The organism is Lysobacter sp. H23M47 (assembly GCF_015209765.1).
Lineage (GTDB): Bacteria > Pseudomonadota > Gammaproteobacteria > Xanthomonadales > Xanthomonadaceae > Novilysobacter > Novilysobacter avium.
In genome coordinates, this window is record NZ_CP063658.1 from 1,480,224 (window position 1) to 1,941,596 (window position 461,373).

Here is a 461,373-nt window from a genome sequence, read left to right on the forward strand (position 1 = left end):
GGGTGGTTTGACGGCGGCGACCTACCTGGCGCGCTTCCGTCGCAAGCTCGTGCTGGTCGACGCGGGTCAGAGCCGCGCACGCTGGATCCCGGCCAGCCACAACTGCCCGGGTTTTCCGTTTGGCGTGGCAGGCAATGAACTTCTGGGCCGATTCCGCGAGCACGCCGCCCAGTACGACGTGCCCGTGGTCGAGGACCGCGTGGACGCGCTGGAACGCTCCGGGGATATTTTCATCGCCCGCTCAGCGACACGCCGATGGCGCGCCCGCAGCATCATCCTGGCCACCGGCGTGGTCGACCTGCTGCCCGAGATCGAAGGCGCCGAGGATGCCATCGCAACCGGGGCGCTCCGATTGTGCGCGGTCTGCGACGGGTATGAGGCCCGGGATGACGCGATCGCGGTGCTGGGCCGCGGCGAGGAGGCGATCGGCCACGCCGAGTTCCTGCGGACCTTCTCGCGTGACGTCACCGCCATCACGACCGACGGCCTTCACGAGGATCCGACCATGCAGGATCGGGCCACCGCCAGCGGCGTGGTGCTGCTTCCGGCGCCGGACCGGTGGCATCTGGTCGATGGCGGCTGTGAGGCTCAGCTTCCGGATGGATCCAGGCGGCGCTTCGATACCCTGTATCCGGTGCTTGGCTCCGACGTCCAGTCTTCCCTGTTGTTGCCGCTTGGCGCCGCGACCGACGACGCAGGCGCATTGAACGTCGATGACCACATGCAAACCAGCGTCGACGGCGTGTACGCGATAGGCGACGTGGTCAGCGCGCTCAACCAGATCAGCGTGGCCGTCGGACAGGCCGCGATCGCCGCGACCGCGGTCCATGGCAGCCTTCCGCGCAACCCGCGCTGAGCCGCTTGCCGGCCGCTGCGAACCCGGACCAGCGGGCAGGCCGAACTGACATCAAAATGAACGATTCACCACGCCACTGTCGCGGGCTGCGCAGGCGGCCGTTTTCACCACGTCGCCGTCACAAATCGAGGAATAATTTTTGTCTCGCCCGCTAGAGGGCACTCGCCAGGAGACGGAAAATGCCAACCGACAAGAAGCAGTCCACGGACAGCAAATCTGACAAGAAACACGCCAGCGGTTCGGATCAGAAGAGCGGCAAGTCGGCGTCAGGTGATACGTCCAAAAGCTCCAAAAAGAGCGACACCAAGAGCCGTTGAGTTTCCGCGGCCAGTAACCAAAACGCCCGCGCAACGCGGGCGTTTTCGATTCTGCAGGCAGTTCTTCGTTACTCTCGGGCGTGACCCTCTCAGGCAGAGGAACGATGCGCAATCGACGGAGGACGCTTCCATGGATCCGATTCCCGCCGCCCTGCTTTGGGGCTTTCTGGGCTATGTCGTTTTCCCGTTGTGGCTCGTGGCCGGCGCAGCCGACTTTGCGTGCCACGCCCGCACCGACATTGCCCACACCTCGGGGGTCGGCGAGTCCGTTCTCCACCTGCTGCAGACCGCCCAGATGGGGCTTCCCATCCTCGCGATCCTCTTTCTTGAGGTGGACGCCAGTGTGCTGCTCCTGGCGATCGTTGCGTCCGTGGCACATACGGCCACCGCGTACTGGGATTTGAGCTACACGGCACCGCTACGGCGAATCTCCGCACTGGAGCAGTTCGTCCATGCATTCCTGATCATCCTGCCGCTTACCGGACTGGCGGTCATCGTCCTTCTGCACTGGCCGCAGGCAAGGTCGCTGCTTGCACCCCTCAGCGCGGATTGGTCGCTGCGCCTGCGAGCACCCGGATTTGAGACAGCGCTGATCGCTGGCGTCCTCGCAGCCTCGTTCGCCATTGTTGTCGCGCCCGGCCTTATGGAGCTTCGCCGGACGCTGCGTGCGCGGAAGTCGGGGCGTCGCGCCATCGCGTAGGGCAAGCGCAACTGCCTGCTTCCCTAGCCCGTGGCCGCAGTAACCACGTCCGCGTTGCGCATCACCTGCAGCGCGGCCAGCAACAGCGGCAGCGGCGTCTGGAAAAATGCCGGAAATCCAGATCAGCCAGCGCACCGCGATGTGAACCGGTGCGGTGCGCTTCACTCTGCTTTGAATCCACTGGCCCTAGGTTGATGGCTCCACGCGCCCGCGCTGGCGCAACGCCAATACAGGAGACCGCATGGCCACGTCATCAAGCTCCGGCACCGGGAAAAAAGCCACCGGGCCGGCAAAAAAAGCGGCACGTGCAGCCGACCACCAGAAGGATCTGCAGAAGGCGATCGAGAAAAAGTCGTCCGTGCCCAAAGCCAAGAAGCCTGCAAGCGAAAAGCCCAGGGCAGTGCAGGCCGGAACACGCAAGCAGCCTGTCCGGATGCCGGCCCAGCACATCGACAAGCCCGGCAACGAGCATGAACTCCAATTGCAGCCGCGCTATGACGCGCCGGACTACAAGGGCAGCGGAAAGCTGGCCGGGATGAAAGCGATCATCACCGGAGGCGATTCGGGCATCGGCCGGGCAGTGGCCGTGCTGTTTGCGCGTGAGGGCGCGGACGTTGCCGTCGTCTATCTGAGCGAGCACAAGGACGCGAAGGCCACCAAGGCGGCCGTCGAAGCCGAAGGTCGCAACTGCGTGCTGATCAGCGGCGACGTCAAGGATCCCGCGTTCTGCAAGCGCGCGGTCGCGCGCTCGGTCAAGGCGCTCGGCGGGGTGGACGTACTGGTCAACAACGCGGCGTTCCAGTTGCACGCCGACGACCTGGAGAACCTCAGCGAGGAGCACCTGCAGGAAACTCTGCAGACGAACATCGGCGGCTATTTCCGCATGGCCAAGGCCGTCCTTCCACACCTGAAGGAAGGCTCGAGCATCATCAATACCGGTTCGGAGACCGGGATCTTCGGACACAAGTCGCTGCTGGACTACTCCGCCACCAAGGGCGCGATCCACGCCTTCACCCAGTCACTGGCCAGCAACCTGCTGGAACGTGGGATACGGGTCAACGCGGTTGCTCCCGGGCCGGTCTGGACCCCGCTCAACCCGGCCGACAAGCCGGCCGGGGACGTTGCCGATTTCGGCCGCGACAGCGACATGAAGCGCGCCGCCCAGCCCGAGGAGCTCTCGCCTGCGTATGTGTTCCTCGCCTCGCCGGTCACCGCCTCCTACATCAGCGGGATCGTGCTGCCGGTGATGGGCGGACCGAGGGGCTGAGCGGCGACGACGCCGCAGAGGTTGCAGACACAAAAAAGGCCCCGTTCCCGGGGCCTTGTTTGCTTGAATACCCTAAGGTAATCAATGGTTTGAAGTGGCGTCCCCAAGGGGATTCGAACCCCTGTCGCCGCCGTGAAAGGGCAGTGTCCTAGGCCTCTAGACGATGGGGACGCGGTAGTCCCTGTACCTTTTTTTCCGGCTGTCTTTCACACAACCAGGTACAAAAACCATTTGAAATGGTGGAGCCAGGCGGGATCGAACCGCCGACCTCCTGCATGCCATGCAGGCGCTCTCCCAGCTGAGCTATGGCCCCACGGGGCTGGAAAGTCCGTAAGGTTAGAGCGCTATCCGGGAACCGTCAAGCCCCGGTCAGGATTTCCGCGGAACTTTCACTTTCCAGCCTCAACGTGCCCTCCCCGTGCCCGCGCTCGGCGAGGTATTCCAGCCATTTACCGAGGAAGGTGTTCATCCGCAGACGATGGCTGATCAGGGCCGCCGGCAGCGGATACATGCCCAGCACATCCTGCCAGCGACGACCGATGTAGCAGTGCGTGGCCTCCAGTTGGTTGGCGTCGTGGTAATGGCGCAGGTAGGCCGACGGGTCGGGCATCCCGGTCACCGGGTCCACCATCGTGTAGCTCACGCGCAACTCGGTCGTGTAGCGGTGCTGCAGCAGCACTTCCACACGCAGGTCCAGGCCATCGCCTACGCTGGAGATGTGCCTCCCCGGCGCGAGATCGGAGGTGTTGAACAGGCGGCGCAGGCGGACATGGTTTTCGGCATACAAGGCCATCAACCAACCGAAGCGGTCGAGCGAAGGAAGGCGGCGAGTGGCGACAGAACTGGACATGCACTGATCCTACACGTCCGTCCCGATTGCGGGCCGCACCCCGCAAGGACCCGGAACAGCGCGGTTCAGAACATCTCGCGATTGATCCGCAACGTCGTCATGACCTTGCTCGCGATCTCCTCGATGGAGGTGTTGGTCGTGCTCAGGGTGGGGATTCTTTCCGCGCGGAACAGCGCTTCCGCTGCAGCGACCTCGCGCTTGCAGGTCTCCAGCTTGGCGTAGTGGGAATCGGGGCGGCGCTCCTGGCGGATCTGGTGCAGGCGGTGCGGGTCGATCGTCAGTCCGAACAGCTTGTCGCGGAATTTGCGCAGCCGCTCCGGCAGCCGGTCGTGCTCCAGGTCTTCTTCAGTGAGCGGGTAGTTGGCCGCCCGCACGCCGTACTGCAACGCCAGATACACGCAGCTGGGCGTCTTGCCTGCCCGTGACACCGCCACGAGGATTACATCGGCATCGTTGTAGTCGATCGCGATGCCGTCGTCGTGGGTCAGCGCGTAGTTCATGGCGTTGATACGGCGATGGTAGGTGTCGAAATCGACAATCGCGTGCGCGCGGCCCACGTGGCGCATGCGCGACTGGCCAAGCTCACGCTCCAGCGGTTCGATAAAGGGCGCAAACACATCCAGCATCAGCGCCCCGCTCTTGGCCAACGCCTCGCCCACGTCGCTGTCCATGCAGGAGTTGATCACGACCGGTCGCACGCCGTGGGTCTCGGCCGATGCCTTGATCCGTTCCACGGCGTCTTCCGCCTGCTCCACGCTGTCCACAAAGGAAATGCGTTCCGCAATGAAGTCGGTGCCGTTGAACTGGGTCAGCAGACTGTGGCCGATGGTCTCCGCGGTGATGCCCGTACCGTCGGATATGTAGAACACAGGGCGTGTGTCGCTCATCGGATGTACCACCTCGCAGTGTGCCGGGATTGAAAAGCCCGCCAGATCAACCTTGTAAGCACCCGGCGCAGCGGCGATCATAGCGGCTTCGCCGTGCCCAGCGGCGTGCCCCCCACGGAGATACACAGTTTTGAACGAGAATATCCTCTGGCTGCACGCGCTGCGCCTGGACGACCTGGCCCGCGTCGGCGGCAAGAACTCGTCGCTTGGCGAGATGATCGGCAATCTGTCCAACCTCGGTGTTTCCGTTCCGGGCGGATACGCGACGACCTCAGAGGCGTTCAAGGACTTCATCGCCCACAACAACCTGCACCAGCGGATTTTCGACCGCCTCGCGCCGCTGGACGTCGACGATGTCGCCGCCCTGACCGAGGCCGGCAAGGACATCCGCGACTGGGTGATTGGCGCTCCGCTGCAGCCGGAGCTCGACCGCGACATCCGCATCGCCTATCGCCAGCTGTGTGACGAGAACGGCGGCGGCGACGTGGCCGTGGCAGTGCGCTCGTCGGCCACCGCCGAGGACCTGCCCGACGCCAGCTTCGCGGGCCAGCAGGAAACCTTCCTCAACGTGACCGGCGAAGACGACGTCGTCGTCAAGGTGAAGGAAGTCTTCGCCAGCCTCTACAACGACCGCGCGATCGCCTACCGCGTGCACCACGGCTTCAAGCACGAGGACGTGTTCCTGTCCGCTGGCGTGCAGTTGATGGTGCGCTCCGACGTGGGCGCATCCGGCGTGCTGTTCACCCTGGACACCGAGTCCGGCTTCCGCGAAGTGGTCTTCATCACCTCCAGCTTCGGCCTGGGCGAGATGGTCGTCCAAGGCGCGGTCAATCCCGACGAGTTCTACGTCTACAAGCCCACCCTCGCCGAGGGCAAGCAGGCGATCCTGCGCCGCTCCATCGGTGCCAAGCAGTTGCGGATGATCTACTCCGACCAGCCCGGCGAGCGCGTCCGCACCGAGGACACACCGACCGACATGCGCGGCACCTTCTCGATCAACGACGAGGACGTGCACGAGTTGGCCCGCCAGGCGCTGATCATCGAGAAGCACTACGGCCGCCCGATGGACATCGAGTGGGCCAAGGACGGCGTCAGCGGCAAGCTGTTCATCGTCCAGGCGCGCCCGGAGACGGTGAAGTCGCGCGGCCACGCCACCCAGATCGAGCGCTACCAGCTGGGCGAGCGCGGTCCGGTCGTGTGCGAGGGCCGCTCCATCGGCAACAAGATCGGCAGTGGCGTCGCCCGCGTGATCCGTTCACTGGACGACATGGCCCGCGTGCAGGCCGGCGACGTTCTGGTTGCCGACATGACCGACCCGGATTGGGAGCCGGTGATGAAGCGCGCCGCCGCAATCGTCACCAACCGAGGCGGCCGCACCTGCCACGCGGCGATCATCGCCCGCGAGCTCGGCGTTCCCGCAGTGGTCGGCACCGGCAACGCGCTGGATGCCATCAAAGAAGGCCAGACGGTGACGGTGAGCTGCGCCGAAGGAGACACCGGTTTCATCTACGACGGCGACCTGCCCTTCGAGCGCCACGTCGCCGATCTGGACAAGATGCCCGAGGCGCCACTGAAGGTGATGATGAACGTCGGCAACCCTGACCGCGCCTTCGATTTCGCGATGCTGCCCAACGCGGGTATTGGTCTGGCGCGGCTGGAGATGATCATCGCCAGCCACATCGGCATCCACCCCAAGGCGCTGCTGGAATACGACCGCCAGGATGCGGCGACAAAGAAACAGATCGATGCGAAGATCGCCGGATACGGGGACGACCCGGTCCAGTTCTACGTCGACCGCCTCGCCGAGGGAATCGCCACCATCACCGCGTCGGTGGCGCCCAAGCCGGTGATCGTGCGCCTGTCGGATTTCAAGACCAACGAGTACGCCAACCTGATCGGCGGCGCGGCCTACGAGCCGGACGAGGAAAACCCGATGCTCGGCTTCCGTGGCGCGTCGCGCTACGTCGATCCGAGCTTCAGTGATGCGTTTGCGCTGGAGTGCCGCGCGGTGCTGAAGGTGCGCGACGAGATGGGGCTGACCAACCTGTGGGTCATGATCCCGTTCGTACGCACCTTGGACGAGGGTCGCAAGGTGGTCGAGGTGCTGCGGGCCAACGGCCTGGAACAGGGCAAGGACGGCCTGAAGATCATCATGATGTGCGAGCTGCCGTCGAATGCGCTGATGGCCGAGGAGTTCCTCGAGATCTTCGACGGTTTCTCGATCGGCTCCAACGACATGACCCAGCTCACCCTCGGCCTGGACCGGGACTCGGGGCTGATCGCGCACCTGTTCGACGAACGCGACCCGGCGGTGAAGAAGCTGCTGTCAATGGCAATCAAGACCGCGAAGGCCAAGGGCAAGTACGTCGGTATCTGCGGCCAGGGGCCGAGCGACCATCCCGACCTCGCCCAGTGGTTGATGGAGGAAGGGATCGATTCGGTGTCGCTGAACCCCGACACCGTCGTTGATACCTGGCTGCGACTGGCCAAGGCCAAGGCGGCTGGCTGAGACGTGACGGGCTGCTAACGGCTCCCGTCCTAGAATCCGGTCCACATTCGACGCCCCGCCTGACCGCGGGGCGTCGCACATGAGGAGATCTGGATGCAATCGACAACGACTATCGCGACCGGCAGTTGGCTCGCCCATGCCCAGGCCGGAGAGTGGACCGAAGCCCTGACTGGCCTTGGAATCCGGGTCGGCCTGGCATTGCTGCTGTTCCTCGTCGGGCGCTATGTGATCAGCTGGATCCTGTCATTGGGGATTCGGGCGCTGGATCGCAGTCGCGTGGACACGACTGCCTCGCTGTTCCTGCGCAAGGTCGCTTCGGTGACGATGACCATACTGCTGATTCTGGCGGCATTGCAGGTGATCGGCGTGCCGATGACTTCGATGATCGCCGTGCTTGGCGCGGCCGGGCTGGCGATCGGCCTGGCGCTGAAGGATTCGCTGTCCAACATCGCATCAGGTGTCATGCTGGTGACGCTGAAGCCGTTCAAGGTGGGGGATTTCGTCACCATCCACGGCGAGGTCGGCACAGTCGAGGCGGTGAGCATCTTCCAGACCTGCGTGCGCGGCGCCGACAACCAGGTCATCGTGCTGCCCAACAGCCTGATCACCCGCGACTCGATCATCAACCACACGCCCGAGGACATGCGCCGCATCGGCCTCTCGCTGCCGATCAGCTACACCGCGGATATCGACACCGCCCGGGCAATCGCCATCGAGTTGATGCACGCCGACGAGCGCATTCTCGCCGAGCCGGCTCCCAGCGTGCTTGTCTACGCCCTGGGCGAGAACCATATTGATCTTGGCGTCCGCTGCTATACCAACAACGCGGACAACTTCGTCACCAAGTGCGCGCTGCTGGAGGCGCTGAAAAAGGCCTACGACAAGGCGGGCGTCTCACCCGGATTCCAGCAGCGCGAGGTGGTGCTGTACTCGCGGGACGGGGAAGGCGGGCGCGTCCCGCTCAACGTTCGGCCGAAAGGCGCTCAGCCGGCTCAAGACCACCCAACGCCCCCATGAACCGGCGGTAGTAGCGCAGCTCATTGATCGAGTCGTGAACATCGCTCATGGCGGTGTGGCTGGCCTGCTTGTTGAGGCCGGCGCTGATTGAGGGCGCCCAGCGCTTCGCCAGCTCCTTGACCGTGCTGACATCCAGGTTGCGGTAATGGAAATAGCGCTGCAGCTTCGGCATCTGGCGATGCAGGAAGCGGCGGTCCTGGCAGATCGAATTGCCGCACATCGGCGAGGCGTTCGCCGGCACCCATTGGGCAAGGAATGCGAGGGTCTGTCGCTCCGCCTCCTGCAGCGACACGCCCTGCTCCAGCACGCGCGCCCACAGCCCGGAGCCGCCGTGCTGATTGCGGTTCCAGTCGTCCATCGCCTCCAGCGTAGCCAGCGGGTGGGCAATGGCCAGTTCCGGACCTTCGGCGAGCACGTTCAGTTGCTTGTCCGTGACCACCGTGGCGATCTCGAGGATCGCGTCGTTGTCGGTGTCCAGACCGGTCATTTCCAGATCGATCCAGACCAGGTTGTCGGCATTGACAGGACCGTTGGCCATCGGGGGCTCGCGTCGCTTGGAGGGGGCAGGCATCATACCGTCACCCTGCAACGGAAGCCTGCATGTCTGCCACGCCCTTCGCCGATCCCAACCACTACGCAGTGATTTCGGCGATGATCACCCCCGCATTTTTCCTGACCGCCACCGGCTCGCTGTTGATCTCCTCCAACAACCGCCTGGCGCGCGTGGTCGACCGCATGCGCAAGGAGATCGAGCACCTGCGCGACACCGTGCCGGGCCCGATGCGCACCGAGCTGGAGATCCGGATCGGCTACCACCGGCGGCGCTCGTACCTGGTGCTGGGGGCGCTGCGGATCCTGTACGCCGCGCTCAGCGCGTTCGTGGGCACCAGCATCGGGATCGCCGCCGATGCGTTCTTCCATTATCAGCTGGGCTACCTGCCAACGCTGCTGGCGGTACTCGGCGTGCTGCTGATGTTGGCCGCCTCGCTGTGCCTGGGGCAGGAGGCACGGATCAGCCTGCGGGTACTGGAGCGCGAGCTGCGGGCGGAACTGGACAAGGATTCCACCATCCCGCAGCCGTTCTGACTCAGGCGCAATACCGCCTTACGACGACTTCATACGCTTGCGGCGGAAGTAAGCGGTAAGCCGCGCGCCCGCCTCCTCACCCAGCAAGCCGCCCTCCACCTCCACCCGGTGGTTGTGGCGCGGGTCGGTCAGCAGGTCGAAGACGCCACCGGCGGCGCCGGTCTTCGGGTCGGCGGCGCCATAGACCACCCGCGCAACCCGCGCATGCACCATGGCCATCGCGCACATCGCGCACGGCTCCAGAGTCACATAGACCGTGCATCCCAGCAGGCGGTGGTTGGCCAGGCGGAATCCGGCCTGGCGCATCGCCACGATCTCCGCGTGTGCGGTGGGATCATGCTCGGTGATGTTGCGGTTCCAGCCCTCGCCCAGAAGCGAGCCGTCCGCGGCGACCACCACAGCGCCCACCGGGATCTCGTCATCCTCGCGCTCGGCGCGGTCCGCCAGCGCCAGCGCGTGGCGCATCCAGCGCTGGTCGTCGCTCATTCCCACTCGATCGTTGCGGGCGGCTTTCCACTGATGTCATAAACAACGCGAGAAACACCACGCAACTCGTTGATTATCCTGTTGGATACACGCCCAAGAAAATCATAAGGCAGGTGCGCCCAGTGCGCCGTCATGAAGTCGATCGTCTCCACCGCACGCAGCGCGATGACCCACTCATAGGCCCGCGCATCACCCACCACGCCGACCGACTTGACCGGCAGGAACACCGCGAACGCCTGGCTGGTCCTGTCGTACAGGTTGGCCTTGCGCAGTTCATCGATGAAGATGTGGTCGGCGCGTGCGAGCAGCTCGGCATACTCGCGCTTGACCTCGCCCAGGATCCGTACGCCCAGGCCGGGGCCGGGGAACGGATGGCGGTACACCATCGAGGCCGGAAGACCCAGCTCCACACCCATCCGCCTGACCTCGTCCTTGAACAGCTCACGCAGCGGCTCGACCAGGCCCAGTTTCATATGCTCGGGCAGGCCACCGACATTGTGGTGGCTCTTGATCATGTGGGCCTTGCCATTCTTGCCACCGGCCGACTCGATAACATCGGGATAGATCGTGCCCTGGGCCAGCCATTTGGCATTCGCCAGCTTGCCGGACTGTTCATCGAAGATCTCGACAAACAGGTTGCCAATGATCTTGCGCTTGGCCTCCGGGTCAGTGACACCTGCCAGCGCATCGAAGTAGCGATCGGCCGCATCGACGCGGATGACCTTGACGCCCAGGTGCTCGGCAAACGTCGCCATCACCTGATCGCCTTCCTGCCAGCGCAGCAGACCGGTATCAACAAACACGCAGGTGAGCTGGTCGCCGATCGCCTTGTGCAGCAGGGCCGCGACCACGGACGAATCCACGCCGCCGGAGAGGCCGAGGATGACCTCGTCCTGGCCCACCTGCTCGCGCACACGGGCAACCTGGTCCTCGATGATCTGTTGCGGCGTCCACAGGGTCTGGCACTCGCAGATATCGGTGACGAAGCGTTCCAGCAGCGCCCCACCCTGCTTGGTGTGGGTGACTTCGGGGTGGAACTGGACGCCGTACCAGCGGCGCTCGTCATTGGCCATCGCCGCCACCGGCACGCGGTCAGTTCGCGCGGTAACGACAAAGCTGTCCGGCGCCCTGGAGACGTGGTCGCCGTGGCTCATCCACACGTCCAGCCGTGGCGGCGAGCCGGGATGGTCCTTGAGACCGTCCAGCAAACGGTCCTGCGCCACCAGCGCGACCTCGGCATGGCCGTACTCGCGCTGGTCGGCGGCCTCGGTATCGCCGCCCAGCTGCTTGGCCATCGTCTGCATGCCGTAGCAGATGCCCAGCAGCGGCAGGCCGGAATCAAAGACCTCCTGCGGCGCCTGCGGACATCCTTCCAGCGTCGTGGACTCGGGACCGCCCGACAGGATGATGCCCTTGGCACCGAATCCCTCGATCTCGCCGGGGTCGTGGTCCCACGCCCAGATCTCGCAATACACGCCGAGCTCGCGGATGCGACGCGCGATCAACTGCGTGTACTGGGCCCCGAAATCGAGGATCAGGATCTTGTCTCTATGGATGTCGGTCATCGTCTTCAGCCCACCCGGTAATTCGGCGGCTCTTTGGTGATCTGCACGTCGTGGACGTGGCTCTCGCGCGAGCCTGCTGACGTCACGCTGACGAACTCCGGTTTGGTGCGCATTTCCTCGATGGTCGCGCACCCCACGTAACCCATGGTCGCGCGCAGGCCGCCCACCAGCTGGTGGACGATATTGCGCAGCGGGCCACGATACGGCACGCGGCCTTCGATCCCTTCGGGCACCAGCTTGTCGGCATCGGAGGAGTCCTGGAAATAGCGGTCCTTGGAGCCGGTCTCCATCGCCGCCAGGCTGCCCATGCCGCGGTAGCTCTTGTAATGACGACCCTGGAAGAGTTCGCTGTCGCCGGGCGACTCGTCGGTGCCGGCGAACAGGCTCCCGATCATCACCGTTGAGGCCCCAGCGGCCAGCGCCTTGCCGATATCGCCGGAGTAGCGGATGCCGCCGTCGGCGATCAGGGGAATGCGGTCCTGCAACGCCTCCGCGACCATGTCGATGGCCGAGATCTGCGGCACCCCCACGCCGGCTACGATGCGGGTGGTGCAGATGGAGCCCGGACCCACGCCCACCTTGACCGCGTCCGCGCCGTTGTCCATCAGCGCCAGCGCGGCGTCGCCGGTGACGATGTTGCCGCCGATGACCTGCAACTGCGGGAAGTGCTTCTTGACCCACTTCACCCGGTCCAGCACGCCCTGCGAATGGCCGTGGGCGGTATCCACCACGACCACGTCCACACCGGCGGCGACCAGCGCTTCCACGCGCGCGTCGGTGTCACCGCCGACACCCACCGCGGCCCCGACCAGCAGGCGCTCGCTGCTGTCATAGGCGGCGTTGGGATTGTCGGTCTTCTTCTGGATGTCCTTGACGGTGATCAGGCCCTTGAGCTCGAAGGCATCATTGACCACCAGCACCTTCTCGATCCGGTGCTTGTGCAACAGGCCCATGACTTCCTCGTCGCTGGCGCCCTCCTTCACCGTGATCAGACGGTCCTTGCGCGTCATGATGTGGCGCACCGGATCGTCCAGCTTGGTCTCGAAGCGCATGTCGCGGCTGGTGACGATGCCAACCAGCTGGCCGTTGTCGACCACGGGCACGCCGGAGATGTTGCGCTCGCGCGTGAGGTTGAGCACATCGGCGATGGTGGTGTCGGGACTGACGGTGAACGGCGCGCGGATGACGCCGGCCTCGAAGCCCTTGACCTGGGCGACGTGGGCAGCCTGCTGGGATACCGTCATGCTCTTGTGGATGATGCTCATTCCGCCCAGTTGGGCCAGGGCGACGGCAAGGCGCGCCTCGCTGACGGTGTCCATCGCGGCCGAGAGTATCGGCAGGCGCAAGCCCAGGTCACGGGTCAATCGGGCTGCCAGGTTGACGTCCTTCGGCAGGACCGTCGAGTGGGCCGGAATCAGCGAAACATCGTCGTAGGTGAGAGCTTCAGCCTGGATGCGCAACATGGTCGGAACCGGAATAGGTGAAGCGCGCCATTGTACCGCTTTCGCAGCGATCCCATCGCGCTCAGCTGTCAGCCGCCTCGGCGGCTTCCAGGGTGTTCTGCATCAGGGTCGCCACGGTCATCGGTCCCACGCCGCCCGGGACCGGGGTGATCCAGCTGGCACGTTGCGCGGCCGCCTCGAAGCCGACATCGCCGACCAGGCGCCCGTCATCAAGGCGGTTGATGCCCACATCGATCACGACCGCACCGGGCTTCACCCACTCGCCGGGGATCAGCTGCGGGCGACCCACGGCTACGACCAGAATGTCGGCGCTGCGGACCGACGCTTCGAGCACGTCCTGCGGGGTGAACTTGTGGCAGCAGGTGGTCGTGCAGCCGGCGATCAGCAGCTCCAGCGCCATCGGCCGGCCGACGTGGTTGGAGACGCCGACGATGGTCGCGCTGGCGCCGCGCACCGGGCGGTCGGTGTAGGCCAGCAAAGTGGTGATCCCACGCGGCGTGCACGGCCGCAGGCCGAACTGGCGCAGGGCCAGATGACCAACGTTCTCGGGGTGGAAGCCGTCCACGTCCTTGCCGGGCGAGATGCGGTGGATCAATGCGCTCGCATCACGGCGGTCCGGCAGTGGCAGCTGGACCAGGATGCCGTGGATATTGGGATCCACGTTGAGACGGTCAATCAGTTCCAGCAGCTCGTCATCGGTAGTGCCGGACGGCAGATCGAAGTCCACGGCGCGGATTCCCACCTTGCGCGCGGCCCGGCGCTTGTTGCGCACGTACACCGCCGACGCCGGATCACCGCCAACCAGAACGACGGCCAGCCCCGGCGCCGACTTGCCCGCCGCCAGACGCACGTCGACACGCGCCTTGAGGTTGTCCAGCAGGTCCTCGGCAATGCGCTTGCCATCCAGGATGCGGGCGGTGGGCGGGTTGGCGTCAGTGTTCAAAAGCAGGACCTGGGTGACGTGGCCGGACATTATCGCCGATCTTGCCTCCAACGATTCCGCGATGCGGCTCAGTTGCCCGAGCAGAAAGCCGCGTAGTCGATGTACCCGGGAAAGGGCGTTCCGGGAGAGCACACCGGGCACGCCGGATCCGGCGACAGGCGCGTCTCGCGGAAGCGCATGCGCATGGCATCGAAATTGAGCAGCCGGCCGCGCAGGGGCTCGCCAATGCCGAGGATCAGCTTGATGGCCTCGGTTGCCTGGAGCATGCCGATCACCCCCGGCAATACCCCCAACACGCCGGCTTCGCTGCAGTTGGGGGCGTCCTCGGGTGAAGGCGGCTCCGGGAACAGGCAGCGGTAGCAGGGATAGCGGCCGCGGTGGCGACCGGCGTCGAACACGCTGACCTGTCCGGTGAATCGATGCACGGCGCCATACACAAGCGGCTTGCGGAGTTTCACGCACGCATCGTTGAGCAGGTAGCGCACGGCGAAATTGTCGCCGCCGTCAAGGACGACGTCGGCTTCGCTGATCAGCGCTTCGACGTTGTCGCTGGTCACCCGCACGGCGGCCGGATTGACCCGCAGCCGCGGGTTCAATGCCGACAGGGCGATGGCGGCCGACTCGACCTTGGCGATGCCGATCCGGGCCTCGGCGTGCAGGATCTGGCGCTGCAGGTTGCTGCGATCGACAACGTCGTCATCGGCGATATCCAGCTGACCGATACCCGCGGCGGCAAGGTAATACGCCGACGGCGAACCCAGCCCTCCGGCGCCCACGAGCACGATGCGCGCTGCGCCGAGGCGCTGCTGGCCTGCCGCCCCGACCTCCGGCAGCAGCAGGTGGCGCGAATAGCGCTCGTTGAAGTCGCACTCATCCGGATCGATTTGCGGATCCGCCATCGGCAGGCCGTCGGCGCGCCAACGCCGGGTGCCGCCTTCCACGGAACCGACGTTGGAGTAGCCCGCCGCAGCCAGCGCCCGCGCAGACGCCAGCGAGCGCGCCCCGACCTCGCAGATCAGCAGGACTTCGGAATCCAGGCACGGAATCACCTCGCCCGGCGCCGACTCCAGGTCGGGACCCGCAACGCCAAGCGCCGCCGCAGCCATGCCTGTGGAGCGTTCGTGCGCCTCGCGGGTGTCCACCAGGATGGCACCGGCCTGTTGACGCGCATGCGCCTGTCTGGGCGTGAGAATCGGTGCTTCCATCGCCGCCATTATCCGCTTTGGTCGCGGTTGCAGGCGGTCAGTAGGCGCCCATGTAGTCGCGCTTGCCGATTTCCACGCCGTTGTGGCGCAGCAGCGCATAGGCCGTCGTCACGTGGAAGAAGAACTGTGGCAGGCCGTAGGTCAGCAGGTAGTCCTGGCCGTTGAAGCGACGCTCCTTCGGGGTGCCGGGGCGGGTCAGGATCTCGCGCTGCTCGCTGCCCTCGAACTGCGCCGCATCAAAGCCATCGAGAAACGCGAGGGTGCGCTGCAGCCGATCGCGCAACTGCTCGAACCCCTGCTCCTGGTCGTCATAGGCGGGTACGTCCTCTCCGGCCAGGCGGGCGGTCACGCCGGTTGCGAAATCGCACGCGATCTGGATCTGGCGGACCAGCGGCAGCATGTCGGGGAAAAGACGCGACTGCAGCAGCACCGCCGGCTCTATCTTGCGATCCGCCGCGTAGGCCTCGGCCTTGCCGACGATGGCGACCAGGCTGCCCAGCATCTGCCTGAATACGGGAACGGATGCGGCGTACATGGAAATCGACATGGCGGAACCTCTTGCGGGGGGAACCGGTGATGTTAGCCGTTCGCCGAGCGCACGCGTGGCCGTGACGGCATTGGCGGGGGTGAGCCTTTAGAATTGGCTGCCCCGCTCCGCTGCCGTGCCAGATGCCCTATCGCCTGCTGAAGTTGTTCGTGGCACTCGCCGCCTATGGGCTTTCGATGGCGATGATGCTGCAGTCCCACTACGGCCTGATGCCGTGGGACGTGCTGCACCAGGGAATCTCGCTGCAGGGCGGCTGGCCGATGGGCCGGGTGACGGTGGCGGTGAGCTTTGCCGTGCTCCTGGCGTGGATCCCGATCCGCCAGAAGCCGGGCTTCGGCACGATCTGCAACGCGATCCTGATCGGACTGACGTTCGACGCGGTGCTGGAACCGTTGGGGCAACTGGTCGCCGGCGCCGGGCCGGCGATGCGCATGGCATTGCTGGGCGGGGGAATCGTGCTCAACGGCGCCGCCACTGCAGCCTACCTGGGTGCGGATTTCGGCGCCGGTCCGCGCGACGGCCTGATGACTGGACTGGTGCGCCGCACCGGTCGCTCGGTGCGACTCGTGCGGACGCTCATCGAGGGCAGCGTGCTGGCGACCGGCTATCTGCTGGGCGGCACGCTCGGTGCAGGCACCTTGCTCTACATGCTGCTGATCGGCCCGCTGATCCAGCTCATGCTGCCATGGTTCCAGCGCCCGTCGCCGGCGCCGCGCGTCATCCCCGCAACAGAACCGCCGGCAAAGCAACCAGGCCCAGCAATACGATAACCGCCGCGGCGGCCAGCACGACCTTCATCGGCTCGCGGCGCCAGACATCGGCGAACGTCTCCCCGGTGCCGTCACGCTGGCCGGCCTCGTATTCGGCGCGTGCCTTCGCCTGGCGTCCCGTCTGGTAAACCGCCATGAGCTGCTTGGCTCTCGGCAGGTCGTCGTCATTGGACAGCCAGATCGCGCCATGGGAAATGCCCCAGCGGCTGGGCTTGGTTTCGTAGTACTCGATGCGATTCTCATCGAGCATGGCGCGCACATCCTCGATTTCATCCTCGAGGACCAGGCGCAGGTTGAGCAGCAGTTTCGACATCCGCCGATGATACCGCCCGACGCGCGGTTGCGGCTCAACCGCCGCCCAACACCTCGAGCGGATCCGCCGCCGTCTTCCCGGGCGTTCTTGGCGTTGGCCTCGGCGATCCGGGGCGCGCGCTGGATCGGCGCGGGCGCGCTTGCACGCCAGCTTCGAGGCGGGTCCGCACCTCGGCGGGAATCGCCTCATCGCCCAGCTCGCGGATCAGGCTTGCAAGCAGGTCCCCTGCAATCTCGCGCGACCTGGCCTCATCTTCCGGCAGGTACTGCAACGCATCATTGGCGAGCTGGATACTGCCGCGCAGATAAAACTCCCGGGCGGTCGCGTCCTCGGAATTGCGCTCCAGCACTTCTCGTGATGCCGCAATGGCCTGCGGCCAATCCCCCAGCCCGGCCTGGATCTCGGCGATGTGCAGCCAGGGCAGCGACTGCTCCGGCGCCGCATCCGCGGCGCGGTGGTACGCCTGGATCGCGGCTGCCGCATCATCGCCGCGAAGCGCCGTCTCCGCCGCGGTCATGCTCTGGGCATAGCCTGGCGCGGCGGCGTTTGACAAGGTCGCACAACCCGAGCCAGCCATCGCCACAAGCGCCGCGCCGAGAACCCACCCCAAGCCACGCGTGTGAGTGGATTCGTTCATCGTCACATCCTCGAACATGGCCGATTCGGCCGCAGGAAACATAGCATTTTCACGCGAAAATCACGAGGGTGGCGCGACCGGCAGGTGCCAGTCATAGCGGATCGCCATGTAGCGCAGTCCGAAGCACACCGTCGCGGAGGCGACCATGACCGGGACCGCCGGCAGCTCAAGCGCGACGCCAACCACCACCACGATCGCGCCCAGCATCGCTGCAATCGCATAGAGGTCGGACTGGAACACCACCGGCGTGCGGGCCACCAGCACGTCGCGCACGATACCGCCGCCGATTCCGCTGAGCATTCCCAGCAGCACCGCGCCAACCGGCCCCAGCCCGTGGTCGAGCGCCTTCAAGGAGCCGATCACCGCGAACAGCGCCAGGCCTGCGGCATCGAACAGCCTCACCGGGTTGCGCAGGCGTTCGATATCGCTGTAGCGATAGAACGTGATGATCCCTGCGAGGCAGCTGACCGCCAGGTAGTGCCAGTTGGCCAGCGCCACCGGCGGGGTGGCGCCAATCATCAGGTCGCGCGTGATGCCGCCGGCGGTGGCGGCCGCGAACGAGAGCACCAGCACGCCGAAAATATCCAGGCGGTTGCGGACACCCACCGTCGCACCGCTGATTGCAAAGGCGAAGGTACCTATCAGGTCGATCGTGGTGATGATCGTATTGAGGGCCAATTCACGGTCACTTTCAAAATGGGCCAACAGGATGCCACGCGGTGGGCGCCGTGGCGTGCTGGGCGCACCGTTGAGGGCTTGCGGCCGGCAAGGCGTTTCCCCTAGCCTGCCGGTCCCGCCACTGCGGCGCACCGCGCTTGAGAATCCCATGGAAATTGCCGACCGCCGTGTTGCGACGGTGCACTACACGCTGACCGTCGACGACGGCACGCTGGTCCATTCGTCCTACGCAGTGGAGCCTCTGGTCTATCTGCATGGTGCTGGCAAGCTCATGCCCGGGCTGGAGAAAGCGCTCGCTGGCAGGAAGCCGGGAGATCGACTGAAGGCTGTGGTGCCGCCCGAGGAAGGCTACGGGCCCCGCCACGAACACCTGGTCCAGACCGTTCCGCTTTCCGCATTCGAGGACCTGGACATGCTGAAGACGGGCGCAAAGTTCCTGACGGAAACCGCGCAGGGTCCGGTGCTTGCCACGGTCCTGAAGGTGGATGGGGAACGGATCACCGTCGATGGCAACCACGAACTGTCCGGCAAGACGCTGCACTTCGACCTGCGCGTGGTGGATGTTCGCGAAGCGACGCTCGGCGAGTTGACCAAGGGCGACGTCGACAGCAACTGATTCAGCCGGGTGAGCGGCCAGGGTTGCGCTCCTGCCACGCGGCCAGCAGCTCCCTGTAATGCTGCACCTCGTCCGCGTAGACATCGTGGACGCAACTGTCGCAGCCGCTGTCGCAGCACTCCATCGGGAGTGGGCGCTCGGGCTCTACCGGCGGCGGGTCCTCCGGTGCGACCGGGGTCCGAAGCGGCAGGAGCTCGAGCCGCTCGTCGTTTTCAGTAGTCGGCTTGCTCACAACAGCCATTCTATCGGCAGCGCTTCCATCCCCCTGACCGCCGCGTTCAGCCAGAAGCCATTGCCCGGCTCCTCCGTCAGAACGCGGTCGTCATCCTTGTTGTCGCCCTGCTCGACCCAAACCAGCTTGCCATGCGTCCCCCGTCGCACCAGCCACGCGCTGGCGGGGACGAGTTGCTTGAACCTGTCGGCAACGCCCGACGCGATCGCGGTGCTCTCCACCACCAGCCCCATCTCGGTATTGAGGTTGGCCGAGCGCGGGTCGAAATTGAACGAACCGATGAAGGCGCGGCGACGGTCGGCAGCGAACACCTTTGCATGCAGGCTGGACGCCGAGCTGCCGGTGAGCTTGCGCCGCACTATCGGCACATCCGCCGTTTCCGGCTTCATCTCGTAAAGGGTGATGCCCGCATCCAGCAGCGGTTTGCGGCGTTTGGCGTAGCCGGCGTGGACCGCCGTCACGTCCGTGGCGGCGAGCGAGTTGGTCAGCACCGTCACCTTTACGCCCTCTCCGGCCAGCCCGGCCAGATAGTCGACCCCGAATGCAGTAGGCACGAAGTAGGCCGAGATAATCTGCAATTCCGCGTCGGGGGTCCCGATGACCTGCTGCAGTCGCTCCGAGAGCAGGCTCTCGCGCGGCGCGCGCCCGAGCCCCTTGGCCGGATCATCGCTGAGCAGCTGCACCGGCACCCATTCCAGGCCGAGGTCGCCGCTCGCCAGGGCCTGCAGATAGGGTGAATCATCCAGCGCACGCAGATACGCACGCGCGGCCGGATCGCGCTCCACCACCGACGCCGCGGCAGCGAGCGCATCAAGCGCCCCCGGCGGTGCTGCGGGCACCAGCCCCCGCAGCGGATAGGAGGACTCGCTCGCCCAGTAGAGATCGAAGTCGCGGGATACCTCGTCCACCACCGGTCCCACCGCCAGCACGTCCAGATCGACGAAGAGCACGCCATCGCCGGCATCGAAGTACTCGTCGCCGACATTTCGCCCGCCCATGATCGTGGCCTGGTTGTCTGCGGTGAAGGACTTGTTGTGCATGCGCCGGTTCAGGCGCGCAAAATCGGTGAGGTAATCCAGCCAGCGCCAGTTCCTGTGCGGGAAGGGGTTGAACAGCCGCACTTCGATCAGCGGGTGGGTATCCAGCGTTGCCAGCAGCGGATCGAGCCCCGGCGTGTTGTTGTCGTCCAGCAGCAGCCGGACCCGGACACCACGGTCCGCGGCCCGGTGCAGTGCCTCCAGCAACAAGGTCCCCGACATGTCGTTGCGCCAGATGTAGTACTGGACATCCAGTGTCCGCTCCGCGCCTTCCGCCAGCGCAACCCGGGCCGCGAACGCGTCGTCGCCGCGCGACAACGGCAGCACGCCGGAAAGCCCGGGGTTTGCCCGCGCAAATGGCTGGATGCCCTTGCCCAGCAGCGTGTCGGCGGAGTCGGCAAGCCGCGCAGACTGCGACCGCCCCTCCAGAGAGGGGAGCCGTGAACTAATCGCCAGGGCCACGACCAGCAGCCCCAGCGTGGCGAGGATCGTCGGCCACCTGAATACGTGTCTTTTTCCGATCATGACCTCCCATTGTAGGAGGTCACGCGGCCCTCGCAGCGATCTGTCGGCTTACTCCGCCATCAATTGCATGATCGCCGGCACCGGCGCGTTGCCGTAGCTCAGGAAGCGGTTGTGGAAGGTCTTCAGGTCGAAGTCCTCGCCCAGCTGCTGCTTCTGCTGCTCGCGGAAGTCGTAGATTTCCGCGTAGCCGGTGAAGTACGAGGTCAGCTGGACCTGCGACAGGCGGACGCGGCGCCACTTGTTGACCGCCTCGGTCTCTTCCTGGAAGGCCTCGCGGCGCAGCAGGTCGAGCGCCTTGGCTTCGCTCAAGCCCTCCACGTGGACCTCGTAGTCCAGGATCGCATTGGTGACCACGCGCAGGTTCCACTTGCCGTACATCAGCCACATCTCCGGGGCCTGCTCGCCCCAGCCGGCTTCCAGCATCATCCGCTCGGCATAGACCGCCCAGCCTTCGATCATCGCGCCGTTGCCCACCAGGCTCTTGACCAGGCTCGGGCTCTTGTTGGCATGCAGCAGCTGGGTGTAGTGGCCCGGGATCGCCTCGTGGATGTTGAGGATCTGCAGGACCCAGTGGTTGTACTCGCGCAGGAAGCTCTCGGCCTGCTCGTCGCTGTAGTCATCCAGCGGGCTGACGTTGTAGTAGGTGTTGGCAGTCGGATTGAACGGGCCCGGCGCGCTGACCGAGGCGCCGGCGCCACCGCCGCGCATGTATTCGGGCGTCTCGCGGACCACCAGTGGACGGCTGGTGTCCTGGTCGAGCAGGTCGTGCTTGCGGACGAACTCTGCCAGCAGCGGGATCTGGCGCTTGATCTCGTCGAAGAACTCATCGCGCGCCACGTGCCGGGCTGAGAGCTTGTCGATCATCATCCCGATCCGCTGCAGGCGGTCGTCGGGCATCGCGGTACCGGCGAAGTACTTCGGCCACAGCTCCACGGTGATCTTGTCCATCTGCCCGTGCAGGCGGTTCTTCTCGTCCACCGCGCGCTGGTGCAATTGGGCGGCGGTGAAGTGCGACTGGATGTCGTAGGCGAACTTGCGCTCGTACTGCTCGGCGCCGATGCGGAAGGAGCGGGCCTTGCCGGCGGCGACCTGTTGGGCCTGCACGCCTTCCAGCCAGCCGGTCCATTCGCCGATCGCGGCGCGGGCCGTGTCGATGCGCGCGTTGAACGTGGCCTTTTCGGCGGCATTAAGACCCGAATCGGCGATCTGCTTGCGCAGCGGATCACCGAGCACGCTGAGCGACCCACGACCCTGCACGATCGCGAGTTCGACATGCTCCGCGGTCGGGTCGGCGATGTTGGCACGTGCGGCGGCGTAGTACTGCGGGACGTGCTCCAGCCGTGCCATGACGGTGCGCAGGCGCTCGTCCTCGTCGGCGTACGGAGTGTTGAGAAGCAGGCCGATGGGACCGGCGATGTTGTAGCGCGAGGGATTCCACTGCCAGTCGCGGAAGGTCTCCTGGTACCAGATGCTTGCCTCGTAGCGGTTCTTCAGCAGCATGTGGTCGATGCGCTGCGCCGGCGACAGTTGCGCCGGGTCGAACGCGGCCAGCTCCTGCAGCCCTGCCCTCGCGAATGCCAGATCGGCGGCGCGCTGTCGGGCGTCTGGAATGGTGAGCGTCGCCGCGTTGTCGTAGCGACCGGCGTAGATCGAAGATTCCGGACTGCGCTCCAGGCCGCGCATCAGCAGCGATTCGGCGACCTTCGCAAAATCCGCGTTCACGGTAGCCGCGTTGCTGCCCGCGTTTGCCGGGGATGTCTGGCACCCCGTCAGGAGGCCGGCGCCCAGCGCCAGGCTGGCAGCGATGATCAGGGAAAGGCTGGTCTTGCGCATACTGGTGCTCCGCATCGGCGTGCCGTCACCGGATGGGCAACGGCCAATCCAACATCGTAGCGGCCCCGGCACGCAGCGAACGTGCCGTTGGTCAGGCACGCGGGGCAAACACGCACAAAAAAAGACGGGCCTCAATGGCCCGCCTTCATTTTATTCCCTGCCTCAGTGGCCCGATGCGGGGTCGCTCTTCTCGCGGCTGTCAAAGATCGAGCTGTCCGCTTCACCCTTCACATTCAGGAAGCCGATCAGGCCCTTCTCGGCCCGCGACAGGGCGTGGTCGACGAGCAGGTAGCGGCCCGGATAGTCGACCTTGAACTCCACCATGGTCGCTCCGCCAGGCGGTACGATCGTGGTCTGGACATCGGTCAGCGGCGGGCTGGTGAAAGACGCCAGGTCGTAGACGCGGTCAAACACTTCACCGATCAGGTGGAAACTGGAGGTCAGGTTCGGACCGCCGACGCCGAAGAACATGCGCACGGTTTCGCCGACGTTCGCCTGCATGTCGAAGGTCTTGGTCAGCGCGTTCATGCTGCCGTTGAACATCAGGTGCTCTGGCCGCTCATCGAGCAGTTTCTCCACCGAGAACTCCTGCAGGCCGCTGGAGCCGTGCTTCTGCGCGGTGTAGAGCTCGCCCTGCATGACGTAGAACTCGCGGTCCACGCTCGGCAATCCGCCCTCGGGCTCGACCAGGATCATCCCGTACATGCCGTTGGAAATGTGCTGGGCGATCATCGGCGTGGCGCAGTGGTAGACGAACAGTCCGGGATGCAGCGCCTTGAAGGTAAAGCTCTTGGTCTGCCCCGGCGCGACCTGGGTCACCGCCGCGCCACCGCCCGGACCCGTGACGGCGTGGAAGTCGACCGAGTGGATGTTGATGCTGTCCTCGGCGTTCTTCAGGTTGATGGTGACGGTATCGCCCTTTCTGATCCGCAGCAGCGGGCCGGGCACCGTGTTGTCAAAGGTCCAGTAGCGGTAGGTGCTGCCGTCCGAAAGCTGGCCTTCGACCTCGGTGGTGAGCAGGTCGTAGGTGATGTGCTTGGCCGCGCGGTCGCCAACCGGCTCGCCGACCTGGTAGGGGTCCTTGGCCACGTCCACGGCGGTGCTCACGACGTCGGCGACATCGCCCACTGTCAGCTTGCCGAACATGCCCGCCGCCTTGTGACCGGGGATTGTGCATACATATTCGAACGCGCCCGCCTTGCCGGCGCGGAACACGATGGTGGTCGATGAGCCTTCACCAACCAGCTGGTCGGAATGGGCATCGAATGCCGGAACGGAGATGTCGTGCATCGCCCCGTCGCCATTGACCACGGTGATCGCGACCACCGCTCCTTCGGGCACTTTCAGTTCCGGATTCACCTGATCCTTGATCGCGCCAGCGTTGCCGACGAACACCAACTGTCCGTTGTCGATCGCGGTGCGCAAGGTAAAGGTGACGTCCGCCACCGGGGTGACGTCGGCCGAACGTGCGGCGATGGCCTGCGGCACAAACCCGGCAGCTCCGGCCAGGGCGAACAGCAACACCAGCTCTTTCATTCCAGTCTTCCTTCCAGTCAGCAAAATGCTTCGTTGGCCGGCACGATAGACAGTGCGTGACCACCCCTCCATGACGTGGGTCAAGCCAAACCAAACGCAACCGTATGTTGGTCTTCACTGCCGTAGGAAAACCGATGCGGCCAACGCAAAACCGCCCCGGATCCGGGGCGGCGGAAAGGAACACGGAGTGTTTTGCGTGGCCCGGATCAGTCCGCACCCGGGTACAGGCTGTGCGGCGTTCGATTCGTCGTCGCTGAAGCGCCTGATGGCTTCACAGGCTCAGTCGTGCGTCAACGGCTCCAGGTCTTCGTGGTCAAAGGTGGCCTCGTAGTCGTTCACCACCGAGACCAGGCGGGGTACGCCTTCGGCCGATGCGGGGTCTTCGCGCAGTGCCGTCGCCGCGCCCATCATCTCCCCGATCATCACGTGCAGCACGGCGTCGGGCTCGGGTTCCAGTTGGCAGTTGGCGATCATGTAGTTCACGTTGTCCTGGACGGAGGCGGCCAGCGCTTCGGCGTCCGCCGCTTGCAGGCGGGACTCGTGGTAGGCCGGCAGGTTCTTGGCGACGTCATCGCGGATCCCGCTCATGGCCTTGCGCAGTGGCGCATCGGTCTCCCAGCGCTGTCCTTCGGCAAGCACCGGCCGCGGGCCGTGCTCGTCATGGGCATCGTGCGCGTCAGCCGCGACCGGCGCCTCGCTTTGGGTGGTCGGGGGAGTGTCGGCTTGCGCCGGGGGCGCTGGATCGCTTCCGCACGCCGCAACGGCGAGGGCGAGAAGGGCTGAGGCGACGCCGGCATATAGAGAGTTGCGTTTCATGAACTGTCTCCTGTAAATGACCTCCCTACCGTAACGTCTCCCGCGTGCACGGCCTTGATCCTTGTCATGGCGTTTCGCGATCTCTGGTCCCCGAACGCCATGCGTTCAGGGTGAGGCAGTGTGTTCCTGTTGGCTTCCAGGCCTTCGAGTAAAATCGAGGTGACCCCCGAAAGCTTTCCTCCGAGGCAACCGTGACCCAACGCATCCTCCACCCCGGCCTGGCCGACAAGATCATGAGTCCGGCGCAGGCGGCTGAACTGATCCAGCCCGGCATGACCGTCGCCATGAGCGGATTCACCGGCGCCGGCTACCCCAAGGCGGTTCCGCAGGCGTTGGCCGCCCGCATGGAGACCGCAGCGGCGGCAGGCCATCCCTTCAAGATCAAGGTCCTCACCGGTGCGTCCACGGCACCCGAACTGGACGGCGCGCTGGCCCGCGTGGAAGGCATGGAGTTGCGCCTGCCCTACCAGTCCGACCCGGCCGTGCGCGAGCGCATCAACGCCGGCAACCTGGAATACATCGACATCCACCTGAGCCACGTTGCCCAGCACACGTGGTTCGGGTTTTTCGGCAAGATCGATGTGGCGGTGGTGGAGGTCTCCGGCATCCGCGCGGACGGCAGCCTGATTCCGTCGTCGTCGGTGGGCAACAACATGACCTGGCTCGAACGGGCAGACAAGGTCATCCTGGAGGTCAACCGCTGGCAGCCCGAGGCGCTGGCGGGCATGCACGACATCTATTACGGCACTGCCCTGCCCCCGGACCGCAAGCCGATCCCGCTGCTGCATCCCGATGACCGCATCGGCCAGCCCTGGTTCCGTCTGGACCAGGACAAGGTCATCGCCGTGGTTGAGACCAACGACCCGGACCGCAACTCGCCATTCAACCCACCCGATGAAGCGTCGCAGCGGATCGCCGGCCACCTGCTGGATTTCCTCGGCCGCGAGGTCAAGCGCGGCCGGCTGACCGACAAGCTGCTGCCGCTGCAGTCGGGCGTTGGCAACATCGCCAACGCGGTGCTGGCGGGACTGGCGACCGGCGGTTACACCGGACTCTCGGCCTACACCGAGGTCATCCAGGACGGCATGCTGCAGCTGATCAAGGAGGGCGTTCTGCGGATGGCATCGGCCACCTCGTTCTCGCTCAGCCCGGCCGGGATCGAGGAGTTCAACGCCAATGTCGATTTCTATTCCAGGCGCATCCTGCTGCGTCCGCAGGAGATCTCCAACCACCCGGAGATCATCCGGCGGCTCGGCTGCATCGCCATGAACGGCATGATCGAGGCGGACATCTACGGCAACGTCAACTCGACCCACATCGCCGGCAGCCAGATCATGAACGGCATCGGTGGCTCGGGCGACTTCGCGCGCAACAGCTACCTGTCGGTTTTCATGGCACCCAGCACGGCCAAGGGCGGCAAGATCTCCGGGATCGTGCCGATGGTCAGCCACGTGGACCACACCGAGCACGACACGATGGTCGTGGTCACCGACCAGGGCCTCGCGGACCTGCGCGGCCTGGCGCCCAAGCAGCGCGCGCGGGTCATCATCGAGAACTGCGTCCACCCGGACTTCAAGCCGATGCTGCAGGACTACTTCGACCGCGCCTGCCGCGACAGCTACGCCAAGCACACCCCGCATCTGCTGCCCGAGGCCTTGTCGTGGCACCAGCGCTTTATCGATACGGGCAGCATGCTGCCCTGACGGCTGACGGCTGACGCAATTTGACTCGTGTCAGCGGCCTGCGCGGGCCTCCGCCCGCTTGCAGGCGGCCGCGGTAAACAGGACATCGGTGGAGGAGTTCAGCGCGGTCTCGGCCGAGTCCTGCACCACGCCGACAATGAATCCGATCGCGACGACGCGCATGGCCAGGTCGTCGGATATGCCGAACAGTCCGGCGGCAAGCGGGATCAGGAGCAGCGAGCCGCCCGGTACACCTGAGGCTCCGCACGCCGCGACCGCGGCGACCACGCTGAGCAGCAGCGCGGTCGGCATGTCCACCGGGATTCCCAGGGTGTGCACCGCTGCCAGCGTCAGCACGGTGATGGTGATCGCCGCGCCGGCCATGTTGATGGTCGCCCCGATTGGGATCGAGACCGCATAGGTTTCGCGATGCAGGCCCATCTTCCGGCACAGCTCCATATTGATCGGAATGTTTGCCGCCGAGCTGCGGGTGAAGAACGCGGTAATTCCGCTCTCGCGCAGGCAGCGCAGGACCAGAGGATAAGGATTGCTGCGGATGACCAGGGCCACGATCAGTGGGTTGGCTACCAGGGCAACAAACAACATGCATCCCAGCAGCACGGCCAACAGCTGCGCGTAATCAAGCAATGTCGACAGTCCCGTGGCGGCAATCGTCTCGGCGACCAGGCCGAAGATCCCTATTGGCGCCAGCTGGATGACGGCGCGGACCAGCCGCGTCACTGCATCCGACAGGTCCGCAAGAGCCGTGCGGGTGCTGTCGGCAGAGTAGCGCAGCGCGACGCCAAGACCGACGGCCCAGGCCAGGATGCCGATGTAATTGCCCGCCTGCAGCGCGTGGATCGGATTGTCTACGAGCTGCAGCAGGAGGTTGCGCAGCACCTCGCCGATACCGCCCGGAGGGCTGAGATCGCCTGCGCCGGCGACGCCCAGGTGCAGCGTTACAGGGAACATGAAGCTGGCTGCCACCGCGACCATCGCGGCAGCGAGCGTGCCGACCAGGTACATCACCAGGATGGGACGGATATGGGTCTTCTGGCCCTGGCGGTGGTTGGCGATGGACGCGGCCACCAGCACCAGCACCAGAATCGGCGCGACCGCTTTGAGTGCCGAGACGAACACGGTGCCCAGCAGGCCGACCGCCATCGCCGCCGAGGGCGCAAGCAGCGCAAGCAGCGTGCCGGCGATCAGTCCGATCACGATCCGCAGCACCAGGCTGGTTTGGGTCCACCGAGCCAGCAGGCCTTGCGACGCCTTTCCGGGGAGCGACGGTGGCAGACGGTTGTCGGGAGGGCTGGGTTCGGTCATGGCGTGAGGTCCGGGGGCGGAAGGCGTTCGTACCGGCAACAACAAGCGCCGCGCACGAAGCATCGATTGTCGCCGACCGCGCCGATGATTTGGCCGTTTGCGGGTAAATCGTGATCACGGTTACACGCAGCACGCGCCCGCACCCCACTCGCAGATCGAATGATCCACGTCATTGCTCCCGACGCCCGCGCAGACGAGGATGGCTGCCTCAGCCGCGCTTGCGGCGGTTAAAGCGAGGAGTCCATGTCCAAACACGGCGAGTACAAGGAGCCCGGCGGGAAGCTGGTGGTGGTCGACCTGGCGGTTTCGGACGGATTGCTGACGGAAGTTCGCGTGAGCGGCGACTTCTTCCTGGAGCCCGATTCTGCGCTGGACGTGATCAACACCGCCCTGTCCGGCACCCGCGCCGACGCCGGCGTTGATGCCTGGACAACGACCGTCCATACCGCTTTGGGCGATGGCACCTCGCTGTACGGCATCAGCCCGAAGGGCGTCGCCATCGCAGTGGATCGCGCGCTCAACGGGGAGCGCACGCCATGAGCCGGACCGAATGGCACGAGCACGACTGGCAACTGATCCACACCGAAGCACAGTCGCCGGCGATGCACATGGCGCTGGACGAAGTGTTGACCAATGAGGTGTCCGCCGGTCGGCGCCGCCCCACCTTGCGGGTGTGGGAATGGGCCGATCCCGCGGTCGTCATCGGCCGCTTCCAGTCCCTGCGCAATGAGGTCGACAGCGCCGCGGCTACTGGTCACGGCATCCAGGTGGTGCGGCGTATCAGCGGCGGCGGCGCGATGTTCATCGAGCCGGGCAACACCATCACCTACTCCATCTGCGGCCCGCTCTCGCTGGTCGAGGGCTTGTCGTTCCAGCAGTCCTATGAGTTGATGGACCGCTGGGTGATCGAGGCGCTGGGCGAACTGGGCGTAGCGGCGAGCTACCAGCCCCTAAACGACATCACCTCCCCGGCCGGCAAGATCGCGGGGGCCGCGCAGGCGCGCAAGGGCAACGCCGTGCTCCACCACGTGACCATGGCCTACGACATCGACACCAACAAAATGCTGGAGGTGTTGCGGATCGGGCGCGAGAAGCTCTCCGACAAGGGCACCGCGAGCGCAGCCAAGAGGGTCGACCCCCTGCGCAGCCAGACCGGATTGCCGCGCGGGGACGTCATCCAACGCATGATCTCCACCTTCCGCTGCAACCACGGCCTGCGTGACGACCACCTCACCCCGGACGAACTGGGCCAGGCGATGCAACTGGCAAACGACAAGTTCCAAACCCCGGAGTGGACCGCGGTGGTTCCCTGAGCACTGGAATTTTCACGCATTGCAGGGTTTGCCGCTGCTACGGTCGCCACAGGCCAAACGCGAGGAAACGAGCATGAAAACAGCAACGATGTCCTCATTGTGGTGGCGCGCCCTGATCGGGCTGACGCTTGTTTCCCTGCTTGCCGCCTGCGCGACGGGACCGCGGATCCGCACCGACGCCGATCCGACCGCCGACTTCTCCCAGTACCGCACCTACGGGTTCTATCAGCCTCTGGCCATGGAGCAATCCGGCTACACCACCTACCTGTCGGATCACATCAAGAACGCGGTGCGCCGGGAAATGGACGCGCGCGGCTACCGGTTCAGCCCCGACAAGGCCGACCTGCTGGTCAACTTCCAGGGCGTGATCCGGGAAAAAACGGATGTCTACGACATTCCGCGCTCGGACATCCAGTACTTCTACAGCTACCGGGCCCGTGCCTACTACGCCTATCCGGTCTGGTATGACGAGACCCGCGTGAACCAGTACACGGAAGGCACGCTGACCGTGGATCTGGTCGACGCGGCCCGCAACCGGCTGGTATGGAGCGGCGACGCGATCGGTCGGGTGACCCAGAAGACCCCGCAGGAACGCGTGGCCTCCTCGGATCAGGCGATCAGTGCCATTTTTGCCAAGTATCCGTACCGCGGCGCGCCCTGAGGGACACGTCGAAGTTCCGATCTACCTGCCGCCCCCGCTGCGCCAGATTGACACCACCAGCCAGGCGCCGGCAATGGCGGCGCCCACGAAGCCCAGCAGTCCAAAGGCGGGCAGACCCAGCAGCGTGGGCCCTCCGCCCACCGTCAGCGTTATCGATGATCCGATGATCAGCGCGGCCAATACGACGCCGACCGTCAACCGGTTCGCCGAGTGGTTCAGTTGCGTGCCGAAGTCCTCCAGATGGTCGATATCCACGTGCAGCTTGATGTTGCCGCGTCGCGCGGAACGCAGCAGCCGGCGGATGTCGCGTGGCAAAACCGACATGATTTCAGCGGTGTCGGCGAGGGTCCGAATGCCGTCGCGCAGCAGGGTCGCCGGACGGTAGCGCTGCAGCATGGCCCGGCGCAGGAAGGGCGCCGCCTCGCTGGCCATGTCGAAATCCGGATCCAGACTGCGGCCGAGACCCTCCAGGGTCACGAACACCTTGATCATCAGCGCCAGGTCGGCCGGCAGTGCCAGCCGGTTGGCGCGCAGCAGGACGGTCACGTCGATCAGCATCGTCGCCAGGTTGAGCTGGCCCAGCGCCACGCCGTGGTACTGGTCCACCAGCGCGTCCACGTCCAGCGCCATCTGCGACTCGTCCGCGTTGGGCTGGGTTGCCCACTCCAGCATCACGTCGGTGACGCGCGCGGCGTCGCGCATCACCAGTGCATCCAGCAGCCCGACCACCTGGTTGCGACGGGCATCCGACAGGCGCCCCACCATGCCGTAGTCAATCAACGCGATGCGATTGCCGGGCAGCACGAACACATTCCCCGGGTGAGGGTCGGCGTGGAAAAAGCCGTCCTCGAACATCATCTTCAACACCGCGTTCGCGCCGCGCCGGGCGATCAGCTTACGGTCCAGCCCGGCTGCATCGACCGCCGCCATGTTCGACAGCGACACGCCGTCGACAAAGTCCTGCACGTTCATCCGCGGACCCGTGTACTGCCAATGCACGGCGGGAACCACGATTTCATCGGACCCGGCGAAGCTGGCGGCGATGCGCTCGGCGTGACGGCACTCGGCCGCCAGGTCGAGCTCACGGCCCAGCGATACCTTGAACTGGCGGACCATCGCGCTGGGCTGGAACTGGCGCAGTTCCTCGAAGCGCGCTTCCATCGCCTGCGCCGCGCGCTGCAACAGGCGCATGTCCGCTTCCACGACCGGCTTGATGCCGGGGCGGCGCACCTTGACCACGACTTCCGTGCCGTCGTGCAGGCGCGCGCGATGGACCTGTGCAATCGATGCGGCCGCCAACGGCGTCCGGTCCAGCCATGCGAACACGGCCTCGGGCGACGCGCCCAGGTCCTCCAGCATCTGCTGGCGGATGAGCTCGTACGGCACTTCCGGTGCCTGGTTCTGCAGCTTGCCGAACTCGGTGATCCATTCGGGTGGAAACAGGTCCACGCGGGTCGCCAACACCTGGCCCAGCTTGACGAAGCTCGGACCCATTTCCTCCAGCGCTTGGCGCACCCGCACCGGCGTGGGCAGCGCAACCAGTTCCTCCATGTGGCCCAGCGGCAGCACCCGCCCTGCCCTTGCAAGAACTGGAGCCAGTCCGAGTCGTCCGACCATGTCGCCGAATCCGTAGCGGATCAGTATCGAGGCGATCTCGTACACCCGCCCCAGGTCTCTGGTAGCGCTGAGTCCTTCCCACAACATGCGTGTAACTCCGGTTGTCCGCGGGACGCCGCGGCGCTCAGATGATGTGCGCCACTACCGCGATGTAGTGGCACAGGCTGCCTGCGAGGACAAACATGTGCCATATCGCATGCGAGTATTTCAGCGCCGGCCGGTGGTAGAAAACGGTGCCGGCGGTGTAGAAAATGCCGCCCGCCAGCAGCCAGCCCAGCGTCCAGCCATCCAGCGCGCCCCACATCGGTTTGATCGCCACCAGCACCAGCCAGCCCATCGCGATGTAGATCATCGTGGACAGTCGCTTGTAGCGGCCGGTGAGGAACAGCTTGAACACCACACCCGCTGCTGCCAGGGTCCAGATCACCCCAAAAAGCCACCAGCCCCATGGACCGCGCAGGCCGATCAGAGTGAACGGTGTGTAGGTGCCGGCGATCAGCAGGTAGATCGCGCAGTGATCGAGCACCTTCAGCCTGGCCTTCGCCACCGGGTGGCGCGCCGCGTGATAAAGGGTCGAGGCGATGTAGAGGAGCAGCAGGCACGCACCGAACACGATCGCGCTCGCCAGCTGCCATGCATCTCCCCATATCGCAGCCAGGGTGATGAGGACGGCGCCGCCGGCAAGCGCGGCAGTCGCGCCAAGCCCGTGGGTCAGCGCGTTGGCAAACTCCTCGGATGCCGGCACCGGCGGCGACGTGGAAGAAGAGTCGGTGGGTGAGCTTGCACGCATGCCGGCAATGCTAGCGCCCTTTACGCGAAGCGGGGGTCATGCCAGTTACCTTCCGTCGCCACCCATCAGGCCTTTTTGAGGAAGCAGGTCTTCAATACCAGTCCCTTGATCTTGTCGGAGTTGCCTTCGATGTTCTCGGCATCGTCCTCCACCAGGCGGATGTTGCGGATCACCGTGCCCTGCTTGAGCGGGATCGATGATCCCTTGACCTTCAGGTCCTTGATCACGGTGACGGTATCGCCTTCGTTGAGGATGTTGCCGTTCACGTCCCGCACCACCGTCGCGTCTCCCGCACTGGCATCGGGACTGATCGGCCACTCATGGCCGCAGTCGGCGCACACGTAATGATCGCCGTCGGGGTAGGTGTTTTCCTTGCCGCACCTGGAACAGGCTGGAATATCGGGCATAAAAGCACCGTCCATCGAAGAGTGGGGGCCGGTGAGTATAGGCCACGTATCGAGCCACCCCCCGCAACCCGTTGAATTGACTATGGAAGATTCGGTTGCTTGCGCGTGCTCCGTTAGCGACCGTTGACGGTGAATTCCCGGTAGCATGAGCTGGGGCCCGTTGTATGGGTCCATCCTTGCGGACCACTTACTGGCAGCAAGCCCGCTCCCGCCATGCGTTCAGCCCTCTCGGGGCGACGTTTTCCAAGGGGGTTTCCATGCCCGGCTATCTCACGCGCCACCAGCGCATCCGCCTCGGCGAGCTCGACTACACGATCCGCTCGCTCAGCGACAAACAGCAGTTTGCCGACCCCGATGGGCGCGCCGAACGGCTGGGGATCTCATCGGCCCAATGGTCCTTGTTCGGGCAGGTTTGGCCCGCCGGTCAACTGCTCGCCAACGCGATGGCGACCTTCGATATAGAAGGAAAGCGGATCCTGGAAGTCGGTTGCGGGCTGGGACTCGCCAGCCTGGTTCTGCAGCGTCGCGGTGCGGACGTGATCGCCAGCGACATGCACCCCCTCGCCGAGCCGTTCCTCGCCTACAACAGTGCACTCAACCACCTTCCCAGCGTGCCGTACCGCAAGCTGCAATGGGGCGTGCCGCTGCCGACACTCGGCCTTTTCGATCTACTGATCGGAGCCGACGTCCTGTACGAGCGCGAGCACGACGAACTGATCGCCGCGCTGGTAGACCGCCATGCCCTGCCCGAGGCGGAGTTGCTGTTTTGCGACCCGGGACGGGGCCACAGCGGGGCTTTCACCCGCGCACTTGCGCTGCAGGGTTTCGAGGTCAGCGAATCACGCGGCGCGCTGGATGAGGACGAGGCCGGGACATTGCGCGGCCGGCTGCTGCATTTCCGCCGCCGGGCCACAGCGGGGGTCCAGTGAAGCCGGGTAGCACGGAAGTCGCGGCGCCGGAGATCGATCGTTCCGTCTGCTGCCAGCACTGCGATGCGGTGTGCTGCCGCCAGACGGTACTCGTGATGCCGGAGGACACCGAAGTTCCCCGCCACATGATCGCCCACACCGCACACGGCCTGGCGGTGATGGCACACGACGAGGACGGCTGGTGCGTTGCGGTGGATCCCACCCGGATGAACTGCACCATCTACGCCCAGCGCCCTGGCGTGTGCCGTGCATTCCAGATGGGCAGCCGCGATTGCCGGGACGTCCGCGAAGCGTATTTCCACCGCTACGACGAGGCGGAACTGCCGCCGGAGTGATCAGCGGCGTAGCTGGTGGGATCTGGAATTCACCGCACTTGATCCAGCGCCTGTGACAGGTCTGCCCACAAGTCATCGACATGCTCGATGCCCGCCGACACCCGCAACAGGCCTGCAGTGATGCCCGTCGCCTGACGGGTGGCCTCGTCAAGGACACGGTGGGTGAGCCCGGCGGGATGCTGGATGAGGCTGTCCACCGACCCCAGACTGACCGCGGGGGTGAGCAGGCGCACCGACTTCATCACCGTGGCCGCCGCCGAATGACCGCCGTGCAGATCGAACGCGAGCAGCGCGCCGGGGCCGCGCATCTGGGTTGCAACCAGGTGATCGTTCGCGACCGCGCCCATGCCGGGATAGAACACCTTCGCGACGGCCGGATGTTGCGAGAGGCGCTGCGCCAGTACCCCTGCGTTGTGCTGGGCGCGTTCCACCCGCAACGCCAGCGTCGGCAGACCCCGATGCAGCAGGTACGCAGCCAGCGGGTGAAGGAGCGCCCCGGTAACCGCGCGGACCTGGCGCAGCGGCTTTGCGTTTTCCTCGCTGCAACACACCACGCCGGCAATCACGTCGCCGTGGCCGCCAAGGAATTTGGTCGCGCTGTGCAACACGTACGTGGCGCCCATGGCCATGGGATTTTGCAGGACCGGAGTGGCAAACGTGGAATCCACGGCCACCGGCACATGGCCGGCGGCCGCCACCACGGCGCGGATATCGACCAGGTCCAGGGTCGGGTTGGCCGGGGTTTCGATCATGACCAAGGCTGTATCTCGACGCAGGTGCGAGCCGATCTCGCCCGCGTCGACAAACTCCGCCTCCAGCCCGGCCATCCCGCTGGCGAGCAGGTGATCGGACGTCCCGTACAAGGGACGCACCACCAGCACATGTCCGCCCTTCTGGCGGACTGCCATCAGCAGGGCAGTCAACGCAGCCATGCCCGACCCGAAGGCAACGCAGGCCCCGCTTCCCTCCAGCTGTGCCAACGCGGCTTCCACCCGCGCCACGGTGGGGTTGTGCAGGCGGGCATAGATCGGATTGGCGGCGCTGGCGTCTCCGGCCACCAGCGCGTCGAAACTCGCGGTGCCGGCCGCGAGGTCGGGCACCGGATAGGTGGTGGAAAGATCGATGGGCGGTGCGTGCACGCCCAAGCGGCCGAATTCCTCGCGGCCGGCGTGTACGGAGAGGGTGTCGAGGTGGGGCATGCCAGCGGGCTCCGTTCGATATGGAGACCCATACTAGAAGCTGGTGCGGGTGTTAATCTCAGCGTCGAAGAATGTTCGGGAAATCCCCATGATGATGACGCTGGATCGAATCGACTTCGAGCTGGTGCAGCTGTTGCGGAAGAACGCGCGGTTGCCCAACAAGGAACTCGCCGAGCGTGCGGGAATCGCACCGTCCACGGCGCTGGAGCGGGTGCGACGCCTGCGGCAATCCGGAGTGTTGCTGGGCTATCACGCGGAGATCGCTCCGATCGCCATCGGAATAGGACTGCAAGCGATGGTGTCGGTGCGGCTGGCCCGGCACTCACGGGAGCTGCTGGACAGCTTCCATGCCCATCTGCAGCAACTCCCGGAAGTCCTGGCCTTCTACCACGTCGCAGGCGCGGACGATTTCCTCGTCCACGTCGGCGTGCGTGACAGCGCGCATCTGCGCGACTTTGCCTTGGCCTCGTTCACCGAGCGCCACGAAGTGGCCCACATCGAGACCAAGCTCATCTTCGAGTTCAGGCGCAACGTTGAACTGCCAACCGGGCCGTTGGACGCGCCCGGCTTGGCCTAGCGACCCGGCCTAGAACCGATAGATGGCCGCGAGTCCGGTCTCGCTGGGCATCCGGCCCTTGGGAACCACGACCACCTGGCCGCCGTTGGCGATCACCTTCTCGGCGATGTCGTCCAGCAGATCCTCGCCAATGCCTCCCTCGGCAGCGAAGTCCACGGCACCGCTCTCGGGGTCCATGGTGCCGTTGACCTGGCGGTCGGCCTCCACCAGCAACGTGGACACGCGGCCGGAAAACGCACTGCGACCGACCTGGGCGACATCGTCGTTGGCAAGCCAACGTGCGCGCGCCGCGTGGTACATATCGACCAACCCGGCCAGACGCTCCAGGTATTTCGGCTCCATGACGCGCCACGCACGCTCGCGCAACTCATCCATGCCCAGTGCATCGGGATGGGTGTCGATGCCCTGAGGCAGGAGGTAGGCGTTGTGGCTCAGCTTGCGAAACACCGCCTGGTGCTCTGGCAACGCGGCCAGCATCAGCGGCAACCGCGACGGGCGGGAGAACTGCTCGGCTACCGCGCGATCCACCGCACGGAAGAACTGCTCGGTATCGGCGTCCACCAACTTGCTGCGCTCGATCTGGCCGTCGTTGACACCGGCGATGGTGGCCGCGGCTCCGCGCGACCACGAGGCCGGACGCTGGCGCAACGGGTCGTCGCCGAGTACCGATTCCAGGGTGTCGGGAAAGTCGTCGCCGGCGTCGAACGGATCAAGCGCATCGCGGTTGCCGACGAACAAACTGGCGCTGTGACGGTTGATCGCGAGAACCTGGTAACGATCCGCGGACTGCACCATCCGCAGCAGCGGCTTGATGTGGAAACTGTCGCCGACATTGACCAGCTCGGGCACGGCGCGCTGCAGGCGGTAGACGCGGAAAATATCCGGCGAGACCAGCACCGCCAGGCCGTCCAGGGTGTGGTTCCAGAAGTTGCGCTCCTCGCCCAGCTTGCGCAGGTTGGCCAGCAGCGGCGCCGGATCCTTGTCCGGATAACGCTCCTTCCACGACGCCTCCGCCTTCTTGACCAGGTTGCCGAAACGGATAGGGTCCTGGCCGTTGTCCGGATGGCTGCGATGGGTCGGCTGATACAGCGAAATGCACGGGCCGACCGGATCCTGGAAAAGGTTTCCGGTGAAGTCGTCGATAAGTGAATGCATCATGGCACCTCTATAAACGTGGAATGGGGCGGAAAACCCCCGGTGTTGCTACCTGGGAGCCAGTCTACCCGGCGCAGTTGAAGGCAGCGTCGTGACGGGATGTGGCGCTGTCGCGGCTGCGCGCCGGAAAGACTGCGGGTTTGCCGTATCGTGGCCCCATGCCCGAGCTGAAGTACCTCGCCGGTTACGACGCCCATCTGCTGGATCAGGTTCGCGCGATGATTCACTCCGATCGGCTGGGCCCCTGGCTGCGTGAGCGCTACGAGCAGCCTCACGATGTGCGCAACGACGGCGCCTTGTACCAGTACGTTGTCGGGCTCAAGGATCGGCACATGCGCAAGGCGCCTCCGCTGGACAAGGTGGTGTTCGACAACCGCCTGCAGGTCGTGCGGCATGCGCTGGGCACCCACACATCGATCTCACGTGTTCAGGGTGCCCGCCTCAAGGCGAGCCGTGAGATACGGATTGCAGGGGTTTTCCGCGACGCACCCCATTCGTTTCTCCGGATGATTGTCGTCCACGAGCTGGCCCACCTGCGGGAGTCGGCGCACAACAGGGCGTTCTACCAGCTCTGCGCGCACATGGAACCGGACTACCACCAGTTGGAGTTCGACATGCGGCTGTACTTGACCCAGCTGGAGATCGATCGGCGCAAGCAGTTGCCGCCGATCGCCGATCCGTAGACCTCCCACGACTCAGCCGCTGCAACCCCCGCAACAGATGGACGGCAACTGCTCGATCGCGTCCGGTCCCACCGGATAGCCCGCGAAACCCAGGACGGTGGCCAGATGCCCGGAATCCAGCGTCGCTGCGACGCGCAGGCGCCCGGTTGAGGGCGTGAAATCGATGACCGCCGCAGGGTCGACGTCGTAAATTGCATCTTCAATCCGTTCCAGCGCCTGGGGGTCGATAACTGCGTCGCCTGCCCTGTCGCCCATGTCGACGTGAAACTCGCTCATGCCGGTGCTCCTGCCTGTGTTCGTCTTGACGGCCATGGTGCGCGGGCCCCCGGAGGAACGCCGTGACCACGGTCAAGCGTCGGGCAGACCGTAGCGCCGGTTGGCGCTTTGTTCAGCCCCGCTTGCCAGCATGCCCCCATAAGCGGCTATTCCTGGTGCACGGGTAGATATCGCGGTCGGGTTGGCACCGCCGCGTGCAGGCAGGTGGCGGCGCACCGTGCGTTGGAAGAACAGGTTGTTGGGCACCTGCAGCACGGACGTGGTCTTGCCGTCGATGCACTCCTGCAGCGTCGTGTAGATCAGGTTGATGTCCACCACCTGGCCCTGGAGCCCCGGTTTCTCCCCGTTCTCGAGCAATTCGATGTGGTCATTCAGCCGGAACGGCCGCGTGGTGAGGATCAGCGCGGTGCAGAAGATATTGGACAGCACGCTCCAGGCGGCAAAGAACGCGACCGCGCCGACGGCCGCAAAGCCGGTGAACGCGGTCCACAGGATCGTGCCGGAGACCCCGAAGCGCTCCAGTATCAACAGCAGCGCCCCGAACGACACCAGGAAACCGAGCAGTCGGCGCCCGCCGACCGCCACCTGCGGCAGCAGGTTGTAGCGCTGGCTGACACGCAGGATCAGGCGCCGCCCCAGCGCCCGAAGGGCCCACGCCGCAATCAGGATCAGCACGATCTGCCCGGCCGGAACAAGTACGTCAAGCCACTGCTGGCTCCACGGCGGCAACTGGTCTTTCATCGGCGATTCGGCGCTCTTGCAGGTGGTTGGATCCGCGTGCGGATCCTTGAGGGAGGCAAGGATACCGCCAGCCAAGGGCGCATGCGGGGGTGGCTTTTGTCATGGGTGGCCAAGTGGCGCATGGGTTAGTCTGCAACATCCCAACGACGAGGTTCCTGTCCTATGAAGCACCCTCTCGCGCTGGCCCTGGCTGTGGCGCTGACCACCAGCCTGGCCGCATGCAGCCAGTCCGAAGCCAATCCGGCTGAGCCCAGCCAGTCCGCATCCCAGGACGGCAACACCGTGAACGAATCCAGCGACAACCCCTTCTTCGCCGAGAGCAGCCTGCCGCTGCACTACCCCGCGTTCGACAAGATCACCGACGCCGATTTCGGCCCCGGTTTTGATCGCGGCATGGCCGAGCACCTTAAGGAAGTCGAGGCGATCGCCAACAACAGCGCAGCGCCGACTTTCGAGAACACCATCATCGCGCTGGAGAAGTCCGGCGAGATCCTCGACCGCACCTCGACCGTGTTCTTCTCGCTGGTCGGTGCCGACACCAACGACACCCGCAAGAAGATCCAGGCCGAGTACGCACCAAAGCTCGCCGCGCATCGCGACGCCATTGCGCTTAACCCCAAGCTGTTCGAGCGCGTCCAGAAGCTGTACGACACCCGCGACTCGCTGGGCCTGGATGCCGAGGGTGTGCGCCTGGTTGAGCGCTATCACACCGACCTGGTCCGTTCGGGTGCCAAACTCCCCGAAGCCGACAAGGTGCGTCTGAAGGAAATCAACGGCGAGCTGGCCAATCTCAGCACCTCTTTCAACCAGAACGTGCTGGCCGAGGTGAACGCGTCGGCCATCACCGTTGACAGCAAGGACGAGCTGGCTGGCATGACCGACGACCAGATCGCCGCCGCGGCCGACGCCGCCAAGGCCGCCGGCAAGGAAGGCAAGTACGTCATCGCCCTGCTCAACACCACCGGCCAGCCGCTGCAGTCGCAGCTGGAAAACCGCGCCCTGCGCGAGCGCCTGCACAAGGCATCGGTCAGCCGCGGCAGCCGCGGCAACGAGTTCGACAACAGCAGGCTGGTGTCGACGATCCTCAAGCTGCGCGCCGAGAAGGCCGGCATGCTCGGTTATCCGACCTACGCGGCCTACGTGTTGGCCGATGAAACCGCCAAAACCCCCGAGGCGGTCAACGAAATGCTCGGCAAGCTGGCCCCGCCGGCCGTCGCCAACGCCCGCCGCGAAGGCGCCGCGCTGCAGGCAATGATCGACAAGGAGCAGGCCGCCAAGGGCGAACCCAGCTTCAAGCTGGAGCCGTGGGACTGGGCGTATTACACCGAGAAGGTCCGCGCCGACAAGTACGACTTTGACGAGTCACAGCTCAAGCCGTATCTGGAAATGAAGAACGTGCTCGAGAACGGCGTGTTCTACGCCGCCGGCCAGCTGTACGGCCTGAGCTTCAAGCAGCGCACCGACCTGCCGGTCTACCACCCCGACGTGACCACATACGACGTGTTCGACAAGGACGGCAGCCAGCTGGCGATCTTCGTGTTCGACCCGTTCGCCCGTCCGTCCAAGCGCGGCGGTGCGTGGATGAACTCCTACGTCTCCCAGTCGGAGCTGACCGGCAACCTGCCGATCGTGGCCAACCACCTCAACATCACCAAGCCGACCAATGGCCCGGCGCTGATGACGTGGGACGAGACCACCACGATGTTCCACGAGTTCGGCCATGCGCTGCACGGCATGTTCTCCAACGTGAAGTACCCCTACTTCAGCGGCACCAGCGTGCCGCGCGACTTTGTCGAGTTCCCGTCCCAGGTCAACGAGATGTGGGCCGACTGGCCCAGCGTGCTGGCCAACTACGCCAAGCACTACAAGACCGGCGAGGCAATGCCGCAGGCGTTGCTGGACAAGGTTGCGGCAGCTTCCAAGTTCAACCAGGGCTTTGCCACCACCGAGTACCTGGGTTCGGCGATGCTTGACCAGAGCTGGCACCAGGTGAAGGCCGACAGGATCCCTGACGCCGCCGGCGTAATGGACTTCGAAGCCGCGGCGCTGAAAGCCAACGGGACCGACTACGCGGCCGTGCCGCCGCGTTACCGCACGCCGTACTTCAGCCACATCATGGGCGGCTACGCAGCGGGCTACTACGCCTACATCTGGTCGGAAGTGCTCGACGCGAATACGGTCGAGTACATCAAGAACAATGGCGGCCTGACCCGCGAGAATGGCGATCGCTTCCGCGACACCCTGCTCTCGCGCGGCGGCAGCAAGGACGCCCTGCAGCTGTTCCGTGACTTCGCCGGCCACGAGGCGGAAATCACGCCGTTGCTGGTACGCCGAGGACTTGATGGCACGGTCACCGACGACGCCAAGGTGCCGGTCATCAAGGAGTAGTCCAGCCGCGAGGCCTGGATCAAAAACGCCGCCGGGTTTGATCCCGGCGGCGTTTTTGGTGATGAAGGATTTTGTGGACCGATCAGCGCTGGCTGCCACCGTCGAAGAGCTCGCGGTATTGGGCGGCGAGATGCGGCATCAGGACGCTGGCCGGCACATCAACCGTCTGGACCCCATCCGAGTAGGGTCCGACCTGGTAGGGCGAGAACACGAATCGCAGTCCGCGCAGCTTTCCCGCATCCCCTGGCAATGGCTCGAACTGGGCGAACTGCGCCGCCTCGGGCGCGGTTCCATCGTCGATCATCCGACCCGCGCTGCGCATCATCCGCGTGCGCTCGGCGGGGTCTATGCGCTCGGCTTCCAGCCGCTGCGAAAGACGCGTATGCAACTGCTCGCGGGCGAAGTCGGAAATCGCTTTCCAACCGGCGGCGTCGGTCAGCAGCTCCTCGGCGGTCAGCATCCTGTTCTGCGCGGGCAGCCAGTTGAAACGCGCAAGCAACGGCATGCCATGCGCACCGCCCGTGTAGCTGCTGCCGTCGGCAGCCCAGGACACCAGCTGCGGTGTGCGCAAAAGCTCGACAAAGCTCAGCGAGAGGTCATACGGGACGTTGCTGCCGGCATCCTCACCGCGGGGCCGCGACTGTGCGGCCTGGATCATTTCCTCGCGGGCGCTGTCGGCATAGGCTTTCAACTGCCTCGCCAGCCCCGGATACGTGGAGGCATCGCCCTGATAGCTGATGCCCACCAGATAATCGCTCGTTCCCTCGACGGTGTCCTCAAGTATCACGGGCCGGTCGTCGGCCACCGGTTCGGGCAACGCTGAAGGCTGGGTGCTGGCAGGGACTGCCGGCGCGGCCGCGTCGGGCGGCGAGCGATCGCAGCCGGCCGCGGTGACCAGCAGTGCGGCCAGGAGCGCGGCGATGAGTGGCGTGTGACGCATGGAGGTACCCCCTGGACGAATTACGCGCAGCCTAAATGCGCGGACGTGACGTCCGGATGCACGCAAACCCTCTGCAACCAGGTCTGCCGCCCGATGCGGCTCTCCGCCGGTCAGGGGCCGCGGGGGCTCACCAATCGGTGCGGTGCGGGATCAGTCCCTGCAGTTCCTCATCGGTCAGGTTGCGCCACTGGCCGATCTTCAGCCGACCCAGCTTGACGTTGCCGATACGCACGCGCACCAGGGTCTTGACCCGGAACTTGAAATACGCGGCCATCAGTCGGATCTGCCGATTGAGTCCCTGCACCAGCACGATGCGAAAGCCGAAACGCCCCAGCTTGGAGGTCTTGCAGGGCAACGTGGTCTGACCGTGGATGGGCACTCCCTTGGCCATCGCGCGCAGGAATTCCGGGGTTACGTCGTGGTTGACCGCCACCAGGTACTCCTTCTCCAGCTTGTTTTCGGCGCGCAGGATCTCGTTGACGATGTCCCCGTTGCTGGTCAGCAGGATCAGCCCTTCCGAATCCTTGTCCAGGCGGCCGATGGGAAAGATTCGCTGCTCGTGACCGATGAAGTCGACGATGTTCCCGTCTACCGCCGACTCGGTCGTGCAGGTGATCCCGACCGGCTTGTTGAGCATGATGTAGACGTGCTTGCGCTTGCCCTTGGCCACGGTTCGCACACGCAGCGCCTGGCCATCCACCTTGACTTCGTCGTCTTCGCCGACTTCGGAGCCGACCCGCGCGCGGATTCCGTTGACCGTCACGCGGCCCTCCGAGATCAGGCGATCGGCTTCGCGACGGGAACAGAACCCGCTTTCGCTGATGTGTTTGTTGAGGCGCATGGTTGGGCGTTGACCGGAACGGGGCGCGTAGGCTGGCACAAGTGCCCATTAATGGCGAACACCAGCGAAAGATCCGCCGATGACCACTCGCCCACGCACGTTTGCGTCGGCTTACTCGACCAGCGAAAGATAGGCGGGATGGCGCTTGGCCCATCCAGCGGCATAGGTGCATTCCGGGCGCACCTTCCACTTCTGCTCGCCAGCGTATTTGAAAGCCGATTCCACAAGCTGACCGGCGATCCCACGGCCGCCAATCTCCGAGGGCACGCCGGTGTGGGTAATGACCATGACGCCCCCTTCCTCGTGATAGTCCAGCACCGCATCGGTGCCGTCCACGGTTAGGGTGAAACGACCGGCGCCGGCGTCGTGGCGCGGTGCCGGGGTTTGCGGTGATGTGTTGTCCGGGGATTGTCCTGCCATGGGGAAGCTCCTGACGGTTGTTGGGATGCCCGCAATCTACTACCCAAGGCATTCACCGCAGATGAGCACCGCGCAGGGGGACACTGCGTGCCTTCTCCCGTCGGGACCTGACGCGGTGGGGCAACATGCTGCCGCGCGGGGGGTGTCCCTGCCGGTGTTGGCGACTGGCACGGAACCTGCTGTGATCTGCTTACACCCGCCTCCTGCGGGCTCGGGGAGGTGAGCAATGTGGGATCAGGACAACTCGCGCGCCGCGCCGCGCGCCGCCTGCGCCGACGACGATGAAGGGGACCTGGTAGCGCGTCTGTACGAGCTGAGCCAGGACTCGGCCGCCGACGACGCCGAGCTGGAAAGCCTGGACGCTATCGTCTACCAGCGCCTGCTGCAGACTTACGGCGACGAGGTCACCGTCCCACTGGACGCCTGAGTTTCCGCCTCATCCGAACGAGGGGCTCAGCAGCGCACGCACGAAGTGGCTGCCGATGGCCGGGTTGAGCATCAGTACGAACAGCACACCGTAGATCGCCCCGGCGAGATGCGCGCTGTGGTTGGTCCGGCCGCCGCCGCTTCGATCCATCCAGAACGAGTAGCCGACGAAGAACACGCCGTACAGGATCGCCGGAACGGGCAGGAAAAATACGAAGATCAGCGACCACGGCTTGACCAGGATGAAGGCGAACAACACCGCCGACACCGCTCCGGACGCGCCCAGGCTGCGGTAGTTGCGGTCGCCCTTGTGGCGCACGTAGGTGGGCATGATCGCCACCACGATTGCCGACAGGTAGAACAGCGCGAAGCCCACTGGCCCGATCATCTGGGTGATCAGCTGCTCGGCGAAGCGGCCGAAGAAGAACAGCGTGATCATGTTGAACAGCAGGTGCTGCCAGTCGGCGTGGATGAAGCCGTGGGTGATCAGGCGGTCGTACTGCTTCGCGCCGCTGATGGCCGGCGGCCACAGGATCAGGCGATCCAGCAGGCGCGGGTTTCCGAACGCCTGCCAGGAGACCAGGACGGTGACGGCGATGATGGCCAGGGTGATCATGGGTCAGACTTTCCGGTAGTGGTCGACGACGCGGTAGCGGCGGGCGTAGAGCCCGAACACCAGCGCGGCCACCAGTGCGAAGGCGGCAAAAAAGAACATCTGGAATGAGGCGGTGCTGAGCCCGGTGGCGGCGATGTTGCCGGTCACCGCATCGTTGCGGACCGCGGCGTTGGCCAGCAGCACCCACAGGTTGCCGATGGTGGTGGTCAGGTTCCAGAAGCTCATCACCACGCCCTTCATCGCCAGCGGCGCCTGGCTGTAGGCGAATTCGAGCCCCGTCGCCGAGACCAGCACCTCGCCGAAGGTCAGCAGCGCGTACGGCAGGACCTGCCAGACGATCGACATCGGGTCGCCGTTGTCCATGGCCACCTGGATACCGCCGATGGCGATCCAGGCCAGGCCGCTGAAGGCGATGCCCGCGGTCATCCGGCGCAGTGCGGTGGGTTCCCAGCCGAAACGCCGCAGCGCCGGGTACAGCACCATGTTGTTGAACGGGATCAGGATCATCACCAGCGCCGGGTTCAGCGCCTGCATCTGCGATGAGACAAACCACTCGGGCTTGGCCATCGCGTTGCCCTGGATGACCCAGGTCGACGCCTTCTGGTCGAACAGCGAGAAGAACGGCGTGGTCAGCGCGAAGATCACCAGCACCCGCAGGACGCTGCGCACGCCATCGACCGCCATGTCCGGATGCACGCCGCGGGCCCGATCAAGCTGCATATAGGCGCCGCCGCCCACGCCGACCAGCAAAACCACCAGCGCGATGCAGAACGCGATCACGAATCCCAGGGTCGGAATCAGTGCGAACGAGGCGGCGGCCACGACCAAGCCCGCCATCGCCATCCACAGGCCCATCCTCCCCTGCCCCGGCTTCTCGGCCAGCAGCGCGGTGCGGATGACCCGCGAGAAGGAGTCCGGATCCGCCACCGTGGCCGGCGGGACGATCACGTAGTGCTTCCGGCCCAGCCAGAACACCAGGGTGGCGATGAACATCAGCGCGCCCGGGATGCCGAAGGCCACGCTGGCACCGAAGTGCTTCAGGAACAGCGGCATCATCAGCGAGGCGAACAGCGAACCGAAGTTGATGATCCAGTAGAAGCCGTCAAAGACGACCTTCGCCAGGTGCTTGTTGGTGCGGTCGAACTGGTCGCCGACAAAGGACGCCACCAGCGGCTTGATGCCGCCCGCGCCCAGCGCGATCAGGCCCAGGCCGGTGAAGAACCCGGTGCGGCTGTCCTCGAACATCGCCAGGCAGGCATGCCCGGCGCAGTAGATCAGGCTGAACCACAGGATGGTGTTGTACTTGCCGAAAAACCGGTCCGACAGGTAGCCGCCAAGCAACGGGAAGAAGTACACACCGATCATGAAGGTGTGCATCAGGTCCTTCGCCGCCAGCTCGCGCTCGGTGCCTTCCAGGATGTGCTGCAGCAACGTCGAGGTGATCAGGAACTGCACCAGGATGTTGCGCATGCCATAGAAGCTGAAGCGCTCGCATCCCTCGTTGCCGATGATGTAGCGGATCTGGCGCGGAAACCGGGCCTTGCCGGTGCCCGCGGCGGCGTTGGTCGTCATCGTTGGATGGTCCGGAAAAATCGAAACCCGGAGCCTACGCGAAGCCGGTCGCCAACGCCCCTGCCGTTGGCGCTCTTCCGCTCAATCAGAAGCTGCGGCTCGCGGAAACGCCGATCTGCCAGTGACGACCCGGCGCGGGCTCGTAGTAGCGCCCGTTGCCGTCGTTGACGATGACCGAGCCGATGATGTCGCGGTCAAAGACGTTGTTGAGCCGTGCGAAACCGCGCCATTCCAGCCCGGCGCGCTGGATGCGGTGCTCGGCGGCCAGGTCGAAGCGCGCGGCCGCCGGCGCGTATTCGGAGTTGGCATCGTCCACGGCGATGCGGTCGGTGAACCGACCTTCCAGCATCACGTCGGTCGAGGCGAGCGGGCTCCAGCGCAGCTCCGACCACGCGGTATTGCGGGCCAGCCCCGGGATGCGACGACCTGCCTGGATGATCAGGCTGTCGTCGCCGCAGGGCGGCGTCCCGCACGCGGCGAAATCGGTCAGGTATTCGGCGTCCAGGAAGGTGTAGGCGCCCGACAGGTGCCACTGGGGCGCAAACTCGACGGTACCGGCCAGTTCCACGCCGCGCCGCCGCGAGACGCCGGCGTTGCCGTACACGCTGCGACCGCCTTGGTTGGCGATGACCACCAGCTCGTCGCGGGTCCGGCTCTGGAACACTGCTCCGGACCATTCCCAGCCGTCGCGTCGTGCGCGGACACCGGCTTCGATGTTGCGACTGCGCGCCGGCTCCAGCCCGTCGTTCAGGCCGCTGCGATCGTCATCGCGATAGGCCAGCTCCGACAGGGTCGGCGTCTCGAATCCAGCGCCCGCGTTGGCGTACACGCTCAGCCACGGGGTCGCGCGGAACAGCACTCCGGCGACCGGCGAGGTGCGCGCGTACTCCAACGAACCGCTGTCATCGGGGTTGTCGGCGGTGATGTAATGATCGCGCGAGTTGAAACGCACCTGGCTGCGGCGTGCGCCCAGGTTGATCCGCCAGCGTTCGGCCGGAGCCCACTCGGCCTGCGCGTAGATATCGCGGGCGGTAACGCGGTCGTCCTGGTCGCGGCGGAGCTTGCCCACCACGCCGATGCGGTCGCCGATGAAATTCTCGAACCCGCGCCGGCGCTCCTCCGACACCTGGTATTCCAGCCCGGTGGTCAGCGAGAACGGCCGCTCCAGCAGACTGGAGGTCCATTGCCAGCGCAGGTCGGCGCCGCTGTAGTCGCGATCCAGGTCGATCGCTCCGCCGCCGTGCATGGGGTTCTTGCGCTGGACGATGACGGGGACTGAAAGCATCTGGGTGGTCTTGCGACTGCCGGCGTGGGCCGTCAGTTGCAGCGTCTGCGATTCGCCCAGCGCCTGCTCGATCCGGGCGCCGGCCTGGCCCTGGCGGACCGTCTTGCGGGTGTCGAACGCGAGCGCGCCATCGCTGGCAGCGCGACGGTCACCACGCAACTGGCTCGCGGTCAGCCCCTGCGGGTCGTCGGCCTCGAGGTCCAGACCGTTGACCAGCACGGTGTAGCGCGTCCCCGTGCCGGCGGCGCCTTTGAGTACCGTCTGGCCGCTGCGCCGGTGCGAGCGGCTGTGGCGGCGATAGCCGTCGCTGCGCACATCGGCGAAATCGCCAACGAAGCTGCCGTCCCTCCCGTCACCCCAAGGGGTCTGGAACGACAGCGAGGACTGCTGCAAACCGTAGCCGCCCAGCACAAGGCCGGCGGAGAGCGTCGGTTCGGCGGGTGCCGATGCGGTGAACAGCGAAATCACGCCGCCCGAGGCGTTGCCGTACAGCGCCGAGAACGGGCCGCGCAGCACTTCGATGCGCTCCGCCGATGCGATCGGAAAATGCGACACCTGCCCCTGCCCGTCCGGCATCGTGGCCGGGATCCCGTCGGTGTAGAGCCGCACGCCGCGTACGCCAAAGGTTGCCCGCGCGCCGAAGCCACGGATCGAGATCTGCAGGTCCTGCGCGTCGTTCTGGCGATTGCGCGCCACCACGCCGGGTACCCGGCCCAGGGACTCGGACAGGTCAATGGCCGGACGCGCCCGATGGATGGCGTCGGCTTCCACCACGTCGATGGCGGCCGGCACCACGAGGGCGTCGGCGGGGATCCGGGTCGCCGAGACCACGACCGAAGGCAGCTGCACCGCGGACCCTGAGGGGGCATCCGGGCCTTTTGTGGGGTAACGGGTTGACTGGGCGTGGGCGGGAGCCGACAGCGCCATGACGATGCAACCGTGCAGGAGAATCAGCGACGGCCAGGTGCGTCCAAGGGTATGTCCCACGTTGCAAAACCTCGTATTGGGCGCGTAGCGCATTCGTGAATGGACGCGCAGCCTAACGCGGTTCGCAGCAGGGGCTTGTGTTCAGGCATTCACAGATCGTCTGGAAGCGCGACATCACCCGTACGTCAAGTGTCGGCAGCGACAATCACAGCCTCGGCCACTCCGCGTCGCGGAATCCAGATTCCGCTAAAGAACGTATGCAACGAGAACGCCTGTTCAGGTTTCTGGCGGACTGCGTTGACAATAAAAGAATGATCGTTCATTCTCCCCCGGTCAGAGCGGCCGCCCGCTCTTTTTTTCATTCCATTTTTGAGTCCAGTCCCATGCCCAGGTCCCCTCGCCACTTGGTTTTCCTGCCGCTGGCGCTAGCCGCCGCCCTCGCCGCGTGCGGTGGTGAGCCAGAAGCCCAGCAACGTCCCGCGACCCCGGTCACCGTGGTGACGCTTGCTCCGCAAACCACAACGTTGACGCGGGAACTGCCCGGCAGGACCAACGCCTACCAGATTGCCGAGGTCCGCCCGCAGGTCACCGGGATCGTTGCCAAGCGCCTGTTCCAGGAGGGTGGCAGGGTGAAAGCCGGCCAGCCGCTGTATCAACTGGACAACGCGGCCTACCGGGCGTCGGCGGCCACCGCACAGGCACAGCTGGCGCGGGCCAAGGCGACCCTGGTCGCAGCCCGCCTGACCGCGGCGCGTTCGGCCGAGCTTGCCCGGATCGACGCCGTGAGCAAACAGGACAACGAAAACGCCACCGCCGCCCTGCGCCAGGCCGAAGCGGAAGTCGCCGCCGGCCAGGCCGCTGTGCAGAGCGCGCAGGTGACCCTGGGTTTCGCCCAGATCACCGCGCCCATCAGTGGACGGATCGGCAAATCCTCGGTGACACAGGGCGCGCTCGTTACCGCGAACCAGCCAGAGGCATTGGCCACCGTGCAGCAACTGGATCCCATCTACGTGGACCTGACGCAGTCCGCCAGCGAGCTGCTTGAACTGCGCAAGGGTCTTGCCTCCGGGAGCCTGGAAGACGGTCGCAGCCTGCCGGTAACGATCCTCCTGGAGGACGGCACCGAGTTCGAGTACAAGGGCGAGCTGGAGTTCTCCGAGGTCAGCGTGGACCCGACCACCGGCAGCTACGCGCTGCGGGTCAAGGTCGCCAACCCCGACGACCTGCTGCTGCCGGGCATGTACGTACGCGCGGTGATCGGCGGTGGCGTGCGCCAGAACGCCATCCTGGTGCCGCAACAGGGCATCACGCGCGACCCCAAGGGCAACGCGACGGCCATGGTCGTCAATGCCGAGAACAAGGTGGAGGTGCGCCAGGTCAAGGTCAACCGCACCATTGGCGACAAATGGCTGGTGGATGACGGCCTGGTGGCGGGCGATCGCGTCATCGTCGAGGGCCTGCAGAAGGTGCAGCCCGACGCCCCGGTACAGCCGACGGAAGCCGGTGATCAGCCCGCGGCACCGGCTCTGCCGGGCGCCGACGGCGGTGCGCCAGCGGGCGCGGCTCCCGCCGCCGCCCCAACGGGTGCGTCCAACCCCGATGCCGCCGACCCGGCGACCCCCGCCGATGCCGCCCCGCCCGCTGACGAAGCGCCGGCCTCGCAGCAGTAAGCAGAGAATTCCCCATGGCCCACTTCTTCATTGACCGCCCGATCTTTGCCTGGGTGATCGCGATCATCGTGATGCTCGCCGGTTCGTTGGCGATCTTCACCCTGCCTATTTCCCAGTACCCCACGATCGCGCCGCCCACGGTGTCGATCAATGCCAACTATCCGGGCGCGTCTGCCCGCGTGGTGGAGGACTCGGTGACGCAGATCATCGAGCAGAACCTGAAAGGCCTCGACGGCCTGCTGTACTTCTCCTCCACCAGCGCGGCCAACGGCAGCGCGTCCATCACCCTGACCTTCGACGAGGGTACCGACCCGGATACGGCGCAGGTGCAGGTGCAGAACAAGCTGCAGGCCGCGATGCCCCTGATGCCGCAGGAAGTGCAGCGCCAGGGCGTGAACGTCAGCAAGTCCTCCAGCGGATTCCTGCAGGTCATCGGCTTCGTGTCCGAAGACGGCAGCATGAAGAAGGACGACATCGCCGACTACATCGGTGCCAACGTCGCCGATCCGCTCAGCCGGGTGCCAGGCGTCGGCAACATCCAGGTGTTCGGTGCCAAGTACGCCATGCGCATCTGGCTGGACCCCAACAAGCTCGATACCTACGCCTTGACGCCGGCCGACATCACGGCGGCGCTGCAGGCGCAGAACGCCCAGGTCGCGGTGGGTACGCTCGGCGGTGCGCCGGCTATTGACGGCCAGCAGATCAACGCCACCATCACCGCGCAGGATCGGCTGCAGACGCCGGAGCAGTTCCGCGACATCATGCTGCGCAACAACAAGGACGGCTCGGTGCTGCGTCTGGGCGACGTCGCCCGCGTCGAGCTGGGTGCGGAGAACTACGAGTTCATCACCCGCTACAACGGCCAGACCGCGACCGGTGTGGCGATTTCGCTGGCCACCGGTGCGAACGCGCTGGACACCGCCGATGGCGTGAAGAAAACCCTCGAGGAGCTGAAGCCGTTCTTCCCACCGGGCCTGGTGGCGGTCACCCCGTTCGACACAACCCCGTTCGTCCGCGTCGCGATCAAGGGCGTCATCATGACGCTGATCGAGGCGATCGTGCTGGTGTTCCTGGTGATGTACCTGTTCCTGCAGAACTTCCGCGCGACCCTGATCCCGACCATCGCCGTCCCGGTGGTGCTGCTGGGCACGTTCGGCATCCTGTCGGCGCTGGGCTTCTCGGTGAACATGCTGACCATGTTCGCGATGGTGCTGGCGATCGGCTTGCTGGTCGATGATGCGATCGTCGTGGTGGAGAACGTCGAGCGGCTCATGTCCGAGGAAGGCCTGTCGCCACTGGAGGCCTCGCGCAAGTCCATGGACCAGATCACCGGCGCCCTGGTCGGCATCGGCGTGGTGCTTTCGGCGGTGTTCATCCCGATGGCATTCCTGGGCGGGTCCACCGGCGTCATCTATCGCCAGTTCTCCGCCACCATCGTCTCGGCCATGGCCTTGTCGGTGATGGTGGCGATCGTGCTGACGCCGGCGCTGTGCGCGACCATGCTCAAGCCGATCAACAACGGCGAGCATGGGAAGACGACCGGGTTCTTTGGCTGGTTCAACCGCCACTTCGACAGCGGCAGCGCGAAGTACCAGCGTGGCGTGCGCTCGATGATCGGTCGGCGCAAGCGCTACATGGGGGTCTTCGCCCTGATGGTGTTGCTGATGGGCTTCCTGTTCCTGCGCCTGCCCAGCTCGTTCCTGCCTCCCGAAGACCAGGGCGTGCTGTTCTCCGAGATCGTGGCGCCGGTGGGTGCCACGCAGGAGCGGACCATGGAGTCGATCACCAAGCTGGAGGACTATTTCCTCGAGAACGAGAAGGATGCCGTTGAGTCGGTGTTCTCCATCCAGGGTTTCAGCTTCAGCGGCACGGGCCAGAACAGCGGCATGGCGTTCATCAAGCTCAAGGACTGGAGCGAGCGCAAGGACAAGGATCTGGCCGCCAGCGCCGTGGCCGGTCGGGCGATGATGGGCCTGTCGGGGATAAAGGACGCGTTCGCGTTCGCGTTCTCGCCGCCGGCGATTCCGGAACTGGGTACGTCCGCAGGCTTCACCCTGTACCTGAAGGACAACGCGGGGATGGGCCATGACGCCCTGGTCAACGCACGCAACCAGTTGCTCGGCGCTGCTTCGCAGGACCCGATGCTGGTCAACGTACGCCCGAACGGCAAGGAAGACGCACCCCAGCTGCGCCTGGACATCGACCAGCAGAAGGCCGCCGCGCTGGGGCTTTCGGCTGCGCAGATCAATGCAACGCTGGCCGCCGCGTGGGGTGGGCAGTACATCGATGACTTCATCGATCGCGGCCGGGTCAAACGGGTGATGTTGCAGGCCGATGCGCCGTTCCGGATGGTGCCCGATGACTTCAACCGCTGGTCGGTACGCAACAATCAAGGCGAAATGGTGCCGTTCTCGGCGTTCGGCACCTCGCGCTGGGAGTACGGTTCACCGCGACTTGAGCGCTACAACGGCGTGCCGGCGATGGAGATCAACGGCGAAGCCGCACCGGGCGAGAGCTCCGGCGCAGCCATGGACCGCGTCGAAGAGCTCGCAGCGCAACTGCCGCAGGGCTTCGAGATCGAGTGGACCGGCCTGTCGTTCCAGGAGCGGGCGGCCGGCGCGCAGACCCCGCTGCTGTACACCCTCTCGCTGCTGATCGTATTCCTGGCGCTTGCCGCGCTGTACGAAAGCTGGACGATCCCCACGGCGGTGTTGATGGTCGCCCCACTGGGCATCCTGGGCACCGCCCTGGCGGCATCGCTGCGTGGCATGGAGCGTGACGTGTACTTCCAGGTGGCGATGCTGACCACGGTGGGTCTGACCAGCAAGAACGCGATCATGATCATTACCTTTGCCCGCGACCACATGGTCGAGGACGGGATGGATCTCATCCGGGCCACGATGCAGGCGGTGCACGAACGCCTCCGACCGATCCTGATGACTTCGCTTGCGTTCGGAATGGGCGTTCTCCCACTGGCCATCGCCAGCGGCGCTGGATCGGGCGCACAGCGTGCAATCGGCACCGGGGTGCTCGGCGGCATGATCGTAGGGTCGCTGCTGGGTCTGTTCTTCGTACCGCTCTTCTTCGTGGTCATCGAGTTGCTGTTTGACCGGGACCTGCGCAAACCCGCTGCCGAAGCGCTCGCAGCAGGAGATGACAGCAATGCATAAGCCTCTAGTAACTGCGCTTGCGCTGGCGACCAGCCTGTTCGTGTCCGGCTGCGCGATGCTCGAGCCGCGAGTGCCGGAAGTGGCCCCGTCGATCCCTGCCGAGTGGCCGTTGCCGCCGACGACGTCGACCGACTCGATGGCACAGCCGGCGGCCTCCATGGGGCCACAGCTGGATCTGGGCACGACGCCGGTTGCCGACGTCGGTTGGCGGGATTTCTTCCTCGACCCGCGCCTGGAACAACTCATCGCGCAGGCCCTGGAGAACAACCGCGACCTGCGCGTTGCGGTGCTGAATGTAGAGCGTGCCCGCTCGCAGTACCGCATCCAGCGTGCCGACCGGGTGCCCTCACTGGGCGTCAGCGCAGAACTCCAGCGCACCGGCGGTGATGCGCCGGTCACCGAGCTCTACACTGCCGGACTTGGGATCGCGCAGTTCGAACTGGACCTGTTCGGACGCGTTCGCAGCCTCAGCCACGCCGCGTTGCAAAGCTACTTCGCAAGCGAGGAGTCGCGCCGCGCCGCGCAACTCTCGCTGGTGGCGGAGGTCGCCAATACCTACCTGGCGTTGGCGGCCGACCAGGAACTGCTTCGCGTGACCGAGGCCAGGCTGGAGAACCAGCAGGCTGCCTTTGACCTGACCGAGAAGCGTTTCGAGCTCGGCGCACTGTCCGCACTGGATCTCAACCAGGCTCGGACCACGGTCGAAGCCGCACGCTCCGACGTCGCCCGGTTCGCCGGCCAGGTGGCACAGGACATCAACGCATTGACGTTGCTGGTGGGCGACACCATCGACCCTGCGCTGCTGCCGACGCGATTCGAGCCGAGCGTCAGTGGCCTGGCCGGACTGCCTGCCGCGCTGCCGTCGAGCGTGCTGCTGCGCCGGCCGGACGTGATGTCCGCAGAGCATCGCCTGCTGGCGGCCAATGCCAACATCGGGGCGGCGCGTGCGGCGTTCTTCCCGTCCATCAGCCTGACAGGTTCGATCGGCTCGGCGAGCGACGAGCTGTCGGGGTTGTTCAAGTCCGGCAGTGGCATGTGGTCGTTCATGCCGCAGATCAACCTGCCGATTTTCCAGGGTGGCCGGCTGCGCGCCAACCTGGGCATGGCCACGGCGGATCGTGACATCGCGCTGGCCGAGTACGAGAAGTCGATCCAGAGTGGCTTCCGCGAGGTCGCCGATGCCCTGGCGCTGAGCAAGACGCTGGCCCAGCAACGTGTGGCGCAGGAAGCGCTGCTGCAGGCGGCCACCCGTACCAACGAGTTGTCGCAGGCCCGCTACGACGCCGGCCTGGACAGCTATCTCACCCTGCTGATCACCCAGCGCACGCTGTATGACGCCCAGCAGTCGCTGGTGGCAACGCTGCTTGCCGAGCAGGCCAACCGGGTGACCCTCTACAAGGTGCTTGGCGGAGGCTGGGTCGAAGGCCAATGAACGCGGCACCGGACATCCCAGCGGCCAACAAGGCAGAGGCACGTGTAGAGGCGCAACGGGAGCGCATCCTCGTGGCCGCGCAGAAATGTTTCGTTGAACGCGGTTTCCACGGGGCCAGCATGGCCAATATCGCCGACACGGCGGGTATGAGCGCGGGCCTGATCTACCGCTACTTCGCCGGCAAAAACGAGATCATCCTGGCCATCGTGGAGCATCAACTGGCGATGCTGCTCAAGGACATGAACCTGAAGCGCAAGGTCGACATCACCGCTGAGCTCATCGCCAGCTTCGATCGTGGTGGTGATGACGAGACCCGCGGCATGAATCCCGCGCTGCTGCTGGAGATGTCCGCCGAGGCAACGCGCGACCCGAGCATCGCCGCTTCACTGGACGGTTTTGACCGGGCCTTGCGCTGCGCGTTGGCCAGTTGGCTGGCGGAGGACGACGAAGACGGTCGCCCGGGCCTGCCGAAACCGCTGGCCCAGCAACGCGCGCTGTTGATGCAGCTGCTGTTTGAAGGCCTGAAGGTGCGCCAGACCCGCGAGCCGGATCTCGATCGCGACCTGCTTGAGGCGGCGCTGCGGGAGTTCGTGCCGCAATTGCTCGAGGCCTAGCGCTGGCTCGGCGGCAATGTGTTTCCCGATCGGCACCTCGGCACCGCATGCCATAACGCGCGGGCGGGTGCGTCAGTCCTGACGATCCGGGACTGTCGATCCCTGGATCCCATCGAGCAGGAATGGCGCCGTCCGGCTTGCCGCCGAGCGCGTCACCTCCCGCGGCGTCCCCTGCACCACCACTCGCCCACGCTCGTCGCCGGCACCCGGTCCGATATCGATGATCCAGTCGCTGGCTGCCGCCACGCGCATGTCGTGCTCGACCACGATGACCGTACTGCCCGCTTCCACCAGCCCGTCCAGCTGGCGCATCAGCACGTCCACGTCCGCCGGATGCAGCCCGGTAGTGGGCTCGTCGAGCAGGTAGACCGTGCCGCGCCGCTGCGCACGCTGCAGTTCGCTGGCCAGCTTGATGCGCTGGGCCTCGCCGCCTGACAGTTCCGTGGCCGGCTGGCCCAGCCGCAGATAGCCCAGCCCGACCTCGCGCAGCACCTCCAGCGGGCGCAACACTGCCGGGGCGTCGGCAAAGAAGCCGGCCGCCGCATCCACCGTGAGCGCCAACACTCCGGCGATGGTCAGGCCGCTCCAGGTGATCTCCAGCGTCTCGGCGTTGTAGCGCGCGCCGTGGCACTGGGGGCACGGGGCATAGACGCTGGGCATGAACAGCAGCTCCACGCTGACGAAGCCCTCGCCCTCGCAGGTCGGGCAGCGGCCCTTGGCGACGTTGAACGAGAACCGGCCCGCGTCGTAACCCCTGGCGCGCGCTTCCGGCGTGGCGGCGAACAGCTTGCGGACCTGGTCGAACAGTCCGGTGTAGGTCGCCAGGTTGGAGCGGGGCGTGCGGCCGATCGGCTTCTGGTCAACCACCACCAGCCGCTTGACCGCGTCGAGTCCGGCAACGATCCGGCCGCCGCGGGTCACCGGCGCCGGCTCCAGCGGGTCGTCCTCATCACTGTCGCTCCCGGCCGGTTTACCGAGGTGCTCGGACAGCAACTCGACCAGCGCCTGGCTGACCAGGCTGGACTTGCCCGAACCGGATACCCCGGTGACCGTGGTGAACACGCCCAGCGGAAAAGCAACGGCCAGGTTGTCGAGGTTGTTGCGGCTGACGCCCTCCAGCCGCAACCAGTCGGTGGGAACGCGCGGCTTACGTCCCGCCTGACCGATCGGCCCGCCCCGCTCGTCGCTGGACGCACCCTCATCACCCGCGCCAGGGGATGGGAACAGGTAGCGCGCGGTCTGCGACTCGCTGACCCTGGCCAGCCCGTCCAGCGGACCGCTGTAGACCACCCGCCCGCCCTGCTCGCCCGCCGCCGGGCCGACATCGACCACCCAGTCGGCGCGGCGGATCACGTCGGTTTCGTGCTCGACCACGAACAGTGAGTTGCCGGCGCCTTTGAGCTGATCCAGCGCCGCCAGCAGCGCCTGCGTATCGGCCGGATGCAGCCCTGCTGACGGCTCGTCAAGCACATACACGACCCCAAACAGATTGGAGCGGATCTGCGTGGCCAGCCGCAACCGCTGCAGCTCGCCCGGTGACAGCGTGGGCGTGGTGCGCTCCAGGGTCAGGTAGCCCAGGCCCAGCGCGGCGATGACCTCGATCCGAGCCAGCAGGTCGGAGGCAATGCGCTGCGCGACGATCGCCTGCTCCGGATGTTCATGCGCTTGCGGCGAATCTGCAGCCGCGCCGTGCGCGACCGGCTCCAGCAGCACAGCGAGTTCCTTCAGCGGCAGCCGCGACAACTCGCCGATATCCAGCCCGGCAAACGTGACCAACAGCGCCTCGCGACGCAGGCGCTTGCCCTCGCACAGCGGGCACATCGCACTGACCATATAGCGCGCAACACGCTTCTTGATCATCGCGCTCCGGGTGGTCGCGAACGTGTGCAGCACGTAGCGCTGCGCGCTGGTAAACGTGCCCTTGTAGCTGGGGTTGTCGCCGCGCTCGATCGCCTCGCGGGTCTCTGCAGGGCTCAGGTCGCGGTACACCGGCACCACCGGCTGCTCGTCTGTAAACAGGATCCAGTCGCGCTGCTCCTGCGGCAGTTCCCGCCAGGGAATGTCGATGTCGTAGCCCAGCGTGACCAGGATGTCGCGCTGGTTCTGGCCGTGCCACGCCGGCGGCCAGGCGGCGATCGCGCGCTCGCGGATGGTCAGGGTGTCGTCAGGGACCATCGAGCGTTCGCTGACCTCATGCACGCTGCCCAGCCCGTGGCAGCGCGGACACGCGCCCTGAGGCGTGTTGGGCGAAAACCCGTCTGCATAGATGATCGGCTGCCCGGGCGGATAGTCGCCGGCGCGGGAATAGAGCATGCGCAGCGAGTTGGACACCGTGGTGACGCTGCCCACCGAGGAACGCGTGCTCGGGGAGCCACGCTGCTGCTGCAATGCGACCGCCGGTGGCAGGCCATTGATGGCGTCCACGTCCGGCACGCCGGCCTGGTCGATCAGCCTGCGCGCATAGGGCGCGACCGAGTCCAGGTAACGCCGCTGGGCCTCGGCGTAGAGGGTGCCGAACGCCAGCGAGGACTTGCCCGAGCCGGACACTCCGGTGAACACCACCAGCGCGTCGCGCGGGATGTCGACATCGATGTCCTGCAGGTTGTGCTCGCGGGCGCCGCGCACCCGGACGAAACCGTCGTCATCGCCGGACGTGGGCGTGCCCAGGCGTGGCGGCTTGCGTGTACGGTTTGCGCTGACAGGGTGACTCGACATCGCGTGGCCCGATTCGGATCGACTGGCGAGGATGGCGAAGGCCAGTTGACCGCGTCGTGAACTCCGCCGCTGCGGACTTGCCTGCAGCCGCCGCAGCGGGCCGGTCAGTCCTCGCCTTCCAGCTCCGCCCAGCGCGCGAATGCCTGCTCCAGCTGCACGTGCAGTTGCGCCATCGCCACATTGTGGGCAGCGATCGCATCGGCGTCGCGCTGGTAGAAAGCCGGGTCATTCATCTGTGTGGTCATCTCCGCAATGCGCGCGTCCAGGCCCTCGATCACGCCCGGCAAGGCCTCCAGCTCGCGGGCTTCCTTGTAGGCCAGCTTGCGCTTGGGCTTGCTCGGCGTCGTTGCGGCGGCGGCGATCGGGGAGACCGGCATCGAGGCGGATTTTGCCGCCGTCTCCACCCGCTCCGCCGGACGCTGGCGAACCCAGTCGCTGTAGCCGCCCACGTACTCGCCGACCTTGCCATCGCCTTCCATCACCAGGGTGGAGGTCACGACGTTGTCGATGAAGTCACGGTCATGGCTGACCAGCAGCAGCGTGCCGGGATAGTCGCCGAGGATCTCCTCCAGCAGCTCCAGCGTCTCCACGTCCAGATCGTTGGTGGGCTCGTCCATCACCAGCAGGTTGGACGGTTGGGCGAACAGCTTGGCCAGCAGCAGGCGGTTGCGCTCACCGCCCGACAGGCGGGTGATGGGCGCGCGCGCACGCTCCGGTGTGAACAGGAAGTCCTGCAGGTAGCCGATCACGTGTTTCTGCTTGCCGCCGACCTCGACGAACTCGCGGCCTTCGGAGACGTTCTCCAGTGCGTTCCAGTCCTCGCGCAGCGTCGCCCGGTACTGGTCGAAGTAGGCGATCTGCAGGTTGCTGCCGGAGCGGACCTCGCCGGAAAGGGGCTGCAGTTCGCCCAGCAAGACCTTCAGCAGCGTGGTCTTGCCGCTGCCGTTGGGGCCGATCAGGCCGATGCGGTCGCCGCGGAAGATCGTCGTGGAGACGTCCTTCAACAGCGGCTTGCCGCCGAAATCGAAGAACACCGACTTGGCTTCGATGACCTTCTTGCCCGAGGACTCGGCCTGGGCCAGGTCCATGCGCACGTTGCCGACCGCATCGCGGCGCTTCGCGCGCTCGGACCGCATGGCCTCGAGCCGGCGCACACGGCCTTCATCGCGGGTCCGCCGCGCCTTGATGCCCTGACGGATCCAGATCTCTTCCTGCACCAGCATCTTGTCGAAGCGTGCATTCTCCTGCGCTTCGGCATTGAGCCGCTCTTCGCGGCGACGCTCGTAGTTGGCCCAGTCGCCGGGCCAGCTGGTGACCTGGCCGCGGTCGATCTCCACGATCCGGGTCGCCAGCGCGCGCAGGAACCGCCGGTCATGGGTCACGAACAGCAGCGCGCCTTTCCACGAATTTTTGAGGAAGTCCTCAAGCCAGTCGATCGCCTCGATGTCCAGATGGTTGGTCGGCTCGTCCAGCAGCAGCAGGTCGGGCGCCGAGACCAGCGATCGGGCCAACAACACACGGCGCTTCATGCCGCCGGACAGGCCGGAAAACTCGGCGTCGCCGTCCAGGCCCAGGCGGTCCAGGGTCTCCACGACCTTCTGGTCGGCGCCCCAGCCGTCGGCCGCTTCGATCTTGGCCTGCACGTCGGACAGCGCATCACCGTCGAACACGTCGGCGTGGCTGATCCGGTGGTACTCGGCCAGCCAGGAACCCAGCTCGCCCATGCCGCTGGCGACCACGTTGAACACGGTACCGCCAGCGTCGGGCGGGACCTCCTGTTCCAAGCACGCGATACGGCGACCGCTGGCACGGCGGATCTCGCCGTCGTCGGGCTGGATATCGCCCGCCATCAGGCGCATGAGGGTGGACTTGCCGGCGCCGTTGCGGCCGATCAGGGCGATGCGCTCGCCGGGTTCAATGGACAGCTCGACGTTCTCGAGCAGGAGCGGGCCGCCGACGCTGTAGTCGACGCTATTCAGGGTGATCAATGACATGCCGCTATTCTACGCGGCCCGCGAACCCGGTAGCAGGGAATCGCGCATACTGGGCGGTGCGGACCGCAAAGGTCCGTCTGCCCACTCAGCGGCGCTACCGGAGATCGACATGGCAAAGGGCATGGACCAGAAGAAGGACGAGAAGAAAAAGCCGTCCAAGACGATGAAAGAGAAGAAGGCGGAGAAGCGCGACAAGAAAGCCGGGAAAGCCTTCACTCCGGCCTGATCGCAGCTGTCCGGTTGATGCCGCGGGACCGGCGCCTCAGGAACTGCACGAGAGCATCGAGCAGCCCGCCTTGTCGCGGGCCCAATCCGGCCTGCGGGCGGCGAATGGCTCCCGGCCGAGTTGATCCTCGTACGGCCGGCGCATTACCTCCAGCAGCTCGGTGATTCCGTCCATGTCGCCACTGGTCGCCCGATCGATCGCCTGCTGGGCCAGGTAGTTGCGCAGCACGTAGCGCGGATTGGCGGCACGCATGATCCGCCGGCGTTGCTCCGGATCCAGTCCGTCGGCCGCCAGGCGCACCTGATAGAGCTTCATCCAGTCCCGGAATGCGGCCGCTGACGCGACGCGCTTGTCCGAGTCGTAGAACGCGTCGATAAATGCTGGGCTGTCCATGGCCCCGTCGAGTGCATCCGGGTCGCAATCCGACAGCGCGCGGAAGAACAGTGTCATGTCGACCTCGGCCTCAACCAGCAGCTCCTGCAAGGCCTGCATCAACGCGCTGTCGCCCTCGCGGTAAGCGGCCAGACCGAGCTTGCGCACCGTGTTGTCGCGATCAGCGGCGTTGTAGGCATCCACGTAGGCCTGCAGGCCCGCCTGCAACGGTGCCGGGTCGCCGAACAAGGGCGCCAGCGCGCCGGCAAGTCGCCCCAGGTTCCAGTACGCCACGGCGGGCTGCTGGCCAAAGCGGTAGCGCTTGCGCCGCGCGTCGGTGGTGTTGGGCGTCCAGCCCGGATCGAAGTTGTCGATCCATCCGTAGGGGCCGTAATCGATGGTCAGGCCAAGGATCGACATGTTGTCGGTGTTCAATACGCCGTGCACGAAACCCACACGCATCCAGTGCGCCACCATGACCGCGCTACGTCGGCAGATCTCGGCGAACCACGCTGCGTGGAAGGCTTCCCCCTCGCAGTCCAGCTCGGGGAAGTCACGGCGGATGCAGAAATCGACCAGCTGCCGCAGCAGGACGGTGTCGCCACGCGATGCAGGCAGCTCGAAACTGCCGAAGCGCAGGAAGGACGGCGCCACGCGGCAGACGATCGCGCCGGGCTCCGGCGCGGCGCGGCCGTCGTAGAACATGTCGCGGACAACCTGCTCGCCGGTGCCGATCAGGCACAACGCTCGGGTAGTCGGCACGCCCAGATGGTGCATCGCCTCGCTGCACAGGAACTCGCGGATCGAGGAACGCAGCACCGCCCGCCCATCCGCGCTACGCGAATACGGCGTCGGTCCGGCGCCCTTGAGCTGCAGCTCCCAGCGCTCGCCCGCTTCCGTCACGACTTCGCCCAGGCTGATGGCGCGGCCGTCGCCCAACTGCCCGGCCCACACCCCGAACTGGTGGCCACCGTAATTGGCCGCGTACGGCTGCATGCCGGCGAGCAGGGCATTGCCGCTGAACACGTCCGCGAACCGCTGTGTATCGGCCGAAGCCTCAGTCAGCCCCAGGCGCGCGAGCATTTCCGCCGAGTACGCCAGCACGCGCGGTGCGGGAACCGGTGTGGGCTGCACCGCCGACCATGCTGCGCCCTCGACCTGGCGCACGCCGGCCGAGGGATCCGGATCGCCGGGAAGGTCGCGCACGAACGCGTTGTCGAAATTAAGATCAAGCATCAATTTTCACCGCATTGGACCCGCCGGTTGGCACGGGCCTTCCCATCCTAAGCGCTTGTCTGCGACGTTCCCGTCGCCGCCCCGGTGCGCACGGAGCGCATGTCCTAGACTGGTGCGAACACACCGAAGGAAAAATGCCGATGGCGAAGCCGAATTATTCGTTTGAAAAGCGTCAGCGAGAAATCGCCAAGAAGAAAAAGAAAGAAGAAAAGCTCTCGCGCAAGCAGGCCGACAAGCCGGACGACGACGGCGATGAGCCCGGCGCAGATGACGGAGCTGGAGCGCCCTCGACCCAGCAGGGCTGAAGCTCGGAAAGCGGTTCCGTGCCCGCTGGAGTGCGTTTGTTCGGCGTCACCTGCTTAGCGGCAGCTGACCCGGACCGCGCCGGATCACAATTCGCGTCGCGCCGACGGGCTGCGGACGTTAAACTGTGCGGTCTACCCGACCGGCCCAGCCGGCGCTGCCGAGAACTGCGATGAGCGCCGAAACGCCCGCTACCCCCGATTCCCCCCCGACACTCCGTTGAACTTCGACGGCCTGGCCCTGCCCGAGACACTGCGGCAGGCCATCAGCGCGCTGGGTTACGAGTCGCCCTCGCCGATCCAGGCCGCCACCATTCCGCCGCTGATGCAGGGCCGCGACGTCATCGGCCAGGCGCAGACCGGCACCGGCAAGACGGCGGCATTCGCGCTGCCAATCCTTGCGCGCATCGATCCTGCGCAGAAGACCCCGCAGGCGCTGGTGCTGGCACCGACCCGCGAACTGGCGATCCAGGTCGCCGAGGCGTTCCAGAGCTACGCCTCGCACATGAAGGGCTTCCACGTGCTGCCGATCTACGGCGGCCAGAGCTACTACCCGCAGCTGCAGGCGCTCAAGCGCGGCGTGCAGGTCATCGTCGGCACGCCGGGTCGCGTCATCGACCATCTGGACCGCGGCTCGCTGGACATCTCCGCGCTGCGATTCCTGGTGCTGGACGAGGCCGACGAGATGCTGCGCATGGGTTTCATCGACGACGTAGAGAAGGTCCTCAAGAAGACCCCGGAAACCCGCCAGGTCGCGCTGTTCTCGGCGACCATGCCGGTGCAGATCCGGCGCATTGCCCAGACTTACCTGAAAGACCCGGTCGAGATCGCGATCAAGAACAAGACCAGCACCGCCGACAACATCCGTCAGCGTTACTGGGCCGTCAGCGGCGTGCAGAAGCTCGACGCCCTGACCCGCATCCTGGAGGCTGAGCCGTTCGACGCAATGATCGTGTTCGCCCGCACCAAGCTGGGCACCGATGAGCTCGCCTCCAAGCTCGCCGCCCGCGGTATCGCCGCCGCTGCCATCAATGGCGACGTGCAGCAGGCCCAGCGCGAGAAGACCATCCAGAACCTCAAGGACGGCAAGATCGACGTGCTGGTCGCGACCGACGTCGCCGCCCGCGGGCTGGACGTGGACCGCATCAGCCATGTGCTGAACTACGACATTCCCTACGACACCGAAAGCTATGTCCACCGGATTGGCCGCACCGGGCGCGCCGGACGCAAGGGCGAGGCGATCCTGTTCGTCGCCCCGCGCGAGCGCGGCATGCTGCGGGCCATCGAGCGCGCCACGCGCCAGCCGATCCAGCAGATGGAACTGCCCTCGATCGAGACGGTGAATGAGCAGCGCGTCTCGAAATTCCTCGACCGCATCACCGACACGCTGGCCGACAACGACTTGGGCTTGTTCCGCGAACTGATTGAGCGCTACGAGCGCGAGCAGAACGTGCCTGCGGTGGAAATCGCCGCCGCACTGGCCAAGCTGTTCCAGGGCGATCACCCGCTGCTGTTGACGCCCCCACCGCCGCGGGCCAAATACGAGCCGCGTCCGGACCCGCGTGGGGCCAGCCCACGCGACGTCGGTCACCGCGGCCAGCCGCCGCGGCCGCCCCGCCAGCAGCGTCCCGAGCGTGATGTCACGCCGCGGAGCTTCGACGAGCGCCACTCCGCGCCGGCGTCGCAGCATCCGCGTACGTTCGAGGAGGGCCGCCCCAAGCCGCCACGCTCAGCCCCGCAGCCACCCGCGCGCCCGAGTGGCGCCAACGCCGCAGAAGCCATGTTCGACGACGCCGCACCGGCAGCGCCATCGCAGCCGCCACGCAGCGCGCCATCGGCGCCGCCGCAGCGCAACGCACCGCGCACCGACGAGGTCGGCATGGAGACGTTCCGCATCGAAGTCGGGCATGAGCACGGCGTGCAGCCGGGCAACATCGTCGGCGCGATCGCGAACGAGGCCGACCTGGAAAGCCGCTACATCGGCCGGATCGACATCCGCGACGACTACAGCCTGGTCGACCTGCCCGAGGGCATGCCGCACGAATTGATGGAGCACCTGAAGCGGGTCTATGTGGCCGGCCAGGCCCTGCGCATCCGCCACGCGGACGAGCGCGACAACACCGGCGGGCGCACTGCCCGACCCAACTCGCCGCGCCCGCCGCAGGCCCGACCGTCCGGCCCGCGTGCACCGCATGCCGGCAAGCCAGCCGGCGGCAAGCCGGGCAATTTCGCACCGCGTAAACCCTTTAAGCCGCGCTGATCGGCTCCGGGAGTTCCAGGGCCCGCGCGCTCCGGAACTCCCGCGCATCCCCGGTCAGCGGGTCTATGAACGCCAGCGACCGCGCCAGCAGCTTGAGCGGGAACGAGTACCTGTCGGCTGCCTGCTCCTGCAGGCCCGGATAGAAAGCGTCGTTGGTGATCGGCGCGCCCAGCGCCGCCATGTGCACCCGTAACTGGTGCTTTTTGCCGGTGACCGGTTCAAGCGCGTAGCGCCAGACGTCGCCATCGCGGTCGAGCACGTCGATCCGGCTTTCGCTGTTGGCCTCACCCGCCGCCTCGCCCATGCGGAAGAACGGCTCGCCGCGCTCCAGGCGGCTGCGGTGCACCAGGGGAAACCGGGTGTCGGGTAGCGCCGGCGCCAGCGCTTCGTAGTGTTTGCGGATTGCGCGGTCGCGAAACAGCGCCTGGTAGGCGTCCCGCGTCGATGGATTGATCGAGAACATGACCAGCCCGGCGGTGCCCCGATCGATGCGATGCAACGGGACGATATGCGGGTTCTCAAGGGCTTGCTGCAGGCGGAACAGCAGGCTCTCGCGCACGTACGCGCCCGCTGGCATCACCGGCAGGAAGTGCGGCTTGTCCACCACCAGCAGGTCGGCATCTTCATGCAGGACCTGTTCGGTGAACGGTATGGCCAGCTCGTCCACCACCTCGCGGTAGTAGTACAGCGTCATCCCTGCGGTGACCCTTGCGTGCGCGGCAAGCGGGAGCCCCGCGTCATCCAGCACCCGGCCCCGCGCGAACCGGCTGCGCCACGTAGCCTCATCAATCCGGGGAAACCGTGCACGCAACGCGTCGACCGCGGACGAGGACGATCCCTCCGGCAGTTGCACACGGCTGGCGGGTACGCCATCGATTGGGGCGGGTCGGGGTTTCATCCCGCAAGCGTACGGGAGGCCGGGCGGCGGGACAGACCACGCCGCAAGAAGTTCCCACCATCACCTCGCCTTCACGCGGCATTGCGGCGCTTGGCCTAGCTTGGTCGTTGCGGGGCCATTCATCCATGGACGGGCCGCGGGCCTTGCGACTCATGCGGCGCGCCACGAACCCGGGAGGAATGACATGTCCAGGAGCGCATCCCTTGTCATCGTCGCTTTGACTGTTTTCGCATTCGCGGCCTGCACGCGCGCGCCCATGCCGCCGGACCGCACGACTACAGCCAGTACCGCGGACACCACCGTGGCCCCGGGGGAAACCGTTGCCCAGCTGATTGCATTTGACCAACAGGCCGTGGCGATGGCCGAGCAGGCACGGCAGCACGAGCAGCTGGATCAAGGGGTGGCCGACCTGGCCGAGCAGATTTCCATGCACCACCGGCGGAATATGACCCAGACCCGCGCCCTGGGGGACGCCGAAGCTCTGGACGTGAACGACACGCCCGCCGTCCGCAACCAGCGCGTTGAGGAGGAAAAGCGCCTCAAGGCCTTGGCCGAACTCGACCCGGACGCTTACCAGCGCGGATATCTGGATGCGGTCATCGAGACCCACGAGCAAGCCCTGGAGTGGATCGGTGAGCGCCTGGAGGCAACAGACAACGACGCGATCCGCAAGCATCTTGAACGCACCCGCGACAACTACGATGAACACATGAAAGCGGCGATGGCCTTGCGAGACAAGTGAGCCGGCTGCGCCGGCGCAGCGGCTGCGGATCCAGTCCGCCAATCGTGTAGTCGCGTTGCGGCTCGCCGGTTGCCGGGTGGACGTCTATCCTGTGCGTCCGGTTCCTGGGCCCCACGATTGATGTCCACCACTCCGACGCACTCCCCTGGGGCCTCTCCCACGCCCGATGCCGCCCCCACCTCGCTTCTGCCAGGCCTGGCGCTGGCGACGGTGGTCGCGCTGGTGGCGTTGCTGCTCGGCCGCTGGCTGCCGCTGGTGGGCGGTCCAGTTTTCGGGATCGTGCTCGGCGTGCTCATCCGCAACACGGCCGCTCCTCCGGATACGTGCCAGCCGGGCATCCGCTTCGCCGGCAAGAAGATCCTGCAATGGTCGATCATCGCGCTGGGGTTCGGCCTCAGCCTGACCCAGGTGGCCCGGACCGGGATGGAGTCGCTCACCATCACCGCCGTGACGATCATTGCGGCGTTCACGTCGGCCCTGGTGTTGGGCAAGCTGCTCAACATCCCGTCGAAACTGAAGCTGCTGATCGGCGCGGGAACCGCGATCTGCGGCGGCTCCGCGATTGCGGCCGTCACGCCGATCATCAAGGCCGACGAGCATGACACCGCGTTTGCGATCTCCACGATCTTTCTTTTCAACCTGGTGGCGGTGCTGGTGTTCCCGGCGCTGGGCCACCTGATGGACCTCAGCCAGCAGGGATTTGGCCTGTGGGCCGGCACCGCGATCAACGACACCTCATCGGTCGTGGCCGCCGGCTACAGCTATGGCAAGGAGGCCGGCGACCACGCGACCATCGTCAAGCTCACCCGGGCGACCCTGATCATCCCGATGTGCCTGATCCTGGCCGCGATCGAGGCCTGGAAACACAAGAAAAGCGGCGCCAGCGATTTCCGCCTGGCAGCGGTGATTCCGTGGTTCATCCTGTGGTTCGTGGTCGCCTCTGCCGCGCGCACGCTCGGGCTGATCCCCGAAGCAGTGCAGCCTGCCATCCATCTCGCCGCCAATTTCCTGATCATCATGGCGCTGACCGCCATCGGCCTGTCGGCCGACCTGCGGCGGATGGCGAGCACCGGCTTCAAGCCGATCGCGCTGGGGCTGGGCGTGTGGATCGCGGTGGCGGTTTCCAGCCTGGCGGTCCAGTTCGCCACCGGACAGGTTTAAACCGGCACCGCGGGGCCGCACCGCATAGAATGGCGGGCTACCTTCCGCGAGTCCGTCATGGCTGCCAATTCCACCGTCGTCAAAGCCGAGCTGCAGATCAGCGACATGGACCGGCATTACTACGCCACCCATACGCTGACGCTGGCCCAGCATCCGTCCGAAACCGATGCGCGCCTGATGGTGCGCCTGCTCGCCTTCGCGCTGTATGCCGACGAGCGGCTGGAGTTCGGTCGCGGGATCAGCAACGAAGATGAGCCGGATCTTTGGCAGCGCGATTACGTGGGCGACATCGGCCTGTGGATCGACCTGGGCCATCCCGACGAGTCGCGGATCAAGAAGTCCTGCGCCAAGGCCGAACAGGTCGTGGTGGTGAACTACGGCGGCAACGCCTCGGATATCTGGTGGGACAAGATCGCCAGTTCCGTGTCGCGCCTGAAGAACCTCACCGTTCTCGACATCCCCAGCCACGTGGTCGATGCGTTGCCGGCGATCGGCGAGCGCGGCATGCGTCTGAACGTGCTGATCCAGGACGGCGAACTGCAGCTGATGGGCGATCGCGGCAGCACATCGCTGCGCCCCACCGTGCGCATGGCGCCCAGCACCGACTGAACCGGTGGCGGCGCCTGATTCCAGTGGTCCTGCGGGCGTCCGCGAAGTAGACGTGATCGTGGTCGGCGGCGGCGCGGCCGGCCTGATGTGCGCGATCACCGCCGGCCGGCGTGGCAAGCGCGTCGTGGTGGTCGAGCATGCCAACCGGGTCGGCAAGAAGATCCTGATGTCAGGCGGCGGTCGCTGCAATTTCACCAATACCGGCACCAGTCCCGCAAACTTCCTGTCGGCCAACCCGCACTTCTGCAAGTCCGCCCTGGCGCGCTACACGCCGTGGCACTTCCTCGACATGGTCGACGGCCATCGCATCGCCTGGCACGAGAAGGAGCTCGGCCAGTTGTTCTGCGACGAGTCCTCCAAGCTGATCGTGAAGATGCTGCTGGACGAGTGCAGCGCGGCGGGCGTGCAGGTGCAGACGGGTTGCAGCGTCCGGAAAATTGAGCGACTCCGCGCGCCCGACGACGTCCCGGAGAGTGCGCATGACGGGTTCCTGGTCGATACGAGCCTGGCTCAATTCCGCGCGCCGGCGCTGGTGGTCGCGAGTGGCGGCCTGTCCATTCCCAGCATGGGTGCCAGCGGTTTCGGCTACGAAGTGGCCAAGCAGTTCGGCCACGCCGTCCTTCCACTGCGCGCCGGCCTCGTTCCGCTGACCCTCAGCGGCAAGCACCAGGAACGCCTGGCCGATCTGAGCGGCGTCTCGCTGCCTGTTACCGCCACCGCCCGCGGTCAGTCCTTCAGCAATTTCCTGCTGGTCACGCACCGTGGCATCAGCGGCCCGGCGATCCTGCAGGTCTCGTCCTATTGGCAGCCCGGCGACGACCTGCAGCTGAACCTGCTGCCCGATACCGATGCGCTGACCACCCTGCAGCACATGCAGCGCGCGCGCCCCGCGTCCGAGCTGAAAACGTTGCTGGCCGAGCTCTTTCCCAAGCGCTTTGCCCAGCGCCTGTGCGAGGCGTGGCTGGGCCATCTGCAGCCCGCCCGGCCCATCCGCCAGTTCAACCTGCCGGAGCTGCAGGAAGTGGCCGCGGTGCTGCACCGTTTGCCGCTGGTGGCCAGCGGCACGGAAGGTTACCGCACCGCCGAGGTCACCCTGGGCGGCGTGGATACCCATGGCGTGTCCTCGACCACGATGGAGTCCCGCCACGTGCCAGGGCTGTATTTCATCGGCGAGGTGCTGGACGTCACCGGCTGGCTGGGCGGCTACAACTTCCAGTGGGCGTGGGCGTCGGGACACGCCGCCGGCAGCGCGGTCTAGAGCTCGAAGCGCTCGTTCTCCGACAGGCTGGCGGGATCGTTGGTGACTGCGGTCAATGCGATGTAGAGCGCCTTGCCAAAGAAACTGCCAGGACCGTCCCAGTATTCGGCGCTGTCCACTTCGACCCGGATCAGGCACAGGTCGGGATCGTCCTTGCCGCCCGGGAAAAACAGCTTCATCGCTGGCGACCACAACTCCTCGATCTTGGCGCGGTCATTGACGATGGACGCGCGCCCCGCCACGGACAAGTAGCTGTTCTTGCTGGTGGACGCGTAGGAGACGTTGACCTGCGGATTGGCGGTGATCTCGGCAACCTTGTCGCTGTTCCGGCCGGTGGCAAACCAGAGGTCCCCATCGAACTCGACCTCCTGCGTGCCCAGCGGTCGACTGACCAGGCGGCCGTCGCGGGCGATGGTGGTCATCATCGCCACGTCCACGTCGTGGATCAGTTCGGCCAGGTGCTTGATGTGGGCGGCGCGGTCGATGCTGGGTGTGCTCATGGAAGACTCCGGAGGCCGCTCAAGCGGCGGCAAGGCAGCCATCCAATCGCATGTGCCGAAAAGACCCGGTGAATGATCGTGCCCGGCTACGACGCCTCTCGAGCAAACAGGGCGGAATCAGCCCTCCTCGGCCGCCGCCTCGCGTCCCTGCTGGCGGATCAGCGCTTCCTCGCGGGCATCGCGGATGGCCAGCTGGACGCTGTCCAGGTCGGCGCTGGACTCATCGAATGCGAACTGGCCGGTCAGCTCGCTGTCGGGCCGCAGCTCGCCCTTCTCGTACAGCGCCCACATCTCCTCGGCGTAGTGGGTGGACAGCAGTTCAGGTGCAATCCGTCCAAGGCTGAGGGTGAGGTTGTTGACGTCGCGCTGGAGCATCTTGCGCGCGGCGTTGTTGCCCGATGCGCTGACCACCTGCGGGAAGTCGATCAGGACCGGACCGTCCGGTCCGACCAGCACGTTGTACTCGGACAGATCGCCATGGATCAGGTCGATGCACAGCATCAGCACGACCTGGCGCACCAGGAAGGCGTGGTATTCGCGGGCCTGCGCGGCGGTCAGCTCGACCTCGCCCAGGCGCGCGGCGGAATGGCCCTCGGCGTCGGTGACCAGCTCCATCACCAGCACGCCGTTGTAATAGCCGCGCGGTGCAGGCACCCGCACCCCGGCATCGGCCAGGCGATACAGCGCGTCGACCTCGGTGTTCTTCCAGGCGGCTTCCTGCTCCTTGCGGCCGAACTTGCTCGCCTTGGTGATCGCGCGCTGCTCGCGGCTGCCGCGGACCTTGCGTCCTTCCTGGTACTGGACGCGCTGCTGGAAGCTGCGCTGGGCCATGTCCTTGTAGACCTTGGCGCACAGGATCTCGTCACCGGAACGGACCACGTAAACGTCTGCTTCCTTGCCGCTCTTGAGCGGGCGCAGCACTTCATCGATCACGCCTTCATCGATCAACGGCTGCAAGCCGGCGGGGGTCTTCATGTTTGACGTTCGGCCTTGGACGGCCGGCCAGTATGGTCGATTGGCCGCGATCTGGCCCGGATCGCGCTGAACGCGTCCCCGATGGGCGGTATCGTTGGCCTCCCGAAGCCGCCAGCGAAGCCGTTACCTTGAAGTCCTTTTCGACCCGCAAACCCGCGCGCGCCGCATCCACTTTTCTGCTGGCTCTCGCCCTCGCCGGCACCATGCTGGCCGGATGCTCGCCATCCACTCCGCCTGCGCCGCCCAACGGCAGCGTGGCCGAACTGCAGCGCATCGATCTGGTCGACGGCACCGGCGCGGTGGCGGCCGCGGGCGATGAGGTCAGCGTCCACTACACCGGCTGGGTGTACGACCAGGACGCGCCGGAAAACCGAGGCGCGCAATTCGACAGCTCGCGCGAGCGCGGCACGCCGATCGAGTTCGTGCTGGGCGCCGGCCGGGTGATCCGCGGCTGGGATGACGGCGTCGCCGGCATGCGGGTCGGCGGCAAGCGCGTGCTGCTGATACCCGCCGCGCTGGGCTACGGGAGCCGGGGCGCCGGCGGCGTGATTCCGCCGGACGCCTCGCTGGTGTTCGAGGTCGAACTGATGGACGTCAGCAAGAAGCACTGAGCCGGCGCCCGGCCGCGGATCGAGCGTCAGTTCTTCGCCATCGCTTCGGCGGCAATCTCGAACGAGCGCACCCTCGCCGCGTGGTCGAAGATGTTCGCGGTGAGCAGCAGCTCATCGGGCCGGTGACGTTCGATGAAGGCGGCGATGCCTTTGCGCACAGTGTCGATATCACCGACCACCGCGCAGGCCAGCGCACGGCCCACGCCTTCCTTCTCCTGCGGTGTCCACCACGCGTCGATGTCGTCGATCGGCGGCGGCACCAGGCCGATGTCGCCCCGGCGCAGCTTCGCGAACGCCTGCTGCTGGGTGGTGAACAGGCGTCGCGCCTCGGCGTCGGTCTCGGCGGCGACCACATTCAGCGCCAGCATCGCGTGCGGCTTGTCCAGGCGCGCCGACGGCGTGAACTCCCCGTGGTACAGGGCCAGCGCGTCGTCCATCGCGTCGGGCGCAAAATGCGATGCGAATGCGAACGGCAGGCCCATCGCCGCCGACAGCCGCGCACTGAACAGGCTGGAGCCCAGCAGCCAGACCGGGACCTGGATCCCGGCACCGGGCACGGCGCGCACCGGTTGGCCGGGTTTGGCCGGACGGAAGAAGCCGAGCAGCTCGGCGACGTCGTGCGGGAACGCGTCGGCGCCCTCGTGGTAGCGCCGCAGCGCGCGCACGGTCGCCTGGTCGGTTCCGGGCGCTCGGCCCAGGCCAAGGTCGATTCGGTCCGGGTACAACGACGCCAGGGTGCCGAACTGCTCCGCCACCTGAAGCGGTGAGTGGTTGGGCAGCATGATGCCGCCGGCGCCGACGCGGATCGTCGAGGTGCCGCCGGCGACATAGCCAATCAGGACCGCGGTCGCCGCGCTGGCGATGCCGGGCATGTTGTGGTGTTCGGCCAGCCAGAAGCGCTGGTAGCCCAGGCGCTCGGCGTTGCGCGCCAGGTCCAGCGTGTTGGCAAACGCTTGGGGGATATCGCTGCCCTCGGTGACGGGGGCAAGGTCGAGCAGGGAATAGGGAATCATGGGGAACACTCGCGGGGGATGGTCCAGTGCCCTTTACATGGGGCCGCCGCGACGGTTTTGCCAACCTGCCTGCCGATACTTCCGCCGCCGGTTCGTAGATAATAGCGATTCTCATTTGTACCCAGCCGAGGTGCCTCCGTGCGACTGCTCCCCCTGACCGCTGTCATCCTGGCCGCGCTTGCCGCCTGCTCCGCCGACAAGCCGCCTTCCAGCGATGCCGGCACCGACGCCACGGCCAGCGATGCCGCGACCGAACTGGTGGTCTATACCTCGCGCAACGAGCAGCTGCTCAAGCCCCTGTTCGACCGTTACACCGAGGAGACCGGAGTCAAGATCACCTACCTGACCGACAAGGCGCCGCCCCTGATGGAGAGGCTCAAGGCCGAAGGCAGCCGCAGCAAGGCGGACGTGTTCATCACCGTGGACGCCGGCAACCTGTGGCAGGCCACCAACATGGACCTGCTGCAGCCGGTGGACTCCCAGCGCCTGCGCGACAACATCCCGGACAACCTGCGCGACCCGGAGAACCGCTGGTTCGGCCTCTCGGTGCGCGCACGCACGATCATCCACGATCCGGCCAAGGCCCCCGCGGACACGCTGTCGACGTATGAAGACCTCGCCGACCCGAAATGGAAGGGCAAGCTGTGCCTGCGCACCAGCAACTCGGTCTACAACCAGAGCCTGATCGCCACGATGATGGCCAGCCTGGGCGCGGAGAAGACCGAAGAGGTCGTGCGCGGCTGGGTGGCCAATCTGGCGGCGCCACCGATGGCCAGCGACAACGAGGTGATCGACGCGATCGCTGCCGGCCGCTGCGCCGTGGGCATCAGCAACACCTATTACCTGGGTCGCTCGTTGCGCAAGGACGAGGCGCTGCCGGTCACCGTTTTCTGGCCCAACCAGGCCGAGGGCGAGCGCGGCGTGCACGTCAACGTATCGGGCGCAGGCGTCACCCGCCATGCACCGCATCCGCAGGCGGCACGCGAGTTCATCGAGTGGCTTTCCGACGGTGACGCGCAGGAGCTGTTCGCCGGCGAAAACCTGGAATATCCCGCCAACCCGAAGATTGCCACCGATCCGCTGATCAAGGCCTGGGGCGATTACCGCCAGGACCTGATCAACGTCTCCCAGGCCGGGGCGATGCAGGCCGACGCCGTCAAGCTCATGGACCGTGCCGGCTATCGCTGAGCCGTTCACCGCTTCACCGGTGCCGAAAGTGGCCGGCGGCGGGCGCCACGCGCGTGCGCTGCCGGTTCCGCGCGGATGGACGTGGTTGGCGGTCGCGCTGACGCTTCCCAGTCTGATACCGCTCGGGGCGACCCTGGCGGCGCTGGCACGACCTGAGAGCGAGACGCTGCAGCACCTGTGGCAGTACGTACTGCCACAGGTGGCCGGCAACACCGCGTGGCTGCTGCTGGGGGTGGGCGCGGGAAGCGCGATCCTGGGTACTGCGCTGGCGGCGCTGGTGGCGCTGTGCGAATTCCCCGGCCGGCGCTGGTTTGCCTGGCTGCTGGTGTTGCCGTTGGCGATGCCCGGCTACGTGCTCGCGGTCGCCTTCATCGGCCTGTTCGACTACGGCGCGCCGTTCACCGCCTGGCTGCGTGAGCACGCCTCGCTGCAGCTGCCGGACATCCGCTCGCGCGCCGGCCTGATCGCGGTCATGACGCTGGCGCTGTACCCGTACGTGTACCTGGTCGCCCGCGAGGCGTTTGCCAGCCAGGGCGCACGCGCACTGGAGGCGGCGCGCGCGCTGGGAATGGGTCCGTGGCGCGCTTTTTTCCGCGCCAGCCTGCCCATGGCACGGCCGTGGATCGCCGGCGGCACGCTGCTGGTGATGATGGAGACCCTGGCGGACTTTGGCGCGGTGTCGGCGTTCAATTACGACACGTTCACCACCGCGATCTACAAGGCGTGGTTTGCGCTGTTCTCGACCGACACGGCCTTGCAGATCGCCGCGGTGCTGCTCGTCGCGGTGCTGGTGCTGGTCGGCCTGGAAACCGCGTCGCGGCGACGCCAGTCGTTCGTCTCCGTCGGCCACGCCAAGGCGCCACGTCTGCAGACGGGACGCAGGGGTTGGTGGGCAACCGCCGTGTGCGCGTTGGTGCTGGTCGTCGCGCTCGGCCTGCCGCTATCACAGCTGGGCTGGCAGGCGCTGGCGCATCTGGACGACCTGGATCCGCGCTATTTCGCGAGCCTGCGCAACGCGCTGTCGTTGTCGGCCATGGCCGCGGCGCTGACCACCGCGGCGGCCTTCGTCATCGCCCTGGCAGCGCGCGAGCAGCCGGGGATGCTCACCACCACCGCCACCCGCATCTCCACCCTGGGCTACGGGCTTCCGGGCGCGCTGCTGGCCATCGGCTTGTACGTGCCGGTCGCCCGCTTCTCCACCTGGCTCGCCGAGACCCGAGGCTGGGACGTCCCGCTGGAAGGTGGGCTCGTGCTGTTGCTGGTGGCCTACGGCATCCGCTTCCTCGCGGTGGCGCATGCGCCGGTCGCTGGCGGGCTGTTGCGGGTCCGGCCCCGGTTGCTTGAGGCCAGCCGCAGCATGGGCGTCACCGGCGCCCGCCAGTTGCGCGTCGTGCACTGGCCGCTGCTGCGCGGCAGCTTCGCCACCGCCGGCCTGCTGGTGCTGGTCGACACGATGAAGGAAATGCCGATCACCCTCATGATGCGTCCGTTCGGCTGGGACACGCTCGCCACCCGCGTATTCGAACTGACTAATGAAGGCGAGTACGCCCGCGCCGCCCTGCCCTCGCTGGCCATCGCGCTGGCGGGGCTGATTCCCGTGATTGCCCTGACCCGTAGAGGACGCGATGCGGCTTGAGATCGACAATGCCGCGGTCGGCTACGACGCCCGCGTGGTGCTTTCCGGAGCAAGCCTGGAACTGGCCGACGGCCAGATCGGATGCCTGATCGGTCCCTCGGGCGCGGGCAAGACCACGTTGCTGCGTGCGGTCGCCGGGTTCGAGCCGCTTGCCGCCGGCTCCATCCGCGCCGACGGCGAGGTGCTGGTCGGCAACGGCGTGCACTTGGCGCCGGAAAAACGCCAGATGGGCATGGTGTTTCAGGATCACGCCCTGTTGCCCCACCTCAGCGTGATCGACAACGTCCGCTTCGGCCTGTTCCGCTGGCCGCGTGCGAAGGCGAAGTCGCGCGCGGAAGAGATGCTCGACCTGGTCGGCCTGGCCGATTACGCCAGACGCCCGCCGCACCAGCTCTCCGGGGGCCCGCAGCAACGCGTCGCCCTGGCCCGGGCGCTGGCGCCGGAGCCACGCATGGTGCTGCTGGACGAGCCGTTTTCCAGCCTTGATCCCGACCTGCGCGAACGCCTGGCGATCCAGGTCCGCGCCGCGCTGAAGGCGACCGGGATCGGCGCCCTGATGGTCACCCACTCGCAGGCGGAGGCCTTTGCCATGGCCGACCTGGTCGGCGTGATCGGCGAAGGCCGCCTGCAGCAGTGGACCACCGCCTACGATCTTTATCACCGCCCGGCCAACCCGTTCGTGGCCGGCTTTGTCGGCGAAGGCGTGCTGTTGCCGGCGCGCGTGGTGGACGACATGCACGTGGGAACCGGGTTTGGCGTGCTCACGTCCGACCACCGGCTGCTCAGCGCGCCGGGCTCACAGGTGCAGATGCTCCTGCGTCCGGATGACGTTATCCACGACGACGACGCCCCGATGCAGGCGCGGATCGTGCGGCGCCATTTCCGCGGCGCCGATTTCCTCTACACCCTGCAGGTGGACGACGGCGAGCAGGTGCAGGCGCTGGTGCCGTCCCACCACGACCACGCGGTCGGGCAGGACATCGGCATCCGCCTCGACCTGGAGCACGTGGTCGTGTTCGAGCCGGACGCGCCGACCGGCACCGTCTAGCAAATCGGCCAGCTACTCCGCGTCCGGCTTGAGCGGCACCAGCCGCAGGTCGTGGAAGTCGAAGCTGAAGTCGGTCAGCGGCGAGATCGCCTGCATGCGCGCCTCGCGCACCGCCCCGTCGGGCTGAAGCGCGAACGTCAGGAAGGCGTCGGCATTGAGCCAGCGCTCGTCCCAGCGCACGACGAAGGTGTCGTGCTGCCAGTGGCTGAGGGTGCCGACCAGGTCGGGCGTCTTGTCGAAACGGATCCGCAGCTTCTCGCCGCTTCGCTCGATGATGATGTCGCCGTACCAGGGGTCGCGGTAGGTCGCGGCGTAGCCACTCAGCGGCAGAGACGGCCTGGAGCGCAGGTCACGCTTGGCGATGTGCTCCTGCCAGGACTTGTCGGCCTTTTCCTGCGCATTGCCGCGCGCCGACAGATAGGCGCTGGTCCAGTCGGTACGCGGCCCGCCCAGGTACGCATCCAGCACGCGCATCGTCGCCGCCTGGAACGCCCCGCCCTGCTCGGCGCTGGTCAGCACGATGATGCCCAGATCGTGCTGGGGCACCAGGGTGATGCGGGAGACGAAACCCGGCCAGCCGCCGGTGTGCCAGACCAGCTTGCTGCCGCGGTAGTCCGACAGCGACCAGCCTTCGCCGTAGCCGGCGTAGTTGGGCGTGGCAGCGGCCAGCGCCGGTACCGACGGCTTTGGTACCGGGATCGGGGTGATCATCGACCACATCTCGCGCTGGCGCTTCTCGCTGAACAGGCGCCGGGTACTGTCGCCTTCGCCGGAAATCACCCCGCCATCGAGCTGCACACGTACCCAGTTGGTCAGGTCGTGGACGCTGGAATAGATGCCGCCGGCGCCGGAGACGTTGCCCCAGCTCACGCGCGGCGCCGCCACCAGCCTGGTGAAATCGGCCTGCGCATAGCCCGTCGCGACGTTGTCGCTTGGCTGCAGGTAATCGCTGTTGAAGCGGGTGTCGTGCATGCCCAGCGGACGGAATATCCGGCTCTGCAGGAACTCCCGGAATGGCTGGCCGCTGGCCGACTCGACCACCAGCTGGGCGACGCCGAACAGGATGTTGTCGTAGGCGTAGCGGTCGCGGAAGCCGCCCTTGAGCGGGACATCCTTCAGCCGGCGCGCCACTTCCTCGGTGGTGTATTTCGAACCCGGCCAGTACAGCAGGTCCCCCGCGCCCAGGCCGAGCCCGCTGCGGTGGGCGAGCAGGTCGCGGATGCGCATCTCGCCGGTGACGTAGGCGTCCGACATGCGGAACCACGGCAGGTGGTCGACCACGCGGTCGTCCATTTTCAGCTTGCCCTCGTCGGCCAGCATCGACAGCGAGGCGGCGGTGAATGCCTTCGTATTGGAGGCGATGGCGAACAGGGTGTGCTCGTCCACCGGGACCTTGCTGTCCAGATCGCGCGTGCCGTAGCCGCGTTCCAATACGACGCGCCCGTCCTTGACGATCGCCACCGCCATCGCCGGCACCTCGAAGCGCTCGCGGATGTCCTCGATGTAGGCATCGAAGTCGGCGAGCTGGCCGGGCAATCCGGCGGGCGTGTCGACGAAAACAGCGAGGTCGGGGCGCGCCTTAGCTTCGGGTGCCGTCGTCTCCGTCGCGACATCCTGCGCGTGTGCGGCGGGGACCAGCGCAAGTGCAGCGGTCAGCGCGACGGCAAGGGCGAGGCATTTTCCGGTACCAAGCCGGCTGCGGTTGGTGATAGGCATCTGTGTCCGTGTCCCCTCAAATCCGAAGGGCTGAAGATACCCCAGCACGGCATAATGCAGCGCCCCGCTGCGCCGCCCGGAGCCGTTTCATGTCAGACCCCACCGCCCTACCCGGCGTGGCCGTCATCGGCGGGGGCCCGGCCGGCCTGATGGCCGCCGAAACCGCCCGCGCGGCAGGCATCGAGGTCGACCTCTACGAGGCCAAGGGCTCGGTCGGGCGCAAGTTCCTGATTGCCGGCAAGGGCGGCTTGAACCTCACCCACGGCGAGGACCGCCCGGGGTTCGACCGGCGATACCGGGAGCGCAGCGAGGCGGTCGGCGCGTGGCTGGACGACTTCGATGCCGCTGCGTTGCGCGAGTGGGCGCGCGGCTTGGGAGTGGAGACCTACGTCGGCAGTTCCGGCCGGGTCTTCCCGCTGGATCGCAAGGCGGCGCCGCTGCTGCGCGGCTGGGTGCGGCGGCTGCGCGATCAGGGCGTGAGTTTCCATGTGCAGCACCGTTGGGAGGGCTGGGACAGTGACGGCGCGCTCCGATTCTCGACGCCTACGGGCGAAGTAGCGGCGCGTCATCGCGCCAGTGTGCTTGCCCTGGGCGGCGCCAGCTGGCCCCAGCTCGGCTCGGACGGCGCCTGGCAACCCTGGCTGGCTGCGCGCGGCGTGGACACGGCGCCTCTGGTCCCCGCCAACTGCGGTTTCGACATCGACTGGAGCGCGCACTTCGTCCAGCGCCATGCCGGCGCACCGCTGAAGCCGGTCATCGCACACTGGCGCGAGGACGGCGCGGACCATGCGCTGCAGGGCGAGTGCGTGGTCACCGCCAACGGCATCGAAGGCAGCCTGGTCTACGCGATCTCCGCCCCGCTGCGCGACGCGATCGCGCGCGACGGCCATGCCGTGCTGACGCTGGATCTCGCGCCCGGTCGCGATCTCGACCGCCTGCGTGCCGACCTCGCCAAACCGCGCAACGGGCGCAGCATGAGCGACCACCTGCGCCGGCAAGCCGGACTCAACGGCGTCAAAACCGCGCTGCTTTATGAGGTGCTGGGCAAGGATGGACTGGCTGATGCGGACCGGGTCGCCCGCACGATCAAACGCCTGCCCTTGACACTGCTGAGCCCGCGCCCGATCGACGAGGTAATCAGCAGCGCCGGCGGCGTCCGGCTGGAGGCGATGAACGAGACGCTCATGCTCAACGCCCTGCCCGGCGTGTTCTGCGCCGGCGAGATGCTGGACTGGGAGGCGCCGACCGGTGGCTACCTGCTCAACGCCAGCTTCGCCAGCGGTCGCCGCGCCGGGTTGGGCGCGGTGGACTGGCTGGCGCGCTCCACCGACATCCGGGGCTGAGCGCTCGCAGCGAGCGTCACTCCGTTGCGGGCTGACTCGCCGACTGCGGTTTCCAGCGCCGCAGCAGCAGCGTATTGGAGACCACGCTGACGCTGGAGAAGGCCATGGCGGCGCCGGCGACCACCGGATCGAGCAATCCAGCGGCAGCCAGCGGAATGCCGATCACGTTGTAGATGAACGCCCAGAACAGGTTCTGCCGGATCTTGGCGCTGGTGCGGCGGGAGATGGCGATCGCGTCCGATACCAGACGCGGATCGGAACGCATCAGGGTGATCCCCGCCGCGTGCATCGCGACGTCACTGCCACCGCCCATCGCGATGCCCACATCTGCGGCTGTCAGTGCGGGCGCATCGTTGATGCCGTCGCCGACCATCGCCACCGGCCCCGCGGCTTTCAGGTCATTCACCGCCTCGGCCTTGTCACCGGGCAGCACCTCGGCGCGTACATCGTCGATGCCGAGCGCATCGGCCACGGCCCGAGCCGCACCGAGGTTGTCCCCCGAAATCATCGCCGTGCGCAGGCCTTGCGCGTGCAGGGTCCGGATGGCGTCGCGGGCCTCGGGTCGCGGCTCGTCGCGGAACGCGAGCAGGCCCAGCAAACGCACCCTGTCGGGCAGACGCTCGGCCAACCACGAGACGCTGTGACCGTGCGCGGCCAATTCCCCGCCCTGCGATTCCATGGAAGTGAGATCGACCCCGCTTTCCTGCATCAGCCGCGAGCTTCCGAGCAGCAGGTCGCGACCCTCGACCTCGCCGTCCAGCCCGCGGCCTGCCAGGGCCCGCACGTTGGCAGCGCGTGGAACGTCGATATCACTGGCGGCCTGCAGCACCGCGCTGGCCAGGGGATGCTCGCTGCCGGCCTGCAACGCAGCCGCCAGGCGCAGCACCGCCGCGTCATCGCCGTCCGCGCCGATGTGCTGCGCCAGCGTTGGTCGGCCAACGGTCAGGGTGCCGGTCTTGTCGAAGGCGATGATCTTCAGCGAGCGGGCGGTCTCCAGCACCTCGGCGTCCTTGATCAGGATGCCCGCGCGCGCCGCGACGCCGGTCCCGGCCATGATCGCGGTCGGTGTCGCCAGTCCCAGCGCGCAGGGACAGGCAATCACCAGCACCGCGACCGCGTTGAGGATCGCCACGTTCCAGTCGCCCCCAATCAACCCCCAGCCGAGCAGCGTCAGCACTCCGATCCCCACCACCACGGGCACGAACACCGCGCTGACCTTGTCGACCATGCGCTGGATCGGCGCCTTCTTCGCCTGCGCGTCCTCGACCAGGCGGATGATCCGCGCCAGCGCGGTTTCAGCGCCGATCGCGACCGTGCGCAGGCGCAGGCGGCCTTCGCCGTTGACCGCACCGCCGGTGACGCGATCACCCGGCTCCTTGGCCACCGGCAGCGACTCACCGGTAATCAGCGACTCATCGGCGTGGCTGCGGCCCTCGATGATCTGCGCATCCACCGGAATGCGCTCGCCCGGCAGCACCACCACCTCGTCATCGACCCGCACCTCTTCCAGCGGCAGCTCGCGCTCCACGCCATCGCGCACCACGCGCGCCGTGTCGGGACGCAAGGCCTGCAGCGCGCGGATCGCCTCTGTGGTCTGTCGTTTGGCCCGCGCCTCCAGCCACTTGCCGAGCAGGACCAGGGTGATCACGACCGCGGAGGCCTCGAAGTACAGGTGCGCGCCGCCCGGCCCGGCATCCGCAAACAGGTGGTACACGCTCAATCCGTAGCCCGCACTGGTGCCCAGCGCCACCAGCAGGTCCATATTGCCGGCGCCGGCCTTCAGCGCGCCCCACCCGGCGCGGTAAAAACGCGCGCCGAGCCAGAACTGCACCGGCGTGGCCAGCGCGAACTGCACCCAGCCCGGCAGCATCCAGTCGCGGCCGAACGGCATCGCCAGCATCGGCAGCATCAGTGGCGCCGACAAGGCGATGGCGATCAGCAGGTGGCGCAATTCACGCGAGTGGCGGCTGTCGCGTGGCGGGCGCCCGGTGGTACCCGGGCCCCCGTCGGTGGCCGCACCGGTCGCGGGGATACTCGCCCCGTATCCGGCGCCCTTCACCGCATCGACCAGCGCCGAAGCGTCAGATCCCGCAAGCATGCGCACGCGGGCCTGCTCGGTCGCCAGGTTGACGTTGACCTCCAGCACGCCGGGAACCGCGGCCAGCGCCTTCTCGACCCGCCCCGAACACGACCCACAGGTCATGCCCTCAATCGCAAGGTCGATCGACTCGTCGCGGACCGCGTAGCCGCCCGCTGTCACCGCATCGACCAGGGTTGACAGCGAGACATCGTCGCCGGCGTCCACCTCGGCCATTTCGGTGCGAGGTTCACGCTGACTGCGCGCACCCCGGCAACCTTCGACAAGGCCGTCTCGACCCGGCCCACGCAGGACGCGCAGGACATTCCTTCCACACCCAGCCGCAACACAGTCGTGATTTCTCCGCTTGAGCGAGCCCTTTTCGCCAGACTCCCAGACCCGATATGGGGACGATGGCGCCGGTTGCCACGTCGCGCTCAAGCAGCCGGCTGGAGTGGATCCCCGTCCACGAGTGGCTGCAGCGACGGATCCAGCGCCACCCGCTCATCGAAGACGAAACAGCGGCCCTCATAACCCGCGCCGCCGACCTGCTCGAAATAGCCAAGGATGCCGCCGTCAAGCTGGAAAACGTTGTCCATGCCTTCCGCCCGCAACGTCAGCGCGGCTTTCTCGCAGCGGATGCCGCCCGTGCAGTAGCTCACCACCGTCGCACCGGCAAGCGCCTCGCGGTGCGGCTCCAGCGCCCCCACCAGATCGGTGAAGTTGTCGATCGGCAAGGTCAGCGCGTCGCGGAAGCTGCCGTAGGCGACTTCCTCGCGATTGCGCGTGTCAAGCAGCACCAGCGGGCGACCATCGTCATCGACGCCGCACTCGATCCAGCGCGCCAGATCCACCGGCGCCACCGTCGGCGCCCGCGGATGCGCAAGCGGCGCCCCATCGGCCCGTCGCCAGGCGATGATTTCCGGCTTGACCTTCACCTTCAGCCGGGCAAACGGCTGGTCGTGGCTGCGGCTAATCTTGACCGGCATGCCAGCAAAGCGCGGATCGTCCCGCAGAGGCGAAAGGAAGGCGTCGATGCCTTCCGCCGCGCCGGCCAGGAAGATATTGAGACCTTCCGGCGCCACCAGCACGGTACCGAGCAGACCAGCCTCGACCGCACGGCTGTGCAGACGCTCGGCGATCGCGTCAGGGTCGGCGATGGGGGTGAAGTGGTAGGCGGCGATATTGATGACCTTCATCCGCCGATTTTACCGGTGCGACTGGCTGTGTGCCGGCCGCCGCGGGCGGCGCGGAGGGAACTTCGGCGGCCGCCCCGGCGTCCAAGGCCCGTTGTCACCCGGTCAACATGCAATGGACTATTGTTGCCTGTGACCCGGCGACAACGCCGACCCCACCGACGGAGATACGTCTGAATGAAGATCCAGCTCAACACCGACAGAAACATCCAGGGCGACGAATCGGTCGCGGCCCACGTCGACAAGGTCGTCAACAACGTGCTGTCGCGCTTCGCCAGCCAGATCACCCGGATCGAGGTGCACCTGAGCGACCTGAACGCGGACAAGTCCGGCCAGAATGACAAGCGCTGCCTGATGGAAGCGCGCCTAGCGTCTCGCGACCCGGTCGCCGTCACCGCCGAGGCCGCCAGCGTGCAGGAGTCGATCAACGGCGCCGCGCAGAAGCTCAAGAGCAAGCTGGAGAGCTCGCTGGGCAAGCTGGCCGCCGATGAGCGCAAGCCGCACCACGTCGCGCCCGGCGCGGATGCGCCGGTGCTGGACCAGGCCATCAAGGACATCGCTGACGCTTCCTGACGCCAGCCAAGGCCGCCTGCAACGGGCGGCAGCACGAACGCGACCCGGCCTTTATGGCCGGGTCGATCTACACTGGTCGGCCGTACCCAGGTGCCGCCGATGTCCGATCACCCCGCCCCATCCCCTGAACGACTCTCCCGCAAGGTATCCGACCTGGCGGCGTGCTCGCGCGCACAGGCCGAACAGTACATCGAGGGGGGCTGGGTCAAGGTCGACGGGGAAGTGGTGGAGTCGCCGCAATTCATGGTCGATGCGCAGTGCGTGGAGCTCGACCCGGACGCGCGCCTGGAAGCCAGCGAACCGGCGACCATGTTGCTGCACAAGCCGGCTGACCTGGCGTTTTCCGATTCGGTGTCGTTGATCACCGAGGCGAACCGCATCGAAGGCGACGAGCGTCGCGGCATCCGCACGCTGCAGCGCCATTTCTCCCACCTGCAACCGCTGATGCCGCTGGATGACGATGCCAGCGGGCTGGTCGTGGTCAGCCAGGACCCCCGCACCGCCCGGCGGCTGAAAGAGGACGGGGCGAAACTGGAGCAGGAGTACCTGGTCGAGATCGACGGCCAGGCAGGTCCCTACACCTTGAGCCGTCTGGCGCGCGGACTGAGCTACGAAGGTCGCACGCTACCGCCGTGCAAGGTCAGCTGGCAGAACGAGATCCGCCTGCGCTTTGCGATCAAGGATGTCCGGCCCGGCCAGTTGCGCGACATGTGCGCGCAGGTGGGACTGCGGGTGGTGGCAATCCGGCGCCTGCGCATTGGCCGCATCGGCCTGAACAAGATGCCCGTCGGGCAGTGGCGTTACATGCCCGCCAGCGAACGGTTCTAGGCACGGGGAACCATCCAGCAACGCGTGCGGGTGCGTGGGTGTTGCCGATGCGTGCCAGTACTGCTGTGACCCGAGTGGCTGTGCGAAGCGAGCCTACGCGCGTTACAGCGAACCGGCGTGGCTAGCTCGCCGATTCCGGCCGCATGTACGGGAACAGCAGCACGTCGCGGATCGAGGAGGAACCCGTCATCAGCATGACGAGACGGTCGATGCCCACGCCCAGCCCGCCGGTCGGCGGCAGCCCGATCTCCAGCGCGCGGATGTAGTCGGCGTCGAAATGCATGGCCTCGTCGTCGCCGCTGTCCTTGGCCGCGACCTGCGCCTTGAAGCGCGCGACCTGGTCCTCGGCGTCGTTGAGCTCGGAGAAGCCGTTCGCCAGCTCCTTGCCCCCAACGAACAGTTCAAAGCGGTCGGTCATGCCGGCATCGTCGTCGCTCTCGCGCGCAAGCGGGCTGACCTCGACCGGATGGCGGATGATGAAGGTCGGCTGGATCAGGGTGTGCTCGACGGTTTCCTCGAAGATCTCCAGCAGCATCTTGCCCCAGCCATAGCCAGGCTTCAGCGGGATCTTCAGACGCTCGCAGTGGGCGCGCATCGCATCCACATCGCGCAGGTCGGCGGCGCTGATCTCCGGGTTGTGTTCCAGCACGGCGTCGCTCATCGTCCAGCGCCGGAAGGCCGGGCCGACGTCGATCGATTCGCCGTCCCATTCCAGCTGGGTGGTGCCCAGCACCGAAACCGCAATGTCGCGGATCATCGCCTCGGTGAGGTCCATGACCTCGTTGTAGGTCGCGTAGGCCTCGTACAGCTCGAGCATCGTGAACTCGGGGTTGTGCCGGGTGGAGACGCCCTCGTTGCGGAAGTTGCGGTTGATCTCGTAGACGCGCTCCAGGCCGCCGACCACGAGACGCTTGAGGTACAGCTCGGGCGCGACGCGCAGGTACAGGTCCAGGTCGAGCGCGTTGTGGTGGGTCTTGAACGGCTTGGCCGTGGCGCCGCCGGGGATGTGGTGCATCATCGGCGTCTCGACTTCCAGGAAGCGCCGGCTGTCGAGCCACTCGCGCATCGCGCGGATGATCCGCGAGCGCTTGATGAACACCTCGCGCGCTTCCGGCGACACGATCAGGTCCACATAGCGCTGGCGGTAGCGCTGCTCCACGTCCGACAGGCCGTGGAACTTGTCCGGCAGCGGCCGCAGGGATTTGGTCAGCAGGCGCAACTGGTCGACCCGGACCGACAGCTCGCCGGTGCGGGTGCGCGTGAGTACGCCCTGCGCGCCGACGATGTCGCCCACGTCCCAGCCCTTGAACGCGGCATAGGTCTCGCCCAGCGTGTTCGCCTGCAGGAAGAGCTGCAGACGGCCGGACTCGTCCTGGATCTGGACGAAGCTCGCCTTGCCCATCACCCGCTTCAGCACGATGCGTCCGGCGACCGCGACCCGGTGCTGCTTCGCGTCCAGTGCTTCCGCGCTCCACTGCTCCGCATCGGCGTATTCGGCCTGCAGATCACCGGCGTAGTCATGACGGCGGAAGTCGTTGGGAAACGCGATGCCCTGCTCCCGCAACTCGGCGAGCTTGGCGCGGCGCTCGGCCACCAGCTTGTTCTCGTCGGGACGGGCGTCGGCGGTCGTGGCGTCGGCAGGGGCTGGAGCGGAATCGGTCATGGTCATGTCTGAAAGGTGATGCATGGGGGTGCGACGGTCGCGGGGCTCGGATCAGGTGGCGTCGGAGCGTTTCGCGCCCACCGCCAGGCCCGCCTTGAGGCTGGCCGAGACGAACTCGTCAAGGTCGCCATCGAGGACGTTCTGGGTATCGCTGCGCTCGATACCGGTGCGCAGGTCCTTGATCCGGCTCTGGTCGAGCACATAGTTGCGGATCTGGCTGCCCCAGCCGATGTCGGACTTGGTCGCCTCCACCGCGTCGCGCTCGGCGTTGCGCTTCTGGATCTCCAGCTCATAGAGCTTTCCGGCCAGCATTTTCATCGCGCGGTCGCGGTTGGCGTGCTGGCTGCGCTCGGTCTGGCAGGCCACCACCGTACCGGTCGGCACGTGGGTGATGCGCACGGCGGACTCGGTCTTGTTGACGTGCTGGCCGCCGGCGCCGGAGGAGCGGTAGACGTCGGTCTTCAGGTCGGCCGGATTGATGTCGATCTCGATGTTGTCGTCCACTTCGGGCGCGACGAACACCGACGTGAAACTGGTGTGGCGGCGGTTGTCGGAGTCGAACGGCGACTTGCGCACCAGCCGATGCACGCCGGTTTCGGTCTTCAGCCAGCCGTAGGCGAACTCACCCTCGACGCGGAAGGTCGCCGACTTCACGCCGGCCACGTCGCCGCCGCTCACTTCCATCAGCTCGGCCTTCCAGCCGCGCGATTCGGCCCAGCGCAGGTACATCCGCAACAGGATCTCGGCCCAGTCCTGGGCCTCCGTACCGCCGGCTCCGGCCTGGATGTCGACGAATGCAGCCGCGTTGTCCATCTCGCCGGAAAACATCCGCCGGAACTCGAGCTCGTCGACGGCCTTCGCATAGGTTTCAACGTCCTCGATCACCGCCTGGGCGGTGTCGTCGTCGCCTTCCATTTCCGCCAGCTCAAGCAGCTCCTCGGCGCCGGTGACGCTCTCGGTCAGGCTGCGGATGCCATTGACGACGCGGTCCAGCGAAGCGCGTTCGCGACCCAGCGACTGCGCGCGCTCGGCGTCGTCCCAGACGTCCGGGCTTTCCAGCTCGCGGCTGACTTCTTCCAGACGTTCGACCTTGGTGTCGAAGTCAAAGATACCCCCTGAGCGCCTGCAAACGATCCTTGAGATCGTCGATGCGCTCGTGGACGGGATTCAGTTCGATCATGTCCGTGGTTTCATGCGAAAAATGACCGCCAAGTCTAGCAGGCGCAAGGGCTGAGGGCGTCCCGCGCCTGTGACCTGAGGATGGAATGATCGTCCTCAGTGCGTGACCGCGAGCCGCTGACCTCAGGTTTCGGCAACCGGGTCCACCCGCTCTCTCAGAAGCTGCCGCCAGCGCCGACTGCAGGGCAGCGATTGCCCATCTTTGAGGTGAACGCGTGCGTCCCCGCTGTCCAGCGGTTCGATCGAGACGATCTGATCGAGATTCACGATGTAGCTGCGGTGGATCCGCAGAAACCGCGCCGGGTCCAGCTTCGCCTCGATGCCCGCAATCGTGCTGCGCAAGGGGTAGGCACGCCCGCCCAGATGCAGGTTGACGTAGTTGCCTGACGATTGCAGCCACTCCACGTCGGCTGCGGCAATCAGGAATTCCCGACCGAGCGTGCGTACCAGGAAGCGCTCGGGCCGATCCACCTGCTCGACCGCATGCTCATTGTCGAGAACGTCCAGCACGCTGGCTTCGCCTTGCAGTCGCAACACCAGCAGCCGGTAGCCGTGAATCAACAGCACCATGCCGATGAAGGTGCGCACATCCTTGGAATACTCGTAGAGCACTTCGGCCGGCCAATCGCCGAACTTGTAGCTGGCGCCCTGGGTGAGATAAACCATCTTACGGAAGGCCACCATTCCAGCGACGTGCAGCACGGACCAGGCAACGCTGGCCGGCAGATACCACCCAAGATTGCGCCGCCACGTGTCCAGATGAAGTGGCCAGCGCCGGGTGAACCACAGCAAGGCAGGCACCAGCGCCAACTGCAACAGCGCGCTGCTCCACGACCACGTCAGCGGCTTCCACCAGTCCAGCGCCAATCCCAGCCGCTGATAGTCGGCCCACTTTGCATAACTCCCACCCAGGGCACTCAGGCAGCAACTAACGACCCAGTACCAGACTTCAAAAGGGCGGCGATGCGCGAGATAGCTCTCGGCGGGTGTCGGAGGAGCAGCCTGCATCGGCGCATCATACGGTTGGTCGCTCACCGGAGAGCGGCAGTTCGTCCCTGCAAGCCCTCCACTGGTCACAAGCCACGCGCGATCAATCACTTGCATGCGGCGCTTTCGTATCCCGCGGCTAGGATTCGGGGAAATCATCGAGGACCGCCGCATGCCCCGCCGCCATGACATCGATGCGTTGCGCGTCATCGCCTTCGCCATCCTGATCCTCTATCACGTCAGCGGGGTGTATCAGCGCGACTCGGATTTCCACATTGTCAGCAGCTACCAGAACGGCTGGCTGGACTATGTCCGGATCGTGTTCAATCGCTGGCGGATGCCACTGATCTTCGCCATCTCCGGCATTGCCCTCGGGCTGGCGTCGCGGGGACGGAACCCGCGCAGCTTCATGCTTGCCCGCACCTGGCGCCTGCTGGTCCCGCTCGTTTTCGGCATGCTGTTCATTGTGTCCGCGCAGGCGTACTGCGAAGGGGTCAGCAAGGGAACGATCGAAACCGGCTATGGCGCCTTCATGTGGCGGTATCTGCAACTGCGCCCGTGGCCGGCAGGCACTTTCGCGGGGTCCACCCACGGGATCACGTGGAACCACCTGTGGTACCTGGCCTATCTGTGGGTGTACACGTTGGTGCTGCTGGCGCTGGCGCCGCTGCTCCGCTCCGCCCCCGCACAGCGGGCCATCGAATCGCTGGTCCGCCCGCGCGGGCTTGCCTGGCTGCTGATGCCCGCGACGATGTTCTTTGCTTTCCTGGTGCTCCTGAAGCCGCGCTTCCCGGAAACCCACGCGCTGGTCGGCGACTGGTACCTGCATGCGGAATACTTTCCGGTCTTCGTACTCGGTTTCGCTGTCGCCGACAAAGCCGCGTTCTGGACCGGCCTGACCCGCCTGCGAAAGCCGTTGTTGGCCATCGCGGTGGCCTGCATTTCGGTGGAGCTGAGCCTCAAGGCAGCGGGCCAGCACCTGCCCGCCGGCGACGTCCCGCTCTGGGCGCAACATGTGCCTTGGGGCACGGTCGAGCGAGCCGCGCGTGCGCTGTACATGTGGTCGGCGCTGCTGGCGATCTTTGCTTGGGGCCACGCGCTGTTGAACCGCCCGATGCGCTGGCTCCCCTACGCCAACGAAGCCGTGTATCCGTGGTACATCCTGCACCAGAGCCTGATCGTGCTGGCCGCGTACTGGCTGATCCCTCTGCAGATCGGGCCCGTGCTGGAACCGGTGCTGGTGACATTGCTGACGATCGCGGGCTGCGCGTTGCTGCACGAACTGGTGATTCGTCGCGTCACGGTGCTGCGGCCACTGTTCGGACTCGGACTGGTGCCGCGGGGCGCGCGGCTTGAACGGCCAAAGACAGCACCGCTGCAGGTCGACTGAGGCGTCCCGTCACGCCGCTTCGCGGTGCACCACGACCAGCTGGATGGCGTCGCCGCCACGGTAGTCGTCCGCTTCCAGCCGGTAAGCGATCCGCACCCGGGGCGGCGGTTCCTGCTGGTCCCAGCCACCGAAATGGATGGCGTTGACCCGCCGGCCAGCGAGTGCGAGTTCGAGCTTCAGGTGCTTCTGGCCGACGATGCGCCAGCCGAGTACATCGAATTCGCCGTCGAACTGGGGCTCGGGGAAGCCCTGCCCCCACGGGCCGCCGTGGCGCAGTGCATCGGCGCTGTGGCGGGTGAACTCGTCGGCGGCGAGTTCGCCGTCACTGGGAATCTGCAGGTGCAGCAACTCGGGCGACAGGGTCAGCTCGACGCATTTGCGGAACGCATGCTGGAACGCGTCCAGCGAGGCGAGCGGCAGGGAAAGCCCGGCGGCCATCGCATGTCCGCCAAAGCGCTCGATCAGGCCGGGGTTGCGCGAATCGACCGTGGCCAGTGCATCGCGGATATGGAAGCCGGGAATCGAGCGCGCCGAACCGCGCAGCATGTCGCCGCCCGGCTCGGACGGTGCAAAGGCGATGGCCGGGCGGTGCAGACGCTCCTTCATCTTGGAGGCGACCAGCCCGACCACGCCCGGGTGCCATCCCGGATCGAACAGGCACGCGGCCAGCGGCACGTCGCTGGTGTCCAGGGCCACCCGGGCAAACGCCTGCTCGGCCTCGTCGGTCATCTGCTGCTGGACCGCGCGGCGCTCGGTGTTGATGCGGTTGAGCGTGGTGGCAATCTCCCGCGCCTGGGTCATGTCGTCGGTGAGCAGGCACTCGATGCCGACGGCCATGTCCTCCAACCGGCCCGCCGCGTTCAGGCGCGGGGCGATGGCGAAACCGATGTCGCTGGCGCTCAACCGCGCCGGATCCCGCTGGGCGGCCTCGATCAGCGCCTGCAGGCCTGCGCACCCTTTGCCTGCCCGCAACTGGCGCAGGCCGGCCGCGACGAGGGCGCGGTTGTTGGCGTCCAGCGGCACCAGATCGGCGACGGTGCCGACCGCTACCAGGTCAAGCAACCGGCTGAGGTCGGGGCCGCGCCCGTTGCTGCCGCCGTCCAGCGAGCCGTCCGCGAGCAGACGTCGACGCAGGGCCAGCAGCACGTAGAACATCACTCCGACGCCGGCCAGCACCTTGCTGGGGAAGGTGTCACCGGGCTGGCTCGGATCGACGATCGCATCGGCGGGCGGCAGCGTGTCGCCGGGTAGATGGTGGTCCGTGACCAGCACCTTCCACCCCAGCGCCTTGGCCGCGGCGATGCCCGGGTGACAGGCGATGCCGTGGTCCACGGTGACCAACAGGTCCGGCTGCAGCGGTGCGAGCTCGGCGACCAGCGCGGGCGACAGCCCGTAGCCATGAACCGCGCGGTTGGGGACGGCGTGGGACACGCGCCGCGCGCCGAGCATGCGCAAACCCCGAACCGCGACCGCGCACGCCGTCGCCCCGTCGCAGTCAAAGTCACCGACCACCAGGATGTGGCGGTCACCGGAGATCGCCTCAGCCAGCAGCGTTGTGGCGGCGTCCAGCCCCAGCAGGCCGTCGGGCGGCAGCAGATGGGCTAGGCGAGGACGCGCCTGTGCCTCGGTAAGCGCGCCCCGGGCGCCGTAGATGCGCCGGAGGAGTGGCGGAATGCTGTCCGGCCAAGGTCCTGACCCGGCACCGGCCGGGCGACGTACGATCCCGCCGCGGCTCACTGCACGGATTCCGGCGCCGGATTGACGAAGGACCGCATTGGCCGCCGCCAGAAACGCCAGCGGTGGCGCGGCAGCATGTCCAGGCGGTGGCCGTCGGCGAATTCCACTATCACCGACGCAATGCCGCCCGATCCCAGCTGCACCGACAAGGGCTGCCACCAGTCGCGATCGAACACCGCCAGATCCCGCAGATGACGCAGGTCGAACAGCCCTTCGCCGTCCTCCGTCCAGCGCGCCGGCAGCGGACCGGCCGGCACGCCGGCGGCGGTCGCGAACGCGGTAAGGGTGTCGTCGTCGCTGGCGATCCGCGCATGCACGGTGCGCACGTGGTCCGGCAGCGTGCCGGCGCCCCAGAACCACAGCGAATTCACCGGCGCCAGACCCAGCGCGGCCCGCTCGGCATTGCGCGGATGGTTGTGCAGGATCACCTGCGCCTCGCTCAGCAGCGCCCGCCAGCGACGCCCGTCCGGGCCGTCCGGCAATTGCTCGAACAGATCGGCGCCCAGAGCGTTGTCCAGCGACGCCATCGCCGGCAGCTTCGCGCCGGCGCGCATTTGCAGATACCAGCGGGACGGCACGGGCGCATCCAGCAAGGTCCCGCCATCGCCGAAGTACGGCTTGAGCGCGGGCAGGAACGCGGCGGTGTCGGCCTCGCTCAGCGACAGCGCGTCGCCATGCGCCATCAGGCGTGCGCCGTTGATCTCCGGCTGGATATAGACCGGGTCCGCGCGCATCCAGGCCGATCCCGCCGCGTCGCCCGCGTCGCGCTGACGGGTGACGGCGGCGACGGGCCAGCCGCGCGGCAGCACGTCAAATTGGCGCTGCACCAGCTCGCCGCCCGGATCGGAGCGGTCCGCGCGGGCGAACCAGCGACCCGCGCTTTCCGACAGTCGCTGGCCGCCGAAGCGGCTGCGCGCCGGCATCAGCAGGGTGACCGCGCGCCGGGCCATCCTCAGACGACGTAACGGACGGCGACGATGTCGTATTCGCGGGTGCCGCCCGGTGCATCGATGATGATGCTGTCCCCTTCGTGGCGACCGATCAGCGCGCGCGCGACCGGCGAGGAAATCGCGATCAGGCCCAGCTTGATGTCGGCCTCCAGGTCGCCAACGATCTGGTAGGTCCGCTCCTCATCGCTCTCGGTATCCACCAGGTCGACGGTTGCGCCGAACACGATCTTGTCGCCCACGTTCAGCGCGGCGATGTCGATGATCTGCGAGTTCGACAGCTCGCTCTCAAGCTGCTTGATGCGGCCTTCGATGAAACTCTGCTGCTCACGCGCGGCGTGGTATTCGGCGTTCTCCTTGAGATCGCCGTGTTCACGGGCGTCGGCAATGGCGGCGATGACGGCCGGCCGCTTGACGGATTTCAGCTGCTCAAGTTCGGTGCGCAGACGCTGCGCACCCTTGGCGGTAAGGGGAGCTTGCATGGAATGATCCTCGGGCCGGCACGTGGCCGGCACTGGTTTTTCTGGCGACGCCCCGATTGTGCACGGGAGCGTCGCGGCAAAGCTAGGCGGTGGTCTTCACCGTCGCATGCAGTTCCTGCAGCGACAGCACCGGCCCGGCATCACGGAACTCCAGCGACTGCAGCAATGCGCGTGCGCCGGCGATGGTGGTCGAATAGGTAACCCGCTGCTGAAGGGCCTCGCGACGGATCGAAAAGGAGTCCGAAATCGCCTGGCTGCCCTCGGTGGTATTGACGATGTAGACGATCTCGCCGTTCTTGATCAGGTCGACGATGTGCGGCCGGCCCTCGTTGACCTTGTTGATGCTCTGGCATTCCAGACCCTGCTCGCGCAGGAACTTTGCCGTACCGCCGGTGGCGACCAGCGAGTAGCCACGGGCGACCAGATCCTGGGCGACCGGCAGCACGCGCTGTTTGTCCGGATCACGCACGGAGACGAAGACCTTGCCGCCGTCGGGCAGCGCCTTGATGCTGGCGGCCTCCTGCGCGCGCGCCATGGCCGCGCCGAAGCTGCGGCCCACGCCCATCACCTCGCCGGTGGAGCGCATTTCCGGCCCAAGGATGGGATCGACGCCCTGGAACTTGGCGAACGGGAAGATCGCTTCCTTGACCGAGTAGTAGTCGGGAATGATCTCGCCGGTTGCGCCCTGCTCGGCCAGGGTCTTGCCGGCCATGCAGCGCGCGGCGATCTTCGCCAGCGCCATGCCGGTGGCCTTGGACACAAACGGCACCGTGCGCGAGGCGCGTGGGTTCACTTCCAGCAGGTAGATCGTGTCCTCGCCGTTGCCGTCGTTCTGGATCGCAAACTGGGTGTTCATCAGTCCGACCACGTTGAGCGCCTTGGCCAGCGCGGTGACCTGCTCGCGCAGGCGCGCCTGGGTGTGCGCCGACAGCGAGTACGGCGGCAGCGAGCAGGAGGAATCACCGGAGTGCACGCCGGCCTCCTCGATGTGCTCCATCACCCCGCCGATCAGGACGTTGCAATCCTTGTCGGCAATGATGTCGACGTCCACCTCGATGGCGTTGTCGAGGAAGCGGTCCAGCAGCACCGGCGACTTTTCCGACACGCGCACCGCGTCGCGGATGTAGCGCTCCAGGTCGGCGTCCGAATGCACCACCTCCATCGCCCGTCCGCCGAGGACGTAGCTCGGACGCACCACCAGCGGGTAGCCGACCTCGCGCGCGAGCACGACGGACTCCTCGGCGTTGCGGGCGATGCGGTTGGGCGGCTGCTTCAGGCCCAGCTTGTCGACCAGCTGCTGGAAACGCTCGCGGTCCTCGGCCAGGTCGATGCTGTCGGGGCTGGTGCCGATGATCGGCACGCCGGCGGCCTCGAGCGCCTGGGCCAGCTTCAGCGGGGTCTGGCCGCCGTACTGCACGATCACGCCCTTCGGCTTCTCCAGCTCGCAGATCTCCAGCACGTCTTCCAGCGTCAGCGACTCGAAGTACAGGCGGTCGGAGGTGTCGTAATCGGTGGACACGGTTTCCGGGTTGCAGTTGACCATGATGGTCTCGAACCCGTCCTCGCGCAGGGCCATTGCCGCGTGCACGCAGCAGTAGTCGAACTCGATGCCCTGGCCGATCCGGTTGGGGCCGCCGCCGAGGACCATGATCTTGTCGCGGTCGGTCGGGTTGGACTCGCACTCGTCCTCGTAGGTCGAATACATGTAGGCGGTGGTGGTGGGGAACTCGGCGGCGCAGGAATCCACGCGCTTGTACACCGGGCGCACGCCGAAGGCACGGCGCAGCGAACGCACGGCGGTCTCGTCGGTGCCGGTCAGCTGGGCCAGGCGCGCGTCGGAGAAACCCATGCGCTTGAGCTCGCGCATGCGGCCGGCGTTGAGGGCGGACAGCCCGTGCGCGGCGACGTCCTTCTCGGCGGCGATGATCTCCTCCATCTGGTCCAGGAACCACGTATCGACGAAGGACAGCGCGTGCACGTCCTCCACGCTCATCCCGGCGCGGAAAGCATCGCCGATGTGGAAGATCCGCTCCGGGCCGGGCTCCTTGAGCTCGCGGCGGATCGTGGCCATGCCTTCATCGGTGGTCAGGTCGATGCCGGTCGGGTCGAGGCCGACCTTGTCGGTCTCCAGCCCGCGCAGGGCTTTCTGCAGCGACTCCTGGAAGGTGCGGCCCATCGCCATCACCTCGCCCACCGACTTCATCTGGGTGGTCAGGCGCGAGTCGGCCTGGGGGAACTTCTCGAAGGCGAACCGCGGAATCTTGGTCACCACGTAGTCGATCGTCGGCTCGAAGGATGCCGGGGTCGCGCCGCCGGTGATGTCGTTGCGCAGCTCGTCCAGCGTGTAGCCCACCGCCAGCTTGGCGGCGATCTTGGCAATCGGGAAGCCGGTCGCCTTGGAGGCCAGCGCCGAGGAACGCGACACGCGCGGGTTCATCTCGATCACGACCACGCGGCCGGTCTGCGCGTTGATGCCGAACTGCACGTTGGAGCCGCCGGTGTCCACGCCGATCTTGCGCAGCACCGCCAGGGAGGCATCGCGCAGGCGCTGGTATTCCTTGTCGGTCAGGGTCTGCGCCGGGGCGACGGTGATCGAGTCGCCGGTGTGCACGCCCATCGCGTCGAAGTTCTCGATCGAGCAGACGATGATGCAGTTGTCCGCTGTGTCGCGGACCACCTCCATCTCGAATTCCTTCCAGCCCAGCACCGATTCCTCGATCAGCACCTCGTTGGTCGGCGACAGCTCCAGGCCGCCCTTGACGATCTCCTCGAACTCCTCGCGGTTGTAGGCGATGCCGCCGCCGCTGCCACCCAGGGTGAAGGACGGCCGGATGATGGTCGGGTAGCCGACCGTGGCCTGGATCTCGACCGCCTGCTCAAAGGTCTTGGCGATCGCCGCCTTCGGGCATTCCAGGCCGATCTCGGCCATGGCGACGCGGAACAGCTCGCGGTCCTCGGCCATCATGATCGCCTCGCGCCGGGCGCCGATCAGCTCGACGTTGTACTTCGCCAGCACGCCGTGGTCGTCCAGGTCGAGCGCGCAGTTGAGCGCGGTCTGGCCACCCATGGTCGGCAGCAGCGCGTCGGGGCGCTCCTTGGCGATGATCTTTTCCACCGTGCGCCAGTTGATCGGCTCGATGTAGACCGCGTCGGCCATGTCCGGGTCGGTCATGATCGTAGCCGGGTTGCTGTTGACCAGCACGACCCGGTAGCCCTCCTCACGCAGGGCCTTGCAGGCCTGCGCGCCGGAGTAGTCGAACTCGCAGGCCTGGCCGATCACGATCGGGCCGGCGCCGATGATCAGGACGGTCTTGATGTCGGTGCGCTTTGGCATGTCAGTTGGCCTCCATCAGCGCAACAAACCGGTCGAACAAGGGGGCGACATCCTGCGGACCCGGACTCGCCTCGGGGTGGCCCTGGAAGCCGAAAACAGGTGCACCGGGGATCTCGATGCCCTGGTTGGAACCGTCAAACAGCGAGCGGTGGGTCGTGCGCAGGCTGGCAGGCAGGGTGGCTTCGTCGATCGCAAAGCCGTGGTTCTGGCTGGTGATCATGACCCGGCCGCCGTCGTCGAGCGCCTGCACGGGATGGTTGGCGCCGTGGTGGCCGGACTTCATCTTCATCGTCTTCGCGCCACTGGCCAGCCCGAGCAACTGGTGGCCCAGGCAGATGCCGAACATGGGGATGCGCTGGGCGATCAACTCGCGGATCGCGGCGATCGCGTAGTCACACGGTTCCGGGTCGCCAGGACCATTGGACAGGAACACGCCGTCGGGCCGCAGGGCGAGTACATCGGCAGCGGGTGTCTGTGCCGGCACGACGGTGACCCGGCAGCCGCGCTGGGCGAGCATGCGCAGGATGTTGCGCTTGATGCCGAAGTCGTAGGCGACCACGTGGAAGCGGCCTTCGCCCTGGGCGAATTCGTTGCTGTCCAGGTCGAGCTGGCCCTCGTTCCATTCGTAGCGCTCGCGGGTGCTGACCTCGCGGGCCAGATCCATGCCCTGCAGGCCGGGGAACTTGCGCGCCGCCTCGACGGCCTGGTCCGCGTTGATGCCGTCGCCGGCCATCAGCGCCCCGCTCTGCGAGCCGTGGCTGCTGAGGATCCGGGTCAGCTTGCGGGTGTCCACATCGGCGATCGCGACCACGCCCTGGTCCTGCAGCCACTGCGGCAGCGCAACCTGGCTGCGCCAGCTGCTGGGACGGCGCGGCACGTTGCGCACGATCAGGCCGGCGGCCCAGATCCGCGAGGACTCGTTGTCCTGGTCATTGATGCCGGTATTGCCGATGTGCGGGTAGGTCAGCGTCACCAGCTGGCGCGCGTACGAGGGGTCGGTGAGAACCTCCTGGTAGCCGGTCATGGCGGTGTTGAAAACCACCTCACCAACGGACAGGCCGGGTGCGCCTACGGAAACGCCTTCGAAGATGGTGCCGTCTTCGAGCGCAAGGATTGCGGGTTGGGTCACGGAAAAATCGCCTTGTCTGCCAGGGGATGCTGAGTCCATCGAGCGCAACACTGGCCAAATACCGGCTGCAGCAAAGCGCGGACGCGGTGGGGGTTCCGGTCCGACAAATGGGGTTCAGGCGAACGGGAATTCTAGCGATGAAGCGCTGCGAGTGCCAGTGCTGCGCATCCCACCGCCGGCGGTAAGCACAGCCGCCGGCGAAAAAAGGCGGCGCTACCGCAGCATGTCGCGCAGCTGATACCGGCCCGGCGCCTGCCCGGCAAGCCACGCCGCGGCATGCAGTGCGCCGCGGGCAAAGACATCGCGACTGGTCGCGCGGTGGACCAGTTCGATCCGCTCACCCGGCCCGGCGAACTGGACCGTATGCTCACCGACGATATCGCCGGCGCGCAGCGATGCGTAACTCGGCTGCGCACCGCCCTGCTCCGCGCGCGCGCCCAGGGCGAGTGCCGTGCCGGACGGCGCATCCAGCTTGTGCTTGTGATGGGATTCGACGATGTCGCAATCCCAGGTTTGCAGCAGCCTCGCGGCGCGTTCGACCAGATCACCCAGCACGGTCACGCCGAGACTGAAATTGGCGGCCAGCAGCACCGGCACCGTCGTGGCCGCCGCGTCCAGTGCGCGCTCGCCGGATTCGCTCAGGCCTGTGGTCCCGGAGACCAGCGGCACGCCGCGCTCAACGCACAGGCCCAGGATCGCGTCCAGGCCATCGGGCAGGCTGAAATCGATCGCGACATCGAACGTGGGCACGCCGTGCAGTTCGGTCACGGCAAAGTATGGCAAGCCGTCGACCACGCGTTGCGCCGGCTTGCTGCGCGAGACAGCCGCGACCGCGCGCAAATCCTCACGCGTCGCCAGCAGACGCAGCAGGGCCTGCCCCATCCGGCCGGAGGCGCCGTGGATCAGGACACGGGTGACATCGGACGATTGCTTCATGCCCGCAGGCTATAGGCTGCGCGGCCGCACGGGCAAGCGGCGCCGGAGGTCTCTACACCGCTCCCGCAGACTTTTCCCGGACCGCAGCGGCTCACTGGACGACAGCGCCCTTCAGGGTGGGTGTTCCGTCCACCACCTCTCCCCAGACCAGCCACGCGGCCTCGTCGAGCACCGCCAGCCTGGGAATTCCACTGGCACGGCCGCGCGCGGCCAGTGCCGCGACCGGAATACTGTGGGCAGCGCCGAGCCCGCGGTCGATACGCGAGAGCATCAATTGCTGGCCGTCGCCACCGTCGCCCTCCTGCAGCCAGGACAGCAGCACATGCCCTTGCGCAAGCCCAAGCCCCAGCCGCCCCAGCACCTGCGGCCCATTGGCGACCGCGAGCGGCACACCGAAACTGTCGCCGGCATCGTCGGAACGGGCGAGTCGCAGCTCGGGTTGGCCATCGGCCTCGGTGTACCAGGCCACCCACACGGTATCGCCCTCGGCAACGACCACCGGGCCGTTGACCGGACAGCCCGTCATCCACCAGCCATCGGCGTGCACGTCGCGCGGCGCGGTCCACGCTCCGCCTTCCAGGCGCACCAGGCGGATGTCGCGGATCTCGCCGGCGCTGCGGCCGCGGTAGACAACGACAGGGCCGCGCGAGGTGATTGCCGAGGCCGTGGTGCAGCAGTCGCAGGTCGAGATGTCCAGCGGCCACTCGCTCGATTTCGACGGGGCCGCGCCAGGCGTGTTTGACGCGGGCGAGCCGTAGATGGCGGCGCGCAGCATCATCGCGCCATCTCCGTGGCCGTGGCCATCGTCGGCCGGCGCGTTGCCGGGGTGCTGATCGTTGGCGGCCGGAGTGGATGCCGTGGCCTTCTGCCGGCTGTCCAGCCAGGCCATCCCCAGCTCATCGGATGCCTGGGGCCAGAAGGTCACGAATCCGTTGTCGCCTGGCAGATCGGGAAGGCTCACCAGCGTTGGCGCAGACCACGTCCGGCCGCCGTCGCCGGAACGCACCAGATCGATCCCGTAATCCGTATGTCCGTCACCGGTCTGCCGCAGCCAGTGCGCCCAGAGCGAACCGTCCGGCAACGCGTAGACGTGGGGCGTGTCAGCCCAGTTGAGGAACCAGTTGCCGCCGGTGCCTGCGCTGAGTGGATCCGCCCAGGCACCCGGCGCACCGGGCGCGGGTGACGCCAACTGGGCAATTCGCAGCTCACGATGATCGTCGGGCGCCGGCTGCACCCAGCTGATCAGCAAATCGCCCTGCGGTGTCGCAACGAGGTCGGGATGCGCCGCTTCGCCAGCGACAGGCAACGCCCACGGTTGGACCCAGGAAAACTTCTCCTGCGCGCCCGGGCTGTCGGCGGGCTCGACAGGCGCTTTGTCGGTGGAACACGCGACCAAGGCCACACAAAGCGCCGCAACCAGCAGCCAGACGGCCGCAAAGCGCCCGCTGCGAGTGGTTCTGATACGTCCGCCGTCCGTCATCGTCCAAGGCCTCATGCAATCGCCGCGGGCATTCTTTCACGGCGGATGGACAACGAGGCCGCGACGTTCCGGTCACGGCCGGTGTTTCAACCCGCAACGGTGACTCAGGAGGACGTCATCCGGTCCCAGAAACCCTTGACGCCATCCATGAACGTCGAGGAGCGCGGCGAATGCCGGCTGGCGTGCTCGCCGGTGAAACTGGTTTCCAGCTTCTGCAGCAACTCGCGTTGTTCGCTGGTGAGATTGACCGGTGTTTCGATGACCACCCGGCAATACAGGTCACCGGGCCGGCGGCTGCGGACCGACTGCACGCCCTTGTCGCGCAGGCGGAAGACCTTGCCGGTCTGGGTCTCGGCGGGAACCTTGAGTTCCACATCCCCGCCCAGCGTCGGCACCCGGATGGAGGCGCCCAGCGCCGCCTGGCCCAGCCGGATCGGCACGTCGCAATGCAGGTCGTCGCCGTCGCGCTGGAAGAACTCGTGCTCCCGCACGCGGACCTCGACGTACAGGTCGCCCGGCGGCGACCCCGCGGGGCCCGCCTCGCCCTCACCGGACAGCCGGATGCGGTCACCGTTGTCCACGCCGGCCGGAATCTTGACCTGCAGGCTCTTGCTGCCTTCGATGCGTCCCTGGCCGTGGCAGTCGCCACAAGGGTTCTCGATCGACTGGCCGCGCCCGCCACAATGCGGACAGGCCTGCTGCATCGAGAAGATGCCGCGCTGGATGCGCACCTGGCCCCGGCCCTGGCAGGTATTGCAGGCGTGCAGCTTGCCGTCGGCCGAGCCGCTGCCCTTGCACTTTGCGCACGAGTCCAGGGTCGGAATTTCGATGCGCTTCTCGATGCCGGCCACCGCATCTTCCAGCGACAGCTCCATCACATAGCCGACGTCGGCGCCGCGACGCGGGCCGCGGCCACCGCCGCCACCCCCGAAGATGTTGCCGAAGATATCGCCGAAGATGTCGCCCATGTCGTCGGAATACCCGCCGCCACCACCGCCCATGCCGTGCTCGAACGCCGCGTGGCCATGCTGGTCGTACATGCGCCGGCGGGAGTCATCGGAAAGCACTTCGTAGGCTTCCTTGCACTCCTTGAAGCTGGCCTCCGCGGTCGCGTCGTCCGGATTGCGGTCCGGGTGGAACTTCATCGCGCAGCGGCGATACGCCTTCTTCAGCTCATCACTGCTTGCGGTCCGGGACACACCCAGGACTTCGTAATAGTCGCGTTTGCTCATGTGCTGCCACTTCCCCTGTCCGTCGGAACGGTGTCCGGGCGGTCTGGTTCAAAAGTTTGTTGGAACGAGCCGCTCAAACAACGAGGGTCCGGGACCACGGATCGATCCCGAACCCTCGCGCCCTACCCCGCGCTATCTGCGGGAGCGGATCGCTTACTGCTTCTTGTCGTCGTCCTTCACTTCAGTGAACTCGGCGTCGACCACATCGTCGGCGGCCGTGTCGGCGCTGGCATCGCCACCGGCAGCGTCGGCGCCGGCCTGCTGCGACTGGACCGCGGCAAACAGGGCCTGCGCGGATTCTTCCAGCGCCTTGCTCTTGGCCTCGATCTGGCCCTTGTCGTCGCCCTTCATCGCGGTCTCGACCTCAGCGATCGCCGCTTCCGTCGCGCCAATCAACTCGCCCGGCAGCTTGTCGCCGTTCTCCTTGATCGCGGTACGCGCGGAGTGGACCAGACCATCGGCCTGGTTGCGGGCCTGCACGAGCTCCTGGAACTTCTGGTCTTCCTCGCGGTTGGCCTCGGCGTCCTGGACCATCTTCTGGATCTCTTCCTCGGACAGGCCCGAGCCGGCCTTGATCTCGACCTTCTGCTCCTTGCCGGTCTTCTTGTCCTTGGCGGTCACGTGGACGATGCCGTTGGCGTCGATGTCAAACGACACCTCCACCTGCGGCAGGCCGCGCGGCGCGGGCTCGATGCCCGACAGGTCGAAGCGCGCCAGCGACTTGTTGTAGCGGGCCTGCTCGCGCTCACCCTGCAGCACATGCACGGTCACGGCGGACTGGTTGTCCTCGGCGGTGGAGAAGGTCTGCGAGGCCTTGGTCGGCACCGTGGTGTTCTTCTCGATGATCTTGGTGAACACGCCACCCAGGGTCTCGATGCCCAGGCTCAGCGGGGTCACGTCCAGCAACAGCACGTCCTTGACGTCGCCGGCCAGCACGCCACCCTGGATCGCGGCACCCACGGCCACGGCCTCGTCGGGGTTGACGTCCTTGCGCGGCTCCTTGCCGAAGAACTCGGTAACCGCCTGCTGCACCTTCGGCATGCGGGTCTGGCCACCGACCAGGATCACCTCGTCGATCTCGCTGGCGCGCACGCCGGCGTCATTGAGCGCGGTACGGCATGGCTCGATCGACTTCTTGACCAGGTCCTCCACCAGCGACTCCAGCTTGGCGCGGGTCAGCTTGATGTTCAGGTGCTTCGGACCCGACGCATCGGCGGTCACGTACGGCAGGTTGACCTCGGTCTGCTGCGCGGTGGACAGCTCGATCTTGGCACGCTCGGCGGAATCCTTCAGGCGCTGCAGGGCCAGCGGGTCCTTGCGCAGGTCGATGCCCTGGTCCTTGTTGAACTCCTCGACCAGGTAGGCGATGACGCGGTTGTCAAAGTCCTCGCCACCCAGGAAGGTGTCGCCGTTGGTGGCCAGCACCTCGACCTGCATCTCGCCGTCGACCGAGGCAATCTCGATGATGGAGACGTCGAAGGTACCGCCGCCCAGGTCATACACGGCCACCTTGCGGTCGCCGCCCTTCTTGTCCATGCCGTAGGCCAGCGCGGCCGCGGTCGGCTCGTTGATGATGCGCTTGACGTCCAGGCCGGCGATCTTGCCGGCATCCTTGGTCGCCTGGCGCTGGCTGTCGTTGAAGTACGCCGGCACGGTGATGACCGCCTCGGTGACCTTCTCGCCCAGGTAATCCTCGGCGGTCTTCTTCATCTTGGACAGGATCTCGGCGGAGATCTGCTGGGGCGCCATCTTCTTGTTGTCACCGGTCTCCACCCACGCATCGCCGTTGTCATGGGCGATGACGCTGTAGGAGACGTGGTCCAGGTCCTTCTGCACCTCGGCGTCGGTGAATTTGCGGCCGATCAGGCGCTTCACCGCGAAGAAGGTGTTCTTGGGGTTGGTGACGGCCTGGCGCTTGGCCGAGGCGCCCACGAGGATCTCGCCGTCCTTGGTGTAGGCGACGATGGACGGAGTGGTGCGATCACCCTCCGCATTCTCGATGACCTTCGACTTGCCACCTTCCATGACCGCGACACACGAGTTGGTGGTGCCCAGGTCGATACCGATGATCTTGCCCATGCTGTTTATTCCTTTGAAATTGGATTTATGCCGATAGACGGGGGCGGCCACAGTTCGTACCGCTCATGTCAGTTATCTGGGGGTCGCGGTCCGCCGGTTCAAGCGTCGCCGCTGACAACCACCAATGCGGGGCGCAACAAACGTTCATTCAACAGCCAGCCCTTCTGGTAGACCTGCACCACGTGGCCCGGCGGATGCTCGGCGCTGGCCACGGTGCTCATCGCCTCGTGGTGCTCCGGGTTGAACGGTTTGCCGGCAGGATTGACCTCGACCAGTCCGTTATCGCCGGTGACCTTTAGCAACTGCTTCAGGGTCAGTTCGACGCCCTGGCGCAGGGCCACCGCGTCGTCGCCGGAGGCCTGCAATCCGGCTTCCAGGCTGTCGATGACCGGCAGCAGGGCGGACAACAGGCGCTCGTTGGCAAATTTGCGCGCCATCTCCACATCCCGCGTCAGGCGCTTGCGCTGGTTTTCAAGGTCGGCCCGCTCGCGCAGCATGCTTTCGCGCAGGTTGGACAATTCTTCATTTGCCGCAGCCAGCTGGGCAGCCAACTGGCCGTCCGGATGGGGTGTGTCGTGTTCGACGGGGTCCGACTGTGCTGCCGGATCCTGGTTGGGTTCGGTGGTCATATCTGCTCTGGTCCTGACGTTGCGGGGGACGCTTTGTCCTTGACTGCCACAGCAATGGGGTCGCCGCCGATCAATTCAAGACAATTCCGCACGGCGGCCGTCCCCATTAGACTCGCGCCACATGCTCACCCATCTCTCACTCAAGCATTTCGCCGTCGTCAGCCAGGCCGAACTCGTCTTTGGTCCCGGGCTTACCGTCATTTCCGGTGAAACCGGTGCCGGCAAGTCGTTGCTGGTCGATGCCCTGGGCCTGCTGTCGGGCATCCGCGCCGACAGCGGCGTGGTGCGCCACGGGGCCGAGCGCGCCGAGCTTGCCGGCGAGTTCAGACTGGACGACGTTCCCGCCGCCACCGCGTGGCTGAAAGAGCATGAGCTCGACGAGGACGACGCGTCCTCAGGCTCCGGTTGCCTGGTACGACGGGTGATCCGCGCCGACGGCGGCTCGCGCGCGTGGATCAACGGTCGCCCGGTGACGATGGCGCAGCTGGCCGAATTGACCGCGCACCTGGTGGAGATCCACGGCCAGCACGAACACCAGGCCCTCATGGCGCGCGGCAGCCAGCTCGCCCTGCTCGATGCGTACGCTGCGACCGCGCCCGAGCGTCGGCAGGTGGCCGAGGCGGCCGTCCAATGGAGCGCCCTGCTACGGGAGCGCGACGAACTCGTTGCCCAGGGAGATGTCAGCGACCGCATTGAGTGGCTGGAGCATCAGTACCTGGAGCTTGAGCGGGAAACGCTGGACGCCGACTCGATCGCCCAGTTACTGCTGGATCACCGTCGGCAGGCCCACGCCAGCGACTTGATTGCGGCCAGCGAGAGTGCTTTCGCGCAGCTTGGCGGCAGCGACGATGTCTCCGTGTCGCGGGCGCTGCAGCAGGTACGGCACGAACTGCAGCGCGTGGCCAGCCACGAACCACGTCTGAGCGAAGTGGACGGCATGCTCGCCGCCGCTGCGATCCAGATCGACGAGGCAGGCAGCCTGCTGGACCGCATCCGCGACGACCTGGACATCGACCCCTCGCTGTTCGAGTCGATCGAGCAGCGCCTGGCGCGCATCCATGATCTGGCCCGCAAGCACCGCGTGGCTCCGGAAGAACTTGCCGCCCACCGCGACGCGCTGGAGCAGGAGCTGGATGCCCTGCGCGGAGCCGACCGGCGACTGGAAAAGCTCGACAGCGAAATCGAAAAGACCCGGCTGGCGTGGCGCACGGCAGCAGACGCGCTGGGCGCGAAGCGGCGCAAGGCAGCGGGCAAACTGGCGCAGGCCACCACCGCACTGATCGGCGAGCTGGGCATGGGCGGCGGCCACTTCGGTATCGACATCGAGCCGCTGCCTGCCGACAAACCCGATCCCAATGGCGGCGAGCGCATCGAGTTCATGGTCGCCGCCAATCCGGGCCAGCCGCCGCGCCCGCTGCGCAAGGTGGCGTCGGGTGGCGAGCTGTCGCGCATCTCACTGGCGATCGAGGTCGCCGCGCTCGGGTTGGACGCGGTGCCCACGATGGTGTTCGACGAGGTCGATTCCGGGATCGGCGGCGCGGTGGCCGACATCGTCGGCCGCAAACTGCGTGCACTGGGCGCGAGTCGTCAGGTCCTGTGCGTGACCCACCTTCCCCAGGTCGCGGCCCAGGGACATGCCCACTACCGGGTCAGCAAGGCGGCCGCCGACGGGGTCACCCAGAGCCAGGTCCAGCAGCTGGATGCCGGGCAGCGGCAGGAGGAGCTGGCGCGGATGCTGGGTGGCGTGGAGCTGACGCGCGAGGCGCGCGCCGCCGCGCAGCGCCTGCTCGATGACGTGACCTGACGGCGGGCACAGCCCATTCCGGCGACGGTGACGGTGACGCGTTAACGCGAGCCTTTCTTGCGAACGTACAGAACCAGCGTGTGGTCCTCGATCTCGTAGCCGTACTGCGCGGCGATGACGTGCTGGAGTCGCTCGATTTCCTCGTTCTCGAACTCGATCACCTTGCCGGTGTCCACGTCGACCATGTGGTCGTGGTGGCCGCCGCGGTCAAGCTCGTACACCGACTGGCCGGCCTCGAAATTGTGCTTTAGCACCAGCCCGACCGCCTCGAACTGGGTCAGCACGCGGTACACGGTCGCCAGACCGATGTCCTCGCCCTGGTCGAGCAACTGCCGGTAGATGTCCTCGGCAGTCACGTGGCGGGGCTTGCTCTGCTCGAGGAACTGCAGGATCCGCATGCGCGGATGGGTCACCTTGAGACCCGCGTTACGAAGATTCTGGGATTCCATCAAGGGCTCCTTGCGGGATCCGTGGCGGGCGACGACCGCCCTGCAACACTGGATGAACGTGGACAGGGTGCAGCCGCGGCGCGGCGGCGGCAGTGTATCATCGCCCCCGATATCCACCTGCTGCAGACACCGATGACCAAGCACCCATTGCGCACGATCCTGCTCGCCCTTGCCGTTGCCGCGACCACCGCCGGATGCGGCATCGTGTACCGGCAGCCGATCTACCAGGGCAACCTGCTGAACGAGAACGCGGTCGAGCAGTTGCAGGTGGGCATGGCCAAGCAACAGGTGTTGGGCCTTCTGGGCACGCCCTCGATCCAGGACCCCTACCATCCCGAGCGCTGGGACTACACCGCCAGCGAGCGCACCGACCGGCTCGCGCGCACCCGCATCAAGAACCTGACGCTGTGGTTCGATGCCAACGACGCGCTGGTGAAGTGGGACGGGGACTACTTTCCCAAGCAGGACGCGGAGCTGGCGAAGAAGTCGCCCAAGCAGTTCGGCCGCAACCTGGCCAAGGAAAAGAAGAAGCGCTGAGCCACCCGCTCATTCCGGCGCTCGGGCCGCCTTCGCGCGTCGCCGCCGGGCCTGCTTGGGATCGATCAGCAGCGGCCTGAGCAGTTCCACCCGGTCACCGTCGCGCAACACATCGCGCAGGCTGGCCACGACGCCGAACACCGCCACTGCAACAGCGTCGCCGGCAATTTCGTCGGCAGGCACCATGCCCGACTCGCGAACTGCGTCGCTGACCAGCGCACCTTGGGCCAGCTTGAGCTCGACGAGCTCGAAACGATCCGGCCACGCCCGCACCACTTCCACCTTCACGACGGATCACGATCCGCGGCGCGGATGAAGTCAGCCACCATCCGGTCGGCCAGCTTCTGGAAGCCGATCGCCATCGCCGGTCCCAGCAGGCGGATAGCCGGCTCGAACTTCAGTGTCAGGCTGATCCGGCTCGCGGATTCCTCCAGCGCGGTGAACTCCCAGCGACCCGACAGCTTGCGGAACGGCCCGTCCACCAGCGCCAGGTCGATATGCTCAGGCGCGCTGAACGTGTTGCGGGTCGTAAACCACGTCTTCAGAGCGCCCAGGCCCAGGTCCAGGCGGGCCACCACGTGGTTCTCGCCCGACTCCAGCACCTGCGCCTGCTGACACCAGTCAAAGCGTCGCGGATACGCCGCCACGTCGTTGACCAGCTCGAACATGCGTGCAGCCGAATGGGCAACAAGGGCGGTGCGGTGAATCGTGGTCATGGGAGCAACAGCCATCATCCGGTATCACGGCGCGCTCCGGATCGGACACAATAGGCGCAATGACGAAGAACAAAACCAACAAGAGCGACAAGGATAAGGGAAAGTCGGGCGGCGGCACCATTGCGCTGAACAAGCGCGCCCGCTTCGACTACCACCTGGAAGAGCGTTTCGAAGCCGGCCTGGCCCTGCAGGGCTGGGAAGTGAAGTCGATCCGCGCCGGACGCGCCAACATTGGCGAGAGCTACGCCGTGGTCCGCAACGGCGAGATGTTCCTGTTCGGGGCGCAGATGACGCCGGTGATCTCAACCTCCAGCCATGTTGTCGCCGACCCGATGCGCACGCGCAAGCTGCTGCTGCACCGGCGCGAGATCGACAAGCTGATCGGCCAGATCGAACGCGACGGCTACACCGTCATCCCGACCTCGATGTACTGGAAAGCCGGCAAGGTCAAGCTGGAACTGGCGTTGGCCAAGGGCAAGCAGAGCCACGACAAGCGCCAGACCAGCAAGGACCGCGACTGGGCGCGGGAAAAGCAGCGCACCCTGCGCCAGCACAACAAGAACGCCTGACTGCAGCCGGGCACGCCGCGCGACGAACGTTGCTGGCGCCCGTCCTCAAGCTTCAACGGATGGTCATTCGATTTCGTCCGGCACGTCGGCCAGGGTGAAGCGGAAGGTCGCGCCGCCCTGCTCGCTCCCCTCGGCCCGGATCACGCCACCGTGGCGCTGGACCACGCGCTTTGACGAGGCCAGGCCGATGCCGTGGCCGTCGAACTGCGACTGTGCGTGCAGGCGCTGGAACGGACGGAAAAGCTTGCCGACGTAGTCCTGCGGGAACCCGGCGCCGTTGTCACGCACGAAGTACTCGTCGCCCTCCTGACCGAATTCGATGCGGGCCGCGTCGGAATCCCGGGTGAACTTCCACGCATTGCCCAACAGGTTGACCAGCAGGTTGCGTAGCAATGCCACGTCGCCGTGCGCCTCCAGGCCAGGCTCGATCACCACCTCCACCCGGTCCGCGCGGTCCGGATCGCCGGCGCGCAGGTCTTCGATGATCTCGGTCGCGATGCGAGAAAGGTCGACCGCTTCGGTCTTCAGATCCCCGCGGCTGATGCGTGACATTTTCAGCAGCGCGTCGATAAGGTCGCCCATCCGCCCGGCTGCCTTGCGCACGCGCGCCAGGTAATCCCGCCCGGTGTCATCGAGCGAGTCGCCGTAGCGCTCCACGAGCACGCGACTGAAGCCGTCGATCGCGCGCAGGGGCGCGCGCAGGTCGTGGGAGACGCTGTAGGCGAACGCTTCCAGTTCCTCGTTGCTTTGGCTGAGCTCGCGCGTGCGCAGCGCGACCCGCGCCTCCAGGGTCCGGTTGAGCGCGCGCACACGGGCCTCCGCGCGCAGGCGGTCGGTCACGTCCTCGACCTGCACCAGTCCACTGACCGCCATGCCCTCGCCGCCCGGAATGGGCGCGTAGGTCAATTGCACGTGCCGCGGCTCGCCGCCCTGGCGATGGAGCCTGCGTGTCTCACGACGCACGCCCTGTTCGTCGCCGTGCTCGGCCGGTGCCAGTGCCTCACGGGGGCTGAAGTCGTCCTCGAAAAGATCATCGAACGCGCGCCCTTCCAGCTCCCCCGGCTCGATGCCGACGATATTGCCAAACGCGGGATTGGCCTGGACGATCAGACCATCGGAGTCCATCAGGGCCTTGCCGATGGCCGAGTACTCCATGGCGGTACGGAAGCGCTCCTCGCTGAAGCGATATTCCTCCGTCAGGCGCATGGCGATGCGCTGGGCGCGTGCTTCCGTGCGCGCGAGCATCCATGCGATGGCGTACATCAGCAGCGATGCCAGCAGACCGAGCGACAGGATGCTCTGCAGGCTGCCCAGCCGCGGTGCCGCCTGTGCCAACGGCGCCGACTGGAAGCTCATCCGCCAGCGACGACCGTAGTTCTCGAACTCCACCGCATGCGAGAAGGCCGCCGGCTTTGGAGATGCGGGCTCACGGCTGAAGATCCGCTGTGGCGTGCCGCCGCCGGTGACATCATCGATCGTGAAACTCATCTCGCGACCGGGAAGTACCTCGCTGACGAAGTCGTCCACCCAGAACGGCACGTAGACCCAGCCCAGAATGGATTCGCGGCGGGCCTGGGCGGTCACCGGGGCTTCGGGTCCCCGATAGACAGGTCGATACAGGAGCAGGCCGACGTCGGAGTTGTGGCTACCGTCGCCCTGCACCAACGGCACAGGGCCTGACAGCGTCGGCTCACCGGAGGCCATTGCGCTCTCCATCGCCTCGCGGCGGACTGCATCGGAGAACATGTCATAGCCGATCACCGCGAGGTTTTCCGGCGTTTTTGGTTCCAGGTACAACACCACCGCCAGGCGGTCGTGGCCGAGGTTGGGCCGCACCTGCAGGTCGCCCCAACCTGCCTGTTGCCACTCGTCCTGCAGTTCATCCAGACGCGACTGGCGCAGGTAGCCGGTAAAGCCCAGGCCGGCCACGCTGGGGAACCGGCGGTGCAGTTCCATGCCGTCCACGTAGCCGAACCACTGGTCCGGGGTCGGCCGGGCCACCGAAGCGAACAGGGAAATGCCGCCACCGGCGACCAGTTCGAAATTCACCATCCGCTGCTTGAGCAGATCGGCTGCATCCTGGGTCTGGGAGATGAAGGTCTCCTCGCTGGCGCGCAACTCACGGTCGTAGGCCATTTTCCACAGGATCACGACCAGCACGAGCGAGGCGACGAGTACCGCCAATGCCCATAACTGGCCGCGCAGCGGGCGCAATCGACGGCGGATTGCCTCGGCTGGATTCTCACGGGTGGATTTCGGCATCCGCGAAGCATACAAGCGCAGGCAGCGCGCGGGCACCTTCGGGGGGATGAACGCCACGCGCGGCACAGCCCGCTAACCCTTGTGTAGCGCCCGCGCGCCCCTATACTGGGTGAGTCAGCAATCTTGTAGTCCCTGGGGGTGCATTGGCTTCGACGGGGGTCGCGAAATCGCTTGGCGCATGCCGAGGGGGTAGCTTTCCTCGTAAATCCAGCTGCAAACTTCTAGTTGCCAACGACGACAACTACGCACTGGCCGCTTAAGGCCTAAGCCCCGAAATCGCTTGTGTCCGTGCTCGCGACGTAGGGTAATTATCACGGAATCGCCGGGAGTGGTTGCCTGTCAGCACCCGGTTAACCCAAAGCAGGCTGGTTCCCGGATGCGCTTCGCGCACCGTGCTGTTCGGGAATGAGATCCAACGGTGAGCTAAGCATGTAGTGCCGGGGATGGAGTGCCTTCGGACGGGGGTTCGAATCCCCCCACCTCCACCAATCTGTAAACAAGGATGGGCCGCCCAAAGCGGCCCGTCCTTGTTTGTGTGCCGCTATCGCTCGACTTCGACCGCCATGCACGGCACATCGACGCGGATCAACGCGCTGCCATCAGCGTCGGCGCTGGCGATGATATTCCCGCCGTGGGCGGCCGCGATCGCCCGGGCAATCAGGAGACGCATGCCCAGTCCTTCGTCAAACGGGACAGTCTCGGCCGCGGCAAACAGCGCTTCGCGCTCGCCGGAGGCCCAATGCGTGCCAGGCGATGCGATCTCGAAGAAGACGTTGGCCGCGCCGGCTTTCGCGCGCACCGTGACAGGCCCGTCGCATGCCCGGACCTGCATGAATGCCATCAAGGTGGACAGCATCTGCACCAGCCGTTGGACGTCGCCGTCGATGGCGAGGTCATCAAGGCCCGCCTCCAGCTGGCTTTGGACGTCGACGCCGGAAGAGACCGACGACAGCTCCACCACCAGCGCCGGGGCCACCGGCGCGCGGTGCAGGACCAGCCGCGACTGGCGGACACGCATCCAGTCCGATACCTCCTGGACCATCGTGCTCAGGCGGGCGGTCTGGCGATCAATGATCGAGAGCAGCTCTTCGCGCTGGTCAGGCTCGATCTCCGGCCTTCGCAGGAGATAGGCGGCGGTCTGCAGCGGTGACAGAGGTCCCCTCAAGTCGTGGGCAAGCCGTTCCAGCAGCAGGTCGGAGGTTTCGCCTTCCCTGCCCGACACGGCAGTCGCTGGATCCACCGGCGGCGAGGACTCAGCCATGGTGGCTCCCCTCGCTGCGGCGCGCTTGGGCCGGTTCATTGCAAAGGCGCTGGATGGCATCAAGCATCGGCGGCTTCACCAGATGCTCGTCAAAGCCGGCCTCGCGGGTGCGCCGACGGTCTTCGGGCTGGCCCCAGCCGGTCACGGCGACAATCCTGACGTCGTCCAATCCGGCTACGGACCGCAGCTGCGGCGCCAGCTCATAGCCGCTCAATCCCGGCATTCCGACATCGAGGAATACGATCTCCGGTGCAAACGTCGCAGCCTCCTCCAGTACCAGATGCGGATCGTACAGGCGCCGGACATCGTGGCCCAGTAGCTCCACCATCATCGCCAGCGTGTCGGCCGCGTCACGGTTGTCGTCAACTACCAGAACGCGGCGTCGCACCTCGTCGGAGAACGCGTCCGGTGCGGCGGCGGCGGGCGCCTGCGCGCCTGGGCTCGTCCCCAACGGGAGCGCGACGGTGAAAGTCGCGCCCCGGCCGATCCCGTCGCTGCTGACGGAGACGTCGCCGCCATGCAGTTCCGCCAGTCGGCGCACCAGGGTCAAGCCTATCCCCAGTCCGCCATGGGTCCGATCGACGGACGTTTCCACCTGGGAGAACATCTCGAAAATGCGCTCCGCCTGGCTGGGATCAAGACCGATCCCGGCGTCGCTCACTTCCACCTCGGCGCGGTCGCCCTGGACACGGACGCGCAGTTCGATGCGACCACATGCTTCGGAATACTTGGCCGCGTTGTTGAGCAGGTTGGCGAACACCTGCGACAGGCGGGCCTGGTCGGCGACCAGATGCACCGGCTGCGCGGGCAAGTCGAGCACCAGCTCGTGCCCGCCCTGCTCGATGACCGGACGCGCCGTCTCGACTGCGGACTCGACGATTTCCCGCAGCGTGGTCGGCTGCCTGCGTAAGGTGAGCTTGGCCTGGCTGATGCGCGCGATGTCGAGCAGGTCGTCGATCAGCCTCACCATCAACGCCAGCTGGCGCTCCATCAGGGCCAGCAGCTCAGGGTCCACTGCCTTGGAGATCCGCAGCACGCCCAGCGCGTTCTGCAGGGGCGCCAGGGGATTGCGCAATTCGTGCGCCAGCGTCGCGAGGAACTCGTCCTTGCGCCGCCCCACCCCGCGCAACAGCTGTTCGACACGGGTGCGTTCGGCGACCTCCTCCTGCAGGACCCGGTTCTGGATCTCGAGGGTCTCATTGGCGTTGCGCAGCGACTCGTTCAACACCGCCAGCTCGCGTGCCTTCTCGGTGTGCAAAGCCAGGTTGGCGGCCGCCAGCTGGGCGTTCGCGGCTTCCAGCTCAAGGCGTTTGCGGTGCAGTTCGGCCAGTACCATCACCTTGCTGCGCAGGATCTCCGGGATCACAGGCACCATCACGTAGTCGACGGCGCCGATTTTGTAGCCGCGCAGCCGATCCATGTCGGTGACGTTGACGGCGGTGACGAAAATGATCGGTGTGTTCTCGAACCGCGGGTGCTGGTGGATCATGCTCGCGGTCTCGAAGCCATCCATTCCCGGCATGTTGACGTCGAGCAGGATCAGCGCGTAATCCTCCTCCATCAGGCGTCCCAACGCCTCAACGCCCGAGCTGGCATCCACCAGGTGCTCTCCCAGCGGCTCCAGGATCGCGCGGTAGGTCAGCAACCTCCCGGGTTGATCGTCCACCAGCAGGATCCGGACCGGCGCGCTGGTCGCATCCGCCGTTGCGGCGACGTTCAACGGTGCAGCCATTGGCGCAGCACTCCGAGCAGCTGCTCGGTCACGACCGGTTTGGCGAGGTAGTCGGACGCGCCGGCTTCCAGGCATTTCTCGCGATCGCCCTTCATCGCCTTGGCGGTGACCGCGACAATCGGCAACGCACGCAGCTCGGGCCGTTCGCGGATCGCGCGCATGGTCTGATAGCCGTCCATGCCCGGCATCATGATATCCATCAGCACCAGCGCGATCGTGTCGTCGGATGAGACCTTCTCGATCGCCTCGCGGCCGGTGCCCGCAGTCACCACGTCCATGCCGTGGCGCTCCAGCACGCTGGACATGGCGAAGATGTTGCGGACGTCGTCGTCGACCACCAGCACGCGCTTGCCGCGCAGCGAATCATCCGATCCGTGCAGGCTCTCGACCATGCGTTGCTTGGCTTCGGGCAGGTCGGCGATGACCCGGTGCAGGAACAAGGCGGTCTCGTCGAGCAGGCGTTCGGGTGATTCCACGCCCTTGATCACCACGCTCTTTGCGACCTTGCGCAGGCGGCGGTCCTCGTCGGCGCTGAGGTCCTTGCCGGTGAACACAACCACGGGCACGTCGCGCAGTTCCGGATCGGCCTGGATACGGTCCAGCAGGTCGAACCCGCTCATGTCCGGCAGCCGCAGGTCCAGCACCACGCAATCATAAGTGCCGTCCTTGAGTGACTTCAGCGCGTCGGCGCCGTTGGCGACCGTGTCGATGGTGATGTCGTCGTGGCGGATCAGCTCCTCGATGCTCATGCGCTCGGCGGCGTCATCTTCCACCACCAGCAAGCGCTTCACCCTGGGCAGGCTGTAGTCCCTGATGCGCTGCAGGGCCGCGCCGATGGTCTGGGTGGTGGCGGGTTTGGCCAGGTAGGAGAACGCGCCGCGCTCGATGCTCTGGTGGCGCTCTTCCTCGATGGTGACGATCTGCACCGGGATGTGGCGGGTGGCCGAGTCCTGTTTCAGCCGCGCAAGCACCGTCCACCCGAGCATGTCGGGCAGCAGGATGTCCAGGGAGATCGCGCTGGGCCGGTACTCGCGCACCAGACGCAAGGCCTCGCTGCCGCGATTGGCAACGATCACCCGGAATCCGTGCGACCGCGCCAGATCCCGCAGCACGGTGGCGTAGCGCGGATCATCCTCGACCAGCAGCAGGAGCGGCTCGCCCTCCACAAGCACGTCGCGGTCATCATCGATGGTCTCGATGGCGTCTTCAGGAAGTTCATCCCTGCTGCGCGGGACCACCTGCTGCGCGCGCTGGTGGGCGGCTGCAGCGCGCTCCTCGTGCGGGGCATCGGCACCGGCGTAGGACAACGGCAGGTACAGCGTGAACGTGCTGCCCTTCCCCACTTCGCTGCGCAGGCGCAACTCGCCCCCGAGCAGGCCGGCGATCTCGCGGCTGATGGCCAACCCCAGTCCGGTACCACCGTACTGGCGGGACGTGCCGGCATCGGCCTGCTGGAACGCCTCGAACACGATGCGCTGCTTGTCCGCGGAGATGCCGATGCCGCTGTCGGTGACGTCGAAGGCCACCACGGTGGGCGCCGCGTCCAACACGGCATGCCCGGGCGTCCAGCCATCCGTGGCCGCACGCCCGATCAGGCGAACGCTGCCTTCGGCAGTGAACTTGAACGCGTTGGAGAGCAGGTTCTTGAGGATCTGCTGCAGGCGCTTGGGATCGGTGTCCAACGCGCGGCCCAGCGCGGGCTCGAACTCGACCGAGAACTCCAGCTTGCGGCGCTCGGCCTCATGCCGGAACGCGCGTTCCATGTTTTCGCCAAGGTGGCGGAAACTCATTTCCTCGTTGTCCACGGTGACGGTGCCGGATTCGATCTTGGAAAGGTCCAGGATGTCGCTGATCAGGTGCAGAAGATCCGTGCCCGCAGCGTGGATCGTCGTGGCGAACTCGACCTGGCGCGGGGTCAGGTTGGTGTCCACGTTTTCCGCCAGCTGTTGCCCCAGGATCAGGATCGAGTTCAGCGGCGTGCGCAGCTCGTGCGACATGTTGGCCAGGAACTCGGACTTGTAGCGCGAGGTGAGCGCCAGCTCGGCGGCCTTTTCCTCCAGCGCACGGCGAGCGTGCTCGATCTGCAGATTCTTGCCTTCGACCTCGTTCTTCTGCTCGGCCAGCAACGCGGCCTTGAGCGCGATGTCCTCGTTGGTCTGGCGCAGGGTCTTCTGCTGCGCCTGCAGCTCGCCGGCCAGTTGTTGGGACTGCGCCAGCAGGCGCTCGGTCCGCATCGTCGCCTCGATGGTGTTGAGCACGATGCCGATGCTGCGCGAGAGCTGGTCCAGGAAGGCGCGATGGGAAACCGTGAACTCCGACAGCGAGGCCAGCTCGATCACCGCCTTGACCTGGTCCTCGAACAACACCGGCAGCACGATCACGTTGCGCGGGACCATGTCGAGCAGGCCGGTCCGGATGTGCAGCGTGCCGGGCTCGACGCCGTCGATCACGATCATCCGCCCCTCTTGGGCGCACTGGCCAACCAGGCCTTCGCCGAACTCGATGATCGTCTTTGCTTCCGCCGAAGCGCTGCTGGCATAACCGGCGAGCTGACGCAGCCGGCGCTTTCCGCCCGACTCGTCCTCGTCCACCACGTACATCAGTCCCTTGTGGGCGTCGATCAGCGGGGCGAGTTCCGAGAGCAGCATGTTGCCGAGCGTGATCAGGTCGCGCTGGCCCTGCATCATCCCGCTGAAGGTCGCCATGTTGGTCTTCAGCCAGTCCTGCTCCCGCCCGCTCTCGGTGGTCGCGCGCAGGGTGCCGATCATGGCGTTGATGTTGTCCTTCAGGTCCGCCAGCTCGCCGCTGACATCGACCTGGATGGAGCGCGTCAGGTCGCCCTGGGTCACCGCGGTCGCGACCTCGGCGATGGCGCGCACCTGCGTGGTCAGGTTGGCGGCCAGCTGGTTGACGTTGCCGGTGAGGTTCTCCCAGATGCCGGCGGTACCGGGCACCTTGGCCTGGCCGCCCAGGCGGCCCTCCACGCCGACCTCGCGTGCCACGGTCGTCACCTGGTCAGCGAAGATCGCCAGCGTGTCGGTCATCGAGTTGATGGTGTCGGCCAGTTCGGCGATCTCGCCCTTGGCCTCCACGGTGAGCTTCTTGCTCAGGTCGCCGGTGGCCACCGCGGTCACGACTTGGGCGATGCCGCGCACCTGGGTGGTGAGGTTGGTCGCCATCGAGTTGACGTTGTCGGTGAGGTTGGCCCACGTGCCTGCAACCCCGGGCACCTTCGCCTGGCCCCCCAGCTTGCCCTCGGTACCCACCTCGCGCGCCACGCGGGTCACCTCGGCGGCGAAGCTGTTGAGCTGGTCCACCATCGTGTTGAGGGTGTCCTTGAGCTGCAGGATCTCGCCCTGCGCATCCACACCGATCTTGCGCGACAGGTCGCCCTTGGCCACCGCGGTCGCCACCTCGGCGATGTTGCGCACCTGGCTGGTCAGGTTGGACGCCATCGAGTTGACGTTGTCGGTCAGGTCCTTCCAGGTTCCGGCCACGCCGGGCACCGCCGCCTGCCCTCCCAGCTTGCCTTCGGTGCCGACCTCGCGCGCCACGCGCGTCACCTCGGCGGCGAAGCTGTTGAGCTGGTCGACCATCGTGTTGATGGTGTCCTTGAGCTCCAGCATCTCGCCCTTCACGTCCACCCCGATCTTGCGCGACAGGTCGCCCTTGGCCACCGCGGTGGTGACCTCGGCGATGTTGCGCACCTGGCTGGTCAGGTTGGACGCCATGGCGTTGACGTTGTCGGTCAGGTCCGCCCACGTCCCCGCCACCCCGGGCACGGTCGCCTGGCCGCCGAGCTTGCCTTCGGTGCCGACCTCGCGCGCCACGCGGGTCACCTCGGCGGCGAAGCTGTTGAGCTGGTCGACCATCGTGTTGATGGTGTCCTTGAGCTGCAGGATCTCGCCCTGCGCCGTCACCGCGATCTTGCGCGACAGGTCGCCCTTGGCAACCGCGGTGGTGACCTCGGCGATGTTGCGCACCTGGCTGGTGAGGTTGGAGGCCATCGCGTTGACCGAGTCGGTCAGGTCGGCCCAGGTGCCGTCGACCCCGGGCACCGTCGCCTGCCCCCCCAGCTTGCCTTCCGTGCCGACCTCGCGAGCGACGCGGGTCACCTCGGCGGCGAAGCTGTTGAGCTGGTCCACCATCGTATTGAGGGTGTTCTTCAGCTCCAGCAACTCGCCGCGCACATCCACCGTGATCTTGCGCGACAGGTCGCCCTTGGCCACCGCGGTGGTGACCTCGGCGATGTTGCGCACCTGCAGGGTCAGGTTGGACGCCATCGAGTTGACGTGGTCGGTCAGGTCCTTCCAGGTGCCGGCGACATCCGGGACCTGTGCCTGGCCGCCGAGCTTGCCTTCGGTACCCACCTCGCGGGCCACGCGGGTGACTTCCGCGGCGAAGCCGTTGAGCTGGTCCACCATCGTGTTGATGGTGTTCTTGAGCGCAAGAATCTCGCCCTGCGCATCGACGCCGATCTTGCGCGACAGGTCGCCCTTGGCCACCGCGGTGGTGACCTCGGCGATGTTGCGCACCTGGCTGGTCAGGTTGGACGCCATCGCGTTGACCGAGTCGGTCAGGTCCTTCCAGGTGCCGGCCACCCCGGGCACCACCGCCTGGCCGCCAAGCTTGCCTTCGGTGCCGACCTCGCGTGCCACGCGGGTGACTTCCGAGGCGAAGCCACGCAACTGGTCGACCATGCCGTTGATGGCTTCCTTCAGCTGGGCCATCTCGCCGCGCACGTCGGCGGTGATCTTGCGCGAGAGGTCGCCGTCGGCCACCGCGATGGTCACCTCGGAGATGTTGCGCACCTGGGTGGTCAGGTTGGAGGCAAGCTCGTTGACCGAGTCCGTCAGCTCCTTCCACACGCCAGAGACGCCCTTGACCTTGGCCTGGCCGCCGAGCCTGCCGGCGGTACCGACCTCAAGTGCCACGCGGGTCACCTCGGCGCTGAACTCACTCATCTGCCCGATCATGCGGTTGACGATCTTCGCCGAGCGCAGGAACTCGCCCTTCAGAGGCCGGCCGTCGGCCTCCAGTGGCACCGTATGGGTCAGGTCGCCCTTGGCGACGCCGGTCATGGCCTCGGTCATCGCTTCAATCGGTCGCACGAGGTCGTCGATCAGACCGTTGACCGACTGCTGCATCCCCAGCCACGCACCGTCGTGGTTGGCCATCACCAGCCGCTTGCCGGTCTGGCCATCGCGGCCCACCGCCGTCCCGACGCGGGCCAGTTCGTCAGCCAGATGCCGATTGCGGATAACGATGGCATTGAAGCAATCGGCGATCTTTCCTGCCGTGCCCTCCCAATGCACCGGCAACTGCACGGAGAAATCACCGTCGCGAACCGCACACAGAGCTTCAAGCAGCCGACGGTCCACATCCTCGCCCGCCACATCGTCTTCGACACGCAATGCGCGCCGGGAATCATTGCCCACGATTTACGTCCTCCCCCCGAGCCCGACAGAACGTGGGATCGCTTGTGAAATTTTTGAGACGCTACCGCACCTCGAGTGAGGATATTTTCACAGATTCCCGATCCACGCCTGACCCGGTCCATCCGCATGGCGCCCGGCCGATGACCCTCGCGCCTCCTTGATGCCTCGCGTCCGGGTTCACACGCGGCCCCACGGCCACAATGGTAGAAACAGGGCTCAATTCGCGGAGGCGTGCATGGACTGGTTGGCCCAACTGCAGGTAATCATGGGGACGGGGATCGCAATGGTGTTGGGCGGAATGGTCGGATTCGAGCGCGAGCTCAAGGATCGCCCGGCGGGTTTCAGGACCCACATGCTCGTGGCCGGCGCGGCCGCCCTGCTGGTGGGCATCGGACTGGTGACCTTGCACAACCCGGCGGTGGTATCGGTGCTTGCACCCGAGCAGCTTCGAATGGATCCGCTGCGGCTGGTGGAATCGGTGATCGCTGGTGTCGCGTTTATTGGCGCGGGTACGATCTTCGCCAGCCGCTCGTCCAAGGCGGTGGTCGGGATTACCACGGCCTCATCGCTGTTGATGGTGGCGGTCATCGGCATTGCCACCGGACTGCAGTACTACGTATTGGCGGTGTCGGCGACGGTGTTGACGCTGATCGTGTTGAGCGTGCTGAAGTGGGTGGAGCACCGGTTCCGCGATGCCCAGCCAGACACCGATTGACGCTGCCCGCTATCCGCTGTCCGCGTCCCGCAGGGCGCTCGGCTCAGACCACGCCCTGGGCCAGCATTGAATCCGCGACCCGCACGAAACCGGCGACATTGGCACCGTCCAGGTAACTCAAGGTGTTGCCCTTGTGCATGCCGTGCTCGACGCAGGCGGCGTGGATGCCCTTCATGATCTGGTGCAGGCGCAGATCTACCTCCTCCGCGCTCCAGCACAGGCGGGCCGCGTTCTGGCTCATCTCCAGGCCCGAGGTGGCGACGCCGCCGGCGTTGCTCGCCTTGCCCGGCGCGTACAGCACCCCGGCCTCTTCAAACGCCCGGGCCGCATCCAGCGAGGACGGCATGTTCGCCCCTTCGGCCACACAGATCACGCCGTTGCGGATGAGCTGCTGGGCGTCGTCGATGTCGATCTCGTTCTGGGTCGCGCACGGCAGGGCCACATCCACCGGCACGCACCAGGGGCGGATGTCGGGCACGAAGCGGGCACCGATGCGCTCGGCGTACTCGCTGACGCGGCCGTACTGCTCGTTCTTGATGTCCATCAACTCGGCGAGCTTGTCGGGGGTGAAACCCTCATCGTCGATCACCGTGCCGCTGGAATCGGAAACAGTGACGACCTTTGCGCCCAGTTCCATGGCCTTTTCGATGGCGTACTGGGCGACGTTGCCCGAACCCGACACGGACACGCGCATCCCGTCCAGAGAATCGCCCTTGCGCGCCAGCATCTCCTCGACGAAATACACGGTGCCGTAGCCGGTCGCCTGCGGGCGGATCAAGGACCCGCCGTGGGAGAGTCCCTTGCCGGTGAACACACAGTCGGCGCGGTTGCCGAGCTTTTTCATCATGCCGACCATGTAGCCGATCTCGCGGCTGCCCACGCCGATGTCGCCGGCGGGGATGTCGGTATTGGCCCCGATGTGCCGGTACAGCTCGGTGATGAAGGCCTGGCAGAAGCGCATGATCTCGAAAGGACTCTTGCCCTTGGGATTGAAATCCGAACCACCCTTGGCACCGCCCATCGGCAGCGTGGTCAGGGCGTTCTTGAAGGTCTGTTCGAAGGCGAGGAATTTCAGTACCGAAAGGTTGACCGAGGGGTGGAAACGCAGCCCTCCCTTGAACGGGCCCAGCGCGAAGCTGTGCTGGACACGGTAGCCGCGGTTGACCTGGACCTGCCCCTGATCGTCCACCCACGACACCCGGAAAATGATTGTCCTCTCGGGCTCGACCATCCGTTCAAGCAGGCCGTAGCGTGCGTATTTGGGATGGGCCTCGATAAACGGCCAGATGCTCTCTATCACCTCGGTGACAGCCTGCAGGAACTCGGGTTCACCGGGGTTGCGGTCGGCTACGTAGGCAAGGAAATCGTCCGCGGACTGATACGTATTGGCCATTGGCATTCCGTGAAAGGCGTCAATTCATGCTGCACCGCAGCACGCACGGCTGTCAATCTTTGTCCGTACAAACAACAAAAAACGGGCCCCGAAGGGCCCGCTTTTGTCAATCGGAGACTGCGGTCGGTTAGGAGCGCAGCGGCACCAGGGTCAGCTCAACGCGACGGTTCATCGCGCGACCCGACTCGGTGTCGTTGCTCGCGATCGGACGGGTCTTGCCCGCACCGGTGATGATGAAGCGGTCGCGCACCACGCCACGCGACATCAGGTAGTTGCCCACCGACTCGGCGCGACGTACGGACAGGCCCTGGTTGTACGAATCCGAACCGACACTGTCGGTGTGGCCAGCCACCTCGATGATGGTCTGGTTGTACTCGCTCAGGGTACGCGCCAGGTTGTCCAGGACCGGATAGAACTGCGGCTGCAGATCCGACTTGTCGAAACCGAAGGTGATGTTGTCGGGCATGTTCAGGGTGATGTTGTCGCCCTGGCGGACGATGTCGACGCCGGTACCGGCCATCTGGTCACGCAGTGCGCGCTCCTGACGGTCCTGGTAGTTGCCGATGGCGCCGCCTGCCAGGCCGCCCACGCCGGCACCGACCAGGGCGCGCTGACGGCGCTCCGTGGCGTCACTGCCGCTCAGCAGTCCAGCGACGACGCCCGCAACCGCGCCGATTGCCGCGCCCTGCTTGGTCTTCGCGTTGGGATCATGCGGCTGCTGCTGGCCGTACGGATCCTGGCCGCCGTAGTAACCGCCACCGGTGGTGGCACAACCGGCGAGCATCGCGCCCATGACGGCAGCGGCAAGAATGTATTTGGTCGGATTCTTCATGAGCAGTGTCCTTTCGTTGGAATAACGTGGATGACGGGGTAACGCTACCCAGACACCAGTATGAATGGGGTGACGACCGTAATTCCGTTCAGGTTCCGGCGGGACTTGCTCGCGCTCGCTCTTACTCGAAGCTGCCCGCGGTGTCGTGCGAAAGGTTGTCGAAGCGCGTGTACTCGCCGAAGAATTTCAGCTTGATCGATCCGGTCGGGCCGTTTCGCTGCTTGCCGATGATGATCTCCGCCAGCCCCTTGTCGGGCGAGTTTTCCTTGTTGTAGTAGTCGTCGCGGTAGATGAACATGATCACGTCCGCGTCCTGCTCGATGGCACCGGATTCGCGCAGGTCAGCCATTACCGGGCGCTTGTCGGTGCGGGTTTCCAGCGAGCGGTTGAGCTGCGAGAGCGCAATCACCGGGACGTTGAGTTCCTTGGCGAGGTGCTTCAGCGAGCGGGAGATCTCCGAGATCTCGGTCGCGCGGTTCTCGGTATTGCCCGGCACCGCCATCAGCTGCAGGTAATCGACCACCACCAGGCCCAGGTCATGCTCGCGCTTGAGGCGACGCGCCTTGGCCCGCAGCGAGTCCGGTGACAGGCCGGGCGTGTCGTCTATGAAGATCTTGGATTCCTTCAGCATCCGGATCGCGCTGGTGACCCGGCTCCAGTCCTCATCCTCCAGCTGGCCGGTGCGCAGGCGCTGGGCGTTGACGCGGCCGTTGGAGGAAATCAGGCGCAGCGCGAGCTGGCTGGCCGACATCTCCATCGAGAACACCGCGACCGCCTTCTTGCTCTTGATCGCCGCGTATTCGGCGATGTTGAGCGCCAGCGTGGTTTTGCCCATCGCAGGTCGTGCCGCCAGGATCAGCAGGTCGGTCGGCTGCAGGCCGGCGGTCATCTCGTCCAGCTCCGTGTAGCCGGTGGACAGGCCGGTGACCGAGCCGCCGGCCGCGTAACGCGTCTGCAGCACGTCGAAGGCTTCCGACAGCGCGGTGTTGATCGCGGTGAAGTCGGTACGACCACGCGCGCCGGCCTCGGCGATCGCGAAGACCTGCTGCTCGGCGGCCGACAGGATCTCGCTGCTCTCGCGGCCCTCGGGCTGGAAGCCGTCGTTGACGATCGTGGTGCCAACCTCGATCAGCTTGCGCAGCACGGCCTTGTCGCGAACGATCTCGGCGTAGGCCTTGATGTTGGCGGCCGAGGGCGTGGTGCTCGCCAGCTCGATCAGGTAGGCGCCGCCGGCGACCTGCTCGCCCTCGCCGATCGATTCGAACCACTCCCCCAGCGTCACCGCGTCGAATGGCCGGCTTTTCTCGGCCAGCTCGCGGATGGCCCGGAAGATCAGCTGATGGTCGCGACGGTAGAAGTCGTGCTCGCCGATGCTGTCGCCGACGATGTCGTAGGCCTCGGGGGCGAGCATCAATCCCCCAAGCACCGCCTGCTCGGCCTCGATCGACTGGGGCGGAACGCGCAGCTGGTCGAGCCGCTGGTCGGCGCGGCTCTCGAAGCGTGAATCACCGCGGTGTTCACCGCGGTAGCCGGGACGTGCACTCATCGAGGGGAAATTCCTGACAGGGGCCGCGCGTCGCGGTCGACGCGGGCCGAGCGCCCATCCTAGGGCCGGACGGGCGCGGGGGTTGCAGACAAGTCTGTGGATAAGCAGTGGACAGCGCGGGACAACACACCCGCAGCGTGGCCTGGCGGGGTCGCAGCAGCTGCGATGGCGATGCGTTGAGCCGGTACGGCAGACACATACGGCAGGCACATACCGCAGGCACATATCGCAGATACGCGAAAGGCACCTTGCGGTGCCCTTCGCGGGGATCAGCTGCAGGGCCGGGCTGCATGCCCGGCCAGGAACTCGATCAGGCCAGCTCGCCTTCGACGATCACCGAGACGGTGCTCTCCACATCGGCGTGCAGGTGGATGACCACCTCGTAGGTGCCGGTGTGACGGATCGCGCCTTCGCCCATGATCACCTCGGACTTCTCGACCGCGTAGCCGGCCTTGGTCAGCGCCTCGGCGACGTCGCGGGTGGTCACCGAACCGTACAGCTTGCCTTCGGTGGATGCGTTGGCGCGGATGGTGACTTCAGCACCTTCCAGCTTGGCCTGGCGGCTCTCGGCGTCGGCGTGCTGCGCCTTGGCCTTGGCTTCGTACTCGGCGCGGCGCGCCTCGAAGTCGGCCAGGTTGGCGGCGGTGGCCGGCGTGGCCTTGCCCTGCGGCACCAGGTAGTTGCGGCCGTAGCCGGGCTTGACGTCGACCTTGTCGCCGAGCTGGCCCAGGTTCTGCACGCTTTGGAGGAGGATCAGTTGCATGGTGTTGCTCCGTATTCGTTAGCGGGGCGAAAGGCCCCGCAACTGTGGCTGTCCGAACGGGCGCGTGCCCTGCCTCCGCAGGCGGAGGCGCCGGGATCAGGCGTTGTGGTTGTCGGTGTACGGGATCAGGGCGAGGTAACGCGCGCGCTTGATCGCCGTGGCCAGCTGGCGCTGGTAGCGCGCCTTGGTGCCGGTGACGCGGCTGGGAACGATCTTGCCGGTCTCGGTGATGTTCTGGCGCAGGGTGTTGAGATCCTTGTAATCGATCTCCTTCACGCCTTCAGCGGTGAACTTGCAGAACTTGCGGCGGCGGAAAAATTTGGACATGGGAATGCTGCTCCTGGAGGGGCGTGATCAGGCGGATTAGGCGGCGTCGGACGAGTCTGCGTCGTCCTTGTCGGCGTCGGACTTGTCATCGGACTTGTCGTCGCCATCGGTATCGTCGTCGTCACGACGACGGCGCTCGCCACGGTCGGAACGCTCCGGCTTGTCGCTCTTCTCGTCCTTGAACTTCATGATCAGCGACTGCTCGGTGTCGGCCTCGTCGCGCTTGATCACCAGGTGGCGCAGGATCGCGTCGTTGAAGCGGAAGCTGTCGACCAGTTCGTTCAGGACGGTCTGGCTGCACTCGATGTTCATGAGTACGTAATGGGCCTTGACCAGGTTGACAATCGGGTACGCCAGCTGGCGGCGACCCCAGTCCTCCAGACGGTGGACCTTGCCTTCGCCGGCCTCGATCACGCCCTTGTAGCGCTCGATCATGGCAGGCACCTGCTCGCTCTGGTCGGGATGGACCAGGAACACGATTTCGTAATGACGCATGTGTGGTGTCCTTGTGGATGTCGGTCTTGCGACCGGTCAGCCCCCCGGAACCGATATGGCACGGTGGGGCAAGGTTCCCGTCGGCAAGGCCGAGGGAAGCCGCGAATTATCGCAGCTTTATGGCACCGCAACCAGCGGGGCGACAATCAGGCCAGGTCGGCGGACGTCGTGAAGCTCTCGCCGCAGCCGCATTCGGCGTTGGCATTGGGGTTGCGGAACATGAACTGGTCGCCGAGGCGATGCTTGACCACGTCGATCCGGGTGCCGTCCACCTGGGGCAGGCTCAGCATGTCGACGTAGATCTTCACGCCGCCGTCTTCGTACACGCTGTCGCCGGCGCGCTCGTCGGTGGCGAGGTCGGCGAAGTGCTGCCAGCCCGAGCAGCCGGTTTTCTTGGCACCGAAGCGAAGGCCGATGGCGTCGGGGCTCTCGGCGAGGAAGCGCTGGACGCGTGCCAGCGCGGCGGGTGTCAGGGTGATGCTCATGAAATCTCCTGCTGCGATGGGGCCATGATACCGGTGAGTGGCGACGGGGCCGGGTCGGCGTTTACGCAAGCTCTCCGGTAAACTCCAACGCTTTCAATATTGGCCCCAACAGGCAAGGATTCAAGGCATGACGGCGGTGCGAGCATGACCATTATCAGCATCGAACACGCGCTGGCGGGCAAGTTGCCGGTGGGCGGCGAGATCACGGTCCGCGGCTGGGTGCGCACCCGGCGCGACTCGAAAGCCGGCCTGAGCTTCGTCAATGTCAGCGATGGCTCCTGCTTCTCGCCGATCCAGGTCGTTGCGCCCAATACGCTGGCCAACTACGACAGCGAGGTGAAGCACCTCACCGCCGGCTGCTCGGTGATCGTCACCGGCGAGCTGGTCGCCTCGCAGGGCAAGGGCCAGGGCTTCGAGATCCGCGCCGAGAGCGTTGAAGTGGTGGGTTGGGTGGATGACCCGGAGACCTACCCGATCCAGCCCAAGGCCCATTCGCTGGAATTCCTGCGCGAGGTGGCCCACCTGCGGCCGCGCACCAACCTGTTCGGTGCCGTCACCCGGATCCGCCACTGTCTGGCCCAGGCCGTGCACCGCTACTTCCACGAAGACGGCTACTTCTGGATCAGCACGCCGATCATCACCACCTCAGACGCCGAAGGCGCCGGCCAGATGTTCCGCGTGTCCACGCTGGACATGGCCAACGCGCCGCGCAACAAGGCCGGTGGCGTGGACTTCAGCCGCGACTTCTTCGGCCAGGAAACCTTCCTGACCGTGTCCGGCCAGCTCAACGCGGAGGCCTACGCGCTGGCGCTGAGCAAGGTCTACACCTTTGGGCCGACCTTCCGCGCCGAGAACTCCCACACCACCCGCCACCTGGCCGAGTTCTGGATGGTGGAGCCGGAAATCGCCTTCGCCGACCTGGCCGAGGACGCGCGCGTGGCCGAGGAATTCCTGAAGTACCTATTCCGCGCGGTGCTGGACGAGCGCGGCGACGACATGGCCTTCATCGCCGAGCGCGTGCAGAAGGACGCGATCACCCGGCTGGAGGGCTTCATCAACGCGCCCTTCGAGCAGATCGACTACACCGATGCGGTGAGCCTGCTGCAGAAATCGGGCCAGAAGTTCGAGTTCCCGGTCGAGTGGGGCCTGGACCTGCAGACCGAGCACGAGCGCTGGCTGACCGAGCAGCACGTGGGCCGGCCGGTGGTGGTCACCAACTACCCCGAGCAGATCAAGGCGTTCTATATGCGCCTGAACGACGATGGCAAAACGGTCGCGGCCATGGACGTGCTGGCGCCGGGGATCGGCGAGATCATCGGCGGCAGCCAGCGCGAGGAGCGTCTGGACGTGCTGGACAAGCGCATGGCCCAGTTCGGCCTGGATCCGGAGACCTACCAGTGGTACCGCGACTTCCGCCGTTACGGTTCCGTGCCGCATGCCGGCTTCGGTCTGGGCTTCGAGCGGCTGGTGGTCTACGTCTGCGGGCTGACCAACATCCGCGACGCGATCGCCTTCCCGCGGGCGCCGGGCCAGGCGGAATTCTGATGCCGAATACGCCACGAGGTGACCGCCGGTGATCCTGTTCTTCGCCCTGCTCTGCCTGGCGGCCGCCATCGCCGGCGCGACCGCGTTCGTGATCTTCTGGCCGCTGACGCTGGTGCACATGCGTGATCGCCAGCCTGAGTTGCTTGAGGACTTCGGACCCAGCGCCTTCATCAACCCGTCGGCGTGGGCCTGGCTGATGCGCGGTGGGTACCGGGCGGCCGGAGATCGCAACCTGAGCGGACTGGCAGCGCCGGCGCGGATTTCCCTGCTGACCATCATCGCCGGACTGGTGAGTTCCGGCGTGCTGTACGCCATCGCGACGGTGATGCCATGAACAATGACCAATGGTGGCTGGCGACGCTGGGCCGCACCATCGTCTGGGCGCGGCTGCGCGAGCTGGAAGCGGGCACCGCCGAAGTGCTCGACAGTGATGGCAACACCCTTGCCTACGACAGTCCCGACACCGCCAAGGCAGCGCTGATGGACGCGGAGTTCGCAGCACTCGACGGCATGGACGCGGACGACGCCGCGGATCGGGGATTTGCCCTGGAGGAACTGGTGGTCCCCTACGCTGAAGACGATGAGCGCCTGCGCGCGCTGATGGTGCAGTCGCTGCCGCGCGCCCATTGAAGCGGTCCCACTGACACGCGCCACTGAAAGGAGAGCGACTTGGACATCAACCTCATCGGCCGCCACGCCCTCGTGCGCGGCGCCTCCCAGGGGATCGGACTGGCCACGGCGCAGGCGCTGGCCGCGCTCGGTGCGGACGTCACGATGGTCGCGCGGCGCGGCCAGCGTCTGCTGGAACTGTCCGCGGAACTGCCGCGCACCCACACCGCCCAGGCCCATGGCTGGCTCGCCTGCGACTCCGACGACATCGATGCACTCCAGGCTCAGGTCCAGGCGCTCGTCTCCAACAGGCCGGTGCACATCCTGGTCAACAACAGCGGCGGCCCACCGCCCGGCACGGTCCGGGGCACCGATGTCGCCGAATTCGAGACCGCGCTGCGCCAGCACCTTTTCGCGAACCACGTCGTCACCGAGGCGGTGATTCCGGGCATGGAAAGCGACAGTTACGGCCGCATCGTCAACGTCATCTCGACCTCGGTGAAGGAGCCGATCAAGGGCCTGGGCGTGTCCAACACCACGCGCTGGGCGGTCGCCAGTTGGGCGAAGACGCTGGCCAGCGAGCTCGCGCCGCGCGGCATCACCGTCAACAACGTCCTGCCCGGCTCGACCCAGACGCCACGCATCGACCAGATCATCGAGACAACAATGCAGCGCAGCGGTCGCAGCCGCGCCGAGGTCTTCAGCGAGATGGTCGCCGAGATTCCGATGGGGCGGTTCGCCCGCCCTGAGGAGACCGCGGCGGCCATCGCCTTCCTGTGCTCGCCGGCGGCGGCCTACATCACCGGGATCAACCTGCCGGTGGACGGCGGCCGTACGCGCTCGTTGTGACCGCGGCGCAGCGGTAAGCTTCCCGGATGCAGCTGCCCCACTGGATCAACGGCCAGGCCGAACACGCCGAGACGCGGATCGATGTCGCCAATCCCGCCACCGGCGAGGTATTTGCGGGCGTCGCCGCCGGTGACAGTGGAACCGTTGATCGCGCGGTAGCGGCCGCGTCCGAGGCGTTTCCGCATTGGTCGGCGCTGCCCAACACGGAGCGCGCCGCGTGGCTGGAGAAGCTGGCCACGGCGCTGGGGGACCGGCTGGAGGATTTTGCGGCGGCCGAATGCCGCGACGGTGGCAAGCCCATCCGCCTGGCGCGCGAGATCGAAGTGCCGCGCGCGGTCAGCAACCTGCGGTTCTTCGCCCATGCGGCAACCCAGTTCGCCAGCGAATCCCATCACGGCCAGGCCGGGCTGAACTACACGCTGCGCCCGCCGCTTGGCGTGGTCGCGGCGATCACGCCGTGGAACCTGCCGCTGTACCTGCTGACCTGGAAGATCGCCCCCGCGCTGGCCGCCGGCAACACGGTCGTCGCAAAGCCTTCGGAAGTCACCCCGCTGACGGCGACGATGCTCGCCGAGCTCGCTGCGTCAATCGGGTTTCCGGCCGGCGTGCTGAACATCGTCCACGGCACTGGCGAAGGGGTCGGCCAGCCGCTGGTGGTGCATCCGCAGGTCAAGGCGGTGACCTTCACCGGCAGCACCGCCGTTGGCCGCCGCATCGCCGGGTTGACCGGTCCGCTACTGCGCCGGACGTCGCTCGAGCTGGGCGGCAAGAATCCGACCTTGGTGTTCGCCGACAGCGACTGGCGCGAGCATCTGGATCTGCTGGTGCGCTCCGCCTTCCAGAACTCCGGCCAGATCTGCCTGTGCGGTTCGCGCATTCTGGTCGAACGCAACATCTACCCCGAATTCCGCGACGCACTGCTCCAACGCGCCAACGCGCTGCGCGACGGCGACCCGCAGCTTGCCGACACCGATCTGGGGCCGCTGGTCTCGCAGGTCCACTTCGACAAGGTCACGGCCGCGATCGACCGCGCGCGCCGGGAAGGCGCCACCGTGCTGTGCGGCGGCCAGGCGCTGGAGCGCGCGGGCTGGTTCGTCGCGCCGACCGTGCTGGAAGGCCTGGGCCCGGACTGCGCGACCAACCGCGAGGAAATCTTCGGCCCCGTCGTCACCCTGCAGCCTTTCGACGACGATTCGCACGCGCTGGCGCTGGCCAACGCCGGCGATTACGGCCTGTCGGCGTCGGTGTGGACACGCGACCTCAACCGCGCCCACCGCCTGGCCGCTCAACTGCGCGCCGGGGTGGTCTGGATCAATACCTGGATGCAGCGCGACCTGCGCACGCCGTTTGGCGGCAGCGGTGCATCCGGCCTCGGCCGCGAAGGCGGGCTGGAGGCCATGCGATTCTTCACCGACGTGCGCAACGTCGGCATCCACCTGGACTAGAGACCCGATGAATTCGATCCCCGAACTGCTGCGCAGGAACACCCAATGGGCCGAGCGCATCCGCGCCGAAGACCCGACCTTCTTTGAACGCCTGTCGCGCCAGCAGGCGCCGGAGTACCTTTGGATCGGCTGCTCCGACTCGCGCGTACCCGCCAACCAGATCATCGACGTCGCCCCCGGCGAGGTCTTCGTCCACCGCAACATCGCCAACGTGGTGGTGCAGAGCGATCTCAACTGCCTGTCGGTGATCCAGTTCGCCGTGGACGTGCTGAAGGTCAAGCACATCCTGGTGGTCGGCCACTACGGCTGCGGCGGCGTGCACGCGGCGCTGACCGACCAGCGCGTGGGCCTGTCGGACAACTGGATCCGGCATGTCACCAACGTGGCCGAAACCCACGCATCCTTCCTCAGCCAGCTGTGCAGCGAGGAGCTGCGGCATGACCGCCTGTGCGAGCTGAACGTGCTGGAGCAGGTCATCAACGTCTGCCACTCGACGGTGGTCCGCGATTGCTGGGAGCGCGGCCAGTCGCTCGCCGTGCACGGCTGGGTCTACACCCTGCGCGACGGCCGGGTGCACGACCTGGGCATCGACATGGACAACCTCGACACCATGCCCGCGCGCCACTCGGCCGCGCTGGCGCGCATCTACGCCGACCGCGAGGACCGCTGAGATGGCGGCCGGCGTGCAGGCGGATACGGCGCCGCGTGCGGTGGGCCGTTACCCGCATGCGCGGCGCGTCGGCGGACTGCTGTTCCTGTCCGGCATCGGACCGCGCAACCCGGTCGACAACACGGTCCCGGGCAACGTGGTGGACGCCGAAGGCGGTCTGGTCTCGCACGACATCCGCGCGCAGGTGCTGGCGACCTTTGCCAACGTACGCGCGGTGCTCGCCGCCAGCGACGCGCGCTGGGAGGACATGGTGGACGTCACCGTCTACCTGACCCGGATGGATTCGGACTTCGCCACCTTCAACGCGATCTGGGCCGAGCACTTTCCGGACGCAGGTAGCGCGCCGTGCCGGACCACGGTGGGCGTCGATGCCCTGCCCACGCCGATCGCCATCGAACTGAAGTGCATCGCTGTCGTGGAGGACTGACCATGCTGCCCAATCCCCTGAACCTGCAGGCCTGGATCGAGGAACACCGCCACCTGCTGAAGCCGCCGGTGGGCAACAAGGTCGTCTACGACGGCGACTTCATCGTGATGGTGGTCGGCGGGCCGAACGTGCGCACCGACTACCACTTCGAGGATGGCCCGGAGTGGTTCTTCCAGATCGAGGGCGAGATGGTCCTGCGCATCCAGGAGGCGGACGCTGATGGTGTACTGGCCCCGCGCGACATCCCGATCCGGACCGGCGAGATGTTCCTGTTGCCGCCGCGCACACCGCACTCCCCGCAGCGGATGCCCGGCTCGATCGGGCTGGTGATCGAACGCCGCCGCCTGGCGCACGAGGACGACGGCCTGATGTGGTTCTGCGAGCGCTGCAACCACAAGCTCTACGAGAAGTTCTTCCACCTGCAGGACATCGAGATCGACCTGCCGCCGGTGTTCGACCGCTTCTACGCTTCCACCGAACACCGCAGCTGCGGGCAGTGCGGGCATCTCAATCCGGCCCCCGACAAGTACGTGATGCCGGACACCTGAGCCGGGCGGATAGACTGCTCCCATGCTCAAGATCGACACCCACGCCCACTACCTGCCGCAGAACTGGCCCGACCTTGCGCGCAAGTACGGCGACCTGCGGTTTCCGGTGATCCACCACACCGAGGACGGGCGTCACCGGATCTACAAGGACGGCAAATTCTTCCGCGAAATCTGGTCCAAGACCTGGGACCCGCAGGAGCGCATCGACGACTACGCCAGCTTCGGCGTGCAGGTGCAGGTGCTGAGCACGGTACCGGTGATGTTCTCCTACTGGGCGCGGCCGCATCACGCGCTGGAGCTGCACCAGGCCCTCAACGACCACATGGCGGCGACGTGTCGCGACTACCCGCGCCATTACGCCGGCATTGGCACGGTGCCGCTGCAGTCGCCGCGGCTGGCGGTGCAGGAGCTGGAACGCTGCATGGACCAGCTCGGCCTGCAGGGCGTGCAGATCGGCAGCCATGTGGGCAGGTCGCCTGACGAACACTGGAACCTGGACGCGCCCGAGCTGTTCGAATTCTTCCAGGCAGCCAGCGAACTGGGCGCGGCGATCCTGGTGCATCCGTGGGACATGATGGGCACCGCGAGCATGCCCAAGTACTGGCTGCCGTGGCTGGTGGGCATGCCGGCCGAGCAGTCGCGCGCCGCCTGCTGCCTCGTGTTTGGCGGCGTGCTGGAGCGGCTGCCGAAGCTGAAGGTCTGCCTGGCCCACGGCGGCGGCAGTTTCCCGTACACCATCGGCCGCATCGAGCACGGCTTCAACATGCGCCCCGATCTGGTCGCCACCGACAACCCGCGCAACCCGCGCGAGTACCTGCGCCGGCTGTACTTCGATTCCTGGGTGGCCGACGATGCCGCGCTGCGCTATCTGCTCGACACCTGCGGGATCGACCGCGTGATGCTGGGCACCGACTACCCCTTCCCGCTGGGCGAGCAGTCGCCCGGCGCCGGCATCGACGCGCTCGGCCTGGCGGAAGAGGAGCAGGAGCGCCTGTACCACGGCACCGCGCTGGAATGGCTGGGCCTGCCGAAGTCGCGTTTCGAATGACCCGCGCCGAGCGCGCGCCCTCACCTGTTGGGACCACCACCTGATGACCGAACTCCACTCCTCCGAGCACGCGCTGGCCCTGGACGCGGCCGATCCGTTGCCCACCCTGCGCGCGCAGTTCCACATCCCGCAGCACGCGAACGGCGACCAAGCCTACTTCGTCGGCAACTCGCTGGGCCTGCAGCCGCGCGGCGTGCGCGCCCAGGTCGAGGACGTGCTGGACAAGTGGTCGATGGAAGCGGTCGAGGGCCATTTCCGCGGCAATTCGCAGTGGATGCGCTACCACCAGCTGATGCGCGAGCCGTTGGCGCGCATCGTCGGCGCGCAGCCCGAGGAGGTGGTCGCGATGAACTCGCTGACCGCGAACCTGCACTTGATGATGGTCAGCTTCTACCGGCCGACGTCGGAGCGCCCGGCGATCCTGATCGAGGCCGGCTCGTTTCCCAGCGATCGCTACGCGGTCGAATCGCAGATCGCCTTCCACGGCTTCGATCCGGGCACGGACCTGATCGAGGTCGCCGCCGACCTGCCGGGCGGGCTGTTCTCGATGGCGGCGATCGAGCAGGCAATCACCGAGCACGGCCATCGCCTAGCGCTGGTGCTGTGGCCGGGTGTGCAGTACCGCACCGGCCAGGCCTTCGACGTCAGTGAGGTCACCCGCATCGCCCATGCGCAGGGCGCCCTGTGCGGTGTCGACCTCGCCCACGCGGTCGGCAACATCCCGCTGGAACTGCACGACAGCAATGTCGATTTCGCAGTGTGGTGCCACTACAAGTACCTCAACAGCGGACCGGGCGCGGTCGCCGGCTGTTTCGTCCACGAACGCCACGCTCGGACCGATGCGCCGCGTTTTGCCGGCTGGTGGGGCCACGACGCCGCCACACGTTTCCAGATGGGGCCCGACTTCCAGCCGACGCCGGGCGCGGAAGGCTGGCAGCTGAGCAATCCGCCGATTCTCGGGCTGGCGCCACTGCGCGCGTCGCTGGACCTGTTCGACCAAGTCGGCATGCCGGCGCTGCGGGAAAAATCGCTGCGCCTGACCGGTTATCTGGAGTCGCTGATCCAGCAGCGCCTGGCCGACACCCTGGAGGTGCTGAGCCCGGCCGACCCGACCGAGCGTGGCTGCCAGCTGTCGCTTCGCGTGCGCGGTGGACGCGACGGGGGCCGCTCATTGTTCGACCATCTGGCTGCCAACGGCGTGCTCGGTGACTGGCGCGAGCCGGACGTGATCCGGATCTCGCCCGCCCCGCTGTACAACACCCATCACGACGTCCTGCGCTTCGCCGACGGCGTCGACGCGTGGCGGAAGACCCGCTGACCATGGCCGAACCCATCCCCGCCGGCACTTCGGCCGCAACCGAAGCGCCACCGGTGTCCGGCCATGGCGCCGACGCGCCGCACCTGACTATCGTCGGTGCCGGTCTGGCCGGCGCGCTGCTGGCCATCCTGCTCGCCCAGCGCGGCTGGAGCATCGATGTCTACGAGAAGCGCGGCGACCTGCGCGAACTCGGGTACGAGCGCGGCCGCTCGATCAACCTGGCGCTCGCCGAACGCGGCCGGCATGCCCTGCGACAGGCCGATGCCGATGACGCGGTGATGGCCAAGACGGTGATGATGCGCGGCCGCATGGTGCATTTCGCCGACGGGCACCTGAACCTGCAGCGCTACGGCCGCGACGACACCGAGGTGATCTGGTCGGTGCACCGCGGCGAGCTCAACGAGGCGCTGCTCGACATCGCCGAGGAGGCCGGCGCGCGCATCCACTTCCACCATCGCCTCGACAGCGTCGACTTCGAGGCCCGGATCGCAAAGTTTGGCGATGATCGCGGCGACACCGTGCGCGAGATCCATTTCGACACCCTGGTCGGTGCCGACGGCGCCGGTTCGGCGCTGCGCCAGGCGATGGCCGGCGTGTGTGAACTGGGCGAGCGCAGCGAATTCCTCGGCCACTCCTACAAGGAGCTGGAAATCCCACCCGGCCCGGACGGCGGTTTCCAGATCGAGCCCCATGCCCTGCATATCTGGCCGCGAGGGCGCTACATGTGCATCGCGCTGCCCAATGACGAGGGCACTTTTACCGTCACCCTGTTTTTGCCGAACCATGCCCTGCCCAATCATGCCCCGCCCAACGGTGCGGCCCCGGGCGAGGGTGCACCCGGCTTCGACACCATCACCACCGGCGCGCAGGCACGGGCGTTCTTCGATCGCGACTTCCCTGACGCGTCCCGACTGATCCCGGCGCTCGAGCACGATTTCGACCACAACCCCACCGGCGTGCTCGGCACGCTGTACCTGGACCGCTGGCATCTGGACCACCGCGCGGTGCTGATCGGCGATGCGGCGCACGCGATGGTGCCCTTCCACGGTCAGGGCATGAACTGCGCGTTCGAGGACTGCGTCGCGCTGGCCAACCACCTGTTGCGGACCACCGACCGCGGCGAGGCGTTCGCCGGCTTCCAGTCCGAGCGCCTGCCCAACGCCCGCGCGATCCAGCAGATGGCGCTGGAGAACTACCTGGAGATGCGCGACCACGTCGATGACGACGACTACCTGCTGCAGCGCGAGCTGGGCAACCGGCTGGCCGAGCGTCATCCGCAGCGGTTCCTGCCGCGCTACGCCATGGTGACCTTCACCCACCTGCCCTACGCCGTCGCGCTGGAACGCGGTGAGACGCAACACGAGATGCTGGTGGAGCTCACCCGCAACCGCACGTCTCTCGACGGCTTCGACTGGGACGCGGCCGACGCGCTGGTGGAAGCCCGCCTGCCCCCGCTGCCAGAGGACTACTGAGACGTGGCTGCCAGCTTCCTGTTCTACGACCTGGAAACCTTCGGTGCCGACCCGCGCCGCACCCGGATCGCGCAGTTCGCCGCGATCCGCACCGATGCGGACCTCAACCGGATCGACGAGCCGATCAGCGTCTTCGTCAAACCCGCCGACGATCTGCTGCCCTCGCCCATCGCCACCCTGATCACCGGCATCACGCCGCAGCACGCGCTGCGCGAAGGCATGGCGGAGCGCAACGCGCTGGCGCTGATCCATGAGGAAATGGCGCGGCCGGAGACCTGCACGCTGGGCTACAACTCGCTGCGTTTTGACGACGAGTTCGTGCGCCACGGCCTGTTCCGCAACTTCTTTGATCCCTATGAGCGCGAGTGGCGCGCCGGCAACTCGCGCTGGGACCTGCTGGACGTGATGCGCTTCGCCCACGCGCTGCGCCCGGACGGCATCGTCTGGCCGAAGCGCGAGGATGGCGCGACCTCCTTCAAGCTCGAGCACCTGGCCGAGGCCAATGGTGTGCGCGAGGGCGATGCGCATGAGGCGCTGTCGGATGTCCGTGCGCTGATCGGCTTGGCCCGCAAGCTCAAAGCCGCGCAGCCGCGGTTGTGGGATTACGCCCTGCGCCTGCGCGACAAGCGCTACGCGGCCAGCCTGCTGGACGTGGTCGCGATGACGCCGGTGCTCAACGTGTCGCAGCGCTTCCCGGCCAGCCGGATGTGTGCTGCCCCGGTCATCCCGCTCGCCCGCCATCCGCACATCGACAGCCGGGTCATCGTGTTCGACCTCGGCCAGGATCCGGAAAGCCTGCTCACGCTGGATCCGGAACAGATCGCCGCGCGCGTGTACGTGCGTGCCGCCGACCTGCCCGAGGGCGTGGAGCGCGTCGCGCTGAAGGAGATCCACCTCAACCGCAGCCCGGCGCTGTCGGCCTGGGATCACCTGCGGCCCGCGGATTTTGAACGGCTCGGGATTGACCGCGAGCTGGCCGAGTCACGGGCCGCGCGCCTGCGCGACGCCGGGCCGGCGCTGGCAGAGAAGATCCGCGCGGTCTTCAGCAGCGATCGCGAACATCCGCCCTCCGACGTCGATGCCAGCCTCTACGACGGCTTCCTGGACGGCGCCGACAAGCGCGTGTTCGCGGAGATCCGCACCAGCGACCCGCAGGCACTGGCCGCGCGCGACTTCGGCTTCCGCGATGCGCGGCTGCCCGAGTTGCTGTTCCGCTACCGCGCACGCAACTTCCCCGAGCACCTGTCCGACGCGGAGCGCGTGCGGTGGGACGACTACCGGCGCACGCGCCTGTTCGATGAGGCCGCACGCTTGGGCGAACAGACCCTGCCGCAGTATTTCGCCCAGATCGACGCCCTGCGCGCCGAACACCACGACCAACCCGAGCGCCTCGCGCTGCTGGACCACCTGCAGCAATGGGGCCAACAGCTGCAGCAATCGCTATGACCGCCTACTTCAGCGATGCCAGCCTGAAGTTCCTGCGCGGACTGGCGCTGCACAACAACAAGCCCTGGTTCAACGAGCACAAGCCGCAGTACGAGGCGCACGTGCGCCAGCCGTTCCTGCGCCTGATCACCGACTTACAACCGGATCTGGCCGCGATCAGCGAGCACTTCCGCGCCGACCCGCGCACCGTTGGCGGCTCGATGTTCCGCATCTACCGCGACGCCCGCTTCTCGCACGACAAATCGCCGTACAAAAGCTGGCAGGGCGCGCGCCTGTTCCACGAACGCCGCCGCGAAGTCGCCGCGCCGTCGTTCTATCTCCACCTGCAGCCCGGCGCGAGCTTCGTCGGCGCCGGCCTGTGGCATCCGGAACCCAAAACCCAACTCCGCGTCCGCCATTTCATCCTGGACAACCCCGCCAGCTGGAAAGCCACCGCGCATTCGCCAGAGCTGCGCAAACGCTTTGATTTCGGACAGGAGAACAAGCTGGTGCGGCCACCGCGCGGCTTCCCCGCAGACTTTGAATTCATCGACGACCTGAAGCATCGCAACTGGGTGTTCTTGCGGCCGCTGGACGACGCGACGATGACGGGGCCGAAGCTGCGCGAGACGATTGCGAGCGATCTGGTCACGCTGGGGCCGTTTGTGGATTATTTGTGTGCGGCTTTGGATTTGGAGTTTTGACATCTAGGGGGTCAAGGAGATGTCGCGTCGGAGTTCTCGAAAAGACCTTTTACGACCCCGAGCTGAATTAAAGCCGATGCTGAGCACGCCGTTAACTTGCGAAGGCAAGGCTCTAAGCGACCCATATTTTCGCGGATTACTTGTCTTCCCGGCTCATCCCTGAATGGCCTTGCTCCTGGAAGCGTTCACACTTAGGGATCCGGTGGTCATTGGCGTTTCAGCAAAGAGGTGTGACGTTCCCTTGTATAGGAGGAAAAGCTGTCGCGCTTCTGCTTTTTTCGTAGCATCCTGCTCACTGAGAACATTGCCAATATGCATGAGAATCCATGAACACAAGTTGGCATCGCCAATTGCAGCGCGGAGGTCAGCACTGTCTATTATCTTTACGCTTCGTATATACCGAACCGTGGCATCAAAAACCTCTTGGGAAGTTACATTTTCCACATGCCACATACGGCCAGAAACCAACAGCAACCTTGCCTCTTCGTCCAAGCTGGTGAAGATAACAGCATCGCCATAGCCATCGCTAGACGACCACACCTCATGCGACAGGATGTTCCTGAGTTCGTATAGGTCGCGAAATAGAAGTCTCGCATAGTCAAATACCGACAAAATGACTGGATCAGCCTCGCTGTATGGAAACGAACACAGGAAATCTATTCTCGCTCTTGGATTCGGGAATTCCTTCAGGGTGCGCTTTGCCGCTAGAAGTTCAGCCCCGTGCGTTACGTATATTATCTGCTGGAGAAGACTCTGCAGAAATGTACATGATGAGATTATGGATGCACTCAATTCCCTGAAGTCCGCGGGAATGACGGCGCCAGTTCCAGATCGTCGGGATAGGTTCGTACTCTCTGTTATCAATTCATAGTATTTTGGCAAGTTCTCATTCCCGTCATTGTAAAATTAGGCAGCACTTGCAAGCCCCTCTCAGGTCGAAATCGATCGCTAGTTCGCTACCTAGCCAGACCCAATCAGACAAAGTGTAAAACTCGGGTTGTTTATACCGCTTGGTGCGAGCGCGGTGATCGCCGACGATATCGTACTACTATAGTGCGCCTGATGAATTCGGACACAAATTTCCCTGCCTATGCTGAACACAGCGAATTGGTGATCGAATGTCTCCTTCTGGCCGGAAGCGGCCTCGACAGGCATTTAATCGTTTAGGCGGCGTGGAATTTGGGCTAAGGCCGACGCAGGGCCAATTACATCTCGACGGCACCAACAAAGGAAAGCGCTTTGAATCGATCCTGCTCGAAAGGCTTCCCTGATGGAAAGACAACCAAATTCTTCCCGCCTTCATGAACCGCACTGGGAAACACTATGCCGTCGATGGCGGCACCACCTTCAGAGGCAAACGACTGAGCCAAGTACTCGCAGACAATCTGGGATGGGACATAGTCAATATGCTCCCTGCCATCCTTTTCGACGGAACGAGTGATTGCTCCCACGAATCCGTTCAAGAAGAGCGCCGTAACACGCTCTGCCCTTAGGTCAGTAGCAAAGACTGGCGGGACACTAGGGAGCTCGGAGAAGTCCACAACGTTGAGCAATTTATTGGTGTGGAAGACCGCAGCAGCGGGCAACTTACCCTCAGGTGCATGGCCGATTTCCGCAAGGGCGGTCTGTACATCGAACGCTGCATAGAAGTATGGAATCCCCGCAGGATTCATGCGTCCAGCCGTAGCCAGCTCCTTAGGAGGCGGCCCCATCGTGGACGCTGACACCCGCATTGCCTCGGCAGCCGGGAGATACCTTGACCTGTACAACTCCGTTCCGATCTTGAGCGTCTTGATCAGCGCGCTTACTTCCGCACCGACCACTTCCAGCATGTCTGCAACAGGAATCTCCTGTGAATATGCATCGTTCCGAGCACTTCGGAAGTGGAAGCGAGTCTGGTGCTTCGCCGCATAGGAGAAGCTTTCCCAGGAGTGGAGCATCAGCTCCTCATCTTGAACATCCGACCAATTTCCGCGCGAAGCCTCCACCCAATACCCAGTCAGGTCAGCGCTAACAATTTCCTCGCGCAGCGAATCAACTGGATAGAAGCCAAGATTGTGCAAAACATCGTCCGTATCAACTGTGGGAACGATCCATTCTCCATCCAGCCAGGGAGTGCCTGCATTCGCAGGCTCGGCGTAGTACGTTCCAATCACCTCATAAAGGTGTTCTTGGACTTTCTTGACGGCAAGGACAGGAGTTCCGGACTCCCCGCAGTAGTCACATTCCCCGTTTTCAATGCAGGAGCATGACAAGCGCCAGATGTCCTCCTGATTTAGGCAGTCCTCACAGGTTTTGCCATCAAGTGAGTCCCAGCCTCTTTCTTGGGCTTCCATCCAGTTGCTCTTGACCAACCCCATCGTTTCACCTTTGTGCGCCCTATGGTTCGCGTGAGTATAGCTATGACTAATAGCCGCCTACTCGTCCCGCCCGCCGCTCAGCCACTGAGTCCCAAGGCACGCCAAACAACTGAACTGAATGCTCGACGGCACCCCGCCGGTCGCTATGCTGACCGCCAACTCGACCCGCGATCTTCGCGCTGCCCGCGCCGAATTCGAGAACGTCATCTAAAAGGGCAGCGGCTGGGCTGAATATTCCGGCAACTCGTGGCGGAAAATTCACATGTCCGCTAGCACTAACCGACACTTCGTGCTCATCCCAAACGTCCGCTCCTGGCCGAAAGCGGCCCGCTCACTATTCGCCGAATTTATAGGCTCTGTCCGCGTTCAGTGTTGGTTTTGATCCGGTCTGATAGACTTTCAGCCCGCCCCTTTGCGGGCTGGGGAAAGGCAAATGCCGAAGAAGTCCCGAGTTGAAAAGATCCTTCCGGCCATTGGCAACCTGACGGCGGAAGAGTGCTCGAAGTTGAAGCAGGCGTTGAAGGCACGGGAAAGCCAGGTCGAAGGCTCCGTTGTCCTCCAAAAGCGTGCGGAAAACATCGAGGGTTGTCCGCACTGCGGTAGCGCCTCCTTCCAGAAGTGGGGACGCTACAAGGGCAATCAGCGCTTTCGTTGCCAAGACTGCACCAAGACCTTTTCTCCCATCACAGGCACACCACTGGCGGGATTGCGCTATGCCGAAAAGCACATCGCCAACGCGAAATACATGGTTGCGGGCATGACGGTGCGAAATACGGCACAAGCCTTGGGAGTGAACAAGGACACGGCCTTCCGCTGGCGCCATCGGTTCCTGGAAGCCATGAGCCAGATGAACCCGACCGAGTTGTCCGGCATCGTGGAAGCGGACGAGACGTTCTTTCGGGAGAGCTTCAAGGGCAAGAAGAAGGACATGCCCCGCAAGTCCAAGAGCCGGGGTGAGCCCGCTGCGCAACGCGGCTTGTCGCGTGAGCAAATCCCGGTGCTGGTCGCCCGCGACCGCTCCACCGGCAAGACCTTGACCAAGGTGCTCCCCTCACGCACGGCCAAGGACATTGGTAAGGCGTTGGTGCCTGCGCTTGCCATGGATGTGGTGCTATGTTCGGACGATGCCAGCGCCTACCGCACGCTTGCCAAGGCCGTGGAAATTGAACTGCGTTGCGTCCCTGCCAGTCCCAAGAAGAAGCGCAAGGGCGAGGTCTACCACATCCAAAACGTCAACGCTTACGACAGCCGCTTGAAGGGCTGGATGTTCCGGTTCCGTGGCGTTGCCACCAAGAACCTGTCTAACTATCTGGGCTGGCACCGCTATCTTGATGTGCCGAAAACCCGCCCCACGCCTAGGAAGTTCCTCACAGGGGCGCTGGGGGACACGCCTCCATGACGACGATCTCCGGCTCTCAAGTCTTGAGAATCCACCATGTTAGCCTGCCCGCCCGCCAGCCCGGCTTTCGGTCATTTCGCTTTCTTGGGGTATGTGGACTTGAACCATCTTTCGCAGCCCAGACAGAAATAGCGCCTTGTCGGCTTCGCTCCTTTGTTGGCCCGCTTACCTCTCTTGATGTAAAACGGATGGCCGGGCGCATTTTGGTGATATCGGCAATCTTCGTAAGGGCAGTTTTTGGGGACACGCATAAGGAAGGCAAAGAAGTTGGATTCCCTTCGACTCTATTGCGTTTTATGACTTTGGAAAGGCTGGATTCTCACCGCGATTAGATTGCTCGTATTTCTGCACAGTTTCGGCGCTTTTTGGTATTGACGAACGCTCGATTTCTGCTTTGATGAGTAGAGGCGCCACAAAGGGTAGCGCCAGAAGATCGGGGTAAGTATGCGAATGGAACACGCCAACAACTTACCCATTTTTGGCGGAGTCATCGCCGTATGTTCCATTGAGGTTTTGTCATGACATTGCGCTACATCGGATCGAAAGCAAGGATGGCAGAAGAACTGGCCACGCACATCGGAAATCCTGATGGTGGGCGGTTTGTCGACGCCTTCTGCGGCATGGGGTCCGTTGCGGCTGTAGCGGCTGATTTGAAATGGCCTGTCGTTCTCAACGACCACCTGGCTTACGCTGTGAAGATGAGCGCCGCACGGCTGGCCTCAAAGGATGAGGCCGCCTTCGCTTCGCTGGGCGGTTATGCCGCTGTAATCGAGACCCTGAATGCCCTCCCAGGAAAGAAGGGTTTTATCTGGCAAGAATACAGTCCAGCCTCAGCGCATGCTTCTCGTGCCCGCATTGAGCGCCGCTACTTCACGGAAGAGAACGCCGCACGCATTGACGCCATTCGCGCCGCTATTTTTGACTGGCGTAATCATGGAGCCTTGAACTCCGCCGAAGAGACGGTGCTTATTGCCGATCTGCTGGGTGCCGCCAATCGAGTGGCGAATATTGCCGGCACTTACGGCTGTTTCCTGGCGAAATGGACGACCCAGGGGAAGAACAGTCTTGAACTTCGGATGCGTGATCTTCGAGGCGAGTGTGTTGCCGTGGAGCAGTCGATTGGGGATGTGAAAAACCTAGTCATTGATCCGCGAGATACCGTTTATTTGGACCCCCCTTACACCAAGCGCCAATATGCGTCCTACTACCACATCCTGGAAACGATCACGCATGGGGACGCGCCCTTGGTTGAAGGCGTAGCCGGGCTTCGGCCTTGGCAACATCTAGCTTCTGACTATTGCTACAAGCGCCGCGCTCTAACATCGCTAACGGGTCTCATTCGAGATTTGCCGGCGCGTCGAATCATCCTGTCATACAGCAATGAAGGCCATATCAGCCTTCCCGATCTGGAAGCAGCATTGACCGGTATTGGCGATATCCGCACCGTGCCCCTCAAAAGCATTGGCCGCTATCGTCCGAACCAGACTGCGAGCGACGCGGGTTCAGCAGTCGACGAATACGTCATGGTTATAGAACGAAACCCAGATACGCAGCGCCTAATGGCGGGAGCCAAGTCATGAGCAGCCCCAGGCCTTTCGAGATGCAGTTCCTTGGGCGCACGCAAGATCTTTTGTCTGCGTTCTCCCAGCGTTATGCGCCTAATCAAGTAGAAGCGCGTTTCCAAGCGTTGGAGGCAGCAGCAGCCCGAATGGGAACACATGATCTGGCCGCATTCCATAAAGTGTTTGGCCACAAGACTATCGCGCCTATCAGCACCCTGATGAAAGTGGGCGCCGAGTTGGTGGCTGAAATCGAAAAATGCGGCATACCGCCAGCCTTGGCATTGAGCGCGCTGGCTCGGGAGTCCTTGGAAGATTCGCAACAACGAAGCACAGGCGCATATCACACCGACTTTCGGTTGGCCCAGCGCGTTGCCAAGCTTGCCGCGCCGGGGCTCAATGAATCAAGTCGCGTGATTGATGTGGCCTGCGGCGCCGGCATTCTGCTTGCCGCCCTCACCATGGAAGTCTGTGGACCTGACAGGAAGAAAACGGCAGCCTGGTTTCGCAATAGCGTTTTCGCTGCCGACCTGTCCGAAGTTCCCTTGCGGGGGGCTTTGATCAGCTTGGCGGCGCTGACGGATGACATGAACGCTCTTGTAGAAATGCGGTCGCACTGGGTTTCAGGCGACAGCCTTCTGATGGATGACCAAGTATGGAGCGCGATGGCGCCAGAGGGATTCGACGCGATCGTGGCGAATCCGCCATGGGAAAAGGTAAGGATCACCAAGCATGAGTTCATGAAGGCGGCGGGAGACACCCGACATTACGGAGCAGACACTTCTGATGTTGATGCTGCTGCGCTCACGAACGAGCGCAAGAAAGTTGCGTCCTATTCGCAGAAGTTGACCGCCCGCTATCCGATTATCGCCCAAGGCGAGCCGGATCTGTATATGGCATTCCTGGATTTGCATTTGAAGTTGCTTCGTCCAGGTGGAAAAGCAGCCATCCTGGTGCCGGGTGGTCTCATTCGGTCGCAAGGAACAGAAGCATTCCGTCGCAAGATACTCCAAGAGGCTAGCGACATTTCCATATCGGTGCTTGACAACAAGGCCCGCTTTTTCTCCATCGATACCCGATTCAAGTTCTTGGCGGTCGCCCTTACGAAGGCCAAGTCCGCAAGGTGCCGGCGCACCCCGATCAAGTTGCTGCATGAGAGCGGCACGGATACCGGTTTGGTTGCCGCACACTCCGCGACGATCGGGCGCACTACCCTGGCGAAAATCAGGGCGGACCTGACGGTTCCCGAGGTCAAATCCGACAAGGAATGGACCTTGTTTTGCAAGCTCAATGAGAATGGAGTCCGCATCGATCGTCCAGGTTCGCAGTGGCAGGCGGATTTCTGCCGCGAACTGGACATGACGAATGATCGCCCATCGTTTCTTTCAAAGCGTTCCCCTGGCGCAATGCCGGTGATCGAGGGCCGACAGATCAATCAGCACCGATTTGGCGTAAAGGGTTATGTTTCCGGATCGGGCAGGTCAGCAGTTTGGAACTCATTCCAGGTAGGTAGTAGTCGTGTGGCATCGCAGTTCTATATTCCGCGAGCAGTCTGTTCTGAGCGCGCGCTAGCAAGGTCCGGACAGGTTCGTGCCGGCTTCTGCGATATCGCCGGTCAGACCAATGAACGCTCCATGATGGCGGCCCTAGTTCCTGCTGGTGTTGTTTGCGGCAACAAGGTTCCAACTGTCTTGTTCCCGAATGACCCAAGCGAGGATCGGCTGCTTGTCTGGCTGGCCATCGTCAACAGTTTCACTTTCGACTGGATGCTTCGCCGTGTCCTGACGACCACCATCAACTATTTTGTTCTTCGGGGCATACCGCTTCCGAACATCGCGAAGGGCGGTGTTCCGTGGCGTCGGATCGTCGGCCACGCGAAAGAACTGGTGAAACTAGACGCTGCCGGCGCAAATGATAAGAACTGGCAGCGTATTGGCTGGCTGCGCACCCAGATGGATGTCGAAGTGGCATTGGCTTATGGCGCTACCCTGGAAGACTTGACGCTGATGCTTGACGACTTCCCGCTGCTGGATCGCGCTCAAACTTCGTTACCCAATGAGAAGCGCTCCACTTTTACGCGCGACATGTTGCTCGCCGAGGCGTCAAAACGACTGCGCTCACTTGGTCGGTTGAAGCGTCAATGGGCAGAGCGCGTTGAAGCTGCTTCTGCGCTTGGCGCATACGCATATACGCCGTCTGAAATCGGCGCCTCGGAAGCAGACGCGATGGGAGAGAGCCGTGTCCGGGGATAAGGTCATACGTCTTCTTTACAAAGAGATCAGCGGCGGCGATATCAAGAAGTTCGCAGCAGAGTCCAATAAGGACGGAGAGGCGGGCGGGGGTGCTCGAGATCTTCGATTTGGTGGGTTCGATGAGCTGAAAGAATTTCTGGGCAAAATGTTCTCGGGTAGAAACAAGGTCAATCGAAAGCGAAATGGGAAAACGGAGCAGTTAGAGCAGTTGTCGGCAACTTTTCACTGGCTCGATGGTGAGGGAAATCCGCAGACGAAGACGGCATACGTCGAACCCCCTACGACTGCCAGGCCGAACGAATGGCGGCTGACACGGGTCGACACCTTTTCATGTTTCCGGGAAGAGGGTCTTCATGAGATTCCAGGAGACAGGCTCTTCCTATTGATTGTTCAGATGGAGGATGGCGCGGTCTGGCCCTACCTTCGACGTGAAAGTGAACTTCTGGTCCCTCAGGGTCAGCCAGGCGCTTGGCACCCCGATATTGCCAATCCCATCATTTCTTGCGCGAATGCCAAACGACCAAAGAATGTGATCGTTATGGGATTCAACGATTACACCCAGCTGAAGGGATACTGCAATGGCAAGTAAGCCTGTCTCTCGTGAATGCAGCGATGTTCTTGCTCTGCTTACGGCAGCAAAGAACGTTCTGATCTCTGGGCCGCCTGGAACTGGCAAGACCAAGTTGCTTGCCGAAGTTCACGAGGCTTTCTTGGGTGCTCCGGGAGCGCCCGCCAAGGTGGCAGTTCATGAGCCAGGTAGTCGAGTAGCCATTCCCGCGATTGCAAAGACTTACGCGCCTTATGCCGACAACCTACCCAGCCCTAGCAAGACGAAGCGTCAGGTGTTCAGAACCGTCTTTCACCAGAACTCGAAGTATCGAGACTTTGTGAGTGGCATTGCTCCTGCGGTAGGTGCCGGAGTTGCCCCTGGGACTTTCAAGGTCGTAGAGGGGACGCTTTATCGCGCAAGCGAGCATGCAAAACTTCCAGATGGCGCTTCACTCCTGATCATCGACGAGATCAACAGAGGGCCGGCTGTCCAAATATTCGGCGGCGCCCTCGTCGCGATTGAGGCAGACAAGCGGCTGGCTAGTGATGGCAATGCTGGTCCTGAAACCCAGTTCTTCGAGGTGCTGACCTCGCCAAATGGTGAGATTGTCGAATATGCGCTTCCTGACCATTTGTATATCTTGGCCGTCCAAAATCAGGCGGACACATCAGTTGAGCCGTTGGACGTCGCCTTTCTCCGCAGATGGGAGCCATATCGGCTCGATCCCAACTCATCCGTATTGAGATCCCATTACGGTCTTCCTGCCCTTACCGGGGCAGCCCTTCCGGAATCACCAACCAGCCCTGCTGATATTTATGAGGCAAGCGTTAGGGCTTGGGAAGCCGTCAATCAAAGAGTATCCCTGGGTCGTGGCGCGGAGTTTCGCGTTGGCCATGGGGTGCTCATGCGCGACAAGAACACAGCAACAACCATTGAGGCCGCCCAACTCGTCGTGGCGAACTCATGGGCACGGGTCATCGCTCATATCGAAGAAGTCTTCTTCGGCGATGTTCGAGGCGTGGCTGCAACCATCAATTCGATTGACGCACCGGCTTACCATCCCGTGAGGCTCCAGGAGCAAACCTTTGCGGATGATCTGAGGTATGAGCTTACCGGGCTGTCGTCTATTGGGCCCGCGAATATTTACGACCTGCTTCGCGCAATCGTGGGGTGAGTATTGACCAGGGGGCGCCACCGTTTCACGATCGTTGAGTATGCGCAGCCAGTTGATCTGATTGCGCAGGTGGCGCTGGCGATTGAACGGCCAAAGGATGAGGTTAGGCGCCTGCTAGCCCAGGCCGGGACCAGGACTGCTAGCGCGTTGGGTTTCGAAGAGAACCCCATAACGAGCAATGAAAAGGGCACGCGGGCAAAGAAAGTCGCTGGCCTATTGCGTATTGCGCCTTCCGTTGAGTTGGAGATAGCGCCGAAGTTTTTGGGCACCTCCGGGGACAGTTGGCGCGAAGATTTCTTCTTCCTGGCAACACTTTCCAAGCATGGACGTCTTCTTGCGTCAGAACGTTTGGCAGCTTCTGGCGGCGCCCCACCTGATCTTTCCGGGCTCGTCGCCAGAGCGATGACTGGAATGTATTGGGATCAACATCGCCGTCCTCTGCGCACTTATCGGCGAGAGGAAGAGGTGGACTTCTTCTTGGAAGGAGATATTGATCCTACGGACTTGGCTTTCCCGGATGTGGACGGCTATAAGCGAGAGGCTATTCGCCTTACGCGCAACAATCGACACAATGCATTGGTCAGTGCCGCTGCCAAGACCCTCGCCCCACAGGTGAGCGATCCTCGCGCTGCGGCTGGGCTACAAAGAATCTCCGCCCATCTAGGCGAGCAAAGACCATGGCAGCGAGGTCGGCAAGTTGTAAGGCCTCTTCCAAGTCGTTCCCGGCGTTGGCAGCCGCTGGTCGATTTGTCTTTGGATGTAGTGCAGGGGCTAGGCCTCGCGTTTGAGTATGGGACAGCCGCAGCGCCTGGATTTGTCGTGGCGACCTGGCAAATCTGGCAAGACTTGCTCACGACCGCTTCGCGCCTCGCGTTTGGAGCGCCGAGAGTTCATGCTACCCACGGCTACCAACTTGGGAATAGGATCAAAAGTCCAAGCGACAGGACTACACCATTGAAGGTCTACCCAGACCTCTCTATCGACCCCTTGGGGGCGCCGCCATTCCTTCTGGATGCCAAATACAAGGGGCACGTGGAAAGAGGACGCCTGATCGTCAGCGAGGCAGATATTTACGAAGCTGTTGCCTTCTCGCAGGCGTCAGCACGCGATATGGTCATCCTTGCCTATCCTGCGCCTGCCACTGATCCTCTGAAAGAGTTGGGGGCGACAAGGGTTTTTGAACGAGTGAATGTTGGCGGCACTCGTATCATCGCCATTTATGTCGAAGTCCGTGGTATATCGCGACGTGGTGGGCTGAACTCATTTTCTGCGAGGTTGGCTGACGAACTGCGCGCGCTAACGGCCCCATAGCTGGACGGCAGAACGTCGCTATCTTATTGATCTATAAGGGCCTAGAAATAGGCCCTTTTCTTTGCGTTAGCTGTTATTACCAACACGCAACGCGGACAGAGCCAATTTATATCTCAACTGTGAGCCAACTTGTCTTCAGACAACGGCACAGTCACGCTCCGACCACCGCGCTATGCCCCATCCCGCGCATCTTGCGCACCTAGCTCTGCACAGGTATCCGCTCGTTCACCGCATCCACATGGCGGATTACGCCGATCAGCTTGCCCTGGGCATTGAGGCTGTCGAGCGCTTCCAGCGCGACGTCGAGTGAATCCCGGGTCGCGGCCGCCGAAGCCTTCATCGAGGAAGAAAGATTCGATGCGGGTCTTGTGACTGACCAGATCCGACAGTCCTATGGCAACCGTGTGGGATCAATCAGCCGCTCGCGCGCTGGCCTGGGGGCAATCGGTGCGCACTGTCGTTCGATCATGCGTCGCACGACAGGCGCATCGCGACCGCAGTGCAGTGTCCGGATACGTTCGGATATGGCCGCGTCGTGGTGGGTCATGCGACTGTTGTGGCGCACGTAGTCGAGCCACGTAGGCGTCTCGTAACGCTCGATCCATATCTCGGGGTCGGCGAGATCGCGCAGCAGCGTCCAATTGCGTGCTCCATCTCGGCGCCGAACCCGACGTCGTTCGACCATCGCTCCCATGAACTCCCCGAGATCCGCCTCACGAATCGCGTATTCGATCGTGATCACGACCGGACCAGTTCTCCCGTCGACGGGGACGGCCGTGCTCGGCTCTTTCCACAAGTGCAGCAGATCGAGATTGAGTTCTTTCGTCTGCGCCACCGGCCACCAGCGTCCGAGCGCCGCGCCGCCGAGCATGACGACCGATGCCGCCAGCAGTGCCAGGGTGACGCTCGTGTCTGCCGCGACTTCACCCCACAGCCAGCTTCCGCTCGCCAGGCCGCCAAACGCAGCCATCTGGTAGATCGACAACGCGCGCGCGACCACCCAGCGTGGCGCCGACATCTGCACGGCGACGTTGAACGTGGCAAGCGCCAACAGCCACCCGGCGCCGGCCACCAGCAACGCGGCCATCGTCACCAGCAGCTGCGTGCTGACAGCGGCGATCGCTCCGGCGAGGGCAAACGCGACACTGGTCCAGCCAACGATGGCCCCGGTCGACATCCGCTGGCGCAGCTTCGCGTTTCCGACGGCGCCTGCGACCGCGCCCACGCCAAACGCACCGAGCAGCAGGCCATAAGTGAGCGGCCCGCCGCCGAGCCTGTCCTTGGCGAGCAGCGGCATCAGCGCCATGAGTCCGCTTGCCGCGATGCAGAACACCGCGCTGCGCACCAGAACCGTGCGAATGGCGGGCGATCCGGCGACAAAGCGGACGCCCGCGCCGACCGCGATGCCGAGCGTTTCCCGCGGCAGCGTCTGCGGATTCGCGGGTGGACGCCAGCGCAGCAGCACGACGATCAGCCCGATGTTGCTGACCGCGCTCACCGCAAACGCCGCAGCGGCACCGGCGGCCGCAACGATGGCACCGCCGATGGCAGGGCCCGCGCTGCGGGCGATGTTGAAACCCATGCTGTTGAGCGCCACTGCGCCCGGCAACTCCGCCCGCGGCACCATGTCCCCGACGGACGCCTGCCACGCCGGCCCGTTGAAGGCGCTGCCGCAGCCCATCAGGAAAGTGAAAATCAGCAGCAGCCACGGCGTGATCAATCCGCTCCATGCGAATCCTGCCAGCGTGGCCGACACGATCAGCATGAAGCCCTGCGCGGCAAGCATCACCTTCCGCCGATCGAGATTGTCGGCGACCGCCCCGGCGACCAATGAGAACAACGTGATCGGCAAATAGACCGACGCCAGCACCAGCGCGACCATATCGGCCGATGGGGCGATCGCGATCATCAGCCAGGAAGCGCCGACCGACTGGATGAGCACGCCAAGGTTGCTGACCGTACTGGCCGCCCAGACCCCACGGAACACCGGGTAACGCAATGGCGACAGCGCCGAGGGGGCTTGCTCGTTGTGCACGGAGCCGGATTCGTCTGGTGTCATTCAGGTCGGCTTTTGGGAATGGATCTGCGTCCGTAGCGTAGCAGTGCGGGCATGCCCGTCCGGCGGCTCAATCTCAGGGGCACACCACCGCGCTATGCCCCATCCCCCGCGTCTTGCGCACCTGGATCTGCACCGGTATCCGCTCTTTCACCGCATCCACATGGCTGATCACGCCGATGAGCTTGCCCTGGGCATTGAGGCTGTCGAGCGCGTCCAAGGCGACGTCGAGTGAGTCCGGGTCCAGGCTGCCGAAGCCTTCGTCGAGGAAGAACGAGTCGATCCGGGTCTTGTGGCTGACCAGATCCGACAGGCCCAGTGCCAGCGCGAGGCTGACCAGGAAGCTCTCGCCGCCGGACAGGGTGCGAGTGTTGCGCTGGGCGTCGGCCTGCCAGGTGTCGAGCACGCTCAACGCCAGCCCTTTGCCGTCGCGGACCAGCTGGTAGCGGCCGCCGTCGAGCCGCTGCAGGTGCTGGTTGGCCAGGCGCACCAGCTGGTCCAGGGTCAGCCCCTGGGCGAAGGTGCGGAACTTGTCGCCCTGCGCTGAGCCGATCAGGCCATTAAGGTGCTGCCATTCCTCCAGCCTCTCGCCGCCCTCGGCGATCTGCGTGTGCAGCGCCTGCAGGCCGCTGCGCTGGGCCTGATCCAGCGCGAGCTGGGTACGGATCTGCGTGGCCTGATCGCGCGCCTGCTCCACGGCGGCTTCGCTGGTCTGTGCGTCCGCAATGAGTTGCGCCAGATCCGCGTCGCTCCGGGGCGTGGCCTGCAGTTCGTCGCAGCGCTCGCGCAGTTGCGTGGCACGGCTGCGGATGTCGGCCAGCGCCTGGGTGAGCGCGTCCTGCTGGGTCTGCAGCCGTTCGCGTTCTTCCGGCGGCAGCCGCGCCGCCAACAGTGCATCGTGGTTGGCGAAGCCGTGTTGCTGGAGCGCGGATTCGAGCTGGGCTGTGGCGTGGGCGAGATGCTGCGAACGGCTTTCCAACAACACCTCGGCCGCGTGCAGGGCGGAGGCGACGCGCTGCACCTGCTGCTGCACCTGCTCCAGCTCCGTGAGGGCATGGCGTAGTGCGGCGGCGGGATTGGCTGCCGGTGCGAGCGCCTCACCGGGTGTTCCGGCATGGGGGCTCTTCTCCCAGCGCTGCTGCCAATGCTCGCCCTGCTCGCCCGCCTGTTTTGCTTTGCTGCGGTGTTCGACCAACGCGTGTTGCAGGCGCTGCAGTTCGGCGTCGCGTTGGCGCCATTGCGACCATTCCTTCTCACGCTCGCTCAGCCATGCTTCCGCATCGGTGGGCAGTGTGGTGTCCGGCAGGTCGGTGGCCAGTTGTTGGCGCAGGCGCTCGGCTTCGGTGACCGCCGCATCTTGGCGCTCACGCTGCTCCTGCTCACGGCCTGCGGCCATCGTCAGCGATTCGCGCAGGCCCTGGAGTCGGGTGTCGTGACGCTCCAACGCCAGTTGCCGTTCGTCGCGCTGTTTGTTCACGGTCTGCACGGCGGCATGCAATTGCTCCAGCTTCCCGACCTGCTCGCTCGCCTGTTTGCCTTGCATGCCGATGGCGGCGAGCTCCGCATCCAACGCCGATTGCTCGTCGCCCTCGGCAAGGGTCAGCCGCAGGGCGGCGCAGCGTGACGCCCAGTCTTCGGCGAGCTTGGCGTTTTGCGCACTCAATGCCTGCAGGTGTTGTTCGGTGCGGGTCAGGTCGGCTTGCCGGGATGCGCGCTGCACGTCACAGCGTCGGTGACGATCGCTGGCTTGCTGGACCTGCAACTCGGCCGCGCTGGCATCGGCCTGCGACTGGCTGGGGTCGAGCTGCCGGTACGCTTCGATGGCCGGGTGTTCAGTGGCGCCGCACAGCGGGCACGCCTGCCCGTCTTCCAGGGCCGCGCGGTGGCCGGCCAGGTCCATGATCTGGCGCTCCAGCGCGACGATGCGCTGACGGTCCTGCAGGACGCCCTTGGCAACATCCAGTGCCGACTGCGCCTTTGCCAGTTGCTCGGCGTCGCTTACGAGCGCGGTCTTCATCGACTCCAATCGCGCCTGTTCGTCTCTGATCTGCGTGCGCAGCGTTTGCCGCTGTTCGGCCAGCGGCGACAGGTCGCGCAAGGCGGCGTATCGCTCGCGCAGGCCGTCGCGGGCCTCGCGCAGTACGTCCAGGCTGGTGCCGGCGCTGGCGGTCGCGAACTGTGCGGTGGCCGCGTCCACCTGCGCGCTGGCCTCAGCCAGGGCCATCGCCAGCCCTGCCCGCTCCTCTTCGGCCGACTTCAGCCGCGCTCGGGATTGCTCGTGCCTGGCGGACGCGTCGGCGAGCGCTTGCTTGGCCTGCGCTTCCTGTCGGCTGGCGGTATGCAGTTGGGCGAATCCGGCGCGCCAGCCGGGCAGCTTCTCGCCCAGCTGCGCGTGTGCGCTCAAATCCCTCTGGGTGGACTGCAATTCGTCAAGGCGCTGCTGGTCGGTCTGCAGCGCCAAGGTGCTGGCCTGCGCGCACTGCTGCGCGAGGTGCAGGCATTGCCACAGGCCATTGCGCTCCAACCCGAGCTGATCGACGTGCTGTTGCTGCGCCTGCTCGCGGTTTGTCTTTGCGTCGGCAACGCCTTGGCTCGCCTTCTGCCACTGGCTGTAGGCCGGCCATGCGTCCTCGGCAGGTTGGGCGCGCTTTAGGCGCTCACGCGCCGGGGCGGCGGCGTTCAGTGCGTCCTGCGCGGCACGCTCATGATCGTCAACGGCGCGCAGCAGCGCCTGCACCTTGTCCAAGTCCTGCCGCCACGCCAGCGCTTCGCGGCTGTGCTGCCGCGCGACCACCAGACGCTCCACCTCTTCGGTCACGGCTTGCAGCTGTTCCTGCATTGCGGCGAGCGCGTCCTCTGGCAGCAGTTGCACGCCGCCGGCCGTCGCCTGCAGCTGCTCGACCTCGCGCTTGATCCGGTCGGTCTGCGCGTACACCCGCTGCGAGATTTCGCTGTAGATATCCGTGCCTGTCAGCTGCTCCAGCAGCTCGGCGCGCTCGTTGTCCTTGCTGTGGAGGAAGCTCGCGAACTCGCCCTGCGCGAGCAGGACCGAGCGGGTGAAACGGTCAAAATCCAGCCCGGTGCGGGCCTCGGTTTCGTCCAGTTTTTCCTTGATCGAGGTGGTGAGGATGCTGCCGTCGGCCAGCGCCAGCTCAACCTGCGGCGCCTGCAGCTTGCCGCCCGCCTTGCCATGCGCGCGCCGCTGCGACCAGAACGCCCGGTAGCGCTGGCCACGGCTCTCGAACTCCACCTCGGCCAGGCAGTCGGCGGTGTGCTCGGTCATCAGCGGATTCTGCGAGGCCGAGATGGTGGGCATGCGCGGGGTGCGATGGAACAGCGCCAGGCAGATCGCGTCCAGCAGCGTGGTCTTGCCGGCACCGGTCGGCCCGGTGATCGCGAACAGCCCGTCTGCAAACGCGGGGGCAGTGAAGTCGATCGCGGTCTCGCCCTTGAGCGAGTTGAGGTTCTTCAGGCGCAGCGAGAGGATCTTCATGCCGGCTCCCCGCCTTCGATGTCGGCCAGCACCTCATCGAAACACGCGTGCAGCCGTTCAATGCGCGCGTCGGTCAGGTCCTCCTCCTGGGCCAGGCGCTGGGCGAACACCTCGCGCGGCTGCAGCTCATCCAGGTGCTGGCCGTCGGCGGCATCGATCACCGCGCCGGCGAGGCTGCGCTTGCGGCGGATGCGCAGCACCTCCAGCGGCAGCGCGTCGACCAGCTCGGCGACCCGGTTCTGCAGGTCGGGCAGGTAGTCATCCACCTCGACCATGACCTCGACCCAGCCGAGCCCGCCGTCCGGCACTTCGGCGGCGATGGCGGCCAGTTGCGGCGGTAGGCTGGCGAGCGTGCCGGCCACCCGCCCCAGCACGCGGAAGCACGGCACCGGCAGCGGTGTGACCTCATGCAACTGCTCACCCCGCAGCTCGACCAGCAGCACCTGCTTGGCCTGGCCGATCTCGTCAAAGCTGAGCGGAATCGGCGAGCCGCTGTAGCGGATATGGTCCAGCCCGCCGACCTTCTGCGGCTGGTGGATATGCCCCAGCGCGATGTAGGCGGCCGGCGGAAACGCACTGGTGGGAAAGGCGTTGAGCGAGCCGACATAGATCTCGCGCACCGAGTCGCTGGTGCTGGCGCCCACGGTGGTCAGGTGGCCGCTGGCGACGATCGGCGGATGCTCGCCGGCGGCGTCGCGTATGGCGACGGCGGCCTCGTGGATGCGCGCGTAGTGGGAGGCGATGCCGTCCATCATCGCGCCGCGCTTGTCCTCGGCGCTCTGCCCGGCCTCGCTGCGGGAGACATCGCGCGAGCGGATGAAGGGCACCGCGCACAGGATCATCCCCGGACCGCCATCGCGGCCCGGGATCCGGTACACGTGCTCCTCCGGCGACTGCATCAGCGTTGGCACCACCAGCGTGTCCAGCCGCGCCAGCAGGCCGCGCGATTCGGCCAGCATCGCCGGTGAGTCGTGATTGCCGCCCAGCACGATCAGTCGCGCGCCCGCATCACGGATGCCGACAATGAAGCGGTTGTACTGCTCGCGCGCGTAGCTGGGCGGCGTGCCGGTATCGAACACATCACCGGCGACCAACACCGCATCCACGCGATGCTCCTGCACCTGCACGACCAGCCAGTCCAGGAACGCCGCATGCTCGGCTTCGCGCGATTGGCCGAGAAAGTTCTGGCCCAGATGGAGATCGGAGGTGTGCAGCAGACGCATGCGTAGCGGGTCCCCGGAGAGTCGTGGGCGCCAAGGCGCGCCGGATGTGGCAAAGACCGGCCAGTGTGCCTGCCGGCCCTGTTCCGGGCCATTCAATCCGCAATGGATCGCACCGGTTGCGACGACAAGGGCGCCGCGCGCGGTCGTGGTTCACCCTACGGCAGCGCTTTTGCGGCAGGCTTCGTACATGAATCAGGAGGATCGACGATGAAGAAATGGCTGCTGGCGGCAATCCTGATCGTGCTGGCGCTGGTTGGCTACGTCGCCGCCGGCCCGTACATCACCTACACCGCGATCCGCGATGCGGTGGAAACCAAGGACACCGCCAAACTGTCGCGCCAGGTCGACTTCCCACAGCTGCGGGCCAACCTGAAGCTGCAGCTGGACGACTACATGGTCCGTCGCGCGGGACCGGACATGCAGTCCAGCGTGTTTGGCGTGTTCGCTGTGCGCGTGGCCAGCGGCGTGGCAGGCGCGGCGGTAGACACAATGATTACCCCGGCAGGACTGGCGGCGATCCTGGAAGGACGCGCCGTGGTGCACCGTGTCGCCGGAGATACCGGACCGGACCCCTATCGCCCTGCCCGGCCGACCAACCCGCTGCGCGATCCCAGCTACCGGTTCGAATCGCTATCGCGCTTCAGTGCCACGGTTCCCGGTGAAGACGGCGAGGACATCACGCTGGTGCTGACCCGCCAGGGCCTGCGCTGGAAGCTCAGCGACATCCGCCTGTCCGAGCCCGCCAGGGACGCACTGATGCGGCGCCCCTGATTTCGCCGTCGCGGCTGACCCGGCACCGGGTCGGACGCATCTGAGCGCCCCACCCGATGACACTCGACGTCAGGCGCTCTTGCGCTCCTTGACCGCCGGCTCGGCGTCGGCGACGCCGGCCACATCCGCGCGCGACAGGTTCGCCTTGCGCACCTCTTCCGCGGTTTCGCCATCCTCGGCCAGGAAGGCCTCCAGCGAATCGTCCATCGCCTCCATCCACGGGGTGTGGTGGGGCGGCGCGAGGGTACCGGTCATCGTCGAGCGGTAGCTCTTGTTGCGGTAGCCCAGGATGTCCTTCTGCTTGTCGCGCTTCCATTCCTTGAACAGCTCGCCCATGCCCTCGATGTCGAAATCGGGGTAGTCCGTAGGACCGAGGATGTCGCGGATGTAGGCCGCCTGGAAGTCGATATCTTCGAACACGTCCTCCGTGGCCTCCTCCATCTCGACCCATTTGCGCGAGTCGGCGACCATCTCGTCCCTGGACGGCAACGCCAGCTTGCCCAGGATCACATCGCGGGCGTACCAGGCCTGGGCGTCGAACATGTTGAAGGTGTAGTACTGGTCCTGCATGCCCAGGTAGATCAGCTTCGGGTTGTCGATCCAGAAGATGCCCTTGTAAAGGTCCTCCGGGTACAGCCGGTTGTAGGTGCGAAGGGTCAGGTCATCCGGCAGGAACGGGAAGTAATGCTGGTAACCCGTGCACAGGATGATCGCGTCGACGTCGCGCGTGCTGCCATCGACGAAATGCGCGGTGGACCCTTCCAGGCGGGTCAGCAGCGGGTATTCGCGGAACTCCGGCGGCCACTCGTAACCCATCGGCGAGGTGCGGTAGCTGAAGGACACCGACTTGGCGCCGTACTTGTGGCACTGGGTGCCGATGTCTTCGGCCGAATAGCTGCTGCCGACCAGCAGCAGGTCCTTGTCGGTGAACTCGCAGGCGTCGCGAAAATCATGCGCGTGCAGGACGCGGCCCGGGAACTGCTCCAGACCTTCGAAGTACGGAGCGTTGGGGGTCGAGAAGTGGCCGGTGGCCACGATCACGTAATCGAACTCCTCGGTGGAGAGCTCATCGGCTTTCAGGTCACGGACGGTGACGGTGAACTTGCCGGTCTCTTCCGAATAATCGACCCATTGCACTTCGGTATGGAAGCGGATGCTGCGGCGCAGGTCGATCTTCTCCACCCGGCCCATGATGTAGTCCCGCAGCACCGCGCGCGGCGGGTAGGAAGCGATCGGCTTGCCGAAGTGCTCCTCAAAACTGTAGTCGGCGAACTCCAGGCATTCCTTGGGGCCGTTGGACCACAGGTAGCGGTACATGCTGCCGTGCACGGGCTCGCCGTAGGCGCCGACGCCGGTGCGCCACGTGTAGTTCCACATGCCGCCCACGTCGTTCTGCTTTTCATAACAGACGATTTCGGGAATCTCGGCGCCTGCGTTCGCGGCAGCCTCGAAGGCGCGCAACTGCGCAAGGCCGCTGGGGCCGGCGCCAAGGATCGCAATACGTTGGTTACTCAATGGAAACTCCTGTTGTCTGGCGGCGGGAAACAACCGCGATGGGGCGCGTGAATCGGGCGGCAGCGCACACGAACACATGAATCCGTCGGAAGACGGAACGAAAGTCCGTAGTGGCCCTCTCCGGTCACCAATCAGTGACCCGGACGCTCAGCCCGGTCGCCCCGCTCGAACAGCCGACGCAGGTGCGCCGCGTCCACGATCGACCCGCTTCATTCCGTTGACCGGGATCGCCCGCGAGGCGAAAAAAAGACGGGATTTCCTTCCCGTCATTGCGGCGAATGGACCGCCGAACCGCATGAGACACGGTTTGAATTGGGGCTTTACATCAACGGTGAATGTTAACACAAATGCAACGGCCATGCCAGTTTTGCGACCATCACACTCACCCATAGCGCTGGTCCGTGCTAGACGGGCGCTCCGACGGGCATCAAGCCCCGATCAATCCGGATTCGCGACGCCGTGCGGGACGTGGCCGGCGGTCACCAGACCGCGGGCAGACTCGATGTTGTGCTCGGAATCATCGAAGAAGATGTCGGCGCCAAACGCCTCCAGGAACGGCCCCTTGGGACGGCCGCCGAGGAACAGCGCCTCGTCCAGGCGGATGTCCCAATCGCGCAGCGTGCGGATCACCCGCTCATGCGCCGGAACGGAGCGGGCCGTGACCAGGGCGGTGCGGATCGGGGCTTCCTGACCCATCGGGAACGCGTCCTGGAGCCGGTGCAGTGCGTCCAGGAAGCCGCGGAATGGGCCGCCCGACAGCGGCTCGCCGGCGCGGTCGAGCTCGTGCTTGGAAAAAGCGTCCAGCCCGCCCTCGCGCGAGACGCGCTCGCTCTCGTCGCCAAAGATCACGGCGTCCCCATCAAAGGCGATCCGGAGCTGGTGCTGGCGCTCCGGCAGCGCCTTCGCGGGCAGCAGCGTCGCCGCGGCGACACCCGCGGCCAGCGCATTGCGCACGTCCTGCGCGTGGGTGGAAAGGAACAGGTCGGCACCGAAGGGCCGAATGTAGGGAAACGGCGGCGCTCCGTTGCTGAAAGCGGCGCGGCGGATCGCCAGGCCGTAGTGGGCAATCGAGTTGAAGATCCGCAGGCCGGTGTCGGCGGAGTTGCGCGAGATCAGGATGACCTCGACCCGCGGCGCTTCCGGCGGGGAGTCCTCGTTGAGCGCGAGCAGCTTGCGCACCAGCGGAAACGCGACGCCGGGCTCGAGCAGTTCATCCTCGCGGCTGAGCTGGTAGGCCGCGTAGGCGTCCAGGCCTTCGCTGGCAAACAGCGAATGGCTGTCTTCCAGGTCGAACAGGGTCCGCGAGGAGATCGCGACGATCAGCGGGTCGGCTTGGTTATCAGGCATGCCGATAGTGTGCGCGATCGGCGTCGCATGGGCTGCGATGGCGGTCTGGGCGCGCGCAAGCGTGAATGGCTACGCATCCCCGCAAGGCTAGCCACCCACAAACTGCTCGGTCAGCATCCGCTCTTCCAGGCTGTGCTCGGGGTCGAACAACAGGGTGACGGTGTGTTCGCTCGACTCGCGGATGGTGACCTGGACCACGTCGCGCACCTCGTGTGAATCGGCCGTCGCGCTCACGGGGCGCTTGTAGGGATCCAGCACGCGCAGGCGCACTTCGGTGTCGGCCTTGAGCACGGCCCCGCGCCAGCGTCGGGGACGGAACGCGGCGATCGGCGTCAGGGCGACCACCTGGGTGTCCAGCGGCAGGATCGGACCGCCGGCGGAGAAGTTGTACGCAGTGCTGCCGGCCGGCGTGGCCACCAGGACGCCGTCGCAGATCAGCTCGTCGAGCCGGCGCTGGCCGTGCAGTTCGATCGACAGGTGCGCCGCCTGGCGGGTCTGGCGAAGCAGCGAGACCTCGTTGTAGGCCAGTGATCGCACCCTCGCACCGGAGTCGGTCTCGGCCATCATCTCCAGCGGGCGCAGCACGGACGGCTTGGCCGCCTGTACGCGCTCAGCCAGTTGATCGGCGCTGTAGTGGTTCATCAGGAAGCCGACGGTGCCCTGGCGCATGCCGTACACCGGTTTGCCGAGTTCGCCGTAGCGGTGCAGCGTCTGCAGCATGAACCCGTCGCCGCCGAGCGGGACCAGCACGTCGGCCTCGTCCGGTGCGTGATCCCCGTGCAGGTCCACCAGCTCGCTGCGCGCCGCCTGCGCCTCTTCGGCAATGCTGGCAAGGAATGCAAAACGCGGGGATGAAGTCATTGGCCGCTCCGGAATCATTGCCCGCAGGATAGCGTGGCTGCGGCGCGCAAAAAAAAACCGGCGGGAGCCCGAGGGCCACCGCCGGCTTTGTTGGCCGTCCGGATCAGGCGGCCGCTTCTGCCAGTTGCGCCAGGCGACGCACCGCGACGGAAACGGTCGGGTAATCCAGGTTCTTCTGGTTCACCAGCTCGGCGAGCATCGACAGGGTGAAACGCACGCCCTGGTCGTCGCGTGCCAGCCAGGCTTCGATCTTAGCTGCCGCCGGCTTCTTGCCGCCGCCGGCGAGGATCTGCCCGACCAGTGCCCGCTGCTGCGCGGCCAGTTCGTCACGCATCGCGCCGCGGGCGAGCGCCTGCCAGCGTCCCTCCACCGGCAGGGCGTTGATCTGCTCGTGCAGCCACGGCAGCTGGAACGCGGCGCCGAGGTCGAAGTAGGCACGCGACGCTTCCAGCGCCGACACCTTGCGGGCGTTGGCGATCTCGATGATGTCGCAGGCGAACTCCAGCACCGGCAACGCCGCCAGATGCTCCGCCAGCGCCGACGGCACGCCCTTGGCCTTCCACTCGGCCAGCTGGGCGTTGAACTTCTCGCGGCGCACCGGCGACATCGTCTCCGGCAGCGCCGCATGCACGGCCTTGAAGCCGTCGCCGAAGCGCGCCATGCCCTTGGTGATCTCCGGCATCGGGCCCGGACGCGACAGCAGCCAGCGGGTGACCGTACGCAGCAGGGTCCAGATCGTCTGCAACGCATCGATCTGCACCGACTCCAGCACCTTGCCGTCGAGCGCGTCGATCTGCGCCCACAGCGCGCGGGCATCCAGCGCCTCGCGCGCGATGGTGTAGGCCTCGGCGATCTCGCCCGGGCTGCGACCGGTGTCCTCCTGCATCCGCAGGGTGAACGTCGCCCCCATCCGGTTCACCATCGAGTTGGTGATCGCGGTGGCGATGATCTCGCGCTTCAGGCGGTGGCCTTCCATCGCCTTGGCGTATTTGGCCTGCAGCGGTTTGGGGAAGTAGCGCACCAGCTCCTTGGACAGGTAGGGATCCTCGGGCACGTCCGAATCCACCAGCTGCTGGAACAGCACCAGCTTGCTGTAGGACAGCAGCACCGCCAGCTCCGGCCGCGTCAGGCCCAGCCCGCGTGCCTTGCGGTCGGCAAATTCCGCATCCGATGGCAGGTACTCGATCTGGCGGTCCAGCAGGCCCTGCGACTCCAGGGTCTGGATGAAGTGCTGCTTGGAACCCAGACGCGGCGCGCTCATGCGCTCCATCAGGCTGATGGCCTGGTTCTGGCGGTAGTTGTCCACCAGCACCAGCCCGGCCAACTCGTCGGTCATCTCCGCCAGCAGCTTGTTGCGCGCCGGCAGGGTGAGCTTCTTCAGCTTGACCTGCTCGTTGAGCAGGATCTTGATGTTGACCTCGCGGTCCGAGGTACCCACGCCGGCGGAATTGTCGATGAAGTCGGCGTTGAGCAGCGCGCCCGCCTGGGCGGCCTCGATGCGGCCCAGCTGGGTCATGCCCAGGTTGCCGCCCTCGCCGATCACCTTGCAGCGCACGTCGCGGCCGTCGATGCGCAGGCCGTTGTTGCCGCGGTCACCCACGTCGGCGTGGCTCTCGGTGCTGGCCTTGATGTAGGTACCGATGCCGCCGTTCCAGAGCAGGTCGACGGGCGCCTTGAGGATCGCGCTCATCAGCTCGTTCGGGCTCATCGACTTGATCGACTCATCGATGCCGAGCACGGCCTTGACCTGCGCGGTCAGGTCGATCGACTTGGCGCTGCGCGGGAACACGCCGCCGCCCTCACTGATCAGGTCGCGCTTGTAGTCGTCCCAGCTGGAACCGGCCAGCTTGAACAGGCGCTGGCGCTCCTTGTAGGACGTGGCCGCCAGCGGATCGGGATCCAGGAAGATGTGGCGGTGATCGAACGCGGCGACCAGGCGGATGTGCTTGGACAGCAGCATGCCGTTGCCGAACACGTCGCCGGACATGTCGCCGATGCCGACCGCGGTGAAGTCCTCCTTCTGGGTGTTCACGCCCAGGGCGCGGAAGTGGCGCTTGACCGACTCCCACGCGCCGCGCGCGGTGATGCCCATGCCCTTGTGGTCGTAGCCGACCGAGCCGCCAGAGGCGAACGCATCGCCCATCCAGAAGTTGTGGTCGGCGGAGATCGCGTTGGCGATGTCGGAGAAACGCGCCGTGCCCTTGTCGGCGGCGACCACCATGTAGGCGTCATCGCCGTCGTGGCGCACGACGTTGTCGGGATGCACGACCTTGCCATCGACCAGGTTGTCGCTGATGTCGAGCAGGCCGTTGATGAACATCTGGTAGCAGGCCACGCCCTCGGCCTGCAGCGCGGCGCGATCGCTCGGCGGGCGCTTGACGATGAAGCCGCCCTTGGCGCCGACCGGCACGATGATCGTGTTCTTGACCATCTGCGCCTTGACCAGGCCGAGCACCTCGGTGCGGAAATCCTCGCGCCGGTCCGACCAGCGAAGGCCGCCGCGGGCCACTGGCCCGAAGCGCAAGTGGATGCCTTCCACGCGCGGTCCGTAGACGAAGATCTCGCGGTACGGACGCGGCTTGGGCAGGTCGGGCACCAGCGCGGAATCGAACTTGTAGGCCACGTAGCCGCAATCGGCTCCGCCCACGCCGCACTGGTAGTAGCTCGTGCGAAGCGTCGCCTCGATCACGTCCATGAAGCTGCGCAGGATGCGGTCCTCATCGAGGCTGGAGACGCGATCCAGCAGCGTCATCAGCGCGGTCGACGCGGCTTCGGTCTGGGCCTCGCGCTTCCCACCACGGGCCGCGACGACAGGTGCCAGCGCCGCCAGGACGATCTCATCTCCGCCGCTCAGGCGCTCAACCTGTTGCTGCAGCAACGCCTGACCGGCCTTGATGTCCGCCTTGTCCTCGCTGCCGGTACTGGGATCGAAGCGCGCTTCAAACAGCTCCACCAGCAGCCGGGCCAGGACGGGATAACGCGCGAACGTCTCCTCGACATAACTCTGCGAGAACGGTACGCCGACCTGGAGCAGGAACTTGGCGTAGGCGCGCAGCATCGCGACCTGGCGCCAGGTCAGGCCGGCAGCGAGGATCAGGCGGTTGAAGCCGTCATTCTCGGCCTCGCCGCGCCAGGTGCGGGAAAACGCGTCCTCGAAGTTGTCACCGATGCCCTCGACGTCGACATCCGGCGTGCCGGTCTCGACCTCGAAGTCCTGGATGTAGACCACCTCGCCGCCGGCGTGCAGGCGGTAGGGGTGCTCGGCAATCACGCGCAGGCCCATGTTCTCCATCATGGGCAGTGCGTCCGACAGTGAGATGTCGTCGTGCTGGCGGTAGAACTTGAAGCGCAGGCCGCCGGTGCCGGGGCGGCTGCGGTACAGGCTCAGGCGCAGGTCCTCGGGGCCCGTCAGCGCGGCCAGGTGTTCCACGTCGGCCGCGGCCACGGGCAGCGAGACGTTCTCGATGTAGCCCGCCGGCAGCGCGTTGCCGAACGTGGCTGCCATCTCCAGACCGCGCTCCTCGCCATGGCGCTCGGCGAGCACGCCGGCCAGGTCGTCGCGCCAGTCGCGGACGATTTCCGCCAGCTCCGCCTCGATGACGGCGTTGTCCACCTGCGGCATGCCTTCCACGCCCAGTGCGCCGGGTTTGGGGCGGACCAGCACGTGCAGCTGGGCCAGCGGCGAGTCGCTCAGCATTACGGTGGTATCAATGTGCTCGCCATGCAGTTCGCGCTTGAGCATCGCCTCGATGCGCAGGCGCACGTCGGTGTTGAAACGCTCGCGCGGGATGTAGACCAGGCCGGAGAAGAACCGGCCGAAACGGTCGCGGCGCAGGAACAGCTTGCTGCGCACGCGCTCCTGCAGGCCGAGGATGCCGGTGGCGGTCTTCAGCAACTCCTCGCCGCTGGACTGGAACAGCTCGTCGCGCGGCAGCGTCTCCAGGATGTGGCGCAGCGCCTTGCCGCTGTGGCTGTCATCGGCGAAGCCCGAGTGGCGCATGACGTAGTCGTGGCGCTCGCGCACCAGCGGGATGTCCCACGGGCGACGGGTGTAGGCGCTGGAGGTGTACAGGCCCAGGAAGCGTTCCTCGCGCACCGGCTTGCCGTTGTCGTCGAAGCTCAGCACGCCGATATAGTCCATGTAACCGCGGCGGTGCACGGTGGCGCGCGCGTTGGTCTTGGTCAGGATCAGCGCATCGACCGAGCCCGAGTTGGGCATGCGGGTCGCCGCCAACGACGAGAGCGAGCGCGGCTTGTGGTTGTCCTTGCCGCGCAGCAGGCCCAGGCCGCTGCCCTTGACCGCGCGGAGCACGTCTTCGCCGCCCTGCTCCACCACGTCGTACTCGCGGTAACCCAGGAAGGTGAAGTGGTTGTCGGCCACCCAGTGCAGGAATTCGCGGCCCTCGTTGCGGCCCGCGTCGTCCACCGGCAGGGTGCGATTGGCCAGGTCGTCGGCCACTTCCAGCATCTTGCCGCGCATCTCGCTCCAGTCGGCGACGATCGCGCGCACGTCGTCGAGCACCGTCGACAGCTTCTTCTCGATACCCGCCATCGACGCCTTGGACTGGCGGTCGATCTCAAGGTGCATGATCGACTCGGGCTCGCCTTCGCCGATTGCCGTCAGCTTGCCGGCCTTGTCGCGCGTCACCGGTACCACCGGATGGCCGAGGACGTGCACGCCGATATCGGCTTCCGCCAACGCCATCGATACCGAGTCGACCAGGAACGGCATGTCATCGTTGATGACCTGCAGGACCGTGTGCGCTGACTCCCAACCATGGCTGTCCAGGGTCGGATTGAACAGGCGGATCTTGGCCGCGCCCGGCTTGCGCTGACCGGCGAAGTCGAGCATGTCCACCGCAAGTGCGGCCCAGCCCTGGGTGGAGTGCTGGGACCACTCGTCATCACCCATGCGCTCGTAGAACGCCTTGGCAAACGACTCGGCCTGGGCCTGATCCTTCCTGGCGGCCTGCTTGCGGACCACACCCAGGACCGTGTCGAGCGAGACGTGGCCTGCCGCGGAAGCCTCCCCCGCGGTTTTTGCGACAGCGGTGCTGGTCGCGCCCTTGGGGGCGGAAGCGGATTTCTTGCCGGTGCGGCGGGCGGGGGTTTTGCTTTCAGTGCTCATGCGAATGTGGTTTCCAATGCAGTGAGGCCCGCGTTTTCACACGGGCCAAGGCTCAGGAGTCAGTACACCAGATGGGTGTGGGCGTGCATTTTCAGCGCAGGCCGGTCTCGTTGCGGGCGATCACGAGGCGCTGGATCTCGCTGGTGCCCTCGTAGATTTCGGTGATCTTGGCGTCGCGGAAGTAACGCTCGATCGGCAGTTCCTTGGAATAGCCCATGCCGCCGTGGATCTGCAGCGCCTGGTGGGTGATCCACATCGCCGCCTCGGACGCGGTCAGCTTGGCCACCGCCGCTTCGGTGCTGAAACGTCCGCCGTGCTTCTCGGTCTCGCCCTTCTTCCAGGCCGCGCGCAGCGTCAGCAACAGGGAGGCGTCGAGCTTGCACTTCATGTCGGCGATCTTGGCCTGGGTCATCTGGAAGGCACCGATCGGCTGGCCGAAGGCCTTGCGGTCGCGGACGTACTCCAGGGTGGCTTCATACGCGGCGCGGGCGATGCCGATGGCCTGGCTGGCGATGCCGATGCGGCCGGCGTCGAGCACGCTCATGGCGATCTTGAAGCCCTCGCCTTCCGCGCCCAGGACTTCCTCGGGCTTGATCACGTAGTCGGTGAATTCGATCTCGCAGGTGGCCGAGGCGCGGATGCCCATCTTCGGCTCGGTCTTGCCGCGGTGGAAACCCTCGCGCTCGGTGTCGACCATGAACGCGGTGATGCCGCGCGCGCCCTTGTCCATGTCGGTCATGGCAAACAGCACGATGTATTTGGCGACCGGGCCGGAAGTGATCCAGCTCTTCTTGCCGTTGACCAGGTAGGTACCGTCGTCCTGGAGGGTGGCCTTGCAGCGCATGGCGGTGGCGTCGGAGCCCGACTGCGGCTCGGTCAGCGCGAAGGCGCCGATCTCGCGGCCTTCGGCGATGGCGCGCACGTAGAGCTGCTTCTGCTCCTCGTTGCCGAAGGTCAGGATGCCGTTGCAGAACAGCGAGTTGTTGACCGAGACGATGGTGGAATGGGCGGCATCGGCGGCGGCGATCTCGATCATCGCCAGCACGTAGGCGATCGGGTCCATGCCCGCACCGCCGTATTCGGCCGGCACCTCGATGCCCATCAGGCCGTTCTCGCCCAGGGTGCGGATGTTCTCCAGCGGGAACTCACCGGTGCGGTCGTGATGCTCCGCGCTGGGAGCAATTTTTTCCTGCGCGATACGACGCGCCACGTCCTGGATCATCAACTGCTCTTCGCTGAATCCAAAATCCACGTCCGCACCTCTGGCTGGTAAACGATCCGCCAATTGTAGCCCTGCGCGGCAATTAAACCGAACCGGCAGCGGCGACCGTGCTTGACCTGCGCACCGCCCGTCATCACACTTATCGCTGCATCGCGATAGGTGGATGAATATGGATCTGGAAGGCTGGTCGTCACGGCTCAAGGTGTTTGCCGACGCGACACGGGTGCGGTTGCTCACATTGCTGGAACGTGAAGAGCTCACCGTCGCGGAGCTTTCCGCCATCACCCGGCTGGCCCAGCCGCGGGTATCCACGCATCTGGCGCGCCTCAAGGATGCCGGACTGGTGCGCGACCGGCGCGCCGGCGTTTCGGCCTACTACCGGTTCGACGAGGCGGCCTTGGACCCGGCCCAACGCGCCCTGTGGAACACCCTGCGCGAGGGCAGCGACGATCCGCTGCTGCGCCAGGACGCCGAGCAGGTCCGCCAGGTGCTGGCGATGCGGGCCGCCGACCAGAACTGGGCCGACTCGGTCGCCGGCGACATGGAGCGCCACTACTCGCCCGGCCGCACCTGGGAAGCGATGGCGCGCTCCGCGTTACCGCTGCTGGAGACCGGCGACGTGCTCGACGTGGCTTCCGGCGATGGCGTGCTGGCCGAGTTGCTGGCGCCACACTCCCACCGCTACGTCTGCCTGGATTCCAGCACCAAGGTGGTGCTCGCCGCCTCCGAGCGCCTGCGACGGCTGGAAAACGTCGAGGTCCAGGAAGGCGACATGCACGAGCTGCCTTTTGCCGATGCCAGCTTTGACCTGGTCGTGTTGATGCACGCCCTCTCGTACGCCGACCATCCCGCCGAAGCCGTCGCGGAGGCGGCGCGGGTGCTGAGGCCCGGCGGTCGCCTGCTGCTGACCAGCCTGGCCGGGCACGGCCACCGCTCGGTGGTGGAAGCCTACGGCCACGTCAATCTCGGCTTTGCGCCGGCCGAGCTGCGCAACATGGTCGGCAAGGCCGGGCTGGGAGTGGAGAGTTGTGAGGTCGTCACCCGCGAGCGACGCCCGCCGCATTTCGAGGTGATCGCGCTGCTCGCCCGCAAGCCCTCCGCTGATACGCAATCGAAAGCGCGCACGACGCGCAGCAAGACCGGGGCAAAATCGTGAATACCGAACTGCCATGGCTGAATCCCGCCCGCGCGGACGCCCTTCAGGCGCAACTGCGCGAGCGCATCCTGGTGATCGACGGCGCGATGGGCACGATGATCCAGCGCCACGGGTTGGAGGAAGCAGACTACCGCGGCGAGCGGTTCGTCGACGGCTACGACCGCGAGCACGACATGCCCGACCACGTGCACGGCGCCGACTGCGGCTGCGCCCGCGACCAGCGCGGCAACAACGACCTCCTAAGCCTCAGCCGTCCCGACCTGATCCTGGATATCCATGCCGCCTACCTGGCCGTCGGCGCCGACATGGTGGAGAGCAACACCTTCAACTCGACCCGGACCTCGCTGGCCGACTACGGACTGCAGCACCTGGCGCGCGAGTTGAACGCGGCCGGAGCGCGGCTCGCCCGCGCCGCCTGCGACGCCGCGGAACGGGAGACGCCCGGTCGGCAGTGCTTCGTGATCGGTGTCATCGGCCCGACCAGCCGTACCGCGTCCCTGAGTCCGGACGTCAACCGCCCCGGCTTCCGCGCGACGAGTTTCGATGACTTGCGCCTGGCCTACCGCGAGGCGGCCGAGGGCCTGATCGATGGCGGCGCGGACGTGCTTATGGTGGAAACCGTGTTCGACACCCTCAACGCGAAGGCGGCACTGTTCGCCATCGCCGAGGTCTTCGAAGGGCGCGGCGCCCGGCTGCCGGTGATGGTCTCGGGCACGATCACCGATGCCTCCGGCCGCACCCTCTCTGGCCAGACCGCCGAAGCGTTCTGGTACTCGCTGCGGCACGCGCGCCCGCTGTCAATCGGCCTCAACTGCGCGCTGGGCGCGAAGGAGCTGCGGCCGCACGTGGACACCCTGTCGCGGATCGCCGAGGTCGCGGTCAGCGCGCACCCCAATGCCGGGCTGCCGAATGCCTTTGGCGGCTATGACGAGACGCCCGAGGACACCGCCGGCATGCTGCGCGAGTTCGCCGAATCCGGCCTGGTGAATTTCGTCGGTGGCTGCTGCGGCACCACGCCCGAACACATCGCGGCCATCGCCGAGGCCGTGCGCGGCCTGCCGCCGCGGCAGCCACCCCGCATCGCCGACGTGGCCTGAGGTCGACACGATGAGCACCCTCCCCCGCTACACCCGCCTCAGTGGCCTCGAGCCACTGGTCATCAGCCCCGAAAGCAACTTCATCAACGTCGGCGAGCGGACCAACGTCACCGGCAGCGCGCAGTTCAAGAAGCTCATCAAGGACGACCGTTACGACGAGGCGGTTGCCGTCGCCCGGCAACAGGTCGAGAACGGCGCGCAGGTGCTCGACGTCAACATGGACGAGGGCCTGCTGGATTCCGAGCAGGCGATGGTGACCTACCTGAACCTGATCGCCGCCGAGCCGGACATCGCGCGGATCCCGGTGATGGTCGACAGTTCCAAGTGGAGCGTGATCGAGGCCGGGCTGAAGTGCCTGCAGGGCAAGGGCATCGTCAACTCGATCTCGATGAAGGAAGGCGAGGAGGAATTCCTGCGCCAGGCGCGGCTGGTGCGCCGCTACGGTGCCGCGGTCGTGGTCATGGCCTTCGACGAGATCGGCCAGGCCGACACCGTCGAGCGCAAGGTCGAGATCTGCGCGCGCGCCTACAAACTGCTGACCGAGGAGATCGGCTTCCCGCCCGAGGACATCATCTTCGATCCGAACGTGTTCGCCATCGCGACCGGGATCGAGGAGCACAACGACTACGCCGTCGCCTTCATCAAGGCGACGGCCGAAATCCGCCGGCGGTTCCCGCATTGCCATATCTCCGGTGGGGTCTCCAACGTCAGCTTCGCGTTCCGCGGCAACGAGCTGGTCCGCCAGGCGATCCACGTCGTGTTCCTGTACCACGCGATCAAGGCCGGCATGGACATGGGCATCGTCAACGCCGGCGCGCTGCCGCTGTACGACACCCTGGACCCGAAGCTGCGGGAGGCGGTCGAGGACGTGGTGCTCAACCGCAACGCCGAGGCCACCGAGACGCTGCTGGAACTGGCCGAAAGCTACCGCGGGCGCAAGGGCGAGAAGAAGGTCGAGGACCTGAGCTGGCGCGAGCAGCCGGTCAGTGCCCGCCTGAGCCATTCGCTGGTGCAGGGCATCGACCAGTGGATCGTCGAGGACACCGAGCAGGCCCGGCTGGCTGCGGCCCGTCCGCTGGACGTGATCGAGGGCGCGCTGATGGACGGCATGAACGTCGTCGGCGACCTGTTTGGCGCCGGCAAGATGTTCCTGCCGCAAGTGGTCAAGTCGGCGCGGGTGATGAAGAAGGCCGTCGCCCACCTGCTGCCCTTCATCGAGGCGGAGAAGCTGCGCACCGGCGATACCGGCAAGACCAACGGCAAGATCGTCATGGCCACGGTCAAGGGCGACGTCCACGACATCGGCAAGAACATCGTCGGCGTGGTGCTGGCCTGCAACAATTTCGAGGTCATCGACCTGGGCGTGATGGTGCCCTCGCAGGTGATCCTGGACCGCGCGATCGCCGAGAACGCCGACATGATCGGCCTGTCAGGGCTGATCACGCCTTCACTGGAGGAGATGGGCCACGTTGCCCGCGAGATGCAGCGCCAGGGCTTCACCATGCCCTTGCTGATCGGCGGCGCGACCACGTCACGTGCGCACACGGCGCTGAAGATCGATCCGTTCTACAAACCGGCGACGGTATGGGTGAAGGACGCTTCGCGTGCTGTGGGCGTCGCCCAGAACCTGCTCAGCGTCGAGCTGCGCGATGCCTTCGTGGCCGCCAACGCGTCCGACTACGCGCAGATCCGCGAGCGCCACCGCACCCGCGGCAGCGGCAAGCGGCTGGTGTCGCTGGAACACGCGCGTGGCAACCGCTTCGAGGGCGGCTGGGACGAGTACGAACCGCCGGCGCCGCTGCAGCCCGGCCTGCACGTGTTCGACGACTATCCGCTGGACGAACTGGTGGAGCTGATCGACTGGACGCCGTTCTTCCAGGCCTGGGAGCTGGCCGGGCGCTACCCTGCGATCCTCACCGACGAGGTCGTCGGCGCCTCGGCCAGCGACCTGTTCCGCGACGCCCAGGCGATGCTCAAGCGCATCGTCGATGAGAAGTGGCTGACCGCCAAGGCCGTGTTCGCGCTGTGGCCGGCCAACAGCGATGGCGACGATGTCATCGCCCAGGTCGATGGCCGCGCCGAGCCGATCCACTTCCTGCGCCAGCAGGCGGACAAACCGCCGGAGCGGCCCAACCTGTGCCTGGCCGATTTCGTCGCGCCCCGTGACAGCGGACGCCAGGACTGGATCGGTGCATTCGCCGTCACCGCCGGGCTGGGCATCGAGCCCCACGTGCAGCGCTACGAGGCCGACCATGACGACTACAACGCGATCCTGCTCAAGGCCTTGGCCGACCGCCTGGCCGAGACCCTGGCCGAGCGCGTACACCAGCGCGTGCGCACCGAATTCTGGGGTTATGCGGCCGATGAGTCACTCGACACCGACGCGCTCATCGACGAGAAATACCGCGGCATCCGGCCTGCGCCCGGATACCCGGCATGCCCGGAACACAGCGAGAAGGCGACGATCTTCCGCCTGCTCGATCCGGCCAAAAACGCCGGCATGCAGCTGACCGAGAACTTCGCCATGACGCCCGCCGCGGCGGTGTCGGGCTACTACTTCAGCCATCCGCGCAGCCAGTATTTCGTGGTCGGCCGCGTGACGCGCGAGCAGGTCATGGACTATGCCGCGCGCAAGGGGTTGACCCTGGCCCAGGGCGAGCGACTGCTGGCCTCCAACCTGGATTACGACCCGGAGTAGGGTTTTTTTCGCGACCTGCAGGCCTTCGCGGCGAATGTCCCCCGGCACCCGCCTGCGGCGGGCGCCTCCTCCTTTATTTCGCCGCGAAGGTCTGCAGGTCGCTTCGCCAATCACCCCGATGCTGGAAGAACGGGAGCGGAGGCCTTGGGGTGTGAAATAAAGGAGGAGGCGCCGGCTTCATCGGTGCCGGGGGACATTCACACCCAAAGGCCTCTGCTCCCGGCGCTCCCGGCGCTCCGGCGCAAATATCACCAGACCAGATCGTCAGGCACCTGATACTGCGGGTCCGCGTAAGGGTCGTCGGCCGCCGGGGCGTCCGGGTCGACCTTCAGCGCGACCGCCGGGGCGAACACCTGCTCGGCCTCGGCCAGCAACGCCGCATCGACCAGCAGGTAACGGCCGTCGGTCTGCAGCACGCCCAACTCGCCGGCATTGAGCGCTTTGAGCTGCTCGGCAGTGACGTGGATGCGCTTGATCTTCCCGCCGTACTCGAAGTGCCGGGCGATGTCCGCGTCGGCGGAATTCAGCGCCTTGCCCTGCACCAGCTGGGTCAGTTTTGCGCGCGCTTCGCGCCGCTCGCGGGCCGCATCCTGCTTGGCCTTTTCCGCCGCGATGCGCTCGTCCTTCTCGCGCTGGGCGCGGATCGCGTAGGCCTTCGCCAGGTCGATGTCCTCGCGCGAGCGCGCCGGGTTGCGGGGCGGACGCGCCTGTCCCGGTGCACCGGGGCGCTGCCGCTTGTCGGACGGTTTGGCGACCCGGCCTTGCGCCGCCGGATTTCCCCGCCGCTCTGCGCCGCGCCCTGCCCCGACACTGCCGCCTTTGCGCTCCGGGCTGCCATCGCGCTTCTTCGCGGGACGGCGCTCGGGCTCGGGCGCAGGCTTGAAGCCAAGGCCCATCAACTGGTTGCGCAGGGTGTCATTCATGGTGTTCTTCAGCAGACAGGAGACGGCAGATGGGTCGCGCGCTCAATAATGCGGCGGTGGGGGCTCGCCCGCCGGATCGGCGGAATGCGGATTTGCCGCGACCGACAGGCGCAGCTGGCGCAGGTCTTCCAGGGCGCGGTGCAGCAGCAACGCGTTGCGCGCCTCCTCGTCGCGGGCGGCGGCCAGCGCATCACTGAGCTCGCCCAGATGATGCTCCTGGAACGAGAGCCGGGTTTCCAGGTCGACCAGGCGCTGCTCGACTCTGGGATCGGGACCGGTCATGCGACCACTCCAGGCGACCCGGAACGCGTCAACGAGCGACCGCGGCCGATCCCGTAGTAGGCGATGCCGGCTTCCTCCAGCTCTGCGGGATCGTAGAGATTGCGCCCGTCGAAGATCACCCCATCGCCCAGTGCACTGCGGAGGCGGCCAAAATCGGGGCTGCGGAACTGCTTCCATTCAGTGATCACGATCAACGCGTCGGCGCCTTCCAGCGCGTCGTACTCCGAATCGCAAAGGACGAGGTCGCCGCGCTCGCCAAAGATGCGCTGCGCCTCGCTGGACGCCTCCGGATCAAACGCGCGCACCTGCGCACCGGCAGCCCACAGCTGCTCCAGCAGGCGCCGGCTGGGAGCCGCGCGCATGTCGTCGGTGTTGGGCTTGAACGCGAGCCCCCACAGGGCGAACGTCTTGCCGGCGAGGGTGTCGCCGTAATGGCGCTGGACCAGTTCAAACAGGTGTTCCTTCTGGCGCTCGTTGACCGCCTCCACCGCGTCCAGCAGTCGCGGCTGCAGGCCGTGCTGGTGCGCGGTGCGGGCAAGCGCCTGGACGTCCTTGGGGAAGCACGAGCCGCCATAGCCGGCACCGGGATAGATGAACTGCCAGCCGATGCGCGGATCCGAGCCGATGCCCTGGCGGACCATTTCCACGTCCGCGCCAACGCGTTCGGCGATCGTGGCAATCTCGTTCATGAAGCTGATCTTGGTCGCCAGCATCGCGTTGGCCGCGTACTTGGTCAGCTCCGCGGAACGCACGTCCATCACCACGAAGCGCTCGCGGCTGCGCACGAAGGGCGCGTAGAGACGGCGCATTTTCTCGGACGCTTCGACATCCTCGGTCCCGATGATGATCCGGTCCGGGCGCATGAAGTCGTTGACCGCGTCGCCTTCCTTCAGGAACTCGGGGTTCGACACGACCGTGAAGTCGATATCCACGCCGCGCCGCGCGAGCTCATCGGCAATCGTCGCGCGTACCTTGTCAGCCGTACCGACCGGCACCGTCGACTTGTCGACGACCAGCGTCGGCTCCTCCAGGTACTGACCGATCGTCCTGGCGACCGCGAGCACGTATTGCAGGTCGGCGCTGCCGTCCTCGTCGGGCGGCGTGCCCACCGCGATGAAGATCACCTCGGCATGCGCAATGGCCTGCACCGGATCGCTGGTGAAGTGCAGGCGTCCGGCGTCGTGGTTGGCGCGCACCATCGGCGCCAGGCCGGGCTCGAAGATCGACACCTCGCCCCGCTTCAGGCCATCAACCTTGGCCTGGTCGATGTCCACGCAGACCACCTCATGGCCGACTTCTGCCAGACAGGTGCCGGTGACCAGACCGACATAGCCGGTGCCGAAAATACTGACGCGCATGATGTTTCTCCTGTCCCGACCGCGGGAAGACCAGCCCGAAGCCGGGGTGCGGAGCGGCTACTCGCCCGCGTTGTCGTTGACGATGTCGAGCAGCTCGACTTCGAACACCAGCGCGGCATTCGGACCGATCGCGCCGCCCGGGGTACCGATTTCCCCATAACCCAGCTCGGAAGGGATCCAGAAGCGGTACTTGCTGCCCACCGGCATCAACACGATGCCTTCCTGCCAGCCGGGAACGACCTGCTGCAACGGAAGGTCGGTCGGCTCACCGCGGTCATACGAGCTGTCGAAGGTCTCACCGTCCAGCAACGTGCCCTTGTAGTGGACGTTGACGACGTCATCCACGGTCGGCTTGGGGCCAGTGCCCTCCTCCAGTACCTGGTACTGCAGGCCCGAAGCAGTCACCACCACGCCCGGCTTCTTCGCGTTCCCGGCCAGGAATGCCTCGCCTTCTGCCTTGTTCGCATCCCCGATGGCGGCCGCCTCGGCGGCGCGCTTGGCCTGCAGCTTCTGGCCAAAGGCCTCCGCCACCTGCGCCGCCTGCTCGTCGGTCATCAGCGACTCGCCGCCGTCCAGCTCGGTCTTGATCGCCTTGGCCAACGTGTCCACATCGACCTCGTCCTTGACCTGCTCCAGCGCCTTGGCCAGGTCCAGGCCGATCATGTAGCTGACCTGTTCTTTCTCTGTGGCCAGGCCCTTGATCTTCAGCGGCTGGCTCTGGGCGGTGGAGGAGTCGGCAGCGTCGGCTTTCGGCGTGGCCTTGTCATCGGACTGGCAGGCCACCAGCGCGAGTGCCATGGACGCGGCAAGCAGCGCGGTACGGGAAAAATGGATCATGGAATCTGGACTCCTTGGGGCAAGACGCCCCGGTACAGGGACCGGGGCGTTGGCAATGAAAGGAAGGATACGTCCTACTTGATGATTGCCTGCAGTTCGACGTCGAATACCAGGGTCGCATTCGGCCCGATCGGACCGCCCGGCGTGCCCTTGCTGCCGTAGGCCAGATCGCCCGGAATCCAGAAGCGGTACTTGGCGCCGACCGGCATCAGGCCCAGGCCTTCCGTCCAGCCCGCGATGACCTGGTTGAGCCCGAACTCGGCCGGCTCGCCGCGCTTGTAGGAACTGTCGAACACCGTGCCGTCCAGCAGCTTGCCTTCGTAGTGGACCCGAACCTGGTCGGAGGGCAGCGGACGCTCGCCCGAACCCTGGCGCAGCACCATGTACTGCAGGCCCGAAGGCGTGGAGAACACTCCCTTCGCCTGCTTGTTCTCGGCAAGGAACTTCACGCCTTCGCTGCGGTTGGCCTCGCCCTTCACCTTGGCCTGCGCCGCCATCTCCCCCTGCTGCTTCTCGGCCTCGCCCTGCATCTTCTGCGAGAAGCTGTCGCGCACCGCGTTGAGCTGGTCATCGCTGAGGGCGAGCTTGTCGCCAGCGAACGTGGCGCGAACGCCCTGCAGCAGCTCCGGAAGATCCAGCTCACCCTTGATGGGCGCGAGGTTGCGGCCAACATCAGCCCCGACCAGGTAGGCGACCTTCTGCTTGTCCACTTCGGGAATCTTGGCGTCCGCAGGTGCCTTACCCGCCCGCGAGGCGATGCGCATCATCAGGGCCTGGCCGACCTCCTGCACCTCGCCCTCGGCGATCAGCGGCGGCTTGCCATTGAATGCGTTGCTGATGGCGCGCTCGAAAGCGGCCAGGTCGATGTCCGCAGCGGCGGGGGTGATGGAACGGGCGATGTCATGGCCAACCATGTAGCTGACCTTGGCGCGATCGGTGTTGAGCAAATTCTTCTCCTGGGCTGGAGCGTTCTGCGCAGCGGCAGCAACGGGAAACGCCACCGTGGTACCCAGCAGCGAAACGGTGGTGAACAACACGGCACTGCCGCGCAAGTAAGCCTTCATCCGGATTGCTCCTGTAGGTCGCCGGGGTGGCGGCGAAAAACGCCTATTGTCGCGGTCGCGGTGCCGCGGGGCAATCACGAGCGGACCTGTTGACGGCATGTGTTTCGGTGTTATAGTCGCATACAACACCGACTGACCTATTACGGGGACGGCACCATGAACCGGAAGTTCAACAACTCCTTGTCTGCCCTGACCATCACCGGCGCGATGCTGGTCACGACGGTGGTGTTCGGCCTGAGCCCTCTGGATGTCGAGCGTTCCACCCAGCCTGCAATAGCGAGCGTTGATGGTAATGCATCGGCCACTCACCGCCGGGAATCTTCCGCACCACCGGTTTCCCGCGCTACTGGCGGTTCCGTTCCGTTCAGGCACGCACTGCTGATGCCCTACTTCTCATTTGTTCCACGGGGATAACCCAATGACAGAAGTCCAATGGAGCGACGGCGCTCCGATCTATCGGCAACTGAAGGAGCGTGTCGTGGCAATGATGCTCGATGGCGAGCTCAAGCCCGGCGATGCGCTGCCGTCGGTCCGCCAGGTCGCAGCCGACTATCAGCTCAATCCGATCACCGTGTCGCGCGCCTACCAGGAGCTGGTGGACGAGGCACTCGTCGAAAAGCGAAGGGGTCTGGGTATGTACATGACTGAAGGAGCAGCAGAGAAACTCCTGGCAAGCGAGCGCGAACGGTTCCTGACCGAGGAGTGGCCCCTGGTGCTTGAACGCATCACCCGCCTGGGTCTGAACCTGGAGCAGCTGGTAACCGCGGACCCCAACAAGGCAGGTACCCGATGAACGCCCCTCTCGATACCAACCCCGTGAACGTCGTCAGTGCCCGCAACCTGCGAAAGGTCTACAGGAAGGGCAAGCCGGCGCTGGACGGCGCGAGCTTCGAGATCCCGGCAGGGCGGATCGTCGGCCTGATCGGTCCGAACGGCGCCGGCAAAACGACCGCGCTCAAGGCGATGCTGGGCCTGATCCAGTTCGAAGGCGGGATGAGCGTCCTGGGCCGCGATCCGCGCACCGATCGCGACGAGCTGATGCGCGACGTGTGCTTCATTGCCGATGTCGCGGTGCTGCCGCGATGGATCCGCGTCCAGCAGGCAATCGACTTTGTCGCCGGCGTGCACCCGCGTTTCGATCGCGCTCGCTGCGACCGCTTCCTAAAGGGAACCAAGCTGACGCCGAAAATGCGCGTGCGCGAACTGTCCAAGGGCATGATCGTGCAGCTCCACCTCGCTCTGGTCATGGCAATCGACGCCAGGCTCCTGGTGCTGGACGAACCGACCCTTGGCCTGGACATCCTCTATCGCAAGCAGTTCTACCAACGCCTGTTGGAGGATTACTTCGACGAGGAGAAAACCATCCTCATCACCACCCACCAGGTGGAAGAGATCGAGCACATCCTCACCGATGTGATGTTCATCAACGACGGACGGATCGTGATGGAAAGCGCGATGGACGACGTCGGTGAACGTTTTACGGAAGTGCTGGTCAGCGCCGACCGCGCCGACGCCGCTCGCGCGCTGCAGCCGATCCACCAGCGTTCGATGCCGTTTGGCAAGACGGTAATGCTGTTTGACGGCGCACCGCGGGAGCAGCTCGCCGCCCTCGGCGAGGTCCGCACGCCCGGACTGGCCGATCTGTTTGTTGCCACCATGCAGGGGACCTACGAATGAACGTCGCCGACACTTCGCTGCCGTCCACCGCGCGCAATGTTGCGCCGGTCCATTCCACGCACACCTTCAAGATGCTGCTCAAGCGCGAGTACTGGGAGCACAAGGGCGGTTTCCTTTGGGCGCCTCTGATCGCCGGCGTGATCTCACTGGTGTTGACGCTGGTCGCGTTCATTGCCGCCGAGGTCGCCACCCGCCGGGCAATCAGCAGCGGGCAGCTGAAAATCGACGGGGATGTCATCCTCAACGGCCTCGATCTAAGGGCACTCACGCGCACCCTGGACGCCGACCAGATGCAGCAACTGGCGCACGGGATCGACCTGTCACTGGTGATGGCCGCTTTCTGGCCGTTCGTCGTGCTCGCCTTCGTGACGTTCTTCTATTGCCTGGGCTCGCTGTACGACGACCGCAAGGATCGAAGCGTGTTGTTCTGGAAGTCGCTGCCGGTGTCGGATACCCAGACCGTGCTTTCCAAGCTGGCCAGTGCCGCGCTGGTCGCACCCGCCATCGCCGTGGCAATCGCACTGCTCACGATGGTCGGCTACATGTTCCTGCTCAGCGGGATGGTGATGTTGCACGGCGGCAACCCGGTGGAGCTGCTGTGGGGTCCCGCCAGTCCGGTCCGGTTGGCGACCTCTCTTGTCGCAGCCATTCCGGTGTTCGCCCTGTGGGGCATGCCGACGTTCGGCTGGCTGATGCTGTGCTCGGCCTGGGCGCGCACGAAGCCTTTCCTCTGGGCGCTGATGATCCCGCTTTTCGCCGGCATCGTTGTGCACTGGTTCAACCTTATGCGGATATTCGACCTCGACGCTTCCTGGTTCTGGTCAAACATCGTTGGCCGGATGTTGCTGGGAACCGTGTCGGGAAGCGAATTGCTCTACCGCCCGAACCCGGCGCAAGGCGGGGGCAGCGACGGACTGCACGACCTGTTGGGCCACCTGTCCGCCGGCAACATCCTCGCCAGCTTGGCCCTGCCCTCGCTGTGGATCGGCGCAGCGGCCGGCGCGGTCATGATCTTTCTTGCGATCCGGCTGCGCCGTTGGCGCGACGAGGGCTGAATACCCGGCGCAGCGCCGCTCATCCGGCCCTGCGCTTCCCGATTACTTCCCCCGACTGTGTTTCAGCGCATCACACACGACCCCTGATATCCGGAGCAGACGATGAACGTCCAACATTCCTCCCGCGCGTTTCTGCTGGTGCTGTGCCTCCTCCCGCTGGCTGCGTGTTCCGGCCCGAGCCAGTCGTCGGACGGCACTCTGGCCACCGGCCTGAACGCGGTCGCGGGCAAGATCGCCAATGCCTCCGACAAGGTGCGCGAGGAAATCCGCACCGGCGATATCGACCTCTCCAGTGACGACAACGACGCCCCCAAGGCCGTGATCACGCCGCACGGCGAGCTGGTGATCGACGGCGTGAAAGTGCAGACCAACCCCGCCCAGGATGCACTGCTGCGTGATTATCGCCAGCAGATCGAGGAAATCGCCGAGGCCGGCGCCGACATCGGGCTCAAGGGCGCGGGGGTGGCAATGACCGCGATGGGCGAGGCACTGAAGGGCGCGTTCAGTGGTGCAAGCGAGACGGACATCGAGCGTTCCATCGAAGCCCAGGCCAGCGGACTCAAGGAGGAGGCCCGCAGGCTCTGCGATCGCCTGCCGGCGTTCATTGCCACCCAGGACAAGCTGGCGGCCGCATTGCCCGAGTTCGCGCCCTACGCCAACGCCGACGCGGATGACGTCGCCGACTGCCGTTCCGACACCACGGGGGCGAGCGTTACTTCGTCCCCGTAGCCGAGCCGCGCGGCACGCCACCACGCGTCAACGCGACCGGATCCAGCAGCCGGGCGAGCTCATTCTCCGCCATGCCGGTGAGCTCCACTGCGACTTCCAGAACCGGCCGCTGTTGCGCGTAGGCCTGCTTGGCGATCGCCGCGGCTTTCTCGTAGCCGATCACCGGGTTCAGCGCGGTCACCAGGATCGGATTGCGCTGCAAAGCCCCGGCGACCACGTCCTGGCGGACCTTGAGCCCGGCAATGACCTTGTCGGCCAGCAGGCGCATCGAATTGGCCAGCAGGTTGATCGAATCCAGCAGGTTGGACGCGATCAGCGGCAGCATCACGTTGAGCTGGAAATTGCCGCTCTGGCCGGCAACGGTAATCGCCGCGTTGTGCCCCATGACCTGCGCGCACACCATCGCCACCGCCTCGGGCAGCACCGGGTTGACCTTGCCCGGCATGATCGAGCTGCCAGGCTGCAACTCGGGCAGCTCCACCTCGCCCAGGCCGGCCAGCGGCCCGGAGTTCATCCAGCGCAGGTCGTTGGCGATCTTCATCAGGGCCACCGCGAGCACGTTCAACTGGCCCGACAGCTCCACCGCGTCGTCCTGCGAGGCCAGCCCTTCGAATTTGTTATCAGCGGCCTCGAACTTCGAGCCGGCCAGTAACGACAGCGCTTTGGCCATCGCCTTGTCAAAGCGCGGGTCGGCATTGATGCCGGTGCCGATGGCCGTGCCGCCGATGGGCAGTCGGCGCAGCCGCTTCAGGCAGTCCTCGATACGCGCCTGCGCCGAGGCAAGCTGGGCCGACCATGCACCGAATTCCTGGCCGAAGGTCAGCGGCATCGCGTCCATCAGGTGCGTGCGGCCGGTCTTGGTCACCTTGTCCAGCGACTTGGCCCGGCGGTCGATGACCCGGCGCAGGTGCTTGATCGCCGGCAGCAGGGTGTCCACCGTCGCCAGCTGGGCGGACACCCGCAGCGCGGTCGGCACCACGTCGTTGGAGCTCTGGCCCAGGTTGACGTCGTCATTGGGATGCACGGGCTTGCTGCGGGCGGCGCGCGAGGCCAGCGTGGCGATCACCTCGTTTGCATTCATGTTGCTGGAGGTGCCGGAGCCGGTCTGGAAGATGTCGACCGGAAACTGCGCGTCGTGGGTACCGTCGGCGACGGCCATCGCGGCCTTCCGGATTGCGGCGGCACGGCCCTTGGGCAGCAGCCCGAGGTCGGCATTGACGGTCGCGGCCGCAGCCTTGACCAGTCCCAGCGCGCGGATGAACCCGCGCGGCATCGGCCGACCGGACACCGGAAAGTTGTCGACCGCGCGCTGGGTCTGCGCGCCCCACAGCGCGTCGGCGGGTACCTGCAACTCGCCCATGCTGTCGTGCTCGGTGCGGACATCCTGCTTGGCCATGGCGTGCTCCTGCGTAATGGTGGCAATCGCCTGAGGATACGCCGCGGCCGCCGCCGGCGCGGCGGGGCTCGCGCTAGAATGCCCAGCCCCCTGCCAAGCTCGCCTGCCATGCCCGCCAACGACGAATCCCGGTTGCTCGCCCTGTCTCCGCTCGATGGCCGCTACGCCGGCAAGGTCGACGCGCTGCGACCGATATTCTCCGAGTTCGGGCTGATCAAGGCCCGGGTCAGGGTCGAGGTCGAGTGGCTGCTGGCGCTGGCCAACGAGCCGGCGATTGAGGAACTCGTGCCGTTCTCTGCGGAGGCGACGGCGCGCCTGCGCCAACTTGCCGACGGCTTGTCGGTCGATGATGCAGCGCGGGTCAAGGAGATCGAGCGCACCACCAACCACGACGTCAAGGCAGTCGAATACCTGATCAAGGAGCGCCTCACCGACGACGCCGAGTTAGGCCCGGCGCTGGAATTCGTGCACTTCGCCTGCACCTCCGAGGACATCAACAACCTGAGCTACTCGCTGATGCTCAACGAGGCGCGCAACACGGTGATGGTGCCGCGGCTGGACGAGTTGATCGAGCAACTGCGAGCCATGGCGCACCGGTACGCCGCGCTGCCGATGCTCTCGCGCACCCACGGCCAGACCGCCTCGCCGACCACGGTCGGCAAGGAAATCGCCAACGTGGTCGCCCGCCTGCAGCGCCAGCGCCAGACCCTGGTGGATGCGCCCACGCCGGGCAAGATCAATGGGGCGGTCGGCAACTACAACGCCCATCTGGCCGCCTACCCGGATATCGATTGGCCGGCGTTCTCGGAGAAGTTCGTCACCTCGCTCGGCCTGGCCTGGCAGCCCTACACCACCCAGATCGAGCCGCACGACGGCATCGCCGAGCTGTGCGACGCGCAGAAACGCATCGACACCATCGCCATCGACCTGTGCCGCGACATCTGGGGCTACATCTCGCTGGGCTACTTCAAGCAGTCGGTCAAGGCCGGCGAAGTCGGCAGCTCGACCATGCCGCACAAGGTCAACCCGATCGACTTCGAGAACGCCGAGGGCAATTTCGGCATCGCCAACGCGCTGTTTGAACACTTCGCCATCAAGCTTCCGATCAGCCGCTGGCAGCGCGACCTGACCGACTCCACCGTGCTGCGCGCGCTGGGCACCGCGTTCGGCCATGCGCTGATCGGCCTGGATGCCTTGATGCGCGGACTGGGCAAGCTCTCGGCCAACGAGGAGCGCCTGGCCGCCGACCTGGACGCGTCCTGGGAAGTGCTCGCCGAAGCGGTCCAGACCGTGATGCGTCGCCATGGCCTGCCCAACCCGTACGAGCAGCTCAAAGCGCTGACGCGTGGCCACGGCATCAACGAGGCGTCGATGCGCGGGTTCATCAGCGGGCTTGACCTGCCCGAGGATGCACGCCGGCGCCTGCTCGAAATGACCCCGGCCAGTTACGTCGGGCACGCCGAAGCGCTGGCGCGCAACATCTAGCGCTTTGCCGGGCCGGCCCGCGGGTTCGCGGCCGGCCACATCACCAGTGGCCAGCCGTTCCGGCCCAACAGCAGGACGCGTAATGCACAACTCCAAGGCCGCGGCGTCTGGTTCCACCCGCTCCCCGGGCAGCAAGCCCGGCAGTGACTCATTGAATCTGCCGCCGCCGATCGAAGTCGACGCGAGTACCGAGCCGCCACTTGGAATGTCACCGGCGGATTTCCTGCGCGACTACTGGCAGAAAAAACCGCTGCTGATCCGCAACGCGTTCCCCGACCTGCAATCGCCGATGGACCCCGACGACCTGGCCGGCCTGGCCTGCGAGGAAGGCGCGCTGTCGCGCCTGATCCGCCACGACCGCAGCGATGACAGCTGGAGCGTCAGCCACGGCCCGTTCCCCGAGGAGATGTTCCCCTCGCTGCCCGGCGCGGACTGGACCTTGCTGGTGCAGGACGTCGACAAGTGGGATGTCGATGTCGCCGCGCTCATCCGCCATTTTGCGTTCCTGCCGCGCTGGCGGATTGACGACGTGATGGTGTCCTTCGCCGCGCCCGGCGGCTCGGTCGGGGCCCACGTCGACCAGTACGACGTGTTCCTGCTGCAGGCGGTCGGCCATCGGCGCTGGCAGATCGACGCGCGCGACAACCCCCCGCTGGCCTACCGCGATGATGTCGAGTTGCGCCTGCTGCGTGAGTTCGATCCCAGCCACGACTGGGTGCTGGGACCGGGGGACATGCTCTACCTGCCGCCCGGCGTGCCCCATCACGGCGTCGCCGAGGACGCCTGCCTGACGTTCTCCTTCGGCATGCGCGCGCCCTCCTCGGCCGAACTGCTGGGCGACCTGGTTGACACGCTGACCGCGGAGGCGGACGACGCGCTGCGCTACCACGATCCCGACCTGGCGCCTGCCGCCGATCCTGGCGAGATCGACGCGGCGGCGATGGCGCGCGTCGTCCGCGCCCTGGATGCGCTGCGCGGTGATCGTCCCGAACAACTGGCCGAGTGGTTCGGCAATTTCATCACCCGCTACCGCAACGCCGTCGAGGTGATCCCGCCGCAGCTGGAAGAAGGCGAACAGCCGCGCTCGCGCATCGAGATCGAGTGGGACCTGCAGCACGGCGGACGCCTGCAGCGCCATCCCTACTCGCGGATGGCCTGGCGACGCGCCGGCCCGGCGGCGGTGCTGCACGCCAACGGCGAGAGCCACCCGCTATCGATCGACGACGCGACTCTGCTGGCCAACGCCGACGTTGTCGACGGCGGCGACTATGCCTCGCTGGGCGAGCAAGGCCGGGATTGCCTGATCGAACTGATGGACGCCGGCCACTACCACCTGATCACGGAGGAAGATGACGAATGAGCGAGACCGCGTCCGATTTCAAGGTCGAGGCGATCGAATACGAGTCCGGCCTGAGCGATCTGCGAGCCGTCCGCGAAGCGGTGTTCGTGCAGGAGCAAGGCGTACCGCTCGAGCTCGAATGGGACGAACTGGATCCTGCTTCCCACCACGTGATCGCCCGCGATTCCGCCGGCACGCCCATTGGTACGGCGCGGCTGACACCGGAGCGACACATCGGCCGGATGGCGGTGCTCTCCCCGTGGCGCGGCCGCGGCGTGGGTGACGCCATGCTGCGAACGCTGCTCGAACTCGCCGGTAACCTGGGCTGGGACAAGCTCTCGCTGCACGCACAGGTGCATGCCATCCCCTTCTATGCACGCCACGGCTTCCTGCCGGTCGGCCCGCGGTTTGACGAGGCCGGCATCGACCACCAGATGATGGTGCTGCATCCAGGCGCCACCAATCCGGTGGGCGACCGGGCGGGCGCGATCGCCGCCACCCTGGGTGTCATCGTCACGGCGCGCAGGCAGCTCCTCATCTACAGCCCGGAACTGGACCCGGGCGTGCTGGACGTGCCGGAGATCATCACCGCCCTTCGGGGCTTCGCCATCGACAACGGCGAGATCCGGATCCTGTTGCACGACCCCACCGCGCCCCAGCGCAACCAGAGTCCGCTCATCGGCCTCCATCAGCGGCTGCCGAGCACCATCGCGTTTCGCGCCGTGGAGGAGCCGTTCGACCGCTCCTATGCTTCGGCCTACACCTGCAGCGACGCTGGCGGCTACTACTTTCGTCCCATCGCCTCACGCCTCGAGGGCGATACCCGAATCGATGATCGCTCCCGCGCCCGCCACCTGCTCAACCTTTTCAGCCCAGTCTGGGAACGCGCGCGGCCATGCAGCGAGTACCGCACGCTCGGCATTTGACCCCTCGTGCGAACCTGAACAGGGCTGAACCCCCAGCCCCGGCGCCGCCACGATATTGGCCAGTGAGCCGGTTCGGCACCCGCCCGTGACATCCCGAGAGGCTATAATTCAAACACTCGCGTGCCTGAACCGGCATTTTCCGCCCCACCGGCACACCCACTCCCCCTATTCGAGTTTAGCGACGCCACCGTGGCCAATCTCCTGAAGCAGTTCTCGCAGTCATCGCAGCTGGGTTCCAGCGGCGCCTACATCGAAGACCTGTACGAGCAGTACCTGGTCTCCCCCGAAAGTGTCGGGGTCGAATGGAAAACCTATTTTGACGGTTTCCACGGTCGGGAGGCGGGCGATGTGCCGCACTCCGCCGTCATCGACACCATCATCGAAGCGGCGCGTCACGCGGGCAAATCCGCGCACGGTGCGGCCGATGAACGCGAGCGCTTCGTGGGCAAGTTGATCACCGCCTACCGCTCGCGCGGCCATCTCGGCGCTGACATCGACCCGCTGGGTTTCCTGGAAGCGCCCCCGGCGCCGGACCTGGAACTGGAGTTCCACGGCCTGTCCAAGGCGGACCTCGGCGACGAGTTCAGCACCGGCGGTGTCGCCGGCATGGACCGGATGAACCTCGGCAAGCTCTTCGACCTGCTCAAGGCCACCTACACCGGTCCCATCGGTGCCGAGTTCATGCACATCGCCGACGCCCCGCAGCGTCGCTGGCTCTATGAGCGCCTCGAAAAGGCCGGCGGCAAGTACGGTCGCAGCACCGACGACAAGCGCCGCATCCTTGAGCGCCTGACCGCAGCCGAGGGGCTGGAGCGTTACCTGCACACCCGCTATGTCGGCCAGAAGCGCTTCTCGCTGGAAGGCGGCGATGCCCTGATCCCGCTGATGGACACCACCGTCCGTCGCGCCGGTGAGCAGGGCGCCAAGGACGTGGTCATCGGCATGGCCCACCGCGGCCGCCTCAACGTGCTGGTCAACACCCTGGGCAAGTCGCCGCGCACGCTGTTTGACGAGTTCGAGGGCAAGTTCGAGCACAACGAGCTGGCGCTGGCCGGCGACGTCAAATACCACATGGGCTTCAGCGCCGACGTGGCCACCCCGGGCGGCCCCGTTCACCTGGCGCTGGCGTTCAATCCGTCGCATCTGGAGATCGTCAACCCGGTCGTGGCCGGATCGGTACGCTCGCGCCAGACCCGCCGCGGCGGCAAGGACACGCGCAACCAGGTGTTGCCGATCCTCATCCACGGCGATGCCGCGTTTGCCGGCCAGGGCGTGGTGATGGAGCTGTTCCAGATGTCGCAGGCACGCGGTTTCCGCGTCGGCGGCACCGTCCACATTGTGGTCAACAACCAGGTCGGCTTCACCACCAGCGCCCGCGAGGACGCCCGTTCCACGCTGTACTGCACCGACGTGGCGAAGATGGTCGGTGCGCCGATCCTGCACGTCAACGGCGATGATCCCGAAGCGGTGGCGTTCTGCGCCGAGCTGGCGCTGGACTTCCGCAACACCTTCGCCAAGGACGTGGTCATCGACCTGGTCTGCTACCGCCGCCACGGCCACAACGAGGCCGACGAGCCGGCGGCGACCCAGCCGCTGATGTACCAGACCATCCGCAAGCACAAGACCCCGCGCGAGCTGTATGCGGACCGCCTGATCGCCGAGGGCACGCTGAGCGCCGATGAGGCCAAGGCGATCGTCGATACCTACCGCGACAAGCTCGACGCGGGCGAGGTCACCACCGAGATGGTGGCGGTGAAGCCCGATGAGTTCACCGTGGACTGGAACAAGTTCCTCAAGGGCAAGCTGTCCGACGAGGTCGATACCCGCTTCGATGAGGGGGACCTGAAGGCACTGGCGAAGCAGATCAACACCGTGCCCGACGCGATCAAGCTGCATGCACGCGTGCAGAAGATCTACGAAGACCGCCGCAAGATGGCGGCCGGTGAGCAGAGCGGCGACTGGGGTTTCGCGGAAAACCTGGCCTACGCCACCCTGCTCTCGGAAGGCTACAAGTTGCGCCTGGTCGGCCAGGACTCAGGCCGCGGCACGTTCTTCCACCGTCACGCGATCCTGCACGAGCAGACGTCCGACGATTACTACCTGCCGCTGCAGGAACTGGTCAAGGACCCGATGGACGTCGAGATCATCGACTCGCTGCTGAGCGAGGAAGCGGTGATGGCGTTCGAGTACGGCCACGCCACGGCCGATCCGGACACGCTGGCGATCTGGGAGGCCCAGTTCGGCGACTTCGCCAACGGCGCGCAGGTGGTCATCGACCAGTTCCTGTCCTCGGGTGAGGCCAAGTGGGGCCGCCTGTGCGGTCTGGCGCTGTTCCTGCCGCACGGTTACGAGGGCCAGGGTCCCGAGCACAGCTCGGCGCGGCTGGAGCGTTTCCTGCAGCTGTGCGCGCTCGACAACATGATGGTGTGCACGCCGACCACCCCGGCGCAGGCGTACCACATGATCCGTCGCCAGATGCTGATCCAGACCCGCAAGCCGCTGGTGGTGATGACGCCCAAGTCCCTGCTGCGCCACAAACTCGCCGTATCGACCCTGGACGAGCTTGCCAACGGCAGCTTCCAGACCCTGATCCCCGACGCCAAGGCCGACCCGAAGAAGGTCAAGCGCGTCGTGGTCTGCGGCGGCAAGGTCTACTACGACCTTCTCGAGGACATGATCAAGCGCGAAGCCGACGACGTCGCCCTGATCCGCGTGGAGCAGCTGTATCCGTTCCCGCGCGAGGCGCTGCGCACCGAACTGGAGCGCTACGCCTCCGTCGAGGACGTGGTGTGGTGCCAGGAAGAGCCGCAGAACCAGGGCGCGTGGTACCAGATCCGCCACCATTTGAACTTCTGCGTGGCCTCGCGCCATGCCCTGCACTACGCCGGTCGCCCCAGCTCGCCGTCGCCGGCTGTCGGCCACATGTCCGATCACGTGATCGAGCAGGCCAAGCTGGTCGCCGATGCGCTGGTGAATCCGCTGCAGGGCGAGCCCGCCGACGAGTGATCGCTGCCCACCCGGCCCGGAACACCCGGGCCGGAACCGCGTCACCTGCCATGCCACCCGCTTCCGATTGCACAACCCATAGTCCACCCCATTCGACCCACTCCACAGTTACCCAGGATATTTTTCCCATGAGCACCGAGATCAAAGTTCCGGTTCTGCCCGAATCCGTCTCCGACGCCACCATCGCCACCTGGCACAAGAAGCCCGGCGATGCCGTCAAGCGTGATGAGAACCTGGTCGACCTCGAAACCGACAAGGTCGTCCTGGAAGTTCCCTCGCCGGTGGATGGCGTGCTCAAGGAAATCAAGTTCGAAAGCGGCGACACCGTCACCAGCGAGCAGCTGCTGGCAATCGTCGAAGAAGGCGCTTCTGCTACCGAAGCCAAGCCGGAGAAATCCGACAAGGCCATCGACGCCAAGAACGACGCCGCCGCCAGCGATGTGGCCCAGCCGGTGCAGGCGAAGGCTGCCGCGGGCACCCCTGCCCCGTCCAAGGGCGGATCGGCGGAGCTGCCGCCCGGTGCGCGCTTCACCGCCCAGAAGGAAGGCATCGACCCGGCCAACGTGGAAGGCACGGGCCGTCGCGGCGCGGTGACCAAGGAAGACCTGGTCAACTATGCCCGCAATGCCGGCGTCGGCCGGGCCAGCGGCAACCGCCCGGAAGAGCGCGTGCCGATGACCCGCATGCGCCAGCGCATCGCCGAGCGCCTGATGGAGTCCAAGAACACCACCGCGATGCTGACCTCCTCCAATGAGGTCAACATGTCCGCGGTCATGGCCATGCGCAAGTCGCAGGGCGACGCGTTCCAGAAGGCCTACGGCATCAAGCTGGGCTTCATGAGCTTCTTCGTGAAGGCCTGCGCCAACGCGCTGCAGCGCTACCCGGCGGTGAACGCCTCGATCGACGACAAGGACGTGATCTACCACGGCTATGCCGACATCTCGATCGCCGTGTCCACCGACCGCGGGCTGGTCACGCCGGTGCTGCGCAACGCCGAGTCGATGAGCTTTGCCGAGGCCGAGCAGGCGATCAACGATTACGCCCTCGCCGCGCGCGAAGGCGGCCTGAAGCTGGAAGACCTGCAGGGCGGCACCTTCACCATCACCAACGGTGGCACCTTCGGCTCGCTGTTCTCCACCCCGATCATCAACCCGCCGCAGAGCGCCATCCTGGGCATGCACACCATCAAAGAGCGCGCGATTGTCGAGGACGGCAAGGTGGTGGCCGCGCCGATGATGTACATCGCGTTGAGCTACGACCACCGCATCATCGACGGCAAGGACGCGGTGCTGTTCCTGGTCGACATCAAGAACCAGCTCGAGAACCCGCACCGCATGCTGCTGGGCATGTGATCCCACGGGACCACTCCCACCCGGAGCCCCGCGCCGAGGCGCCGGGGCCTTCCGCACCAAGCCAAGGATCTTTTTGAGATGAGCGAACAACAGAACTTCGATGTCGTCGTGATCGGCGGCGGTCCCGGCGGTTACGTCGCCGCCATCCGCGCCGCGCAGCTCGGCCTGAAGGTCGCCTGCGTCGATGCGGGACTGGGCAAGGACGACAAGCCGGCCCTGGGCGGCACCTGCCTGCGCGTGGGCTGCATCCCGTCCAAGGCGCTGCTGGACAGCTCGCGCCAGTTCCACAACCTCCTGCACGGCTTCGCCGACCACGGCATCTCGGCGGAAAAGCCGAAGATCGACGTGGGCGTGATGGTCGGCCGCAAGGACAAGATCGTCAGCCAGTTCACCGGCGGCATCACGATGCTGTTCAAGGCCAACAAGGTCACGCCGTTCTACGGTTTCGGCACCCTGCACAAGGACAACCTGGTCAAGGTCAAGCAGCACGACGGCAGCGAGGTCGAGCTGAAGGCGGCCAACGTCATCATCGCGACGGGCTCGGATTCCATCGAGCTGCCGTTCGCCAAATTCGACGGTGACCGCATCGTCGACAACGTCGGTGGCCTGGATTTCGACGCGGTGCCCAAGCGCCTCGGCGTCATCGGTGCCGGCGTGATCGGCCTGGAGCTGGGCAGCGTCTGGAACCGCCTGGGCGCCGAAGTCACCATCCTGGAGGCGCTTCCCACGTTCCTCGCAGCCGCCGATGCCGACATCAGCAAGGTGGCCGCGCGCGAGTTCAAGAAGCAGGGCCTGGACATCAAGCTGGGCGCGAAGGTCAGCAAGGCCGAGGTCAAGAAGGACGGCGTGCACCTGACCTATGACGACGCCAAGGGCGAGCAGTCCCTGGTCGTGGACAAGCTGCTGGTGGCCGTGGGTCGCCGCGCCGCGACCTCCAAGCTGCTAGGCGATGGTGTGGCCGTGAAGCTCAACGAGCGTGGCCAGGTCGAGGTGGACGAGCATTGCCACACCGGCGTCGACGGCGTCTGGGCGATCGGCGACTGCGTGCGCGGCCCGATGCTCGCGCACAAGGCGTCGGAGGAAGGCGTTGCCGTGGCGGAACTGATTGCGGGCCTGCCCGGCCACGTCAACCTGAATACCGTGCCGTGGGCGATCTACACCGAGCCGGAAATTGCCTGGGTCGGCAAGACCGAAGCCCAGTGCAAGGAAGAGGGCATTCCGGTGAAGACCGGCAGCTTCCCGTTTGCCGCCAACGGCCGCGCCGTGGCGATGAACGAGCCGGCCGGCCTGGTCAAGGTGATCGCGCATGCCGAGACGGATCGCGTGCTGGGCGTCCACCTGTGCGGCCCCAACGTGTCCGAGCTGGTCCACAGCGGCGTGATCACCATGGAGTTCCAGGGTGCCGCGGACGATCTGGCGCGCATCTGCTTCGCCCATCCGGCGCTTTCGGAAGTGGTCCACGAAGCCGCGCTGGCGGTCGACAAGCGTGCCATTCACAAGGCGAACTGAGCCGCGGCGACCGGCGGCGTATACCGCCGCCGGACATCGCATCTCCACAGACGGCGCACCCTCGGTGCGCCGTTCTGGTTTCACCCATCCCAACTCAAGGCAACGCCCCATGCCCATGCAATCGGTCTGCGTCTACTGCGGCTCCCATTCCGGCTCCCGGCCGATCTACGCCGAGCGCGCCCGCCGCCTCGGCCAGGAACTGGCTGAAAGCGGCATCAGCGTCATCTACGGCGGCGGCAACGTCGGCCTGATGGGTGTCATGGCCGACGCGGTGCTCGAGGCGGGTGGCGAGGTGATCGGCGTGATACCCGAGCAGTTGGTCAACTGGGAAGTCGCCCATCCCGGGCTGACGCGCCTGGAAGTCGTGCCGAGCATGCACCTGCGCAAGGCGCGCATGTTCGAGCTCTCGGATGGCTTCATCGCCCTGCCCGGCGGCTTCGGCACCCTGGACGAGATGTTCGAGATGCTGACCTGGCGCCAGTTGGGCATCGGCGACAAGCCATGCGCATTCCTCGACGTGGAGGGCTTCTATGAACCGTTGATCGACATGATGGACCGCATGGTCGCTGAGCACTTCGTCAACGCCGGGCAGCGCGACGACCTGTGGCACGGCGAGGAGATCGATACGATGCTTGAGTGGATGCACTCCTACCGCCCGGCCAATGCGGACAAGTGGCTGGAGGAGAAGCGTCTGAGCGTCGCGCGCTGACCCGGATCGCACGCCCCGGAAGAAAGCCCCGTCGGCAGTCTTCACCAGTCCGGCGGCAAACCCGTTTCGAGTGGAAATTTCGAGAGGAACTCATGTCCAACGCCATTCCAGACCGTTTCAACGCCTTCCGCATCCACAACGACGAACAGGGCTACCGCAGCGGCATCGAGGCGGTGTCAGTGGACGATCTCGCATCGGGCGAGGTGGTGATCAAGGCCGCGTATTCGTCGGTCAACTACAAGGACGCCCTCGCCGGCACCGGCAAGGGCAAGATCCTGCGGCGCTTCCCGCTGGTCGGAGGGATCGACGTGGCCGGCCACGTGGTGGCCTCGACCGATCCGGCGTTCAAGGAAGGCGACCGCGTGCTTGCCACCGGCAGCGGGCTGAGCGAGACCCGCGACGGTGGGTACTCCGAGTTCGTCCGCTTGGAGTCCAAATGGGCGATTGCGCTACCTGCCGGGCTTGAGCTGCGCGAAAGCATGATCATCGGCACCGCCGGCTTCACCGCCGCGCTGGCGCTGTTCCGGATGGTGGACAACCGCCAGAAGCCCGACATGGGCCCGCTGGCCGTCACCGGCGCCAGCGGCGGCGTGGGCTCGCTGGCGATCGACATCTTCACCCGCGCCGGGTTCGAGGTGCACGCCATCAGCGGCAAGCAGGACCAGCACGCCTACCTCAAGGGGCTTGGCGCCACCGAAGTGCTCGGCCGTGACGCACTGGCGCCCGGCCGGGCGATGGAATCGGCGCGCTTCGGCGGCGGCCTGGACAACGTCGGCGGACCGATGCTCACCAGCCTGCTGGCCCAGTGCGCGCCCTACGGCAATGTTGCCAGCGCCGGCCTGGCCGCGTCCGCCGAGCTGGATGCGACGGTCATGCCCTTCATCATCCGCGGCGTCTCGCTGCTGGGCGTCGCCTCGGCCGGCACCGCCCGCGATGTGCGCGAAGCGGTCTGGCAGCACCTGGCAAGCGACTGGAAGCCGGCGCACCTGGACACCATCTGCACCCGCGAAGCGGGTCTTGCGGAGCTTCCCGACGTGTTCGACACCATGCTTGCGGGCGGGTCGCTGGGTCGCACGCTGGTCCGGATCTGACACACTGGTCCGGATCTGAATTGTTTGGCGCTCCGACCGGACGCCGCTACAATCCGGCAGTCACTTTGGGGAAAGACATGGCTCGCATTCTGATCGTCGACGACTCACCGTCGCAGTTGATGGGTATCCAGCGCATCGTCGAGAAACTGGGGCACGACACCCTGGTGGCAGAAGACGGTGCAGCCGGCGTGGAGGTCGCGCGCCGTGAATTGCCCGACCTGGTATTGATGGATGTGGTGATGCCAAACCTCAACGGTTTCCAGGCCACACGCTCGATCTGTCGCGACGCCACGACCAAGCACATCCCGGTGGTCCTGGTGACCACGAAGGACCAGGAAACCGACCGCGTCTGGGGCATGCGCCAGGGTGCGCGCGCCTACATCACCAAGCCCTTCAACGAGGCCGAGCTGGGCGAGGTGCTTGAGCAGTTGCTGCCCGCCTGAGAGCAGTGGCGCCGGTCACTCCCGGCGCCAGTCGTTCCCGAAGGCCTCGCGCAGCGCCGCGTAGGCGGCTTCCTGCTCCTTGGTCGCCGGTGCAGGAGCCAGCACCTCCAACTCGACGATCTGGTCGCCCGTGCCTGCCGGCGCCGGAATGCCGCGTCCGCGCAAGCGCAGCTTCGCGCCGGCTTCGGATTGCCTGGGAATCTTCAACTCCACCGAGCCACCGAGCGTGGGCACGCTGACCGTCGCTCCCAGCGCGGCTTCCCACGGAGCGATCGGAAGCACGTGGATCACGTTGCGTCCATCCACCTCGAACCGGGGATGGGCGGAATACTCGATTTCCAGCAACAGGGCGCTACCATTACCGCCCTGGCCGGCGAGCCGGATCACCTGCCCCGGTGCGATTCCCTTGGGAATCTTCACGTCGAGGGTCTTGCCGTGCACGCTGACCCGCACGGTGTCGCCGGCGTACACGGTCTCCAGCGAGACGGACAGTTTGGCCCGCGTATCAGGCGTGCGCTGCGGGCCGGCGCCGGGCCGCCCGCGCTGCGCCTGCGCGAACGGGTCGCCGTGCCCTGCCTGGCCGCGCCGGAACAGGGTCTCGAAGAAGTCGCTGAAGCCACCGCCCGCGCCGCCGCCGGCAAACACCTCCTCGAAATCCGGGCCGCCGCGGCCACCGTTGAAATCGAAGCCGCCCGGCGGCGCCCGGACCTCGTCGCCGGGGCGGTAGCCTCGCGAACGCAACTGGTCATAGGCGGCCCGCTTCTCCGGGTCCCGCAACGCTTCATAGGCTTCGTTGACGGCCTTGAACTTCTCCTCGGCGCCCGACTCCTTGCTCACGTCGGGATGGTACTTGCGCGCCATCCGCCGGTACGCGGTCTTGATCTCCGCCTCTCCGGCCGTGGGCTCTACGCCGAGGGTGTCGTAGTAATCCTTGAAATGCATTCATTGCTCCAGTGCCTGCACCAGGACGGTGCAATGCAGGAATGGTTGCCGGGCCATGGCCAGCACGGCGGCACGCCCCACAGGATATTCGCTGCGCCGCGCCGGGTCATGCCCTGCGGTGGATATGGTTCCGGACAGTGTCCGGTTCAAGCGCTGTTGCGGCACTTTTATCCGACATCGCACGGCCTATCGCCCGGCACGCCCTTGACGTGATTTTTAGAAGCACGCGCCTAGACTGAGCCCTTCATTCAGGAGAACCGCATGAGCATCCAGGTAGGCGACCGCCTTCCCGACGTGGTACTGCAGCGCATCGGAGACGGTGTCGAGAGCGTTGACACCAGGACCCTGTTCGGTGACACCAATGTGGTGATCTTCGCCGTCCCGGGGGCATTCACTCCGACCTGCTCGGAAAGGCACCTGCCGGGATTCATCGAGCACTACCAGCAGTTCCATGACAAGGGCATCGAGGTGGCGTGCGTGGCCGTGAACGATCCATTCGTGATGCAGGCCTGGGGACAGAGCCAGAACGTTCCCGACGGCCTGATGATGCTCTCCGACGGCAACGCCGACTTCGCGCGTGCGCTGGGCCTGGAGCTGGATGCGAGTGCCTACGGCATGGGCGTGCGCGCCAAGCGGTTTGCCATCTACGCCGAGCAGGGCGTGGTGAAACAGCTCAACGTGGAAGCGCCGGGCGAGTTCCGGGTGTCATCGGCCGAGCACGTCCTGTCCCAGATCGCGTGACCCAGATCCACTGAACCAGATTACCTGACCCCTTCCCCACTGTCCGGAGAACCACATGAGCAAGCAAGACGACTCCCGCGAGGGTTCCGACGCAAACGCCTCCCCGTTTGCCACCGATCTGGCCACTATCCGCGAACGCGCCCGTCAGCACATCGAGAAGGGGGCCATCACCGACAGCTATACCGCTGATCGCGAGGTGGTGATCCGTCTTTTGAACGAGGCGCTGGCCACCGAGCTGGTCTGCGTGCTGCGCTACAAGCGGCACTATTTCATGGCCAGCGGCCTGATGGCCGACTCGATCAAGGCCGAGTTCCTCGAGCATGCCCGCGAGGAAGAGGAACATGGCGACATGCTCGCCGAGCGAATCGTCCAGCTGGGCGGTGAGCCGGACTTCAACCCCGACATCCTCAGCAAGCGCGCCCACGCCGAGTACGTCGAAGGCACCGACCTGCGCGACATGGTGAAGGAGGACCTGGTGGCCGAGCGCATCGCGATCGACAGCTATCGCCAGATCATCAACTACATTGGCGACAAGGACACCACCACCAAGCGCATCCTGGAGTCGATCCTGGCCCAGGAGGAAGAGCACGCGGACGAGCTGTCGGACATGCTGGACGGCTGGACCGGCAGCTGAGCAACCACACCAGCAGCCGCTTCACACGCGGGTTGCCGCCCCGGATACAGGAACGCCGCCCCATGGGGCGGCGTTCTGCTTTATCTGGTCCGTACTCGGACAGTGCGGACTTATCAGCCCGGCGAGTCACCGGAAGGCTCGTCGCCGCCGGCTTCACCGGGCTGGGCCGGGATCACATCCGACACGATCACATCCGGTGCAATCGCTGCCAGTTCCGTGTCGTCGTCCAGCTCATCGTCCAGCGATGCATCCAGGCGCTCCACCGCCTGCAGCGTCTCATCGGCCGCCAGTCGCATCAGGGTCACGCCCTGCGTGTTCCGGCTGACCTGGGAGATCTCCGAGGCGCGGGTGCGCACCAGCGTGCCGCCGTCTGAGATCAACAGCACCTCGTGGTTGTCGCTGAGCTGGATCGCGCCGACCAGCAGGCCGTTGCGGTCGCTGGTCTTCAGCGCGATCACGCCCTGCGTGCCACGGCCCTTGCACGGGTACTCGTCGACCGGCGTGCGCTTGCCGAAACCACGCTCGCTGGCGGTGAGGATGTCGCCGTCACCATCGACCACGATCAGGCTGACGACCTTGCCGCCCGCACCAAGACGCATGCCGCGTACGCCCCGGGCAGTACGACCCATGGAGCGCACCGTCTCGCCGGAGAACCGGACCGCCTTGCCTTCGCTGGAGAACAGCATGATGTCCGAATGCCCGTCAGAGAGCTCGACGCCGATCAGCGCATCGCCCTCATCCAGGTTGATCGCGATCTTGCCGCGCTGCAGGCGGTAGGCGTACTCGCTCAGTGGCGTCTTCTTGACCACGCCGTTGCGGGTCGCGAAGAAGACGTGCCGGTCGCCGTCGTAGTCGCGCACCGGCACCACGGCCTGGACCTGCTCGCCGGCTTCCAGCGGGATCCAGTTGATGATCGGACGACCGCGCGCGTTCGGGCCGGCATCGGGCAACTGGTAGACCGGCAGCCAGAACACCCGGCCCGCGCTGGTGAAGGTCAGCAGGGTATCGTGGGTATTGACCAGCCACAGGCTGTCGATGAAGTCCTCGTCCTTGGTTGTGGCCGCGTTGCGCCCGCGACCGCCGCGCTTCTGCGCCCGGTAGCTGCTGACCGGCTGGCGCTTGGCGTAACCGGAATGGGACAGCGTCACCACCACGTCTTCGGGCGCGATCAGGTCGAGGATGTCGAGGTCTTCCTCGCTCTCGCGGATCTCGCTGCGGCGCTCGTCGCCGAACTCCACCTTGACGTTCTCCAGCTCCTCGCGGATCACTCGCAGCAGTACGTTCGGATCCTCGAGGATCTCGATCAGGCCGCGGATGGTATCCAGCAGCAGCTTGTATTCCTCGGTCAGCTTTTCCTGCTCCAGCCCGGTCAGGCGGTGCAGGCGCATCTCCAGGATCTGCTGGGCCTGGATCTCGGTCAGCTGGTAGAACTTGCTGTCATTGGCGCCGGTGACCAGGCCCACGCCGCGCGGCAGGTCTTCGGGCTGCGAGGCCTCCGCGCCAGCTGCCGACAACAGCGCACCCACGAGCCCGGGCTCCCATGTCTTGGCCAGCATGCGCTCGCGCGCCTCGTTGGGGTTGGCCGAGGTCTTGATCAGCTCGATCATCTCGTCGATGTTGGCCAGCGCGACGGTCAACCCTTCCAGTACGTGGGCGCGTGCACGCGCCTTGCGCAGGTCGAAGATGGTGCGGCGGGTGACCACCTCGCGGCGGTGGCGGACGAAGGCCTGCAGGATCTGCTTGAGGTTCAGCAACTGCGGGCGGCCATCGACCAGCGCGACCATGTTGAAGCTGAAGGACGACTCCATCTGGGTCTGCTGGTACAGGTTGTTCAGCACCACGTCAGCCGAATCGCCGCGCTTGACCTCGATGTAGATGCGCATGCCGTCCTTGTCGGACTCGTCGCGCAGCTCGCTGATGCCTTCCAGGCGCTTTTCCTTGACCAGCTCGGCGATCTTCTCGATCAGCTTCGCCTTGTTGACCTGGTAGGGGATTTCGCTGACCGCGATCGCCTCGCGGCCGTTGTCGGCCACCTCGATCTCGGCGCGCGCGCGCATGCGCACCCGGCCGCGGCCGGTGTGGTACGCGTTGATGATGCCCGAGGTGCCGTTGATGATGCCGGCGGTCGGGAAGTCCGGCCCTGGCACGTGCACCATCAGGCCGTCGACGTCGATGTCCGGGTCGTCAATCAGCGCGATCGTCGCGTCGATGATCTCGCCCAGGTTGTGCGGCGGGATGTTGGTCGCCATGCCGACGGCGATACCGGCCGAACCGTTGATCAGGAGGTTCGGGATGCGCGTGGGCATCACCGTAGGCTCGAACTCCTTCTCATCGTAGTTGGGCTGGAAATCGACGGTTTCCTTCTCGATGTCCGCCATCAACTCATGGGTGATCTTGGCCATGCGCGCTTCGGTGTAACGCATCGCCGCCGCGGAATCCCCATCGACCGAGCCGAAGTTGCCCTGCCCGTCCACCAGCATGTATCGCAGCGAGAACGGCTGCGCCATGCGCACCAGCGTGTCGTACACCGACTGGTCGCCATGCGGATGGTATTTACCGATCACGTCACCGACGATTCGCGCCGACTTGAAGTACGGCTTGTTGGAATGCGCTCCCAACACGCTCATGGCGTACAGCACGCGCCGGTGCACGGGCTTGAGCCCGTCGCGGACGTCGGGAAGCGCGCGGCCGACGATCACGCTCATGGCGTAATCGAGGTAGCTGCGACGCATCTCGTCTTCGAGGTTTACCGGGATGATTTCCTTGGCAAGATCGGCCATCAGGTTTCCGTAGTTGAGCTGAGGTGGTTTACCGCGGTGCGGGTGAGCATGCGCCCGCGGAAAAACTGGACCAGACCGGCACTGCAGCAGGCCGGCACAAGAGAGAATCCGATCCGCGGCAATACCGGGGAAAAAGACAGCGAATTATAGCACGAAAGGCATCCTCATGCCCCGCTGTTTTTCCAGAGAAACAAGGACTTACGCGCCAAAAGCGGCCTGCATGGCGGTGGCATCCGGCTGCGTGATCACGCCCCGCTCGGTCACGATGGCGTCGATCAATCCGTGCGGGGTGATATCGAAGACGGGATTCCAGGCAGCGATCCCTTCCGCTGCGGTGGCAACCCCGCCCAGATGGAAGAGCTCGGCGGCATCGCGCTCTTCGATGTGTATCCCGTCGCCGTCCGGCATCGCCATGTCCACGGTTGAGAAAGGCGCGGCGACCATGAACTTCACGCCGTGGTGGCGGGCGGCGATGGCCAGCTGGTAGGTGCCGATCTTGTTGGCGGTATCACCGTTGGCGCAGATGCGGTCGGCGCCGACGATGACCCATTGCACCTGGCCGGTTTTCATCAGGTGCGCGGCCGCCGAATCAGCCACCAGTATCGGCGCGATCCCGTCCTGCTGCAGTTCCCAGGCCGTGAGTCGCGCTCCCTGCAGCCATGGCCGCGTTTCACCGGCAAACACCTGCGATATGCGTTGCTGGGCGACGCCGGCACGGATCACGCCCAGCGCGGTGCCGAAGCCTGCGGTCGCGAGCGAGCCGGTGTTGCAGTGGGTCAGCACGCCGCTGCCTGGGGCGATCAATGCCGCGCCCAGCGACCCCATATGACGGTTGGCGGCCAGGTCCTCATCGGCAATGGCGCCTGCTTCGCGTTCCAGCACCTCGCGCCAGTCACGGCCGGCGGACGCGAGCACACGTCGCATGCGTGCCAGCGCCCAGGCCAGGTTGACCGCGGTCGGGCGGGCATCGTTCAGATGGGCGATGGCCGGCTCCAGCGCGAGCACCGCGGCCGCACCGTCCTCCGCCTTGATTTCGCGCGCGGCCAGAACGAGTCCCCATGCAGCGGCGATGCCAATCGCCGGCGCGCCGCGCACGGTCAGCGCGCGGATCGCGTCGAACACGTCTTCACTGGTCTCGCAGCGGACGTACTCGACGTGGAAAGGCAAGCGGCGCTGGTCGAGCAATTCGAGCGCGTCGCCGGTCCAGCGGATCGGACGAACGCGGTCGTAACGGTCGAAGTCGAAGGTGTCGTTCATGGCGGCAGGGTCCACGGGTCGCGCGAAACGGGATCAGGCGCGGAAAAAGTCGAAGGCGATCACATCGGCGATGCGGTCGGTGCGCAGCATCGCCATCATGAGCCGATCCACACCGAGGGCGACGCCGGCGCAGTCGGGCAATCCGGCTTCCAGTGCGGCAAGAAAACGCGGGTCGGTCGGCGGGATCCGGTCGGCGCGCGTCTGGCGGATGCGGCCGTCGCGCTGGAAGCGGGCGCCCTGCTCGGCTGCATCGGTCAGCTCGTGGTAGCCGTTGGCCAGTTCCAGCGGGCCCAGGTAGAGCTCGAAGCGCTCCGCCACCGGCGGTGAGCCGTCGCCATCATCGCGCAGCCGCGCCAGCGCGCATTGGGTGGCCGGGTAGTCGTGCACGGCCAGCATGGTCTCGTCGCTGAAGCCGGGCTGCAGTCGGTGGGTCATCAGCAGGTCCAGCCAGTCATCCCGCACCAGGCCGGTGGGGTCCAGGACCACGTCTCCCAAGGCCTTGCGTAGCACTTCCTCACTGGCGGTCAGCGGGTCGAGGCCCAGCCGGTCGTGGTAGAGGTCGCGGTAGCGCACCTGCACCAGCGGCACCTGGCGACCGACCAGATCCAGGCCCAGGTTGATGACCTCGGCAGTTTCCTGCGCCAGCCGGCGATGGTCCCAACCCACGCGGTACCACTCCAGCATCGTGAATTCGGGATTGTGGCGCGCGCCGGCCTCGCCGTTGCGGAACACCCGACCCAGCTCGTAGCAATCGCCAAAGCCCGCCGCGAGCAGGCGCTTGAGCGGGTATTCGGGCGAGGTGCGCAGCCAGCGGGTACGGGGTCCGCCGTCGCTGCGGCCGCTGAAATCGCTGGTGAAGGAGTCGATGTTCGGCTCGGTGTTTCCGGCCACTGACATCACCGGGGTTTCCACCTCGACCACGTCGCGCTCGGCGAAGAATCCGCGGATCCGCGCGTTGAGTGCCGCCCGCAACTTCAACGCGGAAAACCGCGCTTGCGGCCTCCAGTCTGTGGCCGGATCGCCAGCGGAATGCGGGACGTTCACTCGTGCTTGCCGAGGAAGGCCAGCAGCTTCGCCTCGTCCCAGATCTCGATGCCGAGTTCCTCGGCCTTGGCGAGCTTGGACCCGGCCGCCTCGCCGGCGACCACGAACCCGGTCTTCTTCGACACGCTGCCGGCCGACTTCGCGCCCAGCACTTCCAGGCGCGCTTTCGCCTCGTCGCGCGTCATCGCGGCCAAGGTCCCGGTGAGCACGACGGTGCGACCTTCCAGCGGGCCGGCGGTGCTTTCATCCACCTCCGGGATCAGCTTCTCCAGCGCAGCGATCGCTTCCCCGCACCGCGCCAGCAGGCTGGCATTTTCCGCGTCCGTCAGCCAGGTCTCCAGCGCCGAGGCGGTGTCATTGGGCAGGCCGGCGGTGATGAAGCGGTGCACGGGCGCGTCCAGCAGCGCGGACGCCTCGGCAAAGACGCCCGCCAGCTGCTCGGCGCGCAGGCGGGTGAGTTTCGGGATCTCCAGGTCCACCAGCAAGTCGGCCAGCCCGAGTGCGCCCCGCAATTGCGCGGACGGTGGCCGGGCGTCAGTAATTTCGACGCCGCCAGCCAGCAGCTCGTCGATCACCTTCTGGTTTCCCGGCTGGTCGAAGAACTGTCCGATCGAATGGGCCACCTCCGAGCCGATGTCGGGCACCCGCTTGAACAGCGGCCACGGCAGCCTCCGGATCACCGCCAGATCGCCAAACCACTCCGCCAGCGCCTTGGCGGTGCTCTCGCCGACGTGCTGGATGCCCAGACCGAACAGGCAACGCGCCAGGGTCGTCCTGCGGCTGCTCTGGATGGCCTCGATCAGGTTCTCCGCCCAGCGGGTCGCCACCTTGCCCGCCTTGACGGTGTCCGGCGTCGTGCCGTCGCGCTCGTCGCCGCGGCGCTTCATCTCCAGCAGGTCGTCCAGGGACAGCGTGTACAGGTCGGCTACCGAGGTGACATAACCAAAATCGACCATGTCCTCGACGTAGCGCTCGCCCAGCCCGTCAATGTCGATGGCCCGGCGTGAGGCGAAGTGCTCGATCGCCTCCTTGCGCTGGGCCGGGCAGACCAGTTCGCCCGAGCAGCGCCAGACCACCCCGCCCTCCTCGCGCACGAGGTCAGAGCCGCACACCGGGCACACCGTCGGCATCTGCCAAGGCTGCGCATCCGGCGCGCGCATGCCCGGCACCACGCGCACGATCTCGGGAATCACGTCGCCGGCGCGACGCACGATCACCGTGTCGCCGACGCGAACGTCCAGCCGGGCAACCTGGTCGGCATTGTGCAGGGTCGCCCGGCTGACCTCGACCCCGCCGACCTGCACCGGGGTGAGCCGGGCCAGCGGCGTCGCCGCACCGGTGCGACCGATGTTGACCTCGATGGCCTCCAGTACCGTGGACTGTTCCTGCGCCGGGAACTTGTGCGCCAGCGCCCAGCGCGGGGCGCGCGAGACAAAACCCAGTTCCAGCTGGCCGGCGTAGTCGTCCAGCTTGTAGACCACGCCGTCGATGTCGAAGGCCAGGCGGTCGCGGCGCTCGCCGATATCGCGGTAGTACGCCAGAAGCCCGTCCAACCCGGTGGCGACGCGGCTCTCCGCGCTGACCGGGAACCCCCAGTCGCGCAGTTGCCGCAGCGTCGCCGAGTGCGTCGGCGGCAGCTCGGCGCCTTCCACCAGCCCGACCGCGTAGGCGTAGAACGCCAGCGGCCGGCGCGCGGTGATGCGCGGGTCCAGCTGTCGCAGGGACCCGGCGGCGCCGTTGCGCGGGTTGGCCAGCGGCTTGCCACCCTCGGCGCGCATGCGCTCGTTGTAGCGATGGAAGCCCGCCAGCGGCATGTAGACCTCACCACGGACCTCCAGCACCGCCGGCCAATCCGTCCCCCGCAGTGCCAGCGGGATCGCCTTGACCGTGCGCAGGTTGGCAGTGACGTCCTCACCGGTGGCGCCATCGCCGCGGGTCGCGCCCTGGACGAAGCGGCCATCCTCATAGCGCAGGCTGATGGCCAGGCCGTCCAGCTTGGGCTCCACCGAAAACACCGGGTCGCTGCGCTCAAGCCGGTGCTCGATGCGCTGGACGAAATCGGCCACCTCGTCGTCGCTGAAGGCGTTGCCCAGCGAGAGCATGGGAATGGCGTGGGTGACGCTGGCGAAGGCGCCCGACGGCGGCGCACCGACGCGCTGGGTCGGCGAATCCGCGCCGGCCAGTTCGGGATGGGCCGCCTCCAGGCCCTCCAGCTCGCGCAGCAGGGCGTCGTACTCCGCGTCCGGAATCGCCGCGTCGTCGAGGACGTAATAGCGGTAGCTGGCGTCGTCGAGCTGACGGCGCAGCTCGGCCACGCGGGCGGCGGGATCGGGCGCGGACATCGGGACCTGCTACCAGCGGCTGGGCTTGCTCAGCGGCGGTGCTTCGCGCTCGCGGTCGTAGGCGCGCAGCTCGTCGCGGATGTGGCCGATTCGCTGGCGACCCAGATTGTTGCGCTGCTCATCCAGCAGCAGGCCACCGAGCAGTTCGGCCATCCGCTCCGCGGTCGGCAGCATGGCCTCCCACGCATCCAGCGCGGCGACGGGCGCCGGCAGGGTCAGGAAGAACGCGATCGCCGGGGTTTCCAGTTCCTGGATGGTGCCCATCTCGAAGTTGCCCGGCTTGACGATGTTGGCCACGCTGAACACCGGACCGCGCTCTGGCTGCTGCTCGATCAGGCGGTGGTACACGCCCATGTGGCCGTAGACCAGGCCGGCCTTTTCCGCCGCCACGACGATGTCCGGGCCGTGCAGCTTCTCGCCGGCGCGAGCGGCCAGATAGACCGTCACGATCTTGTCGAACTCGTCGCTGACCCGCTTGCCGAGCTCGGTCCCCGCGGTGCCGTCGAGACTGCGTTCAAAGAGGTCCAGCTCCGCCTGAGCGGTCGGATCCTCGCCAGCGGCAGCGGTCGTATCGGCTGCGACCTCGTCCTCAAGCTGCTCGCCCAGCGTCGGCTCACGCCTTGACCCGCTGCCGTCGGCGGCGCGCGCAACCCGCCGGCCTTGGCCGGGCTTGCGCGGCCGGCCAAAAAACAGGATCGCGCCGACCACAAACAGCCCGGCGATCAGGATTCCGATCCGCAACAGGGTTTCGTCCGACATCAGCTTTGGTACTCCGGTTTATTGCATGGGTGGACGCCGGGAACGCCGTCGTGGCACGACGGTCCGACGCCCGCGATCAGGCGGCGCCCACCAGGCGGGTCGCCTCGGTGAGGTCAACGCTTACCAGCCGGCTGACACCGGGCTCGCGCATCGTGACGCCGGCCAGTTGCTGCGCGGCTTCCATCGTCGCCTTGTTGTGGCTCACAAACAGGAACTGTACCTGTTCACTCATCTCGCTGACCATGGCCGCGAGCCGGCCGACATTGGCTTCGTCCAGCGGCGCGTCGACCTCGTCGAGCAGGCAGAACGGCGCCGGATTGAGCTGGAAGATGGCGAACACCAGCGCGACCGCGGTCATCGCCTTCTCGCCGCCCGACAGCAGCGAGATGTTGGATACGCGCTTGCCCGGCGGGCGGGCCATGATCGCCACGCCGGTGTCGAGCAGATCGTCGCCGGTGAGCTCCAGATACGCGTGGCCGCCGCCGAACAGGCGCGGATACAAAGCTTGCACGCCAGCATTGACGCGGTCGAAGGTCTCCTTGAAGCGGCCGCGGGTTTCGCGGTCGATCTTGCGGATCGCGTCTTCCAGGGTTTCCAGCGCGGTGCACAGGTCGGCGTCCTGCGCGTCGAGGTACTCCTTGCGCTGGCTGGCTTCCGCGTGTTCGGCGATGGCTGCCAGGTTGACCGGTTCGAGCCGGCGCAATCTGGCGTCCAGCTCCTGCACGGTGCGTTCCCACGCCGCCGGCTCCATCTCGTCGGTCAGGGTGTTGACCACGTCGTCGAGCACGAAGCCCGCCTCGGTGATGGCCTCCACCAGCGACTCGGCCTTCAGCACCAAGGCCTGCTGCTCGAGCCGGCGCTGACCGATGCCTTCGCGCTGGGCGAGCGCCTGCTCGTCGCGTTGCTGGCGGACCTGCTCGAAGCGGCGAAGCTCCTGGTCGATCCCGTCCAGTGCGCTGCGGGCGGCGCTGAGGACCTCGCCCGCCTGCACCCGCCGCTCCAGCGCGGCCTGGCGCTGCTGCTCCAGCTCATCCACCGGGCTGGCCCCGTCGGTGAGCTGGCTGGAAATCTCCACCAGGCGGTTGTCCAGCTGGCCGCGCTGGCCGCTCATTCGCTGCAGGGCCTGGGTAAGCGAGGCGATCTGGGCGCGGTGCGATTCCAGGGTCAGGGCCAGTGCATGCGCGGCGTCCCGGGATTCGCGGGCCATGTTGCGGGCCTGGTCGCGCGCCTCGCCGAGGCGGCGGCGATCACTGTCCAGCACCAGGCGGGCGTCTTCCAGCTCGGTCATGCGCATGACCGCCTCTTCCTGGCGGGTGCGGGCCTCGCGCGCCTGCCCGGTGAGCAGTTGCGCGGATTCGGTCAGTTGGGCGAGCTCGGCATCGATGCGCTCGATCCGGCTTCGTGCCGAGTCCAGCCGCCCCTGCTGGCTGTGCAGCCGGCCGGCCAGCTCCGCGACGCTGCGGTGGGCGACGTGGAGCGCGCGCTGCGCTTCCTCGCGCTGCTGTTCGGCGGCCAGATTCTGTTCGCGCAGGCGGGTCAGGCTGCCTTCGAGTTCGTGCTCGCGCTCCTGCAGCGTCTCGATCTGGCTGCGCAGCGATTGGATCTCCTTCTCGCGCAACAGCGCGCCCTGCTTGACCGCGCCCGAGCGCAGCACGCGCACCCAGCCGTTGCCCAGGCGCTCGCCCTTGCGGGTGATCACGGAATCGCCATCGGCCAGCGCCGGCAGCAGGGCGAGCGCGGCGGACAGGTCGTCGGCCGCGTGCAGCGGCACCAGCAGGCGTCGCACGGCGGCGGGACCCTGCACCTTGCCGGCCAGCGAGGTGGGGGCGCAGTCGACCGGCGCCTCGGCCGAGGCCACCAGCGCCAGCCGGCCGTGGTCCAGCTCGCCGATCGCGTCCACCAGCGCTTCAGGCGAGTCCACCAGGGCGCCTTCGATGATCTGGCCCAGCGCGGTCTCGACGGCGTCTTCCCAGCCCTCCTCCACCACCAGCGCCTCGCCGACGCGGACCGCGGAGTCCAGGCCGCGCGCCTTCAGCCATCCCAGCGCGGCGCCGTCTTCCTGCCCCAATGCGGCGTTCTGCAGCGTCTCCAGCGAGGACAAGCGGCCGCGCGCGCCCTGCGCCTGCTCGCGCACGTCCGCCAATGCCGACTGCGCTTCGCGCTGTTGCTCTTGCAGGGTATCGACACCGCTTTTGCGCAGCTCCAGCACGTCGCCAAGACTGTCCAGCGAGACCTTGTGGGTCTCGTGCTGTTCTTCCAGCTCGGCGAAGGCCTGGGCGAGCGTGGTCAGGTCCAGGCCTTCGCGCTCGGACTGCAGGGCCTGCCGGCGACGCTCGGCGTCCATCGCCTGGCGCTCCAGATGCTCGATCCGGGTGCGCTCGACCTCCGCCGAGCGGGTCGCCTCGGATTGGGCGCGACTGTGGTCGTCCCAGCGCTGCTGCCAGGACGACAGCGCCGCCTCGGCCGCGCGCAGCGCTTCCTGGCGATCCAGATCCTGCTCGCGCAACTCCTCCAGGCGGGGCTCGTCCACTTCCAGCGCCGCGCTCAGCACCTCCAGCCGCGACTGGTCGTTGCCGATGTGCTCGGCGACCTCGGCCAGCTGGTGGCGGGCCTCGTCGCGGGCCTTCAGCAGGCGCTCGGCCATCTCGCGCTGGTGCTGGATCTGCTGCTCAATGCGCGCGAGCGCGCCGCCGACCTCGTAACTGTCGGCCTGCGCCTTGTTCAGCGCCTCGGCGGCTTCCTCGCGGCGTACGCGGCCGGTCTCGATCTCGCGCTCGGCCTCGCGCTGCTCGGCGATCAATTGCTGCAGGCGGGTCTCCTGCTGCGCCAGCTTCTCGCGCTGGCCGGCCAGCTTGCGATCCAGCGCCCGGTGCTCCAGCGCCTTCCATTCCGCGTCGCGGATCCGGCGATCTTCCTGGATGGCCTGGTACTGCTCGGCCTGCCGCGCCTGGCGGTTCAGGTGGCCGAGCTGCTTGCCGACCTCGTCACGCAGGTCGCTGAGCCGGTCGAGGTTCTCGCGGGTATGGCGGATGCGGGTCTCGGTCTCCCTGCGGCGCTCCTTGTACTTGGAGATGCCGGCCGCCTCTTCCAGATAGACCCGCAGGTCCTCCGGCCGCGCCTCGATGATCTGGCTGATCATCCCCTGCTCGATGATCGAGTAGCTGCGCGGTCCCAGGCCGGTCCCCAGGAACAGGTCGGTGATGTCCCGGCGACGGCATTTGGCGCCGTTGAGGTAGTACTGGCTGGCGCCGTCGCGACTGACCAGGCGCTTGACGGAAATCTCGTCGAACGCGCCGTACTCGCCGGTAATCGTGTGGTCGGAGTTGTCGAACACCAGCTCGACGGTGGCCTGGGAGACCGGCTTGCGCGTGGACGATCCGGCAAAGATCACGTCGGTCAGCGAGTCGCCGCGCAGGCGGCTGGCCGAACTCTCGCCCATCACCCAGCGCACCGCGTCGATGATGTTCGACTTGCCACAGCCGTTCGGCCCCACGACCGCGGTCATGTTGGTCGGCAGATGCAGGGTGGTGGGATCGACGAAGGACTTGAAGCCCGACAGCTTGATCGTTGACAGACGCATGCGTCGCGGGAGCCTCATTGCGCGCCGCATGCGGCGCTGCGGTGGATGTCAGGAAGCCGGCAAACCAGCAGCCGCCCGCGAGTATAGCGGTCGCTGGACGGTGCCCGCAGGGCCGGCCGGGCTAGCCCGCTTCGTCCGGCGCACGGGCGACAATCGACAGCGCGTGGATGTCGGTTTCCATCATCGCGCCGACGGCCTCGTACACGCGCCGGTGCCGCGCCAGCGGAGCGAGCCCGCGGAACGCGTCGCTGACGACCTCGACATTGAAGTGGCCACGGCCGTCGCGGGCGCCGGCATGGCCGGCATGGCGGGCGCTGTCATCCTCGACGGACAGGGAGACCGGCGCCAACGCAGCTTCGATGGCCGCGCGGATCGCCGGCACGCGTTGCCCGCGCGGCAGGCCGCCGGTCACGGCAGTACCCGGCGGAATGGCCGGACCTCGGTGCGCTCGTACACTCCCGCGTCGACGTAAGGGTCGGCATCGGCCCACTCGCGCGCAGCTTCGAGGGACTCGAATTCGGCCACCACCAGGCTGCCACTGAAGCCGGCCGGGCCCGGGTCCTCGGCGTCAATCGACGGGCATGGGCCGGCCAGCAGCAACCGGCCGGCGTCGCGCAATGCCTCCAGCCTGGCCAGGTGCGCCGGCCGCGCCTTGCCGCGCAATGCCAGCACGTCCTCGCCGTCGTATCCCTCGATCACGTAGAGCATGGTTTCATTTCCAGCCGACAAGCCAATCAACGATTGTAGGCCAACCCCGACGCGCCCCACGCCCCCCGCGTCCCCGTGGCGCAACGCTGGACAGAGCCACGTGCAGCCCGTAACCTGTTCGGAACCTGAGTTGGATAAAGACGTCGCGTCCTTTACGGCCCTGCCGCCGTAACGATCTTCGCGATGCCATGGCCGCGTCTGTCACAGCGGTGTTCATCCCAGATCGATTCATCTGTCAGCAGGTCCGCTTTTTACTGCTGCATGTCCAACATCGCATGATCATCGTCGGAACCCGACGATGGCTGGACCCTATTCCTGCCACCGCCAGGCAGTATTCCGGTTCTGCCCCGTCCGCTGACGCCTTTTGTGCAGCGCGCCCATGATCGAGCCGTGATGTTTCGACGCAACCGCACCAACGCAGCGCCACGGCCCGGAGGGGCCGGCACCGCATGACAAACGTTTCCGCGCCCGTCGCGACCGATGACAACCAGGAAACACCGCTACCGGACGGGGAGATCCAGGCACGGGTGTCGCCGCGACAGCAGGAAATGCCGCTTGCGATGGTGCACGGGCAACCGGTGCTGCAGATTCCGCAGGACCTCTACATTCCGCCCGATGCTCTGGAAATCATCCTGGATGCATTCGAAGGCCCGCTGGACCTGCTGCTCTACCTGATCCGCCGGCAGAATCTGGAAATCCTCGACATCCCGGTCGCGGAGATCACCCGCCAGTACGTTGATTACATCCAGGCCATGCACCACCTGCGCTTCGAACTGGCAGCCGAGTACCTAGTGATGGCCGCGATCCTGGCCGAGATCAAGTCGCGGATGCTGCTGCCGCGGTCGGTGTCGGAAGAGGACGACGAGGAGGATCCACGCGCGGAACTGGTCCGTCGATTGCAGGAGTACGAACGCTTCAAGAAAGCCGCGCAGGACATCGATGCGCTGCCCCGGCAGGATCGCGATACCGTTCCCGCCCAGGCGTTTGTACCGGATCGCGCAGCCGTACGTTTGCCGCCCGAGGTCGATCTGCGCGAGATGCTGCTGGCGCTGCATGATGTGTTCAAGCGTGCCGAGCTGTATACCCAGCACGCGATCAAGCGCGATGCCCTCAGTGTCCGCCAGCGCATGGGCGAACTGCTGGCCCGGCTCGATGACGGCGAGTTCCACCGCTTCGAGTCCCTGTTCGAGGCCAGCGAAGGACGTATGGGCGTGGTGGTGAGCTTCCTGGGCATCCTCACCCTGGCCAAGGAACAACTGGTGGACATCGTGCAGGAGGCGCCGCTGGCACCGATCTACATCAGATCACTGGCCATTGGCACCGCGCCCGAAGAGATCCAGCTCAGCAGCGAATTCGACGATGCCGCCAACGACGACGCGCCCTGAGCGCACCGCACCAACCACACAACGACACGCTGCATGGACCAGACCCTGACCAAACGCATCATCGAAGCCATCCTGCTGGCCGCCCACCAGCCGGTGAGCGCCGCCCAACTGGGCGATTTGCTCGCCGGCGACGACGAGCAGCCGATGGCCGCCGGCGATGTTGCGCAGGCGCTGCAGGCACTGCAGGATGACTGCCAAGGACGCGGCGTCGAGCTGGTGGAGCTGGCTTCCGGGTTCCGCTACCAGGTGCGCGCCGACGTGCATCCCTGGGTCGCCCGCCTGTGGACCGAACGCCAGACGCGCTACACCCGAGCGACCCTGGAAACGCTGGCGCTGATCGCCTACCGCCAGCCGATCACCCGCGGCGAGATCGAGCAGGTACGCGGCGTGTCGGTCAGCAGCAACATCATCCGTTCGCTGGAGGAGCGCGAGTGGATCCGCGTGGTCGGGCACCGCGATGTGCCGGGCAAGCCCGCGCTGCTCGGCACGACCCGCACGTTCCTCGACTATTTCGGCCTGAAACGCCTGGATGAACTGCCGCCATTGGCGGAACTGGGGGAAATCGGCGAGCTGGAACCGCAACTGCAGTTCGAACCTCGCGATACCCCCGAAACACCCGGATCCATCGCTGCCGGTGGCATTGCCACCGACCCGGCGCTGGACCAGAACGATGCCGACGCCGTCGACGTTCCCGCACGGGAACAGCCGGCCGACGATTCCAACACCGCGGACGACGCCATCGAGACGATGGAACGCCGCGGATCACTCGAAGATGACGATGCCGAAGAGGCCTCGTCGGAGTTACCCAAATGACTGAAGAAACACGCAGCAAGCTTTCCCTCAAGCACGGCAAGGACGACGGCGGCACCGCGACGCCGCGCATGCAGGAACGCCTGCACAAGGTCCTGGCCCAGGCCGGGCTGGGCTCGCGCCGGGCGCTGGAGCAGCGCATCGCCGACGGCCTGGTCAAGGTCAATGGCGAGGTGGCCCAGGTCGGCGTCTCCATTGGCAGCGGGGACAAGGTGGAACTGGATGGCCGGCAATTCGTCGCCAGCGCCCTGACCGAGCCGTCCCGCGTACTGATGTACAACAAGCCCGAGGGCGAGGTCACCACCCGCGAAGACCCCGAGGGTCGCCCGACCATTTTCGACGCCCTGCCCGCCCTGAAAGGCGCGCGCTGGATCGCCGTCGGCCGCCTGGACATCAACACCACCGGCCTGCTGATGCTGACGACCGACGGTGAGTTGGCCAACACCCTGATGCACCCCTCGCACGAAGTGTCGCGGGAGTACGTCTGCCGGGTGCGCGCACCCGAAGGCGAAGACCGCGTGGAGGATGCGGTCGTGGACCGGCTCAAGCGCGGTGTTGCCCTGGAGGACGGCCCGGCCAGGTTCGACGACGTCGAGCGCATCGGCGGAGCGGACTCGCACGACTGGTTCCGGGTGGTGGTCAAGGAAGGCCGTAACCGAGAAGTGCGCCGGTTGTGGGAGTCCCAGGGCTGCCAGGTCAGCCGCCTGAAGCGCATCAAGTACGGCTCGGTAGACCTGCCGCGCGAACTGCTCCGCGGCCAGTCGATGGAGATGGCGACGGAGCGGGTGGACGCCCTGCGCAAGGAGCTGGGCCTGGAAGACGGCACGCCGTCCGCGCTGACCCTGCAGCCGGTGATCGGCCAGCGCAAGGCCGCCCGCTCCACCATCAACCTGACCGGTCGGGCGCAGAGCCCGGGCTATGTCGGTGGTCACGTCACCAGCGCTGATGAGGGGCGCGAACTGCGCCGCTTCGACAACGTGCGCGAGGATCGCGGCCGCGGCCGCGGTGCCCCCAAGCGCCACGGCGGGCTGACTGTGAGCGGCGAGGCCGCCGCCAAGCAGTCACAGCGGCCGTACAAACAGCGCGCGCCCAAGGGACAGCAGCCGCTGCCCGACGGCAACCCGGCCGCGTTCCGCACCTGGTACGTGCCCGATGGCGTCAACACCGGCCCCAGCGGGCACCGCAACGCCGACAGCCGTGGACCGAAAAAGCCCTACGGCAACAAGCCGGCCGGGGGTTACAAGGGCCGGGCGCCTGCGGGCGGCCAGGCGCGTGGACCGCGCCCGCCCTACGGGCATCCCGACGGTGCACCCAGCTTTCCGTCGGACCACGCCAACCCGGGCGGCTTCAATCCCTACGGCGACAAGCCGCGCGGGCCCGGCGGCAACCGTCCGGCCGGCAAGTCCGGCGCCGGCAAACCGGCCGGTCGTCGCGCCGGTCCCGGTGGCCCGCGACCCGGCGGTCCGCGGGGCGGCGGCCGTCCCGGCAGTGGCCGGGGTGGGTCGCGCAGCGGCAGCTGAGTTGCCGGAACGTTGACAGAAAAAGGCAGCCTGACGGGTGCCTTTTTTGTTGCCTGAGCGGCCGTCTCTGGAGACGGGTGTCAGCCGTTACGGAGCAGCAGTCACGGTGACTGGCTTGCTCGCAAGAATCCTGTGGGTCTGATTTTGGACATAGCGCAGTTCGTATGTACCGGGGTCGTCTGGCAGAGTCAGTTCCAGCGGGGATCCTCGCGACGTCCGCTGATAGCCCACTTCACTACGGCCCGCCGAGCCAACTTTCGCTATCGAGACGTAGTCATTGGCATAGTCGGGGCCGGTCCAGGAGACCTTGATCCTGGTTCCCGAAACTCCTGAATCCGGGGCGTCCAACGTCGCGCTGACCCTGGTGGTTTCAATGGGTTGGCTGGCGAGAATCTTGTGCGACTGGGACTGGACGTAGCGCACCTCATAAGGACCCGGCTCGGCGGGCATCAGCAGCTTCAGTGGATTACCTGCCGAAGTGCGCGTGTAGTTCACCTCGGACCTCCCGGCAGAGCCGACCTTCGCTACGGAAATGTAGTCATTCGCATAGTCCGGTCCGGTCCATGCAACGCGCAGGGTCGAACCCGCCGGTGCCTTCGCGGGAACCTCCACGCTGGCGCCAACCTCAGTTACGTCAATGCTCTCGCGCGTGAGCACGTCATGGTTCTTGGCACTCACATAGCGAACCTCGTATGTGCCGGCAGTAGGCGGCATCAACAACTGCAGCGGGTTGCCGTCTTTGGTACGCGTGTAGTTGGCATGTTTGCTGTTGCCCGCATCGGCGGGGCCGACGGAAATGTAGTCATTACCCTCGCCCGGCCCCGTCCAGATGACGCGGACCTTCGAACCCGCGGCGGCGGTAGCAGGCACCTTCAGCGTGGCCTTGAGCTCGACCACGAGGGGCAAGCTAAGGCTTGCACGGTCACCCGTGAGTTTGATCTCGCCCTCTGCGGTCGCACCATCCGATCCGCGGACAACCGATACGTCATGCACGCCGCGCGGAAGTTCTACCTCGAGCTTGCCGGTTGCGTCGGACTCATGCAGAACCTCACCGGTCGCACCATGGCGAACGGTCCACACCAGATCCTGCCTGATCACCGGCCCACCTTGCTGGTCGGTCGCCTCCAGACTTGCCTTGCCAGTCGGTATTGCCGCGGGCTCGGGGGCGGGCGCAGGCTCGGCTTTTGCCGGCGCGGGTTCCGCCGTTTTTGACTTCTTGGATGGCGCGACACTGATTTGCGCCAAGGCGTCCTTCAACTCCTTGGCGTCATCGGCGACGAAGAAACGGCCTCCGGTCGCATCGGCCATGCACTTCAGCTCGCCCTTCGCCCCGGCCTCTTCTTCGCCCAAGCCAAAGCCCACCGTATGCACGGTCAGACCAATGCCCATCGTCGCCAGCTTTTCGGCGGCCGCACACGGATCTGCGTTACAGGTTTCCTGACCGTCAGACACCAGAATGACGGTGGCTTCGTTCTCGGTGAATTTCAGGGCCTCGGCGGCCTGCTGCACCGCAGCGGTCATCGGCGTTTTGCCGACGGGGTTCATGCCAGCGATGGCCTTGGCGATGGCGGCGCGGTCGCCACCGACCGGCACTAGCGTCTGGATGTCCTTGCAGTCGCCCTTGCGGCGATGGCCGTAGGCAACGAGACCAAGCCGGCGCTCGGGCGGCAGGTCGTCCAGCAATTCCTTCACCACGTCGCGCGCGATGGTGATCTTGGGCACTCCGTCTATCTGGCCCCACATGGATCCGGACGCGTCGAACACCAGGATCGTGTCGCCAGCAGCGGACGTGTCCTGGGCGAGTGCGGGCAAGCTCAGGCCGGTCAGCCCGAGCAGCAGTCCCATTGCGATAGGTCGAAGCATGGCTATTCCTTTTGTTGCGAATGCGGTCAATTCCGCGGCGGTACAGGACGCGCCGCCAACGGCTGATGGTCGTGAGCCTTACCAGTGCCCGTAGATCGGGGCGAAGCGGCGGCTGACATGGTCCAGCTCACGCCGGGCCATATCCTCGCGGCGACGGGCGTGCCGCAAATCCTCGTCGGCACGCCGGATGTCGGCGCGCAGCTCGCTGATTTCCCTGCGCAGGCGTTTCCGCTCATCCTCGCTCTCGGCGCGATCAAGACGCTTCTGGGCCTTGCCGATATCCTTGTCGGCCTTGCGGATCCGGTATTCAATCGAGCCCACGTCCGAACTCACGTCATCGAGGCGCTGCTTGGCGTCGTGGACGAAGCGGCCGTCGCCAAATCCGGCCAGGAATCCGGGTTCCAGGTGGCCCGGGCACACGCCGGCGTAGTTGCGGCCGTTGGCCGCCGCAGTGAAGCCGCGATACGGCGTGCAGTAGACCTCCAGGCCACGCTCCCGCGCCTCCAGGTAAGTGCGCGAGTCCACGCCCACCCCGTACGCCGCGCACGCCTGCTCATGGTTGCCCAGACGGGATGACGGATAACCGGCGACACCGTCCTCGTAGCCGATACGGGACCAGTTGCCGCTCAGGCAGTCGCCCTGGCTCACCGTTGCGCAACCGGTGTGGAGCAGTGCCAGCAAGGCGATAAGCACTGGATGTATTGCTTTCATTCCACTCCCCTGTCGGGCATCCCGCCCGTTTCTTCATTGGACCCTGCTGCCGGAAGCTGCCACGGCACCAAAGGCGTGCGAAGGAATACGCACCCGATGCTCCCTGATACGACGTCGCCGCTTCGAACCGGACACGTCCTTTCGCATTTCCGGAGGCAACCCCGAACGTTCGTTAATGACTATGAACAATCCCGGCCGACGTCAGCGCCCGTTCATCGGCGTCCATCAATTGTGAAGGTGCCAACAGGGGTGTTGGCCTACGAGCGAGGGTCCAACATGAAACTTCTGTCCCGCCCGATCAACTGGACGCTGGTCCTGGCGCCGCTGCTGGTGTCCATGCTGGCACTCCCGGGCAACGCCCACAGTCGTGACAACGATCGAACCACGCGGCAACTGGAACACCGGCAACGCGTCAGGGACGTCGAACGCCCGCAACGCAAAGCTGAAGCGGGCGTGCCGACGCCACAGGCCCACCGCGCTGCACCGATCGCGGTACGGACACCGGATTCGGGCAACCGCGGGCCCGATCGCAGGCAGGCGGCAGCGCCCCAAAGGTCCGATCGCGGTGCACGCGTCCGTGACGGCCGACCAGCGCGCGACGCGAGTGGCCCACGCCGGAGTGCGATGGCGGAATCGCTGGACCGGGCCCAGAGATCGCGTGCCCAGTCCGACAGCCGGCACGACCGCCAGAGCACCCGGAACAGTGGATATCAGGGCGACAACCGTGGACAGGGCTCGCAACCGGCCCATGCCCGACAACGCGATGGCCGCCAGGAGCAGCGGATCCGCCACGATCAGCAACGGGCCGACCGCTACTACGCCGCCCAGGCGCGTCAGCGTGAAGTCGCCATGCAGCGCACACGCGCGCTGCAGCAGCAACGCCGCGCCAATCAGTACCGCTACCAGAACCAGTACAACCAGCGACTGCGCCAGCAACATGTCAGCTGGGATTCGGGCCGCTACAACTACTACAACGACCCGTTCTACTCGACGCCTGCCAGCTACCGCTACCAGTTTGGCGGCCAGTGGCATTCGACCAACCGCTACGGTGCCAACCTCATGCAACAGGCCGTCGACTACGGCTACCAGGAAGGGCTGCGGGCCGGCCAGGCGGACCGGTACGACGGCTGGCGCGCCGACTACCGGGACAATTTCGCCTATCAGGACGCGGGATACGGCTACAACGGTCGCTACATCTCACCGGGCGAATACCAGCACTACTTCCGCCAGGGCTTCCAGCGCGGATACCAGGACGGCTATGGCAACCGCTATGACTACGGCTACCGCCGCAGCGACGGCAGCGTCGCGATCATCGCTGCGGTACTGGCGACCATTGTTGGCCTGCAGGTGTTGAATTGACGGACGTTGGCCCCGCCATTCATCGCGGAATCGCCAGGTGCCCGGCCTGCAGGGGCTTTCCCGCACCGCGCGGGGTGGTCGCGATGACCGCATCGGCTGGCATCGGCGCACCGTTCTCCAGGTGCGCCCACGTGCGGTCCAGCGCCTCGTAGACATAGGGCAACAGCGGCAGGTAGATCCCGGCGTACACGGGCACGCCAAGGAAGGCGTCGAAGTGCTGCACGTTCCGCACCTGCCAGTGGTGCACGTCCGCGCCGGCGCTGCGCGCGGCCGCGACGTACGGCGCGCTGCTAAACGCGGGCGGAATCAGCCCATCGTCGAGGCCGTGGATCACCATCACCGGCAGTCCGGCGGCTGGCGGGGCAACCTGCAATTCACTGATGCCCTGGCGCACGCGATCGGCATCGGCACCCTGCCCGTCCCACAGCGCACGCAGACACTGCAGGCCTGCGATCGGATTGGCCGGATCGATCGGCGGGGCGACGATGCCAACGCCCGCGCCCGGCGGTATCCCTGCCGCCTCCGATGACCACGCGGCGCGCTCGGTCGCGGTCGCCGGACGCGGCGTTCCGTCTTTGGTCACCGCCGAGAAGGAGTAGCCGCACGGATGTGCCCCGGCGGAAAACCGTCCGTAGGCCGAGGCATAGGTCACCGCGACCGAGCGCCACAGGTCGAAGGCAACGCTGATCGAGCCGGCGCGAAGCGCCTCGTCGGTCCAGCCGTTGGCACGCAGGGCCTGATAGGCGGACTGCTGCTGCTCGCCGATCGTGTCGCCCTGGATCAGGCCGGCCGTTGCCAGCGCCGCACACTGCACGTCCGCGGTCGGCATCGCCGGGATTCCGAGCGCGGGCAGCGCACACGGCATCAGCAGCGCCGCCTCGGTGGTGTAGTCGTAGATGGGGCGCGCGCCAGCGACCGTCACATTCGGTTCCGCCGCGACGACCGCATCCAGCCAGTCGCCCGCGGACGCCGACTGGGCCGCCTGCAACACGGCGCCGCCGCCATTGGAGATGCCGACCGCGATCACCCGCGTGTTGTCGAACCGGTAAGGGGCGGCATCCGGGAACGCTTCGGTGAGGACCTTCAGCGCAAATTCGGCTGACTGGCGCACGTGCTCGCCCCAGTGCGCTTCGGGGTTGTCGCCGGAATGCGCATGTTTGAATGCGACGCCCGTGGCAGGCGCCGGCTCCGGCTGGAATGCCAGAGCGGCGTCCGGCCCACCGATGGTGCCGTCCAGTTGCACCCCGACCCCGGCGTCGAGGTCGTAGTAATCGCTGCCCGCGCCCTTGTCGGTGTACGCGATCGCGCAGCCCCTGGGCAGCGCCCACGGGCCGGCGACGGCAATCGCGCCGAGGACGCCGCGCGACCCGGAGGCCGGTGCCAGCACGACGCAACGCGCCTGCTGGTCAAAGTTGTCGGGCACCTGCACCAGCACCCGGTGTGGTTGCTTCGCACCCGGCAGCCGCGCCAGCGTCTGGAACTCCCGGCCGGGCGATGGCGCGACACTGCCGTACAACTCCGCATAGCCGCCTCCCGGCGCGAGATCCGCGATGCCGCGCCAGTTGCTCCAGACGGCGCGTCGGCGCACTTCCGCGGCCGTGGGGCTTTCCGGGTCGGCGAACTCCGGTGCGGTCATCGCGCGCAAGCCGTCCAGACCCAGGCCGGCGGTGAGCAGGTCATCGTTGCCGCGGTGTTCGGTGACACGCACCGGGCCGAAAGCGGTCGCTGCCATGGCGGCGTTTCCTGGATTGGGCGTGGTCGCGCAGCCGGCGGCGACGGACAGGACGGCAGACAGGGCGACGGCAAGCAGGGAAGTTTTCATGCACCGACAGTAGCAAGACCCGAGCAGCCCGCTCATCGTACTTTCGTACCACGCCCCGGCCCCGCGCAGTTGCTAATCTGGCGCGCATGCCTTCCCTCCTGATCGCCGACGACCATCCGCTGTTCCGGGCCGCATTGCGCGGCGCCGCGGCGGACGCGGTGGCCGACCTGACCGTGCACGAAGCCGACTCGCTGCCGACCGTGCTGACGCTGCTGGAGGCGGAGCCGGACATCGACCTGATCCTGCTGGACCTGCACATGCCCGGCAACCACGGACTCGCCGGTCTGGCGGCGATCCGCGCCCAGTACCCGGGCGTCGCGGTGGTGGTCGTTTCGGCCAACGACGACCCGCGCGTGATCCGGCGGGCGCTGGACCACGGCGCGGCCGGTTATCTGCCCAAGAGCTCTGGACTGGACGAGCTTCGCGACGCCATCCGCGCCGTGCTGGCGTGCGAGCAATGGTTGCCGCCCGCGCTGCGCGCCTCCGTCTCCCACACCCGCAGCTCGCCGACCGATGCCGAATTGGCGGCGCGGCTTGCCAGCCTGTCGCCACAGCAGTTCCGCGTGCTCAGCTTCGTTGCCGAAGGTCTGTTGAACAAGCAGATCGCCGACCGCCTCGCGGTCCAGGAACGCACGGTCAAGGCGCACCTGTCGGCCATCTTCGAGCGTCTGGGCGTGCGCAACCGCACCCAGGCGGGGGTGATCCTGAGGAGCCTGGAACTCGTCGACCCCGCGCGGGTGGTCGCAGATTGAGCGAATCGCGCTCAGTCGTCCTCGACAGCCACCGGCTCCTCGCGCAGCGCACTCGCGGCCAGCATCCGGTCCAGCACGGACTTCAGCGCGAGTGGCTTGAGCGGTTTGGACAGCAACGACTGCCCCGCGTCGAGCACCGCGCGCCGGACCACGTGCCCGGTATCGGCACTGAGGATCAGGGTGGGCCGGGCGCCGTGTTCGACGGCCAGCGCTTCGGCCAACGCCACCCCGGTGTCGCCGTCGTCGAGGTGGTAATCAAACAGCCACAGCGCCGTCGGTTCGCGCGCGAGGTGCCGGCGCGCACCCTCGCGGTCCGCCGCCGTCAACACCTCGCAACCCCATCCGCGCAGGATAGCGGCCAGTGCCGCGAGCGCCTGCGCATCGTTGTCGACCAGCAGCACGCGCAGACCGGCAAAACCGCGGGATGCGCTGGCGACCGCCGGCAGCCGCGCCTCGACGCGCTCGACCTGCATCGCGAACATCGTGCCCTGCCCCGGGCGGCTGTGCAGGGTCAGCGGAGCCTCGAGGAGGTGGGCAATCCGATCGGCGATCGACAGCCCCAGGCCAAGCCCTTGCCCGGGTGCGTCGAGGCCGCGCCGGAATTCCTCGAAAATGGCCTGCTGCATGCCTGCGTCGATGCCGGGCCCGGTGTCATGGACCTCGATACGCAGTCCGTCGCCGCGGCGGCGTACGCCCAACAACACCCGACCGCTGGTGGTGTAACGCACCGCGTTGGCAAGGAAGTTCTGCAGTGCGCGCCGCAGCAGTTGCGGGTCGCTGTGCACCCACGCCCGGGTCGGCACGAAACGGAACCCAAGCCCGCGTGCGGCGGCGATGGCGCTGAATTCCGAAGCCAGCGGCTCGAGCACTTCGGCCAGGGCAAAGGCGCGCGGCTCCGGCACCAGTCCGCCCGCCTCCAGGCGCGACATTTCCAGCAAGCCGGTGAGCAGGTCGCCGGTGGAATCCAGCGCCCCGCCAATCTGGGACAGCATCGCGCGCTGCGCGTCGGTGGCGGCCTGCACCGACATCGCGTCGGTGAACAGCTGCGCGGCATGCAGCGGTTGCATCAGGTCGTGGCCGATCGCGGCCAGGAACCGGCTCTTGGCATCATTCGCGCGCTCGGCTTCGCGGGTGGCGATCTGGAGGTCGGCCGTGCGCTCGATGACGCGCTGCTCCAGGGTCTCGTTGGCCTGCAGCAGCGCGGCCTCCGCGCGGCGGAAATCGGTGACGTCGGTGAAGGTCGCCACGAAGCCGCCACCGGGCATGGGGTTGCCACGGATCTCCAGAATGCTGCCGTCGGAGAGGATGCGTTCGGTGAGGTGTGGTGAACCGGCACGCATGAAGGCCAGCCGCCGCTCCAGTGCGCGCTCCAGGCCGCCTGCCGGCGGCGGGCCCTGCATCATCGCCCAGCGCGACAGGTCGGCGATCGGTCGCCCGACCTGCAACAGCTCGGCGGGATACTGGAACAACTCGGCGTAGCGCCGGTTCCAGGCGACCAGCCGCAGCTGCGCATCCACCACGCTGATGCCTTGGCTCATGTTGTGCAGCGCGGCCTCCAGGACACGCTGGTTGAAGCGCAGGTCCGCCGACGCCTCGCCGACGATCGCAGCCACGGTGTCCAGTCCCCGCCCGCTTTCGCTGCGCGCGGCATCCAGCAGCACGCGCGCAGAGGCGGAGCCCAGTACCGCCGCCAACTCGCGCTCGATGCCCGCCTCCACCGCCGCTGGCACGGGGCCCGTGGCCGGGGCCTTCTGCAGCAGTTGCTGGACACGGTTGCGCGGCAGGAACCGCATGCCCGCGTCGCGCAGGCTTTGCGCATCCATGCCGCGGTAACTGCGCCTTGGCGTATCCCGACGCCAGCTCCAGGTCCAGCCGAGCACCGTGGCCAGCGTGCCAAGGAAGAGACTGACACCGACCGCGCGTCCCAGCCTGCTCCAGCCGGTCAGGCCGAACAGTCCGTCCGGCGACAGCATGCGCAGGCCCAGCGGCCCCGACTCCAGCCATCCGGGGCGATGCCCGACCACCTCGAACACCATCGGCAGCAACAGCACCCAAGCCCACGCCGCAAACCCGACGACCACGCCGATCACCGCTGCCCGCGGCGGCGTCTGCGGCCGCCACACCGCGAAACCCAGCGCGGGCGCAAGCGTCGCCAGCGCCGAGAACGACACCGCGCCGACGTCGGCCAGCGCCTCATTGCCACCGACCAACCGGCTGTAGGCCCAGGCCAGCAGCATGATCGCGACTATGCCGAACCGCCGCAGCATCAACACGCTGCCGCGCAGGTCGCTGCCATCGTTGCGCGACCAGGCACCGCGCAGCAGCCCGGGCGCGAACCAGTGGTTGCCGATCATCAGGCCGAGCGTCAGCGTGCTGACCACGACCATGCCGGTGGCGGCGCTCAAGCCGCCAAGGAACGCGAACAGCGCCAGGCCCTCGTGGCCCTGCGACAAGGGCAGCGCCAGCACGTACATGTCGGAGGGCACCGAGTCGCCGAGCAATGCCGCACCGGCGGTGGCCAGTGGCAGGACCGGCAAGGCGATCAGGACCAGGTACAGCGGAAACTGCCAGCGCGCGGTGCGCACGTCGCGCTCGTCGCGGCACTCGACCACTCCGATATGGAACTGGTGCGGCATGATGAACATTGCCAGCGCCCCCAGCAGGACCAGTGGGAGGAATCCGGCGGAGGGCGCCGCAGGCAAGGTCGGTATCGACTGCATCGGGGCCTGCAGCGAGACGCCCGCGTTCGTGTCCAGACCCAGCCAGACAAACGCGCCGATGGCGAGCATCGCGCCCAGCTTGAACACCGACTCGAATGCCATCGCGAGCACCAGGCCGCGGTTGTGCTCGGTCGCGCTCGCGCGCCGGGTCCCGAACAGCATCGCAAACACCGCCATCGCCAGTGCGACGTACAGCGCGCTGTCCTGCCAGGGCGGCGTCGCGAGCCCGGAATCCCGGGTGGTCAGCATCGCGAAACTCATCGCCACCGCTTTCAGCTGCAGCGCGATGTAGGGGATCAGTCCGAGCGCAGCGACCAGGGTGACGGTCGCGGCCAGCCACGCGTCCTTGCCCAGGCGCGTGGCGATCAGGTCGGCGATGGAGGTCGCGTTGGTCTCGCGGGCCAGGCGCACCAGCTTGATCATGAAGCCCACGGCCAGCACGTAGAGCAGGATTGCGCCGAGGAAGGTCGGCGGCAGCGGCCAGCCGTAGCGCGCCGCCTGGGTGACCGTGCCGTAGAAGGTCCACGAGGTGCAGTGCACCGCCAGCGACAGTGCATAGACGTGTCGCCAGTGCCCGGCGAACAGCGCCGGGCGCCGCTCGGCATACAGCGCGGCGCCGAACATCAGTCCAAGCCAGGCAAGGCTCGCGAGGGCGACGGGAGTGAAGCTCAGCATCGCCGGAGCATAGCGCGAGGCAAGGGTTTTGCCGTCCTGCTCAAAGACAGCGATGCGGGTGTCGGTCGATCCGGCAGGACGGTGCGGGCGCTACAGCGCGGGCGGCCCGGCAATCGCGTCGATGGCCATTCCCGCGCCCCGCGCCAGTTCGACAAACCCCGGGAATGACGTCGCGACGGTCGCGATGTCGTTGATGCGGACCTCGCCCGAAGCGCGCTGCGCGGCGACCGCAAAGCTCATCGCGATGCGGTGGTCATCGTGGGTGTCGATGCTGCCGCCGCCCAGTCGCCCGCCTTCGATGACGGCGCCATCGGGCGTCTCCTCGACGCTGATGCCGAGCGTGCGCAGGCCGGTCGCCATGGTCGCAATGCGGTCGGACTCCTTGACCCGCAGCTCGGCGGCGTCGCGGACCACCGTGCGCCCGCTGGCGCAGGCGGCGGCGACGAACAGGATCGGGAACTCGTCGATCATGTCCGCCACCAGCGCAGACGGCACTTCGATGCCGTGCAGCGGCGCGTGGCGGACCAGCAGGTCGGCAACCGGCTCGCCGCCATCGTCGCGGCGGTTTTCCTCGCGGATGTCGGCGCCCATCAGGCGCAGGACCTGCAGCAGGCCGGTACGGCGCGGATTGATGCCGACCGCCTCCAGTCGCAGCTCGGATCCCGGAATGATCGTTGCCGCAACGATGAAGAAGGCCGCCGAGGAAAAATCCGCGGGTACGTCGACGCGCGCGGCGCGCAGGCGATGGCCCCCGCTCAGGCGGACGACGCCAGGTGCGGTCTCAACCGGCCAGCCGAAGGTGGCCAGCATCCGCTCGGTGTAGTCACGCGTCGGGTGCGGCTCGCGCACGACGGTCTCGCCCTCGGCGTACAGGCCCGCCAGCAGCACGGCGGATTTCACCTGCGCGCTGGCAACCGGCAACGCATAGTCGATGCCCTGCAGACCTGTCCTGGCGTGCACACGCAGCGGTGGCGTGCCGCCCTCGCCGGTGTCGATCCGCGCACCCATTGCCGTGAGTGGATCGGTGACACGGCGCATCGGACGCTTTGTCAGGGACGCATCGCCCACGAGGACGCTGTCGAACGCCTGCCCGGCCAGCACACCCGCCAAGAGCCGCATGCCGGTGCCGGCGTTGCCACAATCAAGTACCTCATCGGTGCCGCGCAGTCCATGCAGGCCGACGCCGTGGACCACGCAGACCGTCGGCGCCGGGGTATCGATGCGGACGCCGAGCTGCGTGAAGATCCGCGCCGTGGCCCGGGTGTCCTCACCGTCGAGAAAACCGTGTATTTCGGTGGTGCCATCGGCCAGCGCACCCAGCATCACCGCGCGATGGGAAATGGACTTGTCGCCGGGCACGCGCAGGCTGCCATGCAGCGCGGTCCCCTTGCCGGCGCTCCAGTCCTGCCGCACCGCCTCGCTCATACGATCGCGACCGGGTAGGAACCCAGCACGCGCACCTGCTCGGCGAATTCATCGACCTCCGCCAGCGCCAGGCGCATCGCCTCCTGCTCGATGTGCCCGCCGACGTCGACGAAGAACGCGTACTGCCAGCGCCCGCCGTGGCCGGGCCGCGATTCGATCCGGTTCATGCTCAAGCCGTGGCGCGCGAACGGCGCCAGCACCTGGAACAGCGCGCCGGGCTGGTCCTTGATGAAGATCAGCAGCGAGGTGCGGTCATTGCCCGAGGCCGGGAACAGCTCGCGCCCGAGCACCAGGAAGCGGGTGGTGTTGTCGGGCCGGTCCTCGATCGGGCCGGCCACCGACTTCAGCCCGTACACGCTCGCGGCGCTGAGACCGGCGATCGCCGCGGCGTCATCGGCGTTGCGGGCGCGACGGGCGGCCTCGGCATTGCTCGCCAACGGAATCTTCTCGGCGTCGGGCAGGTGCTGGCGCAACCAGGCCTTGCACTGGGCGAAGGACTGCGGATGCGAGTACACGCGCTCGATATCCTCGAAGCGGCCGCTGCGCGAGAGCAGGTGCTGGTGCACGCGCAGCTCGACTTCGCCGCAGATCTTGACGTCGGTGCCCAGGAATGTGTCCAGGGTAGACTGGATCGTGCCCTGGGTGGAGTTCTCCACCGGCACCACGCCGAAGTCGGCCGCACCCGACTCCACTTCGCCGAAGACCTCCTCGATGCTTTCCAGTGGCAAGCCGAGGATGGAGTGGCCAAAGTGTTTGTAAGCCGCCTGCTCCGAATGGGTGCCCGCCGGGCCGAGGAAGCCGATCTTGAGCGGCTCCTGCTGGGCCAGGCACGCCGACATGATCTCGCGAAACACCCGCACCAGCACCTCGCCCTCCAGCGGGCCCTCGTTGCGGTCAACCACGCGACGCAGCACCTGCGCCTCACGTTCGGGGCGGTAGTAGTCGATGGCCGCCGCCAACGGCCCCTTGGCCTGGCCGATCTGGCTGGCGAAGCGCGCCCGTTCGGCGATCAGTTCCTGGATGCTGCGATCGATGCCGTCGACGCGCTCGCGCAGTTCGGCAAGCTTCGGCGCGGGCGGCTTTTTGGGCACCACGTCCCGGCCCGCGCTCTTCGCAGGCGGCTTGCCCTTGGCGCTCATCAGCCGTTCCTCTGCTGGAAATCAGCCATGAAGTCGGCCAATGCCTGCGCGCCTGACACCGGCATCGCGTTGTAGATCGATGCGCGCATGCCGCCCAGTACGCGGTGGCCCTTCAACGAGATCAGCCCCGCCGCGCGGGCCTGTTCGAGAAAACGCGCATCCAGGTTCTCGTCGTGCAAGGAGAACACGACGTTCATCCGCGAACGCGCAGTGCGCTCGACCGTGTTGCGATAGAACCCGCCGGACCCGTCGATCGCCGCGTACAGCAATTGCGACTTGACCGCGCTGCGCCGGGCAAATTCCTCCACCCCGCCCTCGTCCAGCATCCACTGGAACATCAGCCCGGCCAGGTACCAGTTGAAGGTGGGCGGCGTGTTGAGCATGGAGCCGGCGCGCTCGTGCGCGGCGTAGTCCAGGATCGGCGCGCGCGCCTGGCCGGTTTGCGTCAGCAGGTCGCGGCGGATGATCACCACCGTCAGCCCGACCGGCCCGAGGTTTTTCTGCGCGCCGGCGTAGATCACCCCGAAGCGGGAGACATCCAGCGGACCGGACGCGATGCTGGAACTGAAATCACCGATGAGCGGCACATCGCCGACCTCGGGGATCTCGTTGAACTCGACGCCGTGGATGGTCTCGTTGGCGGTGTAGTGCACATAGGCCGCTCCTTCCGACAACGCCCAGTCCGCGCGCATCGGCAGGCCCCGATAGCCCCCATCGGCCGTATCGGCCGCTATACGGGCGTCGACATAGGGCTGCGCCTGTTTGATGGCGGTCGCACCCCAGTGCCCGGTAAGGACGTAGTCGGCAGCTTGGCCCGGCGCGGCAAAATTGAGCGGTATCAGCGCCTGCTGTGTGGTCGCCCCGCCCTGCAGGAACAGGACCGCGTAGTCATCGGGCACCGACAGCAATGTGCGCAGGTCGGCTTCGGCCTTTTCCGCAGCGCGCATGAACTCCGGACCGCGGTGGCTCAGCTCCAGCACCGAGGCGCCGGCGCCGTTCCAGTCCAGCAACTCCTCGCGGGCTTGCTTGAGGACGGCTTCGGGAAGGGCTGCAGGGCCGGCGCTGAAGTTGTACGGACGGGACATGGGGGCGATCCAGTGGGGCGTGACCCCCAAGGTATGCCGCACTGCAGCACGATGTAAAGACCGCCGGCTGGCGGTAGCTCAGCGCACCCCGTAAAGCAGCAGAAGTGCCAGTGCGCCGGCCATCAGCAGTGCCGCAAGCAGCAGCCAGGGAATGCGCCTCAGCGACGCCATCAAAGGGGAGCGTTGGGGCCCAGCCTCGGCTGGAGTCCATTCAACGGCAGCCTCCTGCACGACGGGCTCGGGCGGCGCCATTGCCCGCGGCGCTTCCAATACAAATCGATGGCTGGCATTGAACACCACCTGGTCCCCGGCCATCAGCAGCCCTTCGTCCAGCCGATGCCCGTTGACCTCGATACCGCCGGATGCGCCGAGCGTGCGGAAGCTGACGCCGTCACTGTGCGGCTCCAGCCGTGAGTGCTGATCGGGAATGCCTGGCTCGGCAATGCACAGGTCCGCTTCTGGCCGGCTTCCGACAACGCACGGGTGGTCCAGATCAAAGCAGCGACCGTGGTGCGGCCCGCCGACCGCACGCAGGACCGCGCGCGCGCTGGGTGGATCATTCGCGGCCGTCGCCGGAGCCGGTCCCGGCCGCGCACCCACCAGGGTCAGGTCCACTCCGTCCAGGTGCAACACGTCCCCGGCCCGCAGCATCGCCATACGCCGCACCGGTCGACCGTTGACATGCATTACCTGCGACTGCTCGCGCAACTGCAGCCAGATGCCTCGGCGGTCGATGGATATCTGCAGGCGCGCGTCATGGGAGTCGTCGAGCAGGCACGGATGGCCGTCATTGTCCTGGCCGACGGCATGCACGCCGGCGCCGAGCACCAGGTCGTCCCGCTCGCCGTTGGCGAATCGCAGTCTTAGGGTATTCACTGCGGCGAAATCTACCATGCACGCCACGCGCGCGGGCACCGGTATGCGGTTCGACTTGAGCCTTTCGCTTCCGCCCCCAACACTGGCGTCTGCCCACGGAGATCCGCATGCCCGATATCGATATCCAACACCCCCACACCATGGGGCCGCAGCAGGCGCGCGCCGCGGTCCAGGAAATTGCCGACAAGCTGACCGAGCGATTCGGGGTCGTGTGCCATTGGGATAGCGACACGCTGCATTTCGACCGCAGCGGAATCGAAGGACAGATCGAAGTGGCACCTTCCAGCCTCAACGTCACCGCAACGCTTGGCTTCCTGTTTGCGGCCATGAAGGCGCCGATCGAGGCCGAGTTGCGCCGCGTACTGGACAAGCGATTCAGCTGAGGACAGGTCTCGCCGCGTATATTGAGGGGTCGCCCCGCTCCGGCGCCCGCCGCCCGATATCCGACATGCTCAGTGCCTCACCAATGACCACCGCCTTCCTGATTGCGCTGATCCTGGGGACGGCGGGAAGCGCGTGGCTCTGGCTGGTCCACAACCGCGCCTCGGTCGTCGCGCTTGGCCTGCGCGCACTCGCCGCCATGCGCTGGCGCGAATCGTCCCGCTTCGTCATCGAGGCGCTGGAGGCCCAGGGGTTTTCCGCCAGTCGCCTGGCACCGGACGCCGACAGGGGCCAGAACGCCGATCTGCTGCTCAACCGTGGCGACCAGACCTGGCTGCTGAGTTTCAAGCAGGGCGTGGATTACCGGATCGATCCGGGCATGGTCAGCCAGATGTCGGCCGCCGTGCGCGACAGCAATGCCAGTGGCGGCATCATCGCGACCCTGGGCACCATCCAGGGCGAGCTGCGGAAACACCCGCAGGATATCGAATTGATCGACGGTGCTACCTTGTGGCCGCTGATCAGCCCCCTGCTCCCGCCCAGCCTGCACAACGACATCACGTCACGCGCGCGGCGGCTGACCGTCCGTGCGACCGGGGTCGTGTGGGTGGTCGCGCTACTGGCCGGGTTGCTGGCGTCGCTCCTGATTCCCGACGCGGTCGTGGATCCGACGCGCGATGCCACCGATGCGCCCGTGGCCTCACCGGCGGACGCCGATGGATCAGGTCGAGGCGAGGCAACCGCTGTTGTCCAATCCCCGGCGATTGCCGGCACCGAGGAGGAGCAGCGCCGCGACATCGCTGCCGCCGTCAGCCGCCTGCCGGGGATTGCCCGCGCCTCGTGGGCGACCCGCTCCACCCTGGTGGCCCTGGTGGACGCGGATGCCAGCGAGCAACAGATAGACGGTATCTGCAAGGTGCTCGCGCCCTACGAGGACCTGCGTTATTCGCGCGTGCAACTGCAACCGCCGCCGGGCAGTGAAGCCCCGGTGCGCTTCCTGCAATGCAACTGGAGTTGATTTCCAGCGTGGCCGGTTGACCGCCTCAGGTCGTCATGCCGACCGCGCGCATGATCACCTTGATCGCCAGCGCAACCAGCGCCAACGTGGCGACGCTCGCCGACCAGATCAGCACGAGCCACGCCATCCGCCTGACCCAGTGAGGCCTGCGAGGTCCGTCGACCGGAGTCCGAACGGGCATCAGTGGTAACCCTCTCCGGCCCTCACCTTGCCGCGGAAGACCCAGTACGCCAGCCCCGTGTAGCCCAGGATGATCGGAATGATCAGCAGCGCACCCACCAGGGTGAAGCCCAGGCTTTGCGGCGGCCCAGCGGCTTCCCAGAAGCTGATCTTGGGCGGCAGGATGTTCGGCCAGATGCTGATGCCCAGACCGCTGTAACCCAGGAACACGAGCGCAAGCGTCAGCAGGAATGGCGAGGTGTGGGACTCGCCGCGCAGCGAGCGCAGTAGAGCGAACATGACGGCCCCGACCAGCAGCGGCACCGGGGCGAAGAACAGCAGATTCGGCATGCTGAACCAGCGCTCCGCAATGGCCGGCTGCGACATCGCGGTCCAGATGCTCACCACGACAATCGCGCCCAGCAGCGCCCACACCCAATGGCGCGTGCGCAGGCGCAGGTCGTCGTGCAGCTCGCCTTCGGTCTTGATCAGCAACCAGGTGCTGCCCAGCAGCATGTAGGCGACGACGAGGCCGACACCGGTGAACATCGAGAACGGGGTGAACCAGTCGAACGCTCCGCCGACAAAGCGGTCGCCATCCATCGCAAAACCGTTGATGAAAGCGCCCAGCACCACGCCCTGGAAGAACGTCGCGCCATAGGATCCGGCAATGAACGCCCAGTCCCACGCGCGCTCCTTGCCCTCCTCGACCTTGAACCGGAACTCGAACGCGACGCCGCGGAAGATCAGCGCGACCAGCATCAGGATCAGCGGCAGGTAGAGCGCGCTGAGCACGACCGCGTACGCAAGCGGGAACGCGGCCAGAAGTCCGGCGCCGCCCATCACCAGCCAGGTCTCGTTGCCGTCCCAGACCGGCGCGACGGTGTTCATCATGATGTCGCGGTCATCTTTTTCCGGGAAGAACGGAAACAGCATGCCGATGCCGAGGTCGAAGCCGTCCATGACCACGTACATCATGATCGAGAAGATGATGATCACGCCCCAGATCAGTGGCAGGTCGATACCCATTACAGCGGCCCTCCCAGGTTGGCTGCGCCGGCAGGTTTCGCGTAGGTGGTCTCGCTGGCGCGGCGATCATCCGAATTCCCCGGTTCGCGTTCGCCGGCAGCCGACATCGGCCGGCCGGGCTGGTTCCTGCGCCCGGGACCACCGTCGGGCGGTGCATCGCCGTCGCCGGCCTCCGGTCCCCGGGCAATGATGCGCAGGATGTAGACCGTGCCCGCTCCGAACAGGAGGAAATACACCACCACGAAGATCGCCAGCGACAGGCCGACCTGGCCGGCGGCGTGCGCCGACACCGCCTCGGAGGTGCGCATCAGGCCCTGGACGATCCAGGGCTGGCGGCCGATCTCGGTGGTGAACCAGCCGGCGAGGATGGCGACCAGTCCCGCCGGACCCATCAGCAGCGCGAAACGCATCAATCCGCGCGAGATATGCAGCTTGCCGCGAATGCGGCTCCACGCGCCCCACAGGCCCAGCGCGATCATCAGCAGACCCAGTCCGACCATGACGCGGAAGGTCCAGAACACGATCGTCGAATTGGGCCGGTCCTCGGGTGCGAACTCCTTGAGCCCGGCGAACTGCCCATCCCAGCTGTGGGTGAGGATCAGGCTGCCCAGGTTCGGGATGTCCACCGCGTAGCGATTCCGCTCCTGCTCCATGTCGGGGATGGCGAACAGCGTCAGCGGCACGCCTTCGCCCGGGGTGTTCTCCCAATGGCCCTCCATCGCGGCGATTTTTGCCGGCTGGTGCTCGAGCGTGTTCAGGCCGTGGAAGTCGCCCACGATCGCCTGCAACGGCGCTGTCACCAGCACCATCCACAGGGCCATCGACCACATCGTCCGTATGGCCGGATTATCGCGCCTGCGAAGCATCTGCCAGGCCGCGCTGGCACCGACCAGCAGCGCGGTGGCCAGGAACGCGGCGATCACCATGTGGGTCAGGCGGAACGGGAACGACGGATTGAGGATCACCGCCAGCCAGTCCACAGGCACCGCGATGCCGTCGATGATTTCGTGGCCCTGCGGCGTGTGCATCCAGCTGTTGGAGGCAATGATCCAGGTCGAGGAGATCAGCGTGCCGACCGCGACGGCGGCGGTGGAGAACATGTGCAGGCCGGGGCCGACGCGCTTCATCCCGAACAGCATCACGCCCAGGAAACCGGCTTCCAGGAAGAACGCGGTAAGCACCTCGTAGGCCAGCAGCGGGCCGGTGATGCCACCGGCAAAGCGCGAGAACTCGCTCCAGTTGGTGCCGAACTGGTAGGCCATCACCACCCCGGACACCACGCCCATGCCGAAGGCGACGGCGAATATCTTGATCCAGAACTGGTAGAGGTCCAGGTAGACGCGGCGCCTGGTGTACAGCCAGGCGCCTTCAAGGACCGTCAGGTAACTCGCCAGGCCGATGGTGATGGCCGGGAAGATGATGTGGAACGAGATGGTGAAGGCGAACTGGATCCGCGACAGCAGCAGCGCATCAAGGTCCATGGTCAACGGGACTCTGGAGGGATTTCCCGCTCAGGATGCCCGCCGCCCGGTTATGCCTGCGTATGCAGCCGCACCTAGTCGACCGGTGAGCTCTGGTAGAGCTCGATGATCTCCTTGCGGAGCAGGTGCTCGATGCGCATGCGCTCACGGAACGACAGCTGCTGGGCCATCTCGCTGAAAAGGTAGTCGTCCAGGTTGAAGTTCTTCAGGTGCATCTTGGTGTGGAAGATATTTTCCTGGTACACGTTGACGTCGCGGCACTCGTACTTGTCCAGCAGGCGCTTGTGGATCGACTCCTGGATCGAGTTGATCTTGTGGTCGATGAAGTGCTTCTTGCCCTTCGCGTTGCGGGTGAACCCACGCACCCGGTAGTCGCAGATCACCACGTCCGAGTCGAACTGCTTGATCAGGTAGTCCAGCGCTTCCAGCGGCGAGGTCAGCCCGCAGGTGGCCACGTCGATGTCCACCCGGAACGTCGCGATGCCGTTGTCGGGATGCATCTCCGGATATGTGTGGACGGTGATGTGGCTTTTGTCCATGTGCCCCACGGTGCTGCCGCGCGCAGGTGGCACGGCAGCGGGACGGTCCGACATCAGGATCGTCACCGAAGCGCCCTGGGGGTCGTAATCCTGGCGCGCGACGTCCAGCACGGTGCCACCGATGATGTCGGCGACCTTGAGCAGGATCTCGGTCAGCCGGTCGGCGTCGTACTCCTCATCGATGTACTCGATATAGCGCTGGCGCTGGGTCTCCGACACCGCGTAGGAGATGTCGTAGATGTTGAAGCTCAGCGACTTGGTGAGGTGGTTGAACCCGTCGAGTTTGAGTTGTCCGCGCGGCTTGCCCATCAGCTCGCTCCTGGGTCGTCCATCACCTGCGCGAACGCATCGGCGACCCGGTCCACGTTTTCATCGCGCAGGCCGGCGACGCAGATGCGCCCGGACCCGACCGCATAGATGGCGTGCTCGGCGCGCAGGCGCTCGACCTGGGCCGGATTGAGGCCGGTGTAGCTGAACATGCCGCGCTGGGTCAGCAGGTAGTCGACATCGAGTGACGGCACGCGCGCCTTCATCCCGGCATGCAGCCGCTCGCGCATCTGCAGCATTCGGGATCGCATCTCCTCGACCTCGTTCTTCCAGTCCTTGCGCAGGGCCGCGTCGGTGAGGACGCTGGTGACAATGCGGCCACCGAACGTCGGCGGACTGGAGTAGTTGGCGCGGATGGACATCTCCATCTGGCTAAGCACGCGACGTGCAACGTCGGCGTCATCGCACACCGCCACCAGCGCGCCGACCCGCTCGCCGTACAGCGAGAAGGTCTTGGAGAACGACACGCTCAGCAGCAGCGCGATGCCGGCATCGACCATTGCGTGCACGGCGTAGGCATCGGCATCGATGCCTTCGGCAAAGCCCTGGTAGGCCATGTCCAGGAACGGCAGCAGGCCGCGCTCGGCGACCACGGTGACCACCTCATCCCACTGCGCGCGGGTCAGGTCCGCGCCGGTCGGGTTGTGGCAGGCCGGATGCAGGATGACGATGCTGCGCGCCGGCATCTGCTCCAGGTCGGCGAGCATGCCGTCGAAATCCACGCCGTTGGTCGCCGAATCGAAATAACGGTAGCTGCCGACCTTGAATCCTGCGGTCTCGAAGATGGCCTGGTGGTTCGGCCACGACGGCGCGCTGATGAAAACCTCGGAATCGGGAAAGTGGCGCTTGAGCATGTCGCAGCCAACCTTCAGCGCACCCGAGCCACCCAGCGACTGGATGGCCACCGCGCGCTCGGCCACTTTTCCGTAGCGCTCAGTGCCCAGCACCAGCTCGGTCACCGCGTCGCGATAGGTCTTTGATCCGGCAATCGGGAGGTACGGGGTTGCGCCCAAATCGGCCGCGATCTGCGGGCGAACCGCCGCCACGGAGCGCAGCGTGGGAATCGCACCGTTCGCGTCCTGGTAGGCGCCAATGCCGAGGTTGACCTTGTCTGCGCGCGTCTCGGCCAGGTACGCCTGCTGCAGCGAAAGGATCGGGTCACCCGCGTAAAGCGGCAAATGGCTGAACATGTCCAGCTCCTGTGGAGGAAGGGGTTTGACGGCCGCAGCGCGGCACGTGGGATGCATGGAGAGAACGGGCGCAGACGCGCGTCGACTCGAGCGCCTATTGTCGCGCAGGTTGGCGCGAATAGCAGCCGGCGCGCGACGCGCGGACCGCAGGCCCGGCCGGAAGACACGGAGGTCAGAACCCCCAGCGCCGCCTGTGCGTGCGGATGCTGGCGGAAATGGCGGCTGGAACCGACAATGTCGCCGATGAAATTCCCTGTCTCCTGCTCCGACCGGACGCACGCATGCACCTGATCGGCCTCAGCGTCCTGTGCAGCGTCCTCGTCTCGGTACTGCTGAAAATCGCTCCGCGCAAGCGTCTGGATGTCGCCCAGATGGTGACCTGGAACTACCTGGTTGCCGCGGTGCTGTGCGCGCTGCTGCTGCGCCCGGACCTGGGCAGCCTGCGCAGCGCCGGCGGCCACTGGTGGGTGTTGCTGGGACTGGGGGTTTTGCTGCCGTCGCTGTTCCTGGTGCTTGCCAGCGCCGTGCGCCAGGCCGGCATCGTGCGGACCGACGTCGCCCAGCGCCTTTCCCTGCTGCTCTCGCTGGTTGCCGCGTTCACCGTGTTCGGGGAAACCGCCAGCGTCGTCAAACTGGTGGGGCTCGCGCTGGGACTGGTCGCCGTGGCCGGCATCCTTGCGCGGCCCGCGTCAGCCGGCAACGGGCGGATGGTGTGGATGCCGCTTCTCACGGTGTGGGTGGGGTTCGCCTGCGTGGACGTGCTGCTGAAACTTGTCGCCCAGTCGGGCACGCCGTCGATGGCCTCGCTGCAGGTCGCCTTCGTGCTGGCGTTCGTGCTCATGGCCGGCTGGCAGGTCATCCGCCATGCGCGTGGAACCGCGCGGTTGGACAGGTCCAGCTTCGCCGCCGGACTGCTGCTGGGACTGCTCAACTTCGGCAACATCGTCTTCTACGTGCGCGCGCACCAGGCGTTGCCCGAAAGCCCGGCGGTGGTGTTCGCGGCGATGAACATCGGCGTGGTGGTGCTGGGAACGCTGGTCGGCGTCGCGGTGTTCCGGGAGCCGACCAGCCGCTGGAACCGCCTGGCGATCGCGCTGGCGATCGTCGCCATCGCCCTGATCGCCTACGCCCCGCGGGGGTGACTGGCCGATCCGGTTGATCTCAGCCGCGCCCGACAAGCTCTTGCAGCCTTGCCGCGTCCTCCATCGCGTGGCCGCCAGCAGTGTTGTCAAAAATGCACCACGCCGGCGCTGTCGCCGTGCCGCGCTGCAGAAGCTGCGGCGCCAGTTGCTCGAGCACCGGGTCTTCGTAGCGGCTGTAATACATCCGCGGCGAGCCGTGCAGGCGCCAGTAGCGCCAGCGCGCGGACCTTGGACCGGCGGGCGACTCCGCTCCCGCCACGCGTGCCGGGTCTGCGGCCACGCGGGTGAGCGAAAAGCCCTCCCACAGGTCCGTGGCCTCGGCGTCAAACCAGCTCGGGTGGCGTGGCTCGCACGCAATGGGCACCTCTACGCGTTGTCGCATCAAGCCGAAGAATGCCTCCGCCACTCGCATGTCGAGGACAAGGCTCGGCGGCAGCTGCACGAGGAACCCGCCGAGCTTCGCGCCCAGGCCGGCGACCTGATCCAGAAACTCACCCAGCAGCGTGTCGACTTCGACCAACCGCGCCTCGTGGGTGATCTGCCGCGGCAGCTTCACTGAAAACCGGAACCCCAATGGCACCGTGTCCGCCCAGCGGGACCAGGTCTTCGCCTGATGTGGCCGGTAGAACGAGGAGTTGATCTCGACCACGTCGAAGCGGATCGCGTAGCGCTCAAGATGACTGTCCCCGGCACCGAACAGGTGCGCCGCACGCGTTGGGATCGACCAGCCAGCGCAGCCGATGCGGACGGATGAGGCGGGCTTCGGCGCAGGGGCATCACTCATCGGCCACTCCGGTCTGGAGGGCCCATGTTCGGCGGGTTGCCTGCAAGAGCGCGTCATGGTCGCACCTGCCCGCTCAGGCATGCGGCAACTGCGACGGAGCGCGGCCTGCAGTCCCAGCGCAACACAACGGTTGCGCGGATTCAGGGCTGCCGTATAATCGGCCGGATGATCCGGACAACGGATTTCGGGCGGTTAGCTCAGCGGTAGAGCATTGCCTTCACACGGCAAGGGTCGCAGGTTCGATCCCTGCACCGCCCACCAATCGCATTCCTTATGTCTCAAGGGATTGAAGTCGAGGAGGCCATCTTTGTCGGATGGTCTTTTTCGTTGTACGGACGCCAGTACGGAAACCGCTCGCGCTTCCTTGAACACTTCTCCTCCTTTTCAGGCAATGGATCAGTGGGAAGCATGCTCTTGCGGTCCGGCAGGAAAAGCCCCCCATACTCAGGCGGTATCTCCCCTAGATGCTTGACTGTAGATGAGCTTCCGACATCGGGGTCGGCTGGTAGGTCAATCCAAAGACGGTGTCCGTCAGCCATCGTTTGAACCCGTCGTTGTCGCTGTACTGCCGGAACAACTCCGTGTCGTCCTTCATCAGGGAAATCAACACCCGCCCGAGCGCTTTGTCGTGCTCGATACGCGCGTTTTCACGCCCCGAATTGGCCTGTGCATTCCGATAGGCCGGATCTGCCGACACCCGTTGCGGTATCTCTTCGGTGATCAACTTGCGGATGCGGTCATCGTCCTGCCACGCGATGTTGCCGAACTGGTCGTTGAAGGTCTTGACGATGTTCGACAGGCGATCCAATTCTGCCTCCGGCCGATGTCCACCGCCACTCGCAGGCACCGGTCCGATCTCGGCATCCTGGTCGGCCAGCGCGACCTTCATCGCCGTCTGCTTCTCGACGCGGTAACTGTCCATGTCGATGGATTCGAGGATGCCCTGCGCCAGGTCCTCCTCCTTCGGCGCTGGCAGTTTCGGAATCAGCAGATTCAATAGGATCGAGCGCTTCTCCCAGTCCGCGTGCGTGTATGGCAGCAAGGCCGCAAGAAACGCGTAGGTGCGGACGAAGGCCTTCGCCTTGCCCTTGAAGTCCACCTGGGCGTCCTCGTCCAGCTCGTTGTAGGTGGCCACGCAGGCATCGAGGATGATGTCGAGCCGATCGCGCGGCTCCCCTCCAAGAAAGCGCTCCACCAGTTGTTCCAGCTGATCCGGTGAGTAGACCTGGCTGCCATCCAGCGCCGTTTGCAGGTCATGCAGCTTGTCCGGGTCGGTTTCCTCCGACAGCAGCGTCGTGCGGTAGTACGGCTCGAACGAATCGCGCATGGTGTCCGAGTCGTTCATGAAGTCCAGCACGAACGTCTCGGTCTTCTGCGGATGCGCGCGGTTGAGTCGCGACAATGTCTGTACTGCCTTGATGTTCGACAGCGGCTTGTCCACGTACATCGTGTGCAACAGCGGTTCGTCATAGCCGGTCAGGAATTTGTCGGCCACCACCAGCAACCGGTACGGATCTTCGGCAATGCGCTCGGCGATCAGGTTGGAGGAGAAGCCATTGAGGCTGGCCTCGGTCACCTTCTTGCCGGCGTAGTCATGCTCGCCCGAGAACGCCACGATGGCGCGTATCGGGCTTTTGCGTTCGGCCAGATATTCGGTGATCGCATGGAAGTACTGGATGGCGCGCTGGATGCCGCTGGTGACCACCATCGCCCGCGCCTTGCCGCCGATCTTCTGCCGCGCCAGTACATCCTGATGGAAATGGTCGACCATGATCTCAGCCTTCAGCCGGATCGCGTGGCTGTGGCTTTCGACATAGTGGCGCAACTTCTTTTTGGCCCGCCGGATGTCGAACTCGGGGTCGTCCTCGATCTTCTTGATCAACTTGTAGTAGCTGTTGACCGGGGTGTAATGCTTGAGCACGTCGAGGATGAAGCGCTCCTCGATCGCCTGCTTCATCGTGTAGCTGTGGAAAGGCCGGTGTTTCACCGTGCCGTCCGGTTGCGGCACCGGCTCGCCGAAGATCTCCAGCGTCTTGTTCTTGGGCGTGGCGGTGAAGGCAAAGTAGCTGGCGTTGGGCAGCAGCTTGCGGGCCTCCATCAGGGCGTTGATTTTGTCCTCGGTGGACTCGTCGTCGTCGTCATCGCCGCCGCCGGTCAGCGCCCGGTTCATCGCCAAGGCAGCCTTGCCGCCCTGCCCCGAATGCGCCTCGTCGATGATGATCGCGAAATTGCGATTCGCGTGCTCGTTGCCGATTTCGTCCAGCACGTGCGGGAACTTCTGCACGGTGGTGATGATGATTTTCTTGCCGCCCTCGATGAACCCCCGCAAGTCGCCCGAGACGGTCGCATGGCCCACCGTCGCCGCAACTTGGGCGAACTGCTTGATCGTGTCGCGGATCTGCTTATCGAGGATGCGGCGGTCGGTGACCACGATGATCGAGTCGAAGGCCGGTGTCTGCCCGTGCTCCAGCCCGACCAACTGATGCGCCAGCCAGGCGATGGAGTTGGACTTGCCGCTACCGGCCGAATGCTGGATCAGGTATCGCCGCCCGGCGCCTCGCGCCTCGGCATCGGCCAGCAACGCACGCACCACGTCGCGCTGGTGATAGCGCGGGAAAATCTGGGTGCGCTTCTTGCGGCCGGTTTTCCTGTCCTCGACCTCGACGATCTGCGCGTAGTTCTCGATAATCTCGGTCAGGCCGGCGCGGGTCAGCACCTCCTTCCACAGATAGTCCGTCTTCAACCCATCGGGATTGGGCGGATTGCCCGCGCCATCATTCCAACCCTTGTTGAACGGCAGGAACCACGAATCCTTGCCCTTGAGGTGGGTGCAGAACCGCACCTCGGCATCATCCACCGCGAAGTGCGCCAGGCAGCGGCCGAAACCGAACAGCAACTCCTTCGGGTCGCGATCGTTCTTGTACTGCTGCACCGCGTCGGAGACGGTCTGCTTGGTCAGGCTGTTCTTCAGCTCGAAGGTCGCTACCGGCAGGCCGTTGATGAACAACGCCAGATCCAGCGCGAGTTGGGTCTCATCGCGACTGAAGCGCAACTGCCGGGTCACGCTGAAACGATTCGCTGCAAACAGACCCTCGGCTCTGGTGTTGCCCGGGGTCGGCGTGCCGTAGAACAGATCAACATGGTGCGCCCCGTGCTTGATGCCCTTGCGCAGCACATCGATGACACCGCGCCGGGTGACCTCCCCCTGTAGCCTCGCCAGGAACTTGCGCCGCGTCGGACCGTCCTCGCCCAGTTGCGCCGCTTCAGCCGCCTTGGGCTGGGTGGATTGCAGGAACTCCGCGAGCTGCACCAGATCAACCGCGTACTCGCGTTCGTAATCGCGCCAGTTGCCGAGGATCCAGCCGCCGCTGCCGTACAGCCCGATAGCATCATCAACGCCGCCGCCGGGCTTCTGCCCCGCAGTCAGTGCCGAGACGATCAGATCCTCCAGCCCGCGTTCGCTGGTATCGGTAAATCCATCCGGACTCATGGCGTTGCTCCCCCCTCGGCTTGCGTCTTCAGCGTGCTTCCGTTGGCGGCGGCAACGGCGGCAACGTCGCCACCGTGTCCCGCAACCTGCGGGTAGCCGCCATCAGGTCGTCCAACAATTGCTCGTCGTGTTCCAGATGGCCCTCGTACTCGGCCAGGTTGCGCCGGTCGTGGGCCTTGGCCAGCACCCGCCACACCTCCGGCGGCAGGCCGGTTGTGTGCGGCAGCGCCTGAAACACCAGATAGCGGTTGTCCGAGCGATAGCCGAGCCGCCGCAGCGCACTCAAGGCCAGCGCATGAGCCGCGTTGTAGGCCAGGTCGAACCGGCTGTCGAAACTGAGACTGGTGGTCTCGGCGTCGGCCAGTCGCGACAACGCGGACTCCTGCAGCCCCCGCAACTCGCGCTTTGAGGCCGGCTCGCGCTTGAGCTTGCCGATCCGCACCAGGTTGTCGAGTTCAGCCGAGGTCATCGTCCGACCCGATCACGAACAACTTGGCCTGTGCGTCGATACGTGCGACGAAGCCGTCCGGCTCGGCGCGCTTGCGCCGCCAGTCTGCGCGGGTCATCAGGCTGGGATTGATCGGGCGCGACAGCACCGCTTCGGCCTCGGGCAGCGCTGCATACAACGCCGCGTAGTCCAAGTCATCGGCAATCACCAGCAGGTCGATATCGCTGTCGGCGCGGTCGCTACCCTTGGCAATGGAACCGTAGACGAAGGCGGTGGCGATCTGCTCCGACAATGGCGCCAGCGCCGCCTGCAGGGGCGCGACCAACCCGACGGTCTTTCGGACCAACCCAGCCAACTCGGCAAATACCGGCGACTCCGCATTGGCCTGATAGAACTTCTGGTTGCCGACCCGGTCGGTGTTCACCAGCCCCGCCTCGGCAAGACGGGTGAGCAGACGATGCACGCTGCCCGTGCCCGAGCCGGCCAGACGGATCAGTTCAGCGCTTTGGTAGCGGCGCTGTGGTTGGCCGAACAGCAGCCCCAGCACGCGCTGCTGCACCGGCGTGAACAGCACGTCGGCCAGGCCGGTGGGCGCTGCCGGAACTTGATTGGCGGTTTTCATTCCCATAACGGGAACGATCATACCTGAAATGGGAACGATGGGATGAAACGCTGAAATCTGCTGGGCGACAACCGCAGTCATCCGGCGACGCCCTCGATCTCCGCTTCATCATCGACTTCGATCGGATCGCTCTCCTCATCGGCGGTGAATTCGTCGCGCGCAGGCTCGGCTGATTCGACTTCATCGGGCAGCCGCGCCGCCGCCTCGCGCACGTCGAGCTTGCCGGTGACAACATCGGCAATCAGGCGGGTGCGGTACTCGCGGAGGAGTTCGATTTCGCGTTCGGCACGGTCAATAGCAGAGCGGATTGCCCCAGTACGCACCGTCACGTCCTCCACGATTTTCTGCTGCTCCTCCGCTCTCGGCAGCGCGAGTCGGAAAGCCTTGATCTGCTCCGGACTCAGATGCGGGACACTTATCCCCGTAAATATCGGAGCTAGATAGCTCGCGAAATTTCTGCCCGATAGAAGCAAGGCCGCAAACTCTGCATTGAGATCGCCACGGACCCGAATTCGCGCAACTCGCTGCAAGAGCAACGACGGCACGTCAACCTCTTTTACCACCGCGAGCCGAATGCCGCGCTGGATGATTGGACGATCCATTCCCAAAACAATATCACCCGGGATCAGTTCGTACTCACGGAAATTTGGGCGCTCGGACATGGGCCAACGCACAACGTTATCCCAGCGCAATCGCGCTGGAGAGACGTTGATTCCTCGCATAAGACGGATATCGTCGTCAACGTGAGTGAAGCCGTCGCTCTTGAATGGAAACCCGGTCGTCAATTTGATGAGACGACCAAGCCGAGTTATTTCCCAATGCGCGGGCACATCGCCCAGCCACGCGACGCCCGAGGGCTTGAGGCAGACATCGGGGTCGAGGCCGCGGGTGACAGCGCGGTGGATGATGGCCTGCTTCTGTTCCTCCAGCAGCTTGATCAGCTTCTGCTTGGCCGCGATCGCGAGCCGGATACGCCGGTCCGCATGATCGAGAAACCGCACGATGGCAGCCTGCTCGTCTAATGGTGGAACGACCAACGGTGCATTGAGAAACGACTCATCCGTGAGCTGCAGGCGAGAAATCCAAACACCCTTGGATCGGACCTGAAGCTCCCAATGGAACGGCGACGAACGAACCAGCTCATGCAGGTAACGGGGAAGAATTCCGCTGGCATCTCGTGCCCGGTAAACACCGTAGGCTGTACTCACGATGCCATGATGCTGCGACACGCCCAGCCCCTTTCCCCATGCCCACAAACTGTTGATGACCAAGTCACCAGGCCAACACAACTTATGCCCGGCGTAGGACTCGGCCTGAAACATCGTGACGTTTGCCGTGCGCCGAGGCACAACGCCCCGCGCCGACGAGACTGTCAAAAGCTCCTCGGCACCGGCACTTGAACGCACATCGATGCGGCGGAGAACAGCCTTGGCACGCTTTACCCGCCAGTGCGCCGGAATATCACCGAGCCAACACAATTCCGAATCCTTCATCTCCGCATAAGGCTTGAGACCGTCAATCACGCTCGCGCCTCGTCCCGCTCGTCCGACGTACCGATGATTTCGCCGAGCAGTCCTTCGGTCTCCCGCTCCAGCACCAGAATGTCGGCACGGATCTCGTCCAGCGACCGCATCGGCGCCGGCTTGTAGAAGTAGCGGGTGAAGCTGACCTCGTAGCCGGTCTTGAGGGTGCCCGACACGTACCAGGCGTCGGGTGCGTGCGGAATCACCTCGCGCTCCAAGAAGGCCTCGATGCCGCCCTCCTCCAGCAGCGGCACTTGCTCGGTATCGCGCAGATCGGTGTCCGGCTCGTACTCGACCACGGCCGGTTTGCCGTTGATCGTGGCGGCGAACAGGCCGCGCAACGGATCGGCCTGGATGCCCTTCTTGTGGATCTTGCGGATGACCGGCGGGGCGTCTTCGCTGCGCTCGGCCGATTCCTTGAGTTTCTTGATCTCGGCCGGCTTGTAGGTGTGCTCGGGATCAATGCCCATGAGCCGCAACGGGCGCTCGACGGTGACCTTGTGGTAGCCCAGCGCGGCGTTGTCGAAGATCTTCGACTGTTCGGTTTCCTCGAACGTGAGAAACGTCTCGACGATGCGTTGGATATCAGCCTCGGCCAGTTCGCAGTTCTTCTTGCCCAGGTTCTTCCGCAGCGGTTTGTACCACTGGGTAGCATCGATCAGCTGCACCTTGCCTTCGCGTTGCGCCGGCTTGCGGTTGCTCATCACCCAGATGTAGGTGGCGATGCCGGTGTTGTAGAACATGTTGAGCGGCAGCGCGACGATCGCCTCCAGCCAATCGTTCTCGATGATCCAGCGGCGGATGTTGCTCTCGCCCTGCCCTGCGTCTCCGGTGAACAGGCTGGAGCCGTTGTGCACTGTGGCAATGCGGCTGCCGAGCGCGGTGTTGCGCTTCATCTTGCTCAGCATGCTGGCCATGAACAACATCTGGCCGTCGCTGGAGCGGGTGACCAGCGAGTACTCGGGGTCGTCGGCGTGCTCGATCAGGAAGCGCGGATCGGTGATCGACCCTTTGCCGCCCATGCGCTCGGCGTCGCTCTTCCAGCTTTTGCCGTAGGGCGGGTTGGACAGCATGAAGTCGAACTCGCGGGCCGGGAACGCGTCGTTGGATAAGGTGGAATGCTCGGGACCACCAACGATGTTGTCGGCGGCGTCGCCTTCGCCCTTCAGCAACAGGTCGGCCTTGCAGATGGCGTAGGTTTCGGCGTTGATCTCCTGGCCGTACAGGTGCACCGAGACTTGCTTGTCCTGGGCGGCCGCCAACGCGGTGAGCGTCTCCTCGGCCACGGTCAGCATGCCGCCAGTCCCGCAGGCGCCGTCGTACAGCAGGTAGGTGCCCGATTCGATCTGCTCGGCGACCGGGTCGAAGATCAGACGCGACATCAGCTTGACTGCGTCGCGTGGGGTCCAGTGCTCGCCGGCTTCCTCGTTGTTCTCCTCGTTGAAGCGGCGGACCAGCTCCTCGAACACGGTGCCCATCGCATGGTTGTCGAGGCCGGGCTGGCGGATGTTGCCCTCGCCGTCGAGCACCGGCTTGGGGCCGAGATTGATGGCCGGATCGAGCAATTTCTCGATCAAGGTGCCGAGAGCGTCGGCCTTGGAAAGGCGCGGGATCTGGTTGCGGAACTCGAAGTTCTCCAGAATGTCCTGCACGTTCGGCGAGAAGCCGTCCAGGTAGTGCTCGAAATCGGCGCGCAGCTTGTGCTGACTGGCGCGGTTGCGCAGGTCGCGCAGGGTGAACGGCGAGGTGTTGTAGAACGCCTGTCCGGCCGCTTGGCGCAATGCGGCATCCTGGTTGGTGATGCCGGCGCCATCGAGATTCGCCTTCATCTTGGTGACCTCGGCCTTGGTTGGCTCCAGTACCGCGTCCAACCGGCGCAGCACCGTCATCGGCAGAATGACGTCGCGGTACTTGCCGCGCACGTAAAGGTCACGCAGGACATCGTCGGCGATGCCCCAGATGAAGTTGGTGATCCAGCTGAGCTGGCTCGAATCCATGTTTGTATCCCCTGTGGCCGGAACCGACATTGGCCCGCCGCCGTCTCACTGGATGAGTTGTCGGGTGAGTCTAGTAGGCGGGCGCGCCATAACCAATGGGGTGGCGAAGTTAGGACAGTGGAGGTAGAGAGGCGGCGGACTGATCATCCGCGCTCGTGCGGTGGGTTGCGTATGCGCTCCCGTAGCGCTGTTGTAGTGTGCGAAACGCGACAGAAGACAGGCGTGTCTCCAGGCTTCGTGACGCTCGATCGAACGTTCGCAAATCTCGGCATCCGTCTGCGACGCTAGGATGAGCGTCCAAGACTGTCCAGGAACCGCCCCATGAAAAACACCCGCCTCTACCACAACCCCCGCTGCTCAAAGTCGCGCGGCACCCTCGAGCTGCTGCAGGAAAAAGGCATCCAGCCAGAAGTCGTCCTCTATCTGGACAACCCGCCCGATGCCGGCGAGCTGCGCTCGCTGCTGGAGATGCTCGACATGCCGCCGCGCGCGTTGCTGCGCACCGGCGAGATCGAGTACGCCGAACTTGGCCTGGCCGATCCGACCAGGACGGATGACGAGATCGTGGAGGCGATGACAACCCACCCGCGCCTGATCGAGCGCCCGATCTTCGTCCACAACGGGCGCGCCGTGATTGGCCGGCCGCCGGAGAACGTGCTGCAGATCCTCTGACCGCGCTCAGCGCGCCTTGCTTTCGCGCATCGACATCACCTGCTGCGGCGCGTCGAAGGAGTCGCTGCGTGCGCTCGCCCAGTAGGACTGGAACACGGCGTGGTCGGGGATGCCGGACAGCAATTGGCCGGGCTCGAGGAAGTTGTACAGCGCCGCCAGCGATCGCACCTCGGTGGGCGAAACCCGCCGCAGGATGTGTTCGGGACCGACCTCCCCGGGATCGCTCAGGCCGGCCGCGCACAGCAGGTCACGCAGGGCATTGAGCGTGTTGCGGTGGAATCCCTGCACGCGGATCGATTTGTCCGTCACGTCCAGGCCCTTCCAGCGCGCCGGATCCTGGGTCGCCACGCCGGTCGGGCAGCGATCGGTGTGGCAGCTCTGGGCCTGGATGCAGCCCACCGCGAACATGAAACCGCGCCCCGAGTTGCACCAGTCGGCGCCCATCGCCAGCGTACGCACGATGTCGAACGCACTGATGATCCGCCCCGCTCCGCCCAAGCGGATGTCGTCGCGCAGGTTCAGCCCGACCAGGGTGTTGTGGACCAGCATCAGCGCCTCGTGCATCGGCACGCCTACGTGGTTCATGAACTCCGCCGGCGCCGCGCCGGTGCCGCCCTCCGCGCCGTCCACGACGATGAAGTCGGGCAGCAAGCCGGTCTCGTGCATCGCCTTGGCGATCGCGAACCACTCCCACGGATGGCCGATGGCGAGCTTGAATCCGGTCGGCTTGCCGCCAGACAACTCGCGCAGCCTCGCCACGAACTGCAGCAGTTCCACCGGGGTCGAGAACGCGCTGTGGCGCGCGGGTGACACGCACTCAACCCCCGCCTCGACACCGCGGGTGACCGCGATCTCCGGACTGACCTTCGCTGCCGGCAGCACCCCGCCGTGGCCGGGCTTGGCGCCTTGCGACAGCTTGATCTCGATCATCTTGACCTGCGGCTGGGTCGCGTTGGCAGCAAAGCGCTCGGCATTGAACGTGCCATCCGGATTGCGGCAGCCGAAGTAGCCCGACCCGATTTCCCAGACCAGGTCGCCGCCGTGCTCGCGGTGATAGGGCGAGATCGAGCCCTCGCCGGTGTCGTGGTAGAAGCCGCCCATCATCGCGCCCTTGTTGAGGGCGCGGATGGCATTGGCCGATAGCGAGCCGAAACTCATCGCCGAGATGTTGAACACGCTGGCCAGGTACGGTTGCGCGGTATTGGGGCCGATCAGCACGCGGAAGTTCGGGTCGCCATGGGGCACGGGCGCCATCGAGTGGTTGATCCACTCGTAGTCGTTGGCGTACACGTCCTGCATGGTGCCAAACGGGCGGGTGTCGTTGACCGACTTCGCCCGCTGGTAGACCAGTGCACGCTGCAGGCGCGAGAACGGCACCTCGGCGGTATCGGCCTGGATGAAGTACTGGCGCATCTCCGGACCGATGGATTCCAGGCCGTAGCGGAAGTGCGCGATCACCGGATAGTTCTGCCGCAACGCGCTGGTCCGCTGCAGGACGTCAGCGGTACCCAATGCAGCGATGCAGCCAAACACCAGCGCCGCCCAGCCCCATCCCGGTGCCACCAGCACGGCGAGCAGGCCGGTCAGCACGGTCAACAGGATGCTCAGGAAATACGGCAGGTAACGCAGCATGCGGGTGGTCCGGTCAGGTGGGATGGTTCAGGTCAGGCCACGAGGATAACCGGCAGCGGTGGAGACCCGGTTGATGCCTTGGTGCGCTTAACCCTGCGCGCCGACCTCAGGGCCGCCGGTCGCCCGTTGCAGCGCGCGGAGGATCTTCTGCCCCGCGCGTCCGTCAGCGCTCATGCCCAGGCGCTCCTGCTCAAGCTTGATCGCGGCGCGACTGGCGCTGCCGATCATGCCGTCGACCTCGCCGATATCGTGGCCGCGTTGCAGCAGCAAAGCCTGCAACTCGCGGCGCTCGAGGCGCGACAGCCCCGGATCATTGGTCGGCCATGCAGTGACGAGTCCGCCCTGCCCGCGCAGGCGGTCACTCAGCAGCGCGATCGCGAACGCGTAGCTCTCCGCCGCGTTGTACGAGTAGATCGCGTCGAAGTTCTTGAACACCAGGAACGCGGGCCCCGACTTGCCCGCCGGCAACATGAGCGCCGTCGCCTTGTCCGATCCAGTCAGCGGCGCTCCATCCACGCGGGTGACGCCACGGCCGGTCCAGAACGAGAGCGGCTTGCGCGAGGTGCGCCCGGCAACCGACGCGTCGAAATTGGCCGGCAACCGCACCTCGTGGCCCCAGGGCTCACCGGTGCGCCAGCCCGAGCGCTTCAGGTAGTTGGCCGTGGAAGCCAGCGCATCGGGAACGCTGCCGACCAGGTCGCGTCGGCCGTCGCCGTCAAAGTCCACCGCGATGCGCCGGTAGGTGGACGGCATGAACTGGGTGTGGCCGAAGGCGCCCGCCCAGGAGCCGACCAATTTGTCCGCCGCCACGTCGCCGGCCTGGACGATCTGCAGCGTCGCAATCAGCTCGCCGCGGAAGAACGGCTGCCGGCGGCCCATGCACGAGAGCGTAGTGAGTGACGTCAGCAATGGCCGCTTGCCGAAGGTCTTGCCGAAGTTGCTTTCCACGCCCCACACCGCCACCACGGTCGCCGGATCCACGCCGTACTGGCTCTCGACCCGTTTCAGCGTGGCGGCGTGCTCGCGCAGCATCGCCTGCCCGTCCTGGACGCGCTCCGCATCGACAAGACCCGCGAGATAGTCCCAGATCGGTGTCTTGAACTCGGGCTGGCTGTCCAGCAGCGGCAGCACCGACACGTCGGGGGTCACGGTAGCAACGTGCCGGTCGAACACCGCAGCGCTTATGCCGGCCCCGAGCGCCTGCGTGCGCACCCCGGCGATGCAGCGGTCGAAAGCAGCGCTGTCATAGGACTCATCGGCAGGCGATGCAGACGCCTGCAACGGAAGCGCGAGCGCGCCGAGCGCAGCCAGCGCACAGGAAACAGACCGGGAACGGGACATCGGCAGCACCGCGAAAGTCGGGGGATGGCGCCCATGTTCGCATCGTCCGGCAACAACGGCGCCCGGATCGGTTCAGCAAGCCGCATCCGACGCTGCGACCTGGTGCCCGGACCGGGAATCGAACCCGGATAGCCTTGCGGCTGACGGATTTTAAGTCCGTTGCGTCTACCAGTTCCGCCATCCGGGCTGTGGAGGCGCGCTGCAGCACGGTCATTGTACGGACGCGGCCCGGCTCCGAGAACTTTCGGCCGCTCATGCGGCGGTTTGCCGATTCGCGCCACCTGCGTTTCACGGGATGCGAACTGGTTGGGGCGAGACACTGTCCGTGATACGGGGATTCCAACCTGCCGCATGGGTTGACGCCCGCCGGCACCAAACCCGCCCACACCCGGAGGGAGCATCCATGTCCAAATACATCAAGTTCGGCGCCATGATCGCCACATCCACGGTGGTGATGTTCATCCTGATGTACCTCAACACCTACGCGACCGACCACATCTTCTTCAGCGAGACCCGCCTTTACATGGCGATCGTCATGGGAGCATCCATGGCCATCGTGATGCTGCTCTTCATGCTCAAGATGTATGAGAGCGCCGCAACCAACGTCGCCATTCTGGTCGGCAGCGTGGCCGTTTTCGCGCTTGCCTTGTGGCTGGTCCGCAGCCAGGAGACCGTGGACGACGTCTCCTACATGCGCGCGATGATCCCGCATCACTCGATCGCCATCCTCACCAGCGGCCGCGCCCACATCCGCGATCCGCGTGTGCGCGAACTTGCCGACGGCATCATCGAGGCGCAGGTCCGCGAGATCGACGAGATGAAGACGCTCATCAAGGAGCTGGAGGCCAATCCGGTGCCCAAGGATGCGCCGGATCTGACGCCGGTGCGGCCTGAATAGCTGCGGCGCGGGCGTCATTTCTTTGCTTTAAAGTAGACAGCGATGCCAATCCCACACCTGCTACTGCGTGTCCTGCTTTGCCTGGCGCTGGTCCTCAATGGATCGGGTCTCGCCGTGGCTGCCACGCAGATGCATGTGCAGCACGTCGGCATGGCCGATGCGGTGTCCACGACGGATGACCACGAGGGCTGCGCTGGTCACGCGCAGCGGGCAGTGCCTGACCTTGCCGCCGCATCATGCGACAGCCATTCCCCGGCTGCGGATTGCTGTGAGGGCTCGTCGTGTGACGCGGCCTGCCCGGCAGGGATGCTGTGGACCGTGACAGTGCCGGCGCAGGCCTGGATGCTCCCGCCGCAGGTGCTGGTCGACCACCAAACGATCTCCGATCACGCGGCGCCCGTTCTGCAGGGTCGATACCGACCTCCGATCGGTTAAGTCCGGTCGCCCGCGACGGGCGGCCGTTTCCATTTGCCTCCCATGCGCGCGTGTTCGACGCGGTGGCGGCAAGTGTCGAGCGATTCCGCCTTTGCGCGGACGACGACTTTCCCGAATCCACGGAGTGTTTGCATGTCTATCGATTCTTCCGGCCGCTCTCCGGCGGCGCCCTCTCGACGACGTTTCGTCACGGGCCTGGCCGCTGGCGGCCTCGCTGCGGGCATGGGCATTTGGCGCTTGCCGGCATTTGCCGCCGCGGGCCAGACCCCGGCGCTGCAGACCCTCAGCGGCACCGATTTCGACCTTTCCATCGGCGGTTCGATGGTCAACTTCACCGGCAGCGCGCGGCCGGCGATCACCGTCAACGGCTCGCTGCCGGCCCCGCTTCTGCGCTGGCGCGAAGGCGATACGGTCACGGTGCGCGTCGCCAACCGCCTGCGCAACGCGCACTCCTCGATCCATTGGCACGGCATCCTGCTCCCAGCCAACATGGACGGGGTTCCGGGAATGAGCTTCGACGGCATTGCGCCCGGCGAGACCTATACCTACCGGTTCCAGCTACAGCAGTCCGGCACCTACTGGTACCACAGCCACTCGATGTTCCAGGAGCAGGCCGGACTGTACGGTCCGATCATCGTTGAGCCGCGTGCTCCGGCGCCCTACCACTACGACCGCGAGCATGTGGTGCTGCTTTCGGACTGGACCGATATGGACCCGACCGCGCTGTTCCGGCGCATGAAGAAGGACTCCAGCTTCGACAACTACTATCAGCGCACCGTCGGCGATTTTGTCCGCGACATACGCGAGGACGGCCTGTCGGCGACGTTGCAGGACCGGAAGATGTGGGGGCAGATGCGGATGACGCCGTCCGACATCTCCGACATCAACGGTCACACCTACACCTTCCTGTTGAATGGCACGGCGCCGTCGGGCAACTGGACCGGCCTGTTCAAGCCGGGCGAAAAAGTCCTGTTGCGTTTCATCAACGGCTCGGCGATGACCTATTTCGACGTGCGTATTCCAGGCCTGAAGATGACGGTGGTCGCCGCGGACGGGCAGTACATCCACCCGGTGTCGGTCGACGAGTTCCGTATTGCCGTGGCTGAAACGTTCGACGTTCTGGTCGAGCCGGCCGGCGCGGACGCGTTTGCGATCTTCGCCCAGGACATGGGCCGTACCGGTTACGCACGCGGCACCCTGGCCGTGCGCCAGGGCCTGCAACCACCGGTCCCGCCGCTGGACCCCCGCCCGCTTCTGACCATGGACGACATGGGGCATGGCGGGATGGATCACGGCAGCATGGATCACGGCAGTGGCAGCGCGAGTGGAGGTGCGAGCCCGGCTGATGGCGGACACGCTGGCATGGACCATTCCGGCCACGACATGAGCGCAATGGCCGGCATGGGCCACTCGGCCGACGGGATGCAGCAACACCCTGCCAGCGAGACCGGAAACCCACTGGTCGACATGCAGGCGATGTCGCTGGCGCCGAAACTGGACGATCCGGGCATGGGCCTGCGCGACAACGGCCGCACGGTGCTCACGTATGCCGCCATGAAGAGCCTGTTCGAGGATCCCGACGGCCGCGAACCCGGCCGCGAGGTGGAGCTGCACCTGACCGGGCACATGGAGAAATTCGCCTGGTCGTTTGACGGCCTCAAATTCGCCGATGTCGAACCGCTGCGGCTCAACTACGGCGAGCGTCTGCGCATCGTGCTGGTCAACGACACGATGATGGGCCACCCCATCCACCTCCACGGCATGTGGAGCGATCTGGAGGACGAGAACGGCGACTTCCACCTGCGCAAGCACACAATCGACATCCCGCCCGGCACCAAGCGCAGCTACCGCGTCCGCGCTGACGCACTGGGCCGCTGGGCTTACCACTGTCACCTGCTGTACCACATGGAAGCCGGGATGATGCGCGAAGTGAGGGTCGAGGAATGAGCCGCGTAAATATTCCCGCCGCGTTGGCGCTCGCGCTGGGTCTGGCACTGCATGGCACCGCCGTTGCGCAGCACCATCACGGCCACGCCGCCTCGACGCCGGCACCTGTCGCCGAGAACCCGTCCGGCCATGAGGGACACCACGCGACCAACCACGTCGATATGGATCACTCAGCCGTGGGCCATGGCACGCCAGCGGCCACCAACGTGCCGATCACGCTGATTCCCACAGTGACCGACGCCGATCGCACGGCCGCATTCCCGGTCCTGCACCGCCCCATGCAACACGCCCCGGAGATCAACAGCTACGTCGTTTTCAGCCGGCTGGAGGCGTGGGACGCTGACCCGGGAACCGGCCAGGCCTGGGAGGGAGAAGCCTGGATTGGCAGCGACCTCAATCGACTCTGGCTGCGCACCGAAGGCGAGCGGATCGGCGGCAATACGGAGGCCGCGGATCTGGAGGTGTTCTACGGTCGCAGCGTCTCCACGTGGTGGGATGTCCTGGCGGGTATCAAGCACGACTTCCAGCCGGGCGACTCGCAGACCTGGGCGGCATTCGGCGTGCAGGGTCTGGCCCCGATGAAGTTCGACGTCTCGGCCACCGGGTACGTCGGCGAATCGGGCCAGACCGCGGTGAACGTCGAGGCCGAGTACGAACTGCTGCTGACCAACCGGTTGATCCTGCAGCCGCTGGTCGAGATCACCGCATTCGGCAAGGACGACCCGCAGCGCGGCGTCGGTTCCGGATTGAGCTCGGTGGAAGCCGGAGCGCGCCTGCGCTACGAGATCAACCGCCGTTTCGCCCCCTATGTGGGCGTGTCCCACGAACGTGTTTTTGGCAACACCGCTGACTTCCGCCGCGCAGATGGCGAAAACAACCGCGACACCCGCCTGGTGGCGGGCGTGCGCATCTGGTTCTAACGGAGTACCAACCATGCAACGCAATCGACTCGTCTTCCTGACCCTCGCCCTCGCCTCCGTGCATGCCATCACGGCGTGTGCCGGCGCTCCGGACGAGGATCCTGTGATGGCTGACATCGCAATACCTGCGGCAACACCGGCGAACCCCTCGCAAACTCCCGTCCACACCGAGGTATCCGACGAATCGGCGCTGCCGATGATGGTCGTCAGCAAGAGCGCAAGCTGCGGCTGCTGCCACCTGTGGGTGGAACACATGGAAAAGGCGGGCTTCGAGGTCGAGGTCGTGAATACCGAGGAGTTGAATCCCATCAAGCAGCGCGTGGGCGTGCCCTACGGCAAGGGCTCGTGCCACACCGCGGAAGTCGGTGGCTACTTTGTCGAGGGCCACGTGCCCGCCGCCGACATCAAACGCCTGCTCGCCGAGCGCCCGGATGCCAAAGGCCTGGTCGTGCCGGGCATGCCGGCCGGCTCGCCTGGCATGGAGCTTCCCGATGGACGCGTGCAGCCCTATGTCGTTGAGCTGGTCGCCAACGACGGCACGACGTCGGAGTTTTCCCGCCACGGGGATTGAGCAGCCCCGCACACTCACCACCGCACACCAAGCCATCGCCATCGCCGCCCCGGGAGGGACCCATGAACAACCCCCATCACCACAAGGACTCCGCTGAAGGGAGCGCGGTCACCGATCCGGTCTGTGGCATGCAGGTGGATCCTGAGACGACCGACCACCACGCCGAGCACGAAGGCACGACCCACCACTTCTGCTCGGCTCGCTGCCAGGAGCGCTTCGTCGCGGAGCCGGCACGCTACCTTGACCCGCAAGCCTCAGACGCGGCTCCGCCGGCTGTGGAAGGGGCGATCTACACCTGTCCCATGCATCCCGAGATCCGCCAGGAAGGCCCCGGCACCTGCCCGATCTGCGGCATGGCACTGGAACCGGAAATGCCTGGGCTGGACGATGAGGAAAATCCGGAACTGCGTGATTTCAGCCGGCGCTTTTGGTGGACCCTGCCGCTGTCGGTGGTGGTAATGGTGTTGGCAATGTTCGGCCACCGCTTCCCGGCCCTGGCGGTGGAGACGCGCACCTGGATCGAATTCGCACTCACCCTGCCGGTGGTGCTGTGGGCGGGCGCGCCGTTCTTCGTGCGCGGCGTGCAATCAGTCCGCAACCGCAGTCCCAACATGTGGACGCTGATCAGCATGGGCGTCGGCGCGGCGTTCGGCTACAGCGTCGTGGCCACGCTGGCACCCGATCTGTTCCCGGAATCGTTCCATGAGCACGGCCGGGTCGGGGTCTACTTCGAAGCGGCGTCGATGATCATCTCTCTGACCCTGCTTGGCCAGATGCTCGAACTGCGGGCCCGGTCCAAGACCTCCTCCGCGCTCAAGGCACTGCTGGGACTCGCCCCGAAGACCGCGCGCCGGCTGAACGATGACGGCACGGAAGAGGATGTCGAGCTCAGCCACGTCCACGTCGGCGATCGCCTGCGGGTCCGCCCGGGCGAGAAGGTGCCGGTGGATGGCGAGGTGATCGAGGGCAGCTCCAACGTCGACGAGTCGATGCTCACAGGCGAGCCCATCCCGATCGAGAAGAGTCCCGGTTCCAAGGTCATCGGCGCCACGCTCAACGAAAGCGGCGCGCTGGTGATCCGCGCGGAAAAAGTGGGCTCGGAGACGGTCCTTTCGCAAATCGTGCAGCTGGTCTCGCAGGCGCAACGCTCGCGCGCGCCGATGCAGCGCATGGCCGACAAGGTCTCGTTCTGGTTCGTGCTGGCTGTCATTGCAGTGGCCGTTGCCACCTTCATTGTCTGGGGACTTTTCGGCCCCGAGCCGTCGTGGACCTTTGCCATCGTCAACTCGATCTCGGTGCTGATCATCGCCTGCCCCTGCGCGCTCGGGCTGGCGACGCCGATGTCGATCATGGTGGCGACGGGCCGCGCCGCCGGCGAAGGCGTGCTGTTCCGCGACGCGGAAGCCATCGAGAACCTGCGCAAGATCGACGTCCTCATTGTCGACAAGACCGGGACCCTCACCGAGGGACGCCCCGCGTTCCACTCCACCCTGGCGGCCGAAGGCTTCAGCGGGGACGAAGTGCTGCGTCTGGCCGCCAGTCTCGACCAGGGTAGCGAGCATCCTTTGGCGGATGCCATCGTCGCCGAGGCGCGGCGGCGCGAGATGACGCTGGAAACCCCGGAGGCGTTCGAGTCCTCCACCGGCATCGGCGTACGCGGCAAGGTCGGCGGCGCCGCCCTCGCGATTGGCAACACCGCGCTGATGGACGAGGTCGGCGTGGATGCGTCGGTGCTCGCCAAACCGGCCGAAGCGCTACGCCGTGAGGGCGCCAGCGTCATGTACCTGGCGGTCGACGGTGTCCTGGCTGGCCTGCTGGCGGTTTCCGACCCGATCAAGGCGACCACCGGCGATGCCATCAAGTCGCTGCACGAGGCGGGCCTGAAGATCGTGATGGCCACTGGCGACGGCGTCACCACCGCCAAGGCAGTCGCGGAAACACTCGGCATCGACGAGGTACACGGGGAGGTCCGCCCGCAGGACAAGATTGAACTGGTGCAGAAGCTGCAAGCCGAAGGCCGCAAGGTCGCGATGGCCGGTGATGGCATCAACGACGCCCCTGCCCTCGCCGGCGCCGACGTCGGCATCGCGATGGGCACCGGAACCGACGTTGCGATGTCCAGCGCGCAAGTGACACTGGTGAAAGGCGACCTGCGCGGCATCACGCGGGCGCTGGCGATCTCCAGGGACACCGTCGCCAACATGAAGCAGAACCTGGGCTTTGCGTTTCTGTACAACGCGTTGGGTGTGCCGATCGCCGCGGGCGTGCTGTACCCGTTCACCGGACTGCTGCTGAGCCCGATGATCGCCGCGCTGGCGATGAGCCTGAGCTCGGTGTCGGTGGTGGCCAACGCGCTGCGTCTGGGCGCGAAGAAGGCCTGATCGACCGCTTCATGCGGCCAATAAAAAACCCCTGACGAGTCAGGGGTTTCAAATGGAGGCCGAGGTCGGAATCGAACCGGCGTACGCGGATTTGCAGTCCGCTGCATGACCACTCTGCCACCCGGCCGGATGACGTGTGCCACAAGGATAACCCCTGCGGCGGGAGTTGCACTGGACAATCCCCTGAAAAAACAAAACCCCGAAACCGGGGCCTTGTTCGGTGCCACCCCGGCGAACCGTGGTGCCATGTTTGGAGCGGGAAACGAGACTCGAACTCGCGACCCCGACCTTGGCAAGGTCGTGCTCTACCAACTGAGCTATTCCCGCTGACTGAGCCGACTATTGTAGGCATGCAGACAGAACTGTCAACTGCCTCGTGAATCTTCTTTCATCGACGGCCACGCGGCTCGCAGATACGCAAAACCGGACCAGAGCGTAAGCAATGCCGCGGCCGCGAGCAACCACTCTCCGATGGTGAAAATGGGCAGACCGAACAGGGGCTTCTGGTAGAGCAGGAACACCAACGCCAGCATCTGCACGACCGTCTTGATCTTGCCCAGCGTGGCGACCTTCACCTTCGCCCGCTGCCCGAGCTCGGCCATCCACTCGCGCAGCGCGGAGACCGCGATCTCGCGCCCGATGATCACCGCTGCCCACAGGGTCATCCAGACGGTGGGGTGCTTCTGCACCGTCAGCATCAGGGCCACCGCGACCATCAACTTGTCGGCTACGGGATCGAGGAAGGCGCCAAACGCGGAGAACTGGTTGTAGCGCCGCGCGATCCAGCCATCCGCCCAATCGGTGAACGAGGCAAACGCGAAGATCGCCGCCGCCGCCAGGCTCGTCCACTTGAACGGCAGGTAGAAAACGACCACCAGCACCGGGATCAGCGCGATCCGCAGCAGGGTCAGCATGGTGGGTACCGTCAACTTCATCCGTTGCTCCGTGTGCCGTCATCCGGCGCGCCGCCCGCCTCTTCAAGCCCGTGCAAGCTTGCGTAGATACGCTCGGCCAAAGCGGCGTTGATGCCGTCGACCCGCGAAATTTCCTCCACCCCCGCCGCCTTGAGTCCACCCAGGCCGCCGAAGTGCCGCAACAGGTTACCGCGTCGGCGCGGGCCAATACCGGGAATGTCCTCCAGCCGGCTCGAACTGCGTGCTTTCTGGCGGCGGCCGCGGTGACCGGTGATCGCGAAGCGGTGCGCCTCGTCGCGCACCTGCTGCACCAGCTGCAATGCCGGCGAGTCGGCGCCCGGGTGCAGCGTGCGCCCGTCGGGCAGCAGCAGGTCCTCATCCCCCGGACGCCGGGCCGGACCCTTGGCCACGCCCACCAGCACGACGCTGTGGATGTCCAACTCGTCCAGCACTGCCCGCGCCTGCGCGACCTGCCCCGCCCCGCCGTCGATCAACAGGATGTCGGGCAACACCCCCGCCGGCTTGCCCTGAGCGGCGACGGCGCGCTTGAACCTGCGGCTCAGCGCCTGGTGCATGGCGGCGTAGTCATCGCCCGGCTCGATGCCGGCAATGTTGAAGCGCCGGTACTGGCCGCGCACCGGCCCTTCGGCGTCAAACACCACGCACGAGGCCACTGTCGCCTCGCCCATGGTGTGGCTGATATCGAAACATTCGATGCGCCCGGGGAGTTCGTCCATGCCGAGCATCGTCTGCAGATCCTGGGCGCGCGCGAGCTGGGCGGCGTGGCTGGTGCGCTCGCTGGCCAGGGTGATCTGGGCGTTGCGGCGTGCCAGGTCCAGGTAGCCGGCACGGTCGCCGCGCACGTTCCAGCGCAGCTGCACGCGCCGATCCTCGGCGTGCGACAGCGCGGCCTCGATCAACTCGCGATCGGGGATATCCCGGTCCAGCACGATCTCCCCCGGCGGCAGATGCTCGCCGTAGTACTGGGAGACGAATGCCGCCAGCACTTCCTCCGCGCTCTCGCTGCCGTTGGTCCGCGGGAAGAACGAGCGGGTGCCCAGATTGCGGCCGTCACGGAAGGCCAGCAGCATTACGCACGCCGCGCTGCCCTGCATCGCGACGGCCAGCACGTCCAGGTCGGCCGCGCGCCCGTCGACGTACTGGCGCGCCTGCAGTGTGCGTATGGATCCGAGCAGGTCACGCAGTCGCGCCGCCTCCTCGAAGGCCAGGCGCGCGCTGGCGGCCTCCATGGCGCGGCCCACCTCGTCGGTCAGCTCGTCGCTACGGCCTTCCAGCATCAGCACGGCCCGGCGCACGCTCTCCGCGTAGGCCTCCGCGTCGACAAGACCGACGCACGGGCCACTGCAGCGGCCAATCTGGTATTGCAGGCACGGTCGGGTGCGGTTGGCGAACACGCTGGCGTCGCAGCTGCGCAGCTTGAAAAGCTTGTGGACCAGGTTGAGCGTGTCGCGCACGGCGCCGACGCTGGCATACGGGCCAAAGTACCGCCCCGCCACCGAGCGCGGCCCGCGGTGCATCGATATCCTTGGCCACTCCTCGTTGGTCAGCAGCACGTAGGGGTAGCTTTTGTCGTCGCGCAGGAGCACGTTGTAACGCGGCTTCAGCGACTTGATCAGCTCGTTCTCGAGGATCAGCGCCTCCGTCTCGGTGCGGGTGACGGTGACCTCCATGCGCGCCGTCTGCGCGAGCATCGCCATGATCCGGGCAGACTTCGGGGTCGCGTTGAAGTAGCTCGACACGCGGTTGCGCAGGGCACTGGCCTTGCCGACGTACAGCGCCTTCTCATCGGCGCTGATCATCCGGTACACACCCGGCGCAGTGCTCAATGTCCTGGCAAACGCCTTGCCATCGAATGTGGAAGCCGACGGATTCATGCACCCGGGCCCGGCGCGGCGTATCCAGAGTCGATTGACGCCCACGTGCGGGCCTGCACCGCCAGTCCACGCCGGTCATGACGGTCGGATAAGGATGAAAAGGTAAACATGTACTCCATGGATGGGGCAGATTATGCGTCAGTGCAAGCCTCAGAAGACCTTCCACAAACCACTACACAGGACACGCCGCCCGCAGATGACAGCAGAAACCGACCTGCCACCGCCCGGTCCCGGCCAGACGGTGCCGCCGACCGCCAGTCTCGCCCGCGACGTCCGCGCAGCGGCGCTGGCAAGACGCAAACGGATCGCCGTCAGCATGCTGGCTGTCGCCGCCGTCGTGTTCGGAATCGGTACCTGGCTGCGAATCACCCACCCACACTGGGGATTCGACCTTCTGGTGGCGATGGCCGAGGCGGCGATGGTCGGTGGCCTGGCGGACTGGTTCGCCGTGGTCGCCCTGTTCCGGCACCCGATGGGGCAGCGCTGGATTCCGCACACGGCAATCATTCCCAACAAAAAGGTCGCGCTGGGGCGTGCGCTGGCGAACTTCATCAGCGATCACTTCCTGGAAAGTGGCGAGGTGCTGCGGCGGGTGGAGGAGTTCAACCCGGGCCAGCGGCTGGCGGTCGCGTTGGCCAATCCTGTCCACGCCGACCGGATCGGGGTGTTCGTGGTCAGTGTCGCGCCGCACCTGCTGCAGCTGATGGACAGCGAGCGCCTGCATCGCTTCCTGCTGGGGCTGGTGCGCGAGCAGTTGCAGCGCGCCGATGTCGCCGACCTGGGCAGCCAGCTGCTGGAGGTGATGACCCAGGACCGCCGCCACCAGGCGCTGCTGGACAGCGTGTTGCGCGACCTGGGCGACGTGCTCTCCAACGAAGACACGCAGCACATGATCGCGGGCAAGATTTCTCCCCAGTTGTGGTCGGTTCTGCGACTGACCCGTCTGGACGACGCGGTTGCAGAGAAACTCGCGGCCAAGATAATCGCCGGGGTCAGCGACCTGATCAGCGACATGGCCGAAGACCCCTCGCACGAGCTCCGGTTGCGCTTTGACGACTACGTGGACGCGTTCATCGATCGCCTGCGGACCGATCCGTCCCTGCAACAGAAGGTCTCCGCCCTGCGCGACCGCGTGCTGGATGATCCCGCGCTGGCGCGCTACCTGCGCCAGTCCTGGGCCCAGGTGCTGGACTGGGTGCGCGATGACCTGCAGCGCAACGACTCGGCGATCGCCGGCAAGGTGTCCGACGCGTCACGTGCCGTTGGCGAGAAGCTGGCGAGCGATCCTGCCGTGCAGGCTTGGTTGAATCAGTGGGTGCTGGACACGCTTGGGCCGCTGATCGAGAAGTATCGCGGCAATATCCGCGATTTCATCGTCGAACGCGTGGAGCGCTGGGACACCCGCGAGCTGGTGCGTGAACTGGAATTGAGCGTCGGCAGCGACCTGCAGTACATCCGCTACAACGGCACCGCGATCGGCGCACTGATCGGCGGGCTGCTGTACGCGACGGTGCGCCTGATCGAGTGGATCGCATGATCGCCGGTGACCCCGCCGGCAGGATCGCGGTGCGACCCATTGCCCGGATCCGGGCACTGATGCGACGCTGGTATTCGGTGCTGCACGGCGACAGCTGGTTTCCGCACGTTCCACTCGCCCTCGCCTTGGCCATCGGCGGTGTGTTGCTGCTGCGGCTGGATTTCGGCGCGGGCTGGCGGACGTACCTGTACGGAATGCTGGACGGCCACTTCGCGGTCCGGCCCCAGCGGCTGCCGGGCCTGTTGATCGGCGGCGGCATGCTGATCATGGCCGGAGGCCTGCTGTCGCGCTCCCGGTTGGCGTGGAGCATGGCGCTGCTGTTCGCGCTCACCGGCGTCACCAGCCTGCTGCTGGGACAGGCGCGTTCGCACATGCTGCTGGCCTACTTCGTGGTGATGCTTCTGGCACTGTTCATCGCCTGGCGGCAATTCGACCGCAGCAGCGTTGCCGCCAGCACCCTGTTCGCCGTGACCTCCGTGGTCATGCTGCTGATGTACGCGACCTTCGGCGCCTACTACCTGGGCGGCGATTTCGACCCGCCGATCACCGATCTGGTCAGCGCGCTCTACTACGCGATGGTCACCATGAGCACCGTCGGCTTCGGCGACATCACGCCGCAGACGTCGGAAACCAAACTGTTCACCATTTCAGTGATCGTGCTGGGCGTCGCTGTGTTCGCGACCTCCCTGACCGCCGTCATCGCGCCGATGGTCAGCAACAGCCTGAAACGCATCGTTACGCAAAAGGGGACACGCATGAAACGGGAAGACCATTTCGTCGTCATCGGCAGCGGCTCGTTGGCGATCAATACCGCGCGTGAACTCGCGCGCCGTGGCAACAAGGTGACCCGCCTGCTGCGCTCGGCGCCCGAGGACAGCGACAGCCGCGAGATGGACATCGTCATCGGCGATCCCAGCAGTACCGAGGTGTTGCGCGAGGCCGGCGCAGACCGCGCCGAAGCCGTGCTGGCGATGCTGGTGGACGACTCGGAGAACGCGTTCGTGATCCTTGCGGTGAAGGAGCTGGGAGGCAAGGCGCGCACCGTGGCCGCCGTCAACGATGCCAGGCACCTGAGCCGGGTCAAGCTGGCCCAGCCCGACGTGGTGATCTCACCGCAGGTCCTGGGCGGCGAACTGACCGCGATGCTGCTCAGCGGCGAGGAAGTGACCCCGGACTTCGTGATGAAGCATGTGTTCCAGCGCAAGGACGAGGCGGCGGGCGTCTAACCCGTCCGACCCGCTGACCGCATCAGGGCTTCCGCCCGGGCAAGGTCCTCGGCCGTATCCACGCCGGGTGGGAATGGCTCGGGAGTCAGCGCCACGGCAATGCGGTGCCCGGCCTCGAGCACTCGCAACTGCTCCAGCAGCTCGATCTGCTCCAGGCGACCCGGTGGCATGGCCGCGAAACGCTGCAGGAATCCGGCCCGATACGCGTAGATGCCGATGTGTCGCAGCCACGGACCGCCTTCAGGCATCCGCGTGCGATCGGCGGCAAAGGCCTGGCGCGGCCACGGCACCGGCGCGCGGCTGAAGTAGAGCGCGTCGCCGTCGGTCGCACGCACCAGCTTGACCGCGTTCGGGTCCAGCAGCGTCCCGACCTCATCGATCGGCGCCGCCAGGGTCGCCATTTCCGCGCCGCTGCTGGCAAGCAATGCAGCGACCGCGCGAATCCCCGCCGCGGGTGCGAACGGCTCGTCGCCCTGCAGGTTCACCACGATGGTGTCCTCGCTCCAGCCGGCGATGCGCGCGCACTCGGCAAGGCGGTCGGTGCCGGAGGCGTGCGCGGTGGACGTCATCGCCACCTGCACGCCGGCGCCCTCCAGCGCCTCGGCAATGCGCAGGTCATCGGCCGCGACCCAGACCTCGCGTGCGCCTGCCGCCAGCGCGCGGCGGGCGACGTGCAGCACCATCGGTTCGCCGGCGATCAGGCGCAGCGGTTTGCCGGGCAGCCGGGTGGCGTCGTGGCGCGCGGGAATCGCGACAACGAAGTCGACAGCGTTGTCCGCTCGCGTGCCGGTCGCTTGATTCATGCCTTGCCCACCTGCCCGATCCGGTCCAGCAGCGACACCCAGAACCCTTCCGGCAGCTCCGCGCTGACCGGTACACTGAAGAACGCCTCGGTCGCAAAACCCGCGCACTTGACCGCGTCCTTCTCGGTCATCAGCACCGGCAGCGGACTGCCGAACTGGAAGTCCTCGGCGCGATAGCGGTGGTGGTCGGCGAAGGCATGCGGCACCACCGCGATGTCCAGCGCCCGCAGCATCGCGAAGAAACGCTCGGGATTGCCGATCCCGGCCACGGCGTGCACGCGGTGGCCGGCAAAAGCGGCCAGCGGACGCGGCCTGCCCCCCAGAACAGGGACGGCGTCGTGGCTGGCCAGCCGCATCGGCCATTCGCCAAACCCGGTGCCGTTGACATCGCTGACCGGCGCATTGGCCACGTTGATGACGCGGAAGTCGCAGGCATCACCACGTGGCGGCAGCTCGCGCAGCGGCCCGGCCGGAAGCAGGCGGCCATTGCCGTAACGGCGCGCGCCGTCGACCACCTCGATCTCGATGTCGCGCTTGAGCCGGTAATGCTGCAGGCCGTCGTCACAAAGGATGATGTCGCAGCCGGCCTTCGCCAGCGCCGCCGCGGCTGCCGCCCGGTCCCGGTCGGCGCGCAGCTTGACGCCGGTGCGGCGCGCCATCAGTACCGGCTCGTCGCCGCCCACGGCCGGCGCGGTCTTCGCCTCCACCCAGACCGGCGATGCCGCGTCGGTGCGGCCGTAGCCGCGGCTGGCGATGCCCGGTGTCCAGCCCTCCTGCTGCAGCCGGTTTGCCAGCGCGATGGTCAACGGGGTCTTGCCGGCCCCGCCGGCGGTGATGTTGCCCACCACCAGCACCGGAACGCCCGGATGGCGACGCCGCAACAGGCCGACGCGATAGAACCAGCGCCGCAGCCCGGTCAGGATGCCGTACAGCCACGCCAAGGCGCGCGCGAACAGCGGCACCGGCAGGTCGCTGTACCAGTACGCCGGCTGATGCTCGCGCCGTCGCGCGGGGCCGGTGCTCATTGCGGCTCCCGGAACTGCATGCGGTGCAGGTGGGCGTACAGGCCGTCGCGCGCCAGCAGTTCGTGGTGGGTGCCGCGCTCGACGATCCGGCCCTCGTCCAGCACCAGCACCTGGTCGGCGTGTTCGATGGTCGACAGGCGGTGGGCGATCACCAGCGTGGTGCGGTCCGGCATCAGTCGCTCCAGAGCGTCCTGCACCAGTCGTTCCGACTCGGTATCCAGGGCCGCGGTTGCCTCGTCAAGGATCAGGATCGGCGCGTCCTTCAGCATCGCCCTGGCAATCGCCAGGCGCTGCCGCTGGCCACCGGACAGGCTGCTGCCCTTGGCACCGATCGGGCTGTTGACGCCGCCTGGCAGGCGCTCGACGAACTCGGTCGCGTTGGCACCGCGTATGGCTGCCTCCAGGCGGTCCGCCGGCGGCTGCTCGAGCTCGCCGTAGGCCACGTTCGCCGCGATGGTGCCGTCGAACAGCATCACGTGCTGGCCGACCAGCGCGATCTGCCGGCGCAGGTCCGCCAGCCGGTAGGCGTCCAGCGGCTGGTCGTCCACCAGGATCTGGCCGGACTCGACCTCATAAAAGCGCGGGATCAGCTTGATCAGCGTCGACTTGCCGCTACCGGAGCGGCCGACTATCGCCGTCACCGTGCCGGGCGTGGCTACGAAACTGACATCGCTGAGTGCGTTGCTGGCCTGGCCGGGATAGCGCGCAGACACGTCGCGGAATTCGATCTTGCCGCGGGCGCGCTGCAGCGGCTGGGTGCCCGCGTCGGGCTCGTCGTCGGCGTCGATGACGTCAAACAGGCGCTGCGCGGATGCCACCCCGCGCTGGAGCATGCCCTGCACGTTGGTGAGCTGCTTCAGCGCCGGGATGATCGCCATCATCGAGGTCATCAGGACCACGAAGCTGCCCGCGTCCATCCGGCCCGCCTGCGCCTCGCGGCCGGCAAAGAAAAGCAGCATCGCCAGGCCCACCGCGCCCATCAGCTGCACCAGGGCCGAGGAGATGCTGCGGGTCGACTCGACCTTCATGCTCAGCTTCAAATGGTGGTTGGCCTGTTCGGTGTAGCGCTGCAGCTCGACGCCCTGCGCGCCGTAGACCTTGACCTCCTGCTGGTTCGCCAAGGCCTGGTCGGCGGACTGCAGCAGCTGCGCGCCGCTTTCCTGGATGCGGTGACTGACCCGCCGATAGCGCCGGCCGACCTTGTCCATCACCCACCCCAGCGGCGGCGCGAGGATCAGGATCAGGATGGTGACCTGCCAGCTCGTCCACAGCATCACCCCGACCATCACGATGGCCTGCAGGGACTGCTGCAACATGACCTTCATCGCATCGATGGCGGCCTGCGCGACCTGGTCACTGTCGGAGCTGAGCTTGACCAGCATCGAGGGGACCGGCTCGGCATCGAAGCGCTGGCCGGGCAAGCGCAGGTACTTGCCGAGCACCTGCACGCGCAGGTCGCGGGCGATGCTGCGGCCTGCCCGCGCCATGCTGACGTCGGTCAGGTAGCCGGCAACACCGCGGGCCACGAACAGGCCGACGATGGCCAGCGGAAGCACCAGACTGGCCGCGGCGTCCCGGGCGATAAAGGTCTGGTTGATGATCGGGCGCATCAACCAGGTGAAACCGCCGCCGGCCAGCGCCTCGATCACCATGCCCACCAGGCCGACTCCGAGCAGGGCGCGATAGGGCCTGGACAGGGTCAGCAACCGGCGGTAGATCTGCCAAGGCGAGGTGGCTTCGGTCACTGGATCGGATCCTGGGCCGCAGCATCCGCTTCCGGCGACGCAGTGGCGGTCATGATCCGGCGGAAGCCCAGCTGGCCCAGCGCGTCGTACACCGTCACCACGGCCTGGTAGGGCGTGCGCGCATCGGCCCGCAGCATCACCGGGCGCTCGCGCTCCGCGCCGGCGACTTCCGAGATTGTGGCTTTCAACGAATCAACGTCGTTGCGCAGCACCTCGCGGTCATCGACGAAGTAGCGCCCGTCCGCATTGACCAGCACCACCAGCGGCTGGGTCGCGTCGACCTGCTCGCCGGTCGCGCGCGGCAACTCCAGCTGGATGACCGAGCGCGCGTCGAACGTGGCGGTGACCACGAAAAAGATGATCATCACCAGGATCACGTCGATCAGCGGAACAAGGCTGATCTCCGGCTCGTCATCGGCCCGATGGTCGCGGATGCGCATGGACGGTCAGTCCACCAGGGCGGGCGTGCGCCGCTGCGCTTTCACCGCCGGCGCGGCGGGGCGCGTGTTTTCCAGGGTGTCCAGCAACTGGATCGCTTCGTGTTCCATCTCGACGATGTAACCGGCGATGCGGCCGCGGTACCAGCGATGCGCCATCAGGGCGGGAATGGCGACCACCATGCCCGCCGCGGTGCAGACCAGTGCCTTGCCGATGCCGCCGGCCAGCTGGTTCACGTCGCCAATGCCGTGATCGAGGATGCCCAGGAACAGCTGGATCATGCCGACCACGGTGCCGAAGAGGCCGAGCAACGGGCCGGCGGAGGCGACCGAGCCGAGCGTGTTGAGGTAACGCTCCATCTTGTGCACGAGATGGCGGCCGACATCCTCGATGCGCTCGCGGATCTGCTCGCGCGGGCGCTCACGCACGTCCAGCGCGGCGGCCAGCAATTCGCCCAGTGGCGATGTCGCCCGCAGCGATTCGATGTGCGCGGGGTCGAGCGCTCCGCCACTGGCCCAGGTTCGGACTTCATTGCCCAGACCGGGTGGGAGGACATGCGCGCGTCGCAGCGTCCAGGCGCGCTCCACGATCAGCGCCACGGCCAGCGCCGACAGCATCAGGATAGGAATCATCGGCCATCCACCCGCCTTGACCAGTTCCAGCACGCGCCAACCTCCGGCCTGGGGCCGATTCAATCCGGTCGATAGGATAGCCCAGCCGCAGCCTCGACCAAGGGCTTATTCTCGCGCCGGGCCGCATCCCACAGCCGTGGACGTGCGGCGCGTCGCGTTTCCACGGCGATGCCGGCTTTTCCGATGCGTATGCCGATCGCCCCGTCCTGCGCCGTGTCCGGCGTCGCTGCACCGGCATCCCGCCAGCGTCGCGTCACCTCGGCGCGCGGGTGGCCGAACCGGTTGCCATGCCCGCTGGACATGATCGCCAGTTGTGCCCCGCTCGCCTCCACCAGCGCCGGATCGGACGCGTTGGCGGCGCCATGGTGGGACACCAATACGACCTCGGCCTTGATAGACGACTCCGGATCCAGCCGGCTGCGGCGGACCAGGTCGCGCTCGATGACCTTGCCCACATCGCCGAGGAGGAGCGCGGTGCCGTACTTTCCGGTGACTCGCAGTACGCAACTGGCGTCGTTGCCCAGATAGGGGAAGTACGGCGGCGGGTGCATGAAGCGGAACGACACGCCGTCCCACTCCCACTGCTCGCCGGCGACGCACGGCAGCGTATCGGCGATGCCCGAGTCCTCCGGCGCGTTGGATGTGTCGATGACAGTACGGCTGCGGATCGCGTTGAATCCGCCGCTGTGGTCGTTGTCGGCATGGCTGACCACCGCGCGGTTTACTCGCGCCACCCCGAGCGAGCGCAGGGCCGGAATAACCACGCGCTCGCCGCTGTCGAAACCGTCGGGTGTCGACGGTCCCATGTCGTACAAAAGCGTGTGTGCGCTCGTGCGGACCAGAACAGATGTTCCCTGCCCCACGTCGAGCACCTGGATGTCCACCTCGCCGGGCTCAGGCAGGTCGCGCGCCGGCCACAACAGGGGCAGCCACAGCAGGAACGCCAGCGGACGCCCGGGTAGCCCGCGCGGCAGCAGCAGCCAGAACGCACCAGCCAAGGCCAGTGGCAGGGCATACCAGCGCGATTCACGCAGCCACCACAGCGCCAGATCGCTCGCGGCCATCGCATCGAACAGCGGCCAGCTGCGCTGGAAGCACCACGCGGCCGCGTTCCATGCCCACAGCCCCCATCCCGCGTGCACCAATTCCAGTGCCGTACCCACCAGCGACAGCGGCACGACCACGAGGGTCCACCAAGGCACCGCCACCAGGTTTGCCAGCGGTCCTGCGAGCGATGCCTGGTCGAACAGCACCGCCGTGAGGGGTAACAGACCGACGGTGGCCACACCCTGCGCGGACACCAGATCGTGCAGCGGTCGCCGGCCTACCTCGGGCAGGCACCAGACCAGCCAGGCGACGCCGAAGAAGCTCAGCCAGAATCCTGCGGTAAGCGCCGACAACGGGTCGACGATGAGCACCGCGATCATCGCCAGGGCCAGGACTTCCAGCGTGGTCGATCGCCGACGCTGGACGCGCATGCCGGCGACCACGGCCACCATCAGGACGGTCCGCACCGTCGGCAGCGCAAACCCGGCCACGGCGGCGTACAGGATCGCTCCGACCAGACCCCCCATGGCGGCGGCGATCGGGCGCGGCACGCGCCGACCGAGACCGGGGAACAGCCACCACACCCCGGCCATCGCCAGGGCAAAGAATCCCGCGACGATCCCGACGTGCATGCCGGAAATGGCCACCAGATGACTCAGGCCCGTGGCACGCAGGACGTGCCAGTCGTCATCGTCGAGAGCGCGCGTATCCCCGAGCGCGAAAGCGGAAAGGAAGCGGGCCGATTCTGGGGCGACGGATGCTGCGATGCGCTGCGACATGGCACCACGCCAGGCGTTGATCCCTCTTCCCGGCTGCTGAAGGCGCGCCTCCGCGGGTTTGCGGACATATCCGGTGGCGGTCACCCGGCCGGCAAAGGCGTGCTTCTCGCTGTCGAACCCGCCGGGATTGCGCAGGCCGCGCGGCGCGCGCAGCCGCACGGTCATCTGCCATTGCTGACCGGCCTGGACCTGCGCTCGCCCGGTCTCCGTACCGTCGCGCTCGTCGAACCACGACAGTCGCAGCAACCGTCCGCGCAATGGCTCGGGCTGATCGCTCCCGCGATCCACCCGGAGCGCGAATGCGGTGCGCCGCGGCTGATGCTGCGGTAGCTCGATGACCCGTCCGGAAACCACCACGTCGCGCTTCTGCCAATCCGGTGGAAGCTGGGCGGACAGCGCGTGGGTGGCGTGCAGGCCTGCGAGGGCGAAACCGACGAGGCACGCACCCAGCCAACGCCCTCGCCAGGACCGCCACCACGCTGGCATGCCAATGACCAGGGCAAGCAGCAAGAGCCAGAGAGGCGCCAGCCAGGGCAGCCACAAGGCCAGCGAGACACCCGCGAGCAGTCCGCCTGCCACGGGCACGCCAAGTGGACGCGCCTGCACTCGCAGTGTGGTCGGGCTGTGGTCGCCGACGGTCGAGGTGCCAACGCCAGCAGGCGGGCTACGGTCAATCGTGGGAGTGGACGGCGGCGTCCTTGCCGCATTGCTCATGGCGTACTTCCATGTGGTGAGTTTTTGGGCTGGGCCGGCGCTGCAGCACGCTGGCCGGAGTGCTTACATGTCGCTTGCCACCAGTTCGCGCAGGCGGCCCTGGTGCAGTTCCAGCACCCGGTCCAGCCGGCTGGCGAGACGCCGGTCGTGGGTTACCAGGACGAGGCTGGTGCGGTGCTCGCGGTTGAGTTCCAGCATCTGGTCGAAAACGTGCGCTGCGGTCTTCTCGTCCAGGTTGCCCGTCGGCTCATCGCCCAGCACGCAGGCGGGGCGATTGACCAGTGCGCGCGCCACCGCCGCGCGCTGGCGCTCACCACCGGAGAGTTCACCCGGCTTGTGCTCAAGGCGGTGCCCCAAGCCCACGGATTCCAGCAGGTCGCGCGCCCGGTCGCGCGCCGTGGCCACTTTCTCGCCGCCCAGCAGCACGGGCAACATCACGTTCTCCAGCGCGGTGAACTCCGGCAGCAGGTGGTGGAACTGGTAGACAAACCCGAGCGCCCGGTTGCGCAATTGCCCACGCGCCGTATCCGACAGCGCACTCATCCAGTGCCCGTCGACATAGACGTCGCCGGCGGTCGGCGTATCCAGCCCGCCCAGCAGGTGCAACAGGGTGCTCTTGCCTGCGCCCGACGCGCCGACGATCGCTACGGTCTCGCCCTTGCGGACCTCCAGATCCAGGCCGTCGAACACGGGCGTGCGCATCTTCCCCTCGGCATAGACCATGCCCAGGCCGGTGCACCCGAGGACCACGTCGTCGCCGGGTTGCCAGACACGCTCATTCATAGCGCAGCGCCTCCGCGGGTGGAGTGCGCGCCGCACGCCATGCCGGGTAGATGGTCGCCAGGAACGCCATCACCAGCGCCACCGCCGTAATCGCCAGCACATCCTCCGGCTTGAGGTCGGTCGGAAGACCGGTGATGTAATAGACGTCCTCGGGCAAGAGGCTGACGCCGAACACCCGCTCGATCGCAAAAAGGATGTTTTCCAGGTTCAGGGTCAGGACGATGCCGCCGACCACGCCGAGGACGGTGCCGATCACGCCAATCAGGCTGCCCTGCACCATGAACACCTGCATCACCCCTTTGGGCGACAGACCGAAGGTACGCATGATCGCGATATCGGCCTGCTTGTCGGTCACCAGCATCACCTGGGAGGAGACCAGGTTGAAGGCACCCATGGCGATGATAAGCGACAGCAGGATCGCCATCAGGGTCTTCTCCATCTTCAGCGCGCGGAACATGTTGGCGTTGTCGGTGGTCCAGTCGCTGACCTGCATGCCGCCCAGCTTGGTCGCCAGATCACGCGCGACATCCCAGGCCTGGTTCATGTCGACCAGGCGCAGGCGCACTCCGGTGACGCCATCGCCCAGACGCATCAGCCGCTGCATGTCGGACATGCTGGTGAACGCCATGCTGCGGTCGTATTCGTTGTAACCGACCTCGAAGATGCCGCTGACGGTGAAGCGCTTGACCCGCGGCATCGCCCCCACCGGCGTACTGTTGAACTCGGCAATCGTCATGACCACCTTGTCGCCGACGCCGACGCCCAGCCATGCGGCCAACTCGCGGCCCAGCACGATGTTGAACCCGCCCGGCTCCAGCGATTCGAGCGTACCGGCCACCATCTTGTCGCCCAGCACCGACACGGTGCGCTCGTCAGCGGGCACCACGCCGCGGACCATGGCCGGCTGCTGACGCGGGCCGTTGAGCAGGGCTTCCTTTTCCACATAAGGTGCCGCGCCGGCGACCCGCGGATCGGCCAGCGCCAGGTCCACCGCCTGCTGCCAGTTGTCCAAGGGTTCCCCGAAAGCACTGACGGTCGCATGCGCCGCCATCTGCAGCATGCGGTCACGGATTTCCTGCTGGAAGCCACTCATCACCGCCAGGGTGGTGATCAGCGCCGCCACGCCCAGGGCGATACCAAGGATGGACGCCAGGGAAATAAAGGAGATGAAGCCATTGCGGCGTTTGGCGCGCAGGTAGCGCAGGCCGATGGCGACTGGAATGGGTTTGAACATAGCCCACTATGGTGCCACCGAACGGCGCCTGCGAGCAGGAGTTTGTGCCGGCAATGCGAGTCGCAGTTCACGCCGGCTGGCCGCGTCCAAGGTGTCGGGCCACCATGCCAGACGATGCGCGCGCCGCTCCGCATCGCGCCAGCGCGCGAAGCTCAACGGCCCGCGCCAGAGCACCCGGAAGTCGGTGACGATCCCATCGTCGACTTTTACCGTGGCGCCATCCAGCTCGATCTCGATTGGCGTTTTTGCGGCCTCCCGCCGCGACTCCACCACGCCCCACAGCAGCGCGAGCAAGGCGCCGGTCCAGGTGAGCGCGCGCGGAAACCCCGACAGCAGGAGCGACAGTGCCCCCAGCACACCCAACGCTGGCAGCGCCGCGATCAGCCAGGCCGATGGCCGCCACTCAAGGCGGCAACTGGCGGATGATGCTGACGAGCGTTGCAAGTTCGGCATCTGGCGCGACCTCATGACCCATGAACCAGTGCCAGAGCTTATCGTCCTCGCATTCCAGCAGACGTAGGAAAACCGCCCGATCTCCTACGGATGCCTGCCGCCATTCGCTGTCGAGATAGCGGCCAAACAGCTGGTCCAGCTCGCGCATGCCGCGCCGGCACTTCCAGCGCAGCCGGCGCAGTTCGACCTCATCGTCAGGATTCAGTGGCATGTGACCTCCACAAAAAAGGGGCGTGCACCCGGCACACCCCTTTGCAAAACATCAAAGTGCCCGCATCAGGTCCGGCGCGCGACCATCAGCTTCTTGATCTCGGCAATCGCGCGAGCCGGGTTCAGCCCCTTCGGACAGGTCCGCGTGCAGTTGAGGATGGTGTGGCAGCGATAGAGCTTGAACGGATCTTCCAGGTCATCCAGGCGCGCACCGGTGTCCTCGTCGCGGCTGTCGACGATCCAGCGATAGGCCTGCAGCAGGACGGCCGGGCCGAGGTAGCGATCTCCGTTCCACCAGTGACTGGGGCAGCCAGCGGTGCAGCAGGCACACAGGATGCACTCGTAAAGGCCGTCGAGCTTCTTGCGGTCCTCCGGCGACTGCAGGCGCTCGCGATCACTCGGCTCCGGGCTTGCGGTCCGGATCCACGGCCTGATCGACGCGTACTGGGCGTAGAAATGGGTCAGATCGGGGACCAGGTCCTTGACCACTTCCATTGCCGGCAGCGGGTAGATCGGCACGTCGCCACCGCTGCAATCCTCGATCGCCTTGGTGCACGCCAGCGTGTTGGTGCCGTCGATGTTCATCGCGCACGACCCGCAGATGCCTTCGCGGCACGAGCGGCGGAAGGTCAGCGTCGGGTCGATCTCGTTCTTGATCTTGATCAGCGCATCCAGAACCATCGGGCCGCAGCTCGCCATGTCCACCTCGTAGGTGTCCACGCGCGGGTTCTGGTCATCCTCGGGATTCCAGCGGTACACACGGAACGTACGCGGCTGCTGGGCCCCGGGCGTCTCGTAATGCTTGCCCTTCTGGATCGTCGAGTTTTTGGGAAGGTTGAAATCGGCCATCGGTAGTTCCGCCCTGGAAGCCGGTCTCAGCCGGCACCGCGGACCGGCATGCGGCCCGCGGGGTGATTGGTGAAAACGTCAGTAGACCCGCTTTGCAGGCGGGACCACGTCCACGTCGTCAGTCAGCGTGTACATGTGCACCGGCCGATAATCGATCTTCGTATTTCCCGCCTCGTCCACCCAGCACAGCGAGTGCTTGTGCCAGTTGGCGTCGTCGCGCTCGGGGTAGTCGTCGCGCGCATGGGCGCCGCGTGACTCGGTGCGATTCTCCGCGCAGACGATCGTCGACAGCGCCTGGCCCAACAGGTTGGACAGCTCGAAGGTTTCGACCAGGTCGGAGTTCCAGATCAGCGAGCGGTCGCTGACCTTGACGTCCTCGAAGGACGCACGGATCTCGCGGATCCGGCCCACGCCCTCGGCCAGGGTCTCCTCGGTCCGGAACACCGCTGCGTCGGCCTGCATCGCCCGCTGCATCTGGTCGCGGATGACTGCGGTCGGCGTGCCGCCATTGGCGTTGCGCAGCTTCTCCAGATGCGCCAGCGATGCATCGCACGCGTCGGCCGGCAGGTCGGGATGGTTGGCACCCGGGGTGATCGTCTCGGCGCAGCGGTTGGCCACCGCGCGGCCGAACACCACCAGGTCGAGCAGCGAGTTGGAGCCCAGGCGGTTGGCACCGTGCACGGATACGCACGCCGCCTCGCCAATCGCGTAGAGGCCGGGAACCACCGCATCGGGATCGCCGTTCTTCAACTGCACGACTTCGCCGTGGTAATTGGTCGGCACACCGCCCATGTTGTAGTGCACGGTCGGGATGACCGGGATCGGCTGCTTTTCCACATCGACGTTGGCAAAGATGCGCGCGGACTCGGCGATGCCGGGCAGCTTCTCGTGGATCACTTCCGGCCCCAGGTGGGTCAGGTCGAGCAGCATGTGGTCCTTGTGCTCGCCCACGCCGCGACCCTCGCGTATCTCCATGGTCATCGCGCGGCTGACGACGTCACGCGAGGCCAGGTCCTTCGCCGAGGGTGCATAGCGCTCCATGAAGCGCTCGCCGGCGGCGTTGCGCAGGATGCCGCCTTCGCCGCGCACGCCTTCGGTGATCAGGCAGCCCGCGCCGTAGATGCCGGTCGGGTGGAACTGCACGAACTCCATGTCCTGCAGCGCCAGTCCAGCGCGCAGCGCCATGCCGTTGCCGTCACCGGTGCAGGTGTGCGCCGAAGTCGCCGAGAAATACGCGCGTCCGTAACCGCCGGTCGCCAGCACCGTGCCCTGGGAACGGAACAGGTGCAGCGTGCCTTCGGCCATGTCCAGCGCGAGGACGCCACGGCAAACGCCGTCGGCATCCATGATCAGGTCCAGCGCGAAGTACTCGATGAAGAACTCGGCGTGGTGCGCCAGCGACTGCTGGTACAGCGTGTGCAGGATCGCGTGGCCGGTCCGGTCGGCGGCAGCGCAGGTGCGCTGGGCCGGCGGGCCCTCGCCGTACTTGGTGGTCATGCCACCGAAGGGACGCTGGTAGATCTTTCCCTCGGGCGTACGCGAGAACGGCACGCCCTGGTGCTCCAGTTCGATGATCGCCGGGATGGCCTCGCGGCACATGTACTCGATCGCGTCCTGGTCGCCCAGCCAGTCGGACCCCTTCACGGTGTCGTAGAAATGGTAGCGCCAGTCGTCCTCACCCATGTTGCCCAGCGCGGCGGCGACGCCACCCTGGGCGGCCACGGTGTGGGAGCGGGTCGGGAAGACCTTGGTGATGCACGCGGTCTTCAGCCCCTTCTGGGCCAGACCGAAGGTCGCACGCAGCCCGGCGCCGCCGGCGCCGACCACGACCATGTCGAATTTGTGTTCCTGGATCTTGTAAGCCGGCACGATCAGCCCCCGAACGCGATGCGAATGACCGCGAACACGCTGGCAAGTGCCGCGAGTACGCAGAGAAAGATGATGGCGAGCTGGACCGTCACCTGCAGCCAGCCGGTGTGCACGTAGTCCTCGAACACGACCTGCAGGCCCAGCTTGGCGTGCCAGAACGAGGCGATCAGGAATGCGATGAGCAGCAGTGCATTGAACGGCGATGCAACCGCGGCCCGCACGCTGGCGTAGTCGGCGCCCACCAGCGACAGCAGCAGATAGACCACGTAAAGCGAGAGGAACACGAGTGCGATCGCGGTAACACGCTGGACGATGAAGTGCCCGGTCCCTTCCTTCGCCGAACCCAGGCCGCGGGCCCGCTTGAGCGGATTGCGCAGGTCACCCTGCAGATCGTTGCTGTTCATGCCCCACCCCATTGCTGCATGGCCGCGAACCACAGCAGCCCGGTAATCACCAGGCTAGCGATGATCGTGGTCCAGCTGTTGCGGATGAAATCGGGGATCCGGAAGCCCCAACCGGCGTCCTGGAGCACGTGGCGGATACCGTTGGCAAGGTGATACGCAAACGCCCAGCTCCAGCCGAACAGCACCACGAAACCGGGAATGGAGCGCGCGAAACCGCTGAAATCCGCCCACTGCGCCGGGCCTGCCGCGAGCGCCCACAAGCCCCAGACAAACAGCAGGCTGCCGGCAACCAGGACGATGCCGGTGGCGCGATGGAGGATCGAGGTGACCATCTGGACCTGCCAGCGGTAGACCTGGATGTGCGGTGATATGGGGCGTTGGCGACTGGCCATGGCAACGGCGCTCTCTGGGCTAGGCGGCGGGGCCGCGTGGCGGAATGTGCTTGGGGTGACTGGACGTCGGGCGACGTCAGAAATCGATGCAGCGGCCGTTCTTCTCCCAATCGCCATACCGGGTCGGGTCCAGGCCTTCACGGCCGCCGTACTCGGGAATCTGGGAAGGCTGGTCCGGGCTGTCCACCTCGGGGTCCGCAGGCACCTGGGTGGTCGCGGCAGGATCGGTCTCGGAGGTGGTTTGGCCTATCATCACTGGGTCCTAGCTTAGTTGCCGCCCCCATGTCTGACAAGTCACCCGCCACTGTAGGCCCTCTGATCGCGTTGCCTGAGCAGGCCGTCATCACACTCCGTGGCCGCGATGCGATCGCATTTTCCCAGGCCCAGTTCATGAACGACATTGGCGTCCTCGCCGACGGCGAGTGGCAATGGAGTGGCTGGCTCACCCCGAAGGGCCGCGTGATCACGCTGTTCGCGGTGCTGCGCAGGGATCCGGAGACACTCTGGTTGATGCTCCCCGATGGCGGCGCCGAAGCAATCGTCCAGCGTCTGCGCGGCTATCTGTTCCGCAGCAAGGTCACCATCGGTATCGATGAGGGTCTCCGGGTGGGCGGTCGTTTTACCCAGGCGTCGGGTGCCCGCGGGAACACCTTTGCAGCTGACGGCGACACCGTTGAGTTGGATCTGGGCACGGGGGAACATGCGCGCAGCCTGGTGATCAGTACCGGTCTGGATGCCTTGCCCGACGACGACGCCATCGCGCGCTGGCGTGTGGCCGACCTGCAGGAGGGTCTGCCGCGGCTGGTCGACACAGAGCGCGAGCAGTGGACGCCGCAGCAGTTGTCGCTGGAGCGACTGCAGGCCTTCAGCGTGAAAAAAGGCTGCTATCCCGGCCAGGAAATTGTTGCGCGCACGCATTTCCTGGGCAAGGCCAAGCGCCGCCTGGCGCTGTTGGAGTCGGGTTCGCCGATCGCCGTTGGCAGCGACGTCACCGCCGACGGGAAATCCCTGGGCCGGGTGATGTCGGTCGCCAGCGCGTCGGATAAGCACATCGCGCTGGCCGTGCTGCCGCTGGAGCGGCCGCAGCCCGGCCTGCCGGGCTCCGCGTTGATGGTGGACGGCGCCAGCGTGATTGAGGCGCCGCTACGGGACGGTCTTGCGCGCTGAGGGCGCGTGTTGCCCGCTACCTGCAGGCCCTTGCATTGCTGGCGCGACGCCCCGCTCCGCTGCGGCCCGGTCCCTGGCCGGGGTGACCGGCCTCAGTCCGCTGCCGCCAGCCGGCCGGCTGCATCGACGATGTCCTCTTCGCCGGGAATGACCAGGAACGCCGCGCCGGCCAGCGGCGTGTAGGTGTCCACGCCCACGACCCGCTCAAACGGAATACCGCCCAGCCCGCCCTCGGCGATCGCGGTGATGACGCCCTCCCCCACGCCGGCGCTTTGGCGGCCTTCATCGACAATGAGGATTCGGCGTGCACCGCGAGCCTGCTCGACGATCCAGGCGTCATTGAGCGGCACCAGCCAGCACAGGTCCACCACCCGCGTCCGCCAGCCGTGCGCCTCGCGGATGCTGCGGGCGGCGCGCAGGCTCATCGGCACGCCGTTGCCGTAGGTGAACAGCACCAGGTCATCGCGCCCATCGCCGTCGCCGACATCGGCATCTTCGCCCGCGTCGCTTTCAGGCGGGTACACCCGGCCTTCGCCGATCACCATGGCCTTCCCCTGCTCGGGGTATTCGGTCAGCCAGCCGCCGTCGCCCGCTTCGTGCAGGTCCTTGGTCATGTACAGCGCGATGGGCTCCAGGAACACACTGACGCGCCCGTCCACCTTGGCCAGCGCGGTCAGCGTCCGCAGCATCGTCACCGCATCGTCGCCGCGCGACGGGCAGCCGACCACCAGGCCGGGGATATCGCGCAACGCGGTGATCGAGTTGTCGTTGTGGAAATGGCCGCCGAAGCCACGCTGGTAGCCCAGCCCGGCGATGCGCACCACCATCGGATTGGCATACTGGTTGTTGCTGAAGAACTGCAGGCTCGCCGCCTCGCCGCGGATCTGGTCGCAGGCGTTGTGGAAGTAGGCCAGGTACTGGATTTCCGGGATCGGCAGCATCCCGACGTTGGCAAAGCCCTGCGCCATGCCCAGGATCATGGTCTCGTCGAGCAGCGTATTGAACACGCGGCGCGGCCCGAAGGCTTTCTGCAGCCCCTTGGTGACGGTGTAGACGCCGCCCTTCTGGGCCACGTCCTCGCCAAACAGTAGCGCATCGGGGTACTTGGCGAAGGTCTCGTGCAGCGCCTGGTTGATCTGGATGGCCATGTGGCGTGGCGGCAGGTTTTCCGGCAGCTTCGCCTCGCCGCCGAAGACCTCCAGGCGACGCTCATCGAAGTCGGCGCGCCCGGCCTCGGCCATGACCTTGTCGGGAGAGTACGGAGCCAACGGCGCGATGACGTCGGCCAGCGTTTCAAGTTTGGGTCGGCGATCGGCTTCCTCGGCGGCGGCGAAACAGCGCTTGCGCGTGCGTTCGTAAAGCTCCAGCACCTCATCCCTGGACATGAGCCCGGATTCCAGTGCGATCGATGCCGACCGCAGCAGCGGATCGGTCGCCTCGACGGCGCACAGTTCCTCGAGCGACCGCCACTCGATCTCGAAGTCGGTCCCGGCGTGACCCATGATCCGCGTCGTGCGCAGGTGCAGGAAGGTCGGCCGGCGGGTGGTCCGGCAGTGCTCGACGGCGCGCTGGACATCGGCATAGCCGTTGGCCAGGTCCAGGCCGTCGGCGGCGAAGTAGTCCAGGTCGGCGCGCTGGGAAAAATTGCGCGCGATCCAGCCTGACGGCGTCTTCACCGAGATGCCGATGCCGTTGTCCTCGCACACGAACAGCGCCGGCGCCGGCAGCTTTTGGTAGGCGGTCCACGCGGCCGCGTTGAAAGCGGTCTGCGCGGTCGCATGGTTGCTGGACGCATCACCGAAGGAGCAGATGGTGATGCTGTCGTCGGGAATCGGCAGCTGGTGTCCAAGGCGCCGGCCGGCCTCGATCGCGATCGCCGTGCCGAGTGCCTTGGGCAGGTGCGAGGCGATGGTCGATGTCTGCGGGAGCACCCACAAGGGCTTGCTGCCCCAGACCTTGTGGCGACCGCCGCTGGCGGGGTCGTCCTTGCTGGCGGCAAAGCTCAGCGCGGAGTCCATCGCCGGATCCATCCCGGGTAGTTTGCGGAAGCGCTCGGCCATGAAGCCGCCGCTGCGGTAATGCAGGAAGGCCGGATCGGTATGCCGGGTGGCGCGCGCGACCATTGCGTTGCCCTCGTGCCCGGACGAACCGATCGTATAGAAGACCTTGTTCTGCACCCGCAGCACCCGCGCCATGAGGTCTAGGTGGCGGCTGACCAGCTGCGATTCGAACAACTCCAGGAAGCCCTTTGCATCCAGTGCACTGCCCTCCAGCACCGGCGCATCGTCGTCCGGAGCCACACCGGCCCGCCCGTTCCAGGACCGGACGAACTCGGTGAAATTCACATCGCAGATCTCGGCGCGGTTGAGGCCCCGCATGCGTGCGGGAATAGGGCTGGACAGGCTCGACATCATCAGGGCTCCGCCTCGGCCGGTGGGCGCGAGGCTGCAATAGGTAGGTCTGGAGTTTCGTCAGGCGGGCAACTCGGGCGTGCGGTGCGCGATCAGAACGCGTTGATCCCCGTCAGCTCGCGGCCGACCACCAGCTGGTGGATGGTCTCGGTGCCCTCGTAGGTGATCACCGACTCCAGGTTCATGGCGTGGCGGATCGCGCAGTGCTCGGTGGTGATGCCGGCGCCACCCAGCAGGTCGCGGCACTGGCGGGCGATGTCGATCGCCATGCGGCAGTTGTTCCACTTGGCCAGGCTGACCTGGGTCGGGGCCATGGTGCCGGCATCCTTGAGCCGGCCCAGCTGGACCACCAGCAGCTGCGCCATGGTGATGCGACGGGCCATGTCGGCCATCTTCAATTGGGCGGATTGCGTTGCCGCCACCGGGCGACCGAACAGGATGCGCTCCTTGGTGTAGCCCAGCACTTCGTCAAGACACGCAATCGCGGCGCCGATCGGGCCCCAGGTGATGCCGTAGCGGGCCTGGGTCAGGCAGCCCAGCGGACCCTTCAGGCCCTTCACGTTGGGCAGGCGGTTGGCTTCGGGCACGCGCACGTTGTCAAAAAACAGGCCACTGGTGACCGAGGCGCGCAGGCTCATCTTGTGCTTGATCTCCTGGGCGGCAAAACCCGGCATGCCCTTCTCGACCACGAAGCCCTGGATGCCCTCATCGGTCTGCGCCCAGACGATCGCGATGTCGGCCAGGTTGCCGTTGGTGATCCACATCTTGCTGCCGTTGAGGACCCAGTCGCCGCCGTCTTTCTTCGCGTTGGTCTTCATGTTGGCCGGGTCGGAGCCGCCGTGCGGCTCGGTCAGGCCGAAGCAGCCGATGGTCTCCCCGCGCGCCATCGAGGGCAGCCAGCGCTGCTTCTGCTCCTCGGTCCCATAGGCGAAGATCGGGTACATGCACAGCGAGGACTGCACCGAGACGAAGCTGCGGATGCCGCTGTCGCCGCGCTCCAGCTCCTGGCAGATCAGGCCGTAGGACACCGAATTCAGGCCGCCACCGCCGTATTCCTCCGGTAGTGAGGAGCCCAGCAGGCCGAGCTCGGCGATCTCGGGAATCAGCTCGCGCGGAAAGCGGCCTTCATCGAACGCGTCGCCGATGATCGGGATCACGCGCTCGTCGGTGAACCGCGCCACCGTGTCCTGCACGGCGCGCTCCTCCTCGCTCAGAAGGGAACGGGTGTCGTACAGGTCGTAGGGATTGAGGGACATGGCGGACTCGTGCGCGAAAAGGACCATTGTAAGCAGCACGCCGGATGGAGCACACCATGCTCGCCTCGGCCCAAACGCGAAGGGGCCGGAATATCCAGCCCCTTGGGCGCATCACCGGCAGCTGTGATCGCGATCAGCCGCGCGGGGTACCGGCCACGGACGCCGTCTGCACCACCACCTCGCCATCGATCACCGGCAGGCGGTCACCAGGGCGGTCGTTCATGCGCACGGTGCGCTCCTGGCCGTCGAAGCGGTACGTGACGTCGTAGCCCACCACCTCATCCCGACTGCCCAGCGAAATGCGCTCGCCGGGCTTGCTGCCCATGCGCTTGCTGCCCGTCGTGCCATCCGGATTGCGGAACGAGACGTCGTAGCCGATCACCCGGCTGGACTGGGAGGTGTCGGCAACGGTGCGGCACTGCCGGTCCACCCGCTCCACGACCCGCCCACCGACGTGATTGCGGTCGACGCGGTTGCCTACAAAACCACCGGCTACGGCGCCGGCTGCAGTCGCTGCCTTGCGCCCGTTGCCCTTTCCGATCTGGTTGCCCAGGACGCCGCCGATCACCGCACCGGCAACCGTCCCGCCGACATTGCCATCGCGTTCGGGCAGGCGCTCCTGCACCACAACGTCCTCACACACCTGGCGTGGACTGGATACGGTGCTGGTTTCACGCACAGGGTCGACCCCGGTAACGACCGCGTACAGGTCTTCCTTCTCCGTCACCTCGTCGATATCGATCACATCCGCGTAGTCCAGGCGAGCCATCGGCGCCCGATCAAGCATGGCGATCGACCCGTCGGCGCGGGAATCGCCAGCAAAGGACGCAAGGTCCGTTTGGCCGGCGACCGGTGAAAAGCTGGCGGCACCAACATCGTGGCTCGCCGGCCGGTCGAACGAATTGTAGGCGGCAACCGCGACGCCACCGACCATCAGGGCAGCAACGGCAACGGCAAGCATGTTCTTGTTCATCTCTCCACCTCATCCGTGCGGGTCTCGCCCGCGCTATCGACTGCGTCCATTCCACCATCACCGGGCTGAACGGATCCGCACTTTGTGTCACATACTGCCCAAATGCGTCTGCACGGTCACAACATCGCAATTGCGATACTGATGACAGAAGCTTCCGGATCACCGAGGAAATCCATGGCCAACCCCCTTCTTTCGCCGTTCATGGGCTGGGCGCGAAAGCTCCGCTTCCCGACCCTGTTCAAGATCACCGCGGCGCTGTTCGTGCTTTCGGTGCTGATCCCCGACCCCGTTCCTTTTGTCGATGAGATCCTGCTGGGCCTGGGCACCCTCATGCTGGCGCAGTGGAAACAGCGCGGACAGGTGATCGACGCACCGCCCAAGCCCCCACGTTGATCCAGGCAGGCCGGTAGACATCCTGTGCTTGTAGACACGCATTGCCACCTGGACGCTCCGGAGTTCGACCAGGACCGCGCGGAAGTGGTCAAGCGCGCCCGGATCGCTGGCGTCACCCGGCAGGTGGTCCCGGCGACAATCGCCGCGGGCTGGCCGGGATTGCGCGACGTCTGTGCCTCTGGCGACGGACTGCACGCCGCGTACGGCCTGCACCCGATGTTCCTGGATGCGCACCGACGCGAACACATCGCCGACCTGAAGCAGTGGATTGAACGCGAGAAGCCTGTTGCCGTGGGGGAATGCGGCCTGGATTTCTACATTACGGATCCGGACCGCGAGGAACAGGCCTGGTACTTCGATGCCCAGCTCAAACTGGCCCGCGACTTCGACCTGCCGGTGATCGTGCACGCCCGCCGCTCGGTGGATCAGGTGATCTCCGCGATCCGCCGGATCGGCAATCTTCGCGGCGTCGTCCACAGCTTCCCCGGCAGCCAGCAGCAAGCCGATATCCTCTGGGAGAACGGGTTCATGCTCGGATTCGGCGGGCCGGTCACGTATGAGCGCGCAAAACGCCTGCGCAGGATCGTGGCGACGATGCCGCTGGAATGGCTGCTGCTGGAAACCGACGCACCCGACCAGCCCGATGCCGCCCATCGCGGCAAGCGCAACGAGCCCGCGCGCATTACCCATGTGCTGGAAACCATCGCCCAGCTGCGGGACATTTCCGCGGATGAGCTGGCCGCCGCAACCTCGTCCAATGCCGAGCGACTGTTCGGCCTGCCGCCTTCCCCTCAACATTGCTGACGCGCCGACCTTTCCGCCGCTCGTGCACAATCGTCTGAATCGATGGGGGTGGGCATGCAATCAGTAGAGGGAAAAATCGTCCTGATCACCGGCGCCGCAATGGGCATGGGCCGGCTGTATGCCGAGCGTGCGATCGCGGAGGGCGCCAAGTCCGTGGTGCTTTGGGACCTGGACGGACCTGGTCTGGCGGCCACCCGGGATGAGATCGGCAGGCCGGGCACACAGATCCACGCCTACGTTGTAGACGTCGCCTCGCTGTCCGACATCACCACCGCCGCGGCGCGGGTGCGCAGCGAAGTGGGCGATCCGGACGTGGTCATCAACAACGCCGGCATCGTGCGCAGCAAGCTGTTCTGGGAGCACGACCACACGCGCGACATTGCGGCGGTGATGGACATCAACGTGCTGGCCCTGATGCACATCACCCGCGAGTTCCTTCCGGCGATGATCGCCAATCCGGGTCCTGCGCGCATTCTGAACGTGGCCTCCGCTTCAGGGATGCTGTCGGTGCCGCGGATGAGCGTCTACGCCGCGTCGAAATGGGCGGTGATCGGCTGGAGCGATTCAGTGCGGCTGGAGCTGTTGCGTGCCGGGCACGGCCACGTACGAGTGACGACGCTGATCCCGAGCTATATCACCACCGGCATGTTCGCCGGCGCGCGGGCGCCGCTGCTGACGCCGCTGATGGAACCCGAAGACGTCGTCGACCGCGCGTGGCGGGCGATGAAGCGCGGCAAGGCCCGGCTGATGATGCCGTGGTCCGTTTGGCTCAGCGGCGCGCTGCGGGGCGTACTGCCGCAGCCGTTGTGGGACGTGCTGGCTGACAGGGTGTTCCGGGTCTACTCATCGATGGACCATTTCACCGGGCGCCGGCCCAGACCCGGCGCATGAAAAAAGCGGGCCGAAGCCCGCTTTTCTGCAAACAAACAATCGCGCCCTTGCGGATTACTCCGCCGGCGTACCCTCGCCTTCGTCCACGGCCTTCATCGACAGGCGGATGCGGCCCTGCTTGTCGACTTCCAGCACCTTGACCTTGACCATGTCGCCTTCCTTGAGCACGTCGCTGACCTTCTCGACGCGGTCGTTGGAAATCTGCGACACGTGGACCAGACCGTCCTTCCCCGGGGAGATCGTCACGAACGCGCCGAAGTCCATGATCTTGGCGACCTTGCCTTCGTAGATGCGGCCCGGCTCGACGTCCGAGGTGATCTGCTCGATCCGGTCCTTGGCAGCCTGGCCGGCGATCGCGTTGACCGAGGCGATGGTGATCGTGCCGTCGTCCTGGATGTCGATCTGGGTGCCGGTTTCCTTGGTGATGGCCTGGATGACGGAGCCACCCTTGCCGATCACTTCGCGGATCTTGTCGGGATGGATCTTGATGGTGATCAGGCGCGGCGCGAACTCGCTCAGCTCGCCACGCGGGCTGGTCATCGCATGGGCCATCTCGCCGAGGATATGCAGGCGACCGGCCTTGGCCTGCTGCAGCGCGGCCTTCATGATCTCCTCGGTGATGCCCTGGATCTTGATGTCCATCTGCAAGGCCGAAATGCCCTCGCTGGTACCGGCCACCTTGAAGTCCATGTCGCCCAGGTGATCCTCGTCGCCGAGGATGTCGGACAGCACGACGTAGTCGTTGCCTTCCTTGACCAGGCCCATCGCGATGCCCGCGACCGGGGCCTTGATCGGCACACCGGCGTCCATCAGTGCCAGCGAGCTGCCGCAGACCGACGCCATCGACGAGGAGCCGTTCGACTCGGTGATCTCCGAGACCACGCGGATGGTGTACGGGAAGGCTTCCATGGTCGGCATCACGGCGAGCACGCCGCGCTTGGCCAGGCGGCCGTGGCCGATCTCGCGGCGCTTCGGGCCCATCATGCGGCCCGCTTCGCCCACCGAGTAGGGAGGGAAGTTGTAGTGGAACAGGAAGTGGTCCTTGTACTCGCCGCCCACGGCATCGATGACCTGGCCATCGCGCGCGGTACCCAGGGTGACCGCGACGATCGCCTGGGTCTCGCCACGGGTGAACAGCGCCGAGCCGTGCACACGCGGCAGGATGCTGACCTTGGAGCTGATCCCGCGCACTGCATCGGGGGCACGACCGTCGATACGGACCTTGGTGCTGAGCACGGTGCCGCGCAGGGTGCTGTATTCCAGCTCGGAAAACTGCTTGGATACGTCGCTGGTGGTCCAGCCGTTGGCTTCCATCTGCTCGGCCATCGAGCCCAGCACGTCCTTCTTCAGCGCCGAGATAGCGTCCTTGCGCTCGAGCTTGTCGCTCACCGCAAACGCCTGGGTCAGGCGATCGCCCAGCGTGGCCTTCAGTGCGGAGACCAGCGACTCGTCGGCGGCCGGCGCAGACCAGGTCCACTTGGGCTTGCCGGCCTCGGCGACCAGCTCGTTGATCGCGTTGATCGCGACCTGCATCTGCTGGTGGCCGAACATCACCGCGCCCAGCATCACGTCCTCGGACAGCACATCGGCTTCAGACTCGACCATCAGCACCGCATCGGCGGTACCGGCGACGACGAGCTCAAGCTTGGAGTCTTCCAGCTCCGAGACGGTCGGGTTGAGGATGTACTCGCCATCCTTGTAGCCGACCTTGGCGGCAGCGATCGGGCCGTCAAACGGTGCGCCCGACAGGGCAAGCGCGGCGGAGGCGCCGATCAGGGCCGGGATGTCGCCGTCGATCTCGGGGTTCAGCGACATCACCGTGGCGATGATCTGGACCTCGTTGCGGAAGCCATCGGGGAACAGCGGGCGGATCGGACGGTCGATCAGGCGGGAGATCAGTGTCTCCTTCTCGGTCTGGCGCCCTTCGCGCTTGAAGAAGCCGCCGGGGATGCGGCCGCCGGCGTAGAACTTTTCCTGATAATCGACGGTCAGGGGGAAGAAATCCTGGCCCTCGCGCGCGGTCTTGTTGGCAACCGCGCTGACCAGCAGCACGGTGTCTTCAACGCGGACGATTACTGCGCCGCCGGCCTGGCGGGCGATCTCACCGGTCTCCAGGGTGACCTGGTGTTTGCCGTACTGGAAGGTCTTGGTAATTTTTGACACGTTGAATTCCTATCGGTGCGGTTGCGGTCAGGCGTTGGCCGGGGGGGGGTTGCCCGGACGGTCGCCGGCTGCGACCTGTTGCTGGTTCTACCACGGCCTTCCGACCGCGGAAACGCATCGCGGCGCCCGTAAGCGCCGCGATGGGAAAAGTTTAGCGACGAAGGCCGAGCTTCGCGATCAATGCCTTGTAACGAGCCACGTCCTTGCGGTGCAGATAGTCAAGCAGGCTGCGACGGCGGTTGACCATCATCAGCAGGCCACGACGGCTGTGGTGGTCCTGTTTGTGCTCCTTGAAGTGGCCCTGGAGCATCTCGATGCGTGCGGTCAGCAGGGCGACCTGGACTTCCGGCGAGCCGGTGTCGTTCTCGCCGCGCTTGTTCTCTTCAATGACTTTCTGGGTATCAATGGACATCTTGGTGCCTCGTAGACGCGCGACCCGCAGAACGCTGCCGGCACTGGAAAAAAGTGCCGGCGCACCACAATGGTCCGCCGCTGGATGGTAGGAGATTGTTGAAACGAAGGATGCCTGTCAAAGGCAAGGCGAATTGTAGCCTCCTGCCCAGGTGACAACAAGGCGCAGGGGAGGATTTCAGGGCTGCGGGGCAGTGGCCCAGGCGAACAGGCGCTGCGGATGGACCCAACCGGCATCGTCGATGCGCCCGATGCCGAGCACACGACCGTCCTGATCATGGACCGCGACCGTGGTGCCGGCACTCACCTCCGGCTTCGCTGCCGGTAGAACCGGCTGTCCGAAGCCAAGCGTGCGGGCCTGCGCCTCGTCCAGGTCCACCCGGGTAAAGTCAGCCAGACCGGCCTCAATGGGCAGCAGCGCGGCATCCAGGACGGCCTCACCCTGCTTCGCGAGCGCTTCCAGCGCCTCCAGGGTAAGCATCCGGGGCTGCCGGAAAGGGTCGACCCAGGTCCGGCGAAGATGTTCGACATGCGCACCACAGCCAAGGGACTCGCCCATGTCACGCACCAGGCTGCGGATGTAGGTACCGGAACCGCACTCGACACCGAGCTGAAGGCGCTCCCCGTCGCGCGCCAGCAGGTCAAGCGAATGCACGGTGACCTTACGCACCGGCGCCTCGATCGCTTCGCCCCTGCGGGCCTTGGCATAGAGTGGTTCACCTCCCTGTTTGAGCGCGGAGTAGATCGGTGCGCGCTGCTCGATCCCGCCGCGCAGTGGTGTCAGCGCGGCTTCGATATCTGCATCGACCAGCGCGGGGACCGGGCGCTCGCGAAGTACCGTGCCGTCGGCATCATCGGTATCGGTGCTGATGCCCAGCACTGCGGTGGCCAGATAGGCCTTGTCGGCACCGAGCAGCAGCCCGGCGATCTTGGTCGCCTCGCCAAAGCAGATCGGCAACAAGCCTGTCGCGAGGGGATCAAGGCTTCCGGTATGGCCCGCCTTTCTCGCACGGAAGATGTGGCGGGCGCGCTGCATCGCCTGGTTGGAACTCAGGCCCGCGGGCTTGTCCAGCAACAACAGGCCGTCAAGGGAACGAAACCGGGTACGGGGACGTTTTCCCGCGGCGGCGGTCATTCCTGCGGATCGTCCCCGTCATCGGTGGCCAGCGGCGGGTTTTCGCGCAGCAGGGTGTCGATTCGCTCGCCACGGTCGACCGAGTCGTCGTAGTGGAAATGCAGTTCGGGCACGTGGCGCAGCTTCATCGCCCGGCCCAACTCGTAACGCAGCGGCTTGACGAGTTCCTTCAGCCCGGCCATGGCCTCGTCGGAGCGCTCGGCCTGCAACGCGGTGACGAAGACCTTGGCGTGCGCCAGGTCCCGGGTCACCTCGACATCGGACACGCTCACCGATGGAAGGCCGTGCTCGCGAACCGCCGCATGCACCAGGGTGCCCAGCTCACGTCGGAGCTGGGCGGAAACACGATCGGAGCGATGGAAGGTCTTCATCGCATCACAGCGTGCGCTGGACTTCGATGCGCTCGAAGCACTCGATGACATCGCCAACCTGGACGTCGTTGTACTGCTTCACGCCGATGCCGCACTCGGTGTTGACGCGGACCTCGTCGACGTTCTCCTTGAAGCGGCGCAGGGATTCCAGCTCGCCTTCGAAGATGACCACGCTGTCGCGCAGGACGCGGATCGGCTTGGTCCGCTTGACCACGCCCTCCACCACCATGCAGCCGGCAACCGCGCCGAACTTGGAGCTGCGGAAGACGTCGCGGACCTCGGCGTTGCCGATGATTTCCTCGCGGATCTCCACGCCCAGGATGCCGGACGCGACCTGCTTCACCTGATCGATCACGTCATAGATGATCGAGAAGTAGCGCAGGTCCACGCCGTTGGTCTCGATGACCTTGCGCGCGGAGGCGTCGGCGCGGACGTTGAAGCCGATGATGGTGGCCTTGGAGGTCGAGGCCAGCTGCGCGTCGGACTCGTTGATACCACCGACACCGGAGCCGATCACGTTGATGCGGATGTCGCTGGTGGACAACGCGGTGAGTGCCTCGGTCAGTGCCTGCACCGAACCCTGCACGTCCGCCTTGATGATCAAGGGCAGGCTCAGCTGATCACCCTGGCCGATCTGGGCCATGATGTCTTCCATGCGGTTGCCGCTCTGGGCGACCAGACGCGATTCGCGGCGCTGCGCGTCACGCTGACCGGCAACATCCTTGGCCAGGCGCTCGTCCTCGACCACGACGAAATCGTCGCCGGCATCGGGCACGCCGGACAGGCCCAGGACCTGCACGGGAATGGATGGCCCGGCGGAATCGACCTGCTCGCCTGCCTCGTTGAACAGCGCCCGCACGCGGCCATATTGCACTCCGCAGACCAGGTAGTCGCCCTTCTTGAGCTCACCCTGCTGCACCAGCACCGTAGCCACGGCACCGCGGCCCTTGTCGAGCGCGGACTCGATGACGACGCCGCTGGCGCGGCCATCAGCCACCGCAGACAGCTCGAGGAACTCGGCCTGCAGCGTGATCGCGTCCAGCAGGCCGTCGATGTTCTGCCCGGTCTTGGCAGAGAGCTCAACGAACTGGGTATCACCACCGAACTCTTCGGCGACGACCTCGTGCTCGAGCAACTCGTTCTTGACCCGCAGCGGGTCGGCTTCGGACTTGTCGACCTTGTTGATCGCCACGATCAGCGGGACGCCGGCGGCCTTTGCGTGCTGCACGGCCTCCACCGTCTGCGGCTTGACGCCGTCATCGGCGGCAACCACCAGCACGATGATGTCGGTCAGCTTGGCACCGCGCGAGCGCATCGACGAGAACGCCGCGTGGCCCGGGGTATCCAGGAAGCTGATGATGCCCTTGTCGGTTTCGACGTGGTACGCACCGATGTGCTGGGTGATGCCACCCGCTTCGCCGGTGGCGATCTTGGTACGGCGGATGTAATCCAGCAACGAGGTCTTGCCGTGGTCGACGTGACCCATGATGGTCACGACCGGCGGACGGGATGTCTGCTCGCCGTCGATGTTCTCGACGTGGGCCAGCAGGACATTCTCCACGTCGGCGGCGTCGGCGCGGACCACGTTGTGGCCCAGCTCCTCGGTCACCAGCGCGGCAGTGTCATGGTCGATGCTCTGCGTGATCGTCGCCATGACACCCATCTTGAACAGCGCCTTGACCACTTCGCCGCCCTTGAGCGACATCTTCTGCGCCAGGTCGGCCACGGTGATGGTCTCGCCGATGGCGACGTCGCGCACGATCGGCGCGGTCGGCCGGGTGAAGCCCGTTCCGGTACGGCTCTGGTCGCTCTGGCGGCGCGGCTTGGCGCGGCCACGGGTATTGGTGGAACGACGCGCACGATCGGACGCACTCAGGTGCATCTGTCCGGCAAACCGCTTGCCGCCGCGATCATCATCGCGGCCCGCCGGAGCGGCCGCACCACGACCCTTGCGGGGTGCTGCCGGGCGGTCATCGCCGCGGGCAGGTGGCTTGGGATGACCGTGGCCATGCGTAGGCGCCGGCTCCGGAATCTCGTCGGGCGCAGCAACCACCGGCGCGGCTTCGGCGGCCTTGGCTTCTTCGATCTTGCGGCGCTCGGCTTCTTCTGCGTCACGCTTGGCCTGCTCGGCCTCCTCGGCGCGGCGCTGGTCAGCCTCGGCCAACGCCTTCTGCTCGGCCAGATTGCGCTGACGCGATTCTTCCAGCTTGCGCAGGATCTCGGCGCGCTCATCGGTCGGATCCACGACCCCGGCATCGGGCCGGACCACGGTGACCTTCTTGCGCACGACGACATCCACCGTCGACCGGCTCTTGCCACCGCCGACGGTCAATTCCTGCCGGCGGCTGCGGTTGAGGGTGATCTTTTTCGGGGCCTCGCCCTTGGCGTCCGCCGTTTCCGGCTTGCCATGGGTGCGACGCAGGAACCCGAGCAATTTGACCTTCTCGGTACTGGTGACGGCCTGGTCCGGGCCACTGAACGGCATGCCGGCCTCGGCCAACTGCTCCAGCAACTTCTCGACCGGCGTATTCACCAGTTGGGCCAACTTGCGGATGGTGGTTTGCTGCGACATTCGGTTTCCGTGTCCTGTGGCACGGACCAGTGCCCGTGCGTGATGATGCATTGTAGCGGCTGGGTTGCCTGAACCCGGTCAAAAACCCCGCCGCGTTACTCGAACCAGTGTTTGCGCGCTTCCATGATCAATGCGGAGGCGCGTGCCTCGTCCAGGCCTTCAACGTCGGCCAGCTCGTCGGTGGCAAGGTCGGCCAGGTCGTCCCTGGTGACGATGCCCCGCGCGGCGAGGACGAGGGCGAGATCTTCGTCCATGCCCTCCAGCGTAAGCAGGTCCTGCGAAGGCGCGCCGTCGTCCTCCACCGCCTCTTCTGCGGCGAGCGCGTCATCAAGCAGCGCATCGCGGGCGCGGGTGCGCAGTTCCTCGACAATGTCCTCGTCGAAGCCTTCAACGGCCAGCAATTCGCCGACCGGGACGTAGGCAATCTCCTCGATGGTATTGAAGCCTTCCGCCACAAGGATCGACGCGATTTCCTCATCGACCTCCAGCTTCTCCTGGAACAGCTGGCGGGCGGCCGACTGCTCGGCCTCCGACTTCTCGGTGACCTGGTCCTGGGTCATGACGTTGAGCTGCCACCCCGACAGACGGCTGGCGAGGCGCACGTTCTGGCCGCCCTTGCCGATCGCCTGGGCGAGGCGGTCTTCGGCCACCGCCAGGTCCATCGAGTGCTTGTCCTCGTCGACGATGATCGACTGGACCTCGGCGGGCGCCATCGCGTTGATCACGAACTGGGCCGGATTGTCGGACCACAGCACGATGTCCACGCGCTCGCCGTTGAGCTCGTTGGTGACCGCCTGCACGCGCGAACCGCGCATGCCGATGCAGGCACCGATCGGATCGGTCCGGTTGTCGTGCGCGAGCACCGCGATCTTGGCGCGGTCGCCCGGATCGCGCGCGCAGCCCATGATCGAGACCAGGCCCTGGCCGACCTCGGGCACCTCGAGCTTGAACAGTTCCATCATGAACTCGGGGGCGGCGCGACTGATGAACAGCTGCGGTCCGCGCGGCTCGCTGCGCACGTCGTAGAGGTAACCGCGGACGCGGTCGCCCGCACGCAGGACGTCACGCGGAATGCCCTTGTCCTTGGTGATGATCGCCTCGGCGTTGCCGCCCAGGTCGACGTAGATGTTGCCGCGCTCGACGCGTTTGACGATGCCCGTCACCAGCTCGCCGACGCGGTCCTTCCAGGCATCGATGACCTGCGCGCGCTCGGCCTCGCGCACGCGCTGCACGATCACCTGCTTGGCCGCCTGCGCTGCGATGCGACCGAACTCCGGGTTGTCGATCTGCTCGTCGATGTAGTCGCCCACCTCGACGCCCTCGACCTCATCGACGGCATCCATCAGGCGGATCTGGCGGTCGGGCGACTCCATGACCACGTCATCGGCGACCACTTCCATGCGCCGGAAGGTCTCGTAGCTGCCGTCCTCGGGATTGATCTTGACCCGGACCAGCACGTCTTCGTCGAGGTAGCGCTTCTTCGCCGCGGAGGCCAGCGCGGCCTCGATGGCATCGAGGATCACCGACTCCGGCACGCCCTTCTCATGGGCGACCGCGTCCACGACCAGCAACAGTTCCTTGCTCATCTCGTCACTCCGCCGCGGGCGGTTCGTCCGCCGTCGGCTTGTTGGTTGATTTTCCGGTTGGATTCTTTCGCGCACCCGGCTTGGCACCGGGCTTGCTTGGCGCCAGGCCCAGCGCGGCCCAGTCGGGAACCAGGCGCGCCTTGTCGATATTGTCTGCGGCGACCACAAACTCGGCCCCGTCCACCAGGAACGATACGCCCTCGCCGTCGACCCGGGTGATGACGCCGGTGAGGCGACGGCGCCCATCGATCGGCAGTCGCAGCGTGACTTTGGCGGTCTCGCCGATGAAGCGGGCGAACTGCGCCTGCGTGAACAGCGGTCGATCGAGCCCGGGGGAGGACACCTCGAGGGTGTAGTTGCCGGAAATCGGGTCTTCCACGTCGAGTTGGGCGGACACCTCGCGGCTCACCGCCTCGCAGTCCTCGATGGAGACCGAGCGCGGCAAGTGGTCACCATTGCCGGTCTCCGCTGGATCAGCCCCGTCGGCCGGCACGTCGATGTACAGCCGCACGACCGCACCGCCCGGTGACGGGAGGTACTCGATGCCAAGCAGCTCGACTCCCAGGGAAGAAACCGTTGGGGCGAGAAGGCGGCTGATTTCGGCGGCTTTGTCCGTCACTCGTGGCTGACTCCTGCGATCGCACGTGGATATCTGCAAACCATTCCAGCAAAAACAACAAAGGACCCAATGGGCCCCTTGTCCAAACACCTGGATGTCGGTGCGACACGCGAGCAGAGCGTGTCACCAAGCCCAGGCTTCGATCATGACGGAAGAGACTCCATGTGGAGGCAGGCCCGCGAAACGCCGCTGTTCTGGCGATCCTGATCTGAAGCTGGTAGCGGGGGCAGGATTTGAACCTGCGACCTTCGGGTTATGAGCCCGACGAGCTGCCAGACTGCTCCACCCCGCATCAGGCCGCCCATTGTATCGGCGGACTTGAAACTTCGCAAGAGCCCGCCAAGACCTCTGGGGGATATCCTGCCCGACGGACGATGTCTGCCGGTGTTGCCCGAAGCCGTCTTACCGGTCTTCGCACCCTCTCGGGCCGAGCATCATAACCGCTCGCCACCCAAATGGGAACAACAATCGGTCTGCGCTCGCCAACCGCAGTATCGGAGGTCGCGCGCGACGGCCAGCGCGTCGACTCAGATGCCGAAGGAACGCTGGCACCACTCCATCAGCGGGCTCCAGGCCAGACCCAGCGCCAGCAGGATCATCGCGTTCACGCCGAATACGATCCGCAGCGGCCGGTTGCTGGACGGAGGGTGCACGGGACCCACCGCCTCGTCGAAGTACATCACCTTGACCACCCGCAGGTAGTAGAACGCGCCGATCACCGCGAAAACGATACCGACGATCGCCAGCCAGAGCATGTCGCCCTGCACCGCCGCCTGCAGCACAGCAAGCTTGGCCCAGAAGCCGATGAAGGGCGGCACGCCGGCAAGCGAGAACATCACCAGCAGGATCATCCCCGCCATCCAGGGGTTGCGCGAGTTCAAGCCGCGATAGTCGATGATCTCGTCCGCATCGAAGCCGCGGCGCGACATAACCACGATGGCGCCGAAGGCGGCCGCCGCCATGAGCGCGTAACTGATGGCATAGAACATCGCCGCTGCATAACCGCCGGGAGAGGCGGCCGCGAACCCGATCAGAAGGAAGCCCACGTGGGAAATCGTCGAGTACGCCAGCATCCGCTTCAGGTTGACCTGCATCAGCGCGCCGAAGTTGCCGAGCGCCAGTGACAGCACCGCCAGGACGCCCAACATGATCCGCCAATGGTCGTTCAGTGGCCCCAGGCCCTGCTCCAGCAGGCGGTAGGTCAGGCCGAAGGCGGCCAGCTTGGGCGCCGAGCCGATGAACAGGCTGATCGGAGTGGGCGCACCGTGGTACACGTCCGGCAGCCACATGTGGAAAGGCGCGGCACCGAACTTGAAGGCGATGCCTGCGACCACGAACACGAGGCCGGTCGCCAGCAGCGTGGGCGACTCGGTGATCGGCGCGGCCAACGCGACGGCCTGGATGTCCAGCGCGCCGGTGGCGCCATAGATCAGCGAGAGCCCGTAAAGCAGCAAACCGGAAGCCAGCGACCCCAGCACGAAGTACTTGATGCCCGCCTCGGACGCCATCGAGTTGTCACGGTCGATGGCCACCAGCGCGTAGGAGCACAGCGCGAGCATCTCCAGGCCGATGTAGATCATCACCAGGTTGCCGGCCGACACCAGCAGCATCATGCCCAGGGTCGCGAACAGCATCAGCACCGACATCTCGCCCTTGTAGATGCCCCGCTCGCGCATGAAAGGCCACAGGTAAACCATCGACAGCGCCGACGCCAGCGCGATGCCGATCTTCAGCACATCTGCAAGCGTGTCGCGCACGAACATGCCGTCGAATACGATCCCGTGCTCCCCCACGCCGGTGGCCAGCATCGCCGCCACGGCCAGCAACAGGACCATCGACAGGACATGGATGACGGCGCGGCGGGTCTCGTCCAGGAACAGATCGAGCATCAGCAGCGCGAAGGCACCGCCGACCAGGACCAGCTCTGGCAGCAGCGGCAGCAATTCGGCGGCGGAACGTACGTGGATCATTGGCTATCTCTGATTGGTCAGGCGCAGGTCGCGCGATTGGCCGACTGGACTGGTTGCAACTTGCCTAGAACTTGGATGCGGCGATCTGCATCGCCAGATTGGCGATGGTGGGTTCCATCATGTCGGTCAGCGGCTTGGGCCAAACGCCCAGCGCCAGGGTAAAGACGGCAAAAACCCCCAGCACGAACATCTCGCGGCCATTGATGTCCTTCATCGCCGCGACCTTGTCGTTGGCAACTGGCCCCCACAGCACGCGTTTGACCAGCCACAAGCTGTAACCGGCACTGATGATCAGGGTCAGCGCGGCCACCAGGGCAATCAACGGGTGCTTCTGGAAGCTGGCGACGATGACCATGAACTCGCCGACGAACCCGGAGGTACCCGGCAGCCCTGAGTTGGCCATCGCGAACAGCACGTAGAACACCGCGAACGCCGGCATCAGGTTCGCCACGCCGCCGTAATCGCTGATCCGGCGCGTGTGCAGGCGGTCGTAGAGCACGCCGATGCTGGTGAACAGCGCCGCGGAGATGAAGCCGTGGCTGACCATCTGCACCATCGCACCCTGCAGGCCCAGACGCGCCGCGTCGACGTTGCCGAAGTCGCGCACAAGGCCGAAGGCAATGAAGGTACCCAGGGTGACAAAACCCATGTGGGCGACCGAGGAGTAGGCAATCAGCCGCTTCATGTCCGACTGCGCCAGCGCGACCAGACCAACGTAGACGACCGCGATCAGGCTGAGCGCGATCAGCAGCCACGCCCACTCCGCGCCCGCATCAGGGACGATCGGCAGCGCGAAACGCAGGAAGCCATAGCCGCCGATCTTCAGCATGATCGCGGCCAGGATCACCGAACCGGCGGTCGGTGCTTCGACGTGCGCGTCCGGCAACCAGGTGTGCACCGGGAACATCGGGATCTTGATCGCAAAACCGAGCAGGAAGCCGAAGAAGATCCAGGTCTGCTCGGTGGCGGTCAGCGACAGCTGCACCATGTCGGCGATCTGCCAACTGCCGCCCTTCATGTACAGGTAGATCAGCGCGATCAACATGAACACCGACCCGAGGAAGGTGTAGATGAAGAACTTCAGCGCGGCGTAGACCCGGCGCGGTCCGCCCCAGACCCCGATGATGATGAACATCGGGATCAGCATGCACTCGAAGAACACGTAGAACAGCATCGAGTCGAGCGCGCAGAAGATGCCGATCATCAGCCCTTCCAGAATCAGGAAGGAGGCGTAGTACTGGCTGACGCGCTTCTCCACGCCCCACGCCCCGATCAGCACCAGCACGGAGGTCAGCGCGGTCAGGCCGATCAGCGGCACCGAGAATCCGTCCACGCCGAAGTGGTAGCGGATATCGAAGGCCGGGATCCACGGTTTGTTCTCGACGAACTGCATCGCCGCGGTGCTGTAGTCGAATCCGGTGAACAGCAGCAGGCTCAGCACGAAGGTGATGGCGGCGACGCCGGTGGCAAACCAGCGGGCGGGAACGGCCCGATCGTTACCAAGGGCGAGGGTGATCAGGCCGCCGATGATCGGCAGCCAAACAAGCAGGCTCAGCAAAGGAAGCGCGCTCTGGAAGGGCTCGGGGGTCACGTCGCGGTCCTTGTCAGATCAGGTTACGGATGAGGGCGGCCAACATCACGATCAGGCCGATAATCATCACAAAGGCGTAGTGGTACAGGTAGCCGGACTGGATCCGGCGGCTCAGGTTGGCAACCAGCTCGACCACCCGGACGCTGCCGTTGACGAACAGTCCGTCGATCAACTTGCTGTCCACCGCGCTGGATGCCTGGCCGACCTTGAGGCTGCCACCGGCGAGGCCCTTGATCCACAGCGTGTCGAAACCGTATTTCTCCTCGAGGATGCGGACCGGAACTGCGAATGTCGCGCGGGCCTTGGCCGGCAGATCCGGCCTCCAGACATACATCACCGTGGCCAGGGCAAACCCGCCCAGGGCAAGCCAGAACGTCGGCGCGGTCAGGCCATGCAGTGCGAACTGGACCGGGCCATGCCAGACCTCAGACGCGAGGGTGGCGACCACGTCACGCGCGGCACTGACATCAATGGAGCCGAGGAAGAACGGCGCCTGTTCGATGTTGCCGCGCCAGTTGGTGCCGAACAGCATCGGGCCGGCGGTGAAGAAGCCGATCAGCACGGAGGGAATCGCCAACAGGATCAGCGGTACCGTCACCGACAGCGGCGACTCGTGCGGCTCGTGGACGTCGTGGCCTTCATGGGGCAGCGCGTCGCCGTGGACGGTGGCCGGCGCGTCGCGGAAGCGTTCCTTGCCGTGGAAGGTCAGGTACAGCAGGCGGAAGCTGTAGAAGGCGGTGACGAATGCGCCCAGCAACACGGCCCAGTACGCGTACTGGTGGACCCAGCTGCCACCGGCGCTGGCGTGGTGCGCCGCCTCGATGATGGTGTCCTTGGAGTAGAAACCGCTGAAAAATGGCGTGCCGACCAGGGCCAGCGTGCCGATCAGCATCGTCCAGTAGGTCACCGGCATGTACCTGCGCAGGCCGCCCATGCGGCGCATGTCCTGCTCGTGATGCATGCCGATGATCACCGAGCCGGCCCCCAGGAACAGCAGCGCCTTGAAGAAAGCGTGGGTCATCAGGTGGAAGACGCCCGCACTGTATGCCGACACGCCCAGCGCGACGGTCATGTAGCCCAGCTGGGACAGCGTGGAATACGCGATCACCCGCTTGATGTCGTTCTGCACGATGCCGATCAGGCCGGTAAAGAACGCAGTGGTCGCACCGATGAACAGGATGAACTGCAGCGCGGTATCCGACAGCTCGAACAGCGGTGACATCCGCGCCACCATGAAGATGCCCGCGGTGACCATGGTCGCGGCATGGATCAGCGCGGAGATCGGTGTCGGGCCTTCCATCGAGTCCGGCAACCACACGTGCAGCGGCACCTGCGCCGACTTGCCCATCGCGCCGATGAACAGGCAGATGCCGATCACGGTTGCGATGGACCACTCGTGACCGTCGATCACCGACATGGTCTGGCCGACCAGGCTGGTCGAATTGGCGAACACGGTCGCGTAGTCCAGCGAGCCAAAGTGCCAGGCCACCGCGGCGATGCCCAGGATGAAGCCGAAATCGCCGACGCGGTTGACCATGAACGCCTTGAAGTTGGCGAACACCGCGGTGGGGCGCTTGAACCAGAAACCGATCAGCAGGTACGAGACGAGACCCACCGCTTCCCAGCCGAAGAACAGCTGCAGGAAGTTGTTGCTCATCACCAGCGCCAGCATGGAGAAGGTGAACAGGCTGATGTAGCTGAAGAAGCGCTGGTAGCCGTCGTCGCCGGCCATGTAACCGATGCTGTAGATGTGCACCAACAGCGACACGAACGTCACCACCACCATCATCATCGCGGTCAGCTTGTCGACCATGAAGCCGATATGCGCCTCGAAGCCGCCGACCTTGAACCAGGTGTAGAGGTTCTCGTTGAACGGCGCCGCACCCTGCCCCACCAGCTGCCACAGCACCCAGCCCGACAGCGCGCAACTGATCGCCACACCCAGGATGGTGACGCTGTGCGCGCCGGCGCGGCCGATCCTGCGGCCGAAGAAGCCCGCGATGATCGTGCCCACCAGTGGCGCGAGGACGATGGCCAGCAGCGCCGACTTGGAAACGACGAATTCCATACCCGACATCGGATCAGCCCTTCATCAAATCGATTTCGGCGACGTTGATCGTGCGCCTGTTACGGAACAGCGTGACGAGGATCGCCAGGCCAATGGCGGCTTCAGCCGCAGCCACGGTCAGGATGAAGAACACGAACACCTGGCCGGCCGGATCGCCGAACTGTCGCGAGAAACCGACGAAGTTGATGTTGACGGCGAGCAGCATCAGCTCGATCGACATGATCAGGACGATGACGTTCTTGCGGTTGAGGAAGATGCCCGCAACCGAGATGCAGAACAGCACCGCACCCAATGCGAGGTAGTGGCCCAAGGCCAGGCTGGAATCGACCATTTCCATTACGCGCCCTCCTCCGGGTCGACGTCGGCTGCAACCGGATCACGCAGGTTTGCCGGCGTTGACGAATCCATCTTGACGACGCGCAGACGATCGGCGACGCGCACCTTGACCTGTTCACTGGGGTTTTGCTTCTTGCCACCCTCGCGGATCGGCCGCAGGGTCAGCGTCACCGCCGCGATCACCGCCACCGTCAGGATCACGGCCGCCGTCTCGAACGGCAGCAGGAAGCGGGTAAACAGCTCGGTGGCGACCCATTCGGTATTGCCCACGCCAGCCGCCAACGCCGGATCGGCCGGGAACGGCTGCGCCATCTTGGCGCGCGCGCCAATGAGCATCAGCATCTCGATCAGCATCACCACCGCCACGACGAGCCCGACAGGCAGATAGCGCACGTAACCCTCGCGCATCCCGGCGATGTCGATGTCGAGCATCATCACCACGAACAGGAACAGCACCATCACCGCGCCGACGTAGATGACGACCAGCGCCACGCCAAGGAACTCCGCGCCGCCCACGATCCACACACAGGCGACCGAGAAAAAGGTGAGCACGAGCGACAGCGCGGAATGGACCGGGTTGCGGACGCTGATGACAGCGACCGCCGCCGCGGTGGCAGCGATGGAAAAGGCGATGAACGCGATGAAGACGAAGTCCATGGGGTGCACTCAGCGGTAGGGCGCGTCGGAGGCGCGACGTTCGGCGATTTCAGCTTCGAGCCGGTCGCCAATTGCCAGCAACTGCGGCTTGGTGACGACGTTCTGTCCGCGCTGGTCGAAGTGGTATTCGTGGATATGGGTCTCGACAATCGAGTCCACCGGGCAGGACTCCTCGCAGAAGCCGCAGTAGATGCACTTGAACAGGTCGATCTCATAACGCGTCGTTCGACGGGTGCCGTCCTCGCGTCGTTCCGAGTCAATGGTGATCGCCAGCGCCGGGCACACCGCTTCGCACAACTTGCAGGCGATGCAGCGCTCTTCGCCGTTGGGGTAACGGCGCAGCGCGTGGATGCCGCGGAAGCGCACCGACTGCGGTGTCTTCTCCATCGGGTACATCAGCGTGTACTTGGGCTTGAACGCGTATTTCAGCGTCAGACCCATGCCTTTAAGCAACTCGATGAGCAGCAGGCTTTTGAAAAAGGGAACGATGCGATTCATGCCTCTACCTTATTGCCCCGGCTCAAACACGCCGAAATACGCCATGACCGCGACCACGGCGATCCAGACGATCGCCAGCGGAACGAACACCTTCCAGCCCAGCCGCATGATCTGGTCGTAGCGGTAGCGCGGGAAGGAGGCACGGAACCAGATGAAGCAGCTGGCGAAGAAGAGCACCTTGGCGATCAGCCACCACCAGCCGTCCACCGACAGCAGCGGGATGCCCATGCCTTGGAACGGGCTCAGCCAGCCGCCCAGGAAGAAGATCGGGACCAGAAAGCTGATCAGGATCATGTTCGCGTATTCGGCCAGGAAGAACAGCGCGAAGCCGGCGCCGGAGTACTCGACCAGGTGGCCGCCGGTGATCTCCGACTCGCCTTCCACCATGTCGAATGGCAGGCGGTTGGTCTCGGCAACGCCGGACACGAAATAGATCACGAACAGCGGCAGCAGCGGCAGCCAGAACCACTCGAACGGCCCAGCGTTGCCCGACTGCGCCATCACGATCTCGGTCAGGTTCAGGCTGCCAGCGGCCAGCATCACGCCGACCAGCGAGAAGCCCATCGCGATCTCGTAGGCCACCATCTGCGCGGCACCGCGCATCGCGCCCAGCAGCGCGTACTTGGAGTTGGTCGCCCAGCCGGCAAGGATCACGCCGTACACGCCCAGCGAGGTCATCGCCAGGATGTAGAGCAACCCCGCGTTGGCGTTGGAAAGAACCACCTGGGCGTCGAACGGGATGACGGCCCAGACCGCGAGCGCCGGCACCAGCGACAGCAGCGGAGCCAGCCGGTACAGGAATGGCGACGCGGCTGCAGGCTGCAGCATCTCCTTGAACAGCAGCTTGAAGACGTCGGCGAAGGTCTGCAGGAAGCCGCCAAAGCCGACGTATTTCGGGCCGACGCGCACGTGCATCCAGCCGATCAGCTTGCGCTCCCACAACACGTAGAAGGCGACGGCGAGGATCAGCGGCACGCAGATCGCAACGATCATCAGCACCAGCCACGTGACCGTGCCGACCGCACCGAAGGACTCGAGCCAGGCGTGGAACGGGTCGATAACGCTGTCCATCATGCCGACACCCTCCCGACGGTCACGCGACCGGACCCCAGCGGAGCCGTGGCGCCATGGCCGCTTTCAATCCACACCGTGCCGCGCGCCACCGTGTCGCTGACGAACACCGGCAGTGCAGCGGTCCCGGCCGCGGTGCCGAACTTGCCGGTTGATCCCTCGTCGAGACCAAGCTCGCGCGCATCATCCGGGTGCAGGCTGGCGCGCGCCCCGACGTTCAACGGATGGGCCTGCAGCGCGGCGGCGCGACGAACGACGGCGTCGCAGCGGTAGATGGCTGTACCCAGCGCGACTTCCAACCCATCGTCACCGATGCTTGGCGCCTTGCCGGGCACCGGCGCTACCTCGCGCTTGACCACGCTGGCGCGGAGACCGGCCAGATCGGTGAAATCAAAGCCCGGCAACGACAGGTCGCCGGCGAGTGCACGCAGGACGCGCCAACCCGGCTCCGCCTGACCCGGCAGTTTTCCACCGGCGACAGCAACCTGCTCGCGCCCTTCCAGATTGGTAAGGGTGGCGTCGATTTCCGGCAGCAGGCCGATCGGCAGGATCACGTCCGCCACCGCGAGGGTGGATTCGCAGGCGAAGTGACTGAACGCCACGACCTGCGCACCTGACAGCGCCTTCAGCGCGACCGCTGTATCGGCAAAGTCGAGGCCCGGCTCGATGCCATACAGGACATAGGCGGCGCGCGGCTCGGCCAGCATCGCCATAGCGTCGCGCGAGGTCGGCAGCACACCGTGATCGGCCAGGCCGACGGCATTGGCACCCTGCGGGATGCGGCACACCTGGGCACTGGTCCCGGCAGCGAGGTCGGCGACGGCGCCACGGATCGCCGCGGCATGCGGACCGTTCTCGGCCAACGCGCCCACAAACACAAGCGCGTTCTTCGTACCGTTGAGGGCCTCGCGCAAGCCGGCGTCCGCCAGGGCGGCAGCCATTTGCGATGGCGCGACGATGTGCTTCCCGGACAAATCGAAGGTCTGCTCGAAGTCGACCGGATTGACGACGTACACCTTCGCACCGGCCTGCCAGGCCTTGCGCACACGCACGTTCACCAGTGGCAGCTCATGGCGCAGGTTCGAGCCGACGATGACGATCGCGTCGGCGTTTTCGATGTCGGCAACGCGGGCCGGGAAAACATCCGCCACGGCCGCATCCGACAGATCGTTCTCGCTGAGGCGGTGGTCGATATTGCCCGTGCCCAGCGCTTCGGCGAGGCGGGCCAGCAGCGCGCCCTCCTCGTTGGAAGTGGCTGGATTGACCAGCATGCCGAGATTGTCACCGGCATTGTCGCGAAGCACCCGGATGGCTTCGGCGAGCGCCTCTTCCCAGCTCGCCTCGCGCCACTGGCCGCCTTCCTTGAGCATCGGGGCGATCGCCCGATCGGAGGCATACAGGCCCTGGTGCGAATAGCGGTCGCGATCCGACAGCCAGCACTCGTTGACCATGTCGTTGTCGCGCGGCACGGTGCGCATGACCTCGCCACGACGCACGTGCAGGAACAGGTTGCTGCCCAGGGCATCGTGGTAGCCCAGCGACTCGCGGGCGACCATTTCCCAGGCGCGGGCGCGGAACTGGAACGGCTTGTTGGTCAACGCGCCCACGGGGCAGACGTCGATCACGTTGCCCGACAGCTCGGTGGTCAGCGGCTTGCCGTCGTAGGTGCCGATCTGCAGGTCCTCGCCGCGATACATGCCGCCCAGCTCGTAGGTACCGGCAATCTCCGCGGTGAAGCGGATGCAGCGGGTGCAGTGGATGCAACGGGTCATCTCCGTGGCCACCAGAGGCCCGATGTCCTCGTCGGCCACCACCCGCTTGCGCTCGTTGAAGCGGCTGACCGAGCGCCCGTAACCCAGCGACAGATCCTGCAACTCGCACTCCCCGCCCTGGTCGCAGACCGGGCAGTCGAGCGGATGGTTGATCAGCAGGAACTCCATGACGTTGCGCTGCGACTTGAGCGCCTTCTCGCTGCGCGTGCTGACCTTCATGTTGTCCATGACCGGCGTTGCGCAGGCCGGTGCCGGCTTGCCCATCTTTTCCACGTCAACCAGGCACATCCGGCAGTTGGCCGCGATAGACAGCTTGTCGTGGTAGCAGAAACGCGGAATCGGAATACCGATCTTGTCGGCCGCCTGGATGATCATCGAACCCTTGGGCGCAAAGGTCGCCACGCCGTCGATTTCGATCGACACGTAGCCTTCGGGCACGACGGGCGCGTCTTCAGTCGGCTTGTCCGGAGTCGTGCTCATGCCGCTGCCCCCACTACCCGGCCGTCGCGCTGGTCATCGACCAGGAAACGCTTGTTCAAGATCGCGTACTCGAATTCGTTCCAGTAATGGCGCAGGAACCCCTGCACCGGCCACGCGGCAGCCTCGCCGAAGGCACAGATGGTGTGGCCTTCGATCTGCCCGGCCGACTCGCGCAGCACATGCAGGTCCTCGACCGTGGCGCGCATGTCGACCACGCGGCTGATCATGCGGTACATCCAGCCCGTGCCCTCGCGGCACGGGGTGCACTGGCCGCAGCTTTCCTGGTAGTAGAACCGGGAGATGCGCTGGCAGGCGCGGACCATGCAGGTGGTCTCGTCCATCACGATCACCGCGCCGGAGCCCAGACCGGAGCCGGCCTTCTGCAGCGCGTCGTAATCCATGGTCAGCCCCATCATGGTCTCGCCCGGCAACACCGGCATCGAGGAACCACCGGGGATCACGCCCTTGATCCTGTTGCCGTTGCGCACGCCACCGGCGATTTCCAGCAGCTCGGCGAACGGCGTGCCCAGGCGGACCTCGTAATTGCCCGGCTTGTTGACGTGGCCGGACACCGAGAACGCTTTCGCGCCACCATTGTTGGGCTTGCCCAGGTTGAGGAACCAGTCAGCGCCGTTGCGCACAATCGCCGGCACCGAGGCGTAGGTCTCGGTGTTGTTGATCGTGGTCGGCTTGCCGAACAGGCCGAAGTTGGCCGGGAACGGCGGCTTGTAGCGCGGCTGGCCCTTCTTGCCTTCCAGCGACTCCATCAGCGCGGTCTCCTCACCACAGATGTAGGCGCCCGCGCCCAGCGCGTTGTAGATGTCGACGTCGATGCCGGAGCCGAGGACGTTCTTGCCCACCAGGCCGTTGGCGTAGGCGTCCTTGAGCGCCTGCTCGATGCGCTCGAAAGGCTCGTGGTGGAACTCGCCGCGCATGTAGTTGTAGGCCACGGTGGAGCCGGTCGCGTAGCACGCGATCAGGATGCCCTCGAGCACCGCGTGCGGGTTGTAACGCAGGATGTCGCGGTCCTTGCACGTACCCGGCTCGGACTCGTCGGAGTTGCAGAGGATGTACTTCTGCACCCCGTCGTCCTTGGGCATGAAGCTCCACTTCAGGCCGGTCGGGAAGCCCGCGCCGCCGCGACCGCGCAAACCGGACTGCTTGACCATCTCGATGACGTCGGCGCGCGGAGTTTTCTCGGCGAGGATCTTGCGCCAGGCCTCATAGCCGCCGATCTCGACATAGTTGTCGTAGGACCAGGGCGTGTCGAAGTGCAACGTGGTGTAGACCACGTTGTGCTCCTGGGGAGCCGGCCCGACCGGACCGGTGCTCTTGGAATAATCGTGGTGGGACATGTTCTGCCTCACTCCAGACCAGCGAGGATCGCGTCGACGGCAGCGGCGTCGAGCTTCTCGTGGTAATGACCGTTGACCAGCATCACCGGGGCACCGCAGCAGGCGGCGACACACTCTTCCTCGCGCTTGAGGAACACCCGGCCATCGGGGCTGGACTCGCCCAGCTTGCAGCCCAGCGTCTTCTCCGCATGGGCGACCAGCTCTTCGGCGCCGTTGAGCCAGCAGCTGATGTTGGTGCAGAAAGCGACGTTGTTGCGACCGACCGGCTCGAGCACGAACATGGAGTAGAAGGTCGCGACCTCATAGGCCAGCACCGGCGGCAGCCCGAGGTAGCGGGCGACCGCGGCGATCAGCTCGTCGCTCAGCCAGCCACCGTTCTGCTCCTGGGTCGCGAACAGCCCCTGGATCACCGCCGAGCGCTTGCGGTCCGCCGGGAACTTGGCCACCCAGTGGTCAATGAACGCGCGCGTCGCATCCGACAGCACGACCATCGGGTCGACGTTGCGGCACGCCTCGAAATTTCCAGTCGCTTTCATTCGTTCAGATCCTCAGCGATCGCCTTGTCAGCGATCCACCTCGCCAAAAACGAGGTCATAGGTACCGATCATCGCCACCGCGTCGGCCAGCATGTGCCCGCGGATAACAGCGTCCATCGACGACAGGTGGGCAAAGCCGGGCGCGCGCAGCTTGACCCGGAACGGCTTGTTGGCGCCGTCCGAGACCAGGTAGCAGCCGAACTCGCCCTTGGGCGCCTCGACCGCGCAGTAGGTCTCGCCAGCCGGCACGCAGTAGCTCTCGGTGAAAAACTTGAAGTGATGGATCAACGCTTCCATCGACTCCTTCATCTCCTCGCGCGCCGGCGGCCGGACCTTGTAGTTGTCGACCATCACCGGACCGGGATTGACCCGCAGCCAGGCGACGCACTGCTTGATGATCCGCGTGGACTGGCGCATCTCGGCGATGCGGACCAGGTAGCGGTCATAGCAGTCGCCCTGCGTGCCCAGCGGGATATCGAAGTCCATCTGCGCGTACTTCGCGTAGGGCTGCTTCTTGCGCAGGTCCCATTCGATGCCCGAACCACGCAACATCACGCCCGACATGCCCCAGGCCTTGGCCAGCTCCGGGCTCACCACGCCAATGCCGACGGTGCGCTGCTTCCAGATGCGGTTGTCGGTGAGCAGCGTTTCGTACTCGTCGACGCGGTGCGGGAAGTCGTCGCAGAAGGAGTCCAGGTAGTCGAGCATCGAGCCTTCGCGCCAGGCGTTGAAGCGCTTGAGTTTGCCGCCCTTGCGCCACGGCGATTCCTTGTAACGCGGCATGACGTCGGGCAGGTCGCGGTAGACGCCGCCGGGACGGTAGTAGGTGGCGTGCATGCGCGCGCCCGACACCGCCTCGTACACGTCCATCAGCTCTTCGCGCTCGCGGAACGCGTACAGCATCACCGCCATCGCGCCCAGGTCGAGCGCGTTGGAGCCCAGCCACATCAGGTGGTTCAGCAGACGGGTGATCTCGTCGAACATCGTGCGGATGTACTGCGCACGCTCCGGCACCTCCAGACCCATCAGGTTCTCGATGGCGCGCACGTAGGCGTGCTCGTTGCACATCATCGAGACATAATCCAGGCGGTCCATGTAACCGATGGACTGGTTGAACGGCTTGGATTCGGCCAGCTTCTCGGTGCCGCGGTGCAGCAGGCCGACGTGGGGATCGACGCGCTGCACGACCTCGCCGTCCATCTCCATGATCAGGCGCAGCACGCCATGGGCGGCCGGATGCTGCGGGCCGAAGTTCATGGTGTAGTTGCGGATTTCCGCCGAACCGGTGACGCCGCCATGCGGGTTGTCGGTGGTTTCGTTGATCAACGGCATGGTGGTGGCAGGCGTGCTCATGGCTTCAACCCCAGACGCGTGGCCGTTTCATCGGCGGCGGTCAGGTAACGCGAGTCATCCCGGATCACGCGCGGGACCAGCACGCGCGGCTCGATGGAGACCGGCTCGTAGATCACGCGCTTGCGCTCGGCGTCGTATCGCACTTCGACGTTGCCGATCAACGGGAAATCCTTGCGGAACGGGTGGCCGATGAAACCGTAGTCGGTGAGGATGCGGCGCAGGTCCGGGTGGCCCTCGAACACGATGCCGAACAGGTCGAACGCCTCGCGCTCGAACCAGTTGGCGCCCGCCCAAACGGAGGTGAGCGAGTCCACAATCGGCATCTCGTCATCGGCGGCGAACGTGCGCATGCGCAGGCGCTGGTTGTGCTGGAAAGACAGCAGGTGGGCCACGGCGGCAAACCGGCGCTTGGGCGCATCGGCGGCGCCGCTGGGCATCTGTCCCCAGACGAAGCGACCCGGGCCTTTTCCTTCCACGCCACGTGAGAAACCCTCGGAGGAAGGCTCCGTGTTCCACTCGTCGCTGCCCCAGGTCAGGTAGTCCACGCCGCTGACGTCGGTCAGTTGCTCGTAGCCGAACTCGTCGCGCAGGGCGCGTGCAGTGGCGAGCCACTGTGCGGGATCGACCTCGATACCGATCTCGCCGCGCGGCTCGGCGACAGTGACCGTGCAGTCGGCGAAACGCGCGCGCAGGCGATCGGCGTACGCGGTGATCGACTCACTCATCACGGACACCGGTCTTGTTGTCGCCAAAGTTCGTGCCGCGGCGGATCTTCTTCTGCAACTGCAGGATGCCGTACACCAGCGCCTCCGCCGTTGGCGGGCAGCCGGGCACGTAGATGTCAACCGGTACGATCCGGTCACAGCCGCGCACCACGGAATAGGAGTAATGGTAGTAGCCGCCGCCGTTGGCGCAGCTGCCCATCGAGATGACCCACTTGGGTTCGGGCATCTGGTCGTAGATCTTGCGCAGCGCGGGCGCCATCTTGTTGACCAGCGTACCGGCCACGATCATCACGTCGGACTGGCGCGGCGAGGGGCGGAAAATGACGCCATAGCGGTCAAGGTCGAGCCGTGCCGCGCCGGCGTGCATCATCTCCACCGCGCAGCATGCCAGGCCGAACGACACCGGCCACATCGAACCGGTGCGTGCCCAGTTCCACAATGCATCGAGGCTGGTGGTGACAAAGCCCTGCTGCAGCAGGGGATTGTCTTCGCCGGCGAGCAGGATGTCGTCCAGGCGCCCTTCGGGCACCGGGTTATGCATCAGGCCCGAGATGGTCTCACTCACTCCCATTCCAGCGCTCCCTTCTTCCACACGTAGATGAAGCCGAGCAGCAACATGCTCACGAAGATTCCCATCTCCACCAGGCCAACCACGCCCAGATCACGGAATACCGTCGCCCAGGGCACCAGGAAGATGATTTCCAGATCGAAAATGATGAATTGGATGGCGACAAGGTAGTAGCGCACGTCGAACTGCATGCGCGCGTCTTCGAACGCTTCGAAGCCGCATTCGTACGGGGACATTTTCGCCAGGCTCGGGCGCTTGGGCCCAAGCAGATGTCCCACCACCAGAAGGGCGACGCCAATGCCGCTGGCGACGATAAGAAACAACAAGGTCGGCAGATATTCGCCCAGCACTTCTGTTCTCTCGGCTACACCACGCTTGTGCGTGGCCTTGGCTCGGCGGCATCAATGCTGCCTGTGGCAGCAGCCGATGCCGTTGACGGTACAACTGTGGAGTGGTGCCCAAGGGGGGACTCGAACCCCCACGACCTAAGCCGCTACCACCTCAAGGTAGTGCGTCTACCAATTCCGCCACCTGGGCACATGCTCCAGCTCAACGCCTCCTGCTCCGCTCCGCCCGCTAACGGGTGGACCCGGCTTCCGGTCATGGCGACCGGACACCCGTGCTTCCTTGCCGGATGTGACTGACTATCTTATCGCGACCGACCTAGTTTTGGACCGGTTCGGGCGGTGCCGAATCCGTCGTCTCGGGAACGGCCGGGGCCGTGGGCACCTCAGGGGCAGCCACCGGGTCCTGCGCCTCAACAGGCACCTGAACGGGAACGGCGGGAGCGCTGGGCGCGGCATCAACCGGCACCTGCGACATCACGCCCAAGCCCTGCCCTGCATTTACCGGACCAACGGCGACATCGGTCGCCTGCCATGCCATGAACATGGCAATCACGAAGAAGGAAATCGCGAGCCATTTGGTGGCTTTGGACAAAAAGCTGGAAGCGCCGCGTGCGCCGAACACTGTCGCGGAGGCGCCGCCGCCAAAGCCCGCGCCGGCTTGCGCGCCGGAACCGCGCTGCATCAGGATCAGCACGATCATGGAGGCGGCGATCAGCACATAGATGACGTTGAGGAACAACAGCATCGGAAGACTCTTTGGTCAGTTGCCCGGGCCAGGCCCGGAGCAGGTCAGGATGCCAGCGCGGCTGCGATGGCGTTGAAGTCGGCGGCCACCAGCGACGCGCCGCCTACCAGGCCGCCGTCGACATCCGCTTGTGAGAACAAGGCGGCGGCATTGTCGGCCTTTACGCTGCCGCCGTACAGGATCGGAAGCGAGCCAGCGATTCTATCATCCTGCGATGCGACTCCGCTACGGATGAATGCGTGCACCGACTGCACCTGCTCGGGGCTGGCGGTCTTGCCGGTGCCGATCGCCCATACCGGCTCGTAGGCGACGATGGCCCCGTCCAGCGCCTTGGCGCCGTCGACCAGCAATGGCGCCAGTTGCTCCTGCAGGCGCGCCTCGGTCTGGCCGTCCTCGCGCTCCTGCAGGCTCTCGCCCACGCACAGGATGGGAACGATGCCTGCCGCCTTGGCCGCGCGGAACTTGGCGGCGACCAGCTCGCTGGTCTCGTGATGGTACTGGCGGCGCTCGGAATGACCGACGAGGCAGTAGCCGGCCCCTACATCGGCCAGCATCTGCGCGGAGATCTCGCCGGTGTAGGCGCCGCTCGCATGCTCGCTGACGTCCTGGGCGCCGAATTCCAGCCCCTTGTCGGCGTACCGGGCAATCAACTCGGCCAGGTACACCGCCGGCGGGATGATGATGCGCTGGACGCCGGGGGCAGCTTCGGTGGCGGCGACCGCATCCAGCAGCTCGGCGGAGAATCGGCGATCCCCGTGCAACTTCCAGTTACCAGCGACAATCCTGCGACGTGCCATGCCTACCCCCGCGTGTGAAAGCCGGGATTCTACCGCACGGCGCCCGGCGGGGTTCTGGACGGCTATTTGAGCTTGATCTCGCGCAGCCGCTCTTCCAGGTATCCCTGCGCGGTGATCGGCTCGGGGTACCGGCTCGGGTTGTCGGCGGTCACCGTGCCGGGCAGCACGTCGATCAGGAAGTCGGGATTGGGGTGCAGGAAGAACGGCGTGGAGTAACGCGGCTGGCGCGCCTTCTCGCCTTGGGGATTAACCACGCGGTGGGTCGTGGACGGATACACGTGGTTGGTCAGCCGCTGCAGCATGTCGCCGATATTGACCACGATCGTGTCGGCATCGGCAGTGAACGGCACCCACTCGCCCGAGCGCGAAAGCACCTCCAGGCCCTCTGCACTGGCGCCGACCAGCAGCGTGATCAGGTTGATGTCCTCGTGCGCGCCGGCGCGCTCGTTGGGCACTTCAAGGCTGGTGATGGGCGGATAGTGCAAGGGACGCAGGATCGAGTTGCCGCTGTCGATCTTGTCGTCGAACCAGTGCTCGTCCAGGCCGATGTGCAGTGCCAGCGCGCTGAGCACCTTGGCGCCGAGCCGGTCCAGCGACTGGTACAGGCCGTAGGCGACCTCGCGAAACTCCGGCAGTTCCCCGGGCCATACGTTGGGGGGCATGGAGTCTGCGTAGCGCGAGTCACGCGGGATCTCGCGGCCGACGTGCCAGAACTCCTTCAGATCGAAGTGCTGCGCGCCCTTGGCGGTCTCGATGCCGAAAGGGGTGTAACCGCGGGCGCCCCCGCCACCGGCGACGTGGTACTTCCGCTTGACGTCCTCGGGCAGTGCGAACAGGCGCTGGAACACCTCGTAGCTGCGGTCGACCTGTGCCTGCCCGATGCCGTGGCCGCGCACGCCGGCGAAGCCCCACTCCCGGTACGCCGCGCCCAGTTCCTGGACAAAGGCGTCGCGTTGGGCGGGCTCGTCGAAGCGGCTGATATCGAAGATCGGGATACGGGTCGTGCTCATGGCGTCTACAACCTCATCAAAGTAGCGGTAGCCGGCTGGGGGCAGTGGCGGCGCGCTATTGCGCTGCTTCGCGCACCGCGCCTGCCAGGCGATCCAGGGTCGACTGCATCAGGCCGTCATCATCGGCCTCCACCGTGACGCGCACCACGGGCTCGGTACCTGACGGCCGCAGGAACGCACGGCCACGTCCGTGGACGGCCTGCTGGGCTTCGGCCAGGGCGGCCTGCACGGAGGGCATTTCGGCAGGCTTGACTCCGTCGCCGCAGCGCACGTTCACGGTTTTCTGCGGCACGCGTTCCAGGCCGGCCAGCGCCTGCTTCAGGCTGATTCCGCGGCGGCGCAGCACTTCCAGCACCTGCAGCGCACTGACGATGCCGTCGCCGGTGCTGGTGCGGTCCACGCACAGCAGATGGCCGGACGCCTCGCCGCCCAGCACGCCGCCATGCTCGACCAGCTTCTGGTGCACGTGGCGGTCGCCGACCTTGGCGCGCAGGAACTCGATTCCTGCCTGCTCGAAAGCGCGCTCCAGGCCGTAGTTGGTCATCAGCGTGCCGACCACCGGGCCCTGCAGCCGCCCGCTCTCGCGCCAGTCGTTGGCGAGCACGTAGATCAGGTCGTCGCCGTCGTGGACGGTCCCGTCGGCGTCGACGAACATCACCCGGTCGCCGTCGCCGTCAAAGGCTATGCCCAGGTCGGCGCCGGTGCTGCGCACGCGCTCTGCCAATGCCTCCGGATGGGTCGTGCCCACGCCGTCGTTGATGTTGAGCCCGTTGGGATCCACCCCGATCGTGTCCAACTTGGCGCCCAGCTCGCGCAGCACCAGCGGGCCGAGCTGGTAGGTCGCGCCGTGCGCGCAGTCCAGCACGATGTGCATGCCACCGAGGTCAAAGCCCTTGGGCACCGAGGTCTTGCAGGCCTCGACATAGCGGCCGATGGCGTCGCGGGTACGGGCGGTCTTGCCGAGCTCGGCGGACGGCACGGTGCTGAAGGACTGATCCAGGGCGGCTTCAATCGCCAGCTCGGTGGCGTCGTCCAGCTTCTCGCCTTCGGCGGAGAAGAACTTGATGCCGTTGTCGTAGTGCGGATTGTGCGATGCGGAGATCACGATGCCGCCGTCGGCGCGCATGGACCGGGTCAGGTGGGCGACCGCCGGGGTCGGCATCGGACCCATCAGTTGCACGTCCACGCCGGCCGCCACCAGGCCGGCTTCCAGCGCGGCCTCGAACATGTAGTTGGAGATCCGGGTGTCCTTGCCGATGATCACGACAGGCTTGCGCCACGCCCGCCCGGACTCGACCGAGCGCTTGAGCGCGTAGCCGTAGGCATTGCCCAGGCGCAGCAGGAAGTCCGCGGAAATGGCGCCCTCGCCTACCCGCCCGCGGATGCCGTCGGTGCCGAAATAACGACGTCCCATTACCCGTTCTCCCCGGCGTCGTCCGCTGGCTGCGGCTGGCGCATCATCATGGCGAGCAGGTCGGCCAGCCGGTCACGCATCTCGCGGCGGTCGCAGATCTGGTCGATGGCGCCGTGTTCCAACAGGAACTCGCTGCGCTGGAAACCTTCCGGCAAGGTCTCGCGCACGGTCTGCTCGATCACGCGCGGGCCGGCGAAGCCGATCAGCGCCTCGGGCTCGGCGATGTTGATGTCGCCCAGCATCGCCAGCGACGCGGATACACCGCCGGTGGTCGGATGGGTCAGCACCGCGATGTAGGGCAGGCCCGCGGCGCGCAGGCGGCCCAGCGCGGCGGAGGTCTTGGCCATCTGCATCAGCGAGAACAGGCTTTCCTGCATGCGCGCGCCGCCGGTCGCGGTGAAGCACACCATTGGGCAGCCTGCCTCCAGCGCCGCTTCGGCGGCCAGGGCAAACCGCTCGCCGACCACCGAGCCCATCGATCCGCCCATGAACGCGAAGTCGAACGCGCACGCCACCAGCGGGCGCTGCTTCAGCTCGCCCTTCATGGCGATCAGCGCGTCGCGCTCGCCGGTGGCTTTCTGCGCGGCCTTGATCCGGTCCGAGTAGCGCTTCTGGTCACGGAACTTGAGCACGTCGGTGGGACCGAGCTCGGCGCCGATTTCCGTCGTGCTGCCACCGTCCAGCAAGGCGGTAAGGCGGGCGCGCGCACGGATGGCGCGGTGGTGGCTGCACTTGGGGCAGACCTCGAGGTTTTCTTCGAGCTCGGGACGGTAGAGCACCGCGCCACAGCGGTCGCACTTTTCCCAGAGGCCTTCGGGCACGCTGCGGCGCTTGGCGACAGGCGTCTCGGTCCGGATGCCGGAAGGCATGAGTTTCTTGAGCCAGGACATGCGTTGCGGATTCCCTGTAATTGGTCCGGTGCAATGATCCGGAAGTGTCTGTGTCCGCCCGCGGCCATGCAATGGCGACGGGCGGTTGCCGGTAGCGCCGGCGAACGCGGCAGTTTACCGCAGGCGTTCGCCGGTCCGTGCCTCAGGCCTGGGGCAGGCGGTCGAGGGCTTCGCGCAGTGGCAGCAGGAATGCGGCAGCGTTGCGCGCGGCATCGGCGGGATCCAGCGCGTCGGCCATGGCGGCGACCAGCGCGCTGCCGACCACCACCCCGTCGGCGTGCACGGCCATGGCCGCGGCGCTGGCGGCGTCCTTGATCCCGAAGCCCGCGACGACGGGCACCTTGTCGAGCGCGCGGATCGCGCGCAGGCGCTCACCGGCGGCGCCGGTGTCCAGATGGTCGCCGCCGGTCACCCCGGCGTAGGTCACGTAGTACAGGTAGCCGGTGGCCAGCGCGAGCAGGCGCTGCATGCGCTCGGCCGAGGTGGTCGGCGCGGCGAGCAGGATCAGCGCCAGGCCGTGGCGGTCGAAGGCCTCGCGGTACTCCAGCGCTTCCTCCGGCGGCAGGTCGACCAGCAGCGCACCGTCGATACCGGCGGCAACCGCCTGCTGCGCATACGCTTCCGGACCGCGGATCTCGACCGGATTGAGGTAGCCCATCAGCACCACCGGGGTGTCCTGGTTGTCCTCGCGGAACTGGCGCACGGTCTCGAACACGTAGTCCATGTCGGCGCCGCGGGCGAGCGCGCGCTCGGAGCTGTGCTGGATGGTGGCGCCATCGGCCATCGGATCCGAGAACGGCACGCCGATCTCGATCACGTCCACGCCGGCGGCGACCAGGGCGTGCATCACCGGCATCGTGGCCTCCAGCGATGGATCACCGGCGGTGATGAAGGGCACCAGCGCCTTGCGGCCTTGTGCTTTCAGTGCGGCGAAGCGGGCGGCGATGCGGCTCACAGCACCATCCCCTCGCGCTGGGCGATCGTGTGCACGTCCTTGTCGCCGCGACCGGACAGGTTGCACAGCACGATCGCATCGGCCGGCAACCCGCGTGCCAGCTTTACCGCCTGCGCCACCGCGTGGCTGGACTCCAGCGCCGGCAGGATGCCTTCGGTGCGGATCAACTGGTGGAACGCGGCCAGCGCTTCCTCGTCGGTGATACCCGCGTACTCGGCGCGCCCGGTGTCCTTCAGGAACGCGTGCTCCGGCCCGACGCCGGGGTAGTCCAGGCCGGCGGATATCGAATGGGTCTCGATGACCTGGCCATCGTCATCGCACAGCAGGTAGGTGCGGTTGCCGTGCAGGACCCCGGGCCGACCCGCGGCCAGCGAGGCGGCGTGGCGCCCGCTGTCCATGCCCTCGCCCGCCGCTTCGGCGCCGACGATGCGGACCTGCGGATCATTGAGGAAGGCATGGAAGATGCCGATCGCGTTGCTGCCGCCGCCAACGCAGGCGGTCACCGCATCGGGCAGGCGTCCGTATTCGGCGAGCATCTGCGCGCGTGCCTCGCGGCCGACCACCGCGTTGAAATCGCGCACCATGCGCGGGTACGGATCCGGGCCGGCCACGGTGCCGATGATGTAGAAGGTGTCGGCGATGTTGGTCACCCAGTCGCGCATCGCCTCGTTCAGCGCGTCCTTCAGCGTGGCCGAGCCGCTGGTCACCGGCACCACGCGGGCGCCCAGCAACTGCATGCGGTAGACGTTGATCTTCTGGCGCTCGATGTCGGTCGCGCCCATGTACACCACGCACTCCAGGCCCAGGCGCGCGGCAACCGTGGCGCTGGCGACACCGTGCTGGCCGGCGCCGGTCTCGGCGATGATCCGGGTCTTGCCCATGCGGCTGGCCAGCAAAGCCTGGCCGATGGTGTTGTTGATCTTGTGCGCACCGGTGTGGTTGAGGTCCTCGCGCTTGAGCAGGATGCGCGCCCCGCCCACTTCCTCGCTCAGGCGGCGGGCGTGGTAGATCGGGCTCGGCCGGCCGACGTAATGGGCCAGGTCGTCCTCGAAGGTGGCGATGAACGCCGGATCGACGCGCGCGGCGTCATAGGCGTCGGCGAGTTCCTGCAGCGGCCCGACCAGGGTCTCGGCGACAAATCGGCCGCCGAAGCGCCCGAAATGCCCCTTCTCGTCCGGATAGGCGTGGTAATCGATGGGGGTATCGGATGGCAATGGGGAAGTCATGACTCGGTTTCACCGGGGGAGGTTTGGCGACCGCGGGCAACGATGTGCGCGGTATCCGGGCGGAATCTGAAGAGGGCTTCGACGGACGCGTCAGTCCAGCACGTGGCAATCGGCTCGGCGGACCTGTTCGACGAATCGGCGCATCCGGTCGCCATCCTTCAAGCCGGGCGCGCTTTCAATGCCACTGGAGACATCCACCGCCCACGGCATCGTGGCAATGATCGCGTCGAACACGTTGTCCGCAGTCAGGCCGCCGGCCAGCACGAAAGGCTTCTGCACGCCCGCCGGGATGCGCGACCAGTCGAATACCTTGCCGCTGCCGCCGCTGGCGCCGGCGCCGTGGCTGTCAAAAAGAAAGCCGGCAGCGCTGGGGTACTGCTGCTGCAAGGCCGCAGGGTGCTCGTTCGCGATCGGGCTGCCCATCGCGATGGCCTTGAGGTAGGGCACGCCGAACGCTCGGCAGAATGCATCATCCTCGCTGCCATGGAACTGCAGCAGGCTGGGGCGGATCTGGCGCACGACCTCGCGGACTTCATCGGCCGGGTTGTCGCTGAACAGGGCGACAGAGTCCACCATCGGTGCCAGCGCCTGGCGCATGGCGCGCGCCTCCGCCGGGGCGATCCGGCGGCTGCTGCCGTGGGCGAACACGAAACCGATCGCGTCGGCGCCCAGCTCGCACGCAAGACGCACATCACCTGGTCGGGTGAGACCGCAGAACTTGATCCGGGTGCGAAACAGGGTCCGCTTCAAGACAACATCCTCAACACTCGCTCCTGATGGCCGGGCTTCTGGACCACTCCGCGCTGGGTGGACCCACGAATATAGTCTGGATACACCCGCACGTCGCGCCGCTCACAGGGTGACTTCACCCGGCAGCTGCCAGTGGGAGGGATAGCGCGGACCGACAAACACCAGACCCGCCGACGGCGCTGTGGGGCCGGCCCTGCTGCGATCACGCCCGTCCAGGACCTCGCGCAGCCAGCCGGCCGGACGCTCACCCTGCCCCACCAGCAGCAGGCTCCCGACGATGTTGCGGACCATGTGGTGGAGGAAGGCGTTCGCCTGGACCTCCACGGTGACGAGATCGCCCTCGCGCGATACGGCGATGTGGTGCAGATCGCGGCGCGCGTGCGGCGCCTGGCAGTGCACGGTCCGGAACGCGGAAAAATCATGCTCGCCGACCAGATGCTGCGCCGCCTGATGCATCGCGTCCGTATCCAGCGTTTTGCGCACCCAGCTCAGGTACTGGTGCTGCAAGGCAGGCCGAACCGCCCGATTGAGGATGGTGTAGCGGTAACGCCGCGCACGGGCGGAAAACCGGGCGTGGAATTCATCGGTCGTGGGCACGCACCATTTCACGCACACCGACGGCGGCAGGTTACTGGTGGTGCCCAGCACCCAGCCACGCGGGTCGCGCTGCGCGGGGCCATCAAAATGCACCACCTGGGTCGCGGCATGCACTCCGGCGTCGGTGCGTCCGGCGCACACTACGCCGATCTCCCGACCCGCGACGATGCTGACGGCTTGCTCCAACGCTGCCTGCACGGTGGGTTCCGTGCGCCGCTCCGGCTCGTCGCGCCTGTTCAGTCGCTGCCAGCCCGAGAAATTGCCGCCGTCGTACTCCACGCCCAGCACCCAGCGACGCTGGCTTGACTGGTTCTCCGCAGCAGTTTGAACGGGGGAGTCAGGGCCGATCGGGTCCGGCAGCGTTCCGTTTTCCGTCGGCACCGCTTACCCCAGCTCCCGCAACAGGCGCGCGGCCTGTTGACGCGCCTCCAGACTGCCACTGACCTGCAACTCGCCGAGCAACTGCCGCGCGCTGTCCTCATCGCCCAGGTCGAGATAGGCGCGAGCCAACTCCAGGCGCTCCATACCGGGCGCATCGTCGGCACGGACTGGACGTACAGGCGAAACAGCAGGGCTGCGCGGCGCGTCCGGCGAATCATCGATGACTGGCGCTGCGACCGGCTCGTTGCCCTCGCTGGCACCTGCCGGGGCGCCGTGCCATGCGGGGACCGCCGCCGCCGAAGCAGCGGCGGGCGATGCAGCGCTGGATCCGGGCACCGGCGCGAGCATCGGGGTCGGGAAGGCTACTGACTCGTCATCTGCCGCCCGACCGCCCATCGCGGAACGATTCGCCAGGTTGGGGTTCACCATGCTCGGCTCCAGACGGGCGGCAGCGACGCCGGGGCCGGGGACGGGGCCGGCAGCAAACCCACGCGGCGGGGTCGATGACGCGCCAGCCGGCGCAACCGGCGCCCGGAAGCGCGGCACCGAGTCCACGCGTCGGCGCCACCACCAGACAGCCACAAGTGCCAGCACCAGGAGCGTCCCGCCCACCAGCCATGGCACCGCGGAGCCACCTGCCTCGTTCGCCTGGACGGTCGACTGGGCGGACTGCGCCTGGGCCAATTGCTCCTGCGCGGATGCAAGCTCGGCGTCCTTCATCGCGAGCAGCTTCTGCTGGTCGGACTGGAGTTGCTCGAGAGTATCGATGCGACTCTTGAGGTCGGCCAGCTCCGCGTCCCGGGCCGCGAGGGTTTCCGTGGTTGTCTGCAATTCCTGTCGCACCATGTCGCCCTCGCCTCCGGCACTGAGGCCTGATTGGGTACCCGCGCGCGACGCATCACTGGCGCCGGGCGGAACAATTTCCAGTCGCGCACCGTCGGCGGGCGCGGCCGCAGGCGCGGCGGCCACGGTATCGGCGATATCCGCAGACTCTCCAACCGCGTCCGCCACCTGCGGCTGCGGGACCGGCTGCGATGCCACCCGCCACGCGCTGGTCTGTTCGCGCACCTGCGCCGCTGCCTGCGCGGCGGTGATCGCCGCGACCTCATCGGCAGCGGGAATCCGCAACACCGCGCCCTGCTTGAGCATGTGGATATTGCCGCCGATAAACGCGTCCGGATTGGCTTGCAGCAGGGCGATCATCCGCTGCTGCAGGTTGCCGTCCATCTCCAGACCCGCAGCGATTTTCGACAGGTGTTCACCGCTCTGCACCGCGCCGTAGCGGGTTGGCGGTGATGCCGGTTGCGCGGGCGTCGGGATGGCGGGCACCGGATCGTTCGCCGCCACCGGGCGCTCGTCGCCGGCATCGCCGGCATCGACCTCAGCGCCGGCATCGACCTCAGCGGCCGAGGACTGCCGCGTTTGTTCCGCCCCCGCGTCGCGGACAATCACGTTGCTTTGCGCCTGGGTCGGCGCCTGTATCGACGGTTGGGCGGAGGCGGCCAGCGTGCGCGGCGCGTCCATCAGCGTGGAGTATTCGCGTACCAGCCGGCCCTGGCCCCAGTCGACCTCGACCAGGAAGCTCAGCAGCGGCTGTTCGATCGGGGCCACGCTGGTGACCCGGATCACCGGTCGGCCCGCGTCGTTGAGCGCCGGCGTGAACTGCAGGTCCGCAACGGCGCCCTGCGGAAGATCCAGACCGATGCGGGCGAACGTCTCCGGCGAGGCGAGGCCGGCGCGCAGGCCTTCCAGCTCCGACGGATCGCTGGACACGATAATGATCTCGGCCAGCAGCGGCTCGCCCAGCTTGGACTTCAACTGAATCTGGCCCAGCCCCAGGGCCGCAGCAGTTCCACTGGCTAGCATCAGGACCAGCGCGAACGCGGCGCGCATCAATGGATTCACAGGCACCCCCTCGATTCCCCTGCCGGGGACTCTAACGGCGCAGGCAGCGCGCAGCAATGCGCGCGCGGCAACGTCATTGACGCTCCGCCACGACCAGTTCGGCCAGCTGTACCGCGTTCAGCGCCGCACCCTTGCGGATGTTGTCGGCCACCACCCAGAGCGACAGCCCACGCGGGTGGGAAATGTCCTCGCGGATGCGGCCAACATAGACCGGGTCATTGCCCGAGGCATGGGTCACCGCGGTCGGATAGCCGCCATCGATGTGCTCATCGACCACTTCCAGGCCCGGCTGCGCCCGCAGCAGTTCGCGGGCTTCCTCGGCGGTGATCTTGTCCCTGGTCTCGATGTGCACGGCCTCGGAGTGGCCGTAGAAGACCGGCACGCGGACCACCGTGGCGTTCACCCCGATGCGGTCATCGCCAAGGATCCGGCGCGTCTCCCAGACCAGCTTCATCTCCTCGGTCGTGTAGCCGTTGTCGGTGAAGTCGCCGCCGTGGGGGATCACGTTGAAGGCAATCTGGACGGGATAGACGTTGGACTCGACGCTGCGGAAATTGAGCATGTCGGCGGTCTGCTTGCCGAGCTCGTCCATCGCGGCGCGACCGGTGCCCGACACCGACTGGTAGGTGGCGATGTTGATCCGCTCGATGGTCGCGCGGCGGTGGAGCGGCGCCAGCGCCACCATCAACTGCATCGTGGAGCAGTTCGGGTTGGCGATGATGCCGCGCGGGCGCTCGCGCAATGCTTCTGGATTGACCTCGGCGACGACCAGCGGAATGTCCGCGTCGCCACGGAACTCGGAGGAGTTGTCGATGACGACGGCTCCGGCCGCGGCGAATTTTGCCGCGTACTCGCGCGACACGCTGCTGCCGGCAGCAAACAGGGCGATGTCCACGCCGCCGGGATCGAACCCGGCGATATCACGCACCACCAGCTTGCGTGCGCCGTACTCGAGCTTTTCCCCGGCGGAGCGCTCACTGGCCAGCAGGTGCAGCTCGCCGATCGGGAACTGGCGCTCGGCGAGGATCGCCAGAAGGGTTTCGCCGACCGCGCCGGTGGCACCGACGATCGCGACATTGACGGGCTTGCTCATGACAGGGCTATCCGGGAATTGCTGTGGGGGTGGGGATGGCTGGCACCTCGACATCGCCGCATTGGGCGCGGTGCCGCAGCGCCTGGTCCATCAGGACCGCGGCCACCATAGCCTCGCAGATCGGCGTGGCGCGGATGCCGACGCAGGGATCGTGGCGACCGGTGGTGACCACTTCAACGGTATTGCCGTGGATGTCCAGGCTGTCGACCGGCAGGCGCAGGCTGGAGGTCGGCTTGAAGGCGACCGAGCAGGTGACGCGCTGGCCACTGCTGATGCCGCCCAGGATGCCGCCGGCATGGTTGGACGCGAAACCGTCCGGGCCCAGCTGGTCGCGATGCTCGCTGCCCTTCTGGGTGACGGCGCCGAAACCGGCACCGATCTCCACGCCCTTGACTGCGTTGATGCTCATCAGGGCGCCCGCGAGTTCGCCGTCCAGCTTGCCGTAGATCGGCTCGCCCCAGCCGGGCGGGACGCCGTCAGCCCAGACATCCACGCGAGCGCCGACCGAGTCGCCGGACTTGCGCAGCGCGTCCATGTACGCCTCCAGCTGCGGGACCTGGGCCGCGTCGGGCCAGAAGAACGGGTTGTCCTCGACCACCGACAGGTCCATCGAGGCGGGGCGGATGTCGCCGAGCTGGGAGAGGAAGCCCTGGATGCGGATGCCGTGCCGTTGCGCCAGCCACTTCCTGGCGATCACCCCGGCGGCGACGCGCATCGTGGTTTCTCGCGCACTCGAGCGGCCGCCGCCACGCGGGTCGCGGATGCCGTACTTGTGCCAGTAGGTGTAGTCGGCGTGGCCGGGCCGGAACTGCTCGGCGATCTTCGCGTAGTCGCGGCTGCGCGCGTCGGTATTGCGGATCAGCAGTGCGATCGGAGTGCCAGTGCTGCGGCCCTCGTAAACGCCCGAAAGGATCTCGACCTCGTCACTCTCGTGGCGCGCCGAGGTGTGCCGGGACTTACCGGTCGCCCGGCGCTCGAGATCGTGGCGGAAGTCCGCGGCATCGATCTCGAGACCGGGAGGGCAACCATCCACCACGCAGCCGATCGCCGGCCCGTGGCTCTCGCCGAAGGTGGTTACCGCAAACAGCTTTCCGTACGTGTTGCTGGCCAAATTGGTGCCTCCACTGGGGCGACGGCCGGGCCGGGGCCGCACCTGGTACTGATTCAGCCGCGAGCGTCGGCCAGGTCCTTGATCCTCGCATGATGGGCGACCAGATCGGCACGCTCGGCGACAAAAATGCCCATCTGACCCACCTTGAACTCCACCCACTCCAGTGGCAGCTCGGGCAGCAGCTCGACCAGCGCACGTTCCGCCTCGCCGACCTCGCAGATCAGCAGGCCATCGGTAGACAGGTGGTTTGGCGCGTCGCGCAGGATCTTCAGGGCCAGGTCCAGACCGTCCTCGCCGGCGCGCAGGCCGAGCTCGGGCTCGTGGGCGTATTCGGCCGGCAGCGCATCGGTCTCGTCGTGGGTGACGTAGGGCGGATTGGTCACGATCAGGTCATAGACCTCGCCCTGGAGATCGTTGAACAGGTCCGATTTGCGCAGGCGCACGTTGTCGGCCAGCAGGCGCTGCTGGTTCTCCGCCGCCAGCGCCAGCGCGTCGTCGTCGATGTCCACGCCGTCTACCTGCCAGTGCGGGTGGTAGTGCGCCGTGGCGATGGCGATGCAGCCCGAGCCGGTGCACAGATCGAGGACGCGGCTGACCTCGCGCCCGCCCAGCCACGGCTCGAAACCCGCTTCGATCAGCTCGGCGATCGGCGAACGCGGCACCAGCGCGCGCGGATCGGACTTGAAGCTCAGCCCGGCGAACCAGGCCTCGCCGGTCAGGTAGGCGGCCGGGATGCGCTCGTTGATGCGCCGCTCCAGCAAGCCCATCACACGCTGCTTCTCATCAGCGGTGACGCGCGAGGCACCGTAGACCGGACTGAGGTCATGCGGCATCGACAGCGCATGCAGGACCAGTTGGGTCGCCTCGTCCAGCGCGTTGTCGTAGCTGTGACCGAAGGCCAGGCCGGACTCGGCCAGGCGGCTGCCGCCGAAACGGATCAGGTCGATGATCGAGATCTGCTCGAACTGGGCGGAGCCGAAATCGGCACGGTCGACGGTCATGGCAGCAGGCTCTGCGGAAGACCGGCGATTATAGCGGCAGCGGGCGGCTATCATGGCCGCTGATCCGCTCCACCACCGGGCTGTCCATGTTCAACCGCAGTACCCTCGTCATCCTGTTCGTCGCCCTGGCCGCTGGGCTGGGCCTGATCGCGTCGAAGCATTTCTTTGGCGACCCTGCGCCATCGGCATGGCCCCAGACCAGCGCGGTCAAGCTGTTCGACCCGCCGCGGCCGTTGCCGGACTTCAGCCTGCGCCAGTCCGACGGGACCCAACTGGTCCCGGGCGAGCTCAACGGACATTGGACGCTGGTGTTCCTGGGGTTCACCCACTGCCCCGACATCTGCCCGCTGACGCTGTCGCAAATGGCCCAGGCGCAGCAGCAGTGGGAGTCGATTCCCGACGCGGTGCGTCCGCGCGTGCTGTTCGTCTCGGTGGACCCGGAGCGCGACACGCCCGACCGCATCGGCGAGTATGCCCACGCCTTCCACAAGGACACCCTGGCGGCGACGGCGGACATCCCCTCGCTGGAGCGGTTCGCCCGCTCGCTGAGCCTCGTGTTCGCCAAGGTGCCGCCGGAAGACGGCGCACCGGCGGACCAGTATTCGGTCGACCACAGCGCGACGATGGCCGTGCTGGATCCGCAGGGCCGCATGTCCGGCGTGGTCCAGCAGCCCTTCGACCCGGCCGCGCTTGCCGCCGACCTTGCCGCATTGACCGCCGCCAGCGCGCCCTGAGAGTGCCATGAGCCTCACCACCCGACTCACCTATGTGCTGCCGCACCGGCTGCTCTCGTCGATGGCGCGCCGCCTCGCCTACTCCGACAACCCGCGCCTGCGCGCCTGGCTGATCGACACGGTCACGCAGCGTTTCGGCGTTGACCTGTCGGAGGCGGCGAAGTCCGATCCGGCCGACTACCCGACCTTCAATGCCTTCTTCACCCGGGCGCTGAAACCCGGCGCGCGCGTTGCCGACCCGGACCCGCGCGTGCTGGTGATGCCGGCGGACGGACGCGTCAGCCAATGCGGCGCGATCACCGCCGATGCCGATGGCAGCGGCCGGATCTTCCAGGCCAAGGGCCAGTCGTTCACCACCGCCGAACTGCTGGGCGATGCCGACGCGGCGCGCGCATTCGACAAGGGAATCTTCGCCACGGTGTATCTGTCGCCGCGCGACTACCACCGCGTGCACATGCCATGGACGGGACGCCTGCGCGAGACGGTGCATGTGCCGGGGCGTCTTTTCAGCGTCGGCCCGGCGGCTGTACAGCATGTGCCGCGGCTGTTTGCCCGCAACGAGCGCCTGGTGTGCCACTTCGACACCGACTTCGGCCCGATGGCGGTGGTGATGGTCGGCGCACTGTTGGTTTCCGGCGTGGAGACTGTCTGGAGCGGCGAGGAAATCCCGGCCTACGGCACGACCACCACCGTCAAGGACTACCGGGGCGAGGACATCACGGTGGAGCGCTTCGAGGAGATGGCCCGCTTCAACTACGGCTCGACCGTGATCGTGCTGCTGCCCGCGGGCGTGGCCGACCTCGCGCCCGGCCTGGGCCCGGAGGCGCCGGTCAAGCTGGGTCAGGCCCTGGCCACCCTGCGACGCTGACTGTGCGGCCCGGCGAACCGGGCCTGCGCGTGCTTACTTGATCGCCCTTCCCGGATCGCTGGCGACCAGCTCGCGCGCCATGTCCGCGCGCGGCCCGCGAATGCACTGGCGCTTGTACAGACCGGCAATCCGCGTGGTCGCCTGCAGGATCGTGCCGGCGGGCAGACGATCGTCTGCCTGGTAGCGCGGGTTGTAATTGCGCAGCGCGCGCATGTAACCCTCGCGCACGCCGCGGTTGCCCAGGCAGATCGTCAACTGGTAGATCGACGCCGGCTGCTCAAGACGCAGCTGGGCCGGCTTGGGGTCGACCCTGGGCAGCGTCAGGCCGTACTCGTCCGGATGCAGGAACAGCCATGCCGCGGCGATCACCATCGGCACGTAGTCGCGGGTTTCCGGCGGGAACTGCGCATACACGTCCGCATCCCAGAAGCCCTTGCCACCCGCCCCCTGGTAGACCCGCAGTGCGCGCCCTTCCCCGCCGTTGTAGGCGGCCAGGGCCAGTTCGATGTTGCCGTTGAGCTCGCGCATCCGCTCGTTGAGATAGGAGACGCTGGCCTCGGAGGCGGCGTAGGCGTCGTAACGGGTATCAAACCCGGTGCCGTCATCGCCCAGGCCGAAGCGCTTGCCGGTGGCGTACATGAACTGCAGCGGCCCGGCAGCGCCTGCGCGCGAGGTCGAGTGCACGCGGCCGTTGGACTCCTTGGCCAGGATGCCGAACAGCAAGGCCTCCGGCAGCCCGGCGCGCTCGTACTGCGGCCACATCAGGTGTCGCATGTACTGGTAGTTCTCGTAGCTGGTCAGCAGCGCGCCGCGCATGTCCGTCAGCCAGCGGCGGATGCCTTCCTGCACCGCCGGGTTGTACTGGACCATGCGGTCGAAGCGATGGCCGTCGTCATCCAGCAGCGCTGCCGCTCGAGCGGCCTCCGGCACGTCCTCGGCGAACGAGGTGATGTGGTGGCCGGCGGTGCCCGGTGGCAGTTCGTCGAACAGCAGGTCGCTGCCCTCGATGTCGGCGGTGAGCTTGAGCAGCCGTTTGTAGGTGCTCAGCAGCGATGGCACCGAGCAACCGCGCTGGCCCGAGCAGGCGGCGACGACGTCCTCCATGTCCTCCAGCGCCTTGTCGGCCTCGCCGCTGCCGGCCGGATCGGCGTTGCCCATCTTCACCAGCGCCTGCTTGTAGGCGGTTTCGGCGGCTTCCATGCGGGCAGTGATGGCATCAACCGCCGCCTGGTCGCGGCGCGACAGGGCGGAGGCATCCACCGACATCATCAGCAGGGCGGCGCCGAAAAAAGCGGCGAACAGGCGGGAAAAACAATGTTGTGCGGGCATGGGATCAGGCAAGGGGAAGCGGCATGCAGGGTAGTCTGTGCCGAGCAGGCACCGCAATCGACCGCCTGCACCGCCGCCCGTCAGGCCATAGAATCAGCCGCAGTCCCGCCCCGGAAACCCGCATGCCCACTCTTCCGCCAGTGCTCGTCGGCAAGGCCGTCACCACGCCGCACTCATTGCCAGAAACCGACGGCAAGGTATTCCTGCTGCCACGGCTGGGCAACCGCCACGGCCTGGTTGCCGGAGCGACCGGCACCGGCAAGACCGTCACCCTGATGACCCTGGCGGAAGGGTTCTCGCGGATCGGCGTGCCGGTGTTCCTGGCCGACGTGAAGGGCGACGTCGCCGGTCTGGCATTGCCGGGAACGATCAACGAGAAGCTGCAGGCGCGGATCGACGGGATCGGCGTCGACGGCTACACCAGCGAGGGCAGCCCGACCCTGTTCTGGGACCTGTTCGGCAAGCTTGGCCATCCGGTGCGCGCCACGGTCACCGAGATCGGCCCGACCCTGCTATCGCGGATGCTCGAGCTCAACGACACCCAGTCGGGGGTGATGGATATCCTGTTCAAGGTCGCGGACGACCGCGGCCTGCTGCTGCTGGATCTGCCCGACCTGCGCGCGATGCTCAGCCTGCTGGCGGCCGAGCGCAAGACGATCTCCACCGAGTACGGCCTGGTCAGCAGCCCATCGATCGGCGCGATCCAGCGCGCCCTGCTGCGCCTGCAGTCCGACGGCGGCGACCACTTCTTCGGCGAGCCTGCGCTGGAGCTTTCCGACATCATGCGGACCAACATCGATGGTCGCGGGATGATCAGCATCCTCGCCTCCGACAGCCTGATCCTGAAGCCGCGGCTGTATTCCAGTTTCCTGCTGTGGCTGCTGTCGCAACTGTTCGAGCAGTTGCCCGAGGTCGGCGACCTGGACAAGCCCAAGCTGGTGTTCGTGTTCGACGAGGCGCACCTGCTCTTCAACGACGCACCGCCCGCGCTGCGCCAGCGCGTCGAACAGGTCGTGCGGCTGATCCGCTCCAAGGGCGTAGGCGTGTATTTCTGCTCGCAGTTTCCCGACGACGTGCCCGACAACATTCTCGGCCAACTCGGCAACCGCGTGCAGCACGCACTGCGCGCCTTCACCCCGCGCGACCAGAAGGCGGTACGGACGGCGGCGGAGACCTTTGTCGCCAACCCCGAGCTGGACGTGGCCAAGGCGATCGGCGGGCTGGGTACCGGCGAGGCGCTGGTATCCACGCTGCAGGACAAGGGCGTACCGATGCCGGTGGAGCGGACGCTGGTGGCGCCGCCCCGCTGCCGCATGGGTTCGATCACCGATGCCGAGCGCGACCAGGTGCGCGCAGGCAGCCCGATCGGTGCCAAATACGACGAGCGCATTGACCGCGAATCGGCCATGGAGCTGCTGGCGCGCAAGGCCGACGCCGCCGCGAGCGAGGCCAACGCCCCCGATGCGAAACCCATCACCGGGGAGGCCGGCGGATTCGGCCAGTCCATCCGCGACATTGTCTTCGGTACCAAGCGCCGCCAGGGGATGGTCGAGACCATGGCCAAACAGAGCGCCCGGACCGTGGGCAACCAGGTCGGCCGACAGATCCTGCGCGGCGTCATGGGCGGCCTGTTCGGCGGCAAGAAATGAATCACCCGAAATGACTTACCGGCAACCCAAGGAGCCCATTCAATGACCCGAAACCTGATCGCCCTCGCATGCATCGCAACACTGGCGCTGGCCGCCTGCTCCCGGGAGCCCGCCGGACCGTCGACTGACACAGCCGCGAACGAAACCCGCGCGGAGGCGACGCAGTCAGCCGCCGTGGATGTCATTCCCACCGGTGAAGGCCCCGCTTCCACCATCGACCAGCGCGAGTTTGCCGGGTCGTTCACCGGCACGCTGCCGTGCGCGGACTGCCCGGGCATGGACGTCACCCTGGTGCTCGAGCCCGACGGTACCTACCGCACCACCCACGTCTATCAGGAGCGCCCCGACGGGAGCTGGTCCATCGACGGCCACTGGTCGGTCGAGTCCAACGACTCCGTGATCCGCTTGGACCCCAACAGCAAGACCGAAGAGGACCAGCTGTACGGGATCGAATCCAGGGAGCGCATCGTCATGCTCGACGCCGACGGCAAGAAACCGGACTCGGGACTGGACTACGGCCTGACGCGCCAGGGCGCGCAATAAGCTTGAGCAGTCGACCATGAGCCGTTGGCGCCCGCCGGTCGCCGCCAGCACCGCGCTGATCACCCGCGCCGGCCACGAGACGCTCAAGGCCGAGCTGGACGAGCTGTGGCGGGTGAAGCGTCCCGAGGTCGTCCGCGCACTGGCGGCCGCCGCTGCCGAGGGCGATCGATCCGAGAATGCCGAGTACACCTACCGCAAGAAGCAGCTCGGTGAGATCGACCGCCGCGTGCGCTACCTGAGCAAGCGCATCCCGGCGCTGCGCGTGGTGGACTCCACGCCCGAGGATGAGGGCGCGGTGTTTTTCGGGGCAACAGTGGAGGTGGAGGACGTCGCCACTGGCGAGATCCGCACCCACCGCATCGTCGGCCCCGATGAGACCGATGCCGGCCGCGGCTGGATCAGCATCGACTCACCGCTGGCGCGGGCGATGCTCAAGAAGCGCGTGGACGACGAGTTCGACGCGGAGCTGCCAGGCGGCAGCAACCGCTTCGCAATCGTCGATGTGTCCTACGAGGACTGAGGCCTCGCCACGTCGTCAAGCGCAAAGGTTTTGCCAGGCTGCGTCGGTCTATCGCAAAATGAACGCCCTGTTCATGGAGCGAGCCCGATGCCAACCAGCCCCAGCGCCGCACCGCTGCCTTTCTGGCAACGGCTGCGTTCGATCACCTTGTACCCGCTGCGCGGCGCGGCGTTCTCCAGCCTGCTGGCCCTGACCCTGGCAAGCCTGCTCGGTCTGATCCCGGTGATCGGCGTGGTGTTCACCATCCTGGTCTGGATCGGCGCCTACAAATACGCGTTCGAGGTCCTGCGCACGACGGCCGACGGCCGAATGGAAGCGCCCGAAGTGGTGCTGGGGACCGATAGCGGCGTGGTAATCCGCCTGATTGCCATGCAGTTGATCTTCATCGCAGTGATCCTGCTGGCGACCGTGCTGGGGGGACCGGTTATCGGACTGGCAACGATCGCCCTGATCGCGTTCCTGCAGCCGGGTTGCATCATGTCACTGGCGATGGATGGCAGCTTGCCCCACGCCCTCAACCCGGCAACGCCATTGGCTTTGGTCTCGCGCATCGGTTGGCCCTACATGGCCGTGTTCGGACTGTTGTTCGTGATCCAGGCCAGCATGTTCACCGCCACGGTCTGGCTGGCCGGCGTCATGCCTCCGGTAGTGGCCGACCTGATGGTGAGCGCAGTGTCGTTCTGGGCGCTGTTCGCGGCGTTCCACCTGATGGGGTATCTCGTGTACCAGTACCACGAGGTACTGGGGTACGTTCCCACCGGTACCGAAACCCTGCCCGGTCGCCGTTCCCCCGACACCGACCTTCTGGCAGAGGCCGAAGGTTACGTTCGCGATGGCCAGCTCGACACCGCCCTGGAGCTGCTCCGGGGTGAAATCCGCAGCCGTGCGGTTGGCATGGAAACACACGAGCTGTATCGCCGTCTGCTGCAGCAGGGCGGCAACGCTGCGGCCCTGTCCGGCCATGCGCGTGAATACCTCAATGTGCTGGTGATGGAAAAACACGATCGCCGGGCGATCGGCTTGCTGCGCGAATCCCTGGATGCCGATCCCGACTTCGTGCCGATGCAGGTACCGATGGCCGAACAGCTTATTGAGCGCGCCCGCCTGTCCGGCCAAAAACAGTTGGCGCTCGACGCCCGGCTGGCGCTGCTGCGCGCTCACCCCCGCGACCCATCTGCACCTGGGTGGGCGCTGGAAAACGCGCTGCAGTTGCTGGAGCGCGGCGATCGCGACCAAGAGGCGCGAGCGCTGCTCGCACAGGCGCGCGAGCGCTGCGAAGACGGGATATTGCAAGCGAAGATCGATGCAGCGACACAACTGCTGCCGGATCCACATCGGGCGCCTGCGCAGGCTTGAGCGGCGCGCGACGAGTGCGGAAGGTGGGCGACCTCCCGAGGCATTGATGGCCTCCATTCCGGCGTCCCCGGCTGATCTCCTCTCTGCGTTTATCGCAGGACCGTTACTGCGGGTCCAATCTCCTCTTGGCCAATCAATTCGGCGAGCAGGAAACGTGCCTTGTCCGCCTCTGGCTGCTGCGGGTAGCGCTCCGTCAACAGGCGCAATACACGCTGGTGCGCATCGTCGGCACGTTGGTCGCGCCAGCCCAGGGCCAATCGGAACCACAAACGTGCCTGCTCCGAGGGATCGTTACCCGAACCGGGCAACAGCGCCGCCTCGGCGGCGTCCAACTGGGCGGCATCCAGCCATCGTCGCGCCAGCGCGAGTCGGTCCGACGGCTTCGGCGCGAGGGCGGCGGCATCCAGTTCGGCAAGTACCGCGATTTGTTCGCGCACCTCTTCGGAATCAAGCGTGTCGATAGCCAGCAACCGCGCGCCACGCCCCGCCATGGCCCCACTTCTCTGGCCGTTGCGGGCGACCCGATACAGCGCCAGCCGGACGTCGAAGCGAGCCGGTTGTTCGAGCGCCAGTTCCTCCAGCAACCGATCGGCTTCGGCCAGTTGCATCCGACACAAATGGAGCTGCGCACGCTGCCAGCGGCCATCCGTTCGCGCCTGCGCGCCTGCATCGCGAATGAAGTCGTGGCGAACCTGGCCCGTGGCGACCAGCACCGCGCCCATGATTGCGCCGCTGACTATGCCACCTGCATGCGCGTCGAAGCCGATCTCCAGATGGTCGTTGGCGATCAGGTTCCAGACTTCCCAGCCCAGCCACAGCGGCAGCAGCCAGATCGCCGGCGCACGGACGTAGTCGAATACCACTCCGACCCAGTAGAAAAACCGTACCGGCTGCCGCCCCCAGACCACGCAGAACGCCCCCATAAGCCCGGCCACCGCGCCCGAGGCGCCGAGGCCGGCACCGGCTTCGCCCCACCGCCACATCAGTGAGGCCGCGCTGGCGCCGACCGCGCCCAGCAGGTACACGCCCAGGAACCGGCCTGAGCCGATCGCGCCCTCGACCAGCAGGCCCAACGCCAGCAGGAACAGCATATTTCCCAGCAGGTGCATGATCCCGCCGTGCAGGAACGCCGAGCTCACCATGCGCCACGGATCGATCTCGGAACTACGCAGCAGATGACGCAGGGTGAATACCTGGTCGATCTGTGCGTCATATGCAGGACGCGCGACCTTCCACGCGTTCCAATCCGCCTCATCGTCGAACAGTTCGCCCGAGCGCAGTGCAGCGATGAAGGCGATATCGGTCAGCGTGTGGGTGGCGACGTACCCGGGCTGCGCCGACGCGGGCACCTGCTTGAATTGCTCCAGCAGATCCATCCGACGTTTGCCCAGCAGGTAGCGCTCATAGGCCGGAACCTCGTAGCGCCCGAGGTCCGACTGCAGATAGTGCTGCTGGGTGCGGGCCATCGCCGCCTCATCACCGGACTGCCAACCGACAAACACCAACACGTTGACCAGGATCAGTACCGTCGTTACCAACGGAAAAGTCGCGCGCGACAGCGGGCGATGCAGCGGCAGGATCAGCATGGCTGGCGACAGTGGAGTGGCATGGGGCAGGATCGACGATCCGGCCGATTGCGCGCAACTTCAGTTTGCGGACGTTGCATTCGCCACTCGTGCTGCTCCGTCCCACTCCGGACCGCAAGGCGCATCGCTCAATCTTCGAACGACACCTCGCCGTAGAGGTCGTGCTCGTCGCTGCCCATGATCTGGACATCGGCGAAGTCGCCGGGCTTGAGGCCGGCAAAGTAGCCGTTCTGGATCTGCACGACGCCGTCGATCTCCGGGGCGTCGGCCATGGAGCGGCCAATGGCCAGCTCGCCGTCGACCGCGTCGATGATGCAGCGCTGCACGCTGCCGACCTTGGCCTCGAGCTTCTGCGCGGAAATCTCCGCCTGGCGCTCCATGAAGCGCCCGAGCCGCTCCTGCTTGACCGCTTCGTCGACCGGATCGGGCAGCTCGTTGGCCTTGGCACCGGTCACCGGCGAGTAGGCGAATGCGCCGACGCGGTCGAGCTGCGCTTCGTCGAGGAAGTCGAGCAACTCCTCGAACTCGGCCTCGGTCTCACCGGGAAAGCCGACGATGAAGGTCGAGCGGATCGTCAGCTCCGGACAGATCTCGCGCCAGCGCTGGATCCGCGCCAGGGTCTTGTCGATCGCACCGGGCCGCTTCATCAACTTGAGGATGCGCGGGCTGGCGTGCTGGAAGGGAATGTCCAGGTACGGCAGGATCGTGCCCTCCGCCATCAGCGGAATGATCTCGTCCACGTGCGGATACGGATACACGTAGTGCAGGCGGGTCCACAGGCCCAGTTCGCCCAGGCCCTCGCACAGCGCTTTCATGCGAGTCTGGTAGGTCTTGCCGCGCCACTCGCGCTCGGCGTAGCGGACATCCACGCCATAGGCGGACGTGTCCTGGGAGATGACCAGCAACTCCTTGACCCCGCCCATCGCCAGCTTCTCCGCCTCACGCAGGACCTGGTCGATCGGGCGCGACACCAGGTTGCCGCGCATCGAGGGAATGATGCAGAAGCTGCAGCGGTGGTTGCAGCCCTCGGAGATCTTCAGGTACGCGTAGTGCTTCGGCGTCAGCTTGATGCCGACACCCTCGATCTGCATGTCCGGCAACAGGCTGATGAACGGGTCGTGCCGGGGCGGCACGGCCAGATGCACCGCGCTGAGGACGCTGTCGTAGTCCTGCGGGCCACTGATCGAGAGCACGCCGGGATGCGCCTCGCGGATGACTTCCGCGCGCTTGCCCAGGCAGCCGGTCACGATCACCTTGCCGTTCTCGGCCATCGCCTCGCCAATCGCGTCCAGCGACTCGGCCACCGCCGAATCGATGAAGCCGCAGGTATTGACCACCACCACGTCGGCATCGTCGTAGCGCGGTACGAGGTCGTAGCCCTCCACCCGCAGCTGGGTGAGGATGCGCTCGGAGTCGACCAGCGCCTTGGGACAGCCAAGGCTGACGAAACCGACCTTCGGATTTTTGGACAAAGTGTCTTGCACGGGCATGGCGTGACCAGTCAACGGAAAAAGCGGAGCGCTCCTTGCAACAGTGCCGGGAGCGATCGCGGTATTCGGGAACCGCAATTATAGCCTTGGCGCTAGAATCAACTCGTTGGCCAAGCTGCCGGACAGCTGAACGGAGCGCCGCATGAACCGCTGGACCGATCTGGAAACCCCGCACGGCTCCATCCGCGCCTGGCGCAGCGAGCCCACCGGGCCGTCGCGCGGCGCCGTCGTGGTGCTGCAGGAGATCTTCGGGGTCAACGCGCATATCCGCGATGTCACCGACCGTTTCGCCCACGCCGGCTTCGTGGCGCTGGCACCGGCGCTGTTCGACCCGGTCGAGCGCGATGTCGAGCTCGAATACGACGCTGCCGGCATCGCCCCCGGACTCGCGCTGACGCGTGCGCTGGGCATCGATCGCGCCGTCGACCTTGCGAACGCTGCCGCGACCCTCCTCCAGGCCGAGGGGCTGCGAACCGGCGCCGTGGGCTTCTGCTGGGGCGGCAGCATCGCCCTGCTCGCCAACACCCGCCTGGGACTGCCGTCGGTGAGCTATTACGGCGGCCGCAACGTGCAGTTCCTGGACGAGCCGCTGCGCGCACCGATGATGTTCCACTTCGGCAGCAAGGACCGCAGCATCCCCGCCGCTGACGTCGAGCGGCACCGGGAGGCATACCCGGTCGCCAGCGTTCACGTCTACCCCGCTGGGCACGGCTTCAACTGCGAACCGCGCGCCGATTACGATGCCGCCAGTGCGGCCTTGGCCTGGCAGCGCAGCATCGACTTCTTCGAGGAGAACCTGCGATGAGACCGCCGCGCGACCTCGGCTGGCGGCTGGATCCACGCCTCGCCGACGACACCCACCCGGTCACCAACCTTGAGCTCAGCGAGCTGCGCTTGATGGATGATGCCAACCACCCGTGGCTGATCCTGGTGCCGCGCATCGAGCACGCGGTGGAATGGATCGACCTCGACGCGGAGCAGCAAGCCGCGTTGACCCGCGAGATCGATCGCTGCAGCCGCGCCCTGCGCACCGCGTTCCAGCCGCACAAGCTCAACGTCGCCGCGCTGGGCAACCAGGTCGAGCAACTGCACATCCACGTGATCGCCCGCTACCGCGAGGACATCGCCTGGCCGCGGCCGGTCTGGGGCAGCGCGACCGCCCTGCGCTACAAGCCCGAACTGCTGATCAAGCGGATCGAGCTATTGCACGCCGCGCTCGACTGAGCGCGCCTGTCCGTCGGTCCCTGATCGCGCTCAGGTACGCGGCAGGGTAACGCCGCGCTGGCCCTGGTACTTGCCGCCACGATCGGCGTAGGACGTCTCGCAGATGTCATCGGCCGCAGCCTGGAAAAACAGCATCTGCGCCACCCCTTCGTTGGCATAGATCCGCGCCGGCAGCGGAGTGGTGTTGGAAAATTCCAGGGTGACGTGGCCCTCCCACTCCGGCTCCAGCGGCGTCACATTGACGATGATGCCGCAGCGCGCATACGTGCTCTTGCCCAGGCAAACCACCAGCGTGTCGCGCGGGATGCGGAAGTACTCCACCGTGCGCGCCAGCGCGAACGAGTTGGGCGGGATGATGCACTCGTCCGCCTCGACGTCGACAAAGCTGCCGGGATCGAAGTTCTTGGGATCCACGATCGTGGAATTGATGTTGGTGAAGATCTTGAACTCGCGCGAACACCGCACGTCATAGCCGTAGCTGGACGTGCCGTAGCTGACGATGCGCTCGCCATTGACGTGCTTCACCTGGCCCGGCTCGAACGGCTCGATCATGCCTCCGTCTTTTTCGGACATGCGGCGGATCCAGCGGTCGGACTTGATGCTCATGCGTTGGGTTCCCGGATGCAATCGGTTCCGGCCGGGCGGAAGTCCCGGCGGAAAGCCCCCGATTGTAGACCGCCGCGGTGCGGGCGGCTGCCGCGGCAATCAACGTGCCCGTTACGAGAGCAGCGACGCCGATATCGAGGGAGTCACCCGCGGCCGCCCAGCCAACGCCACCGCGATCCGCCGGGCCGCGTCGCGGTAGGCCGCCGCTGCTGCCGAATCCGGCTGTGCCAGCACGATCGGTACGCCCGCATCGCCCTGTTCGCGGATTTCGCGCTGCAGCGGCAGGCTACCCAGCAGGGGCACATCGTACTGGCTGGCCATGCGCTGCCCGCCGCCTTCGCCGAAGATGTGCTCGGCGTGGCCGCAGTTGCTGCACACGTGCACCGCCATGTTTTCGACCAGCCCAAGTACCGGCACCTCGACCTTCTCGAACATCTTCAGGGCCTTCTTCGCATCCAGGGTGGCGATGTCCTGCGGCGTGGTGACGATGACCGCGCCGGCGACCGGGATCTTCTGCGCCAGGGTCAGCTGGATATCGCCCGTGCCCGGCGGCAGGTCGACGATCAGGTAATCCAGATCGCCCCAACGGGTGTCGTTCAGCAGTTGGGTCAGCGCCGAGGTCGCCATCGGACCGCGCCAGATCATCGGCGTGTCCTGCTCGACCAGGAAGCCGATCGACATGGTCTCCACGCCGTGGGCGCGCATCGGCTCGATCGACTTGCCGTCCGGGCTGTCCGGTTTGCCCGACAGGCCCAGCATCATCGGAATGCTCGGGCCATAGATGTCCGCATCCAGCACCCCGACGCGTGCGCCTTCTGCGACCAGCGCCAGCGCAAGGTTCACCGCCGTGGTCGACTTGCCGACACCGCCCTTGCCCGAGCCAACGGCGATGACGTTGCGCACGGTCGGCAGCGGGGAGAGTTTGGGTTGGACCGCGTGGCTGGTGATGCGCTGGCCGAGTTCCAGACGTGCCAGCTGCGAGCCTTCGGCCTCGACGGCCGCGCGGATCGCGGCCTCAAGCTCGGTGCGCATGCCTTCGACCGGCACTCCGACGTCCACGGACAGCGCGACGTTGGCGCCGTCGCGGGCAATACGGATCCGTGCCTGGGTCGCCGCCAGCGATGTATCGGTCCCGGGCAGCAGCACGCTACCGATCAGGGCTTGCAAAGAGTCGGTCACGGCTTTCCTCGTGCGGGTAGTGCGGGACAACATTGTCGCAGCGGCGCCATTGAATGGGGGTGACCTGGATCAACCCGGTCGCCACCTCCGCACTCCTCTAACGGAGCTCCAATCGCGCCGATTCGGGCTTTAGGAGTCGCCGTGGCGCGCGTATTAACGCCATGTTAATGTCCGGACGCAGTCCAGCCTTCGTGATGGCTGCGTGGTCGGGGATGACCAAGACTGTTGACTCAACAACTCTTCAGGGGATTTTCATGTCGCATAGAAGTATCAACACGACGCGCAGCCAGCTCAGCGTCGCGCTGTTTGCGGCCATGCTGCTGCCAATGGCGGGTGCAGCATTCGCGCAGGACACCACGACAAACGACGAGCCGACGCCCGCCGAAACACAGCGCAGAGCGACTGATATCGACACCGTTGTCGTCACAGGCTCCCGCATCAAGCGGGCCGAGATCGAAGGTCCTGCGCCGGTTACCGTCATCACTCGCGCTGACATCGAGCGCGAGGGCTTCCAGACCGTCGGCGACATGCTGCAGACGATCACGCAGAACACCACCAGCTCCTTCACCGGCGACCTTGCCGTGAGCGGATTCACTCCCAACGCCCAGGTGATCAACCTGCGCAATCTCGGGCCTGGCTACACCCTGACCCTGATTGATGGCCGACGTCCGGCGCAGTACCCGCAGCCGTACAACCGCGACAACAACGTTGTGAACGTGCGCGCGATCCCGTCCTCGATCATCGAGCGTGTCGAGATCCTCACGGGCGGCGCCTCGGCGATCTACGGCTCCGACGCGGTTGCGGGGGTGGTCAACATCGTCACCCGCAAGAATTTTGAGGGCAACACGGCCAAGGTCACCGCCGGAACCACCACCAACGGTGGCGGCGACAGCGTCGACCTGGAATTGTCCGGCGGCCGCAGTGGTGATCGGTGGACCGCTGTGTACGCTCTCCAGTACGGAGAGAACGAGCCCGTGTTCGCCAACCAGCGCGACTTCCTCGCCGACAGCCGCAAAGGGCCAGACGGCGCAGAGTTTGCCAACCCCTCGCTCTCGCTGGTGATGATCAACGGGACAGGATGGAACGCTCCCGCCGGCCACAACCTTTTCTACCCGGGCGAAGCCACCTGCGACGCATTTGGCTATACGACCAAGACGACCCCCCTGCGTGGCAAATACTGCGGTTCGTTCACGCAACCGTCCTCCAGGTCGATCAGCAACAAGTACCGCTATTACTCGGCGTACGGGTCAGGCACCTTCGACATCAATGACTCGCTGCAGGCTTTCGGCAGCGCCACGTTCTACAAGAGCGATGCCAAGTCCAGTTCCGGCACCGAGTTCTGGGGTACCAGCGGAGACCGCTTCACTTCCAACGCCAGCGGCGCAGCCAGCACGTACTATTACGACCCGCAGTTCGACGAGCTGGTGCAACTCCAGCGCGTGTTCAACCCGTTCGAACTGGGCGGCAACGAGGCGGCGACGACGTTGTATGACGAGACGTACTTCGATGTCAGCGCCGGCTTCATGGGCACGCTCGGCGAGACCTTCGACTGGGAGGCAACGGTCAGCCACTCCGCGTACGAGTACGAGGCTGATCGCCCGCGGCTGCTTGCGAAGTCCGTGCACGACTACTTCCTTGGACCGCAGCTCGGATACGCCTACGGCTATCCGGTGTACGAGCTCGATCTTGACCGGTGGTCCACGCCGTTCACGCCGGACCAGTACCGTGCGGTCGCCACGCGGGTGGTCAACAAGAGCAAGACGAGTTCATCCACCGTCAACTTCAACATCAACGGTGATCTTTTCGAGCTCCCCGCTGGCACAGTCGGTTTTGCCGGCGTGCTTGAAGCGGCCCGCCAGACGCTTGACCTGCAGAGCGATCCCCGCACCGACCAGCTGCGTCCACTGGATGACCAGACGATCTACAACCTGACCAGTTCAGGACGTACCGACGGTAAACGCGACCGTTACGCCATCGGCGCAGAGTTGCGCGTGCCCATCCTCGACAGCCTGACCATGAATCTGGCTGCGCGTTATGACAAATATGACGACATCACTGCTGTCGACGATGCCGTGACGTACATGGGCGGTTTGGAATGGCGGCCGTTCAGCAGCCTCCTGCTGCGCGGCTCCTACTCAACCAGCTTCCGCGCGCCGGACATGCAGTTGGTGTTCGCCGAAGGGGCGGCGTCGTACTCCACTATTCTCGACGAATACCAGTGCCGCTCCGGCACCGGTGCCGGCGAGGCAGCCGGTCCGCGTACCCGCGCCGAGTGCAACGCGTCGGGTGATCCGACCATTTACCAGACCCAGACCGTTATCGCCGGCAATCCGCTGCTGGAAGAGGAGGAAGGTACTTCCTGGGGCGGCGGTTTTGTCTGGGACATGACAGACGGCATGTCGCTGTCGGTCGACTATTACAAGATCCGCCTGGATAACCAGGCTCTCCAGCTCAGCGCGTCGAAGCTGCTGCGCGATGAGGCGAACTGCCGCTTGGGCGTGCAGCCAGACGGATCGCCATCGCCCAATCCGCCCGGCTCGGCTTATTGCCAGAACGTGGAAAGCCTCATCACGCGCTTGAATGCCCCGGACACCGCGCTCGACGGCCGGATCCAGCGGATCAACTCGGCCTACATCAACGCTGCGCTGACCGAGACCAGCGGTATCGACGCGACGTACCGGTATCGCTGGGATACCGACCAGATCGGAGCATTCACTCTCGATATGGCCTACACGTTGGTATTGACGGACCGCTACAAGCAGTTCCGCGAGGATCCGCTGATCGACTACCGCGATGACCTGGGCAACCAGAACCAGCGCAGTCGTGTTCGCGGAAGCCTGAGCTGGCGCAAGGACGATTGGACCACGACCGTTTTTGGCACTCGCTTCGGCTCCAACGGCAATTGGGTGGAGGACGCTGGAACCAACAAGGCCGGCGAGTCCTATGGCCCGCGCCTGCGTCCTTACATGCTCTACAACCTGCAGGTTGCAAAGAAGCTGGCGCCGAACCTGGAGGCCTCGGCCACCGTGGTCAACGTCTTCGACAACCAGTACCGCTATGACGCAAGCCAGACCGGCTATCCGTTCTTCAACAACTACATCGGCGCTGATCCGCTGGGCCGTCGCGTGTTCGTAAGCGTGGCCTACAAGTTCTGACCCGGGCCATTGCCCAAAGGAAGAAGCCCGGCGAATGCCGGGCTTCTTTTTACCTGCGCTTCGAGAAAGGGCACACGACAGGACGGGAACTTTATTGCGGCCCAATGTGCCGATCGAAGAAATCCAGCATTTCCGTGTACAGCTTGAGGTTGTTCTCTTCCTTGTAGAACCCGTGCATTTCCCCGGACTGGATGATCATGCCCTCTGGCTTGTTGCCGACCGCAGTCAATGCCTTGTACATGGCCTCGGTATTTTCCGGCGGGCAACGTGGGTCGCGGGCACCCGCTGCCAGATAGACCGGCAACGTGATTCTGGCGGCATGGTTCACCGGGGACATCGCATCCTGTTCGGCGCGAGTGCTGCCGAAAGCACGCGCAAGGTAGCGCTTGCCGACGTTGCTTTTGCTGGTGTCGCTGCGGGCCAGCTGTATCTGCGCGTCGTAAACGCCAACGTAACCGAATGCGCAGTTGAAAAGCCCCGGCTCGCGTGCCGGCGCCATCAATGCCGCGTAGCCACCAAAGCTGCCGCCATAAATGCACACACGGTCCGGATCGGCATGCCCCTCCGCGATTACCCACTTCGTGGCGTCGACGATGTCGTTCATGATTCCGTCCGACCACTGTCCGAAGGCCTGGTCCTCGAACGCCTTGCCGAACCCTCCCGAACCCCGGAAGTTGACCTGCATGACCATGTAGCCACGGCTGGCCAGCAACTGTGTTTCCCAGTTGAAGCCCCAGCGATCCCGTGGACCCATCGGCCCGCCATGCGGATTCACTATCATCGGGAGGTTGCGACCGTCGGAGCCTTTGGGAATCGTCAGGTAGCCGTGGATCTTCTGGCCGTCACGGGTCGTCAGCGAGAACGGCTTGACGCTTGCCATCTGCTCGACGTCCAGCCATTGGCGGCCCTGGATAAGGAATCTTGCCTGGCCACTGTCGCGATCGAAAAGATAGAGCTCACCCGGGTTGCGGTCGCTGGACACGGATACGACGATCTTGCTTCCGTCGCTCGTAGCGCTGCGAAAGTCCACGAACTGGCCGGGGAAAGCTGTCGAGAGCGACTGATACACGATGGCATCGGGATGCGATGGTTCAAGTAGGTCTACCTTCGGCGCACCGGCTTCGGTCACAACTCCAATGACCGTGCGTCCATCCGCAGCCATGATCAGGCTGGATGGGTCGGAAACCGGGTCATGGAAAAGTGGCTGGAAGTCGCCAGTTTCCGGATCGAGAGTACCGAACGCGCGTGTCCCACCTTGCTCGCTCTGGAACGCATATACCCGCCCATCGGCTGCGGTGCCCTGCACGACCAGCGCCTTGCCAGAGGATTGCGATCTGTTCAGCAGCACCCAGGAACCATCGTCGTTGCGACGATAAAGCTCGTAATGGGTGTCGAATTCCCCTGCCTCGTTTTCCGAGTCCGAGCAAACCGCGAAGCGCGCTTCGTTCTCTGCATCCAACGCAATTCCGCAGTTCTCGCGTGGTGCGCGTGCCACTACCTTGTGGCGACCGGAAATAGTGTCGAAAAGCACAACCTCCGTTCCCGTACCTTCCTGGGTCCGGGCGTAGCTGGCCTCCATCAGCACGTTCGTGTCGTCGTCTTTCAGGGCGTCGAGCATGCTGAAATGCTTGCTGCCCGTATCCTTGCCGCGCTCCGTGACGGCGCGGGTACCAAAAAACACCAACGGACGTGCCTGGCTGCCGTCCGCATTTACGCCATACCATTCGCCGGTCGAGAACGGTTGCGCGTAGCTGCCGTACTTGCGGATCGAGTTGAACATCAACCGGTCGGGACTGGTCCAATAGAAGCTGCCAACACTCTTGGAGTCGGGCAGCTGGTTGACCTTGACGACGGACAGGTCTTCGGTACGAAGTACGGTCAGAACGTTCTGCTCACCGCGATCCACGGTGATCGCCAGATACTCGCCGTCAGGCGAGATCTTCACCTCGCTGTAAGTGGGATGACGGACAAAATCCTCAATCGGAATTGCCGCAGAGGCCAACCCGCCAACCGCGGCCAATCCCAGCCCCAGTACCGAAAAGTAGAACTTCCCCATAACGCCCCCTAAGGCAGAATCCGTCTGGACGACGGCGAATCCGGATTTTAGCTGAAGCTGACCGGCAGCTCCCATCCGCCGCCGCAGCAATCGCCGCAATGTCCACGGATACGGTATAACGAACCAGTCCCAGCGCCTCGCGCCCTGGCACCCACACTGTCTTCCGGAGGGAAATATGCACAGGAAAATCTCCATCTTGCTGGTACTTGCGGTGGCGCTGATGGCCGCGCCATTGGCCGCGTTTGCCCAACAGACGCCGGTCGGCACCTGGACCACGATCGACGACAAAACCAACCAGCCCAAGTCGGTCGTGGAGATCTACGAAGCGCAGGACGGCAGCCTCTCCGGCAAGGTGCTGGAAGTGCTGCAATCCGACAAGGGTCCAAACCCCGTGTGCAGCAACTGCGAGGGCGATCGCAAGGACCAACCGATCGAAGGCATGGTCATGCTGTGGGACGTTGCCCGGACCGGCAATGAGTGGAAGGGCGGAAAGATCCTGGATCCCGCCACCGGCAAGATCTACTCGGTGAAGATGAGCCTGGCCGACAACGGTCAGAAGCTGGAGGTCCGCGGCTTCATGGGCTTCTCGCTGCTGGGCAAGACCCAGACCTGGCAGCGCCGCTAGACGCCTGCACGGGCTGCAAGGCCCGAACGCGCCATCCGACGGCCCGCTGACGCGGGCCGTCGTCGTTTATGCCGGACCGGCACGGCCGGGTCATCGATGCGGCGACGCATGCGATACTCACCGGCTCCTTTGCCACAGCCATATCCATGTCCCGCGAGCTTGTCGTCACCTGCGCCCTTCCCTATGCCAACGGCCCCCTCCACCTGGGCCATCTGGTTGGCTACATCCAGGGCGATGTGTTTTCCCGCGCCCAGCGCCTGGCCGGAAACACGGCCTATTTTGTCTGCGCCGACGACACCCATGGGACGCCGATCATGTTGGCCGCCGAGAAGGCCGGGACCACGCCCGAGGCCTATATCGCCGGCATCCAGGCCAGCCATGAGCGGGACTTCGCCGACTTCGGTGTCGCCTTTGACCACTACGACTCGACCCACTCGCCGCGCAACCAGGCGCTGACCGAGGCGATCTACAACACGCTCGATGCCAACGGCCATATCCAGCGCCGCTCGGTCGCCCAGCTGTACGACCCGGTCCGGGGGATGTTCCTGCCCGACCGCTTCGTCAAGGGCATCTGCCCCAACTGCGGCACGCCCGACCAGTACGGCGACAACTGCGAGAGCTGCGGCGCGACGTATTCGCCAACCGAGCTGAAGGAGCCGCGCTCGGTGGTGAGCGGCGCGGAGCCGGAGCTGCGCGAGTCCGAACACTTCTTTTTCGAGGTCGGTGATTTCACCGATTTCCTGCGCCAGTGGCTGACCGGTGATGTCGCCAACCCCGGCGTCAAGGCCAAATTGAAGGAATGGCTGGACGCCGAGGGCGGACTGCGCGCGTGGGACATTTCCCGCGATGCGCCGTATTTCGGGTTCCAGATCCCCGGCCATCCGGGCAAGTACTTCTACGTCTGGCTGGACGCGCCGATCGGCTACCTGGCCAGCTTTCAGGCCTTGTGCGAACGCGAGGGGCTGGATTTCGCCAGCTACCTTGCGCCGGACAGCGAAGCCGAGCTGCATCACTTCATCGGCAAGGACATCGTCAACTTCCACGGCCTGTTCTGGCCGGCGGTGCTGCATGGCGCCGGATTCCGCGCCCCGACCCGGCTGCACGTCAACGGCTACCTGACCGTCGATGGCGCGAAGATGTCCAAGTCGCGCGGCACCTTCGTGATGGCGCGGACCTACCTGGAAGCCGAGCTCGATCCGGAGGCGCTGCGTTATTACTTCGCTGCCAAGACCTCGGGCGGCGTGGACGACGTGGACCTCAACCTGGGCGACTTCACCGCGCGGGTGAACGCCGATATCGTCGGCAAGTTCGTCAACCTGGCCAGCCGGTGCGCGGGCTTCATCAGCAAGCGTTTTGACGGCATGCTCGCCGATGTCCTGCCGGACCCGACGATGTACGACCGCTTCGTCGCGCAGCTCGCACCCATTGCCGCGGCGTACCAGCGCAACGAGGCGGCCACGGCGCTGCGCCTTACGATGGCCTTGGCCGACGAGGCCAACCGCTACATCGATGACCACAAGCCGTGGGTGATCGCCAAACAGGAAGGCGCCGACGCCCAACTTCAGGCCGTCTGCAGCCAGGGCCTGAACCTGTTCCGCGTGCTCAACGCCGCGCTCAAGCCGGTGCTGCCGCGGGTCACCGCCCAGGCCGAAACGTTCCTCAACGCACCGGTTGTCCACTGGGACGATCTCGCCGCGCCGCTCACCGGGCACCGGATCCAGCCCTATACGCCGCTGTTCACCCGAATCGACCCGAAACGGATTGACGCCATGACCGAAGCCAGCAAGGAATCCCTGCAACCCACCCCGGCTCCCGCCACGTCCAGGCCCGCGGCGGCCGCGCCTGTCGTCGCCACCCCATCGGCAGCCGAGCCTGGCGCGGCCGAACCGTCGACCCCGACCATCGGCATCGACGATTTCGCAAAATTGGATCTGCGGGTCGGCAAGGTACTGGAGTGCGGGTTTGTCGAGGGCTCCGACAAGTTGCTGCGATTCCTGCTGGATGCCGGGGAACTGGGCCAGCGGCAGATCTTCTCCGGCATCCGCGCCAGCTACGCCGACCCGGAGGCGCTGGTCGGCCGCAACGTGGTGTTCATTGCCAACCTGGCGCCGCGCAAGATGCGCTTCGGCATGAGCGAGGGAATGATCCTGTCGGCCGGCTTCGATGCCGGCGCCCTCGCCCTGCTGGGTACCGACAGCGGCGCGAGTGCGGGGATGCCGGTACGGTGATGCGATGCAGCCCGCGGACGACGCCGAAAGCCTGACCGGGCGCCTGGACCGCCTGCTGCCGCAGACGCAGTGCGGCCAGTGCGGCTACGACGGCTGCCTTCCGTACGCGGAGGCGATGGCGCGCGGAGAGGCTGACGTCGACCGCTGCCCGCCCGGTGGCGATGCCGGCGCGCTGGCGCTGGCGCTGGCACTGGGGACCCGCGCGGTTCCCTTTGACCGCAGTCGCGGCGCCTACAATCCCGGCTTGGTCGCGCTGGTGATCGAGGAGGACTGCATCGGCTGCACCAAGTGCATCCAGGCCTGCCCCGTCGACGCGATCATCGGCGGTGCCAGGCACATGCACACGGTGCTGGCGTCACTGTGCACCGGGTGCGAGCTGTGCGTTCCGGCGTGCCCGGTGGACTGCATCGACATGATCAGCGGCGACCCCCCGCTGGCGCTCAGCGTCCGATCGGAAGGCTGACCGGTTCGGCGGCACTCTCAGGCACGGGACGCCCTGGAAACGCCTGATCCCCAGGTCCGCAGGCGCTGCAGATGCGGTCCACCGTGTAGCCGGCGTGCTCCAGCAAGGCCACAAGACCGTCGTCGCCGAGCAGATGCATCGCTCCCACCACGACCAACACGTTGTCCCGGCCGCTTCCGTCGAGCATTTCCCTCAGCAGCGGAAGCCACGCCTGATTGCGGTCCACGTTCACCATCTGGTAGGTGCGCGGTGTCCTCACCATCATCTCGCTGAGCGCGATCGCCTCCAGTCCCGGCACGTCGCCGGCGCGCCACGCTTGATGCAGATCGGCCAGTTCGCCCGGCATTTCCTGCGGGCGGTCGAGGAAGTCCTCCAACCCGATGATCTGTTCGGCCATCGGTGAGTCGGCCAGGGCGCGCAACTGGTCGTCGATCGTCTCCAGGCCCGCGGTCGGTTTGTCCGCCTCCAGGGCGCGCTGCATCAGGTGCTGATCCACGCCCAGTTCGGGGCTGAAGCCCAGCGAGTGCGACAGCCCAAGCATCAGGGACAGGTTCACAAACCACGGGCTGTAACGGTTGACCTGATCCAGGGAGCCGCCCTGACGCGCCAGCAGACGATGCAGCTTCTCCCGCAACCGTGGCGAGATGAGGTCCGACAGCGTGCGGCCTTCGGGCAGTTTGGCCGCCTGCCTGAAGCGCACGCTGGCCTCCGGACTGCCGAGCTCTTCCGGGGACACCTCGAATACGACCCGGGCGGCGTCATCGAAAGCGGCATCCACATCGGCCGACAGCGGGTAATCGTCTTCCTTCAGCAGATGGATCGAGCCAAGCAGGTACACCGCATTGTTCCGGTCCGAGACCTTCCACAGCAGCGGCACCGGCGGCACGTGGGGCGGGCTCTCGGCCTGTGCGAGCGCAGCTAGCGTAGTGTCGGCGTGGTCACTGGTCGTCCAGCGGTCGGGCGCGACCACCGCCAGTGCGGTGCCGCACAGCAGCACGAGGCTTGCAATCAGGACTCTTGTCTTGCGCATGGTCTTGTCTTGCATCAGGTGGCGGGTTATCGGGACGAGGTCGGCGGCACGTAGAGTTTTTCGCCCGCGGTGACGGCCAGGTCGAGCCGGTTCTGCGGCGGCGGCAACGGACAGGTCGCAAAGTCGGAGAAGGCGCACGGCGGGCTGTAGGCGCGGTTGAAGTCCAACAGGACTCCATCGTCGGCATCGGGCATCGGCGCGTCGAGGAAGCGGCCCGCGCCGTAGCTGCCGTGGCCATTGGTAGCGTCGGCGAACACCAGGAACAGCCCACCGCTGCCGTCATCGATCGCGTCCAGCCGGTACCTCTCGCCGTCGCGCTCGAACTCCACCAGCCCCGGGTTCGGCATCGCGTCGAACGAGCCCAGGATGTTGGCGATCTCGATCGTCTGCCCGGGCGGATGCGGAATGAATCGCCCCTGGATCACCCAGTTACGGTCGGCAGGCCAGTACTCCAGCGTGCCGAAACCCGTCCGGGTCGGCGCATCCGCGTGGCGAACGCGCAGCGCGTGGCGCTTGTCGCGCAGGATCACCGTCGCCTGTCCGCGGCCGCCATCAAAGCCGAGCACGCTCGGGCCGGCGGGGTCGTCGTCACCGCGCAGGACGACGGGTCCCCTTAGCGGCGCACCGTCCACGCTCTGGTCGCCGCCGGTCTCGGGCACAAAGCGGACCTTGCCGTCGCGCAGGTCCAGCATGCCCAGATGCGACGGTCCCATCGACAGCTGGATGCCGTTACCGGGATTGCTGCCTACGTAGTGCGCGCCGGGCGTGATCCAGTGCAGCCCCACCAGGCTCGTCCAGCCGTCCGGCGCCACGAGCGCGGCGCGGCGCTGCTCGCGCCAGGATTGCTCGTCGGCATCAAAATCGATTTCCTGCGCAGCCACATCGGGCTCCTGTTTGGCGTTGAAAAGCCGGTTGCCATCGCAGGCAGCCACGGCAAAAAGAAAACCTGCAGCCAGCGCGAGCGCGGCGACCGAAGAGCGACGACCCGGTGCGCAGTTCATCTCAACGTCCTCGCAGGAACCAGCGGTCGATCTCGGGCAGGCTGAAATGCGCCCAGGTCGGTCGGCCGTGGTTGCACTGGCCGGAGCGCTCGGTGATTTCCATCTCGCGCAGCAACGCATTCATTTCAGGCACCGTGAGCCGCCGATTCGCGCGCACTGCACCATGGCACGCCATCGTGGAAAGCAGTTCGTCGCGCGCTGCCGACACCCGGATGCCCCCCAGTGGCGACGCACCGCCATGCTCGCGCAGATCGACCAATACGTCGCGCAGCAGCGCCTCCACGTCGCCGTGCGCCAGCAGCGCGGGTACCGAGCGCATCGTCACCGACTGCGGGCCGGAACGGGTGACCTCGAAGCCCAGGGTCGCGAGCACCTCCGCTTCGCGCTCGGCGACTTCCGCCTCGCGTTCGGACACCGCCAGCGTCGCCGGGACCAGCAGCGGCTGGGTCCGCAAGCCTTCGCCGTCGTGCGCCCGCTTGAGCTTCTCGTAGCCGATGCGCTCGTGGGCGGCGTGCATGTCGACCACGATCAGGCCGGCGCTGCTCTCGGCAAGGATGTAGATGCCGTGCAACTGGGCAATGGCGTAGCCCAGTGGCGGCAGCGTGGCTTCGCTGCTCGCCGGCAGCGGCGCGTGTGCAGTAGCGGGCCCGTCAGGTGAAGCGCCATCGGATCGTTCTGCCGAAGCCGGGGCACCATAGAGTTGCGCCAGCCCCGCGCGCTGCTCGGCGACCTGCAGCCCCAGCGGCGACTGCGGGCGGTGCCAGGGGTACGGGTTCCCCGGTTGCGATGCCCCATCGCTGGTATCGAGTCCGCCCAGGTGCTCTGCGTTCTGCACTCCGTGCAGCGCGGCTGGCTGGCCCGCACGCGTACGCGCCAGCACCGACTGCAGCGTTCGATAGACGAAGTCGTGGATGAGCCGCGAGTCGCGGAACCGCACCTCGTGCTTGGCCGGATGCACGTTGACATCGACCCGCCGCGGATCCAGCTCGAGAAAGAGCACGTAGGCCGGCTGCCGACCGTGGAACAGCACGTCCGAATACGCCTGCTTGACCGCATGGGCGACGCTGCGATCGCGGATCGCACGGCCGTTGCAGTACAGGTACTGCTGATCGGTCGAAGCGCGGTTGTACGAGGGCTCGGCAATCCAGCCGTGCAGGCGCAAGCCGGCGCCGCTGTGGTCGACGGGGATGGCGTTGTTGGCGAACTCCTCGCCCAGGGTCTCGTGCAGGCGCAGATCGGACAGACCGGCTTTGTCGAGCATGTCGGCGTCGCCCTTCCAGCGCCGCGACGGCTTGCCGTTGTGCGACACCCGCACCTCGACGTCCGGACGCGCCAGCGCCAGTTGCCGCAGCCACTCCTCGATATGCGACAACTCGGTGCGCTCGGCGCGCAGGAACTTGCGCCGCGCGGGCACGTTGAAGAACAGATCGCGAACCTCGACCGTGGTCCCGACCGGATGCGCCTTCGGCGCGACGCTTCCGACCTGGCCACCGCCGACTTCCAGCGAGGAGCCGTGCTCGGCATCGGCTGGCCGCGAGGTCATCACGAAGCGGCTGACCGAGGCGATCGATGGCAGTGCCTCGCCACGGAAACCCAGGGTAAGCACGCCCTCAAGATCGTCCAGGGAAGCAATCTTGCTCGTGGCATGGCGGGACACTGCCAGCGGCAGCTCTTCGCGCCCGATGCCGGAGCCGTCGTCACGCACCCGGATCAGGCGCGCCCCGCCCTCCTCCAGATCGATGTCGACCCGGCGGGCGCCCGAATCAAGTGCATTCTCGACCAGTTCCTTCACCACCGATGCCGGTCGCTCGACGACCTCGCCTGCGGCAATCTGGTTGATCAGGGTATCGGGGAGCGGGCGGATCGACACGGAGCGGCGGGTCCTGGCAAGGCTGACCGGCCATCATAGCGAACGCGGGCTGTACGACCGAGTCAGGCGATCGCCGACATCCGGCGCAACATCACTCGCTCAGGGACTTCCGCCGGCGGTGATCGACGCGGAGGCGGTTTCCAGTGCCGCGGCGCGGGCAGCAAACATCGTGCCCGGCGGCGGCTGGCGGGTGAAGAAGGTGTTGACCCCGTCCAGGACCGCGCCGGCGACCTTGCGCTGGAACGCGGGATCCTTGAGCCGGATCTCTTCGGTCGCGTTGGAAATGAAGGCCGTCTCGACCAGCATCGCCGGCATGTCCGAGGTCCGCAGCACCGCGAAGTTGGCGCGCTCGATGCTCGGCTTGTGGACATTGCCCACGCGCTTGAGCCCGTCAAGGATCTGCCCGGCGGCATCTTCGGAGGCCTTCATGTGCCCGCTCTGGGTCAGGTCGAGCAGCACGGAGGCCAGCGTCGTGTTGGCCGACATGCGCGCTCCACCGATCAGGTCGGCCGAGTTTTCCTTGTCCGCCAGCCAGCGGGCACGCTGCGAGGACGCGCCGCGCAACGACAGCACGTAGACCGAGGAGCCGTCCGCACTGCGGTTCTCGGCCGCGTCGGCGTGGATGGAGATGAACATGTCGGCCTTGGCCGCCCGCGCCAGCGCGGCGCGCTTGTTCAATGGGATGAAGACATCGTGCTCGCGGGTCATGTAGGCCTTGAGCCCTGGAGTGGCATTGATCTGGCGCGCCAGCTCCTTGCTGATCGCCAGCACCACGTCCTTCTCGCGCGTGCCGCCCTTGCCGATCGCGCCGGGATCCTGGCCGCCATGGCCGGGATCGATTGCGATCACCAGCGGGCGCATGCCCTGGCCCTGCATGACCTGCTGGATCGTCTTGACCGGCGCAGTCGCAGCAGGCGGCGCAGACGCCGCGGGCGGCGGTGTCGCACGCACAGGGGCGGGAGCGACCGCGACCATGCTGGGCATCGAGGCAGCCTGTGGCGAAGGCCGGTTCGCGAGTTCCCTGGCCGAGGCGGCGGCATTGGCCGCGGCAATCTGGGAGATGAGCCGGCTGGTGGCTTCCGCCGAGGCCGCGGTGTCCACCGGGGTCGGGGTAGGCGTCGGGGTGGTGACCGGCGCCATCATCTGCGCGGCGGCAGCGGTCGAGTCCGCACTCGGCGACTGTGTCGGAGTGACCGAAGCCGCGACAGCCGCTGCGGGCACGGACGCCGGAGCACCATCGCCGGGCCACTCCACCACCAGCACCGGGCCACTGCCGCTTTGCTCGATGCGCGGCTTGAGCGCCGTAATCGTCTGCGAGAGGTCAAACACCACGCGCGCCGTCCCCGGCACGGGCTTGCCGGTGCGTACCGACTTCACGACGCCGGCACCGGCCGGAACCGAGAGCGTCGGTGAGACGGAAGACGCCGGCATGTCGATCACCAGGCGATCCGGGCCGGCAAGGCTGATGACCTTGAACTCCCCTGGCGCGTCCAGCGCGATCTCTGCGCGGGTGCCAGTGGCGCCCGCATTGAGCTGCAGGCCCTTGATTTCACTGGCATTCACCGCCGCGGCCGCGCACGCGGCGATCAACGTGGAGCTGAGGAGAACGCGGCGCAGGCTGGGGGATTGGACTCGCATGCCGGCTAGTCAACCATCGCAACCCGCGTATTGCAAGCGCTTTTTCCCTTATTTATCCGATACCTGCCGCATCTTCCTGCCAAAACGTTCAGGAGTCGGAAGTGATTTCGTCGTCCTGGCCGAGACGCTGCAGCCAAGCCGTCCCGGCATCACTGTGCGTGGAAAGCCGGGCGCGGCGGCCGTCACCGTCGATCTCCAGTTGGACCAGGAGATCCGCCGGTGGCAGACCGCCACGGCCCCGATCCGCCCATTCCACCAGCCACAGGGTCACGTCCGCGCTGTCGAGGCCGAGGTATTCCAGCTCTGCAGTATCGCCAATGCGGTACAGATCCAGGTGCCACGCCTCCCCACCGCCAGCCAGTGGGTAGCGCTCGACCAGCGTATAGGTCGGGCTGCGGATAGCGCCGCGCACGCCCAACTCGCGCAGCAGCGCACGAGCCAGGGTCGATTTGCCCGCGCCCAGGTCGCCCTCCAGGTGAACCACGGCGTGCTGCGGCCGGGTCCGCGCAAGCGCCTGCCCCAACCGGTCCGTGCGGCTGCTGTCGGCGAGCGTGAACACCTTCATCGAGAGGCTCCGGGGTTGGCGTGGCATCGGACCCAGCGCATGAGGTCGCTCGGCAACAGCCCGCGCTCGCCGCCCTCTGCAGCCGCCGAGTCCGCGGCGACCGAGTGCAGCAGGGCGCCACATACCGCGGCGTCCCGCAGCGGGAGTCCCTGCGCCAGTAGCGCACCAATGACCCCGCTCAGCACATCGCCCATGCCGCCGACGGCCATGCCGGGATTGCCGGCGTCGATGAGGCTGAGGTTGCCGCAAGGTTCGGAGACGATCGTGCCGGCACCCTTCAGCACCACCACCCTCTGGTAGCGCGAAGCGATTGCGCGCGCCGCGGCGAAGCGGTCGCGCTGCACATCATCGATCCCGGTCTGCAAGAGCCGCGCCGCCTCGCCCGGATGCGGCGTGAGTACGGCATTGGCAGGGGCCGCGACGACACCGGCGGCGATCAGGTTCAAGGCGTCCGCATCCAGCACCACCGGCAGGCCGGACGCGCAGATCACGCGCAGCCGTTCCCTGCCCCACGCGCCCTGACCCAGGCCCGGCCCGATCACGATGGCGGAGGCATCGCTGATCAGCGCGTCCAGCGCTGACGACGCCGTGCCATCGCTGTCGTAATCGCTGTCGCCGTGCACCATCGCCTCCGGCAGCCGGGTCAGCAGCGGCGCGACGTGGGCATCCCGGGTGACGACATCGACGAGGCCGGAGCCCGCGCGCAGGGCCGCCTCGGCCGCGAGCATGATGGCGCCGCCATGCCCGTGGTCCCCGCCGATGCAAAGCAGTCGACCGTTGCGACCCTTGTGGCTGTCACGCCGACGCGGCTCCAGCCAGTGCGCCAGGCCCTGCGCCCTCAGCCAGGCCACGCCGGCCTGCATTGATCGCAGATTGGTTTGCTCCAGCCCCAACTCGGCAACCTGAAGTTGACCGGTGAAATCCCGGGCAGCCGCGGTGCGCAAACCGGCCTTGGCGGCGATGAACTCCAGGGTGAGGTCGGCCACCACCGCCACTGATCCCACCGATCCTGTGTCTGCGACCACGCCGCTGGGCACATCAAGCGCCAGGACCGGAGCGGAAAGCGCGTTGATCCGCTCGACCAGCGCCGCGACCGGACCCTGCAATTCGCGCGTCAGCCCGATGCCGAACAGCGCATCCACCAGCAAGTCCGCAGCCGGCAGTGGTCCCTCCCCAGCAAGCCATTCGCCGCCCGCATCGACGTACTCCTGTCTGGCCCGGCGGCACTCGGCGGTCCGCGGCTCATGGCCGGGGAGGCAGAGCACGTGCACCCGGCGGCCGGATGCCTGCGCCAGCGTCGCCAGCACGTAACCGTCGCCGCCGTTGTTGCCCGGCCCGCAAATGACCATGAGCGACTGCGCGTGCGGCCAGTGCTGCATGACCGCCTGCCACGCGGCGCGACCGGCACGGCGCATCAGTTCGAACGGATCACCGAACCGGACGGCAGCGCGCTGCTCGATTTCCCGCAAGGCATCGCTGGTATGGAGGACGGCAGGCGACATGCGGCGATTCTATACTTGCAGTGCCGTGACCCATCCCCCCCGCCCCTCGCCAGATGCCATCAGCGTGACGCTGTTGCCCGATCGCGCTGACGCCGACCCGGCCGTGCTCGCGCTGCGCATCCGTGAACTGGCCGCGGAGTTCGGCTTCCAGCGCTGCGGCATCAGCGGCATCGAGCTGGGCGAGGACGAGGGGCACCTCCGCGACTGGCTGGAAAACGGCCTGTACGGATCGATGGAATGGATGGCCCGCCACGGCGAGAAGCGCTCGCGCCCGGCCGAGCTGGTCCCCGGGACCTTGCGCGTGGTCTCGGTGGGCCTGGACTACGGACGCCGCGACGACACCGAGGCGTGGCAGACCCTGGGCGATGGGGAGCGCGCCTACGTCGCCCGCTACGCCCTGGGCCGCGATTACCACAAGCTGATGCGCCAGCGCCTGCAGCGCCTCGCCGACCGCGTCGCCGAACTGGTCGGGCCATTTGGCCACCGCGTCTTCGTGGATTCCGCGCCGGTGCTGGAGCGCGCGCTGGCCCGCAATGCCGGGCTGGGCTGGATCGGCAAGCACACCTGCCTGATCGACCGCGACGGCGGCTCGTGGTTCTTCCTCGGCGAGATCTACCTGGACCTGCCGCTGCCCGTCGACGAGCCCGCCACATCCCACTGCGGCACCTGCTCGCGCTGCATCGATGTGTGCCCCACGCAGGCGATCACCGCGCCCTACCGGCTCGACGCGCGGCGGTGCATCTCCTACCTCACCATCGAGAACGACGGCCCGATCCCGCTGGAGTTCCGCGAGCCGATCGGCAACCGGATCTTCGGCTGCGACGACTGCCAGCTGGTGTGCCCGTGGAACAAGTTCGCCAAGCGCAGCGACGAGCCGGATTTCCGCGCCCGCAACAACCTGGACGAGGCCAGCCTGGCGGACCTGTTTGCGTGGACGGAGGCGGAGTTCCTGGAGCGCACCGAGGGCTCGGCGATCCGCCGCAGCGGTTACCGCCGCTGGCTGCGCAACATCGCCGTCGCACTCGGTAACGCCCCGACAACTGCAGAGGTCCTGACGGCGCTGGAGTCACGTCAGGACATCGATGACGACCTTGTGCGCGAACACGTGACGTGGGCATTGCAGCGCCATCTTGAGCGCGGCGACTGAGGTGAGCGAGCGTGGCGATTGAGGTGAGCGAGCGCGGCGACTGAGGTGAGCGAGCGTGGCGACTGAGGTGCGCGAGCGTGATAGCTGCAGACGTTCCGGGCGAATGTCCCCCGGCCTCCACCTGCGGCGGAGGCCTCCTCCTTTATTTCGCCCGGAACGCCTGCAACTACCTCTATCGGGTGGCCGCGGTGGGCGGACAACGCACAGCGGGGTTTGCGCTCACGTGGTCGGGCTTGCGCTCACGTGCTTCAGCGACGGGAGCGAATGCCGTTGGAGCGAAATAAAGGAGGAGGCACCGGCTTCACCGGTGCCGGGGGACATTCGCACCAACGGCATTCGCTCCCGGTGCCAGCGGCGTTCGCTCCCGGTGCCCCGACCACCCGGCGCATATCGCAACCAGGCCGGCGGGATCACGCCGCTTGCGCGGGGATCGAGTCGTTGGTGTGGGTCATCGCGTTGTCGGCATCGACGTACACCAGGGTGGGCTTGAACTGCGCCGCCTGGGCTTCGTCGAACTGCGCATACGCGCAAATGATCACCAGGTCGCCGGGCTTGGCGCAGTGCGCCGCGGCGCCGTTGACCGAGATGATCCCGCTGCCTTCCTCGGCCCGGATCGCGTAGGTCACGAAGCGATGGCCGCTGTCGATGTTGTAGATGTGGATCTGTTCGTATTCGCGGATGCCGGAAATATCGAGCAGCCGGCCGTCGATCGCACACGAGCCTTCGTAATGCAGCTCGGCGTGGGTGACGGTGGCGCGGTGGATCTTGGCCTTGAGCAGGTTCAATTGCATGGTTCAAAAACTCCGACCGGACGGCAGCGGCGTGTGGAATTGCGAGTTTATCAGGGGATTGCGCACTGCAGCATGAGCGGCGATAAAACGGTGTGTCTAGCGTTCGAACTCGATGTTGTCGATCAGCCGCGTGCTTCCCAGCCGCGCCGCGGCCAGGGCCACCAGCGGACCGGCAGCATGGGAATCAGCCGTGCTCAGGTCCCGGTGCCGGATGGCGACGTAGTCAACCGCAAAGCCCGCCGCGGTGAGTCGCGCCGCCGCATCCTGCTCCACCGTGCGCAATGGCGTACCGGCGCCTGCCGCCTCACGCGCGGCCTGCAAAGCGCGATGGATCGCGGTCGCCGTCTGGCGGTCCGGCGGCGACAGATACTGGTTGCGTGAGCTCATCGCCAGGCCGTCGGCTTCGCGGACGATCGGCGCGGCCATCAGTTCGACGGGGAATGCCAGCTCGCGGACCATGTAACGGATCACCGCCAGTTGCTGGTAATCCTTGCGCCCGAACACCGCGACATCCGCCTGCACCTGGTTGAACAGCCGGGCCACGACCGTGGTGACGCCGTCGAAGTGGCCGGGGCGGTGCGCCCCTTCCAGAACACCCGTCACGCCGGGCACGCGGATCTCCACCACGCCCCCCATGCCGTACGGATACATCGTCTCCACGGAGGGCAGCCACATCGCGTCGGCGCCCGCTTCCTCCAGCGCGGACAGGTCGGCGTCAACCGTGCGCGGGTAGCGCTCGTAATCCTCGCCCGGTCCGAACTGGGTCGGATTGACGAACACGCTGGCGACCACGCGGTCGGCGTGTTCGCGGGCGAGCCGGACCAGGGACTGGTGGCCGGCATGCAGGTTGCCCATCGTCGGCACGAAGCCCACGCGCAGGCCCGCCTGGTTCCACCCAAGGACACGCTCACGCAATGACGCAAGCTCGGTGATGGTCGGGATCATTGGATTCTCGGCCGCAAACAGGACGACATGGATGACTCAGGCGTAGGAGTGTTCCGGGCCGGGGAAGTCACCGGCACGCACCGCGGCGGCATAGGCCTGCATGGCGCCGACCACCGAGCCACCCTCGGCAAGGAAGTCCTTGACGAACTTCGGTCGGCGCTGCCCGCCGGCCAGGCCGAGCATGTCGTGCAGCACCAGCACCTGGCCATCGCACTGCGGACCGGCGCCGATGCCGATCGTCGGAATGTCCAGCGCCGCACTGATGGTGCTGGCCACCGCGCTTGGCACGCACTCCAGCACCAGCAATTCCGCGCCTGCCTCCGCGACGGCACGGGCATCATCAAGCAGCTTGGCGGCGGCCGTCTCGTCGCGGCCCTGCACGCGGTAGCCGCCCAGGCGCAGCACGGACTGCGGGGTCAGGCCCAGGTGCGCGCAGACCGGAATCTCGCGCTCGACCAGATAGCGGATGACCTCGAGCTTCGGTCCGGCGCCCTCGATCTTGACCATCGCCGCGCCGGCCTGCAGGAAGCGTGTCGCCGCATCCAGTGCGCGGGTCGGCGAGGCATCGGACTGGAACGGCATGTCGGCTACCAGCAGCGCGGTCCGCAGGCCACGGGCGACGCAGGCGGTGTGGTAGGCGATGTCGTCCACGGTGACCGGCAAGGTGCTGTCGTGGCCCTGCACCACCATGCCCAGCGAGTCGCCGATCAGTATCAGGTCGATTCCGGCCGCCTCGACCGCATGGGCGAATCCCGCGTCGTAGCAGGTCAACATGGCCATCTTCCGGCCGTCCGCCTTGGCCGCGCGCAGCATCGGCACGGTCCAGGGCTTGCGCTCGACGGGAGATGACGGGGAGGTATACATGGCTCAGTGCTCGCTATCAGCCGCGTGGGGGTGCGGCGGTTGTACACGGTAGCGCTTCGATGTCCGCGCAGGCCAACCCGCTCAGCGCGTCGGCCGCCGGTCCAATTCCCGGGATGGTGGCGTCGGGCGCGATTTCCAACAGGGGCAGCAAGGCGAAGGCACGCTCGTGCAGGTGCGGGTGCGGCACCCTCAGGCCGGGCTCGTCGATGATGCGATCGCCGTACAGCAACAGGTCAAGATCGAGCGTTCGCGGCCCCCAGCGGTCGCTGCCATCGTCCCGGCGCACCCGCCCTGCCTCGCGTTCGATCTCCAGCAGTGCGCCTAGCAGCGCCTGCGGGGCCAGATCCGTGCGCAGCATGGCGACGGCATTGAGGAAGTCCGGCTGATCGGTCACGCCCCACGCGGGTGTGCGATACAACGCGGAGGTCGCCAGGACACTGGTGTCCTTCAGGCGACCCAGGGCCGCGAAGGCCGTGCGCATGATCGCCGCGCTGTCGCCCAGGTTGCTGCCCAAGCCGACGAACACAACGCTGGCGGTCATTCGCCGGCGGCTGCGGTGGACCTGCGGCTTCGTCGGCGCGGTCGCGCAGGTGCGTCGTCCTCGGCATCCCCATCATCGCGCGGCCGCGGACTCGGCTGGCCGGGACCCATCCCCACCAGCTCCTGCTGCTCGCGCCAGAACGCGACGTCCTCGGCGTGCTCATCGGACGCGGCAAGGCGCAGGCTGAGGAAATCGAACGCGGCGCGGAACCGGGGATGGCCCAGCATCCGCGACACGCGTTTGGTCTGGCGCAGCGAAAAGCGCGACTGCAGCAGCCAGATTTCCTGCATCGGAATGGAGAACCGGCGCGGCAGGGCGACGGTGGACAACTGGCGCACCGTGACCCGGTCAGCGGCCCGTCGCTGCGCATCGATGGGCTGCACGCCCTGCGCCTGCAGCGCGATCAACGCGCGGCAATACGCCGGCCACAGCAGCAGGGCGAACAGGAATGCCGGCGACACCGGTTCGTCGTTGGCCACGCGCTCATCGGTGCCGCGCAAGCCATCGATCACCACGCTGCGCAACGCGCCGCTGCGGTTGGCCTTCAATGCCGCCGCGGTATCCGGGAACAGCGCCGGCAGCAGGCCGCGGGCCTCGAGCCCTTCAAAGCTCTTTACCGCGTGACCTGAGAGAAACAGCTTCAGGCATTCCTCGAACAGGCGTGCCGACGCTGCTTCAGAGAGCAGGGACGCAAGCCGCGGGATCGGTTCCGCCGTGGCCGGCTCGATCTCGAAACCGAGCTTGGCCGCCAGCCGGACCGCGCGCAGCATGCGCACCGGATCTTCGCGGTAACGCGTTTCCGGATCGCCGATCAGCCGCATCAGGCGCTTCTGCACATCCTCGAAGCCGCCGGTGTAGTCGCGGACCGAAAAATCTTCGATCGTGTAGTACAGCGCGTTGGCGGTGAAGTCGCGCCTGACCGCATCGTCCTCGATGGTGCCGTAGACGTTGTCACGCAACAGCCTGCCGCCCTCATGCTGCTCGCGGTCGCCGCTGCCATCGTCGGTGTTGGCGCGGAACGTCGCCACCTCGATGATCTCGCGGCCGAACACCACGTGGGCCAGACGGAACCGGCGACCGATCAGGCGGCAGTTGCGGAACAGCTGCTTGACCTCCTCGGGCGTCGCGCTGGTGGCCACGTCGAAGTCCTTGGGCTGGCGTCCGGCCAGGAGGTCGCGCACCGCGCCGCCTACCAGATACGCGGAGAAGCCGCCGTCGCGCAACCTGTAAAGCACCCGCAGCGCATTGGGACTGATGTCCTTGCGGGAGACGTTGTGCTGGTCGCGCGGGATGATCCGCAGTTCGGGCTTGGAAGATGGGTTTTGTTCAGGCATCAGGCGGGCGTCGCCGCTTTGGGAATTTCGCAGGATACCAGTTGCCGGAAGGTTCGGCCGTCCCTATACTGTGCGGCCACGCAACGGTGAGAGTCCGGCGTGGATCTGCTCCCTTCGTCTAGAGGCCTAGGACGTGGCCCTCTCACGGCTAAAACACGAGTTCGAATCTCGTAGGGAGCACCATCTACCGAAAGCCCGCGCATCGCTGCGCGGGCTTTCTTTTTCGTGAGCTGACATCCGGGAATACGAGTCATGACCTTCGTCGTCACCGAGAGCTGCATCAAGTGCAAGTACACCGATTGCGTCGAGGTGTGTCCGGTCGACTGCTTCCATGAAGGTCCCAACTTCCTGGTGATCAATCCCGAAGAGTGCATCGACTGCACGCTGTGCGAGCCCGAATGCCCGGTCAACGCGATCTACCCGGAGGACGACGTGCCGCGTGGACAGGAGGTCTACGTGGCGCTCAACGCGGAGTTGGCCGCGCTCTGGCCGATCATCTCCACGCGCAAGGACCCTCCGGCCGACGCGGCCGAGTGGGACGACAGAACCGGAAAGCTGCCGCTGCTGGAGCGCTGACACGGACCGCTCGCGGCGTTCGCTTGAATATACGCGCGCGTATGGCAGGCTGGCCACCCCTCGCTGAGCTGCCCCGCCAATGAAAGCCGGACTCCTTCGCCACGTCCTCAATCTCTGGCCGCCCTTCCTGTTCAGTGGCGTCCACGTGAGCCGGCTGGACGCGGACTACCGCCATGCACGGGTCGAGCTGCGCATGCGGCCCTGGAACCGCAACTATGTGCGCACCCATTTCGGCGGCAGCCTGTTTTCGATGACCGACCCGTTCTGGATGCTGCTGGTCATGCAGTCGCTGGGCCACGACTACATCGTGTGGGACAAGGCGGGCGCGATCGAATTCGTCAAACCCGGTCGTGGCACTGTCCGCGCAAGCTTCGATCTGGAGGAGGATGTCCTGGACGAGCTGCGCCAGGCCACCGCGGACGGTGACAAGGTCCTGCGCTGGTTCGACACCGATGTGATTGACGCGTCCAGCGATGTCGTTGCCCGGGTCCGCAAGCAGCTGTACGTTCGGCGCAAGCGTGACCGCGATCGCAGCAGCGGTGTCGAGCCGGACACGCCCGGATAACGCGACTCGGGGGTATGCTCGCAGATTCGCGACAGGGGGCCGCGATGACAAGCGCGAATTACATCGACGACGAGCATCCACTACCGCAAATCCGGGGCTATCGACTGCTTCGGGTGCTGAACCGTGGGGGCATGTCCACCGTCTACCTGGCCGAGCAACTGGCGCCGTCGCGCGAAGTTGCCATCAAGGTGATGGCAAGCACCGCCTTGTCGGACGAAGTCAGCCGGCGCCGGTTCGAGAACGAGGTCCGTACCATCGCGCGCCTTGAGCATCCGCACGTGGTGCGCATCCACGAGCTGGGCCGCACCGCCGACGGCCTGCCCTACTACACGATGCCGTATCTCGCACGGGGCCATCTGGGCCAGCGCAGCTTCCTGCGCGACGACGGCAGGCCGGACGAGGCGCGCATCATTGCGACCTTGCGGGTACTGCTGTCCGCGCTGGAATATGCCCACGGCCGCGGCGTGGTCCACCGCGACGTCAAGGCGGAAAACGTCCTCTTCGGTGACACCGAGCAGCCCTTGCTGGCCGACTTCGGGATCGCGCTGCGACGCGGCTTCGGGCCGCGGGTGACAGCGACCGGACTGGCCGTGGGCAGCACGGCCTACATGGCCCCCGAGCAGGCCCGGGGCGAAGACGTGGACGGACGCGCCGACCTCTACAGCCTGGGCGTGCTGGCCTGGGAGATGCTGACCGGACACCTGCCCTACGAGGCCGGTGACGCGCTGGCGATGGCGGTGATGCACGCGCAGAACCCGATCCCCCGACTTCCGCCGCACCTGCGCCATTGGCAGCGCTTCATGAACCGGGCGCTTGCCAAGCAGCCCGCGCAACGCTTTGCAGACACAGCGCAGATGTCGGCCATGCTCGACCAGGTCGAGCGGCGTGGCCGCTGGCCCCGAGCCACGCTGGGCCGGGATCGCGTGGCACACGGCTTGGCCCGCGTTCCCGGGCGTGTCTGGCTGGCCACCGCCATAGTGGCTGCGCTGGTGTTGGCCCTGCCACTGGCCAGCAGGGACACCGCGGTCGAAGAAGCTGAGCGGGAGGCCCAGCGACTCGTTGATGAGCAAACCCGCGAGGATCCCATCCCCGCGATGTTGGAGCCCCTGCCGGAAGCACCGCTGCAGGTCGCGCTCGACAAGGCCAGGCAGCAGATTGCGCAGAACCGGCTGACCACGCCGGATGACGACAATGCGTTCTCCACCGTCATGACCGCCTGGGCGAGCAACCCGGACGATCCCGCCCTGGTGGAGCTTGTCGATACATTGACCAAAGCCCTGGGTGAATCCGCCCTGGCCAATCTGGCCGATGCCCGGGACGAACAGGCGGGCCGGCAGATAGATCGCATCCGGCTGCTTGGCACCGAGACGTCCCGTCTGGAGTCAGCCGCCCAGTTGCGCCTTCGGGCGGGAATCGAGAAGACCCTGGAGGCGCGTATCAGCAGGGCAGCCGATCGCTCGGACAGTTCAGCGGCCACCGCGATCGCCGCGTTGGCCGAGCCGATGGGGCTTGCGCCGTCGACGGTTCGCAGGTTGCAGACGCGGGCAGCCGCGGTGCCCACGGGTTCACAGCCACGCAGCGCCGCCAACGCTGGTGCTGGAGCGCTCGCAACCAAGCCGGTAAGCCGGGATGACTACGCGGCTTTCGCCGAGGCCACGGCACGCAAGCCTTCGCTCTGCCGCGAACGCTCGTCGCTGCTGCGGGTCCTGGCACCGAGAGACTGGCGGTCGCCGGGTTTTGACCAGGGCGGCGCCGAACCCGTGCTCTGCGTCTCCCTGGCCGATGCGCAGGCCTACGCCCAGTGGCTGCAGCAGCAGACCGGTCACAGCTACCGCCTGCCGACGGTCGCGGAATCACGATCCATCGCTCCACAGATCAGCGGTCGCGAAATCTCCCTTTGGCAGCTCGACTGTGGCGACGGGTGCCAGGAACGCGCCGTGCTCGGCGAGTCCTGGCGCAAGCAGGAAGGCAGGCGTGTGCTTGATGCGGGGCGCGGCTACGACGACGTGGGTTTCCGCCTCCTGCGCGAGCCCTGAGCGGGTATTCGCGCACAGAAAGCCGAGCCGCGTCGGAAGGAGGAGCGCGACGTCTACAATCGCGGCATGCGCACACCCACCCTGCAACGACTGTTCCTCACCGGCCTGCTGACCCTGCTGCCCCTTTGGTTGACCCTGATCGTGGTCCGGTTTGTATTTTCCCTGCTGTCGGACATCAGCCGACCGATCACCGGCCCGATACTGCAGCGAATTGCGAGTGTGGATCCGCAGTCGCTGGGCTGGCTGGCCGATTCGTGGGTGCAGACACTGCTGGCGCTGCTGGCGACCTTGCTGCTGATCCTGTTCACCGGCGCCATGTCGCACCGGGTCTTCGGCCAGCAACTGCTGCGCTGGGTCGAGAAGCTGATCGGGCGGGTGCCTTTCGCCAACACGATCTACGGCAGCGCACGGCAATTGCTGAACATCCTGCAGACCAAGCCCGGGGGCACCCAGCGCGTGGTCCTGATCGATTTTCCCCACGACCAGATGAAATCGGTGGGGTTCGTGACCCGCGTGCTGCGCGAGCAAGGCACCGGTCGTGAGCTCGCCGCGGTCTACGTACCGACCACGCCCAATCCGACGTCGGGCTATCTGGAGATCGTGCCGATCGAGAAACTGACCCCGACCGACTGGAGCGTCGACCAGGCAATGGGTTTCATCATCTCCGGTGGCGCGATTTCGCCGGACAACATTCCATTCTCTGCGCCGGCCGAGGCGACCGCCGCGCCGCCAACGCCGCCGGCCGATCCGGCCTCCGGCTGAAACTGACACCCACTGTCTGGAGATCCCGATATGCGCCGATCCATCCATCAAGCGTTACTGGGCACCGCGCTCGCCGCGATCATGGCCGGCTGCTCGCCGGGTACTGCGCCAGGCACCCCGCAGCCGGCCGCAGCCGCGAATACCGGGGCGGTCAGCGACAAGGCCGCCCACCTGGACCGCCTGTACGCCCAGTACTGGGAGGAGATGCTCAAGCGCAACCCCCTGGCCGCGACCTATCAGGGCGATGCCCGCTACAACGACCAGCTGCCGAACTTTCTCTCGCGCGAGTACCGCGAGACCAGCCGCGCATTCACCACCGACTGGCTGGAAAAGATCGAGTCCCTCGGTCCTGACGGCCTTGAAGGCCAGGACCTGCTGAGCTGGCAGATCTTTGTCGAAGACGCCCGCGACGAGCTGGCGAGCCAGAAGTTCCCCGCCTGGATGCAGCCGGTCAACCAGTTCTACAACATCGCCTCCACCTTCGTTCAACTGGGCTCTGGCACGGGTGCACAGCCCTTCAAGACGGTGCAGGACTACGACAACTGGCGCGAACGCGCGAGCAACGTGCCGGTGCTGTTCAACCAGGCGATCGCCAACATGGGCGAAGGCATCCAGGCCGGCGTCGTACAGCCGCGCGCGCTCATGGAAAAAGTGCTGCCGCAACTGGATGCACTGATCAAGGAAGACCCGCGCCAGACGCTGTTCTGGAAGCCGGTGGCGGACATGCCGGAGAGCTTTTCGGACGCCCACCGCAAGCGCATCGAGGACGACTACGCCCAGTTGATCTCGACCGTGCTGATGCCGTCCTACAGCCACCTGCGCGACTACATCGCCAACGACTACCTTCCGCATACCCGCGACTCGGCCGGCATGGCCGACCTGCCGAACGGCCAGGACTGGTACGCATTCCGGGTCCACCAGTCGACCACCACCGACCTCTCGCCGGCACAGATCCACCAGATCGGCCTGGACGAGGTGGCACGCATCCACGGGCGCATGCACGAGGTCATGGATGAGGTCGGCTTCAGGGGCACGCTGCAGGAATTCTTCGTCTTCATGCAGACCGATCCGCGCTTCGAGTTTGCCAGCGAGGACGAGCTGCTCGCGTTCTATCGGGGCCTGGAAGCCGAGGTCAACGCGAAAGTGCCCGAGCTGTTCTCGCTGGTGCCCAGGGCGCCGTTCGAGATTCGCCCGGTGGAGGCCTTCCGCGCCCAGTCCGCGGCCGGTGGTTCCTACATGACGCCCAGCGAAGACGGCACCCGTCCGGGCGTCTTCTACGTCAATACCTACGACCTGCCGACGCGCAAGACCTGGGACGCGGAGGACCTGTTCCTGCACGAGGCGATCCCCGGCCACCATTTCCAGCTTGCCCTGCAGCAGGAGCTGACCGGCCTGCCGGCCTTCCGCCGCTTTGGCGGTCAGACCGCCTACATCGAAGGCTGGGGTCTGTATGCCGAGTCGCTGGGCAAGGAGCTGGGCGTCTACGAGGATCCCTACAGCCACTTCGGCTACCTGCAGAACGAGCTGTGGCGCGCGATCCGGCTGGTGGTGGATACCGGCCTGCACAGCAAGGGCTGGACCCGCGAGCAGGTGATCGACTACATGCTCGGGAACTCCGCGGAAAGCCGGACCCAGGCCGTCGCCGAAGCGGAGCGGTACATGGCGATCCCCGGCCAGGCGTTGGCCTACAAGATCGGCGAACTGAAGATCCTGGAACTGCGCAAGCGCGCCGAGGAGGCACTGGGCGGGACGTTCGACATCCGCCAGTTCCATGCTGAAGTCCTGAAGGACGGCTCGGTCCCGCTGGACGTGCTGGAAGGCAAGATCGACCGCTGGATCGCGGCGACCCGGTAAGCTGCGAAGCGGATCGGAACGCGGGCCTCAGGATTCGTCGTTTGCGTAGATCCTCAGTCCTTCCTCACGGTGGTGGAGGCGCAGGAAACGGGCCCCGTCAAAGACCGCGGCGTGGACGGGGTTGGAGTAGGCAACGATGATCCGCCGCGGCGCGGCTTCATGCGCGGCCTGCAAAGCGGTGAGCACCTTGCGCATCACCACCGCATCGAAGGGGTTGTAGAAATAGCAGAACAGATTACCGGGCGGTGGCCGATACACTGCGGCATCCATGCACAGCAGCTCGATTGAACCGGCTCGCGGGTCGCGGGCGGCAAAAGCGGTGATGTTGGCCAGCCCATCGGCGTGCAGCGAGGCAAACAGCTCGATCCCCACGATCCGTGGAAAGCCAAGGCGCGCGGCAAGCACCAGCGCACGCCCCTTGCCGGCGCCGTAATCGATGAAGGTGTAACCGGCCGCATCGAACGGCTGCGCGGCGCGGATCAGGCGGTGGAACTTGGGAAACGCCAGTGGCGCGTAGAAGACCGCATTGCTCAGGTGTGCGCAATCGGGCGCGGAGGCCGCCGAATCGGCGACATCGACCTGGCCGGTGGTATTGATACCCAGTTCGCGATCCAGCTTCGCCTCCCGGATGCCGCGCAGCCACAACGGGACCTTGGCTGCCACCCCGAACACGCCGTCAATCCGGACCTGGCGTACCACCTTGCGTACGAACGTCTGCACGCTCAGCCGTCCTGGTCGAGCATGGTGACATGCAACTGGGTGTCCTCTTCGGGCATCCGCTGCGGGGTGAGCCACAGGCCAATCAGCGGCTGCTCGCTACGCGGCACGAAACCCTCGGACCGCCATCCGGCCATCGCCGGGTCCGATGCGGTCAGCAGCAGGTGCACCGCGCTGCAGCCCTGTTGGTCGGCAGCCGAGATCAACGCGCGGATCAACGGGCGACCGATGCCGATCATCGCGTCCGTGGACCAGTAGTCCATGACCGTCAGTGGCCCGCCCTGCCCTTCGCTCACCTCACAGGCGAACCAGGCCCGCAGCCGACCGTCCTTTCCGGAGACCAGCAGGTAGTGCGCGCGACCCGCCGGCGGCGTATCGAAGCGCCACCGCAGCAGCGCGTGGTCGCGCACGCTCGTCAGCGCCTCGGTGTGCAGAGCCTCGCGCCAGAGCGCGTCCATACGCTCATCGCTGGCGCTCACCCACTCCCACTGGAGCTCCGAAAACAGGCTGTCGGCGGCCCCCGTCCGCAGACGCCTGCCGAAGTCGATCAGCAAACCCGAGGAGGACGCGAGAAAGGCCGGCATCCGGCGCCGGAGATACTCGCCGTGTCGCAGCACCCTGGCGTGCCGGACGAGTGTCCCCATGACATGGAAGCCGGCCCGTTTGCTGACAGCAACGGCATTCGACCTGGGCAAGCCGTACAGGAGGTCGAAGCGCCCACGCGCGGCGTCGATCAGGCTCTCCTGCAGCATCAATGCGGGCCCCAGCGAGCGATGCTTCTCATCAACCGCAAAGTGGGCGACCACACCGGCGCGGATGGCGCGGCCCCTGCAAACGAAAGGCCGGGGGCCGGCACCAATGACACCGACCAGGGCTCCGGTTGGCAGATGCCGCAACAGCTGCAGGATCGGCGGACCGTAGCGGTTTTCGCGGTAGAAATGGTCGAACTTCGCCCCCTGGATGCCACGCGGACCGAAGTGGTCCTGCCAGACCCCCAGGACCTCCTCGCGGTCGCGAACGACGTCGCCCGGCTGGGTCGCGTAGAGGGGCGACTCCGCGCCTGGCACAGCGGCTTGCAGCAAAGCGCTCACGGCGCCGGGACCGCGCGCAATCTCGTGACCAACTGCATCAGCCGCGCCCCTTGGCCCAGCAGTATTCGGTGGAACGCGGTGTTGCGCAGGACCGCGAAGTCGCCCAGCACGCATTCACCCGACCAAAGGCCCGGGAACATCGTGTTGTCGGCCACGGTGCACGAATCGACCGCCTTGAGCTGGGGATGGACCTCGCGCAGGTGGCGCATCTGGAACAGCTCGATCAGGATCCCCGGGGAGAAGCGCGCGTAGGCCTCGTCGTAGGCAATCTTGAAGGTGAACGCCTGGCAGCCGGCGAGGAAGTTGCATTTCATCGCGATCGGCTTGCCATCCAGCTCCAGTGAGAGCATGTGCAACTGGGAGCGGGCATGGGCCTGACAGCAGACGGCGACGAAGAAATCACGATCGCTGGACGCCATCGCCGTTCCCTGGCGTCCTTTCCAGCCACTGGCCTCCACTTCAAGGAACCGTTCGATCCACGGCATCGGGTCGTCGCCGGGCTCCATCATGCGGTAGGCAACTGCGCCCTCATCGGCCAGACGGCGCGCCTTGCGCCGCAAGGTGCTGCGCTGTTTGGCGGACATGTGTTCGGGGTCGTCCGGCGTGTCCAGGCGGTACACGGCGCGCGTCCAGCGTGTCTGCCGCGCCAGCAACTGGGTGCGATGTGCGCTGACGCTCGCCTCCAGGGCTGCGGCGACGGGTCCGTCCATGCGGATGTTGACCAGTTCGAGGATGCCGTTCGGCGCCTGCCGACTGGCGCACCAGGCCAACAAGCCTTCGATGGCCTCCGCGACGTGGGCGCGGTGGACCAGTGGCGCCGCCAGGAACGTGTAGTCGTGCGTCCACGAGCGCAGGTTGCGCAGGGGAAGCCGCTTGAAGCGCGCCCGCTGCGTCAGCGGCAACACGCAGATCAACTGCCCCGACTCGCTGCGGACCAGGGCCAGCAGCAAGGGTTCGGTGTCCAGGAATTCGAGCGTGAGCTGCAGATACCAGCTCTCATAAAACGGATTGGGCTCGACCGCATTGAATGCCAGACGGTCGATCTCCGCGGCGAGCACCGGATCGAGGGTCTTTACCGGCAGACACTTCACCGCTGTGGCCGAGACCGCGCTCATGGGCGCGCACCTGCAGCAACCGATCGCACGCGAAATGCCGACATCCTCGCAACGCCGCCACGGTGGCTATCAACCCTGTTTGCATTGACACCCATGTCATTACCTGCGGCGCGAAGCAGGTCCAGCGGAATCCGGGCGAGGATCGCCACAGGCCGCTTTGAACCTTCCTACGGGATATGAACGCGGATAACGCGGGAAGGCGGACGCCAGGACCGGGCCGCTGGAACGCGGAGGTCAAACGTGCGCTGACATCGTTGGGACGAAAAGCCGGGTCGGGAAAAAGCAAACGACCCGGAGGCTATGCGGGTCGCTTGGTAAATCCGGGCTGACGCATCGACCGGGATGACCCGGTCGATGCGCCGCTCAACGGCTTGGCTCAGGCGCTGGAACCGTCGCGGAACGAACCACGACCGCCGCGGGCGCCTGGACCCGCCGAACGCTGGCGCGGCGCGCCTGCATGGGCATGCCGCGGTGCTGCCGCGTGCGGACGTGCGGCCGCGCGCGGGCTGTTGTTGCGCGGCGGACGGCCGGCACCGGCGTTGTTGCGCGGGTTCGGAATCGCCACGTCCAGGCGGATCGGACGGCTGGGCTCGTAGCCCGGCACGACCACCATCTCCACGTCCTTCTTCAGCACGTGCTGGATCTGGCGCAAGAGGCCACCCTCGTCGTGGGAGACCAGCGACAGCGCCTCACCGGTGGAGCCGTTGCGGCCGGTACGGCCGATCCGGTGCACGTAGTCCTCGGCCACCATCGGCAGGTCGAAGTTGATCACCAGCGGCAGGTCGGGGATGTCCAGGCCGCGGGCGGCCACGTCGGTCGCCACGAGCACGCGGGCACGGTTGCCCTTGAAGTCGCGCAGGGCTTTCTGGCGCTGCGCCTGGCTCTTGTTGCCATGGATGGCAACCGAGCGCAGGCCGGCGGCCTCGAGCTGTTCGGCCAGACGGTTGCAGCCGTGCTTGGTGCGACCAAACACCAGCACCTGGTCGCCGGGGCGCTTGGCGATGATGTCGATCAGCAGGTCGCGCTTGCGGCCGCTGTCCACCGGATGGGCACGGTGGGTGATCGTGTTGGCGATCGCGTTGTTGGTGGCGACCTGGACCTGCTTGGGGTCGCGCATGAACTGCAGCGCGAGCTGGCGGAGCTGGGATTCGAACGTCGCCGAGAACAGCAGCGTCTGGCGCTCGGCCGGTACGCGGCCCAGGATGCGCTTGATCGCCGGCAGGAAGCCCATGTCGAGCATGCGGTCGGCCTCATCCAGCACCAGCACTTCGATCTCGTCAAGCTTCACCGTGCCGCGCTCGATGTGGTCGATCAGGCGGCCGGGCGTGGCGACGATCACGTCGACGCCGCGGCGCAGGTTCTCGACCTGCGGGCCCATGCCGGCGCCACCGAAGATCGTGCAGAAATTCATCCGCAGGTACTTGGCATAGCTGCGCAGGCTGTCGTTGACCTGCACGGCCAACTCGCGGGTCGGCACCAGGATCAGGGCGCGCGGCTTGCGCGAACCGTTCGGGCCGGTCTGCTTGGAGAGGCGGTTGAGCAGCGGCAGGCCAAACGCGGCGGTCTTGCCGGTACCGGTCTGGGCGCCGCCGAGCAGGTCGTTGCCGGCCATGATCAACGGAATGGCCTGGACCTGGATCGGGGTCGGGCTGGTGTAGCCCTGTTCGGCGAGCGCGCGCAGCAAGGCAGGCGCAAGGCCGAGGTTTTCAAAAGACATGTTGTAGCTCCGAATATAGAGAACCGCACAGAGGTGCGGTAAAGACCCGGAGCGTTCCCTGTAACCGCGCTGCGAGTATTGGTGTGACGGCACCGGATATTCCGGACCGTGTCGGCGCGACGAAAGACGTGCGGGATATTCGCACCGGACCACGCCTTTGGGCGGGGGGTCTTGGCCGATTGGCCAACCCGTGCGAGGGCATACCTGGGAAACGTGACCCTTGCGGGCAGGCAGCCGTGCGCTGAACAGGCGAATCTTACGTGATGCATCCCGATCGCGCCACTGTGCCCAGGTCCTCGTTCAGATACGCGTCCCATGACCTCTGACACGCCTCCGCGATGCGCGTTGGGTCTACTGTCCACACTGATCGGCTTCGACGCACTGTTCTCGGGGCCGCCCTTTCCAATGCCAACGCCGGAGCCTTACGTGAGCCAGACCAGATCGAACGCCTTCAAACCCCGCGTGCTTTTGTTGAGCCTCGCCATCGCGACCGCGGTGTCCGCCTGCTCCAAGGACGCCGCGCAGGACGCGGACCGCGCCGCGACCAGCGCCACCGATGCACCCGCCGTCGCGACATTGACGCTGGACGAGAGCGCGCTTCCACCCGTCAACCGTTTCCAGATCTCCGATCTCGACAAGTCCCAGGACGCGTGCGTCGATTTTGGCAGCTACGTCAACGGCACCTGGCTGGCGGCCAACCCGATTCCTGGCGACCGCACCAGCTGGGGCGCGTTCGAGATGCTGTCAGAGCGCTCCATTGCCGCCCAGCGCCAGCTCGCCGAGCAGGCCGCGGCCGACACGAACGCGACCGGCGTGGAAGCGATCGTCGGCAACTTCTGGGCCACCGGCATGGACGAGGAGAAGATCAACGCCCAGGGCATCAAGCCGATCCAGTCGCGCCTGGATGCCATCGCCGCCCTGGATGACCAGCAGAAGATCGCCGACTACCTGCGCACCAGCGCGGCGGAAGGTGAGAACTTCCTGTTCGGCTTTGGCGCCGAGGCCGACTTCAAGGCCTCCGACATGAACATCGCCTACGCCGCGCAGGGTGGCCTCGGCCTGCCGGACAAGACCTATTACGTCGACGCCGACAAGGCCGACAAGCTTGCCGCCTACCAGGCCCACGTCGCCAAGGTGCTCGAGCTGTCGGGCACCGATGCCGCCCAGGCCGCGGAGCAGGCCAAGCAGGTGGTCGCCTTCGAGACGCGCCTGGCCAAGGCATCCAAGTCCAGCGAGGAGATGTCGCGCGACGTCTCGCTGTTCTACAACCCGATGTCACCGGCGGACGCCGACAAGCTTACGCCCAATTTCCCGTGGACGACGTTCTTCGAGTCGCAGGGCGTGGCGACACCGAAGATGTTCTCCCTGGCCATTCCGGCGCTCCATGAGGAAGTCAGCAAGATGCTGGCCGACGTGCCGGCCGACCAGTGGCAGGCCTACCTGCGCTTCCACACCGTGGACGGCGCGTCGCCCTACCTGTCCGACGCGTTCGTGCAGGAGAATTTCAACTTCTACAGCAAGGCCATGCGCGGCCAGGCCGAGATGAAGGAGCGCGCCAAGCGCGTGCTCGATACCATCGAGAACGAGACCGGCGAGGCGCTGGGCCAGCTCTACGTGAAGGTGGCGTTCCCGGAAGAGTCCAAGGCGCAGATGGAGCGCCTGGTGGGCAACCTCAGCGACGCGCTGAAGGTCCACCTGGAAGGGCTGGACTGGATGAGCGACGAGACCAAAGCCAAGGCGATGGAAAAGTGGGCGAGCTTCACCCCGAAGATCGGCTTCCCCGAGAAGTGGCGTGACTGGAGCGGCCTGAACACCAGCCGCGACAGCTACATCGAAAACGTCATGGCGGCCAACGAGTTCAACTACAAGTGGAACCTGTCCAAGATCGGCAAGCCCGTGGACAAGACCGAATGGGGCATGAGCCCGCAAACGGTGAACGCCTACTACAACCCGCTGGCCAACGAGATCGTGTTCCCGGCCGCGATCCTGCAGCCGCCCTTCTTTGATCCCAACGCCACCGACGAGATGAACTACGGCGGCATCGGCGCGGTGATCGGCCACGAGATGATCCACGGCTATGACGACCAGGGCAGCCGCTTCGGACCGACCGGCAACATGGAGGACTGGTGGACGCCCGCCGACAGCAAGGGCTTCCAGGGCCGCACGGACAAGCTGATCGCCCAGTTCGACGGCTATGAGGCCATGCCGGGCAAGCACGTCAACGGCAAGCTGACCCTGGGCGAGAACATCGCCGACCTGGGCGGCCTGGCCGTCGCCTACGACGCGATGAAGAAGGCCACCGAGGGCAAGGACGACCCGATGACCGACGGGATGACGCGCGACCAGCGCTTCTTCGCCAACTGGGCAACCGTGTGGCGCCGCAACTTCACCGACGACGAGCTCAAGGTCCGCCTGGCCACCGACCCGCACGCGCCGGCGAACTTCCGCGCGATCGGTGCGCCGTCGAACATGCCGCAGTTCGCGGCGGCGTTCGAGTGCAAGCCGGGCCAGCCGATGGTCCGCGCCAAGGACCAGCAGGTGGTGATCTGGTAGTCGCCTTCAGATCCTGCTGAAGCATTGACGGGCTGCGCTGATGCCCCAAAAGGCCCGGAATCGTATCCGGGCCTTTTTTGCACTCTGTCGGGGCGCTGGCGATCGCGCGGCACCGGATCGACCTCCCCCCAGCTGCTGCGGGAGATGACCGCCCCACCCGGCTGCGCTACCGTGGTCGGCCGCCTTGCCCGCTTGCCATGATCGCCACCGCACCCGACCACGTCCTCACGCCCAGCCAGCTCAACACCCTGGCGCGCGACCTGCTGGAGGGCGCATTTCCGTTGGTATGGATCGAGGCGGAGCTGGGCAATGTGGCCCGCCCGTCGTCGGGGCACCTGTACTTCACGCTGAAGGACTCGCGCGCGCAGGTGCGTTGCGCGATGTTCAAGCCCAAGAGCACGTGGCTGAAGTTCATCCCCCGTGAGGGCATGAAGGTGCTCGCGCGCGGGCGACTGACGCTGTACGAGGCTCGCGGCGAATACCAGATGGTCCTGGACCACATGGAGGAGGCCGGTGAAGGCGCGCTGCGGAGGGCGTTCGAAGAACTCAAGGCGCGACTGCAGGCCGAAGGCCTGTTCGAGCAGGCGCGCAAGCGTGCCCTGCCGCCCTACCCCGCGCGGATCGGCATCATCACCTCGCCCAGCGGCGCGGCGGTCCGCGACGTGGTGAGTGTTCTGGAGCGCCGCTTCCCTCTGGTCCAGGCCGACATCCTGCCGGTCCAGGTGCAGGGCAATGCGGCTGCCGGGCAGATCACCGCAATGCTGCAGCGCGCGGCCGCCTCGGGTCGCTACGACATCCTCGTGCTCGCGCGCGGCGGTGGCTCACTGGAGGACCTGTGGGCGTTCAATGACGAGCAACTGGCGCGAGCGATCTCCGCATGCGCGGTGCCGGTGGTCTCCGCGGTCGGCCATGAAACCGACTTCAGCCTGTCCGATTTCGTCGCCGACGTGCGCGCGCCGACACCCTCGGTCGCGGCCGAGCTGCTGGTGCCGTCACGCGAGGACGTCACCCGCCATCTGCGAGCACTGGAGGCGCGGCTGGCCAGTCTGCAGTCGCTGCACCTGCGTCATGCCATGCAGCGAACCGACCGTGCAGCGCTGCGGCTGAACGCCATGCGGCCGCGGGCCCGGCTGGACCTGCTGCACAGGCGCCAGCTCGAGGCGATTCGGCGACTGGACGACGTCCTGCGCCGCCGTCTGGTCGACGCACGTGTGCGCCTGCGGCATGCCGAAGCGGTCCTGCGCATGCACCATCCGCAACGACGGATCCAGCAACTGCGCGAGCGTCTGGCAGCACTCTCCACACGTCCGCAGGCGGCGGTGGCGCGGCGCATGGCCAACGACGCACTCGCGCTGCGGGGACTGGCCCGGTCGCTGGAAGCCGTGAGCCCGCTGGCGACGGTGGCCCGCGGCTACGCCATCGTCCGCCATGAGGACGGACGCGTTGTGCGCAGCGTCCTGGATGCGGCTCCCGGTGACGGACTCCAGCTGCAGCTGGGCGATGGCCAGCTGCAGGTGCGCGTGGAGCGCCGCTGAATTCTGGGTCAGGCGGCGGTTACTGTCCGCCGACCGCCGTCTTCAACGCTTCCAGGAGTTGTGCGGCCGATGCTTCGCTGGCCGGTGTGGCGCGCGGATTGAGGGTGGAGACCGTCGAACCGGCGGCAGCGCTGTTGACCCGGACGAGGAAGTTCGCACCCTGGTAGCTCAGATCGAACACACCCAGGGTTTTTGCGCGGTTTTCGATGGTGACACCGCCAACCGCGGCCAGGGCCTTGTCGATTCGATCAAAGGCGGTGTCGCGATCCTCGCTCATGCTGAAGCCGGCACTGGATGCGGACCTGGCGCTACTCACCGTCTCCGACGCGGTGACCGGGCCCGCTGGCGCCGCGCCGGTCGCGCTCTCGCCCGCCAGGACGAGATCTGGAGGCACCTCCAGTGGACGCGTCTGCGCGGTGTAGAGCGAATTGTCCTTGCGCATCCAGCTGCAGCCCGACATCGCGACCAGACCAACAAGGAGAACGCCGGCAATCGCGGCGCGGGACATCGGAACGGTGGAACGCATGGGAATCTCCAGGTCAGCCAGCGACGTGAGCGTCACAGGCAAGTTCAAGTTCACGGATCGCGGCGGCAACCGCAACGGCCGCATCATGGTGGGCTGCGGACAGCGGCAGCAAGGGCAGGCGCAGGCCGGCGCCGATCTGCTGGCGCGCGAGCAGCGCCTTCACCGGAATCGGATTGGATTCGACGCAGAGGAAAGCATAAATGTCCGCCATGCGCTCGCTCCAGCCCGTCGCAGCTGCCCCTTTGCCATTGCGGGCGAGTTCGCACAGGCGCCGGAATGAGCGCGGAAGGACATTGGACGCGACCGAGATCACGCCGTCGGCGCCGGCGAGTATCGCCCGGCAGGCTGTCGCGTCATCACCGGTGAGCACGGCGAAATCGTCGGCCCGCAACGCCAGCAACTCCTGCATCCGCTGTGGCTCGCTGCACGCTTCCTTTATTCCGACGATCCGCGGGTGCCCGGCAAGCTGGGCGACCGTGGCGGGCAACATGTCCACGCCGGTCCGGCCGGGGACGTTGTAGAGCAGGATCGGCAACGCGCCGTCGTCGGCGATCGCGCGGTAATGCGCGACCAGGCCCGGCTGGGTGGGGCGCACATACGCAGGGGTGACCACCAGTGCCGCATCGGCGCCCAGCGCCGCGGCACGGCGCGTCTGCTCGATGGTCCTGGCGGTGGCGGACTGGCCCGTTCCGGCGATCACCGGCACCCGCCCACCGACGCGCTCGACCGCCATGCGCAGCAGCACGTCGAACTCGGAATCAAACAGCGCCGCCGCCTCGCCGGTCGAACCGGCGACCACCATCGCCTCGGTACCGCCCTCCAGTTGCAGGTCGATGAAGCGGACCCACGCATCCAGGTCCAGCTCGCCGTCGACGTCGAATGGGGTTGCCAGTGCGGTGATGCTGCCGGAAAGTCGCAAGTCGGGGGCCTTGAACGGTGGAGTGCTGGGGCGTGGGCGATGGCGCGGATGACGTGCCGATGTTACTTGCGGCGCGAAAGCACGGGCAAGTATGCTGCCTGCAGCCCCGCTCCGCTCGCGGAACGCGGTTCAGCTCCGGGCGCTGTGCGCTTGCACACCGGATCGGAGCCAGTCCCCACATTTGCAGGCGAAGCCTTGACCGATCCAACTCCGCGGCCGTCGCCGAATGAAAACCACCTCCTGATCAACGCCTATTCGACGCATCCGGACTCTCCCTTGTTGCCGGTCTCGCGGCGGATCACCGAAAGCGGCTGCAACCTCGTCGATGCCCGCCTGTCCACGGTCGGCCGCGATGTCTCGGTCACGGCCCTGGCGATGGGCTCCTGGGACGCGATCGCCAAGCTGGAGGCCATGCTGACCCGGCTGGAGCGCGAGGACAGCATCAAGCTGATCTGGTATCGCACCGGCGAGAAGGAGGCCCAGTCCGACCTGCTGCCCTACATCGTCGAGGTGGTGGCGGCCGACAAGCCGGGCATCACCTTCCAGCTGGCCGATTTCTTCGACCGCCAGGGAATCAGCATCGAAAGCCTGCACTGCACCCGCTACCGGGCGATGCAGACCGGCGCGGACATGTTCTCCGCGCAGATCACCATCGGCGTGCCGGCCAGCATGCATATCGCCGCGCTGCGCGATGACTTCCTGGAGTTCTGCGACCACCTCAACCTGGATGCCATCCTGGACCCGATGAAGTTCTGAGGAGACCCGTTGATGCTCGAAACCGGTGACGCTGTTCCCGCCGATCTCCCGCTGGCCTTGTCCAGCGGCGCCACCACCACCCTCGCCGACTACCGTGGCCAGTGGCTGGTGCTGTACTTCTACCCCAAGGACCACACCCCCGGCTGCACCACCGAGAGCCGTGACTTCACGGCGCTGCTGCCGCAGTTCGAGGCGGCCGGCGCGAGCATCCTGGGCGTCTCGCGCGACTCGGTGAAAACCCACCAGAACTTCATCGCCAAGCAGGAACTGGGCTTCGAGCTGGTCAGTGATGCCGACGAGTCCCTGTGCAACGCCTTCGGCGTCATCCGCGAGAAGACCATGTACGGCCGCAAGGTGATGGGCATCGTGCGCAGCACCTACCTGATCGATCCTGACGGCGCCATCGCGCACGTCTGGCAACCAGTGAAGGTGCCCGGCCACGCACAGGCCGTGCTGGATGTACTGCTAGCGCATGCCGGCGCCTGATCCTGACGGCGCGCCACGCGAACCCCTTTAACGCGCTGCGGAGTTTTCGATGACCGGAAGCAAGCGGATCTATGTGCTGGACACCAACGTGCTGATGCACGACCCGACCGCGCTGTACAAGTTCCAGGAGCACGACGTCTACCTGCCGATGCAGGTGATCGAGGAGCTGGACGCAGGCAAGAAGGGCACCACCGACGCCAGCCGCAACGCCCGCCAGGTCAGCCGTTTCCTCAACGAACTGGTCGAGGCGGCAGGCACCGAAAAGATCGCCACCGGCATTCCGCTCACTCCGCCCGGCGGCCTGCAGCTGCGCGGCCAGACCAGCGGCGGTTGCCTGCGTTTCCAGACCGACAACTTCGATGCCGGCAAGCGCTTTGGCGCCGTGGTTCCCGACAATGCCATCCTCGGCGCGATCCTCGCCCTGCAGGAAGCCGAACCGAACGCCAACGTGGTGTTCGTGTCCAAGGACATCAACCTGCGGATCAAGTCGGCGATTGCCGGCATCGTCTCGGAAGACTACGAGAACGACCGCGCGCTCGACGATTTCAGCCTGCTGTACACCGGCGCCACCGAGCTGCCCGCGGATTTCTGGCGGCGCCATGGCAAGGACCTGCGCTCATGGACGGATCGCGGACATACCTACTACGAGATCAACCGGATCGAGGGCGACAGCTGGTACCCCAACCAGTTCCTGTACCTGCCCGGCGATGACGAGACCGAGCTGAGGGTGACCTCGGTCGGCGCCGACAGCGTCATCCTGCAGATCGTCGATGACTACCGCCATGTCCAGCACGCCGTCTGGGGCATCACCGCGCGCAACCGTGAGCAGAACTTCGCCCTCAACGCGCTGATGGACCCGGAGATCGACTTCGTCACCCTGCTGGGCACCGCCGGCACCGGCAAGACGCTGCTCGCGTTGGCCGCGGGCCTGGCCCAGACCATGGACCAGCAGCGCTACCGCGAGATCATCATGACCCGCGCCACGGTCAGCGTCGGCGAGGACATCGGCTTCCTGCCCGGCACCGAGGAGGAGAAGATGACGCCGTGGATGGGCGCGCTCACCGACAACCTGGAAGTGCTGACCCACAACCAGTCCGGCGGCAGCTGGGGCCGCGCGGCCACCAACGACCTGCTGGCGAGCCGGATCAAGATCCGCGCGCTGAACTTCATGCGCGGACGCACGTTCCTGACCCGCTGGCTGATCCTTGACGAAGCGCAGAACCTCACGCCCAAGCAGATGAAGACGCTGGTCACCCGCGCCGGCCCCGGCACCAAGATCATCTGCCTGGGCAACGTCGAGCAGATCGACACGCCCTACCTCACCGAGACCACGTCCGGGCTGACCTACGCGGTCGACCGGTTCAAGGACTGGCCGCACAGTGCGCACGTGACCCTGCGCCGTGGCGAGCGCTCGCGCCTGGCCGACTACGCCTCAGAGGTGCTCTGAGGCTGCAGTGCTGCCTTTTCGGCGCGCTCGCGCTCCACGTAGGCGAGCGCTTCACCCAGGTCGGCAAAGTAACTGGCCGGGTCGGCGCGACTGACGATCCCGGCACGCACCAGCTTGCGCAGCACGCGCAGGCTGGCGCCGCAGAGCAGGATGCGCACGCCCTTTTTCGCCTGCGCCCGGATCGTCGTATCCAGCCGCTTCAAACCGGTCGCATCCAGTAACGGCACCCGGTCGAGCCGCAGGACCAGGAACTCGGGCGCATCGCGGCTCCACGAAAGCGCGCGATCCAGCGATTCCACCGAGCCGAAAAAGAACGGCCCGTTGATCGAGTAGACCATCACCGCAGGTGGCAGGTGCTCGACCCCAAGCCGCGCCAGTTCCGCGCGCAGCGAATGCGGGTCCTCCTCCAGCACTTCGACGGACGAGGACATGCGGCGCACGAACTGGAACATGGCCAGGATCACGCCGATGTTCACCGCCACCACCAGGTCGGTAAAGATCGTCAGGGTGAAGGTGATCAGCAGGATGACCATGTCCGCGCGCGGCGCACGGCGCACCATGCGTACAAAGCGCCCCGCCTCGCTCATGTTCCAGGCGACCACGAACAGGATCGCCGCCAGCGCCGCCAGCGGCACCTTGCCGGCGTAGGGCGCGATCACCAGCAGCACCAGCAGCAGCGTGATGGAGTGGACGATGCCGGCCAGCGGACTGGTGGCGCCGTTGCGGAAGTTGGTGGCCGTGCGGGCCAGCGCCCCGGTCGCCGCGATGCCGCCGAACAGGGGCGAGACGATGTTGGCAACGCCCTGCCCGATCAGTTCCTGGTTGGAGTTGTGGCGGGTTCCCGCCATGCCGTCGGCGACGACCGCCGACAGCAGTGACTCGATCGCCCCCAGCATGGCAATGGTGAAGGCGGCCGGCAGCAGCATGGTGATCTGGTCGAAGCTCATGTCCGGCCAGTGGAAGCTTGGAAGCGTGCGCGGGATGGCCCCGTAGGCCGACTCGATGGTGGCGACACCGGGCATGGCGAACGCGGTCGTCAGCACCGTCGCGATGATCATCGCCAGCAGCGGCCCGGGCACCTTGGTCAGGCCCGGTATCCGCGGCCCCAGAAGCACCAGGGCCAGGCTGCCGAGCCCGATCAGCGTGGTCGGCCAATGCAACTGCGCAAAGGACTGCAGCAGCGCGAAGGTCTTCTGGTAGAAAGCATCACCGGCCGGCTCCGGCAGGCCGAAGAAGTACTGCCACTGTCCGACCCAGATGATCACCGCGATGCCGGCGGTGAAGCCCACGATCACCGGATCGGAGATGTAGCGGATTACCGAGCCCAACCGGGCCAGGCCCATCAGCACCAGGATCACGCCCGCCATCAGCGTCGCCACCAGCAGCCCTTCCACGCCGAACTTGGCGACGACGCCCGCGAGGATGACGATGAAGGCGCCGGTCGGACCGGCGATCTGGATCCGGGTACCGCCGAAGATCGACACCAGCAGGCCAGCGATGATCGCCGTGTACAGGCCCTGCTCGGGCTTGACTCCCGAAGCGATCGCGAAGGCCATCGCCAGCGGCAAGGCGACGATGCCGACGATGATTCCGGCGACGATGTTGGGCAGCCAATGGGCGCGCTTGAACAGTCCGGCGCGATAGCCCTCGATCAGCGCAATCATGCTGGCGGCATCCAGAAGAAATCCTTTCCCATCAAGACAGTCACATCCCGCGCATCGAACCCGCCATGGATTCTACGCCAGGGCTTTTTCACCTGATGGTATCGTCGCCTGCCCTTCCGCAGCCATGACGACCTCCATGAACTCCTCCCAGGTGGTGTGCGCCCTGACCATCGCCGGCTCCGATTCCGGTGGCGGCGCAGGCATCCAGGCCGACCTGAAGACGTTCGCCGCCTACCGCGTACACGGACTGAGCGCGATCGCCGCGCTGACCGCGCAGCACACCCGCGGGGTGACGGCGGTGCACCTGCCCGACACCGGCTTCCTGCGCGCGCAGATCGATGCCTGTTTCGACGACTTCCGGATCGGCGCGGTGAAGCTGGGCATGCTGGCCAGCGCCGAGGTCATCCTCGCCGTCGCCGACGCGCTGGAGGTCCACCGCCCTGCGCACGTGGTGCTTGACCCGGTGATGGTCGCAACCTCGGGCGCGCGCTTGCTGGAACCCGCCGCTTTGGCGGCACTGCGCGAGCGCCTGATGCCGATGGCCACCCTGGTCACCCCGAACCTGCCCGAGGCGGAGCTGCTGCTCGGGCATGCGGTGACGACCGCGCCGGCGATGCGGGAGGCCTGCCACGGTCTGCTCGCGGCTGGTGCACGCGCGGTACTGTTGAAGGGCGGCCATCTGGATGACGGCGGGGACGTCATCGACCTGCTGGCCACGTCCCGAAATGCGCCGATCGAGGCGATCCGGCACCCGCGCCTGGCGCTTGAAGCGCATGGCACCGGTTGCACCCTTGCCTCGGCCATTGCCGCCAACCTGGCGCTGGGCGCGGATCTGTCGACGGCTTGCCGCGTCGCTTCCGATTACGTCCACCGTGCACTGTTGGGTGGCTACCGTCCGGGCCAGGCCGACGTGGTGGTGCTGGACCACTTCGGGGCCGGGGCATCCGGCGCGGTGCGCTGATCTTGCCGGCGAACCAGGCACCGCGTGCAGGCGCATTGCATGTGCAGCAGTTGGAGGCCGTCGCAGCGGACGGTCACCGCTGGGAGCTGCAGGCGGTAATCCCCGAGAACCCTACCGCCCGGCTGTTGTGGTTGCCTGCGCTCGGCACTGCGGCGCGGCATTACCTCCCGCTTGCGCAGGCGCTCGCGGCGCGTGGCGTGGCGGTGTTCCTGCACGAGTGGCGCGGGCACGGCAGCAGCAAGCTGCGCGCCGGTCGAAACTGCAACTGGGGCTATCGGGAGCTGCTGGAACTCGACCTGCCCGGCAGCGAAGCGGCTATCTCCAGGATCACTGGACCTGGGTTGCCGCGGATCATGGGCGGACACAGCCTGGGCGGGCAGCTGGCGTGTTGCCGGGCGGCCTTGCACCCCGAGGCCGCTGCGGAGATCTGGCTGGTCGGCAGCGGCGCCCCCTGGTGGCGCGCATTCCCGTCGCCCATGCGCTGGTGGCTGCTGATCGCCTATCGTGTCCTGCCTTGGGTGGCGCGTATCCACGGCCACCTTCCGGGCCGACGGATCGGTTTCGGTGGCCGCGAGGCGCGCGGGCTGATCACCGATTGGGCGCGCACCGCAACGAGCGGGCGCTACGCGGCGGCGGGACTGGACGCCGACCTTGAGCAAGCACTCGCCACGGCGACGCCTGCGATCCACGGCGTGGTGCTGGCCGATGACTGGTACGCCCCGGAAAGCTCGTTGAATTTCCTGCTCGGCAAAATGCCGCAGGCTGAGATCTCGGTGACCACGCTTGACGATGCTGCACTGGACATCGATGCCGACCACTTCAAATGGATGAAGCGACCGGGCGCCGTGGCGGCGGCGTTGCTGGGCTGAGCTGCCACAGCAACCGCCATGGCCGAGCGGCGTCGTGACATCGCCCGGGGATCATGGCAACGATATCGCCGCCTCCGCCAGCGGACGGGCCTCCGCAACCTGTCTAACTGAAGGCATCGCTTCTTCGGCGGCAGCCACCACCTCCGGAACGGCGTACCCGTGCGGATTCATCCGCTGCCAGCGCCATGCGTCCGCGCACATGGCGTCCACCCCGAGCTCGGCCCGCCAGCCCAGCAACTCCAGCGCGAGACCCGGGTCGGCATAGACCTCCGCGACGTCGCCGACCCGCCGGTCGACGATCCGGTAGGGCACTTGCCGACCCGACGCACGCTCAAATTCCCTGATCAGCTCGAGCACGCTGATGCCGCATCCGGTTCCCAGATTGATGGTGGCGCTGCGGTCCTCGCGCAGCATGAACTCCAGCGCGTCGGCGTGGGCGCGGGCGAGGTCCATGACGTGAATGTAATCGCGTACCCCGGTGCCATCGATGGTCGGCCAGTCGCCGCCGTAGACGGCCAATTGCTTGCGCCGGCCGATCGCCACCTGGGAGATATAGGGCATCAGGTTGTTCGGCTCAGCACCGGGGTCCTCGCCGATGCGTCCGGAGGGATGCGCCCCTGCCGGGTTGAAGTAGCGCAGGTTGATCGCGCGGAAGCCTGGATCGTGCTGGCACAGGTCCTCGATCAGCTGTTCCATCACCAGCTTGCTGCGGCCGTACGGGTTGGTCACCCGCAGCGGCGCATCCTCGCGGACAGGCACGGCGTCGGGGTCGCCGTAGACCGTCGCCGATGAGCTGAACACCAGGCGGCCCACTCCGGCCTCGCGCATTTCCTGCAGCAGATGGATGGTCCCGCAGATGTTGTTGTCGAAGTACGCCAATGGCCGCGCGCACGACTCGCCCACGGCCTTGAGCGCGGCGAAGTGGACCACGGCGTCGAAACGCTGGCCGGCGAACAGGCTGGCGACGGCATGGGGATCGCGCAGGTCCACCTGTCGGGACGGCGGAATGCTGCCGAGGATCCCGCCCAGGCGTTCCAGCACGACGGGCGAGCTGTTGACGAAGCTGTCGGCAATCATCAGCTCGTGGCCGCGTCCGGCGAGTACCGCGCAGGTGTGGCTTCCGATGTAGCCGGCGCCGCCGCAGACAAGGATCCGCATCGGGACTTCCTGGAATCAGTGACAGGTATCCGGATCAACGCAGCTTCGTGCAAATAGCGGCTACGCACGTGCCGTTTCTCCTGCCATGACTCCCCGATCGGTGGCCGCCGCGCCGTGATGACCTGCCCGGCGCGTGATTGGCGTTGTTGCTGGATAACGGGGACTTTATGGAAACTCACATGAAAATCGTTCGGCACGTTGCGGTACTGCTGCTGGTGGCCGTCATATCCGCCTGCGCCTCCGGCAGCGGCAGCCTCACTCCGCCGCCGGAGCGCACCCAGGCCGCCGTCGACGACTACCTGATCGGGGTGGACGACATGGTCCAGGTCACGGTGTGGCGCAACCCGGAGCTCGGCGTTACCGCGCCCGTGCGACCGGACGGCAAGATCTCGGTGCCGCTGGTGGGGGACGTCGTCGCCGGTGGTCGCACGTCGGCGGCGGTGGCGGCGGACATCCAGCAGAAGCTCGCCGACTTCGTACGCACGCCGCAGGTCGCGGTGATCCTGACCGAGTTGCGCAGCCACGAATATCTTTCGCGGGTGCGGGTTACAGGCGCGGTCCGCCAGCCGGTCTCGATTCCCTACCGTCAGGGCATGACGGTGTTGGACGCCGTGCTGGCCGCAGGCGGAACCACCGAGTTTGCGGCCGCAGACCGCGCCGACCTGTACCGCAGGAACGGTGACGATTCCAGCTCGGCGCACGCGGTGAACCTGGACCGCATCCTCAACCATGGCGATTTGACGACCAACTACCGGGTGGCCCCCGGCGACATCATCACTGTTCCGGAACGGACCTTCTGATGACCACGCGCGCACTCCCCGGCCCCGGCGGCCCGTCGGTCCCTGGCAAGCCCCGCGACCTCACCCCGCAGGAGCTGATACCGATCCTGCTCAAGGAGGCGCGCAGGCGCCTCGTGCCCCTGGTCTCCATCTTCGCAGCCGTTGCCCTGCTGACCCTGCTGGTCGGGGTGTTCGTGATTCCCCGGAACTACTCCGCCTCGGTGACCATCCTGGCCAAGGAAAGCGACATCATCGAGCCGTTGCTGGAGGGACGGGCCGTATCCACCGGCGTGGCCGACCGCGCCGGCATGGCGCGCCAGATCCTCTTCAGCCGCAAGATCCTGGAACAGATACTCGATGTCGGCCACTGGAAACAGGCGCACCCGGACCCGGTCGAACAGGAGCGCCTGATGGAGGACATCCGCAAGCGCACCCTGATCGACAGCCCGCGTCCGGACCTGGTGCAGATCACCTACCAGGATCGCGACCCGCAGCGGGCATTCGATGTCACCGAGGCGTTTGGATCGATGCTCATTTCCGAGGCGCTGGCGACAAAGGCGCGCGAGAGCCGCGATGCCTACGAGTTCATCGACAGCCAGGTCCAGGCCTACCACGCCAAACTCACCAGCGCAGAGAACAACCTGCAGCAATACCGATCCGAGAACGTCGACGCGCAACCTGGCAGCGCGACCGACGTCAATGCCCGGATCGTGTCGCTGCGCAACCAGGTCGAACAGACCCGCATGACCATGCAGGAGCAGCAGTCGCTGGGTGCGTCGCTCAGCTCACAACTGTCGGGCGAGTCGGCGGTGTCGCGCACGCAGACACGCCAGAACCTCTTGAGCAGCCAGTACATGGAGCTGCAGGCCGAGCGCGACCGGCTGATGCTGAGCTTCACCGAGCAGCATCCCGACGTGGTCCGGGTGACGCTGCAGATGCAGGACATCCAGCAGAACCTGGCGCGCGCGCAAACACGGGTTGACCCGCCGCTGCCGGGTATCGAGTCCGCCGAGGCCCAGTCCAACCCGCTCTACCGCGAGCTTCGCAGCCAGCTGGCGCTGGCCCGACGTGAGGGCGCGGCGGCCGGCTCCCGCCTGGGCGCAGCGCAATCGATGCTGGCCGAAGAGCTGGACCGCAGCCGGCGCATCGCCGCCTCCGAGGGCGCACTAGCGGAGCTTACCCGCGACTACGAGGTGAACCGGGAGATCTACCAGGACCTGCTGCGACGCCGCGAAAACGCACGCGTCTCGATGGGCCTGGACGAGGCCAACCGCGGCCTGACCCTGAAGATCCAGGACCCGGCGATCATGCCGCTTCGGCCCTCCGGCATGCGCCTGATGCACATCGCCGCAGGTGGGCTGCTGCTGGCGATCGTGCTGCCGATGGCGCTGGTCTTCCTGCTGGCGCGCTTTGACCCGCGGATACGTTCCGCGCGACTGATCGAGGCGCAGGGCCGCTATCCACTCTTGACCGCCATCCCCGCGTACGCGACACCCCGGGAGCGTCGCCATGACCTCTACGGGAAGCTGGGCAGCGTGACCATGATCCTGGTCGTGGTACTCGCCTACGTCGCCACCTACGCGCTGAAGATGACCCACGCATGAGACCGTGATGAACCTTATCGACACTCCGGAACCGCCCGTGAAACGTCCCCAGGAGCTTGCTTCAGCCCCGCGGGGGGATGACGACCGCGCGCGTTCGCTCCGCCACCCCCGGGAGCTCGCGCCGTTGACCCCCAGGTCGCTGGAAGACCGCAGGCTCATCCACCGCCAGGACTCCGCGCGCGTCCAGGCGGATGCCTTCCGGGATCTGCGGACCCGCTTGCTCACGCTGGGCGGCAAGCAGAACTTCGTGACCCTGGTGGTACCGGTCGGGCACGGCAGTGGCGGCAGTTTCGTCGCGCGCAACCTTGCACTCGCCTTCGCGTTCGACGAGATCAAGACGGCACTGCTGGTGGATTGCGACGCCCTCCATCCCAGCCAGCACACGGCCATGGGCGTTGATCCCGTCAACGGCGGGCTGATGGACTACCTGCGTGACAGCAGTAGCGGGCTGCAGCAGATCCAATACCCGACAGGCATCCCGCGCGTGCACCTGATCCCCAACGGCGGTCGGCATGAGATCTCCGGCGAGTACTTCACCTCCCCCCGCGCCCGGACCATGATCGACTCGCTGCGCGGGAGCAATCCGGATCGCTACCTCATCCTGGACGGTCCGTCGGTGTTGAACTCTCCCGACGCACGCATCCTCTCCGAGCTTGCCGACCTGGTCGTGCTGGTTGCCGGATACGGCAAGGTAACGATGAAGAACATCGACGAGGCGGCCGCGAACTTCGAGCCCGAGAAGCTCGCCGGGGTTGTCTTCAATGACCTGCCCTGACGACTCCGGGCCGACGGTTCCGCTGCCACGAGGCAACAGCGTCCGCAGCAGGATGCGTATTCCCGCGATCACGACGGCCCTGCTGGCAGCGATGTCCGGCAACACCGATGCGGCCCGGGTCGATTACGCCATCGACGCGGGCGTTGAACACGACGACAACGTGCGACTGGATCCGGTGGACCCGATCGACCAGTTGATCTGGCGCACGGGCATCGGCTTCCGCGCCACGGAAACAACCTCGACGATCCAGGCCAGCGTCAACGGCCGCGTGGATTACCGCGTGTTCCAGGACAGCATCTACGACAACACGGTCGAGGGCGTACTTGATGGACGGCTGAATTGGGTGATGCTCCCGGACCGGCTCAGCTTCACCGTGGACGACCGCCTGCAAACCGAGGCGATCGATCGGTTCTCGCCTGACTCACCCGACAACCGGCAGCAGATCAACATCCTGTCATTGGGTCCCAACCTGTTCTTCAACGTCGGCCCGACCCTGCGCGGGCAGCTGGAAGCGCGCTACATCGACACCTACGCCGAGGTCACCCCGCAGTTCAACTCCCAGCGCTGGGGGGTGGCACTGCGTGCCATCAAGGATCTAGGCCCTTCCAGCGCCTTTTCGTTCAACGTGCAGACCCAGGACGTCGACTTCGACGACGACCTGACCTCGCTGGATTACAAGCGCAACGACCTGTACGTCCGCTACGACCGGACCTTCCCGAACTTCGACCTCGGCGTCGATCTCGGCTACTCGCATCTGGATTACAAGGAAACCGGCGATCGCTCAAACCCGCTGCTGCGCGGGCGACTGGCGTGGCGTCCGAGCCAGCGCAGCCGTTTGACCCTGTTTGCCGCCAACCAGTTTGCCGACGCCGCCTACGCGGCCATAAGTGACGTTGGCGCGACCTCGATCCCGGAGCGCGTCCTGATCGACGGCCAGACGATCACCGCAGCCGTGTATGAGGAACAACGCGTGTCCCTGGCCTATGACTACCACGGCGACCGGGCGACATTCATGGTCGAGCCCTACGTGCAGACGATCGACTATCCCGACCCGCTCAACGACGACGAAAAGAACCGCGGTGTGACCGTCGGCTTCGACTATCGGCTGCGCCCGTTGCTGACCTTTTCCTCCTACCTCAATTTCGAACGGGTGCAGTACCGGCAGATCGCCCGCACCGACGACACCCGCCACCTGAGCCTGGGGCTGGACAAGCGGTGGTCGCGGCACTGGAGCACCGCGCTGACCTACTACCGTTATGAGCGCAGCAGTGAGGTCGCGACCGCGGAAGCCAAACAGAACATCTGGTACCTGCGGGTGATCTATCGCAACCGGTAGTAGACGCGGCCGCTGTCCCAAAACAAAGCAGCAGCAGGATTGAACACGATGAAATCGCTTGCCTCGCTTCGCCACTGGGCCCGCAAGTCCGAACACCCTGCGGCAGCAATGCTCCGCGGGCTGCGCCAACGCGGTCGCGGTTTCACCCTGCCCGCCCCACGCGTCGTGCTGCTGCCGTACCTCTGGCTGTTCCTGGCGCTGCGCGGGAGCGTGTTTTTCCTGCGCCGGGTACTGGTCGCCGAGCCGCTGTTCAAGGCCTATTGCACGCGGTTCGGCAAGGGCGTAACCACGGGGATATTCGTGCCGTGGGTGCATGGCAGCGGCGAGCTGCTGGTGGGCGACCACGTCCACGTCAGCGGCAAGTTGGGCATCCACTTTGCCGCCAGCTTCGTGGCTCGGCCGCGGCTGGTTATTGGCGACCACACGGACCTGTCGCACGACGTCCGCTTCGTGGTCGGACGGGAGATCCGCCTGGGCTCGCATGTGCAGGTGGCCGGCGGCGTCACCTTCCGCGACTCCGGCGGTCACCCGGTCGATCCGGGCCAGCGCCAGGCGGGCGCTGCCCCCGGACTTGCCGACGTCAAACCGGTGGTGATCCACGACAACGTCTGGATCGGCACCGGCGTGCTGGTAATGCCAGGCACCGAGATCGGGGAAGGCAGCATCGTCTCGGCGCACTCCGTGGTGTCCGGCGTGATCCATCCGTACACCGTGGTCGCCGGCAATCCGGCGCGGCGGATCGGCATGCTGACGCCGCCGGCGGGACGTGAGCATCTGGTGCCTGCGCGATCCGCCGCCAGGTCCCCAGCCGCGGGCGCAGCGGCTCCGGCGGCCCCGGCGGCCCGCTACCCGTCGTCGGTGCAACCCACGTAGCGCGCGAGCCGTCGCCTGCGCGGTGCTGCGGTGCCCGTCGCCTGCCCTTTCTCTGCCGACCCGTCAGACCAGCGCTTCCACCACGTCGGGATGGCCAAGGAACCCGCGCGGACTTGCGCTGCGCCCATACGCTCCGGACTGGAACACCACCACCAGATCGCCCACCTGCGCAGCCGCAAGGTCCATCCGGTCGGCCAGCAGGTCCAGTGGCGTGCACAGCGGTCCCACCACGCTGGCGACCTCGCGCGCGCCGGTGCGGGCATTGATCGCGACCGGGTAATTCCTGCGCAGTACCTGGCCGAAATTGCCCGATGCCGCGAGATGGTGGTGCATGCCGCCGTCGACGACGAGGAACACCTGGCCGCGGGAAAGCTTGCGGTCAAGCACGCGGGTCACGTAGAGCCCCGCCTCTCCCACCAGGTACCGACCCAGCTCGATGACCAGATGCGCGCCCGGCATGTCGGTGTGCGCGCGCTCGGCCAGGGCTGCGAGGTTGTCTATCACCGGAGCCAGCTCCAGCGGCGACTCGCCGGCCGTGTAGGGAATGCCGAAGCCGCCGCCCAGGTTCAGGCTCCGCACCGGGGCCGGCAGCAGATCCTGCCACTCCAGGCTCAGCTCGTAGCTGCGGGTCTGTGCCTCGACGATGGCGGCCTGGCGCAGGTTCTGCGAGCCCGCGAACATGTGGAAGCCCTCGAAGGCCAGGCCGGCGGCGGTGATCTCGCCGAGCAACTCGGGCACCCGCTCCGCATCGACGCCGAACGGGCGCGCCCCGCCGCTCATTTTCATTCCGGAGGCCTTCAACTCGAACGGCAGGTTGACCCGCACCGCAACCCGCGCCGGTCGCCCGTGGTTCTCGCTGGCGCGGGCCAGGATCGCGACCTCACGGAATGACTCGATATTGACCAGGATGCCTGCCGCGCTGGCCTGCCCGAGTTCGCCTTCGGACTTGCCGGGCCCGGCAAAGCTGATGTGCTGCGCGCTCATTCCCGAATCCAGCGCGACCCGCAACTCGCCGGCGGATGCCACGTCGATGCCATCGACCAGGCCCGCCATATGGCAGACCAGTGCCGGCATCGGATTGGCCTTCATCGCGTAGTGCAGGTGGACCCGTGCCGGCAGCCGCGCGCGCAGGGCGGATGCCCGCTCGCGCAATGCAGCGCGGTCATAGAGGTAACACGGCGTGCCGCCGACGGCGCTGACCACCCGCGACAGCGGCTGCTCGCCGGCCAGCAGCAACTCGCCTTCGCTGTCGCGTGGCCACTGGTCCGCCGGATTGTATTTCGCACCGGCCACCGTCATGACGCCAGCGCCTTTCCTGCCAGGGCCGTGTGGAAATCCAGCAGATCGGAGATGTTGTGTTGCCACTGCCGGTTGGCCGCGACGTAGGCGCGGGCATTCGCGCCCACGCGCGCCAATCCGTCGACATCGTTGCTGTGGACAACGACGCGCTCGACGGCGGCGTCGAGATCGCCTGCCTCGAACATCCACCCGGTCTGGTCCTCGACCAGCACCTCACGTATCGGCTCGAAGTCCGGAGCCACCGGCGGGATGCCGCACGCCATGAACTCGAACAGCTTGACCGGCGAGGTGTAATCGCCGGCGCTGGGCAGGATCGCCATGTCCATCGCTGCGAGCAGTCCGGGGACCTCGTCGTGCGGCACCCGGCCGGTCAGCACCACCTGCGAAGCGAGCGCGTGGGCATCGACGAATTCCTTCAGCGCGGGATAGGTGGCGCCGTCGCCGACCAGCAACAGCTTCAGGTGCGGCGCCTCGGCGAGCCGGTCGGCGATGCGATGCACGAACGCGTCGATGGCGTGCCATGGCACGAACGCGCCCAGGTACCCACACACCACGTGCCCGTCCAGCCCGAGTCGCGCACGCACCTCATCGCGCTGGGCAGGAGTAAAGGTGAACTTGTCGATGTTGGCCGCGTTCGGGGTCACGATGGCCGGGGCGATCGCCCCGTGCGCCGCCTGCGCGCGGTCGCGGAACACGCCCGACACGAACACCAGTCCCGACGCGTTGCGCAGCACCCAGCCTTCGATCGCCATCGCCAGCTTCTGGAAGAACAGCGGCCGGACCCGCTCCACGGTCGCCGAATCATTGACCTCCAGGATGATCGGGATGCCACGTTTGCGGGCGATCCGGATCGACTCGAACATGAAAAGCGAATAGCGCTCGTAGATGAAGTCCACGCCCGGGTTGCGCCGCAGCCACGCCCGCAGGCGCCAGCCCGCCACAAGGTTGTAGGCGAGCTCCACCACCTCGAACAAGGGCTCGGGCAGGCGGGTGACCGCGCCCATCCACGGCTTCACCTGGCGGGTCGGCGACATGGCCTTGGGTGACGAGTATGGATCCGCGCCGGGCAGGGAAATGATGTCGACATCCACGCCTTCGGCGCGCAGCGCATCGGTGATGCCGCGGATGTGCACGCCCTCCACCGCCTTGCCCTGGGTGCGGTGGTGATAGAGCACGTTGCGCACGCGCGGGCGGATGTCACCGTCGGGCATGGTCATCTCCTTCTGGACAATGTGCAGTTCGGCGGGGGTCGCCGGGTTCATTTGTGTGCCTGCACGGCATCGGCGGCGAGCGCACTCGCCAGCGGTACGCCGAACGTGTTTTTGCCCAGCATCCTTGCCAACAGTCGTTCGCCCGACATCCGCGCACCACGCCTGCGTATGTCGATCCAGTGCAGCCGGCGGGCGTCGTTGGACAGGCGCCGCTTGTACTCCTGGGCACCCGCCAGAAAGTCGAACTGGCTCCATCCCTCCATCAGCGCCTGCTCGATCGTGGTGTGCAACGCGGCAAGACCGGGGCGGTCGTGCCTGGGCAGCGCGCCGTAGTTCAGCCCGCTGTTGTAGTAATAGATGCGGTCGCGCCATGCCAGGTTATAGACGTAGCCGACCGTGAGCGGACCGGCGCTGACCCGCGTCATCCGGGTGAAACCCGTGGCCGTGCCGGCGCCCACCAATGACCGGTGGAACCGGCAGAAGAACGGGCTCGAGAATGACCCCGGCTTGCCCTTGCTGTTCCAGTAGCGGGTGTGCAGCGCAGCCATTTCCTCCAGCCACGCCAGCGCCGTGGAGGCGTCGCCGGCGACCTCCGCCCGCAACTCGCCATGGGCGCCGTACCCGCGCCGGGCCTGGTTGAGCGACCCGCGGATGTTGGCGCCCAGGCCGTCGTGATAGCTGCGGCCGGCCGCCCGCAGCGCCGCCAGGTCGACGAAATAGGACGGGCGCGCGTCCACACTTGCCGCGTCAAGGGAGGGGGGCAATGCCGATGCGATCGCATCGGCGTGGGCGGTGGCGCTGATCCGCAGCCGCCGCCAGCCCGCGCCCAGTCGCCGGATCGCGTCAAACATTGCCTTGTAGCCGGCGGTTTCCGCGCCCGTGCGCACCAGCAGGCCGGCGTACTCGAGGGTGACCTGGTCAACGGCGGGCTCGCCGGTTTCCTGCAGCAGCAACGAGTGGCTGCCAAACAGCCTGCCAACCCCCCGCTCGGGCGCCTTCAACAGCAGGCTCAGGGCAAACACACCGGACTCGTCGCATGCGCGGAATACCAGCGGGCGGCAATTGGCGGGCAGCAACGCCAGCCAGGTCGATACCCACGACCATGACGTGAACGGCGAAGCGTCCGATCGGGACTCCAGGCGGATCCAGTCCACTGCGAGACCGGGGTAGGCGTCGACCGCCACCACCTCTGCGCGTATCGCCGACTCGGGTTTGGTGCACGGCATCGCGACGGGCAAGGCCCGGCTGGCGGTCAACATCTGCATGCCCGGGTCATTCGGCTTATCCATGCAGATCGATGGTCAGGCGAGTCGGCGGGCTCGCTGGACATTCAATGGGCATGTCCTTGCTCCGCAACCCTGTCTTCCCTCACCGCGGGCACTTGCCACGCGTTGGCCACCAGGATCGGCGGCTCGTGCAGGTAACGCGTCGTGCGGCGCTTGTTGTCGATGTCGGCGTAGATCGCCTCCGCGCGCTCGCGATCGATACCCAGCGCCTCGGCCAGCCGGGTGGCCGGACAGCCGTGGTCCCGAGCCCATAACGCAAGATCCATCTGCCGGTAAGGCAAGGCAAAGTAGAACTCGTCCTGGCCCTGGGCGAGGCTGTAGGTGTCGGTCGTGGGCACCACGTTGCAAACCCGCTCGGGCAGGCCCAGGTGCCGTGCCATTGCGTAGACCTGGGACTTGTACAGGTGCGCGATGGGCTTGATGTCCGCCGAGCCGTCGCCGTTCTTGACGAAGAAACCCTGGTCGTACTCCAGACGGTTGGGCGTGCCGACCACGGCGTAGTTGAGCCGGTCGGCGTGGTAGTACTCCAGGGTCTTGCGGATCCGCTGCTTGAAGTTGGTTGCGGCAACGATCTGCAGGTACTCGGACAGGCCGAGCGTGCGTTCGTGCACCTCCCCCTCCGGTGACTCGGCGACCAGCTTGAAAACATTGACGCGCCCTTCCGTGCCGCCGTCGATCACGATCTTGAAGCGCCAGTCGTCGGTGAACGCGGGCAGCGCACGGCGGACCGCGGCGTCGCGCTCGGAATAACACCCGATCGCCTCCAGCGCCGGCGCGATATCGATTGTGAGGCTGCGGATGCCCAGGTGCGTGGCGAGTATCCCGGCCCGAAGTGCGCTGTCATCGTTGGAGTCGCGTTCCGGCAGGATCAGGGCGAAGACCCGGTCCGGTCCCAGCGCACGGACCGCGAACGCGGCGCAGCACGAGGAATCAATACCGCCGGAGATCGCCACCACCAGTCCGCGCTTGTGCAGCACGCGCGCCGTCGCGTCACGCACGTGCTTTGCGATGCGGTCCGCCTCGCGCTCCAGGTCGAGTTCGAGCACATCGAAATCCAGGGCTTTCATTGCCACTCCCGCGCCGCGTCCGGCTCGGTCAGCAGGACGCGGCGGACCTTGCCTGACGCCGTGCGTGGCAAGCTCGCCAGGAACTCCACATGGCGGGGAACCTTGTAGGTCGCCAGGCGACTGCGGCAATGGGCCCGCACGAGGTCCGCGTCCAGCGGCGGGTTGCCGGCGGCCACGATGAATACCTTCACCACCTGCCCCAGGGTCGGCTCATCCACGCCCACGACGGCGGCATCGAGCACCCCTGGCAACTCAAACAGCACCTCTTCCACGTCCAGGGGGTGCACGCGATGGGCGCCAGTCTTGATCATGTCGCTGCGCCGCCCGTCCAGGTAGAGATAACCCTCGCCATCGAGATGGCCCATATCGCCGGTGCGGAGCCAGCCATCGCGCATGACCAGTGCGGTGGCCATCGGGTCGTTCCAATACCCGGCCATGACATTGGGACCATGCACCCATACCTCACCCGGCGACCCTGCGGCGAGGGGGCTACCTGCGTCGTCGCGCACCTCGATGCTTACCCCGCGGATCGCCTTCCCCGCCGAGCCGGACTTGTCATCCAGGCGCTCCGGCGGCAGCCACGCCAGGCGCGCGGTCGCTTCGGTCTGCCCGTACATGACGAACAGACGCGCGTGGGGAATGGCATTGCGCAATCGCTTGATGAGGCCGGGCGCCATCGCGCCACCGGCCTGGGTCATGTAACGCATCGCCGACAGGTCGTGGTCGGCCAGCGACACCCGGTCCAGCAGCAGGGAAAACATCGATGCCACTCCGGGGAAGCCGGTGACCCGCTCACGAGCCATGACGTCTACCACCACATCCGGAAACACGAGGTTGGGCTGCAGCACCAGACGGCCACCAACGGCCAGATGCGTGTGCAGGACCGAGGCGCCGTAGGAGTAGTAGAACGGCAGCGCCGACAGTGCGCTGTCCGCTTGCGTCAGCTCCAGGTATTCGATGATGGCGTCGGTATTGGCCACCACGTTGGCGTGGGTCAGGGTGACGCCCTTGGGCGCACCGGTAGTGCCGGAGGTGTAAAGGATGGTCGCCACGGGCTGGAAGATGTGCGCCACAGACGCGACCGGCGCGGACCCGATCGCATCCTGCCAATGGGTGCCTCCGGGGGGTAGCCCGCCGTCGCCCGCGCCGTCGCCGACGACCACCCGGTGCGGCGCGACGCGCGCCTGGGCGAGACCCGCCTCCACCTCTGCGTTGCCGACCTCATGGACCAGCAGCTTCGCCCCCGCGTGCTCCAGCCAGGCGCCCAGCTCCCGCCCCCGGGCCTGCGCATTCAGCGGCACTGCCACGCACCCGGCCAGCCAACTGCCGTAGCAGGCCACCACGGCTTCAAGACTGTTGGGAAGGGCGATGGCGATGCGCTCGCCGGCGCCGAGACCCTGCGCGTGCAGGAAACCGGCAAATCCCTTCACCCTGGCTGCCAGTCCGGTGTAGTCGATCCGGCGATCGCCATCGACGACCGCGACCATGCGCGGGTGGCGTCGTGCAGTGGCGAGGAGCCGTGAGGCCAGGGATTTCGTCATGCCACGCACGCTGCCATTTTTCGCGCCAGGAACGCACTGATCATGTCGATCGAGTCGAAATTGCCCGGGATCATCTCTGCGGCTTCAACGCGTATGCCGTAAGTGGTTTCCAGGAACTCGACAAGCTCCAGTATCCCCGTGGAATCAACGATGCCGCCGCGGATCAGCGACGCGTCATCGGCCAATGCCCCGGCGTCCTCGGTGAACAGGTAATTGCCGAGAATGAAAGGCTTGATCGTCTTCTTGAATTCCATCGCTTCATCGCGCCGCAGCATCAGATACCCCTTACAACGGCAACACCGGCGACAAGCGGACGGGAGCTCCCGCGCATACGGGAGGTGGAGCGCCCTGGCTAGCGACCAGCCGGTCTGGCGTTGGCCAACACCTGCCTGCATGCGTCAAGGGTGTCGACGGCCACGTCGTGCCAGCCGCGACGCATCGAGGCGGCCATTGCGGTGCGGTCCCAGTCGGCAACCAGCGCTTGCGCCAGGGCGCGCTCAAGGGCAGCGGGGTCGCGCGGCGGCACGAGCAACCCGTTGTCTTTGCGCACGATCTCGCCTGCCCCGCCCACGTCACTGACCACGACGGGGCAGCCGCACGCGATCGCCTCGACCACCACGTTGGGATAGCCCTCCGACCAGCTGGGCAAGGTCAGCACATCGGACGCGCCAATCCACTCCGCGACGCCGGTCGGCTCCATCCCGCCGGGAAGGTGCACGCGTGACTCGATGCCATGGGCGCGCAGCAGCGCCGGGAGCTGGCCGCGCATCACGCCATCGCCGACCAGGGCCAGGCGCGCGCGCGGATCGCGCGAGGCGATGGCGGCGAATGCCTGCAGCAGCTCGATCAGGCCCTTGGATTCGACGAAGCGCCCGACATAGACAACCAGCCGCGCTTCCGGATCGACTCCCAGTTGCGCGCGCATCGCACCACGCTCGCGCGGGTGGAAGACGGCGGTGTCGATGCCGTTGACGATCTTGCGCACCTTGACCGGGTGTGCACCAAAGGTGGTGATCGCGGCAGCCCGCATCGCCTCGCTGACGGTCAGGACCTGATCGGCGCCGGCGAGGACCTTGCGCGTGAGGTAGGCGTTGATGCCCGACCGCACGTGGATGTCCGAGCCCCGCGCACCCACGATGCACGGAACTCCCAGCCGCCGCGATGCGCGCAGCGCAGCGTAGCCATCGGGATAGATCCAGTACGCAAGGACCAGGTCAGGCCGGAACGCGCGCAGGCGCGGGGTCAGGGCACGGGCGCCGACCATGCCGTTGGTGGCCCGCGATACGCCGGGGATGCCCGGGTAGGTGTAGGGCTCAAGGTCGATGCCGTCCAGGCGGTAGTCGGGGCCGACCTCACCGTGCAGGAAGCTGCGCGGCGCCAGGCCCGGGAGGCGCAGGTAGCGCACTTGGGGCAGAAACACCCGCACCGTCGTCAGGCCGCTGAGCGCGCGGGCGGTCTCGTGGATGTAGCGGCCGCGCGTCCTGTCATACGGCACCGGCAGTATCGGGGTCACCAGGGCGATGCGCAGCGGCGTGCCGCCCTCGACATCATCGGGCGCCGGCGGCCGTGGTGACAATACCGTGTCAGAGGAAAGGCCGACCCCGTTCATGACATCGCCAGCAGCACTTTCAGCAGCACGTAAAAGGCCACGACCGCTGCGCACGCCAGCACCAGCCAGCGCAGCAGGTCCTGGCCAAGGTTGAACGGCACCACGTCCGGGAAACGCTCGCGCACCGCGGTGAAGTGCGCCACCACCACTGCACTCAACAGGTACGGCAGCATCACGTAGCTGCGGCTGAGGAAGAACGCGGTCGCGGCATAGCCGACCAGCGACACCAGCAGCGTCATCGCGATCGCTCGATCGCGTCGCCACTCGATGACGTCGTCATCGTCGGACAATTCCGGCGCGTGGCGAAGCAGCCGGGCCATCATCCAGAAGCAGTAACCCATGAAGGAAAACCACAGGAAGAAGCCGATGAAACCGTTCTCGGCCAGCACCAGGATCAGGGAGTTGTGCGCGGTGAGCTCGTTGAATTCGGTGAACCGGTCCGTGCCAACACCCATCACCGGGTGGGCGATGAACATCTGCATGCCTTCGTACCAGGCTTCCACGCGGCCCGTGGCGGAACGTTCCTGCACGTCGAGCTGGTCCAGGCGCGACGGCAGGAGTTTCAGCAACGTGAGGCATATGACGGCCATTACCCCCGCGGTAACCGGGCCGCGTCGCTGCCAGAGATAGGCGCCGCTCATCACCACCAGGGCCAGCAAGGATCCACGCGAGTTGGTCAGCAGGATCCCGTACATCAGTACGCCGGCTGCCGCCAGCCAGACCAGGCGACGCAGCCCGAGAAGGCCACCGCGACTGCTCAGGTAAAGCGCCATTGGCACGCAGATCACGAACAGCATCCCCAGGTCATTGGGATCGCTGAAGATGCCCAGGTACTGGATCCGCCCGTCGTCGATCAGCGGCATGCCGGTCCAGCCCAGCCCGGTCGCGGACTGCTTGATCCCGTGGATCGCCAGCAGGACCGCACAGGCGGTGAACACGCCGATGACGAAAACCACCCGCTGTCGGGTCAGCGCGGTGTTGGCCAGCAGCACGAACGCGACAAGGGTCGGTGCAAACACGTTGAAGTGCTCCAGTGCGCCGCCGCTCCAGCCGTTGACGGCAATCGACAGGCTGGTGACCAGCAGGAACAGCGCCAGAAGAAGGTATTGGGGTTCGTCGAAACGCTTGTGCCGGGACGGCAACCACGCCACCAGCGCTGTGATCAACGCGATCGGCAGAAACGGAATGCCGGCCTGCGCCCACTGCGGATACTCCTGCGGCCGCACCAGGACCAGGACCAGGTAGATCACGATGAAGACGAACGGCATCAACGTCCGGCGCCTCCCCCAACGCTCGACAACCACTGACAACGCGAACCGCGCGTGACGGCGGTCACCACAGGTGCAGCGTCCGCCGGCGCACGAAGGCCACCGTCGCCTGCGCCGAGTACAGGTTCATATGCACGAACGCGACCAGCATTCGTACGGGCCAAAACGCGGCGAGCCGTGGCAAGGCCGGCGCCGCCGCGACCACCAGCACGACCAGACTCGCGGCGGCCAGGCAGGCCCGGTAAAAGCGATGGTCTGCGGCCAGGACCAGCGCGGCCAGCACCATCAGCACCATCGCCCACGGCGCGACCAGTCGCAGCAGCTTGTGGCACAGGAAGCGGAACCAGATCGGGTTGTGCAGCGGATTGACCAGCCACGGTGCGAGTTGCACCAGCTGCAGGTTGCCGGCGAGCGTGCGCACCTTGCGCACACGCTCGTCCCCGGCCGAGGCGGACGCGTGGTCCCACGCCCGCGCACCCGGCTCGAACACCACGCGCCTGCGCGCGCGGACCACCTGCATCGGCACCAGCACATCGTCCAGCACCGTGCCCGCTGGCAGCGGAACAAACAGCTTCCTGCGCATCGCATACAGCGCTCCGCTGACGCCAACGACCGACCCGCTCCGGCTCTCCGCCTGCCGGATCGCTTTCTCGTAACGCCAATAGGCGTCCACGCTGGCGGCAAACCCGGTCTCGGGATGCTCGAAACGCAACTCGCCGCCCACGGCGCCGACCGCCGGGTCGGCCAGGCACGCCACCAGCGCGCCCAGTGATTTTTCTTCCACGCGCTGGCGCACGTCCACCATCAGCAGGATGTCGCCCGTGGCCGCCGATACCGCGTCGTTGAGGCAGGCTGCCTTGCCGCGACGATGGGCGAACTCCAGCACCCGCACCCGCGCGGAGCCGACAGCACGGCACACCTCCGCAGACCGGTCGCTACAGCCGTCGCACACCACCACGACATCCAGCAGCGCCTCCGGGTAGGCCAGCGCCAGCAGGTTGTTCAACTTTGCGCCGACCTGCGCTTCGCCGTCATGCACACAGAGGATTGCCGTGACGGTCGGGGTGACATCGGCGCGTGCGACCGGTTGCGGTCGGAGCGCCGCCCAACCCCGCACCCACACCGGATAGCCTGCATAGGTAAACGCGACCAGCGCCGCGCAGCCCCAGAAGATGATGCTCATGCGCGCACTTCCCTAATCCCCATCCGGGCGTCGTTTCGCCCAGCGCTGGATGGGCCCGGCCCAGCGCTCGTGCACGCGCGGGTACTGCGCAAGGAACGTGAGCAGCTGCCTCGCATCGGTTGCACGCCATGCACCGAAAGCCAGGCTGGATCCGGCAAACACCAGCGCGTAGACGACCGCTGCGACCCAACCGGTCGACTGCCCCGGCACGGTGGCCATCAGCACGGCAGCGACGGCGCTCGCGACGAAGGCGGCGGCCACCAGCCGGCCCAGTTCACGCAGCGGCAATCGCATCCCCATCATTCGCGAGATGCCGCTGGCAATCGCGATGAAGACGATCAGGCGCGATCCGGTGTGCGCCGCCACGGCCCCCATCAATCCGTATCGGGGGACCAACGCAAACGCCAGCGCAGCGGTGATGGCCAGCGATATGACGATGAAGATCACCCGCACGCGCTGGTTGTCGGTGGTGGAAAGCAGGGCGTTCAGAGCCGAGTCCGCCAGCGTCAGCCCGGAAATCGCGATCATGATCTGGAACGGCAGGATCACCGGCGCAAAGTCATCGCCATAGAGCAGGTGGATTGCCGGGGCCGCGACCAGCACACCGATGCCGCCGAGCAGCAGGCCGATGAACGAGTAATAGCGCATTGCGCTGGCCATGATCCCGCCGGCTCGCTGGTCGCGCCCCTCGCCAAACGCGTGCGCCATCATCGGCATCAATACGGTCGACAGCCCTGCCGACAGCATCTCGATGCCGCCCTTGGTCAGTGCCCCGGCAATGGCGAAGTAGCCGACGGCGGCGGCGCCCACCAGGTCATTGAGCAGCCATGTCTCGATCGACTTGTTGTTGAACGCGTAGGCAACGGTGAGGATCACCGTCCAGAACAGGTGAGGCCGCAGGCGGACGAGGATGGTGGGATCCAGGCGCTCACGCGAGGGAGAGAGACCACCGGCGCGCAGCAGCAGCCGCGACGACACCGCATAGCCCGTGCTGGTCGCGGCGAACAAGGCCATGTAGGCAACCAGCCCGGCCCCGATGCGCATCAGCACCAGCACGGCGATGATGTTGGCCGCGCTCATCACCACGGCCGTGGCGGCCTCCACGCCATAGCGCCCGTAGCCCTTGCCGACGGAGGCATCGAACATGAAGAGCGCTTTGGGAATCGCGGCCGCCAGTGTCAGCGCGACAAAGACCCGGGCACGGCCTTCCCAGCCGGCCGGCATGACAAAAGGGACCAGCGCCGCGAACGCAAGCGCCACCACCGCCAGGCAAGCGTACTGCCTGCGCCGCGCCCAACCATGCACGGCGCGCGCCGATTCGGGCGACTGCCGTCCGAGGCTCTCGGAGATGAAGCGGATGGTCGTTGCGTTCAGGCCGTTGTTGCCGACCATGATCAACAAGCCCGCCAACCAGACGACGTAGGAGTAGCGCCCGAAATCATCCGGCCCCAGCGACCGCGCCACGATGATGCTGGCCAGCAATCCGAGCGCGTAGGTCACATAGGTCGAACCCATCACCATCATGGCGCCGCGGATGGCAGCGATACCGCTGAACTGGTGGTTGATCGGTCGGGACGCCACAGGGTTCCATCGCAATCTGGCGGAGGCTACTGGGGCAAACGCATAGCACCAGCTCCGTCGGCCAAGCGGTAGCGTGAGCAGGAGGCCGGAAACTCCGCCGCGGGCCGTTTGCTTCTTTATGCACGCGGCGGCTTTGGCCTAACCGCGTCCCCAACGGGTGGAGTGCGGATTGAACAGTGATGCCTGCCGGACCGCAGAAGACGTCCGCGACGTTGCCAGCCCGTGGAAGAGCGGCATCGTCCACGTCGTCGACTGCCTGGAAACGGGCGGGCTGGAGCGTGTCGTCACCGACCTGGCGATCGAGCAGGCCCGCTGCGGACATCGGGTCGCCGTGTTCAGCATCACCGGCAGCGGAAGCTTCGCGGCCGAGTTGGAGGCGGCCGGCGTGGCGGTGGTGGTCGGCGGCAAGCGGCGTTCCTTCGACACCGGTGTGATGCGCACGCTGCGTCGCGCGGTGATCGATCGCGACGCGGGCATCGTCCACGCCCACAACTTCGTACCCAACTACTACGCCGCCCTCGCCTTGGCCTGGCCTTCCGGCCGGCGCCGCGTACTGGTCAACACCTGCCACAACATGGGATCGCGACTGTCCAACACGCGCCTGCGCTGGCTGTACCGCCTGTCGCTGGCGCGGACCACGCGGGTGGCCATGGTGGGAGCCCAGGTCCAGGAACATTTGGTGGGCTCCGGCCTGGTGGGCGCGGATCGCGCCGAGGTCGCCCTCAATGGCATCCCCATCCGGCGGTTCGAGGGCGGCGCAGAGGCACGCCTGGCAGCGCGCGCGACCCTTGGTCTGGCGCCCGAAGCGATGCTGATCGGCTCGGTCGGCCGGCTGGTCGCGCTCAAGCACCAGCGCGTGCTGCTGGAGTTGATGCCGGCTTTGGCCGCAGCCTGCCCGAGTGTCGAGCTGGTGTTGCTCGGCGACGGCCCCTTGCGCGCGGAACTCGAAGCGCTGGCGGACTCGCTGTCAATCCGCGGGCGGGTGCACTTCCTCGGCGCCCGCGATGATGTCGCCCGCTTGCTGCCTGCGCTGGATGTATTCGCGCTTCCATCGCTGACCGAGGGCCTGTCGATTGCCCTGCTGGAAGCCTGCGCCGCCGGGCTGCCGATCGTGGCAACCGCGGTCGGCGGCAACCCGGAAATCGTCACCGACGGATGTACCGGCGTGCTGGTGCCGCCCGATGACCGCGAGGCGACCCGCAACGCGCTGGAAGCATTGCTCAAGGATGCTGCGTTGCGCGCACGCATCGGCAGTGCGGCAAGGGAGTGGGTCCGCGCCAACGCCTCGATCGAGGCGATGCGTCGCAGCCACGACCGCTTCTACGCCGCGGCCGGCGCCTAGTCCATGCGCTGCGCGAAATAGCCGAAAGTGCGCTGCAGGCCTTCATCGGTGGTGACGCGCGGCTGCCAGCCCAGACGCTTGAGCGCGGCGTTGGGATAGCGGAAGTCGCGGTACATCGAGCGGACCACGTAGGGCGTGAACACCGCCGGCAACTGCCCCATGGATGCCTTGTTGTAGCGCACCAGCAGCCTGGAGCCGAGCAGGAACAGCCAGTAAGGAACCGGCAATACCCGCATCCGCTCCACCGTGTCCTGATACGCGCGCAGGTAGGCACTGCAGCTGGGCAGCTCGTCATCGACGACGTTGTAGGCGCGGCCATCGACACCGGACACGGCCGCCCGCGCGATCGCGTCGGCACAGTTCTCCACGTAGGTCAGTGGCAGGGTCGCCTTGCGCCCCAGGTTGAAGAACAGTCCCAGCGCACGGATGCCGACGCGCGATGACAGCGCGCCGCCACCGGGCCCGTAGATGACCCCGGGTCGCACGACCACGGTCTGGAAGCCAAAACGTTCGCGGTACTCCTCCAGCAGGTGCTCCTGGCGCGTCTTCGCATACGCGTAGGGGCCTTTGTCGATCCCCACCGCTTCGACGTCCACCGACTCGTCGTGCAGCGCATTATCGGGCAGCGGCTCGGTGCGATAGACCGAGAAGGAGCTGACCAGGACGATCCGCCCCACTCCGGCCGCACCCGCCGCGTCCAGGAGGTTGCGCGTCCCGACCACGGTATTGGCAAACATGTCGGCCGGGCTGCCGCGCATCCCCGCCGCCGCATGCACCACGCAATCCACGTCCGCAACAAGTCCGGCGGCGTCGGGGGCATACAGCAGGTTGCCCAGCACCACTTCGATGCACGCGTCGGGATGCGATTGCCGCAACCCCGCGACAAACTCCTCCGGCGCGGAGTGGCGGAAGTGGAGCTTGAGAACCGCGACATCCTCCGCAAGCAGGCTCCGCGCCAGGTGTCGGCCTAGAAAGCCCCCCGCTCCGGTCAGCAGCACCCTCATGCGCCCACCTCCAGCGCCACGACGATGGCATCGATCATCCTGGCCACCCGCAGGATCTCCTCGTGCGGTACCGGATCCGCGGCGTTGTCTTCGATGGCCGCGTAGAACTGCTCAAGCAACACCCGCATGCACTGGAAGTAGTGGGACTCGTAACGCCTGAACGCGGCCACGTTGCGCAGCGCGTTGCTGCCAAAGCGCGACGCCTGCACCCACGGCGGAAACAAGCGGCCAAGCGCGCTGGGCTGGCTCTGGCGGGCCGCGCGCACCAGGGTCCGGCACGCGTAGTCCAGCTCCACGGTGTCGCGGCTGCCATACACCTTGAGCGTGTGGGCGACGGGGCGCGCATGCGAGCTGACCATGCCGCACGCGGTCACGCCGTTGCCGCCGCGCAGCATGAAGCGCAACTCGTCGGGCATCGCGTCGATGGCCTCGTTGCCGCTCGCCGGTCGTCGTCGCAGACCGATCGCCTGCACCGTGAAATCGTCATCGAAGTGGGCCACCAGCTTGGCCAGCACATGGTCGAGCACATTGTGGAAAAGTTTGCCGGGCAGCCGATGGACCCAGTGCATCGGATCCGACATCACCGCCATGCCGTAGTCACCGGCGAGGTTGTAGCCGAGCGCGGTCTCCAGGTGGACGATGCTGCCGAGCGTCCCCGCGTCGAGCAGGTCACGAAGACCCAGCGCGGGCGACTCGAAGTTGTACAGGTAGTTGACGCTGACCCGCTTGCCGGTGACGCGCGCTGCCTCAAGAATCCGGGCGGCACCCTTGGCATCCGGTGCGAAGGGCTTTTCCACGAAGACGTGGCAGCCCATCTCCAGGGCGGCACAGGCCAGCGCGACGTGGGAGTCCGGCGGCGTGGCCAGGTGGACCACGTCCAGCCGTTCCTCGCGGACCATCGCGGCGAAGTCGGTATGACGCGCAACGCCCGGCCAGCGCTGTGCGAACTGCTCCACCATCAGCGGCTCGCGGTCGCACGCCGCGACCAACTGCGCCCGGGCGACGGTCTGCAGCTGTTCTGCGTGGCCGTCGGCAATCTTGCCGCAGCCGACGATCCCCACCCTCATGCGGACAACCCCCTTGCGTTGCTTCCCGGTGCGCGTCGGCTGTCAGCTGGCGAAGGCATTGCACTCCTCGGTGCCTGCCGCGTCAGCCGGGGTGCGGGCTTCCTGGACGTGGTGAACGCCGTAGGCGGGGCGGGGAATATCGAAATCGCGATAGCCACCCGGGTCCCCGGACAGCCCGCACTCGGCCGCCTTGATGATGTTGTAGGTCTCGCGCGCACTGACGTAGTGGAGTTTCCAGTGCTCGCCATCGTTGTAGCGCGACTCCATGTACGCGTACGCCTCATCCATCGCGCTCCCCAGCAGCGTGTCCATGTCCACCTCCTCGGCGCCGTGGGTGTGCACCTTGACGATGATCCACTCCGGCCGCCCGGCGACGTGGATCCCGGTCTTGACCCAGCCGTCGATCCGCTCGCGCGTGGGCGGAGCACCGGCGCGTACATCGGCGTTCTCGATGCGCGGAAAGATGCCGAACTTGCGGTCCTTCCACCGCAAGCCCAGCGGCCCCTGGATGATCATCAGGTCGCCTTCGCCGACCCCGCCGGTCCGCACCCGCACCCCGGTGTCATGCGACTTGGACCGGGCCGGATCGCCGGTGGCGTAATAGATGCTGTTGATGGTGCGCGTCTGGCACGGGTCCGGCGCTGCGGGCAGGGTGAAATCGGCGTAGCACCCCTGCTCGCGCAGGATGACCAGCTCGTTGCTGACCCCACAATGGCGCCCGCTGGGATGCGAGTTGTCCAGCGCCCAGTTGCCGTGGATGAACGCCCAGCGCGGCTGGCCGGAGAACGGGTCGCGCGGCAGCGCGTCGTGGCGTCGGGCAAGCAGTTCAGTGAAGCCGGACAGCGTCCCCCGCAGGCCGGCCTCGGAGTCGTTGTCGTGATGCAGGTGGATCTCGATCTCGCCCAGTCCCTGTCGGCACAGATCCACCAGCGCATCGATGTGTTCGGGCCGGTACTCCTCCTCCGGGTAGAAAAAGGTGTGCACGGGCGGCCGACCGTCGGCATCACGATGGCCCGCGCACAGCGTTGGCAGGTCCCGGCTCCAGCGCGCGACACGGGCGCGCTCCACCGCCAGGCCCGGGCTCTGCCAGCCGGGCTCAAAATGATCAACGAAACAGAACAGCAGGTGCCGGGTGGTGCCTGCGGCGACCGGCTCGCGCCAGTCCTGGCGCAGGTACGCCCACAGCCAGCCGGTGACGTTGCGCTTGCGGATCAACAGTGCCCCGTAGGTGATCGCCGCGAGCATCAACGCCAGGGTGGCAAGCCACGGTGCCATGGAAAGCCAGCGGCGTTGCCTGGTGGGCAGGACTTCCGAAAATGGTGCCAGCGCGAGAAGCGCTGAGCCGGCGGCTGTCGCGCGTCGCGCTCCCCCTGGAAGCAGGGTCATGGGCACGACCCCCGCCGCGGCGGGTGCGACGCTCTGGAACGCGCCAATGCTGTAGGGCGGGGTCCGTTTCACGCCCTCGATGTCATCGCCGATGTCCGCCACGATGGTGCCGGCACCGACCGCAGGGCTTTCTGCCAGCGGCTTGCCATCGTCATCCAGCGGGAACACGGCCTGCACGCTGTCGGTATCGGAGCCGGTGGCCTTGCGCCATTGCGCCAGCGAGCCTGCGGCAGCCGGCAAAAATCCGGTCCTGGCCCGGTTGTCCACGAACCGGCAACCGGCGTCCTCGAAGCCGTTCCAGTTGCTCCCCGGCGAGCCGTCCAGGCCCTGCAGCCCGCCCAGCTCCTCCGACTGCCGGATCTCGATGCAGGTACCGCCCTGCATCCGCACCAGGTTGTTGAGCAGGCGCGGATTGACACTGGGCGGGCGCCCCGCGTGGGAGCCCCAATCCTGGAAACTGATGCCGAAATAGAGCGCCGCATGGCCGGTCCGGCCCGCGTCGATGATCGTGTTGTTGGCGACGAGCGCATCCTTGGCCGCATACAGCCCGATGCCCGCATACGCTGTGTTGCGGACCACGTTGTTGCGCACGATCCCGCGGACGGATTCGTAGTAACGCGGATTCCTGCCGATATCGAAGTACTCCGGGCTGGTGTCGAAACCCACCAGGATCCCGGCGACACCCGTGTTTTCGATCCGGTTGCGTTGGATGACCACGTCCGCGGCGCCACCCTTGAAGTACAGGCCAGTGGTCGCGATCTCATGGATCCAGCTGTCCTCCACCAGCATCGAGGAGCCGTTGACGTTGTCGATGCCGTCCGCGTTCATGTCCTCGGTCGGCGTGCCCGGCGGATAGATCGCACCGGTGTTGCGAATCTCGGTGCGTCGCACCGTGACGTTGTTCGACTGTGGGGTGATCTTGATGCCATCACGGCCGGTATCGCGGATCAGCAGGTCCTCAAGGAGGATGTTGGACGCACCGGTGTTGCCGGTGACATCGCCCTGGGACCAGTTGGTCTGCATCATCACGCCGTAGACGGCGCCCCCGCTGATCTCGAGGTTTCTCAGCGTGCTGCCCGACGCGGCCGGGTCGATCTGGATGGCCACGCTGTCGGGCGTGTGGATGTCGCAATGCACATGCGCGCGCTCGCCGGGGTAGGACTGCAGCGTCAGCGGCACCCGCAGGCGTACATCGCATTCCTCGTAGGTGTTCTCTCCCGGTGGCCCGCGCAGCACGATCGTGTCACCCGCCTTGGCAATGCCTTCGTTTTGCGCCAACAGGTGCTTGATGGTGCGGAACGGCGACTGCAACCGGCCATCGCCGGTGGTGTCACTGCCGGAGGTGGACACGAACCATTCCGCGGCGGCAGCCGGCTGCGCGAGCAAACCGGCGAGGCATGCAAGTCCGGTCAACATGGCGGCAAAGCGGCGGTCCGCCCTGCCGCGCTGGCCGTCGCGGTGGCAGCCTCGTCTGCCAGGCCACGGCGACGGGAGCGGGGTCGGGGGTCGCTGCGCCTTGTGCATGATTTCAACAACGGCGATTGCAAGCATTCCCGGCCTCGCCCCGGGGCCGTTGAAACGCGGACGGGCCGGCGTTGCCGGTATCCCGGCGTTTCGCCGTTGTTCCCCATGACGACAATCCAGCACGAAGCAGGTCCGGACCGTCGCGCATGGCCTGGAGGATGCAATGGGGAAGAAGACAAAGACGGCACGATTGCTGGCAGCGCCTGGCCTGCGCAGGATGCTGTCGAGGGCGTTGCCCTGGGAAGGCGTGCTCATCCTCAACTACCACCGCGTCGGCGATGGCAGCCGGTCGATCCACGATCGCGACCTGTGGAGCGCGTCCAGCGACGCGTTCGACTCCCAGCTGTCGTTCCTCAAGGCCAACAGTGATGTCATCGCGCTGGACGAAATCGAGTCCGCCCTGGCACGGCGTGGCAGCCGCCACGTCGCCATTACCTTTGACGACGGCTATCTCGACAACTATGAACTCGCCTATCCACTGCTGCGCCACCATCGGCTGCCCGCGGCGTTCTTCATCGCCACCGGCTTCATCGACGACCCCCGCCTGCCATGGTGGGACGAGATCGCCATGCTGGTCCGCACCACCACCGTGGAACAGCTGGACCTGGGCGAATGGGTAGCCGGCCCCCTGCTGCTGGAAGGCGGCCGGCGGGCCGAGGTAATCCGCACCCTGCTGGGTGCCTATAAAGCACTGCCGGGGGACGAGGCGGCGAAATTGCTTGGCAGCCTGCGCGAGCAGGCGCGGTGCGGTTCCAACAGCGCACCCGCCGCGAAGCACTGGATGGACTGGACCATGATCCGCGACATGGCCGCCAACGGCATGACCATCGGCGGGCATACCGTCCATCATCCGGTCCTGTCCAGGCGCTCGCTGACGCAGCAGCGCGCCGAGATCTCCGGCTGCGCGGCGCGGCTGCGCGCGGAACTGGGCCAGGCGATGGACTACTTCGCCTATCCCGTGGGCAGCCCGGATGCGTTCGATGAGCGCACCCGCCAGTGCCTGCAGGATGCCGGCGTGCGCCTCGCGTTCTCCTACTACGGCGGCATCGCCACTCGACAATCGGCGCGCTACGACATCCCCCGCGTCGCCGTCGCGGCACGGATGGAAAACCACCTGTTCCGGGCGATGGCGGCGCTTCCGCAGTTTTTCTGCCGCAGCAGCGAGCACCTCGTCGAAAGCACGGAACCATCGCTATGACCGGCGATACCGACTTCCTGAAGCTGTACCGGCAGTTGGGAGTGCACCCTGGATGCAGCTTGCAGACCTTCAAGCAGGCCTACCGACGCCGGGTGCGGGAACTGCATCCCGACCGGATCCCAACCGTCCGGGATAGTTCGGAGAGGCTCAAGGAATTGAACCTGGACTACGCGGCGGCGCTCGCCTTCCACCGGCGCCATGACCGGCTCCCCGGGACGGCTCCCGACTCGAGAGCGCGTTTCTCCCGGCCGCCGCCAGCTCCTGCGCGGACGCTACCGGCGCGGACCCTACCCACCCGCCGGCACCCGTCGCCCGCACTTCCCTACGAGCCGCCAAACCGCTGGCTGCTGCTCGTCTTCAGCCTGGTGGCGATCATCCCGCTGTGCACCCTGCTCCCCAGCCATGGGATAGACGCGACCGGGACACCGGACGATGCATCGACCGATTCAGGCGCGCCGACGGAAATCGCCCCGGTCGTCGTCGAACTGGGCATGGACGCGGCCAGCGTTGCCGCGTTGCTGGGTGCGCCGGAGATCAACGCCGACAATGAAGAACACTGGTTTTACGGCCCATCGTGGATCCGTTTCGAGTGCGGCGAGGTGGTGGAATGGCACAGCTCGGTGCTGCGGCCGCTGCCGGTGGCCGATCCGGGTACGGCATCCCACGCCCGGGCCCACAAGCCCGCGCGTCGGCCGAACCGATGCACGGCCAGACCCCGGCGGACGTCGCGGGTCCATCCTGCCGACCGGATCTTCGCGCCCGGCTTCGGGCTCGCCTGACCATGTGCGGCATTGCAGGCTACCTGGGTCAACCGCTGGGGGCCGGGCACGATCGCGCGACCCTTGAGGCGATGATCCGCACCCTGCGCCACCGCGGGCCGGACGGATTCGGCTTCCATGTGGACGCCGGCATCGGCCTGGCACACGCGCGGCTGTCGATCATTGACATCGCGACCGGCGCGCAACCGATCCGCAATCGCCGGGGCACGGTGTGGACCGTCTTCAACGGCGAGATCTTCAACTACCTCGAGCTGCGTGCGGCGCTGGAAGCGAAGGGACATCGCTTCTATACGCGCTCCGATACCGAAGTGATCGTGCATCTCTACGACCGCTACGGGGATGACTTCGTCCAGCACCTCAACGGCCAGTTCGCCATCGCGCTGTGGGACGCCACGCGGCAGCGACTGGTCCTGGCCCGGGACCGCTTCGGCATCCGGCCGCTCTACTACACCCGCGCCCGCAACGCGCTGTGGTTCGCCTCCGAAATGAAGGCCCTGTTCGCCGTTGTGCCCGAGCAAGCGCAGCTGTCGCCGCGCGGCCTGATCCAGACCTTCAACTATTGGGCACCGCTGGATCCGGACACCGCCTACGAAGAGGTTTACAGCCTGCCGCCGGGCCATCTGATGACCGTTGAGATCGATGGCCGCAGCACGTTCCGGCGCTACTGGGACTGGGATTTCCCCGACGCCGCGCAAGCCGCGCGGACGCCCGAATGGCGCAACATCGATGAGGCCGCCGCCGAACTGCGCGAGCGCCTGATCGAAGCCATCCGACTGCAGTTGCGCGCCGACGTCCCGGTGGGCGCCTACCTCAGCGGCGGCCTGGACTCCTCCGGAATCGTCGCCCTGATCCGCAGCTTCACTGACAATCCCGTGCGCACCTTCTCGGTGTCCTTCGACCAGCCCGAATTCGACGAAAGCGCCCATCAACAGGCAATGGTGCGCCACCTCGGCACCGAGCACAGCACGTTGAAGGTGGGATCGGCGGACATCGGCGCGGCATTCCCGCGCTTTATCGCCCACACCGAGACCCCGGTCCTGCGTACCGCCGGCGTGCCGCTGATGCTGCTCGCCAAAATGGTTCGCAAGCACGGCACCAAGGTCGTGCTTACCGGCGAAGGCGCCGATGAGGTCTTCGGCGGCTACGACCTGTTCAAGGAAGCCAAGGTGCGCCGGTTCTGGGCCCGCCAGCCGGAGTCCACATTGCGGCCCAGGCTGCTGGGTCGCCTGTACGGCTATCTGGAAAACTCCCCCGCCGCCAATCCGGCGCTGGCAGCGGCGTTCTTCGGCCAGGGACTGCAGCACATCGATCGCGCCGTGTTTGCCCACGCTCCGCGATGGACCACCTCGCAGCGGGCGCTGTCATTCCTGTCGCCCGAGCTGCGCGCCACTGCCGGGGACTGGGACGCCTTCGCCTTCGCCGAATCGCGCCTGCCGGAAAACATCATGGCCTGGGCCCCCCTGGCCCGCGACCAGTACGTGGAGGCCAAGACCCTGCTCGCCGGCTACCTCCTGTCCAGCCAGGGCGACCGCGCGGCCACGGCCCATTCGATCGAAGGCCGCTTCCCTTACCTGGACCACACCGTGGTCGAGTTCGCCAACCGCCTGCCGCCGGCGTGGAAGATCCAGGGGCTCACCGAGAAGGCGATCCTGCGCAAGGCGCTGGGTGACCTGCTCCCCGCCGATATCGCCTCGCGCACCAAGCAGCCCTACCGCGCGCCCGACAGCCAGAGCTTCTTCGTCAACGGCCAGCCGCTGGACTACGTGGAAGCGCTGTTTGACCCGGCCCACCTGCGGGCTACCGGACTGTTCGATACCTCGGCAGTGTCGCGGCTGTTTGCCAAGGCGCGCGCAGGCAAGGTTACCGGCTTTGCCGACAACCAGGCCTTCGTCGGCATCCTGTCGACTTTGCTGCTGTCGCACAATCGCTCGGGCGCGTCAGATCCATTCCCGCAAGAGCAAGTCGGCGACTACGGTCCACTTCCGCAGACGGTATAAGGCGGCGCCTCCAGAGCGCCATCGGACCGTCAAAAAACACGAGCCGTCCCCCGGTGGCCCTCGCCAGCGTTACCGCCCGCTACTCGACCTCGGACGCCACGACGCGACCTTCGGCCTCCGCCTGCAACACGCTGCGGCGGATCTTCCCGGTGCCCGTCTTCGGCAGCGCGTCGCGGAACTCGACCTCGCGCGGCACCATGAACTCCTCCAGATGGGCCCGGCAGTGGGCGATAACCGCCCGCGCATCCATGCCGGGCTCGTCGGTCACCACGATCGCCTTCAACGACTGGCCGAGCATCCCGTCCGGCACGCCGACCAGCGCGGCCTCGCGGATGCCCGGCATCGCGTAGAGCACGTTCTCCACTTCCTTGGGGCTGACCTTCTCGCCGCGCGACTTCAGGATCTCGTCTTTGCGACCGACGAAGTACAGGAACCCCTCGTCATCCATCCGGAACAGGTCACCGGTGTGCAGCACCTTCTCCCACGGATAGCGGCCGGGCCTGAGTACCCTGGCCGTCGCCTCCTCGTTGTCCCAGTAACCCTGCATCACGTGGCCGCCGCGCACGACCAGCTCCCCGACCACGCCGGGCGGCACGGCGTTGCCGCCGTCGTCGGCGACCCAGACCTGGGTCCCCGGAATAGCGATGCCCACGCTGTCGGGGCGGATGGCCAGCTGCTCCGGTGGCAGCCATGTGCAGCGCTTGGACTCGGTCATGCCGTACATCGAGTAGATGCGCGCCTGCGGAAAAATCTCCTGCAGCTGGAGGATATGGGACGGTGGCAGCGCTGCCGCGGTGTTGGTCAGAAAGCGCACGCTGCGCGCCCATTGCGGATTGAAGTTGCGCAACTGCACGATCAGCGCCGCCATGGTCGGCACCAGCGGGAAGCCGGTGACCTGCCGGGACGCCAGCAACGGCAGCACCTTCTGCGGAAACGCGAACGACTTTTCCAGCACCAGCGTCGCGCCCGTCTTCACGCACATCAGCAGCTGGTACAGGCCGTAGTCAAACGACAGCGGCAGCACGCTCAGGATCACGTCTTCGCTGCGCGCCTGCAGGTAGGTGGTGATGGATGTCGCCGCATGCTCGATGTTGGCGTGCGTCATCATCACCCCCTTGGGGCGGCCGGTGGAGCCGGAGGTGTAGACCAGCATCGCCAGGTCGATGTCGATCCCAACCGGCGCGAGGGCACGGTCCGGCGCGGATGCCAGAAAATCCTCGTAGTCCACCGCGTCAGCGGGGAGCACCGCCGCAGGGTCGCTGACCACCACCACCTTGCGCACGCTGGGTGCCTGATGCGCCGCCTCCAACGCAACGCGGACACGGCTGGCCTGGGTGACCAGCACCGATGCCGCGCAATTGGCCAGCACGAAGGCGAGCTTGTCGGCCTTGGTGGTCGGGTTGATGACGCAGAAGACCCCGCCGGCCTTCAGCGTGCCAAAGACGCCGACCGCGACCTCGATGCGGTTGTCCATGAACACCACGCAGCGCTCGCCATCGACCAGGGCCGCGTCGCGGGCCAGCGCGCCGGCGAACCGGTCCGCCGCCCGATCAAGCTCGCTGTAACTGATCTCGCGCTCGCCACAGATGATGGCGGTCTTGCCCGGATGACGACGCGCCGCATCGGCTAGATGGACTTCGTAACGACTCATCCAGCCACGCTCATCTCGGCCAGCTTGCGGTCCACGTAGCCCGCCAGATTGGCGATGCTGTCCATGTTCTCGGGGATGACGTCCTCGTCATCGACGATGATGCCGAACTCCTCCTCCAGCCAGGTGACCATCACCAGCACACCCATCGAATCCATCACCCCGGTCTCGATCAGGCTTTGGGTGGACGAGTACTCCTCGCCCGGCACCGCCGGAGGGAAGGACAGGTACACGAACTGCTCAACACGACTTTCGGTTTCCACGCACGATTCCTTGTCAGTTTTCGGGTTGGCTCATTTGCGATGGAGGTGTCGGGTAACGGCTAGCGCGCGCCGCGCCGGAACAGCACCACTTCCACGGTCTGCAGCATGATCATCAGGTCGAACAACAGGCCCTGGTTCTTGACGTAGAACAGGTCGAACTTGAGTTTCTCGCCCGCGTCGTGCACCGAAGCGCCGTAGGGGTAACGCAGCTGGGCCCAGCCGGTCAGCCCGGGCTTCACCGAATGGCGGACCGCGTAATAGCGAAGCTGCTCATCCAGTTGGGCGACGAATTGCGGCCGTTCCGGGCGCGGGCCGACGAAGCTCATGTCGCCGCGCAAGACGTTGAACAGCTGCGGCAATTCGTCCAGGCGCGTGAGGCGGATGAAGGCGCCCACCCGCGTGACCCGGTTGTCGTTGGTGGAGGCCCAGCGGGCCACGCCGTCCGCCTCGGCGTCGGTGCGCATGCTGCGGAACTTGGCGAGCTCGAAGCTGCGTCCGCCCTCGCCCACCCGGGATTGGCGGTAAAGGATGGGCGCGCCCGATTCCAGCCCCACGCACAGCGCCACGACCAACATCACCGGCCAGGCCACCAGCAGCAACGCACTGGCCGCGAGCAGGTCGAAGAAGCGCTTGCTCAGCCGTCGCGGCAGCGAGTGGTCGAACCCGCCGGAGAAGATCAACGAGGACGGATCGACCACGTTCAAATTCAGCAGGCCCGCCTCACGCTCGAAGAAGTCCGGCAAGGCAGTCAGCCGCACGCCCCGTTGCGCGCAGGCCAGCATGTCCTCCATCGGCAGCCCGCCGCGACGCTCGTCGGGTGCTATCACGATCTCGTGCACGTTGCGCGCGCGCACCGTTTCCCAAAGCGCATCGCGCGACTCCACCCGCATCTCCTGGGCCACCACCACCGGCTGGCCCGGCAAGGGTACGAAGCCCTCGATGGTGAAGGATTCGCGGTCACTGCGCCGGCGCATGCAGGTGTTGATCAACTGGGCGTTGTAGCCCGCTCCCAGCACGAGCACGCGCCGCTTGAACAGCTCCGCGCCAAACAGGGTGCGGGTGAACATGCGGAACGCGTACACCGCGACGACGCCCAGCATCAGGGCGAGCAACAGCACACCGCGCCCGATGTACGCCCGCGGCACCAGGTAATAGATCACCAGCAGGGCGATGCCACCAAAGGCGAAGGAGGCGATCAGTCGCAGTCCGAACTCCTTGCGGTCGAGCCTGCCGTGTTCGCTGTACAGGGCAAAGGCGGCCATCGATGCGGTCAACACCATCGCCACCAGCAAGGTGCGGAACGGTGCCGTCTGCACGAACATCGCCCGGCCTTCGGGCTCGCCGATAAAGCGCAGCCAGACGGCCGCGTTGACGCAAAGCAGAACGATCGCCAGCTCCATCAGCCACAGCCCCCGGATCACCCGCCGGGCGCGACTCGCCGAGATGCCTTTCATGGGCTTGCTGTCCGCTTCATGGCCTGTCCCCAACTGTGCTGGCACACCTTCAACAAACGCCAAGCTCGCCGGGACGCGGTCACGGGCGACCCGCTGGCCGCGATCACGCAACGCCCGCGTTTAATCCAGAAGACCCACTTCCAGGACACCCACTTGATCAGCGATTTCAGGGACGGAGCGTGTCCGCAGCACGTCGACGCCGATCTGTGCATATTCGGGGCGGGTGCCGCCGGCCTAGCGATAGCCCGCGAGTTCCTCGGCACCGCGCAAAAGGTCTACGTCATAGAAAGTGGCGGCATGGAAGCGACCGAGCGCAACCAGTCCCTGTACGAGGGCACGTCGATCGGCAACCCGACCCTTGATCCCGCCACCGGAAGGATCCGGGTGTTCGGGGGCAGTTGCAGCCTCTGGGGCGGCGGCTGCGTCCCCGTCGAAGGGATGGACGCGCGTGACTGGATGACCCACAGCGGCTGGCCGGTCTCGCATGCCGAACTGGAGCCCTATTACCTGCGGGCCTGCGGTTTCTGCGGCATTGATGGGGCGGACCTCGCCGAAGGCGGATTCCGCAACCAGCCCAGGATCGCCCCCCTGCCGTTTGATCCGGAAGTGCTGACCAACCACACCTGCATGGTCAGCTCCGTACAACCCGGCGCGACATACGGCCGGCAGTTCGCTCAGTCAAGCAATGTCCACGTCCTGCTGCACGCCAACCTGCTCGAACTGGAGGCCAGCGCCGACGGCGGTTCGGTCCTCGCCGCACGCATCAGCTCACTCGACGGGCAAACCAGCCGGATCCACGCCCGCCGGTACGTCCTGGCGTGCGGCGGCATCGAGAACGCCCGCCTGCTGCTGCTGTCGGACTCCGTGATGCCCAATGGCCTGGGCAACCAGCACGACCTCGTCGGCCGCTACTTCATGGACCACCCCAGTGGCAAGCTGGGGACGATCCGTACCGACACTCCGGAGACGCTCACCCGCGCCTACAACTGGGTCCCTTCGTCCAGTGACGTTCCGTCGCATCCGGAAATCTGCCTGTCCCCGCAGGCGCAACGCAAGCACCGGGTCCTTGCGGCGCGGGTGCGCGCTTTTGCCGTGGAAGAGACGGTACCGTCAGGCATCCAGGCGCTTCGCGAATTCCGCGCGGCGCTGAAGCCCCAACCGCAGGACGAAAGCGCCGAGCTGGCCCGGCGGCTGTCGACCCGCAACAACGGCGAGCAGTCGATCTTCCGGCCCCCACCCAGCCAGGGGCTGCCCCGGCTGGCGCTGCGCACCGCCCGCGGCAGCGCCGACATCGTCACCGCCTTCATCCGCAAGGTGTCGCGAAAGTCCACCGTCGCCAGTACCCGTGTCGATCTGATCGGTTTCTTCGAGCAGGCGCCGAACCCGGACAGCCGGATCACGCTCAGCGATGAGCTCGACGCTCTGGGCCAGCGCAAGGTCTGCGTTGACTGGCAACTGACCGAGCTGGATCACCGCACCCACCGCACCGCCGCCGCCCTGTTTGGCGAGGAGCTCGCCAAGTCGTGCGACGGCGTGTTCACGCTGGAACCCTGGCTGGAGAAGGACGGCGCCGGGTCTTCGCCACTGGCGGGCACCGCCCATCACCTGGGCACCACCCGCATGGACGACGATCCACGACGCGGCGTCGTCGATCGCCACTGCCGCGTGCACGGCGTGGACAACCTGCATATCGCCGGCAGCTCGGTATTTCCGGCAGCTGGCTGGGCCTTCCCGACACTGACCATCGTTGCCCTGGCCATCCGTCTGGCCGAGCGCCTGCAGGCGGAACTGGAGACCGGCGCGCAGGCAGAGCTGGTGAGCGAAAGCCGCTGAACCCAGTGAATACAGGCAACAAAAAAGCCACCCGAAGGTGGCTTTTTCGTCCGCGACTGCATTCAACCGTCGTCGCGTATTTGATTGGTGCGCCCGGAAGGATTCGAACCTCCGACCCCCAAGTTCGTAGCCTGGTGCTCTATCCAGCTGAGCTACGGGCGCGTAATCGGAGAATTATGACGATGAATCCAAAACCCGTCAATCCCAACCGATCGTGTTAAACAAAGATTGGCGGAGAGTGAGGGATTCGAACCCTCGATGGAGTTTAACCCCCATACTCCCTTAGCAGGGGAGCCCCTTCAGCCACTCGGGCAACTCTCCGCGGCCCACATCATTGATGCGGGCGGGAAGCATAACGGGTGATCGCCCCCGCGGCAAACCTTTTTGTCAGTCCGCCGGGTCTGTTACTTCTGCATCGGCACCTGTGTCGGCGTCTTCCCCGCGCTGGATGCGCTGGTAGATCTCCTCGCGGTGAACCGCGACGTCCTTGGGTGCGGTGATGCCGACGCGCACCTGATTGCCCTTCACGCCAAGCACGGTGACCGTCACCGAGTCGCCGATCATCAGGGTCTCGCCGACGCGTCGCGTCAGGATAAGCATTGTGAAATTCTCCTTGTGCCGGTGCATCGTGCACCGAAGCCATGCTCCCGGAACCCCGAAAACAGTCGCTACTGGGTAAACGACAATTATCGACTTGTCCGGACACTTGTCACAATGGAAAGAAGTCATGCACCGCGGCGCAAGTCAGGTCGCGGTCAGGAAAGTCGCTCGCGGACCCACTCGGCAACGCCTTCCAACACATGCGGCAAGGTCGGCAGGTCTTCGCCGCCACCCTGGGCCATGTCAGGACGCCCACCGCCCTTGCCGTTGATCTGCTTTGCAACGTGGGAGAGCAATTCGCCGGCCTTGACCCGGTCCGCGGCGGCTCCGTTGACACCGGCGACGAGGCTCACCTTGCCGTCCTTCGCGCCCGCGAGCACCACCACCATGTCGCCCAGCTGCTGGCGCAGGCGATCAAGCGCATCGCGAAGCGCCCTCGCATCGAAGCCTTCCAGGCGCACCGCCAGCACCTTGATGCCGTCCACGTCGACGGCGGAGCCGGCCAGATCCGCGGTCGCGCCGGAGGCAAGTTTGGCCTTCACGGCTTCCAGCTCGCGCTCCAGCTTCTTCTGCCGCTCCAGCACGCTGCGCACCTTGTCGGTGATGTCCGCAGGACTGCCACCCAGCAGGTGCGCCGCGTCGCGCAGGCGCTTCTCTTCGGCGCCGATGTGGTCCAGCGCGCCCTGCCCGGTCACCGCCTCGATGCGGCGAACGCCGGCGGACACGCCGCCCTCGGACAGGATCTTGAACACGCCGATGTCACCGGTGCGGCTGACATGGGTGCCGCCGCACAACTCGGTTGACGTCTCCCCCATGCGCAGCACGCGCACCTGGTCACCGTACTTCTCGCCGAACAGCGCCATTGCACCAAAATCGAGCGCCTCCTGCATACCCATCTGGTGCACTTCGGCCTCGTGGTTGGCGCGGATCTCGGCGTTGACCTTGCGCTCGATGAGCGCCAGCTCGTCCGCCGTCACCGGCTGGAAGTGGGAGAAGTCGAACCGCAGCCGATCCGGGGCCACCAGCGAGCCCTTCTGCAGGACGTGGGTACCGAGCACGTCGCGCAGCGCGGCATGCAGCAGGTGGGTGGCGGAGTGATTGAGCACGATCGCGCCACGGCGGGTCGCATCGATCTGCGCGTCCACCTTGTCGCCGACGCTGAGCGCGCCGCTGCGCAGCGTTCCCACGTGGCCGTGGAACTGGCCGCCGAACTTCACCGTATCGCGCACGCCGAACATGGACCGGGTTGATGCCAGTTGCCCGGCGTCGCCCATCTGGCCGCCGCTCTCGGCGTAGAACGGCGTGTCGGCCAACAGCACGACCGCTTCCTCGCCGGCTTCGATCCGATCCAGGGAGCGGCCGTCGCGCAGCAGGCCAACGACTTCCAGGCCGTCGGCTTCCACGCAGTCGTAACCAAGGAAGCGGGTCGGCGAGAGTTGCGCCGCCAGCTCGGCCGGCATCGTGGCGGTGTTGCCGAACTTGCCGGCGGCGCGCGCGGTATCGCGCTGACGCTCCATGGCGGCGTCGAAGCCTTCCATGTCCACGGTCAGTCCCCGCTCGCGCGCGATATCGGCGGTGAGGTCGACCGGGAAGCCGTAGGTGTCGTACAGACGGAACGCGTCGGCGCCGGGAATGCTGCCGCCGGAACGGGCAGCCACTTCATCAAAGATCCGCATGCCGGCATCCAGCGTCTCGGCGAAACGCTCTTCCTCGGCCAGCAGCGCACGCTCGATCAGCCCGCGCTGGGCTTCCAGTTCCGGATACGCCTCGCCCATGGTCTCGATCAGCGGCTGCAGCATCGAATGGAAGAACGGCTGCTTCTGGCCCAGCATCCAGCCGTGGCGCAAGGCGCGGCGGATGATCCGGCGCAGCACGTAGCCGCGGCCCTCGTTGGAGGGCAACACGCCGTCCACGATCAGGAAAGCGCAGGCGCGGATGTGGTCGGCGATGACGCGCAGGGATTTGTTGTCCAGGTCCTGCGTGGCGGTCAGGCGTGCAGCGGCGGCAATCAGGTGCTGGAAGGTATCGATCTCGTAGTTGCCGTGCTTGCCCTGCAGGATCGCGGCCAGCCGCTCCAGGCCCATGCCGGTATCCACGCAGGGCGCCGGCAGTGGCGCCAGGCTGCCGTCGGGCTGGCGGTCGAACTGCATGAACACCAGGTTCCAGATCTCGATGAAACGGTCACCGTCCTCATCCGGCGAGCCCGGCGGGCCACCGAAGTGCTGCTCGCCGTGGTCGTAGAAAATCTCGGTGCATGGCCCGCACGGCCCGGTGTCGGCCATCTGCCAGAAGTTGTCGGAGGCAAACGGCGCGCCCTTGTTGTCGCCGATGCGGATGATGCGGTCCTCGGGCACGCCGATCTCGTCGCGCCAGATGGCATAGGCCTCGTCATCGGTCTGGTACACGGTGACCAGCAGGCGCTGGGGGTCCAGGCCCCACACGTCGGTCAGCAGTTCCCAGGCCCACTTGATGGCCTCAAGCTTGAAATAGTCGCCAAACGACCAGTTGCCGAGCATCTCGAAGAAGGTGTGGTGGCGCGCGGTGTAACCGACCTGGTCCAGGTCGTTGTGCTTGCCACCTGCGCGCAGGCAGCGCTGGACGTCGGCCGCGCGCACGTAACCGGGCTTCTCGCTGCCCAGAAACACGTTCTTGAACTGAACCATGCCCGAGTTGGTGAACAGCAGCGTCGGATCATTGGCCGGAATCAGCGACGCCGACGGCACGATCGTATGCCCGCGCTCCCGGAAGAACTCGAGGAAATCGCGGCGGATCTGGTTGGAACTGGGCGGGTTGGAACGGGGCGGGTTGGAGCTGGACTTGGGAGCGTTCATGCCTGGCACGGGAAGTCGAAGGGCTGGCGCGTGGACTCGACGCCGGTCCGCGCAACCCTCTTAGCGTATCAGGGACGGGTTCAGCAGCCGAACGAATCGTCCGGATCAAAGCGCGTCGCGGCGCGGACCACCTCGCCGGAAAATCCCCGCCGCATAAGGGTGTCGGCGGCCTTGCGGCGCACCGCGATATCGTCGTGGATCGCGTCGCCATAACGGCGAGTGACCAGATCGCGGGCGTTCTCCACCCAACTGCCCTCGAAGGTATCCAGCGCCGCGGCGATCGCGTCATCGTCCAGGCCGTGCATGCGTAGCTCTGCGCGGATGTGGATCGGCCCGTAGCCGCTGCCGGTGCGGTTGCGGACCACGCTCTCGGCAAACCGGTTGTCATCCTGCCAGCCGGCGTCGGCGAGCTTGTCCACCGCCGCCTCGACCTCGCGCGCGTCCAGCCCGCGCGAGGTGAGCTTGGTGGTCAGTTCCTTGCGCGAATGTTCGCGCCGGGCCAGCAGGCCCAGCGCGCGTTGCAGCGGTGTGGCCGGCTCGCGCTTGCGTCGCCGGCCCGTCGTGCGGCCTGGTTCGGTATCGAACAGGCCTCCGCCGCCTTCATCGTTGGAGCTTTCGTCCTGCATTGCCCTGCATCGATCGGATCACGCGGCCCGATCAGACCTCGGCCTTGGCGCCCTTAGCCGGCTTGCCGACCTTGGCGTCCTTGGCATCCTCTTCGTCTTCCGTACCCGCCGCCGCGGCTTCCGCCTTGACGATCTCGATGGGCACCAGACGCTTGCGGATCTCGGCCTCCAGGCGCTCGGCCAGTTCCACGTTGTCCTTGAGGTACTGGCGGGCGTTCTCCTTGCCCTGGCCGATGCGCTCCTCGCCCATGCTGTACCAGGCGCCTGCGCGCTCGACCAGCTTGGCCTCCAGGCCCATCTCGATCAGCTCGCCCTCGCGCGAGATGCCCTCGCCGTAGAGGATCTCGGTGATGACCTGCTTGAACGGCGGCGCCATCTTGTTCTTGACGACCTTGATGCGGGTCTGGTTGCCGATGATCTCATCGCCCTTCTTGACCGCGCCGATACGACGGATGTCCAGGCGCACCGAGGCGTAGAACTTCAGCGCGTTGCCGCCGGTGGTCACCTCCGGGCTCTGGCCCGGCATCATCTGGCCGATCTTGTGGCGCAGCTGGTTGATGAAGACCACCAGGGTGCCGGAGCGCTTGATGTTGCCGGTCAGCTTGCGCAGGGCCTGGCTCATCAGGCGGGCCTGCAGGCCGGGCAACTGGTCGCCCATCTCGCCCTCGATCTCGGCCCGTGGGGTGAGCGCGGCGACCGAGTCGATCACCACGATGTCCACCGCGGCGGAGCGCACCAGCATGTCGGCGATTTCCAGCGCCTGCTCACCGGTGTCGGGCTGCGAGAGCAGCAGGTCTTCAACATTCACGCCCAGCTTGGCGGCGTAGGTCGGATCGAGGGCGTGCTCGGCATCGATGAAGGCGGCGGTGCCGCCCATCTTCTGGCACTCGGCAATCGCCTGCAGCGTCAGGGTGGTCTTGCCGGAGGACTCCGGACCGTAGATCTCGACCACGCGGCCCTTGGGCAGGCCGCCAATGCCGAGCGCGATGTCCAGCATCAGCGAACCGGTGCCGATGACCTCGGCGGCCTCAACGACACGGTCGCCCATGCGCATGACCGAACCCTTGCCAAACTGCTTCTCGATCTGGCCCAAGGCCGCGGAAAGAGCGCGCTTTTTGTTCTCGTCCATTGGGGTTTTCCTTGTTGCCATCAGTGAATGAATCCAGCGTAGTGGGAGGCCGTCGCATACGCTGCGACCGCGACCGTGATTGGGAAATTAGGTGAGACGGCCATTGTCGGCCATCGGCGCGGCGCCGGTACGGCGGTCGGAAATAGCCTCATGCGTGCAACGGACAACCGGCAATGCGCAGGCTGCGGCACTACCGGCCCCGGCGAACGAGGCCGCAGTAAAGCCCTTCAATGGCGAAGTCCTGGTCGGGCATGACCTCGATGGGCTGGTAGTCCGGGTTGCGTGGCAGCAGCCGGATCCGGTCCTTGCCGATTTTCAGCAGCTTGACGGTGATTTCGTCGTCGATGCGGGCCACCACGATCTCGCCGCTGCGCGCCTCGGGGGTGCGGTGCACGCCGATCAGGTCACCATCGAAGATGCCCTCGTCGCGCATCGAGTCGCCCTGCACCTTGAGCATGTAATCCGGGGACGGGAAGAAGATGTTGCGGTCGAGCAGCACGTGCTCGTCCACGTTGGGGTCGGCGCCAATCGGCGCGCCCGCGGCGACCCGGCCGAGGACCGGCAACAGCAACGCGTCCTCCTCGCGCGAGCGGATGGTTGCGGAATCGACCGCGGAACCAACCCCGTCTACGCGGTCGTCATCGCCGCCCAGCAGCGCCAGGCCGGAGGATGTCAACCGCAGTCCGCGCGCCTTGCCCGGCAGGCGCTCGATCGCTCGCGCCTGCTCCAGCGCTTCCAGATGGTATTGCGCGGCGCGGACGCCGGAGAAGCCCATCGCGCGGGCGATCTCGGTCTGCGAGGGTGGCATGCCTTCGACCGCGATGCGGTCCGCGATCAGGGCAAGAATGGCGTGCTGGGTTTCGGTGAGTGCGTTCATTAGTAGTAATACTACTAACAAGCACTCACCCGTTACAAGTCAGCGAGCGGCAAAACCTATACCGCCAGATCCAGCAGCCCGTGCAGCGCCGTCGCCACCGTCTGTCGCCGCACCGCCTCGCGATCGCCATCAAAGTGGAACACCAGCGCCGTGGTGTAGCCGCCGCGACGTTTCCACGCGATCCACACGGTTCCCACGGGCTTGTCATCCACCCCGCCGCCCGGGCCAGCGATACCGGTGACAGCGACCGCCAGGCTGGCACCGGAATGCACCAGCGCGCCCGACACCATCTCGATCGCTGTCTCCCGGCTGACCGCACCGTGCTCCTCCAAGGTGATCGCCTGCACGCCCAGCATCGCCTGCTTCGCCTCGTAACTGTAGGCAACCATGCCGCAGTCAAACCACTGCGACGAGCCGGGTATGTCGGTCAGGGTCTTGGCGATCCACCCGCCGGTGCAACTCTCCGCCGTGGCGAGGCGGTGGTGGTTCGCGCGGGCTGCCTCACCCACCTGTCGGGCAAGGGCCTCAAGTGCCGCATCCGTTACGTCTTTGCTCATGGCGGCACTATACCGTCGGACAGCATCGGTCCGTGCGAGGCGCCCAGCCACGCGAAAAAAAACCGCCGCCCGCATCGCTGCAGGCGGCGGCGCATTACCCGTAGATCAGTAGCGCACGCGCAGGGTCATGCCGTACATCCGCGGCGCGCCCAGGAACGCGTTCCACGAGCCGGGCTGGATCGGCGCATCGATGCCGACCTGCTTGTAGGTCTCGTTGGTCAGGTTCTGGCCCCACACCTCGACCATCCAGCGCTTGTCCTGCCGGCCCAGGCCCAGGCGTGCATTCACCAGGCCGAAGCCGTCCTGCATCTTCTGCGGGTCCAGGTCCGAGCCGGTGTTGAACTTGGACATGTACTTGCCGCCGATGTTGAAGCGGCCCAGCAGGTCGGCGCCCATGTCCCACTCATACGTCACCGAGGCGTTGCCCGACCAGCGCGGCGCGAAGCTCATGGTGTTGCCCGGCAGCAGCGCCAGGTCCGGGTCGGGCAGCAGGTCGTTGCCGTACTCGGTCTGGGCGTAGGTCAGGCCGCCCTGCATGGTCAGCCCGCGCATCGCGGTCTGCCACATCACGTCGGCCTCGACGCCCTGCGACACCACCTCGGGGATCGAGCGCACCACGAAGCTGGTGCCCAGGAAACTGTTGAGCTGGAAGTCGCTGTACTTCTGGTAGAACAGCGCCGCGTTGAACAGCAGGTTGCCCTCCATCCAGTTGGTCTTCAGGCCCAGCTCGTAGCTGTCCACGAACTCACCCGGGAACGAGGTGTCATCCACCGGGGTGATGCCCTGCACGCCGCTGGACAGCCCGTTGGCCGACTGCACGCGGTCCAGGTTGAAGCCGCCGGCCTTGTAGCCGCGCGCGGCCGAGCCGTAGGTCATCACGTCGTCGGACCACTTGTAGGCCAGTTTGAACGTGCCCGACCACTCCTTCTCGGTGCGTGACTGCTTCACGTCGCGACCGTCGTGGGCGATGTTGGCCCACGGCAGACACATGTAACCGGCGACGGTTGGCGCGATCGCCGGCACCAGGCCTGCCAGGATCTGCCCCTGCAGCGCCGGCGGCAGGCTGCCGAACCCGTTGATGCGTCCGGCCAGCGCACCGGCGACACGCGCCGCCGGGTTGGCCAGCGTCGCGCCGCACGCCGCGCTGCCGTTGGGGTTGTCGTACACCGTGTGCAGGCTCTTCTTTTCGTGGGTGTAACGCAGGCCCACGGTGATATCCAGCTGGTCGGTGGCGTGGAAGGTGTTGTTGGTGAAGATCGCCGTGCTCTTGGCGTTCTGGCGATGCTCGTCCAGCGAGCCCAGGCCCTGGAAGTTGGTGCCAAACGGCCGACCGCTGACCTGCGACAGGAACAGCGCCGGATTGGACATGTCCACGGTCAATCCCAGCGGTGCCAGCTGCGCCGCCACCCCGCCAAGCACCTGGCTGCCGACCAGCGTGGACAGATAGGGCTCGTAGGCCGGACCAAAGCGGTAGGAGTCGTTGCGGGTCAGGTCCTCGTCGGAATAGAACAGCCCGACCATCCAGTCCACCCGGTCGCTGGAACCGGTCATGCGCAGTTCCTGGCTGAAGGTCTCGAACTGGGTCAGCGACTCGTCCTCGTCCGGCGCGCGGTAGAGGATGTCGGCCGCGCTGTAGTCGAAGTCCAAGCCGTTGATGGCCTTCCAGTCGCGCATCGAGGTGATCGAGCTGATGGTCGCGCCGTTGGCCCACGGCGACACCCAGTCGATGTTCATCGCCACGCCCTTGTCCTTCAGGTCCTGCGTGGTCGGGCGGTTGGCGTAGCCCAGGCGCCGGTCCAGGTCGACCACCGGGATCACGCCCTCGCCGCCCGGGGTCAGCGCGTTGATGATCGTCGCCGTCGGCCCGCGGTCGGTGGTCACGGTGACGCAGCAGTTCTCCTCGCGGCTGCTGAAATCGCCGACGAAATTGATCGCCAGGTTGTCGGTCGGCTCCAGCAGCAGCTGGCCGCGGAAGGTGTGGTAATTCTGGTCGCCGTCGTCGTCCTGCGTGCGCGGACCGGCGCCGAACTTCACGTCGTCCACGCCGTCGCGCTTGCGCTTGCTGGCAAACACGCGGAACGCCGCGCTCTCGCCCAGCGCGTCGTTGTAGGCACCCGACACCCCGAACAGGCCGTAGTTGCCGACGGTGATCTCGCCCTCCGCGCTCTGGGTGTAGCTGGGGCGCCGGGTGATGACGTTGATGACACCGGCCGAGGTGTTCTTGCCGAACACGGTGCCCTGCGGCCCCTTGAGCACCTCGATGCGCTCCACCTCGCCCAGGTCGCCGAAGCCGACGCTGTTGCGCGAGCGGTACACGCCGTCGATGACGATGCCAACCGAGGACTCCAGCCCGGCGTTGTCTCCCACCGTGCCGATGCCGCGGATGCGCGCGGTGGTCTGCGCCGCGCTCTGGGTGCTGGTCACCGTCAGGCCGGGCACCAGCACCTGCATGTCCTTGATGTCGTGCACGCCCGCGTCCTGCAGCAACTGCTCGTCGAGCACATTGATGACGATCGGCACGTCCTGCAGCGCTTCCTCGCGCTTTTGCGCGGTAACCGTGATGCCCGAAAGCGTGGTCGCGCGCTGCTCCGGCGCGTCCCCGCGGGCTTCCTGCGCCGTAGCCGGCGCAGAGGCCAGCGAGGCCAAAGCCGACAAAACCGCGACGGCGAGCAATGCGCGTGCTGGCTGAACTACTTCCATGGTGTCCCCTCCCGGATGGGTAGCAATAAAAACAGTGGCGCGGGACGCCCCTGCAGCTGACCGGACGTGGGGGACTCCGGTCAATAAAGCCGCGCTTGATGCCCGCAGGTGCAAGCTAGCACGTTCCATACGCAATGGAACTGTGTCGCAGTTTGGCGGTGACCCTGGCTTGAAAGCCGAGCCGCTACAGCCGACCGTCCACCGCCTCCCGCGGCAGCACGTACTTCACGTCATAGATGACCGAGTCGGGCTTGCCAAATGCGCGGACCCCGTCCGCTCCCAGCACGCGGAACTCGTCATGGCCTACCGCGACGATCATCGCATCGTAGGTGCCGTGCTCCGGGGCAACCATTACCAAACCGTATTCTTCCAGCGCGTGCGCGGCGTCGACCCAGGGGTCGCAGATGTCGACCTGGGCGTTGTACCCCTTGAGGCCGGCAACGATGTCGACCACGCGCGTGTTGCGCAAGTCCGGGCAGTTTTCCTTGAACGCCAGTCCGAGGATCAGAATGCGCGCGCGCACCGGATTGATGCCCTTGTGGACCAGCAGGCGGATCACTTCGCTGGCCACATACGCGCCCATGCCGTCGTTGGTCCGGCGCCCCGCGAGGATGACGTCGGGGTGGTGGCCGACTTCCTGGGCTTTATGGGTCAGGTAATACGGATCCACGCTGATGCAATGGCCGCCCACGAGCCCGGGCCGGAACGGCAGGAAGTTCCATTTCGTCCCGGCCGCTTCCAGGACCTCAAGCGTGTCGATGCCCAGCTTGTTGAACAGGATCGCAAGATCGTTGACCAGCGCGATGTTGAGGTCGCGCTGGGTGTTCTCGATCACTTTGGCGGCCTCGGCCACCTTGATGCTGCTGGCCTTGTGGGTGCCCGCGGTGATGACGCTCGCGTACAGCGCGTCGATGAAGTCCGCCGCCTCGGGCGTGGAACCCGAAGTGACCTTGAGGATGTTGGTCACCCGATGCGCCTTGTCGCCGGGGTTGATGCGCTCGGGTGAGTAGCCCGCGTAGAACACCCCTGTGCCAGCCGGAGGCGAAGCTCCAACGCCGGATTCACTGGCGAATCGCAAGCCCGACAAGCGTTCCAGGATCGGCACGCAGACCTCTTCGGTGCAACCGGGGTACACGGTCGACTCGTAGATCACGGTATCGCCGTCGCGCAGCACGCTGCCAATCGCTTCGCTGGCCGCGATCAGGGGCGCCAGGTCGGGCCGCTTTGCGGCGTCAATAGGCGTAGGCACGGTGACGATGTAGACATTGCAGGGCGCGATGTCATCCAGCCTCGTGGTGAAGCGCAACCGGGTGGCCGATGCCAGCAACTCGGGTTCCACTTCCAGCGTGCTGTCGTGGCCGGCAGCCAAGGCTTCCACCCGTCCGGCATGCGTGTCGAATCCGACCGTGTCGTACTGCTTGCCGAATTCCACCGCCAGCGGCAGGCCGACATACCCCAGACCCACGATGGCGATGTTCGCCGTGTCCAGCGCGAAGCGATGCTGCATGTCCGATTCCCCGAAAGGCGCGCCGAGTGCACGCTGTGCCGCAAATGATTATGCGTCACCTCACAAACGGCATCAGTGCCACCGTTCCGGCCACCTGCACGAGCGCACGCAACCACGCGAACAGAAATGCAAAAAGCCCCGGCGGGGCCGAGGCTTTGCATCTGGTGCCGCAAGGCGGAATCGAACCGTCGACCTACTGATTACGAATCAGTTGCTCTACCAACTGAGCTATTGCGGCAAAGAGGCGGAATTGTAGGCGTCCGCTTGGACCGGGTCAAACCGGCGTGCGCCGCGCGCGTGCTTTGCGGACGGTTGCACAGTGCACGCTACGCCTTCAGCGGCCGCAGTTCCTTGGGCAGCGCGAACACCATGTTTTCCGGCTCGCCCTTGAGGTCTATCAGCTTGTCGGCACCCAGCTCCCGCAGGCGGTCGATGACGCCCCGCACCAGCACCTCCGGCGCGGAGGCGCCCGCCGTGATGCCGATCTTGCGGCGTCCGACCAGCCAGTCCGGGTTGATCTCGTCGGCCCCGTCGATCAGGTGGGCTTCCACGCCCTCGCGGTCGGCCAATTCGCGCAGGCGATTGGAGTTGGAGCTGTTGACCGAGCCCACCACCAGCACCAGGTCGCACTCGCGGGTGAGGTCGCGCACGGCGTCCTGGCGGTTCTGGGTGGCATAGCAGATGTCGTCCTTCTTCGGCCCCTGGATCAGTGGAAAACGCTCGCGCAGCGCGTTTATGATGGCGCGGGTGTCATCCACCGAAAGCGTGGTCTGGGTCGTGTAGGAGACGTGCTCAGGCTGCTCGACCTGCAGGGTGGCCACGTCCTCCAGGTTCTCGACCAGGTAGATCCGGCCGCTGGTGTCGCTGGCCTTCCACTGGCCCATGGTGCCCTCCACTTCCGGATGCCCCGCGTGGCCGATCAACACCATGTCGCGGCCGGCGCGGCACTCGCGGCTGACTTCCAGGTGCACCTTGGTCACCAGCGGACAGGTCGCGTCAAACACCTTCAGCCCGCGCCGGTCGGCCTCGGCGCGCACCGCACGCGAGACGCCGTGGGCGCTGAAGATCACCGTTGCGCCGTCGGGCACTTCGTCGAGCTCTTCGACGAACACCGCGCCGCGCTGCTTGAGGTCGTCGACAACGAACTTGTTGTGCACGACTTCGTGGCGCACGTAGATCGGCGCGCCGAACAGTTCCAGCGAGCGGTTGACGATCTCGATGGCGCGATCGACGCCGGCGCAGAAACCCCGGGGATTGGCAAGAATCAGGTCCATGCCGTTGATTTTACGCCTTTCGTCCGGACAGCAGGCCAAACAGCGCGATACCGATGGCGCCGCCGACAATCGCAGCGTCGGCGATGTTGAACGCCGGCCAGTACCAGTCCTGCCAGTGCCACTGGATGAAATCGACCACGTGCCCGTGCAGCAGGCGGTCCACGACGTTACCGATCGCCCCGCCGATGACCAGCGCGTACGGCAGCGCGGTCTTCCAGTCGCCGCGCGGAGTGCGCCACAACCAGTAACCGAGCAGTCCGCTGATGCCCGCGGCAAGCACGACGAAGAAGTATTTCTGCCAGCCGCCGGCGTCGCTGAGGAAACTGAACGCTGCGCCGGTGTTGTAGGTGCGGTACCAGTTCCAGAACCCCTCGATCACCGGGACGGCTGTGTATTCCGGCAGCGATGACAGCACCCAAGCCTTGCTGAGCTGGTCGAGCACGATCACCACTGCTGACAGCGCCAACCAGACCAGCGCGTTGGGTTTTGCGCCCGGCGTTGCTTCAACGGCCGCCATCAGAACCACTTCCGGTGTTCGCCGTTGCCGTCCACGTTGTCCACGCAGCGGCCACACAGAGTCGGATGCGCGTCGTGCGTGCCGACGTCCTCGCGGTGATGCCAGCAGCGCCCGCACTTGGGCTTGGTGCTGGGTATGGCGATCACCTCGATCTCGGATGCGGCATCGTTGGAGGACATGTAAACGTCGCCGCTGATGAACAGGAAGCGCAGCTCATCGACGAACGGCGACAGCCAGTTCTGGTCGGCGACGCCGCAGCGCAGGGCGATCTCGGCATCCAGCGCGGCGCCGATCTTCCCCTCGGCGCGCATCGGCTCAAGCACCTTGCTCATCAGCTCGCGCAGGGCCAGCAGGCGCTTGAAGTCGTCCGCCGACAGCGGCGCGTCGTCGGGCAGCGGGGCGAGGCCGTCGTACCAGGTGGCAAACAGCACATTGCCCTCGCGCGGGCCGTTCGCGGTCACGGCCGGCAAGTGGTTCCACATCTCCTCGGCGGTGAAGCTGAGGATCGGCGCGATCCAGCGCACGAACGCCTCTGCGATCCGGTACATCGCCGCCTGCGCCGAACGCCTGCCCGGCGAGTTCTCCTGCATCGTGTACAGGCGGTCCTTGGTGACATCCAGGTACAGCGAGCCCAGGTCGACGCTGCAGAAATTGGCGAGGATCTGCACGATCTCGGGGAAATCGTAGGCCGCATAGGCGTCCACGATCCGCTGCTGCAGGCCGTATGCGCGGTGCACGATCCAGCGGTCCAGCTCGACCATCTCGTCGACCGGCATCAGGTGCGTTGCCGGATCGAAGCCGTGCAGGTTGCCCAGCAGGAAGCGCGCGGTGTTGCGGATGCGGCGATAGCCGTCGCCGCTGCGCTTGAGAATCTCGTCGGAGACCGACATCTCGTTGCGGTAGTCGGCCGAGGCGATCCACAGCCGCAGCACGTCGGCGCCCATCGCGTCGATGACCTTCTGCGGAGCGACCACGTTGCCCAGCGACTTGGACATCTTGCGGCCGGCGGCGTCCACCGCGAAGCCGTGCGTCAGCACCTGCCGGTAGGGGGCCTCGCCATCCATCGCCACGCCGGTCAGCAGCGAGGACTGGAACCAGCCGCGGTGCTGGTCGGAGCCTTCCAGGTACAGGTCGGCGGGCTTGCGGAGACCGTCTTCGGGCCGCTGAGCGAGCACGCACTCGTGGGTGACGCCGGAATCAAACCAGACATCAAGGATGTCGGTGACCTTCTCGTAATAGTCGGCGTCATCTCCGAGCAGGCTGGTCGGGTCCAGCGAGTACCAGACGTCGATGCCCTCTGCCTCCACCAGCGCGGCCACCCGGTGCATCAGCTCGACCGAGCGCGGGTGCGGCTCGCCGCTGATGCGGCGGATGAACAGTGCGATCGGCACGCCCCAGGTGCGCTGGCGGCTGATGCACCAGTCCGGGCGGCCCTCGACCATGCCGGCGATGCGTGCCTGGCCCCATTCGGGGATCCAGGCGACATCCTTGATCGCCTGCAGCGCGTCGGCGCGCAGGTCGGCCTTGTCCATCGAGATGAACCACTGCGGCGTGGCCCGGAACGCGACCGGCGTCTTGTGCCGCCAGCAGTGCGGGTAGCTATGCTCGGTGCGCGTGGCCGCCAGCAGCGCGTCGGTGCCGCGCAGGGCATCGACGATGATGTCGTTGGCCTTCCAGATGTGGTTGCCTTCCAGGGCGGTGTCGCCCATCGGCGGCGTGCCGGGCAGGTAGACGCCGCGGGCGTCGACCGGGTTGATCTGGGCGGCGGTGTACTGCTGGATCAGGTCGTACTGGCGCGCGACCGCGAAGTCTTCCTGGCCGTGGCCGGGCGCGGTGTGGACGTTGCCGGTGCCGTCCTCGTCGGAGACGTGCTCACCCAGCAGCAGCGGGATCTCGCGCTCGGCGTAGAACGGGTGCTGGACGACCAGCGATTCCAGATCCTCGCCCTTGGCGTGGCCATGCACGATGACCTCATCGACGCCGTAGCGGGCCAGCGCGGACGCCGCCAGCGTCTCGGCCAGGACCAGCCAGCGACGGCCACCGTCGGTGCGCGCGGGACCTTCGACCAGCACGTAATCGATCGCCGGACCGACGCTGATCGCCAGGCTCGCCGGCAGCGTCCACGGCGTGGTGGTCCAGATCGGCACCGCCACCTGGACGTCTGCATCGGCGACCGCGCCGAAGCGGGTCGCGAATTTTTCCGCCGACAATGCCGTGTAGGCGACGTCCATCGCCGGGGAGACCTTGTCGGCGTACTCGATTTCCGCCTCGGCCAGCGCCGAGCCGCAGTCAAAGCACCAGTGCACCGGCTTGGAACCGCGCACCAGGTGGCCGCGTTCGATGATCTTCGCCAGCGAGCGCAGCATGCCCGCCTCGTAGCTGAAATCCATCGAGCGGTACGGGTTGTCCCAGTCGCCGATCACGCCCAGGCGCTTGAAGTCCACGCGCTGCAGTTCGATCTGCTCGGCGGCGTACTCGCGGCACTTCTGGCGGAACTCGACCGCGTCCAGCCTGGTGCCGACCTTGCCGTACTTCTTCTCCACCGCGATCTCGATCGGCAGGCCGTGGCAATCCCAACCCGGCACGTAGGGCGCGTCGAAGCCCGACAGCAACTTGGACTTGACCACCAGGTCCTTGAGCACCTTGTTGACCGCGTGGCCGATGTGGATCACGCCGTTCGCATACGGAGGACCGTCGTGCAGGACGAAGGTCTCGCGCGATGCGGTGTGCTCGCGGATGCGGTCGTACAGGCCTTCTTCCTCCCAGCGGGCGAGCGTGAGCGGCTCGCGCTTGGGCAGGTCGCCGCGCATCGGAAAGTCGGTCGATGGCAGGTTCAAGGTGGACTTGTAGGGATTGGCGTTTTTATCGCTCACGCAGTGGCTCGCGGTGTAGGGGTCAGGATGGCGCGCGCCTGCTCGGCGTCGCGGTGCATCTGCGCGGTCAGGGCCGGCAGATCGTCAAAGCTTTCCTCGTCGCGCAGCCTGGCGACGAACTCCACCGTGATCCGGCGACCGTACAGGTCACCGTGGAAATCGAACAGGTGGGCTTCCAGCAGCGGCTCCGTGCCGTTCACGGTGGGCCGCGTGCCAAGGCTGGACACCGAGGCGATGGGCTCGTCCCCCACCCCGTGCACCCAGGTGGCATAGATGCCCGAGAGCGCCGGCGTCTTGCCGCCAAAACGGATGTTGGCGGTCGGATAGCCCAGCGTGCGGCCCAGTTGCGCGCCGCGCACGACCCGGCCACTGATGGCGTACGGGCGGCCCAGCATCCGGGCCGCGGTGGCAAAGTCGCCGGCCTGCAGTGCCTCGCGGATGCGCGTGCTGGACACGCGCTCGCCATCCAGCGTGACCGGCTCGATCGCGCCCGCGGTGAAGCCCGGGCTGGCCTGCGCGCCCATGCGCTGCAGCAGCGCCAGGTCGCCGCCACGGTTCCTGCCGAACTGGAAGCCCGGCCCGACCCACACCTCGCGCGCCTGCAACAGTCGCACCAGCACCTCGTTGACGAAATCCTCCGCGCTCATCGAGGCCATGCGCTTCCTGAAGCGCAGCAGCCCGACCTGATCGATGCCCAGCTCACACAGTCCTTCCGCCTTGGCCCGCGGCGAGAGCAGTCGCGGCGGCGGCGCGCCACGCGCGAACAACTCGCGCGGCAACGGCTCGAAACTGAGGGCGACGGCCGGCAACTTCAATGCCTGCGCACGCTCCACCGCATGGCCGACGAGTGCCCGATGGCCGCGGTGCAGGCCATCAAACGCGCCGATGCAGACCACGCTCCCGCGTGGGCACCGGGTCCCGCCTTCGATATCCCTGAACAGCTTGCTCATCGTCGCGGAGTATAGCCGCCGGGCGGCGCGGCCCGACGTGACCGGCCATCGCTGCCGTGGCGGTTCATGCCGGTACGCACCCGCTACTGCCGCAGGTGCCGCGGCCGCACGCCGGCGATCAGCAGCACCGCGCCGTAAGCCGCCGCGCCCGCGGCGATCACGCCCAGCAGGTAGGCCCAACGCAGCCAGCCGGCCATCGCGGACCAGTCGCCGACCCATTCACGCAAGAGCACCACCGTGACCGCCATCGCCACCAGACCCAGGCCGATGCGGGTCAGCCAGCCGGGCCAGCCTGGCTGCACCTGGTAGATGCCGTCGCGCTTGAGGAAGTGCCACAGCAGGGATGCATTGATGATGCCGGCGATGGCGGTCGCTCCGGCGATGCCGGCGTGCGCGAAGGGCACCTCCAGCCACCACAGCGGGGTGACGATCAGCACCGTCAGCAGCACGTTGGCGACCACGGTGATGATCGCCGCGCGCATCGGGGTTTTGGTGTCCTGGCGCGAATAGAACGCCGGCAGCAGCACCTTGCTGAGCATGAAGGCCGGGATGCCGACGCTCATCGCGGTCAGCGCGTAGCCGACCATGCGGGTGTCCTCGGGCGTGAACCGGCCATAGCGGAACAGCGAGGCGGTCAGCGGTTCGGCCAGCAGCGCGAGGCCCAGCGCGGCCGGCAGGCCGACCAGCAGGACCATGCGCAGGCCCCAATCCAGCGAGCGCGAATAACCGTCGCCATCGCGGTCGGCGTGCATGCGCGACAGCTGCGGCAGGATCACCGTGCCGATGGCGACGCCGAACAGCCCCAGCGGCAGCTCGGTCAGGCGGTCGGAGTAATACAGCCACGACTGCGCGGCCGGCACCAGCAGCGACGCGAAGACCGTGCCCACCAGCAGGTTTACCTGCGAGACCGAGGACGAGAAGATCGTCGGCAGCATCAGGGTCATCACCCTGCGCACGCCCTTGTGCCGAAGGTTGAACTTGAAGCGCGTGCGCAGGCCCAGGCGCGACATCGCCGGCCACAGCACCAGCATCTGCAGGATGCCGGCCAGCAGCACGCCCCAGGCCAGCGCCTTCTCCGGCACCTGCAGGTACCCGGCCAGGAACAGCATCGCGCCGATCATCGCCAGGTTGTGCAGCACCGGCGTCAGCGCCGGCAGGCCGAACTGCTTGAAACTGTTGAGCACCGAGCCGGCCAGAGCGGTCATCGAGATGAACACCAGGTACGGGAAGGTGATCCGCAGCATCTGCGCGGTCAGCGGCACCAGGTCGGACTCGGACTGGTCGGCAAACGCCAGGAACAGCCGCGCGACCCAGGGCGCGGCGAGGATGCCCAGCCCGCTGACCACGACCACCACCGCCAGCAGCGCGCCGGCGACGTGGTCAAGGAAATCCTGCAAGGCCTCGTCGTCGCCTTTTTGCTTCAGCTCCGACAGCAATGGCACGAAGGCCGAGGAGAACGAGCCCTCGGCGAAGATCCGGCGCAGGTAGTTGGGAATGCGGTAGGCGACGACGAAGGCACTGACCGCCGGGCCGGCCCCGAACAGGCTGGCCTGGAGCCAGTCACGCAGGTAGCCGGCGATGCGCGAGATGAAGGTCATCACGCTGAACACCGCCGTGGAACGCAACATCCCGCCCTGCTTGACCAAACCCGCCGATCCCCGCATACTTTCCGGTCTGATTTTACGCCGTACCATATTCTCTTCTTCCAGCACCAACAATTTTCAGGAATACGCCGTGGCAAACATCAAGTCCGCCAAGAAGCGCGCCAAGCAGACCGTCGTGCGCAATGCCCGCAACGCGAGCCAGCGCTCGATGCTGCGCACCTCCGTCAAGAAGGTGCTCAAGGCCCTTGGCGAAAATGACGCCGAGAGCGCCGAGGCCGCCTTCAAGGTTGCCCAGCCGATCCTCGACCGTTTCAGCTCGCGTGGCCTGATCCACAAGAACAAGGCAGCCCGTCACAAGGCCCGCCTGAACGCCCGGATCAAGGCGCTGAAGGCCGCCTGATCCGCGCGCCGCGCGCCGGCCAACGCCGGCCGCTGCGGCAACCGCGACATCGGTGGCAACAGGAAAAACCCGGCTCAGGCCGGGTTTTTTCGTGGGCGCGGAAGTCACGCGATGCGCGTCGAGCCGTGTCGTGTCAAACACCGGCTCCGCCATCAGGGTGCTCTCAGCCTTGTTCGGCATCGCGGCGTGCGGCGTCGGCGTCCGCTCGGGCCTGGGCTGCGGCCTCGCTGGCCGCTTCCTGCTCGTCGGCCTTCTGACGGTCGAAGAACGCCATGATCTCCAGCATGATCGGCCAGGTACCCTCGCGGCCGATCGCCGAGGCCAGGAACCAGCGATCCTGCCAGCCCAGCTCGTCGACGATGTCCTGCACCAGCTTCTCGCGCTCGTCCTCGGGCAACAGGTCGGACTTGTTGAACACCAGCCAGCGGGGCTTGGCCAGCAGCTCGGGGTCGTGTTTCTCCAGCTCCCGCTCGATCGCGCGGACCTGGTCGGTCGGGCTCATCTCCACCCCACCCTCCATCGGCGCGACGTCCACCAGGTGCAGCAGCAGCCGCGTGCGCTGCAGGTGGCGCAGGAACTGCGCGCCCAGGCCGGCGCCGTCGGCCGCGCCCTCGATCAGCCCGGGAATGTCGGCGATCACGAAGCTGCGGTATTTCTCGACGCTCACCACGCCCAGGTTCGGATACAGCGTGGTGAACGGGTAGTCGGCCACCTTGGGGGTCGCGGCCGAGACGGCGCGGATCAGGGTGCTCTTGCCGGCGTTGGGGAAGCCCAGCAGGCCGACATCGGCCAGCAGCTTGAGCTCCAGCTTCAGCTCGCGCTCCTCGCCGGGCAGACCGGGGAGCGCCTTGCGCGGCGCGCGGTTGACCGAGGTCTTGAAGTGCATGTTGCCCAGCCCGCCCTTGCCGCCCTGGGCGACCAGCAGGCGCTCGCCGTGGGTGACCATGTCGCCGATCACCTCGTCGGTTTCCACGTTCACCACCACCGTGCCGACCGGAACGGTAATGACGGTGTCCTCCCCGCCCTTGCCGTACATCTGCCGACCGCGGCCGTCTTCGCCGCGCTGGGCGCGGAAGCGTCGCTGGTGGCGGAAATCGACCAGCGTGTTGAGGTTCTCGTCGGCCTCCAACCAGACGCTGCCGCCTGCCCCGCCGTCGCCGCCGTCCGGCCCGCCGAGCGGGATGTACTTCTCACGGCGGAACCCGACGCAGCCGTTGCCGCCGTTGCCTGCTGAGACCTGGATTTCGGCTTCGTCGACCAGCTTCATGGAAAACCTCGATAAATGGATGCAAGTGCTGCGCGGACGTATTGTGCCCGGGAAACGAAAAGCCCCGCCGGAGCGGGGCCTTCGCAGCACGCTTGCCGGACCAGGCCTCAGCCCGGTCCGCAGCGGTCAAGCGCTGACGACGCTGACGGTGCGGCGCTTCTTCAGGCCCTTGACCGAGAACTCGACCTTGCCATCCACCAGCGCAAACAGCGTGTGGTCACGGCCCAGGCCCACGCCCGGACCCGGATGGAACTGGGTGCCGCGCTGGCGCACGATGATGTTGCCGGCGTCGATCGCCTGGCCACCGTAGATCTTCACGCCGAGGTATTTCGGGTTGGAGTCGCGACCGTTGCGGGTCGAGCCTCCGGACTTTTTATGTGCCATGGCTGCTGCTCCTTACTTCTTGTCGCCACCGGCAATGCCGGTGATCTCGATTTCGGTGTAGTGCTGACGGTGACCCATCTGCTTGCGGTGGTGCTTGCGGCGACGGAACTTGATGATGCGGATCTTGTCCGCACGTCCGTGGCCCACCACCTTGGCACTGACCGTGGCACCCTTGAGTTCGTCGCCGAGCTTCACGCCCTCGCCGTCGCCCAGCATCAGGATGTTGTCGAACTTGATCTCGCTGCCGGCTTCGGCTTCGAGCAGCTCAACGCGCAGGGTCTCGCCCTGCATGACGCGGTATTGCTTACCGCCGGTGACTACCACTGCGTACATGACCATATTCCTCTGTAGTTATTTTTGGTCGCTGCCGCGCCGTCGAGGGCGGACAGAAGCGGAATTGTAATGGGTTCATGGGCTTGCGACAAGCACGCGGGCCTTTTCGCGACGCCGAGGACCCGCAAACCTTCCATTTGCGCCGATTGCCCCCATTTCCTCCACTCAATAAGCTTATCTGTTCGCTTCCGCGCACTCTTCGCGCGAGCTTCTCCCCCTACCCCACAGGCTTCCTCGATGGCGATGGAATTCATCAGCATCCGCGGTGCGCGGACGCACAACCTCAAGAACATCGATCTCGACATCCCGCGCGACAAGCTGATCGTGATCACCGGCCTGTCCGGCTCGGGCAAGTCGTCGCTGGCGTTCGACACGATCTATGCCGAGGGCCAGCGCCGCTACGTGGAGTCGTTGTCGGCCTACGCGCGGCAGTTCCTGTCGGTGATGGAAAAGCCCGACCTGGATCATATCGAGGGCCTGAGCCCGGCGATCTCGATCGAGCAGAAATCCACCTCGCACAACCCGCGCTCCACGGTGGGCACGATCACCGAGATCTACGACTACCTGCGCCTGCTGTACGCACGCGTGGGGACGCCGCGCTGCCCCGACCACGGCTACCCGCTGGAGGCGCAGACGGTCAGCCAGATGGTTGACCACGTCATTGCGCTGGCAGACAACCCGGCGACCGCGGAACAGCGCTACATGCTGCTGGCGCCGGTGATCCGCGAGCGCAAGGGCGAGCATGCGCAGGTATTCGACCAGCTGCGCGCGCAGGGCTATGTGCGCGTGCGCGTCGATGGCGAGCTGCACGAGATCGACGCGGTGCCGCCGCTGGCGCTGCGCTCCAAGCACACCATCGAGGCGGTGATCGACCGCTTCCGTCCGCGTGAGGATCTGAAGCAACGCCTGGCCGAGTCGTTCGAAACCGCGCTCAAGCTCGGCGACGGCATGGCCCAGGTCGTGTCGCTGGACGATGCCTCCGCCCCCCCGATGCTGTTCTCGTCCAAGTACAGCTGCCCGGTCTGCGACTACTCGCTGCAGGAGCTGGAGCCGCGCCTGTTCTCGTTCAACTCGCCTGTCGGCGCCTGCCCGACCTGCGATGGCCTGGGCATGGCCGAGTACTTCGATCCCGCGCGCGTGGTCGTGCATCCCGAACTGGGCCTGGCAGCCGGCGCGGTGCGTGGCTGGGACCGGCGCAACGCCTACTACTTCCAGCTGATCCAGTCGCTGTCCAAGCACTACGGGTTTGACGTCAACACGCCCTGGAACCTGTTGCCCGAGGACATCCGCCAGGCGGTGCTGTTTGGCAGCGGCACCGAGCAGATCGCCTTCACCTACCTCACCGAGGGCGGCACGCGGCACCAGCGCAAGCACCGCTTCGAAGGCATCGTTCCGAACCTGGAGCGTCGCTACAAGGAGACCGAATCGGCCGCGGTGCGTGACGAGCTGAGCAAGTACATCAGCGAGCGCTCCTGCGTGGACTGCGGCGGCCAGCGCCTGAACCGTGCGGCGCGAAACGTGTTCGTCGGCGACCATCCGCTGCCGGACATCGTGGTACTGCCGATCGACGAGACGCTGACCTTCTTCAAGCAACTGCACCTGGCGGGCTGGCGCGGGGAGATTGCCGAGCGGATCGTGAAGGAGATCAGTGACCGCCTGCGCTTCCTGGTCGACGTCGGCCTGGATTACCTGACCCTGGAGCGCAAGGCCGACTCGCTGTCCGGTGGCGAGGCACAGCGCATCCGCCTGGCCTCGCAGATCGGCGCCGGCCTGGTCGGCGTGATGTACGTGCTCGATGAGCCGTCCATCGGCCTGCACCAGCGCGACAACGAGCGCCTGCTGGGCACCCTCACCCGCCTGCGCGACCTGGGCAACACGGTGATCGTGGTCGAGCACGACGAGGACGCGATCCGCCTGGCCGACCACATCATCGACATCGGGCCGCGGGCCGGCGTGCACGGTGGCGAAGTCGTGGCTCAGGGATCCTACGAGGACATCCTGACCGCGCCGCGCTCACTGACCGGCGACTACCTGAGCGGCCGCAAGCGCATCGAGGTGCCGGCCAAGCGGCACAAGCCCAACCCCGACCAGATCCTGCACCTGCGCGGCGCCACCGGGAACAACCTCAAGGACGTCGACCTGGCGATTCCGGCCGGCCTGCTGACCTGCATTACCGGCGTGTCCGGATCGGGCAAGTCGACGCTGATCAACGCGACGCTGTACGAACTGGCAGCCAACGAACTCAACGGCGCCTCGCGCGCGGTCGCGCCGTTCCGCTCGGTGGAAGGCATGGACCTGTTCGACAAGGTGGTGGACATCAACCAGTCGCCGATCGGCCGCACCCCGCGCAGTAATCCGGCCACCTACACCGGCCTGTTCACCCCGCTGCGCGAGCTGTTCGCCCAGGTGCCCGAGTCGCGCGCGCGCGGCTATGCGCCGGGACGTTTCAGCTTCAACGTGCGCGGCGGCCGCTGCGAGGCCTGCCAGGGCGACGGCCTGATCAAGGTCGAGATGCACTTCCTGCCTGATGTGTACGTGCCCTGCGACGTCTGCGGCGGCAAGCGCTACAACCGCGAGACGCTGCAGATCCTCTACAAGGGCTACAGCATCAGCGACGTGCTGGACATGACCGTGGAGGACGCGCTGGAGCTGTTCGATGCGATTCCGTCGATCTCGCGCAAGCTGGAGACCCTGGTCGATGTCGGCCTGAGCTACGTCAAGCTGGGCCAGTCGGCGACCACGCTGTCGGGCGGCGAGGCGCAACGGGTCAAGCTGTCCAAGGAGCTCTCGCGCCGCGATACCGGGCGCACGCTGTACATCCTGGATGAGCCGACTACCGGCCTGCACTTCCACGACATCGAGGCGTTGCTGGCGGTCCTGCATCGCCTCCGCGACGACGGCAACACGGTGGTGGTGATCGAACACAACCTGGACGTGATCAAGACCGCGGACTGGATTGTCGACCTGGGGCCCGAAGGTGGGCACCGCGGGGGTAACATCCTTGCCAGTGGCACGCCGGAACACATCGCCGGGCTGAAGCACTCGCACACGGGGCATTTCCTTGCCCCGGTGCTGGCCCGCGCGACGGCCGGTGATGGAGCCCGGAAATCCGACACCGACGACGCCACGCCCCGCGCGAGCAAGAACCCGCGCAAGACTGCCAGGAAGACAAGCAAAGCATGAGCGACAAGTCCCCACCCGCGAATCCGGGCAAGCCCGGCGCCAAACCGCGCGCAGCGGCGGCAAAGAAGACGCCGGCAAAAAAGACTGCGGCCAGCAAGGCACCGGCGGAACAGCCCGCGGTGAAGAAGGCCGCCGCGCGCAAGACGACCGCGAAGAAGACCGCGGCAGGACAGCACCGTGCCAAGCAGCAAGGCGCGGCGGAGTCGGCGAAGCCGCTCCCATCAACGCAGAACGATGCAGGCGCCGCTCCCAGCGCGGATCTGATCCGGGTGCCGATGGCGGTGCGCTGGCGTGACCTGGACGCGTTCAACCACGTCAACAACTCCAAGTACCTCAGCTACCTGGAGGAGGCGCGGCTGCACTGGATGATGGGCGTGCCCGGCCAGGGCATGGACGACCACGTCGCGCCGGTCGTGGCCGCCGCCCAGCTCAACTACCGTCGGCCGATCACCTGGCCGGCCGAGGTGGTGGTCGAGCTGTTTGTTGAGCGGCTGGGCAACACCAGCCTCAGCATCGGTCACCGCATCGTCGACGACGAGGACCGCTCGATCGTCTACTGCGACGGCAACGTGGTCATGGTGTGGATCGATCGCGACAGCGGCCGTGCGGCCGAGCTGCCGCACAAGGTCCGGGAAGCCTGCTCACGCTGAGCGGCGCGGCCGGTAACGCCACGCCGCCAGTGCGCCGTAGAGCAGCGCCAGCAGCGCGAGGTTGGCCAGCTCTCCCGATACCTCTGCCAGGGTCGCGCCCATCTGGTTGACCTTGACCAGCGCGTTGATCCCCGGCGTGCTGGGCAGCAGTTGGGCGATGCGCATCAGCAGCCTTGGCGTGGCCTCCACCGGCCACGACAGGCTGGACAGGAAGAACAGCGGCAGCGAGGTCACGGTGATCAGCTGGAAGGCGCGCTCGCGGGTGCGGAAGAAGCTGCCGAAAAACATCGCAAAGCCGACCACCGCGGCGATGAACAAGGCCCCGGCCAGCAACAGCCCCCCCAGGTTGCCGCCGCGCGGGTAGTCCTGGAACCAATACACGAAGCCGCTGAAATACAGCAGGCTGAGCATCCCCATCATCGCGAAGGCGGCGGCAATGCCGGCCAGGCCCGGTCGCGAGAGCCGCAGCTGCCCATGGCGCTCGCGCCGGGTCGCCGCCATCACCGCCACGCCGATCAGCAGGGTCTGTTGCACGATCAGCGCCGCGACGCCGGGCACGATGCTGCTGCCATACCCTTCGGCGGTATTGAACAGCGGCCGCTCGATCACCTGCAGCGGCGGTCCCGCCGGCACCCCGGCAAATTGCGCCTGGCTGATCGCGACCTCCTGTCCGAAGGCGGTGATCGCGGTCGCCGCACCCTGCAGCACCAGGCTCGCCCGTCCCAGCAGGGTGCCGTTGCCGAAGAGCGCCAGCCGGCCCTGCCCGCCGCGCAGGATGTCGCGCTGGAAATCCGCCGGCACCAGCAGAATCGCTTCGGCATCGCCACGCTCCACCAACGCGCGCGCATCATCCATCGATCCCAACACGCCGACGACGTGGACCTCGCGCACCGCATCGAGCTTGCGCAGCAGGTCGCGGCTCATCGGACTGCGGTCCTGGTCGACCAAGACCAGCGGCAGGTCAACGGCCACCTGGTGGCGATACGCGGCCGGGTAGAAGAACGAGTACAGCAGGATCGCGCCGACCAGCGTCAGCATCGCGACCCGGTCCCCGGCGATCGCGCGCAGGGTCTCGCCGAAGGCGAACGTGAACCGGTTCATCGCCGCCCCCACGCTGCCGGGTCGCGCGAGGCCCGCCCCAGCAGGACCATGCCGATGGCGCCGGGAATCACCACGAACAGCAACAAGGCACCCAGCGGCCAGGCCGAAACCGCCAGCGAGGAACCCATGTCCAGTTGCTGCGCCTGCAGCTTGAGGTAGGCGGTGAAAGGCAGCAGGGCGCTCCACAGCCGGGTGAACCAGGACGCGCCCTGCAACGGGAACGTCGCTGCCGAGAATGCGAGCGACGTGCCCGCGTACAGCCCGGCCATCGACAGCGCCGAGGCCATGTTGCGGGTGGCCCCGACCAGCAGCAGCGCGATCACCGCGTAAGCCAGATACATCAGCGCCTGCCCCAGCATCAACAAGCCGAAACCGTCGGCCAGGCCGCCGCCGCGCAGGACCGCCAGCCAAACCAGGCTGGCCGCGCCGTACGCGGTGAACAACAGGAGATACGGCGCCATCTTGCCGAGCACCGCCGGTACCAGGCGGTCATGGCTTTCGCGCAGCCAGGGTTGGATGGTCGCGTCGCGCAGTTCGCGCCCGAACGCTCCCACCATCGCCACGCACAGCGCGAGATGCAGGATGGCCGGGAACAACAGGGCCAGCAGGAACTGCTCGTAACTGCGACCAGGGTTGAACAGCACGCTGGTCTGCACGGAGACGGGGGCGGAGCGCACGCTCGCCGGACCGAGGGTCAGGGCGACCTCGGCCACCGCCAACTGCGCCGATACCGCCTGCACGGCGGTGTCGATGTCGCGCGCGGCCGCTTGGCCTGCCACCTGGTAACTGGCGTTGAAGTAGCTCAGGACGGTGCCACTGCCGTCGCGCTGGATGTCGCGCCCGGTGCCGGCCGGGATATGCACCACGGCATACACCTTCAGCGCGCGCGCCAGGGAAAACGCCTGCTCCAGCGACGCTGGCTGCTCGGACACCGTCAGCCCCGGCGATGCCTGCAGGTGGCGCACGAGCTCACGGCTGGTCGTGCTTCGATCCAGGTCGACCACGGCGACGGGCAGCTCGCGCGGCACCCCTCCGCTGAACAGCCACGCCACGATGAAAAGCAGCACGCACGGGATCCACGTGGCCAGCGCGAGATCCCAGGGGCTTGCACGCAGGAACCGGCATTCGCGGCGTGCCGATGCCAGCAGCGCCTGCATTGGCGTTGCGCGCTCCGCCGTCCCGGCTAATCCGCCGGTGGCCATGCGAACAGGACGCTCATGCCCGGGCGGAAGCCGTCGACCTTCTGCGCCGGCCGTACCCGGACCTCGAAACTTTTCACGTCGTAGCCGCTGGACTGGCGGGTCGAACGCCAGGTCGCGAAGTCCCCGGCGGGACTGATGAAGTAGACCTCGAACGGCACACCTTCCAGCCCCAGCGCGGGAATATCGCCGCGCAGCTGCGTTCCCACCCGAATGCCCCCGAACTGGTCCTCGCGCAGGTTGAGCGAGACCCACATGCGATCGATATCGACCAGGGCGAACACGGGGTATCCGGCCGGCACCAGTTCGCCGACGTCGACCAGCCGCTTGCCGACCTCACCGGCGATCGGCGCGCGTCCCTCGATCTCCAGCTGGGCGGCGCTCACCTCGGCCACGGCGCCTTCGGCCTGGCGCACCTGCGCCTGAGCGGCCGCCTTGTCCTCGCCGCGCGCACCGGCGAGGGCCATGTCGTACTGCGCGCGTGCGGCGGCCTCCAGCGCATTGGAGCTGCGCTGCTGGGCCAGGGCCTCGTCACGTTTCTGCCGGGTCATCACGCCTTCGCGGTAGAGGTTGTCGACCCGCCGATAGGTGGCGCGGGAGAGCTCGGCGCCGGCACTGGCGCGGCGCCAGTTGGCCTCCGCCGCGCGGATGTCTTCCGAGCGCGCGCCCTCCTCGGCCTTGCCGGCCTGCGCGCGCGCCGCGTCCAGGACCGCGTCCGCCTGCGCCTGCTTTGCGGCGACCTCCGGACTGTCCAGCTCGAACAGCACCTGCCCCGCCTCGACCCGGTCACCCTCGCGCACGAGCAGTTTCGAGACCCGCGCACTGATTTTCGTCGATACGTTGATGCTGTCGGCGTCGGCCATGCCCTGCACCACATCGTCTGGCGCGCGGAACGCCAGCCACAGCCCGGTCACGACGAGCGCGACGACCACCACAATGGCGCCGACGCCCAACCAACGGCGTGGCCCGCCCGGCGGTGTGCTCTTGTCGGGGGTCGCGTTCTCGCTCATTGCTGCAGCACCTTGTCCGCCTTGCGGAAGTAGTCGTGGTAGTCCTCGAGCCGCCCGCTGATTTCCAGCAATCGCGCCAGCGCCACGTCGTAGTCGTAGGCCGCCTGCGCGCGCTCGACCATCGCGCCACCCAGCTGCAGGCGGGCATCGATCACGTCCAGCGAGGTCACCTGGCCTTCGCGGAACGACAGTTCCTGCAGGCGCAGGTTCTCACGCGACAGTTCGATGGAGCTGTCCAGCAACAGGTACTGCTGGCGCGCCGATTCCAGATCGTTGTACGCCTTGCTCACGCCCGAAGTGATCTGGTTGCGCGCCTCGCGCAATCCGGCCTCGGCGGCGAATTCCTGCTCGCGGGCGGCGGCAATCTGCGCCGGCCGGTTGCTGCCCGAGAGGAAGGTGTATTTCACGCCAATGCCGAACGCCCAGTCGGGGTCGGTGATCATTGCGTCCTCGCGATGCAGGTCGTACTGGCCGAAGGCATACACCTGCGGCTTGAGCTTGGCCTGCTGCACCTTGACCCCTTCGCTGGCCTGCTCGCCCAGCGCCTGCAGGCGACGGATCTGCGGGTGTTGCGCGAGCGCCTGCTGGCGATACGTCTCGATCGGGGCGGTTGGGGTGCTGATCACGAACAAGGGGGTGGTCGGGGCGATGGGCCGGTCGCTGCGCAGCAGGTTGGCCAGCGATTCGCTGATCGTGTCCAGGTCGTTGATCGCTCGCTGGTAGTCACGCTCGGCCTGGTCGCGGGCGACCGTCGCCTGCAGGCGCTGGGCCCGGGTCGCGAAGCCTTCGCGTTCGAGCTTTTCGGCATTCTCCACATGGCGCTGCAGCCCGTCGCGCACGTCGCGGCGCACGTCCAGCGCCTGCCGCGCCAGTTGCTGGCCGAAATAGCGCTGCACGAGTTGCAGCACCTGCGATTGCGACTCCAGGTCGCGCTCCGCCGATGCCTGGCGCACCGCAGCGGCAGCGGCCGCCTGCGCGGCCGGGATCTGCCCACCGCTGTAGATCGGCACCACCGTGCTGAGCACCGGACGCAGCCGCCAGTCCCGCTCGCGGAACTGCAGCGGACTGGGAATGCCAAACGCCTCGGCGACCGGAGCCAGCGAGCCCAGTGGCAGGCTCAGGGTCTTCTGGAATTCCATCTGCCGCACGTCCACCGACACCTCGGGCACGCGCAGCGAGCGGGTGGCGCGGGCGAGGTCGAGCTTGCCGCGCACGCCCGCATCGGCGGCGGCCAGCGCGTCGGATGACTGCTCCAGCGTGGTGCGGGCTTGTTCGAAGCTAAGCGCCTGCGGTGCCGCGTCCTGCGCCGACGCCACACCGCACAGCGACGCGACCAGCACACAGGCCAGCATGCGGGGCAACGATGGTGGATGCGGATTTCGCGGCGCTCGGCTCATTCCACGACCTCATTGCAGAAGCGGCCAACCGATCCGGGCGACCCCTACCCGCGGCGCGCCTCCGCCTTCGGGCGTACCGGTGATGCGCCTACTTGCGGATGCGGAAATTGCCGGAAATCTCCCGTCCGTCCTCCAGCTTCAGATCGATCCGGACCTCATCGCCCGCAACCGGCGGGGCCTTGGGCTTCATCAGCATCATATGCAGGCCGCCCGGCTTGAGCGTGACGCTGTCGCCGGCCGGAACCACCAGGCGCGGGATCGCGCGCATCCGCGCCATGCCATCCTCGAAACGGGTCTCATGGATCGACACGTCATCAAAGCCGGGACTGCTGCCCGACACCACGGTTACCGCAGCGTCGCAGGCGTTGTGGATGGTGCCAAAGCCGGCCAGCACGGGAATGGCGGCGGGCGGCACGCGGATCCAGCCATCGCTGATTTCCGGCAGGCATTCGACATCGGCCGCGGCGGCCGTCGGCGACTGCAGACTGAATGCGACGGCGACGAGGGCACACAGAAGGGAAACGCGGAGGGTGTTCATGCCCTTATGATACCGACAGGTCGAGACTGGAGTCCGAGATGCACCGAACGCTGCCCTTCCTTGCCGTCGCCGTTGCGCTCGCCGCGTGTTCGGGCAAGCCTGCATCCGACACCGAGGCCGCGCCTCCCGCCGCGAAACCCACGCCGCCGCCGGCGAGCACCGACGCCAATCCGGAAAGCGGCACCACGCGCCTGACCATCTACAGCGGCGATTACGAGTCGTTGTCCGGCGACACGTTGGCGCGCCCGGGCATGCCAGGTTTTGCGCTGGTGGAGCGCCCCTTGCATTACACCCTCCAGTCCGGCGTCAACTCCGTGTCGGCCAATGGCATGCCGCGCTCGATGGACGTGGAGGCCGCCCAGTTGCAGCCGCGCTCGGACGGGATCACCTTGCTGTCGCAACGCTTCGTCGCCCCGCTGTCGGGCACCGATGAAGTGATCGCCCAGGTGATCGGGCAGCGGATCGTGGTCGAGCACACCGCCGGCACCGCCAAGCAGAGCGACAACGGCGTGTTGCTGGCCGCCAACGACGGCCTGACGCTGGCGCTGGGCGACGGCCGCATCAAGGTGATCCGCGATTACGACAACTTCAGCGTGGTCGATGGCAGCAAGCTGGTGCCGCAGCAGGCCGAGCTGCGCTGGACCGTGCAGGCCGACAAGGCCGGCGACGCCGACTTCCTGCTCAGCTATCCGATGGGTGGCATGGCCTGGCGCTCGGAGTATCGCGCCACGCTCGCCAATGCGGACGCGGAGGCCAAAGACTGCACGCTCGCACTGGACGGCGCAGCGCTGCTGGTCAACCGTGCCGGCGTCGGCTTCGGCAACGCGCGCATCACACTGGTCGCCGGTGAACCGGCACGCGCCCGCGGCGGTCGGGAGATGGCGATGGACAGTGCCTATGCCACCGCTGCCCCCGAGACGGCGAAGATGATGGACATACCGTCGGTGCGGCAGTCCGGCGAGTACCACGCCTACGAACTGCCCAACGCCATCACCGTCGCCAACGGCGTGGTGGAGCGCGTGCCGCTGTTCGCCCAGTTGCCGGCGGTGGCCTGCGAGCGCGCGTACACGGTGGGCCAGAGCGGCGAACCATGGATCCCGCCGCGGCCCCTGATCGAACCCGTGCAGCGCGGACAGACCGGCAAGCTGCCGGTTACCGCCACCGTATCGGTGAGCAACTCCAAGGACGCGGGACTGGGCCAGCCACTGCCGGCGGGCCGCGTACGCGTGTTCGACGGCAGCGACTTCCTCGGCGAATCGATGCTGGCGCACACCGCCGAGGGCGCTGACATCACCCTTGAAGTGGGCCGGCCGTTCGACCTGCGCGCCGAGCGCGAAGCCACCGATTTCCGCCTGGACCGCGCGGGACGCACCATCACCGAGTCGTTCGCGATCACCCTGGGCAACGCCAAGGACAGGGACGCCACCATCCAGGTACTGGAAACCCTGCCGCGCTGGAGCGACTGGGAAATCATCGAGTCCAGCGTGCCGGCGACCAGGAAGGGGGCGAACCAGGTGGAGTTCGACGTGCCGGTACCGGCCAAGGGCGAGACCGTGCTGACCTACACCGTCCGCTATCGCTGGACCCAGGGCGACAGGCCGTGAGCCACGTCAAGGCCACGATCCATGACGACGTGGTCGAGCTGCAGCTGGCCCGCCCGCCGGTCAACGCGATGGACCCGACGCTGTGCCGGGAGCTGCACCATTCAGTGGCCTCGGCCATCGGCGAGGGCGCACGCGGCATCGTGCTGACCGGATCGCCGCGGATCTTTTCCGCCGGTCTGGACGTGCCCTACCTGCTGTCACTGGGTGATGACCGCAAGGCCATCACCGAGGCCTGGCAGGCGTTTTTCGGCGCGGCACGCGCGCTCGCCGCCAGCACCGTCCCGGTGGTCGCCGCGATCACTGGCCACGCGCCGGCGGGGGGGTGCGTGTATGCGCTGTGCTGCGACTACCGGATCATGGCGGCCGGCGATTTCCGCATCGGCCTGAACGAGACCCGCGTCGGCCTGATCGCCCCCGAGGGCATCCAGCGATTGATGCGGCGCGTGGTCGGCCTGCACCGAGCAGAGCGCCTGCTGGTGTCCGGAGAGATGGTCGATGCCGCCACCGCCCTGCAGATCGGGCTGGTCGATGAACTGGTCGACATGGGTCCGGAGCACGACACTGCAGCCCTCGTCGCCCGCGCTCACGAGTGGCTGCAGGCGCTGCTGGCCCTGCCCCACGACGCCATGCGCCACACCCGCGAGATTGCCCGCGCCGAGGTGGTCGAATCCCTGCAACCCGAGCATGTGGATCTGGAGCGTTTCGTTGATGCCTGGTTCGAGCCAGGCACCCAAAGTGCGTTGAAGACACTGGTCGCGCAGCTGGGGAAAAAATAGGTCTTCGGTCGACTGTACGTAGCCGGACGCCGGGGGGCGGGGGTGAATGCCCTTGAGTGCGAATGTCCCCCGGCACCAGTGGAGCCGGTGCCTCCTCCTTTACTTCGCACCCAAGGGCATTCGCCCCCGCCGTTGCATGACGGTGGTTGTAGAAGCAAAAGCCCAGCCGCTCTATGTCCGCGTACCGCTGCGATCTGACAGCGGGACCTGTTGGCCTTCTGGGCGAAATAAAGGAGGAGGCATCCGCCACAGGCGGGTGCCGGGGGACATTCGCCCGGAAGGTCGGCAGGTCGCGCCCCCTCGGCGGTCCAGAGATCTCGCCTCCGCCCAGCAGGTCACAGCCTGCGCGCTGGTTACGCGCCGGTCGCGACCGGGCGCGCGGGGTCTTCGATCCAACCACTCCAGGAGCCGGTGAACAGCTTCGCCCCGGTCAGGCCGGCATGCTCCATCGCCAGCAGGTGATGGCAGGCGGTGACACCCGACCCGCACATCACGACCACTTCCTCCGGATCACGCCCGTCGAGCAGATCGGTGAACTCCTCCCGGAGCGTGGCCGCGGGCTTGAAGTGTCCGTTTTCGAGGTTGTCGGAGTACGCTCGGTTGACCGCGCCGGGAACATGTCCGGCGAGTTTGTCGATCGGTTCCGCATCGCCGCGGTAACGCTCACTCGCGCGCGCATCCACCAGCATTGCCCCAGCGGCCAGGTGTGCCTGGACCCGTGGTGCGTCAAGCAGCAGCGCCCGGTTGAAGTCGGCGTGGTAGGCCGCCGGCTTTGGCGAGACGGGGGTACCGACCTCCACCAGGCATCCCTTCGCGGTCCAGTGCTTCCAGCCTCCATCCAGCACCGCCACGTCGCGATGTCCGAGCGCACGCAGCAAAAACCACGCGCGTGCGGCTGAAAGACCGCCATCGCCGGCGTCGTAGACCACCACCTGATGCGCCGGGGTGATGCCCCACTCGCCCAACCTGTCCGTAAAGGCCGCAGCGGATGGCCACGGATGCCGACCGCCGGGGCGGGAATGGTCCGACAGGTCGCGGTCAAGGTCGGCGAAGTACGCGCCGGGGATATGGGACTGGCGATACGCGTGCTCGCACGCGGCGGGATCGGCGAGCGATGAGCGCGCATCCAGCACCACCACATCCGGGCGGCCGAGCGCGGTGGCCAGTTCGTCCGCCGTCACGAGGGTCTGCCAGCGCGGCATCGATTTCGGAATGGAAACCTGATCGTTCATGAGACGTGCTCCAGTCGCTGCCGCAGGTTCATCAGGATAGACGCGGTGACGCCCCAGATGCGCTGTGCGGGATAGCGGTACTCCCAGACCTGGCGCGTGCGGCCTCGGTAGTCCACGCGCTGGCCGACCAGGTTGGCCGGGTCGAGAAGGAACTCCAGCGGTACCTCGAACACCTCGGCCACCTCGCCCGGATCGGCATGGATGCGGTGCGCGGGATCGATCACCGCCACCACCGGAATCACCCGAAAGCCGGTGACGGTGAGCAAGGGGTCGAGCAGGCCCAACGGCGTGACCTGCGCCGGGGGCACGCCGATTTCCTCATCCGTCTCGCGCAGCGCGGCGGCGACCGCATCCGCATCGAAAGGCTCGACCCGGCCACCTGGAAACGCCACCTGCCCCCCGTGATGGCGCAATGCGTCCGTGCGCCGGGTCAGGATGACCTGGGTTGCATCCGGCCGCGGAACGAGCCCGACGAGGACCGCGGCGTCGAATTGCGGGTCGCCCGGCAGCAGCAGATCATCCAGCTCGCCCAGGTTCCACGCCGGGCCGGTGGGCGGGGTCCGCAAGGGGTGCAGCGCGCGCCGGATCCGGCCGCTGCCGTCCAGGCGCGCGATCAGCGCCGGGTCGCTCATCCCCGCCCGGCCTCTCGATCGGGCAGGACCACGTCCATGAGGTAGGCACGCTCGCGGTCGTCCATCTGCGACCAGCGGGCGATCTCGTCGCCGGTGCGGTGGCAGCCGTCGCACTGGCCGCGCTCATCCAGGCAACACACGCCGGTGCAGGGAGTGAGCATGGGTGGCAAGGGCTGGTACACGGCGACACTCCTGGAAAGCGAAACTCCAAAGGCCAGAAACGCGTTGCGCCGGACAGGGCCGGCGCAACGTTGGGACGGTTCGCGGACCAGGCCGCGGTCATACCTTTACTTGACGCTGACCAGCTTGATCTCGAACTGCACCGCCATGTTGGGCGGAATGCCGGTACGCGGATCGGCACCGTAGGCCTTGTCGGCGGGCAGGGTGACTTCCCACTTGGAACCGGCGGGCATCATCTGCAGCGCTTCGCGCATCGCCGGCATCTCGACTTCCGACAGCTTGATGTCGGGCATCGGGCGTGCCTGCGAGGCTTCGCCTTGCTGACGCTGGCCCCACGGGAACGGACCGGCGACTTCCAGCGAGACGGTGCTGGCAGCGGTCGGCTTGGCACCCTTGCCCGCTTCGATCACGCGGTACTGGACGCCGCTGGGCAGCGCCTGCACGCCGGCCTTGGCCTTGTTCTGGGCGATGAAGGCGTCGCTGCGGGTCTTGTTTTCGGCCGCTGCGGAATCCCAGGCCGCCTTGGCCTTGGCCTGCTGGCGCTTCTGCATGTTCTCCACGGCGCTGCGGAGCTGGTCGACCGGCACGGCCGGGTCCTTCTTCGCGTAGCCGTCCTGCAGGCCCTTGGTGATGGTGCCGACGTCGAGCGCTTCGCCGCTTTCGCTGGCATTGCGTCCAAGGTCATAACCAAGCGCGTAGCTCAGCTTGCCTTTTTCGGATGAGGTGTCCTGGGCGAAGGCTTGGCCTGCGGTCAGGGTCAGGGCCGCAACGGCGACCGCAATCAAACGCAACTTCATTCGGTAAAACCTCCGGAGGTGACGCGAAGCGGACGCACCGCCCCGATTGGGATGCCACGCCGGTCAACAGCCCCAGGCGGACACGCTAGGATAACGACGCGAGGGCTTAACCGCCACTGACGACCCATGTCCGACCCTCCGTTGGCCGGCAAGTTCCGCAATCCACCCGCTTCTCTTTTCCCCGGACCCGATCAATGCCCGAAACCGCTGCTTCCACCATCGTCACCATCGCCGACCACGCCGCCGTCCGAGTGATCACCGTCAACCGCCCGGACAAGTTGAACGCCCTGAATGCCGCCACGCTGGACGCGCTGCACGCGGCGTTCGAAGCGGCTGACAGCGACCCGGACGTCCGCTGCATCGTACTCACGGGCGCCGGCGAGAAAGCCTTCGTGGCGGGCGCCGACATCAGCGAGATGAACGCATTGACGCCGGTCCAGGGCCGCGATTTCTCGCTGCGAGGCCAGCGCCTGATGCGGCGCATCGAGAAGCTCGGCAAGCCGGTCATCGCGATGGTCAACGGCTTCGCGCTCGGCGGCGGGCTGGAGCTGGCCATGTGCTGCCACCTGCGGATCGCGTCCGACAAAGCCAAGGTCGGCCAGCCGGAGGTGAACCTGGGGCTGATCCCGGGCTTTGGCGGCACCCAGCGCCTGCTGCGGCTGGCCGGACGCGCGGCCACGCTGGAGTTGTGCCTGGTCGGCGCGCCGGTGGACGCTGCGCGCGCGCTGGAGCTGGGCATCGTCAATCGGGTCGTTGCCGCCGCCGAACTGCACGACGAGACCATGAAGCTCGCCGGGCAACTGGCGGCGTCCGCGCCGCTCGCCCTGCGCGGGGTGATCGACTGCGTCAACGTCGGCGGCGAGTGTGGGATCGAAGAAGGCCTGGAGTACGAGACCGCGCAGTTCGGCCTGATGTTTTCCACCGACGACATGCGTGAAGGCACCAGCGCGTTCCTCGAGCGTCGCAAGCCGGCGTTCCAGGGCAGCTGAAGGCGGTGGATGCGGAGGTGGCTACCGCCGCGACGCCGTCGCCCGCGCCGGCCTGTGCCTGCGGCTGCACGGATGCGCGCGGCAGCGCCGGCCACGCGGTCAGCAATGCGCTGGTGGTCGGCGATCTGGACCGCGCCTTTTCGCTGGGGTTGTTGGACGTCACGCCCTGCCCCGCGTGCGCCGCGGACTGCCTCGCATTGCTGGATCGCGTGCAGGGCGAGCGCCGGCAGGCGCTGGCGGCACGGGCGCGCTATCGCCAGCGCGAAGCGAGGCTGGAACGTCGGCGGCTGGAGCGCGAGCAGCGCAGGGCGGCGCTCGTTGCAGGGGTCAAGGACTCGCCCAAGACGACGGTTCCCGGCGCGGTCGAAGCGGCGCGCCCGTTCGAGGCGCCACGCGTGGTCAGCCCGGCGCTTCCGCCTGCCGCGGCCGCGGCACTGGCGCGGGCGCAGGCAAAAGTGGCGGCGCGCGCACAGGCAAAGTCGCCGCTCCGATCAGCCACCCCGAGTCCGCCCAAGCACGATCCGCCCGAGCACGGAGATCCCAAGCGTTGAGCACCCCGGTTCGCCGCAAGACCCGCCCGCGCTCGAAGCTGCGCAAGGCCGAGATCGAGGAGATGTTTTCCCGGCTGCGCCAACTCAACCCGGAGCCAACCACCGAGCTGGAATTTTCCAGCCCCTACGAGCTGCTGGTGGCGGTGACCCTGTCGGCCCAGTCCACCGACGTGGGCGTCAACAAGGCGACCCGGAAGCTGTTCCCCGTCGCCAATACCCCCGCGGCAATTGCGGCCCTGGGTGTAGAAGGCCTTAAGCCGTACATCGCGACCATCGGGCTCTACAACACCAAGGCGGCCAACGTCGTGGCCATGGCCGAGCTGCTGTTGGAACGGCACGACGGCCAGGTGCCCAACGACCGCGCGGCGCTGGAGGCCCTGCCCGGCGTCGGCCGCAAGACCGCCAACGTGGTGCTCAACACCGCGTTCGGCGAACCGACGATGGCCGTGGATACCCACATCTTCCGGGTGTCCAACCGCACCGGCCTGGCGCCGGGCAGGAACGTGCGCGAGGTCGAGGACCTGCTGGTGCGGGTGATTCCCGACGAGTACCTGCGCGACGCCCACCACTGGCTGATCCTGCACGGGCGCTACGTGTGCAAGGCGCGCACGCCCGACTGCCCGCATTGCGTGATCCGTGACATCTGCCGCTACCGCGACAAGACGCCCGGTGAACCGGAGGCGCCACTGGACGCCGTGGGCGCGCGGCAGGGTCGCGGCTGACGCAGGTGCAAACGCGGACCTAGCGCTATTGCCCGCTTCGCCAGGCTGCTGTTGTCATCTCACTGCAATGTTGCGTGGCCACACTGCGGGCACTTTCCCAATGTGACGCGCGCCGCCATGCAGATCCGCCTGACCCCTCTTGCCACCGCGCTGCTGCTGGCGGGCGCCGTTCCGCTCGCCCATGCCGAAATCGCCCTCGATGTCATCAGTGGCACGGGAATCAGTTTTGAAGGCCTGGTCCAGGCTGACTACAACCATTTCGGCAGCGACGTCGCAGACCTCAACGGTGACGTGCTGGAGGGCAGCAACGCCGACCAGGAGCTGCGTCGCGCCGAACTGGTGCTCAAGGGCAAGGGCCCGGGCAACATCGACTGGGTGATCGGCTATGACGCCAAGGCCGACAAATGGCTCGACGTCAATGCGAAGTACCGGCTGGGCGGCAACAAGCGGCACTACCTTCAGATGGGCCAGTTCAAGCAGCCCAACAGCCTGGAGGAGCTGTCGTCGACCAGGCACAACGACTTCATCTCCAAGGCCACCATCACCAACAGCTTCGCCACAGGTCGTCGCCTGGGCGCTGCCTGGTCCTATGGCAGCGGCCCCTTCGCCATGACCGCCAGTGTTTTTGGCAGCGAGCTGACCCGCAACAAGGCCGCCGGGAACGGTGTCGGCCTGCGCGGTACCTTTGCCCCGATCAACCAGGACGGCACCATCCTCCACTTCGGCCTGTCATACGTCGACCGAGATGTCGATGGCGACGCGATCAGGCTGTCGGCCAAACCCAATGCCGACCTGGCCAAAGCGAGCCTGGTCAGCACCGGCACTCTGGCCAATGCGGACCGGATGGCGACGATCGGTCTGGAGAGCTTCTGGGCACGCGGGCCGGTCAAGCTGCAGGTCGAGTTCATGCAGGTCGATGTCGACCGCTACGGCGCCGGTGAGGCCGACTTCCGCGTCAGCGGCGGGTACCTGAGTGCCCTGTGGAACCTCACCGGTGAAGGCTGGAAGTACAAGGACGGCGTCCCCGGGACCGCAGCTCCCAGCGATCCGGCGGCGGGTATGTGGCAGCTTGGTTTGCGCTACGACAGCATCGACCTGGACGACGGCGCCGTGCAGGGCGGCCGGATGGACGCGATCACCGCCGGGGTGAATGTCTACTGGCGCTCGAACTTCAAGCTGGCGCTGAACTACGTGAAGGTCGACAGCCGGCGCGCGGGGATCGACGACAACCCCGACATCATCGAGGCACGGCTGCAGCTCCACTGGTAGCCGAATACGGTGTCCGGATCCGGTGCCGTCCCTCGTAGTTGACCAGAGAGTGCCGGCCAGCCCGGCCCCTGTCTGCACAACCGTGGAGTAGCACGCATGAATTCGGAATCCTTGATCGAGCGGGTGAAGTCCATCCTGTTCAACCCGCGCCGCACCTGGCCGGTGATTGGCGGGGAACCGGCAACCGTTGCCGGCCTCTACACCCGATACATCATGATCCTGGCAGCGCTGCCGGCCATCTTCACCTTCATCAAGACCAGTCTGATCGGCTACAGCATGTTCGGCGCGACCATGCGCACCGGGATCGTCGCGGGCCTGCTGGGCGCACTGCTGACCTACGCGCTCAGCCTGGTCATGGTGTATGTCGTGGCGCTGATCATCAACGCGCTGGCGCCGAGCTTTCGCGGCCAGAAGAACCAGGTCCAGGCGCTGAAAACGATCGCCTACGCCTACACCGCGGCCTGGGTCGCCGGGATCGGCGTCATCATTCCGTGGCTGGGCGGGGTGATCGGACTGGTCGGTGGGATCTACTCGATCTACCTGCTGTACCTGGGCCTGACCCACACGATGAAGAACCCGCCCGAGAAGTCGCTGGGCTACACCGCGGTGATCGTGGTGATCACCCTGGTGCTGAGCCTGCTGATCGGCGCGGTGGTTGCCGGCGTGACCGGCATCGGCGCAATGGGCGCCGGCGCGATGGGCAAAAGCTCCAGCAGCTCCAGCGTCGTCTTCGACAAGGACAGCAAGCTGGGCCAGCTGGCCGTGTTTGGCGAGCAGATGAAAGCCGCCGGCGAGCGGATGGAGGCGGCCGAGTCGCGCAACCGCAGCAAGGACCGCAGCGGTGCGAAGGCCATCGGCGCTGACGGCGACTCGCGCGATGCCGACATGGCGTCCGCGGAAGCGGCGATGGCCGCGCTGTTCGGCGGCAAGGACGGCAAGCCCATGGAGGCGCTGGAGCCGGAGCAGCTGAAGGGCCTGTTGCCGGCATCGATCGCCGGGATGCCGCGCACTGGCACCAGCGCCAGCCGCGAGAGCGCCATGGGCATGCAGGTCAGCAACGCCTCGGCCGACTACGCCAGCGAGGACGGCCAGCGGCGCCTCAAACTGACGCTGTCGGACGCGCCGATGATGGCCAAGATGGGCGCATTCCGCGGACTGATGAGTTCGGAGTCTTCATCCGAGACGCAGGACGGCTTTGAGAAGACCTACACCCGCAACGGTCGCCACATCGAAGAGGAGTGGAACAGCCGCAGCGGCCGGGGCGCCTACGAGGTCATGGTCGGCAGCCGCTTCACGGTGAAGGCCGAGGGCACCGCGGAGAACTTCCAGCAGATCCAGTCCGCAGTGCAAAGCATCGACCTGGCCAAGCTGGAGGCGGTCGCCAAGGCGGGGGCCGAGCAGCACTAGCTTCAGGCGCGAAGACAGCGTCGCGGCGGGTCATCGCCGCGGCGAACCAAGAAAAAAAGGGCGCGCTCCCACCGGAGGCGCCCTTTTTCCTGTTCAGCCTCCCAACCTCACGGTCATACGCCGGTAACACAAACGTCCTTTCATGGTGCCAACGCCGGCCACGCCGGCCCTGACGAGCCGCCCATGAAACCCAACCGCATTGCCGCCCTGTCCTTGGTCTTCGCTCTTGCCGCCGCCGCTATCGGCTGCACGGCGCCCACCGACGGCAGCACGTCCGACGCCAACTCCGGCGCCGCGGGTGCCGCGCAGATCACCGGCGCGGGTGCGACCTTCATCTTTCCGCTGGTGTCTCGCTGGTCGGCCGACTACCACGCCGCGACCGGCCACCAGGTCAACTACCAGTCGATCGGCTCCGGCGGCGGCATCGCCCAGATCACCGCCGGCACGGTGGACTTCGGCTCCTCGGACGCACCGCTGTCGAGCGCCGAGCTGGCCGACGCGGGACTGGGCCAGTTTCCCTCTGCCATCGGCGGTGTGGTGCCGGTGGTCAACGTCGCCGGCATCGAGCCGGGCCAGTTGCGCCTGACCGGACCGCTGCTGGCGGACATCTACCTGGGCAAGCTCAGCACCTGGAACGACCCGGCGATCGCAGCCCTTAACCCCGACCTGGCGCTGCCGGCGACCGGCATCAGCCTGGTCCAGCGCTCCGACGGTTCGGGCACGACCTTCAACTTCACCAACTATCTGTCCAAGGTGAGTCCGGCGTGGCGGGACGCTGTTGGCGAAGGCAAGTCCGTGCAGTGGCCGGCAGGTGTCGGCGGCAAGGGCAACGAGGGCGTGGCGTCCTACGTCCAGCAGATCGACGGTGCGATCGGCTACGTCGAGCTGGCCTACGCGATCCAGAACGCCATGTCGCACGCGCTGCTGCAGAATGCCGCCGGCAACTTCGTCGCGCCGAACGCCGACAGCTTCCAGGCCGCGGCCGCCACCGCCGACTGGGCCGGCGCCAGCGACTTCAACCTGGTGATCACCAATGCGCCCGGCGAGCAGGCCTGGCCGATCACCGCGACCAATTTCATCCTGATGCACAAGCAGCCCGCCGACGCGGAGCGCAGCCGCAACGCGCTGGACTTCTTCCGGTGGGCGCTGCACAACGGCCAGGCGCAGGCCGACGCGCTGCATTACGTGCCGCTGCCGGCGCCACTGGTGGACCAGGTGGAGCGCTACTGGGGCAGCGAATTCGGTTTCACCACCGACGCCCAGTGACCCGCCGCCATCCATGAGCACGAGCGTCCTGACCAACGCCGGCATCCTTGCGCGCGACACCGCCGACGCGCGCAACGACCGCTGGTTCCGCTACGCGCTGGCCGCTGCCGTCGCGCTGGTGCTGTTGCTGCTCGCCGGCGCCGCCCTGTCCATGCTCTGGGGCGGCCGCGCGGTGCTGCAGGCCAGCGGCCTGGATTTCTTTTTCTCCGCAGACTGGAATCCGGTGCAGGGCCGGTACGGGGCGCTGGTCCCGATCTTCGGCACCCTGGTCACCGCCGCCATCGCGATGCTGCTGGCGGTGCCGCTCAGTTTCGGCATCGCCTTCCACCTCACTGAAGTGGCGCCGCGCTGGCTGCGCGGCCCGCTGGGCACCGCGATCGAGCTGCTGGCCGGCATCCCCTCGATCATCTACGGCATGTGGGGTCTGTTCGTGCTGGTGCCGGTGATGACCCGCCATGTCACGCCGTGGGCGAATGAGCACCTCGGCCCGCTGCCGGTGATCGGCCCGCTGTTCCAGGGGCCGCCGATCGGCATCGGCATGCTCACCGCCGGCATCGTGCTGGCGATCATGGTGGTGCCCTTCATCAGCTCGGTGATGCGTGAGGTGTTCCTGACGGTGCCGACGCGGCTGAAGGAGTCGGCCTACGCGCTGGGTTCGACCCGATGGGAAGTCAGCTGGAACATCGTGCTGCCCTACACCCGCTCGGCGGTGATCGGCGGCATCTTCCTCGGTCTGGGCCGCGCATTGGGCGAGACCATGGCGGTGGCGTTCGTGATCGGCAACTCGACCCGGTTTACCTCGTCCCTGCTGGAGCCGGGCACCACCATCGCGGCGCTGATCGCCAATGACTTCGGCGAGGCCACCGGCGAGTACCGCTCCGCCCTGCTGCTGCTGGGCTTCGTGCTGTTCATCGTCACCTTCGTCGTGCTGGCGCTGGCGCGCGTCATGCTCGCCCGCCTCGCCCGCAGGGAGGGCAGCTGATGACCGCGATTCGTAACGACGCCGTTGCTGACGCGCTCTATCGCCGCCGCCGCATCGGCAACGCGCTGGCGCTGGTGCTGTCCAACGTGGCGACCGCGATCGGCCTGATCTGCCTGGGGTGGATTTTGTGGACGCTGCTGGCCAAGGGCCTCGGCGGCATCGAGGTCGCACTGTTCACCCGCGACACGCCGCCGCCGATGACCACGGGCGGTCTGCGCAACGCGTTTTTCGGCAGTGCGGTGATGTGCCTGCTGGCCATCGCGATCGGCACTCCATTGGGGATCGCCGCCGGCACCTGGTTGGCCGAGTACGGTCGCGGCACCCGCGTCGGCACGGTGGTGCGGTTCGTCAACGACATCCTGCTTTCCGCGCCTTCCATCGTGCTGGGGCTGTTCGTCTACACGCTGGTGGTGATGCGCACCGGCGGCAATTTCTCCGCCATCGCCGGCGCCATCGCCCTGGCCTTCATCGTCGTGCCGGTGGTGCTGCGGACCACCGACGAGATGCTTCGGCTGGTTCCGGGCCAGATGCGCGAGGCGGCCCTGTCGCTGGGCGTGCCGCACTGGAAGGTGGTGCGGCAGGTGATGTTCCGCTCGGCCCTGCCCGGCGTCATGACCGGCATCCTGTTGGCGCTGGCGCGGATCTCCGGCGAGACCGCGCCGCTGCTGTTCACCGCCTTCGGCAACCAGTACTGGAGCGCCGACCTGACCGGCCCGATGGCCAGCGTTCCGGTGGTCATGTACCAGTACGCCAGCAGCCCCTACCAGTCCTGGCAGGACCTCGCCTGGGCCGGCGCGCTGGTGCTGACCACCTTCGTCCTGCTGACCAGTCTGGTCGCCCGCGCCATCGTCGCCCGGCATCGGGTCGCGCATGACTGACGCCGGTCCCATCCCGTCCCCATCCGATCCCCACCCGAGGCACCACCGATGAACGCCACCGCCGTGCTCGACCTGCCCCGCTCTCCCGCCATGCGCGCGCACCCCATCGCCAGTGCGAGCGTCCTGGAGCGGGCGACCCGGCCGACTCCGCTTGCGGCCGACACCGCGCAGGCATCGCCAAAGCTCGATGTCCGCGGGCTGGACTTCCATTACGACCGCTTCCATGCGCTCAAGGACATCAACCTGTCGATCCCGGAGAAGCAGGTCACCGCGCTCATCGGCCCGTCGGGCTGCGGCAAGTCGACGCTGCTGCGGGTGTTCAACCGGATCTACGCGCTGTACCCGAAGATGCGCGCGACCGGGCAGGTGCTGCTGGACGGCGCCGACATCCTGGATCCCCGCTACCCCTTGAACCGCCTGCGCAGTCGGGTCGGCATGGTGTTCCAGAAGCCAGTGCCGTTCCCGATGACGATCTTCGAGAACGTCGCCTACGCCATCCGCCACCACGAGAAGCTCTCCAAGGCGGAGATGGCGTTGCGCGTGGAGCAGGCCCTGCAGCAGGCGGCGCTGTGGGACGAGGTCAAGGACAAGCTGGGCGCCAGCGCGCTGGGCCTGTCGGGCGGGCAGCAGCAGCGTCTGTGCATCGCCCGCGCGGTCGCGCTGCGGCCGGACGTGCTGTTGCTGGACGAGCCGACCTCGGCGCTGGACCCGATCTCCACCAGCCGCATCGAGCAGCTCATCGCCGGGCTCAAGAGCGACTTCACCATCGTCATGGTGACGCACAACATGCAGCAGGCGGCGCGGGTGTCGGACTACACCGCCTTCATGTACCTGGGCGACCTGGTCGAACACGACGCGACCACGACGATATTTTCCAATCCCTCGCAGCGCCAGACCGAGGACTACATCACCGGGCGGTTCGGATGAGCACGAACGCGATGGACGGCTCCGGCGCCGGGATTCGGCAGGGCCACGATGCGGAACAGCTGCGCTTGCTGCAGGAAACCCTGCGCATGGGCGAGCTGGCAGCGGTGCAGCTGGAGGGCGCACTCGCCCTGCTGGCCCGCAACGACCCTCCGGCGGCCACGCGGCTGATCGCCGCAGACGCCGCCATCGACGCGCTGGAGCAGCAGATCAGCCACGACGTGATGCAACTGGCCCTGCACGGACCGATGGCGCGCGACCTGCGCGGCATCCTGGCCGCGTTGCGCATCACCTCCGACATCGAGCGCATCGGCGATTTCGCGGCCAACCTGGCCAAGCGTTCCACCGTGCTCGGCGACACCCTGCCGCGGCAGCGAATCGCCACGCTGCAGGGCATCGGGCACCTGGCGGTGACCCAGTTGCGGGAGGTGATGGCGGCCTATCGGGACCACGACGCCGAAGCTGCGCGCGCGGTGAGGGAGCGCGATGTGGCCATCGACCGGGCCTACACCGCGGTGTTCGCGGAGTTGCTCGGCGACATGATGGGCGACGCGGCAACCATCCCGGCCTGCGCCCACCTGCTGTTTGTCGCCAAGAACCTGGAGCGCATCGGCGACCACGCCACCAACATCGCCGAGAACGTCTGGTTCCTGGTCCACGGCGACGATCCGCTGCCGCCGCGGGAGAAACGCGACCACAGCAGCACCCTTGCGCCCGGCGACGCCAGCAACACGGCGCACTGATCGCCGGGTTGCCGGAGTGCATCGGCACGGCCTGCGGACGGTCCGCGCGCACCGGGGCGTTCGCCCGCCTCTGCTAGGCTTTCCGCCATGACCGACGCCGCGCCCTCCGCCTCCACGCCAGGTTTGCCTGACGCCCCCACCACCTCGCCGCTGGCCACACGCTTCCGCGGCTTCCTGCCCGTGGTGGTCGATGTGGAGACCGGCGGTTTCGACTGGAACCGCCACGCGCTGCTGGAAATCGCGGTGGTGCCGGTGGACATCGACGAGAACGGCCTGCTGGTTCCCGGCAAGACGGCCAGCGCGCATGTCATTCCGGCGCCCGGCCTGGACATCGATCCCAAGTCGCTGGAGATCACCGGGATCGTGCTGGACCACCCGTTCCGCTTCGCCAAGGAAGAGCGCGCCGCGCTCGACCATGTGTTTGCACCGGTCCGCGAGGCGCTGCGCCGGCACGGCTGCCAGCGCGCGATCCTGGTCGGCCACAACGCGCACTTCGACCTGAACTTCCTCAACGCCGCGGTCGCGCGCACCGGCCACAAGCGCAATCCGTTCCACCCCTTCAGCGTGTTCGACACGGTCACCCTGGCCGGGGTCGCCTACGGTCAGACGGTGCTGGCGCGGGCGGCGGCGGCGGCGGGCATCGAGTGGGACGCCAACGAGGCGCACTCGGCGGTGTATGACACCGAGCGCACGGCCGAGTTGTTCTGCCAGATCGTCAATGCGTGGCCGGCGCCGATGCCGGGCGTGGCGCCGCTGGCGCGGGCACCTGCGTCGCGCTGAGGTATCGGTGGTTTGCGGCGTGCGGCCGCGGGCTTACGGGGTCGCGAGTTTCAGGCCGACCATGCCGGCGATGATCAGGGCGACGCTGCCGATGCGCAGGGCGTTGACGGGTTCGTCAAACAGGACCACGCCGAGGATCACGGTGCCCACGGCCCCGACGCCGACCCAGATGGCGTAGGCGGTGCCGACGGGCAGGCTCTTCATCGCAATGCCGAGCATCCAGACGCTGATCGCCATCGCCACCAGGGTGCCCACCGTCGGCCAGAGGCGGGTGAAGCCCTCGGAGTACTTGAGGCCGATGGCCCACGCGATTTCGAACAGGCCGGCGGTGAGGAGGATGATCCAGTTCATGGCGTTCTCCGGGTCAATGGGGTCGTCCCCGGGTGAGATGAAGCGGCGGGGTCGTCCCCTGGTGACGCGGGAGGCGTCTGCCGGGTATCCCGATCAGTCGCTCCACGATATTCGCTTGGTGATCGGGACACCCGGCAGACGCCAGCGGTATGGCGCGATGATGGTGGTTATGCCGGCAGGCGCCGCCGATGGGTTGCGGCGGCGGAAGAAATCAAAAGCCGGAGTAGTGGATACCGGGTGTGGATGCCCTTGGGTGTGAAGTAAAGGAGGAGGCACCGGCTTCATCGGTGCCGGAGGACATTCATACCCAAGGGCATTCACACCCGGCGCTCCGTGTGGCGATGGTTCCGGACCCGCAAACCGGGTCAGCCGCTGACGCGCTGGCGGACGGCTTCGAAGAGGGTGACGCCGGCGGCTACGGAGACGTTCAGGCTTTCGACGCCGGCACCGCCGTCGGCGCCGGGCATGGGGATGTTGACGAGCTGATCGCAGTTTTCGCGGGTCAGGCGGCGCAGGCCGTCGCCTTCGCCGCCGAGCACGAGGCCGACGTTGCCACGCAGGTCGACGTTGTACAGGCTGCCTTTGGCCTCGCCGGCCAGGCCGTACAGCCAGACGCCGAGTTTCTGGAGGTCGCGCATGGTGCGGGCCAGGTTGGTGACGGGGATCACCGCGACGCTGTCGGCGGCGCCGGCGGAGGTCTTGCGCACGGTCGCGTTGACCTGCACGGCCTTGTCCTTGGGAAAGATCACCGCGGTCACGCCCGCCGCCGCGGCGCTGCGCAGGCAGGCGCCGAGGTTGTGCGGGTCCTGGACGCCGTCGAGGATCAGCAGCAAAGCGCGGCCTTCGGCGGCGGTGACGAGGTCTTCCAGTTCGTTCTCGTCCCAGGTTTTCGCCGCTTCATAGCGCGCGACCACGCCCTGGTGGCGCAGGCTGCCGGCGACGCCGGAGAGCGCCTGCTGGTTGACCCGGCGCACGTCGATGCCGAAGCGGCGGGCGGAGCCTTCGATCTCGGTCAGGCGCGGGTTCTTGCCGCCCGCCTCGATCAAGACCTCGCGCACGTTGTCGGCGTCGTGCTCGATCGCGGCGGCGACGGCGTTGATGCCGGCGATCCATTGTTTCTGGCTCATGGGGGTCGGGAGCGAATGGGGGGCGGCCATTGTAGGCGGGCGCGTTGACACCTGCCTTCTCAGGGCTGCCGGCCGACGGCGTGATGGTGGCGCGGCGTCAGTGGTAATCGTCCTCGCGCTGATGGCGCACCGCCAGCACTGTCACCACCTGATTCGGTTCGATTTCAAACAACACCACGTAGCCCTTGGCACCGAACGGTATCAGCAGCTCCCGCAGCAGGGGCATGCCAGATGCAGCCTTGCGGCAGGCGTACGGGGAGAACGCGAGCATCGCAACACCGGCACGTATGGCATCCAACGCCCGCTCGGCCAGCGGCCAGTCGGGCGGGTCGCGGTCGAGGATGAAGTCGTAGAGCTGGTGCAAGTCGTCTTCGGCATCCTGCGTGAAGCGGACTTGATGATTCATCGTGGCTTGCCGCCCTGGCGTCTGGCGGCGAGCCGTTCTTCCAGGCCGGCGACAACGTCCGCGGCGTCGATATAGCTGCCCGCCGCTGCGGCCTTGTCGCGTGAGGCCAGTCCGCGCTCGATGAAATCGCGCTGCGATTGGCGTCGCTCGACATTGGCCCGGACGGACTCCTCGACGAAGCTGGACAGGCTTTCGCCTTCGCGCAGCACGTCTTCCGCCGCCTGGCGCAGACGCGGATCGACCCTCAACGAAGGCAAGTTGGCGGTTTTCATAAAAACCCCTTGCGTTGCAATTGCGATGCAGTATTCATCGCCTTCGCGCCAGTGTCCAGAACGCAGGCGTCATCTTCCGTCGGAACGGCGCAACGCCGCGCGTTCTGGTGCGACACCTGCCAACGGTTTTACGGTTAGGGTTGCGTTCGGACCGCCGGAGGGAACCAACATGCCTGTACGCCTGCTCGTCGTCGCCCTGCTGTGGGCCGCCTGCACGCCTGCACTGGCGCAGCAAAAAAACCTGCGCGATTACGGCATCGAAGTGGGCGTGCTGGCGCCCGGCCAGTGGAACGCGATCACCGATGTGCCGGGGGTCGAGGTCGGCCACACGACGCTGGTGCGTGGGAAGAACATCCGCACCGGCGTCACCGCGGTGCTGCCGCATGCCGGCAACGTCTTCCAGGACAAGGTTCCGGCCGCGGTGTACGTAGGCAATGGCTTCGGCAAGCTGGCCGGCTCCACCCAGGTCGCCGAGCTCGGCACGCTGGAGACGCCGATCATCCTGACCAACACCCTGGGAGTGCCGGTCGCAGCGGACGCGCTGATCGACCACACCTTCTCGTTTGCCGACAACGCCGACGTGGGCTCGGTCAACCCGGTGGTCGGGGAAACCAACGACGGTTACCTCAACGACATCCGTGGCCGCCATGTCACCAAGCGCGACGTGCTGGCGGCGATCAAATCGGCGGCTGGCGGCCACGTGGCGCAGGGGAATGTCGGCGCAGGCACCGGCACGGTCGCGTTCGGCTTCAAGGGCGGCATCGGCACGTCCTCGCGCAAGCTGCCCGGCAACCTGGGCGGGCATACGGTGGGCGTACTGGTCCAGACCAACTTCGGCGGCGTGCTGAGCGTGGACGGCGTGTCGATCGGCAAGGCGCTCGGCAAGCACTACCTGAGCGACGCGCTCAACGACTCCCCCGACGGCTCGTGCATGATCATCGTCGCCACCGACGCGCCGCTGGACGCCCGCAACCTGGAGCGGCTGGCCAAGCGCGCGATGCTCGGCCTGGCCCGGACCGGCGGCATCGCCTCCAACGGCAGCGGCGACTACGTGATCGCGTTCTCGACCAACGAGTCGGTGCGCGTGCCGCACGACTCCGACAGCCCGACCCGGCAGCTGACCGTGCTGCGCAACGACGCGATGTCGCCATTGTTCGTGGCCGCCATCGAGGCGACCGAGGAAGCCATCCTCAACTCGTTGTTCCAGGCCGAAACGACGGTGGGCCGCGACGGCCACGAGGTCAAAGCGCTGCCGGTGGATGAGGTGCTGGGGATCATGGAGGCGCGGGGGTATCGGGTTTTGCGTTGAGCTGGAGCGCCGCATCCAGCGCATCGGCCGGGTTCGACAGCGTCGCTATCGAAGGAATCGCTAGCTTGCCGCACCCAACACCAGCGCCAGCTTGGCGGCCACCCGGTTGAGCTCATCCCTGTTTGCCGGGTCGTCGAATCCCGGCGGAAGGTTCCAGCTGAAACCGTCCCCCACGTGCCTCGGGTTCACATGAATATGGGCATGGAAAACGGTCTGCGATGCGGCAGCGCCGTTGCACATCACGATGTTGACGCCATCGCAACGGATATCGGTATTGCCATATGACTTGGCAATCTGCTGAGCGACCTTGAACATGTGGCCCGCCGTCGAGGGTGGCAGGTCGAAGATGTTCACGTGGTGCGCGTTGGGGATGACCAGAGCATGGCCTTCGTTCACGGGCTCGATCGTCAGCAATGCGGTGCACGTGTCGTCGCGATAGATGATGCTCGCCGCAGACCATCCGGAAAGGATTTCGCAAAATATGCAGCTAGCCATGTGCGGTCCCGGGTCATGCCGACGCCAGTTTTGGCGTTCAGATTGAAGCGACGGTCAGGCGGCGCACCACAACGCGATGCCGCCAATGGCGAACAGGATCAACCACGCCAGATGCCTGCCGCGGGTGAAAACCAGCGGCAGGAAGCCACTGACAACGAAGGTGGCGCCGATGATGTTCAGCATTTCGGAAACTGCGAGGTCTCCCCGACCTGCGTACAGAAGCAGCACGCCGAAGCCGAACCACGCGACGGTGGTGATGTGCCAGGCAAAGCGCAGCGTGCGCACGGTGAACTCCGGGCTGCCAAAGAGCTTCGGCATGTCGGCGCGCCGGAACAGGCGCGTAAGGATGTACTTCTCACCGAGTACCGAGTGGGCGATGCCAAGCGCGACGGAGAGAAATGCCGCGAAGTAGAGGAGTGCCGCCATGGCCGCTTACCCATTCAAGGTCTGAACAATGCACCTGTCCCACGCGACAATAGCCCGGATTGAACCGGTCATCGCGAGGGTTGCTGACCTCGGGGGACTACTTTCACTTCTGCCAGCGACGGAGCCGGCAATCGACAGCGCACGCGACTCACGCGACGCGAAGGATGGAAATTCAGTTCTCGTCCAACACATGCCCGCGCTGTGACTTGAACACGGCCTCGGCGCCGGGGTGGTTGACCGGGTCGCCGTTGGCGTCGGTGGGATAGCCGAGCTCGTACATCACATCGCTCAGCTTGGCGCCGTCTTCTTCATAGCCTTCGACAATCGAGTCGATGATCTGATCGCTCAGCATGTCCACGCCGGTACGCGAGCCGCTGGCGGCCGGGCCGCCGCCGGGAAGGCCGGCGATCTTCAACGCGCCACCAAAGATGTCGCGGATCATCTCCGCCTGCGCGACCCGGTCGTCGGTCACAGTGCGCACGCCGGCCTCGACCGCGCCCATCAGGTAGCCCAGGTTGTGGGCATTGGCGTATTGCCCGTCGGCGTCGGTCTCGATAAACCGCGTGGCCGGGTCGCCCTGCAGGTCATCGCCCTTCTGCACCTTGGTGATCAGTTCACCGACCTGCTCCTCACGACCGGCGGCCAGCTGCTCGGTGACGTAGGTGACCAGGGCGCTGCCGTCATGGTCCACCACCTCCAGCCGCGCCACGATGGCGTTCACATCGGTGTTGATCAGCGTGGTCATGGAATTGGCGAGCGTGTCGCGCGCGCCCTCGTTGCGCGAGTCCGTGCCTACCCCGAACGGCACCGCACCGTTGTCGCCGCCGCCCTGGACGACCGCGAGTTTCTCCGACGCCAGTTCGAACACGTCCGCCTTGACGTTGGGGTCGCTGCTGGACGCGGCCGCGTCAACGATGCGGCCTGCCAAGGTGGTGTCGAAGTTGGTGATATTGCCGTTGCGGCTGCTGGTTTCGGCCTGGCCGATGCCGGCCTGCATGACGGAAGCTTGCTGGCTGTCGCTGAGCGCGTTCCAGGCGTCGTCGAAGTACTCGCCCTCCAGGCTCGCCAGCACCTCGGCCACCGCAAGCGCATCGGGATCGGCAAGCAGCTTGTCGGTCACGTCATTACGGTGCGTCGGTTCAGGGTCGAAGTGCGCATCACCGGTATTGGTGCGACCGGCCATGGCCTCGATAAACGCCTGCTTGGCTTCCGGCGAACGGTGGGTGGCGACCGCCGCACCCAGTTCACGGATGCTGTCGGGGTTGCCGGAGGCATCGAAGGCCGCAACCATGCGCACCATCTGCTCGGCATCCAGGCCCTCGGCCAGCTTGTTGAACAAGGTCTGCCGCTCATCCGCGCTGAGGCTGCCCAGACTGCCGTGGATCTCGCCGGCCCAATTCTCCAGCTCCGCATCGCTCATCCCGGCGATGACGTCGTTGCGCTCGGACGGGCTCAGGTCCGCCAACGTGTTGTTGATGGACTTGAGGTCGCCGTGGGAAACGTCCCAATCGAAAATGCCTTGGGAGAGGCGGTCCTTTATGGAGTTGATCGCGTTGTCTACCGTGCTCATGGAAATCACCAAGATCCGGGTTCGCCTCCATCCTCCGGATCGCGGAGCGGAAGGGGAACTAGGGGTGACCCCATGCTCGTCGGTGTAGCCCTGGTGACGGTAGTAATCAGCGGCGACCCATGATCGGTCAGGCGTCCGTCGCTTCTGGCCAGAGGAAATACGCCCCAAAGCGTGGACTCACGCGGAGCTCGCCTCCGGCGGCCTTGCCGGCATCGGTCAGCACCTGCTTGCCGTCCTTCAGCTCCAGATGGCCTTTGGCGACCATGCGGTCGAGGAAGTCGCCGGTCTTGAGGCCGAGTTTGCGGGCCAGCTTTGAACTGGCCAGCTTGCCCACGTCGTCGGCGCCGTCCTGATCGGTTGCCGCGTCAGCGGCCTGCTCCGCTTCCGCCGGCTTTTCTTCGGGCCGGGTCGCCACCCGCTCCATCGAGATACGCACCTCGTCGCTGATGCGGATGATGCGCTGGGCTTCCTCATAGGCCTCGCGATACAGCTCGGCGTCTTCCGACCGGCGGATCAGGATGCCCATCTCGTTGTTGTTGACCTGGCTGAACTCGTAGAGGTTGAGGCTGGTGATGATGCACAGCTCCTCATTGAGGTAGCACTTGGCGTGGAGGTTCTTGCAGAAGCTGGTGCGGATATAGGTCTGCTCGCGCAACCAGCTGATCTCCAGCGGCTGCAACTCGCTCTTGCCGTAGACCATGCGCACGTCGATCTTCAGCCGATTCTTGTCGGCCAGCAGTTCCTTGATGCGGTCGTTGAGTTTCAGATACGGACTGATGAGGATCAGCCGGTCCTTGGCGTCCTTGATGAGCTCTTCAAGGAAGTAATTGGTTGCGCTGGTATTGAGAAACTTTGCCATGACGTTTGCCTGTCAGAGACAGGTCACACCTCGCCGGGCCGGTCGGCGTCGGGGAGCCTGGGCGCCATTGCAGTCCGGGTTGCGGCCAGTTCCGCTGCGATGCGGGCAAGCTCGGCGTTGGTCTTCTTCGATTCGGCGATGATCTCGGCGAGCTTGTCCTTGGTGCCGAAAATCGCGAACGGCAGGAAGAACCACAGCACCGCGAGAGCGAACGCGAAAATTGTGAATACGAGGCCCAGACCTCCGGTCATCATTCCCATCTCAATCCCCTTGTAGAAGTCAAAAAATCCCCAGAGCGAGTAGACCACGTATGCCTTTGCGGAGCCACGGGGTCACGGGGCCGCGCCGGATTGCCGCTTGGGCTCGCATCACGGCGCAGGTATCGTCTACAGCCACATCAGGGGGGAAGTTGAATGGCGCGCCGAAGAACCAGTCCACTCGATGAGATCGCTTCACTGCCATGGCATGTCGGCGTGACGCTGGGGATCATCGCGTTTGTTTTCGTACGCAGCGGTGGCGGTGGGTTGATGGCGCCGCTGGCCTGGGTGTTCCTGGGCGGGTGCTGGCTGGCAGCCGCGGTGTCGTTCCTCAGGGGCTGCTGCAAAGGCACGCCGCCGGCGTAACGGCTACTTAAGCCGCGGTCCCGGCTGTGGTGCCTGGTGACCGCGCTCCATCGTCAACCGAGCACATATCCCGCGAGCACCGACTGGACCTCGTAGATGCTCAGCTTCTTGTTGAAGGTTTTCTGCACCGGTGTTGCCGTCCCGGAAATCCAGATCTTCAGCTCCGCATCCAGATCGAAGCTGCCTGCGGTCTCGACGCTGAAGTGGGTGATGCTTTTGTACGGGATCGAGTGGTACTCGACCTTGCTGCCGGTCAGTCCCTGCTTGTCCACGAGGACCAGCCGCTTGTTGGTGAACACAAAGTAATCGCGGATGAGCTTGTAGACGTGCTCCACCGCCTCTCCTGGCGCGAGCACCTCCGCCAACTCCTGCTCGATCGCGGCATTGTCGATCTTGGATGCGTTGCCGAGCAGGCCATCGAGAAGTCCCATGATTTCCCCTGTTGTTCGGTCGCCAATCGCGACCTGTGGTTTATACGCCAGCGTGCTTTGCGCCGGTGACCGAGCGCCCCACCCGGCCTTTGCAGGCTTAGAACTTTTCTGCGCCCAAGCTAAGCCATATACCGACTATCAGGATCGCAGCCACCATGATTCCAAAGAGCAATGCGGATAGCCCGGGTTCGCGCAGGGAGACAAGGCCGGATATCAGGAAGCCGACCGGAAGCAGCAGCAATCTGTTCCCCGCCCAGCGATGCAAGGCTGCGGCATCTTTGACATTCGCATAGTTAACGACGTTGAGCGGCCGTGAGCTCCCGGCAAAACGAACGGCCAACCCTACTCCGAGAAGTATGGGCACCAATAGCAATTGGACGATTGCAAGCAATGAAGCCACGCGATCTACACCTGAGCTGAGCCGCGCCGCGAGGCGGTGTCGGCGTGCGGAAACTTTCAGACATTGCCCGAGGGTATGTGCTCGAAAGGCAGCTTTCCCTTCAGCGCAAAATACCCCAACAGATATATCCCGTAGATGGCGCCCAGCGAGGTCAGCATTTCCAGCCAGCTCAAGTCTGCGGTAGAAGCCACAAACTGATACGCGCGCCACCCGAGTGCCGTAGCGCCGCCCGCCGCCAAGGCGCCGCTGACTAGACGGAGAACAACACGGGAGTCAACAATTTCCTGGTCTGTCGTCATGGACTGTCCTTTTCTCAGGCTCAACGAAAGCGACTTGAACGGCCTAATCACTGAGTAAAGTCGCCCCGAAGCGGCGTCGGCTCGAACGCATTTTCAGGCCGTCCGCCGACGGTCGCGCCACGCTGGAACTGCGCGCCCCACTTGCTGACGAAGGCGTCGGCGTTGGCGTTTGCGTCGGCTTCGGCGTCGGTATTGCCGGAAACGGAACTGCGCTGTTGTGCGTCATCGGCCACGTGTCGAGTCCCCTGCCTGCGGTGTGTGGTGCCGCAGGCAGGATACGCGATGGCGCGGTCCGCTCAGGCGGTCAGCTTTTCTTCCTGCGGCCCTTGGCGGCGGGCTTCTTGCCGGGTGCGTCGGCCTGCGCATCGCTCTGCGCTTCCGCCTCTTCGCCCGGCTTGCGCGGCTTGCCGTCGCCGGCCAGGCGGAAGTCGATCTTGCGCTCCTCCAGGCTGGCCTTCATCACGATGATGCTGACGCGGTCGCCCAGGCGGTATTCGCGGCCGGTCTTGTCGCCGGTGAGCGTCTTGCGAATCGGGTCGAAGCGGTAGTAGTCGTTGGGCAGCTGGGTCACGTGGACCAGGCCGTTGACCTTGGACTGGTCCAGCTCGACGAACAGGCCGAAGCTGGTGACGCCGCTGATCACGCCGTCGAACTCGCTGCCCACGTGCTGCTCCATCCACGCGGCGCGGTAGCGGTCGTCGACCTCGCGCGAGGCCTCGTCGGCGCGGCGGCCGCGCTCGGAGCTCTGCAGGGACAGCTGGGCCATGTCGCTGGGCGAGTAGCGGTATTTCTCCGGCGCCGCACCGCTCAGTGCGTGCTTGATGGCGCGGTGCACCAGGAGGTCGGGGTAGCGGCGGATCGGCGAGGTGAAGTGGGCGTAAGCCTCCAGCGCCAGGCCGAAATGGCCGATGTTTTCCGGCTGGTACACGGCCAGGCTCTGGCTGCGCAGCAGGACGGATTCGATCAGCGGCGCCTCGGCGCGCTCGCGGGTGTTGCGCAGCAGCTGGGTGTAATCGCGCGGCTGCACCTTCGACCACGGCGGCATGCGCAGCTGGAACTCCTTGAGGAACTCCAGCAGGTCTTCGTATTTCTGCTCCGGCGGGCGGTCGTGGGTGCGGTACGGGGCAACCACTTCGGCGCCGATCAGGAACTTCGCGGCCTCCACGTTGGCCGCGATCATGCATTCCTCGATCAGCTTGTGGGCGTCGTTGCGCACCAGCATGCCGGCCTGGATCACTTCGCCGCGCTCGCCCAGGACAAAGCGCACTTCGCTGGATTCAAACTCGATCGCGCCACGCTTGGAGCGCGCCTTGGCCAACACCTGGTAGAGCTGGTGCAGGCGCTGCAGGTTGGGCAGCAATTCGCCGACCTGCTGCTGCGCTTCCTCGCGCGCCTCATCCTCGATGCCATCGCCGATCGCGTTCCAGACCTGGTTGTAGGTCAGGCGCGCGTGCGAGCGCATCACCGCTTCGTAGAATTTCGACTCGGTCACCTGGCCCATGCGGTCCACCTGCATGTCGCAGACGAAGCACAGGCGGTCGACCTTGGGCTTGAGCGAGCAGATGCCGTTGGACAGCACCTCGGGCAGCATCGGCACCACAAAACCGGGGAAGTAGACCGAGGTGGCGCGGTTCTGCGCCTCCTCGTCCAGTG

The 461,373-nt window shown here is 66.4% G+C and carries 397 protein-coding genes, 12 tRNA genes, 1 other RNA gene and 5 pseudogenes (2 of these 415 running past the window's edge); 156 read left to right on the forward strand and 259 right to left on the reverse strand.

The genetic code is table 11. The annotated features are described in order from the left end of the window. The 4 genes from INQ43_RS06700 to INQ43_RS06715 form a co-directional block, all read left to right on the forward strand. A protein-coding gene (locus INQ43_RS06700) for an NAD(P)/FAD-dependent oxidoreductase (RefSeq protein ID WP_194035940.1) crosses the window boundary here: on the forward strand, positions 1-856 show its 3' portion. Its footprint begins 59 nt before the window's first position; the window shows 856 of its 915 coding nt (coding positions 60-915); its start codon lies off the left edge, out of view; the stop codon is at positions 854-856. A 179-nt stretch (positions 857-1,035) separates the two neighbouring features. After that, the gene (locus INQ43_RS06705; protein ID WP_194033589.1) at positions 1,036-1,173 is read left to right on the forward strand and encodes a hypothetical protein; all 138 of its coding nucleotides are present in this window, start codon (positions 1,036-1,038) and stop codon (positions 1,171-1,173) included. 130 nt (positions 1,174-1,303) lie between these two features. Continuing rightward, a complete protein-coding gene (locus tag INQ43_RS06710; RefSeq protein WP_194035941.1) occupies positions 1,304-1,873 on the forward strand; it encodes a diguanylate cyclase in 570 nt (189 codons plus the stop codon). 241 nt (positions 1,874-2,114) lie between these two features. Next, entirely contained in the window at positions 2,115-3,140 is a 1,026-nt protein-coding gene (locus tag INQ43_RS06715) for an SDR family oxidoreductase (protein WP_194035942.1), read from the forward strand. A gap of 95 nt (positions 3,141-3,235) precedes the next feature. Here INQ43_RS06715 and INQ43_RS06720 read toward each other — a convergent pair. The 4 genes from INQ43_RS06720 to INQ43_RS06735 form a co-directional block, all read right to left on the reverse strand. After that, positions 3,236-3,311 (reverse strand) — tRNA-Glu (locus tag INQ43_RS06720). A 66-nt stretch (positions 3,312-3,377) separates the two neighbouring features. Continuing rightward, positions 3,378-3,453, reverse strand: a tRNA-Ala gene (locus INQ43_RS06725). Positions 3,454-3,498: 45 nt separating this feature from the next. Next, a complete protein-coding gene (locus tag INQ43_RS06730) occupies positions 3,499-3,990 on the reverse strand; it encodes a DUF1249 domain-containing protein (RefSeq protein WP_194033593.1) in 492 nt (163 codons plus the stop codon). A gap of 65 nt (positions 3,991-4,055) precedes the next feature. Beyond that, complete coding sequence (locus tag INQ43_RS06735; RefSeq protein ID WP_194033594.1) at positions 4,056-4,877, reverse strand: pyruvate, water dikinase regulatory protein; 822 nt, start codon at positions 4,875-4,877, stop codon at positions 4,056-4,058. A 130-nt stretch (positions 4,878-5,007) separates the two neighbouring features. On the opposite strand from INQ43_RS06735, the gene ppsA reads away from it, so the two are divergent. Together ppsA and INQ43_RS06745 are read left to right on the forward strand one after the other, a co-directional pair. Continuing rightward, on the forward strand, positions 5,008-7,386 hold the full coding sequence (ppsA, locus tag INQ43_RS06740) for a phosphoenolpyruvate synthase (protein WP_194035943.1): 2,379 nt from the start codon (positions 5,008-5,010) through the stop codon (positions 7,384-7,386). A gap of 93 nt (positions 7,387-7,479) precedes the next feature. Then, positions 7,480-8,403 (forward strand): mechanosensitive ion channel family protein, encoded by a 924-nt coding sequence (locus tag INQ43_RS06745; RefSeq protein ID WP_194035944.1) that lies wholly within the window; start codon positions 7,480-7,482, stop codon positions 8,401-8,403. Here INQ43_RS06745 and orn read toward each other — a convergent pair. Then, positions 8,348-8,941, reverse strand: a complete 594-nt coding sequence (orn, locus tag INQ43_RS06750; RefSeq protein ID WP_194035792.1) for an oligoribonuclease — start codon at positions 8,939-8,941, stop codon at positions 8,348-8,350. The two genes, INQ43_RS06745 and orn, sit on opposite strands and share 56 nt — an antisense overlap. 62 nt (positions 8,942-9,003) lie before the next feature. Here orn and INQ43_RS06755 point away from each other — a divergent pair, with 62 nt between their 5' ends. Continuing rightward, a complete protein-coding gene (locus INQ43_RS06755) occupies positions 9,004-9,489 on the forward strand; it encodes a DUF2721 domain-containing protein (protein WP_194033597.1) in 486 nt (161 codons plus the stop codon). A gap of 18 nt (positions 9,490-9,507) precedes the next feature. Here INQ43_RS06755 and tadA read toward each other — a convergent pair whose 3' ends face one another. The 6 genes from tadA to INQ43_RS06785 all read right to left on the reverse strand — a co-directional run bounded on the left by tadA (position 9,508) and on the right by INQ43_RS06785 (position 15,698). Further along, entirely contained in the window at positions 9,508-9,975 is a 468-nt protein-coding gene (gene tadA / locus INQ43_RS06760; RefSeq protein WP_194033598.1) for a tRNA adenosine(34) deaminase TadA, read from the reverse strand. Beyond that, positions 9,972-11,540, reverse strand: a complete 1,569-nt coding sequence (gene guaA, locus INQ43_RS06765; protein ID WP_194035945.1) for a glutamine-hydrolyzing GMP synthase — start codon at positions 11,538-11,540, stop codon at positions 9,972-9,974. Before guaA ends, tadA begins: the two co-directional genes overlap by 4 nt. A 5-nt stretch (positions 11,541-11,545) precedes the next feature. Next, a complete protein-coding gene (guaB, locus tag INQ43_RS06770; RefSeq protein WP_194035946.1) occupies positions 11,546-13,003 on the reverse strand; it encodes an IMP dehydrogenase in 1,458 nt (485 codons plus the stop codon). A 61-nt stretch (positions 13,004-13,064) separates the two neighbouring features. Next, positions 13,065-13,976 carry a bifunctional methylenetetrahydrofolate dehydrogenase/methenyltetrahydrofolate cyclohydrolase FolD gene (gene folD, locus INQ43_RS06775; protein ID WP_194035947.1) on the reverse strand — a complete coding sequence of 304 codons (912 nt, stop codon included), beginning with the start codon at positions 13,974-13,976 and terminating at the stop codon, positions 13,065-13,067. A 38-nt stretch (positions 13,977-14,014) separates the two neighbouring features. After that, the gene (gene moeB, locus INQ43_RS06780; RefSeq protein ID WP_194035948.1) at positions 14,015-15,151 is read right to left on the reverse strand and encodes a molybdopterin-synthase adenylyltransferase MoeB; all 1,137 of its coding nucleotides are present in this window, start codon (positions 15,149-15,151) and stop codon (positions 14,015-14,017) included. Between the two features lie 37 nt (positions 15,152-15,188). Continuing rightward, positions 15,189-15,698 (reverse strand): DUF1993 domain-containing protein, encoded by a 510-nt coding sequence (locus tag INQ43_RS06785; RefSeq protein WP_194033603.1) that lies wholly within the window; start codon positions 15,696-15,698, stop codon positions 15,189-15,191. Positions 15,699-15,820: 122 nt separating this feature from the next. Here INQ43_RS06785 and INQ43_RS06790 point away from each other — a divergent pair, with 122 nt between their 5' ends. Further along, on the forward strand, positions 15,821-16,468 hold the full coding sequence (locus tag INQ43_RS06790) for a hypothetical protein (RefSeq protein ID WP_194035949.1): 648 nt from the start codon (positions 15,821-15,823) through the stop codon (positions 16,466-16,468). Here the strand turns inward: INQ43_RS06790 and INQ43_RS06795 are convergent. From INQ43_RS06795 to INQ43_RS06805, 3 genes are read right to left on the reverse strand one after another with little or no spacing between them, the layout of a single operon-like run. Then, the gene (locus tag INQ43_RS06795) at positions 16,416-16,781 is read right to left on the reverse strand and encodes a DUF6164 family protein (protein WP_194033605.1); all 366 of its coding nucleotides are present in this window, start codon (positions 16,779-16,781) and stop codon (positions 16,416-16,418) included. The genes INQ43_RS06790 and INQ43_RS06795 overlap by 53 nt on opposite strands. A 34-nt stretch (positions 16,782-16,815) precedes the next feature. Further along, positions 16,816-17,418 carry a hypothetical protein gene (locus INQ43_RS06800; RefSeq protein ID WP_194033606.1) on the reverse strand — a complete coding sequence of 201 codons (603 nt, stop codon included), beginning with the start codon at positions 17,416-17,418 and terminating at the stop codon, positions 16,816-16,818. 60 nt (positions 17,419-17,478) lie between these two features. Beyond that, positions 17,479-18,123 carry a trimeric intracellular cation channel family protein gene (locus INQ43_RS06805; RefSeq protein WP_228062422.1) on the reverse strand — a complete coding sequence of 215 codons (645 nt, stop codon included), beginning with the start codon at positions 18,121-18,123 and terminating at the stop codon, positions 17,479-17,481. Between the two features lie 121 nt (positions 18,124-18,244). Here INQ43_RS06805 and INQ43_RS06810 point away from each other — a divergent pair, with 121 nt between their 5' ends. Next, the gene (locus tag INQ43_RS06810) at positions 18,245-18,712 is read left to right on the forward strand and encodes a peptidylprolyl isomerase (RefSeq protein ID WP_194035951.1); all 468 of its coding nucleotides are present in this window, start codon (positions 18,245-18,247) and stop codon (positions 18,710-18,712) included. 1 nt (position 18,713) lies between these two features. On the opposite strand, the gene INQ43_RS06815 is transcribed toward INQ43_RS06810, so the two are convergent. The 5 genes from INQ43_RS06815 to INQ43_RS06835 form a co-directional block, all read right to left on the reverse strand. After that, positions 18,714-18,902 carry an oxidoreductase-like domain-containing protein gene (locus INQ43_RS06815; RefSeq protein WP_228062676.1) on the reverse strand — a complete coding sequence of 63 codons (189 nt, stop codon included), beginning with the start codon at positions 18,900-18,902 and terminating at the stop codon, positions 18,714-18,716. 38 nt (positions 18,903-18,940) lie between these two features. Further along, positions 18,941-20,506 (reverse strand): phospholipase D family protein, encoded by a 1,566-nt coding sequence (locus INQ43_RS06820; protein WP_194035953.1) that lies wholly within the window; start codon positions 20,504-20,506, stop codon positions 18,941-18,943. A 48-nt stretch (positions 20,507-20,554) separates the two neighbouring features. After that, positions 20,555-22,339, reverse strand: coding sequence for a DUF885 domain-containing protein (locus INQ43_RS06825; protein ID WP_194035954.1), 1,785 nt, complete (start codon positions 22,337-22,339; stop codon positions 20,555-20,557). A gap of 162 nt (positions 22,340-22,501) precedes the next feature. Further along, positions 22,502-23,875, reverse strand: coding sequence for a copper-containing nitrite reductase (nirK, locus tag INQ43_RS06830; RefSeq protein ID WP_194035955.1), 1,374 nt, complete (start codon positions 23,873-23,875; stop codon positions 22,502-22,504). Between the two features lie 279 nt (positions 23,876-24,154). Continuing rightward, the gene (locus INQ43_RS06835; protein ID WP_194033613.1) at positions 24,155-24,691 is read right to left on the reverse strand and encodes a hypothetical protein; all 537 of its coding nucleotides are present in this window, start codon (positions 24,689-24,691) and stop codon (positions 24,155-24,157) included. A gap of 233 nt (positions 24,692-24,924) precedes the next feature. On the opposite strand from INQ43_RS06835, the gene INQ43_RS06840 reads away from it, so the two are divergent. Next, entirely contained in the window at positions 24,925-26,394 is a 1,470-nt protein-coding gene (locus INQ43_RS06840; RefSeq protein WP_194037601.1) for an acetyl-CoA hydrolase/transferase family protein, read from the forward strand. Positions 26,395-26,424: 30 nt separating this feature from the next. On the opposite strand, the gene sstT is transcribed toward INQ43_RS06840, so the two are convergent. Continuing rightward, entirely contained in the window at positions 26,425-27,699 is a 1,275-nt protein-coding gene (gene sstT / locus INQ43_RS06845) for a serine/threonine transporter SstT (protein ID WP_194035956.1), read from the reverse strand. A gap of 243 nt (positions 27,700-27,942) precedes the next feature. Between sstT and INQ43_RS06850 the strand changes: the two genes are divergently transcribed. The 3 genes from INQ43_RS06850 to INQ43_RS06860 all read left to right on the forward strand — a co-directional run bounded on the left by INQ43_RS06850 (position 27,943) and on the right by INQ43_RS06860 (position 29,673). After that, a complete protein-coding gene (locus tag INQ43_RS06850; RefSeq protein WP_194033615.1) occupies positions 27,943-28,239 on the forward strand; it encodes a biotin--protein ligase in 297 nt (98 codons plus the stop codon). Further along, positions 28,236-29,012 carry a biotin/lipoate A/B protein ligase family protein gene (locus tag INQ43_RS06855; RefSeq protein ID WP_194035957.1) on the forward strand — a complete coding sequence of 259 codons (777 nt, stop codon included), beginning with the start codon at positions 28,236-28,238 and terminating at the stop codon, positions 29,010-29,012. Before INQ43_RS06850 ends, INQ43_RS06855 begins: the two co-directional genes overlap by 4 nt. Before the next feature lie 73 nt (positions 29,013-29,085). Next, entirely contained in the window at positions 29,086-29,673 is a 588-nt protein-coding gene (locus INQ43_RS06860) for a DUF4136 domain-containing protein (RefSeq protein ID WP_228062423.1), read from the forward strand. Between the two features lie 21 nt (positions 29,674-29,694). Here the strand turns inward: INQ43_RS06860 and INQ43_RS06865 are convergent, their stop codons facing one another. From INQ43_RS06865 to INQ43_RS06875, 3 genes are all read right to left on the reverse strand, one after another. Further along, positions 29,695-31,377 (reverse strand): AarF/UbiB family protein, encoded by a 1,683-nt coding sequence (locus INQ43_RS06865; RefSeq protein WP_194035958.1) that lies wholly within the window; start codon positions 31,375-31,377, stop codon positions 29,695-29,697. 37 nt (positions 31,378-31,414) lie between these two features. Beyond that, positions 31,415-32,080, reverse strand: a complete 666-nt coding sequence (locus INQ43_RS06870; RefSeq protein WP_194035959.1) for a hemolysin III family protein — start codon at positions 32,078-32,080, stop codon at positions 31,415-31,417. A 65-nt stretch (positions 32,081-32,145) separates the two neighbouring features. Next, positions 32,146-32,487, reverse strand: a complete 342-nt coding sequence (locus INQ43_RS06875; protein ID WP_194033619.1) for a zinc ribbon domain-containing protein YjdM — start codon at positions 32,485-32,487, stop codon at positions 32,146-32,148. A 257-nt stretch (positions 32,488-32,744) separates the two neighbouring features. On the opposite strand from INQ43_RS06875, the gene INQ43_RS06880 reads away from it, so the two are divergent. Both INQ43_RS06880 and INQ43_RS06885 read left to right on the forward strand, forming a co-directional pair. Further along, positions 32,745-33,416, forward strand: a complete 672-nt coding sequence (locus tag INQ43_RS06880; protein ID WP_194035960.1) for an SAM-dependent methyltransferase — start codon at positions 32,745-32,747, stop codon at positions 33,414-33,416. A gap of 32 nt (positions 33,417-33,448) precedes the next feature. Then, positions 33,449-33,751, forward strand: coding sequence for a YkgJ family cysteine cluster protein (locus INQ43_RS06885; protein ID WP_228062677.1), 303 nt, complete (start codon positions 33,449-33,451; stop codon positions 33,749-33,751). 29 nt (positions 33,752-33,780) lie between these two features. Here INQ43_RS06885 and INQ43_RS06890 read toward each other — a convergent pair whose 3' ends face one another. After that, a complete protein-coding gene (locus INQ43_RS06890) occupies positions 33,781-34,950 on the reverse strand; it encodes an aminotransferase class I/II-fold pyridoxal phosphate-dependent enzyme (protein ID WP_194035961.1) in 1,170 nt (389 codons plus the stop codon). Positions 34,951-35,038: 88 nt separating this feature from the next. Between INQ43_RS06890 and INQ43_RS06895 the strand changes: the two genes are divergently transcribed. Then, positions 35,039-35,527: an Lrp/AsnC family transcriptional regulator gene (locus tag INQ43_RS06895; protein ID WP_228062424.1), complete on the forward strand. Its 489-nt coding sequence runs from the start codon at positions 35,039-35,041 to the stop codon at positions 35,525-35,527. 9 nt (positions 35,528-35,536) lie between these two features. Here the strand turns inward: INQ43_RS06895 and INQ43_RS06900 are convergent, their stop codons facing one another. Then, on the reverse strand, positions 35,537-36,682 hold the full coding sequence (locus tag INQ43_RS06900; RefSeq protein ID WP_194035796.1) for a hypothetical protein: 1,146 nt from the start codon (positions 36,680-36,682) through the stop codon (positions 35,537-35,539). 158 nt (positions 36,683-36,840) lie between these two features. On the opposite strand from INQ43_RS06900, the gene INQ43_RS06905 reads away from it, so the two are divergent. After that, positions 36,841-37,365: a YgjP-like metallopeptidase domain-containing protein gene (locus tag INQ43_RS06905; protein ID WP_194035962.1), complete on the forward strand. Its 525-nt coding sequence runs from the start codon at positions 36,841-36,843 to the stop codon at positions 37,363-37,365. Positions 37,366-37,377: 12 nt separating this feature from the next. On the opposite strand, the gene INQ43_RS06910 is transcribed toward INQ43_RS06905, so the two are convergent. Next, positions 37,378-37,641 (reverse strand): hypothetical protein, encoded by a 264-nt coding sequence (locus tag INQ43_RS06910; protein WP_228062425.1) that lies wholly within the window; start codon positions 37,639-37,641, stop codon positions 37,378-37,380. 72 nt (positions 37,642-37,713) lie between these two features. Then, a complete protein-coding gene (locus INQ43_RS06915) occupies positions 37,714-38,382 on the reverse strand; it encodes a mechanosensitive ion channel family protein (protein WP_194035798.1) in 669 nt (222 codons plus the stop codon). A 162-nt stretch (positions 38,383-38,544) separates the two neighbouring features. Here INQ43_RS06915 and INQ43_RS06920 point away from each other — a divergent pair, with 162 nt between their 5' ends. Further along, positions 38,545-40,770 carry a M3 family metallopeptidase gene (locus INQ43_RS06920; protein ID WP_194033624.1) on the forward strand — a complete coding sequence of 742 codons (2,226 nt, stop codon included), beginning with the start codon at positions 38,545-38,547 and terminating at the stop codon, positions 40,768-40,770. Positions 40,771-40,852: 82 nt separating this feature from the next. On the opposite strand, the gene INQ43_RS06925 is transcribed toward INQ43_RS06920, so the two are convergent. The 3 genes from INQ43_RS06925 to INQ43_RS06935 all read right to left on the reverse strand — a co-directional run bounded on the left by INQ43_RS06925 (position 40,853) and on the right by INQ43_RS06935 (position 42,971). Continuing rightward, on the reverse strand, positions 40,853-41,710 hold the full coding sequence (locus INQ43_RS06925; protein WP_194035963.1) for a DUF3298 and DUF4163 domain-containing protein: 858 nt from the start codon (positions 41,708-41,710) through the stop codon (positions 40,853-40,855). A 127-nt stretch (positions 41,711-41,837) separates the two neighbouring features. Further along, complete coding sequence (locus tag INQ43_RS06930) at positions 41,838-42,551, reverse strand: pseudouridine synthase (protein ID WP_043959053.1); 714 nt, start codon at positions 42,549-42,551, stop codon at positions 41,838-41,840. A gap of 111 nt (positions 42,552-42,662) precedes the next feature. Next, entirely contained in the window at positions 42,663-42,971 is a 309-nt protein-coding gene (locus INQ43_RS06935; RefSeq protein WP_194035964.1) for a GNAT family N-acetyltransferase, read from the reverse strand. Positions 42,972-43,197: 226 nt separating this feature from the next. On the opposite strand from INQ43_RS06935, the gene INQ43_RS06940 reads away from it, so the two are divergent. Continuing rightward, positions 43,198-43,398, forward strand: coding sequence for a hypothetical protein (locus INQ43_RS06940; protein ID WP_194035965.1), 201 nt, complete (start codon positions 43,198-43,200; stop codon positions 43,396-43,398). Positions 43,399-43,407: 9 nt separating this feature from the next. On the opposite strand, the gene INQ43_RS06945 is transcribed toward INQ43_RS06940, so the two are convergent. From INQ43_RS06945 to INQ43_RS06955, 3 genes are all read right to left on the reverse strand, one after another. Further along, positions 43,408-44,013, reverse strand: coding sequence for a rhomboid family intramembrane serine protease (locus INQ43_RS06945; protein ID WP_194035966.1), 606 nt, complete (start codon positions 44,011-44,013; stop codon positions 43,408-43,410). A gap of 3 nt (positions 44,014-44,016) precedes the next feature. Then, entirely contained in the window at positions 44,017-45,585 is a 1,569-nt protein-coding gene (locus INQ43_RS06950; protein ID WP_194033630.1) for an oligopeptide:H+ symporter, read from the reverse strand. 85 nt (positions 45,586-45,670) lie between these two features. After that, positions 45,671-47,857: a TonB-dependent receptor gene (locus INQ43_RS06955; protein WP_228062426.1), complete on the reverse strand. Its 2,187-nt coding sequence runs from the start codon at positions 47,855-47,857 to the stop codon at positions 45,671-45,673. 323 nt (positions 47,858-48,180) lie between these two features. Between INQ43_RS06955 and INQ43_RS06960 the strand changes: the two genes are divergently transcribed. Genes INQ43_RS06960 through INQ43_RS06975 form a run of 4 tightly spaced genes read left to right on the forward strand, consistent with a single transcriptional unit; the run spans position 48,181 to position 54,683 of the window. Then, entirely contained in the window at positions 48,181-49,467 is a 1,287-nt protein-coding gene (locus tag INQ43_RS06960; protein WP_194033632.1) for an efflux RND transporter periplasmic adaptor subunit, read from the forward strand. A gap of 14 nt (positions 49,468-49,481) precedes the next feature. Then, positions 49,482-52,637, forward strand: a complete 3,156-nt coding sequence (locus INQ43_RS06965) for an efflux RND transporter permease subunit (RefSeq protein WP_194033633.1) — start codon at positions 49,482-49,484, stop codon at positions 52,635-52,637. Continuing rightward, a complete protein-coding gene (locus tag INQ43_RS06970; protein ID WP_282435688.1) occupies positions 52,621-54,069 on the forward strand; it encodes an efflux transporter outer membrane subunit in 1,449 nt (482 codons plus the stop codon). The genes INQ43_RS06965 and INQ43_RS06970 overlap by 17 nt, the downstream gene beginning before the upstream one ends. Next, entirely contained in the window at positions 54,066-54,683 is a 618-nt protein-coding gene (locus INQ43_RS06975) for a TetR/AcrR family transcriptional regulator (RefSeq protein WP_194033635.1), read from the forward strand. The genes INQ43_RS06970 and INQ43_RS06975 overlap by 4 nt, the downstream gene beginning before the upstream one ends. 72 nt (positions 54,684-54,755) lie before the next feature. On the opposite strand, the gene INQ43_RS06980 is transcribed toward INQ43_RS06975, so the two are convergent. From INQ43_RS06980 to INQ43_RS06990, 3 genes are all read right to left on the reverse strand, one after another. Beyond that, on the reverse strand, positions 54,756-57,398 hold the full coding sequence (locus INQ43_RS06980) for an excinuclease ABC subunit UvrA (protein WP_194035968.1): 2,643 nt from the start codon (positions 57,396-57,398) through the stop codon (positions 54,756-54,758). 104 nt (positions 57,399-57,502) lie between these two features. Next, on the reverse strand, positions 57,503-59,392 hold the full coding sequence (locus INQ43_RS06985; protein ID WP_194035969.1) for an ATP-binding cassette domain-containing protein: 1,890 nt from the start codon (positions 59,390-59,392) through the stop codon (positions 57,503-57,505). A gap of 262 nt (positions 59,393-59,654) precedes the next feature. Continuing rightward, positions 59,655-61,226, reverse strand: a complete 1,572-nt coding sequence (locus INQ43_RS06990) for a YdiU family protein (RefSeq protein WP_194035970.1) — start codon at positions 61,224-61,226, stop codon at positions 59,655-59,657. Between the two features lie 140 nt (positions 61,227-61,366). Between INQ43_RS06990 and INQ43_RS06995 the strand changes: the two genes are divergently transcribed. Further along, positions 61,367-61,531, forward strand: coding sequence for a hypothetical protein (locus INQ43_RS06995; RefSeq protein WP_194033639.1), 165 nt, complete (start codon positions 61,367-61,369; stop codon positions 61,529-61,531). 217 nt (positions 61,532-61,748) lie between these two features. After that, positions 61,749-63,788 carry a DEAD/DEAH box helicase gene (locus tag INQ43_RS07000; protein WP_228062427.1) on the forward strand — a complete coding sequence of 680 codons (2,040 nt, stop codon included), beginning with the start codon at positions 61,749-61,751 and terminating at the stop codon, positions 63,786-63,788. Here INQ43_RS07000 and INQ43_RS07005 read toward each other — a convergent pair. Next, complete coding sequence (locus tag INQ43_RS07005; protein WP_194035971.1) at positions 63,775-64,686, reverse strand: pseudouridine synthase; 912 nt, start codon at positions 64,684-64,686, stop codon at positions 63,775-63,777. The two genes, INQ43_RS07000 and INQ43_RS07005, sit on opposite strands and share 14 nt — an antisense overlap. A gap of 256 nt (positions 64,687-64,942) precedes the next feature. Between INQ43_RS07005 and INQ43_RS07010 the strand changes: the two genes are divergently transcribed. The 4 genes from INQ43_RS07010 to INQ43_RS07025 all read left to right on the forward strand — a co-directional run bounded on the left by INQ43_RS07010 (position 64,943) and on the right by INQ43_RS07025 (position 68,456). Next, a complete protein-coding gene (locus INQ43_RS07010; RefSeq protein ID WP_228062428.1) occupies positions 64,943-65,428 on the forward strand; it encodes a DUF4142 domain-containing protein in 486 nt (161 codons plus the stop codon). 120 nt (positions 65,429-65,548) lie between these two features. Continuing rightward, positions 65,549-66,589, forward strand: coding sequence for a YeiH family protein (locus INQ43_RS07015; RefSeq protein WP_194035972.1), 1,041 nt, complete (start codon positions 65,549-65,551; stop codon positions 66,587-66,589). A gap of 57 nt (positions 66,590-66,646) precedes the next feature. After that, entirely contained in the window at positions 66,647-67,198 is a 552-nt protein-coding gene (locus tag INQ43_RS07020; protein ID WP_194033644.1) for a YaeQ family protein, read from the forward strand. An 85-nt stretch (positions 67,199-67,283) separates the two neighbouring features. Beyond that, on the forward strand, positions 67,284-68,456 hold the full coding sequence (locus INQ43_RS07025) for an NAD(P)/FAD-dependent oxidoreductase (protein ID WP_194037606.1): 1,173 nt from the start codon (positions 67,284-67,286) through the stop codon (positions 68,454-68,456). Here INQ43_RS07025 and INQ43_RS07030 read toward each other — a convergent pair. Beyond that, a complete protein-coding gene (locus INQ43_RS07030; protein WP_194035973.1) occupies positions 68,453-68,956 on the reverse strand; it encodes a pyridoxamine 5'-phosphate oxidase family protein in 504 nt (167 codons plus the stop codon). The genes INQ43_RS07025 and INQ43_RS07030 overlap by 4 nt on opposite strands. A gap of 117 nt (positions 68,957-69,073) precedes the next feature. Further along, complete coding sequence (locus INQ43_RS07035) at positions 69,074-69,931, reverse strand: PA4780 family RIO1-like protein kinase (RefSeq protein WP_194035974.1); 858 nt, start codon at positions 69,929-69,931, stop codon at positions 69,074-69,076. Between the two features lie 203 nt (positions 69,932-70,134). Here INQ43_RS07035 and INQ43_RS07040 point away from each other — a divergent pair, with 203 nt between their 5' ends. Next, complete coding sequence (locus INQ43_RS07040; protein WP_194035800.1) at positions 70,135-70,542, forward strand: FKBP-type peptidyl-prolyl cis-trans isomerase; 408 nt, start codon at positions 70,135-70,137, stop codon at positions 70,540-70,542. A gap of 26 nt (positions 70,543-70,568) precedes the next feature. On the opposite strand, the gene INQ43_RS07045 is transcribed toward INQ43_RS07040, so the two are convergent. Further along, positions 70,569-71,555: an LLM class flavin-dependent oxidoreductase gene (locus INQ43_RS07045; RefSeq protein WP_194035975.1), complete on the reverse strand. Its 987-nt coding sequence runs from the start codon at positions 71,553-71,555 to the stop codon at positions 70,569-70,571. A gap of 138 nt (positions 71,556-71,693) precedes the next feature. Between INQ43_RS07045 and INQ43_RS07050 the strand changes: the two genes are divergently transcribed. The 3 genes from INQ43_RS07050 to INQ43_RS07060 are packed head-to-tail and all read left to right on the forward strand — an operon-like array spanning position 71,694 to position 75,427. Continuing rightward, positions 71,694-72,743 carry an extracellular solute-binding protein gene (locus INQ43_RS07050; RefSeq protein WP_228062430.1) on the forward strand — a complete coding sequence of 350 codons (1,050 nt, stop codon included), beginning with the start codon at positions 71,694-71,696 and terminating at the stop codon, positions 72,741-72,743. Then, positions 72,727-74,379 (forward strand): iron ABC transporter permease, encoded by a 1,653-nt coding sequence (locus INQ43_RS07055; RefSeq protein ID WP_228062431.1) that lies wholly within the window; start codon positions 72,727-72,729, stop codon positions 74,377-74,379. Before INQ43_RS07050 ends, INQ43_RS07055 begins: the two co-directional genes overlap by 17 nt. After that, positions 74,369-75,427 carry an ABC transporter ATP-binding protein gene (locus INQ43_RS07060; RefSeq protein ID WP_194035976.1) on the forward strand — a complete coding sequence of 353 codons (1,059 nt, stop codon included), beginning with the start codon at positions 74,369-74,371 and terminating at the stop codon, positions 75,425-75,427. The genes INQ43_RS07055 and INQ43_RS07060 overlap by 11 nt, the downstream gene beginning before the upstream one ends. A 12-nt stretch (positions 75,428-75,439) precedes the next feature. On the opposite strand, the gene INQ43_RS07065 is transcribed toward INQ43_RS07060, so the two are convergent. Then, positions 75,440-77,143, reverse strand: a complete 1,704-nt coding sequence (locus INQ43_RS07065; RefSeq protein ID WP_194035977.1) for a serine hydrolase — start codon at positions 77,141-77,143, stop codon at positions 75,440-75,442. Between the two features lie 89 nt (positions 77,144-77,232). On the opposite strand from INQ43_RS07065, the gene INQ43_RS07070 reads away from it, so the two are divergent. Continuing rightward, a complete protein-coding gene (locus tag INQ43_RS07070; RefSeq protein ID WP_194035978.1) occupies positions 77,233-78,486 on the forward strand; it encodes a TIGR03862 family flavoprotein in 1,254 nt (417 codons plus the stop codon). A 16-nt stretch (positions 78,487-78,502) separates the two neighbouring features. Here the strand turns inward: INQ43_RS07070 and INQ43_RS07075 are convergent, their stop codons facing one another. Next, positions 78,503-80,800 (reverse strand): heavy metal translocating P-type ATPase, encoded by a 2,298-nt coding sequence (locus INQ43_RS07075; RefSeq protein ID WP_305058198.1) that lies wholly within the window; start codon positions 80,798-80,800, stop codon positions 78,503-78,505. 200 nt (positions 80,801-81,000) lie between these two features. Next, entirely contained in the window at positions 81,001-81,762 is a 762-nt protein-coding gene (locus tag INQ43_RS07080; protein ID WP_194035979.1) for a sulfurtransferase, read from the reverse strand. A gap of 174 nt (positions 81,763-81,936) precedes the next feature. Between INQ43_RS07080 and INQ43_RS07085 the strand changes: the two genes are divergently transcribed. Both INQ43_RS07085 and INQ43_RS07090 read left to right on the forward strand, forming a co-directional pair. Further along, on the forward strand, positions 81,937-82,332 hold the full coding sequence (locus INQ43_RS07085; RefSeq protein ID WP_194035980.1) for an HPF/RaiA family ribosome-associated protein: 396 nt from the start codon (positions 81,937-81,939) through the stop codon (positions 82,330-82,332). A 99-nt stretch (positions 82,333-82,431) separates the two neighbouring features. Continuing rightward, the gene (locus tag INQ43_RS07090) at positions 82,432-83,160 is read left to right on the forward strand and encodes an rRNA pseudouridine synthase (RefSeq protein WP_194035981.1); all 729 of its coding nucleotides are present in this window, start codon (positions 82,432-82,434) and stop codon (positions 83,158-83,160) included. Between the two features lie 121 nt (positions 83,161-83,281). Here the strand turns inward: INQ43_RS07090 and lysS are convergent, their stop codons facing one another. The 3 genes from lysS to INQ43_RS07105 all read right to left on the reverse strand — a co-directional run bounded on the left by lysS (position 83,282) and on the right by INQ43_RS07105 (position 87,106). After that, positions 83,282-84,823, reverse strand: a complete 1,542-nt coding sequence (gene lysS / locus INQ43_RS07095) for a lysine--tRNA ligase (RefSeq protein WP_194037609.1) — start codon at positions 84,821-84,823, stop codon at positions 83,282-83,284. 51 nt (positions 84,824-84,874) lie between these two features. Next, a protein-coding gene (prfB, locus tag INQ43_RS07100; protein WP_193983300.1) for a peptide chain release factor 2 occupies positions 84,875-86,003 on the reverse strand; the annotation gives its coding sequence in 2 pieces (ribosomal slippage) (positions 84,875-85,927 and positions 85,929-86,003; 1,128 coding nt in all). Between the two features lie 122 nt (positions 86,004-86,125). Then, entirely contained in the window at positions 86,126-87,106 is a 981-nt protein-coding gene (locus INQ43_RS07105; protein WP_228062432.1) for a LytTR family DNA-binding domain-containing protein, read from the reverse strand. A gap of 55 nt (positions 87,107-87,161) precedes the next feature. Here INQ43_RS07105 and INQ43_RS07110 point away from each other — a divergent pair, with 55 nt between their 5' ends. After that, positions 87,162-88,379 carry an acyltransferase family protein gene (locus INQ43_RS07110; protein ID WP_194033655.1) on the forward strand — a complete coding sequence of 406 codons (1,218 nt, stop codon included), beginning with the start codon at positions 87,162-87,164 and terminating at the stop codon, positions 88,377-88,379. Positions 88,380-88,388: 9 nt separating this feature from the next. On the opposite strand, the gene recJ is transcribed toward INQ43_RS07110, so the two are convergent. The 10 genes from recJ to grpE all read right to left on the reverse strand — a co-directional run bounded on the left by recJ (position 88,389) and on the right by grpE (position 102,364). Continuing rightward, complete coding sequence (gene recJ, locus INQ43_RS07115) at positions 88,389-90,116, reverse strand: single-stranded-DNA-specific exonuclease RecJ (RefSeq protein WP_194033656.1); 1,728 nt, start codon at positions 90,114-90,116, stop codon at positions 88,389-88,391. Next, positions 90,113-91,066 (reverse strand): phosphoglycerate mutase, encoded by a 954-nt coding sequence (locus INQ43_RS07120; RefSeq protein ID WP_194035982.1) that lies wholly within the window; start codon positions 91,064-91,066, stop codon positions 90,113-90,115. Before INQ43_RS07120 ends, recJ begins: the two co-directional genes overlap by 4 nt. Positions 91,067-91,068: 2 nt before the next feature. Further along, a complete protein-coding gene (greA, locus tag INQ43_RS07125) occupies positions 91,069-91,545 on the reverse strand; it encodes a transcription elongation factor GreA (RefSeq protein ID WP_043959024.1) in 477 nt (158 codons plus the stop codon). An 82-nt stretch (positions 91,546-91,627) separates the two neighbouring features. Continuing rightward, positions 91,628-94,879 carry a carbamoyl-phosphate synthase large subunit gene (gene carB / locus INQ43_RS07130; protein WP_194035983.1) on the reverse strand — a complete coding sequence of 1,084 codons (3,252 nt, stop codon included), beginning with the start codon at positions 94,877-94,879 and terminating at the stop codon, positions 91,628-91,630. Between the two features lies 1 nt (position 94,880). Next, a complete protein-coding gene (carA, locus tag INQ43_RS07135) occupies positions 94,881-96,008 on the reverse strand; it encodes a glutamine-hydrolyzing carbamoyl-phosphate synthase small subunit (protein ID WP_194035984.1) in 1,128 nt (375 codons plus the stop codon). A 213-nt stretch (positions 96,009-96,221) separates the two neighbouring features. Then, a complete protein-coding gene (dapB, locus tag INQ43_RS07140; protein WP_194033660.1) occupies positions 96,222-96,944 on the reverse strand; it encodes a 4-hydroxy-tetrahydrodipicolinate reductase in 723 nt (240 codons plus the stop codon). Between the two features lie 91 nt (positions 96,945-97,035). Then, a complete protein-coding gene (locus INQ43_RS07145) occupies positions 97,036-98,346 on the reverse strand; it encodes a sialidase family protein (protein ID WP_228062433.1) in 1,311 nt (436 codons plus the stop codon). A 182-nt stretch (positions 98,347-98,528) separates the two neighbouring features. Beyond that, positions 98,529-99,656 carry a molecular chaperone DnaJ gene (gene dnaJ / locus INQ43_RS07150; RefSeq protein ID WP_194035985.1) on the reverse strand — a complete coding sequence of 376 codons (1,128 nt, stop codon included), beginning with the start codon at positions 99,654-99,656 and terminating at the stop codon, positions 98,529-98,531. A 153-nt stretch (positions 99,657-99,809) separates the two neighbouring features. Then, positions 99,810-101,735, reverse strand: coding sequence for a molecular chaperone DnaK (gene dnaK / locus INQ43_RS07155; RefSeq protein WP_194033662.1), 1,926 nt, complete (start codon positions 101,733-101,735; stop codon positions 99,810-99,812). 98 nt (positions 101,736-101,833) lie between these two features. Next, positions 101,834-102,364 carry a nucleotide exchange factor GrpE gene (gene grpE / locus INQ43_RS07160; protein ID WP_194033663.1) on the reverse strand — a complete coding sequence of 177 codons (531 nt, stop codon included), beginning with the start codon at positions 102,362-102,364 and terminating at the stop codon, positions 101,834-101,836. 121 nt (positions 102,365-102,485) lie between these two features. Here grpE and recN point away from each other — a divergent pair, with 121 nt between their 5' ends. Further along, the gene (gene recN, locus INQ43_RS07165; protein ID WP_194035986.1) at positions 102,486-104,168 is read left to right on the forward strand and encodes a DNA repair protein RecN; all 1,683 of its coding nucleotides are present in this window, start codon (positions 102,486-102,488) and stop codon (positions 104,166-104,168) included. Positions 104,169-104,209: 41 nt separating this feature from the next. On the opposite strand, the gene fur is transcribed toward recN, so the two are convergent. Beyond that, positions 104,210-104,617 (reverse strand): ferric iron uptake transcriptional regulator, encoded by a 408-nt coding sequence (gene fur, locus INQ43_RS07170; RefSeq protein ID WP_193983340.1) that lies wholly within the window; start codon positions 104,615-104,617, stop codon positions 104,210-104,212. A gap of 147 nt (positions 104,618-104,764) precedes the next feature. Between fur and bamE the strand changes: the two genes are divergently transcribed. Next, positions 104,765-105,154, forward strand: coding sequence for an outer membrane protein assembly factor BamE (bamE, locus tag INQ43_RS07175; protein ID WP_194035804.1), 390 nt, complete (start codon positions 104,765-104,767; stop codon positions 105,152-105,154). A gap of 9 nt (positions 105,155-105,163) precedes the next feature. Here bamE and INQ43_RS07180 read toward each other — a convergent pair whose 3' ends face one another. Both INQ43_RS07180 and INQ43_RS07185 read right to left on the reverse strand, forming a co-directional pair. Beyond that, positions 105,164-105,442: an RnfH family protein gene (locus tag INQ43_RS07180; RefSeq protein ID WP_194033665.1), complete on the reverse strand. Its 279-nt coding sequence runs from the start codon at positions 105,440-105,442 to the stop codon at positions 105,164-105,166. After that, positions 105,439-105,870, reverse strand: a complete 432-nt coding sequence (locus INQ43_RS07185) for a type II toxin-antitoxin system RatA family toxin (protein ID WP_194033666.1) — start codon at positions 105,868-105,870, stop codon at positions 105,439-105,441. The genes INQ43_RS07180 and INQ43_RS07185 overlap by 4 nt, the downstream gene beginning before the upstream one ends. A gap of 59 nt (positions 105,871-105,929) precedes the next feature. On the opposite strand from INQ43_RS07185, the gene smpB reads away from it, so the two are divergent. Beyond that, positions 105,930-106,439: an SsrA-binding protein SmpB gene (gene smpB / locus INQ43_RS07190; RefSeq protein ID WP_043959657.1), complete on the forward strand. Its 510-nt coding sequence runs from the start codon at positions 105,930-105,932 to the stop codon at positions 106,437-106,439. Between the two features lie 63 nt (positions 106,440-106,502). On the opposite strand, the gene INQ43_RS07195 is transcribed toward smpB, so the two are convergent. Further along, positions 106,503-108,701, reverse strand: coding sequence for a CHASE domain-containing protein (locus INQ43_RS07195; RefSeq protein ID WP_194035987.1), 2,199 nt, complete (start codon positions 108,699-108,701; stop codon positions 106,503-106,505). Positions 108,702-108,835: 134 nt separating this feature from the next. Between INQ43_RS07195 and ssrA the strand changes: the two genes are divergently transcribed. Further along, positions 108,836-109,189, forward strand: a transfer-messenger RNA (tmRNA) gene (gene ssrA / locus INQ43_RS07200). A 53-nt stretch (positions 109,190-109,242) separates the two neighbouring features. Here ssrA and INQ43_RS07205 read toward each other — a convergent pair. From INQ43_RS07205 to INQ43_RS07215, 3 genes are read right to left on the reverse strand one after another with little or no spacing between them, the layout of a single operon-like run. Further along, on the reverse strand, positions 109,243-109,962 hold the full coding sequence (locus INQ43_RS07205) for a HAMP domain-containing histidine kinase (RefSeq protein WP_194035988.1): 720 nt from the start codon (positions 109,960-109,962) through the stop codon (positions 109,243-109,245). Further along, positions 109,955-111,694 (reverse strand): response regulator, encoded by a 1,740-nt coding sequence (locus tag INQ43_RS07210; RefSeq protein ID WP_194035989.1) that lies wholly within the window; start codon positions 111,692-111,694, stop codon positions 109,955-109,957. Before INQ43_RS07210 ends, INQ43_RS07205 begins: the two co-directional genes overlap by 8 nt. Beyond that, positions 111,679-117,132, reverse strand: a complete 5,454-nt coding sequence (locus INQ43_RS07215; protein ID WP_228062434.1) for a HAMP domain-containing protein — start codon at positions 117,130-117,132, stop codon at positions 111,679-111,681. The genes INQ43_RS07210 and INQ43_RS07215 overlap by 16 nt, the downstream gene beginning before the upstream one ends. Positions 117,133-117,367: 235 nt before the next feature. Between INQ43_RS07215 and INQ43_RS07220 the strand changes: the two genes are divergently transcribed. Next, entirely contained in the window at positions 117,368-117,847 is a 480-nt protein-coding gene (locus tag INQ43_RS07220; protein ID WP_194035990.1) for an MgtC/SapB family protein, read from the forward strand. Between the two features lie 43 nt (positions 117,848-117,890). On the opposite strand, the gene gdhA is transcribed toward INQ43_RS07220, so the two are convergent. The 7 genes from gdhA to INQ43_RS07255 all read right to left on the reverse strand — a co-directional run bounded on the left by gdhA (position 117,891) and on the right by INQ43_RS07255 (position 123,688). Then, entirely contained in the window at positions 117,891-119,240 is a 1,350-nt protein-coding gene (gene gdhA, locus INQ43_RS07225) for an NADP-specific glutamate dehydrogenase (RefSeq protein WP_194033671.1), read from the reverse strand. A gap of 127 nt (positions 119,241-119,367) precedes the next feature. Beyond that, positions 119,368-120,072 (reverse strand): OmpA family protein, encoded by a 705-nt coding sequence (locus INQ43_RS07230; RefSeq protein WP_194033672.1) that lies wholly within the window; start codon positions 120,070-120,072, stop codon positions 119,368-119,370. Between the two features lie 121 nt (positions 120,073-120,193). Further along, a complete protein-coding gene (locus INQ43_RS07235; RefSeq protein WP_194035991.1) occupies positions 120,194-121,618 on the reverse strand; it encodes a replicative DNA helicase in 1,425 nt (474 codons plus the stop codon). A 310-nt stretch (positions 121,619-121,928) separates the two neighbouring features. Next, positions 121,929-122,381 carry a 50S ribosomal protein L9 gene (gene rplI, locus INQ43_RS07240; RefSeq protein ID WP_193983362.1) on the reverse strand — a complete coding sequence of 151 codons (453 nt, stop codon included), beginning with the start codon at positions 122,379-122,381 and terminating at the stop codon, positions 121,929-121,931. Between the two features lie 96 nt (positions 122,382-122,477). Further along, a complete protein-coding gene (gene rpsR, locus INQ43_RS07245; RefSeq protein ID WP_043959664.1) occupies positions 122,478-122,708 on the reverse strand; it encodes a 30S ribosomal protein S18 in 231 nt (76 codons plus the stop codon). Between the two features lie 36 nt (positions 122,709-122,744). Next, positions 122,745-123,203, reverse strand: coding sequence for a 30S ribosomal protein S6 (rpsF, locus tag INQ43_RS07250; protein WP_193983364.1), 459 nt, complete (start codon positions 123,201-123,203; stop codon positions 122,745-122,747). A gap of 146 nt (positions 123,204-123,349) precedes the next feature. Further along, a complete protein-coding gene (locus INQ43_RS07255; RefSeq protein WP_194035992.1) occupies positions 123,350-123,688 on the reverse strand; it encodes an iron-sulfur cluster assembly accessory protein in 339 nt (112 codons plus the stop codon). 144 nt (positions 123,689-123,832) lie between these two features. Here INQ43_RS07255 and asnS point away from each other — a divergent pair, with 144 nt between their 5' ends. The 13 genes from asnS (at position 123,833) to INQ43_RS07320 (ending at position 135,748) form a co-directional block, all read left to right on the forward strand. Then, positions 123,833-125,233, forward strand: coding sequence for an asparagine--tRNA ligase (gene asnS, locus INQ43_RS07260; protein ID WP_194035993.1), 1,401 nt, complete (start codon positions 123,833-123,835; stop codon positions 125,231-125,233). Positions 125,234-125,261: 28 nt separating this feature from the next. Then, positions 125,262-125,567: a hypothetical protein gene (locus tag INQ43_RS07265; protein ID WP_194035994.1), complete on the forward strand. Its 306-nt coding sequence runs from the start codon at positions 125,262-125,264 to the stop codon at positions 125,565-125,567. Continuing rightward, positions 125,564-125,863 carry a hypothetical protein gene (locus tag INQ43_RS07270; protein ID WP_194035995.1) on the forward strand — a complete coding sequence of 100 codons (300 nt, stop codon included), beginning with the start codon at positions 125,564-125,566 and terminating at the stop codon, positions 125,861-125,863. The genes INQ43_RS07265 and INQ43_RS07270 overlap by 4 nt, the downstream gene beginning before the upstream one ends. 39 nt (positions 125,864-125,902) lie before the next feature. Beyond that, positions 125,903-126,691: an SDR family oxidoreductase gene (locus tag INQ43_RS07275; protein WP_194035996.1), complete on the forward strand. Its 789-nt coding sequence runs from the start codon at positions 125,903-125,905 to the stop codon at positions 126,689-126,691. 26 nt (positions 126,692-126,717) lie between these two features. Further along, the gene (locus tag INQ43_RS07280; protein WP_194035997.1) at positions 126,718-128,136 is read left to right on the forward strand and encodes an aldehyde dehydrogenase; all 1,419 of its coding nucleotides are present in this window, start codon (positions 126,718-126,720) and stop codon (positions 128,134-128,136) included. Positions 128,137-128,143: 7 nt separating this feature from the next. Continuing rightward, entirely contained in the window at positions 128,144-128,806 is a 663-nt protein-coding gene (gene can / locus INQ43_RS07285; RefSeq protein WP_194035998.1) for a carbonate dehydratase, read from the forward strand. A gap of 1 nt (position 128,807) precedes the next feature. Then, positions 128,808-129,233: a RidA family protein gene (locus INQ43_RS07290; RefSeq protein ID WP_194035999.1), complete on the forward strand. Its 426-nt coding sequence runs from the start codon at positions 128,808-128,810 to the stop codon at positions 129,231-129,233. A 2-nt stretch (positions 129,234-129,235) separates the two neighbouring features. Further along, the gene (locus INQ43_RS07295; RefSeq protein ID WP_194036000.1) at positions 129,236-129,781 is read left to right on the forward strand and encodes a 3-hydroxyanthranilate 3,4-dioxygenase; all 546 of its coding nucleotides are present in this window, start codon (positions 129,236-129,238) and stop codon (positions 129,779-129,781) included. A gap of 22 nt (positions 129,782-129,803) precedes the next feature. Next, on the forward strand, positions 129,804-130,829 hold the full coding sequence (locus INQ43_RS07300) for an amidohydrolase family protein (RefSeq protein ID WP_194036001.1): 1,026 nt from the start codon (positions 129,804-129,806) through the stop codon (positions 130,827-130,829). 43 nt (positions 130,830-130,872) lie between these two features. Continuing rightward, positions 130,873-132,147 carry a kynureninase gene (gene kynU / locus INQ43_RS07305; RefSeq protein WP_194036002.1) on the forward strand — a complete coding sequence of 425 codons (1,275 nt, stop codon included), beginning with the start codon at positions 130,873-130,875 and terminating at the stop codon, positions 132,145-132,147. An 89-nt stretch (positions 132,148-132,236) separates the two neighbouring features. Then, complete coding sequence (locus tag INQ43_RS07310; RefSeq protein WP_228062678.1) at positions 132,237-133,619, forward strand: NAD(P)/FAD-dependent oxidoreductase; 1,383 nt, start codon at positions 132,237-132,239, stop codon at positions 133,617-133,619. Positions 133,620-133,622: 3 nt separating this feature from the next. After that, complete coding sequence (sbcB, locus tag INQ43_RS07315) at positions 133,623-135,065, forward strand: exodeoxyribonuclease I (RefSeq protein WP_194036004.1); 1,443 nt, start codon at positions 133,623-133,625, stop codon at positions 135,063-135,065. Next, positions 135,062-135,748: a DUF2461 domain-containing protein gene (locus INQ43_RS07320; protein ID WP_194036005.1), complete on the forward strand. Its 687-nt coding sequence runs from the start codon at positions 135,062-135,064 to the stop codon at positions 135,746-135,748. Before sbcB ends, INQ43_RS07320 begins: the two co-directional genes overlap by 4 nt. A 153-nt stretch (positions 135,749-135,901) precedes the next feature. Here INQ43_RS07320 and INQ43_RS07325 read toward each other — a convergent pair whose 3' ends face one another. Next, a complete protein-coding gene (locus INQ43_RS07325) occupies positions 135,902-136,630 on the reverse strand; it encodes a hypothetical protein (protein ID WP_194036006.1) in 729 nt (242 codons plus the stop codon). A 323-nt stretch (positions 136,631-136,953) separates the two neighbouring features. After that, positions 136,954-138,084, reverse strand: a complete 1,131-nt coding sequence (locus INQ43_RS07330) for a HEPN-associated N-terminal domain-containing protein (RefSeq protein ID WP_228062435.1) — start codon at positions 138,082-138,084, stop codon at positions 136,954-136,956. A 457-nt stretch (positions 138,085-138,541) separates the two neighbouring features. Here INQ43_RS07330 and INQ43_RS07335 point away from each other — a divergent pair, with 457 nt between their 5' ends. From INQ43_RS07335 to INQ43_RS07360, 6 genes are all read left to right on the forward strand, one after another. After that, on the forward strand, positions 138,542-139,507 hold the full coding sequence (locus INQ43_RS07335) for an IS1595 family transposase (RefSeq protein WP_194036008.1): 966 nt from the start codon (positions 138,542-138,544) through the stop codon (positions 139,505-139,507). A 518-nt stretch (positions 139,508-140,025) separates the two neighbouring features. Next, the gene (locus INQ43_RS07340; protein WP_194036009.1) at positions 140,026-141,087 is read left to right on the forward strand and encodes a DNA adenine methylase; all 1,062 of its coding nucleotides are present in this window, start codon (positions 140,026-140,028) and stop codon (positions 141,085-141,087) included. Next, positions 141,084-143,318 carry an N-6 DNA methylase gene (locus tag INQ43_RS07345; RefSeq protein WP_194036010.1) on the forward strand — a complete coding sequence of 745 codons (2,235 nt, stop codon included), beginning with the start codon at positions 141,084-141,086 and terminating at the stop codon, positions 143,316-143,318. The genes INQ43_RS07340 and INQ43_RS07345 overlap by 4 nt, the downstream gene beginning before the upstream one ends. Continuing rightward, positions 143,305-143,907, forward strand: a complete 603-nt coding sequence (locus INQ43_RS07350) for a hypothetical protein (protein WP_194036011.1) — start codon at positions 143,305-143,307, stop codon at positions 143,905-143,907. Before INQ43_RS07345 ends, INQ43_RS07350 begins: the two co-directional genes overlap by 14 nt. Further along, on the forward strand, positions 143,897-145,042 hold the full coding sequence (locus tag INQ43_RS07355; protein ID WP_194036012.1) for an AAA family ATPase: 1,146 nt from the start codon (positions 143,897-143,899) through the stop codon (positions 145,040-145,042). Before INQ43_RS07350 ends, INQ43_RS07355 begins: the two co-directional genes overlap by 11 nt. 147 nt (positions 145,043-145,189) lie before the next feature. After that, positions 145,190-146,353: an McrC family protein gene (locus INQ43_RS07360; protein WP_228062436.1), complete on the forward strand. Its 1,164-nt coding sequence runs from the start codon at positions 145,190-145,192 to the stop codon at positions 146,351-146,353. 199 nt (positions 146,354-146,552) lie between these two features. Here INQ43_RS07360 and INQ43_RS07365 read toward each other — a convergent pair whose 3' ends face one another. The 4 genes from INQ43_RS07365 to sbcD all read right to left on the reverse strand — a co-directional run bounded on the left by INQ43_RS07365 (position 146,553) and on the right by sbcD (position 153,125). After that, entirely contained in the window at positions 146,553-146,693 is a 141-nt protein-coding gene (locus tag INQ43_RS07365; protein ID WP_228062437.1) for a hypothetical protein, read from the reverse strand. 51 nt (positions 146,694-146,744) lie between these two features. Beyond that, on the reverse strand, positions 146,745-148,412 hold the full coding sequence (locus INQ43_RS07370; protein ID WP_194036014.1) for an MFS transporter: 1,668 nt from the start codon (positions 148,410-148,412) through the stop codon (positions 146,745-146,747). Between the two features lie 73 nt (positions 148,413-148,485). Next, the gene (gene sbcC / locus INQ43_RS07375; RefSeq protein WP_194036015.1) at positions 148,486-151,902 is read right to left on the reverse strand and encodes an exonuclease subunit SbcC; all 3,417 of its coding nucleotides are present in this window, start codon (positions 151,900-151,902) and stop codon (positions 148,486-148,488) included. Continuing rightward, on the reverse strand, positions 151,899-153,125 hold the full coding sequence (sbcD, locus tag INQ43_RS07380) for an exonuclease subunit SbcD (protein ID WP_194036016.1): 1,227 nt from the start codon (positions 153,123-153,125) through the stop codon (positions 151,899-151,901). Before sbcD ends, sbcC begins: the two co-directional genes overlap by 4 nt. Positions 153,126-153,332: 207 nt before the next feature. Between sbcD and INQ43_RS07385 the strand changes: the two genes are divergently transcribed. After that, positions 153,333-153,896: a DUF2939 domain-containing protein gene (locus INQ43_RS07385; protein ID WP_194036017.1), complete on the forward strand. Its 564-nt coding sequence runs from the start codon at positions 153,333-153,335 to the stop codon at positions 153,894-153,896. A gap of 69 nt (positions 153,897-153,965) precedes the next feature. On the opposite strand, the gene INQ43_RS07390 is transcribed toward INQ43_RS07385, so the two are convergent. The 5 genes from INQ43_RS07390 to INQ43_RS07410 all read right to left on the reverse strand — a co-directional run bounded on the left by INQ43_RS07390 (position 153,966) and on the right by INQ43_RS07410 (position 164,032). Continuing rightward, positions 153,966-155,411, reverse strand: coding sequence for an NAD(P)/FAD-dependent oxidoreductase (locus tag INQ43_RS07390; protein ID WP_228062438.1), 1,446 nt, complete (start codon positions 155,409-155,411; stop codon positions 153,966-153,968). A 438-nt stretch (positions 155,412-155,849) separates the two neighbouring features. Continuing rightward, positions 155,850-156,758, reverse strand: coding sequence for a 5'-nucleotidase (locus tag INQ43_RS07395; protein ID WP_194036019.1), 909 nt, complete (start codon positions 156,756-156,758; stop codon positions 155,850-155,852). Positions 156,759-156,845: 87 nt separating this feature from the next. Further along, positions 156,846-157,619, reverse strand: coding sequence for an NAD kinase (locus tag INQ43_RS07400; protein ID WP_194033700.1), 774 nt, complete (start codon positions 157,617-157,619; stop codon positions 156,846-156,848). Between the two features lie 103 nt (positions 157,620-157,722). Further along, positions 157,723-162,747, reverse strand: coding sequence for an NAD-glutamate dehydrogenase domain-containing protein (locus INQ43_RS07405; RefSeq protein WP_194036020.1), 5,025 nt, complete (start codon positions 162,745-162,747; stop codon positions 157,723-157,725). Positions 162,748-162,838: 91 nt separating this feature from the next. Continuing rightward, positions 162,839-164,032 carry an acyl-CoA dehydrogenase family protein gene (locus tag INQ43_RS07410; protein ID WP_343221380.1) on the reverse strand — a complete coding sequence of 398 codons (1,194 nt, stop codon included), beginning with the start codon at positions 164,030-164,032 and terminating at the stop codon, positions 162,839-162,841. A 106-nt stretch (positions 164,033-164,138) separates the two neighbouring features. Between INQ43_RS07410 and INQ43_RS07415 the strand changes: the two are divergent. The 3 genes and pseudogenes from INQ43_RS07415 to metH all read left to right on the forward strand — a co-directional run. Continuing rightward, a pseudogene (locus INQ43_RS07415) lies at positions 164,139-165,065 on the forward strand (metalloregulator ArsR/SmtB family transcription factor); the annotation flags it as partial. 56 nt (positions 165,066-165,121) lie between these two features. After that, on the forward strand, positions 165,122-166,222 hold the full coding sequence (locus INQ43_RS07420) for a homocysteine S-methyltransferase family protein (RefSeq protein WP_194036022.1): 1,101 nt from the start codon (positions 165,122-165,124) through the stop codon (positions 166,220-166,222). 10 nt (positions 166,223-166,232) lie between these two features. Beyond that, on the forward strand, positions 166,233-168,920 hold the full coding sequence (metH, locus tag INQ43_RS07425; RefSeq protein ID WP_194033704.1) for a methionine synthase: 2,688 nt from the start codon (positions 166,233-166,235) through the stop codon (positions 168,918-168,920). Between the two features lie 248 nt (positions 168,921-169,168). Here the strand turns inward: metH and INQ43_RS07430 are convergent, their stop codons facing one another. From INQ43_RS07430 to INQ43_RS07450, 5 genes are all read right to left on the reverse strand, one after another. Further along, complete coding sequence (locus INQ43_RS07430; RefSeq protein ID WP_194033705.1) at positions 169,169-169,843, reverse strand: DUF2058 family protein; 675 nt, start codon at positions 169,841-169,843, stop codon at positions 169,169-169,171. A gap of 42 nt (positions 169,844-169,885) precedes the next feature. Next, positions 169,886-170,125 carry a SlyX family protein gene (locus INQ43_RS07435; protein ID WP_194033706.1) on the reverse strand — a complete coding sequence of 80 codons (240 nt, stop codon included), beginning with the start codon at positions 170,123-170,125 and terminating at the stop codon, positions 169,886-169,888. After that, positions 170,122-171,483, reverse strand: a complete 1,362-nt coding sequence (locus tag INQ43_RS07440) for a UDP-glucose/GDP-mannose dehydrogenase family protein (protein ID WP_194036023.1) — start codon at positions 171,481-171,483, stop codon at positions 170,122-170,124. The genes INQ43_RS07435 and INQ43_RS07440 overlap by 4 nt, the downstream gene beginning before the upstream one ends. Before the next feature lie 57 nt (positions 171,484-171,540). After that, the gene (locus INQ43_RS07445; protein ID WP_194036024.1) at positions 171,541-172,320 is read right to left on the reverse strand and encodes an FKBP-type peptidyl-prolyl cis-trans isomerase; all 780 of its coding nucleotides are present in this window, start codon (positions 172,318-172,320) and stop codon (positions 171,541-171,543) included. Positions 172,321-172,394: 74 nt separating this feature from the next. Then, positions 172,395-173,384, reverse strand: a complete 990-nt coding sequence (locus INQ43_RS07450) for an FKBP-type peptidyl-prolyl cis-trans isomerase (RefSeq protein ID WP_194036025.1) — start codon at positions 173,382-173,384, stop codon at positions 172,395-172,397. Positions 173,385-173,540: 156 nt separating this feature from the next. On the opposite strand from INQ43_RS07450, the gene INQ43_RS07455 reads away from it, so the two are divergent. The 5 genes from INQ43_RS07455 to INQ43_RS07475 all read left to right on the forward strand — a co-directional run bounded on the left by INQ43_RS07455 (position 173,541) and on the right by INQ43_RS07475 (position 176,845). Next, complete coding sequence (locus tag INQ43_RS07455; RefSeq protein WP_194033710.1) at positions 173,541-173,798, forward strand: hypothetical protein; 258 nt, start codon at positions 173,541-173,543, stop codon at positions 173,796-173,798. A gap of 4 nt (positions 173,799-173,802) precedes the next feature. Then, entirely contained in the window at positions 173,803-174,177 is a 375-nt protein-coding gene (locus tag INQ43_RS07460) for a GntR family transcriptional regulator (protein ID WP_194033711.1), read from the forward strand. Further along, positions 174,174-175,061 carry an ABC transporter ATP-binding protein gene (locus INQ43_RS07465; RefSeq protein ID WP_194033712.1) on the forward strand — a complete coding sequence of 296 codons (888 nt, stop codon included), beginning with the start codon at positions 174,174-174,176 and terminating at the stop codon, positions 175,059-175,061. The genes INQ43_RS07460 and INQ43_RS07465 overlap by 4 nt, the downstream gene beginning before the upstream one ends. After that, positions 175,058-176,116 carry an ABC-2 transporter permease gene (locus tag INQ43_RS07470; protein ID WP_194033713.1) on the forward strand — a complete coding sequence of 353 codons (1,059 nt, stop codon included), beginning with the start codon at positions 175,058-175,060 and terminating at the stop codon, positions 176,114-176,116. Before INQ43_RS07465 ends, INQ43_RS07470 begins: the two co-directional genes overlap by 4 nt. Positions 176,117-176,218: 102 nt before the next feature. Next, positions 176,219-176,845, forward strand: a complete 627-nt coding sequence (locus tag INQ43_RS07475; protein ID WP_194036026.1) for a hypothetical protein — start codon at positions 176,219-176,221, stop codon at positions 176,843-176,845. On the opposite strand, the gene INQ43_RS07480 is transcribed toward INQ43_RS07475, so the two are convergent. Then, on the reverse strand, positions 176,829-178,241 hold the full coding sequence (locus INQ43_RS07480; protein ID WP_194036027.1) for a class II fumarate hydratase: 1,413 nt from the start codon (positions 178,239-178,241) through the stop codon (positions 176,829-176,831). The genes INQ43_RS07475 and INQ43_RS07480 overlap by 17 nt on opposite strands. A 108-nt stretch (positions 178,242-178,349) precedes the next feature. Between INQ43_RS07480 and purB the strand changes: the two genes are divergently transcribed. The 9 genes from purB (at position 178,350) to pilH (ending at position 190,101) form a co-directional block, all read left to right on the forward strand. Then, positions 178,350-179,726: an adenylosuccinate lyase gene (purB, locus tag INQ43_RS07485; protein ID WP_194036028.1), complete on the forward strand. Its 1,377-nt coding sequence runs from the start codon at positions 178,350-178,352 to the stop codon at positions 179,724-179,726. A 205-nt stretch (positions 179,727-179,931) separates the two neighbouring features. Beyond that, positions 179,932-181,086, forward strand: a complete 1,155-nt coding sequence (locus INQ43_RS07490; protein ID WP_228062679.1) for a cupin domain-containing protein — start codon at positions 179,932-179,934, stop codon at positions 181,084-181,086. After that, positions 181,083-181,991, forward strand: a complete 909-nt coding sequence (locus tag INQ43_RS07495; protein ID WP_194033718.1) for a GNAT family N-acetyltransferase — start codon at positions 181,083-181,085, stop codon at positions 181,989-181,991. The genes INQ43_RS07490 and INQ43_RS07495 overlap by 4 nt, the downstream gene beginning before the upstream one ends. A gap of 189 nt (positions 181,992-182,180) precedes the next feature. Beyond that, a complete protein-coding gene (locus INQ43_RS07500; protein ID WP_194036030.1) occupies positions 182,181-184,997 on the forward strand; it encodes a 2-oxoglutarate dehydrogenase E1 component in 2,817 nt (938 codons plus the stop codon). A 128-nt stretch (positions 184,998-185,125) separates the two neighbouring features. After that, complete coding sequence (sucB, locus tag INQ43_RS07505) at positions 185,126-186,349, forward strand: dihydrolipoyllysine-residue succinyltransferase (protein ID WP_194033720.1); 1,224 nt, start codon at positions 185,126-185,128, stop codon at positions 186,347-186,349. 78 nt (positions 186,350-186,427) lie between these two features. Next, complete coding sequence (gene lpdA, locus INQ43_RS07510) at positions 186,428-187,858, forward strand: dihydrolipoyl dehydrogenase (protein ID WP_194036031.1); 1,431 nt, start codon at positions 186,428-186,430, stop codon at positions 187,856-187,858. Between the two features lie 115 nt (positions 187,859-187,973). Beyond that, the gene (locus INQ43_RS07515) at positions 187,974-188,567 is read left to right on the forward strand and encodes a TIGR00730 family Rossman fold protein (protein WP_194037614.1); all 594 of its coding nucleotides are present in this window, start codon (positions 187,974-187,976) and stop codon (positions 188,565-188,567) included. A gap of 92 nt (positions 188,568-188,659) precedes the next feature. After that, complete coding sequence (locus tag INQ43_RS07520) at positions 188,660-189,658, forward strand: YhdH/YhfP family quinone oxidoreductase (RefSeq protein ID WP_194036032.1); 999 nt, start codon at positions 188,660-188,662, stop codon at positions 189,656-189,658. Between the two features lie 77 nt (positions 189,659-189,735). Continuing rightward, positions 189,736-190,101, forward strand: a complete 366-nt coding sequence (gene pilH, locus INQ43_RS07525) for a twitching motility response regulator PilH (protein ID WP_194036033.1) — start codon at positions 189,736-189,738, stop codon at positions 190,099-190,101. 15 nt (positions 190,102-190,116) lie between these two features. Here the strand turns inward: pilH and INQ43_RS07530 are convergent, their stop codons facing one another. Continuing rightward, a complete protein-coding gene (locus tag INQ43_RS07530) occupies positions 190,117-191,043 on the reverse strand; it encodes a DnaJ C-terminal domain-containing protein (protein WP_194033724.1) in 927 nt (308 codons plus the stop codon). Between the two features lie 261 nt (positions 191,044-191,304). Between INQ43_RS07530 and INQ43_RS07535 the strand changes: the two genes are divergently transcribed. Together INQ43_RS07535 and INQ43_RS07540 are read left to right on the forward strand one after the other, a co-directional pair. Then, positions 191,305-191,784 (forward strand): peroxiredoxin, encoded by a 480-nt coding sequence (locus tag INQ43_RS07535; RefSeq protein ID WP_194033725.1) that lies wholly within the window; start codon positions 191,305-191,307, stop codon positions 191,782-191,784. A 55-nt stretch (positions 191,785-191,839) separates the two neighbouring features. Beyond that, positions 191,840-192,418 (forward strand): ferritin-like domain-containing protein, encoded by a 579-nt coding sequence (locus tag INQ43_RS07540; protein ID WP_194033726.1) that lies wholly within the window; start codon positions 191,840-191,842, stop codon positions 192,416-192,418. Between the two features lie 113 nt (positions 192,419-192,531). Here INQ43_RS07540 and gyrA read toward each other — a convergent pair whose 3' ends face one another. The 8 genes from gyrA to INQ43_RS07580 form a co-directional block, all read right to left on the reverse strand. Further along, entirely contained in the window at positions 192,532-195,198 is a 2,667-nt protein-coding gene (gyrA, locus tag INQ43_RS07545; RefSeq protein WP_194036034.1) for a DNA gyrase subunit A, read from the reverse strand. 198 nt (positions 195,199-195,396) lie between these two features. After that, positions 195,397-196,455, reverse strand: coding sequence for an S-methyl-5-thioribose-1-phosphate isomerase (gene mtnA, locus INQ43_RS07550; RefSeq protein WP_194036035.1), 1,059 nt, complete (start codon positions 196,453-196,455; stop codon positions 195,397-195,399). Positions 196,456-196,488: 33 nt separating this feature from the next. Continuing rightward, entirely contained in the window at positions 196,489-197,433 is a 945-nt protein-coding gene (gene epmA, locus INQ43_RS07555) for an EF-P lysine aminoacylase EpmA (protein WP_248285381.1), read from the reverse strand. A gap of 62 nt (positions 197,434-197,495) precedes the next feature. After that, positions 197,496-199,841, reverse strand: coding sequence for an NAD-dependent DNA ligase LigA (gene ligA / locus INQ43_RS07560; RefSeq protein WP_194036036.1), 2,346 nt, complete (start codon positions 199,839-199,841; stop codon positions 197,496-197,498). A 9-nt stretch (positions 199,842-199,850) separates the two neighbouring features. Further along, the gene (zipA, locus tag INQ43_RS07565) at positions 199,851-200,600 is read right to left on the reverse strand and encodes a cell division protein ZipA (protein ID WP_194036037.1); all 750 of its coding nucleotides are present in this window, start codon (positions 200,598-200,600) and stop codon (positions 199,851-199,853) included. Positions 200,601-200,676: 76 nt separating this feature from the next. Continuing rightward, a complete protein-coding gene (smc, locus tag INQ43_RS07570; protein WP_194036038.1) occupies positions 200,677-204,180 on the reverse strand; it encodes a chromosome segregation protein SMC in 3,504 nt (1,167 codons plus the stop codon). 121 nt (positions 204,181-204,301) lie between these two features. Continuing rightward, on the reverse strand, positions 204,302-204,592 hold the full coding sequence (locus INQ43_RS07575; protein ID WP_228062439.1) for a BolA family protein: 291 nt from the start codon (positions 204,590-204,592) through the stop codon (positions 204,302-204,304). Next, a complete protein-coding gene (locus INQ43_RS07580) occupies positions 204,589-204,888 on the reverse strand; it encodes a YciI family protein (protein WP_194033733.1) in 300 nt (99 codons plus the stop codon). The genes INQ43_RS07575 and INQ43_RS07580 overlap by 4 nt, the downstream gene beginning before the upstream one ends. 449 nt (positions 204,889-205,337) lie before the next feature. Between INQ43_RS07580 and INQ43_RS07585 the strand changes: the two genes are divergently transcribed. The 3 genes and pseudogenes from INQ43_RS07585 to INQ43_RS07595 all read left to right on the forward strand — a co-directional run bounded on the left by INQ43_RS07585 (position 205,338) and on the right by INQ43_RS07595 (position 208,603). Beyond that, a complete protein-coding gene (locus INQ43_RS07585) occupies positions 205,338-206,273 on the forward strand; it encodes a ScpA family protein (protein WP_194036039.1) in 936 nt (311 codons plus the stop codon). 33 nt (positions 206,274-206,306) lie between these two features. Next, a pseudogene (scpB, locus tag INQ43_RS07590) lies at positions 206,307-206,951 on the forward strand (SMC-Scp complex subunit ScpB); the annotation flags it as partial. A gap of 131 nt (positions 206,952-207,082) precedes the next feature. Further along, positions 207,083-208,603, forward strand: a complete 1,521-nt coding sequence (locus INQ43_RS07595) for a pseudouridine synthase (protein WP_194036041.1) — start codon at positions 207,083-207,085, stop codon at positions 208,601-208,603. Between the two features lie 87 nt (positions 208,604-208,690). Here INQ43_RS07595 and INQ43_RS07600 read toward each other — a convergent pair whose 3' ends face one another. Together INQ43_RS07600 and INQ43_RS07605 are read right to left on the reverse strand one after the other, a co-directional pair. After that, the gene (locus INQ43_RS07600) at positions 208,691-210,448 is read right to left on the reverse strand and encodes a VWA domain-containing protein (RefSeq protein WP_194036042.1); all 1,758 of its coding nucleotides are present in this window, start codon (positions 210,446-210,448) and stop codon (positions 208,691-208,693) included. A 96-nt stretch (positions 210,449-210,544) separates the two neighbouring features. Further along, positions 210,545-211,177 carry a DUF2799 domain-containing protein gene (locus INQ43_RS07605; RefSeq protein ID WP_194036043.1) on the reverse strand — a complete coding sequence of 211 codons (633 nt, stop codon included), beginning with the start codon at positions 211,175-211,177 and terminating at the stop codon, positions 210,545-210,547. Positions 211,178-211,453: 276 nt separating this feature from the next. On the opposite strand from INQ43_RS07605, the gene INQ43_RS07610 reads away from it, so the two are divergent. Continuing rightward, positions 211,454-212,536 (forward strand): hypothetical protein, encoded by a 1,083-nt coding sequence (locus INQ43_RS07610; RefSeq protein ID WP_194036044.1) that lies wholly within the window; start codon positions 211,454-211,456, stop codon positions 212,534-212,536. A gap of 19 nt (positions 212,537-212,555) precedes the next feature. Here the strand turns inward: INQ43_RS07610 and INQ43_RS07615 are convergent, their stop codons facing one another. Continuing rightward, positions 212,556-214,358 carry a D-(-)-3-hydroxybutyrate oligomer hydrolase gene (locus INQ43_RS07615; protein WP_228062440.1) on the reverse strand — a complete coding sequence of 601 codons (1,803 nt, stop codon included), beginning with the start codon at positions 214,356-214,358 and terminating at the stop codon, positions 212,556-212,558. A gap of 86 nt (positions 214,359-214,444) precedes the next feature. Here INQ43_RS07615 and INQ43_RS07620 point away from each other — a divergent pair, with 86 nt between their 5' ends. Further along, a complete protein-coding gene (locus INQ43_RS07620) occupies positions 214,445-215,110 on the forward strand; it encodes a response regulator transcription factor (protein ID WP_194036045.1) in 666 nt (221 codons plus the stop codon). 11 nt (positions 215,111-215,121) lie between these two features. Here the strand turns inward: INQ43_RS07620 and INQ43_RS07625 are convergent, their stop codons facing one another. From INQ43_RS07625 to INQ43_RS07645, 5 genes are all read right to left on the reverse strand, one after another. Beyond that, positions 215,122-218,505 (reverse strand): PAS-domain containing protein, encoded by a 3,384-nt coding sequence (locus tag INQ43_RS07625; RefSeq protein ID WP_194036046.1) that lies wholly within the window; start codon positions 218,503-218,505, stop codon positions 215,122-215,124. 90 nt (positions 218,506-218,595) lie between these two features. Beyond that, positions 218,596-219,930: a 3-phosphoshikimate 1-carboxyvinyltransferase gene (gene aroA, locus INQ43_RS07630; RefSeq protein WP_194036047.1), complete on the reverse strand. Its 1,335-nt coding sequence runs from the start codon at positions 219,928-219,930 to the stop codon at positions 218,596-218,598. Next, complete coding sequence (gene pheA / locus INQ43_RS07635) at positions 219,927-221,069, reverse strand: prephenate dehydratase (protein ID WP_194036048.1); 1,143 nt, start codon at positions 221,067-221,069, stop codon at positions 219,927-219,929. Before pheA ends, aroA begins: the two co-directional genes overlap by 4 nt. Further along, on the reverse strand, positions 221,069-222,154 hold the full coding sequence (gene serC / locus INQ43_RS07640) for a 3-phosphoserine/phosphohydroxythreonine transaminase (protein WP_194033745.1): 1,086 nt from the start codon (positions 222,152-222,154) through the stop codon (positions 221,069-221,071). The genes pheA and serC overlap by 1 nt, the downstream gene beginning before the upstream one ends. Positions 222,155-222,232: 78 nt before the next feature. Beyond that, complete coding sequence (locus INQ43_RS07645) at positions 222,233-223,030, reverse strand: FHA domain-containing protein (RefSeq protein ID WP_194036049.1); 798 nt, start codon at positions 223,028-223,030, stop codon at positions 222,233-222,235. A 107-nt stretch (positions 223,031-223,137) separates the two neighbouring features. On the opposite strand from INQ43_RS07645, the gene INQ43_RS07650 reads away from it, so the two are divergent. Together INQ43_RS07650 and INQ43_RS07655 are read left to right on the forward strand one after the other, a co-directional pair. Continuing rightward, positions 223,138-223,413, forward strand: coding sequence for a polyhydroxyalkanoic acid system family protein (locus INQ43_RS07650; RefSeq protein ID WP_194033747.1), 276 nt, complete (start codon positions 223,138-223,140; stop codon positions 223,411-223,413). A gap of 83 nt (positions 223,414-223,496) precedes the next feature. Then, positions 223,497-224,429, forward strand: a complete 933-nt coding sequence (locus INQ43_RS07655) for a restriction endonuclease (protein WP_194036050.1) — start codon at positions 223,497-223,499, stop codon at positions 224,427-224,429. A 25-nt stretch (positions 224,430-224,454) separates the two neighbouring features. On the opposite strand, the gene INQ43_RS07660 is transcribed toward INQ43_RS07655, so the two are convergent. The 5 genes from INQ43_RS07660 to INQ43_RS07680 all read right to left on the reverse strand — a co-directional run bounded on the left by INQ43_RS07660 (position 224,455) and on the right by INQ43_RS07680 (position 229,160). Further along, positions 224,455-224,556 (reverse strand): DUF2474 family protein, encoded by a 102-nt coding sequence (locus INQ43_RS07660; protein WP_255518451.1) that lies wholly within the window; start codon positions 224,554-224,556, stop codon positions 224,455-224,457. A gap of 53 nt (positions 224,557-224,609) precedes the next feature. Further along, positions 224,610-225,617 (reverse strand): cytochrome d ubiquinol oxidase subunit II, encoded by a 1,008-nt coding sequence (gene cydB / locus INQ43_RS07665; RefSeq protein ID WP_194036052.1) that lies wholly within the window; start codon positions 225,615-225,617, stop codon positions 224,610-224,612. Further along, complete coding sequence (locus INQ43_RS07670) at positions 225,617-227,104, reverse strand: cytochrome ubiquinol oxidase subunit I (RefSeq protein WP_343221381.1); 1,488 nt, start codon at positions 227,102-227,104, stop codon at positions 225,617-225,619. Before INQ43_RS07670 ends, cydB begins: the two co-directional genes overlap by 1 nt. 68 nt (positions 227,105-227,172) lie before the next feature. Next, positions 227,173-227,946, reverse strand: coding sequence for an adenosylmethionine decarboxylase (gene speD / locus INQ43_RS07675; protein WP_194036053.1), 774 nt, complete (start codon positions 227,944-227,946; stop codon positions 227,173-227,175). Continuing rightward, positions 227,946-229,160: an amino acid aminotransferase gene (locus INQ43_RS07680; protein ID WP_305058390.1), complete on the reverse strand. Its 1,215-nt coding sequence runs from the start codon at positions 229,158-229,160 to the stop codon at positions 227,946-227,948. The genes speD and INQ43_RS07680 overlap by 1 nt, the downstream gene beginning before the upstream one ends. 275 nt (positions 229,161-229,435) lie before the next feature. Between INQ43_RS07680 and INQ43_RS07685 the strand changes: the two genes are divergently transcribed. Beyond that, positions 229,436-230,296: an EamA family transporter gene (locus INQ43_RS07685; protein ID WP_194037617.1), complete on the forward strand. Its 861-nt coding sequence runs from the start codon at positions 229,436-229,438 to the stop codon at positions 230,294-230,296. Between the two features lie 19 nt (positions 230,297-230,315). On the opposite strand, the gene INQ43_RS07690 is transcribed toward INQ43_RS07685, so the two are convergent. Further along, positions 230,316-231,080, reverse strand: coding sequence for a DUF72 domain-containing protein (locus INQ43_RS07690; protein WP_194036055.1), 765 nt, complete (start codon positions 231,078-231,080; stop codon positions 230,316-230,318). Positions 231,081-231,266: 186 nt separating this feature from the next. Between INQ43_RS07690 and INQ43_RS07695 the strand changes: the two genes are divergently transcribed. Continuing rightward, positions 231,267-231,341: transfer RNA gene (locus tag INQ43_RS07695), tRNA-Val, on the forward strand. A 199-nt stretch (positions 231,342-231,540) separates the two neighbouring features. On the opposite strand, the gene INQ43_RS07700 is transcribed toward INQ43_RS07695, so the two are convergent. From INQ43_RS07700 to INQ43_RS07720, 5 genes are all read right to left on the reverse strand, one after another. Continuing rightward, on the reverse strand, positions 231,541-234,570 hold the full coding sequence (locus INQ43_RS07700) for a type I restriction endonuclease subunit R (protein WP_194036056.1): 3,030 nt from the start codon (positions 234,568-234,570) through the stop codon (positions 231,541-231,543). A gap of 28 nt (positions 234,571-234,598) precedes the next feature. After that, complete coding sequence (locus INQ43_RS07705) at positions 234,599-235,039, reverse strand: hypothetical protein (protein ID WP_194036057.1); 441 nt, start codon at positions 235,037-235,039, stop codon at positions 234,599-234,601. Next, the gene (locus INQ43_RS07710; RefSeq protein ID WP_228062441.1) at positions 235,026-235,640 is read right to left on the reverse strand and encodes a nucleotidyltransferase domain-containing protein; all 615 of its coding nucleotides are present in this window, start codon (positions 235,638-235,640) and stop codon (positions 235,026-235,028) included. The genes INQ43_RS07705 and INQ43_RS07710 overlap by 14 nt, the downstream gene beginning before the upstream one ends. A gap of 77 nt (positions 235,641-235,717) precedes the next feature. Beyond that, entirely contained in the window at positions 235,718-237,163 is a 1,446-nt protein-coding gene (locus INQ43_RS07715) for a restriction endonuclease subunit S (RefSeq protein WP_194036058.1), read from the reverse strand. Beyond that, entirely contained in the window at positions 237,160-239,160 is a 2,001-nt protein-coding gene (locus INQ43_RS07720; protein ID WP_194036059.1) for a class I SAM-dependent DNA methyltransferase, read from the reverse strand. Before INQ43_RS07720 ends, INQ43_RS07715 begins: the two co-directional genes overlap by 4 nt. A gap of 321 nt (positions 239,161-239,481) precedes the next feature. Here INQ43_RS07720 and arsC point away from each other — a divergent pair, with 321 nt between their 5' ends. Then, a complete protein-coding gene (arsC, locus tag INQ43_RS07725; RefSeq protein ID WP_194036060.1) occupies positions 239,482-239,832 on the forward strand; it encodes an arsenate reductase (glutaredoxin) in 351 nt (116 codons plus the stop codon). Between the two features lie 6 nt (positions 239,833-239,838). On the opposite strand, the gene INQ43_RS07730 is transcribed toward arsC, so the two are convergent. From INQ43_RS07730 to INQ43_RS07740, 3 genes are all read right to left on the reverse strand, one after another. Further along, a complete protein-coding gene (locus tag INQ43_RS07730; protein ID WP_194036061.1) occupies positions 239,839-241,464 on the reverse strand; it encodes an FMN-binding glutamate synthase family protein in 1,626 nt (541 codons plus the stop codon). Positions 241,465-241,551: 87 nt separating this feature from the next. Beyond that, positions 241,552-242,811: a lytic murein transglycosylase gene (locus INQ43_RS07735; protein ID WP_228062680.1), complete on the reverse strand. Its 1,260-nt coding sequence runs from the start codon at positions 242,809-242,811 to the stop codon at positions 241,552-241,554. Between the two features lie 94 nt (positions 242,812-242,905). After that, a tRNA-Leu gene (locus INQ43_RS07740) sits at positions 242,906-242,992 on the reverse strand. A gap of 216 nt (positions 242,993-243,208) precedes the next feature. Here INQ43_RS07740 and INQ43_RS07745 point away from each other — a divergent pair. Beyond that, entirely contained in the window at positions 243,209-243,703 is a 495-nt protein-coding gene (locus tag INQ43_RS07745) for a DUF305 domain-containing protein (protein ID WP_194036063.1), read from the forward strand. A gap of 60 nt (positions 243,704-243,763) precedes the next feature. Here INQ43_RS07745 and INQ43_RS12920 read toward each other — a convergent pair whose 3' ends face one another. After that, positions 243,764-243,904 carry a hypothetical protein gene (locus tag INQ43_RS12920; protein ID WP_228062442.1) on the reverse strand — a complete coding sequence of 47 codons (141 nt, stop codon included), beginning with the start codon at positions 243,902-243,904 and terminating at the stop codon, positions 243,764-243,766. A gap of 366 nt (positions 243,905-244,270) precedes the next feature. Between INQ43_RS12920 and INQ43_RS07755 the strand changes: the two genes are divergently transcribed. The 4 genes from INQ43_RS07755 to INQ43_RS07770 all read left to right on the forward strand — a co-directional run bounded on the left by INQ43_RS07755 (position 244,271) and on the right by INQ43_RS07770 (position 249,957). Further along, positions 244,271-246,085, forward strand: coding sequence for a copper resistance system multicopper oxidase (locus INQ43_RS07755; RefSeq protein WP_194036065.1), 1,815 nt, complete (start codon positions 244,271-244,273; stop codon positions 246,083-246,085). Beyond that, positions 246,082-247,005 carry a copper resistance protein B gene (locus INQ43_RS07760; protein WP_194036066.1) on the forward strand — a complete coding sequence of 308 codons (924 nt, stop codon included), beginning with the start codon at positions 246,082-246,084 and terminating at the stop codon, positions 247,003-247,005. Before INQ43_RS07755 ends, INQ43_RS07760 begins: the two co-directional genes overlap by 4 nt. Positions 247,006-247,018: 13 nt before the next feature. Then, positions 247,019-247,576: a DUF411 domain-containing protein gene (locus INQ43_RS07765; protein WP_194036067.1), complete on the forward strand. Its 558-nt coding sequence runs from the start codon at positions 247,019-247,021 to the stop codon at positions 247,574-247,576. A 128-nt stretch (positions 247,577-247,704) separates the two neighbouring features. Continuing rightward, the gene (locus INQ43_RS07770) at positions 247,705-249,957 is read left to right on the forward strand and encodes a heavy metal translocating P-type ATPase (RefSeq protein ID WP_255518495.1); all 2,253 of its coding nucleotides are present in this window, start codon (positions 247,705-247,707) and stop codon (positions 249,955-249,957) included. 53 nt (positions 249,958-250,010) lie between these two features. Here INQ43_RS07770 and INQ43_RS07775 read toward each other — a convergent pair. From INQ43_RS07775 to uvrC, 4 genes are all read right to left on the reverse strand, one after another. Then, positions 250,011-250,084, reverse strand: a tRNA-Cys gene (locus INQ43_RS07775). A gap of 124 nt (positions 250,085-250,208) precedes the next feature. Next, positions 250,209-250,284 (reverse strand) — tRNA-Gly (locus INQ43_RS07780). 38 nt (positions 250,285-250,322) lie between these two features. Further along, positions 250,323-250,892, reverse strand: a complete 570-nt coding sequence (gene pgsA, locus INQ43_RS07785; protein WP_193983532.1) for a CDP-diacylglycerol--glycerol-3-phosphate 3-phosphatidyltransferase — start codon at positions 250,890-250,892, stop codon at positions 250,323-250,325. Then, a complete protein-coding gene (gene uvrC / locus INQ43_RS07790) occupies positions 250,889-252,766 on the reverse strand; it encodes an excinuclease ABC subunit UvrC (RefSeq protein ID WP_194036069.1) in 1,878 nt (625 codons plus the stop codon). Before uvrC ends, pgsA begins: the two co-directional genes overlap by 4 nt. 196 nt (positions 252,767-252,962) lie before the next feature. Between uvrC and INQ43_RS07795 the strand changes: the two genes are divergently transcribed. After that, positions 252,963-254,303, forward strand: a complete 1,341-nt coding sequence (locus INQ43_RS07795) for a DUF445 domain-containing protein (protein ID WP_194036070.1) — start codon at positions 252,963-252,965, stop codon at positions 254,301-254,303. Beyond that, the gene (gene kch, locus INQ43_RS07800; RefSeq protein WP_228062443.1) at positions 254,300-255,529 is read left to right on the forward strand and encodes a voltage-gated potassium channel protein; all 1,230 of its coding nucleotides are present in this window, start codon (positions 254,300-254,302) and stop codon (positions 255,527-255,529) included. Before INQ43_RS07795 ends, kch begins: the two co-directional genes overlap by 4 nt. Here the strand turns inward: kch and kdsB are convergent. The 15 genes from kdsB to INQ43_RS07875 form a co-directional block, all read right to left on the reverse strand. Beyond that, a complete protein-coding gene (kdsB, locus tag INQ43_RS07805; protein WP_194036072.1) occupies positions 255,526-256,332 on the reverse strand; it encodes a 3-deoxy-manno-octulosonate cytidylyltransferase in 807 nt (268 codons plus the stop codon). The genes kch and kdsB overlap by 4 nt on opposite strands. After that, the gene (gene lpxK / locus INQ43_RS07810) at positions 256,329-257,357 is read right to left on the reverse strand and encodes a tetraacyldisaccharide 4'-kinase (protein ID WP_194036073.1); all 1,029 of its coding nucleotides are present in this window, start codon (positions 257,355-257,357) and stop codon (positions 256,329-256,331) included. Before lpxK ends, kdsB begins: the two co-directional genes overlap by 4 nt. Further along, a complete protein-coding gene (msbA, locus tag INQ43_RS07815; RefSeq protein WP_228062444.1) occupies positions 257,354-259,102 on the reverse strand; it encodes a lipid A export permease/ATP-binding protein MsbA in 1,749 nt (582 codons plus the stop codon). Before msbA ends, lpxK begins: the two co-directional genes overlap by 4 nt. Beyond that, positions 259,099-259,542 carry a biopolymer transporter ExbD gene (locus INQ43_RS07820; RefSeq protein ID WP_194036074.1) on the reverse strand — a complete coding sequence of 148 codons (444 nt, stop codon included), beginning with the start codon at positions 259,540-259,542 and terminating at the stop codon, positions 259,099-259,101. Before INQ43_RS07820 ends, msbA begins: the two co-directional genes overlap by 4 nt. A gap of 6 nt (positions 259,543-259,548) precedes the next feature. Beyond that, entirely contained in the window at positions 259,549-260,205 is a 657-nt protein-coding gene (locus INQ43_RS07825) for a MotA/TolQ/ExbB proton channel family protein (protein WP_194036075.1), read from the reverse strand. Positions 260,206-260,231: 26 nt separating this feature from the next. Next, entirely contained in the window at positions 260,232-262,712 is a 2,481-nt protein-coding gene (locus INQ43_RS07830; RefSeq protein WP_228062445.1) for a DNA internalization-related competence protein ComEC/Rec2, read from the reverse strand. Between the two features lie 63 nt (positions 262,713-262,775). Continuing rightward, complete coding sequence (lolD, locus tag INQ43_RS07835) at positions 262,776-263,435, reverse strand: lipoprotein-releasing ABC transporter ATP-binding protein LolD (protein ID WP_255518496.1); 660 nt, start codon at positions 263,433-263,435, stop codon at positions 262,776-262,778. A 52-nt stretch (positions 263,436-263,487) separates the two neighbouring features. Further along, positions 263,488-264,729 (reverse strand): lipoprotein-releasing ABC transporter permease subunit, encoded by a 1,242-nt coding sequence (locus INQ43_RS07840; RefSeq protein WP_194036077.1) that lies wholly within the window; start codon positions 264,727-264,729, stop codon positions 263,488-263,490. A gap of 6 nt (positions 264,730-264,735) precedes the next feature. Continuing rightward, on the reverse strand, positions 264,736-265,086 hold the full coding sequence (locus tag INQ43_RS07845) for a hypothetical protein (RefSeq protein WP_228062446.1): 351 nt from the start codon (positions 265,084-265,086) through the stop codon (positions 264,736-264,738). A 46-nt stretch (positions 265,087-265,132) separates the two neighbouring features. Continuing rightward, the gene (locus tag INQ43_RS07850; protein WP_194036078.1) at positions 265,133-265,393 is read right to left on the reverse strand and encodes a succinate dehydrogenase assembly factor 2; all 261 of its coding nucleotides are present in this window, start codon (positions 265,391-265,393) and stop codon (positions 265,133-265,135) included. A 65-nt stretch (positions 265,394-265,458) separates the two neighbouring features. Further along, the gene (locus tag INQ43_RS07855; protein WP_194036079.1) at positions 265,459-266,241 is read right to left on the reverse strand and encodes a succinate dehydrogenase iron-sulfur subunit; all 783 of its coding nucleotides are present in this window, start codon (positions 266,239-266,241) and stop codon (positions 265,459-265,461) included. Positions 266,242-266,319: 78 nt separating this feature from the next. Next, positions 266,320-268,110 (reverse strand): succinate dehydrogenase flavoprotein subunit, encoded by a 1,791-nt coding sequence (gene sdhA / locus INQ43_RS07860; protein ID WP_194036080.1) that lies wholly within the window; start codon positions 268,108-268,110, stop codon positions 266,320-266,322. A gap of 2 nt (positions 268,111-268,112) precedes the next feature. Beyond that, positions 268,113-268,514 carry a succinate dehydrogenase, hydrophobic membrane anchor protein gene (gene sdhD / locus INQ43_RS07865; RefSeq protein WP_194036081.1) on the reverse strand — a complete coding sequence of 134 codons (402 nt, stop codon included), beginning with the start codon at positions 268,512-268,514 and terminating at the stop codon, positions 268,113-268,115. After that, positions 268,511-268,906 carry a succinate dehydrogenase, cytochrome b556 subunit gene (sdhC, locus tag INQ43_RS07870; protein WP_194036082.1) on the reverse strand — a complete coding sequence of 132 codons (396 nt, stop codon included), beginning with the start codon at positions 268,904-268,906 and terminating at the stop codon, positions 268,511-268,513. Before sdhC ends, sdhD begins: the two co-directional genes overlap by 4 nt. 76 nt (positions 268,907-268,982) lie before the next feature. Next, positions 268,983-269,159: a DUF1674 domain-containing protein gene (locus tag INQ43_RS07875; RefSeq protein ID WP_194036083.1), complete on the reverse strand. Its 177-nt coding sequence runs from the start codon at positions 269,157-269,159 to the stop codon at positions 268,983-268,985. Between the two features lie 137 nt (positions 269,160-269,296). Between INQ43_RS07875 and INQ43_RS07880 the strand changes: the two genes are divergently transcribed. Then, complete coding sequence (locus INQ43_RS07880; RefSeq protein ID WP_228062447.1) at positions 269,297-270,073, forward strand: folate-binding protein; 777 nt, start codon at positions 269,297-269,299, stop codon at positions 270,071-270,073. Between the two features lie 92 nt (positions 270,074-270,165). Here INQ43_RS07880 and INQ43_RS07885 read toward each other — a convergent pair whose 3' ends face one another. The 3 genes from INQ43_RS07885 to INQ43_RS07895 form a co-directional block, all read right to left on the reverse strand. Further along, positions 270,166-272,484, reverse strand: a complete 2,319-nt coding sequence (locus INQ43_RS07885; protein WP_194036085.1) for a thiamine pyrophosphate-dependent enzyme — start codon at positions 272,482-272,484, stop codon at positions 270,166-270,168. A gap of 92 nt (positions 272,485-272,576) precedes the next feature. Next, complete coding sequence (locus tag INQ43_RS07890; protein ID WP_194036086.1) at positions 272,577-273,740, reverse strand: acyl-CoA dehydrogenase family protein; 1,164 nt, start codon at positions 273,738-273,740, stop codon at positions 272,577-272,579. Between the two features lie 133 nt (positions 273,741-273,873). Then, positions 273,874-274,713: a glycine zipper 2TM domain-containing protein gene (locus INQ43_RS07895; RefSeq protein WP_305058199.1), complete on the reverse strand. Its 840-nt coding sequence runs from the start codon at positions 274,711-274,713 to the stop codon at positions 273,874-273,876. A 174-nt stretch (positions 274,714-274,887) separates the two neighbouring features. Between INQ43_RS07895 and INQ43_RS07900 the strand changes: the two genes are divergently transcribed. Genes INQ43_RS07900 through INQ43_RS07910 form a run of 3 tightly spaced genes read left to right on the forward strand, consistent with a single transcriptional unit; the run spans position 274,888 to position 276,801 of the window. Next, on the forward strand, positions 274,888-275,106 hold the full coding sequence (locus INQ43_RS07900; protein ID WP_194036087.1) for a DUF6116 family protein: 219 nt from the start codon (positions 274,888-274,890) through the stop codon (positions 275,104-275,106). Between the two features lie 24 nt (positions 275,107-275,130). After that, positions 275,131-275,910 (forward strand): TatD family hydrolase, encoded by a 780-nt coding sequence (locus tag INQ43_RS07905; protein ID WP_194036088.1) that lies wholly within the window; start codon positions 275,131-275,133, stop codon positions 275,908-275,910. A 54-nt stretch (positions 275,911-275,964) separates the two neighbouring features. After that, positions 275,965-276,801 (forward strand): SDR family oxidoreductase, encoded by an 837-nt coding sequence (locus INQ43_RS07910; protein WP_228062448.1) that lies wholly within the window; start codon positions 275,965-275,967, stop codon positions 276,799-276,801. Positions 276,802-276,855: 54 nt separating this feature from the next. On the opposite strand, the gene pnp is transcribed toward INQ43_RS07910, so the two are convergent. From pnp to prmB, 36 genes are all read right to left on the reverse strand, one after another. After that, positions 276,856-278,964, reverse strand: coding sequence for a polyribonucleotide nucleotidyltransferase (gene pnp, locus INQ43_RS07915; protein WP_194033790.1), 2,109 nt, complete (start codon positions 278,962-278,964; stop codon positions 276,856-276,858). Between the two features lie 151 nt (positions 278,965-279,115). Continuing rightward, entirely contained in the window at positions 279,116-279,376 is a 261-nt protein-coding gene (gene rpsO, locus INQ43_RS07920; protein ID WP_043957234.1) for a 30S ribosomal protein S15, read from the reverse strand. Between the two features lie 177 nt (positions 279,377-279,553). Next, positions 279,554-280,510, reverse strand: a complete 957-nt coding sequence (gene truB, locus INQ43_RS07925) for a tRNA pseudouridine(55) synthase TruB (protein ID WP_194036089.1) — start codon at positions 280,508-280,510, stop codon at positions 279,554-279,556. After that, positions 280,507-280,881: a 30S ribosome-binding factor RbfA gene (gene rbfA / locus INQ43_RS07930; RefSeq protein ID WP_194033792.1), complete on the reverse strand. Its 375-nt coding sequence runs from the start codon at positions 280,879-280,881 to the stop codon at positions 280,507-280,509. Before rbfA ends, truB begins: the two co-directional genes overlap by 4 nt. A 4-nt stretch (positions 280,882-280,885) precedes the next feature. Continuing rightward, on the reverse strand, positions 280,886-283,453 hold the full coding sequence (gene infB, locus INQ43_RS07935; RefSeq protein WP_194036090.1) for a translation initiation factor IF-2: 2,568 nt from the start codon (positions 283,451-283,453) through the stop codon (positions 280,886-280,888). A 95-nt stretch (positions 283,454-283,548) separates the two neighbouring features. Further along, positions 283,549-285,039, reverse strand: a complete 1,491-nt coding sequence (nusA, locus tag INQ43_RS07940; RefSeq protein ID WP_194033794.1) for a transcription termination factor NusA — start codon at positions 285,037-285,039, stop codon at positions 283,549-283,551. A gap of 4 nt (positions 285,040-285,043) precedes the next feature. Then, positions 285,044-285,658 (reverse strand): ribosome maturation factor RimP, encoded by a 615-nt coding sequence (gene rimP, locus INQ43_RS07945; RefSeq protein ID WP_194033795.1) that lies wholly within the window; start codon positions 285,656-285,658, stop codon positions 285,044-285,046. 215 nt (positions 285,659-285,873) lie between these two features. Then, positions 285,874-285,950, reverse strand: a tRNA-Met gene (locus INQ43_RS07950). 235 nt (positions 285,951-286,185) lie between these two features. Next, a complete protein-coding gene (nuoN, locus tag INQ43_RS07955) occupies positions 286,186-287,628 on the reverse strand; it encodes an NADH-quinone oxidoreductase subunit NuoN (RefSeq protein WP_194036091.1) in 1,443 nt (480 codons plus the stop codon). Positions 287,629-287,692: 64 nt separating this feature from the next. Next, complete coding sequence (locus INQ43_RS07960; protein ID WP_194036092.1) at positions 287,693-289,219, reverse strand: NADH-quinone oxidoreductase subunit M; 1,527 nt, start codon at positions 289,217-289,219, stop codon at positions 287,693-287,695. 13 nt (positions 289,220-289,232) lie between these two features. Then, positions 289,233-291,287, reverse strand: coding sequence for an NADH-quinone oxidoreductase subunit L (gene nuoL, locus INQ43_RS07965; protein WP_194036093.1), 2,055 nt, complete (start codon positions 291,285-291,287; stop codon positions 289,233-289,235). Between the two features lie 13 nt (positions 291,288-291,300). Then, positions 291,301-291,618: an NADH-quinone oxidoreductase subunit NuoK gene (gene nuoK / locus INQ43_RS07970; RefSeq protein WP_194035814.1), complete on the reverse strand. Its 318-nt coding sequence runs from the start codon at positions 291,616-291,618 to the stop codon at positions 291,301-291,303. Between the two features lie 5 nt (positions 291,619-291,623). Beyond that, positions 291,624-292,280 (reverse strand): NADH-quinone oxidoreductase subunit J, encoded by a 657-nt coding sequence (locus INQ43_RS07975; RefSeq protein WP_194036094.1) that lies wholly within the window; start codon positions 292,278-292,280, stop codon positions 291,624-291,626. 9 nt (positions 292,281-292,289) lie between these two features. Next, positions 292,290-292,778 carry an NADH-quinone oxidoreductase subunit NuoI gene (nuoI, locus tag INQ43_RS07980; RefSeq protein ID WP_194033800.1) on the reverse strand — a complete coding sequence of 163 codons (489 nt, stop codon included), beginning with the start codon at positions 292,776-292,778 and terminating at the stop codon, positions 292,290-292,292. Between the two features lie 9 nt (positions 292,779-292,787). Beyond that, the gene (gene nuoH / locus INQ43_RS07985) at positions 292,788-293,852 is read right to left on the reverse strand and encodes an NADH-quinone oxidoreductase subunit NuoH (RefSeq protein ID WP_228062449.1); all 1,065 of its coding nucleotides are present in this window, start codon (positions 293,850-293,852) and stop codon (positions 292,788-292,790) included. Next, positions 293,849-296,101 (reverse strand): NADH-quinone oxidoreductase subunit NuoG, encoded by a 2,253-nt coding sequence (nuoG, locus tag INQ43_RS07990; RefSeq protein ID WP_194036095.1) that lies wholly within the window; start codon positions 296,099-296,101, stop codon positions 293,849-293,851. Before nuoG ends, nuoH begins: the two co-directional genes overlap by 4 nt. After that, on the reverse strand, positions 296,098-297,456 hold the full coding sequence (gene nuoF / locus INQ43_RS07995) for an NADH-quinone oxidoreductase subunit NuoF (RefSeq protein ID WP_194036096.1): 1,359 nt from the start codon (positions 297,454-297,456) through the stop codon (positions 296,098-296,100). The genes nuoG and nuoF overlap by 4 nt, the downstream gene beginning before the upstream one ends. Before the next feature lie 8 nt (positions 297,457-297,464). Then, positions 297,465-297,992, reverse strand: a complete 528-nt coding sequence (nuoE, locus tag INQ43_RS08000) for an NADH-quinone oxidoreductase subunit NuoE (RefSeq protein WP_194036097.1) — start codon at positions 297,990-297,992, stop codon at positions 297,465-297,467. A 27-nt stretch (positions 297,993-298,019) separates the two neighbouring features. After that, the gene (locus INQ43_RS08005) at positions 298,020-299,324 is read right to left on the reverse strand and encodes an NADH-quinone oxidoreductase subunit D (RefSeq protein ID WP_194035816.1); all 1,305 of its coding nucleotides are present in this window, start codon (positions 299,322-299,324) and stop codon (positions 298,020-298,022) included. A gap of 17 nt (positions 299,325-299,341) precedes the next feature. After that, positions 299,342-300,070, reverse strand: coding sequence for an NADH-quinone oxidoreductase subunit C (locus INQ43_RS08010; protein ID WP_194033804.1), 729 nt, complete (start codon positions 300,068-300,070; stop codon positions 299,342-299,344). Further along, positions 300,063-300,641: an NADH-quinone oxidoreductase subunit B gene (locus tag INQ43_RS08015; protein WP_194033805.1), complete on the reverse strand. Its 579-nt coding sequence runs from the start codon at positions 300,639-300,641 to the stop codon at positions 300,063-300,065. Before INQ43_RS08015 ends, INQ43_RS08010 begins: the two co-directional genes overlap by 8 nt. Further along, positions 300,632-300,988 carry an NADH-quinone oxidoreductase subunit A gene (locus INQ43_RS08020; RefSeq protein ID WP_043957217.1) on the reverse strand — a complete coding sequence of 119 codons (357 nt, stop codon included), beginning with the start codon at positions 300,986-300,988 and terminating at the stop codon, positions 300,632-300,634. Before INQ43_RS08020 ends, INQ43_RS08015 begins: the two co-directional genes overlap by 10 nt. Positions 300,989-301,090: 102 nt before the next feature. Beyond that, positions 301,091-301,175: transfer RNA gene (locus INQ43_RS08025), tRNA-Leu, on the reverse strand. Between the two features lie 126 nt (positions 301,176-301,301). Next, a complete protein-coding gene (gene secG / locus INQ43_RS08030) occupies positions 301,302-301,730 on the reverse strand; it encodes a preprotein translocase subunit SecG (protein ID WP_194036098.1) in 429 nt (142 codons plus the stop codon). 44 nt (positions 301,731-301,774) lie between these two features. Continuing rightward, complete coding sequence (tpiA, locus tag INQ43_RS08035) at positions 301,775-302,527, reverse strand: triose-phosphate isomerase (RefSeq protein ID WP_194036099.1); 753 nt, start codon at positions 302,525-302,527, stop codon at positions 301,775-301,777. Between the two features lie 62 nt (positions 302,528-302,589). Next, complete coding sequence (locus tag INQ43_RS08040; protein ID WP_194033808.1) at positions 302,590-303,537, reverse strand: isopenicillin N synthase family oxygenase; 948 nt, start codon at positions 303,535-303,537, stop codon at positions 302,590-302,592. Between the two features lie 55 nt (positions 303,538-303,592). Next, a complete protein-coding gene (gene glmM / locus INQ43_RS08045) occupies positions 303,593-304,951 on the reverse strand; it encodes a phosphoglucosamine mutase (protein WP_194036100.1) in 1,359 nt (452 codons plus the stop codon). Then, on the reverse strand, positions 304,951-305,841 hold the full coding sequence (gene accD, locus INQ43_RS08050; protein WP_194036101.1) for an acetyl-CoA carboxylase, carboxyltransferase subunit beta: 891 nt from the start codon (positions 305,839-305,841) through the stop codon (positions 304,951-304,953). Before accD ends, glmM begins: the two co-directional genes overlap by 1 nt. A 142-nt stretch (positions 305,842-305,983) precedes the next feature. Then, a complete protein-coding gene (gene trpA, locus INQ43_RS08055; protein WP_194036102.1) occupies positions 305,984-306,796 on the reverse strand; it encodes a tryptophan synthase subunit alpha in 813 nt (270 codons plus the stop codon). Continuing rightward, entirely contained in the window at positions 306,793-308,022 is a 1,230-nt protein-coding gene (trpB, locus tag INQ43_RS08060; protein WP_194036103.1) for a tryptophan synthase subunit beta, read from the reverse strand. Before trpB ends, trpA begins: the two co-directional genes overlap by 4 nt. A gap of 90 nt (positions 308,023-308,112) precedes the next feature. After that, complete coding sequence (locus INQ43_RS08065) at positions 308,113-308,772, reverse strand: phosphoribosylanthranilate isomerase (protein WP_194036104.1); 660 nt, start codon at positions 308,770-308,772, stop codon at positions 308,113-308,115. A 102-nt stretch (positions 308,773-308,874) separates the two neighbouring features. Continuing rightward, entirely contained in the window at positions 308,875-309,717 is an 843-nt protein-coding gene (truA, locus tag INQ43_RS08070) for a tRNA pseudouridine(38-40) synthase TruA (RefSeq protein WP_194037623.1), read from the reverse strand. Between the two features lie 36 nt (positions 309,718-309,753). Further along, the gene (locus INQ43_RS08075; RefSeq protein WP_228062450.1) at positions 309,754-311,661 is read right to left on the reverse strand and encodes a FimV/HubP family polar landmark protein; all 1,908 of its coding nucleotides are present in this window, start codon (positions 311,659-311,661) and stop codon (positions 309,754-309,756) included. 67 nt (positions 311,662-311,728) lie between these two features. Beyond that, positions 311,729-312,748: an aspartate-semialdehyde dehydrogenase gene (locus tag INQ43_RS08080; RefSeq protein WP_194036106.1), complete on the reverse strand. Its 1,020-nt coding sequence runs from the start codon at positions 312,746-312,748 to the stop codon at positions 311,729-311,731. A gap of 7 nt (positions 312,749-312,755) precedes the next feature. Beyond that, entirely contained in the window at positions 312,756-313,859 is a 1,104-nt protein-coding gene (gene aroC, locus INQ43_RS08085) for a chorismate synthase (protein WP_194036107.1), read from the reverse strand. A gap of 53 nt (positions 313,860-313,912) precedes the next feature. After that, the gene (gene prmB, locus INQ43_RS08090; RefSeq protein ID WP_194036108.1) at positions 313,913-314,860 is read right to left on the reverse strand and encodes a 50S ribosomal protein L3 N(5)-glutamine methyltransferase; all 948 of its coding nucleotides are present in this window, start codon (positions 314,858-314,860) and stop codon (positions 313,913-313,915) included. A gap of 86 nt (positions 314,861-314,946) precedes the next feature. Between prmB and INQ43_RS08095 the strand changes: the two genes are divergently transcribed. Then, positions 314,947-315,594 carry an SCO family protein gene (locus tag INQ43_RS08095; RefSeq protein WP_194036109.1) on the forward strand — a complete coding sequence of 216 codons (648 nt, stop codon included), beginning with the start codon at positions 314,947-314,949 and terminating at the stop codon, positions 315,592-315,594. 7 nt (positions 315,595-315,601) lie between these two features. After that, a complete protein-coding gene (asd, locus tag INQ43_RS08100; protein WP_194036110.1) occupies positions 315,602-316,462 on the forward strand; it encodes an archaetidylserine decarboxylase in 861 nt (286 codons plus the stop codon). A 54-nt stretch (positions 316,463-316,516) separates the two neighbouring features. On the opposite strand, the pseudogene INQ43_RS08105 reads toward asd, so the two are convergent. After that, positions 316,517-317,791, reverse strand: a pseudogene (locus INQ43_RS08105) (transglycosylase SLT domain-containing protein); the annotation flags it as partial. Between the two features lie 122 nt (positions 317,792-317,913). Between INQ43_RS08105 and INQ43_RS08110 the strand changes: the two are divergent. From INQ43_RS08110 to INQ43_RS08125, 4 genes are all read left to right on the forward strand, one after another. After that, positions 317,914-319,440, forward strand: a complete 1,527-nt coding sequence (locus tag INQ43_RS08110; RefSeq protein WP_194036112.1) for a helicase HerA-like domain-containing protein — start codon at positions 317,914-317,916, stop codon at positions 319,438-319,440. Positions 319,441-319,482: 42 nt separating this feature from the next. Next, entirely contained in the window at positions 319,483-319,983 is a 501-nt protein-coding gene (locus INQ43_RS08115; RefSeq protein WP_194036113.1) for a copper resistance protein NlpE, read from the forward strand. A gap of 16 nt (positions 319,984-319,999) precedes the next feature. Then, positions 320,000-320,503, forward strand: a complete 504-nt coding sequence (gene greB / locus INQ43_RS08120; protein WP_194033824.1) for a transcription elongation factor GreB — start codon at positions 320,000-320,002, stop codon at positions 320,501-320,503. Positions 320,504-320,590: 87 nt separating this feature from the next. Further along, the gene (locus INQ43_RS08125; RefSeq protein ID WP_194033825.1) at positions 320,591-321,859 is read left to right on the forward strand and encodes a DUF4013 domain-containing protein; all 1,269 of its coding nucleotides are present in this window, start codon (positions 320,591-320,593) and stop codon (positions 321,857-321,859) included. A gap of 89 nt (positions 321,860-321,948) precedes the next feature. On the opposite strand, the gene INQ43_RS08130 is transcribed toward INQ43_RS08125, so the two are convergent. After that, entirely contained in the window at positions 321,949-323,445 is a 1,497-nt protein-coding gene (locus INQ43_RS08130) for a rhomboid family intramembrane serine protease (protein ID WP_194036114.1), read from the reverse strand. 128 nt (positions 323,446-323,573) lie between these two features. Next, on the reverse strand, positions 323,574-324,917 hold the full coding sequence (rimO, locus tag INQ43_RS08135; protein ID WP_194035817.1) for a 30S ribosomal protein S12 methylthiotransferase RimO: 1,344 nt from the start codon (positions 324,915-324,917) through the stop codon (positions 323,574-323,576). A 160-nt stretch (positions 324,918-325,077) separates the two neighbouring features. Between rimO and INQ43_RS08140 the strand changes: the two genes are divergently transcribed. After that, positions 325,078-325,740, forward strand: coding sequence for a dienelactone hydrolase family protein (locus INQ43_RS08140; RefSeq protein WP_194036115.1), 663 nt, complete (start codon positions 325,078-325,080; stop codon positions 325,738-325,740). Beyond that, a complete protein-coding gene (locus INQ43_RS08145; RefSeq protein ID WP_194036116.1) occupies positions 325,737-326,159 on the forward strand; it encodes an HIT family protein in 423 nt (140 codons plus the stop codon). The genes INQ43_RS08140 and INQ43_RS08145 overlap by 4 nt, the downstream gene beginning before the upstream one ends. Before the next feature lie 30 nt (positions 326,160-326,189). On the opposite strand, the gene dcd is transcribed toward INQ43_RS08145, so the two are convergent. Together dcd and apbC are read right to left on the reverse strand one after the other, a co-directional pair. Beyond that, positions 326,190-326,765, reverse strand: a complete 576-nt coding sequence (gene dcd / locus INQ43_RS08150; RefSeq protein ID WP_194033829.1) for a dCTP deaminase — start codon at positions 326,763-326,765, stop codon at positions 326,190-326,192. 111 nt (positions 326,766-326,876) lie between these two features. Continuing rightward, a complete protein-coding gene (gene apbC / locus INQ43_RS08155) occupies positions 326,877-327,731 on the reverse strand; it encodes an iron-sulfur cluster carrier protein ApbC (RefSeq protein WP_248285401.1) in 855 nt (284 codons plus the stop codon). Between the two features lie 467 nt (positions 327,732-328,198). On the opposite strand from apbC, the gene INQ43_RS08160 reads away from it, so the two are divergent. Continuing rightward, complete coding sequence (locus INQ43_RS08160; RefSeq protein WP_194036117.1) at positions 328,199-331,099, forward strand: TonB-dependent receptor; 2,901 nt, start codon at positions 328,199-328,201, stop codon at positions 331,097-331,099. Positions 331,100-331,190: 91 nt separating this feature from the next. Here INQ43_RS08160 and INQ43_RS08165 read toward each other — a convergent pair whose 3' ends face one another. After that, complete coding sequence (locus INQ43_RS08165; protein WP_228062451.1) at positions 331,191-333,155, reverse strand: S9 family peptidase; 1,965 nt, start codon at positions 333,153-333,155, stop codon at positions 331,191-331,193. A gap of 175 nt (positions 333,156-333,330) precedes the next feature. Here INQ43_RS08165 and INQ43_RS08170 point away from each other — a divergent pair, with 175 nt between their 5' ends. From INQ43_RS08170 to rnfB, 3 genes are all read left to right on the forward strand, one after another. Next, the gene (locus tag INQ43_RS08170) at positions 333,331-333,780 is read left to right on the forward strand and encodes a DUF2147 domain-containing protein (RefSeq protein WP_194036118.1); all 450 of its coding nucleotides are present in this window, start codon (positions 333,331-333,333) and stop codon (positions 333,778-333,780) included. A 146-nt stretch (positions 333,781-333,926) separates the two neighbouring features. Beyond that, positions 333,927-336,008 carry a methionine--tRNA ligase gene (metG, locus tag INQ43_RS08175; protein WP_194036119.1) on the forward strand — a complete coding sequence of 694 codons (2,082 nt, stop codon included), beginning with the start codon at positions 333,927-333,929 and terminating at the stop codon, positions 336,006-336,008. A 4-nt stretch (positions 336,009-336,012) separates the two neighbouring features. Continuing rightward, on the forward strand, positions 336,013-336,471 hold the full coding sequence (rnfB, locus tag INQ43_RS08180; RefSeq protein ID WP_228062452.1) for an Rnf electron transport complex subunit RnfB: 459 nt from the start codon (positions 336,013-336,015) through the stop codon (positions 336,469-336,471). Here rnfB and INQ43_RS08185 read toward each other — a convergent pair. The 6 genes from INQ43_RS08185 to INQ43_RS08210 form a co-directional block, all read right to left on the reverse strand. Beyond that, a complete protein-coding gene (locus INQ43_RS08185) occupies positions 336,449-337,501 on the reverse strand; it encodes a TraB/GumN family protein (RefSeq protein WP_194036121.1) in 1,053 nt (350 codons plus the stop codon). The genes rnfB and INQ43_RS08185 overlap by 23 nt on opposite strands. 26 nt (positions 337,502-337,527) lie before the next feature. Beyond that, on the reverse strand, positions 337,528-338,502 hold the full coding sequence (locus INQ43_RS08190; RefSeq protein ID WP_194036122.1) for a DUF1684 domain-containing protein: 975 nt from the start codon (positions 338,500-338,502) through the stop codon (positions 337,528-337,530). A gap of 1 nt (position 338,503) precedes the next feature. Beyond that, positions 338,504-340,372 (reverse strand): DNA mismatch repair endonuclease MutL, encoded by a 1,869-nt coding sequence (mutL, locus tag INQ43_RS08195; protein ID WP_194036123.1) that lies wholly within the window; start codon positions 340,370-340,372, stop codon positions 338,504-338,506. A 99-nt stretch (positions 340,373-340,471) separates the two neighbouring features. Continuing rightward, the gene (locus tag INQ43_RS08200; protein ID WP_194036124.1) at positions 340,472-342,010 is read right to left on the reverse strand and encodes an N-acetylmuramoyl-L-alanine amidase; all 1,539 of its coding nucleotides are present in this window, start codon (positions 342,008-342,010) and stop codon (positions 340,472-340,474) included. 88 nt (positions 342,011-342,098) lie between these two features. Continuing rightward, on the reverse strand, positions 342,099-342,575 hold the full coding sequence (gene tsaE, locus INQ43_RS08205) for a tRNA (adenosine(37)-N6)-threonylcarbamoyltransferase complex ATPase subunit type 1 TsaE (protein WP_194036125.1): 477 nt from the start codon (positions 342,573-342,575) through the stop codon (positions 342,099-342,101). Next, entirely contained in the window at positions 342,572-344,077 is a 1,506-nt protein-coding gene (locus INQ43_RS08210) for an NAD(P)H-hydrate dehydratase (protein ID WP_194036126.1), read from the reverse strand. The genes tsaE and INQ43_RS08210 overlap by 4 nt, the downstream gene beginning before the upstream one ends. Positions 344,078-344,150: 73 nt before the next feature. On the opposite strand from INQ43_RS08210, the gene queG reads away from it, so the two are divergent. Next, positions 344,151-345,224 carry a tRNA epoxyqueuosine(34) reductase QueG gene (gene queG / locus INQ43_RS08215; protein WP_228062682.1) on the forward strand — a complete coding sequence of 358 codons (1,074 nt, stop codon included), beginning with the start codon at positions 344,151-344,153 and terminating at the stop codon, positions 345,222-345,224. 410 nt (positions 345,225-345,634) lie between these two features. Here the strand turns inward: queG and panD are convergent, their stop codons facing one another. The 5 genes from panD to pcnB all read right to left on the reverse strand — a co-directional run bounded on the left by panD (position 345,635) and on the right by pcnB (position 349,699). Further along, complete coding sequence (gene panD / locus INQ43_RS08220) at positions 345,635-346,015, reverse strand: aspartate 1-decarboxylase (protein WP_193983689.1); 381 nt, start codon at positions 346,013-346,015, stop codon at positions 345,635-345,637. Positions 346,016-346,111: 96 nt separating this feature from the next. Beyond that, positions 346,112-346,960, reverse strand: a complete 849-nt coding sequence (gene panC, locus INQ43_RS08225) for a pantoate--beta-alanine ligase (protein ID WP_194036128.1) — start codon at positions 346,958-346,960, stop codon at positions 346,112-346,114. A gap of 36 nt (positions 346,961-346,996) precedes the next feature. Beyond that, positions 346,997-347,824, reverse strand: a complete 828-nt coding sequence (gene panB / locus INQ43_RS08230; RefSeq protein WP_194036129.1) for a 3-methyl-2-oxobutanoate hydroxymethyltransferase — start codon at positions 347,822-347,824, stop codon at positions 346,997-346,999. A 16-nt stretch (positions 347,825-347,840) separates the two neighbouring features. Continuing rightward, entirely contained in the window at positions 347,841-348,365 is a 525-nt protein-coding gene (folK, locus tag INQ43_RS08235) for a 2-amino-4-hydroxy-6-hydroxymethyldihydropteridine diphosphokinase (RefSeq protein ID WP_194036130.1), read from the reverse strand. Then, complete coding sequence (gene pcnB, locus INQ43_RS08240; RefSeq protein ID WP_194036131.1) at positions 348,362-349,699, reverse strand: polynucleotide adenylyltransferase PcnB; 1,338 nt, start codon at positions 349,697-349,699, stop codon at positions 348,362-348,364. Before pcnB ends, folK begins: the two co-directional genes overlap by 4 nt. A 107-nt stretch (positions 349,700-349,806) precedes the next feature. On the opposite strand from pcnB, the gene INQ43_RS08245 reads away from it, so the two are divergent. The 6 genes from INQ43_RS08245 to INQ43_RS08270 all read left to right on the forward strand — a co-directional run bounded on the left by INQ43_RS08245 (position 349,807) and on the right by INQ43_RS08270 (position 355,492). Further along, positions 349,807-349,882: transfer RNA gene (locus INQ43_RS08245), tRNA-Glu, on the forward strand. A 69-nt stretch (positions 349,883-349,951) separates the two neighbouring features. Next, positions 349,952-350,275: a ferredoxin FdxA gene (gene fdxA / locus INQ43_RS08250; RefSeq protein ID WP_043957349.1), complete on the forward strand. Its 324-nt coding sequence runs from the start codon at positions 349,952-349,954 to the stop codon at positions 350,273-350,275. 79 nt (positions 350,276-350,354) lie between these two features. Continuing rightward, entirely contained in the window at positions 350,355-350,840 is a 486-nt protein-coding gene (locus tag INQ43_RS08255; protein WP_194036132.1) for a DUF4442 domain-containing protein, read from the forward strand. Between the two features lie 131 nt (positions 350,841-350,971). Further along, positions 350,972-352,876, forward strand: a complete 1,905-nt coding sequence (locus tag INQ43_RS08260) for a bifunctional serine/threonine-protein kinase/formylglycine-generating enzyme family protein (RefSeq protein ID WP_194036133.1) — start codon at positions 350,972-350,974, stop codon at positions 352,874-352,876. Positions 352,877-352,942: 66 nt separating this feature from the next. Then, positions 352,943-353,638, forward strand: coding sequence for a DUF502 domain-containing protein (locus INQ43_RS08265; RefSeq protein WP_194036134.1), 696 nt, complete (start codon positions 352,943-352,945; stop codon positions 353,636-353,638). Positions 353,639-353,668: 30 nt separating this feature from the next. Beyond that, positions 353,669-355,492, forward strand: a complete 1,824-nt coding sequence (locus INQ43_RS08270) for a DUF885 family protein (RefSeq protein WP_194036135.1) — start codon at positions 353,669-353,671, stop codon at positions 355,490-355,492. Positions 355,493-355,519: 27 nt separating this feature from the next. Here INQ43_RS08270 and INQ43_RS08275 read toward each other — a convergent pair whose 3' ends face one another. From INQ43_RS08275 to INQ43_RS08290, 4 genes are all read right to left on the reverse strand, one after another. Beyond that, on the reverse strand, positions 355,520-356,212 hold the full coding sequence (locus tag INQ43_RS08275) for a hypothetical protein (protein WP_194036136.1): 693 nt from the start codon (positions 356,210-356,212) through the stop codon (positions 355,520-355,522). Positions 356,213-356,214: 2 nt separating this feature from the next. Further along, positions 356,215-357,300 (reverse strand): hypothetical protein, encoded by a 1,086-nt coding sequence (locus INQ43_RS08280; RefSeq protein ID WP_194036137.1) that lies wholly within the window; start codon positions 357,298-357,300, stop codon positions 356,215-356,217. Continuing rightward, positions 357,297-358,415, reverse strand: a complete 1,119-nt coding sequence (locus INQ43_RS08285) for a GNAT family N-acetyltransferase (protein WP_194033849.1) — start codon at positions 358,413-358,415, stop codon at positions 357,297-357,299. The genes INQ43_RS08280 and INQ43_RS08285 overlap by 4 nt, the downstream gene beginning before the upstream one ends. A gap of 376 nt (positions 358,416-358,791) precedes the next feature. Beyond that, a complete protein-coding gene (locus INQ43_RS08290; protein WP_194033850.1) occupies positions 358,792-360,132 on the reverse strand; it encodes a DEAD/DEAH box helicase in 1,341 nt (446 codons plus the stop codon). Positions 360,133-360,537: 405 nt separating this feature from the next. On the opposite strand from INQ43_RS08290, the gene INQ43_RS08295 reads away from it, so the two are divergent. Together INQ43_RS08295 and xseA are read left to right on the forward strand one after the other, a co-directional pair. Beyond that, positions 360,538-362,685 (forward strand): M13-type metalloendopeptidase, encoded by a 2,148-nt coding sequence (locus INQ43_RS08295; protein WP_194036138.1) that lies wholly within the window; start codon positions 360,538-360,540, stop codon positions 362,683-362,685. Between the two features lie 197 nt (positions 362,686-362,882). Continuing rightward, positions 362,883-364,220, forward strand: coding sequence for an exodeoxyribonuclease VII large subunit (gene xseA, locus INQ43_RS08300; RefSeq protein WP_194036139.1), 1,338 nt, complete (start codon positions 362,883-362,885; stop codon positions 364,218-364,220). Positions 364,221-364,239: 19 nt separating this feature from the next. On the opposite strand, the gene INQ43_RS08305 is transcribed toward xseA, so the two are convergent. Then, positions 364,240-364,746, reverse strand: a complete 507-nt coding sequence (locus INQ43_RS08305) for a hypothetical protein (RefSeq protein ID WP_194036140.1) — start codon at positions 364,744-364,746, stop codon at positions 364,240-364,242. A gap of 13 nt (positions 364,747-364,759) precedes the next feature. Further along, positions 364,760-365,665, reverse strand: a complete 906-nt coding sequence (gene dapA / locus INQ43_RS08310) for a 4-hydroxy-tetrahydrodipicolinate synthase (RefSeq protein WP_194036141.1) — start codon at positions 365,663-365,665, stop codon at positions 364,760-364,762. A gap of 195 nt (positions 365,666-365,860) precedes the next feature. Here dapA and INQ43_RS08315 point away from each other — a divergent pair, with 195 nt between their 5' ends. The 3 genes from INQ43_RS08315 to INQ43_RS08325 are packed head-to-tail and all read left to right on the forward strand — an operon-like array spanning position 365,861 to position 368,354. After that, entirely contained in the window at positions 365,861-366,421 is a 561-nt protein-coding gene (locus tag INQ43_RS08315) for a glycine cleavage system protein R (protein ID WP_193983727.1), read from the forward strand. Between the two features lie 12 nt (positions 366,422-366,433). Continuing rightward, positions 366,434-366,907, forward strand: a complete 474-nt coding sequence (locus INQ43_RS08320; protein WP_194036142.1) for a peroxiredoxin — start codon at positions 366,434-366,436, stop codon at positions 366,905-366,907. Between the two features lie 49 nt (positions 366,908-366,956). Continuing rightward, positions 366,957-368,354 carry a PhoH family protein gene (locus INQ43_RS08325; protein WP_194033857.1) on the forward strand — a complete coding sequence of 466 codons (1,398 nt, stop codon included), beginning with the start codon at positions 366,957-366,959 and terminating at the stop codon, positions 368,352-368,354. Here the strand turns inward: INQ43_RS08325 and sulP are convergent. Beyond that, positions 368,333-370,018, reverse strand: coding sequence for a sulfate permease (sulP, locus tag INQ43_RS08330; protein ID WP_194036143.1), 1,686 nt, complete (start codon positions 370,016-370,018; stop codon positions 368,333-368,335). The genes INQ43_RS08325 and sulP overlap by 22 nt on opposite strands. A 136-nt stretch (positions 370,019-370,154) precedes the next feature. Between sulP and thiD the strand changes: the two genes are divergently transcribed. Then, entirely contained in the window at positions 370,155-370,979 is an 825-nt protein-coding gene (gene thiD, locus INQ43_RS08335) for a bifunctional hydroxymethylpyrimidine kinase/phosphomethylpyrimidine kinase (RefSeq protein ID WP_194033859.1), read from the forward strand. A gap of 2 nt (positions 370,980-370,981) precedes the next feature. Continuing rightward, complete coding sequence (locus tag INQ43_RS08340) at positions 370,982-371,848, forward strand: alpha/beta fold hydrolase (protein WP_228062454.1); 867 nt, start codon at positions 370,982-370,984, stop codon at positions 371,846-371,848. 51 nt (positions 371,849-371,899) lie between these two features. Here INQ43_RS08340 and galE read toward each other — a convergent pair whose 3' ends face one another. Then, entirely contained in the window at positions 371,900-373,006 is a 1,107-nt protein-coding gene (gene galE, locus INQ43_RS08345; protein ID WP_194033860.1) for a UDP-glucose 4-epimerase GalE, read from the reverse strand. 179 nt (positions 373,007-373,185) lie between these two features. Here galE and INQ43_RS08350 point away from each other — a divergent pair, with 179 nt between their 5' ends. From INQ43_RS08350 to INQ43_RS08370, 5 genes are all read left to right on the forward strand, one after another. Then, positions 373,186-373,806: an XrtA/PEP-CTERM system exopolysaccharide export protein gene (locus tag INQ43_RS08350; RefSeq protein WP_194033861.1), complete on the forward strand. Its 621-nt coding sequence runs from the start codon at positions 373,186-373,188 to the stop codon at positions 373,804-373,806. Then, positions 373,806-375,389, forward strand: a complete 1,584-nt coding sequence (locus INQ43_RS08355; RefSeq protein ID WP_194033862.1) for an XrtA system polysaccharide chain length determinant — start codon at positions 373,806-373,808, stop codon at positions 375,387-375,389. The genes INQ43_RS08350 and INQ43_RS08355 overlap by 1 nt, the downstream gene beginning before the upstream one ends. 124 nt (positions 375,390-375,513) lie before the next feature. Further along, entirely contained in the window at positions 375,514-376,164 is a 651-nt protein-coding gene (locus INQ43_RS08360; protein WP_194033863.1) for a CpsD/CapB family tyrosine-protein kinase, read from the forward strand. A 52-nt stretch (positions 376,165-376,216) separates the two neighbouring features. After that, entirely contained in the window at positions 376,217-377,500 is a 1,284-nt protein-coding gene (locus INQ43_RS08365) for an outer membrane beta-barrel protein (protein ID WP_194033864.1), read from the forward strand. 48 nt (positions 377,501-377,548) lie between these two features. Further along, positions 377,549-378,373, forward strand: coding sequence for an acyltransferase (locus INQ43_RS08370; protein ID WP_194036144.1), 825 nt, complete (start codon positions 377,549-377,551; stop codon positions 378,371-378,373). Positions 378,374-378,436: 63 nt separating this feature from the next. Here INQ43_RS08370 and INQ43_RS08375 read toward each other — a convergent pair whose 3' ends face one another. The 10 genes from INQ43_RS08375 to INQ43_RS08420 form a co-directional block, all read right to left on the reverse strand. Then, positions 378,437-379,672 carry a pyridoxal-dependent decarboxylase, exosortase A system-associated gene (locus INQ43_RS08375; RefSeq protein WP_194036145.1) on the reverse strand — a complete coding sequence of 412 codons (1,236 nt, stop codon included), beginning with the start codon at positions 379,670-379,672 and terminating at the stop codon, positions 378,437-378,439. Then, on the reverse strand, positions 379,669-380,934 hold the full coding sequence (locus INQ43_RS08380) for a glycosyltransferase family 4 protein (protein WP_228062455.1): 1,266 nt from the start codon (positions 380,932-380,934) through the stop codon (positions 379,669-379,671). The genes INQ43_RS08375 and INQ43_RS08380 overlap by 4 nt, the downstream gene beginning before the upstream one ends. Next, entirely contained in the window at positions 380,931-382,172 is a 1,242-nt protein-coding gene (locus INQ43_RS08385) for a GNAT family N-acetyltransferase (protein ID WP_194036146.1), read from the reverse strand. Before INQ43_RS08385 ends, INQ43_RS08380 begins: the two co-directional genes overlap by 4 nt. Positions 382,173-382,213: 41 nt before the next feature. Next, a complete protein-coding gene (gene nadE / locus INQ43_RS08390; RefSeq protein WP_194036147.1) occupies positions 382,214-383,236 on the reverse strand; it encodes an NAD(+) synthase in 1,023 nt (340 codons plus the stop codon). After that, complete coding sequence (locus INQ43_RS08395; RefSeq protein ID WP_194036148.1) at positions 383,233-384,777, reverse strand: AMP-binding protein; 1,545 nt, start codon at positions 384,775-384,777, stop codon at positions 383,233-383,235. The genes nadE and INQ43_RS08395 overlap by 4 nt, the downstream gene beginning before the upstream one ends. Beyond that, positions 384,774-385,052 carry an acyl carrier protein gene (locus INQ43_RS08400; protein WP_228062456.1) on the reverse strand — a complete coding sequence of 93 codons (279 nt, stop codon included), beginning with the start codon at positions 385,050-385,052 and terminating at the stop codon, positions 384,774-384,776. The genes INQ43_RS08395 and INQ43_RS08400 overlap by 4 nt, the downstream gene beginning before the upstream one ends. Before the next feature lie 77 nt (positions 385,053-385,129). Beyond that, complete coding sequence (locus INQ43_RS08405; RefSeq protein ID WP_194036149.1) at positions 385,130-386,386, reverse strand: glycosyltransferase; 1,257 nt, start codon at positions 386,384-386,386, stop codon at positions 385,130-385,132. Then, positions 386,383-387,654, reverse strand: a complete 1,272-nt coding sequence (locus INQ43_RS08410) for an O-antigen ligase family protein (protein ID WP_194036150.1) — start codon at positions 387,652-387,654, stop codon at positions 386,383-386,385. Before INQ43_RS08410 ends, INQ43_RS08405 begins: the two co-directional genes overlap by 4 nt. Positions 387,655-387,718: 64 nt before the next feature. After that, positions 387,719-388,837, reverse strand: coding sequence for a glycosyltransferase family 2 protein (locus INQ43_RS08415; RefSeq protein WP_194036151.1), 1,119 nt, complete (start codon positions 388,835-388,837; stop codon positions 387,719-387,721). A 12-nt stretch (positions 388,838-388,849) separates the two neighbouring features. Then, on the reverse strand, positions 388,850-390,418 hold the full coding sequence (locus tag INQ43_RS08420) for a polysaccharide biosynthesis C-terminal domain-containing protein (RefSeq protein ID WP_194036152.1): 1,569 nt from the start codon (positions 390,416-390,418) through the stop codon (positions 388,850-388,852). A gap of 169 nt (positions 390,419-390,587) precedes the next feature. Here INQ43_RS08420 and INQ43_RS08425 point away from each other — a divergent pair, with 169 nt between their 5' ends. Beyond that, complete coding sequence (locus INQ43_RS08425; protein ID WP_194036153.1) at positions 390,588-391,760, forward strand: glycosyltransferase; 1,173 nt, start codon at positions 390,588-390,590, stop codon at positions 391,758-391,760. Here the strand turns inward: INQ43_RS08425 and INQ43_RS08430 are convergent. The 3 genes from INQ43_RS08430 to INQ43_RS08440 are packed head-to-tail and all read right to left on the reverse strand — an operon-like array spanning position 391,757 to position 396,567. Continuing rightward, positions 391,757-392,764 carry an NAD(P)-dependent oxidoreductase gene (locus INQ43_RS08430; protein ID WP_194036154.1) on the reverse strand — a complete coding sequence of 336 codons (1,008 nt, stop codon included), beginning with the start codon at positions 392,762-392,764 and terminating at the stop codon, positions 391,757-391,759. The genes INQ43_RS08425 and INQ43_RS08430 overlap by 4 nt on opposite strands. Beyond that, complete coding sequence (locus INQ43_RS08435) at positions 392,761-393,831, reverse strand: Gfo/Idh/MocA family oxidoreductase (protein ID WP_194036155.1); 1,071 nt, start codon at positions 393,829-393,831, stop codon at positions 392,761-392,763. The genes INQ43_RS08430 and INQ43_RS08435 overlap by 4 nt, the downstream gene beginning before the upstream one ends. Positions 393,832-393,873: 42 nt before the next feature. Then, entirely contained in the window at positions 393,874-396,567 is a 2,694-nt protein-coding gene (locus INQ43_RS08440; protein WP_228062457.1) for a right-handed parallel beta-helix repeat-containing protein, read from the reverse strand. Positions 396,568-396,904: 337 nt separating this feature from the next. Between INQ43_RS08440 and INQ43_RS08445 the strand changes: the two genes are divergently transcribed. The 3 genes from INQ43_RS08445 to asnB are packed head-to-tail and all read left to right on the forward strand — an operon-like array spanning position 396,905 to position 400,715. After that, positions 396,905-397,939 carry a polysaccharide deacetylase family protein gene (locus tag INQ43_RS08445; RefSeq protein ID WP_194036157.1) on the forward strand — a complete coding sequence of 345 codons (1,035 nt, stop codon included), beginning with the start codon at positions 396,905-396,907 and terminating at the stop codon, positions 397,937-397,939. Beyond that, positions 397,936-398,718: a J domain-containing protein gene (locus INQ43_RS08450; protein ID WP_194036158.1), complete on the forward strand. Its 783-nt coding sequence runs from the start codon at positions 397,936-397,938 to the stop codon at positions 398,716-398,718. Before INQ43_RS08445 ends, INQ43_RS08450 begins: the two co-directional genes overlap by 4 nt. 2 nt (positions 398,719-398,720) lie before the next feature. After that, positions 398,721-400,715 carry an asparagine synthase (glutamine-hydrolyzing) gene (gene asnB / locus INQ43_RS08455; RefSeq protein WP_194036159.1) on the forward strand — a complete coding sequence of 665 codons (1,995 nt, stop codon included), beginning with the start codon at positions 398,721-398,723 and terminating at the stop codon, positions 400,713-400,715. A 79-nt stretch (positions 400,716-400,794) separates the two neighbouring features. Here asnB and INQ43_RS08460 read toward each other — a convergent pair whose 3' ends face one another. Genes INQ43_RS08460 through INQ43_RS08470 form a run of 3 tightly spaced genes read right to left on the reverse strand, consistent with a single transcriptional unit; the run spans position 400,795 to position 404,080 of the window. Next, a complete protein-coding gene (locus INQ43_RS08460; protein ID WP_194036160.1) occupies positions 400,795-402,366 on the reverse strand; it encodes an AMP-binding protein in 1,572 nt (523 codons plus the stop codon). Beyond that, positions 402,363-402,626 carry an acyl carrier protein gene (locus tag INQ43_RS08465; RefSeq protein ID WP_194033882.1) on the reverse strand — a complete coding sequence of 88 codons (264 nt, stop codon included), beginning with the start codon at positions 402,624-402,626 and terminating at the stop codon, positions 402,363-402,365. Before INQ43_RS08465 ends, INQ43_RS08460 begins: the two co-directional genes overlap by 4 nt. 59 nt (positions 402,627-402,685) lie before the next feature. Beyond that, positions 402,686-404,080, reverse strand: a complete 1,395-nt coding sequence (locus INQ43_RS08470) for a TIGR03013 family XrtA/PEP-CTERM system glycosyltransferase (RefSeq protein ID WP_194036161.1) — start codon at positions 404,078-404,080, stop codon at positions 402,686-402,688. A gap of 18 nt (positions 404,081-404,098) precedes the next feature. Between INQ43_RS08470 and INQ43_RS08475 the strand changes: the two genes are divergently transcribed. Continuing rightward, on the forward strand, positions 404,099-405,913 hold the full coding sequence (locus INQ43_RS08475) for a GMC family oxidoreductase (RefSeq protein WP_228062458.1): 1,815 nt from the start codon (positions 404,099-404,101) through the stop codon (positions 405,911-405,913). Between the two features lie 85 nt (positions 405,914-405,998). On the opposite strand, the gene INQ43_RS08480 is transcribed toward INQ43_RS08475, so the two are convergent. The 16 genes from INQ43_RS08480 to murJ all read right to left on the reverse strand — a co-directional run bounded on the left by INQ43_RS08480 (position 405,999) and on the right by murJ (position 423,982). Next, positions 405,999-406,075, reverse strand: a tRNA-Arg gene (locus INQ43_RS08480). A 67-nt stretch (positions 406,076-406,142) separates the two neighbouring features. Further along, a tRNA-Ser gene (locus INQ43_RS08485) sits at positions 406,143-406,234 on the reverse strand. A gap of 66 nt (positions 406,235-406,300) precedes the next feature. Beyond that, positions 406,301-406,513 (reverse strand): carbon storage regulator CsrA, encoded by a 213-nt coding sequence (csrA, locus tag INQ43_RS08490; protein ID WP_194033884.1) that lies wholly within the window; start codon positions 406,511-406,513, stop codon positions 406,301-406,303. 155 nt (positions 406,514-406,668) lie between these two features. After that, a complete protein-coding gene (gene alaS, locus INQ43_RS08495; protein ID WP_194036162.1) occupies positions 406,669-409,344 on the reverse strand; it encodes an alanine--tRNA ligase in 2,676 nt (891 codons plus the stop codon). Positions 409,345-409,424: 80 nt separating this feature from the next. Further along, positions 409,425-409,970 carry a recombination regulator RecX gene (gene recX / locus INQ43_RS08500; RefSeq protein ID WP_194033886.1) on the reverse strand — a complete coding sequence of 182 codons (546 nt, stop codon included), beginning with the start codon at positions 409,968-409,970 and terminating at the stop codon, positions 409,425-409,427. 31 nt (positions 409,971-410,001) lie between these two features. Continuing rightward, positions 410,002-411,099 (reverse strand): recombinase RecA, encoded by a 1,098-nt coding sequence (gene recA / locus INQ43_RS08505; RefSeq protein ID WP_228062459.1) that lies wholly within the window; start codon positions 411,097-411,099, stop codon positions 410,002-410,004. A 190-nt stretch (positions 411,100-411,289) separates the two neighbouring features. Further along, complete coding sequence (gene lexA / locus INQ43_RS08510) at positions 411,290-411,976, reverse strand: transcriptional repressor LexA (RefSeq protein ID WP_194033887.1); 687 nt, start codon at positions 411,974-411,976, stop codon at positions 411,290-411,292. Positions 411,977-412,032: 56 nt separating this feature from the next. After that, on the reverse strand, positions 412,033-412,533 hold the full coding sequence (locus INQ43_RS08515; protein ID WP_194036163.1) for a CinA family protein: 501 nt from the start codon (positions 412,531-412,533) through the stop codon (positions 412,033-412,035). A 105-nt stretch (positions 412,534-412,638) separates the two neighbouring features. Beyond that, positions 412,639-415,233 carry a TonB-dependent receptor gene (locus tag INQ43_RS08520; protein WP_194036164.1) on the reverse strand — a complete coding sequence of 865 codons (2,595 nt, stop codon included), beginning with the start codon at positions 415,231-415,233 and terminating at the stop codon, positions 412,639-412,641. A gap of 184 nt (positions 415,234-415,417) precedes the next feature. Then, the gene (locus INQ43_RS08525) at positions 415,418-416,740 is read right to left on the reverse strand and encodes a nucleotide sugar dehydrogenase (RefSeq protein WP_194036165.1); all 1,323 of its coding nucleotides are present in this window, start codon (positions 416,738-416,740) and stop codon (positions 415,418-415,420) included. A gap of 162 nt (positions 416,741-416,902) precedes the next feature. Further along, positions 416,903-416,978 (reverse strand) — tRNA-Thr (locus INQ43_RS08530). A gap of 88 nt (positions 416,979-417,066) precedes the next feature. Further along, positions 417,067-418,014 (reverse strand): 4-hydroxy-3-methylbut-2-enyl diphosphate reductase, encoded by a 948-nt coding sequence (gene ispH / locus INQ43_RS08535; RefSeq protein ID WP_194036166.1) that lies wholly within the window; start codon positions 418,012-418,014, stop codon positions 417,067-417,069. Positions 418,015-418,024: 10 nt separating this feature from the next. Next, entirely contained in the window at positions 418,025-418,531 is a 507-nt protein-coding gene (gene lspA, locus INQ43_RS08540; protein WP_194036167.1) for a signal peptidase II, read from the reverse strand. Next, entirely contained in the window at positions 418,531-421,341 is a 2,811-nt protein-coding gene (gene ileS / locus INQ43_RS08545) for an isoleucine--tRNA ligase (protein ID WP_228062683.1), read from the reverse strand. Before ileS ends, lspA begins: the two co-directional genes overlap by 1 nt. A gap of 59 nt (positions 421,342-421,400) precedes the next feature. Next, on the reverse strand, positions 421,401-422,354 hold the full coding sequence (locus INQ43_RS08550) for a bifunctional riboflavin kinase/FAD synthetase (RefSeq protein ID WP_194033894.1): 954 nt from the start codon (positions 422,352-422,354) through the stop codon (positions 421,401-421,403). 83 nt (positions 422,355-422,437) lie between these two features. Further along, a complete protein-coding gene (murJ, locus tag INQ43_RS08555) occupies positions 422,438-423,982 on the reverse strand; it encodes a murein biosynthesis integral membrane protein MurJ (RefSeq protein WP_194036169.1) in 1,545 nt (514 codons plus the stop codon). Between the two features lie 106 nt (positions 423,983-424,088). Between murJ and rpsT the strand changes: the two genes are divergently transcribed. Continuing rightward, positions 424,089-424,358 (forward strand): 30S ribosomal protein S20, encoded by a 270-nt coding sequence (rpsT, locus tag INQ43_RS08560; protein ID WP_043957476.1) that lies wholly within the window; start codon positions 424,089-424,091, stop codon positions 424,356-424,358. A 163-nt stretch (positions 424,359-424,521) separates the two neighbouring features. On the opposite strand, the gene cgtA is transcribed toward rpsT, so the two are convergent. The 3 genes from cgtA to rplU all read right to left on the reverse strand — a co-directional run bounded on the left by cgtA (position 424,522) and on the right by rplU (position 426,342). Next, a complete protein-coding gene (gene cgtA, locus INQ43_RS08565) occupies positions 424,522-425,625 on the reverse strand; it encodes an Obg family GTPase CgtA (RefSeq protein ID WP_194036170.1) in 1,104 nt (367 codons plus the stop codon). 126 nt (positions 425,626-425,751) lie between these two features. Further along, positions 425,752-426,009 (reverse strand): 50S ribosomal protein L27, encoded by a 258-nt coding sequence (gene rpmA, locus INQ43_RS08570; protein ID WP_194033897.1) that lies wholly within the window; start codon positions 426,007-426,009, stop codon positions 425,752-425,754. Between the two features lie 12 nt (positions 426,010-426,021). Beyond that, positions 426,022-426,342: a 50S ribosomal protein L21 gene (gene rplU, locus INQ43_RS08575; RefSeq protein ID WP_043957504.1), complete on the reverse strand. Its 321-nt coding sequence runs from the start codon at positions 426,340-426,342 to the stop codon at positions 426,022-426,024. Positions 426,343-426,579: 237 nt separating this feature from the next. Between rplU and uvrA the strand changes: the two genes are divergently transcribed. Both uvrA and INQ43_RS08585 read left to right on the forward strand, forming a co-directional pair. Beyond that, on the forward strand, positions 426,580-429,525 hold the full coding sequence (gene uvrA / locus INQ43_RS08580; protein WP_194036171.1) for an excinuclease ABC subunit UvrA: 2,946 nt from the start codon (positions 426,580-426,582) through the stop codon (positions 429,523-429,525). Positions 429,526-429,800: 275 nt separating this feature from the next. Next, the gene (locus INQ43_RS08585; protein ID WP_193987304.1) at positions 429,801-430,175 is read left to right on the forward strand and encodes a thioesterase family protein; all 375 of its coding nucleotides are present in this window, start codon (positions 429,801-429,803) and stop codon (positions 430,173-430,175) included. Here the strand turns inward: INQ43_RS08585 and INQ43_RS08590 are convergent. From INQ43_RS08590 to INQ43_RS08610, 5 genes are all read right to left on the reverse strand, one after another. Then, positions 430,167-431,276, reverse strand: coding sequence for an ABC transporter permease (locus INQ43_RS08590; protein WP_194036172.1), 1,110 nt, complete (start codon positions 431,274-431,276; stop codon positions 430,167-430,169). The two genes, INQ43_RS08585 and INQ43_RS08590, sit on opposite strands and share 9 nt — an antisense overlap. Further along, positions 431,273-432,433 (reverse strand): ABC transporter permease, encoded by a 1,161-nt coding sequence (locus INQ43_RS08595; RefSeq protein ID WP_194036173.1) that lies wholly within the window; start codon positions 432,431-432,433, stop codon positions 431,273-431,275. The genes INQ43_RS08590 and INQ43_RS08595 overlap by 4 nt, the downstream gene beginning before the upstream one ends. Before the next feature lie 26 nt (positions 432,434-432,459). Continuing rightward, a complete protein-coding gene (locus tag INQ43_RS08600; protein WP_194036174.1) occupies positions 432,460-433,485 on the reverse strand; it encodes an efflux RND transporter periplasmic adaptor subunit in 1,026 nt (341 codons plus the stop codon). Next, positions 433,482-434,837, reverse strand: a complete 1,356-nt coding sequence (locus INQ43_RS08605; RefSeq protein ID WP_228062460.1) for a TolC family protein — start codon at positions 434,835-434,837, stop codon at positions 433,482-433,484. The genes INQ43_RS08600 and INQ43_RS08605 overlap by 4 nt, the downstream gene beginning before the upstream one ends. Before the next feature lie 133 nt (positions 434,838-434,970). Further along, a complete protein-coding gene (locus INQ43_RS08610; RefSeq protein WP_194033904.1) occupies positions 434,971-435,420 on the reverse strand; it encodes a copper chaperone PCu(A)C in 450 nt (149 codons plus the stop codon). A gap of 38 nt (positions 435,421-435,458) precedes the next feature. Here INQ43_RS08610 and INQ43_RS08615 point away from each other — a divergent pair, with 38 nt between their 5' ends. Beyond that, the gene (locus tag INQ43_RS08615; protein WP_194036176.1) at positions 435,459-437,024 is read left to right on the forward strand and encodes a DUF4139 domain-containing protein; all 1,566 of its coding nucleotides are present in this window, start codon (positions 435,459-435,461) and stop codon (positions 437,022-437,024) included. Further along, on the forward strand, positions 437,021-437,800 hold the full coding sequence (locus INQ43_RS08620; protein WP_228062461.1) for an enoyl-CoA hydratase/isomerase family protein: 780 nt from the start codon (positions 437,021-437,023) through the stop codon (positions 437,798-437,800). Before INQ43_RS08615 ends, INQ43_RS08620 begins: the two co-directional genes overlap by 4 nt. A 353-nt stretch (positions 437,801-438,153) precedes the next feature. On the opposite strand, the gene INQ43_RS08625 is transcribed toward INQ43_RS08620, so the two are convergent. The 3 genes and pseudogenes from INQ43_RS08625 to INQ43_RS08635 form a co-directional block, all read right to left on the reverse strand. Next, entirely contained in the window at positions 438,154-439,032 is an 879-nt protein-coding gene (locus INQ43_RS08625) for a sulfurtransferase (RefSeq protein ID WP_194036177.1), read from the reverse strand. Further along, positions 439,029-439,825, reverse strand: a pseudogene (locus tag INQ43_RS08630) (CoA pyrophosphatase). The gene INQ43_RS08625 and the pseudogene INQ43_RS08630 overlap by 4 nt, the downstream one beginning before the upstream one ends. 126 nt (positions 439,826-439,951) lie before the next feature. Then, positions 439,952-440,641, reverse strand: a complete 690-nt coding sequence (locus INQ43_RS08635; protein ID WP_193983827.1) for an FKBP-type peptidyl-prolyl cis-trans isomerase N-terminal domain-containing protein — start codon at positions 440,639-440,641, stop codon at positions 439,952-439,954. Positions 440,642-440,835: 194 nt separating this feature from the next. On the opposite strand from INQ43_RS08635, the gene INQ43_RS08640 reads away from it, so the two are divergent. The 11 genes and pseudogenes from INQ43_RS08640 (at position 440,836) to rnt (ending at position 451,152) form a co-directional block, all read left to right on the forward strand. Continuing rightward, entirely contained in the window at positions 440,836-441,630 is a 795-nt protein-coding gene (locus INQ43_RS08640) for an enoyl-CoA hydratase-related protein (RefSeq protein WP_194033908.1), read from the forward strand. Positions 441,631-441,647: 17 nt separating this feature from the next. Further along, positions 441,648-442,103: pseudogene (locus tag INQ43_RS13040) on the forward strand (hypothetical protein); the annotation flags it as partial. 74 nt (positions 442,104-442,177) lie between these two features. Further along, complete coding sequence (nth, locus tag INQ43_RS08650; RefSeq protein WP_343221382.1) at positions 442,178-442,903, forward strand: endonuclease III; 726 nt, start codon at positions 442,178-442,180, stop codon at positions 442,901-442,903. 117 nt (positions 442,904-443,020) lie between these two features. Continuing rightward, positions 443,021-444,172, forward strand: coding sequence for an OprO/OprP family phosphate-selective porin (locus tag INQ43_RS08655; RefSeq protein WP_194036179.1), 1,152 nt, complete (start codon positions 443,021-443,023; stop codon positions 444,170-444,172). A 96-nt stretch (positions 444,173-444,268) separates the two neighbouring features. Next, positions 444,269-445,579, forward strand: coding sequence for a Yip1 family protein (locus INQ43_RS08660; protein WP_194036180.1), 1,311 nt, complete (start codon positions 444,269-444,271; stop codon positions 445,577-445,579). A 183-nt stretch (positions 445,580-445,762) separates the two neighbouring features. Next, entirely contained in the window at positions 445,763-446,845 is a 1,083-nt protein-coding gene (gene pstS / locus INQ43_RS08665; RefSeq protein WP_194036181.1) for a phosphate ABC transporter substrate-binding protein PstS, read from the forward strand. 13 nt (positions 446,846-446,858) lie between these two features. Then, a complete protein-coding gene (pstC, locus tag INQ43_RS08670) occupies positions 446,859-447,827 on the forward strand; it encodes a phosphate ABC transporter permease subunit PstC (protein WP_194036182.1) in 969 nt (322 codons plus the stop codon). A gap of 8 nt (positions 447,828-447,835) precedes the next feature. Next, entirely contained in the window at positions 447,836-448,705 is an 870-nt protein-coding gene (gene pstA, locus INQ43_RS08675; RefSeq protein ID WP_194037629.1) for a phosphate ABC transporter permease PstA, read from the forward strand. A gap of 63 nt (positions 448,706-448,768) precedes the next feature. Continuing rightward, entirely contained in the window at positions 448,769-449,632 is an 864-nt protein-coding gene (gene pstB / locus INQ43_RS08680; protein WP_228062685.1) for a phosphate ABC transporter ATP-binding protein PstB, read from the forward strand. 11 nt (positions 449,633-449,643) lie between these two features. Next, positions 449,644-450,372 carry a phosphate signaling complex protein PhoU gene (phoU, locus tag INQ43_RS08685; protein ID WP_194037631.1) on the forward strand — a complete coding sequence of 243 codons (729 nt, stop codon included), beginning with the start codon at positions 449,644-449,646 and terminating at the stop codon, positions 450,370-450,372. A gap of 87 nt (positions 450,373-450,459) precedes the next feature. Continuing rightward, a complete protein-coding gene (rnt, locus tag INQ43_RS08690) occupies positions 450,460-451,152 on the forward strand; it encodes a ribonuclease T (protein WP_194036183.1) in 693 nt (230 codons plus the stop codon). 33 nt (positions 451,153-451,185) lie between these two features. Here rnt and sugE read toward each other — a convergent pair whose 3' ends face one another. From sugE to INQ43_RS08710, 4 genes are all read right to left on the reverse strand, one after another. Next, on the reverse strand, positions 451,186-451,503 hold the full coding sequence (gene sugE, locus INQ43_RS08695; protein ID WP_193983844.1) for a quaternary ammonium compound efflux SMR transporter SugE: 318 nt from the start codon (positions 451,501-451,503) through the stop codon (positions 451,186-451,188). A gap of 365 nt (positions 451,504-451,868) precedes the next feature. Further along, complete coding sequence (rlmB, locus tag INQ43_RS08700; RefSeq protein ID WP_194036184.1) at positions 451,869-452,630, reverse strand: 23S rRNA (guanosine(2251)-2'-O)-methyltransferase RlmB; 762 nt, start codon at positions 452,628-452,630, stop codon at positions 451,869-451,871. A 97-nt stretch (positions 452,631-452,727) separates the two neighbouring features. Then, the gene (locus INQ43_RS08705) at positions 452,728-453,036 is read right to left on the reverse strand and encodes a type II toxin-antitoxin system RelE/ParE family toxin (protein WP_194036185.1); all 309 of its coding nucleotides are present in this window, start codon (positions 453,034-453,036) and stop codon (positions 452,728-452,730) included. Beyond that, a complete protein-coding gene (locus INQ43_RS08710) occupies positions 453,033-453,308 on the reverse strand; it encodes a YlcI/YnfO family protein (protein ID WP_194033918.1) in 276 nt (91 codons plus the stop codon). Before INQ43_RS08710 ends, INQ43_RS08705 begins: the two co-directional genes overlap by 4 nt. 169 nt (positions 453,309-453,477) lie before the next feature. Here INQ43_RS08710 and INQ43_RS08715 point away from each other — a divergent pair, with 169 nt between their 5' ends. Continuing rightward, on the forward strand, positions 453,478-454,617 hold the full coding sequence (locus INQ43_RS08715) for a P1 family peptidase (RefSeq protein ID WP_194036186.1): 1,140 nt from the start codon (positions 453,478-453,480) through the stop codon (positions 454,615-454,617). A 60-nt stretch (positions 454,618-454,677) separates the two neighbouring features. Here INQ43_RS08715 and INQ43_RS08720 read toward each other — a convergent pair whose 3' ends face one another. The 5 genes from INQ43_RS08720 to INQ43_RS08740 form a co-directional block, all read right to left on the reverse strand. Further along, positions 454,678-455,112, reverse strand: coding sequence for an HIT family protein (locus INQ43_RS08720; RefSeq protein WP_194036187.1), 435 nt, complete (start codon positions 455,110-455,112; stop codon positions 454,678-454,680). 54 nt (positions 455,113-455,166) lie between these two features. Then, positions 455,167-455,538, reverse strand: a complete 372-nt coding sequence (locus INQ43_RS08725; protein WP_194036188.1) for a hypothetical protein — start codon at positions 455,536-455,538, stop codon at positions 455,167-455,169. A 172-nt stretch (positions 455,539-455,710) separates the two neighbouring features. Continuing rightward, the gene (locus INQ43_RS08730; RefSeq protein ID WP_194036189.1) at positions 455,711-457,108 is read right to left on the reverse strand and encodes a hypothetical protein; all 1,398 of its coding nucleotides are present in this window, start codon (positions 457,106-457,108) and stop codon (positions 455,711-455,713) included. 127 nt (positions 457,109-457,235) lie between these two features. Beyond that, positions 457,236-457,967: a phospholipase D family protein gene (locus tag INQ43_RS08735; protein ID WP_194036190.1), complete on the reverse strand. Its 732-nt coding sequence runs from the start codon at positions 457,965-457,967 to the stop codon at positions 457,236-457,238. Between the two features lie 23 nt (positions 457,968-457,990). Then, a complete protein-coding gene (locus INQ43_RS08740) occupies positions 457,991-458,275 on the reverse strand; it encodes a hypothetical protein (RefSeq protein ID WP_194036191.1) in 285 nt (94 codons plus the stop codon). 105 nt (positions 458,276-458,380) lie between these two features. On the opposite strand from INQ43_RS08740, the gene INQ43_RS08745 reads away from it, so the two are divergent. Then, positions 458,381-458,590, forward strand: coding sequence for a hypothetical protein (locus tag INQ43_RS08745; protein ID WP_194036192.1), 210 nt, complete (start codon positions 458,381-458,383; stop codon positions 458,588-458,590). Positions 458,591-458,643: 53 nt separating this feature from the next. On the opposite strand, the gene INQ43_RS08750 is transcribed toward INQ43_RS08745, so the two are convergent. The 5 genes from INQ43_RS08750 to rnr form a co-directional block, all read right to left on the reverse strand. After that, entirely contained in the window at positions 458,644-459,021 is a 378-nt protein-coding gene (locus INQ43_RS08750; RefSeq protein ID WP_194036193.1) for a PH domain-containing protein, read from the reverse strand. Positions 459,022-459,118: 97 nt separating this feature from the next. Further along, positions 459,119-459,421 carry a hypothetical protein gene (locus INQ43_RS08755; RefSeq protein ID WP_194036194.1) on the reverse strand — a complete coding sequence of 101 codons (303 nt, stop codon included), beginning with the start codon at positions 459,419-459,421 and terminating at the stop codon, positions 459,119-459,121. 56 nt (positions 459,422-459,477) lie between these two features. Beyond that, positions 459,478-459,720 carry a hypothetical protein gene (locus INQ43_RS08760; protein WP_194036195.1) on the reverse strand — a complete coding sequence of 81 codons (243 nt, stop codon included), beginning with the start codon at positions 459,718-459,720 and terminating at the stop codon, positions 459,478-459,480. 47 nt (positions 459,721-459,767) lie between these two features. Further along, positions 459,768-459,953 carry a hypothetical protein gene (locus INQ43_RS08765; protein WP_194036196.1) on the reverse strand — a complete coding sequence of 62 codons (186 nt, stop codon included), beginning with the start codon at positions 459,951-459,953 and terminating at the stop codon, positions 459,768-459,770. A gap of 71 nt (positions 459,954-460,024) precedes the next feature. After that, a protein-coding gene (rnr, locus tag INQ43_RS08770) for a ribonuclease R (RefSeq protein WP_194036197.1) crosses the window boundary here: on the reverse strand, positions 460,025-461,373 show its 3' portion. 1,120 nt of this gene lie beyond the right edge of the window; only the last 1,349 of its 2,469 coding nucleotides appear in the window; its start codon lies beyond the right edge, outside the window; it ends in the stop codon at positions 460,025-460,027.

What these genes read in the sequence shown, in the direction of transcription:
- INQ43_RS06705 (WP_194033589.1), top strand. Translation starts at nt 1,036, where the DNA reads ATGCCAACCGACAAGAAGCAGTCCACGGACAGCAAATCTGACAAGAAA.
- INQ43_RS06710 (WP_194035941.1), top strand. Translation starts at nt 1,304, where the DNA reads ATGGATCCGATTCCCGCCGCCCTGCTTTGGGGCTTTCTGGGCTATGTC.
- INQ43_RS06715 (WP_194035942.1), top strand. Translation starts at nt 2,115, where the DNA reads ATGGCCACGTCATCAAGCTCCGGCACCGGGAAAAAAGCCACCGGGCCG.
- INQ43_RS06730 (WP_194033593.1), bottom strand. Translation starts at nt 3,990, where the DNA reads ATGTCCAGTTCTGTCGCCACTCGCCGCCTTCCTTCGCTCGACCGCTTC.
- INQ43_RS06735 (WP_194033594.1), bottom strand. Translation starts at nt 4,877, where the DNA reads ATGAGCGACACACGCCCTGTGTTCTACATATCCGACGGTACGGGCATC.
- INQ43_RS06745 (WP_194035944.1), top strand. Translation starts at nt 7,480, where the DNA reads ATGCAATCGACAACGACTATCGCGACCGGCAGTTGGCTCGCCCATGCC.
- orn (WP_194035792.1), bottom strand. Translation starts at nt 8,941, where the DNA reads ATGGCCAACGGTCCTGTCAATGCCGACAACCTGGTCTGGATCGATCTG.
- INQ43_RS06755 (WP_194033597.1), top strand. Translation starts at nt 9,004, where the DNA reads ATGTCTGCCACGCCCTTCGCCGATCCCAACCACTACGCAGTGATTTCG.
- tadA (WP_194033598.1), bottom strand. Translation starts at nt 9,975, where the DNA reads ATGAGCGACGACCAGCGCTGGATGCGCCACGCGCTGGCGCTGGCGGAC.
- guaA (WP_194035945.1), bottom strand. Translation starts at nt 11,540, where the DNA reads ATGACCGACATCCATAGAGACAAGATCCTGATCCTCGATTTCGGGGCC.
- guaB (WP_194035946.1), bottom strand. Translation starts at nt 13,003, where the DNA reads ATGTTGCGCATCCAGGCTGAAGCTCTCACCTACGACGATGTTTCGCTG.
- folD (WP_194035947.1), bottom strand. Translation starts at nt 13,976, where the DNA reads ATGTCCGGCCACGTCACCCAGGTCCTGCTTTTGAACACTGACGCCAAC.
- moeB (WP_194035948.1), bottom strand. Translation starts at nt 15,151, where the DNA reads ATGGAAGCACCGATTCTCACGCCCAGACAGGCGCATGCGCGTCAACAG.
- INQ43_RS06785 (WP_194033603.1), bottom strand. Translation starts at nt 15,698, where the DNA reads ATGTCGATTTCCATGTACGCCGCATCCGTTCCCGTATTCAGGCAGATG.
- INQ43_RS06790 (WP_194035949.1), top strand. Translation starts at nt 15,821, where the DNA reads ATGCCCTATCGCCTGCTGAAGTTGTTCGTGGCACTCGCCGCCTATGGG.
- INQ43_RS06795 (WP_194033605.1), bottom strand. Translation starts at nt 16,781, where the DNA reads ATGTCGAAACTGCTGCTCAACCTGCGCCTGGTCCTCGAGGATGAAATC.
- INQ43_RS06800 (WP_194033606.1), bottom strand. Translation starts at nt 17,418, where the DNA reads ATGAACGAATCCACTCACACGCGTGGCTTGGGGTGGGTTCTCGGCGCG.
- INQ43_RS06810 (WP_194035951.1), top strand. Translation starts at nt 18,245, where the DNA reads ATGGAAATTGCCGACCGCCGTGTTGCGACGGTGCACTACACGCTGACC.
- INQ43_RS06820 (WP_194035953.1), bottom strand. Translation starts at nt 20,506, where the DNA reads ATGATCGGAAAAAGACACGTATTCAGGTGGCCGACGATCCTCGCCACG.
- INQ43_RS06825 (WP_194035954.1), bottom strand. Translation starts at nt 22,339, where the DNA reads ATGCGCAAGACCAGCCTTTCCCTGATCATCGCTGCCAGCCTGGCGCTG.
- nirK (WP_194035955.1), bottom strand. Translation starts at nt 23,875, where the DNA reads ATGAAAGAGCTGGTGTTGCTGTTCGCCCTGGCCGGAGCTGCCGGGTTT.
- INQ43_RS06835 (WP_194033613.1), bottom strand. Translation starts at nt 24,691, where the DNA reads ATGAAACGCAACTCTCTATATGCCGGCGTCGCCTCAGCCCTTCTCGCC.
- INQ43_RS06840 (WP_194037601.1), top strand. Translation starts at nt 24,925, where the DNA reads ATGAGTCCGGCGCAGGCGGCTGAACTGATCCAGCCCGGCATGACCGTC.
- sstT (WP_194035956.1), bottom strand. Translation starts at nt 27,699, where the DNA reads ATGACCGAACCCAGCCCTCCCGACAACCGTCTGCCACCGTCGCTCCCC.
- INQ43_RS06850 (WP_194033615.1), top strand. Translation starts at nt 27,943, where the DNA reads ATGTCCAAACACGGCGAGTACAAGGAGCCCGGCGGGAAGCTGGTGGTG.
- INQ43_RS06855 (WP_194035957.1), top strand. Translation starts at nt 28,236, where the DNA reads ATGAGCCGGACCGAATGGCACGAGCACGACTGGCAACTGATCCACACC.
- INQ43_RS06860 (WP_228062423.1), top strand. Translation starts at nt 29,086, where the DNA reads ATGAAAACAGCAACGATGTCCTCATTGTGGTGGCGCGCCCTGATCGGG.
- INQ43_RS06865 (WP_194035958.1), bottom strand. Translation starts at nt 31,377, where the DNA reads ATGTTGTGGGAAGGACTCAGCGCTACCAGAGACCTGGGGCGGGTGTAC.
- INQ43_RS06870 (WP_194035959.1), bottom strand. Translation starts at nt 32,080, where the DNA reads ATGCGTGCAAGCTCACCCACCGACTCTTCTTCCACGTCGCCGCCGGTG.
- INQ43_RS06875 (WP_194033619.1), bottom strand. Translation starts at nt 32,487, where the DNA reads ATGCCCGATATTCCAGCCTGTTCCAGGTGCGGCAAGGAAAACACCTAC.
- INQ43_RS06880 (WP_194035960.1), top strand. Translation starts at nt 32,745, where the DNA reads ATGCCCGGCTATCTCACGCGCCACCAGCGCATCCGCCTCGGCGAGCTC.
- INQ43_RS06890 (WP_194035961.1), bottom strand. Translation starts at nt 34,950, where the DNA reads ATGCCCCACCTCGACACCCTCTCCGTACACGCCGGCCGCGAGGAATTC.
- INQ43_RS06895 (WP_228062424.1), top strand. Translation starts at nt 35,039, where the DNA reads ATGATGATGACGCTGGATCGAATCGACTTCGAGCTGGTGCAGCTGTTG.
- INQ43_RS06900 (WP_194035796.1), bottom strand. Translation starts at nt 36,682, where the DNA reads ATGCATTCACTTATCGACGACTTCACCGGAAACCTTTTCCAGGATCCG.
- INQ43_RS06905 (WP_194035962.1), top strand. Translation starts at nt 36,841, where the DNA reads ATGCCCGAGCTGAAGTACCTCGCCGGTTACGACGCCCATCTGCTGGAT.
- INQ43_RS06910 (WP_228062425.1), bottom strand. Translation starts at nt 37,641, where the DNA reads ATGAGCGAGTTTCACGTCGACATGGGCGACAGGGCAGGCGACGCAGTT.
- INQ43_RS06915 (WP_194035798.1), bottom strand. Translation starts at nt 38,382, where the DNA reads ATGAAAGACCAGTTGCCGCCGTGGAGCCAGCAGTGGCTTGACGTACTT.
- INQ43_RS06920 (WP_194033624.1), top strand. Translation starts at nt 38,545, where the DNA reads ATGAAGCACCCTCTCGCGCTGGCCCTGGCTGTGGCGCTGACCACCAGC.
- INQ43_RS06925 (WP_194035963.1), bottom strand. Translation starts at nt 41,710, where the DNA reads ATGCGTCACACGCCACTCATCGCCGCGCTCCTGGCCGCACTGCTGGTC.
- INQ43_RS06930 (WP_043959053.1), bottom strand. Translation starts at nt 42,551, where the DNA reads ATGCGCCTCAACAAACACATCAGCGAAAGCGGGTTCTGTTCCCGTCGC.
- INQ43_RS06935 (WP_194035964.1), bottom strand. Translation starts at nt 42,971, where the DNA reads ATGGCAGGACAATCCCCGGACAACACATCACCGCAAACCCCGGCACCG.
- INQ43_RS06940 (WP_194035965.1), top strand. Translation starts at nt 43,198, where the DNA reads ATGTGGGATCAGGACAACTCGCGCGCCGCGCCGCGCGCCGCCTGCGCC.
- INQ43_RS06945 (WP_194035966.1), bottom strand. Translation starts at nt 44,013, where the DNA reads ATGATCACCCTGGCCATCATCGCCGTCACCGTCCTGGTCTCCTGGCAG.
- INQ43_RS06950 (WP_194033630.1), bottom strand. Translation starts at nt 45,585, where the DNA reads ATGACGACCAACGCCGCCGCGGGCACCGGCAAGGCCCGGTTTCCGCGC.
- INQ43_RS06960 (WP_194033632.1), top strand. Translation starts at nt 48,181, where the DNA reads ATGCCCAGGTCCCCTCGCCACTTGGTTTTCCTGCCGCTGGCGCTAGCC.
- INQ43_RS06965 (WP_194033633.1), top strand. Translation starts at nt 49,482, where the DNA reads ATGGCCCACTTCTTCATTGACCGCCCGATCTTTGCCTGGGTGATCGCG.
- INQ43_RS06970 (WP_282435688.1), top strand. Translation starts at nt 52,621, where the DNA reads ATGACAGCAATGCATAAGCCTCTAGTAACTGCGCTTGCGCTGGCGACC.
- INQ43_RS06975 (WP_194033635.1), top strand. Translation starts at nt 54,066, where the DNA reads ATGAACGCGGCACCGGACATCCCAGCGGCCAACAAGGCAGAGGCACGT.
- INQ43_RS06980 (WP_194035968.1), bottom strand. Translation starts at nt 57,398, where the DNA reads ATGTCGAGTCACCCTGTCAGCGCAAACCGTACACGCAAGCCGCCACGC.
- INQ43_RS06985 (WP_194035969.1), bottom strand. Translation starts at nt 59,392, where the DNA reads ATGTCATTGATCACCCTGAATAGCGTCGACTACAGCGTCGGCGGCCCG.
- INQ43_RS06990 (WP_194035970.1), bottom strand. Translation starts at nt 61,226, where the DNA reads ATGCTTGATCTTAATTTCGACAACGCGTTCGTGCGCGACCTTCCCGGC.
- INQ43_RS06995 (WP_194033639.1), top strand. Translation starts at nt 61,367, where the DNA reads ATGGCGAAGCCGAATTATTCGTTTGAAAAGCGTCAGCGAGAAATCGCC.
- INQ43_RS07005 (WP_194035971.1), bottom strand. Translation starts at nt 64,686, where the DNA reads ATGAAACCCCGACCCGCCCCAATCGATGGCGTACCCGCCAGCCGTGTG.
- INQ43_RS07010 (WP_228062428.1), top strand. Translation starts at nt 64,943, where the DNA reads ATGCCGCCGGACCGCACGACTACAGCCAGTACCGCGGACACCACCGTG.
- INQ43_RS07015 (WP_194035972.1), top strand. Translation starts at nt 65,549, where the DNA reads ATGTCCACCACTCCGACGCACTCCCCTGGGGCCTCTCCCACGCCCGAT.
- INQ43_RS07020 (WP_194033644.1), top strand. Translation starts at nt 66,647, where the DNA reads ATGGCTGCCAATTCCACCGTCGTCAAAGCCGAGCTGCAGATCAGCGAC.
- INQ43_RS07025 (WP_194037606.1), top strand. Translation starts at nt 67,284, where the DNA reads ATGTGCGCGATCACCGCCGGCCGGCGTGGCAAGCGCGTCGTGGTGGTC.
- INQ43_RS07030 (WP_194035973.1), bottom strand. Translation starts at nt 68,956, where the DNA reads ATGAGCACACCCAGCATCGACCGCGCCGCCCACATCAAGCACCTGGCC.
- INQ43_RS07035 (WP_194035974.1), bottom strand. Translation starts at nt 69,931, where the DNA reads ATGAAGACCCCCGCCGGCTTGCAGCCGTTGATCGATGAAGGCGTGATC.
- INQ43_RS07040 (WP_194035800.1), top strand. Translation starts at nt 70,135, where the DNA reads ATGCTGGCCGGATGCTCGCCATCCACTCCGCCTGCGCCGCCCAACGGC.
- INQ43_RS07045 (WP_194035975.1), bottom strand. Translation starts at nt 71,555, where the DNA reads ATGATTCCCTATTCCCTGCTCGACCTTGCCCCCGTCACCGAGGGCAGC.
- INQ43_RS07060 (WP_194035976.1), top strand. Translation starts at nt 74,369, where the DNA reads ATGCGGCTTGAGATCGACAATGCCGCGGTCGGCTACGACGCCCGCGTG.
- INQ43_RS07065 (WP_194035977.1), bottom strand. Translation starts at nt 77,143, where the DNA reads ATGCCTATCACCAACCGCAGCCGGCTTGGTACCGGAAAATGCCTCGCC.
- INQ43_RS07070 (WP_194035978.1), top strand. Translation starts at nt 77,233, where the DNA reads ATGTCAGACCCCACCGCCCTACCCGGCGTGGCCGTCATCGGCGGGGGC.
- INQ43_RS07075 (WP_305058198.1), bottom strand. Translation starts at nt 80,800, where the DNA reads ATGGCCGAGGTGGACGCCGGCGACGATGTCTCGCTGTCAACCCTGGTC.
- INQ43_RS07080 (WP_194035979.1), bottom strand. Translation starts at nt 81,762, where the DNA reads ATGAAGGTCATCAATATCGCCGCCTACCACTTCACCCCCATCGCCGAC.
- INQ43_RS07085 (WP_194035980.1), top strand. Translation starts at nt 81,937, where the DNA reads ATGAAGATCCAGCTCAACACCGACAGAAACATCCAGGGCGACGAATCG.
- INQ43_RS07090 (WP_194035981.1), top strand. Translation starts at nt 82,432, where the DNA reads ATGTCCGATCACCCCGCCCCATCCCCTGAACGACTCTCCCGCAAGGTA.
- lysS (WP_194037609.1), bottom strand. Translation starts at nt 84,823, where the DNA reads ATGACCGATTCCGCTCCAGCCCCTGCCGACGCCACGACCGCCGACGCC.
- INQ43_RS07105 (WP_228062432.1), bottom strand. Translation starts at nt 87,106, where the DNA reads ATGCAAGTGATTGATCGCGCGTGGCTTGTGACCAGTGGAGGGCTTGCA.
- INQ43_RS07110 (WP_194033655.1), top strand. Translation starts at nt 87,162, where the DNA reads ATGCCCCGCCGCCATGACATCGATGCGTTGCGCGTCATCGCCTTCGCC.
- INQ43_RS07120 (WP_194035982.1), bottom strand. Translation starts at nt 91,066, where the DNA reads ATGGCCCGGCGCGCGGTCACCCTGCTGATGCCGGCGCGCAGCCGCTTC.
- greA (WP_043959024.1), bottom strand. Translation starts at nt 91,545, where the DNA reads ATGCAAGCTCCCCTTACCGCCAAGGGTGCGCAGCGTCTGCGCACCGAA.
- carB (WP_194035983.1), bottom strand. Translation starts at nt 94,879, where the DNA reads ATGCCAAAGCGCACCGACATCAAGACCGTCCTGATCATCGGCGCCGGC.
- dapB (WP_194033660.1), bottom strand. Translation starts at nt 96,944, where the DNA reads ATGAAGCAATCGTCCGATGTCACCCGTGTCCTGATCCACGGCGCCTCC.
- dnaJ (WP_194035985.1), bottom strand. Translation starts at nt 99,656, where the DNA reads ATGAGCAAACGCGACTATTACGAAGTCCTGGGTGTGTCCCGGACCGCA.
- dnaK (WP_194033662.1), bottom strand. Translation starts at nt 101,735, where the DNA reads ATGGGCAAGATCATCGGTATCGACCTGGGCACCACCAACTCGTGTGTC.
- grpE (WP_194033663.1), bottom strand. Translation starts at nt 102,364, where the DNA reads ATGACCACCGAACCCAACCAGGATCCGGCAGCACAGTCGGACCCCGTC.
- recN (WP_194035986.1), top strand. Translation starts at nt 102,486, where the DNA reads ATGCTCACCCATCTCTCACTCAAGCATTTCGCCGTCGTCAGCCAGGCC.
- fur (WP_193983340.1), bottom strand. Translation starts at nt 104,617, where the DNA reads ATGGAATCCCAGAATCTTCGTAACGCGGGTCTCAAGGTGACCCATCCG.
- INQ43_RS07185 (WP_194033666.1), bottom strand. Translation starts at nt 105,870, where the DNA reads ATGACCACGATTCACCGCACCGCCCTTGTTGCCCATTCGGCTGCACGC.
- smpB (WP_043959657.1), top strand. Translation starts at nt 105,930, where the DNA reads ATGACGAAGAACAAAACCAACAAGAGCGACAAGGATAAGGGAAAGTCG.
- INQ43_RS07195 (WP_194035987.1), bottom strand. Translation starts at nt 108,701, where the DNA reads ATGCCGAAATCCACCCGTGAGAATCCAGCCGAGGCAATCCGCCGTCGA.
- INQ43_RS07205 (WP_194035988.1), bottom strand. Translation starts at nt 109,962, where the DNA reads ATGGCTGAGTCCTCGCCGCCGGTGGATCCAGCGACTGCCGTGTCGGGC.
- INQ43_RS07210 (WP_194035989.1), bottom strand. Translation starts at nt 111,694, where the DNA reads ATGGCTGCACCGTTGAACGTCGCCGCAACGGCGGATGCGACCAGCGCG.
- INQ43_RS07220 (WP_194035990.1), top strand. Translation starts at nt 117,368, where the DNA reads ATGGACTGGTTGGCCCAACTGCAGGTAATCATGGGGACGGGGATCGCA.
- gdhA (WP_194033671.1), bottom strand. Translation starts at nt 119,240, where the DNA reads ATGGCCAATACGTATCAGTCCGCGGACGATTTCCTTGCCTACGTAGCC.
- INQ43_RS07230 (WP_194033672.1), bottom strand. Translation starts at nt 120,072, where the DNA reads ATGAAGAATCCGACCAAATACATTCTTGCCGCTGCCGTCATGGGCGCG.
- INQ43_RS07235 (WP_194035991.1), bottom strand. Translation starts at nt 121,618, where the DNA reads ATGAGTGCACGTCCCGGCTACCGCGGTGAACACCGCGGTGATTCACGC.
- rplI (WP_193983362.1), bottom strand. Translation starts at nt 122,381, where the DNA reads ATGCAACTGATCCTCCTCCAAAGCGTGCAGAACCTGGGCCAGCTCGGC.
- rpsR (WP_043959664.1), bottom strand. Translation starts at nt 122,708, where the DNA reads ATGTCCAAATTTTTCCGCCGCCGCAAGTTCTGCAAGTTCACCGCTGAA.
- rpsF (WP_193983364.1), bottom strand. Translation starts at nt 123,203, where the DNA reads ATGCGTCATTACGAAATCGTGTTCCTGGTCCATCCCGACCAGAGCGAG.
- INQ43_RS07255 (WP_194035992.1), bottom strand. Translation starts at nt 123,688, where the DNA reads ATGAGCATCACCCTGACACCCGCCGCGCTGGCACGCGTCCAGCGCTTC.
- asnS (WP_194035993.1), top strand. Translation starts at nt 123,833, where the DNA reads ATGACCATTATCAGCATCGAACACGCGCTGGCGGGCAAGTTGCCGGTG.
- INQ43_RS07270 (WP_194035995.1), top strand. Translation starts at nt 125,564, where the DNA reads ATGAACAATGACCAATGGTGGCTGGCGACGCTGGGCCGCACCATCGTC.
- INQ43_RS07280 (WP_194035997.1), top strand. Translation starts at nt 126,718, where the DNA reads ATGCAGCTGCCCCACTGGATCAACGGCCAGGCCGAACACGCCGAGACG.
- can (WP_194035998.1), top strand. Translation starts at nt 128,144, where the DNA reads ATGAATTCGATCCCCGAACTGCTGCGCAGGAACACCCAATGGGCCGAG.
- INQ43_RS07290 (WP_194035999.1), top strand. Translation starts at nt 128,808, where the DNA reads ATGGCGGCCGGCGTGCAGGCGGATACGGCGCCGCGTGCGGTGGGCCGT.
- INQ43_RS07295 (WP_194036000.1), top strand. Translation starts at nt 129,236, where the DNA reads ATGCTGCCCAATCCCCTGAACCTGCAGGCCTGGATCGAGGAACACCGC.
- INQ43_RS07300 (WP_194036001.1), top strand. Translation starts at nt 129,804, where the DNA reads ATGCTCAAGATCGACACCCACGCCCACTACCTGCCGCAGAACTGGCCC.
- kynU (WP_194036002.1), top strand. Translation starts at nt 130,873, where the DNA reads ATGACCGAACTCCACTCCTCCGAGCACGCGCTGGCCCTGGACGCGGCC.
- INQ43_RS07320 (WP_194036005.1), top strand. Translation starts at nt 135,062, where the DNA reads ATGACCGCCTACTTCAGCGATGCCAGCCTGAAGTTCCTGCGCGGACTG.
- INQ43_RS07330 (WP_228062435.1), bottom strand. Translation starts at nt 138,084, where the DNA reads ATGGAAGCCCAAGAAAGAGGCTGGGACTCACTTGATGGCAAAACCTGT.
- INQ43_RS07335 (WP_194036008.1), top strand. Translation starts at nt 138,542, where the DNA reads ATGCCGAAGAAGTCCCGAGTTGAAAAGATCCTTCCGGCCATTGGCAAC.
- INQ43_RS07340 (WP_194036009.1), top strand. Translation starts at nt 140,026, where the DNA reads ATGACATTGCGCTACATCGGATCGAAAGCAAGGATGGCAGAAGAACTG.
- INQ43_RS07345 (WP_194036010.1), top strand. Translation starts at nt 141,084, where the DNA reads ATGAGCAGCCCCAGGCCTTTCGAGATGCAGTTCCTTGGGCGCACGCAA.
- INQ43_RS07355 (WP_194036012.1), top strand. Translation starts at nt 143,897, where the DNA reads ATGGCAAGTAAGCCTGTCTCTCGTGAATGCAGCGATGTTCTTGCTCTG.
- INQ43_RS07365 (WP_228062437.1), bottom strand. Translation starts at nt 146,693, where the DNA reads ATGAAGGCTTCGGCGGCCGCGACCCGGGATTCACTCGACGTCGCGCTG.
- INQ43_RS07370 (WP_194036014.1), bottom strand. Translation starts at nt 148,412, where the DNA reads ATGACACCAGACGAATCCGGCTCCGTGCACAACGAGCAAGCCCCCTCG.
- sbcC (WP_194036015.1), bottom strand. Translation starts at nt 151,902, where the DNA reads ATGAAGATCCTCTCGCTGCGCCTGAAGAACCTCAACTCGCTCAAGGGC.
- sbcD (WP_194036016.1), bottom strand. Translation starts at nt 153,125, where the DNA reads ATGCGTCTGCTGCACACCTCCGATCTCCATCTGGGCCAGAACTTTCTC.
- INQ43_RS07385 (WP_194036017.1), top strand. Translation starts at nt 153,333, where the DNA reads ATGAAGAAATGGCTGCTGGCGGCAATCCTGATCGTGCTGGCGCTGGTT.
- INQ43_RS07395 (WP_194036019.1), bottom strand. Translation starts at nt 156,758, where the DNA reads ATGCCTGATAACCAAGCCGACCCGCTGATCGTCGCGATCTCCTCGCGG.
- INQ43_RS07400 (WP_194033700.1), bottom strand. Translation starts at nt 157,619, where the DNA reads ATGACTTCATCCCCGCGTTTTGCATTCCTTGCCAGCATTGCCGAAGAG.
- INQ43_RS07405 (WP_194036020.1), bottom strand. Translation starts at nt 162,747, where the DNA reads ATGAGCACTGAAAGCAAAACCCCCGCCCGCCGCACCGGCAAGAAATCC.
- metH (WP_194033704.1), top strand. Translation starts at nt 166,233, where the DNA reads ATGAGCACCCTCCCCCGCTACACCCGCCTCAGTGGCCTCGAGCCACTG.
- INQ43_RS07430 (WP_194033705.1), bottom strand. Translation starts at nt 169,843, where the DNA reads ATGAATGACACCCTGCGCAACCAGTTGATGGGCCTTGGCTTCAAGCCT.
- INQ43_RS07435 (WP_194033706.1), bottom strand. Translation starts at nt 170,125, where the DNA reads ATGACCGGTCCCGATCCCAGAGTCGAGCAGCGCCTGGTCGACCTGGAA.
- INQ43_RS07440 (WP_194036023.1), bottom strand. Translation starts at nt 171,483, where the DNA reads ATGCGCGTCAGTATTTTCGGCACCGGCTATGTCGGTCTGGTCACCGGC.
- INQ43_RS07445 (WP_194036024.1), bottom strand. Translation starts at nt 172,320, where the DNA reads ATGATCCATTTTTCCCGTACCGCGCTGCTTGCCGCGTCCATGGCACTC.
- INQ43_RS07450 (WP_194036025.1), bottom strand. Translation starts at nt 173,384, where the DNA reads ATGAAGGCTTACTTGCGCGGCAGTGCCGTGTTGTTCACCACCGTTTCG.
- INQ43_RS07455 (WP_194033710.1), top strand. Translation starts at nt 173,541, where the DNA reads ATGAACCGGAAGTTCAACAACTCCTTGTCTGCCCTGACCATCACCGGC.
- INQ43_RS07460 (WP_194033711.1), top strand. Translation starts at nt 173,803, where the DNA reads ATGACAGAAGTCCAATGGAGCGACGGCGCTCCGATCTATCGGCAACTG.
- INQ43_RS07465 (WP_194033712.1), top strand. Translation starts at nt 174,174, where the DNA reads ATGAACGCCCCTCTCGATACCAACCCCGTGAACGTCGTCAGTGCCCGC.
- INQ43_RS07470 (WP_194033713.1), top strand. Translation starts at nt 175,058, where the DNA reads ATGAACGTCGCCGACACTTCGCTGCCGTCCACCGCGCGCAATGTTGCG.
- INQ43_RS07475 (WP_194036026.1), top strand. Translation starts at nt 176,219, where the DNA reads ATGAACGTCCAACATTCCTCCCGCGCGTTTCTGCTGGTGCTGTGCCTC.
- INQ43_RS07480 (WP_194036027.1), bottom strand. Translation starts at nt 178,241, where the DNA reads ATGGCCAAGCAGGATGTCCGCACCGAGCACGACAGCATGGGCGAGTTG.
- purB (WP_194036028.1), top strand. Translation starts at nt 178,350, where the DNA reads ATGCCCGCCAACGACGAATCCCGGTTGCTCGCCCTGTCTCCGCTCGAT.
- INQ43_RS07490 (WP_228062679.1), top strand. Translation starts at nt 179,932, where the DNA reads ATGTCACCGGCGGATTTCCTGCGCGACTACTGGCAGAAAAAACCGCTG.
- INQ43_RS07495 (WP_194033718.1), top strand. Translation starts at nt 181,083, where the DNA reads ATGAGCGAGACCGCGTCCGATTTCAAGGTCGAGGCGATCGAATACGAG.
- sucB (WP_194033720.1), top strand. Translation starts at nt 185,126, where the DNA reads ATGAGCACCGAGATCAAAGTTCCGGTTCTGCCCGAATCCGTCTCCGAC.
- lpdA (WP_194036031.1), top strand. Translation starts at nt 186,428, where the DNA reads ATGAGCGAACAACAGAACTTCGATGTCGTCGTGATCGGCGGCGGTCCC.
- INQ43_RS07515 (WP_194037614.1), top strand. Translation starts at nt 187,974, where the DNA reads ATGCAATCGGTCTGCGTCTACTGCGGCTCCCATTCCGGCTCCCGGCCG.
- INQ43_RS07520 (WP_194036032.1), top strand. Translation starts at nt 188,660, where the DNA reads ATGTCCAACGCCATTCCAGACCGTTTCAACGCCTTCCGCATCCACAAC.
- pilH (WP_194036033.1), top strand. Translation starts at nt 189,736, where the DNA reads ATGGCTCGCATTCTGATCGTCGACGACTCACCGTCGCAGTTGATGGGT.
- INQ43_RS07530 (WP_194033724.1), bottom strand. Translation starts at nt 191,043, where the DNA reads ATGCATTTCAAGGATTACTACGACACCCTCGGCGTAGAGCCCACGGCC.
- INQ43_RS07535 (WP_194033725.1), top strand. Translation starts at nt 191,305, where the DNA reads ATGAGCATCCAGGTAGGCGACCGCCTTCCCGACGTGGTACTGCAGCGC.
- INQ43_RS07540 (WP_194033726.1), top strand. Translation starts at nt 191,840, where the DNA reads ATGAGCAAGCAAGACGACTCCCGCGAGGGTTCCGACGCAAACGCCTCC.
- gyrA (WP_194036034.1), bottom strand. Translation starts at nt 195,198, where the DNA reads ATGGCCGATCTTGCCAAGGAAATCATCCCGGTAAACCTCGAAGACGAG.
- mtnA (WP_194036035.1), bottom strand. Translation starts at nt 196,455, where the DNA reads ATGAACGACACCTTCGACTTCGACCGTTACGACCGCGTTCGTCCGATC.
- ligA (WP_194036036.1), bottom strand. Translation starts at nt 199,841, where the DNA reads ATGTCCGCGCCCGATCCCGCCGCCCGCGTGGCCGAGCTGCGCCGTCAG.
- zipA (WP_194036037.1), bottom strand. Translation starts at nt 200,600, where the DNA reads ATGTCGGACGAAACCCTGTTGCGGATCGGAATCCTGATCGCCGGGCTG.
- smc (WP_194036038.1), bottom strand. Translation starts at nt 204,180, where the DNA reads ATGCGTCTGTCAACGATCAAGCTGTCGGGCTTCAAGTCCTTCGTCGAT.
- INQ43_RS07580 (WP_194033733.1), bottom strand. Translation starts at nt 204,888, where the DNA reads ATGCTCTACGTGATCGAGGGATACGACGGCGAGGACGTGCTGGCATTG.
- INQ43_RS07585 (WP_194036039.1), top strand. Translation starts at nt 205,338, where the DNA reads ATGACAAACGTTTCCGCGCCCGTCGCGACCGATGACAACCAGGAAACA.
- INQ43_RS07595 (WP_194036041.1), top strand. Translation starts at nt 207,083, where the DNA reads ATGACTGAAGAAACACGCAGCAAGCTTTCCCTCAAGCACGGCAAGGAC.
- INQ43_RS07600 (WP_194036042.1), bottom strand. Translation starts at nt 210,448, where the DNA reads ATGGGACTGCTGCTCGGGCTGACCGGCCTGAGCTTGCCCGCACTCGCC.
- INQ43_RS07605 (WP_194036043.1), bottom strand. Translation starts at nt 211,177, where the DNA reads ATGAAAGCAATACATCCAGTGCTTATCGCCTTGCTGGCACTGCTCCAC.
- INQ43_RS07610 (WP_194036044.1), top strand. Translation starts at nt 211,454, where the DNA reads ATGAAACTTCTGTCCCGCCCGATCAACTGGACGCTGGTCCTGGCGCCG.
- INQ43_RS07615 (WP_228062440.1), bottom strand. Translation starts at nt 214,358, where the DNA reads ATGAAAACTTCCCTGCTTGCCGTCGCCCTGTCTGCCGTCCTGTCCGTC.
- INQ43_RS07620 (WP_194036045.1), top strand. Translation starts at nt 214,445, where the DNA reads ATGCCTTCCCTCCTGATCGCCGACGACCATCCGCTGTTCCGGGCCGCA.
- INQ43_RS07625 (WP_194036046.1), bottom strand. Translation starts at nt 218,505, where the DNA reads ATGCTGAGCTTCACTCCCGTCGCCCTCGCGAGCCTTGCCTGGCTTGGA.
- aroA (WP_194036047.1), bottom strand. Translation starts at nt 219,930, where the DNA reads ATGAGCGAGGCGGTGCGGCAGGACTGGAGCGCCGGCAAGGGGACCGCG.
- pheA (WP_194036048.1), bottom strand. Translation starts at nt 221,069, where the DNA reads ATGAGCGCCAAGGGCAAGCCGCCTGCGAAGAGCGCGGGCCGGGACGTG.
- serC (WP_194033745.1), bottom strand. Translation starts at nt 222,154, where the DNA reads ATGTCCCGTCCGTACAACTTCAGCGCCGGCCCTGCAGCCCTTCCCGAA.
- INQ43_RS07650 (WP_194033747.1), top strand. Translation starts at nt 223,138, where the DNA reads ATGCCCGATATCGATATCCAACACCCCCACACCATGGGGCCGCAGCAG.
- INQ43_RS07655 (WP_194036050.1), top strand. Translation starts at nt 223,497, where the DNA reads ATGACCACCGCCTTCCTGATTGCGCTGATCCTGGGGACGGCGGGAAGC.
- INQ43_RS07660 (WP_255518451.1), bottom strand. Translation starts at nt 224,556, where the DNA reads ATGGCGTGGCTCGTGCTGATCTGGTCGGCGAGCGTCGCCACGTTGGCG.
- cydB (WP_194036052.1), bottom strand. Translation starts at nt 225,617, where the DNA reads ATGGGTATCGACCTGCCACTGATCTGGGGCGTGATCATCATCTTCTCG.
- speD (WP_194036053.1), bottom strand. Translation starts at nt 227,946, where the DNA reads ATGGGCAAGCCGCGCGGACAACTCAAACTCGACGGGTTCAACCACCTC.
- INQ43_RS07685 (WP_194037617.1), top strand. Translation starts at nt 229,436, where the DNA reads ATGCACCTGATCGGCCTCAGCGTCCTGTGCAGCGTCCTCGTCTCGGTA.
- INQ43_RS07690 (WP_194036055.1), bottom strand. Translation starts at nt 231,080, where the DNA reads ATGAGTGATGCCCCTGCGCCGAAGCCCGCCTCATCCGTCCGCATCGGC.
- INQ43_RS07700 (WP_194036056.1), bottom strand. Translation starts at nt 234,570, where the DNA reads ATGAGTCCGGATGGATTTACCGATACCAGCGAACGCGGGCTGGAGGAT.
- INQ43_RS07705 (WP_194036057.1), bottom strand. Translation starts at nt 235,039, where the DNA reads ATGACCTCGGCTGAACTCGACAACCTGGTGCGGATCGGCAAGCTCAAG.
- INQ43_RS07710 (WP_228062441.1), bottom strand. Translation starts at nt 235,640, where the DNA reads ATGAAAACCGCCAATCAAGTTCCGGCAGCGCCCACCGGCCTGGCCGAC.
- INQ43_RS07720 (WP_194036059.1), bottom strand. Translation starts at nt 239,160, where the DNA reads ATGGATTCGAGCCAGCTCAGCTGGATCACCAACTTCATCTGGGGCATC.
- arsC (WP_194036060.1), top strand. Translation starts at nt 239,482, where the DNA reads ATGAAAAACACCCGCCTCTACCACAACCCCCGCTGCTCAAAGTCGCGC.
- INQ43_RS07730 (WP_194036061.1), bottom strand. Translation starts at nt 241,464, where the DNA reads ATGCTGCGTTACCTGCCGTATTTCCTGAGCATCCTGTTGACCGTGCTG.
- INQ43_RS07745 (WP_194036063.1), top strand. Translation starts at nt 243,209, where the DNA reads ATGTCCAAATACATCAAGTTCGGCGCCATGATCGCCACATCCACGGTG.
- INQ43_RS07755 (WP_194036065.1), top strand. Translation starts at nt 244,271, where the DNA reads ATGTCTATCGATTCTTCCGGCCGCTCTCCGGCGGCGCCCTCTCGACGA.
- INQ43_RS07760 (WP_194036066.1), top strand. Translation starts at nt 246,082, where the DNA reads ATGAGCCGCGTAAATATTCCCGCCGCGTTGGCGCTCGCGCTGGGTCTG.
- INQ43_RS07765 (WP_194036067.1), top strand. Translation starts at nt 247,019, where the DNA reads ATGCAACGCAATCGACTCGTCTTCCTGACCCTCGCCCTCGCCTCCGTG.
- INQ43_RS07770 (WP_255518495.1), top strand. Translation starts at nt 247,705, where the DNA reads ATGCAGGTGGATCCTGAGACGACCGACCACCACGCCGAGCACGAAGGC.
- pgsA (WP_193983532.1), bottom strand. Translation starts at nt 250,892, where the DNA reads ATGAAGTTGACGGTACCCACCATGCTGACCCTGCTGCGGATCGCGCTG.
- uvrC (WP_194036069.1), bottom strand. Translation starts at nt 252,766, where the DNA reads ATGAATCCGTCGGCTTCCACATTCGATGGCAAGGCGTTTGCCAGGACA.
- INQ43_RS07795 (WP_194036070.1), top strand. Translation starts at nt 252,963, where the DNA reads ATGACAGCAGAAACCGACCTGCCACCGCCCGGTCCCGGCCAGACGGTG.
- kch (WP_228062443.1), top strand. Translation starts at nt 254,300, where the DNA reads ATGATCGCCGGTGACCCCGCCGGCAGGATCGCGGTGCGACCCATTGCC.
- kdsB (WP_194036072.1), bottom strand. Translation starts at nt 256,332, where the DNA reads ATGAATCAAGCGACCGGCACGCGAGCGGACAACGCTGTCGACTTCGTT.
- lpxK (WP_194036073.1), bottom strand. Translation starts at nt 257,357, where the DNA reads ATGAGCACCGGCCCCGCGCGACGGCGCGAGCATCAGCCGGCGTACTGG.
- INQ43_RS07820 (WP_194036074.1), bottom strand. Translation starts at nt 259,542, where the DNA reads ATGCGCATCCGCGACCATCGGGCCGATGACGAGCCGGAGATCAGCCTT.
- INQ43_RS07830 (WP_228062445.1), bottom strand. Translation starts at nt 262,712, where the DNA reads ATGAGCAATGCGGCAAGGACGCCGCCGTCCACTCCCACGATTGACCGT.
- lolD (WP_255518496.1), bottom strand. Translation starts at nt 263,435, where the DNA reads ATGGTCTATGCCGAGGGGAAGATGCGCACGCCCGTGTTCGACGGCCTG.
- INQ43_RS07840 (WP_194036077.1), bottom strand. Translation starts at nt 264,729, where the DNA reads ATGTTCAAACCCATTCCAGTCGCCATCGGCCTGCGCTACCTGCGCGCC.
- INQ43_RS07850 (WP_194036078.1), bottom strand. Translation starts at nt 265,393, where the DNA reads ATGCCACTGAATCCTGACGATGAGGTCGAACTGCGCCGGCTGCGCTGG.
- INQ43_RS07855 (WP_194036079.1), bottom strand. Translation starts at nt 266,241, where the DNA reads ATGGCCGATTTCAACCTTCCCAAAAACTCGACGATCCAGAAGGGCAAG.
- sdhD (WP_194036081.1), bottom strand. Translation starts at nt 268,514, where the DNA reads ATGAACAGCAACGATCTGCAGGGTGACCTGCGCAATCCGCTCAAGCGG.
- sdhC (WP_194036082.1), bottom strand. Translation starts at nt 268,906, where the DNA reads ATGGCCAGTCGCCAACGCCCCATATCACCGCACATCCAGGTCTACCGC.
- INQ43_RS07875 (WP_194036083.1), bottom strand. Translation starts at nt 269,159, where the DNA reads ATGATAGGCCAAACCACCTCCGAGACCGATCCTGCCGCGACCACCCAG.
- INQ43_RS07880 (WP_228062447.1), top strand. Translation starts at nt 269,297, where the DNA reads ATGAACGACATTGGCGTCCTCGCCGACGGCGAGTGGCAATGGAGTGGC.
- INQ43_RS07885 (WP_194036085.1), bottom strand. Translation starts at nt 272,484, where the DNA reads ATGTCGAGCCTGTCCAGCCCTATTCCCGCACGCATGCGGGGCCTCAAC.
- INQ43_RS07890 (WP_194036086.1), bottom strand. Translation starts at nt 273,740, where the DNA reads ATGTCCCTCAATCCCTACGACCTGTACGACACCCGTTCCCTTCTGAGC.
- INQ43_RS07895 (WP_305058199.1), bottom strand. Translation starts at nt 274,713, where the DNA reads ATGAACAAGAACATGCTTGCCGTTGCCGTTGCTGCCCTGATGGTCGGT.
- INQ43_RS07900 (WP_194036087.1), top strand. Translation starts at nt 274,888, where the DNA reads ATGGCCAACCCCCTTCTTTCGCCGTTCATGGGCTGGGCGCGAAAGCTC.
- INQ43_RS07910 (WP_228062448.1), top strand. Translation starts at nt 275,965, where the DNA reads ATGCAATCAGTAGAGGGAAAAATCGTCCTGATCACCGGCGCCGCAATG.
- rpsO (WP_043957234.1), bottom strand. Translation starts at nt 279,376, where the DNA reads ATGTCCATTGATACCCAGAAAGTCATTGAAGAGAACAAGCGCGGCGAG.
- truB (WP_194036089.1), bottom strand. Translation starts at nt 280,510, where the DNA reads ATGACCGCCGCCGCGGGAAAACGTCCCCGTACCCGGTTTCGTTCCCTT.
- rbfA (WP_194033792.1), bottom strand. Translation starts at nt 280,881, where the DNA reads ATGAAGACCTTCCATCGCTCCGATCGTGTTTCCGCCCAGCTCCGACGT.
- infB (WP_194036090.1), bottom strand. Translation starts at nt 283,453, where the DNA reads ATGTCGCAGCAAACCACCATCCGCAAGTTGGCCCAACTGGTGAATACG.
- nusA (WP_194033794.1), bottom strand. Translation starts at nt 285,039, where the DNA reads ATGAGCAAGGAACTGTTGCTGGTCGTGGACGCGGTCGCCCATGAGAAG.
- nuoN (WP_194036091.1), bottom strand. Translation starts at nt 287,628, where the DNA reads ATGATCCACGTACGTTCCGCCGCCGAATTGCTGCCGCTGCTGCCAGAG.
- nuoL (WP_194036093.1), bottom strand. Translation starts at nt 291,287, where the DNA reads ATGGAATTCGTCGTTTCCAAGTCGGCGCTGCTGGCCATCGTCCTCGCG.
- nuoK (WP_194035814.1), bottom strand. Translation starts at nt 291,618, where the DNA reads ATGGTCGATTCCAGCCTGGCCTTGGGCCACTACCTCGCATTGGGTGCG.
- INQ43_RS07975 (WP_194036094.1), bottom strand. Translation starts at nt 292,280, where the DNA reads ATGGACTTCGTCTTCATCGCGTTCATCGCCTTTTCCATCGCTGCCACC.
- nuoI (WP_194033800.1), bottom strand. Translation starts at nt 292,778, where the DNA reads ATGAATCGCATCGTTCCCTTTTTCAAAAGCCTGCTGCTCATCGAGTTG.
- nuoH (WP_228062449.1), bottom strand. Translation starts at nt 293,852, where the DNA reads ATGATGGACAGCGTTATCGACCCGTTCCACGCCTGGCTCGAGTCCTTC.
- nuoG (WP_194036095.1), bottom strand. Translation starts at nt 296,101, where the DNA reads ATGAGCACGACTCCGGACAAGCCGACTGAAGACGCGCCCGTCGTGCCC.
- nuoF (WP_194036096.1), bottom strand. Translation starts at nt 297,456, where the DNA reads ATGTCCCACCACGATTATTCCAAGAGCACCGGTCCGGTCGGGCCGGCT.
- nuoE (WP_194036097.1), bottom strand. Translation starts at nt 297,992, where the DNA reads ATGAAAGCGACTGGAAATTTCGAGGCGTGCCGCAACGTCGACCCGATG.
- INQ43_RS08005 (WP_194035816.1), bottom strand. Translation starts at nt 299,324, where the DNA reads ATGCCGTTGATCAACGAAACCACCGACAACCCGCATGGCGGCGTCACC.
- INQ43_RS08010 (WP_194033804.1), bottom strand. Translation starts at nt 300,070, where the DNA reads ATGAGTGAGTCGATCACCGCGTACGCCGATCGCCTGCGCGCGCGTTTC.
- INQ43_RS08015 (WP_194033805.1), bottom strand. Translation starts at nt 300,641, where the DNA reads ATGGGAGTGAGTGAGACCATCTCGGGCCTGATGCATAACCCGGTGCCC.
- secG (WP_194036098.1), bottom strand. Translation starts at nt 301,730, where the DNA reads ATGCTGTTGTTCCTCAACGTCATCTATGTGCTGATCGCCGCCTCCATG.
- tpiA (WP_194036099.1), bottom strand. Translation starts at nt 302,527, where the DNA reads ATGGCACGTCGCAGGATTGTCGCTGGTAACTGGAAGTTGCACGGGGAT.
- INQ43_RS08040 (WP_194033808.1), bottom strand. Translation starts at nt 303,537, where the DNA reads ATGAGCACGACCCGTATCCCGATCTTCGATATCAGCCGCTTCGACGAG.
- glmM (WP_194036100.1), bottom strand. Translation starts at nt 304,951, where the DNA reads ATGGGACGTCGTTATTTCGGCACCGACGGCATCCGCGGGCGGGTAGGC.
- accD (WP_194036101.1), bottom strand. Translation starts at nt 305,841, where the DNA reads ATGTCCTGGCTCAAGAAACTCATGCCTTCCGGCATCCGGACCGAGACG.
- trpB (WP_194036103.1), bottom strand. Translation starts at nt 308,022, where the DNA reads ATGACTTCCCCATTGCCATCCGATACCCCCATCGATTACCACGCCTAT.
- INQ43_RS08080 (WP_194036106.1), bottom strand. Translation starts at nt 312,748, where the DNA reads ATGAGCAAGCCCGTCAATGTCGCGATCGTCGGTGCCACCGGCGCGGTC.
- prmB (WP_194036108.1), bottom strand. Translation starts at nt 314,860, where the DNA reads ATGACCGTCGACCGTGCCGATTTCGGCTCCGCCCAGTTCGAGCAGATC.
- INQ43_RS08095 (WP_194036109.1), top strand. Translation starts at nt 314,947, where the DNA reads ATGTTCAACCGCAGTACCCTCGTCATCCTGTTCGTCGCCCTGGCCGCT.
- asd (WP_194036110.1), top strand. Translation starts at nt 315,602, where the DNA reads ATGAGCCTCACCACCCGACTCACCTATGTGCTGCCGCACCGGCTGCTC.
- INQ43_RS08110 (WP_194036112.1), top strand. Translation starts at nt 317,914, where the DNA reads ATGCCCACTCTTCCGCCAGTGCTCGTCGGCAAGGCCGTCACCACGCCG.
- INQ43_RS08115 (WP_194036113.1), top strand. Translation starts at nt 319,483, where the DNA reads ATGACCCGAAACCTGATCGCCCTCGCATGCATCGCAACACTGGCGCTG.
- greB (WP_194033824.1), top strand. Translation starts at nt 320,000, where the DNA reads ATGAGCCGTTGGCGCCCGCCGGTCGCCGCCAGCACCGCGCTGATCACC.
- INQ43_RS08125 (WP_194033825.1), top strand. Translation starts at nt 320,591, where the DNA reads ATGCCAACCAGCCCCAGCGCCGCACCGCTGCCTTTCTGGCAACGGCTG.
- INQ43_RS08130 (WP_194036114.1), bottom strand. Translation starts at nt 323,445, where the DNA reads ATGCTGATCCTGCCGCTGCATCGCCCGCTGTCGCGCGCGACTTTTCCG.
- INQ43_RS08140 (WP_194036115.1), top strand. Translation starts at nt 325,078, where the DNA reads ATGAACCGCTGGACCGATCTGGAAACCCCGCACGGCTCCATCCGCGCC.
- INQ43_RS08145 (WP_194036116.1), top strand. Translation starts at nt 325,737, where the DNA reads ATGAGACCGCCGCGCGACCTCGGCTGGCGGCTGGATCCACGCCTCGCC.
- dcd (WP_194033829.1), bottom strand. Translation starts at nt 326,765, where the DNA reads ATGAGCATCAAGTCCGACCGCTGGATCCGCCGCATGTCCGAAAAAGAC.
- INQ43_RS08160 (WP_194036117.1), top strand. Translation starts at nt 328,199, where the DNA reads ATGTCGCATAGAAGTATCAACACGACGCGCAGCCAGCTCAGCGTCGCG.
- INQ43_RS08165 (WP_228062451.1), bottom strand. Translation starts at nt 333,155, where the DNA reads ATGGGGAAGTTCTACTTTTCGGTACTGGGGCTGGGATTGGCCGCGGTT.
- INQ43_RS08170 (WP_194036118.1), top strand. Translation starts at nt 333,331, where the DNA reads ATGCACAGGAAAATCTCCATCTTGCTGGTACTTGCGGTGGCGCTGATG.
- metG (WP_194036119.1), top strand. Translation starts at nt 333,927, where the DNA reads ATGTCCCGCGAGCTTGTCGTCACCTGCGCCCTTCCCTATGCCAACGGC.
- rnfB (WP_228062452.1), top strand. Translation starts at nt 336,013, where the DNA reads ATGCAGCCCGCGGACGACGCCGAAAGCCTGACCGGGCGCCTGGACCGC.
- INQ43_RS08185 (WP_194036121.1), bottom strand. Translation starts at nt 337,501, where the DNA reads ATGCGCAAGACAAGAGTCCTGATTGCAAGCCTCGTGCTGCTGTGCGGC.
- INQ43_RS08190 (WP_194036122.1), bottom strand. Translation starts at nt 338,502, where the DNA reads ATGAACTGCGCACCGGGTCGTCGCTCTTCGGTCGCCGCGCTCGCGCTG.
- INQ43_RS08200 (WP_194036124.1), bottom strand. Translation starts at nt 342,010, where the DNA reads ATGCGAGTCCAATCCCCCAGCCTGCGCCGCGTTCTCCTCAGCTCCACG.
- tsaE (WP_194036125.1), bottom strand. Translation starts at nt 342,575, where the DNA reads ATGAAGGTGTTCACGCTCGCCGACAGCAGCCGCACGGACCGGTTGGGG.
- INQ43_RS08210 (WP_194036126.1), bottom strand. Translation starts at nt 344,077, where the DNA reads ATGTCGCCTGCCGTCCTCCATACCAGCGATGCCTTGCGGGAAATCGAG.
- panD (WP_193983689.1), bottom strand. Translation starts at nt 346,015, where the DNA reads ATGCAATTGAACCTGCTCAAGGCCAAGATCCACCGCGCCACCGTCACC.
- panC (WP_194036128.1), bottom strand. Translation starts at nt 346,960, where the DNA reads ATGATCCCGACCATCACCGAGCTTGCGTCATTGCGTGAGCGTGTCCTT.
- panB (WP_194036129.1), bottom strand. Translation starts at nt 347,824, where the DNA reads ATGTATACCTCCCCGTCATCTCCCGTCGAGCGCAAGCCCTGGACCGTG.
- folK (WP_194036130.1), bottom strand. Translation starts at nt 348,365, where the DNA reads ATGACCGCCAGCGTTGTGTTCGTCGGCTTGGGCAGCAACCTGGGCGAC.
- pcnB (WP_194036131.1), bottom strand. Translation starts at nt 349,699, where the DNA reads ATGCCTGAACAAAACCCATCTTCCAAGCCCGAACTGCGGATCATCCCG.
- fdxA (WP_043957349.1), top strand. Translation starts at nt 349,952, where the DNA reads ATGACCTTCGTCGTCACCGAGAGCTGCATCAAGTGCAAGTACACCGAT.
- INQ43_RS08255 (WP_194036132.1), top strand. Translation starts at nt 350,355, where the DNA reads ATGAAAGCCGGACTCCTTCGCCACGTCCTCAATCTCTGGCCGCCCTTC.
- INQ43_RS08260 (WP_194036133.1), top strand. Translation starts at nt 350,972, where the DNA reads ATGTCCACCGTCTACCTGGCCGAGCAACTGGCGCCGTCGCGCGAAGTT.
- INQ43_RS08265 (WP_194036134.1), top strand. Translation starts at nt 352,943, where the DNA reads ATGCGCACACCCACCCTGCAACGACTGTTCCTCACCGGCCTGCTGACC.
- INQ43_RS08270 (WP_194036135.1), top strand. Translation starts at nt 353,669, where the DNA reads ATGCGCCGATCCATCCATCAAGCGTTACTGGGCACCGCGCTCGCCGCG.
- INQ43_RS08285 (WP_194033849.1), bottom strand. Translation starts at nt 358,415, where the DNA reads ATGAGCGCGGTCTCGGCCACAGCGGTGAAGTGTCTGCCGGTAAAGACC.
- INQ43_RS08290 (WP_194033850.1), bottom strand. Translation starts at nt 360,132, where the DNA reads ATGTCTTTTGAAAACCTCGGCCTTGCGCCTGCCTTGCTGCGCGCGCTC.
- INQ43_RS08295 (WP_194036138.1), top strand. Translation starts at nt 360,538, where the DNA reads ATGCCAACGCCGGAGCCTTACGTGAGCCAGACCAGATCGAACGCCTTC.
- xseA (WP_194036139.1), top strand. Translation starts at nt 362,883, where the DNA reads ATGATCGCCACCGCACCCGACCACGTCCTCACGCCCAGCCAGCTCAAC.
- INQ43_RS08305 (WP_194036140.1), bottom strand. Translation starts at nt 364,746, where the DNA reads ATGCGTTCCACCGTTCCGATGTCCCGCGCCGCGATTGCCGGCGTTCTC.
- INQ43_RS08320 (WP_194036142.1), top strand. Translation starts at nt 366,434, where the DNA reads ATGCTCGAAACCGGTGACGCTGTTCCCGCCGATCTCCCGCTGGCCTTG.
- INQ43_RS08325 (WP_194033857.1), top strand. Translation starts at nt 366,957, where the DNA reads ATGACCGGAAGCAAGCGGATCTATGTGCTGGACACCAACGTGCTGATG.
- sulP (WP_194036143.1), bottom strand. Translation starts at nt 370,018, where the DNA reads ATGATTGCGCTGATCGAGGGCTATCGCGCCGGACTGTTCAAGCGCGCC.
- thiD (WP_194033859.1), top strand. Translation starts at nt 370,155, where the DNA reads ATGAACTCCTCCCAGGTGGTGTGCGCCCTGACCATCGCCGGCTCCGAT.
- galE (WP_194033860.1), bottom strand. Translation starts at nt 373,006, where the DNA reads ATGCGGATCCTTGTCTGCGGCGGCGCCGGCTACATCGGAAGCCACACC.
- INQ43_RS08350 (WP_194033861.1), top strand. Translation starts at nt 373,186, where the DNA reads ATGAAAATCGTTCGGCACGTTGCGGTACTGCTGCTGGTGGCCGTCATA.
- INQ43_RS08355 (WP_194033862.1), top strand. Translation starts at nt 373,806, where the DNA reads ATGACCACGCGCGCACTCCCCGGCCCCGGCGGCCCGTCGGTCCCTGGC.
- INQ43_RS08365 (WP_194033864.1), top strand. Translation starts at nt 376,217, where the DNA reads ATGCGTATTCCCGCGATCACGACGGCCCTGCTGGCAGCGATGTCCGGC.
- INQ43_RS08370 (WP_194036144.1), top strand. Translation starts at nt 377,549, where the DNA reads ATGAAATCGCTTGCCTCGCTTCGCCACTGGGCCCGCAAGTCCGAACAC.
- INQ43_RS08375 (WP_194036145.1), bottom strand. Translation starts at nt 379,672, where the DNA reads ATGACGGTGGCCGGTGCGAAATACAATCCGGCGGACCAGTGGCCACGC.
- INQ43_RS08380 (WP_228062455.1), bottom strand. Translation starts at nt 380,934, where the DNA reads ATGAACCCGGCGACCCCCGCCGAACTGCACATTGTCCAGAAGGAGATG.
- INQ43_RS08385 (WP_194036146.1), bottom strand. Translation starts at nt 382,172, where the DNA reads ATGGATAAGCCGAATGACCCGGGCATGCAGATGTTGACCGCCAGCCGG.
- nadE (WP_194036147.1), bottom strand. Translation starts at nt 383,236, where the DNA reads ATGAAAGCCCTGGATTTCGATGTGCTCGAACTCGACCTGGAGCGCGAG.
- INQ43_RS08395 (WP_194036148.1), bottom strand. Translation starts at nt 384,777, where the DNA reads ATGACGAAATCCCTGGCCTCACGGCTCCTCGCCACTGCACGACGCCAC.
- INQ43_RS08400 (WP_228062456.1), bottom strand. Translation starts at nt 385,052, where the DNA reads ATGCTGCGGCGCGATGAAGCGATGGAATTCAAGAAGACGATCAAGCCT.
- INQ43_RS08405 (WP_194036149.1), bottom strand. Translation starts at nt 386,386, where the DNA reads ATGAACGGGGTCGGCCTTTCCTCTGACACGGTATTGTCACCACGGCCG.
- INQ43_RS08410 (WP_194036150.1), bottom strand. Translation starts at nt 387,654, where the DNA reads ATGCCGTTCGTCTTCATCGTGATCTACCTGGTCCTGGTCCTGGTGCGG.
- INQ43_RS08415 (WP_194036151.1), bottom strand. Translation starts at nt 388,837, where the DNA reads ATGAGCATCATCTTCTGGGGCTGCGCGGCGCTGGTCGCGTTTACCTAT.
- INQ43_RS08430 (WP_194036154.1), bottom strand. Translation starts at nt 392,764, where the DNA reads ATGAGGGTGCTGCTGACCGGAGCGGGGGGCTTTCTAGGCCGACACCTG.
- INQ43_RS08435 (WP_194036155.1), bottom strand. Translation starts at nt 393,831, where the DNA reads ATGAGGGTGGGGATCGTCGGCTGCGGCAAGATTGCCGACGGCCACGCA.
- INQ43_RS08445 (WP_194036157.1), top strand. Translation starts at nt 396,905, where the DNA reads ATGGGGAAGAAGACAAAGACGGCACGATTGCTGGCAGCGCCTGGCCTG.
- INQ43_RS08450 (WP_194036158.1), top strand. Translation starts at nt 397,936, where the DNA reads ATGACCGGCGATACCGACTTCCTGAAGCTGTACCGGCAGTTGGGAGTG.
- asnB (WP_194036159.1), top strand. Translation starts at nt 398,721, where the DNA reads ATGTGCGGCATTGCAGGCTACCTGGGTCAACCGCTGGGGGCCGGGCAC.
- INQ43_RS08460 (WP_194036160.1), bottom strand. Translation starts at nt 402,366, where the DNA reads ATGAGTCGTTACGAAGTCCATCTAGCCGATGCGGCGCGTCGTCATCCG.
- INQ43_RS08470 (WP_194036161.1), bottom strand. Translation starts at nt 404,080, where the DNA reads ATGAAAGGCATCTCGGCGAGTCGCGCCCGGCGGGTGATCCGGGGGCTG.
- INQ43_RS08475 (WP_228062458.1), top strand. Translation starts at nt 404,099, where the DNA reads ATGGCCTGTCCCCAACTGTGCTGGCACACCTTCAACAAACGCCAAGCT.
- csrA (WP_194033884.1), bottom strand. Translation starts at nt 406,513, where the DNA reads ATGCTTATCCTGACGCGACGCGTCGGCGAGACCCTGATGATCGGCGAC.
- alaS (WP_194036162.1), bottom strand. Translation starts at nt 409,344, where the DNA reads ATGAACGCTCCCAAGTCCAGCTCCAACCCGCCCCGTTCCAACCCGCCC.
- recX (WP_194033886.1), bottom strand. Translation starts at nt 409,970, where the DNA reads ATGCAGGACGAAAGCTCCAACGATGAAGGCGGCGGAGGCCTGTTCGAT.
- recA (WP_228062459.1), bottom strand. Translation starts at nt 411,099, where the DNA reads ATGGACGAGAACAAAAAGCGCGCTCTTTCCGCGGCCTTGGGCCAGATC.
- lexA (WP_194033887.1), bottom strand. Translation starts at nt 411,976, where the DNA reads ATGAACGCACTCACCGAAACCCAGCACGCCATTCTTGCCCTGATCGCG.
- INQ43_RS08515 (WP_194036163.1), bottom strand. Translation starts at nt 412,533, where the DNA reads ATGAGCAAAGACGTAACGGATGCGGCACTTGAGGCCCTTGCCCGACAG.
- INQ43_RS08520 (WP_194036164.1), bottom strand. Translation starts at nt 415,233, where the DNA reads ATGGAAGTAGTTCAGCCAGCACGCGCATTGCTCGCCGTCGCGGTTTTG.
- INQ43_RS08525 (WP_194036165.1), bottom strand. Translation starts at nt 416,740, where the DNA reads ATGCAGCATCGCTTCGCGCTGGACACGGCGAACATCGCCATCGTGGGT.
- ispH (WP_194036166.1), bottom strand. Translation starts at nt 418,014, where the DNA reads ATGGACCTGATTCTTGCCAATCCCCGGGGTTTCTGCGCCGGCGTCGAT.
- lspA (WP_194036167.1), bottom strand. Translation starts at nt 418,531, where the DNA reads ATGGCGGCCGTTGAAGCAACGCCGGGCGCAAAACCCAACGCGCTGGTC.
- ileS (WP_228062683.1), bottom strand. Translation starts at nt 421,341, where the DNA reads ATGCGCGGCGACCTGCCCAAGCGCGAGCCGCTCACGCTCGCCCGCTGG.
- INQ43_RS08550 (WP_194033894.1), bottom strand. Translation starts at nt 422,354, where the DNA reads ATGAGCAAGCTGTTCAGGGATATCGAAGGCGGGACCCGGTGCCCACGC.
- murJ (WP_194036169.1), bottom strand. Translation starts at nt 423,982, where the DNA reads ATGTTGCGTTCCACGGCGGTGTTCAGCGTGATGACCTTCATCTCGCGC.
- cgtA (WP_194036170.1), bottom strand. Translation starts at nt 425,625, where the DNA reads ATGAAGCTGGTCGACGAAGCCGAAATCCAGGTCTCAGCAGGCAACGGC.
- rpmA (WP_194033897.1), bottom strand. Translation starts at nt 426,009, where the DNA reads ATGGCACATAAAAAGTCCGGAGGCTCGACCCGCAACGGTCGCGACTCC.
- rplU (WP_043957504.1), bottom strand. Translation starts at nt 426,342, where the DNA reads ATGTACGCAGTGGTAGTCACCGGCGGTAAGCAATACCGCGTCATGCAG.
- uvrA (WP_194036171.1), top strand. Translation starts at nt 426,580, where the DNA reads ATGGCGATGGAATTCATCAGCATCCGCGGTGCGCGGACGCACAACCTC.
- INQ43_RS08585 (WP_193987304.1), top strand. Translation starts at nt 429,801, where the DNA reads ATGGCGGTGCGCTGGCGTGACCTGGACGCGTTCAACCACGTCAACAAC.
- INQ43_RS08590 (WP_194036172.1), bottom strand. Translation starts at nt 431,276, where the DNA reads ATGAACCGGTTCACGTTCGCCTTCGGCGAGACCCTGCGCGCGATCGCC.
- INQ43_RS08595 (WP_194036173.1), bottom strand. Translation starts at nt 432,433, where the DNA reads ATGCAGGCGCTGCTGGCATCGGCACGCCGCGAATGCCGGTTCCTGCGT.
- INQ43_RS08600 (WP_194036174.1), bottom strand. Translation starts at nt 433,485, where the DNA reads ATGAGCGAGAACGCGACCCCCGACAAGAGCACACCGCCGGGCGGGCCA.
- INQ43_RS08605 (WP_228062460.1), bottom strand. Translation starts at nt 434,837, where the DNA reads ATGCTGGCCTGTGTGCTGGTCGCGTCGCTGTGCGGTGTGGCGTCGGCG.
- INQ43_RS08610 (WP_194033904.1), bottom strand. Translation starts at nt 435,420, where the DNA reads ATGAACACCCTCCGCGTTTCCCTTCTGTGTGCCCTCGTCGCCGTCGCA.
- INQ43_RS08615 (WP_194036176.1), top strand. Translation starts at nt 435,459, where the DNA reads ATGCACCGAACGCTGCCCTTCCTTGCCGTCGCCGTTGCGCTCGCCGCG.
- INQ43_RS08625 (WP_194036177.1), bottom strand. Translation starts at nt 439,032, where the DNA reads ATGAACGATCAGGTTTCCATTCCGAAATCGATGCCGCGCTGGCAGACC.
- INQ43_RS08635 (WP_193983827.1), bottom strand. Translation starts at nt 440,641, where the DNA reads ATGAAGTTGCGTTTGATTGCGGTCGCCGTTGCGGCCCTGACCCTGACC.
- INQ43_RS08640 (WP_194033908.1), top strand. Translation starts at nt 440,836, where the DNA reads ATGCCCGAAACCGCTGCTTCCACCATCGTCACCATCGCCGACCACGCC.
- INQ43_RS08655 (WP_194036179.1), top strand. Translation starts at nt 443,021, where the DNA reads ATGCAGATCCGCCTGACCCCTCTTGCCACCGCGCTGCTGCTGGCGGGC.
- INQ43_RS08660 (WP_194036180.1), top strand. Translation starts at nt 444,269, where the DNA reads ATGAATTCGGAATCCTTGATCGAGCGGGTGAAGTCCATCCTGTTCAAC.
- pstS (WP_194036181.1), top strand. Translation starts at nt 445,763, where the DNA reads ATGAAACCCAACCGCATTGCCGCCCTGTCCTTGGTCTTCGCTCTTGCC.
- pstC (WP_194036182.1), top strand. Translation starts at nt 446,859, where the DNA reads ATGAGCACGAGCGTCCTGACCAACGCCGGCATCCTTGCGCGCGACACC.
- phoU (WP_194037631.1), top strand. Translation starts at nt 449,644, where the DNA reads ATGGACGGCTCCGGCGCCGGGATTCGGCAGGGCCACGATGCGGAACAG.
- rnt (WP_194036183.1), top strand. Translation starts at nt 450,460, where the DNA reads ATGACCGACGCCGCGCCCTCCGCCTCCACGCCAGGTTTGCCTGACGCC.
- sugE (WP_193983844.1), bottom strand. Translation starts at nt 451,503, where the DNA reads ATGAACTGGATCATCCTCCTCACCGCCGGCCTGTTCGAAATCGCGTGG.
- rlmB (WP_194036184.1), bottom strand. Translation starts at nt 452,630, where the DNA reads ATGAGCCAGAAACAATGGATCGCCGGCATCAACGCCGTCGCCGCCGCG.
- INQ43_RS08705 (WP_194036185.1), bottom strand. Translation starts at nt 453,036, where the DNA reads ATGAATCATCAAGTCCGCTTCACGCAGGATGCCGAAGACGACTTGCAC.
- INQ43_RS08710 (WP_194033918.1), bottom strand. Translation starts at nt 453,308, where the DNA reads ATGAAAACCGCCAACTTGCCTTCGTTGAGGGTCGATCCGCGTCTGCGC.
- INQ43_RS08715 (WP_194036186.1), top strand. Translation starts at nt 453,478, where the DNA reads ATGCCTGTACGCCTGCTCGTCGTCGCCCTGCTGTGGGCCGCCTGCACG.
- INQ43_RS08720 (WP_194036187.1), bottom strand. Translation starts at nt 455,112, where the DNA reads ATGGCTAGCTGCATATTTTGCGAAATCCTTTCCGGATGGTCTGCGGCG.
- INQ43_RS08725 (WP_194036188.1), bottom strand. Translation starts at nt 455,538, where the DNA reads ATGGCGGCACTCCTCTACTTCGCGGCATTTCTCTCCGTCGCGCTTGGC.
- INQ43_RS08730 (WP_194036189.1), bottom strand. Translation starts at nt 457,108, where the DNA reads ATGAGCACGGTAGACAACGCGATCAACTCCATAAAGGACCGCCTCTCC.
- INQ43_RS08735 (WP_194036190.1), bottom strand. Translation starts at nt 457,967, where the DNA reads ATGGCAAAGTTTCTCAATACCAGCGCAACCAATTACTTCCTTGAAGAG.
- INQ43_RS08745 (WP_194036192.1), top strand. Translation starts at nt 458,381, where the DNA reads ATGGCGCGCCGAAGAACCAGTCCACTCGATGAGATCGCTTCACTGCCA.
- INQ43_RS08750 (WP_194036193.1), bottom strand. Translation starts at nt 459,021, where the DNA reads ATGGGACTTCTCGATGGCCTGCTCGGCAACGCATCCAAGATCGACAAT.
- INQ43_RS08760 (WP_194036195.1), bottom strand. Translation starts at nt 459,720, where the DNA reads ATGACGACAGACCAGGAAATTGTTGACTCCCGTGTTGTTCTCCGTCTA.